General features: G+C 51.0%; 323 protein-coding genes, 5 tRNA genes and 1 pseudogene (1 of these 329 cut by a window edge). 152 read left to right on the forward strand and 177 right to left on the reverse strand.

Annotation, left to right across the window (positions count from 1 at the left end; all coding sequences use genetic code 11):
- The 3 genes from ACEW81_RS06560 to leuS form a co-directional block, all read right to left on the reverse strand.
- A protein-coding gene (locus tag ACEW81_RS06560) for an ankyrin repeat domain-containing protein (protein ID WP_373532170.1) crosses the window boundary here: on the reverse strand, window positions 1–222 show its 5' end (the start). 1,173 nt of this gene lie to the left of the window's left edge; the window shows 222 of its 1,395 coding nt (coding positions 1–222); the start codon lies at window positions 220–222; its stop codon lies off the left edge, out of view.
- Window positions 222–473 carry a hypothetical protein gene (locus ACEW81_RS06565; RefSeq protein WP_373532171.1) on the reverse strand — a complete coding sequence of 84 codons (252 nt, stop codon included), beginning with the start codon at window positions 471–473 and terminating at the stop codon, window positions 222–224. Before ACEW81_RS06565 ends, ACEW81_RS06560 begins: the two co-directional genes overlap by 1 nt.
- Before the next feature lie 99 nt (window positions 474–572).
- On the reverse strand, window positions 573–3,071 hold the full coding sequence (gene leuS, locus ACEW81_RS06570; protein WP_373532172.1) for a leucine--tRNA ligase: 2,499 nt from the start codon (window positions 3,069–3,071) through the stop codon (window positions 573–575).
- A 137-nt stretch (window positions 3,072–3,208) separates the two neighbouring features.
- On the opposite strand from leuS, the gene ACEW81_RS06575 reads away from it, so the two are divergent.
- A complete protein-coding gene (locus tag ACEW81_RS06575; protein WP_373532173.1) occupies window positions 3,209–4,963 on the forward strand; it encodes a tetratricopeptide repeat protein in 1,755 nt (584 codons plus the stop codon).
- A gap of 23 nt (window positions 4,964–4,986) precedes the next feature.
- On the opposite strand, the gene ACEW81_RS06580 is transcribed toward ACEW81_RS06575, so the two are convergent.
- The 4 genes from ACEW81_RS06580 to ACEW81_RS06595 form a co-directional block, all read right to left on the reverse strand.
- The gene (locus ACEW81_RS06580; RefSeq protein WP_373532174.1) at window positions 4,987–5,889 is read right to left on the reverse strand and encodes a prephenate dehydrogenase; all 903 of its coding nucleotides are present in this window, start codon (window positions 5,887–5,889) and stop codon (window positions 4,987–4,989) included.
- Window positions 5,890–5,909: 20 nt separating this feature from the next.
- A complete protein-coding gene (dcd, locus tag ACEW81_RS06585; RefSeq protein ID WP_373532175.1) occupies window positions 5,910–6,548 on the reverse strand; it encodes a dCTP deaminase in 639 nt (212 codons plus the stop codon).
- Between the two features lie 24 nt (window positions 6,549–6,572).
- Entirely contained in the window at window positions 6,573–7,850 is a 1,278-nt protein-coding gene (locus ACEW81_RS06590) for a hypothetical protein (protein WP_373532176.1), read from the reverse strand.
- Between the two features lie 213 nt (window positions 7,851–8,063).
- A complete protein-coding gene (locus ACEW81_RS06595) occupies window positions 8,064–9,413 on the reverse strand; it encodes a bifunctional folylpolyglutamate synthase/dihydrofolate synthase (RefSeq protein WP_373532177.1) in 1,350 nt (449 codons plus the stop codon).
- Window positions 9,414–9,664: 251 nt separating this feature from the next.
- Here ACEW81_RS06595 and ACEW81_RS06600 point away from each other — a divergent pair.
- The 3 genes and pseudogenes from ACEW81_RS06600 to glpX form a co-directional block, all read left to right on the forward strand.
- Window positions 9,665–10,942, forward strand: a pseudogene (locus ACEW81_RS06600) (NupC/NupG family nucleoside CNT transporter); the annotation flags it as partial.
- Between the two features lie 443 nt (window positions 10,943–11,385).
- A complete protein-coding gene (locus ACEW81_RS06605; RefSeq protein ID WP_373532178.1) occupies window positions 11,386–11,775 on the forward strand; it encodes a hypothetical protein in 390 nt (129 codons plus the stop codon).
- A gap of 314 nt (window positions 11,776–12,089) precedes the next feature.
- The gene (gene glpX / locus ACEW81_RS06610; RefSeq protein ID WP_373532491.1) at window positions 12,090–13,055 is read left to right on the forward strand and encodes a class II fructose-bisphosphatase; all 966 of its coding nucleotides are present in this window, start codon (window positions 12,090–12,092) and stop codon (window positions 13,053–13,055) included.
- A gap of 141 nt (window positions 13,056–13,196) precedes the next feature.
- Here the strand turns inward: glpX and mutL are convergent, their stop codons facing one another.
- A complete protein-coding gene (gene mutL / locus ACEW81_RS06615; protein WP_373532179.1) occupies window positions 13,197–15,185 on the reverse strand; it encodes a DNA mismatch repair endonuclease MutL in 1,989 nt (662 codons plus the stop codon).
- A gap of 32 nt (window positions 15,186–15,217) precedes the next feature.
- On the reverse strand, window positions 15,218–16,231 hold the full coding sequence (locus tag ACEW81_RS06620; RefSeq protein ID WP_373532180.1) for a DnaJ C-terminal domain-containing protein: 1,014 nt from the start codon (window positions 16,229–16,231) through the stop codon (window positions 15,218–15,220).
- Between the two features lie 214 nt (window positions 16,232–16,445).
- Between ACEW81_RS06620 and ACEW81_RS06625 the strand changes: the two genes are divergently transcribed.
- Window positions 16,446–17,696: a peptidylprolyl isomerase gene (locus ACEW81_RS06625; protein ID WP_373532181.1), complete on the forward strand. Its 1,251-nt coding sequence runs from the start codon at window positions 16,446–16,448 to the stop codon at window positions 17,694–17,696.
- Between the two features lie 10 nt (window positions 17,697–17,706).
- Here ACEW81_RS06625 and ACEW81_RS06630 read toward each other — a convergent pair whose 3' ends face one another.
- On the reverse strand, window positions 17,707–18,165 hold the full coding sequence (locus ACEW81_RS06630) for a nucleoside deaminase (protein WP_373532182.1): 459 nt from the start codon (window positions 18,163–18,165) through the stop codon (window positions 17,707–17,709).
- A gap of 107 nt (window positions 18,166–18,272) precedes the next feature.
- On the opposite strand from ACEW81_RS06630, the gene ACEW81_RS06635 reads away from it, so the two are divergent.
- A complete protein-coding gene (locus ACEW81_RS06635) occupies window positions 18,273–18,641 on the forward strand; it encodes a hypothetical protein (protein WP_373532183.1) in 369 nt (122 codons plus the stop codon).
- A 27-nt stretch (window positions 18,642–18,668) separates the two neighbouring features.
- Here ACEW81_RS06635 and ACEW81_RS06640 read toward each other — a convergent pair whose 3' ends face one another.
- A complete protein-coding gene (locus ACEW81_RS06640) occupies window positions 18,669–19,175 on the reverse strand; it encodes an HNH endonuclease (protein WP_373532184.1) in 507 nt (168 codons plus the stop codon).
- Window positions 19,176–19,600: 425 nt separating this feature from the next.
- On the opposite strand from ACEW81_RS06640, the gene ACEW81_RS06645 reads away from it, so the two are divergent.
- The 3 genes from ACEW81_RS06645 to ACEW81_RS06655 all read left to right on the forward strand — a co-directional run bounded on the left by ACEW81_RS06645 (window position 19,601) and on the right by ACEW81_RS06655 (window position 21,780).
- Window positions 19,601–20,023 (forward strand): cyclic nucleotide-binding domain-containing protein, encoded by a 423-nt coding sequence (locus ACEW81_RS06645; RefSeq protein ID WP_373532185.1) that lies wholly within the window; start codon window positions 19,601–19,603, stop codon window positions 20,021–20,023.
- Between the two features lie 208 nt (window positions 20,024–20,231).
- Window positions 20,232–20,672, forward strand: a complete 441-nt coding sequence (locus tag ACEW81_RS06650; protein ID WP_373532186.1) for a hypothetical protein — start codon at window positions 20,232–20,234, stop codon at window positions 20,670–20,672.
- Between the two features lie 229 nt (window positions 20,673–20,901).
- Entirely contained in the window at window positions 20,902–21,780 is an 879-nt protein-coding gene (locus ACEW81_RS06655; protein WP_373532187.1) for an SseB family protein, read from the forward strand.
- A gap of 27 nt (window positions 21,781–21,807) precedes the next feature.
- Here ACEW81_RS06655 and dapA read toward each other — a convergent pair whose 3' ends face one another.
- The 3 genes from dapA to ACEW81_RS06670 all read right to left on the reverse strand — a co-directional run bounded on the left by dapA (window position 21,808) and on the right by ACEW81_RS06670 (window position 24,533).
- Window positions 21,808–22,710, reverse strand: a complete 903-nt coding sequence (gene dapA / locus ACEW81_RS06660; protein ID WP_373532188.1) for a 4-hydroxy-tetrahydrodipicolinate synthase — start codon at window positions 22,708–22,710, stop codon at window positions 21,808–21,810.
- Window positions 22,711–22,780: 70 nt separating this feature from the next.
- Entirely contained in the window at window positions 22,781–23,884 is a 1,104-nt protein-coding gene (locus ACEW81_RS06665; protein ID WP_373532189.1) for an aspartate-semialdehyde dehydrogenase, read from the reverse strand.
- Between the two features lie 184 nt (window positions 23,885–24,068).
- The gene (locus tag ACEW81_RS06670; RefSeq protein ID WP_373532190.1) at window positions 24,069–24,533 is read right to left on the reverse strand and encodes a HEAT repeat domain-containing protein; all 465 of its coding nucleotides are present in this window, start codon (window positions 24,531–24,533) and stop codon (window positions 24,069–24,071) included.
- A gap of 544 nt (window positions 24,534–25,077) precedes the next feature.
- Between ACEW81_RS06670 and holA the strand changes: the two genes are divergently transcribed.
- From holA to ACEW81_RS06695, 5 genes are all read left to right on the forward strand, one after another.
- Window positions 25,078–26,043 (forward strand): DNA polymerase III subunit delta, encoded by a 966-nt coding sequence (gene holA, locus ACEW81_RS06675; protein WP_373532191.1) that lies wholly within the window; start codon window positions 25,078–25,080, stop codon window positions 26,041–26,043.
- A gap of 6 nt (window positions 26,044–26,049) precedes the next feature.
- Entirely contained in the window at window positions 26,050–27,135 is a 1,086-nt protein-coding gene (locus tag ACEW81_RS06680) for a hypothetical protein (RefSeq protein WP_373532192.1), read from the forward strand.
- Between the two features lie 236 nt (window positions 27,136–27,371).
- Complete coding sequence (locus ACEW81_RS06685; RefSeq protein ID WP_373532193.1) at window positions 27,372–27,839, forward strand: hypothetical protein; 468 nt, start codon at window positions 27,372–27,374, stop codon at window positions 27,837–27,839.
- 336 nt (window positions 27,840–28,175) lie between these two features.
- On the forward strand, window positions 28,176–28,385 hold the full coding sequence (locus tag ACEW81_RS06690) for a Flp family type IVb pilin (protein WP_373532194.1): 210 nt from the start codon (window positions 28,176–28,178) through the stop codon (window positions 28,383–28,385).
- 338 nt (window positions 28,386–28,723) lie between these two features.
- Window positions 28,724–28,807, forward strand: a tRNA-Leu gene (locus tag ACEW81_RS06695).
- Between the two features lie 148 nt (window positions 28,808–28,955).
- On the opposite strand, the gene ACEW81_RS06700 is transcribed toward ACEW81_RS06695, so the two are convergent.
- From ACEW81_RS06700 to ACEW81_RS06735, 8 genes are all read right to left on the reverse strand, one after another.
- Complete coding sequence (locus tag ACEW81_RS06700) at window positions 28,956–29,927, reverse strand: transketolase family protein (protein WP_373532195.1); 972 nt, start codon at window positions 29,925–29,927, stop codon at window positions 28,956–28,958.
- A 34-nt stretch (window positions 29,928–29,961) separates the two neighbouring features.
- Window positions 29,962–30,900 carry a transketolase gene (locus ACEW81_RS06705; protein ID WP_373532196.1) on the reverse strand — a complete coding sequence of 313 codons (939 nt, stop codon included), beginning with the start codon at window positions 30,898–30,900 and terminating at the stop codon, window positions 29,962–29,964.
- A 33-nt stretch (window positions 30,901–30,933) separates the two neighbouring features.
- On the reverse strand, window positions 30,934–31,677 hold the full coding sequence (locus ACEW81_RS06710; RefSeq protein WP_373532197.1) for a WecB/TagA/CpsF family glycosyltransferase: 744 nt from the start codon (window positions 31,675–31,677) through the stop codon (window positions 30,934–30,936).
- A gap of 134 nt (window positions 31,678–31,811) precedes the next feature.
- Window positions 31,812–33,119, reverse strand: coding sequence for an ATP-dependent protease ATP-binding subunit ClpX (clpX, locus tag ACEW81_RS06715; protein ID WP_373532198.1), 1,308 nt, complete (start codon window positions 33,117–33,119; stop codon window positions 31,812–31,814).
- 86 nt (window positions 33,120–33,205) lie between these two features.
- Window positions 33,206–33,835, reverse strand: a complete 630-nt coding sequence (clpP, locus tag ACEW81_RS06720; protein ID WP_373532199.1) for an ATP-dependent Clp endopeptidase proteolytic subunit ClpP — start codon at window positions 33,833–33,835, stop codon at window positions 33,206–33,208.
- Window positions 33,836–33,940: 105 nt separating this feature from the next.
- Window positions 33,941–35,356 carry a trigger factor gene (gene tig / locus ACEW81_RS06725; protein ID WP_373532200.1) on the reverse strand — a complete coding sequence of 472 codons (1,416 nt, stop codon included), beginning with the start codon at window positions 35,354–35,356 and terminating at the stop codon, window positions 33,941–33,943.
- 165 nt (window positions 35,357–35,521) lie between these two features.
- Window positions 35,522–35,593, reverse strand: a tRNA-Gly gene (locus ACEW81_RS06730).
- A gap of 176 nt (window positions 35,594–35,769) precedes the next feature.
- Window positions 35,770–36,750, reverse strand: coding sequence for a Gfo/Idh/MocA family protein (locus ACEW81_RS06735; RefSeq protein ID WP_373532201.1), 981 nt, complete (start codon window positions 36,748–36,750; stop codon window positions 35,770–35,772).
- Window positions 36,751–36,894: 144 nt separating this feature from the next.
- Between ACEW81_RS06735 and alr the strand changes: the two genes are divergently transcribed.
- From alr to ACEW81_RS06750, 3 genes are read left to right on the forward strand one after another with little or no spacing between them, the layout of a single operon-like run.
- On the forward strand, window positions 36,895–38,076 hold the full coding sequence (gene alr / locus ACEW81_RS06740; RefSeq protein WP_373532202.1) for an alanine racemase: 1,182 nt from the start codon (window positions 36,895–36,897) through the stop codon (window positions 38,074–38,076).
- A gap of 50 nt (window positions 38,077–38,126) precedes the next feature.
- Window positions 38,127–39,053 carry an ABC transporter permease gene (locus ACEW81_RS06745; RefSeq protein ID WP_373532203.1) on the forward strand — a complete coding sequence of 309 codons (927 nt, stop codon included), beginning with the start codon at window positions 38,127–38,129 and terminating at the stop codon, window positions 39,051–39,053.
- A complete protein-coding gene (locus ACEW81_RS06750; protein ID WP_373532204.1) occupies window positions 39,050–39,931 on the forward strand; it encodes an ABC transporter permease in 882 nt (293 codons plus the stop codon). The genes ACEW81_RS06745 and ACEW81_RS06750 overlap by 4 nt, the downstream gene beginning before the upstream one ends.
- A gap of 99 nt (window positions 39,932–40,030) precedes the next feature.
- On the opposite strand, the gene ACEW81_RS06755 is transcribed toward ACEW81_RS06750, so the two are convergent.
- The 3 genes from ACEW81_RS06755 to ACEW81_RS06765 all read right to left on the reverse strand — a co-directional run bounded on the left by ACEW81_RS06755 (window position 40,031) and on the right by ACEW81_RS06765 (window position 41,919).
- Window positions 40,031–40,324 (reverse strand): peptidylprolyl isomerase, encoded by a 294-nt coding sequence (locus ACEW81_RS06755; protein ID WP_373532205.1) that lies wholly within the window; start codon window positions 40,322–40,324, stop codon window positions 40,031–40,033.
- Window positions 40,325–40,449: 125 nt separating this feature from the next.
- Window positions 40,450–41,265, reverse strand: a complete 816-nt coding sequence (locus ACEW81_RS06760) for an alpha/beta hydrolase (protein ID WP_373532206.1) — start codon at window positions 41,263–41,265, stop codon at window positions 40,450–40,452.
- Window positions 41,266–41,397: 132 nt separating this feature from the next.
- Window positions 41,398–41,919, reverse strand: coding sequence for a KdsC family phosphatase (locus ACEW81_RS06765; RefSeq protein WP_373532207.1), 522 nt, complete (start codon window positions 41,917–41,919; stop codon window positions 41,398–41,400).
- Window positions 41,920–42,053: 134 nt separating this feature from the next.
- Here ACEW81_RS06765 and ACEW81_RS06770 point away from each other — a divergent pair, with 134 nt between their 5' ends.
- The 3 genes from ACEW81_RS06770 to ACEW81_RS06780 all read left to right on the forward strand — a co-directional run bounded on the left by ACEW81_RS06770 (window position 42,054) and on the right by ACEW81_RS06780 (window position 46,358).
- A complete protein-coding gene (locus ACEW81_RS06770; RefSeq protein WP_373532208.1) occupies window positions 42,054–43,490 on the forward strand; it encodes a lysophospholipid acyltransferase family protein in 1,437 nt (478 codons plus the stop codon).
- A gap of 130 nt (window positions 43,491–43,620) precedes the next feature.
- Window positions 43,621–44,889: a glucose-1-phosphate adenylyltransferase gene (glgC, locus tag ACEW81_RS06775; RefSeq protein WP_373532209.1), complete on the forward strand. Its 1,269-nt coding sequence runs from the start codon at window positions 43,621–43,623 to the stop codon at window positions 44,887–44,889.
- A gap of 134 nt (window positions 44,890–45,023) precedes the next feature.
- The gene (locus ACEW81_RS06780) at window positions 45,024–46,358 is read left to right on the forward strand and encodes a 2-oxoglutarate and iron-dependent oxygenase domain-containing protein (protein ID WP_373532210.1); all 1,335 of its coding nucleotides are present in this window, start codon (window positions 45,024–45,026) and stop codon (window positions 46,356–46,358) included.
- Between the two features lie 85 nt (window positions 46,359–46,443).
- Here ACEW81_RS06780 and ACEW81_RS06785 read toward each other — a convergent pair whose 3' ends face one another.
- The 4 genes from ACEW81_RS06785 to ACEW81_RS06800 all read right to left on the reverse strand — a co-directional run bounded on the left by ACEW81_RS06785 (window position 46,444) and on the right by ACEW81_RS06800 (window position 50,315).
- Window positions 46,444–47,229: a succinate dehydrogenase/fumarate reductase iron-sulfur subunit gene (locus tag ACEW81_RS06785; RefSeq protein ID WP_373532211.1), complete on the reverse strand. Its 786-nt coding sequence runs from the start codon at window positions 47,227–47,229 to the stop codon at window positions 46,444–46,446.
- Complete coding sequence (locus ACEW81_RS06790; protein ID WP_373532212.1) at window positions 47,229–49,046, reverse strand: fumarate reductase/succinate dehydrogenase flavoprotein subunit; 1,818 nt, start codon at window positions 49,044–49,046, stop codon at window positions 47,229–47,231. Before ACEW81_RS06790 ends, ACEW81_RS06785 begins: the two co-directional genes overlap by 1 nt.
- The gene (locus tag ACEW81_RS06795) at window positions 49,047–49,916 is read right to left on the reverse strand and encodes a succinate dehydrogenase (protein ID WP_373532213.1); all 870 of its coding nucleotides are present in this window, start codon (window positions 49,914–49,916) and stop codon (window positions 49,047–49,049) included.
- Between the two features lie 132 nt (window positions 49,917–50,048).
- The gene (locus ACEW81_RS06800; RefSeq protein ID WP_373532214.1) at window positions 50,049–50,315 is read right to left on the reverse strand and encodes a DUF5069 domain-containing protein; all 267 of its coding nucleotides are present in this window, start codon (window positions 50,313–50,315) and stop codon (window positions 50,049–50,051) included.
- A 174-nt stretch (window positions 50,316–50,489) separates the two neighbouring features.
- Between ACEW81_RS06800 and ACEW81_RS06805 the strand changes: the two genes are divergently transcribed.
- The 3 genes from ACEW81_RS06805 (at window position 50,490) to ACEW81_RS06815 (ending at window position 52,198) form a co-directional block, all read left to right on the forward strand.
- The gene (locus tag ACEW81_RS06805; protein ID WP_373532215.1) at window positions 50,490–51,644 is read left to right on the forward strand and encodes a helicase HerA domain-containing protein; all 1,155 of its coding nucleotides are present in this window, start codon (window positions 50,490–50,492) and stop codon (window positions 51,642–51,644) included.
- Window positions 51,645–51,658: 14 nt separating this feature from the next.
- Window positions 51,659–52,042: an HNH endonuclease gene (locus tag ACEW81_RS06810; RefSeq protein WP_373532216.1), complete on the forward strand. Its 384-nt coding sequence runs from the start codon at window positions 51,659–51,661 to the stop codon at window positions 52,040–52,042.
- Window positions 52,043–52,114: 72 nt separating this feature from the next.
- Window positions 52,115–52,198 (forward strand) — tRNA-Leu (locus ACEW81_RS06815).
- Window positions 52,199–52,447: 249 nt separating this feature from the next.
- Here ACEW81_RS06815 and ACEW81_RS06820 read toward each other — a convergent pair.
- Together ACEW81_RS06820 and ACEW81_RS06825 are read right to left on the reverse strand one after the other, a co-directional pair.
- Window positions 52,448–53,080 (reverse strand): uracil-DNA glycosylase, encoded by a 633-nt coding sequence (locus ACEW81_RS06820; protein WP_373532217.1) that lies wholly within the window; start codon window positions 53,078–53,080, stop codon window positions 52,448–52,450.
- A 76-nt stretch (window positions 53,081–53,156) separates the two neighbouring features.
- Window positions 53,157–53,354: a hypothetical protein gene (locus ACEW81_RS06825; RefSeq protein WP_373532218.1), complete on the reverse strand. Its 198-nt coding sequence runs from the start codon at window positions 53,352–53,354 to the stop codon at window positions 53,157–53,159.
- Window positions 53,355–53,626: 272 nt separating this feature from the next.
- Here ACEW81_RS06825 and ACEW81_RS06830 point away from each other — a divergent pair, with 272 nt between their 5' ends.
- From ACEW81_RS06830 to ACEW81_RS06840, 3 genes are read left to right on the forward strand one after another with little or no spacing between them, the layout of a single operon-like run.
- Complete coding sequence (locus ACEW81_RS06830) at window positions 53,627–55,969, forward strand: HD family phosphohydrolase (protein ID WP_373532219.1); 2,343 nt, start codon at window positions 53,627–53,629, stop codon at window positions 55,967–55,969.
- Between the two features lie 9 nt (window positions 55,970–55,978).
- Window positions 55,979–56,536 carry an rRNA maturation RNase YbeY gene (ybeY, locus tag ACEW81_RS06835; RefSeq protein WP_373532220.1) on the forward strand — a complete coding sequence of 186 codons (558 nt, stop codon included), beginning with the start codon at window positions 55,979–55,981 and terminating at the stop codon, window positions 56,534–56,536.
- A 57-nt stretch (window positions 56,537–56,593) separates the two neighbouring features.
- A complete protein-coding gene (locus ACEW81_RS06840) occupies window positions 56,594–56,992 on the forward strand; it encodes a diacylglycerol kinase (protein WP_373532221.1) in 399 nt (132 codons plus the stop codon).
- Between the two features lie 67 nt (window positions 56,993–57,059).
- Here the strand turns inward: ACEW81_RS06840 and ACEW81_RS06845 are convergent, their stop codons facing one another.
- The 3 genes from ACEW81_RS06845 to ACEW81_RS06855 all read right to left on the reverse strand — a co-directional run bounded on the left by ACEW81_RS06845 (window position 57,060) and on the right by ACEW81_RS06855 (window position 60,198).
- On the reverse strand, window positions 57,060–57,242 hold the full coding sequence (locus tag ACEW81_RS06845) for a hypothetical protein (protein WP_373532222.1): 183 nt from the start codon (window positions 57,240–57,242) through the stop codon (window positions 57,060–57,062).
- Between the two features lie 310 nt (window positions 57,243–57,552).
- The gene (locus ACEW81_RS06850) at window positions 57,553–59,286 is read right to left on the reverse strand and encodes an electron transfer flavoprotein (protein WP_373532223.1); all 1,734 of its coding nucleotides are present in this window, start codon (window positions 59,284–59,286) and stop codon (window positions 57,553–57,555) included.
- Between the two features lie 27 nt (window positions 59,287–59,313).
- Window positions 59,314–60,198 (reverse strand): ferredoxin reductase domain-containing protein, encoded by an 885-nt coding sequence (locus ACEW81_RS06855; protein WP_373532224.1) that lies wholly within the window; start codon window positions 60,196–60,198, stop codon window positions 59,314–59,316.
- 293 nt (window positions 60,199–60,491) lie between these two features.
- On the opposite strand from ACEW81_RS06855, the gene ACEW81_RS06860 reads away from it, so the two are divergent.
- The 15 genes from ACEW81_RS06860 (at window position 60,492) to ACEW81_RS06930 (ending at window position 73,576) form a co-directional block, all read left to right on the forward strand.
- Window positions 60,492–61,634: a hypothetical protein gene (locus ACEW81_RS06860; protein WP_373532225.1), complete on the forward strand. Its 1,143-nt coding sequence runs from the start codon at window positions 60,492–60,494 to the stop codon at window positions 61,632–61,634.
- Window positions 61,635–61,707: 73 nt separating this feature from the next.
- Complete coding sequence (locus ACEW81_RS06865; RefSeq protein ID WP_373532226.1) at window positions 61,708–62,094, forward strand: hypothetical protein; 387 nt, start codon at window positions 61,708–61,710, stop codon at window positions 62,092–62,094.
- 205 nt (window positions 62,095–62,299) lie between these two features.
- On the forward strand, window positions 62,300–62,701 hold the full coding sequence (locus ACEW81_RS06870; protein ID WP_373532227.1) for a hypothetical protein: 402 nt from the start codon (window positions 62,300–62,302) through the stop codon (window positions 62,699–62,701).
- Window positions 62,702–63,008: 307 nt separating this feature from the next.
- Complete coding sequence (locus tag ACEW81_RS06875) at window positions 63,009–63,710, forward strand: flagellar basal body rod C-terminal domain-containing protein (RefSeq protein WP_373532228.1); 702 nt, start codon at window positions 63,009–63,011, stop codon at window positions 63,708–63,710.
- 38 nt (window positions 63,711–63,748) lie between these two features.
- A complete protein-coding gene (locus ACEW81_RS06880; protein ID WP_373532229.1) occupies window positions 63,749–64,453 on the forward strand; it encodes a flagellar hook-basal body protein in 705 nt (234 codons plus the stop codon).
- 20 nt (window positions 64,454–64,473) lie between these two features.
- On the forward strand, window positions 64,474–64,821 hold the full coding sequence (locus ACEW81_RS06885; RefSeq protein ID WP_373532230.1) for a flagellar basal body rod protein FlgB: 348 nt from the start codon (window positions 64,474–64,476) through the stop codon (window positions 64,819–64,821).
- Between the two features lie 66 nt (window positions 64,822–64,887).
- Window positions 64,888–65,412, forward strand: a complete 525-nt coding sequence (locus tag ACEW81_RS06890) for an RDD family protein (protein WP_373532231.1) — start codon at window positions 64,888–64,890, stop codon at window positions 65,410–65,412.
- A 45-nt stretch (window positions 65,413–65,457) separates the two neighbouring features.
- Entirely contained in the window at window positions 65,458–65,904 is a 447-nt protein-coding gene (gene flgC, locus ACEW81_RS06895) for a flagellar basal body rod protein FlgC (RefSeq protein ID WP_373532232.1), read from the forward strand.
- 36 nt (window positions 65,905–65,940) lie between these two features.
- Entirely contained in the window at window positions 65,941–66,612 is a 672-nt protein-coding gene (locus tag ACEW81_RS06900) for a lytic transglycosylase domain-containing protein (RefSeq protein ID WP_373532233.1), read from the forward strand.
- 29 nt (window positions 66,613–66,641) lie between these two features.
- Window positions 66,642–66,962: a flagellar hook-basal body complex protein FliE gene (fliE, locus tag ACEW81_RS06905; RefSeq protein ID WP_373532234.1), complete on the forward strand. Its 321-nt coding sequence runs from the start codon at window positions 66,642–66,644 to the stop codon at window positions 66,960–66,962.
- Between the two features lie 259 nt (window positions 66,963–67,221).
- Window positions 67,222–68,907 (forward strand): flagellar M-ring protein FliF C-terminal domain-containing protein, encoded by a 1,686-nt coding sequence (locus ACEW81_RS06910; protein WP_373532235.1) that lies wholly within the window; start codon window positions 67,222–67,224, stop codon window positions 68,905–68,907.
- 115 nt (window positions 68,908–69,022) lie between these two features.
- Window positions 69,023–69,541 (forward strand): hypothetical protein, encoded by a 519-nt coding sequence (locus ACEW81_RS06915; protein WP_373532236.1) that lies wholly within the window; start codon window positions 69,023–69,025, stop codon window positions 69,539–69,541.
- A gap of 71 nt (window positions 69,542–69,612) precedes the next feature.
- The gene (locus tag ACEW81_RS06920) at window positions 69,613–70,731 is read left to right on the forward strand and encodes a hypothetical protein (RefSeq protein WP_373532237.1); all 1,119 of its coding nucleotides are present in this window, start codon (window positions 69,613–69,615) and stop codon (window positions 70,729–70,731) included.
- Window positions 70,728–71,447 carry a FliH/SctL family protein gene (locus tag ACEW81_RS06925; RefSeq protein ID WP_373532238.1) on the forward strand — a complete coding sequence of 240 codons (720 nt, stop codon included), beginning with the start codon at window positions 70,728–70,730 and terminating at the stop codon, window positions 71,445–71,447. The genes ACEW81_RS06920 and ACEW81_RS06925 overlap by 4 nt, the downstream gene beginning before the upstream one ends.
- Window positions 71,447–73,576, forward strand: a complete 2,130-nt coding sequence (locus ACEW81_RS06930) for a flagellar biosynthesis protein FlhA (protein ID WP_373532239.1) — start codon at window positions 71,447–71,449, stop codon at window positions 73,574–73,576. The genes ACEW81_RS06925 and ACEW81_RS06930 overlap by 1 nt, the downstream gene beginning before the upstream one ends.
- Here the strand turns inward: ACEW81_RS06930 and ACEW81_RS06935 are convergent.
- From ACEW81_RS06935 to ACEW81_RS06950, 4 genes are all read right to left on the reverse strand, one after another.
- Window positions 73,573–74,238 (reverse strand): RibD family protein, encoded by a 666-nt coding sequence (locus tag ACEW81_RS06935; RefSeq protein ID WP_373532240.1) that lies wholly within the window; start codon window positions 74,236–74,238, stop codon window positions 73,573–73,575. The two genes, ACEW81_RS06930 and ACEW81_RS06935, sit on opposite strands and share 4 nt — an antisense overlap.
- 59 nt (window positions 74,239–74,297) lie before the next feature.
- Window positions 74,298–75,029, reverse strand: coding sequence for an FAD-dependent thymidylate synthase (gene thyX, locus ACEW81_RS06940; RefSeq protein ID WP_373532241.1), 732 nt, complete (start codon window positions 75,027–75,029; stop codon window positions 74,298–74,300).
- A 203-nt stretch (window positions 75,030–75,232) separates the two neighbouring features.
- Window positions 75,233–76,000, reverse strand: a complete 768-nt coding sequence (locus ACEW81_RS06945) for a tetratricopeptide repeat protein (protein ID WP_373532242.1) — start codon at window positions 75,998–76,000, stop codon at window positions 75,233–75,235.
- A 96-nt stretch (window positions 76,001–76,096) separates the two neighbouring features.
- The gene (locus ACEW81_RS06950) at window positions 76,097–76,810 is read right to left on the reverse strand and encodes a pyridoxine 5'-phosphate synthase (protein WP_373532243.1); all 714 of its coding nucleotides are present in this window, start codon (window positions 76,808–76,810) and stop codon (window positions 76,097–76,099) included.
- Between the two features lie 308 nt (window positions 76,811–77,118).
- Here ACEW81_RS06950 and ACEW81_RS06955 point away from each other — a divergent pair, with 308 nt between their 5' ends.
- The 3 genes from ACEW81_RS06955 to ACEW81_RS06965 all read left to right on the forward strand — a co-directional run bounded on the left by ACEW81_RS06955 (window position 77,119) and on the right by ACEW81_RS06965 (window position 79,568).
- Window positions 77,119–77,967 (forward strand): M23 family metallopeptidase, encoded by an 849-nt coding sequence (locus ACEW81_RS06955; protein ID WP_373532244.1) that lies wholly within the window; start codon window positions 77,119–77,121, stop codon window positions 77,965–77,967.
- A 107-nt stretch (window positions 77,968–78,074) separates the two neighbouring features.
- Window positions 78,075–78,494: a J domain-containing protein gene (locus tag ACEW81_RS06960; protein WP_373532245.1), complete on the forward strand. Its 420-nt coding sequence runs from the start codon at window positions 78,075–78,077 to the stop codon at window positions 78,492–78,494.
- A gap of 3 nt (window positions 78,495–78,497) precedes the next feature.
- A complete protein-coding gene (locus tag ACEW81_RS06965) occupies window positions 78,498–79,568 on the forward strand; it encodes a glycosyltransferase family 9 protein (RefSeq protein WP_373532246.1) in 1,071 nt (356 codons plus the stop codon).
- 108 nt (window positions 79,569–79,676) lie between these two features.
- On the opposite strand, the gene ACEW81_RS06970 is transcribed toward ACEW81_RS06965, so the two are convergent.
- Both ACEW81_RS06970 and ACEW81_RS06975 read right to left on the reverse strand, forming a co-directional pair.
- Complete coding sequence (locus ACEW81_RS06970; RefSeq protein WP_373532247.1) at window positions 79,677–80,918, reverse strand: type II secretion system F family protein; 1,242 nt, start codon at window positions 80,916–80,918, stop codon at window positions 79,677–79,679.
- Window positions 80,919–80,922: 4 nt separating this feature from the next.
- On the reverse strand, window positions 80,923–82,878 hold the full coding sequence (locus ACEW81_RS06975; RefSeq protein WP_373532248.1) for a GspE/PulE family protein: 1,956 nt from the start codon (window positions 82,876–82,878) through the stop codon (window positions 80,923–80,925).
- A 133-nt stretch (window positions 82,879–83,011) separates the two neighbouring features.
- Between ACEW81_RS06975 and prmC the strand changes: the two genes are divergently transcribed.
- The 3 genes from prmC (at window position 83,012) to ACEW81_RS06990 (ending at window position 88,404) form a co-directional block, all read left to right on the forward strand.
- Complete coding sequence (gene prmC / locus ACEW81_RS06980; RefSeq protein WP_373532249.1) at window positions 83,012–83,890, forward strand: peptide chain release factor N(5)-glutamine methyltransferase; 879 nt, start codon at window positions 83,012–83,014, stop codon at window positions 83,888–83,890.
- A gap of 112 nt (window positions 83,891–84,002) precedes the next feature.
- Window positions 84,003–85,853, forward strand: a complete 1,851-nt coding sequence (dnaK, locus tag ACEW81_RS06985; protein WP_373532250.1) for a molecular chaperone DnaK — start codon at window positions 84,003–84,005, stop codon at window positions 85,851–85,853.
- Between the two features lie 232 nt (window positions 85,854–86,085).
- Window positions 86,086–88,404 (forward strand): ComEC/Rec2 family competence protein, encoded by a 2,319-nt coding sequence (locus tag ACEW81_RS06990; RefSeq protein WP_373532251.1) that lies wholly within the window; start codon window positions 86,086–86,088, stop codon window positions 88,402–88,404.
- Between the two features lie 50 nt (window positions 88,405–88,454).
- On the opposite strand, the gene gpmI is transcribed toward ACEW81_RS06990, so the two are convergent.
- A complete protein-coding gene (gene gpmI / locus ACEW81_RS06995; protein WP_373532252.1) occupies window positions 88,455–90,017 on the reverse strand; it encodes a 2,3-bisphosphoglycerate-independent phosphoglycerate mutase in 1,563 nt (520 codons plus the stop codon).
- Between the two features lie 38 nt (window positions 90,018–90,055).
- On the opposite strand from gpmI, the gene ACEW81_RS07000 reads away from it, so the two are divergent.
- Genes ACEW81_RS07000 through ACEW81_RS07010 form a run of 3 tightly spaced genes read left to right on the forward strand, consistent with a single transcriptional unit; the run spans window position 90,056 to window position 92,406 of the window.
- On the forward strand, window positions 90,056–91,030 hold the full coding sequence (locus ACEW81_RS07000) for a branched-chain amino acid transaminase (RefSeq protein ID WP_373532253.1): 975 nt from the start codon (window positions 90,056–90,058) through the stop codon (window positions 91,028–91,030).
- A gap of 59 nt (window positions 91,031–91,089) precedes the next feature.
- Entirely contained in the window at window positions 91,090–91,872 is a 783-nt protein-coding gene (locus ACEW81_RS07005; protein ID WP_373532254.1) for an MlaE family ABC transporter permease, read from the forward strand.
- Window positions 91,873–91,899: 27 nt separating this feature from the next.
- Entirely contained in the window at window positions 91,900–92,406 is a 507-nt protein-coding gene (locus tag ACEW81_RS07010; protein WP_373532255.1) for a hypothetical protein, read from the forward strand.
- Here the strand turns inward: ACEW81_RS07010 and ACEW81_RS07015 are convergent.
- From ACEW81_RS07015 to ACEW81_RS07055, 9 genes are all read right to left on the reverse strand, one after another.
- Window positions 92,403–93,125, reverse strand: coding sequence for a class I SAM-dependent methyltransferase (locus ACEW81_RS07015; protein WP_373532256.1), 723 nt, complete (start codon window positions 93,123–93,125; stop codon window positions 92,403–92,405). The two genes, ACEW81_RS07010 and ACEW81_RS07015, sit on opposite strands and share 4 nt — an antisense overlap.
- Before the next feature lie 137 nt (window positions 93,126–93,262).
- Window positions 93,263–94,522 carry a beta-ketoacyl-ACP synthase II gene (gene fabF, locus ACEW81_RS07020; RefSeq protein WP_373532257.1) on the reverse strand — a complete coding sequence of 420 codons (1,260 nt, stop codon included), beginning with the start codon at window positions 94,520–94,522 and terminating at the stop codon, window positions 93,263–93,265.
- 84 nt (window positions 94,523–94,606) lie between these two features.
- The gene (locus tag ACEW81_RS07025) at window positions 94,607–94,855 is read right to left on the reverse strand and encodes an acyl carrier protein (RefSeq protein ID WP_373532258.1); all 249 of its coding nucleotides are present in this window, start codon (window positions 94,853–94,855) and stop codon (window positions 94,607–94,609) included.
- A gap of 105 nt (window positions 94,856–94,960) precedes the next feature.
- Window positions 94,961–95,695, reverse strand: coding sequence for a 3-oxoacyl-[acyl-carrier-protein] reductase (fabG, locus tag ACEW81_RS07030; RefSeq protein ID WP_373532259.1), 735 nt, complete (start codon window positions 95,693–95,695; stop codon window positions 94,961–94,963).
- Between the two features lie 41 nt (window positions 95,696–95,736).
- Window positions 95,737–96,687 carry an ACP S-malonyltransferase gene (gene fabD, locus ACEW81_RS07035; protein WP_373532260.1) on the reverse strand — a complete coding sequence of 317 codons (951 nt, stop codon included), beginning with the start codon at window positions 96,685–96,687 and terminating at the stop codon, window positions 95,737–95,739.
- Between the two features lie 19 nt (window positions 96,688–96,706).
- Window positions 96,707–97,855: a beta-ketoacyl-ACP synthase III gene (locus tag ACEW81_RS07040; RefSeq protein ID WP_373532261.1), complete on the reverse strand. Its 1,149-nt coding sequence runs from the start codon at window positions 97,853–97,855 to the stop codon at window positions 96,707–96,709.
- A complete protein-coding gene (gene plsX / locus ACEW81_RS07045) occupies window positions 97,839–98,870 on the reverse strand; it encodes a phosphate acyltransferase PlsX (protein ID WP_373532262.1) in 1,032 nt (343 codons plus the stop codon). Before plsX ends, ACEW81_RS07040 begins: the two co-directional genes overlap by 17 nt.
- Window positions 98,871–98,907: 37 nt before the next feature.
- Window positions 98,908–99,102 (reverse strand): 50S ribosomal protein L32, encoded by a 195-nt coding sequence (rpmF, locus tag ACEW81_RS07050; protein ID WP_373532263.1) that lies wholly within the window; start codon window positions 99,100–99,102, stop codon window positions 98,908–98,910.
- 100 nt (window positions 99,103–99,202) lie between these two features.
- Window positions 99,203–99,658, reverse strand: a complete 456-nt coding sequence (locus ACEW81_RS07055) for a YceD family protein (RefSeq protein ID WP_373532264.1) — start codon at window positions 99,656–99,658, stop codon at window positions 99,203–99,205.
- A gap of 150 nt (window positions 99,659–99,808) precedes the next feature.
- On the opposite strand from ACEW81_RS07055, the gene ACEW81_RS07060 reads away from it, so the two are divergent.
- From ACEW81_RS07060 to ACEW81_RS07075, 4 genes are all read left to right on the forward strand, one after another.
- Window positions 99,809–100,846 (forward strand): alcohol dehydrogenase catalytic domain-containing protein, encoded by a 1,038-nt coding sequence (locus ACEW81_RS07060; RefSeq protein ID WP_373532265.1) that lies wholly within the window; start codon window positions 99,809–99,811, stop codon window positions 100,844–100,846.
- A complete protein-coding gene (locus ACEW81_RS07065) occupies window positions 100,843–101,973 on the forward strand; it encodes a zinc-dependent alcohol dehydrogenase (RefSeq protein WP_373532266.1) in 1,131 nt (376 codons plus the stop codon). The genes ACEW81_RS07060 and ACEW81_RS07065 overlap by 4 nt, the downstream gene beginning before the upstream one ends.
- A 137-nt stretch (window positions 101,974–102,110) precedes the next feature.
- Window positions 102,111–102,296, forward strand: a complete 186-nt coding sequence (locus ACEW81_RS07070; protein WP_373532267.1) for a hypothetical protein — start codon at window positions 102,111–102,113, stop codon at window positions 102,294–102,296.
- 312 nt (window positions 102,297–102,608) lie between these two features.
- Entirely contained in the window at window positions 102,609–102,968 is a 360-nt protein-coding gene (locus ACEW81_RS07075) for a phage holin family protein (RefSeq protein WP_373532268.1), read from the forward strand.
- A gap of 56 nt (window positions 102,969–103,024) precedes the next feature.
- On the opposite strand, the gene ACEW81_RS07080 is transcribed toward ACEW81_RS07075, so the two are convergent.
- A tRNA-Ser gene (locus ACEW81_RS07080) sits at window positions 103,025–103,115 on the reverse strand.
- Window positions 103,116–103,421: 306 nt separating this feature from the next.
- Here ACEW81_RS07080 and ACEW81_RS07085 point away from each other — a divergent pair.
- Window positions 103,422–104,762: an adenylosuccinate synthase gene (locus tag ACEW81_RS07085; RefSeq protein ID WP_373532492.1), complete on the forward strand. Its 1,341-nt coding sequence runs from the start codon at window positions 103,422–103,424 to the stop codon at window positions 104,760–104,762.
- 92 nt (window positions 104,763–104,854) lie between these two features.
- Window positions 104,855–104,929: transfer RNA gene (locus tag ACEW81_RS07090), tRNA-Lys, on the forward strand.
- Between the two features lie 58 nt (window positions 104,930–104,987).
- Here ACEW81_RS07090 and ACEW81_RS07095 read toward each other — a convergent pair.
- Window positions 104,988–105,428: a hypothetical protein gene (locus ACEW81_RS07095; RefSeq protein ID WP_373532269.1), complete on the reverse strand. Its 441-nt coding sequence runs from the start codon at window positions 105,426–105,428 to the stop codon at window positions 104,988–104,990.
- Window positions 105,429–105,553: 125 nt separating this feature from the next.
- On the opposite strand from ACEW81_RS07095, the gene ACEW81_RS07100 reads away from it, so the two are divergent.
- On the forward strand, window positions 105,554–105,958 hold the full coding sequence (locus tag ACEW81_RS07100) for a hypothetical protein (RefSeq protein WP_373532270.1): 405 nt from the start codon (window positions 105,554–105,556) through the stop codon (window positions 105,956–105,958).
- A 12-nt stretch (window positions 105,959–105,970) separates the two neighbouring features.
- Here the strand turns inward: ACEW81_RS07100 and bioB are convergent, their stop codons facing one another.
- Window positions 105,971–106,966, reverse strand: a complete 996-nt coding sequence (gene bioB / locus ACEW81_RS07105; RefSeq protein WP_373532271.1) for a biotin synthase BioB — start codon at window positions 106,964–106,966, stop codon at window positions 105,971–105,973.
- A 117-nt stretch (window positions 106,967–107,083) separates the two neighbouring features.
- Here bioB and ACEW81_RS07110 point away from each other — a divergent pair, with 117 nt between their 5' ends.
- Window positions 107,084–107,635 carry a hypothetical protein gene (locus ACEW81_RS07110; protein WP_373532272.1) on the forward strand — a complete coding sequence of 184 codons (552 nt, stop codon included), beginning with the start codon at window positions 107,084–107,086 and terminating at the stop codon, window positions 107,633–107,635.
- On the opposite strand, the gene ACEW81_RS07115 is transcribed toward ACEW81_RS07110, so the two are convergent.
- The gene (locus ACEW81_RS07115) at window positions 107,632–107,898 is read right to left on the reverse strand and encodes a hypothetical protein (RefSeq protein WP_373532273.1); all 267 of its coding nucleotides are present in this window, start codon (window positions 107,896–107,898) and stop codon (window positions 107,632–107,634) included. The genes ACEW81_RS07110 and ACEW81_RS07115 overlap by 4 nt on opposite strands.
- 182 nt (window positions 107,899–108,080) lie before the next feature.
- Between ACEW81_RS07115 and ACEW81_RS07120 the strand changes: the two genes are divergently transcribed.
- Together ACEW81_RS07120 and pckA are read left to right on the forward strand one after the other, a co-directional pair.
- Window positions 108,081–108,428, forward strand: a complete 348-nt coding sequence (locus ACEW81_RS07120) for a flagellar basal body protein (protein ID WP_373532274.1) — start codon at window positions 108,081–108,083, stop codon at window positions 108,426–108,428.
- A 129-nt stretch (window positions 108,429–108,557) separates the two neighbouring features.
- Entirely contained in the window at window positions 108,558–110,138 is a 1,581-nt protein-coding gene (gene pckA / locus ACEW81_RS07125; RefSeq protein WP_373532275.1) for a phosphoenolpyruvate carboxykinase (ATP), read from the forward strand.
- 37 nt (window positions 110,139–110,175) lie between these two features.
- Here pckA and ACEW81_RS07130 read toward each other — a convergent pair whose 3' ends face one another.
- Window positions 110,176–111,453 (reverse strand): hypothetical protein, encoded by a 1,278-nt coding sequence (locus ACEW81_RS07130; RefSeq protein ID WP_373532276.1) that lies wholly within the window; start codon window positions 111,451–111,453, stop codon window positions 110,176–110,178.
- 307 nt (window positions 111,454–111,760) lie between these two features.
- Between ACEW81_RS07130 and rpsF the strand changes: the two genes are divergently transcribed.
- From rpsF to ACEW81_RS07155, 5 genes are all read left to right on the forward strand, one after another.
- Window positions 111,761–112,198, forward strand: a complete 438-nt coding sequence (rpsF, locus tag ACEW81_RS07135; RefSeq protein ID WP_373532277.1) for a 30S ribosomal protein S6 — start codon at window positions 111,761–111,763, stop codon at window positions 112,196–112,198.
- A gap of 39 nt (window positions 112,199–112,237) precedes the next feature.
- Window positions 112,238–112,744 (forward strand): single-stranded DNA-binding protein, encoded by a 507-nt coding sequence (locus tag ACEW81_RS07140; protein WP_373532278.1) that lies wholly within the window; start codon window positions 112,238–112,240, stop codon window positions 112,742–112,744.
- Window positions 112,745–112,798: 54 nt separating this feature from the next.
- Window positions 112,799–113,023: a 30S ribosomal protein S18 gene (gene rpsR / locus ACEW81_RS07145; RefSeq protein WP_373532279.1), complete on the forward strand. Its 225-nt coding sequence runs from the start codon at window positions 112,799–112,801 to the stop codon at window positions 113,021–113,023.
- Between the two features lie 339 nt (window positions 113,024–113,362).
- Window positions 113,363–113,854: a hypothetical protein gene (locus ACEW81_RS07150; RefSeq protein ID WP_373532280.1), complete on the forward strand. Its 492-nt coding sequence runs from the start codon at window positions 113,363–113,365 to the stop codon at window positions 113,852–113,854.
- A 209-nt stretch (window positions 113,855–114,063) separates the two neighbouring features.
- Window positions 114,064–116,031 carry an Eco57I restriction-modification methylase domain-containing protein gene (locus tag ACEW81_RS07155; protein ID WP_373532281.1) on the forward strand — a complete coding sequence of 656 codons (1,968 nt, stop codon included), beginning with the start codon at window positions 114,064–114,066 and terminating at the stop codon, window positions 116,029–116,031.
- 506 nt (window positions 116,032–116,537) lie between these two features.
- Here the strand turns inward: ACEW81_RS07155 and ACEW81_RS07160 are convergent.
- The 3 genes from ACEW81_RS07160 to ACEW81_RS07170 form a co-directional block, all read right to left on the reverse strand.
- Window positions 116,538–117,263 (reverse strand): class I SAM-dependent methyltransferase, encoded by a 726-nt coding sequence (locus tag ACEW81_RS07160; RefSeq protein ID WP_373532282.1) that lies wholly within the window; start codon window positions 117,261–117,263, stop codon window positions 116,538–116,540.
- 120 nt (window positions 117,264–117,383) lie between these two features.
- On the reverse strand, window positions 117,384–119,009 hold the full coding sequence (locus ACEW81_RS07165) for a hypothetical protein (RefSeq protein WP_373532283.1): 1,626 nt from the start codon (window positions 119,007–119,009) through the stop codon (window positions 117,384–117,386).
- A gap of 142 nt (window positions 119,010–119,151) precedes the next feature.
- Window positions 119,152–119,847, reverse strand: a complete 696-nt coding sequence (locus ACEW81_RS07170; RefSeq protein WP_373532284.1) for a M23 family metallopeptidase — start codon at window positions 119,845–119,847, stop codon at window positions 119,152–119,154.
- A 203-nt stretch (window positions 119,848–120,050) separates the two neighbouring features.
- Here ACEW81_RS07170 and ACEW81_RS07175 point away from each other — a divergent pair, with 203 nt between their 5' ends.
- Together ACEW81_RS07175 and nadE are read left to right on the forward strand one after the other, a co-directional pair.
- Entirely contained in the window at window positions 120,051–120,716 is a 666-nt protein-coding gene (locus ACEW81_RS07175) for a phosphomannose isomerase type II C-terminal cupin domain (RefSeq protein ID WP_373532285.1), read from the forward strand.
- Window positions 120,697–122,688, forward strand: coding sequence for an NAD(+) synthase (gene nadE / locus ACEW81_RS07180; protein WP_373532286.1), 1,992 nt, complete (start codon window positions 120,697–120,699; stop codon window positions 122,686–122,688). Before ACEW81_RS07175 ends, nadE begins: the two co-directional genes overlap by 20 nt.
- Window positions 122,689–122,947: 259 nt before the next feature.
- On the opposite strand, the gene ACEW81_RS07185 is transcribed toward nadE, so the two are convergent.
- Complete coding sequence (locus ACEW81_RS07185; protein ID WP_373532287.1) at window positions 122,948–124,174, reverse strand: trypsin-like peptidase domain-containing protein; 1,227 nt, start codon at window positions 124,172–124,174, stop codon at window positions 122,948–122,950.
- A 285-nt stretch (window positions 124,175–124,459) separates the two neighbouring features.
- Between ACEW81_RS07185 and tilS the strand changes: the two genes are divergently transcribed.
- Genes tilS through ACEW81_RS07200 form a run of 3 tightly spaced genes read left to right on the forward strand, consistent with a single transcriptional unit; the run spans window position 124,460 to window position 127,691 of the window.
- On the forward strand, window positions 124,460–126,004 hold the full coding sequence (gene tilS / locus ACEW81_RS07190) for a tRNA lysidine(34) synthetase TilS (RefSeq protein ID WP_373532288.1): 1,545 nt from the start codon (window positions 124,460–124,462) through the stop codon (window positions 126,002–126,004).
- On the forward strand, window positions 126,001–126,579 hold the full coding sequence (hpt, locus tag ACEW81_RS07195) for a hypoxanthine phosphoribosyltransferase (protein ID WP_373532289.1): 579 nt from the start codon (window positions 126,001–126,003) through the stop codon (window positions 126,577–126,579). Before tilS ends, hpt begins: the two co-directional genes overlap by 4 nt.
- A gap of 5 nt (window positions 126,580–126,584) precedes the next feature.
- Window positions 126,585–127,691, forward strand: coding sequence for a DUF3326 domain-containing protein (locus tag ACEW81_RS07200; RefSeq protein ID WP_373532290.1), 1,107 nt, complete (start codon window positions 126,585–126,587; stop codon window positions 127,689–127,691).
- Window positions 127,692–127,713: 22 nt separating this feature from the next.
- On the opposite strand, the gene ACEW81_RS07205 is transcribed toward ACEW81_RS07200, so the two are convergent.
- Window positions 127,714–129,420 (reverse strand): tetratricopeptide repeat protein, encoded by a 1,707-nt coding sequence (locus ACEW81_RS07205; protein WP_373532291.1) that lies wholly within the window; start codon window positions 129,418–129,420, stop codon window positions 127,714–127,716.
- A gap of 625 nt (window positions 129,421–130,045) precedes the next feature.
- Here ACEW81_RS07205 and ACEW81_RS07210 point away from each other — a divergent pair.
- Window positions 130,046–130,912 (forward strand): alpha/beta hydrolase, encoded by an 867-nt coding sequence (locus tag ACEW81_RS07210; RefSeq protein WP_373532292.1) that lies wholly within the window; start codon window positions 130,046–130,048, stop codon window positions 130,910–130,912.
- Window positions 130,913–130,927: 15 nt separating this feature from the next.
- On the opposite strand, the gene ACEW81_RS07215 is transcribed toward ACEW81_RS07210, so the two are convergent.
- On the reverse strand, window positions 130,928–131,698 hold the full coding sequence (locus tag ACEW81_RS07215; RefSeq protein WP_373532293.1) for an ABC transporter permease: 771 nt from the start codon (window positions 131,696–131,698) through the stop codon (window positions 130,928–130,930).
- On the reverse strand, window positions 131,695–132,726 hold the full coding sequence (locus ACEW81_RS07220; RefSeq protein WP_373532294.1) for an ABC transporter ATP-binding protein: 1,032 nt from the start codon (window positions 132,724–132,726) through the stop codon (window positions 131,695–131,697). The genes ACEW81_RS07215 and ACEW81_RS07220 overlap by 4 nt, the downstream gene beginning before the upstream one ends.
- A 653-nt stretch (window positions 132,727–133,379) precedes the next feature.
- Here ACEW81_RS07220 and ACEW81_RS07225 point away from each other — a divergent pair.
- Complete coding sequence (locus tag ACEW81_RS07225; protein WP_373532295.1) at window positions 133,380–134,744, forward strand: HD domain-containing phosphohydrolase; 1,365 nt, start codon at window positions 133,380–133,382, stop codon at window positions 134,742–134,744.
- On the opposite strand, the gene ACEW81_RS07230 is transcribed toward ACEW81_RS07225, so the two are convergent.
- Together ACEW81_RS07230 and ACEW81_RS07235 are read right to left on the reverse strand one after the other, a co-directional pair.
- A complete protein-coding gene (locus ACEW81_RS07230) occupies window positions 134,666–135,475 on the reverse strand; it encodes a lipoate--protein ligase family protein (protein ID WP_373532296.1) in 810 nt (269 codons plus the stop codon). The genes ACEW81_RS07225 and ACEW81_RS07230 overlap by 79 nt on opposite strands.
- A gap of 63 nt (window positions 135,476–135,538) precedes the next feature.
- Window positions 135,539–135,748 (reverse strand): hypothetical protein, encoded by a 210-nt coding sequence (locus ACEW81_RS07235; protein WP_373532297.1) that lies wholly within the window; start codon window positions 135,746–135,748, stop codon window positions 135,539–135,541.
- A 366-nt stretch (window positions 135,749–136,114) separates the two neighbouring features.
- Between ACEW81_RS07235 and ACEW81_RS07240 the strand changes: the two genes are divergently transcribed.
- Entirely contained in the window at window positions 136,115–136,705 is a 591-nt protein-coding gene (locus ACEW81_RS07240) for a hypothetical protein (protein WP_373532298.1), read from the forward strand.
- 312 nt (window positions 136,706–137,017) lie between these two features.
- Window positions 137,018–139,771, forward strand: a complete 2,754-nt coding sequence (locus ACEW81_RS07245; RefSeq protein ID WP_373532299.1) for a M16 family metallopeptidase — start codon at window positions 137,018–137,020, stop codon at window positions 139,769–139,771.
- A gap of 154 nt (window positions 139,772–139,925) precedes the next feature.
- Here ACEW81_RS07245 and ACEW81_RS07250 read toward each other — a convergent pair whose 3' ends face one another.
- The gene (locus tag ACEW81_RS07250; protein ID WP_373532300.1) at window positions 139,926–140,255 is read right to left on the reverse strand and encodes a hypothetical protein; all 330 of its coding nucleotides are present in this window, start codon (window positions 140,253–140,255) and stop codon (window positions 139,926–139,928) included.
- 296 nt (window positions 140,256–140,551) lie between these two features.
- Here ACEW81_RS07250 and trmFO point away from each other — a divergent pair, with 296 nt between their 5' ends.
- A complete protein-coding gene (gene trmFO / locus ACEW81_RS07255) occupies window positions 140,552–141,940 on the forward strand; it encodes a methylenetetrahydrofolate--tRNA-(uracil(54)-C(5))-methyltransferase (FADH(2)-oxidizing) TrmFO (protein ID WP_373532301.1) in 1,389 nt (462 codons plus the stop codon).
- Window positions 141,941–142,037: 97 nt separating this feature from the next.
- Here trmFO and ACEW81_RS07260 read toward each other — a convergent pair whose 3' ends face one another.
- The 11 genes from ACEW81_RS07260 to ACEW81_RS07310 all read right to left on the reverse strand — a co-directional run bounded on the left by ACEW81_RS07260 (window position 142,038) and on the right by ACEW81_RS07310 (window position 153,164).
- Window positions 142,038–143,624, reverse strand: a complete 1,587-nt coding sequence (locus ACEW81_RS07260; RefSeq protein ID WP_373532302.1) for an NADH-quinone oxidoreductase subunit N — start codon at window positions 143,622–143,624, stop codon at window positions 142,038–142,040.
- Window position 143,625: 1 nt separating this feature from the next.
- A complete protein-coding gene (locus tag ACEW81_RS07265) occupies window positions 143,626–145,248 on the reverse strand; it encodes a complex I subunit 4 family protein (RefSeq protein ID WP_373532303.1) in 1,623 nt (540 codons plus the stop codon).
- A 24-nt stretch (window positions 145,249–145,272) separates the two neighbouring features.
- Window positions 145,273–147,249 (reverse strand): NADH-quinone oxidoreductase subunit L, encoded by a 1,977-nt coding sequence (nuoL, locus tag ACEW81_RS07270; protein WP_373532304.1) that lies wholly within the window; start codon window positions 147,247–147,249, stop codon window positions 145,273–145,275.
- Window positions 147,250–147,267: 18 nt separating this feature from the next.
- Window positions 147,268–147,597, reverse strand: coding sequence for an NADH-quinone oxidoreductase subunit NuoK (nuoK, locus tag ACEW81_RS07275; protein ID WP_373532305.1), 330 nt, complete (start codon window positions 147,595–147,597; stop codon window positions 147,268–147,270).
- Window positions 147,598–147,618: 21 nt separating this feature from the next.
- Window positions 147,619–148,317, reverse strand: coding sequence for an NADH-quinone oxidoreductase subunit J (locus ACEW81_RS07280; RefSeq protein WP_373532306.1), 699 nt, complete (start codon window positions 148,315–148,317; stop codon window positions 147,619–147,621).
- A 137-nt stretch (window positions 148,318–148,454) separates the two neighbouring features.
- Window positions 148,455–148,955 (reverse strand): NuoI/complex I 23 kDa subunit family protein, encoded by a 501-nt coding sequence (locus ACEW81_RS07285; protein WP_373532307.1) that lies wholly within the window; start codon window positions 148,953–148,955, stop codon window positions 148,455–148,457.
- Entirely contained in the window at window positions 148,952–150,256 is a 1,305-nt protein-coding gene (gene nuoH / locus ACEW81_RS07290) for an NADH-quinone oxidoreductase subunit NuoH (protein WP_373532308.1), read from the reverse strand. Before nuoH ends, ACEW81_RS07285 begins: the two co-directional genes overlap by 4 nt.
- Entirely contained in the window at window positions 150,257–151,507 is a 1,251-nt protein-coding gene (locus tag ACEW81_RS07295; protein WP_373532309.1) for an NADH-quinone oxidoreductase subunit D, read from the reverse strand.
- A gap of 14 nt (window positions 151,508–151,521) precedes the next feature.
- A complete protein-coding gene (locus tag ACEW81_RS07300) occupies window positions 151,522–152,088 on the reverse strand; it encodes an NADH-quinone oxidoreductase subunit C (RefSeq protein WP_373532310.1) in 567 nt (188 codons plus the stop codon).
- Entirely contained in the window at window positions 152,045–152,770 is a 726-nt protein-coding gene (locus tag ACEW81_RS07305) for an NADH-quinone oxidoreductase subunit B (RefSeq protein ID WP_373532311.1), read from the reverse strand. The genes ACEW81_RS07300 and ACEW81_RS07305 overlap by 44 nt, the downstream gene beginning before the upstream one ends.
- Window positions 152,771–152,792: 22 nt before the next feature.
- Window positions 152,793–153,164: an NADH-quinone oxidoreductase subunit A gene (locus ACEW81_RS07310; RefSeq protein ID WP_373532312.1), complete on the reverse strand. Its 372-nt coding sequence runs from the start codon at window positions 153,162–153,164 to the stop codon at window positions 152,793–152,795.
- A gap of 209 nt (window positions 153,165–153,373) precedes the next feature.
- Between ACEW81_RS07310 and ACEW81_RS07315 the strand changes: the two genes are divergently transcribed.
- The gene (locus ACEW81_RS07315) at window positions 153,374–155,188 is read left to right on the forward strand and encodes a tetratricopeptide repeat protein (RefSeq protein ID WP_373532313.1); all 1,815 of its coding nucleotides are present in this window, start codon (window positions 153,374–153,376) and stop codon (window positions 155,186–155,188) included.
- A 547-nt stretch (window positions 155,189–155,735) separates the two neighbouring features.
- Here the strand turns inward: ACEW81_RS07315 and ACEW81_RS07320 are convergent.
- The 3 genes from ACEW81_RS07320 to ACEW81_RS07330 form a co-directional block, all read right to left on the reverse strand.
- The gene (locus ACEW81_RS07320) at window positions 155,736–156,908 is read right to left on the reverse strand and encodes an OmpA family protein (protein ID WP_373532314.1); all 1,173 of its coding nucleotides are present in this window, start codon (window positions 156,906–156,908) and stop codon (window positions 155,736–155,738) included.
- A gap of 35 nt (window positions 156,909–156,943) precedes the next feature.
- Window positions 156,944–157,726 (reverse strand): flagellar motor protein, encoded by a 783-nt coding sequence (locus ACEW81_RS07325; protein ID WP_373532315.1) that lies wholly within the window; start codon window positions 157,724–157,726, stop codon window positions 156,944–156,946.
- A gap of 134 nt (window positions 157,727–157,860) precedes the next feature.
- On the reverse strand, window positions 157,861–159,297 hold the full coding sequence (locus ACEW81_RS07330; protein WP_373532316.1) for a DEAD/DEAH box helicase family protein: 1,437 nt from the start codon (window positions 159,295–159,297) through the stop codon (window positions 157,861–157,863).
- Between the two features lie 60 nt (window positions 159,298–159,357).
- On the opposite strand from ACEW81_RS07330, the gene ACEW81_RS07335 reads away from it, so the two are divergent.
- Together ACEW81_RS07335 and ACEW81_RS07340 are read left to right on the forward strand one after the other, a co-directional pair.
- Complete coding sequence (locus ACEW81_RS07335) at window positions 159,358–160,002, forward strand: lysophospholipid acyltransferase family protein (RefSeq protein ID WP_373532317.1); 645 nt, start codon at window positions 159,358–159,360, stop codon at window positions 160,000–160,002.
- Window positions 160,003–160,131: 129 nt separating this feature from the next.
- Entirely contained in the window at window positions 160,132–162,021 is a 1,890-nt protein-coding gene (locus ACEW81_RS07340; RefSeq protein WP_373532318.1) for a hypothetical protein, read from the forward strand.
- 25 nt (window positions 162,022–162,046) lie between these two features.
- On the opposite strand, the gene ACEW81_RS07345 is transcribed toward ACEW81_RS07340, so the two are convergent.
- Complete coding sequence (locus ACEW81_RS07345; RefSeq protein ID WP_373532319.1) at window positions 162,047–162,775, reverse strand: hypothetical protein; 729 nt, start codon at window positions 162,773–162,775, stop codon at window positions 162,047–162,049.
- Between the two features lie 103 nt (window positions 162,776–162,878).
- Between ACEW81_RS07345 and secG the strand changes: the two genes are divergently transcribed.
- Window positions 162,879–163,124, forward strand: a complete 246-nt coding sequence (secG, locus tag ACEW81_RS07350; RefSeq protein ID WP_373532320.1) for a preprotein translocase subunit SecG — start codon at window positions 162,879–162,881, stop codon at window positions 163,122–163,124.
- A 158-nt stretch (window positions 163,125–163,282) separates the two neighbouring features.
- On the opposite strand, the gene ACEW81_RS07355 is transcribed toward secG, so the two are convergent.
- The 6 genes from ACEW81_RS07355 to ACEW81_RS07380 all read right to left on the reverse strand — a co-directional run bounded on the left by ACEW81_RS07355 (window position 163,283) and on the right by ACEW81_RS07380 (window position 172,063).
- Window positions 163,283–163,906: a YceI family protein gene (locus ACEW81_RS07355; RefSeq protein WP_373532321.1), complete on the reverse strand. Its 624-nt coding sequence runs from the start codon at window positions 163,904–163,906 to the stop codon at window positions 163,283–163,285.
- Between the two features lie 34 nt (window positions 163,907–163,940).
- Entirely contained in the window at window positions 163,941–164,768 is an 828-nt protein-coding gene (locus tag ACEW81_RS07360; protein WP_373532322.1) for an HvfC/BufC family peptide modification chaperone, read from the reverse strand.
- Window positions 164,755–165,678, reverse strand: coding sequence for an MbnB/TglH/ChrH family RiPP precursor modification enzyme (locus ACEW81_RS07365; protein ID WP_373532323.1), 924 nt, complete (start codon window positions 165,676–165,678; stop codon window positions 164,755–164,757). Before ACEW81_RS07365 ends, ACEW81_RS07360 begins: the two co-directional genes overlap by 14 nt.
- A gap of 48 nt (window positions 165,679–165,726) precedes the next feature.
- Window positions 165,727–166,134 carry a hypothetical protein gene (locus ACEW81_RS07370; protein ID WP_373532324.1) on the reverse strand — a complete coding sequence of 136 codons (408 nt, stop codon included), beginning with the start codon at window positions 166,132–166,134 and terminating at the stop codon, window positions 165,727–165,729.
- Between the two features lie 158 nt (window positions 166,135–166,292).
- A complete protein-coding gene (gene ileS, locus ACEW81_RS07375; protein WP_373532325.1) occupies window positions 166,293–169,238 on the reverse strand; it encodes an isoleucine--tRNA ligase in 2,946 nt (981 codons plus the stop codon).
- A gap of 284 nt (window positions 169,239–169,522) precedes the next feature.
- On the reverse strand, window positions 169,523–172,063 hold the full coding sequence (locus ACEW81_RS07380; protein ID WP_373532326.1) for a hypothetical protein: 2,541 nt from the start codon (window positions 172,061–172,063) through the stop codon (window positions 169,523–169,525).
- 130 nt (window positions 172,064–172,193) lie between these two features.
- Between ACEW81_RS07380 and ACEW81_RS07385 the strand changes: the two genes are divergently transcribed.
- The 3 genes from ACEW81_RS07385 to ACEW81_RS07395 are packed head-to-tail and all read left to right on the forward strand — an operon-like array spanning window position 172,194 to window position 174,254.
- Window positions 172,194–172,370 carry a hypothetical protein gene (locus ACEW81_RS07385; protein ID WP_373532327.1) on the forward strand — a complete coding sequence of 59 codons (177 nt, stop codon included), beginning with the start codon at window positions 172,194–172,196 and terminating at the stop codon, window positions 172,368–172,370.
- Window positions 172,363–173,538, forward strand: a complete 1,176-nt coding sequence (locus tag ACEW81_RS07390) for a replication-associated recombination protein A (RefSeq protein WP_373532328.1) — start codon at window positions 172,363–172,365, stop codon at window positions 173,536–173,538. Before ACEW81_RS07385 ends, ACEW81_RS07390 begins: the two co-directional genes overlap by 8 nt.
- 56 nt (window positions 173,539–173,594) lie before the next feature.
- Window positions 173,595–174,254 carry a Maf family protein gene (locus tag ACEW81_RS07395; protein WP_373532329.1) on the forward strand — a complete coding sequence of 220 codons (660 nt, stop codon included), beginning with the start codon at window positions 173,595–173,597 and terminating at the stop codon, window positions 174,252–174,254.
- A 32-nt stretch (window positions 174,255–174,286) separates the two neighbouring features.
- Here ACEW81_RS07395 and ACEW81_RS07400 read toward each other — a convergent pair whose 3' ends face one another.
- From ACEW81_RS07400 to tgt, 5 genes are all read right to left on the reverse strand, one after another.
- The gene (locus tag ACEW81_RS07400; protein WP_373532330.1) at window positions 174,287–174,922 is read right to left on the reverse strand and encodes a thermonuclease family protein; all 636 of its coding nucleotides are present in this window, start codon (window positions 174,920–174,922) and stop codon (window positions 174,287–174,289) included.
- 3 nt (window positions 174,923–174,925) lie between these two features.
- Window positions 174,926–175,831: a 3-hydroxybutyryl-CoA dehydrogenase gene (locus ACEW81_RS07405; protein ID WP_373532331.1), complete on the reverse strand. Its 906-nt coding sequence runs from the start codon at window positions 175,829–175,831 to the stop codon at window positions 174,926–174,928.
- Window positions 175,832–175,859: 28 nt separating this feature from the next.
- On the reverse strand, window positions 175,860–177,041 hold the full coding sequence (locus tag ACEW81_RS07410; RefSeq protein ID WP_373532493.1) for a thiolase family protein: 1,182 nt from the start codon (window positions 177,039–177,041) through the stop codon (window positions 175,860–175,862).
- Window positions 177,042–177,199: 158 nt separating this feature from the next.
- Window positions 177,200–177,484: a hypothetical protein gene (locus ACEW81_RS07415; RefSeq protein ID WP_373532332.1), complete on the reverse strand. Its 285-nt coding sequence runs from the start codon at window positions 177,482–177,484 to the stop codon at window positions 177,200–177,202.
- Window positions 177,485–177,523: 39 nt separating this feature from the next.
- Window positions 177,524–178,654 carry a tRNA guanosine(34) transglycosylase Tgt gene (gene tgt / locus ACEW81_RS07420; protein WP_373532333.1) on the reverse strand — a complete coding sequence of 377 codons (1,131 nt, stop codon included), beginning with the start codon at window positions 178,652–178,654 and terminating at the stop codon, window positions 177,524–177,526.
- Between the two features lie 198 nt (window positions 178,655–178,852).
- Between tgt and ACEW81_RS07425 the strand changes: the two genes are divergently transcribed.
- Window positions 178,853–179,062: a hypothetical protein gene (locus ACEW81_RS07425; RefSeq protein WP_373532334.1), complete on the forward strand. Its 210-nt coding sequence runs from the start codon at window positions 178,853–178,855 to the stop codon at window positions 179,060–179,062.
- A gap of 8 nt (window positions 179,063–179,070) precedes the next feature.
- Here ACEW81_RS07425 and pheT read toward each other — a convergent pair whose 3' ends face one another.
- From pheT to ACEW81_RS07440, 3 genes are all read right to left on the reverse strand, one after another.
- Complete coding sequence (gene pheT, locus ACEW81_RS07430) at window positions 179,071–181,536, reverse strand: phenylalanine--tRNA ligase subunit beta (RefSeq protein ID WP_373532335.1); 2,466 nt, start codon at window positions 181,534–181,536, stop codon at window positions 179,071–179,073.
- Window positions 181,537–181,538: 2 nt separating this feature from the next.
- On the reverse strand, window positions 181,539–182,603 hold the full coding sequence (pheS, locus tag ACEW81_RS07435; protein ID WP_373532336.1) for a phenylalanine--tRNA ligase subunit alpha: 1,065 nt from the start codon (window positions 182,601–182,603) through the stop codon (window positions 181,539–181,541).
- A 114-nt stretch (window positions 182,604–182,717) separates the two neighbouring features.
- Window positions 182,718–183,857 (reverse strand): acyl-CoA dehydrogenase family protein, encoded by a 1,140-nt coding sequence (locus ACEW81_RS07440; RefSeq protein ID WP_373532337.1) that lies wholly within the window; start codon window positions 183,855–183,857, stop codon window positions 182,718–182,720.
- 63 nt (window positions 183,858–183,920) lie between these two features.
- Between ACEW81_RS07440 and ACEW81_RS07445 the strand changes: the two genes are divergently transcribed.
- Complete coding sequence (locus tag ACEW81_RS07445; protein WP_373532338.1) at window positions 183,921–184,454, forward strand: hypothetical protein; 534 nt, start codon at window positions 183,921–183,923, stop codon at window positions 184,452–184,454.
- 86 nt (window positions 184,455–184,540) lie between these two features.
- On the opposite strand, the gene ACEW81_RS07450 is transcribed toward ACEW81_RS07445, so the two are convergent.
- Window positions 184,541–186,004, reverse strand: a complete 1,464-nt coding sequence (locus ACEW81_RS07450; RefSeq protein ID WP_373532339.1) for a hypothetical protein — start codon at window positions 186,002–186,004, stop codon at window positions 184,541–184,543.
- Between the two features lie 272 nt (window positions 186,005–186,276).
- Here ACEW81_RS07450 and purD point away from each other — a divergent pair, with 272 nt between their 5' ends.
- A complete protein-coding gene (purD, locus tag ACEW81_RS07455) occupies window positions 186,277–187,563 on the forward strand; it encodes a phosphoribosylamine--glycine ligase (RefSeq protein WP_373532340.1) in 1,287 nt (428 codons plus the stop codon).
- 7 nt (window positions 187,564–187,570) lie between these two features.
- On the opposite strand, the gene ACEW81_RS07460 is transcribed toward purD, so the two are convergent.
- Both ACEW81_RS07460 and pyrF read right to left on the reverse strand, forming a co-directional pair.
- Window positions 187,571–189,385 (reverse strand): N-acetylmuramoyl-L-alanine amidase family protein, encoded by a 1,815-nt coding sequence (locus ACEW81_RS07460; protein WP_373532341.1) that lies wholly within the window; start codon window positions 189,383–189,385, stop codon window positions 187,571–187,573.
- A complete protein-coding gene (gene pyrF, locus ACEW81_RS07465; RefSeq protein ID WP_373532342.1) occupies window positions 189,382–190,155 on the reverse strand; it encodes an orotidine-5'-phosphate decarboxylase in 774 nt (257 codons plus the stop codon). Before pyrF ends, ACEW81_RS07460 begins: the two co-directional genes overlap by 4 nt.
- A gap of 358 nt (window positions 190,156–190,513) precedes the next feature.
- Between pyrF and ACEW81_RS07470 the strand changes: the two genes are divergently transcribed.
- The 3 genes from ACEW81_RS07470 to ACEW81_RS07480 all read left to right on the forward strand — a co-directional run bounded on the left by ACEW81_RS07470 (window position 190,514) and on the right by ACEW81_RS07480 (window position 192,193).
- On the forward strand, window positions 190,514–190,939 hold the full coding sequence (locus ACEW81_RS07470; protein ID WP_373532343.1) for a hypothetical protein: 426 nt from the start codon (window positions 190,514–190,516) through the stop codon (window positions 190,937–190,939).
- A 142-nt stretch (window positions 190,940–191,081) separates the two neighbouring features.
- Window positions 191,082–191,471: a hypothetical protein gene (locus ACEW81_RS07475; RefSeq protein WP_373532344.1), complete on the forward strand. Its 390-nt coding sequence runs from the start codon at window positions 191,082–191,084 to the stop codon at window positions 191,469–191,471.
- Complete coding sequence (locus tag ACEW81_RS07480; RefSeq protein ID WP_373532345.1) at window positions 191,468–192,193, forward strand: hypothetical protein; 726 nt, start codon at window positions 191,468–191,470, stop codon at window positions 192,191–192,193. Before ACEW81_RS07475 ends, ACEW81_RS07480 begins: the two co-directional genes overlap by 4 nt.
- Here ACEW81_RS07480 and ACEW81_RS07485 read toward each other — a convergent pair.
- Together ACEW81_RS07485 and ACEW81_RS07490 are read right to left on the reverse strand one after the other, a co-directional pair.
- Window positions 192,161–192,778 carry an NUDIX domain-containing protein gene (locus tag ACEW81_RS07485; protein ID WP_373532346.1) on the reverse strand — a complete coding sequence of 206 codons (618 nt, stop codon included), beginning with the start codon at window positions 192,776–192,778 and terminating at the stop codon, window positions 192,161–192,163. The genes ACEW81_RS07480 and ACEW81_RS07485 overlap by 33 nt on opposite strands.
- The gene (locus tag ACEW81_RS07490) at window positions 192,765–193,898 is read right to left on the reverse strand and encodes a M20/M25/M40 family metallo-hydrolase (RefSeq protein ID WP_373532347.1); all 1,134 of its coding nucleotides are present in this window, start codon (window positions 193,896–193,898) and stop codon (window positions 192,765–192,767) included. The genes ACEW81_RS07485 and ACEW81_RS07490 overlap by 14 nt, the downstream gene beginning before the upstream one ends.
- A 253-nt stretch (window positions 193,899–194,151) precedes the next feature.
- Here ACEW81_RS07490 and ACEW81_RS07495 point away from each other — a divergent pair, with 253 nt between their 5' ends.
- Window positions 194,152–194,601 (forward strand): hypothetical protein, encoded by a 450-nt coding sequence (locus ACEW81_RS07495; RefSeq protein WP_373532348.1) that lies wholly within the window; start codon window positions 194,152–194,154, stop codon window positions 194,599–194,601.
- A gap of 122 nt (window positions 194,602–194,723) precedes the next feature.
- A complete protein-coding gene (mdh, locus tag ACEW81_RS07500; RefSeq protein WP_373532349.1) occupies window positions 194,724–195,665 on the forward strand; it encodes a malate dehydrogenase in 942 nt (313 codons plus the stop codon).
- A 134-nt stretch (window positions 195,666–195,799) separates the two neighbouring features.
- Here the strand turns inward: mdh and ACEW81_RS07505 are convergent, their stop codons facing one another.
- Window positions 195,800–195,967, reverse strand: a complete 168-nt coding sequence (locus tag ACEW81_RS07505; protein WP_373532350.1) for a hypothetical protein — start codon at window positions 195,965–195,967, stop codon at window positions 195,800–195,802.
- A 258-nt stretch (window positions 195,968–196,225) separates the two neighbouring features.
- A complete protein-coding gene (ilvC, locus tag ACEW81_RS07510; protein ID WP_373532351.1) occupies window positions 196,226–197,212 on the reverse strand; it encodes a ketol-acid reductoisomerase in 987 nt (328 codons plus the stop codon).
- A 107-nt stretch (window positions 197,213–197,319) separates the two neighbouring features.
- Here ilvC and lysS point away from each other — a divergent pair, with 107 nt between their 5' ends.
- Window positions 197,320–198,813 carry a lysine--tRNA ligase gene (gene lysS, locus ACEW81_RS07515; RefSeq protein ID WP_373532494.1) on the forward strand — a complete coding sequence of 498 codons (1,494 nt, stop codon included), beginning with the start codon at window positions 197,320–197,322 and terminating at the stop codon, window positions 198,811–198,813.
- A 58-nt stretch (window positions 198,814–198,871) separates the two neighbouring features.
- On the opposite strand, the gene ACEW81_RS07520 is transcribed toward lysS, so the two are convergent.
- From ACEW81_RS07520 to ACEW81_RS07530, 3 genes are all read right to left on the reverse strand, one after another.
- Window positions 198,872–199,822: a hypothetical protein gene (locus ACEW81_RS07520; protein WP_373532352.1), complete on the reverse strand. Its 951-nt coding sequence runs from the start codon at window positions 199,820–199,822 to the stop codon at window positions 198,872–198,874.
- 379 nt (window positions 199,823–200,201) lie between these two features.
- A complete protein-coding gene (locus ACEW81_RS07525) occupies window positions 200,202–200,516 on the reverse strand; it encodes a hypothetical protein (protein ID WP_373532353.1) in 315 nt (104 codons plus the stop codon).
- Between the two features lie 182 nt (window positions 200,517–200,698).
- Window positions 200,699–203,044: a glycoside hydrolase family 10-like protein gene (locus tag ACEW81_RS07530; protein WP_373532354.1), complete on the reverse strand. Its 2,346-nt coding sequence runs from the start codon at window positions 203,042–203,044 to the stop codon at window positions 200,699–200,701.
- A 243-nt stretch (window positions 203,045–203,287) separates the two neighbouring features.
- On the opposite strand from ACEW81_RS07530, the gene ACEW81_RS07535 reads away from it, so the two are divergent.
- Window positions 203,288–204,082 carry a 7-carboxy-7-deazaguanine synthase QueE gene (locus tag ACEW81_RS07535; protein ID WP_373532355.1) on the forward strand — a complete coding sequence of 265 codons (795 nt, stop codon included), beginning with the start codon at window positions 203,288–203,290 and terminating at the stop codon, window positions 204,080–204,082.
- Between the two features lie 9 nt (window positions 204,083–204,091).
- On the opposite strand, the gene ACEW81_RS07540 is transcribed toward ACEW81_RS07535, so the two are convergent.
- The 6 genes from ACEW81_RS07540 to ACEW81_RS07565 all read right to left on the reverse strand — a co-directional run bounded on the left by ACEW81_RS07540 (window position 204,092) and on the right by ACEW81_RS07565 (window position 212,008).
- Window positions 204,092–205,399, reverse strand: a complete 1,308-nt coding sequence (locus tag ACEW81_RS07540; protein ID WP_373532356.1) for a hypothetical protein — start codon at window positions 205,397–205,399, stop codon at window positions 204,092–204,094.
- 347 nt (window positions 205,400–205,746) lie between these two features.
- Window positions 205,747–206,034: a hypothetical protein gene (locus tag ACEW81_RS07545; RefSeq protein ID WP_373532357.1), complete on the reverse strand. Its 288-nt coding sequence runs from the start codon at window positions 206,032–206,034 to the stop codon at window positions 205,747–205,749.
- Between the two features lie 181 nt (window positions 206,035–206,215).
- Window positions 206,216–207,205: an acetyl-CoA carboxylase carboxyltransferase subunit alpha gene (locus tag ACEW81_RS07550; protein WP_373532358.1), complete on the reverse strand. Its 990-nt coding sequence runs from the start codon at window positions 207,203–207,205 to the stop codon at window positions 206,216–206,218.
- Window positions 207,206–207,218: 13 nt separating this feature from the next.
- Window positions 207,219–208,145 (reverse strand): acetyl-CoA carboxylase, carboxyltransferase subunit beta, encoded by a 927-nt coding sequence (gene accD, locus ACEW81_RS07555; protein WP_373532359.1) that lies wholly within the window; start codon window positions 208,143–208,145, stop codon window positions 207,219–207,221.
- Window positions 208,146–208,359: 214 nt separating this feature from the next.
- Window positions 208,360–210,591, reverse strand: a complete 2,232-nt coding sequence (locus ACEW81_RS07560) for a hypothetical protein (RefSeq protein WP_373532360.1) — start codon at window positions 210,589–210,591, stop codon at window positions 208,360–208,362.
- Window positions 210,592–210,823: 232 nt separating this feature from the next.
- A complete protein-coding gene (locus ACEW81_RS07565) occupies window positions 210,824–212,008 on the reverse strand; it encodes a murein hydrolase activator EnvC family protein (protein WP_373532361.1) in 1,185 nt (394 codons plus the stop codon).
- A 351-nt stretch (window positions 212,009–212,359) separates the two neighbouring features.
- Here ACEW81_RS07565 and ACEW81_RS07570 point away from each other — a divergent pair, with 351 nt between their 5' ends.
- A complete protein-coding gene (locus ACEW81_RS07570) occupies window positions 212,360–212,515 on the forward strand; it encodes a hypothetical protein (RefSeq protein WP_373532362.1) in 156 nt (51 codons plus the stop codon).
- A 168-nt stretch (window positions 212,516–212,683) separates the two neighbouring features.
- Window positions 212,684–213,967 carry a methionine gamma-lyase family protein gene (locus ACEW81_RS07575; RefSeq protein ID WP_373532363.1) on the forward strand — a complete coding sequence of 428 codons (1,284 nt, stop codon included), beginning with the start codon at window positions 212,684–212,686 and terminating at the stop codon, window positions 213,965–213,967.
- Here the strand turns inward: ACEW81_RS07575 and dnaA are convergent.
- On the reverse strand, window positions 213,964–215,361 hold the full coding sequence (gene dnaA, locus ACEW81_RS07580) for a chromosomal replication initiator protein DnaA (RefSeq protein WP_373532364.1): 1,398 nt from the start codon (window positions 215,359–215,361) through the stop codon (window positions 213,964–213,966). The two genes, ACEW81_RS07575 and dnaA, sit on opposite strands and share 4 nt — an antisense overlap.
- A gap of 417 nt (window positions 215,362–215,778) precedes the next feature.
- Between dnaA and rpmH the strand changes: the two genes are divergently transcribed.
- Genes rpmH through ACEW81_RS07600 form a run of 4 tightly spaced genes read left to right on the forward strand, consistent with a single transcriptional unit; the run spans window position 215,779 to window position 217,726 of the window.
- Entirely contained in the window at window positions 215,779–215,913 is a 135-nt protein-coding gene (rpmH, locus tag ACEW81_RS07585) for a 50S ribosomal protein L34 (RefSeq protein WP_303673882.1), read from the forward strand.
- 26 nt (window positions 215,914–215,939) lie between these two features.
- Window positions 215,940–216,335: a ribonuclease P protein component gene (gene rnpA / locus ACEW81_RS07590; protein ID WP_373532365.1), complete on the forward strand. Its 396-nt coding sequence runs from the start codon at window positions 215,940–215,942 to the stop codon at window positions 216,333–216,335.
- A 51-nt stretch (window positions 216,336–216,386) separates the two neighbouring features.
- A complete protein-coding gene (gene yidD / locus ACEW81_RS07595) occupies window positions 216,387–216,650 on the forward strand; it encodes a membrane protein insertion efficiency factor YidD (protein WP_373532366.1) in 264 nt (87 codons plus the stop codon).
- Window positions 216,647–217,726 (forward strand): YidC/Oxa1 family membrane protein insertase, encoded by a 1,080-nt coding sequence (locus ACEW81_RS07600; protein WP_373532367.1) that lies wholly within the window; start codon window positions 216,647–216,649, stop codon window positions 217,724–217,726. Before yidD ends, ACEW81_RS07600 begins: the two co-directional genes overlap by 4 nt.
- A 20-nt stretch (window positions 217,727–217,746) precedes the next feature.
- Here the strand turns inward: ACEW81_RS07600 and rsmB are convergent, their stop codons facing one another.
- The 4 genes from rsmB to def all read right to left on the reverse strand — a co-directional run bounded on the left by rsmB (window position 217,747) and on the right by def (window position 221,588).
- Window positions 217,747–219,075, reverse strand: coding sequence for a 16S rRNA (cytosine(967)-C(5))-methyltransferase RsmB (gene rsmB, locus ACEW81_RS07605; RefSeq protein ID WP_373532368.1), 1,329 nt, complete (start codon window positions 219,073–219,075; stop codon window positions 217,747–217,749).
- On the reverse strand, window positions 219,075–219,791 hold the full coding sequence (locus ACEW81_RS07610; RefSeq protein WP_373532369.1) for a zinc metallopeptidase: 717 nt from the start codon (window positions 219,789–219,791) through the stop codon (window positions 219,075–219,077). The genes rsmB and ACEW81_RS07610 overlap by 1 nt, the downstream gene beginning before the upstream one ends.
- 67 nt (window positions 219,792–219,858) lie before the next feature.
- Window positions 219,859–220,908, reverse strand: a complete 1,050-nt coding sequence (gene fmt, locus ACEW81_RS07615; RefSeq protein WP_373532370.1) for a methionyl-tRNA formyltransferase — start codon at window positions 220,906–220,908, stop codon at window positions 219,859–219,861.
- A 110-nt stretch (window positions 220,909–221,018) separates the two neighbouring features.
- Entirely contained in the window at window positions 221,019–221,588 is a 570-nt protein-coding gene (def, locus tag ACEW81_RS07620) for a peptide deformylase (RefSeq protein ID WP_373532371.1), read from the reverse strand.
- 95 nt (window positions 221,589–221,683) lie between these two features.
- Between def and ACEW81_RS07625 the strand changes: the two genes are divergently transcribed.
- The 7 genes from ACEW81_RS07625 (at window position 221,684) to pyk (ending at window position 228,749) form a co-directional block, all read left to right on the forward strand.
- Window positions 221,684–222,475: a DUF4129 domain-containing protein gene (locus ACEW81_RS07625; RefSeq protein ID WP_373532372.1), complete on the forward strand. Its 792-nt coding sequence runs from the start codon at window positions 221,684–221,686 to the stop codon at window positions 222,473–222,475.
- Window positions 222,468–223,799 carry a DUF4350 domain-containing protein gene (locus tag ACEW81_RS07630; RefSeq protein WP_373532373.1) on the forward strand — a complete coding sequence of 444 codons (1,332 nt, stop codon included), beginning with the start codon at window positions 222,468–222,470 and terminating at the stop codon, window positions 223,797–223,799. Before ACEW81_RS07625 ends, ACEW81_RS07630 begins: the two co-directional genes overlap by 8 nt.
- The gene (locus ACEW81_RS07635; RefSeq protein WP_373532374.1) at window positions 223,768–224,757 is read left to right on the forward strand and encodes an AAA family ATPase; all 990 of its coding nucleotides are present in this window, start codon (window positions 223,768–223,770) and stop codon (window positions 224,755–224,757) included. The genes ACEW81_RS07630 and ACEW81_RS07635 overlap by 32 nt, the downstream gene beginning before the upstream one ends.
- 37 nt (window positions 224,758–224,794) lie before the next feature.
- Complete coding sequence (locus ACEW81_RS07640) at window positions 224,795–225,643, forward strand: dihydroorotate dehydrogenase electron transfer subunit (protein WP_373532375.1); 849 nt, start codon at window positions 224,795–224,797, stop codon at window positions 225,641–225,643.
- A complete protein-coding gene (locus ACEW81_RS07645; RefSeq protein WP_373532376.1) occupies window positions 225,631–226,569 on the forward strand; it encodes a dihydroorotate dehydrogenase in 939 nt (312 codons plus the stop codon). The genes ACEW81_RS07640 and ACEW81_RS07645 overlap by 13 nt, the downstream gene beginning before the upstream one ends.
- A gap of 130 nt (window positions 226,570–226,699) precedes the next feature.
- The gene (locus tag ACEW81_RS07650) at window positions 226,700–227,275 is read left to right on the forward strand and encodes a DUF4352 domain-containing protein (protein WP_373532377.1); all 576 of its coding nucleotides are present in this window, start codon (window positions 226,700–226,702) and stop codon (window positions 227,273–227,275) included.
- A complete protein-coding gene (gene pyk / locus ACEW81_RS07655; RefSeq protein WP_373532378.1) occupies window positions 227,235–228,749 on the forward strand; it encodes a pyruvate kinase in 1,515 nt (504 codons plus the stop codon). Before ACEW81_RS07650 ends, pyk begins: the two co-directional genes overlap by 41 nt.
- A 19-nt stretch (window positions 228,750–228,768) precedes the next feature.
- Here the strand turns inward: pyk and ACEW81_RS07660 are convergent, their stop codons facing one another.
- The 6 genes from ACEW81_RS07660 to ACEW81_RS07685 all read right to left on the reverse strand — a co-directional run bounded on the left by ACEW81_RS07660 (window position 228,769) and on the right by ACEW81_RS07685 (window position 236,332).
- Window positions 228,769–229,182, reverse strand: coding sequence for a DUF4112 domain-containing protein (locus ACEW81_RS07660; protein WP_373532379.1), 414 nt, complete (start codon window positions 229,180–229,182; stop codon window positions 228,769–228,771).
- A 96-nt stretch (window positions 229,183–229,278) separates the two neighbouring features.
- Window positions 229,279–231,072 (reverse strand): GTPase HflX, encoded by a 1,794-nt coding sequence (gene hflX, locus ACEW81_RS07665; protein ID WP_373532380.1) that lies wholly within the window; start codon window positions 231,070–231,072, stop codon window positions 229,279–229,281.
- 154 nt (window positions 231,073–231,226) lie between these two features.
- Window positions 231,227–231,442 (reverse strand): hypothetical protein, encoded by a 216-nt coding sequence (locus tag ACEW81_RS07670; RefSeq protein ID WP_373532381.1) that lies wholly within the window; start codon window positions 231,440–231,442, stop codon window positions 231,227–231,229.
- A gap of 183 nt (window positions 231,443–231,625) precedes the next feature.
- A complete protein-coding gene (locus ACEW81_RS07675) occupies window positions 231,626–232,672 on the reverse strand; it encodes an ABC transporter ATP-binding protein (protein WP_373532382.1) in 1,047 nt (348 codons plus the stop codon).
- Between the two features lie 70 nt (window positions 232,673–232,742).
- The gene (locus tag ACEW81_RS07680; protein WP_373532383.1) at window positions 232,743–236,138 is read right to left on the reverse strand and encodes an AAA family ATPase; all 3,396 of its coding nucleotides are present in this window, start codon (window positions 236,136–236,138) and stop codon (window positions 232,743–232,745) included.
- Window positions 236,135–236,332: a hypothetical protein gene (locus ACEW81_RS07685; RefSeq protein WP_373532384.1), complete on the reverse strand. Its 198-nt coding sequence runs from the start codon at window positions 236,330–236,332 to the stop codon at window positions 236,135–236,137. Before ACEW81_RS07685 ends, ACEW81_RS07680 begins: the two co-directional genes overlap by 4 nt.
- A gap of 290 nt (window positions 236,333–236,622) precedes the next feature.
- On the opposite strand from ACEW81_RS07685, the gene acsA reads away from it, so the two are divergent.
- Window positions 236,623–238,389 carry an acetate--CoA ligase gene (gene acsA, locus ACEW81_RS07690; protein WP_373532385.1) on the forward strand — a complete coding sequence of 589 codons (1,767 nt, stop codon included), beginning with the start codon at window positions 236,623–236,625 and terminating at the stop codon, window positions 238,387–238,389.
- A gap of 14 nt (window positions 238,390–238,403) precedes the next feature.
- On the opposite strand, the gene ACEW81_RS07695 is transcribed toward acsA, so the two are convergent.
- Complete coding sequence (locus ACEW81_RS07695) at window positions 238,404–239,150, reverse strand: RDD family protein (protein ID WP_373532386.1); 747 nt, start codon at window positions 239,148–239,150, stop codon at window positions 238,404–238,406.
- Between the two features lie 98 nt (window positions 239,151–239,248).
- Here ACEW81_RS07695 and ACEW81_RS07700 point away from each other — a divergent pair, with 98 nt between their 5' ends.
- Window positions 239,249–240,214: a stage II sporulation protein M gene (locus tag ACEW81_RS07700; RefSeq protein WP_373532387.1), complete on the forward strand. Its 966-nt coding sequence runs from the start codon at window positions 239,249–239,251 to the stop codon at window positions 240,212–240,214.
- Between the two features lie 15 nt (window positions 240,215–240,229).
- Here ACEW81_RS07700 and ACEW81_RS07705 read toward each other — a convergent pair whose 3' ends face one another.
- From ACEW81_RS07705 to ACEW81_RS07745, 9 genes are all read right to left on the reverse strand, one after another.
- Window positions 240,230–241,357, reverse strand: coding sequence for a mechanosensitive ion channel family protein (locus ACEW81_RS07705; protein WP_373532388.1), 1,128 nt, complete (start codon window positions 241,355–241,357; stop codon window positions 240,230–240,232).
- Between the two features lie 475 nt (window positions 241,358–241,832).
- Window positions 241,833–245,489, reverse strand: a complete 3,657-nt coding sequence (mfd, locus tag ACEW81_RS07710; RefSeq protein WP_373532389.1) for a transcription-repair coupling factor — start codon at window positions 245,487–245,489, stop codon at window positions 241,833–241,835.
- Window positions 245,486–246,040, reverse strand: coding sequence for a DUF192 domain-containing protein (locus ACEW81_RS07715; RefSeq protein WP_373532390.1), 555 nt, complete (start codon window positions 246,038–246,040; stop codon window positions 245,486–245,488). The genes mfd and ACEW81_RS07715 overlap by 4 nt, the downstream gene beginning before the upstream one ends.
- Before the next feature lie 105 nt (window positions 246,041–246,145).
- Window positions 246,146–246,898, reverse strand: a complete 753-nt coding sequence (locus tag ACEW81_RS07720; protein WP_373532391.1) for an oxygen-binding di-iron domain-containing protein — start codon at window positions 246,896–246,898, stop codon at window positions 246,146–246,148.
- Complete coding sequence (locus ACEW81_RS07725) at window positions 246,868–247,956, reverse strand: M20/M25/M40 family metallo-hydrolase (protein WP_373532392.1); 1,089 nt, start codon at window positions 247,954–247,956, stop codon at window positions 246,868–246,870. The genes ACEW81_RS07720 and ACEW81_RS07725 overlap by 31 nt, the downstream gene beginning before the upstream one ends.
- 57 nt (window positions 247,957–248,013) lie before the next feature.
- Window positions 248,014–248,922, reverse strand: coding sequence for a hypothetical protein (locus tag ACEW81_RS07730; protein WP_373532393.1), 909 nt, complete (start codon window positions 248,920–248,922; stop codon window positions 248,014–248,016).
- A gap of 296 nt (window positions 248,923–249,218) precedes the next feature.
- On the reverse strand, window positions 249,219–250,577 hold the full coding sequence (locus ACEW81_RS07735; RefSeq protein WP_373532394.1) for an acetyl ornithine aminotransferase family protein: 1,359 nt from the start codon (window positions 250,575–250,577) through the stop codon (window positions 249,219–249,221).
- A gap of 176 nt (window positions 250,578–250,753) precedes the next feature.
- The gene (locus tag ACEW81_RS07740) at window positions 250,754–251,650 is read right to left on the reverse strand and encodes a GGDEF domain-containing protein (protein WP_373532495.1); all 897 of its coding nucleotides are present in this window, start codon (window positions 251,648–251,650) and stop codon (window positions 250,754–250,756) included.
- A gap of 24 nt (window positions 251,651–251,674) precedes the next feature.
- Window positions 251,675–252,214, reverse strand: coding sequence for a hypothetical protein (locus ACEW81_RS07745; RefSeq protein ID WP_373532395.1), 540 nt, complete (start codon window positions 252,212–252,214; stop codon window positions 251,675–251,677).
- Between ACEW81_RS07745 and pgeF the strand changes: the two genes are divergently transcribed.
- Complete coding sequence (gene pgeF / locus ACEW81_RS07750; protein WP_373532396.1) at window positions 252,213–252,968, forward strand: peptidoglycan editing factor PgeF; 756 nt, start codon at window positions 252,213–252,215, stop codon at window positions 252,966–252,968. The genes ACEW81_RS07745 and pgeF overlap by 2 nt on opposite strands.
- Before the next feature lie 11 nt (window positions 252,969–252,979).
- On the opposite strand, the gene ACEW81_RS07755 is transcribed toward pgeF, so the two are convergent.
- A complete protein-coding gene (locus ACEW81_RS07755; protein WP_373532397.1) occupies window positions 252,980–255,217 on the reverse strand; it encodes a tetratricopeptide repeat protein in 2,238 nt (745 codons plus the stop codon).
- Between the two features lie 259 nt (window positions 255,218–255,476).
- Here ACEW81_RS07755 and ACEW81_RS07760 point away from each other — a divergent pair, with 259 nt between their 5' ends.
- A complete protein-coding gene (locus ACEW81_RS07760; protein WP_373532398.1) occupies window positions 255,477–256,409 on the forward strand; it encodes a hypothetical protein in 933 nt (310 codons plus the stop codon).
- Between the two features lie 16 nt (window positions 256,410–256,425).
- Here ACEW81_RS07760 and ACEW81_RS07765 read toward each other — a convergent pair whose 3' ends face one another.
- Window positions 256,426–257,502: an ABC transporter ATP-binding protein gene (locus tag ACEW81_RS07765; RefSeq protein WP_373532399.1), complete on the reverse strand. Its 1,077-nt coding sequence runs from the start codon at window positions 257,500–257,502 to the stop codon at window positions 256,426–256,428.
- Window positions 257,503–257,615: 113 nt separating this feature from the next.
- Here ACEW81_RS07765 and ACEW81_RS07770 point away from each other — a divergent pair, with 113 nt between their 5' ends.
- Entirely contained in the window at window positions 257,616–258,365 is a 750-nt protein-coding gene (locus ACEW81_RS07770) for a class I SAM-dependent methyltransferase (RefSeq protein ID WP_373532400.1), read from the forward strand.
- Window positions 258,366–258,537: 172 nt separating this feature from the next.
- The gene (locus ACEW81_RS07775) at window positions 258,538–259,332 is read left to right on the forward strand and encodes a hypothetical protein (RefSeq protein WP_373532401.1); all 795 of its coding nucleotides are present in this window, start codon (window positions 258,538–258,540) and stop codon (window positions 259,330–259,332) included.
- On the opposite strand, the gene ACEW81_RS07780 is transcribed toward ACEW81_RS07775, so the two are convergent.
- From ACEW81_RS07780 to ACEW81_RS07825, 10 genes are all read right to left on the reverse strand, one after another.
- Entirely contained in the window at window positions 259,329–260,138 is an 810-nt protein-coding gene (locus ACEW81_RS07780; RefSeq protein ID WP_373532402.1) for a metallophosphoesterase, read from the reverse strand. The two genes, ACEW81_RS07775 and ACEW81_RS07780, sit on opposite strands and share 4 nt — an antisense overlap.
- Window positions 260,139–260,220: 82 nt before the next feature.
- Window positions 260,221–261,210, reverse strand: coding sequence for a type II secretion system F family protein (locus ACEW81_RS07785; RefSeq protein ID WP_373532403.1), 990 nt, complete (start codon window positions 261,208–261,210; stop codon window positions 260,221–260,223).
- A 5-nt stretch (window positions 261,211–261,215) separates the two neighbouring features.
- Window positions 261,216–262,220 carry a type II secretion system F family protein gene (locus tag ACEW81_RS07790; RefSeq protein ID WP_373532404.1) on the reverse strand — a complete coding sequence of 335 codons (1,005 nt, stop codon included), beginning with the start codon at window positions 262,218–262,220 and terminating at the stop codon, window positions 261,216–261,218.
- Between the two features lie 32 nt (window positions 262,221–262,252).
- Window positions 262,253–263,728 (reverse strand): CpaF family protein, encoded by a 1,476-nt coding sequence (locus tag ACEW81_RS07795; RefSeq protein WP_373532405.1) that lies wholly within the window; start codon window positions 263,726–263,728, stop codon window positions 262,253–262,255.
- Window positions 263,729–263,755: 27 nt separating this feature from the next.
- Window positions 263,756–264,979, reverse strand: coding sequence for a CpaE/TadZ family protein (locus ACEW81_RS07800; protein WP_373532406.1), 1,224 nt, complete (start codon window positions 264,977–264,979; stop codon window positions 263,756–263,758).
- A gap of 27 nt (window positions 264,980–265,006) precedes the next feature.
- Window positions 265,007–266,533 (reverse strand): type II and III secretion system protein family protein, encoded by a 1,527-nt coding sequence (locus ACEW81_RS07805; RefSeq protein ID WP_373532407.1) that lies wholly within the window; start codon window positions 266,531–266,533, stop codon window positions 265,007–265,009.
- Between the two features lie 60 nt (window positions 266,534–266,593).
- On the reverse strand, window positions 266,594–267,616 hold the full coding sequence (cpaB, locus tag ACEW81_RS07810; RefSeq protein WP_373532408.1) for a Flp pilus assembly protein CpaB: 1,023 nt from the start codon (window positions 267,614–267,616) through the stop codon (window positions 266,594–266,596).
- 239 nt (window positions 267,617–267,855) lie between these two features.
- On the reverse strand, window positions 267,856–269,187 hold the full coding sequence (gene asnS, locus ACEW81_RS07815) for an asparagine--tRNA ligase (protein WP_373532409.1): 1,332 nt from the start codon (window positions 269,185–269,187) through the stop codon (window positions 267,856–267,858).
- Between the two features lie 167 nt (window positions 269,188–269,354).
- On the reverse strand, window positions 269,355–269,960 hold the full coding sequence (locus ACEW81_RS07820; RefSeq protein WP_373532410.1) for a type II secretion system protein: 606 nt from the start codon (window positions 269,958–269,960) through the stop codon (window positions 269,355–269,357).
- Window positions 269,961–270,316: 356 nt separating this feature from the next.
- Entirely contained in the window at window positions 270,317–271,834 is a 1,518-nt protein-coding gene (locus tag ACEW81_RS07825; protein WP_373532496.1) for an aldehyde dehydrogenase family protein, read from the reverse strand.
- Window positions 271,835–272,021: 187 nt separating this feature from the next.
- On the opposite strand from ACEW81_RS07825, the gene ACEW81_RS07830 reads away from it, so the two are divergent.
- The 5 genes from ACEW81_RS07830 to ubiE all read left to right on the forward strand — a co-directional run bounded on the left by ACEW81_RS07830 (window position 272,022) and on the right by ubiE (window position 276,735).
- Window positions 272,022–272,528, forward strand: coding sequence for a metal-binding protein (locus ACEW81_RS07830; protein WP_373532411.1), 507 nt, complete (start codon window positions 272,022–272,024; stop codon window positions 272,526–272,528).
- Window positions 272,529–272,637: 109 nt separating this feature from the next.
- Entirely contained in the window at window positions 272,638–273,987 is a 1,350-nt protein-coding gene (locus tag ACEW81_RS07835; protein WP_373532412.1) for a dicarboxylate/amino acid:cation symporter, read from the forward strand.
- Window positions 273,988–273,993: 6 nt separating this feature from the next.
- Entirely contained in the window at window positions 273,994–274,776 is a 783-nt protein-coding gene (locus ACEW81_RS07840) for a tetratricopeptide repeat protein (protein WP_373532413.1), read from the forward strand.
- A 26-nt stretch (window positions 274,777–274,802) separates the two neighbouring features.
- The gene (locus ACEW81_RS07845) at window positions 274,803–275,942 is read left to right on the forward strand and encodes a GGDEF domain-containing protein (RefSeq protein ID WP_373532414.1); all 1,140 of its coding nucleotides are present in this window, start codon (window positions 274,803–274,805) and stop codon (window positions 275,940–275,942) included.
- Between the two features lie 55 nt (window positions 275,943–275,997).
- Window positions 275,998–276,735 carry a bifunctional demethylmenaquinone methyltransferase/2-methoxy-6-polyprenyl-1,4-benzoquinol methylase UbiE gene (gene ubiE / locus ACEW81_RS07850; protein WP_373532415.1) on the forward strand — a complete coding sequence of 246 codons (738 nt, stop codon included), beginning with the start codon at window positions 275,998–276,000 and terminating at the stop codon, window positions 276,733–276,735.
- 11 nt (window positions 276,736–276,746) lie between these two features.
- On the opposite strand, the gene ACEW81_RS07855 is transcribed toward ubiE, so the two are convergent.
- The 14 genes from ACEW81_RS07855 to ACEW81_RS07920 form a co-directional block, all read right to left on the reverse strand.
- Window positions 276,747–276,935 (reverse strand): hypothetical protein, encoded by a 189-nt coding sequence (locus tag ACEW81_RS07855; protein WP_373532416.1) that lies wholly within the window; start codon window positions 276,933–276,935, stop codon window positions 276,747–276,749.
- A 154-nt stretch (window positions 276,936–277,089) separates the two neighbouring features.
- Entirely contained in the window at window positions 277,090–277,935 is an 846-nt protein-coding gene (locus ACEW81_RS07860; RefSeq protein ID WP_373532417.1) for a M55 family metallopeptidase, read from the reverse strand.
- Between the two features lie 13 nt (window positions 277,936–277,948).
- Window positions 277,949–278,263: a YtxH domain-containing protein gene (locus ACEW81_RS07865; protein WP_373532418.1), complete on the reverse strand. Its 315-nt coding sequence runs from the start codon at window positions 278,261–278,263 to the stop codon at window positions 277,949–277,951.
- 13 nt (window positions 278,264–278,276) lie between these two features.
- Window positions 278,277–278,633, reverse strand: coding sequence for a hypothetical protein (locus tag ACEW81_RS07870; RefSeq protein ID WP_373532419.1), 357 nt, complete (start codon window positions 278,631–278,633; stop codon window positions 278,277–278,279).
- 26 nt (window positions 278,634–278,659) lie between these two features.
- Window positions 278,660–278,995: a YtxH domain-containing protein gene (locus ACEW81_RS07875; protein ID WP_373532420.1), complete on the reverse strand. Its 336-nt coding sequence runs from the start codon at window positions 278,993–278,995 to the stop codon at window positions 278,660–278,662.
- A 63-nt stretch (window positions 278,996–279,058) separates the two neighbouring features.
- Entirely contained in the window at window positions 279,059–279,358 is a 300-nt protein-coding gene (locus ACEW81_RS07880; protein WP_373532421.1) for a hypothetical protein, read from the reverse strand.
- A complete protein-coding gene (locus ACEW81_RS07885) occupies window positions 279,345–279,767 on the reverse strand; it encodes a hypothetical protein (RefSeq protein ID WP_373532422.1) in 423 nt (140 codons plus the stop codon). Before ACEW81_RS07885 ends, ACEW81_RS07880 begins: the two co-directional genes overlap by 14 nt.
- Before the next feature lie 26 nt (window positions 279,768–279,793).
- Window positions 279,794–282,352 (reverse strand): alpha-mannosidase, encoded by a 2,559-nt coding sequence (locus ACEW81_RS07890; protein WP_373532423.1) that lies wholly within the window; start codon window positions 282,350–282,352, stop codon window positions 279,794–279,796.
- A 92-nt stretch (window positions 282,353–282,444) separates the two neighbouring features.
- The gene (locus ACEW81_RS07895; RefSeq protein WP_373532424.1) at window positions 282,445–283,281 is read right to left on the reverse strand and encodes a flagellar hook-basal body complex protein; all 837 of its coding nucleotides are present in this window, start codon (window positions 283,279–283,281) and stop codon (window positions 282,445–282,447) included.
- A 31-nt stretch (window positions 283,282–283,312) separates the two neighbouring features.
- Entirely contained in the window at window positions 283,313–284,077 is a 765-nt protein-coding gene (gene fliK, locus ACEW81_RS07900) for a flagellar hook-length control protein FliK (RefSeq protein ID WP_373532425.1), read from the reverse strand.
- 97 nt (window positions 284,078–284,174) lie between these two features.
- Window positions 284,175–284,663: a flagellar export protein FliJ gene (locus ACEW81_RS07905; RefSeq protein WP_373532426.1), complete on the reverse strand. Its 489-nt coding sequence runs from the start codon at window positions 284,661–284,663 to the stop codon at window positions 284,175–284,177.
- A 324-nt stretch (window positions 284,664–284,987) separates the two neighbouring features.
- Entirely contained in the window at window positions 284,988–285,206 is a 219-nt protein-coding gene (locus tag ACEW81_RS07910; RefSeq protein ID WP_373532427.1) for a DUF378 domain-containing protein, read from the reverse strand.
- Between the two features lie 184 nt (window positions 285,207–285,390).
- Window positions 285,391–287,316, reverse strand: a complete 1,926-nt coding sequence (gene mnmG, locus ACEW81_RS07915) for a tRNA uridine-5-carboxymethylaminomethyl(34) synthesis enzyme MnmG (RefSeq protein ID WP_373532428.1) — start codon at window positions 287,314–287,316, stop codon at window positions 285,391–285,393.
- An 89-nt stretch (window positions 287,317–287,405) separates the two neighbouring features.
- Window positions 287,406–289,001, reverse strand: a complete 1,596-nt coding sequence (locus ACEW81_RS07920) for a YifB family Mg chelatase-like AAA ATPase (RefSeq protein WP_373532429.1) — start codon at window positions 288,999–289,001, stop codon at window positions 287,406–287,408.
- Between the two features lie 190 nt (window positions 289,002–289,191).
- On the opposite strand from ACEW81_RS07920, the gene sppA reads away from it, so the two are divergent.
- Window positions 289,192–290,247, forward strand: a complete 1,056-nt coding sequence (gene sppA, locus ACEW81_RS07925) for a signal peptide peptidase SppA (protein ID WP_373532430.1) — start codon at window positions 289,192–289,194, stop codon at window positions 290,245–290,247.
- A 4-nt stretch (window positions 290,248–290,251) separates the two neighbouring features.
- Entirely contained in the window at window positions 290,252–290,875 is a 624-nt protein-coding gene (locus tag ACEW81_RS07930; protein WP_373532431.1) for a YIP1 family protein, read from the forward strand.
- A gap of 10 nt (window positions 290,876–290,885) precedes the next feature.
- Here ACEW81_RS07930 and ACEW81_RS07935 read toward each other — a convergent pair whose 3' ends face one another.
- Together ACEW81_RS07935 and ACEW81_RS07940 are read right to left on the reverse strand one after the other, a co-directional pair.
- The gene (locus tag ACEW81_RS07935) at window positions 290,886–291,338 is read right to left on the reverse strand and encodes a helix-turn-helix domain-containing protein (protein WP_373532432.1); all 453 of its coding nucleotides are present in this window, start codon (window positions 291,336–291,338) and stop codon (window positions 290,886–290,888) included.
- 53 nt (window positions 291,339–291,391) lie between these two features.
- Entirely contained in the window at window positions 291,392–294,067 is a 2,676-nt protein-coding gene (locus ACEW81_RS07940) for a hypothetical protein (protein ID WP_373532433.1), read from the reverse strand.
- Between the two features lie 197 nt (window positions 294,068–294,264).
- Between ACEW81_RS07940 and ACEW81_RS07945 the strand changes: the two genes are divergently transcribed.
- A complete protein-coding gene (locus tag ACEW81_RS07945; protein WP_373532434.1) occupies window positions 294,265–295,761 on the forward strand; it encodes a hypothetical protein in 1,497 nt (498 codons plus the stop codon).
- Here ACEW81_RS07945 and aroQ read toward each other — a convergent pair.
- Both aroQ and prfB read right to left on the reverse strand, forming a co-directional pair.
- Window positions 295,754–296,242, reverse strand: coding sequence for a type II 3-dehydroquinate dehydratase (gene aroQ, locus ACEW81_RS07950; protein WP_373532435.1), 489 nt, complete (start codon window positions 296,240–296,242; stop codon window positions 295,754–295,756). The two genes, ACEW81_RS07945 and aroQ, sit on opposite strands and share 8 nt — an antisense overlap.
- A gap of 24 nt (window positions 296,243–296,266) precedes the next feature.
- Window positions 296,267–297,398 (reverse strand): peptide chain release factor 2 gene (prfB, locus tag ACEW81_RS07955; RefSeq protein WP_373532436.1). Its coding sequence is split into 2 segments (ribosomal slippage): window positions 296,267–297,325 and window positions 297,327–297,398, totalling 1,131 coding nucleotides; the frame shifts between segments, so codons are not numbered across the junction.
- Window positions 297,399–297,617: 219 nt separating this feature from the next.
- On the opposite strand from prfB, the gene ACEW81_RS07960 reads away from it, so the two are divergent.
- Complete coding sequence (locus ACEW81_RS07960) at window positions 297,618–297,902, forward strand: hypothetical protein (protein ID WP_373532437.1); 285 nt, start codon at window positions 297,618–297,620, stop codon at window positions 297,900–297,902.
- 7 nt (window positions 297,903–297,909) lie between these two features.
- Here the strand turns inward: ACEW81_RS07960 and ACEW81_RS07965 are convergent, their stop codons facing one another.
- Window positions 297,910–298,905, reverse strand: a complete 996-nt coding sequence (locus tag ACEW81_RS07965) for a helix-turn-helix transcriptional regulator (RefSeq protein ID WP_373532438.1) — start codon at window positions 298,903–298,905, stop codon at window positions 297,910–297,912.
- Complete coding sequence (locus tag ACEW81_RS07970) at window positions 298,892–299,974, reverse strand: helix-turn-helix transcriptional regulator (protein ID WP_373532439.1); 1,083 nt, start codon at window positions 299,972–299,974, stop codon at window positions 298,892–298,894. Before ACEW81_RS07970 ends, ACEW81_RS07965 begins: the two co-directional genes overlap by 14 nt.
- A 198-nt stretch (window positions 299,975–300,172) precedes the next feature.
- On the opposite strand from ACEW81_RS07970, the gene ACEW81_RS07975 reads away from it, so the two are divergent.
- Entirely contained in the window at window positions 300,173–301,036 is an 864-nt protein-coding gene (locus ACEW81_RS07975) for a uridine kinase family protein (protein ID WP_373532440.1), read from the forward strand.
- Between the two features lie 177 nt (window positions 301,037–301,213).
- Complete coding sequence (locus ACEW81_RS07980) at window positions 301,214–302,116, forward strand: hypothetical protein (protein WP_373532441.1); 903 nt, start codon at window positions 301,214–301,216, stop codon at window positions 302,114–302,116.
- On the opposite strand, the gene pth is transcribed toward ACEW81_RS07980, so the two are convergent.
- Entirely contained in the window at window positions 302,117–302,704 is a 588-nt protein-coding gene (gene pth / locus ACEW81_RS07985; RefSeq protein ID WP_373532442.1) for an aminoacyl-tRNA hydrolase, read from the reverse strand. It lies immediately after the preceding gene.
- Window positions 302,705–302,795: 91 nt separating this feature from the next.
- On the opposite strand from pth, the gene ACEW81_RS07990 reads away from it, so the two are divergent.
- The 6 genes from ACEW81_RS07990 (at window position 302,796) to gcvPB (ending at window position 308,693) form a co-directional block, all read left to right on the forward strand.
- On the forward strand, window positions 302,796–303,638 hold the full coding sequence (locus ACEW81_RS07990; RefSeq protein ID WP_373532443.1) for a TlyA family RNA methyltransferase: 843 nt from the start codon (window positions 302,796–302,798) through the stop codon (window positions 303,636–303,638).
- Between the two features lie 81 nt (window positions 303,639–303,719).
- Complete coding sequence (locus ACEW81_RS07995) at window positions 303,720–303,875, forward strand: hypothetical protein (protein ID WP_373532444.1); 156 nt, start codon at window positions 303,720–303,722, stop codon at window positions 303,873–303,875.
- 125 nt (window positions 303,876–304,000) lie between these two features.
- Window positions 304,001–305,179, forward strand: a complete 1,179-nt coding sequence (gene gcvT / locus ACEW81_RS08000; protein ID WP_373532445.1) for a glycine cleavage system aminomethyltransferase GcvT — start codon at window positions 304,001–304,003, stop codon at window positions 305,177–305,179.
- A 23-nt stretch (window positions 305,180–305,202) separates the two neighbouring features.
- Window positions 305,203–305,604: a glycine cleavage system protein GcvH gene (gene gcvH / locus ACEW81_RS08005; protein WP_373532446.1), complete on the forward strand. Its 402-nt coding sequence runs from the start codon at window positions 305,203–305,205 to the stop codon at window positions 305,602–305,604.
- A 192-nt stretch (window positions 305,605–305,796) separates the two neighbouring features.
- On the forward strand, window positions 305,797–307,212 hold the full coding sequence (gene gcvPA / locus ACEW81_RS08010) for an aminomethyl-transferring glycine dehydrogenase subunit GcvPA (protein WP_373532447.1): 1,416 nt from the start codon (window positions 305,797–305,799) through the stop codon (window positions 307,210–307,212).
- On the forward strand, window positions 307,212–308,693 hold the full coding sequence (gcvPB, locus tag ACEW81_RS08015) for an aminomethyl-transferring glycine dehydrogenase subunit GcvPB (protein ID WP_373532448.1): 1,482 nt from the start codon (window positions 307,212–307,214) through the stop codon (window positions 308,691–308,693). The genes gcvPA and gcvPB overlap by 1 nt, the downstream gene beginning before the upstream one ends.
- A gap of 103 nt (window positions 308,694–308,796) precedes the next feature.
- Here gcvPB and bioD read toward each other — a convergent pair whose 3' ends face one another.
- The 3 genes from bioD to ruvC form a co-directional block, all read right to left on the reverse strand.
- A complete protein-coding gene (bioD, locus tag ACEW81_RS08020; RefSeq protein WP_373532449.1) occupies window positions 308,797–309,465 on the reverse strand; it encodes a dethiobiotin synthase in 669 nt (222 codons plus the stop codon).
- A gap of 25 nt (window positions 309,466–309,490) precedes the next feature.
- On the reverse strand, window positions 309,491–310,510 hold the full coding sequence (locus ACEW81_RS08025) for a saccharopine dehydrogenase-like oxidoreductase (protein WP_373532450.1): 1,020 nt from the start codon (window positions 310,508–310,510) through the stop codon (window positions 309,491–309,493).
- Window positions 310,511–310,620: 110 nt separating this feature from the next.
- The gene (gene ruvC / locus ACEW81_RS08030) at window positions 310,621–311,157 is read right to left on the reverse strand and encodes a crossover junction endodeoxyribonuclease RuvC (protein ID WP_373532451.1); all 537 of its coding nucleotides are present in this window, start codon (window positions 311,155–311,157) and stop codon (window positions 310,621–310,623) included.
- Window positions 311,158–311,233: 76 nt separating this feature from the next.
- Here ruvC and lnt point away from each other — a divergent pair, with 76 nt between their 5' ends.
- From lnt to ACEW81_RS08050, 4 genes are all read left to right on the forward strand, one after another.
- A complete protein-coding gene (gene lnt / locus ACEW81_RS08035; RefSeq protein WP_373532452.1) occupies window positions 311,234–312,781 on the forward strand; it encodes an apolipoprotein N-acyltransferase in 1,548 nt (515 codons plus the stop codon).
- Between the two features lie 168 nt (window positions 312,782–312,949).
- Window positions 312,950–314,155: a tetratricopeptide repeat protein gene (locus ACEW81_RS08040; protein WP_373532453.1), complete on the forward strand. Its 1,206-nt coding sequence runs from the start codon at window positions 312,950–312,952 to the stop codon at window positions 314,153–314,155.
- Window positions 314,156–314,576: 421 nt separating this feature from the next.
- The gene (locus ACEW81_RS08045; RefSeq protein ID WP_373532454.1) at window positions 314,577–315,548 is read left to right on the forward strand and encodes a hypothetical protein; all 972 of its coding nucleotides are present in this window, start codon (window positions 314,577–314,579) and stop codon (window positions 315,546–315,548) included.
- 82 nt (window positions 315,549–315,630) lie between these two features.
- The gene (locus ACEW81_RS08050) at window positions 315,631–316,596 is read left to right on the forward strand and encodes a S66 peptidase family protein (RefSeq protein WP_373532455.1); all 966 of its coding nucleotides are present in this window, start codon (window positions 315,631–315,633) and stop codon (window positions 316,594–316,596) included.
- Between the two features lies 1 nt (window position 316,597).
- Here the strand turns inward: ACEW81_RS08050 and ACEW81_RS08055 are convergent, their stop codons facing one another.
- The gene (locus ACEW81_RS08055; RefSeq protein ID WP_373532456.1) at window positions 316,598–318,430 is read right to left on the reverse strand and encodes a YncE family protein; all 1,833 of its coding nucleotides are present in this window, start codon (window positions 318,428–318,430) and stop codon (window positions 316,598–316,600) included.
- Window positions 318,431–318,529: 99 nt separating this feature from the next.
- Window positions 318,530–319,441 carry a diaminopimelate epimerase gene (gene dapF / locus ACEW81_RS08060; protein ID WP_373532457.1) on the reverse strand — a complete coding sequence of 304 codons (912 nt, stop codon included), beginning with the start codon at window positions 319,439–319,441 and terminating at the stop codon, window positions 318,530–318,532.
- A 50-nt stretch (window positions 319,442–319,491) separates the two neighbouring features.
- Here dapF and ACEW81_RS08065 point away from each other — a divergent pair, with 50 nt between their 5' ends.
- From ACEW81_RS08065 to ACEW81_RS08100, 8 genes are all read left to right on the forward strand, one after another.
- Window positions 319,492–321,180 (forward strand): ArnT family glycosyltransferase, encoded by a 1,689-nt coding sequence (locus ACEW81_RS08065; RefSeq protein ID WP_373532458.1) that lies wholly within the window; start codon window positions 319,492–319,494, stop codon window positions 321,178–321,180.
- A gap of 22 nt (window positions 321,181–321,202) precedes the next feature.
- Window positions 321,203–322,249 carry a glycosyltransferase family 2 protein gene (locus ACEW81_RS08070; protein ID WP_373532459.1) on the forward strand — a complete coding sequence of 349 codons (1,047 nt, stop codon included), beginning with the start codon at window positions 321,203–321,205 and terminating at the stop codon, window positions 322,247–322,249.
- On the forward strand, window positions 322,212–323,243 hold the full coding sequence (locus tag ACEW81_RS08075; RefSeq protein WP_373532460.1) for a lysylphosphatidylglycerol synthase transmembrane domain-containing protein: 1,032 nt from the start codon (window positions 322,212–322,214) through the stop codon (window positions 323,241–323,243). The genes ACEW81_RS08070 and ACEW81_RS08075 overlap by 38 nt, the downstream gene beginning before the upstream one ends.
- Before the next feature lie 255 nt (window positions 323,244–323,498).
- On the forward strand, window positions 323,499–325,442 hold the full coding sequence (locus ACEW81_RS08080) for a BamA/OMP85 family outer membrane protein (protein WP_373532461.1): 1,944 nt from the start codon (window positions 323,499–323,501) through the stop codon (window positions 325,440–325,442).
- A gap of 127 nt (window positions 325,443–325,569) precedes the next feature.
- Complete coding sequence (locus ACEW81_RS08085) at window positions 325,570–326,058, forward strand: OmpH/Skp family outer membrane protein (protein WP_373532462.1); 489 nt, start codon at window positions 325,570–325,572, stop codon at window positions 326,056–326,058.
- A gap of 116 nt (window positions 326,059–326,174) precedes the next feature.
- Window positions 326,175–328,790 (forward strand): DNA mismatch repair protein MutS, encoded by a 2,616-nt coding sequence (gene mutS, locus ACEW81_RS08090; protein ID WP_373532463.1) that lies wholly within the window; start codon window positions 326,175–326,177, stop codon window positions 328,788–328,790.
- A 140-nt stretch (window positions 328,791–328,930) separates the two neighbouring features.
- Window positions 328,931–330,280, forward strand: coding sequence for a tRNA uridine-5-carboxymethylaminomethyl(34) synthesis GTPase MnmE (gene mnmE / locus ACEW81_RS08095; RefSeq protein ID WP_373532464.1), 1,350 nt, complete (start codon window positions 328,931–328,933; stop codon window positions 330,278–330,280).
- 12 nt (window positions 330,281–330,292) lie between these two features.
- Window positions 330,293–331,900, forward strand: coding sequence for a glycoside hydrolase family 3 N-terminal domain-containing protein (locus ACEW81_RS08100; RefSeq protein ID WP_373532465.1), 1,608 nt, complete (start codon window positions 330,293–330,295; stop codon window positions 331,898–331,900).
- On the opposite strand, the gene ACEW81_RS08105 is transcribed toward ACEW81_RS08100, so the two are convergent.
- Window positions 331,830–332,975 (reverse strand): glycerate kinase, encoded by a 1,146-nt coding sequence (locus tag ACEW81_RS08105; protein WP_373532466.1) that lies wholly within the window; start codon window positions 332,973–332,975, stop codon window positions 331,830–331,832. The genes ACEW81_RS08100 and ACEW81_RS08105 overlap by 71 nt on opposite strands.
- Before the next feature lie 193 nt (window positions 332,976–333,168).
- Between ACEW81_RS08105 and ACEW81_RS08110 the strand changes: the two genes are divergently transcribed.
- The 9 genes from ACEW81_RS08110 to dtd all read left to right on the forward strand — a co-directional run bounded on the left by ACEW81_RS08110 (window position 333,169) and on the right by dtd (window position 341,854).
- Complete coding sequence (locus tag ACEW81_RS08110) at window positions 333,169–334,902, forward strand: ArnT family glycosyltransferase (RefSeq protein WP_373532467.1); 1,734 nt, start codon at window positions 333,169–333,171, stop codon at window positions 334,900–334,902.
- Between the two features lie 133 nt (window positions 334,903–335,035).
- Window positions 335,036–335,461, forward strand: a complete 426-nt coding sequence (locus ACEW81_RS08115; protein WP_373532468.1) for a prepilin-type N-terminal cleavage/methylation domain-containing protein — start codon at window positions 335,036–335,038, stop codon at window positions 335,459–335,461.
- Window positions 335,462–335,532: 71 nt separating this feature from the next.
- Window positions 335,533–336,672, forward strand: a complete 1,140-nt coding sequence (locus ACEW81_RS08120; RefSeq protein WP_373532469.1) for a sensor histidine kinase — start codon at window positions 335,533–335,535, stop codon at window positions 336,670–336,672.
- Window positions 336,653–337,309 carry a response regulator gene (locus ACEW81_RS08125; RefSeq protein ID WP_373532470.1) on the forward strand — a complete coding sequence of 219 codons (657 nt, stop codon included), beginning with the start codon at window positions 336,653–336,655 and terminating at the stop codon, window positions 337,307–337,309. The genes ACEW81_RS08120 and ACEW81_RS08125 overlap by 20 nt, the downstream gene beginning before the upstream one ends.
- A gap of 123 nt (window positions 337,310–337,432) precedes the next feature.
- Window positions 337,433–338,797: a hypothetical protein gene (locus ACEW81_RS08130; RefSeq protein ID WP_373532471.1), complete on the forward strand. Its 1,365-nt coding sequence runs from the start codon at window positions 337,433–337,435 to the stop codon at window positions 338,795–338,797.
- Between the two features lie 184 nt (window positions 338,798–338,981).
- Window positions 338,982–340,004 carry a type I glyceraldehyde-3-phosphate dehydrogenase gene (gene gap / locus ACEW81_RS08135; RefSeq protein WP_373532472.1) on the forward strand — a complete coding sequence of 341 codons (1,023 nt, stop codon included), beginning with the start codon at window positions 338,982–338,984 and terminating at the stop codon, window positions 340,002–340,004.
- A 118-nt stretch (window positions 340,005–340,122) separates the two neighbouring features.
- Entirely contained in the window at window positions 340,123–340,905 is a 783-nt protein-coding gene (gene tpiA, locus ACEW81_RS08140) for a triose-phosphate isomerase (RefSeq protein WP_373532473.1), read from the forward strand.
- 10 nt (window positions 340,906–340,915) lie between these two features.
- Window positions 340,916–341,398, forward strand: a complete 483-nt coding sequence (dut, locus tag ACEW81_RS08145) for a dUTP diphosphatase (protein ID WP_373532474.1) — start codon at window positions 340,916–340,918, stop codon at window positions 341,396–341,398.
- A 15-nt stretch (window positions 341,399–341,413) separates the two neighbouring features.
- Window positions 341,414–341,854 carry a D-aminoacyl-tRNA deacylase gene (dtd, locus tag ACEW81_RS08150; RefSeq protein WP_373532475.1) on the forward strand — a complete coding sequence of 147 codons (441 nt, stop codon included), beginning with the start codon at window positions 341,414–341,416 and terminating at the stop codon, window positions 341,852–341,854.
- 13 nt (window positions 341,855–341,867) lie between these two features.
- Here dtd and hemC read toward each other — a convergent pair whose 3' ends face one another.
- From hemC to ACEW81_RS08170, 4 genes are all read right to left on the reverse strand, one after another.
- The gene (gene hemC, locus ACEW81_RS08155) at window positions 341,868–342,827 is read right to left on the reverse strand and encodes a hydroxymethylbilane synthase (RefSeq protein ID WP_373532476.1); all 960 of its coding nucleotides are present in this window, start codon (window positions 342,825–342,827) and stop codon (window positions 341,868–341,870) included.
- A gap of 13 nt (window positions 342,828–342,840) precedes the next feature.
- On the reverse strand, window positions 342,841–344,154 hold the full coding sequence (gene hemA, locus ACEW81_RS08160) for a glutamyl-tRNA reductase (RefSeq protein WP_373532477.1): 1,314 nt from the start codon (window positions 344,152–344,154) through the stop codon (window positions 342,841–342,843).
- Between the two features lie 267 nt (window positions 344,155–344,421).
- Window positions 344,422–345,702: a methionine adenosyltransferase gene (gene metK / locus ACEW81_RS08165; RefSeq protein WP_373532478.1), complete on the reverse strand. Its 1,281-nt coding sequence runs from the start codon at window positions 345,700–345,702 to the stop codon at window positions 344,422–344,424.
- A 171-nt stretch (window positions 345,703–345,873) separates the two neighbouring features.
- A complete protein-coding gene (locus tag ACEW81_RS08170) occupies window positions 345,874–346,596 on the reverse strand; it encodes an N-acetylmannosamine-6-phosphate 2-epimerase (protein ID WP_373532479.1) in 723 nt (240 codons plus the stop codon).
- 296 nt (window positions 346,597–346,892) lie between these two features.
- Here ACEW81_RS08170 and ACEW81_RS08175 point away from each other — a divergent pair, with 296 nt between their 5' ends.
- The 3 genes from ACEW81_RS08175 to rpoD all read left to right on the forward strand — a co-directional run bounded on the left by ACEW81_RS08175 (window position 346,893) and on the right by rpoD (window position 351,110).
- On the forward strand, window positions 346,893–347,942 hold the full coding sequence (locus tag ACEW81_RS08175) for a deoxyguanosinetriphosphate triphosphohydrolase (RefSeq protein ID WP_373532480.1): 1,050 nt from the start codon (window positions 346,893–346,895) through the stop codon (window positions 347,940–347,942).
- Window positions 347,939–349,960 (forward strand): DNA primase, encoded by a 2,022-nt coding sequence (dnaG, locus tag ACEW81_RS08180; RefSeq protein ID WP_373532481.1) that lies wholly within the window; start codon window positions 347,939–347,941, stop codon window positions 349,958–349,960. The genes ACEW81_RS08175 and dnaG overlap by 4 nt, the downstream gene beginning before the upstream one ends.
- Before the next feature lie 70 nt (window positions 349,961–350,030).
- Window positions 350,031–351,110 carry an RNA polymerase sigma factor RpoD gene (rpoD, locus tag ACEW81_RS08185; protein ID WP_373532482.1) on the forward strand — a complete coding sequence of 360 codons (1,080 nt, stop codon included), beginning with the start codon at window positions 350,031–350,033 and terminating at the stop codon, window positions 351,108–351,110.
- A 129-nt stretch (window positions 351,111–351,239) separates the two neighbouring features.
- Here the strand turns inward: rpoD and ACEW81_RS08190 are convergent, their stop codons facing one another.
- From ACEW81_RS08190 to ACEW81_RS08200, 3 genes are all read right to left on the reverse strand, one after another.
- Window positions 351,240–352,475 (reverse strand): type II secretion system F family protein, encoded by a 1,236-nt coding sequence (locus ACEW81_RS08190; RefSeq protein ID WP_373532483.1) that lies wholly within the window; start codon window positions 352,473–352,475, stop codon window positions 351,240–351,242.
- 3 nt (window positions 352,476–352,478) lie between these two features.
- Window positions 352,479–354,245, reverse strand: coding sequence for a GspE/PulE family protein (locus ACEW81_RS08195; RefSeq protein ID WP_373532484.1), 1,767 nt, complete (start codon window positions 354,243–354,245; stop codon window positions 352,479–352,481).
- Between the two features lie 94 nt (window positions 354,246–354,339).
- Window positions 354,340–355,656: type II secretion system protein GspD (locus ACEW81_RS08200; RefSeq protein ID WP_373532485.1), on the reverse strand; the 1,317-nt coding region annotated here is incomplete at its 5' end.

Here is a 355,656-nt window from a genome sequence, read left to right on the forward strand (position 1 = left end):
ATGCGCTTTCGCCTGATGCATAAAATCCTGCTCTTGAACATTGTCCAGGGTGGACGCTCTAAAGGCGTCCACATAATCATGACTCAGCATCGGGCGATTTAAAAACACAAGCTCTAAAGCCAAATCTCGTCGATTGATTTTATCGGCCAACACTTGCTTAAACAGATAATCTCGAACAGTTTGTGACACAAAAGGTTGTGCGGAAGGAGATAAACCGGTCATTAAAAATAGTCCTTGGTTATCATGAAACGATTGTTCACTTTTACTTTTAGGGCGGTAGCGCCAACCGGCACCTCAGGCACCAGCTCAGCTTCCAAAGGGTTTGCGGCCTCCAGCTTCAAAATCAAGCAAGCCAAAATGAACGGCAGGCTAAATTTCAGGAGGCAAAAACGGCTGGTTTCGCCTGTTTTGATTTTGGTGAATCGGGATTGTGCTGAGCGCTGAAAGGGAAAGCAGGGCAACTCCGTAAACATGCTTATCATTCTGACTGACACTTTTTCAAGTTACACAGAATGAAAACCATGAAGCGCTTTTTATTGCGGTGTTCTGCTTAAAGCAGGGAAATTACTTACTTATTTCACCACGATGTTTACCAGTTTGTTGGGCACCACAATCACTTTAACAATTTGCTGATCGCCAATTTGCTGAATGACCTTAGGGCGCTCACGGGCCAAATCTTCCAGTTCCTTTTGGGTTAAACCATTGGCCACTGTAAACTTGTCCCGTATTTTGCCATTAATCTGCACCACCACTTCCACCATGTCAGACTGAGTGGCCACCGCATCCCAGGCAGGCCAGCTCTGGGTGTACAAGGCATCGTTACCGCCCGATAATGCCCAAAGTTCCTGAGCCATGTGTGGCGTAATGGGGGCCAGCACTTTCAGCAGGCTGGCGATGGCATGGCTGTAAACAGGCTCTGGTTCATTGCCTGCCTTGTATTTAGCCAGATAATTCACAAATTCACGAATTTTACTAATCACCGTATTAAACTGAAAGTGGGTTTCAATATCGGTGGTAATGCCGCCAATGGTTCGGTTGGTCCACTGAAACAGCTCACGGGTGTCCCCGGTCATATCCTCGTAAGCGGGCAATGGCAAATTAAAATGAATGGCATTCTGATTTTCGGTGACACACCGCCAAACCCGGCACAAGAACTTATAACAGCCTTCTACCGCGGATTCCTTCCAGTCAAAATCCGCTTGGGGAGGAGAATCGCTCAGAATGAAAAACCGGGCGGTATCGGCGCCGAATTCCTGAAAAATGGCATCCGGGTCCACAATGTTCCCCTTGGATTTGCTCATTTTAGAGCCATCCTTCAGCACCATGCCTTGGGTCAGCAGGTTTTTGAACGGCTCGTCCTGCTCGGTCCAGCCGCTGTCGCTCAGGGCCATCATAAAGAACCGGCTGTACATCAAGTGCAAAATGGCATGCTCAATGCCGCCCACATACTGATCCACCGGCATCCACTGATGAATCAACTGCGGCTCAAACGGCTTGGTTTCATTGTGCGGATCGATATAGCGCAGGTAGTACCAGGAGCTGTCCACAAAGGTATCCATGGTATCGGTTTCCCGCTTACCCATTTGGCCGCACTTGGGACAAGGCGCATGCTTAAAGGAGCTGGAAGTGGCCACTGGCGAGACGCCCTTCACCGAAAAATCCACATCCTTAGGCAAGCGCACCGGTAAATCTTCATCCAGCACCGGCACGGTGCCGCATTTTTCGCAATAGATAATAGGAATGGGCGTTCCCCAATATCGTTGCCGAGAAACCAGCCAGTCTCTGAGGCGGTATTGAATTTTTTGCTTGCCAAACTTTTTATCCTGAGCCAGCAAGGTTATTTTTTCCTTGGCCATTTCGCTGTCCAGGCCAGTAAACTCACCCGAGCTCACCAAAACACCGGCATCCGTATAAGCTTCCTGTAAGGGCTGATTGGGATTGGCGGGGTTCTCAATCACCCGCTTCATGGGCAACTGAAACTTTTGGGCAAACTCAAAATCCCGTTCATCGTGGGCCGGAACTGCCATGACCGCACCCGTACCATACTCCATCAAGACATAGTCAGACACCCAAATCGGCACCAGCTCGCCGTTATAGGGGTTAACCGCATTGATCCCCAGCGAAACCCCGGTTTTTTCCTTATCGCTGGCAGTCCGATCCATCTCGCTTTTCAGCTTGGTGGTTTCGGTGTACTGATCCACCGATTCCCGGTAATCCTCGCTCACCAGCAGCTCCACCAAAGGATGCTCGGGTGCCAATACCATGTAGGTGACCCCAAAAATGGTATCCGGGCGGGTGGTAAACACCGGAATGCGAATATCCCGGCCTTCTACCTTAAATTCCACCTCGGCGCCAATGGATTTGTTAATCCAGTTTTTCTGCATCAACAACACCCGCTCCGGCCAGCCCTTCAGGCTATCCAGATTTTTCAGCAGGCGATCGGCGTATTCGGTGGTTTTAAAGAACCACTGGTTCAGCTTTTTCTTGGTCACCAGAGAGTCATCTCGCCAGCAACGCCCGTCAATGACCTGCTCGTTGGCCAATACGGTATGGCACTGCTCGCACCAGTTCACCGGCGCTTCTTTTTTATAAGCCAAGCCCCGTTTGTACAGGTACAGAAACATCCACTGGGTCCACTTGTAGTAGTCTTCCTTGCAGGTGGCCACTTCCCGGTCCCAATCCACGGCCAGGCCCAGCTGCTTGAGCTGCTTGCGCATGTACTCAATGTTGCTCATGGTCCACTCGGCCGGGGGAATGTTATTTTGAATGGCGGCGTTCTCGGCGGGTAAACCAAAGCTGTCCCAGCCCATGGGGTGCAGCACGTTGAAACCATGCATACGCTTAAAGCGGGCGATTACATCGGTGATGGTATAATTGCGAACGTGGCCCATATGCAAACGGCCAGAAGGATAGGGAAACATGGACAGGGCGTAATACTTGGGCTGATGGGTTTCATCGATATCGGTTCTGTAAAGACCGCACTCTTCCCATTGTTTTTGCCATTTGGCCTCAATGGCTTGCGGCTGATAGCTGGCAATCTGTAAAATAGACTTCTCGCTAGATATTTCCATAATCCCATCCGTACTCATTCAATTGTGTTCTATTATAACCAAAGACAGCCCGCCCCGATAGCACCAAGGGGCATCCCTCAGCACCAAGCCCCCAAAGAGGAGTCTCAATGAGGCGGAATCGCAATGAAGGAATCCCAATGAACGGACTTTCCGGCCACCGAGTTCAACGCACGTTTCTCTGCTTATTGGCGTTGGGGTGTTTGCTCTCTCCTCAGGGCGCATGGTCGGCAGAAAACCTGGAAGCCTTAATCACTCAGGGCAACCTGGCCGCTGAACAGCAGAATTTCAGCGCCGCCATTCAGGCTTATGAAAAGGCCATTCAAATCGCCCCGCAGGAGAAAACACTCAAAAACAATTTGGCGGTACTTTACGCCAACCACGCCGTTGGCCTGCAAGACCAAAAAAAGTACGATCAAGCCTTTCAATATCTGGATAAAGCCACCGCTATTGCGGTTCCCGGCTCCGCTTCAGCCAAAAACATTCAGGGGGCCAGAGCCAGCCTTTATTTCTCTCAGGCCATGGATTTGAAAGAAAACAACGCCAACCCCACCCCCGCCGATTACCAGAACATACGAGCCTTACTGAATCAGGCCTTGGCCTTAGGCCCGGATGAACTGGCTTTTAAAAAAGGCCTGGCTGGCACCTATCTGGATGAGGCCTATCAGCTGGCCGTTCAGGAAAAATTCACCGAAGCCGCACCCCTGCTGGAAAAAGCGCTGAGCTATGACCCCAAAAACCCAGCCATCAAGCAATCCCTGGCCAATGTGTATTTGGGGCTGGGGCGAAATGACGCCGCCAACCGAAAAAACTGGATCGACAAGGCACTGGCCATGGATCACTCCCCTAAAATCCAGCAAGTGGCCGACCGCCTATTGGCCATAGACAGCCCCAGCGCTTCGGCTCAGGGCAAAGGCGGGTTCGCCGCTAATCCCAGTGAAGCCAGAGGCAAAGCGCCCAAAGCCATTTCTCGCTTATCGGTGGCCGATATGTTGCGAGACATGGAATCTCAGCTACAAATAACGCCGCCCAAAAACGCCACTTTCGATGACCGATTGGCCACCCTGGAAACCCAGGTTTTGGGGAAACCGGAAGTGGGCGCCATGGCCATTCGCGCCAAAACTGTTTACACCGCCCTGATGGGGGAGAGTGACGGTCTTCAGGATCAATCCAGTATTGATACGCCCCAAGCCCCGGCCATGGATAGTCAAAATAGCTATCTGGATGAAATTTTTAAGGTGACTGACGGCAAAGTGGTGCGTTGGGGCCGATTTCCGCTGCGGGTTTATTTTGAAGAACCCAAGGAAAATCCGCTGTACAAGGCCGAATACAAAGAAGCCGCCCTGAAAGGCTTTGAGGTGTGGAAAGATCACACCGATGGCTACGTTAAATTTCTGGAAATCAAAAATCCGCAAGCCGCCGATGTGGTGGTAAACTGGACGGCGGCTTACGTGGATCGCTTTGCGGACCCGGAAACAGTGTCTTCTGTTTACAAAACCTACACACCGCCCAAACGCAGCCGGTTGTTAACCGTGGTGCAAATGGCCTCTGCCTTTGCCCCCGGCTATTTTTCTCTGGTGCCGCAAGCCGCCGCCGCCGGGTTGCAATATCAGCAGTATAAAAAACTGGCCATTCTGCAAGAGGAATCCAAAATTTATTTGGGCTTAAACCCCACCCAAACCCTGGCCCCAGATGCCGCCAAAATGCTGATTCAAAACATGGCCGCTAAAGAATTCGGCCATGCGCTGGGCCTGAAGGGAAGCAGTCCGCAGCAGGGCGATTTACTGTATCCCGAATTGCGTTCCGATGCGCCCCAAATACCCACCTATCGGGATTTAACCACCTTGCGAGAACTTTATAATCGCACGCCCAATATTATTTTGAACGTGAATTAAAACGCACAATAAACAAAATTCAGCTAAAGCAAAGGCAAGCCAGAACGGTTGGCCTGTAAGCCCAAAAACTGGCCGTGCATTTCATTGGCCCGATCAAACCAGACTTTTAGGCCCTCAGCGTTGCCTTCCCGCAACAGGGGCAATGCCTCATCAATCACCGCTCGCAAGCCCAGCAACGCTGTTTCCAGATGTTCAGCGTTTTGGTATAAAATATCGCCCCACATGGGGTAGGGACTGGCCGCCAAACGCAACTGATCATCCAGCCCCGCCCCATGGTAAGCCATCAGGCGTCCCGGCTCGTTGCGATCCAACAGTTGGGTTAACATCACCGCGTACAATTGCGGCAAATGGCTGACATAGGCCATGTAGCGATCATGCGTTTCAGCGTCAATCAACTTGGGATGAGCCCCCAAGGCCCGCACAAAGGTTTGCAGGTTAGCCAGCAACTGCGGATCGCTTTGCTCATGCGGGCAAAGCAAATAGGACTTTCCGGCAAAGAGTAAGGGGGTGGCATGCGTAATACCCGAAAATTCCTTACCCGCCATGGGATGACCGGCCAAAAACTGGGTGGGCAACAAGGTTTGCCCTAAAGCCCCAATTTTTTGCTTGCAGCTGCCAATATCCGTTACCCAGATATTTCGGCCCTGAATGCAAGGAGCCAACTGCCGCAATACCTCTAAAGCGGGTGTGACATGGCAGGCAATAACAATGAGCTGATTATCCTCAAAGTGTTCCGGCAAGGTGAGAGCGGCCTGATCAATAATGTGATGCCTGAGGGCAAACTGCAGGCTTTCCGACTGTGGATCAATTCCGCAAACCTGCCAATGGGGAAAGCGCTCTTTAGCGGCCATGGCCATAGAGCCGCCAATCAGGCCCAGCCCAATTACGGTTAAGCGTTCAAACGGCAGTGTTGGCATTGTTTCCATGATGGCAGAAACCAGCTCCCTTATCGGTAACTGTGTTGTTTTTGGGCTTCCCGAATGCGGCTGTATTCAGGGTCTTTAAAAAACGCGGAAGACGCGGTGCTGGTTTTGCCACTGTACTTGGTATAACGCTTCTTCCCATAGGGCAAGTTCGTGGTGGTGCTGAGGAAAAAGCAAATTTGAGAAATCCGCACACCCGGATACAAGGGCAAGGGAATATTACTGACATTAGACAGTTCAAAGGTTAAAGCGCCCCGAAAACCGGGATCCACAAAACCCGCCGTGGCGTGAATTTGCAAGCCCAAGCGCCCCCAGGTGCTACGGCCTTCCAGCCGGGCGGCCAAGTCCAGCGGCACTTTTACATATTCCAAAGTAGAGGCCAAGGCGAATTCACCGGGATGCAAAATAAAAGGCTCGGTGGGCTTTACCTTGACATGTTGCATATGCTTTTGCACGTCCCGACTCAGGGCCTCGGGGTCTTTCATCAGGTCCATATGGGTTAAATTGGTGCGGGCCATTACCTGAAAATCGGTACCCAGCCGAAGGTCTACCGAGGTGGGACCAAACTGTTCTTCCGGTTTTAAAAGGGGGGTAATAATAATGCGACGCTCAGGATCTGGATCAACCAGTCGTTCCAGGATTTGCGCTTCATTTAAAATCATGGGAAACCTCGCTCTTCTCGGTTCTTACTGGCCACACACCAAAACCCGGTGGATTTCCGAGGTTTCAATGGACTTACGCAGTAATTGATCCTGATAATTCAGTAATTCCATTACATTTTCAAAGCCTTCGCTGCGGCTCTCGTTTAAAATGGCGTACAACCAAACCGGGCCTCGCTCCATTTTATGCAACCACCCGGCATTCACAATTTCTTTGGGGCTGTGCGGATATTCGGTCAACATGGCCAAAGGCTCATAAATAGAGAAATCGGCCTTTTCCCGGTTTTTGGCCAAATTTTCAGCCACTTCTGCCAGCGGATAAAGCGCAGTGCTACTTAGCAAAATACCCTGACTCAGCCTGTCTTGCAGTTGAATGGCCCGCTGCATATTTTTTTCACTAAAAGCGTATTTTGCGGGAATCATTTTTTCCACCGCCCGAAATACAACGGCCAGGGTGTCTTCGGTCAAAGGCTCCAGCGGGCTACCATTTTCGGGCTTGGAACGCTCACACGCCTCATGCAAAATTACCAGATTTTTGTGGGTGAAGTTTTGATGGTTTAACCCAAAAAACAAGGCGGGTTCAATCACCCGTAAAAAAGCCGCATCCTGAGTCAAAAACGCCTCGGATAAAGCCTGAAAATAATAGGCAGGCCCCAGCAAACGCAAGTTAATGGCATGCTGAATCAGGGCATCCGCGGTCGATTCATCCAAAGCGCCCGCCGCCAGTTTTTTGTGGCCTTTCACCAAATCCAGCTTCAGAGACTCCAGCGACGAAGCGCTCTCCAGCAAAAAGCCGCTATACGCTTTGCTTAAGCTCACCCAGGCCAACGGATTGTTTTTTTGCAAAACAGACAAGGAATCAATCAGCACGTTGGGCAAACCGGGCAAACCCGAAAGCGCGCAACCTTCCGCACGGAGAAACACGGAATGCTCGCCCGCCTGCTTCAGCAAATCCAGCGGCAAAACATCCTTCAAAAACAAATGGGTTTCAGAAACCACCGTTAATTCTTTCAAGCGGCACGCAATCTGGCTAAGGGCGCTTAAACGGGTATACGTGGTTTCAATCAAAGCTTCGCAACCAAGGGCTGACGGTTTGCCACTGCCGGATTCTGAAAAAAGCCCGTTCAACACGCTTTTTTGAGACAAAAACTGGTCTTCCAGCAACCGGGCTTGCTCGGTCAGGCTTTGATGCAACACCGGGGCGCTCTCATGAAGCTGGTTGGCGCACTCGTTCAATAACAACCGAAAACGGGCAATTCGCTCCACCAGTTCAAACACCATAAACTTGAGAAATGTTTTCTGCATCTTGCGTCTCTCTTCCTGCCCGATCGGTTCCGGCGGTTCTTGGCCAAAGGCTTACTTGAGCCGGCCCTGCTGACAAAGGACGTTTTTCGTTTACAAGGATACCCCGCCCCATGCCGCCTTCAATATAAGTAGTATAGGAGGCTGACAGGATTGCAAACAACCGACTACAACAAAATGTTATGTAAAGAATCTAATAGCCCGTGCCACCACCGGTCAAACTTTTTCCAAATTGCCCAGAATCTCCCCGGCGGTATATAACGATCCTGTCACCAGGCAAAGGGGGCGAGCCTCCGTGGCCCATTGATCCCGCAGCTGCATTAACCGCTCGCATCCGGCGGTGGGGGTGAGCGCCTTTTCGATGGGGCAATCGGGGAATAACCTCTGTAGCAAGTCCATCAGCACTTGGGGAGGGTGATACAAATGCTCAGGGCTGGCCTGAGTTACCACCATTCCCAGCGGGGGCGGAAATTGGCGCAGCACATCCAGTAACGCCTCTGGAGGACGGTTATTACGAAGGCTAACCAGCCATAAGGTGGGTTCCTCCGGGAAATAGAGCCGCAAAGTGTCTGCCAAAGTACGAAAACCATCCTCATTGTGGGAGCCATCCAGTACCAAATGCTGCGTGGCAAAGTATTGAAAGCGAACCGGCCAATACACCCGCCGCAACCCTTCTTCCACCGCTGCCTGTGGGATGGCAAAACCTTGTTGGCGCAACTGATGCACACACGCCAGCACAATGGCCAAATTGTCGATTTGATAAGGCCCTAGCAAGGAGAGCCGGTAGGTAGAGCCGCTCTCGGCGTCGGTGACCAACAACCCTTCGGTAGGGTTGGACTGCGGACTGACGCTCAGGCGATCGGGCTGGGCCATAATCACAGGCGCTTCATGCAGCGCCGCTTTTTCAAGAATCACGGCAAGGGCAGTCTCATCCAGGCGCCCGCCCAGTACGACTGGCACCGCGTTTTTAATAATACCGGCCTTTTCTCCGGCAATGGCCGCTAAGGTATGGCCCAGGTGCTGCATATGGTCTTTGCCAATGGTGGTAATCACGCTCAGGTTAGGTTGCCGAACCACATTGGTGGAATCCAGCCGACCGCCCAGCCCGGTTTCAAACACGGTAATATCCACCCGTTTTTGCTTGAAAAAACGGTAGGCCATGACATTCAGAAACTCGAAATAGGTGGGCCAGTCTTCTCTGGGCCAGCCCAGGGTTTCCAAATGGTGCTTCAGGCTTTGTACCTCGTGCTGAAAGTCATCCGGCAAAATGGGATTGCCGTTAATGCCAATGCGCTCCCGAACCTGAATGAGGTGCGGACTGGTGAAGGAACCCACCTTCAGTCCTGCGGCCTTCAGGATAGAGGTGAGCATGGCCGTTACCGAGCCTTTTCCGTTGGTACCGGCAATATGAACCATGGGCAAGCTATCCTGGGGGTTATCCATGGTTTCCAGCAGCTTTTGAACCCGATCCAAACCCAGCTTCATAGCGGATACATCCAGCTGGTTCAAAAAGCCAACGGCTTGCGTCAGGGTTTCAATCTCTGAAACCGGGGTGGTTTGAGGCATGGGGGATCGTCCTGAGCATGATAATGAACACGAAATCAGGTTTATCATACTTAAAGTCACTAGTGTGAATCAAATCCGGCGTGAAGCAAACAGGCCAAACCAAATCTTCCCCAAAACAAAGAAACCCACTGCCGAGTTCGCCTGTTTTTGATATTTTAGGGAGCAGACTTGGCTTTTTATGAACGCAGCAATGCAACAAAATTCATGGCCCGGTTTTTAAATGGATACCGAATAAAAGGAACCCCGCTTTTATGAGCCAATTTACCGGGCTGGTTGGGATTTTCGCCCTGCTTTTGGTGGCCTACCTAATGAGCAACAATCGCAAGGCCATCAATTGGCGACTCATCGTGAGTGGGCTGGCCTTACAGGTTTTGCTGGCCGTGTTTTGCCTCAAGGTCAAAATCGGGCAAACCCTGTTTCATAACATCGGGCAAGGCATTGAAAAACTGCTCAGCTTTTCGGATGCCGGGGCCAGTTTTGTGTTTGGCTTTCTGGTCTCTCAGCCGGACAAGCTGAATCAGTTGTTTGGGCCGGGTGGCAGTTTTATTTTTGCCTTTAAACTGGTGCCCACCATCATTTTTGTGGCCACCCTGGTGAGTATTTGCTACCACCTGGGCGTTATGCAGCGACTGGTGAAGTGGGTGGCCTGGGGCGTCTATAAAATTATGGGGGCCAGCGGCTCTGAAGCGCTTTCTAACGCAGCCAGCATTTTTGTCGGGCAAATTGAAGCCCAGTTGCTGGTAAAACCTTATTTGGCCACCATGACCCGCTCTGAATTATTAGCGGTGATGGCAGGCAGCATGGCCTGTATCGCCGGGGGGGTGATGGCCGTTTATATTCAAATGGGCATTCCCGCTGAATTTTTGTTGACGGCCAGCCTGATGTCGGTTCCCGGCGCGCTGGTGATTGCCAAGCTGGTTTACCCGGAAACCGAGCAGTCCTTGACCCGGGGTCAGGTGGTGCTGGAAATCAAGACCGAAAGCGTGAACCTGATTGACGCAGCCTCCCGTGGTGCTGGGGAAGGGCTTAAAATTGGCCTGAACGTATGCGCCATGCTGATTGGCTTTATCGCCCTGATTAGCCTGGCTGATTTTGTGGTTGGCAAAATTGGGATCACTCTGGCCACTGCTGGACTCAATCTGGATGCCGTTGGACTGAATCTGAATCAACTGTCTCTAAATGGCCTACTGGGCACCGTGTTTTCTCTGGTGGCCATGGCCCTGGGTGTTCCGGTGCAAGACGCTAAATTTGTGGGCGGACTGATGGGTACTAAAATGGTGGTGAACGAGTTTGTGGCTTACGCTTCGCTGGCCCCGGCCATTGCCAATCAAACCCTCAGCCCTAAATCCTTGGCCATTGCCAGTGTGGCCCTATGTGGCTTTGCCAATTTCAGCTCCATTGCCATGCAAATTGGCGGCATTGGGCAAATGGCCCCTTCCCGCAAAAAAGATTTGGCGGAACTGGGCTTTAAAGCATTACTGTGCGGCACCATGGCCTCTTACGTTTCCAGCGCGCTGGCCGGTATTTTAACCGGACTGGACGGGGCTGGCAGCGATACCTGGATTGCCGGAGGCATTATGCTGGCCGCCATCTTACTGATTGTTATCGCCAAACGCCTCCCCGCGGGAGAAGTGGTCATTGCGGCCTCTGCTCAGCCCATATCGGGCAAAGTCAACGGAAAAACGCTGGAAAATATGCTCCCCTCCGGCTTGCCCCTCTACGATAAATCCGGTCAACCCCTTCGGGCCTCGGATCCCCTTTCCGACAAGCTGGCGCAACCCGCCAAGCGATAAATTAACGGAATAAAATTCGATACTCACATATCCTCGGTTTCCAAACCGGGGATATTTTTTGTATTTTCAGAAAAACAGGAAATACAAAAGATATAGCTGTTTTTATTCAAGCATATCCAATAGGCTGGTTTTTCTGACACTTGGCTGACACTTGAACGATACATAGCTTTAATCAGGAGATGATGATGGCAGTTTTATTTCCAACCCCCGTTGGCTACACCCTGAAGGCCAATAAACCCGCTGAGCTTTTGCAAGGTTTTTTAAATATCCAGAACGTGGAAAACTTACGCACCGGCCAACTCAGCAAGGCCAATCTGGATAGCTACAGCCAAAAGCAATTTGTGGCGGCTGATCCCAGTAGTGCTATTGCCAGCTATTTAAGGCAAAACTTTGAGGCCATCGCCAAGCTGGATGGCAATGCCACATCCATTAGTAGCGATGATCTGGTTCAAATTCGTCAGGGAATGCCTACCCCACCCCCGGTTACCAACCCACAGCAAACCATGTTGCAATTTATCCTGCAAATTCTGCAGCTTTTTCTGGGCGGGCTCACTCCCGGCAATCGGTAATTCTCTTTTCTCCTCACCCTCCTAATCTTTTCTCCTCACGCTCCTAACTCCGCTCCTCCCTCTTTAAACACCGGTTGTAATGACCGGTGTTTAAATATTGGTTTTATTTTCAGCTGTTTTATTTTTCAACAGGACAAATGAAGATGGTTTTGCTAGGATGCTGGCCAGTTCATTGGATGAACAAGAGGGGGGATAATATTATGATGTTTGAAGAGACAACGGTATTGGAACGGAGTTTAAGGGTGGAATCTGATTTTGACGCGCCACTGAATGCGGGTAACAGCACGTCTGGCGATTTTTTAGGCTCAGAGCGCATGCTGTCTCGTGAAGTGCTGGGCATTGTAGAGGCCGCCGCATTGGCCGCCGGTCGTTTGATGGGTACCGGTAAACGAGACGCTGCCGATGAGGCTGCCGTCACCGCCATGCGGCACTATTTAAGCGAGGTTCCGGTCAATGGCACCATTGTTATTGGGGAAGGGGAACGGGATGAGGCACCCATGCTTTACATTGGGGAAAAAGTAGGCCGCTGCCTACCCGGCTTGCCCGAAGTGGATATTGCTGTCGATCCGCTGGAAGGCACCAATTTGGTGGCGCACGGCTTGCCCGGCGCAGTGGCCACTTTGGCGCTGGCCCCCAAAGGCGGCTTGTTTCACGCACCGGATACCTATATGGAAAAGCTGGTAGTCGGCCCGGACGCTCGGGGAAAAGTGGATATTACCGCCCCGGTTAAATATAACCTGAGCATTTTGGCCATGAGTTTAAACCGGGAAGTGAAAGATTTAACCATTGTTATTCTGGATCGTCCCCGCCACGAGGAATTAATCCGGGATGTTCGAGAGGCGGGAGCCCGTATTAAACTGATTAGCGACGGGGATTTAATGCCCGCTGTTTCCGCAGCCCTGATTGGTAGCGGCATTCACGCCGTCATGGGGGTGGGAGGCGCGCCCGAGGCCGTGCTGACCGCAGCGGCGGTTAAATGTCTGGGCGGGGAAATTCAAGCCCGGTTGTGCTGGCGAAATGATCATGAAAAAAACCGGGCTGCTAAAATGGGCATCGATTTATCGGAGGAGAAAGTCTATTTCACCGAAGATTTGGCCCCGGCCAACGAGCTGGTGTTTGCCGCCTGCGGCATTACCACCGGCGATACCCTGAAAGGGGTTAATTACTTTGGAAACGGGGCCAGAACCCACAGCCTGATTATGGCCTATCAATCCGGGCTGGTTCGATTTGTGGATACCATTCACCTGAACCGGGAAAAAGGCGGGCGAGTCAAACTGTAGGCCCTGCCTGCTACCCAATCCTTCTACGCAAAAGCACTACCAATGGGGGTGGCGCTTTTGCGTATGCAAATCAGCGCCCCTGTAGCCCCATCAAGCCATAGAAACGGGCGGCTTAACGCACAATCATCTTGCCGCCTCAGGCTAAATGGCGTTCACCGGCAAGCTGGGGCGATGGAAAAAATGATTCAGCTCGCTGGTGGAAATGGTGTGAGCAATGGGGCGGCCATGGGGACAAGTCCAGGGCAACTGGCAAGCCAGCCACCGATCAATCACCTGCTCCATTTCAAAGTGGTTAAGGGCATCTCCAGCCCGAACGGCGCTATGGCAGGCCAGGGTGGCAATTAAATGATCCAGATCCAGTTTCATTTCACCGGTTTCTTCCAACTGGGCCAGCAGGTTTTCAAAGAGGCCACCAGCCTGAAACATCCCGTCCCGGCCAGCGTAAACCAGCGGATAGCCGGTTAATTGAACCGACTGGGCCACTTCATCCGGTAGGGAGTACAAAAAGCCCAAGCGGGCAAACTCAGGCTGATACCGCTGCAATAAATCCCGCTGCACCGGACTGATGGCCAAGGGCAAGGCGGTAACCATCTGTTGAATATCGGGCGCTTCGGCGCTCAGGTTCAGGGTCAGCGATTCAAAAAAGTCTCGCTCGCTGGCAATATGTTGATCCACTACCAGCAAGCCCTGCACGGTTTCCAGCAAAATATAGGTGTTAAATAACTGCCCAATCACCTTGAATTTACCGTTGGCAAAAACAGGCTTTTCAGCGGCAGGAAATTCGGTTTGAGGTGAGTCTGGCTGAAGCGGGGAAGAAGCGCCCGGCTGATAAAAGCCCAAGGCGGCTTGCACCGGCTGAGGATCCCCGGCTGGAACCCGACGATAAGCAGGGGGACTGCCTGAACCTGAACCCAGCGTGGGCTTTATCAAATGATGCTGCGGGCTTACCCGCCATTCCTGCTGGCCCATTGAACCTGCCGGAGGGGCTGACGGGAAGGACATCATTGACGCTGAAGGCTGAGAGAATGAGGCGGTATTGAAGGCCTGATTGGAAAACCCGGCTTCCTCCGGGGTGGAAGGAGGGGCATCCAGTCGAATGCCATGGGCGGCGAGTGAATTTCTGAGGCCGCTGCGGACAAAGCCAAAAATGGTGTTGCCAGAGGCGTAACGCACCTCTCGTTTGGTGGGATGCACGTTCACATCCACGTCTTGGGGAGGCATGGACAAAAAGAAAACGCACACCGGATATTTGCCATGCGGCAACAACGATTCATAGGCGGCTTCAATGGCTTTTTGCAAAATGGCGCAACGCACATAGCGCCCGTTTAAATAGGTGATTAACCAGCGTTTACTGCTTTTCATTACCCCCGGCTCAGATACAAAACCGGCCAGCCGCAAGCCAATATCCGGGTCTTCCGCAGTAACCGGCACCCAGGGGATATTTTCCCGCTTCAGGCCCAGCGCTTCTTCCAGCGTGCGTTTTAACTCATTGGTTCCCGAAGTTTTTAACACCTCTTTGTCATTCAGGGTGAGGGAAAAGCGCACTTCCGGGTGAGACAGGGCCAAATATTGCACCGTCTCTTCAATGTGGCCCAATTCGGTTTGGGCCCGTTTCAAAAATTTAAGGCGGGCAGGGGTGTTATAAAAGAGATCCAGCACCTCCATCACCGTGCCGGGGGCGCATCCTGCCTCGGCCAGAACCGGCTCGCCCGAATCATCCAGGGTAACCCGAGTGCCTACCGGCGCATCCGCCGCGCGGGTGAGGCAAGTTAATTTTGAAATGGAGCCGATGCTGGCCAACGCTTCCCCCCGAAAACCCAGCGTGGCAATGCGATCCAGGTCAGCCTCGTGATGGATTTTACTGGTGGCATGATTGTAAAAGGCCATAGCCGCGTTCTGAGGGGTCATGCCGCCCCCGTTATCAGCCACTCGCATATTCCGCCCCGCATTGGAAGCGGAAATATCAATCCGGGTGGCTCCGGCATCCAGCGCATTTTCCACCAGCTCTTTAATCACCGAAGCCGGACGCTCCACCACCTCACCCGCCGCGATACGGTTGATTAAATAAGGCGGCAAAATACGGATGGTTCGTTCTGTTTGAGTGGCTTTAGCGGGTTGAGGCATATTCATATTAAAAGGGCCAGCGGTTCCGTTTCAGACATTTAATGATGGTGTAAGGCTTTCAGCTCTTGATACAGTGTTTTTTCCCGTTCGGTCAGATGGGCCGGAATAACCGCCTTGGGGCGAACCAACAGATCCCCGCTGGATTTTCCATCCTTGGACGGAAGTCCCTGACCTTTTAAACGCATCATGCGACCGGGCTGGGTGCCCGCTGGCAAAGTCATGCTCAATTCGCCGCCTTGCAAGGTGGGTACTTTAATCTCGCCGCCCAGTACCAAATCGGGAATGGGCACCGGGGCCTCATAAATCAGGGTATCTTCTTCCAGCTTGAATTTGGGGTGCTTTCGATAGCGAACCACCAGCAGCAAATCGCCTCGACTGCGCTGCCCGGCATGACCCTCTCCCGCTAATCGGATTTTAGTGCCCGGTTTTACCCCTTTGGGGATATTCACCGTCAGCCGCTTTCGGGTGGAGGTCACCACTTCCTTGCTCACCCCGCTGGCCACTTCTTCCAAATCCAGATAGAAGTCCTGTTCAATATTCAATTGCTCAGGGGCTTGGTGCTGTCCTCGCCCACCGGCCCGATGCCCACGGCCACCGCCGCCTGAAAACATATCTTCAAACCCGGCTGTTCCACCGCCCGGAAATCCTTGAGCGGAAAAGCCGCCGCCGCTACCACCGGCACCCGCTCCAAACAGGATATCAAAAAAGCTGGAAAAGCCTCCCATATCACCCATATTACCGCTTTGCCAGCCATCAAAGCCGGGCGGGGGATTGAAATTTTGACCTTGCCGCCAATTAGAACCCAGACTATCGTATAGCCTGCGCTTTTCAGGATCTTTTAAAGCCTCGTAGGCCTCGTTAATTTCTTTAAAGCGCTCGTCCACGCCCTGATTGACATCCGGGTGGTGTTCCCGGGCCAACTTGCGGTAGGCGGTGCGTATTTCTTTGTCAGTAGCGCTACGGGATACGCCCAAAACACTGTAATAATCTTTGTATTCAACGCCCATAGGACTGACTTTGACCTCTTTTAAACGGACTGGATTGATTGCCATTATAGATCCCTTGCCCTCTCAGCCCAAGTTTATTAAGGATCTATTAACGATTAAACCCCGAATCGGGAAGCCCGACCGTAGCTTCCGCTTTACATAAGGTTTGTCCTCAAGGCACATTCCCGCTACAATCAAAATGAGACGCTCTCTATTTTTCGAGGCGTCATGAAGGTCTTTCATCAAAGGCTGATCGCAACCAGTTATTGGAGAAAAGGCAATGCAACGAGTATTTTCACGGTCTTCACAATCTTTCGCGCTGATGCTGGCTGTATCCCTGACGCTGAGTGGAAGCGGACTGGCCCATGCCGACTTAATGCGCAAAATGAATCCGCTGAACTGGATGCCCGGAAATGCCGCAGAAAGTCAGCCAGAAGCCAATGCCGATAAAAAAGCCTTGCAACGGGCCAACGAGGCCAACGCCCAAGCCGATCAAGCTTTAAAAGTAGCGCAAGAAGCTTTATTCAAAGCCGAACAGGCTAAAAAACAAGCAGAAGCTTTAAAACTACAAGCGCAAAACGCCAAAAACACCAAGCTTACGGTGAAAGATCCTGAGGAAGACACCAAAGCCCCAAGCCCAGTCAAAAAAGAGGCTCAGGCTTTTTCTCAAAACCAAAATCCTCAAAATGATGAAAAAAAGAGCTGGTACAGCCTCAATCCTTTTAAAAAGAACGAAAAAGCTCTGACCGAACAGCAGGCCAGAGCCAATAAGCCTGCGCAAGCGACCCTTCCAGAAAAAAACACGGAAAAAGCCAGTCGCAATGATGTTCCCGTGGCTCTTTTAGAAAACGACGGCGCAGAAAATATCGCAAAAAATACAAAAGAGCCGTCCAGCGATGCCAGCACACCCTGGAATCCCATGACCTGGTTCTCAAAGCCGGCCAGTGAATCCACCACGGCCAATGCTCCAGCGGAAACAGCGCCTATCCAGCCCCAAAACGCCAATGCCGTTGCAGCAGAAGTAAACCTTAAAACCAAAGCCGCCATTATGGAAACCGAAAAAGGCAGCATTACCTTTGAGCTTTACCCCGATGAAGCGCCCGCCACGGTGGCTAACTTTGCCAAACTGATTGATGAAGGGTTTTACAACCGCTTTAACATGAAGTTCCACCGGGTGGTGCCTGGTTTTGTCATACAAACCGGCGATCCGACCGGCACAGGGGCAGGCGGCTCCAAAGAGCGCATTCCGCTAGAGGCCAAAAACAAACTCTCTCATAACACCAAAGGCATTGTGGCCATGGCCAGAGGGGCAGACCCCAACAGCGCCACCAGCCAGTTTTATATTACGCTAACCCCGCAAACCAGTCTGGATGGCAAATATGCCGTATTTGGCAAAGTCATTGCCGGACTTGACGTGCTGGAAAAAATTGAAAAAGGCGACATGCTATACGGCATTCGACTGATCGATAGGGATAGCGTGGTTCGAGATCCAGCGCCGGAGAAAAAGAATTTTTTTTCCAGCCTGCTTTAAGCCGCCTGCCTTAACCTGAGTTGCGCTTTTTCTGAAAAAAACCTTTGAGCAAAGCGGAACAAGGCGCTTCCAGAATGCCGCCAATGACCGTAGTTTCAGACGTGTGCGGCAGTAAATTCAGCCGGGAGCCGCAAGCACCCATCAGGGGATCATAGGCCCCAAATATCACTTGCCCCACTCTGGCTTGCTGAATGGCAGAAGCACACATGGGACAGGGTTCTAAAGTGACATACAAGGTTGTTTGTTGAAGCCGCCATGCGCCCAACGTAAGGGCGGCTTCCCGTAACACCAGTATTTCCGCATGTCCCACCGGGTCACAATCCAGTTCCCGTCGGTTGTAGCCTTCGGCAATCAGGGTGCCTTGGTGTAACAGCAAAGCACCCACCGGCACATCCACCGGCAAGGCCCGCTGAGCGACTTCTAAAGCGCAATTCATCCAGCGCTCATGACTGGAAAGAGACTCATACATACAGATGATTTTACGCTGATTTGACTGGGCTTGCTTGTAAAATTGATTAAACTGATTATTATCGGACTATTCAGGGTTAATCAGCGAATCAGTGAGGTGTGGACGGAATGCGGACTAATCACGAGCAAAATCGTTTCCAATTTGCGGGTGGACTTCCAAAATCATCACTTTTAAATGGCAAAAAAGCCATGCCTCAAGCAGTGAAAGAGGCCGCTCAACCTCAACAGCCGCTTTATTACGCCGCCATTACTCTGGGACAACCGCAACCCGCCGCCACAAACACAGCGTCAGAAGCGCCCAAGGGGCTGCTGGCAAAACTATGGTACCTGATTAGTGAAGAGAGCAGCCCAGAGCGGCCCATTGGCATCAGCCAGCTGACGGGGACACCACTGAAAACACGCCAGTCCGTTGCCAAGCCTTCTTACTTTCGAAACGGGCAAACCGTTCAGGACTATCGATTCAAGCAGCTCACCTGAAACGCTAAAGCAAGGCGAGTCAGAGAGTTAATCGTACTCGTACAGGTATTTACGCCATTGCTCGTAATCCCGGCGGCTGACGTTGCCGTTTTGTTTGGACAGTTCAAAATGAATAAAATTAAAGGGGCGGCAAGGCTTGCTGGCCAGCACGTATCCGGCTTCCTTCAGGGTGCGACTGCCTTTGCTGACATTGCAACGCAAACAGGCCACCGTCACATTGTCCCAAGTGTCTTTTCCCCCTCGAGAACGAGGGATGACGTGATCAATGGTTAAATCGCTTTTTTTGCCGCAATACTGACAGGTGTAATGATCCCGGTGCATGATATTGCGGCGGGTTAAAGGAATATCCTTATGAGGAATTTTTATATAGTAGAGCAGCCGAATCACCAGAGGCAATGGAATGCCATTGCCCACCATCTTGCCGTTCCGTTCCACGGCCTCTGCCTTGCCTTTCAGCAACAGAATAATGGCCCTTCTCCAGCTACAAATATGAAGTGGCTCGTAGGATGAGTTCAAAAGCAAGACTTTGCTCACTTAATCAATTCCCTCAGCTCTCACTCTTACTATAAATAATCTTAAGCTTCATTAACAGAAATGTCTATATTTTTGAGCTTCAAAAAATAAAGAATAGTTACAACGCTTTACTTTCAAGCCCTTATTTCAATATAAAAACCCTCTAAAATTTAAAAGCAAAAACCTAGCTATCATTAATGCAGGGCTTAACCTAGCTGTCAATTACCCACCTTTCCCTTGTTCTCAACACGCTGAACCCGGTGCTTTGAAAGTAAACAGTCGCCCTGCCCCATCGTTTCTGGAAATCCGTTAAATTCGGGATTTCAAAAAAATTAAAACCCAGCCTTCAGAAATGACCGTATAACACCGACAAGATATTTTAGACGGTTTATTCAGGCTACTTATTTATAATGAATAAGTGACATTAACCCTGAGTGGGGAAAAGCATGATGGATAAAGTCATTCAACATTTTGGCAAAGGAGAAACCATTTTTCCCGAAGGGACCAAAGGGGACCGGATTTATCGCATTATTTCCGGGGAAGTGCTGATTTGTAAAAAAGGGGTGCAGGGCAAAACCATTCCCATTACCAAGCTGGGGGAAGGCGAAATTTTTGGTGAAATGTATTTATTTGACGGCAGTGGAAGCCGATCCGCGTCCGTGGTGGCCGCCTCTGACTTAAAAGTAGAGGTGTATTTTGAGGATGAAATTCAGGCAGAGCTAATAAACGCACCGCCCGAAGTTCAACAAATGCTCACCTCATTCACCAATCGCCTTAAAAATACCACCGGTAATTTCGCCAGCCTGTTTAAAGAAAAAATGATTGTAGAACTGCCCGATGGCACCATGAAAGTGGTAGACGGCCAATAAACCCATTTTTTTGGACCTTAATGCCAAATACGGAGGCCTCTCTCAAGAAGCCTTTTTATCAAAATGGCTTTAAATCAGGCTCAGCCGTTTGCTTTTTGTCAATCACTCCACCGGGTTATGCCGAAGATACCTCCCTAGCGTGATGCTGCGGGTTGAGCTTGATTGATATTATGCAACTCAAGTAACGGATGTGTTGGAGATGAAAACCATGATGACTTCCAAACGATTGCTGAGTACCTTGATGGTGGCTACGTTCTTGTTGACAGGAACATCATTGCTGCCAACCGCAGACGCTAAACACTACCGTAACCATGGCCGGTATAACGACGCTCGCAGGCCCGGCGGCGTGGATTATAAAACCGGCAAAATTATTAAAGGCGGCCTCATTGGCGCGGGCGTAGGCGCTGGTGCCGGACTGCTTCTGGATCGCCCGGTGGGTAGAACCGCCGTAGTAGGAGCAGGCGTAGGCGCAGGCACACAAGCCGTTCGTCATAGCAGCACCTTACGCCGTCACCCCATCGTTAAAACAGGCGCTTACGGTGCCTTGGCCGGAACAGGTGTTTCAGCCGTAACCGGCAAAAAACTTGCCCCCGGCGCCCTGTGGGGCGGTGCTATTGGTACCGGTGTAGGCGCCCTGAATCATTTTTAAATTTAAACCCAGTTTTTAAACCAGTTTTCATGAACCAGTAAGTACTAACTTTCGCAATACACAATAATTACCCCGCAAGTCCTAACTTGTGGGGTTTACTTTTGCTTGGGGAATACTAATGCCATAAACGCTTCAACCCGAACCGTCTATTCTGGTTTTAAAAACAATTAAAGAATCCCGCCGACTCGTCGACAAATCTATCAATGACCTCAGACGTGGACGGCCCTGTATGCTCAATCAGCCGGATTTCTCCTTTCCCCATCAACCTCGTCGATTAGAAAATATCCCCGGATTCCCCACCCCAAACGCCCCCCCGCACCTCCTGGAAGACAGCCGACTGGAAGGGCTGGTTCAACAAATTGAGCATTTGCCCAAAAATGCCTGTTATCCGCTACAAGCCAACTTTTACGGGCAATTAATGAACTGCGATTTACTATTACCCGTACCCCAGGACGCCAACCTGCAAGCGGGGCTTCCCCTACTGGCCCTGGAAAATCATGCGGGTGAAAAGGGAATGCCCTTGTTCACCAACGAACAAAACCTGTGCGTATGGATGAATGAACCCGTGGACTACCTGATTTTACCCTTCACCACCCTATGCGGCTTTGCGCTGGAAGCCAAGCTGGACTATATCATCCTCAATATTTCCGGCCCCTGTGGTTGTGAAATTTCCTTCCACGACTTCAGCTTTATGGCAGAAGGCATGATACCGCCTCCCAGCCCGCAGCAAATTTCCAGAGACACCGACCCCAGACCGGGCGAAATCACCATTGCCAAGCAAACCCCTATGCGGCTGGGGCTTTGTCCTGATTTTCCCAAGCCGTTGTTCAACCGGCTCCAGCTGGTCTTTCGCCATCACGAGTATTTAATTCAGCATGTCTACCTGTTTAACGTCGCTTTCCATCAGGGTCCGCTGCAACCGGCCCTGGGTGTTCGCATGCCTGAGGGACTGGAAGAGGAATGGGAAAACCAATTGTGGCCCAATCTTCAGGCTGTGCTGCACGAAATGCTGGAAAAGCACGACATCGTAAACGTGTTTCTCCTCAATCAGGCTGGCAGTATGGAAAACCATTTAAAAACACTGACCAAACCCGTGTATCAAAGCTAGCCCTCTCCGTAGCCTTTTAAAAGGCGATTATGAGGGCACCAAAGCCTTGTATTCGGCCAGCAATTTTTCAATGCGGGCCATTTCCAGCGCGTCCGGGGGAACCATGGGCGAACGCATCACGGATTCCATCATGCCCAAGCGGGCCAGACAGGTTTTAATGACCGTGGGGTTAGGCAAAAAGAAAATTTCACGGCCCAGATTTAACTGCTTTAAGTGAAGGCCCAGCGCACGATCCCGATCGTTGGCTTTAACCGCCTGAATCATCTCCCGTAGCAGGTTGCCGGTTAAGTGAGCCAGCACGCTAAAGGTGCCATAGGCCCCACAAGCCATCATCGGCACCGTCAAGGTATCATCGCCGCACCAGGTTCGCCAGGTGTCGGCAGGCAACTTCATGGTAATTTCGCTGACCTGATCCATATCCGGGTGACTTTGCTTAACCCCCATAATATTGGGGCATTGCTGGTGCAGGGCAGCCATGGTATCCGGGCTCATTAACACAATGGAACGGCTGGGGATGTTGTAAACCACCACTTCGGTATCCACCGCCTGAGCCACCCGCCGAAAATGGGTGATCATGCCCGCCTGAGAAGGCTTGTTGTAATAAGGAACCACCACCAACAGGGCATCTACCCCAAGCGCCGCCGTTTTACGGGCCTCTTCCACACTTCTGGCCGTATCGTTAGATCCAACACCGGCCACAATCTGGACATTTTTGCCCCGCACCGCGTTTTTAACCACCTTGATCAGCTCAATTTTTTCATCAAACCTCAAGGCGGGGGCTTCTCCGGTAGTGCCGTTCACCAAAATGCCATCGCACCCGTTATCCGCCAGATAAACGGCCAGTTGCTCAGCCTTTTCAAAGTCAATGGATTCATCCCGTTTAAAGGGAGTGACCATGGCGGGAATTAATTCGGCCTTTAAATGGGGCATCGCTCTAACCTTTTTATTTTGACGCTACAGGTGGCTCCATCCGGGACAGAGGCTCACCAAATGGAATAAATCAGGCGTTGATGGGCTGTTTGGGCTTCAACCAGTTGTGCTTCACCAGGACTTCCGCCAGACGAACCGCGTTTAAAGCCGCTCCAATTCTGAGGTTATCGGCCACAATCCACAGGTTCAGCCCATGCTCCGGGTTAGACGTATCCCGACGGATTCGGCCCACATAAACCGGATCTTTACCGGTCACTTCCACCGGGGTAGGAAAGTCCTGAGGCTTACGGGCCACCACCACATCGGGGGTTTGCTCCAGCACAAACATGGCCGCTTCCGGGGATACCGGCTTTTTAAATTCCAGAGTCACCGACTCGCTATGCCCAACCATCACCGGCACCCGAATGGCAGTGCAGGTTATTTTCAAATCGGGCTGATGCAAAATTTTGCGGCTTTCGTGAATGACCTTGGTTTCTTCCTTGGTGTAACCGTCCTCCGGGCCGCCTTCCACAAATTGATCAATTTGGGCAACCAAGTTAAAGGCAATGGGGCGGGCGAATACTTTGAACTCAGCCGGTACGGCCTCACTGCGGGCGCCAACTTCGGGCTCTCCCATCATTTTAAATACGCTGCGGGTGGTATCAATCAACTCATCCATACCTTCTTTACCAGCGCCACTGACCGATTGATAGGTACTGACAATAGCCCGCTCCAGCCCAAAGGCATCGTTTAAAGCTTTAAACACCGGCATTAACTGCGAGGTGGAGCAATTAGGATTGGCGATAATGCCTTGATGATGCTCCAGATCGGCGTCATTAACGCCCGCTACCACCAAAGGCACCCCTTCGGTCATGCGGAAGCAACTGGTATTATCAATGACCACGCAACCCCGTTTCACCGCCTCAGGAACCAACGCTTCACTCACGGAGCCACCAGCGGAAGCCAGCACGATATCCACGCCTTCAAAGGCCTCTGGGGTGGCTTCCTCTACCCGGATTTCCTCGCCCATAAAATTAATGAGAGAGCCTGCCGTTCGTTGACTGGCCAAAGGCTTTAGCTGCTTCACCGGGAATTGGCGCTCTTCCAGAATTTGCATGAGCTGGGTTCCCACCAAGCCGGTGGCTCCCAAAATAGCGACGATATATCCTGATGAGGGTTGCGCCGGGGAAGTCATGGAAATCTCCTGTGTGGTACACACGGTATGTTGAAATAAGACCGCCTCATTATAAACGAAAGCCCAAGGGTTTGGCAGACGTGGACCGGATCAGAGAAGAGCCGCTTCCCAAAAATGGCCCCTTTTAGAAAAAAGGAGCCATTTTGGTTAGAAGATTGTGAGGATCAGAGAGCTGAAAACTGGTTTAACCCGCTACTTTTGCGAATTGAAGCACTTTGCGGCTCATTTCCTGATGATTCGCTTCCAGTTCACGGGTGTCTACCACCGGAACCTGCATGCCTAACTCACTTAAAATAAATTCGGCAATCCAGCGAAACTTGGGGCGGCTGGCGTTGCGGATATAGAATTCTTGCAAGCTGGCCACGGCGGGTTGGCCAATGCGTACCAATACCATGGCGCAGGTAGAACGTACCCGGCTATGGCTGGACTTTAAGCCTTTAATCAAAAAAGGAACGGCAGGCTTGCCAATGCGGGTCAACAGATTTTCCGCTTTATTGGCGGTGGATTTGTCGGCGCCTTCCAGAGACTCGATCAAGAACTCAATAAGTTCTTCAAGAGAGACAGCCTGATTTTCACGGCTGAAGCTAAAATCTTTGTTCCAGATTAGGTGGAACTTGATTGTTTCAAGATTGATAGGTGACGTTGTCATCGGTTCTTAACTCTCCACGTCCATCGCGTTTCGGATTAACAGATTTATAACCGATTTTCAGAGGGGGGGCAATTTCATCGCGGGTCAGTTTACTACCCTTTTAGACGCCAAAAAAATATTTTCTTTACCTGAACGGGGGATAGCCCATCCGTCCAAACTGTGACAAGAACCAGAAAAGTGCCAACCTGTTTTACTTTGCGTCCTTCATCCTGATTTTAAGCATTGTAAAACTGAATGGGTTCTTTACCTCAGCCAGTATAAAAAACTGACAATTCCTTAACGGGATTTTTAGAGCTTCTTTACATGTTCTTTATCTAAAAGCCCGTCCAAATTGCCTATCCATCAAGGGATACCTCAGCCAGAACCCGGCAAACCTTACCCGGTCACCCACCCACGGGCTGTTTTTAAAACCCCTGGAATGACCAAAGAGCCAGAAAATCTATTTGAAAGCCAGTCTCAACAGGGCTAAGATGAGGGAAAGCAAATTAACGGGCTTCAAATTCACTTTTTGGAATCAACTGTATCAAGACGTTTGGACAGTGCTATGACAATTTCTCTTTATTATGGCGATGAGGAATACCTGCTGCGGCAAGAGGTCAATCGCTTGCGAGAAGCAGTGATTAACCCTCAAATGGGTAGTTTAGGGCATAAGCGACTGGAAACGCCTTCCATTGGAGAGGTTTTAGAGGCCATTGGCTCTATTTGCTTTAATATGGGCGGCAAAACGCTGATTGAAATTCAGGACTTCCCTTTTTTAAGCAAAGCGGCCTCCGGGGCGGATGAAAAACAGCTGGCCGAGCTGATGGCCTTGCTGGAAAATCACGATGAACACAAGCATATTCTGTTTGTCAGCACCAAAATTAACCGCAGCATTAAATTTCCCAAGTGGCTAACCGCCCACAAGCAACTGGGGCTGGATTTAAAAGAATGCAAAACGCTGGCCTTTTACCAGGCCGATGAGGCCACCCAACGGGTGATTATGGAGGCCAAGCGGCGAGGCATTCAAATTGAGCCCAAAGCGGCCGCCTTGTTGGTAGAGCATCAGGGGGTGAGCTTGTTGCCACTGATGACTGAGGTGGAAAAGCTTTCCGTGTATGCGGCCAACCGCACCATTACCGCCCAAGACGTGGCCATCCTGTCCAACCATAACGAAAACACCTTTCACATGCTGGCCGATTGGCTGCAAGGCCGCAACCGGGCCGAAGTTTTCCATACCCTGGATGAACTGTTGCTTCGCCAACACCCGGTTCAACTCTTTGGGCTGGCCCAAAGCTGGCTGGGCAATATTTTTCAGCTGCGCTACTGGCAGCAAAAAGGCATTAGCGAGGCCCAAATGGCGGAAATGACCAAAAAACACCCTTTTAAAATCAAGAAAGACTTACAGGAATTTGGCAAGGTTCCCTTTGCCCGCCTGGAAAAACTGCGTGGCCAACTGCTCACGCTGGAGTACCAGTCTAAAACCGGGGAGCTTAACGCCAAAATTGCCCTGGAAATGCTGATGGGAAGTTAAGCATCTATGAGCGCCGCCCCACCCACACCCATGAACACCCACACCCCCTTACCGCTGGCTGAAACCTTTTTTGCCGGGGCCATCCATAGTGGCTCTTTGGCGCATGGGTATGTGCTGAAGGGCAAAAATACAGAGGCCCTTTACAATCTGGCCTTGCAAATCGCCAAAGTGCTGAACTGCACACAGCGCCCCTCCGCCACGCTGGCAGGGGGACAGCAGCCACTTTTAACGGACATGGCCTGCGGACAGTGCAAAGATTGCCGCTGGGTGGCCCAAAATGCTCATCCCGCCGTGCTAACTATTTCCCGCCTGACCTATCAGGTGAACGAAAAAGGCGAATTAATGTCACCCGATGAGCTGGAAAAACAGGGCAAAAAAGCCAGCGCTCCCACCCAAATCAAGACCGATCAGGTGGGACGACTGATTCAGCAACTGGGCATTTCCTCGCAATCCAGCCGGGTGGTTATTTTTACAGATGTAGAAGAGTTGCCAGCCACCATCCCCTCTAACGTGCCCCCACCTTTTGAATGGCAATGCATTGAGGCCAATGAAGCCAAAAGTTTTCATGTACGCCCACTGGATCGCTCCATTTTTAACGCCTTCTCGGTCAACAAGTTTTTAAAAACGCTAGAAGAGCCGCCTCAGCGCACAGTGTTCTTCTTTATTACCGAAACCGAAGAGCAATTGCTGGAAACCATCGTTTCCCGCTGCCAAGTGGTTCCCTGTCTGGCCCAAAACGGAGGAGGCCCAAAAACCCTATGGCCTCAAAGCCATCAGGATTTTCTGGATTCGTTATTTCGCAAAGCCGCTGAAGGCAGTGATGTATACGGCTTTGGACTGGCCTTTGAACGGTTTTTCATTGAAGAGCAAGGTTTAAGCAACGTGCAGGCTTTAAATATTCTGCAATTGGGATTTAGGCAATGGCTAGAGGAACAACCGCTGGATGAACAGCGCTTTGTGACCTATCGCAACCTGCAGCAGGAACTGGATCAGGCCATTCGCAAACTGGAAGCCAAAACCAACGAGAGCCAAACCCTGTTAAACCTCTTTATCAAAATCAGTCAAGCTTTAAGAAGCTTTCAGGCGGCTTAACCTGTAAATCCCCTCTGTGGCGAAAACCGACCGCTTATTTTTAAAAATCATTTACAAAGCTGGCACAAAAAAACAATCAATTACGTTTATGCCAGTGTAAGAGACATCGGCTGGGTTCATTAACAACAACACAAGCAGGCTGGGGACATAGGGACGGGGAACACAACAATACGACAACCGGGATGGGTGACTGAATACATCGAGTGATAGGGAATTAGGAAATAGGAGTGTATGGAATGGAACAACGTCAGCAAAAACCGGCATTAACTTTAAAGTACGCCAAGCGCCGTTTTGATGGTGGTAACGAAGCAGAATTGATTCGGGCCATTGAAGTATCTCAAATGAACAAATTGTACAACCACGCCCAAATGGGTACAGAACCGGCTCACAATACCTTTTCAGCGCCGCTGAACCTAAGCCCCAATCCGGGCGTACAGGCCCAAAAGCCTCAAGTATCCAAACGCACTCGTCAATCCCGGATGGTAGAAGCCGCCATCACAGGCCCTTTGCAACTGTGCATCGGTGTGGTGGGAATGCTCACCGCAACGCTGGCCATCATCACCTTCCGCAGAGCCGATAATCAGCCCATGCTGGATCAAAGCTGGATCGTGTTTCGTGATTGCCGCAAAACCTTGATTAAAGGAATCAAAGATTGCCTGACCACCCCAATTCGAGTGGTGAAGGCCAGCTTGCAGACCGTTTAGTTTTATAACTTTCCTAACACTCCAACAGCCTCAACCGCCCGTCTTAGTGATCTAAGACGGGCGGTTGAACGTTTTGAGCGATGAGATCATTCAAGTTCATTCCATTTTTGCCGACATGTTTTTCAGGTGGGTAAAATCCATCCACCCGCAATCGAAAAATCTAACTAATCAGTTTTATTTAAATTCAAATCAACCAAATCACTCTAAAGGGTGATAAAAACAAAAACCATAAAATATATATTAAAGACATAAACAAGCCCAGCAATTTATCACCATTCAGGCTTGTTGCAAGATTAGTAGTATGGGCAGTCCACAAGAGAATAAGGATGACGGTTAATGTTGAAACAGTATGTAAGCTTTCAGGTCTGGTTAGCCACTCGCAATCACGGAAAATCCAAAGGGCAATCTCTGGCAGAATACGGCTTGGTGTTAGCCCTCATTGCGGTGGTTTGTATTGCGGCACTTGGCACACTGGGCAAACAAATCAGCACCATGCTAACAGGCTTGTCAGCCACCATCGGCGCAGTCAAAACAGGCAGCAGGTAATCATAACGGACGAGGCTGACCCCATTCCAGCCTCGTCCGCTTCTCCCCGTTTTATTCAGTGAAGGCCTAGTAGCTTCATGCAGGATCAAACCAAAAAACACCTTAAAGGACAAAGCCTGCCAGAATATGCCACCATTCTGGCCCTTGTGACGCTCTTTTGTATAACCGCGGTCACCTTTCTTGGCGAAAATATCCAGGATTTTATACTCGACTTTTCAAACCAGGTACAAGGGGTCAGCACTTCCCCACACCGGTAAACGCCCTTGGTCATCCCACTCCCTGTCAATCCGTTTGACAATGAGATACCCTTCTAACTATGATAGTCATCTCCCCAGTGTGTCGGGGTGGCGGAATGGTAGACGCGCACGTTTGAGGGGCGTGTGGAGCAATCTGTAGGGGTTCAAGTCCCCTCCTCGACACCATATCATCATCACAAAACCAGTTTTCTCTTCAATCCAGCAGGGCAACGCCTCACGCCCCTGATGACAAGACTTCATCCATCATAAAAAAACATGAAAAAAGCCCTCTCCAACTGTAGAAGAGGGCTTTTAGACGTTTAAAACAGCGAACTTAGCCTTTCAGCCAGCGCAGGGCTTCGTTGTAAATGGATTCCCAGTCAATGCCGTATTCTTTAAACAAGGCCTCGCCGGTGCCACTTTGGCCAAAGCGGTCCTGAGTGCCCAAACGACGCACGGCAGTCGGCTGATGCGTACTCAGTTCCTCACAAACCACACCCGCCAAGCCACCCAGAATCTGATGACTTTCTACAGTAATGACTTTACCCGTTTTGCGGGCGCTGTTCACCAGGGTTTCAGTATCAAAGGGCTTGATAAAGACGCAATTCAGTACTTCTGCCTGAATGCCATGATCCGCCTGTAACCGCTCAGCGGCCAATAGCGCATGATAAACCGTTTCGCCGGTGGCAACCAAACTGATATCAGTACCTTCTCGCTCCACCCGAATGCGATGGGGCATGGCGGCATCCAGCTGATAAGTAGCCTCATCGTGAATAACCGGGCAATTGGGGCGCACCAAACGCACATAAACCGGCCCATAATACTCTGCGGCCCAGCGAATGACCCGATCGGTTTCCACCGCGTCGGAAGGCACAATAACCGTCATCCCCGGAATCACCCGCATCAGGGCAATGTCCTCGATGGATTGATGGCTGGCCCCGTCCTCACCCAGACTTAAACCGCTGTGGGTGGGGCAAATTTTAACATTCAAGCCCGAGTAACAAACCGTATTACGAATTTGATCCCAACCTTTGCCAGCCGCAAATATAGCAAACGTGCTACAAAAGGGGATTTTGCCAGTCGTGGACAAGCCTGCAGCCGTGTTAATCAGGTCTTGTTCGGAAATGCCCTGATTAAAAAAGCGCTCGGGATACTGATCCGCAAACTTCTGGGTTTGGGTGGAGCAAGCCAAATCGGCGTCAAGCACCACAATATTGGGGTTTTCAGCGCCCAGCGCCACCAGGGTTTCGCCGTATTGGTTTCTAAGGGCTTTTAAAGCCGGTTTTTCAAGATTAATTGTTGTCATTCGCATCCATTCCTTTAAATCTTTAAGGCTCAAACTAGGACAAGGCTTGGTAAGCGGCCACCAGCTCGCCACGAGCCGCTTCGTACTGCTCCTTATTAGGGGCTTTGCCATGCCAACCCGCCTGATTTTCCATAAAGCTAACGCCCTTGCCTTTGATGGTATTGGCAATAATAACGGTGGGGCGATCGGTTTCCACCGCAAAGCGATCCGCTTGAGCCAAGGCATCCTGAATTTGGGCGAAATCATGGCCGTCAATTTCAATGACATTCCAATCAAAAGCGGCAAACTTGGGAGCCATGGCGCCCAATGCCTTCACCTTTTCGGTATCGCCATCAATTTGCAAATGGTTGCGATCCACAATGGCAGTGAGGTTGCTGACTTTGTGATGAGCCGCACTCAGCACGGCTTCCCATACGTTGCCTTCCTGACACTCGCCATCGCCCATTAGCACCATCACCCGGCTGTTGATTTTATCCAGCCGCAAGCCCAGTGCCATGCCCACCCCGCAAGACAGCCCCTGTCCGAGCGAGCCAGTGGAGATGTCGCAGCCCTTAATGTATTTGGAGGCCGGATGCCCTTGCAAGTTGGTGTTGATCTGGCGCAAGGTCTTTTTCTCATCCCATGGAATATAGCCCGCTTCCATCAACGTGGCATAATAAGCCGGAGCGCCGTGTCCCTTGGACATAATAAAACGATCCCGCACTGTCCAGTCGGCGTTGGCCGGGTCCCACACCATATGATGAAACCAGAGCGTCACCAGCAAATCAATGCAAGACAGCGAACTGCCGGGATGCCCCGATTGGGGTTCATAAATCATATCCAAAATCTCAATCCGCAGCTTGGCGGAAAGCTTTTGTAGCTGGGGAATAGTCAAACGGGGCAGACCAGCCGGTAATACTCGGGTCTGGTGGGTGGATACGGTCATGGAATCTTTACTCTCACTTTGGGAAACAGGGTTCAGGGTGGCGCTCATGAATCAGCCCTTCAATTGCGTAAAGCCGGACAATCAGCGGTCAAATCCAGCTAACCATACTTTTACTACAAACATTGGCAAAGTTTTATAGATTCGCTTAATGCGCCACGGTTCGCTACTGATTCGATACAGCCACTCCAGATTCAAACGGCGCATCCAGGCCGGGGCGCGCAAGGTTTTACCGCTCCACACATCCAGGCTGCCACCCACCCCCACCATCACCGCCCCCGGAAATAAAGCCTTGTGGCGATGAATCCAGATTTCCTGACGAGGAACCCCCAGGGCCACCAATACAATTTTGGGTAAAGCATCCGCGCAGGCTTGAACGATTTTAGCTTCCTCCTCATCCGGCTTAAAAAACCCGTGGTGCTGATAAACGATCCGCAAGCCCGGAAAGCGTGTTTGAAGATTTTCAACGGCCAATGCCAAAACACTTTCAGCGGCCCCCACAAGCGCAACGGGCTGATTGGTTTCCGCAGCCCACTTTAATAAAGATTCCGAGAACTCAATACCCGGCAACCGGCTCACAGAATGGCCTTGCTTTCGCAATGCCCATACCAACCCGGCCCCATCGGGCAAAATCACATCGGCGGCCTTTAAAATCTGGCTCAACACAGGGTTTTCATCCCCCTGCATCATCATTTCAGGGTTCAGGGTAACCACCTGCACCGTTTTTTGTCTGGAAAGCGCTTCCTGTACAAAGGTTTCTGCCTGAGTTTTATCTACCAAATGTACGGGATACCCCAGTAACCGGGCTTCCTTCAGTTGAGTTGCCACGCCTAAGCCACCTTTATCAATGCCTTACACCCCCACTATTGTAGGGATTTTTAACCTGCCTGAAAAGAGCCTTAACAAAAAGCGTCTGGCTTGACGGGGGCCAGACGCTTGATGCTTATGGATTACCTGAGTACTCAGGCGATTTCAGTTTTTGGTTTTTTGTCGGGAAGCAATAAAACTTCCGCGCTGTTCTTTTTCTCAACCATCTCAGGGGTTAACTCAAACACTTTGAGGTCATCACGAGAGGGCGCTTCAAACATCACCGGCAACATCAGCTCTTCTACGATACTACGCAGGGCACGAGCGCCAGTTTTACGCTTGATGGCTTCCTTGGCAATCGCTTGCGCAACGCCTTCGGCAAAGATGAGTTCTACGTCATCCATGGCCATCAGCTCTTTATACTGTTTGAACACAGCGTTTTTAGGCTCAATGAGAATGCGAACCAGTGCTTCTTCATCCAGCGGATCCAGAACGGCAGTCACTGGAACCCGACCGATAAACTCGGGAATCATCCCGAACTTAATCAGGTCATCTGGCTGAAGCTGCTTCATCATGCGAGCCGCTTCCAAATCCCGTTCATACTGAGATTTGGGCGAACTGGCCCCGAAACCAACGGACTTGCCGGAGTTAATCCGACCTTCCACGATTTTTTCAAGGCCGATGAAAGCACCACCGCAAACAAACAAAATGTTGGAGGTGTCGATCTGAATGAATTCCTGATGCGGGTGCTTGCGCCCACCTTGCGGAGGAACGTTGGCAACCGTGCCTTCAATCATCTTCAGCAATGCCTGCTGTACGCCTTCCCCGGAAACATCACGGGTGATGCTCGGGTTTTCGGACTTGCGGGCAATTTTATCGATTTCATCAATGTAGACAATGCCACGCTCTGCTTTAGCCGCATCATAATCAGCGGCCTGATACAAGCGCAACAGGATGTTTTCCACATCGTCACCAACGTAACCGGCCTCGGTCAAGGTCGTCGCGTCCGCAACCGCGAACGGAACTTCCAAAAACTTGGCCAAGGTTTGCGCCAACAGCGTTTTACCAGAACCAGTGGGTCCAATCAGCAGAATGTTACTCTTCTGAATTTCAACCAGATCCTTCTTGTCCTCTTTTTCTTTGTTGGACAAGTTGTGGTTCACCCGCTTGTAGTGATTGTAAACAGCTACGGACAAAACCCGCTTGGCATCATCCTGGCCGACAATATGATCGTCCAGAAACCCTTTGATTTCCAGCGGCTTAGGGACCTTTGAGATTTCTGGCAGGCTGGCGGTTTTTTCGCCCTCCTCGGCCTCAAAGAATTCCTCATCCAGAATTTCATTACAGAGATCGACGCATTCATCGCAAATGTAGACTTCAGGCCCGGCAATGAGTTTTTTAACCTGATCCTGACTTTTACCGCAAAATGAGCATTTTAAGCGGCTATCTTCATGCTTGGCCATGTCTAGCCCTCCAGATTGAGTTTGCATGAACCCGCCCCAGACAACGCAAGGGGGCGTCAGTCCACCATTCCATGTTCATTATAATACTATTTGTTGGTATTGGCTTCCTCAGCCTTGGTAATCACCTTGTCCACCATACCGTAAGCCACACCTTCTTCTGCCGACATGATGTAGTCACGGTCTGTATCCCGTTCAATTTTTTTGATGGATTGACCAGTGTTGGAAGCCAGAATTTCATTCAGGTTCTTCTTCATACGGTTGATCTCAGCGGCCTGAATCTCGATATCTGTCGCCTGACCTTGAGCGCCGCCCAAAGGTTGGTGAATCAGGATGCGGGAGTTGGGCAAGGCCATCCGTTTTCCGGGAGTACCGGAAGACAGCAGGAACGCACCCATACTTGCGGCCTGACCCAGGCAAATGGTGGCAACATCAGCCCGAATGTGTTTCATGGTGTCGTAGATAGCAAAACCAGCAGTTACCGAGCCACCTGGACTGTTGATATACAGCATAATGTCTTTTTCAGGGTTCTCGGAATCCAGCAACAGAAGCTGAGCTACGATGAGGTTAGCGACCATATCATCAATGGGCGTTCCCAAGAAAATGATTCGCTCTCTCAGTAACCGGGAGAAAATATCGAAGGAACGTTCCCCACGACTGGATTGCTCGATAACAACGGGCATATAAGCCTGGGGGTCACCGTTCGGTACATACAGCATCTGTGTTGCCTCTTTCACTTCAGCACAAATAGAATATTTTGCTTGTAGATGATTATTATTTTAGACGATCCTGCCACGGGATGGAAGGATCGTCTAATGGTAAGTCTAAACTTCAGCGTCTAAAACGTCAAACTCTTCACCTTCGATGGCCGCAGCCACTTCAGTGCCTTCCGGCGTTTTTTTAGCGGAAGCGTCACTAGCCGCTTTCTGCTGCTCAACCTGCTCTTCAGGCACATAGGTAAACTCGGCCCGCTCCACCAGATAATCCACGATTTTCTGGCTCAAAATCTGATCAGACAGCGCTTGAGCGGCGGCAAAGTTATTACCCAGCTGACGCATCACCTGCTTTTCGTCAATGCCACGCATGGCGGCCATTTGACTAACCATTGCGGAGAACTCGTTTTCGTTAACCTGCATGCCTTCCTGCTTGGCGATGGCCCCAAAAATCAAGCTGGTTTTAATCCGCTTGTTGGCTTCGCCACGCAGATTGTCCCAGGTGCTCTCATGACCTTCGGAATCCAGGAACTTCTCCCAGGATAAGCCCTGGCTTTTCAAACGCTGCTGAACTTCATCCATCAGCAATTTGGCTTCCCGGTTCACCATGCTTTCCGGCACTTCCACGCTGGATTTTTCAAGCAAGTAATCCACCACGGCTTTTTGCTTGCGGAAGGTATTTTCCTGATCTTCACTCTGCTTCAGCAGATTACGAACTTCGTCCTTCATCTGGTCCACGGTTTCAAACGGGCCCACTTTTTTAGCCACATCATCGGTCAAATCCGGCACCACTTTTTTGGAGATGTCGTTAATTTTGACCTTGAACTCGGCAGGCTTACCGGCCAACAAGGCATCATGGTAATTTTCGGGGAAAGTTACGTTAATAGAGAACTCTTCAGCGATTTTGTGACCCACCAACTGGTCGGCAAAGCCTTCAATAAAGTTATTTTCACCCAGGTCAAGGCGGTAATTCTTGGCGGAACCACCTTTGATAGGCTCACCATTCACCGAACCATTGAAATCAATGTTCACAATATCGGTTTTCTCGGAAGGGCGATCCACCACGGATTCCAAAGTGGTTAAACGTTCCACGATGGAAGCCAGTTCTTTTTCTTCAGCATCTTCTGGCAACTTGTACTCGGGAACATCCAGCTTCAGAGTGGTTAAATCCGGCAATTGGGCCTCAGGACGAAGCTCCACAGTCGCTTTAACCGCAATACCTTCGCCCAGGTCAAATTTCAGGTTGTCAATTTGAGGAGGGGCCACGATATCCAGCTGATGCTCACTAATGGCATCGGCAAACAAATGAGGGAACAAACGATCCATGGCTTCTTGCTTAATACGCTCTACGCCTACCGTTTTTTCCACGATAGAACGAGGCGCCTTGCCACGACGGAATCCGGGAATGTTCAGACGCTGTCCGAGACGCTTCCAAGCCTTATTGTATTCCTGGTTGGCCTGCTCGGCAGGGATTTCCAGATTAATTTTCGCCAGATTCTGTTCTTCTTTTAAGACTTCAACTTTCATGCGTCTGCCTAACCCATTCTTTAAAAATACTGTAACTGCGCCGAAATCGCCAGAGAAACCAGTCTCTCAGCGATTCTTGCACCAAATTCCTTGCCGTGGAACGCTCTGATGCGGAGCTTTTCAATTTACCTTGGTATCCAGTTCAAGTTTTCCGGGATAAAAATTAGCGGGAGACGAGATTCGAACTCGCGACATCTTCCTTGGCAAGGAAGCATTCTACCACTGAATTACTCCCGCATTTACCGGAAAACTTGAGGATGAATAGATTCTAGGTAAACCGCTTTGGAATTGCAACAGGGGATTTGATACTTTTTTACATCAAATATTTCGAATACGCAAACCTTGCCTTGAAAACAGCTTGAAATCAAACCGATTCAGCTCCGGAATCCAAAAAATAACAGCGACAGAAAGCCTTAAACGGGAATCATTTCCATCTTGCGCTCAGCCATTTCAAGCACCCGCACCACATGATAGCCATTCATGCCATTGGTTTTAGGGTCATAGCCATGACGCATGCAGTTAATAAACTGCTGGCACTCCAGCTTGAGGGGTTCAATATCCAGATACTCTGGAAATTCCTCAATGGGGCCGCTGACATCGTCCTTGTTGAAAATATGTAACTTATTCTCTCCCAAGGTGTCATCAATCATGGCGCTACGTTCAGTGCCCCGTACCAGCAGTTTCACCTGCTTGATGGGATGCACCCAGCTGATATGGATATGTCCAGCCACATCATTGGGGAAAACCATATCAATGTGCGCGTCATCCACCAGTCCATCTTCCCGGTTCTGGTAGCCAATCACAGATACAATATCCTCAGGCTCCTGATCCATCAGGTAGGACATCATCGACACATCGTGGGGGGCCAAGTCCCAAATCACGCTTTTGTCCGGACGAAATTTATTGGTATTCAGCCGATCGCTGGCAATACTTTTGATTTGCCCCAGATACCCTTCTCGAATCAGCTGGCGCAGGCGGTTGACCGCCGGATGATAAAGCAGCAAATGCCCCACCATCAACACCCGATCCAGCTTGCTGGCCAGTGCGTTTAGCTCCAGGGTTTGCTCAGAGCTGGTGGCCACCGGTTTTTCCACATAAACGTGCTTACCGGCTAGCAAAGCGCTTTTGGCAAGCTCGTAATGGGTAAAGCTGGGGGTGGCAATTACCACACCGTTTACCAAAGGGTCGTTAAACACCTCATCAAAACGATTGGTGGTTTGAATATGGCGATACTGTTTCTGCAATACGCTCAGTGTGTCCGGGTTCAGATCACAAATTTTGTAAAGAAAACCCAAATTGTCGAAATTTCGCACCAAATTTTTGCCCCAGTTACCGCAACCAATCACGGCAATTTTTTCCAGGTGGGTGTTGTCCATATCAAAAGGGGTGGTCATGGGCGTCTTTCGGAAAGTGGATTCTGTAAATTTGGCACCAAGCCTATTTAGTTTACAGCTTAATTGGGATTAGAATAAACCAAAAGCCCTCGGCAAGCTACCGAAGGCAATGCCCCTACACGACCGAAAGCTTGGCCCAGCCCCATGAAATCCCTGAGAAACGTACCCCTTCAACCCCGCCGAGACGCCTGGGTTGAAATTAATTTGGGCGCCATTGAGGAAAACGCAAGGGCCATTAGAAAGCTGGTTCCAGCCCATGTGTCCCTGATGGCCATTGTCAAAGCTGATGCCTATGGTCATGGCTCTGCCATGGTGCTGAACACGCTGGGTGCTTCCGGGGTGAGCATGGCAGGCGTGGCGGCCATTGATGAGGCCCTCCACCTGCGAGAAGCGGGCATCAAAATGCCCATTCTGGTGATTGGGGTGGTGCCGGACTGGGCCGTGCAATACGCCATCGAATCCGATATACAACTCACCATATTCGCTCAGCATCATGTGGAAAGCCTTCGCAAAGCCTACCAACAGGCCTATCAGAAAGAGGGAAAGGCCTTTAAAGTTCACGTTAAAGTGGATACCGGCATGCATCGCATTGGCATTGGCTGGGAAGAGGCCGCAGACTTTATCCGGCAATGCCAACAGCTCCCCTTTATCCAGCTAGAAGGTGTTTTTACCCATTTGGCCGATAGCCACGATAGCGCTTTAAGTCAACCCCAACTGGATCGCTGGCGACAAGTTTGCTCCCAAATCGACCCTTTGCCTCGCTATATTCATATTTCCAACTCCGGGCATGCCTTGTGTCCCCATGCCTGGGATGCGGATTCACCCTCGGCCACGGGCAACAACTTGGCCCGCTTGGGCATTGGCTTTTTTGGGTACGGCAATCATCCCCAGCAAACCAATCTTGTCCTAAAACCGGCCATGAGCCTCAAGGCCCGGATTATGCATATTCAACAAGTGCCGCCCCGTACGGGGATTAGCTACGGCCACAGCTACCACACCCCAGAAACCAGCATAAGCCGCATTGCCACTGTGCCTCTAGGTTACTCCGATGGCGTTCCCCGCATTCTATCGGGACAAATTGAGGGGTTACTGGCTGGAAACCGAGTGCCACAAGTGGGCAAAATCACCATGGATCAAATGATGTTCAACATCACCGATGTGCCAGACGCTCAGGTGGGCGATATCATCACCCTGATTGGTTCTTCTCAGGCTAACCAGACCGAAGACGCCATTTGGCTGGATGACTGGGCCAAAAAAGCAAATACCATAGAGTATGAGCTGATGTGTGCCTTACGGGTTCGGCTGCCCAAAACTTATACCCGTTAAACGGCAGGTTCAGTCACACAACCGGGCCGTTCTCCGCTATGATAAAGGGTATGCCCAGCCTGATTTTAAGACGATTTTTAACCGGCCTGCTGACCCTGTTTGTGGTCATCAGCCTTACCTTTTTGCTGCTGCGGCTCATGCCGGGCGGCCCTTTTGATCAGGACCGCAAGCTCCCCCCAGCCATTCAGGCCAACATTGAGGCCCAATATCACCTGAATGAGCCGCTGTGGAAGCAATATGGCATTTACATCAACGGCATTCTGCACGGCGATTTGGGTCCTTCCTTCAAGTACAAATCCCGCTCGGTCAGCGATATCGTCAGTGAGGCCACCCTGACTTCCGCCAAACTGGGCTTTTTGGCACTGGCCATTGGCGTACTGCTGGGCACCCTTCTGGGCACCGTAGCCGGATTAAGCCGAAACCGCATGGTGGATGGGCTGCTAACCCTCACCGGCGTGGCCAGTATCTCCACGCCGCTGTTTATCTTCGGGGGCTTTTTGGTACTGTTGTTTTCCCTGAATTTAAACTGGTTGCCAGCCGCCACACTGGAAACCCCCAAGCATTACATTTTGCCAGTGCTCACCCTGTCTCTGATGCCCTTTTCCTACGCCTTTCTGCTGGTACGCACCACCGTTCGGGAGGTACGATCCCAGCAGTACGTTCTCATCAAACGCAGTGAAGGACTGTCTGAAGGGGTGATCGCCGTTCGGCATATCCTCAGAAATTCTTTGATTCCGCTGGTTTCCATTTTGGGCCCCATTGCCGCCGCCATTATTACCGGCTCTTTCGCGGTAGAATACATTTTCGCCATCCCCGGCCTGGGCAAGCATTTTGTAACCGCGGTCAGTAACCGGGATTATACGCTGGTGGTGGGCATTACCATTATTTACGGCCTCACCCTCATTGTGTTCAACACCGTAACCGATATTGTGTACGGTTTTTTAGACCCCCGCCTGCGGGAAGAGGCCAAAGGATGAGCGCTGAAGTAATTGCGGTTCGTCCGGGCGCCGCTCCCAAAAAGAAAACCCCGTTTTTCAAAACGCCCAAGCTATTGTGGAGCAGTGCTTTTCTGGCCATCATTTTGTTACTGGCTTTATGGGGCCCCCTACTCGGCCCCGATCCCAACGCCATTTACCCGGATATTCCAACCGCCGCACCCTGGCCTTACGCCGGGCATGTGGCTGGCCACTGGTTTGGCACCGATGATTTGGGTCGGGATTTATTGAGCCGAACCGCCGTGGGGGCCAGAATTTCCTTGCTGATTGGGTTAGCCACAGCGGTTGTGGCCGTGGTGATTGGTACCTTGTACGGTACCATTGCGGCCATGCTGGAAGGCAAAGTCGATACCCTGATGATGCGAATCATTGATATTATTTACTCCTTGCCCTCCCTGATGATTGTGATCCTGTTCAGCGTGTTTCTGGGGCGGGGCATTACCAGTCTGGTTCTGGCCCTGGCCCTGTTTAGCTGGCCGGATACCGCCCGTATCATTCGGGGACAAATTTTAAGCATCAAGCGAGAAGAGTTTGTGGAAGCGTTCCACAGTATTGGGGGCAAAACCCCCATGCTGATTTGGAAGCATTTTATCCCCAATACCATGGGGCTGATTATACTAACCGCCACCATTACCGTGCCACGGGCCATTTTAACGGAGTCCACCCTCAGCTTTATTGGGCTGGGCGTTGAGCCGCCCCTAAGCAGCTGGGGAACGCTGGCCAGTGAAGGCTGGCAACTGGTGCGGGTAGCCCCTCACATGCTGTTTTTTCCGGCCATCCTGATTTTTTCAACCATGATTGCCTTTAACCTGCTGGGCGATGGACTGCGTGAACTGTTCGACCCTAAAAAAGGCCGCTAGGTTGGCAGCGTAGCTTTTTTCTGGCCAACCAGCGCCACACACACAAAAGCTCTGACTGATACGCCAGAGCTTTTGCAGGATTCAATCGCTGAAACCGAACTATTTGGTCTCGGTTACGGTTAAAATATGCCAGCCAAACTGGGTTTGTACCGGCTCGGACAATTCGCCAACCGGCAGTTCAAACGCCACTTTATCGAACTGGGGAACCATACGGCCACGGGTGAAGAATCCCAAATCGCCACCTTGAGCGCCCGAGGGGCATTTGGAAACCGCTTTGGCCACTTCGGCAAAGGTTTTGCCTTCCAAAATTTCTTTACGGCACTGCTCGGCTTCGCCTTGGGTGCCCACTAACAAGTGGCTGGCCCGAACTTCGAGGGTAGAGGTTTCAGTCATGGTTAACTTCCTTTTGCCCGTTTTGGGCTTTCTGACAAACAAATTGAACAGGTTAAACATCAAAGCATTCCTGTCTGGATTTCAAAAAACTATTCCTTACTCTCCCCCTCAAGTCAAGTTTAAACTTAAGGCTGAGACGGCAAACCCATGGCCGAGGCCTTACCGTTCACAAAGGATACCACCTTATCAATCACCGTCTCACGCTCGTTGTCCAGCAACAGCACATGATCCGATTTTTCCAGCCACAGCACTTCATTGTGGGGGCAAGCAAGCCGTTCCATCAAAATTTTAGCCCCGGTGGCGCAAACCACCCGATCGGCGGTGGACTGAATAATCAGGGTAGGACTGTTGACGGTTTCCAGCTCCCCATCCACCAGTTTAATTAACTCCAGCGCACTGCGAACAGAAGGGATGTTGAAGGTTTTAAAAAACGAGGCCTTCAAGGCCAGCGCATGCATTTGCGGGTCGCTAATGGGCAGTCGCCAACGGGGAATTTGGCGAATGATGGTGCTTAAAGAGCGCACATAACGCTCTGGCTGAAGCAGGTAATACCACTCCATGCGTACCTTCAGAAACGGACTGAGTAAAATAAGCCGATGCACAGGGCTGGTGGCCGCATAATCCGCCGCAAGATGCAGGCCCAGCATACAGCCGGTGGAAAACCCGATGACAGAGACTTTTTGATGAGAGGCCAGCAAGGTTTGATAATGCTCCTGAACCTTTTCGTACCACTGTTGCCAGGTAGAAGCGGGCATCCGGTGAGACGGTTGATCATGTCCCGGATAGTTGAACCCGGAAACCGCATAGCCCTGCTTCAGCAAAGCTTCGGCCAAGGGTCGCATTTCATAAACACCGCCCCCCAGCCCGTGCAGAAATAGAAAGGCTTCCTGCGCCCCTTGCTCTGGCTGAAAATAAAAAGGGTCGTTGTTTAACTGGATCATTGCAAACCACTTTCTACTTAGGTTGCTATGGGTGCAGCCTTGGCTCTCTCTGATTGCATTGACCTGACCGGCAATGGGATTCTTACTGACTTTATCGACCCCATGCAGCTTATTCTTTAATTTACGGGTAATTTACTGGGTCAAAAACGAGGCTTCAGCCTCAGCAACCGGGCACTGACTGTCTAGAACCAATTCCAGAATTTCTCGAACGGCCCCATGGCCACCGGGATAGCGAGAGACAAAATGGGCCATCGCCAGAACTTCACGGGCGGCATCGGCAGGACAGGCGGAAAAGCCCACGGCTTCAATACAGGGAATGTCCGGCAAATCATCGCCCACATACAACACCTGTTCCAGCGTTAAATCTAGTTCGGCCACCAGTTTTTGCAAGGCCGGCAGCTTGGTTTTCATTTTCTGAATGAGGTGTTGAATACCCAACTCCTCGGCCCGACGGGTCACCATGACCGACTCACGGGCGGTGATAATCGCAAATTGCAGCCCGTTTTTAATGCCCAACGAAATGCCCAGGCCGTCTTTGACGTTAAAGCTCTTGATTTCGTCTCCGGCTGAGGTGTAGGTAATTTTACCGTCCGTTAACACCCCGTCCACATCCAGAACCACCAAACGAATGGGGCGAGCACGGTCGAAATGCACAAAGGCTGATTCTTGAGCTTGTGGGTTCATCAATAAAAAAGCTTTCAATTTGACTCAACGCTACGCACTATTTCAATTGTATCGGCTTTTATTCCCAAGAACCCTTAATTAACCGGAATTAACCGGAAAAATCAATGTCCCAAGTCTCGTTTACGCCCCGAATTCATCCGGGTGTTCCGCCGACCAAAACTGCGAATAGGATAGCACAAGCCCCCGTCTTTCAAGGGGGCCAGCCTGCGGATGCCAGTAACATTCAGGTTTCTTCTGCCTTTTACAAGGCCAAACCTTGGCCTTGGCTCATTCGCTCGTTTCAGGGAGGGGTACACCATTTCCTATCCAGACCGCTGGGCTTTCAGCTACATATAGCCAAGGCCGATGTTCAACGATTGCAAGCGTTGCAGAAACAAACCGGTGGCCTCATTCTGGCCCCCAATCATGCCAATTTGGCAGACGCCTTTAGCCTACAGGAACTAGGGCGTCAAACCGGAATTTATCCGGCAACCATGGCCGCTTTAGAAGATTTTGACCGTAAAATCGCCAACCTGCCCTACCAACTGGTTTGGCCGGTGGTGAGCCGATTGGGCTACTTTTCGGTGAATCCGGGCAATCAAAGCTTAAAGCAAAGCAACGCCTACGCCCAAGCCCTGTTACAACAAGGGCAAAAACCGCTTTGCATTTTCCCGGAAGGCAGAGTGACCTGGAGCAACCACGCCATTGGCCCATGCCGAAATGGTGCCATGCGGTATGCCCTGCAGTCGGCTCAGGCCAATGACAAGCCCGTTTCAGTGGTGCCCATTGGCATTTACTACCAATATTCGGAAAAAGCCCGGTATCGACTCGAGAAAATGCTGAACCGACAAGAAAAATCGGTGCGAACCGTATTTCCAAAAATGACATTACCGGCCTTACCCAGCAACGGCACTGCTCAAGCACGTATTGAACGCTTGCTGAACGCCGTTTTGAGCCACTGGGAACAACAGGCCCACCTGCCCAAAGCCAGCCCCTCAGCCTCCCCATCAAACAGAATAGAGGCCATTCAACAAGCAGCACTGGGCAAGCTCAATCAAATCTACCACCTCCAACCCCGCCAGCCCAACGATCCCCACCAACAAATTCGCCATCTGTTTCAAGCCATCAACCAACAGCAAGTACAAAAAAAGAAGCCCACCGGCTTCAGCTGGCTCAATCAATTCTCCACAGCGTGGAAACAGTATCGTCAGCACCGGAAGGAAACCCAGGGCCATATTCAAACCCTGCGGGATTTGGAGGTATTGCTGAGCCATCAGCAAACCCTGCCCCTTAAAACAGACCTGACCAGCCAGCTGGAAACCCTGAGCCGACTGAATTGCCTGATTTTGGGCAAAAGACCGGACATTATCAGTATTGTGCGAAACTGTAGCGCTCAGGTAAAAGTGGGAAATCCCATTGTGGTGGACCCCAGCACAGTAAAGCCGGGCCTCCCACTCATTGAACAAGCCAATCAACTCACCCACCAACTGCAGAACGAACTTCAACAAGCCGTTCAGGCGGCCAAGCGGCAAAAAGCCTTGCCCCCACCGGGCCTTGTATAATAAAAAGCAGGTAATAAAACACCCGCAATAACACCAGATACTAAAACAGGGCAATGCATCAAGGGTAGTGCAAGACATCTGCCATTCTGGAAACCCCCATTAAAGTTGAGACGAAGGGCGGAAATTGAAGATGAAGAAGAATGTTTTGGTCATGATTTTGGCCGGTGGCGAGGGCAAGCGTTTATCGCCCCTTACGTTAGAGCGGGCCAAGCCTGCGGTGCCTTTTGGCGGTAAATATCGCATCATCGACTTTGTAATCAACAACTTTATCAACTCCGAGTATTACAAAATCAAAATTTTGACCCAGTTCAAATCAGACTCCCTGAACCAGCACGTGTCCCGCTGCTGGCCCATGCCCCCCTTCCTGAATCAGTTTGTGGATTTGGTACCCGCCCAAATGCGGCTGGGCCAGGAATGGTATAGAGGCACCGCTGATGCCATCTACCAAAACCTGAACCTCATTTATGATGAAATGCCCAGCTTGGTGGCCGTTTTTGGGGGCGATCACATCTACAAAATGGATGTGAGCCAGATGATTGATTACCACAAAATGCAATCGGCGGATTTGAGCATTGCGGCCATTCCAGTGCCGGTGAGTCAAGCCAGCGAGTTTGGCATTATTGAAGTGGACAGCATGTTTCGGGTAACCGGCTGGCAGGAAAAGCCCAAAACCAACGTGAAGGAAATTCCGGGACGCCCCGGCTGGGCACTGGCTTCCATGGGCAACTACATTTTTAACCGGGAAGTGCTGGTTGAAGAACTGCTGCTGGATGCCGCCAACGAACATTCCGCCCATGATTTTGGCAAAAACGTGATTGCGGATATGCGGAAAAAAGGGCGACGCATTTTTGTATACGACTTTGGCACCAACACTGTTCCCGGCCAAAGTGAATTTGAGCAGGGCTACTGGCGGGATGTCGGCACCATTGACGCCTACTGGGAAGCCAACATGGATTTGGTGGATATTTCTCCGGTGTTTAATCTGTACAACCGGGAATGGCCCGTCAAAACATTCTCCTACCAAGCCCCGCCCGCCAAATATGTATTTGACCAGGAAGAACGGCGAGGATTCGCCACCGACTCCATCGTATCCGATGGCTGTATTATCAGCGGGGGCCGTCTGGTGCGTTGTGTGCTCTCTCCCTTTTGCCGGGTGAACAGCTACTCTCTGGTGGAGGAATCCATTTTGATGCACGGGGTTCATGTGGGACGTCACGCTAAAATTCGGCGGGCCATTATTGATAAAGGCGTAGAAATTCCCGCTCATAGCCGCATTGGATACGACCGGGAAGAAGATGAACTGAGAGGATTTTATGTGTCCGAAGGAGGCGTCACCGTGGTGCCAAAAGGAGCCATTATTTCCCCACACCCAGAACCCCTTGAAGTCCGAAGCTTATAATCTTTTCCCTAAGTGACGCCCTGAATAGCGCCCTTGTGCTGTGCTTTTAAAACACCCTTGCGTCCTGCGCTTATTTGCACTATGAAATAGGAAACTATTTCTAGTGTTCAAGTGGGAATCGAGGAAAAAAATTAATGCTTACATACGTGCGCACGCATTTAGGCGCGGCGATGCCCGTTGGGTTTTCATCGCCACGCAAAAAATCAGAACTGACCTTAGAATCAAGCCTTAAAAACAAGCAAACTACACCAGAAAAATCAGCGTCACAAACCCAGCCCGCCGCCACGCAGGAAGTCCAATCCAAAATAACAATCGCCCCGTCCCAAGCCCATCATTTTTCAGGAGCGATGCTAAACACAAAAAAAACAGTTCCCATTCGCTTTCAAGGATGGGGGCAAACAGGGCAGGCACTCCCTGAGGTGAACTTGCAAGATTTTACCAGCGGAAATGCCGCAAAACGGGTGGCCTTTGTACAAAAACTGGGGAACAGCCTGTCCCAATTCGGGTTTGTCTCCATCAGCGGTCACAACGTCTCTCCCACGCTGATCAAAACTTATTATCAAACCCTGCCAAAAGTTTTTGGCTTGCCCATGGACGTTAAAAAGCAATACGTTCGGGCCGATTTAGGTCGTAGCCGAGGCTATTACGAGTTAGGACAGGAAACCAAATCCGCTTACGAGGGTGGTCCCCGCGTGGCTGATAAAAAAGAAAACTGGCACAGTGGCGCGCCCGACACACTCAATGTATTTCCCCAGGAAGGCTCTCGCAGCTTTCCCCGACAAAACGAAAGGCTGTTCAAGCAAATGGAAAACACCAGCCTTCTTTTAGCGGAAGCGGTGGGCGAGTATCTGGACAGCATTGGGCTAAAAGATCAGGGGTATTTAAAATCCACCCTGCTGGATGGCAAACGACCGATTGGCAATCATCTGATGCGTAGCATTCATTATCCTGCCGTGCCTGAGGCGGAACGACAAGGCTATCAAGCGGGACAGCCAGTGATTCGGGCAGGTCAGCATTTTGACATGAACCTGTTTACCCTGCTGCCAGAAGCCACTGAGGCAGGTTTACAAATCATGCCCCGTAAAAACGGGCAGGAAACTGGCAAATGGCTGCCCATTCACAGTCAGGCTGGCACCTTGGTGATGAATGTGGGCGATATGCTTTCTCTCATTAGCGGTGGAGAAATCAACGAGCAAGGGCGCATTGTAAAACAAGGCGTCATTCCCTCCATTCGTCATCAAGTGGTGGGTGATGAGACGACGCTGAGCCGTCCCCGATTGTCCATCCCCTTTTTCACCACACCCCACTACGATAAGCCCTTACGCAACTTAAAAACAGGTCAGGAAATTCCCACCGTGGCATTTTCTTACCGACGACTCAATGGGCATGGCAGCCTGAATAACACCTCTCTTTCTGAGTTCAGAAAGAATGTAACCCCCATGGTACGGCCTTTAACGCTCATTAGGTGAATAACAAAGGCGCAGCACCCTTTCCTAAACACTAAAACGCTCAGACCCATGGCCTGAGCGTTTTAATTTTTTACAGCAATATGACCTAACGAATAAAGCCCAGCTTGCGCAGGAACCACATCATCGGATCGTAATAACGATCCACCACCCGCTCTTTCAGCGGAATAATGGCGTTATCGGTAATTTTAATTTCTTCCGGGCAAACCTCGGTACAGCACTTGGTAATGTTGCACAGGCCCACACCCGCTTTTTCCTTAATGAAAGGAATGCGATCGGCCCGGTCCATGGGGTGCATTTCCAGGCTGGCCAAACGAATCATCCAGCGAGGCCCGTAGAAATGCTCTTTCTGGTTGTGGTTACGCAACACATGGCAAACATCCTGGCACAGAAAGCACTCAATACACTTTCTGAATTCCTGGGGCCGATCCACATCGTTTTGATAATAACGCCAGTCCTTGGAGTTATTATCGGGCGGGGTGAAGGGCTGAATGGTCTTGTTGACCTCGTAATTCCAGGAAACGTCTGTCACCAGATCCCGAATGATCGGAAAGGTTTTCATGGGTTGAACATCGATGGGTTTGCTCAAATCCAGATGATCCAGCCGGGTTTTGCACATCAGGCTGGGTTTTCCATTTACTTCGCCGCTGCAAGAGCCGCATTTTGCCGCTTTACAGTTCCAACGAACCGCCAAATCAGGACTTTGGTAGTTTTGAATATAATGCAAAGCATCCAGCACCACCATGCCAGACTCCACGGGAACCGTGTATTCCTGGGTCTGACCGCCATTAGCGTCTCCCCGGAACACCCTGAAAGTGGCAGTCTTAGTCTGACCGTTGGCGGCAGGCGCCTCATGAGTCGCTGACTGGGCCATTACTTTTTCTCCTCTTCAAAGAGTTTCTTCAGTTCGTCTGGCATGATTGGTTTTGGCTCGGTGCGATACTGCATTTTGCCATCCGCACCCTTATTAACCAGGGCATTCAAATTAGAGAGTTGCTCATCGTACTCAGGGAAGTCCACACGAGTGTGGCCTCCACGGCTTTCCCGACGCTCTAAAGCACATTTGGCAACCGCTTTGGAAACCACAATCATGCTCTTCAAGTCCTGAGCCAGGTGCCAACCGGGGTTAAACTGAATAGAACCTTCCACGGAAACATTAGCGACCCGCTTTTCAATGGCATCCAGCTCGGCAAGCGCCTTGGTCAGGTCTTCTTCCGTTCGCATAATGCCAACCTTGTGTTGCATCACTTCCTGAAGATCCCGGTGTACTTCATAAGGACCCTCGCCCGTACGCTCAAAAGGAGCCATCAAGGCTTCGGCAGCCGCTTTCACTTGCGCTTCATCCGCTTTGGGTGTGCCCTCAACGGACTTGGCAAACTCGATAGCGCCCAGTCCGGCCAAGCGGCCAAACACCACCAAATCAGACAGCGAGTTGCCACCCAACCGGTTGGCCCCATGCAGCCCCGCCGCGCATTCGCCAGCGGCAAACAAGCCGGGAACCGCCGTCATTTGGGATTCCGGGTTTACCTGAATACCGCCCATGGTGTAGTGCATGGTGGGACCCACTTCCATGGGTTGCTTGGTAATGTCCACATCCGCCAACTCTTTGAACTGGTGGTACATGCTGGGCAATTTGCGCTTGATGCGATCAGCGTCCTGATAGCTGATATCCAGGAAGACGCCCCCGTGTGGGCTTCCACGTCCGGCCTGTACTTCATAGTAAATGGCCTTGGACACGTTATCACGAGTGGACAATTCGGGTGGACGACGGGCATCAGTATGCTCGTTGGCCAGGGTTGCTTTAACCCAACGATCACACTCTTCCTCGGTTTCCGCAAAGGTATGCTTGGTCTCGGGGGGCAGATAGTCAAACATAAAGCGCTTACCGTCTTTATTTCGCAGAATACCACCTTCGCCCCGCACCCCTTCGGTTACCAGAATGCCCCGAACCCCGGGCGGCCAAACCATGCCGGTGGGGTGAAACTGAATGAATTCCATATCCAGCAAATCAGCGCCCGCTTCATAAGCCAGCGTCTGGCCATCGCCGGTATACTCCCAGGAGTTGGAGGTCACTTTCCAGGCTTTGCCCGTACCGCCCGTGGCCAAAATCACGGCCTTGGCGTTAAAAGTCACAAAGCGTCCGCTTTCACGCCAGTAGCCAAAGGCGCCATTCACCCGGCCATCGCCATCTTTCAGCAATTGGCTGATGGTGCATTCCATGTAAACGTCAATGCCAGAATGCACACCCTTGTCCTGCAAGGTGCGAATCATTTCCAAACCGGTCCGATCGCCCACGTGCGCCAAGCGCTTGTAGGTATGGCCTCCAAAGGCCCGCTGGCTGATTTTACCGTCTTTGGTACGGTCGAACACAGCGCCCCATTGCTCCAGCTCGTTAATGCGCTCGGGGGCCTGCTTGGCGTGCAGCTCAGCCATCCGCCAGTTGTTCAGGAACTTGCCACCCTTCATGGTGTCTTTAAAGTGGGTTTGCCAGCCATCGGCCGGATCCACGTTGCCCAAAGCGGCAGCGGCGCCACCTTCAGCCATTACAGTATGCGCTTTGCCCAACAGGGATTTACAAACCAGCGCTACCGACAAGCCTTGCGCGGATACTTCGATAGCGGCTCTCAAGCCAGCGCCACCGGCGCCAATTACCAGCACGTCATGCGTGTGGGTTTCGTACGTCACGCTCATTTAGAACATACCTTTCCAAGAAAATTCAAAAATCCGGTCGAAATTGGCCGGAATGATACCACGGGACAGCGCCGTCAGATAAATATCGGCAATAATTACCCAGCCCAGGCTAACCCAGCCAAACAAACCGTGCTTGGCATTCAAAATACTCTGGCGCTGGAAGGCATGGCCACGGGCTTCGCTAACGGGACAAGAGGAGAAGCAATCAATTTTCCCACCCAGAATGTGCCGCCAAGAGTGGCAGCTAAACACATACAGCGACAACAAAATAACATCCAGGGTAATCACCAGGCTACCTACACCCAGCCGCAACCCGGAAAAGCCGGGGCTGAAGAAGGAGCAAACCACATCAATGGTGTGCAAGGTAATAAAGGCCGCCGCTAAATAAAAGAAGTAACGGTGCAGGTTCATCAACACCATGGGCAAAGCGGTTTCGCCCATGTACTTTTTACCGGTGCCCAACAAGGCAATCAGCGGGCTTTTAGGCTTGACATCTACCGCACAAGCCGCTGGAGCGGTGAACAGTGAACGATAATAAACCCGTCGGTAAAAATAGCAGGTGGCCCGAAAACCGGCAGGCACCCACAAAATAAAGAGCGCCGGAGATAAAATCCAGCCCATATTCCCATTTCCCGGTACTTTCTCCAAAAAGGGAATGTGCAGACCGAACATTTCCAGATAGTGTGGTAGATAAGGCGTATAAAGCGGAGAAATGTAATGGGTTCCCGGAAATTCACTGGGATAATTTTGCAGGGCCCGAAAAGTTGCGTAAATAATGAAGACAATGAGGGCAGCGCCAGCCAGAATTGGCTCAACTTGCCAGCCGTCTGTCCGGTCGGTACCCTGATTCCTCGTTGCAGTTGTAGCCACGCTCAAAGTTCCTATAATTGAATAATCAGCTGAGTACGGAAATAGCCGCACGTTAGCAGCCGTTTGTTTTATTTTATGCTAACCCCAAACCGGGTTCTGTGATTTCTCTCAAAGAGGGCGGCTTACCCGCTGCTAGCGGGGCTGTTTGCCGGGCAGGTTGGCGCCAACACGCTCCAGTTCAAACAAAACCTGCTCATCGGTGGTTGCGGACACCGCGATTTTCTGGAAGGTTTCCGCATCCACGCTCAACTCTTTCAACAGCCCACGATCCATAGGGCAGGGGAATTCCAGATCGTACTGTTCAATTTCGCCAGCCGCCTCAAGGCGTGCCTTGTCGATCATACGGGCCAGCCAGCCAATGCCGCCAATTTGCAGATTTCCACTTCTCGGCTCCGCCATGATGGCCTCCTTATATGTAAATTACTTAATACGTGTATCTGTCATTTTTGAATGCGTTGAATTTAAACACAGACAACCTACACCCATAGTACCTGAAATTGAAAAGCCAATCCATTACCGGACTTGTCAAAAAATAATTCCCTAGACCGGACAGTTTCCCCTATAATGAGCCTTATGTTCCGATTTTTGAAAAACCAGATTATCCCCGGACAGAGAGCTTTACAGGTTGCCAAAAACTTCAGCATTCCGCTGGAGGCCTTTGCCACAACTGGCGAGCGGGATGCCATTCTGGCTTCTTCCGGCATGGGTAAGTCTTATTTAACCGGCGTTTTACTGGAAGAAACGCTAGAAAATGGTTGTTTGGTGCTGGTGATTGACCCGGAAGGGGAGCATTTTACGCTAGCAGAGCGCTACCCCATGCTGATTATTGGCGGCGAGCATGGCACCTTACCGCTGGATGAAGAGGGCATTGATCTCTATATAGAAGCCATGCTCCAAAATCGCCTGTCCGCCGTGTTTGATTTGTCGGAATATCTGGATGAAGAACAGCAGCATTTATACGGCCTGATTGTGGATTGCCTGTTTCAGGCTGAGCAAAAATATCGCACCAAAATCCGTCTGGTGGTTGAAGAAGCCCAGATTTACGCCCCCCAACGCATGGCGGGTGGATCCTCTCCAGCCAAACGGGGCAAGAAAAAAACCATGGACCCGGTGCAAGCCTCTCAAAAAATTGCCAAACGAGGACGGAAGCGGGCCATTGATAGCCTGTGGGCCACTCAACGCCCGGCCAGCTTAAGCAAAGATATTTTGAGCCAGTGCAATCGCTTCTGGTTCGGGGGCATTCAGTCCGAACAGGACTACAAAGCCATCAAGCCTTTTTTAAACGAGGCCGGTATCTCCTTTGCGGCCATTAAAGCCTTAAAACCCGGTGAATTCTACTACTACGCCAAAGGCGAAACCCATATTATAAAAGTTCGAAAACGCCACTGCAAACACGCCGGGGCCACCCCGGAGGCGGGACAAACCTTTAGCGCCGTGGCCGATGGGCAAATGGAATCCACCATGAAAGCGCTGGTTCAGGAAATTAACAAGCGCACCGTACAAAAGCGTGAAGAAGATTCTGAGGTCACTCGCCTGAAAGCGGTGATTCGGGACTTAGAGCATGAAAACAAAAAGCTGGCCAAGGATTTGGAAGAAGAACGCATGGCCACGAAGGTGATTGAGCGTTTAGGCTCCACACCGGCCACGACCTCACCCAAACCACTGCGAAAATCCAGACTGGCCGACTTGGAAAAGCCAGAGCCCGAAAAGATTTATCTGGAAAGCTAGCGAAAGAAACAACCATGCCGCTGAGTAATCGGGTCTGTTTTCTGGTGAACCTGCGAGATGGCTTAGGATGCCAGCAGTGTGGCAGGCAACCTTCCGCGCAAGCCAACTATCATCAGGGGTTCGAATACCATCACGTTCTGCCCCGCAGTCAGGGTGGCAGCGATGAACCGGAAAACATTGTGCTGCTTTGTCATGCCTGCCACCAGCACACCCATCAGTCCGGCTTTTCAGCAACCCTGCCAGACCTAACCCCTGTTTTAAACTTTTCTTGCTACCCATGTAAAGCGGTTTTGGATAGCCAAACGGTTGAAATGAACTGCGGCTGGTATCGCTGCCCGGTTTGTCACGCCCAAACGCATTTATTCACCCATTTCCAGGGCTCAGCCCAACAACATTAGCTGCCCGCTGGTTGCTGAAAGCGAGCGCCTCCCGTACAATGTTTCAATCTTCCTTCCTTCGTTATTCATGTCGGGCGAGTGGCGAAATGGTATACGCGCTAGTCTTAGGAACTAGTGGAGCAATCCGTGCAGGTTCAAGTCCTGTCTCGCCCACCAAAAATTTTTCAAAAACAAATTTTTTAAAAAGACGCTGACAATGGCGTCTTTTTTGATGGCGAAGCCCCCTGAATACCTGGCCGCAACTATAAAAAAAAGTTGGGCCGTTACCGACCCAACTGTATCTCACTACTTGTAATCTACTTAAATCATTTGTATTGATTGAACCATTGAAGCCCAACCTTGCCAATAACCAAGCGGGGGTATAGGCACCTCACAAGGCCAAAGCGGAGGTGCTACCCTTTATACCTAAGCGGGGTAAGCCCCCAAGGGGATGCCCAGCTTGTCCATTTCCAGTTTCACCGTTTCCAAATCCGCCAACATCAGGGCCTTAGGGCTGCCGGGCTTGCTCGAAGGATTTCTTAACAAATAAGACGGGTGGAAAATAGGCATGGCCTTGGCCCTATAAGGGGTTTCAAACCATTGGCCCCGAATTTGGGTAATGCCCTGTTTGGTTTTCAAAACATCCTGAACCGCCGTGGCGCCAGCCAACAAAATAATTTTGGGTTGCACGGCCTGAATTTGCGCTTCCAAATAGGGAAAGCAGGCGGCCATTTCCGCAGGCTTGGGCTTGCGGTTTTGGGGTGGGCGACATTTCACCACGTTGCAAATATAAAGATCCCGTTGACGATCCAGGCCCACGGAGGCCAGCATTTGGGTGAGCAGTTGTCCGGCTCTGCCCACAAAGGGAAGACCCGTCTCATCTTCATTTTGTCCCGGCCCTTCTCCCACCAGCATAATGGATGCCTGCGGGTTGCCATCGGAAAAAACCGCCTGAATGCGAGTGGCACTCAGCTCGCACCGGGTACAAACGGAAGCCATGTGGGCCAGCTCGGTTAAGGAAAGCCCCTGAGCAAGTGGATTTAATAAAGTCTGCTGCATAACAATGCCCTGCCAAAGTGGCTATCACAGGGTGAATATTAACACAGAGACAGCAATGACCGTACTAGCGCCTTGGCTACTTTCGGTATAACCGCAAACTAAAGCGGGCTTTGCCAAATTTAGCGGGATCCTGAAGCCGTTTCATCTCTGAAAACGTAGTCGTCTCATCAAACGTAGCCCCCAAAGCCCTTAAAGCGGGAGTCGGTTTGCCTGCCTCGGCTTCTGTAGATTTCAACCTGTTTTTTAGGGTAGGTGTAAACGCGTTTTTGTTCATATGAGACCCCCTCAAGTTTGGCAATTCAAATCAACGTTTCTTGAGCGATACCCGTAAATCAGAAGCTTATTTGCATGTTTATCTGGCATCATAACGGAGGTTTTACAGGAAAAGCCATAAACCCAATATATGATTTTTCTCCACGAATGACACCAGGCGAGCTAAAATGGTGGAACTCCTATGCTAGGCAAATACCCATCCACAACCCAATTCACCCGCAAAAAAGCACTTTGGGTATCTCAAACCCTCTCCCAACCTAGGATGTCTTGATTTTGAAATTATTACAGGAACCCGATGAGCACCATTTGCCAGATTCACCTCAGGCATTGCTGCCCTGGTATTCAAAGCTGCTGAGGCGCATTTTAAGCCGGATATTTTCCGGCACCGGCATTACAGTGGCCATTGGCGTTGGGCTGGTTTTGGCTTTAAGCGTTATTATTGGGGCCGATTATCTGGAACGCTCTCGTAATGTAGACAAGGATGGCATTAGCCAAGCCGACTTTTATGCGGCCAACCGCATGGAGATCATTGATAAGGAAGCCACCCAACGAAAAATTGATCGGGCCAAACAAACCATTCCGCCGGTTTACCAACCCGATGAGCCGCATAATCAGGATATTACCCAAGCCTTAAATAAATTGCTGGATCATCTGGGCAAAATGGTCACCAACCCGGAGCTGTCCAAGGAAGCCAGATACGGGCAATATCAACTGCTCACCGAAGGCAAAACCAACGCCGAAAACATTTACACCCAATACTTTCAAACCTCCATTCCCGAAAACGAGTGGCAAAACATTGCCCAAGCCAGCCGCATTGGCATGGAACGCATTTTAAAAGCAGGCTTTACCGAAGCCGATGAGCACCTGAAGCGCTCGGCCATTATTCAGTACAGCATTCCTGAAATGGGGTTCAAGGCCAAATACCGCACCCTGGTTTATTTTTTGCTGGATGCCTCTCTGGAGCCTAACCTGATTCTGGATGAAATGGCCATGCGCCGCAAACAGGAGGAAATCAGCGCTCAAATCAATCAGCAACCCGAACTTAAAATCTACAGCCGCAAAGAAAAAATTATTGGTAAGGGAGAAAGAGCCAATCCCTTGCAGATGACCGCCTTGCAACGCATGGGCAAACTCTCGGGCGGTAATAACTGGGGCGCTTCGCTGGGCGTTTTTCTGCTGTCCCTGTTGTTTGTATTTACCCTGTGGAGCTATCTGTATAGCTTCAGAAACCGGCAGTTTTTCCAGCCCGCTTATGCGGCCATGATTAGTACCCTGGTTCTCCTGACCACCGTGTTTTTCCATTTACAGGAGGCGGGCGCTTTCGGAAACATTCCCTTGTTCGCCTTTCCGCTGGCCACCGTGGGCCTGACGCTGGCCATTTTCACCTCTCCCTTGCTCAGTGTTTTAACCACCACCCTGTTGGTGTTTTTGCTGGCGCTTACCTTGCGGGCCGATTTTGCCAGCTTGTCGGTACTGCTGTTTGGCAGCTACATGGGCATTTACATTGTGGGCCAACGCACCCAGTACAGAGATCGGGGCAAGCTGATGTATGCCGGTTTCTATGTAGGAGCCACCAATGTCCTGATTTTACTGGCCTTAAGCCTGTTACGGCCCACATATGTAGAAGCCTCCGGCATGCCTGCCGCCTCCGATGTGATTGGCTGGAGCATTTTTAACCTGAAGATGCTGGGGTTCAGTTTTTTCAGCGGCATTACTTCCGGCATTTTAACCATTGGCTGGCTGCCACTGCTGGAAACCATATTCAGGCTGATTACCCCGTATACCCTAATGGAACTGGGCAACCACGATCAGCCTTTGTTAAAACGCATGCAGTTTGAAGCTCCCGGCACGTTTCACCACAGTTTAATGGTGGCCTCCCTGTCGGAAGCAGCGGCAGAGGCCATTGATGCCAATGCCCTGCTCACCCGTGTGGGCTGCCTCTATCATGATATTGGCAAGATGAAACGGCCTCTCTTTTTCATCGAAAATCAGGCTTATTTCGGGGTAGAAAATCCTCACGACAAACTGACCCCCCGCCTGAGCAAAATGGTCATTACCGCCCACCCCCGTGACAGCATTGAGATGGCCAAGCACCACAGGCTGCCCGAAATTCTGATGCGCTTTATGACCGAGCATCATGGCACCCTCACCGCTGGTTATTTCTACAGTAAAGCCTGTCAGGAAGAAGGCGCTGAAAATGTAAATAAATCTCAGTTCCGCTACCCCGGCCCCAAGCCAGCCAGTAAGGAAACCGCCATTGTAATGCTGGCCGATGCCTGCGAATCGGCGGTGCGAGCGCTCAAAAACCCCACCGTGGCGGCCGTGGAAGAACGAATTGATAAAATAATTCAGCAACGCATTGAAGACGGTCAGTTTGACAACTGCCCCATCACTTTTCAGGACATTTACAAAATCAAGCAAACGTTCGTTCGGGTATTGCGAGGCATTCAGCATAACCGCATTGAATACCAACAAAATATGATGCGGGAACTGGGCCGGAAGCTACCCCAACCCGCCACAGCGGAGCAAGCCAGCCTGCAAGATGCCCTGCTAAAAACACAGGAAAGCCCCAAGCCGCCCACCAAAGCCGAATCGCCCAAGGCCGGAGAAAAATAAACACTTCAAATGACTGAACTCTCTTTTAGCCAAAATCACATCACCACCCTCAGCCTGCCCTTCCTGTGTCTGGAAATTTTTGCGGAAGAGCGCATACCAGTGCCTCAGGTCAATGAGCTGTCCCTGTTGCTCAGCAAAGCGTGGCCCTTTTTTTTACAGGTGGCAGAGCAGCATCGTATCTACGACAACCTGACCCTGGATCTGAAAGACAAAGTGCTGGAGGTAGAGCTGACCTGGACCAATAATGCCACCATGCAGACCCTCAATGAACAATATCGCCAAAAAGAAGGCCCCACAGACGTACTGACTTTTACCTTACTGGCAGAAGCCCTGGACCCGGCACTTTGGGTCAGCTTGCCGGTGTTACAACTGGGCAGTATTTTTATTTCGCTGGAATATGCCCAAAACGCGGTTCAGGCAACTCCAGAACTTTCGCTGAACGATTATCTGCTGGAACGGTTTATCCACGGCATGCTCCACCTGCTGGGCATGCACCATGACACCATGGAAAAGTTTGAAAAAGTGGTGGCCATTCAAAATGAAGTGCGAATCCTCACCACCCCCTAGCGTTTAACACGCTATCAGTTTTTCGATTTTAGGCCCTAAGCGTTGTATAGTGTGGCAATGAAGGCACCAACCCCAACCCCGCAACATCCGTTCAAGTCCCGCAGCTTCCTGCACAGTTTGGGCTACGCCATCAATGGACTGGTAGCGGCCTTTAAAACAGAACGAAACTTTCGGGCGCATATGGCCATTATGGTTGCGGTCATGCTGATAGGCGCTTTTTTGCAGGTCAAACCCATCGAATGGGCGCTATTAATTATGTGCATGACCCTGATGGTGGCGGTAGAAACCCTAAACACCGCCCTGGAGTATCTGGTGGATTTGTGGGTGGATGGGGTTTATAACGAAAAAGCCAAGCTGGTAAAAGACATTGCGGCAGGGGCCTGTCTGGTCACCGCCATTGGGGTAGCCATTAGCGGCGGATTGATATTTTGGCCCTATCTTCAGAACCGGTTTTAGGCAAAAAAAGGACCTGCAAAAAAAAGGACCCGAAGGTCCATTTCGCTTTTACTTGGCTACGAGGGGTCTACGCCAAGATATCCAGAGAGTGACGATCTTTAGTTTCGATGGAACGATACTTCTCCGGGTGAACCCACAGATCCAGCAATCTTAAAGACGCCGGGTCAAGATTCGCCCGAAGGGAAGCCCGCTCCCTGGTTTCCGCGATTTGAGGGGTGTTATAAATTTTTTGAAGGGGTGGCATCAACATAATGCTCAACTCGTTTCTGCACAAGGCTAACGGTTTTTCGGATGCTGACCTGCTAGTGTAATTTCTACACTTTGTTCTAGTGTATTATCGACACTATCACCCTCAAGTCAACGAAAACCCTGCGAATCGTTAAGATTTATTAAGCCAAATTTAGCCAAACACATGAGCCAGTCCCTCATTCGAAACTTTTGGGCATTTCCTATTTTTCGCCTCAAAACAATCCGTGCCGCTAAAGCGCATCACCAAACAGGGTGCGGAGATCATCGACCTCCACACCCTGTTTTTTGAGTTTAAAACCGGCTAAAAGCGCTTACAGCCCCATAAAATCAGGGCCAGAGCCTTGCTCTGCAGCACGAACTTTTAAATTCACTTCCGGGCAAATAATTTCACAGGTGCGGCACTGAATGCAGTTTTCCAGCGACATACCGTGCTTGTGTAACCCGGCCACCTCATCCACCCGATGCACTTCCGCCGTGCAATCGGACACGCAAGGCGTGGTTTTGCTTAAACGCTCGTAAGTGGCAATGCATTGAACGCACACGTCGGCGTTAAACTCATCGATGTGTAGATTGCCTTCATGGTACTTGGGGTCGGCATAAAACACAGCGTCGGGCCGGGAAACCATCGTAGCGTCGTCGTATTTGGGCGACACCAGACTGGCTGGTTTGTAATTGGGAATAATATGCTGATAATCGGGCTTGTACTTTAACGCCCCAATTTCGGCGGTGCCTTCAATAAAGCCTTTCAAGCGCAAGGCATCGGTCACGGCCGTTAGCGGGTTATTTTTAAGCCCCACGCTCATCAAGCCCAGGTACGGGCTGGTAGTATCAATGCCTTGCAGCACCTCTGGCAAGTAGTTCCGCAGCAACCGGGGATTCTCCTCCCAGGCATGCCGGAAATAACGGCCTGCTTTCAGTTCCTCGCCCACAAAACCGGCCATCACGTTGCGTTGATAAGGTGATAAGGCTGCTTCCGTAAACGCCCCACCGGATTTCAAAACCTCATGAATCACTTCAGCGGCAATATAGCCAGTTTCCATGGATTTATCCACCCCGGACAGGCAACTGACATCCAGCACCCCCAAGGCATCTCCTAACACCAAAGCCCCGTTCACCTGGAATTTTTTGGGCAGGCTGTAATAACCCCCTTCTGGCAGTAAAGCGGCGCCGTACTTCAGCAATTTACCGCCTTTAATCATGGCCTGAAGCCACGGATGCTTTTTTAAGTCCTGCAATTTCTGCTGCGGGTTCAAGTTGGGATTGGGGGTATCCAGCGACATGATCAATCCAATGGTCAGCTTGTGATCTTTCATGCCATAGATAAAGCCACCCCCAAAGGTGCCATCCACCAGCGGATAGCCCATAGTGTGCCACACCTGACCCTCAAAACTCTGATCCGGGGCCAGTTCCCAAACCTCTTTAACCCCCACCGACCATTTTTGCGGGTTATCCCGCAAATTAAATTTGGCAATCAAATCCCGAGAAACAAAGCCCTTGTCTCCAAAACAAACCACCCGACCGTAAATATTCTCTTCATCCGGGCTGCCTGTAGCCTGTTCCACCACTTGAACGCCCACCACGGTATCCTCTTCATACACCACCGCATGGGCGGCAAAGGCCGGAAAAAAATCACCGTGAATATGCTCCGCGGCACTGACTTTCTCTTCCAGCTTTTCATAAAGCCACTTCACCACATGGCTTAAAGTCAGGATGTAGTAGCCTTCTTTTTTCACCCCATTGGGCATGAAAGGGCAAGGCACCTGCCACACGTTTTGAGCGCCCAGCACCGAAAAATGACTGTGGGTACAAATGCCTTCCAGCGGGAAATCGGATTGCTCCAGATTGGGAAATACTTTTTTCAGCACCCGGGGGTTAGAAACAGCCCCACTGACAATATGAGCGCCAAATTCTTTCCCTTTTTCCAAAACGGCAAAGGTAAAAGCCGTGCCACTTTCCACGGCCAAATCCACCAGTCGGTGGGCCAAAATAAGATTGGAAGGACTGCCTCCAATCAATAAAACATCATATTCAACCCGTTCAGACATAGAAGGCCCCCTCTCATCGGCGTGGCCCTAGTATACCTCAACGTGCCAACGCTTCTCCGCTTTCAATGTATCAAAAAATACATTCCAATCAATGCCCTGACGTTGCGCGATTTCCTGGAAACCCTCCAGAATACCGGCTTCCATGCCCCGCAGGCCACAAATATATAAATAGGTTTCCGGTTGTTTCAGCAACTCAAACAAGGTTTCACCGTGTTCAATCAAGCGATGTTGCACGTACATGCGGTTGCCTTGGGCGTTTTTCTCTTCTCGGCTGAAAGCGGTAATCACCTGACAGCCAGCGTTTTCCTGATACGCTTTCAACTCGGCTTCATACAGGAAATCCTTGCGGGTTTGCGCTCCAAAAAATAACCAGCTCTGGCCGGTTTCATGCTGAAGCTGCTTGTATCGCTTACTCAGGAAGGCCCGGAACGGCGCAATGCCGGTGCCAGTGGCCACCATAATTAAATTGGCATTGGGTTGATCCGGCATGATAAAAGCCTTGCCCACCGGGCCGGTTAATTTAGAGGTATCACCCACTTTTAAATCGCACAGATAGCTGGAGCAAACCCCGTGATATTCCTGGCCGGTGGCCTCATCCACGGTAATGGCCCGCTTTACGCAAACGGTCAGGGTTTTGCCATGCCCATCATCACCCACCCCAGGGGAGGCGATTGAATATAAACGCAGTTTGTGAGGCTTGCCATTGGCATCCTCACCCGGCGGTAAAACGCCAATGCTTTGACCTTCCACATATTTTAAATCGCTGGCGGAAACATCATAAACAATATGGCAAACATCGTTGGGAGAATCCGGGGCGGTCAGCCGGTAATGATCGATGACCCGAGCCTCCAGCGGCGCACCGGGCTTATAAATATTGGATGGAATTTCCTGAGCGGTAGAAGGAATGGTCATACGAACCTCAAGCCTCTTGAATTGACTCTCTTGTGATAACACGCTTCAAACTTGGGAAAAACTGAAAAGCGCCTGCCCATTGGCGGAACTCTATTTAATAAAAAAAGTATGCCCGCAATCCCGCTGAGCGCTTGGGGAGGCAAACAGTGGCATTCATTGCTTAAAAATACTGTAACATAAAATAAAAGACGCCAGCCTACAGCAAAGAGAGGAACTCACAGCGTCTTGCCGCATACAGCCTCTCTGCCATGAAAGCGTTCTCTGAAATGGAAGCGCACTACAATGAAAGCCTTATGAAATTGATAAATGAATACCGGAACCGAATGAATAACCGGCATTTAAAATCCCTTTACCTGCTTTGCCTGGCCGGACTGTTAGTGCCGCTCGTGGGGTGCTTGGGGGAGTCTCAACCCGCCGAAACCATCAATGAACCCCCTTTTATACCGGCCATAGAAGCCCCCGTGGTTTCTGAGGATAAAAATGAAATTCCGGCGCTTTATGTGGGCGCTTACGCCGACCTGATGGATTACGGCGATCAAACCCGCCACAACCCCAAACTGTTAGCGGCAGTGGGCCATGCCATCCGTATCGGCGTTTTAAGGCCCGCCGGGGTCCACGATCAATTCAACCCCAATCTCCCCATCAATTTCACTGAATTTCGGCAATGGGCGACCGATTATCAAGCGGCGGAAAGCGCCTCCAAAATCCAATCCGGCGCTTTAGGCCCGCTGGAAGCCAAAACCGCATCCGCTCAGCCCAATGCCCTACAAGCCATGGCCGCCCCCCCCGATGCACTGAGCAGCCCCATGAATCCCGCCAAACTGATGATTCTTCCAACGGAGCTGCAGTTGGGGACGCATACCCTGGAAAACAACCGGCCTTTAAACCGGGAAGAACTGTGCGCGTTGTATGTTTATTTGGCCCAAAAGCAACCACTGGCCCACGCACTCAGCCTCGATCAGATTGAAAACGCGTCAGTTGACCCAAACATGATGTCCAGCGATGAAGCCCTTTCCATGTTTAGAGATTACACCAGCATCAGCGATTGGGCCAAACCGTATGTGGCCATTGCTTATCAGGATGGAATGCTACAAAAAACCTTTCGACTGAGCGGCACCCAGCTCACCATTGATCAAGGGTTTGACCCATTGGCCCCGGTCAATCGGGAAGCGGCCATTATGTTGCTGAACCAGATGTATGGGCATATCCAAACCCCGGTACCCAAAGCAAGCCCAGCCAAAAGCCTATCGGCAGAAAAGGCGGTATCCTCCGATCCGGGCATGCGGGGGCATTATACGCCCAAAGAGGTCATGGCCCCACCGGAAACGCCTCTTCCCAAGGCCGCTGCGCCCGCCCCTTTAAAGAACCTGAAAACGCTCACGGAGACCGGCCCTAGTGGCAGCAAAAACGTCCGGCAAACTGAGCGGGCGGAGTAACTTGTCACCATGGTTCCCGGCTGATAAGATGACAGGGAAAATCAACGATAACGCTAGGAGTGGACTGTAAGTCATGAGTGAAACCCCTCAACCCGAAAAGCCAACCCCCGTGGCCCAACCCCCCGCCACCGCAACCGCGGAAAAGCCAGCCGCCCCTGTAGAGCCACCCTTTAGCGCCGATGATCTACAAAGCAGCACCGCCCGCTTTACCCACAAAGCCTGGTACCTTTACTATAACAACCGTAAAGATATGAAGTTTATCCGGGAAGCAGAACTGCGAGCCACATTGGAGGCCCGCAGCATCGACGGCGCCGAAGAACTGCAAAAATTATTAATTGAGGCCGGAGCAAGCAGCCTCAGCCGTAGCGATAAACTTTTATCCTTTAGCGGCACCTATGAAATCATACAAACCATCATCCGCCACCCGGAAACCCTGATGGTAGACACCGTTAAAATTTAAAATAACGCTTAGCTTGCAAAAATCCCGGCCCCATCAAGGTCGGGATTTTTTGTGGAGATTTTTGTTAGGAAGATCGATAGAAATCCTTTAAAATAAAACAGACGAGATTTTAAGGCGTGGTTTAATATTCACGAATTTTCATTTCAGTAGCAGTCGTGGTGTCCAGTTAAAACCATACGGATAGAGCGCGTTAGGAGAGAACGTTGTGTTGAGCAGAAATTGTGCCGTGCTTGCGGTAGCACTGGGACTGGCTTTAATGCCGGTTTACGTGGGGGCTACAGCCCTGAATCCTACCAAAGCCAACCCAAGTGGCCCCATGACCCGCAGCGGCAATAAAACCTGGCAAATCATAAGCTTCCCTTTAAGGCTGATGACAGGAGCCGCTGGCCTGGCCTTTGGGGCTATTGGCGGTGGCATGAAAGGCATTGTGCATACCGAAGAGGCCTTTGCCACCCAAACCTTTGGAGAGGCGGATAAAAACCCGTTGATGGTTCCGGTAGGACTGATTGGCACCTTGGCCGCTTTGCCGGTAGGCATTGCCACCGGCGTTCCGGTAGGGGCCGCTGAAGGCAGTGATTTAGGCTTCCGCCTGTGGGACCAGTTTTAAAAGCCGTATCTATTTTATTTAAGAAACAACGTTCTCTCTGATTACTAACCTCATAAAAAGCCCTCTGTTTGTCAGGGGGCTTTTTGCGTTAAATCCAAAACAGTTTAAGAGGCCAGTATTTCAACCACCAGCATGGCCCCATCAATTCACCTACTAGGATTGCTCTCCACCAGATAGGGGATCTTCTCTTTCTTTTCCTCAACTTTTATTTCCGCTTTGCCGAAATGGAGAACAAGCGCCATTGCGATCGGCCCAAAACCGAGCATTATTTCAACAATGCGCCTTGAAACCATAAGGAAAGCGGCCCATGGAACTGCAAGGTTACGTTTACGCCAACGATGGCATGACTATCTCCATCAAGGCCATGCACACCCAAATGTCCATGCTCAACGTGCATACGGACAACATTGCCAGCTATGGCGTTCCGGGATACCAGAAAAAAAGCCCGGTCATCACCTCCTTTGCGGAAATTTTAGGCCCCAATTCGCTCGATGAAGCAACCAGTACCGAAATCGGCAGGCTGCGACGCTCAGGCAACCCCTTAGATATCGCCCTGAACACGCCGGGTTATTTCCAAAAACTCAACGCTTATGGCGGCGTGGACCTAACCCGTGATGGCCGTTTTCACGTTGATAAGGACGGCTACCTGAAAGCGCTGGATGGCAAACGGATTTTATCAGCAGCGGGCTTGCCGGTGCGCTTTCCCATGATCCCGGATGATTTGGAGAAAAAAGTCAAAATCAACCCCAACGGCGAAGTGCAGTTGTATGACACTCGCAACGGAAACCTCATTTCGGTGGCCACCATCGGGGTTGCCAACGAGCAAGGGGCCGCCGCCGGAGAAGTGGATATGAAACAAGGCTACGTGGAAGATTCCAACGTGATGCTGCAAGACGAATACATGGCCATTATGCCCCTGCGGCGCGAATTTGAAGCCAACCGACAAATGTTTATCGTGCAAAACGACAACCTGTCCAGAATGATCCAGGAACTGGGCAGAACTCAGTAATTCCAATTGAATACCAATCCAATTTTAGGGAGTTACCCATGCTTGACGTAATTATGAGACTGGCAGCCAACAACGCTGGCAAACAGTTCCAGTCGCTAGGCGCCATTTCCAACAACATTGCCAACTTTAACACCACTGGCTACAAGGCCCAGCGCTTTGAACAATACCTGACCAGCGATGACCGGATGGAGAACTCCCTGCGGGTAGACGCCAGCAAAGGCTTAGCCATGATCACCAAGCGGGAACTGGATGTTTCCATAGACGGATTTGGCTATATTCCAGTCACCCAGCCGGATGGGGTGGTGGCCTACACCCGAGATGGCAGCTTTGCCCTGAACAGCGAAGGCATCATCGTGACCAACCGGGGCGATATTGTGGCTGATGGCATTAAAGTGCCCATCAATTACGAAAACATCCAGATTCAAAAAGACGGTGAAGTGCGGGTGAAAGTCACCGGCAGCCAAACCTTTCAACCCATCGGGAAAATCACCATGGCCCGGTTCGCAAACCCGGAAACGCTTAAAAGCCTGGGCTACAACAAATTAACCCCCACCCCAGAATCCGGCCAACCCATGGTGGACACAGAAAGCAAAATCAGCCAAGGCACACTGGAGCGCTCCAACGTCAGTATCCACGGACAAATTGACCAGATACTACGCCTGAACGCCTCTCTTATTTCTAACATCAGAATTATCAAATTTGCCGACGATCTGTATCGTCAATCCGTCAACCTGAAGCAGTAAGCAATTAAAGGGGTTTCGCCATGGATTTCGTGGGCAACTCACTGGATTTATCTCTTCATTATTTAACCGCCATTTCCGCCAAACAAAAACTAACCAGCGCCAATATCGCCAACGCTCAAACACCGGGCTACACCGCACGGGAAATGAGTTTTGCCGAAGTGCTGAAAACGGAAAACCCCTTTGAAACCGACTTGTCTCAACGCATGGGCAGCAAGCTGAGTGAAATGAACAACAACAGCGGTTTGCCAGTGGACTTGCAAAAAGAGCTGGTGGAAATGCAGAAGAACCTGTTGTTCTACAGCATGACCACCCGCCGGGCGGCCAGTGTATTCAACTCCCTTAAAAATGCCACCCAGGTAGGCCGCTAAAAAATAGGGTCGATAAAAAAGCAGGCCGGTCAAAAAAGCGAAAAACCAAAGAGGCTGATTTCAAACATGGCGCAACGCACTCAACAGGCTGGCAAACCCTTCCAACCCTTTTTAAAGGTGCTGGATGGCAAAACCACGCAGTTAAAAAACCCGTGGCGCCGATACTTCGCCAAAGGGATCGACAGCCTGATAGTGACCCTGATTTGCGCGCCCCTGTTTTTGATTTTCGAAACTCCATTTTCAGGAATCGGGTTCAACCAACCGGTCAGCGAAGGGGCTTACAACGTGCTGATGGTGCTGCTATTTACCCTGGCCTTGATTGTGTACGACAGCGTTTTACTAGCCACCTGGGGCACCACGCCCGGTAAAAACAGCATGAGCCTCAGGGTATGTAATGCCCAGGGCAGGCCCTTACATTGGGAACAAGCCATCACCCGGTCAATCTGGATAAATGGCCTACTGAGCCTCTGCTCACTGATTCCATTGCTCCCCATCATTTTGATGGTGTACCAGAAACAACGCCTTTGCCGAACCGGCTTTACCAGTTGGGACGCCCCGGAAGAGGTACTGGTCTACCGGGTTTCACCCTGATTTACCACTTTTCAAAGCAAGCATTCAACTTAAGGAATCCATGACATGACATTATCAGGATCGCTGGATATTTCAGTACAGGGCCTAGGTGCCCAATCCGAACGGATGAAGGTGCATGCCAACAACATCGCCAACGTCAACACCCCTTACTATGAACGCAAAATTCCAGTACTGGCCGAAAACTACCAGGTGTCTTTTCAGGATGTGATTGCCAGCATGCGGAAAGGCATTATTACCACCGGTGTTTCTTATGGTCCCGGCGGCACTTTAATGGCAGGCGTGGTGGCCGATAAAACACCCGGCAAGCGTATTTATGAACCCGGTCACCCGGAAGCCGACAAAGATGGTTATGTCACCTTGTCCAACGTCAACCCCATGACCGATATGGCCGATGCCTTCAACACCTCTCGGGTTTTTGAAGCCAACCTGGCCGTCATTGGCGTGGTTAAAAACATGGCAAACAAAGCACTGGAAATTGGCCGGGGTAGCTAAAAGCTAACGGCTTAAGCCAAAAGGAATGAACAAACCATGACAATCTCTGGAATTTCGGGAAGCGGCATGATGGCAGGTGGCGGTATTGAAGCCATTGAAAGCCGCATGCGCCAGATTGAAGGCATGATTAGTGCCGTACGAGGCCCACAACCCGCAGGTTCCCCAAGCGCACCCACCCTCCCCGCGGATCCGCTTTCCGATGCCAAACAACCCCGGCCTTTCCAGTTTTTCCTCAAACAAGCGGCCACCCAACAAAATGGGGCCTTACCCAACCTGAAAGCCACGGCTGGAAACAACCAGAACGCAGAGGCCTTTCAGCCCCTAGTGCAACGTTTGGGCGCTCAGTTTGGGGTAGATACCAAATTGATTAACGCGGTCATTCAGCAAGAATCGGGCTTTAACCCCCATGCGGTTTCTAAAGCCGGGGCAAGCGGCCTAATGCAATTAATGCCCGGTACCGCCAAACAACTGGGCATTAACAACCCTCAAGATCCCGCCCAGAATCTGGAAGGCGGGGTGCGCTATTTAAAAGGGCTGCTCAACCAGTTCAACGGCAATATTCCTCTGGCGCTGGCCGCCTATAACGCGGGACCGGGCGCCGTTGCCAAGCACAAAGGCATTCCCCCTTACAAAGAAACCCAGAATTACGTCCGCAACATTCTATCCATGTATCTGCAAGCCAAGCAGTCGGACAGCCCCACCAGTTAACCTGAATTCCCGATGAACGGAGCATTTTTATGAAAATCGGCCAAATTCCCAGCTTTTCCATGACCCAAGGGGTGAAAAACCCCTTTCAGGCCAGCATGCCCAAACTGCAACTGGATTCAGCGGTTCAAAAACCCAACTTTCAGGATGCCATTGTGAATAGTTTGAACCATGTGAATGAAGCCGCCCAGGTTCCCGATGCCCTGATGCATGACGCCATGACCACCGGCGGGGTGGATGTGCATGATGTGATGGTGGCCAACGCCAAATCGGAACTGCTGATTAGCATTACCACCCAGGTGGCCACCAAAGTGATACAGGCTTACGATAAAATCCTGCAAATTCAGATTTAATAGTCCGAATTTATAAAGCCAAAGTTAATACGGCAATGGGCGCGTTCCGCTTTGGGGTGGCCCACCTCACCACTTTAGGTTGCGAAACCGCAAAAGCGGATTAGGCTTAAAAAATGGAAAGCTCCTCCATTTTCAGGAAGTTCGGGGCTGGAAGATCCACCAGCCAACCGATAAAAGCCACAGCCGTTTCACCGTAAGATAGAAATGGCTGATTGTAACCTTAAGCGGCCCTATTGGATTCAGGAAGCAGAAATAACCCATGCCTCCCCAAATACAAGCCATTATGCAAGATAAAAGAATGCTGGCCATTATTGCCGGCATTTTGGGCTTGATACTCATTGTGGCCGTAGTCTTAATCGTCATAAACAATGCCCCTAAAAATCCGGGGGAAGAAAAATTGGGCGACCCCATAGAGTCCCGTAAACTGGCCTTGGTGACCAGCACCGGCAAAGCCATTGAAATTCAGGCGCTACTGGCCCGAGAAAACATTCGCCTGGAATCCACCGGAGAGGGCGATAAAGTGACTTTGCTGTTTGAAAAAGGCACCACCAAAAACGAACGGGATCGGGCCTTGATCACACTGGTACAATCCGGGCTGATGGATAAGCATGTGGGGTTAGAAGCCTTTGACAAAGGGGATTTAACCGCGTCTCGAGAAGAAAAAAGAATTAAACTCATTCGCTCTCAGCAAGGGGAAATTGCCCGCCTGATTAAAAAAATTGATCCCATTGAGGATGCCTCCGTTAATATCGCCATTCCCGAACAAACCCTGTTTCGCAGCGAAATACAGCCTATGTCGGCCACCGTACAAGTCACCATACCCAGTGGCACCCGACTGAGCAAGCCCAAGATAAAAGCGATCACCAACCTGGTGGTGGGCAGCCTGCAAGGACTGGACTCTTCTCATGTAACCGTTACCGATACCAACGGCAACACCTACAGCAGCGTGCTGGATAATGGAACCGAAATCAACGAAAAAATTGAGGAGCAGGACAGCTACATGCAGCAAAAGGTGGCCACCCAACTGGATCGGTTGGTGGGCACCGGCAACTATGTAGTAACAGTCAGTACCGAAGTACGTCAAGCCGCCAAAGAAACCATGACGCAGGAATTTGATCCCCAAGGGGCAGTGGTTAGCACCAAACAGGCGTTTAACGAAAATTTGAATTCAAATGGAACAGGCCCCGCCGCCGGTGGCCCCACCAGTAGCTTTCTGCCCAACTCACTGCATTCGGCGGTGATTGGCGGTAAAAATAACAAAGATTACAACCGCAACGGGGTGGAAGTGGCCTACAGCAACTCCAAAACCCAGTGGGTTGAAACCAGGCCGGTGGGCATGATTGAAGATATTTCCATTGCGGTGACCATTGATGCCAACCACTTTCCGGGGGGCATGAGTGTGAACGAACTGCAGGTTTTGCTCGCCAAAGCGGCCAGCCCCAAAATGCGACCGGAAAACGTGAGCATTGCCCGCAGCGACATGCAAAAATTTGCACCGGCAAGCGCTTCCGGCTCAGACGGTATGGATGGCGGGGGCAGCGGCACTAGCGGTAACCTGTCCTGGATTTACTGGGCGGGAGGCGCGGTACTGCTTTGTTTGCTGGCCATTGTGTTGCTGAATATGCAAAAAGGCGGTCAAAAAATCCCGGAAGAGGCCATGGTTCATGCCCAGCAGGAACTCCAACAGTTACGAGAATTCGCCAACCAGCAGCAGGCCCAATTACAGGCCACCCAGCAACAAACGCAAATGATTCTGGAAGCCCAGCAAAAACAAATGCAGCAGGCTCAGGCCCTTGAAAACACCGTGCTGGAATCTCAACGGCGCATTGCCACCAGCGGCGGCATCCAGCAAACACTGGAATCGTTCAAAGACGTGGTATCCGAAGAAGATTTGGAAGATGATACGCTGGATTTAGAAATTAAAAGCTGGATTGAATCTTCTTGAATGAAGCCCCAAAACTCCCTTGGTGGCAGTATTTATTCCTGAAATCATAAAACCCTGAAAATCCGGTTCTGATTTTTTATCCATCAACCCCGAGCAGAGTGAAGCGAGCACTGATATGAGTCAACCTTTATTTCATTCCGAGCAATTGGCCACAGAGTGGGCTTCTCGAATCTGTGATCGGTTGGTGGAAATTGGCGTTTCTCAATCTGAAATTGAGGAAACCAGAACCATTATTTTTGCCTTCACTCGCATTGCCGCCAATGAGTTATCCCAAAATCGCAGCATTCAATTGCCTTACACGGATACACCCTTTGTGGTGGACGCCAGCCATGCCCAGCAGATCATCGATTTATTTTTAAGAGGCGTCAACCATTCCTCTAAAAAACTGCGCGATTCCGGCTTGGCATGGGAGGCTCGAAAAGTGATTCTGGAAGCGCTGGCCTGGAAATTGTTTAATCTGGCCAAGCTGCTGGTGGGCTTTATGCACGTTCCCAATCCCGCTTTCCCAGGCAACATGACCAACAGCCCCAAAGAGCTGCAAATGCTCATGAAGCAAAGCGCGGAAACCCTGCTTAAAGAAGAAACCACCGGCACCAAAGGAGCCTCGGTACCACAGCCCTGGAATCGCAATTAGCCTTTAAACACCGGTTGCGTTGTAAACATTGATTTTGGTTCATTCAACAACAGGCACCCAATAAACGGCCCATGAGTAATTTTAACGAAGAAGCCATTTTAGAGCAGGCCAACCAGTTGGTTTACAGCCGTTTGCAAAATTATGGGCTAACCCCGGAAGAGGTGGAAGGGTACGCTCAATTTGTGGCCAGTTTTAACAGTGTGGCTATTTCGGAACTGGCTAAGGAACCCGGCATTCAACTTCAGGAAGACGCCGATCCCATTCCGCTGGATGACGCCACCGCCTCGCAAACCGTTTCTCTGTTTGGAGAAGGCGTACTCTACAGTATATTGCGTTGCCGGGAGCACAATATTGGGAATGAGCTGGCGGAACAATTGACCCAGCAAGTGGCCATGCACATTTATGAGCAAGCCAAGCAAGTGGTGGCCGCCACCCACGGGCAGGAACATACCCCTGAATTTCAATTCAACCACGAGCAACAGGTCGAGTTTATCACCCAAGGGGCCGAAAGCGCCCTGGTTCATTATATTGACGAATACGAAAAAGCATACGGTCCCATTCACCCGGAACCCGAATTGGAACTATCAGCCGCAGAATCTTCTGAAACGCCACAAACAGAATTGATGGGGAATGAGCCTGAGTCGTCAGCAGGCATAACCCCTCCTATGCCTCCTACCGGCGCCCCAAACACCCCCCTGAAAAACCATGAAAAATACGCGGCGGTTTCTTTGATGTTAACCACCTTAACGGCCAGTCAGCGGGCTAAACTGCTCCATAATTTTAACCCGGCAGAAAAAGAGTTAATTGCCTTTTACAGCTATCCCCAACATGTGGAGCAGCATTTAGACATTGATCAGGTGGAAGCGCATTTAAAAAAACTGAAAGCCCTGTTTAACAAAAGAGCCCGAAAGAGTTCTCAGGCCTCCAGCCAACGAATCACCGCGCTGATTGGGCTGATTTCCGCTCAAAAACTGCTATCATGTGTAAAAGAGGAGCGGGCGGTGGTAAAGCGATACCTGATGGCCCACCATCCAGAACTGGCCAGCCAGCTGGAACAGGATTCATCCTTGACGCAAACGGTTCCACCACTATCACCCCGGCTGGCGGAAATTATTTATCATCACCTGGCCAAACGACTGGATCCAGAACGGCAGCAACGCCTTTCGAATGAGGGGAGCCAATCGCGATGATCATCAAGCGACGTTCACACAGCCACACGTTTCCCAGCTCGGGAGAAGACCCCAACACCCTTTCACCCGGTGACGAGGCGATTGAGCCGCCGGTAGAGTGGAATGAAGACACGGTAGAATCCGGCTTGGCCCCTGAGCGCCGAACCGATGACCGGCGCAATGACCGCCGCCGGGGATATCGCCGCATTGAGGACAAGGACTTAATCAGCAAAGCCTATCAGGAAGCCGTGGCCATTAAAGAGCAAGCCGAGGAAGAGGGTTTTCAGGAAGGGCTGGCCAAAGCGGAAGCGGCCATTGATGAATTGCGGGAAAGCATTGCCCAGCTCATGAACGGGCGGGAAGAAGCGTTGTTGTCGGTGGCCAATGACATTGGTTCATTGTCGGTGGAAGTGGCCGCTCGCATTATTAAAACCGAGGTCAGTTGTGATGAAACCCTGGTCATGGGTATCGTCAAGGACACCATCCAGAAACTGGGGCGCAACACCAAAAGCGTGTTGGTCAAAATTAACCCGGAAGATGCCGCCAATGTGCGCCGCTTTTTAAAAGAAGATCCCATTCCCAACCTGAACGCAGAAATGATTATTATGGAAGATACCGGCGTGGATTTGGGCAGTTGTATTGTGGAAACCAACAGCGGATTAATTGACGCCTCCTTTGCCACCCAGCTGGGTATTTTACGGCGGTTGTTCAGCAATACGTCTGAGGGAGGGCGCTAATGGCCCAACCTCAGGGCGGGCAAAGCTTCGTACTGCCATCCGCATCAGAATTAACCATGAGCATCATGATCTGCGCGCTGATCATTGTCATTCTGCTGCCCATGCCCACCTGGCTGCTGGATGTCATCTTGACCATGAACATCTCGCTGGGCGTGATTTTGCTCATGATGTCCCTGTACGTTCAAAAACCGCTGGATATGGCGGCCTTTCCCTCTATTATTCTGGTAGGCACCATGTTCCGGCTGGCCCTCAGTATCGCCGCCACCCGGTCCATTCTATCCAAAGGGGAGGCGGGCGGGATTATTCACGCCTTTGGTGAACTGGTAACCGGCGGTAACCTGATTGTCGGGGCGGTCATCTTTATCATTATCACCCTGGTGCAATTTATGGTTATTACCAAGGGCGCGGAACGGATTGCGGAAGTAGGGGCCAGATTTGCGCTGGACGCCATGCCCGGTAAACAAATGACCATTGACGCCGACTTTAACGCAGGCCTGATTTCCCCGGAAGAGGCCATTAAGAAGCGGGAAGATCTGCAACGGGAATCGGCCCTGTTTGGTTCTATGGACGGGGCCATGAAGTTTGTAAAAGGGGATGCCATCGCCGGTATCATCATTACAGTTATCAACGCCATTGGGGGTTTGGCCATTGGTATGCTGATGAATGGCATGGCCATTGAGGAAGCCTTGCAGCATTACACCATTCTCACCGTAGGGGATGGTTTGGCCGCCCAAGTGCCCGCCCTACTGATGTCGGTTGCTTCCGGTCTGATGATGAGCCGATCCACCGCCAGTGAGAACAGTTTGGCCAAAGATTTATTCGCCCAGGTGCAGGGCAAACCCTACGGCCTTATTTTTTCAGCGGCGTTTTTGTTGCTCATTGGTCTTTCCGGGCTGTTTGGCACCGGCATGCCACTGTGGGCCTTCGGCCCCATTGCTGTAGGATTGGGAGCCATCGCTTTTAGCGTGTTTTTGGCCACCGATGTCCAGCAACAACTGGGCCAGCTGGATCAGGTGAAAGAAAACATGAGTGAGCTGATTAACCCCAACCGCATGTACGAAAAACTGGGCGTCGATCCGCTCAGCCTGCAAGTGGGGAACGATTTGCTGGTGATTGCCGATCCCGATCAGGACGGGCAGTTATTGGGTAAAATCGCGGGACTGCGCTCTCGAATGACCGATGAGCTGGGCTTTATTCTGCCCAACATTCGCATTATGGACAGCATTAACATTGGCCCCAACGAGTATTTAATTTCCATTCGCAACAACCCGGTGGCCTCCGCCAACGTTTACCCCGGACGTTACATGATTCCAGCCAGCCAGTTTCAGCTTCACAACCTCAAGCCGCCCCAAAGCGCCATTGTGGATATGGAACCCACCTTTGGCATTGAGGAAGCCTACTGGCTGCCTCCCCAGGAAATTCCCGAGCAACTGCAAAAAAGCGCAGTGGATGCCACCGATGCCCTGATTGAACATATGAAGGAAGTGGTCATCAAGCACGTGGATGAAGTCATGTCCAAAATGGATGTGCTGAAACTAATGGAGCTGGTGCGCCAGCAGGATCAATCCATTATTCAGGAACTGGTTCCCGCCATTTTAACCCCCAACGATTTACGCAAGATTTTTGTGAACATGGTGCGGGAAAAAGTGTCGATCAAAGACATTATGTTTGTTTTTGAGCGCTTGAGCGATTACGCCCGCTTCAGCAAAGAACCGGATATTCTCTCCGAGCGCCTGCGGGCCGCTTTGGGCCGTCAGATCTGCTTACTGCATTCCGATAAAAATAAAAACCTGTATGCGGTGACACTTTCCAACGAATGGGAAAAAATTCTGGATGACAGCTGCCAGCGGACGGAACTGGGTACCATGTTTTTGCTAAACCCCTTGCAAGTGCAGGAACTAATTGAAATTACCGGTGAGACCCTGCGCCGGGTGCAACAAACCTACGAACGGGTACCCGTCATTCTATGCTCCCCTCGAATCCGCTTGCCCCTGTTCCAGTTGCTGGATCGCCATATCCCCATCATCACGGTCATGTCTTACAGCGAGCTAATTCCAGACATTCAGGTGCAAGCCGTAGGCACCATCGGCACCAGTGACTTTGCCGATAACTACGGTTATTCCGCTTAATCGGCGCTCGTGGGGTAATTCACGTTTAAGTGCAAATAAAGCTCCGCCCCTTGCCATTCGGCAGAGATGACTTCAGTGCGAGGGGCCTCAGCCACCCGAAAGCCTGCCCCCGTCACCAAACCCGGATCGTCCTTACCACCCAATAGCAGGGGGCAAACGGTTAGGTACAACTCGTTAATGGCTTTGGCTTGCAAAAACAAATTCATAATATGGCCGCCCCCCTCTACCATTAAGGTGTTCACCCCTTTGGCTTCCAGCACTTCCAGAATGCGGGGAACCGGGTTGCCCGCCGCACCCGCAGTCAGCCATTCAACATGGGCCGGATAGCGGGCTTGAATTTCCGGGCTGGCCGCCTGGGGCGAAAAAATCAGCACCGGAACCGGGGGATCGCTGTTCACGCTATCCTGAAACAGTTTGGCCTGTGGGGGCAACTGAAAAGATTGAGTGAGCAGGCATTGCAGGGGCGCTACTGGTTGTTGGCTACCCTTTCGCACGTTGGGGTGCTGGCGAAAGGTTTCTCCGCCGCATAAAATGGCATCCGCCTGATTACGCACGGTTAACAAGTGCGCTAAATCAGCAGCAGTCCCCACCCGATCTTTCAGATTGGTGGCGGACCCAATGCGTCCATCCAGTGTAGCGGCAAAGCAGGCGATAATTCTCATGGCAAGGGCATCATAGCAAGTTCAGGGCCGCTTTACCATTGAGCAACTTAAGCGTTGCTCTACCCCAGCAAGGCCTCAAAAGAAACAGGCACCACTTGTTGGGTCAGTTGTTGCAAGGCATCGGCAAACAACCGGATTTCATACTGAGCGCCCTCATGGGTGCGAAGGTGAATAAAGTTCACTAGGGCTTGCAAGGAAACCGTCCAGTAGAATTCGGTGTAAATATTCAAGGGCAAAACGCCACGGGCCTGTTCACGGGCCACGCCATGCTCCAGCATACGGTGGTATAAATCCAGCGATTTTTGACAGTGGTTGTTGTATTCCGCCATCAACTGCCCCTCAGGATCCTTCACCAACTCATCAGTAGAGGCCTGCTTGTTGTTTTCCGACTGCTTGCGGAAACCGTCCGGGGCGTAAAAATGGAATTCGCTGGCATCCACATAGCGCAAACTAATTTCATTCCAGGCGTGATCAACAGTGGCGGAATCGGTATAGGCAATGCCTACAACATGTTTGTACCACTGACGGGCCACAAACTCAGGCACCTTGCAGTGAAACTGAAGCTGCACATGCCGGAAGGGGCTCCAGTGCTTATGTTCTGCCAGGTATTTAATCAGCTTTTTATCGCCTTCCGATAATTCGGTTTTGCGCTTGCCAAAAGAAACCCGCGCGGAGTTGACCACGGTCAAGTCCGTTCCCATGGAGTCAATGAGTTCTACAAAGCCATGATCCAGCACCGAGATATGTTTTTCGGCGATCATCAAGTTCTCTTCTTCCGTCAATGCACTCATGGGCTAAACTCCTTCTTGCGGGGTCAAATCAACAACCCCAAAACGCTCTCGTGGATCGATCATAGCCGCGCTTGACTCCCCTGACAACGCCCTGACAGCAAAGAATAAGAACACCAGCCAGCCCGCCCGCCCAAGGCGCAACCCCTCAGAGACTTTCCAGATTTCAGCCCCAGTTCGCAAAGGTTTACAGGGTAACAACTTGTTTACGGATTCCCGCTGGGATCTCCGCCCATGCCAAAGCCCTGCATCATCTGATTCATCATCATATTGCTCATCACACTGGGATCATAGCCCTCGGAGCCATTCGCCCCGCTCATCCCCGGCATCATCATCAAACTCATAGGGTTCATACCACCCATCATGCCATTCCCTTGCCCGTTATTCTGGCCTTGACCCTGCATCATTTGCATCATCATCCAGTCCTGAGGCGACATCCCCTGCATGCCTTGCCGCATGGCCTCAGCCACACTCTGGCTTGGCTGGGTAGGGGGCAAACCGGGTTCGGCCGCACTATATTCTGTGGGCGTTTGCACTGATTGAAAGCGGGGTGGCAGGTCCAAATCATTGTCTTTGGGCAAGTAATCCAGCCCTTTTTGGGCCAGAGTGGCGGCTTTACCATGGGGGGCCAGGGTTACAATTTCCTCATATAACTGTTTGGCCTTTTGAAAACGGCCCAATTGCGCTTGGGTAATAGCCAAATAATAAGTGTATTGGGCATTTTCAGGCGCTTGTTGATGAAGGGCCTCAAAGATCTTCTCTGATTGCTGGTAATTGCCTTCCCGGTAAGCTTTTACCCCTGCGTAAAAATCCACAGACAAGCCAGCGTTTGAAACCTCGGAAGGATCTAGAGACGAAGCCGACCGTTCCAACGGAACCTGACCCGCCCAACCCAAGCCGGTGCCAAACACAACATATAAGGTAAGCAGCGCCGCTATCAGGAAGGCTTCTGAGCGCCGCAGGCCCACTAACATTAAACAAAAATCATGCTTCATATTCTTCAGTATAAGCATGTGGCCTGAAATTTCAGCCTTCAACTGGAGGAGTTTTAAAAGCAGAGGGAAAAAACTTTAAGCAATGAGTGCCTTCATTTTGCCCACCGCCTGGGCCAACCCGCTAAACACGGCTTCCGAAACAATGCTGTGTCCAATATTCAGTTCCACCAAACCGGGCATGGCCAAAATGGGCTGGACGTTTTCGTAATTCAAGCCATGGCCAGCGTTGACCTCCAGGCCCAATCGCACCGAAGCGGCAGCGGCCTCCATCAGCAAGGCCAGTTTTTCAGCCTGGCGGGGGCTGCCAAAAGCCTCGCAGTAAGCGCCGGTATGGAACTCCACGATCACCGCGCCCGTTTCTTTAGAGGCCTGCACCTGGGCCAAATCGGCATCGATAAACAGACTGACTTTGATACCAGCGGCCTGTAAGCAGGTGGTGGATTCTTGCAGTGCTTTCAGGTTGGCCACCACATCCAGTCCGCCCTCGGTCGTCAGTTCCTGACGACGTTCTGGCACCAGAGTGACCATATAAGGATTTACATCCAGCGCAATGCCGACCATCTCTTCTGTATTGGCCATTTCCAAATTCAGGCGGGTGCCGATCCGTTTTTTTAAGGCTTGTATGTCCGCATCCTTAATGTGCCTGCGGTCCTCGCGCAGGTGAGCGGTGATTCCATCGGCGCCGTTTGCTTCCGCAATCAGGGCGGCGGTTAAGGGATCCGGGGCAAAGCCGCCTCGGGCATTTCGTAATGTAGCCACATGATCGATATTGACACCCAGCAAAGCCATCTGATTTTCACCTTATTATTTAAATGTAAATACAAATAATAACGCCAAGAATATTATTTTTTGCGTATTTTTGACACTATACTCCGAACCGTTGAGGGTAGAGTATCACTTGCTTTCCCTGAAAGATATTTCATTTATGAAAGATAATGATTGTCTTTTTACATTGTCACCCCGGATGATTTTTGTTAGCATCCGTCGCATAGTTTCAGTCGTTATTTTTGTTAGGAAGTTATTTTGCAGCAATCCGGCCAGCCATACGGTCTAACCGAATCTGTCAGCAAGCAGCGTGGTGTCTCAAGAGTTTGAGTATGATGAACGATAACGTGAGCAACCTTAAAATAACCCGAAATTTAGGATTATTGGCCGTCAGCGCCTTAATTTTAACCGGTAGCACCGCTTTGGCCAACATTAGCAAACCCGAGGCCCAAGACGTCCCTACCAGCATTCCGGTGGCTTCAGAAGCCCGTGAAATTTTAGATCGCGCCTCCTTTGTGGCCTTTGAGGCCGCCTCTCAGGTTCAAAAAGCACAGGCCGCCTCTAACCGGGAAGATACCGCCGATAAACTAAAAAGCTACATGGCCGCCCTGAGCTATGTACCCAAAGCCGTGGACCTGCCCAGCGATGACGACGCTCTGGATGAACCATGGCTGGCCTCCAGTTCAGGTTTAAGCGACGGGATGGTTGTGCCTCGCCTGAATGATAAAGCAACGGGGGCTTTAAGCGGCGTACAAATTGACAAGGCCTTACACGGAAAAACATTTTTAAAACTGCTAAAGCCCGTTCACAACGCCCTGATCACCTCGCCTTTTGGCCTGCGGTGGGGCCGCCCGCACCAGGGTATTGATTTGGGCGCACCGGCAGGAACGCCTATTGTTTCCGCAGAGGCTGGAAAAGTAATTTACAGCGGCTGGAAAAGCGGCTACGGCAACTTTGTGGCAGTGGATCACGGTCACGGCTACGAAACCCATTATGCCCACTGCTCGCTGCTGACCGTACGGGTAGGGCAAGTGGTTGGCAAAGGCCAGCAAATTGCCAAAGTGGGCAACACGGGCCACTCTACTGGCCCTCATTTACACTTTGAAGTGGTGGCCAATGGCGTTCATCGTAATCCGGTCACCTTCCTGAATCACACCACGGTGGTGGTGCAAGCCCGGTAATCAATCCTTTTCAATAGTTCTATAAAGCGTTGGCCTTATCGCCAGCGCTTTTTTGGTTCAGAGCCGATCATTACAAGGCGCTGTGGACAGTCGTATAATAGACAAGTATGAAAGACTACTACCACATCCTTCAGGTACACCCTGAAGCCAGCCAGGAAGTGCTAAACGGAGCTTACCGTTCTTTGGTGAAGCAATTCCACCCGGACAAATTTCACACTCACCGCAAAGCAGCCATGAACGATAAAATGCGGGAGATCAACGAAGCCTACCAGGTGCTTAGCAATGCCCAAACCCGCACCGATTACGATCGTCGATACCCCGGCATCGCCGCAAAAGCCAAACAATCGGCCCCCAAAAGCCTGCAAGCTCGCATTAAAAGCGTGTTACTCTGGACCCTGCTTTCATATCTGGCCTTAACCTTCTTTATCAAGCCTCTCATCGGCAGCCCAGTGGCCAAATTGCTGATTTTAGTGGCGCTGGCCTACTTTTTTTTCCGGCTTTACATCAAGCAAAAGAAACGGCCCTGACCCGTGCCTGAATCCTCGCATCCCCAGCACCCGCAAAACATTTTGGTCATACCCCTGCGCTACATCGGGGATACCATCCTTACCGTGCCGCTCATTCGCAACTTGAAGCACCACTTTCCGAACGCCAACATTGATGTACTGTGCAGCCAAACCGCCGCCCCTTTGCTGGAAACCTGCCCCTACATTCGGAAAGTTCTGATTGAGCCAAAAGGCACCCCAGCCCGCTTGCAACAATTGAGGCAGGGAAACTATCAACAGGTTTACAGCCTGCGAAAATCCGTCACCGTGGCCTTAATGTGCAAACTGGCTGGCGTTCCGCAAGTGATTGGCTACGACAAGCAACGATTTCCCTTTGGGTACAAGCGCTGGGGATGGTTTTTAGACACCCAAAGCCACTACCCCGGCCTAAAAACAGACATCCCCCAACCCATCAGCCATTTGGGACTGCTGCAAGCCACTGGCCTTGCGCCGGTGGACAACCACCTGGAGCTTTGGGCCACCCAATCCGATCAAAAAGCCATAGAAGCCCTGCTGAGCCAGCACGGCGTTGACACCACCCAACCCATCGCCGTACTGCATGCGGCCAGTGCTTCCCACGGCAAACAAATAGACTGGGATAAATTTTCAGCCAGCCTCCATCATCTGCATCAGGCCGGGTATCAGTTGTTAAACACTGGAACCAAAGCCGATCAGGCCCTTTACCACCAATTGGCCCAAAGCACCGGGCTTCCCCTGGTTAACTTGGCCGGAAAAACAACCCTGCGAGAAACCGTTGCCCTCTATCAGCGCATCCAGTTATTGCTGACCGTGGATTCCAGTCCCATTCATCTGGGAGCGGCAGCAGGGGTTCCCCATATTGTAGGCGTGTTTGGCCCCACCAACCAAAAGCAATGGGGACCCCATCATGCGGGGATTCAATTCAGGCCGGTTTTTGTAGATTTACCCTGCCGCCCTTGCTACGCCAAAGTTTGCGAGCATAACAACTGCAAAGTGCAGCTGACTGGCGCGCAAATTGCGGAATCAGTTAAAGCATTAAGCCTTCATTCAACATTGCTGGAGCAAGAAAATAGATAGCTCCCTCTAATCATTAGAGACGTACGCTTAACCAATAATCAAGCAGATTCAGCGTGTTAAAAATGCCAGCCTTTTCATTCAAGTTTTTCCAGAGACAGGTGCTTTTGGTTAATTACCCGCCACCATTTTGCTCATATCGAACAGCGGAATATACAGCGCCAAGGCGACCCCTAACAGCAGGCCGCCCAGCACAATAATCATAATGGGTTCAATCATGGTGGTCAGGGTTTCTACCGCCCGATCTACTTCCACGTCCAGATAATCGGCGGATTTGTTCAGCATTTCCTCCATGCGCCCGGTTTCCTCGGCAATGGCAATCATTTTAACCACCATAATGGGAAAAGCGTTGGTTTGCTCCAGTGGGCGGGCCAAAGAGCCGCCCTGTAAAATACTTTCCCTGGCTTTGTCAAAAGCAACCCGCAGCACATAGTTATCCACCGTGGCGGAAGAAGTCACCAGCGCTTCTACCAAAGAAATACCGGCGCCAACCGTACTGCCCAGGGTGCGCACAAAACGACTGACATAAACCTTACGGAACAAATCGCCAATCAGCGGAATGGTGAGCAACCACTGATCGATCAAGGGCTTGCCCTTTCCATTGCGGAAAATATTGAACCAGAAAAAGAAAGTACCACCCGCCAACAGCATAGCCCACCAAAAACTCATGGTGAATTTACTGGTAATCATTAAAACCTGAGTAGGCAAGGGTAGTTGAGAGTTATAGCTGGCAAACATGGTTTCAAACTGAGGCACCACCACCACCATAATAACGGTAATGACGGCGATAATAACCACCACTGTAAAAGCGGGATAAACCATAGCCCCCTGAATGGTGGCTTGCAGTGCCATGGTTTTTTCCATGAGGTTGGCCAGACGTAAGCAAACCGACTCCAGCTCACCGCTGACCTCTCCAGAACGCACCATGTTGATATATAAACTGGGAAACTGTTTGGGATAACGAGCAATTGCCCCACTAAAGGAATCTCCGGCAATGACATCCGCCCGCACTTTTTTCAGAATATCTTTGAGGGCCTTGTTTTCGCTTTGCTGCTCCAGCAAAAACAGCCCTTCAATTAAAGGAATACCAGCGTTCAGCAAGGTAGACAGTTGCTGGGTCATCAGACAAATATCTTTTTGTCCCACCTGGGGCGAGAAAATAGCGCCAATCACAGGCAACTTCTGCAGAATATCTCCCACATCGGCGCTTTGTGTATCTCGCTCAATTTTGGTGGGAATTTGCCCCTGATTCCGCAGAATTTCCTTGGCTTCTCGTAAATTGATAGCTTCCAGCTTGCCATCCACCGTTTTACTGGTAGAAGGATCAATAGCGGAATAAACAAAAACTGTCATCGCTTTACGCTTCCTCCAAATCAAGACCCAGAACACGGGTCACTTCATCCACCGTGGTTAAACCGGCAAAAATTTTCCGCTTTCCATCCATGCCCAAAGTCAACATGCCCGCTTTCACCGCTGCATCCTGAATGACAAAGCTGGAGGCCTTGGCCTCAATCAATTCGCCAATTTCCCGGTTCATATTCATAATTTCGTATAACCCAATCCGACCTTCATACCCGCTATTGCTGCAACGTTCACACCCGGTTCCCTTTTGCAGGATGACCGGCTTTTCCGGGTTAACAATTCCCAAAATCTGAAGCTCTTCCGGGGTGGCCTCGTAAGAGATTTTGCACTTGGAGCAATTTCGGCGCACCAGGCGCTGAGCCAGAATGCCAATCACCGCGGAACTGACCAGATACGAAGGAGCCCCCATTTCCAGCAAACGGGTGATTGTTTTGGCGGTGCTGTTGGTGTGCAAGGTACTAAACACCAGGTGACCGGTTAAGGCAGCGTGAATAGCGGACTCCAGTGTTTCCTCATCCCGGATTTCACCCACCATTACCACATCGGGATCTTGTCGCAAAATGGCCCGTAGGCACAAGGCGAACGTTAAGCCGGACTTGTGTGAAACCTGCGTTTGATTGACCCCGGATAGCGGATATTCCACCGGATCTTCAATGGTGGTAATGTTTCGCTCTGGCGAGTTAATTTCTCGCAAACAGGAGTATAAAGTAGTGGTTTTGCCGGAACCCGTAGGCCCGGTAACCAAAATAATACCGTGGGGAGACTTGATCATTTTGTTAATGCGCTTCACCTCTTCCGGCGGAAGCCCCAGTTTTTCAAGGCCCCCGGTGGTGGCGTTGGGCCGGAGCAAACGAATTACAATTTTTTCGCCAAACTGAACCGCCAGCGAGTTAACCCGCATATCAATGTCCTGACTGCCCACTTTAATTTTCATGCGGCCATCCTGCGGGCGACGGCGCTCGGCGATATCCATGCCGCTGGCAACTTTAATACGGGAAGTCACGGCTCCTGCCATTTTTTTGGGAATGGATTTTACTTCCCGCAAAATGCCATGAATTCGAAACCGCACCAGCAAGCGCTCTTTTTGGGGTTCAATATGCACGTCTGAAGCATCGGATTCTGTGGCCTCAATCAAAATGGAATTAACCAACTGCACCACCGGAGCGTCATCAGCGGCCATTTCCGCCTCTAGCTCAGAAGCCGTTGTTTGGGCAAACATGCCGCTATCCATGGAAAGATCTTCCGCCAAGCGGGCCAGCACTTGATCGGATGAAGTATGAGTGCCGTAAAACTTATCCAGCAGGCCCAGCATCTCTGTATGAGTGGAAACTCTTGGGATGGGGCGGTAGCCGGTCAGCAAAGCGATTTCATCCAGCACATGCAAGTTATCAGGGCGAGCCATGATAACTTCCAGCCGCTTGTGAGCAACATCCACCCGCAACGGCAAAACCATATGGCGCTTGATAAAATCCTTGGGAATTAAAGACATCACATCCGGTTGCAACTGAATGGTGGTGGTATCGATGTATTGTAGACCGTGAAGCTTGGCAAGGGCTTTTCCGAGATGAATTTCATCAATAAAATCCAGCTTAAGAAGTACCACCCCTAAAGGGGCACCGGTAGCCCGGCCTTCTAATAACGCCTGTTCAAGCTGCTGCGGGGTAATATAGCCCTCTTCAATCAGCACATCCCCAATGCGCTTAGGGCCTTTTCTGGCAGGTGGGGCAACAGGTGCTGGCGCTTGAACCGGAGGGGGAGCAGCCGATACGGTGGGCGGTTCAGGCGCTGGGGGTAAACTGACTGGAACCGAAACGGTGGCTGGAGACTCTACCGCTTTCCCATTGCTGGCCACGGCAACAGGCAAGGCTTCCGGCATAGAAAAAGCCTGACTCGGTAGAGTCTGGCCCAACGGCGGATATTGCTTACTGGTGGATCCAAAAGGGGAACTCAATGTGTTGCTCCATTTAGCGCTGTCGTTTTAATACTTTTAAGAACTTTTAGGAAAGCCCTGTTTTGTTTCTCTCGGCATTTCCTTATAATTCTTGAATTCCCAAAATTGTATTTTCGAAAAATCACCCATAAAGATGACGACCCCAACCCACCAGGAACTTTATCGCCACATTCGGGAAAGCTTATTGACCCTGAATGCTTCCCCCGCCCAAGCGGAGGCGGAAGCCCTGTGGATATTGCAAGATCAGCTAGGTATCACCCCCGAAGCTCTTTACCGGGATGGCAGCCAAAGGCTTACCGAATCAGAAACCGCTCAACTGAACGATTTACTGTATCAGCGCACCGTGAAACGCATTCCGTTGCAGTATCTGCTGCATGAGGCCTCCTTTTTTGGGCTCAAGTTTTACGTCAATCCCCATGTATTGATTCCCCGACCCGAAACGGAACTGCTGGTAGAACAAGCCTTACTGTGCCTAAAACCGGGCATGCGTGTACTGGACGTTGGCACCGGCCCCGGCACCATTGCCCTGAGTCTGGCCCATCAATTGAGTAACGCTGTAACCATTACCGCCGTGGATTGTTCGCCAGAAGCGTTACTTGTGGCCAAAATCAATCAAAAAAAGCTGGGAGTGACAGTCCGGCTAATGCCTGCTGGCGATTTATTTGCGCCCATTGGCCATGAATCCTTTGATTTAATTGTCTCCAACCCCCCTTATATAGATCCCCAACTCAAGCCCTCCCTAAGCCCGGAGGTTTTAAACCACGAACCCCACACCGCACTGTTCCCCCCCCATGAAGACGCCTATTATTTTTACCAGCGCCTGGCCGCTGAAGGCAAAAACCACCTGACGTCCCACGGAAAAATCATCATGGAATGCGGGGCGGGCATGAGCCCCAGCATTGGCCAAATTTTAATGATCCATGGTTACAAAAATATTGAAATCATCCGGGATTACGCTGGACTGGATCGGGTGATCATGGCATCGCTCTCAGCTGAAGCGGCTCCAGCATAACCAAAGCGTCTACAAATTCTTAAAAGAATCTAAAGGATGGCCGGATCCACCTGTTTTTCGGATAAATTGTTGGGTAGGAACATATCAGTCAATCCAAGAGGTTATTTTTATTATGGCTAAAGTCGTCGGTATCGATTTAGGGACTACCAACTCCGTAGTTGCCGTTATGGAAGGCGGCAAACCAACTGTCATCGCCAACGCGGAAGGCAACCGCACCACCCCCTCCATTGTGGGTTTTTCCAAAACCGGCGAACGTTTGGTAGGCTTGCTGGCCAAACGTCAGGCCGTTCTGAACCCGGATCGCACCATTGCCTCCAACAAACGGCATGTGGGCACAGATAAAACCTGGGCCATCGATGGCAAAAGCTGGACCCCCCAAGAGCTTTCCGCGCAAATTTTGCGCAAACTGGCCGATGATGCCTCCAAATACCTGGGCGAAAAAGTAACTCAGGCGGTTATTACCGTTCCCGCTTACTTTAACGACAGCCAGCGCCAAGCCACCAAAGACGCCGGTAAAATCGCCGGGCTGGAAGTGCTGCGGATTATCAACGAACCAACCGCTGCCGCTCTGGCCTATGGTCTGGATAAAAAATCCGATGAAAAAATTCTGGTCTTCGACTTGGGTGGCGGTACCTTCGATGTCTCCATCCTGGAAGTGGGCGACGGTGTATTTGAAGTAAAATCCACCAGCGGCGACACCAAACTGGGCGGCGACGATTTTGATGAAACCGTGATGGAATGGATGGTTGAGGAATTCCGCAAGCAGGAAGGCATGGATCTTCGTGGCGACAAACAGGCCATGCAGCGCTTGAAAGAAGCCGCTGAAAAAGCCAAGTGTGAATTGTCCACCCTGATGGAATCGCATGTCAGCTTGCCGTTTATCACCGCCGATGCCAATGGCCCTAAGCACTTGGAACTGACCATTACCCGGGCCAACTTCAACGCCATTACCAAGGACTTGGTAACCCGTTGCCGGGGCCCCGTGGAACAAGCCTTGAGAGACGCCAAACTCAGCCCTTCCGAAATTGATGAAGTGGTTCTGGTGGGTGGTTCTACCCGTATTCCTGCCGTTCAGGAACTGGTAAAATCTCTGACCGGCGGCAAAGAGCCTCACCAGGGCGTGAACCCGGATGAAGTGGTGGCCATCGGCGCCGCAATTCAAGCCGGTGTACTGGCTGGCGAAGTCAAAGACATTGTTCTGCTGGATGTCACCCCCTTGTCTCTGGGTATTGAAACCCTGGGCGGCGTGATGACCAAACTGGTAGAGCGCAATACCACCATCCCGGTACGTCGCAGCGAAACTTTCTCCACCGCTGATGACAACCAGAACAGCGTGGATGTGCATGTGCTGCAAGGCGAGCGCCCCATGGCCCGTGACAACAAATCGCTGGGCAACTTCCGCCTGGAAGGCATTATGCCTGCCCCCCGTGGCGTTCCTAAAATTGAAGTGACCTTTGATATTGACGCCAACGGCATTATGCACGTAACCGCCAAAGATCAGGCCACCGGCAAAGAGCAGAAAATCACCATTACCAATACGTCTAACCTGAAAGAAGACGAAATTGAAAAAATGGTGAAAGAAGCCGAAGCGCACCGAGGCGAAGACGAGAAGGTGAAGCAACAGGTTGAAGCCAAAAACCAGGCCGATAACCTGTGCCACAGCGCCGAAAAAATGCTGAAGGATTTGGGCGATAAATGTCCTGACAACGAAAAAGCCCCCATCCAGAAGCAAATTGACGATCTGCGGGCCGCCATTCAAAGCAACGACACTGATAAAATCAAGCAGTTGCAAGAAGTGCTTCAGCAATCGTTGTACAGCTTGTCCACCAAAGCTTACGAGCAAGCGGGCGATGCAGCGCAAGGCGCGGATAATGCCGCAGGCCCTTCGGCAGGCGGACCGGATGAAGACATCATCGACGCCGAGTTCCGTCCTTCCGATGAGAGCGTAGGCGCCAACAAATAAATGGCATAAAGCGGCCACTCACACCGCTTCATGACTCTAAAAAGACCCACTTCGGTGGGTCTTTTTGATGGGACCTTTTTTGGGGAATATTGGTGCGGGTGCTTTCGGCTTGAGCCGGTTATAATGCCTGAGTTCTAATTAATTTTATTTTTATACCTTCTTATATTTCTTTATTGTTGATCTTGCATTATTTTGGCACCAGCACACAAGTACGGAAACTCATAAAAACACAATGGTACAGACACTAGAGCCACCCTTAAAGCCCGAAATGGGGCTTCAGGAATTAGTAGCCCCCGCAGAAACCGGGCAAAAACCCAAAGCGGGCCAAAATTATCGATCTTCCCGGCCACAGCCGCAAGCCCCCAAAAAATTATTGGCCGCCTATGAGGCTTTTTTAATTCCCGCTTTGGCGCTGTTTTTAATTGGAAACGCCTTGGCGTTGGCCTTGCCCAATTTGGCCTTTGCCCGCTATGAAATTGGCATTCCGCTTTGTCTGGCTTTTTTGGGAATTGTCATTTACAGCATCGGCCAAGCAGGCCAGCGCTGGGCGCTTCAACTGAATTTATGGCTGGTCATCCTGATTGCGGGCAGTCTGCACTTTAACTACCGGCACTTTACCCCCGCCCAGCAGGATATTTCCAACCTGGCACCTTTAGGCCGAGCGGAAGTGATGGGTACTATCCTGTCTCAAACCGCAAAAAACCGGGCAGTGGTTCAGGTATCCCAACTTAACCGTAAAAAAGTCTCCGGACGCATTCAGGCCACACTCCCCTCGGATCGGGGCGAAGGCGAGGCCATTGAGGCAGGCACCCGGGTGCTGATTGATGGTGAACTGGCCTTGCCCTTTCAAAGCAATGTGCCAGGGGCGTTTAATCAAGCCGCTTACCTAAATACGCAACATATCACGGCTATTTTAAAAAAGCCCAGCCGCATGATTGCCTTTGAAACAGAAAACCATCCCCGATTTGTCATTCAGCGCATCACCGATCATCTCAAACAAAAGGTTTCAGACACCTTTACCCACGCTTTGCCCTCCCCACAGGCGGAAATTCTGGGCGGCATCGTGCTGGGAGACAAGGCCATTCCGGTAGACAAGGAAACCAAACAGGCTTTTATCCAAACCGGATTAATTCACCTGCTGGCTGCTTCGGGCATGAACGTGGGCATTATCGCAGGCTCAATCCTATGGTTGCTCTCTGTGCTGAAAGTACCGTATAAAACCCGCATTGGGTTGGCCATGGGGGCAGTGGCCTTCTATAGCCTGCTCACGGGATTGCCACCATCCATTCAGCGGGCCGCCGCCATGCTGGAAATTGCCCTGTTCCTAAAACTCCTGAATCGGGAGTTAAGCCCGGTATTTCTGCTGTGCGTTGCCAGCACCCTGTTGGTGCTCATCAACCCGGAAAGCATGGCCAGCATTGGATTCCAGTTTTCAGTGTTAACCACCTTTGGCCTGCTGACCATGGTGGCCCCCTTGCAAGAGGCCATTGGTTACTACATTACCCGCTGGCTAGCGGGCATTATTCTGGTGCCTACCATTGCCCAGCTGTGGGTTTGGCCGCTGTCGGTTATGTATTTTAACCAGTTTCCCATCCATACCGTGCCCTTAAACATTGTGGCCCTGGTTTTGGTGGCCCCACTCACCCTGATTGGATTTACAGCGGGCGTGATAAGCCTGATGCTCCCCACCGTGGGCGGCGCTTTGGCCTGGATAGCCCTGCCGTTTTTAAATGGCTTACTAGCCGTGGTGCAATGGGGAAACGGCTTCAGCGGCGCTCAATGGACACTGCCTTCCCCCGCCCCTTGGCAAGTGATGGCACTTTACACCGCCCTGTTTGTGCTGGCCATTTTGCTGAACCCGTTAAAACACTGGCCGTTTCGCAAAAAAGCGCTGCTGGCCATCCTGCCCATCTTTCTCATGATGGGTGGCACCTTTGCCCAAACCCAGCAATTTAAAGCCCATACCCAAATGGCACTGATCCCATTGTCGTTTCGGCACGAGGCCATTTTAATCCAGCCCGCCCATAGCAACGCAAGCTTGCTGATTGCGCCCGAAAATCTCAGTTATTTTGAAGCCAGGGCCTTGGGCGATTACTTCCGCCACATTCACCTAAAGCAGGTAGAGGCGCTGGTGCTTTTACCCGAAACGAAACAAAACACCCAGTACGCCAGCAGCCTTAAAACCGCCTTTCAAAAAACAGAAATCGGGTTGTTAATTGCCAGCAATATCCGCCGAGTGCCTCGGGGTATGCAAGCAAAGCAATCTCAAGAATTTCCAGGGCAGGGTGGCAAACTTAGCATTGGCCGCATCGCCTTGCAAGGCACCCTTTCCAGCTTTCCCGCACCCACTTACCAATTCAAGGTACTTGATCACAGTCGTCATTGCCTGTTTTCTATAAACAGTAGCCTGAATGAGCGACAGCAAGCCAAGGGGTGCGGGGTGCAAATGATTAGCCAAAGCAGTGGCATTCGTTTATTAGAGCCTGCCCAACTGCAACCGGAACGTTTTTACCAATTGGCGCAAGAGGGAAACACCCTTAAAATTCGCTAACCGAAAAGCGCCCTACAAACGCTTCAACGCACCCTAAAACTGGATTTCAGCTAGCCTGAAATGGAGCAAGAGGCCGCTGCGGCATTGATTTTAAGCAAAGAAGGCGAGGTCATTTCCGGCGGTTTAGGAATGCCGAACAAACTTAAAATGGTGGGAGACATATCGCTTAAGCTATACTGGCGGCTGCGATCCAGATCTAATTCAGGCCGATTGGATACCAGAATAAACGGCACCAGATTGGTGGTATGCGCGGTGTGAGGGCCGCCGTTTTCATCCACCATCACTTCACAATTGCCGTGATCGGCGGTAATTAGCAACACGCCATCATTTCTTAACGCCGCTTGCACCACATGCTGAATGGCCAAATCAATGGCCTTCACCGCTTCTTCTGCGGCTTGCAGCACGCCGGTATGGCCCACCATATCCGGGTTGGCAAAATTAACCACTAAAAAGTCATACTGGCCGCTGTCCAAAGCATTGCAAACCACTTCAGATACCAGCGCCACGTTCATCTCCGGTTGCAAATCGTAGGTGGCCACCTGGGGAGAAGGCACCATATGGCGCTCTTCGCCGGGATAGGGCTGTTCGAAACCGCCGTTAAAAAAGAAGGTAACATGGGCGTATTTTTCAGTTTCAGCGGTACGAAACTGCGTCAGTCCGTGAGCGCTGAGCACTTGCGCCAATATGTTATCCAGTCTCTGCTTGGGATAAGCCACCGGCAGGTTAAAGGTTTCATCATACAAAGTAAGGCAACCAAAATAGAGATTTTGCAACACTTTTTGACGATCAAAGCCCGTAAAATCAGGTTGCATAAAGGCGCGAGTCAGTTGTCTGGCCCGATCGGGACGGAAGTTGAAAAACAAAATGGCATCGCCATCCTGCATCCCTTCATAAGTAAAATCGCAAACGGCAGGCTCTACAAACTCATCGAAAACATCCTGGCGGTAGCTCCACAGTAGGGAATCCACACTAAAAGGATGCTTGCGACCGTTGCCCAGCACCAGATTCTCATACGTTTTTAAGGTCCGCTCCCAGCGGTTATCGCGATCCATGGCATAGTAACGACCGTGGATGGTGGCAATTTGCGGTAAGTCTAAAACAAGCAGCTTTTCTTCCACAACTTGCAAATATTTTTCGGCACTTTGGGGTGAGACATCCCGGCCATCCAGAAAGGCATGCAACTTTACGTTGCTAACCGACTGCTGTTTGCAAAAGTCCAGCAAGGCCAGCACTTGATTGAGCGAACTATGGACGCCGCCATCGCTCACCAGCCCCATGAGGTGCAAGGTGCCGCCACTGTGCTTCACATGGTTGACCGCCGATAAAAACGTGGGGTTGGTAAAAAAGTCGCCGTCCCGAATGGATTTGTTAATGCGGGTAATTTCCTGATAAACCACCCGACCGGCACCCATATTCAAGTGGCCCACTTCCGAGTTGCCCATTTGCCCTTCCGGCAAGCCCACCGCTTCACCCGAAGCTTCTAAAGCAATGTGGGGATATTTGGCCAGTAACGAGTCATAATAAGACGGCTCAGCCAATTTAATAGCATTACCGGGGACTTCCTCTCGGATGCCCCAGCCGTCAAGAATCAGAAGCGCAACAGTTTTTTTCATATAATACTAGGGTAACACAGACAGGACAGGTAACCAAAGTGACGAACGAACTGAAATCGGAAACCGCGGAGCAGAAAACCGGGTCGACCGCCGTAAAAGTGGAATACGCTTATTTTCAAGGAAAACTGGTGCCTTTTCAAGAGGCCACTCTGGATTTACGCAACCCCGCCTTTTTGTACGGCACCTCTCTGTTTGAAGGCATCCGGGGGTATTGGGTGGCGGACAAACGCCAGCTTTCCGTGTTTCGGATGAAAGAGCATTACGATCGCCTGCTAAACAACAGCAAACTGTTTTACATGACCCCGGATCTCAGCACCGAGCAGCTTTGCCAGTTAACCGTGGAATTGATTGAAAAAAATCAACATGACAGCGATATTTACATTCGCCCCACCTTATACAAAAGCGGGGAAAGCATTACCCCCAGCCTGGAATATACCGCCACGGAATTTTGCCTGTGGACCAAGCCCATGGGTGAGTATCTGGATTTGGAAAAAGGGTTGAGCGTTTGCGTATCCAACTGGCGACGGTTGCCGGATAACAGCATTCCAGCCCGAGCCAAAGCGGGTGGGGCCTACATGAACACCGCACTGGCCGTGACCGATGCCCGCAAAATGGGCTTCGATGACGCTATTTTCCTCACCCAGGAAGGCACGGTATCCGAAGGAAGCGCTATGAACCTGTTCCTGATTCGGAATGGCAAACTGGTTACCCCCAGCAAAACCGAAGATATTCTGGAAGGCATTACCCGAGAAACCATTATGACCCTGGCCAAGCAGGAACTGGGCATTGATACCGAAGAGCGCACCATCGATCGCACCGAGCTTTATCACGCCGATGAGGCTTTCTTTTGTGGCACAGGCGCCCAGGTGGCCGCTATTTGCAAAATTGACAACCGCCCGGTGGGCAATGGCCAACCCGGCCAGCTGACCCGACAGATTCAGGACCTGTATTTTGATGTGGTCAAAAACAAACTGCCGCAATATAGCGATTGGTGTACTGTTGTGCAGTTTTAAAATCCCGTATGATAGCAATGATTAGAGGCAGATAAAACACGACCGATGAAATCACGATCATGAGTTTTACCCAATGGACACCCAAACGATTAACCCACTTTCTGGATGAAGCTGGCTGCTTGTTTATCAACGTGTGGGATAGCTTCGTATTTCTGGCCAAGGGCCGCACCGACTGGCAGAAAACCATTGTGCAAACCGCTTTGGTAGGATTTGACTCGTTGGGCATGAGCGTGTTGATTTGTGTGATTACCGGCTCCGTTTTGGCGCTGCAAACGGCCTCTAAATTTGCGCAAACCGGGACAGATTCTTATGTGGGTGGCTTGGTGGCGCTGGCCATTGTGCGAGAACTGGGGCCTATTTTCACCTGTCTCTCAGTAGGGGCCAGAGCCGGTACCGCCATTGCCGCTGAAATCGCCAACATGAAAGTGACCAACCAGGTGGATGCCTTGCGGGTGATGGGTATCAACCCCATTCGCTACCTGTTTTTGCCCCGAATGCTGGCCTGCATGATCGCTTTGCCCATGTTAACCATCATCGGGGAAGTGACCGCCATTTTGGGTGGTATGTTCGTTGCCGACTGGGTGTCCGGCCTGCATTATCATATGTATCTGGAATCGGTGTGGCTGTTTGTAAAGCCCTATGATATTCGAGTCAGCCTGTTTAAAGCGGTTATTTTCGGCATGATTTTGGCGGCCATTAGCTGTACGGTGGGCCTGAACGCCAAGGGCGGCGCTCGAGAAGTGGGTCTATCCACCACCAAGGCGGTGGTATGGATTGCCGTCACCATTATGATTACCGACTTTTTCCTAACCTGGATCTTTTTTGGAACCAGCTACGACTAAACCAAAACGGGAATCTTTCATCTCACCATGCCATATCCCGATTTAGCCCGTTTAACGGCCCTCAACCCAATTCCCGCCATCACACCCGCCAGCCCAGCAGCAAGCTGGAACACTTCATCACTGGCAATACCCACGCCCAATCCCGGTGCGGCGCTGATTGCGCTGCAAACCGTGGGCATTCAAACCAGCGAAGCTTTTCGACTCCTCACCTGCTTGCAACGGGATCACGATACGTTTTATCACGCTGGCAAACTGCTGAATGGAAAAGCTTATCTGGTGAGCAACAACGATCAGCTATTTTATGGCAAACCGGGTCAAATGAAGGCTATACAGGTCATTCAAGCCTATCGCACCAAATGTATAGGCCAGCAAAAAAGGGTGCTGGATGCGGAAAATGGCTTCACAATCACCATTCAGGCTCAAAACGCTCAGCCTGTCACGGCTCAGGCGCATCAACGCTATTGGCGTCATCTCTCGTTAAAAATCCCGCACTCGCGACAAGCGCATCTCTCTAACCTCAGCATTGAGATTTAAGGCTCAATTGGTCTGGAAGCCCCAAAAACCGTCCACATCAAATTACGCCAATACGCCTCAACATCTTGAAAGCCACTGGTGGTGAGCCATTGAAAATGGGCTTGTAATGGGGCGTAATGATCATACTGCTCGGCATGATCGCTCCACAACTGAATATCGGCTTCGGTGGCCCCATTTTGCCTGGCCCAAATTTCCCACCGGCGCATGTTTTCCAAATGCACCGACTCAGGCACCCCCAGCACTTCATCGGCGCAACGAAACAAACCACCGGGTTTTAACCACTGAAAAATCCGTTCATATAAAACCGGCTTTTCAGCATCCCGCAAGTGATGAAGGGCCATGCTGGAAATGACCAGATCAAAAGATTCAGGCTGAAAGGACACCTCCATAAAGCCGCCCTGCAACAATTGCAACTGCTCCGATTCCGCACCCAGTTTTACGGCGGCCAACTTCAGCATATCCGGGGATAAATCCACCAGCGTTAAGCGGGCATTCGGAAACAAAGCACGAAGCAGCACGGACAAGTTACCGGTACCGCAGCCTAACTCCAAAATACGAAGCGGTTTTTCAACCCCTAAAAAACAATAGCCCAACAAGGCATCCAGCATCTCCCGGTATGGCGGAATCGCTTTTCGAATGCTCTGATCGTAATCCTCGCTAACCCGATCAAAAAAATCACCCACCGAAGCCTCAGGGGTCTGCGAAAAATCTGCGCCCATACACCAACCTCTTCATCGCTCAATGTTTGTTAATACATAGTAGCCTTGCGAAGCCCCATAGAGCAACCCGACCCTAAAACGGCCCGCTAAATAAATAGCGAGCCGTCTTAAAAGTAAAAATCCCTTAAAGTGTGATATTAACCGGGATAGCCTTTAAACAGCAATGAAGCGTTATGTCCGCCAAAGCCAAAGGAATTGGACATGGCCACATCCAGCTTATCCAGTGTGCGAACGTGATTGGGCGTGTAATTCAAATCACACTGCTCATCGGGATTGTCCAGGTTAATGGTAGGAGGCACCATTTTATGCTGAATCGCCATCAACGAAATCACAGCTTCCACCGCCCCGGTAGCGCCCAGCATATGACCGGTCATGCTTTTGGTTGAACTCAGTACCAAATCTTTATGCGCATGCTCGCCAAATACCCGCTTAATGGCCATGGTTTCAGCAATATCACCCAAAGGTGTACTGGTACCGTGAACGTTAATGTAATCCACTTTGTCCGCTTCCAGTCCAGCATCGGCCAAAGCCAGCTGCATGGCCCGAGCAGCGCCATTTCCATCCGCACAAGGGGCCACAATGTCATTGGCATCGGCAGTGCGTCCGTAGCCGATGATTTCACCCAGAATATTGGCCCCACGGGCTTTGGCATGCTCTAATTCTTCCAGCACAACCACGCCCGCGCCTTCGGAAATGACAAAGCCATCCCGATCCTTGTCAAAGGGACGACTTGCCTGTTGAGGCGCATCATACCGCTGTGACAAAGCCCGCATGTTGGTAAAGCCAGCAACAGACAAGGAGGTAATCGGTGCTTCCGCCCCCCCCGCCATAATCACATCGGCCTCGCCGTACTGAATCATGCGGAAACCATCGCCAATGGAGTTGGCTCCCGTAGCACAAGCGGTTACCACAGACTGATTGGGGCCTTTGGCGTTGTATTCAATGGCAATCCAACCACCCGCGATATCGCAGATCATCATTGGCACCAGGAACGGGCTGCACTTGTTAAAGCCCTTTTCCAGCGAGTGTTTCATCTGGATTTCAATGGTGCCAATCCCACCGGCGGCACTACTGACCACAACCCCAAAACGGTTGGGGTCCACAGCACCCTCATACAGCCCAGATTGCTCGTAGGCCATTTTGGCGGCGGCCACAGCAAACTGCGTGTAACGATCCATACGCCGGGATTCTTTTTTGTCCATGTAGTCTTCCGGTACAAAATCAGTGCAGATTCCAGCGATTTTGCAGGTCATTTCTTGCTCGGGGACCAGTGTATTTTCACCAATACCCGATTGACCTTTAACCAGGTTATCCCACATGGTTTCAAGTGTGCTGCCAACGGGCGTTACAACGCCCATTCCAGTGACAACCACACGGCGCTTTCCATAGTTTGCCATGATGTCTTAACAGGACCTTATCATTGATGTGGAGTACAGTCGGTCAAGATTCATCTTGACCCAAGTCGGAAGGGAACGACTGTCTTATTTCTGGCTTTTTTCGATGTAGCTGACAGCGTCTTGAACAGTCTGGATTTTTTCAGCTTCTTCATCAGGAATTTCGGTACCGAATTCCTCTTCAAAAGCCATTACCAATTCAACGGTATCCAAAGAATCAGCACCCAAGTCCTGGCTGAAATTAGCTTCAGGGGTCACTTCAGCCTCATCCACGCTCAGTTGCTCGACGATTACTTTTTTAACCCGTTCAAATACGGTTTGAGTAGCGTTGCCCATTGTCATAATCTCCAATTACAGTTTGATTAACGGATAAAAACCTGAGTTGCCATTGATTGTTGACGATAAATTTTAATTCAAAGGGGACGAGAGCATCCAGAAAATTTAAAAAACGAGTCCACCATCAACATGAAGGACCTGACCCGTAATATAATTCCCCGATGTTATCAAAAAGAGAACGGCCTTGGCAATATCTTCAGGCGCGCCGAGGCGGCCAAGCGGGATATGCTCAATCAATTTCTCCTTAGGGACGCTTTCGGTCATGTCGGTTTCAATGAAACCGGGCGCCACCACATTGGCGGTTACCCCCCGGCTACCGAATTCCTTGGCGATAGATTTGGTAAAACCAATCAGCCCCGCCTTGCTAGCGGCATAATTGGCCTGTCCAGCGTTCCCGTAAACGCCAACCACGCTGGAAATGTTCACAATGGCGCCAGCACGTTGCTTTAACATAATTCGAGAGGCGGCACGGCAAGTATAGAAGGAACCGGCCAAATTGGTATCCAGCACTTTGGCCCAATCATCGTCACTCATACGCATCAGCAAGCCATCTCGGGTAATACCGGCGTTATTAACCAAGGCGTCAATTCGGCCAAACTGCTTGTGGGCCTGCTCAATCAAAGCCTGAGCCTCAGCGGGGTTCGCTGCGTCCGCTTGTACCGCCAACGCCTCTACCCCAAACCCTTTCACCATGGCCTCCACTTCCTGAGCGGCAGCCTGATTGGAAGCGTAACTGAAGGCCACATTAAAGCCCGCTTCAGCCAAAGCCTTTACAATGGCCCGGCCAATGCCTCGAGAGCCTCCGGTCACAATTGCGGTTTTCGCTGATGGGTTACTCATGGTCATCATTTCCTTGATAAAAACTCGACAAAAAAGAAGCCCTAAACGTTGACAGGCGCTGCTTGCAAAGCAACCACCGTCGCATCCAGAGAAGCGACATCCAGCACGTTATACAAGCGGACTTCCGGGAACATCTTTTTAAACATCCCGGTCAACACTTTGCCGGGGCCAAATTCTACCACGGTATCCACACCTTCCTCACGGATCATGCGGGTCATGGTCTGGGTCCAGCAAACCGAATGATCGATTTGCTTACTCAATTTAGCCTGAGCGTCAATGCCTTGTGTGGTTAAAGCCGCGTCTACATTAGTCACTACAGGCATCTGGGCGTTCTGAAAATCAAAATCGCTGAGGTATTCAGTAAACGACTGCGCCGCTGGACTCATCAGCGGGGAATGAAAAGCACCGCCCACCGGCAAAGGAATCACCCGCTTGGCACCAGCGGATTTAAGCAGCTCCGACACTTGTTCTACAGCGGCCACAGCCCCGGAAATCACAATCTGGCTATCCGTATTATAGTTGGCCACGGCAATCACCGCCTGAGAGTCGTGGCGATAAGCGTTGACAATGGCATCCACCTGATCGCCATTCAAGCCCAATACGGCGCTCATGGCACCCTTGGGAGCGGCTTCCATCAATTCAGAACGACGCTTGACCAACTGAGCCGCTGTTTCCAACGAAATAACGTCAGCAGCGTATAACGCCCCGTATTCGCCCAAACTGTGACCTGCCAACAGATGGGGCTTCACATCACAACGGGAACGAAACAGTTCCAGAGCTGCGATTGAGGTCGCCAAAATAGCGGGCTGGGTATACAGGGTGCGGCGAAGCTCCTCTTCAGGGCCTTCAAAGCAAATTTGGCTTAAGTGGGCGGCCACAATGTGATCAAACGTGTCATAAACATGGCGAGCTTCGGGCAAGTCAGCAAGGTCTTTCCCCATGCCGACCGACTGGGAACCTTGCCCCGGAAATACAAACGCGATTTTACTCATCGGTGTCACCTTTTCAAAACTAGACGGCAGCGGCTTCCCGTACCTTCAATTGGTCGTGACATTGCTGCATCTCTGCTTTTAACGCCTGAGGAAGGCGTTGATCCACAGCGGTCCAGCGCATAATGCTGGTGGCCCAGGCAAGACCCGCCCCAAATCCGCACATCACCAGCAATTCACCCGGCTTAACACGCCCACTCAACACCGCCTCGTTCAAGGCAATGGGAATGGAAGCAGCGGAAGTGTTGCCATACTTATCCAGATTCACAATCAAGCGCTCTGCAGGGATATTCAACTTTTCAGACATAGCCTGCATAATGCGAATGTTGGCTTGGTGCAGCACCACGTGATCCACTTGATCAATGCTCAACCCGGCGCGATCCAGCACCTGCTGAATGGACTTGGGCACCACGCCCACCGCAAATTTAAAGACTTCACGGCCATTCATGTAAACGTAATCATTCACCGGGGTTTTGGGTTCAACCAACGGGCAGTTCTCCGCCTGCGTGAACAGGGTCAACTCCATGCCCTTGGCCCCGTCCAAATGGAGATCGCTGGCCAAAATATTGTCGGAAGCGCCTTTTTCGGCCTTTAAAATAGCGGCTCCGGCGCCATCCCCGAACAAAATGCAGGTGTTTCGGTCATGCCAGTTGGTGTATCGAGAATGAATATCAGCCCCAATCACCAAAGCGGTTTTACACATGCCGGTTTTCAGAAACTGTTGGGCAATAATTAAGCCATAAACAAAGCCAGAGCAAGCCAAGGCCATATCAAAGCCAGCGGCGTTTTGAGCGCCAATGGCAGTTTGCACTTGGCAGGCCACCGCAGGATAAATGGTATCGGGCGTGGAGGAAGCCACAATAATCAGCTCAATTTCAGAGCCTTGCATGCCAGCGCTGGCCAATGCCTGAAAAGCCGCTTCTGTCGCCAAATCAGCGACGCTTTCATCCCCGGAAACCACATAACGGGTTTTAATACCGGTTCTGGACTGGATCCACTCATCGGAGGTATCAACCAGAGTGGCGATATCGTCGTTGGTAATGCAGCGATCGGGAACGTGAGCGCCAATTCCGGCCAAACTGATCCCGTAACCAAACAAGTTGTCTGGCTTGGAAAAAGGGGCTTTTACGCTCTGCTCACTCGACTCAGATTCTCTATTGGGCGTGGTCATTGACGTCAATCCCTTCCTGTATCTGCTTGCTGATTTTGCCGAGTACATCCGCCACAATGGCTTCCTTTGCCACTCGAATGGCATTTTTAATGCCTCTGGCGCGGCTTCCGCCATGGCTAATCACACAAATGCCTTTAATACCAAAAAGCAGGGCGCCGCCAAACTCTTCAGGGTCAACCTGTTTGCTGACTTTTCGCAGCGCAGGCTCTGCCAGCAAAGCGCCAGCCTTGGTGCGAAAACTGCCCATTAGCTCAGTTTTCAACACCCCGCCAAACATTTTCATCACGCCTTCAGCGGACTTCAAGGCCACATTGCCTGTAAACCCATCGGTCACCGCAACATCGGCAGAACCATTAAAAAGCTCTTTGCCTTCAATGTTGCCAATAAAGTGAAATCGTTCGTCTTTTTCCAGTAACTGAAATGCGGTATGGGCAAAGGCATTGCCCTTGCTTTGCTCTTCGCCAATGTTCAGCAGTCCCACCCGGGGTTTTTCCACGTTGCACACATTGTGCATGAAAATATTGCCCATAACGGCAAACTGGCTGAGCATTTCTGGCGTGCAATCGGCATTGGCCCCAGCGTCTATCAACAGGCAAGGCGTTGAGGAAGAAGGCAAACGAACACCAATAGCAGGACGATCCACCCCGTCAATTCGGCCTACATAAAGTAAAGCAGACGCCATGGCCGCCCCGGTGCTGCCAGCGGCAACCATGCCCTGGGCCTGACCGTTTTTTACACATTTGGCAGTAACAATAATGGAGGCGTCTTTTTTCTTACGCAGCCCAGTTGCCGGGGATTCACCCATTTCAATCACTTCGGAAGCCGGAACAACCTCAATTGCCAAGCCTTGGGTGTCGTGCTTTTTCAGCTCACGCTCTATTTCATCGGGCTTGCCGACCAATAGAACAGATACCCCATGTGCACGCGCACCCTGTACAGAGCCGTCGACAATTTCATGGGGCGCATGATCACCCCCCATGGCATCAACAGCGATTCGAATGGGGAAAGTTGCCATTAGATTCGTTCTTTAAAAAAGCTAAAACTGAGTCAACCTAGTGTTCGTGGTGAGCGTGAAACTTTTCGCTGAGCACCCGACCATTATAAAAACCGCAGGCCACGCACATGTGGTGAGGCATTTTGACGGCGCTGCAATGAGGGCAGGTGGTACTAGCAGCCAAAGTTGCTTTCCAGTTGGCACGACGGTGCGCTTGATCGGAATGACCTACTCGTTTCTTGGGAACTGGCATGGGGATTCAACCTCTAGTTAATCAGATCTGGCTGAGCAGATCAAAGGACACAAATACGTGATGATGATTTTTACAAAAAAATTGGCGGCTTACAAGGGGATCAGGCAAATCCACATTCGGGACGTTCGCAATAAGGGTGACTGAGCGATTCCAAAGTGAGGAACTGGAAGGCCAGATCTTTTAAATCCAGCTCACCCTCTTCATCCACCACCTCGTAAAAGTCGTCGGATTGCAGCTCTCTTTCTTTATCCTGGCGGGTTAAAGAACTTTCAAACACATAGCGCTCATGCACTTCCAGATTGACAGGGACCTCATAAGGCTCCAAGCAGCGGGCGCATTCCAGCTTCATGACACCATTCACCTGGCCACGAACGGTCAAACCAACCAACTCCGACTGAAAGCGCCAGTGACAGGATACGGGGCCTTCGGTTTTTAAATTTTCAAACTCGTAGTTACCCTCCACACGTGTAATTGGGTTTGTACCCCGCGTGGCCGCCACCACTTTCAGGCGCTCTACCGAGTTTTTAGCGTTGATGGCGTCTTGAGAGTTTTCCATGAATCAAGTCTCCTTACCCTGTCCGGGACTTGGCAATCCGGGTCAGTTTGGTTTTTTATAAAGGATAGCATTTCAAGCGGGAAAGCCTATTTTTTAAGGCCTACCCCATTCCCACCTTTATTGGAAAACCCCAAGCGAAAGAGAAACAGCATGCAAGTCGCCTCCATCCAAAACGATTACCAAATCAACGTGACAGACATGCCAATTCCGGCGTTGCCCCCCAAGGGCGCTTTAATTCGGGTGCTGGGATGCGGATTATGCGGCTCCGACCTGGATAAGCTCGTTCACAAAAAAGCCAGCCCCGGCAGCGTACTGGGACATGAAATTGTGGGCGTGATTGAGGCACTGGATGATGAACACCCCGATGGCTGGCAGTTAGGGTCCCGCCTGGTTAGCGCCCATCATGTCCCCTGCGGGCATTGCCATTACTGCCTGAATGACAGCGAATCCATGTGTCGCCAGTTCAAAGAAACCAATTTTCACCCCGGCGGATTTTCCCAATATTTGGCCCTGAGTGAGCAACACCTGAAAAGTACGGCTTTTAAAATCCCTGATGCCATCAGCAACGAAGAAGCCAGCTGCGTAGAGCCGTTGGCCTGCGTCCTTCGAGGCGTTCGGCGGGGCGGGACCCAGATCAATGGTTCTGTCATGGTGATTGGACTGGGTTTTATCGGCCTCATGGCCGCTCAAATATATCAGAATGACGGGGCGGCGGTGTACGGGGTAGATCTGGATCCGGCCCGGAATCAGTTGGGAATGGCTGAAGGGTTTTTAATGGCGGCCTTCCACCCCGTCGAACAATCAGAACAGCTGCATGACACCTTAAAGCGACATACCCCCACTGGCAAAGTGGACACTGTTTTTTTAAGCGTCGTTAACAATACAACCCTGACCCTGGCCCTGGACTTAGTACGGGACGGCGGAACGATGATTGTATTCACCAGCGGTCCGGCAGGCACTTCCATCGATCCCAGCCGTCTTTATTTTAGAGAAATCAACCTGATTACCACCTACTCCCCGGCGTTGATTGACTTAAAAAACGCCGCCCATATCATTGCTAACCGTAAAATCAATATCACCCCGCTGATTAGCCACCGACTGCCCTTGCAGGATATTCAGCAGGCCGTTCATTTATACCAAAGCGGGCAGGCCATTAAAGTGTTTATCAGCATGGGAGACATCCGATGAACCACCATTCCGTTCCAGATTCCACCAATAACGGGCTGCACCCATCACCCGGCACAGATATGATGAAAGCGGCCCTGTTTTACCAGCCGAATGATGTGCGATATGAAGACACACCCATTCCCATCCTGTCGCCCGGCGAATTGCTGATAAAAGTGGAAAGCGCTTTAACCTGCGGCACCGACGTAAAATGTTACCGCCGGGGGCATCCCCTACTCCTAAAGCACTTTCCCTCCCCCTTTGGGCATGAATTTTCCGGGGTGGTGGTCAAAGTATCTCCTGTGGCAGGGCAAGCGCCCCGGTTTCAGGTGGGGGATCGGGTTGTGGCGGCCAACTCTGCGCCCTGCTATCAGTGCTTTTACTGTGCCAAGGGGCAAACCAACTTGTGCGACCATCTGGATCTGCTCAATGGCGCTTATGCCGAGTATATCAAAATTCCCGCTCAAATCGCCCAATACAATACATACACACTGCCGGAGCATCTTCCGTTTCAAATAGCGGCCTTCAGTGAGCCTTTGGCGGTTTGCCTGCATGGATTGGCTCAATCCAATGTTCAACCCGGCGATCAGGTGGCCGTGATGGGACTGGGACCCATTGGTCAATTGATGGTTCGGGCGGCCAAACTCAAAGGCGCCAGAGTAACCGCTATCGCCCGCACCGTGCACAAACTGGCACTGGCTCAAAGCTTTGGGGGGGCCGATCAAGTCGTCAATCTCAGCGATGTGAACGACAATGAAGCCATTCGGCAGAAGTTTACAGAGGACGGGCGGGGCTTTGACATTGTGATTGAAGCCATTGGCAAGCCCGAAACCTGGGAAAAAGCTGTGGGACTTGTGCGCAAAGGTGGCACCGTCAATTTATTTGGAGGCTGCCCCGGAGGAAGTCAGGTAAGCTTTGACACCCGCCGCCTGCATTACGATGAAATAAAGCTGGTCAGCTCTTTCCACCATACCCCCACCCAGTTTAAAGCGGCGCTGGATTTATTAAGCAAGGGAGACATTGATCCCCGCCCCTTAATTACGGATACGCTGCCCATGGCTCAATTTGAAGCCGCTTTACAACAAGTAGAGGCGGGGCAAGCCATTAAAATCGCCCTGAGCAACGAAAACAACCTTCAGGCCCTATCCTGACTGCTGTTGTCCTGATTTCCAAAAATAAACCAAGCCGCAGAGCGACGGCTTTAGGCCTTTGCGCTGGTAATTTATACCCGAAGCAATTTCAATCAACATTTCGTTTTTATATCATTAAGATAGAACGGAGTGTCTATATGAGTTCGCCAGAATCCACCCAAAACGCCAGCACCCCAAAAAACAACGTATCTTCGCTGGGAGAGCTGGCTACGCTGGATCATTTTTTACGCCTTCAGCAATCTCAGGCGGAGTATTTGGCATGGCTGGAAGCCAATGAACAAACAGCGGGACTGGATGGCTATATGTATCGCCAAATCCGTTAAAGCGCATCGTTCCTTTTTGGCCAGAGGCCTTTCAATGGCTAAACCCCATTCAGAATAAGCGGCACTCCGCAGGGGGCTGGGTATTCAGCGCAATGGCGTCAGGCGATGTAACCGCTTGATGTAACCGAAAGAGGAATTGTGAAACCAAACAACTCCACTGATAATGAAAGACCCCACTCAACTGTGCGATGACCATTGCCTTGAGTTTCAATCGATTATCACCTCGCCGAAAATTGGGTAACACCCACCCTCTATCCCAAGACATTCCATTCAGGTTTCAAAACCAAACCCAACGAAGGAGAGACAGACACAATGCTTTTATCCATACTGCTACACTGGATTTTAACCGCGGCCATTTTAATGCTGGTCAGCGCCATGATGCCGGGCATCCACATTGAGGGATTTACCACCGCACTGGTGGCCGCACTGGTAATGGGATTGGTGAACTTTTTTATCAAGCCCGTGCTCGCTTTACTCACCTTGCCTTTAAACCTGCTAACGCTGGGCTTGTTTTCTTTTATCATCAACGCCCTGATGTTTGCGCTGGTGGCCTGGTTAGTACCGGGCTTTGACGTCAACAACTTCCTAAGCGCCCTGGTTGGCTCCTTGTTACTGGCATTGATGAGCAGCCTTTTGGGCATGTTCACCGGCGATCGCAGTCGCTTGGCTTAAAAACAAGCCCCCATTCATTAAAAAAGCCTTCCATTTTCTGGAAGGCTTTTTTAATTCGGAGAGGGAGGGATTCGAACCCTCGAGACAGGTTTAAGCCCGTCTAACTTCTTAGCAGGAAGCCGCTTTCGACCACTCAGCCACCTCTCCACAAAAATGACATTAAATATCATCAAGGTGAAAATAAGATGATGTTATTATAGCGCAAGCATGGGGATGTCAAGCTCCTGAGCGAGTACCCATCCATGCTTCACCAAGACACGGAAACCGCATTTAAAAACCGCCGCCCCCAATTCGTTCACACCCGCCAAAGCCCCACAAATTGACTCCCCTTCGAGCTTGTCCTATACTGCCTCTGGCTTTCCTGTGGGCTTTTCCATGATCCATCCGCCCATTGTCTGGAAAGTACTTTACCCCGATCGGATGCAATTAAAATCCCAGAGAGGACAAAACTTCATGGCCAATGTGGTGGTAGTAGGCGCTCAGTGGGGCGATGAAGGCAAGGCGAAAATTACAGACCTGCTCGCCGCAGAGGCCGATGTGGTCATCCGTTGCCAAGGGGGTTGTAATGCGGGTCATACCGTTACCCACGGCAGTGAAGTCTTCAAGTTCCATCTGGTTCCATCGGGCATGCTATATGGCGATACCCTTTGCCTGATTGGCAACGGTACGGTTATCAACCCCGAAGTTTTAATGCACGAAATTCAGGAGCTTCGGGAAAAAGGCTTTTCCACCGACAATTTAAAACTCAGCGACCGGGCCCATCTGACATTGCCGTTTCACACCAGCCTGGATCAAGCCCAAGAAAGCGCCATGGCCGATAAAAAAATTGGCACCACCGGCAGGGGAATCGGTCCCACTTACATGGACAAAGTAGGACGGCACGGCCTGCGTGTTGGTGATTTATTCGATCAGGAACTGATTTTGAAAGAGCGCCTCTCTCAAATTGTGGCGCATAAAAACGACTTTATGGAAAAATGCTACCCCGACTTGCCTCGCTTCACGGTGGAAGCGCTGCTGAGCTGGTGTCAGGAGTACCGGGACAAGCTGGCGCCTTTTGTAACGGATACCGTGGCCGTAGCGCATGCCGCACTGGCTGAAGGCAAAAATATTTTATTTGAGGGCGCCCAAGGCACCTTGCTGGATGTTGATTATGGGACCTATCCCTTTGTTACCAGCTCAAACGCCACGGCAGGCGGGGCTTGTACCGGCTCTGGAATCGGCCCCACCCGAATTGATCGGGTGATTGGGGTGATGAAGGCCTACACCACCCGTGTGGGCGAAGGCCCTTTTCCCACTGAGCTAAAAGATGCCACTGGCAAGCACTTGGGAGACATTGGACAAGAGTTTGGCACCACTACCGGCAGGGCCAGACGGTGCGGCTGGTTTGACGCCGTTATCGCCAAATACAGCGCTCAGGTCAACGGGCTGGACGGCTTGGCGATTACCAAGCTGGATGTTTTTGACGGCATGTCGGAACTCAAAATTGGGGTTGCCTACAAAAACAGGCTAACCGGCGAGCAGTTTAATCACTTTCCTTCACAGTTGGACGCCCTGAAGAATGCCGAGCCTGTTTATGAAAGCTGGCCGGGATGGCAGGGTTCGGTCAAGGATATCCGCCGCTTTGAAGATTTGCCGGTAGAAGCGCGGCAATATCTGGAGCGCATTGCCGAATTAACAGGCTGCCCGGTTTCCATCGTAAGCGTTGGGCCAGAACGCAATCAGACCATTTTATTGGAGAACCCGATTACGGCCAGCAAGCGGATCCTGCAGGCCCCTCAAAAAATGAATGCTTAATCTTTTCTTGACGCTGGCGGTTGAACCCATACAATACTGAAGGTATCGCAATTCAAGCGATTCATTCTTAATCCCCCTTCATCCACCAGCCTGCGAGTTTAGCTCAGCGGTAGAGCACTCCCCTTTTAAGGGATAGGTCCTGGGTTCGAATCCCAGAACTCGCACCAAAAGAGGACACTACGGTGTCCTCTTTTTAATTTGAATCACCCACTTCTTTTTATGGGCTTATGGGAGCTCTATCACCTTTGCCAACGATTGGCGCTGCTCGTCCAAAATACTTAAAGCCTCCTCAATGTCTGCACTACAAATAGAGGTCATCCAGGTTTGATCATTTAAAGGTTTACGCAGCTCGGTTTGCATTGCATCCAAAACCTGAAAGTGAATCAAAATAGACCTCTCTAGCGCTCCCTCAGGCAAAGTGTTCAAAAAATCAGGATCCCCATAAGCAATTTTTCTAAACAGGCTGTTCAACTGCTTCTGACTTGGAATGGCATCCGTGCGGTAAATTGCCTCCAACTGTTTAGTCATGGCCTGTAATTTGACATCCGAACTGAATAAAGCGAACTCCTCCAGAAGAGACATTTGCAGAAGGAAACGCTGCTGAGCCAGTCGAAAATCGGAAAGCGCCTTTCGGCTGACGGCAATAGGGCTTCCATGAAGCGTCAACAATTCTGTGAAGCGTCAACAATTCTGTGGATTCCTGAAAAGTAACTTTGAAAGAAGGCTGAAGTTTACACGCGACGTTGCTAAGGGTGGTCAAATTAGCCCAAGCAGGATGCGGCCTTTTTAAAATGGATCTTGGCTCACGGGCAGCCACACTCGCTAACATATTTAAAGCCTCTGGTTCCACCCCGCTGTGGGTAGAATGCGACGAACGGGCATCAAACCGGTCTTCATCCAACCCATCAGGTGACACACGCGTCATCAGGGCCTCTGAATTGAGTGTTGGGGAATTTGACGGCCTCAACGATCTCAATGGGACGGAGGTTATGGGTAAGCGGAATGGAAAGGGGGCGTCAGTCTGCATGATCATTCTTTTCTCAAGCGTCAGGAACAATGTAAAAGAGAATACTGGAAAAACAAGTCTTAATCATGAAAACACAACCAATGAAACCTTTTCAAAAGCATCTCAATTCACAAAAAACAACTCAGGAAAAAACCTGAGTGCATCAAAGAAAGCACCCAATTATCACTGACAAACGAAACGCTTAATTTAACAGAACTTGTGGCTTCAGTCCCAGCTTTTCCAGCAGTTCCTGATCCCGGTTCATGCCGGGGTTATTGGTGGTCAGTAGCTTTTCGCCGGTAAAAATGGAATTGGCCCCGGCCATAAAACACCATGCCTGCGTTTCATCATTCATGCTCAAGCGACCGGCGGATAAACGCACCTTGGCCTCTGGCAGAAAAATACGAACCGTGGCAATGGTTCGCACCAAATCAAACGAATCCACCGGGGCCTGATTGGCCAGCGGGGTTCCTTCCACTGGTACCAGGCAGTTGATGGGCACCGATTCCGGGGTGTGATCCAGCTCGCAAAGGGTTTTTATAAAATCCAGCCGATGCTCCAGCGTTTCTCCCATTCCCAAAATGCCGCCGCAGCAAACATCAATGCCAGCGTTGGCCACATTTTTCAGGGTATCAAAACGATCCTGAATGGTGCGGGTGGAAATAATCTCGGGGTAAAACTCAGGTGAACTATCAATATTGTGGTTGTAGGCTTTTAAACCGGCTTCTTTTAAAGCCTTGGCCTGATCGGCGTTAATCATGCCCAAGGTCACGCAGGCTTCCATGCCCTCGCCCACTACGGTTTTCACCATCTCTACCACATGGTTAAAAGCCTGTTGATGCGGGGGGGTGCGCCAAGCGGCTCCCATACAAAAGCGGGTGGAGCCATTGGCCTTGGCATCCAGAGCCTGTTGGCGAATTTCTTCTAAAGAAGGCAGTTCCCAGGTTTCAATACCCGTATTGTAACGGGCGCTTTGCGGACAATAAGCGCAATCTTCCGAGCAATTTCCCGATTTGATGTTGGCCAGCGTGCAAAGCTGTACTTCGTTTCTGGGGTGAAACCGGCGTTGAAGCTCCTGAGCCTGAAAAACCAAATCCAGAAAAGGCTGGTGATAGACTTCCCGAATTTGAGTTAATAAACTGGATTGCTCAGCGCTGTTTTCCATCACGCTGTTCTGGATTACGGTTTCAGTCGGCATGGCCTCACCCTTTTCTAGTGCTTCGCATGAGCTAGTGTCATGCGGGTCAATTATATGCTTGGCAGTGAACAAAGCAATCCACATAACCGCTTCTCATAATAGAATGAAGATAGGCCAATGCCAAAGCATGTAAAAACAGATAAGGAAACCATGAATCGCCGTTGGTACGATCAGGAAGCTTCTTGCCCCAAACTCCTGAAACAGATTCAGGGCATGCCTCAACCTGAAATTCGGGAATTTTGCGGCAGAGTGCTGATTAACTTCGCCGAAAAAGTGCGCAAGGAAATCAATGAGCGGGACAAAAGAAATCAGGAAGTAAATTCCATTGGGCATGAGGCCATTCAGGTCCTTTATCGCTACGGCGAGGCCAAAGGGCGCTGGTACGACCAGGAACCGGTTTTGCACAAAGCCGTAGGGGCTTTGTATACGCTCAATCTGGAAGGGTTAGGCATTATGGGCTTTAAACTGGGCGACACCTTTGGCTTGCTCCAGATTTACGCCACCGTTTGCAACCAACTGGAACAACCCGCCGATATGCGGGAAATGGCCAGAATTGCCACCACAGCGCTAAAAGCAGGCACCAAAGAGGCCGAGGAAATTCTGGTCAATCTGGTGGGACAGGACTTATACAACTCCTTGGGGCATACCCTGCACCACAAAGATCTTTAAACAGCGGCGGTGGGCAGGTAAAGCACAATGTCTTCCCAGTAGGCAGTGAGCATCACGGTGCCTTTTAAATCAGCGGCCCGACTTTCCAAAGTGGTCAGCAACTCAAATTCCTGCTCGGGCAACAGTCCGTTTTCACCGTATAAAAACAGCATCATCTCGGCAGAGGCCAATTCCGACTGCGGGCCTTTGGTAATGCCCACCGTTTCGGACAATGCCCGAAAACGGCTTTCATATTCATCCCACCGTGGATCTTCAATATTCATGGGCCAAGGCTCCCCGCTTGTTGAGTATACCCTTCACTTTACCCGCTCCTGTGTTCTGGTTCAAGCGGAACCAACCCCCGCAAGAGACACAATAAGAAATATCACAAATCAAGGGTTTTTCCGTTTGAAACCCGGCATTTTAGCGCATAAGCCCATTAGGGAAGCCAGCCGGAGGGCAGCATTTGTCAGCCATCAGCGGAAGTTCTGCAAATAATTACGCCAACACCCTAAGCGGATTACAGGATGCCAGTTTACGGGTAAAAGCCGTGACCCATAATTTAGCCAACGCCACCACAGATGGCTTTAGCCCGGATCGGGTCGACTCTCAGGCGGAGAAAACCGGCGGGGTTCGGGGACAAGTGGCCCCATCCAGCTCGCCCCGGCGGGAAGAGAAAACAGGGTTTTCTGAAACCGACACGGCCACAGAATCCACCCACCTGACACTGGCCCGCCGAGCCTTTAGCGCCAACTTGAAAGCCAGCCAGGCCCAACGACAAGCGGATCAGGCTATCATTGATACGGTTGGTTAATTAACAATTGAGAAAACACAAACATAGTCGGCATCCAGTAAAATCATTCCATGGGATTTAGGGTTGGCTTCCTTTTTTGTGTAAGGTAAGATTCGTCTCTCATTATTGTTTGCCCGAAGGAGACCTTACATGATCGATTATGTTGGCTACACAGGCATCAGCACCACTGGCGCCCAATCCTATCAGCTGGCAGTAAGCGAACTGGTAGAACAGGCGCTTGCCAACCATGAAGGGATTCTTTCGGAAACAGGGGCCTTATCCGTCCACACCGGCAAATACAACGGCAGAGCCGCCAACGATCGCTTTATTGTAGACACCCCCGATATTCACGAAGACATTGACTGGGGAAAAGTGAACGTGGCCACGTCTCCAGCCGTGTTTGAAACCGTATTCAACAAAGTAAAAACCTATCTGGCCACTAAAAATTTGTATATTTTTGATGGCTTTGCCGGAGCGGATCCCAAATACGCCCTAAAGGTGCGCTTTATCAACGAACTAGCCTCTCATAATTTGTTTGTTCATCAAATGTTTGTACGTCCCTCAGAAAGCCAGCTTCAGGCCTTTCAACCTGAATTTACGGTCATTTGCGTACCTCACTTGCAGTTAAACCCGGCAGAGGACGGCACGAACTCCGAAGCGGTCATTCTGGTCAACTTTGAACAGAAAATGGTAATTATCGCCGGTACTTGCTATGCGGGCGAAATGAAAAAATCCATTTTCAGCGTGATGAACTACCTGATGCCAGAACGCAACGTTTTCCCCATGCATTGCTCGGTCAATGTGGGCACCGATGGAAAATCGGCGATATTCTTCGGGCTGTCTGGCACCGGCAAAACCACGTTATCGGCTGATCCTGAACGAACGCTGATTGGTGATGACGAGCATGGCTGGTCCCAGCAAGGGCTGTTTAACTTTGAAGGGGGTTGTTATGCCAAAGCCATCCGGCTTTCCCAAAAAAATGAGCCAGAAATCTGGGATGCAATTAAGTTTGGGGCTTTGGCTGAAAACATTGTGATTCACGATGAAAGCCGACAGTTTGATTATGACGATGCCCGCCACACCGAAAACAGCCGGGTAGCCTACCCCATTCACTATATTCACAATGCGGATCCCAAGGGAATCACCGGCCACCCCAGCACCATTATATTACTTACCGCTGATGCGTTTGGGGTGCTGCCCGCCGTTTCCAAGCTGAGCGAAGCCCAGGCCCAGTATCACTTTATTAGCGGCTACACCAGTAAAATTGCCGGAACCGAACAAGGCATTACAGAGCCAACCGCTGTATTTTCCGCCTGTTTCGGGGCGCCCTTTATGCCCCGGCCCGCAGCGGTTTACGCCAAAATGCTGACCGATCGCATTCGCCAGCATCAAGTGAACGTTTACCTGATTAATACCGGATGGCAAGGCGGCCCCTACGGGGTCGGCAACCGGGTCAGCATCCCTCACACCCGTGCCATGGTCACTGCCGCCCTCAATGGCACCCTGGAACAACAGGCATTTGAAGTCCACCCCATTTTCAATGTGCTGGTTCCTCAAGCGTGTCCGGGTGTTCCCGCTGAAATTTTAAACCCCAAAGGGCAGTGGGCCGATAAAGCCGCTTACGATCTAAAAGCCGAAAAACTGGCCCATATGTTTGTGGAAAACTTTAAGCGCTTTCATCACGTGGATCACCTGATGGAGGCTGGTCCCAGAATACCGGCAGCCATTTAACCGCATTGTATTTAAGCCAGTGCCGAACCCACTTCACTTAGTAGGGGCTATATCCGCTTAGCCCGGTGGCGGGTTGTTCATAGAGTTTAAGCAAGGTATTGATATCACGCTGAGAAGGCTGGTAATTCTCTGGAAAACCAGAGGGCGGCGCACCGTCTCTGGCCATGCGGGCAGAACGCCACGCCCACTGACTGGGAAAATCATTCACTTCTTGCCGCAGCATAGGGAACATTATATCGTTGGGATTTTCACTATGCCCCCAAATCCCGAAGGCATGCCCCAGCTGATGGCTAAGAACACGCAACTGATAGGGTTCCGGCTCCTGTTGAACTGGAAACATACTAATCAGGATAACAGTGCGAATACTATGCTGGTCATCCACCTGAACCACGGGTCGTGTCATCAGCCCCGTGGTATTTTGCGCCCAGGTGGGCTTGTCCCAGGCTACTACCACATCCGCAGCGGCCGAATGCTCCACGGATAACAAGGAAAAAGAACGCTGCCAAGCTTGCAGCGCTTGCGCAACCAGCCCTACTTCAGCGGGATTTCCCTTTACAAAAACTTTAATAGGCAGCTTTTCCCAACGCACGGCGGTGCCATTGGGTTCCTGATGAACCGACTGGCTATAATCCCCGGCCATAAGCGGCGGTTCCTGCCGCAGGGCAATAGGCGTACTACTGGCAGAGGCATCCAGCTGCACCACATCTATTTTATGGGCTGCTCTGGGGACCGCTCTGGACGTCTGGCGGGTGGTGGCCACCACCGTGTCCCCTCCGGGGGTGGATTTGGTCAAGCGAATTTGCCTGGCCACCAAAGGCATGGCGTAAGAGAGCTTCTTCACCCGCACGGAAACCGGATAATGCTCGAACGCATGACCGAACACCTGAACTTCCAGCCGCCTCAAACGCTCCGACAAAGAAGCGCTGGCGTACGTTCTTTGAAACAGCTTTTCTTCCAGATATTCAATCAAGGGTTGCTGCTCCGTCAAAGCCTTTTGAACGCTCTTTTCATGCATTTCATGCTCAATAAGGGCCATACGGCTTGCCAACGGTCCTCTTTGTCCCCCGCCAAACAAGGTACGCTCAATACGGGCAATCCGCTGAGCAATAGAATCACTCATGTAAGTATGCCCGTAAAGCTGGCTCTCGATTTCGGGGATTTTACGATACGCAGTGGTGTTGCTCACCGAGCCAAAAACGGTTTGGGCTTGAGCCTGGGGCGCAACAGGCAACCCGGCCAGGGCCGCAAGAAGCAGCAATCCCAAAACCAGAAGCGGCACCGGGAAAAACAGGCTGCGATAGAAACCAATGGACATAACGAGGAATAGCTTTCTGACTTTATTGGCTGGCTTTACTGGCCACAGAGCAGCCAATGAGCAATAACGGCGCTCACAGGGTTCCATGTATCATTGTACGCCATCCCTCCTGCCGGAGGCGATGCCTAAAATAAGGATACAAATTGTTGGTTACATGAGGGCGCAAATCGCTCAATTGTTACCTTGCATTTTACGTTCACTATTCAAATTTGATTTCCCTTGTGTTAACTTGTAGGCCATTATGTATTCTCCCGCATTACTTTTCTTCCAGCGGAGATGTATCAGACCCGGAGGTTTTTTCTTACCAATGAACACTTATGAAGCGTTCGTCATTCTCAAGCCTATCCTTGACGTTGACAACTCCGACAACGTTTTGAAAGTTATTGAAGACGCCGTTGAGAACCTGAACGGTAAAGTCGTCAAAAAAGACAAGCTGGGCCGCAAGCGGTTGGCTTATGAAATCAATAAATTCAAAGATGGTTTCATCACCACCTACCTGTTTAAGCTAGAGCCTTCATCCGTACTTTCTTTGAAACGTACTTGCCAGCTCAATGAAGACATTCTTCGTTTAACCCTGGTGAACCGCAGCAACATTGATATTACCGATGCCAGCGTATATGGCCGTGAGCGTCCTCAAGATCGGGATCGCCCTGATCATCGTGGTGGCGGCGATCGGGATCGCGGTGGTGATCGCGGAGAACAGCGCGAATTCCGTCGTCCCATGGCTCCCCGCTCTGCGGACTAGGTTATTGATCGTATCAAGCAGGTAAAAGGACGTCTTACTGTGAGTTTTGCCAAAGCGACCTTATCAGGAATATTAACCAGTGAGCCCGAAAAACGGTTCACCCCTAATAATCACGCGGTTACCAGTTTCAACATTTCTGTTGAAAACCCGGCTATCGGCACCAAAGCTGTCGCCAGTGAACCGTTTCTGGTAAAGGTCACCTGCTGGCGCAATCTTGCGGAAGCGGTCACCGTTTTACAAAAAGGTGACTCTATTTTGGTAGATGGCAAGCTGATTATGAACAGCTTCCAGACACCGGAAGGCGTTCAGAAAAAACTGTTTGAACTGGAAGCCAATAGCATCGACAGGCTGCCTGGAAAACCGGAACCCATTGTGGCTACGGCAAGTGAAGGGCAGGGTTCTGGTGGTTATGAGGCATCCAGCCGAAACACCCAACCTGCTTACAATGGCGGGCAACCGGCTCCGCAAACATCGGTTGCCGGTGCTTCCAGTAGCGGGCACTTCAGCTCTGAAGATCTCTTGACGGAAGATGATATTCCGTTTTAAGTTAGCTACCATTCATTTGCACCCACACGAAGTAAGGAAGGATAAAAGCATTCCATGAAGCCAGATCCCCGGAAGAAGAAAGTTTGTAACTTTTGTGCGGACAAAGTCCTCTTGATTGACTTTAAAGACGCTCAAAAACTGAGACGCTACCTGACCGACCGTGGAAAGATCCTGCCTCGCCGGATTACCGGAACCTGCGCTTACCACCAACGCAACTTGGCCAGCGCCATTAAATTATCCCGTCAGGTCGCTTTGATTCCTTACATCATGGAAGGCTAACTCAAAGCCTGGTACGTTTTTAAAATAACCCAAGTGCTAAGCAAACCTGCCACGCTTGGGTTATTTTGTGTCCGCTCAACATTCAACTTAGTCTATTTTATGTTTATTCTAAAAATTGATTTTTAAAAAAATGACGCTTGTCAGTAATCTCAAATACCACATCACCTCAAAGCAAAGTATTGCGCTAAAATAACGCCTCTTCAATTTCACCAGAAAAAGTATTGACCGAATTAAAAATTAATGATTGACTTGATATATCAGACGATATATTTTCTCTTCTTAAAAGAATCTCATTTTTTGCGCAATCACTGTTAAACCAACGTTAGATAGGGACTCATCATGCCAATTACATTCGATACGCTCGAAGAATTAAAAGCGTTCTATCGGGCGTTCAGCCTGGACGAAGTCGTCACCCCCCGCAGGCAGTCAGGCCTTGACGTAGCTGCTGAACCCGAGCAAGCCGAACCTAAAAAACGCGGCAGAAAACCCGGAAGCACCCTGAGCAAAGCCGCTGTGGTTAAATTGCCATTAAAGCGTGGCCCCAAACCCAAGCCAGCCAGCGCCAAAAAAGCAGTCGAGTCCAAACCCAAGAGAGATAAAAGCAATACCCTCACCGCTAAAATCCAGAATGCGATCCGTGGATTTATTAGCGCCGATAACTCTTTTACAGCAAACGATATTTACGCCATTCTGGCCAAAAAAGATAACACCATTAACAAGCAATCCGTGATTACTTCGGTGCTGAAGCAAATGAACAGTACCTTCAGTGAGATTACAGTCACTGAAAGACCGGGCAATGGACCCAGACCGGTCAAACTATACAACGCGTAAGCCACTCACTCGTTTTTCAATAACCCGCAAAAAGCCGATTCTCAGCAGTCGGCTTTTTTGTGACGCGGCACCTCACAAGCCATTGACGCACATGAGGATCCTTCCGCTACAATAAAAGAAAGCACAGAGTAGGCTATTAATCCGGTTGCTAGGAATCATCTAAAAAAACACGGTTAAATTCCAATCCAATGGCTTGATGAGGGGGTACTTTGGAAATCCGGCCAACCTTGGAAATCGATGCCCTTCAGGGTTTTTCGATCCCCTCAAACGGAGAGACTGACGCGGCTTCACGAGCCTATGAACAGAGCTTGCCGGAGGCCTTTCGCTCCCAAAAGGGGCAATTTTACACCCCTCAAACGCTGTGCGATTTTATGCTGGCTTTGGCCAGTCAAAGTCGCAGTATTCAGCGAATACTGGAACCCGCTTGTGGCAGCGGTAACTTTTTGAGACGCGCCTTGACACAGGCTTCTCAGCAAGGCCATTTGGGGCTTGAGCTGGTAGGGGTCGAACAAAACCCTGATGCCCTGCAATTCGCCCAGGATTTATCTGAGTCTACAGTAGCCTCGGTTTCGTTATTGGCAGACAATTTTTTAACGCTACAGCCCAAAACAATGCCGCCTTTTGAGCTCATTATCGGCAATCCCCCCTACGTTCGGCAGGAATTATTTGGCCAATCTAGCGATGAGGACAAATTAAACCTTATAAAAAATTACGCTTTATTATTTGCGGATTACGTTAACCAATACCCTGAACAACATAAACTTTTTTCGCAAAAAGCCGATCTGTACCAATGGTTTTTTCTGCAAGCACACCCCATGCTAAGCGCAGATGGCATTCTGGCCTATGTTGTTAGCAATAGCTGGTTGAATTCCGTATTTGGACACTATTTAAGGCAGTTTATCTCTCATCATTTCCATTGGCTTTATATGGTGGAATCCGCCTGTGAGCGATGGTTTGAAGATGCGGCCATTAATCCGGTAATTGTTATATTACAGAAGAAAAAAAGCGCACAGGAACCAGCACCTTCGCCTTGTTCACTGGTACGCCTCCATCAACCCTTATCCAGCTGGCTTCCCGAGGCCACAGCGCCAAACTACTGGCAGCAATTAAGCCTGAAAATCCAACAATTACCGCAAGACCCTACTGTGTCCTTACAAACATTCAGCCCCTCCCAATGGGCTGAACTGGACAAAACAGGCCACTGGAACCTGGCTTTCAGAGCGCCCCAAGCGCTGCTTGAGGTGGCCAGCCAACCCCAGCTTTGGAAAGCTTTAAACCAGCTGGGCCACGTTCGCTACCCATTAAAAACGGGCATTAACGCCTTTTTTTACTTGAGCAAAGCTCAGGCCAAAACGCGAGGCATTGAACCTGAGTTTCTGGCGCCCGTAATTCGCTCGGTGAAAAAAATGAAGACCCTCAAGGTCACGGCCAATGAGCAGTGTGACTTTCTCTTTTGTTGCCCCTTGAGCAAAACCGAGTTAAAGGCCCGTGGAAAAACGGGCGCGCTGCGCTATATTGAATGGGGGGAGGGTCAATCTTCTCCACCCCGACAGAAGCGCCTGACAACCACGCCATGGCCACAGATTCCATCCGTCAGGAATAACCACCCGTGGTATTCTCTTCAGGCCTTAGCGACCCCACATCTACTGTGCAACCGCTTTATCGATCAGCGCTTCTTTTTCGCCCTGTGTCAGGATGAGTTCATGGAGGATCAAATCTTTTACGGACTGACCCTGCACCACCCACAGCAGCACCCGCCGGACTTGATCGCCGCCTTGCTCAACAGCACTTTGGGGTGTGCCCTGCTGGAATTTAAGGGCCGGGCCAGTCTGGGAGAAGGCGTATTGCAGTTTGCCCGCTGCGATATGGCAGACTTCCCCATCCTCGACCCCGATTTATACACCCCCACAGAGCAAAAATCTATCCGGGACGCCTTTCAACTTTTAGCGGAAAGCCCTTTACAAGCCTGGTCCCAATGTCACGATCATCCCTACCGGATCGCTCTGGATAGGGCCGTGTTAACCCCCTTGCACCCGCAGTTGAACCTGAGCAAAAGCATTGAGGAATTCCGCACGGAATTGGCCCTCTCTATTCTCAACCGGGTGCAGGAGCGCAAAGAAATGGCGCAATCCGTACGGAACAAAGCAAAAAAAAAGGCAGCGAACGCTGCCTGTTGATTGGAGAGAGAAGAGAGAAGAGAAACACGACCACCAAGGTCGCGATTAGAGAGAGCCTAAAAAAAACTTTTATAATCCTTGCCTGCCTATAAACGGCACGGTGCATCCAGCCCGTCATAAAATTTCACACCCACCTATGTGCTTATAACGCTGATATATCAGAACCCATCACCCCATTCAGCGTTACAAAACGACCTGAATGGTCACGTCAATAAGCTTGCTTTATGGCGAAGCCGTCCGTAAACCGAAACATCCCGAATCCCAAAAACGGTACTTACATTACAGCCATTAAATGGAGCAATGACAACCGGTTAACACTCATCCCAACATCGAAAACAAACCCTATCAGGAATGCAGGTACACTCCACCTGCAGCGATGGTTTCATTCACCACCCTGCTTGTATAAATATAAAAACAGTCAAACGAATAAAGGTGCTAGAGTTCCTTCATTTATGAAGCGCTCTTCACAAAAAGGCTTTTCCAATACCCCGTAATGCACCCAAAAATCAGGAGGCCAAAGTCAGCTTTTCATCCCACTTGGGGCGAACCTGGGTCATATAAACCGTCCAGGGGAATGGAGAAAGCCGGGTTTTAATTTTGACGTAATGGGTTAAATGATTCATCAAATCAAAAGCAGGGGGCATGCCAACCGGCAACTGAATGCCCAGCTCCTGAACCGCCTGAGCAAAGCCACCCAAACGGGAAGCCAGTTTCCACAATACAGGACGATGCAGCGAGAAAAACAGATTGGCCTCGGTCACACGGGTCAGCTCAGAAATGGCCCGTTCCCAATCCTGCTGAGGCAGGGCCATAAAGTTATGGGCAATGGTCAAATCAAACTGATTGGTGTCATAGGGCAAGGCTTCCAGAGAGGCCTCTATAAATTTGAAGCGGCAGCAAATTTCCGCTTTGGCTTTTTCCACCACCGAGGCATCGGGGTCCACCAAATGAATTTCGGCAGCGGGCAACAGCAGGGCAATATGCTGGGATAAATCCATTTGACGACAGCCGCCCACAATCAAAATTTTCTTGGGCTCTTGGTAAACATCATCAAAACAAAGGTCCAGGGTGTTGAACAAGCTGTTATTCAGCCAGGTGGCCCAGCGGGACTTAGCGGCTGGGGCAGGCTTATCGTCACAAGGCTCATCACAGGTCTGGTCGCAAGGCTTTCCACACGAGCCCAGAGAAACACCGGGCATCAGGGCGGTATGATCGTGGGAGTCGCAGTTCATAAAAATGAATCCATTTCCGCCAGCCAACCAGCCAGCTTGAAACTTAAAAAAGCAGTGTAACGTTCCTTATTAAAACGAAAAGCAGAAATCTTGGCAAACGCAGCCAGAATCGCTACAGCGCTAAAGGGTGGGTTTCACTTGCCAAATGCGGATTCTGCCCGGCACATCTTCGTAAACCATTTTAAGGCCTTTGGCCTGATTGGTTTGAGCCGGGGAAATTTTAGCGGCCCCTTCCTCTACCAAAAAGTTATACTGCCCCAGCTCACTTTGCAATTGCTGCTCACTGGCAGCATCCGGTTTTTGGCTTTGACCACCGCCGGTTAAGCGGTTTAAAGCACCGGGACGGGGTGTGGCAACCTTATCACCCGGATCGGTATGTACTTGCAACCAGTCCATGGCCCGCCGATGAGCGCTGGTGGATTGGGCGGTTTCCAGGCGGGTCACAGGCTCTTTGGCCGTACTCATATACATAATTTTAGGGGTATGCCGCTTGAACGGATGGTTCCCCCCGGAGCGAAACAGGCTGAGATGACTGGTGATGGTGGCCAGTAAAATCCAGGCAGTGAGTACTGGCACCGCTAACTTGGTGAGCAATGGCATATCCAGCCGCTGAAACCACTGCCCCATCCTCAGCAGACCAAAGTACAAATAAAACAGCAGCAGCGGTAATACGGGCGCCAGGGTCATTTCCGCACTTGGCACCAGAGCCAATGCGGTAATCACATACGTGCAAAGGTACAACGTGCCAACGCCGGTGTACTGGTACAGGCCATAGATAGCGCCCACAATGGCCACACCGGCAATCACCCAGCGAACCCATGGCTTTTGCTCCACTTCAATCCGGGAAGGGCCACTGGCTCTGGGGGTGCGAGCCAAACGATCCACCGAGGCCAGATTCAAATCCCCCAAAGCGTGATCGGTAACATTCACAATAATGCGATCCGCATACGTTTCAACGGTGCGAAAAAAGCCTTGCCGGGTCATGCTTTGCAGGATACTGGCGGAAGGGCCAAAATAAGGCTGCGGGCTACGGGCCACGTAAAACAAATCTCGCCCGATAAAGGGACTGAGGCAAAGCATAATCATGGAGAGCACCAAGCCGCCTCGTTTAAGCCCAAAGCGCTTAACCGTTACAAAGAAAAAAGCAATAAGCAGCATGTAACCCACCTGCCAGCTTAAAATACTAAGCCCAATGCAAATGCCACACAAAATCACTTCACCCCGAGACAGCTCTCCGCCCATCACGGATTCCTTGCTCAAGCTGATATCCACCGCAATGAGGCTGGCCAGAGAGAGGGTCATGTAAACCATTTGGGGGCTAATGGACCACGCCATGCCCAAAGTGGGAGGAGCCACCACATACAGGGCGGTAATAATAAACGTATAGGGCTTGGGAATTTGCCGACGCACGAAAAAATACACCAGCCCGGTAGAAATAAACGATAAAATCAGGTTCAGGGTTTGAAACCCCTCAATAAGCCGGGGCAACTCGGTGGTGTGCTTGAGTTTAATAACCAGTGCCATTAACAGAGGGTAAACGGGGGGCAGGTTAAAGCGGGAAAAGGCATCTAAAATACGGCCTTCCGAGAATAATTTAGCCATGGCCACGGTTTGAATGGCTTCCGGGCCCATTTCAACCGGAGGCATTAGCCCTTTAAACAGCACAAAGCCCACAAAAAAGCAGAGCGCCACAAACAGCAGCTCAAACCAGCTTTCCTCGTGATACGATCTTCCCGAACCAGCCATCTCTAAAACTCTATCCGTTATCCCATTAACTGAAGCATGGCCGCTTACTATAGAAACTGCCAAAACCAAGCCGATCATAACAGAAATGAGCCATTCGGTGTATTGGATTCCCGCAGCTCAGCTTTCAACCCCTTAAAAAGCGCTAGAACTTCACCGTTCGTACATCATTACCAGATACCAGCTCTACCACCTGACTGCCATAAGCCCGGTTGGCATACCGCTTACGGTTCACCTGATTGGCAGTTGAGGATTGCACCCCCACGCCTGAGGCATTAACCAACGCATCGGATTGAGCCAGCGGGTGTACCGGAACGTTGGACTTGGCCTGCGCCATCCGGTGCGATTGATTGGGCTGTAAATAGGCCAGATAAGTGACCGGATTCACATACTGTCCGTTGTGATGGACCTCAAAATGCAAATGTGGCCCGGTAGAGCGACCTGTGGACCCCACTTTTGAGATCACCTGACCGGCATGAACCATTTCCCCCGCTTTTACCACCAGTTGAGCGTTATGCCCGTATAACGTAAACAAGGCATTTCCGTGGTTTAAAACCACCACGTTGCCGTACCCCCCGTAGCTTCCGCTAAACATCACCAAACCAGCCTGAGGGGCATAAACAGGGGTTCCAGAGGCCGCCGCCAAATCAATGCCCCCATGAAAACGCTGGGAGCCGGTAATGGGATCAACCCGCCACCCAAAGGGAGAGGTCATTTGCCCGCTGACCGGGGCAAAGCCGTAATCAGCCGCCAAAGACAGACTGGAGCAAAAGGCAAGCACCATTAAGCTCACCCATAAACAGGCCCGCAAGCTGTTTTTAACCAGTAAATGTAAATGCAAAATACAGACTCCAATCGCTGGGAAAAAGACCCTTCTCCTTTGGTTATACCCGTAAACTGCGGCTACCAAATCCTTTACTTAATGGGCATTGCCAAACCACACATTCAATGGAGGCGGTTCACTTTCAAAAGTCTCTCCACAAGCCGGGGGTCTGGGTTATAATCAGCACAACTTTTACAGCCCACAACCAAGAACCTGTTTTTATGAACCCGCATCACCCCCCCGCCGCTTCTCAAGCTGAAACCCTCTACAGTTCCCAAACCTTTCAGGTTGGCTTGCTAAGCCTGAAAGCAGGAGAACGCAGAGATCACTACCCTCACCTTTCTATTACTCAGGCTATTACTCAAGCCCAACTTTTTGTGATTGAGGGGTCGCTTTCTTTAGAAAAGACCACCGTCACCCAAGGCCAGCGCATTACGGCCAATGCCGATCAAACGCTGTGCCTGAGCAACGAATCGTCTCAGCCTGTTTTATTGCTGGAAAACCTGTGGGGATCAAATTTCAACCCCATGCCACTGGCAGAAGTAACCGAAACACGTCCATGGGGCAGTTTTACGGTATTAAAAGACCTGCCCCACTACAAGCTCAAGCAACTGGCAGTTAACCCCGGCAGCCGACTCAGCTTGCAACGTCACCAAAAGCGAGAAGAGCACTGGCTGGTGACAGCAGGCTACCCGGAAGTAACGCTGGATGATCAGGTCATCAAGCTTTCACCGGGGGAGTACATTCATATTCCTCGCCATAGCTGGCACCGTATTAGCAACCCGGCGGAAAATAACGCCGTGGTTGAAATTATCGAACTGCAGCTGGGAGACTACTTTGGGGAAGATGACATTGAAAGACAGCAGGATGACTACGGACGCAGCTAGCCTGCCCCCCCAGTGGAAAAAAGGTCTGGGGCAAGGCAATCTGGCGCTGGCTCAAATCAATGTAACCCCCGGTAATCTGGCGGGCAACGCCGCAAAAATTATGCGGGCATTGCGAGCCGCTGAGCAACAGGCCGTGGATGTGGTCATCTTTCCAGAGCTGGCCTTGATGGGCTATCCGCCCAGAGATGTGATTGTGCGTTACCCCTTTTTGGTAGCGGAAAATTTGAAATGGTTAACCCACATTGCGGCCAAAACCAACCAAACCTGGGCTATGATTGGCTTTGTAGAACCACGATACCCCCAGGCCCCTGAAAAAAGAACGGGCAAAGGGGCCTTTAACGCAGTGGCCGTTCTGGGGGAAGGTAAAATTCAGGCCATTATTCGCAAAAGCTTGTTACCGGGCGACAACGAGTTTGAGGATTACCGCCAGTTTGAGGCATCCTCGCTCAGCGGGGCCAGTGGTGCCGAATGGCTGACCCATTGCGAGCCGAACCCGCCCGCTTTCAATAACAACGGGCTTATCCAAATTCACGGACGGAGCTATGGGGTTTCCATTTGCGAGGATTTGTGGAACGACGGCGATTTTTTTGACAACCCGCTATATGCCCGAAACCCCATAGCTGAGCTGGCCGCCCAGCAGCCGGATGTGCTGATCAATATTTCCGCCTCGCCCACCCGCTCCCACAAAGAGCCAATACGACATAGCCTGTGCGCTTATGTAGCCCAGAAGTACCAAACCCCACTGGTTTACGTCAATCAGGTGGGCAGCGTGGATGAAGTTTCCTTTGACGGGGCCAGCAGAGCCTATAACGCACAGGGAAACCTGTTTGCCAGAGCCAAAGCCTTTGAAGAGCAACTGCTGATCATCAACCCCCTGCATTCCCAAGGCACGATTGAACCTTTGCCGGTAGGGCAGGAAAAGGAACAGGCGCTAACCACCACGCCCCAATCATTCAACGCCTATGATACCAGCGATTTAGGGCGCACCTATCAAACCCTCCTGCAAGGCATTCGGGATTATTTTGAGAAAACTGGCTTTCAAAAAGCGGTGCTGGGCCTCTCCGGCGGGCTGGACTCTTCGGTGGTGGTGGTTTTGCTGGCCGATGCGCTAGGGCCGAACAACGTGCTGGCCGTCAGCATGCCTTCTGGCATTACCCCTGCGGAAAACAAGAGCGACGCCCAGACCATTGCCGACCAATTGGGCATTGCGCTGGTGGAAATACCCATTGCGGCTATTACGGAGGCCTTTGGGCAGGGGCTGGCACAGGTTCGAGCCACGCTGGAAAGCCAGTGGGGGCCAACCGATCCACGCTCCAACGCGCTGGATAACGTTCAGGCCATTTCCAGAGCCACTATTTTGCGGCAATTGGGCAACGAATTTCGGGCTTTGCCCATTGCTACCTCCGATAAATCCGAGTTTTATTTAGGGTACGCAACCATTAACGGCGATATGTCGGGGGCGCTGGCTCCCATTGGCGATTTGCCAAAAACCAAAGTGCGGGCGCTGGCCCATTGGCTCAACGAAAACCGGCCCGCTCATGTCAAAACCCCTCGCCATGATGTGCTACCGGATTGGGTCATTCGCAAGCCTTCCGGGGCCGACCTGAAACAAGATCCCATCACCGGCAAGCTGGTAACGGCAGAAGATGAATTAATGCCCTATGAGTTCGCCGATGAGATCATTTGGCGCATAGAAGCCCGCCACCAAAGTTACCAGGACATGCTGAACGAAGACTTCCAGTACGAACAAACCCACCCGCTTGATGCCGCCACCAAACAGGAATGGCTGCGCAAATTTTTTGATCGCATGCCCAAAGCGGTTTTCAAGTGGTTTGTAGCCCCACCCATTTTAATGGTGGAAGGCAACGGCTCCATTGCCAAAAGCGATTACCATCACCCCATTGTGGCCAACCGCATCCAGTGGCAAGGCCACACCGAAGCCGAAATTGAAGCTATTTTGAATCTTCAGTAAGCGTTAAGCGTTCCGCAATCTGGGCTTTACATCTCTTCAAACGCTAGCATCAAAACCCGATTCATTGCTTTTATGTCCCTGAAAGCGGCTTGATGACGCCTTAGCGCATTCTGCCAACTTCAAACCTATAAACTTCTACCTACCTTTTATTCTACTCAGACAAGTTATAACCGTCGTGGCCCACGCTTCGACGGTTTTTTTTGACGAAAACGGCTCGCCGCTAGAAGTGGCGAGCCGCTCAAAATGAGGTTCAAACAAGCTAGAACGGAGCAGGCTTTAAAGGCTGCACACGGGGACGAATGGGAATGACCCCTTCATCGCTAGCCGGAAGCTGCTCACTGAGAACCGCCACCGGAATTAAATGGCCATTCCGCAAAATGTCCAGATTAATTTTGGCGTTAACCGGCTTCTGGCGAATGCTTTCCTGCACCACATCGGCCTTAATGGCCAGCTTGCCATCAATTTTCTGAATCACATCGCCCTGCATCAGCCCTGCCTTGTAAGCCGGAGAGTTCTGCATAACCTGAGCGATCACCACCCCCTGCGTAGCGGGAGGAAGCCCCACATGCTTGGCCAGCTCAGGGTTCAGGTCCACCATGGAAATGCCCACCCAGGGGCGCACAATCTGCTTACCGGCAATCAGGGTATCGGCAATGGTTTTTACGGTATCCACCGGAATGGCAAAGCCAATGTTTTGACCCCGACCGGAAATGGCGGTATTAATGCCAATCACTTCCCCTTTTAAATTGACCAAAGGGCCGCCGGAGTTGCCCGGATTGATGGCCGCATCGGTTTGAATAAAGGACAAATTAGAATTTAAATCCGGGATACGGCGAGACAAGGCGCTGATGATCCCCAGCGTCACGGTGTGATCAAAGCCCAGCGGGCTGCCTACCGCGATGACCCATTCACCGGGCCGCAGCTTTTCACTGTTGCCCAAGGTCACCGGGGTCAGGTTGGGGGCTTCAATCTTCAAAACTGCCACATCGGACAAAGCATCCCGGCCCACCAGCTGAGCGGGAAATTGGCGGCCGTCATTCAGGGTTACGGTTACTTTATCGGCCGTGGAAACCACGTGGTTGTTGGTCAGAATGTAGCCGTCCTTGCTCAAAATCATGCCCGAACCGTTGCCGGTAACCGTTTGCAACTGCCCCCCGCCCCCAAACGGAGAAAACGAACCGCCGCCGGACTCAAAACCGAAAAAGCGGCGCAACAAATCATCACTAAAGGGCAGGCCAGATAAATTGGGCGAGGCAGCACGGGTGGTCTTTTCCACATCAATGTTCACCACCGAAGGGGCCACAATTTCAGCCACATCCGCAATCAGGGCGGGAGAAAAAGTCTGCGGCATGATGCTTAACGAACGGGCCATGGCCGGTTGCAAGGCGGTTGAAGCCAGCGCCCCGCTAAAAGCAAGGGTTAGCATCAACCCAAAAGACACCACTTGACGAAAACGGGACAGGGATCGAATTTTCACAGAAAACATACTCAAAAACACCTCCACAAACAGATGATTACAGCGGGGGTAGGCTTATGCACCTCATCTTGCCAGCCCGTTCCCAATCCATCAGCCCCCTGAACGGTATGATTCGCTTGAGAAAAGGCTGGATTTGAAGTAAAGTTTAACATATTGGGCTAGTCTGAAAAACAAGCGCCAACAAGGCAAACAGACCCCCATAGTCGTTTTATTCGCCGTTTCAATTCGTAGAAATGGGCGTGGCCTATATCACGGTGCCTCTTTTGTCTGTTTACAGGTCTAAATCAGCCGCTTATGAGTTTAATTCTGGATTCCGTAATTGATAACCTGAAGGCGGAAGGGCTTTTAAGAAGCACTCCCCGCACCCATCTTCTGTTAGGCTATTCCGGTGGCGCGGATTCCACAGTGTTGCTGTTTTTACTGGCCAAAATCAGAGAGCAATTACCGCTGGATGTAACCGCCGTTTACTTTAACCACGGCTGGCGGGGCACTCCCCCTGAAGAGCTCCCGCTGGTGCATGCCAATTGCCTGAAATGCGAAATACCGCTGGTGATTGTGCAGGCCGATAAAACCTTGCCCAAAACCGAAAGCGCTGCTAGACAAGCCCGCTATCAACAACTGACCCGGCTGGCCAAAGATATTCATGCTGACGCCATTTTAACCGCCCACCATGCCGATGACCAGATTGAAACCCTGTTGTTTCGCATTATGCGAGGCACTGGCATTGATGGACTGTCTGGCATTCAAAAGCGGCTGGATTTAGGGGCGGAAACCGGCATTAACATTCCCGTTTTACGGCCTTTACTGGATACAGCCCGTAAAAACATTCTGGAATACGCCCATGAGCAACAGCTCAATTACTTTAACGATCCCACCAATCTGGAAAACCGGTTGCAGCGCAATAAAATTCGCAACGAAATTCTGCCGTTCCTGTCTCAAGCGTTTCCTCAGGTTAAAAACTCCCTGTTTCGCCTGAGTTTGGTTGCCGAAGGGGATTTGCAAATTATTGAAGACAGCGTTCAAAGCATTTGGCAGGATGTTTACGGCAAGGATGAGTCTGGGCCTTATTTATCGGCCATTCGCTTTAACCAGTTGGGCTTGCCTTACCAGCGCCGATTGCTGAAACGGTTTTTAGCCGAGCAAAATTTGCATGTGGATTTTGAAAGAATTGAAGACATCCTGAGCTTCATTCGTGGAGAAGGCCGTAAAAATCTGGATTCCTCCCTGAAATCGCTGGGAAATACGGTGGGAGGTCGCAGCCGGTTTATCGCCCTGTACAAAAACAGGCTTCGCTTAATTGATGACCCGGAACGCGAGGCGAACAAAGCTTCAGCCACAGTGCCTATTCCCGGTCACGTGCAAGTGGCCGAACTGGACAGCACCTTTTACGCCCAACCGTGGCAAGAGCCTGAAAAGGTGAGAATTTCCCCCATTCGCTCCACCGATAGCCAACAAGTGTTTGTAAACTTGTCCAGCTTTATGGATAAACCGCTGGAGCTACGCACCCGCCGCCCCGGTGACCGCTTTCAACCCATGGGTATGGAAGCGCCGCTGAAGCTGAAAAAATTTCTGATTAACCGGGGAGTGCCTCGCTTTGATCGCAACAGCCTAAAAGTGCTGGCCCTGGACAATGAAGTACTGTGGGTACCGGGACTGGGCATTAGCCAAAAGCTGAAAATCAAGGATAGAGACACCCCAACCCATCTTTTAAAACTAAAACCCGGATTACACCCCCCCGAAGAGTGGCGGGTTATTGAAGAAGCGCCGGATCGGGAAGAATTACCGCCAGAAACTTCTTTTTTCACGGAAGAACTAGCCACAGGAGCCGATAACGAATGAGTCACGCCCCCTCGTCCGCCGTTTACAAGCCAGAGCAACTGGACGTTCACTTCAGCGAAAGCCAAATCCAGCAACGTATTGAGGAAATGGCCGCTCAAATTAACCAAACCTACGCCGGTTGCGAAAAGTTAATTATTGTAGCGGTGTTGAAGGGCTCCTTTATGTTTGTGGCCGATCTGATCCGCCACATCAAGGCTCCCTGCCAAATTGAATTTGTGCGTTTGGCCAGCTACGGCAACGGGCAAGTCTCTTCCGGCAGCGTAAAGCCTGTGGATCTCTCCCTACCCTCTCTCTCCGGCGAAGATGTGCTGATTGTGGAAGACATTATTGATACCGGCCTGACCCTGCACTTTTTTATGGATTACGTTAAATCGCTCCACCACACCAAGTCCTTAAGGCTGGCCGTGTTGCTGGATAAAAAAGAAGCTCGCCAGAACGAAGTTCAGGTAGATTTTTCCGGGTTCACCGTGGGCAACCAGTTTTTAGTGGGCTACGGGCTGGATTTTGCCGGTTATTACCGCAATTTGCCCTACATTGGGGTGGTTCGAGACGCCGCTCAACTGACTGAAGGCTAAATACAATGCACCCGGTTCTCCAAAAGCCCTTTGTGGTGGGCATGATTGTGCCAACCGGAGTAGGCGCTTCCATTGGCGGCTTTGCCGGGGATGCCACCCCTTTTCTCAACCTGCTGGCCAGCGTTAGCGATGTGTTAATTACCCATCCCAACGTGGCCAACGCCGCCGTGTTTCAAAAGCTACCGGCCAATGCCCTGTATGTGGAGGGTTACGGGCTGGATCAGTTTGTGCGAGGCCAATGGGCCTTGCGTCCCGCTCAGCGCCAGCGGCTGGGGGTGGTCATGGATGCGGGCATGTCGGATGAAATGCGGATTTTGCACATCAACACCATCAACGCCGTTAAAAGTGTGTATGGGGTGGATATTGTGGGCTATACCTACACCCATGAGCCGATCCAAACCGGCTGCCAGATGACGGAGTCCGGCTGCTCGTCCGGTTTTCTGAAAAACCCGGCCACCCTTCTGGAAGCTTGCCAGCGACTTCAAACACAAGGCGCTACCGCCATTGCCCTGTGCATGCTGCTTCCCGAGCTGGCGGAAGATGAGGAATCGCTGGAATCGGCCTACCGCACCGGCGGGGGGGTGGACCCCATTGGCGGTATTGAAGGCATTCTTTCCCATCTGGTGGTGTCCGAATTGGGCATTCCTTGCGCCAATGCCCCGGTTTTTGAGTGGGAAAAGGCCAAGCCGGTGCTGGATGAAATACTGGATCCTCGTACAGCGGCAGAATTTATTGCCCCCACCTTTTTGCCCTGTGTGCTTACCGGGCTAGCCCAAGCACCCAACATGCGGCCCATTGCCCAAGCCAGCGAAAAAGATCTCACCATTGCCGATCTCTCAGCGCTGGTGGTGCCTGCCAATGCCTTGGGCGGACAACCCGTGTTGGCCGCCTTGCAATATGGCATTCCTGTGCTGGCGGTAGAAGCCAATCAAACCGTGTTATCGGTGGACAACAGCCACTTTAAAGCCTTGCCCGCAAAGCGTCAGGGGTTAATTCGCCGGGTTCACTCCTACGAGGAAGCGGCTGGCCTGCTACAAGCCATGCGACTGGGCTTAACCCTGGATAAAAATCCGGTGCCCCATCTGTCAGGACAGCCTGCTATCGCCTTATAAACACGGCATCACGTCCCTCCATTCAGGCCTGAAACAAGTGTTCCAGTCGATCCTGAATTTCGGTGTCGGCCAGTTCTCGGTTGTCTGCGTTCAAAGTCAGTGCCTGGGTGTAGCCTTTGGCGGCCTCTGCGGTCTGTCCCAGCGCTTCCCGCACACGGGCCACATTGAAGCAGGCCAGCGTGTAATCGGGCTTTTGCTGGTAGGCCTTTTCAAACATTTGCAAGGCCATATCAAGCTGACACTTCTCATCCAGATAAATGACACCCAGATTGTTGTAGGCAATGGGGTTTTCCGGTTTCAAAGCCAACGCCCGGTTGTAAGCGGCAATGGCCTCATCGTTCTTATCCATTTGCCATAACAAATAGCCCAAATAATTGTGGCATTCGGCGTTATTGGGTTCTACCCCCAAAATATACTGGTAGGTTTTAATGGCCGCTTCAAAATTGCCTTGCTCGGTGTACACATCGCCCAGCATGCTCAAGCAATCTAAATCCCCCGGATCCAGTTGTGCGGCATACTGAAACACCCCGGCGGCGGCATCCAAATCGTGCTTGACCTGGTAATAAATGGTGCCCAGCGTTTGAGCCACGGTAGCGGTCCAAACCGGATCTTTGCCCAGTTTAATGGCGATTTGATACTCCTGAATGGCCCCGTCATAGTCATTCAGCTTGAATAACACATACGCCATATTGCTATGAATAAAGGCGTTTTTGGGGTGCTGATTCAGAAGTTCTTTATAGTAGTACAGGGCGCGCATGTACTCGGCCCCATCGCTATAAACCTGAGCCAGGGTATATAAGGTGTCAAAATCGGCGGCATCGGCTTCTACGGCTTTTTCCAAACTACGCACCGCGTTGGCGGAATCTTTACACTCATGATAAGCGTGGCCCAACTTTTTGTGCAGCACCGCATTGTCGGGATCCAGCTCCTGAGCCCGTGTATAGCAATACAGCGCCCCGTCCAGATTGTCTCGCTCTGCGTGCAAATCGCCCAGTAGGTGATGAAAAATAGGCTCTTGCGGCATTTGAACCGCTGCCCACCGATACAAACCAGAAACCACAGCACTCAAGCCCACGGCTTTCAACATTCGAGCGGTTCCCAGCAGGCTAAAAATTTTAAAATCGGCCAAAAACGCTTCCCGCATCAGAGTAAATGCGTTGTGATCGCCGGGCAGTTGACAGCAGCCAATCAAAAAGTGTCTTAAGCCCTCACCCGTCAAGCCAAGCCGCCACAGCCGGGGCATTTCGTAGCCATACCGGGCTTGTTTCAACAAAGTGGCACCCAGCGCCATTTTGGCCTTGGCAGAACTTTGACCTTTTGCCGCTTTGGCAATGGCCTGCCTAAAGTGATGACTGGCCTCTTCCAAACGACCAGACCGGCGCAGGAAGTAGCCTTTGAACAAGTGAGCCTCGCTAAAGTCGGGATTCAATGTCAGCCCGGTATCACAGTACTCCATGGCCAGCTCCAGAGAAATCGCCCCGCGATCCCACAAGGCCGAAGCCAGCTTGATGTGCGCTTCTGGCAGGCCAGGGTTCATATCCAGCGCCTGACGGTAGTTGGTAATCGCCAAATCTAAATCCCGTTTCACGGTGCGAGTGAGATAATCGTTATAATGCCGGTTGCCCACCGTCAGGAAATGCTCGGCGGAAACTTGCCGGGTAGCGCTCAACTCTGGTAAACGAGCTAAAGAAAACGACTGCCACTTAGATTCGGGGTGCGATTGACTCATAACTCACTCTGCGCCTTCTGGTTACGAACGGAACAACTGACCCATCCTTTATATAGAGATGGAACTGTAAAATCCCGGCCTGGGGCTTCATAAAAACCCCCTGCGGAAAAAGGGGAGGGCAAAATCCATTCACCCAATGCTCTGTCCATAGAGCTTCCGTATAATGGCTTTCGGCAACAAGTTACAAAACTTTACTGTTTTTTGACAGATTTTTTGAAAATTCAAAAGTTTTAATGACAAAGCAATCACTAAGCAGATATAATCCACCTTTGCTGGCCAAAACCTGATGACAGGAAGGCAAAGCAAAAGTTTTCTCAGGTTCAAGCTACATTGAACAGGATGCTTACTTTTTCGCTTTAAACAACGCTTTAAACAAAATGGGTTAGCTGGGGGACATAGGGGAGGGAATATTACGATGCTTGCCGTTTCATCGAGAACACAATTCGGGCTGCCGCCATCGGCTTTGCCAATCACAAAACAATCCAGATCAACCACTGGGCCGTGCGCTTCTAGCCCCCGGTTTCAGGGCAGGCTACTGGGCTGGGAGGCTGAGGCCGCAAACAACCCACAGAAACATCAACCATCAGGCTGGGGGGCCTTCATTTGTAACCGAATACAAGGGGTTATGACAGGCTTATTGGGGCTGGTACCCCAGCAAACCCTGCAAACTCTGGAATCCAGAAACCTGTTTGCCGGACATTATATGCCAGACCTGAAAACCTCGGTGGCGGAAGCAAAAAAAGCCCATCCAGAAATGCAGGCCATGCTGGATACCGTGGAAGAAGTCCAGATTCCCAACCTGGAAAATCCGCTGGCCCAAAGTTACGGCTGGTACATTCCAGCCAAAGACCATAAGCCCACCGTATTACACGCCATGGGCAACAAATCTTCGCTCACCAGTATGTTGCGCTATCAACCCCTCACCGATGAGGGCTTTGGCTTTATGGCCTATGAATATCCCGGCTATGGCCGCACACTGGGCAAGCCAAGCGAGGAGCGCCTTTATCAATCGGCGGTAGCGGCCAGCCAGTTTTTAAGCCAACAAAAGGGCATTCCACTGGAAAATCAGATTTTTCACGGCGTTTCTCTGGGCGGAGCCGTCACCACCGAGTTGGCCAGCCGCAACGGTGGAGGTAAGGCGGTCATTCTGGAATCCACCATGACCAGCTTCCCGGATGTGGCCAAAGTCAAGGTGGAAAGCTACGCCCCTGCCTGGCTGATGCCTTTGCACAAAATTACGTTTAGCCAAATGACCTCTTTGGATAAAATGCCTGCCATCAAAGCGCCCTTGCTGGTATTACATGGCGCCAAAGACAGCATGATGCCCAAACAGTTTGCCGAAAAACTGCTGGAAAACGCCCGAACCCCGAATCATCAGAAAAAACTGGTCATTTTTAAAAGTCAGGGCCACAATATTGATACCGGCTACTCCGTCCCGGTGATTCGTCAGTTTTTGCGGGAGCTTTCTTCAGCGCCTAAAGCAGAGCCTTGAGCCTTATTCAAAAGCCTATTCCGAGAGCGTCTCTTTGAACAGCCAGGTAGCGCCCACAAAACTGATTATGGCAAAGGCCCACATAATCAGCAGGTAGCGGGATTCAATGTGATTGTGCAGCAAAATATCGCGTCCGCCCTCAAAGGCGGCCGTAGTGGGCAACCAGTTAATGATGGGTCGCAACCAGTCCGGCAACGCGGTAATGGGAAAAAACAGGCCCCCTAAATACAACAGGGGCGTAATAAAAATGGTCTGAGACTGGGCAATATGATCGGGCTTGGGAAACGAGGTACCCACCACGCTACCCATGCAAGTAAAGAAAATACAGCCCGGAAAAACCAGTAAAAAATACAGCGGCAACGCTTGCCACTGAATGGTTACCGGCGAAAACAGGAGCAAAATCAGCCCCACAATGGCCCCTTTAATCAGCGCCACCAGAAACCCACCCAAAATTTCACCCATAATAATGTCGGTGGTATAAATGGGCTTAATGCGGTATTCGTCCAGCATTTTCTGGTGCCAGCGATCCATCCAGAGTCCCCATGCCCCGGTGCGATAGGCTTCCAGCAGAATGGTCATGGTGATCAGGCCCGGGGTGAGGAACGCCATGTAAGACACCCCGTTCACATCGGAGATGTAGCCCTTTAACCCCAGCCCAAAAGCCAGAAAAAAAGTAAAGGGAATGGCCATGGTGTTAATCGATTCGTTCAGCCAGCCTTGGGCTTCCTGCTGCAATACCTTTTTGGCAATGGGCAATACCCCCCGCCGAAAATAAACCAGTTTCATTCGGGTTGCTCCTTCCACTGGCCAGAACCCGCTTTAAAGGTGGCCATGGATTGGCCCGCCACGGTCAGATACACCGTTTCCAAATCGGCCTGAGCCAAGCCCAATGATTTTAAATCCTGAGGAACAATCTGGGCCATCAGGGCGTTCAAATCCTCCCGGCGGCCCAAGCGGAAACGCAAGGCGTTGCGATCCAGAAGGGTGACCTCCGAAATCCAGGGGGCCAGCTTTTGTTGGTACAAGTCAGCCAATGGCTCATTGAGAAACAGCTCATACACATCGGGCGGAGAAATTCTGGATTTCAGCGCCTGAGGGGTGCCCACCATGACCACTTCTCCGTAGTTTAAAATCATAATCTGATCGCTGAGGCGATCCGCTTCTTCCATATAATGGGTGGTCAAAATAACGGTGGTTTCCTGCTTCAATCCCTGAATGGTTTCCCAGATTTCCAAACGGGCCGCCGGGTCCAGCCCTGTGGAAGGTTCATCCAGAAACAACAGTTTGGGCCGATGAATGAGGGCCCGAATCAAGGCCACCCGCCGCTGCATTCCCCCCGAAAAATGATCCAGATAATCGTGCCTGCGCTCGTAAAGGCCCACTTGCTCTAGTAGTTCTTGCAAGCGCTTTTCATACACCGGTTTTTCCAACCCGTGTAACTGGGCATGCAGCACCAGGTTTTGCCAAACGCTCAGGTAACGATCAAAATGATTATCCTGAGCCACAATGCCAATCAGCTGGCGAATCCGGGTATCCTGACGGCCAAGCTCAAAGCCTTCTATGTGGGCCATCCCGGAGGTGGGACGCATAATGGTGGTTAACAGGCGAAGCAGCGTGGTTTTTCCGGCCCCATTGGGCCCCAGAATGGCGAACACTTTTTCCCGCTCCACATCGAAACTCACGCCCTTTAAGGCTTCCACCCCGCCGCCTTTTCCCTTAAAGCGCTTGGAAAGCCCTTGCACCCGAATGGCCTGATTCAAGGTTTCACCATCAGGAAGCGGGGCCAAAACGTTTGTTTCAAAGGGATTCAACACAGCTTTACTCTTTTTCTTATCGTGAGTTTCTAGCGTAGCGATTCCCGCCTACGCTGGCAAGCCCTATTCCATTTCAAACCATCCATACCAGAGCGCAACCCACCAAACATTAAGCGCGCTTAACAATTTAAAACGTTTGATATATCAATATCAGACAAAAAAATTTAAAAACAAAATAAAAGAGGCCCGCACAAGATATCCACTGTAAACGTTTATGCTAGTAAGCCAAGGTACAGCGCATCACATCCAGTTTTTAAGTTGGGATAGCACCGGGGTTTGCACAACAAAAGCATCTAAAAAATCCACACCCAATCGTATTGACAGATTTGAGGGAAAAGAACAATTAGACCATCGCTGAGGTTAAGACTTGAGCGGCAATCCTTTGGTGTGAGTCAGCTCAGCGCCGATTCAACCGATTCATTTTTTTGCTTGAGGGGTTAAATCAATCATGCCTGGCCAATTTGGCCGGGCTTTTTTTTGAAGCGCTTTGCATAAACCCACCCTAAAATTGGAAAACCGGTAAAATGTTGTAACCAACCTGTGAACTTTTTCTAAAGAGTTGGCCTGCCATGCCGATACCTTAGACAGGCAGCAAAACCACCATCCCTTATGGTTAGGCCCAAGCGTATCAAATCACCAGGAGCGTGAATCCGTTGGAACATTCCAAAGCCCCCAACACCCCACTTTCTTCCAGCGACCATGCTGGTCGGGACCCCATTGAAGCGATTTATGCCCTCAATATCGGGGATTTTGTGGCTGAAAGCTTTATTTCTGATGAACTGCTCAGTAAAATCACCGACCGTCTGGGAGACAACCCCGGCAAACTGAAAGCCCAGCTGGAAGAGCTGATACATATTTATTCCATTGATAAAACACTGGGCGTTCTGGGGCTTGAGGCCCAATCCGGCTTTCTAATTTATGATTCCATTGCCTCAACGCTGGCCCAGATGTTTCAGGTTAGCGCCTGTCACCTGTTTCAAACCGCCACCAAAGATACCGGCGAACAGTCTCTCAATCTCACCGGCACCTCTTTGGCGCTTGATAAAAAACAGCGCTGGGAAATCATCATTCCCGCCAAAAGCGATAACCTGCTGAGTGATTTGCAACAAGGCTATGAAACCCGCATTTTCCCCGATTTATCCAAAATTCCCAACTGGAAACCCAACGAAAAACTGGCCCAAACCCAAACCCAAACCCAAAGCCTCATGGCCACCCCGTTGCGAGAAGGCGGGAAATCCATGGGCTTGCTAATTTTTGAAACCGATCAGCCCAGCGTTTTTTCAGATGAAATGGCCGATCTGGCAGACATTGCCGCCAAGGTATTTGTAACCGGCATGCGCCTGCAACAATTAGTGGCGGAAGCGCAAGAGCGCATTGGCCAACCCGATCATGCCCTGAGCAAACTGTTGAACATGCGCGCTCAAATTACCGAAAGCATTGCCGATTTAGGCATTCATCAACAGGAATTTGTAGAAGCTTTATCCAAAGCGGTAGACGCCCGCCAGAACTTTACCAAAGGGCATTCCAAAAAAGTAGGGGAACTGGCCAAAGCCATTGCGGAAGCATTGGAGCTGAACGAAAAAACAGTGGATTTGACCTATCTGGCAGGGCTGCTCGGCTCTGTGGGTAAAGTGCATATTCCCCAGGAAATTATTCGTAAAAAAGAAAGCCTTAGCCCAGCGGACTGGGATCACCTGCGGGATCACCCCAACGTGGGGGTCAGCTTGCTGGTTAAAATCAATTTCCTGTCCGAGGTCATTCCCTTTTTACACTCTCAGAACGAGCGTTGGGATGGCTCGGGCGGCCCGGAAAAACTCAAAGGCCGCAGTATTCCCTTGGGGAGCCGAATACTGGCGGTGGCAAACGCCTATTACGCCATGACCCAGGAGCGGCCTTACCGGGGCGAGGCACTCAGCCCAAAAGCGGCCTTAAAAACACTTCAAACCGAGGCTGGCACCAAATGGGACCCCTTGGTGGTGGAAGCGCTTTGCAAAATTTCGGTTGAGGACTGCTCATAACGGGCCTGTAATTCAGCCCAGTTGGGAACCAAAGCCTGAGCCTCCTCCAAGGAAAGCGCTGTTGCCGAGCTTTGGAAATGCTCGGTTGCCGCTTGGCACAGTGCTTTAAACAGCGCGGCTTCATCAATGAGATACCCCTTTAAAAAGGCTGCCCCATGCTGAAGCAGGCCACCTGCTCGACGGAGCTGGGCGCTGCCCGCTATTTTTTGGCCATCCATTGCCACCAAATCCGAGGGGGTATGGGTTTCAAAGCAAACCGGAGAGCGTAAATAATCCCGAGAGCCAACAGCATCGGCAAACCGAACCGGCATCTCCAACCGGGTCAAGGCTCGCTGGGTCAGCCCGGCGTAAAGCGCATAAGCCTCTTTCAAAGGCAGCCGAAGGCTTTCCGGGGCATTGGTAATAAAGGCGTACGAAATGTCATGACCGTGTAAAATGGCCCGCCCCCCGGTAGGACGCCTGACCACCGCATGAACCGGCTCGTTTTGCCCGTAAAACTTCAGCAGGAAATCAATGTCTCTAACTTTTTGATGAACACCCAACGACAAAGTGGGGGCTTGCCACTGATAAGTGCGCACTATCAAAACCGGGCTGGCTTGCGCCCGGACCCACTCTAACAAGCCCTCATCCAGAGCCATGTTATCAATCCCGCTTAAGGGACCGGATTGAAGCGCCAAAATTTGCACAAACACATTCCAGTGCTGATAGTAATGCTGGTATTTTAGCAGCAAGCTTGCACCCCACCTAGCGGGGATTCACTCACCTATTTGCGCTTACCCGTTTTCAAAAATGGATTATTTAAGAGAAGCAATGGCCTTCAAGTGACCTTCATTCAGAGCGGTTTCAAGTCTTTCTACCTGGAGGGCGCTGGCCTTGCGGCAAACAATCTCAAAGGCGTTCTGGGGGGAGTCTCCCCACTTTAAAACCCATCCTTCTTCTGAAATTTCAGCCAAATGGGCGATATTTTTCTGAAGCTCCCAAAGCTTGACTTCGGTTTCGGTCATGGAATCAACCTTCCGTTACTACTATCCAGAGGTTTCACCGATTGATGTTCTTCAGTTTAGCCGATAGCCTGCTAAAACGCCCTCCTTTAAATAGTGAATGTTACATTGATTTACAATCTATAGACATCCAGGATTCATGCCAGGTTTTAAAAGACGGCATTTTAATGTATAAAAATCTTTCAACTTTGATATAACTATTCAAGGTTTTTGCTAGAATGGGTGGAAAGTTTTTCATGCAACCGGATAGGTTAAAGTAATGAGCATTTTCACCACAATCCACACAGGCCAGACACCCGACCAGCACTGTCATCACAACCATCGCCAATGGGTTAGAGTTGAGCATATTGAGCAAGAGGGGAACATTGTATGGTAACCACCACGTCAGAACTTCGAGAACCCACACTGCCCAGCGCGCAGGCAATCAATAGCAGCCAGCGACTGGTTGCGTTTTTAGAAAAAGCCAATCTACACAAAAAAGATTTTGCCGAAATGATCGGCGTGACCTTATCTTACGTTTATAGCCTCATTGATGAGAACATCGCCTTCTCCACCCGCACCACCACCCTGGAACGAGTAGCAGTGGTGATGGAAACCGAGCCGGAAACTTACCCGGAGTACAAACGGCCCGAAGAACCCCGATTGATTGATGCGGGCATTGAATTCCTGAAATCGGTGCAAAGAGAACAGGGCCTGAGCAACGTGCAGTTCCTCAAGCGTTTTCCTCGCAGCCAACGGCTGGAAATTGTGGACATGTGGCGGGGCGCCTTGCCCATGCCGCTGGATTGGGCCAAACTTCACGCCATTGCCAATGTACTGGAACTGGGCAAGGAAGATATCTATCCCTACTGGCAAGCCCGCTTGCAACAGCATTTAACCACAGGCGGCATTGACGCCATGTCTAACATCGGCCTGTTAAACGCCATGTTTCAAGGCATCAAAGCCTATTTGCGGGTATAGCCTCAGTCCAAATTCATTTTAAACATCACAATCAGACCCCGGATTCAAAGCGATCCGGGGTTTCTGATTTTAAAAACTTTTAAACACCCTTTACTGAAAGCCTAGCGGGGGATTTCCGGCTCAACGCACCCCGGTATGGACTCGCCCAAAAGCGGGATAAGTATTATAATCGCACCCAAGAGAGGTTTTGCTTCCCGAGGTTTTATCTCCCAAAGTGGAGCATTTTGTTGTTTTATGCGTCGGATTAATCCGAACCATCCCTACTAAAATCCAATTCATTAGCACCCGATTGCAGAAAGGTTTCTTTTTCGTATGCCAACTAACCTGCCCCCCATGCACCCTGTTCAGCCTCGCAACTTTTTCCGCTTTCCCTTAAAAGGGTTGTTTGGCGCACTGTTGATTGTGAACCAAGCCTTTTTTCTGTCGCCTTTTTCTCTGGCCCAAAGCGTCAGCTCTGCCGTGGAGGAGTACAAACTTCCCACCGGCCAAACCCTTTATATTAAAGAAGATCATAGCCAGCCCATTGTGACCATTGATACCTGGGTAAAAACCGGCTCGGTGAATGAAAATAAAAAAATTAATGGTGTATCGCACTTTCTGGAGCATTTGTTGTTTAAAGGCACCGACCAGTATAAGCCGGGGGTGATTGATCGCATGCTGGAAGCCCGTGGCTCCAGATTTAATGCCGCCACCAGCGATGATTTCACCCACTATTACATCACCATGGCCACCCCTTATTTTGAGGAAACCCTGAAACTACATGCCAACATGATGCTGAATGCGGCCATTCCCAACAGTGAGCTGCCTCAGGAACGCAAAGTGGTACAGGAAGAAATAAACCGGGCCAACGACAACCCGGATCGTCAGCTGTATGTAGAGCTGGCCAAACTAATGTACGGCCAGCATGGCTACAGCTACGATACCTTGGGTCCCAAGGAAAATATCGCCAATATCCCCAGAAAAAGTATTTTGGAGTACTACCACTACTGGTATCAGCCCCAAAACTTTAACACCATTATTGTGGGAGATGTAGACCCTGAAAAGGCAAAGCAGCTGGTCACACAGGCGTTTCCAAAGCCGCCTTTTCAATCCCCCAAGGGCTATAAAGCCCCCAGTGTGGAACTGGTAACCCCGCCCGAGGCCCCCCAAACCAAGGTGATAGAAAACCCCAGCATTTCTCAGGCCTATTTTGCGCTGGGCTTTTTAGGGCCAGCCCAGCAAAAGCCGGAAGATGTTTACGCTCTAGATATTGCCATGCTGGCATTGGGTTCTGGCAAAAGCTCCCGACTGTATCAAGCCTTACGGGAAGTCAAGCCACTGGCCACCAGTGTTTCCTCAGGAAATTACACCCAAAAATACTCCGGCCTGATTGTGATTAACGCTGAATCCAAGCCAGAAAACCGAGAAGCCGTTAAACAGGAAATTCTCAGCCAGCTGCGAACCCTGAAAGAAAAAGGCATCACCCCCGAAGAGCTATTAAAGGCCAAAACCCAGTACATCAAGGACTTTGTGTTTGAAAATGAAAGCACCAACGGCACCGCCTCCAGCATTGGCTATAACGTAACCATTGGTAGCCTGCAAAACTATCTGGATCACGTGAGCAATGTGGAAAAAGTGACGCTAGAGAAAGTGGAAACGGCCCTGAACCAGTACCTCAACTTTGATCAGGCCGTTCTGGTAGAACTACTGCCCAGCAGCTTAAAAGCCAACCTGAAAACAGAGGACGAAACCAACCTGGCGCTTTTAAAAGCAGCGGACCAAAAACCCGCAACGGTTTCCCAAACGCCCAAAAGCACTACGGAAGCGCCAGTGGCGGTTGAAAAAATAACACTGGCCAACGGCATGGTCCTGCTTTCCAAGCCCCGCAAAGATTCCGCCACCGTGGCCTTAAAACTGTTTGTTAAAGGCGGGCAGGGCGTAGAAACCATTCCCGGCACCGCCACTTTGGTCAGTACCCTCATGATGCAGGGAACCCAATCACGCACCGCGGAAGCCCTGAGCCAGGAACTGGAAAGCAAGGGCATGAACCTGAGCGTTTCTACCGATGAGGATTTTATTGAAATTACCGGAACAGCCATTCAGGAAGATTTGGGTGAACTGTTTGCCATTGTAAAAGACGTTTTGAACAACCCGGATTTTGCGCCTGATGAAATTGCCAAAAAGAAGGAGCAAATTCGGCAATCCATTGCGGCCAGCCGAGATAACCCTTCTTCTTTAGCCTTCGAAAACCTGTCCATGGCCCTGTACCCGAACCATCCCTATGGCAATACCGGCAAGCGCATTGAGGCCAATCTGGATCAAATTACCCGGCAGGATTTGCTGGATTATTACCACCTGTACTTCTCGCCTCAAAATATGGTGGTTTCCGCCGTGGGCAATTTTGATTCCCAAACCCTGCAAAACTACCTCAATTCCCTGTATCCAGCTTGCTCAAACTGCGAGCGCAGCGTGATCAGTACCCCTGCGGTTCCGGCGCTGACGCAAAGTAAAACGGTTAGTGAGCAAAAACCTCAGCTATCCGCCACCTGGATTGCCCAGGGCTGGCTAGTGCCACCCATTCGGGATGAAAAAGATTATGTGGCCTTAAAAGTGTTGAACTCTCTGTTGGGAACCGGCATGAGTTCCCGGCTGTTTGTGGATTTACGGGAAAAACAAGGCTTGGCCTACGTGGTAGGCACCATGTACCCCACCCGTGAAGAGCAAAGCCGCTTTGTGGCTTATATCGGCACAGACCCCGGCAATACCAGCAAAGTGCAAAACGGGTTTTCCCAGGAAATCAAACGGTTGCAAAAGGAGCCTGTTACGTCCACAGAGCTTTCGGAAGCCAAAAGCAAACTGATTGGCAGCTTTGCCCTGGCCCATGACAGCAACGTGAATCAGGCTTACTACCTAGGCCTGTATGAAATCATTGGCGCAGGCTATCAATTTGATGATCAATACACAAAACTAATTGAAAAAATAACGCCCGCAGACATTCAACAGGTCGCTCAAACCTATTTCTCAGGCCCCAGCGTAACATCGCTTGTTCAACCCGATAAGGACTCAGCGCCCCAAAAAGGAAAATAAGCGATCAATATATCCCACACATAACACTCTCTAAAGCCTGCCCCAATTCTCCTGCCCAATAAACCAGATTAACTCTGGATTGCGGTTATGACAGACTGATTGATTCGCCAACCGGCCAATCAGTCAGTTTGTTTTTGCCCGCTAAAGCAGTTTATTAGCCGAAGGTCTTAAAGGTTGATTCAATGTTTTTGCTAATTACTTTACGCACGGCTTCAATCTCGGTTTGTACCGCTTCCCGTTGGGTATCCACCCGACGAAGCTGAAGTTCCAGAGATTTATCAATCGACTGAATTGCGGCCACACGAGCCTGTAACAGTTGTGCCTCCGCTGATTCCGGCTCCAGATTTGAACTAATGGTAAACAAAGCGCCAGTAACGTTGGCCAATTGCATTCTAGCCTGGTTAATAAATTGGCCGTTCAGCTCCAAATCGCTTTTTCGAGCGGTTAGCGCCATATATCTTGCTTGACTTGCTGCGAAACCCATAGGTGCTCTCTCCTCCTGTTCATAGCAGAATTAATTCCTGCCTCAGGCAATCCTTTGCTAAACTGTTAATAAATGCGACCCGTTCTCTCGTCTTCTACGTTCTATCCACTGGGAATTTACTATTGAAATAAAAACATTTGAATCGGATTGATTGCCTCAAGACATTCAAAAAGCAATCAAACCGCTTAAAATAGAACCTTTTGCCCTCAAAAAAACATAAAAAGAATATCTTAAAGTAATAAGCCTCACGTCATTAAACTTTATAATCGCAGACACTCACATCGAAGGAAGACCCCGTGCTTGAAACAAAAAAAATCCATATTATTGGCGCAGGCCTGGCAGGCTGTGAAGCAGCCCTTCAACTGGCAAAACGGGGCTTTCAGGTTCTGCTGTATGACATGAAACCTGAAAAAACCTCAGCCGCCCACCACAGTAAATCGCTGGCCGAAATTGTGTGTAGCAACAGCTTTGGTTCATTAATTACGGAAGAAAGCGCATCCGCAAGCGGGTTACTGAAAGCCGAAATGGCCATTCTGGATTGCGAACTCCTAAAAGTAGCCCAACGGGTTTCTGTGCCTGCGGGCAAAGCGCTGGCCGTGGATCGCCAAGCATTTACCCAACAAGTTACGGAACAAATACAGGCCAACCCCCACATTACATTCATCTGTGAAAACGTGGCAGACATTCCCGAAGACGATTGGGTACTGATTGCCACAGGCCCCATGACCTCACCAGAGTTAACCGAATCCATCGCCCGCATTCTGAAACGGGAACAACTGTATTTTTTTGATGCCGCTGCCCCCATCATCAGCAAAGACTCCATTGATTTTGATATCGCTTTTTACCAGGACCGCTACGATGCGGGCGCGGAAGGCAAAACCGAGCAGAGCGGAAGCTACATCAATTGCCCCTTGGACAAAGAAGCCTATGAGGCGCTGGTCGACATTCTGATACACGGAGAAAAAACCGAGCTGAAGTCATTTGAAAAAGAATCTGCCAATTTTTTTGAAAGCTGTATGCCAGTGGAAATCATGGCTTCCAGAGGGGTGCAGACCTTGCGCTACGGCCCCATGAAACCCGTTGGACTGACTGACCCCAAAACCGGACGATGGCCTTATGCCGTGGTGCAGCTACGGCAGGATAACGCTGAAGGCACCCTTTATAACATGGTGGGCTTTCAAACCAACCTGAAGTGGAATGTGCAGAAACAGATGATTCAGCTGATTCCCGGCCTGCAGGAAGCCAATGTGGTTCGCTATGGGGTGATGCACCGAAACACCTATATCCACAGCCCCGAGGTTTTACAACCCACCTTACAACTTAAAGAACATCCCCAAATCCTGCTGGCCGGACAATTAACAGGAACCGAAGGCTACACCGAATCCATCGCCACAGGCATGATGGCAGCCTTCAATATCGCCAGACTGTACCAGAATGCCCCAGCCATCGTCCCCCCTCATGAAACGATGCTGGGTGCCTTATTGCGCTACATCACACGCCCGGAGGCCATTCACCAGAATTTTCAGCCCATCAACAGCAACTGGGGCATTCTCCCCGAATTACCCGAGGGCAGCTTCAAGCGGAAAGACAAAAAAGCCAGAAACAAACTGTACGTGGAACGTAGCCTGAGTCAGCTAAAAGCGTGGATGCCCAGTTTGGAATTGTCGCCTATAAACGTTTCATAGGCTTTTGGCCTTACCCATCAATCACCCCCACAAAAAAAAGAAGCCTTAATCAAAGGCTTCTTTTTTTAAAGTGACGCAATCCGTGCTCGCCGATGTCCTAATGCTGCGATAGGGTCAGGACTCGAACGGGTTTCTTTTCAGCGTGCATTTTTTTGCTTTGAACCACCCCATGGATGGCCAGGTTTGAAAAGGCCATCATCGGCTCGGCAAAAACGCCCAAGGCCACAGTGGCCATCAAGCAGAACATCAAAGCAAAGGAAACCAGGCTTACGGCCCGCTTGTCCGTCCCGTGAGCCGGTAAGGCATCCACGGCATCCGAAGGCTCGGCAATCACCATTAAACGAATGACGTTCAGGTAGTAATACAATGAAATGGTACTGGTTAACAACGCGGTCACCACCAGCCACAAATACTGATTACCAGCATTGCTGACCGCCTGAAACAGGAAAAACTTTCCAAAAAAGCCGGAAGTAATTGGAATGCCTGCCAAGGACAATAGCATAACGCTCAGTACAAAGGTCATCCAGGGGCGCTTACGAATCAATCCGGCATAAGCGGCGATATCAGAGCGGCCCGTTTCATTTTCAAAATGAGTGACCACCGCAAAAGCGCCCAAATTCATAAACAGATAAGTGATCAAGTAATATAGCAGGCTGCTTAGCCCTTCCTGAGTCATGACCACCAACCCTAATAGCATGTAGCCCACATGCGCTACCGTACTGTAAGCCAGTAGGCGCTTGATGTTGTGCTGGGCCAAAGCCACCACGTTTCCAATCACCATAGAGACAATGGAAAGCACGGCCATTAAGCCCGCCCAGTGGGGAAGTTGCGTAAAAACAGTAGAAAACAGACGAATGGCAAAGGCAAAGGCCGCAATTTTGGAAACCACCGACAAAAAGGCAACCACAGGGGTGGGTGAACCTTCATAAACATCCGGTGCCCACATATGGAACGGCGCGGCCGATAGCTTGAAGCAAATGCCACCCACAATCATAACCGTCATAATAGCCAAAACAATGGAGTGAACCTGGCCCATTACTATCGGCAGCTGGTTGCCAATAGCCACCAGATCCAGACTGCCAGTCAGGCCATACAGAATGGAGAATCCAAACAACACGATGGCCGTTGACATGCCGCCGTATAAAAGATACTTCAGACCGGCTTCTGTGCTTAAAACATTGCCCCGTAAATAAGCCACCAACACATAAGAGGAAATACTGAGTGTTTCCAGAGAAACAAAAACCATAATCAGGTCTTTGGCGCCACTCAACATCATGCCACCCAGCAAGGCGCTAAGCAGAAGCACATAAAATTCTCCCGGCACCTCGGCTTTTTTATCAATGTAGGCACGGGTAAACATCAACACCAGCAAGGTGCCAATCACCAACAAGGTGCGCACCACCAGGCTTAACAAATCGGCGGAAAATAAGCCGTTAAACACATCCAGGCTAAAGTAGCGGGGGTCGTTAACGTAATCAATGCTCCAGTGGAAGCACAGCATCACCAAAGTCATCACCAAACCCAGTAAAGAATAACCCCAGAGTTCCTGACGATCTTTGAGGGTGGTGCTAACAGTTAAGCGGTAAACACCCACCAGAATAAAGAAAACCAAAATCATTTCAGGAGCGATTAAGGGCAGGTTCATATCCAGCATAAACTGAACTAATTGATCATAAACGGGCATTTTACTGCTTGGCTCCTGTACTGTGAGTGGACAACAGGGATTTTAGGGTGGGCTTTTGAAGCGCCACATTTTGGGCGTTCAAATCCGCGTAATGTTTATCAGCAATGGCGGTCACATCCGGCTCGAACTCACTGGTAATCAAGCTTGGATAAAGTCCAAAGGCCATTACCAGAAGCGTTAAAGTTAAAAGTACGAAAACTTCACTGCTGGTGGCGTCAGGCAACGAGGTCCAGCGCGCCTGAATAGGGCCAAAGAAGACTCGCTTCAGCATCCACAGCAGATAAGCCGCCCCAATCACCACACCCAAACCGGCGATAAAGGTTAACCCCTGAATAGACAACTCGATTTGAGAGCCAAAGAAAGGGATGGTTTGAAATGCCTTGGAAACGAACGCGCCATAAAACACCAGCGTCTCACTGGCAAAGCTAACCAACAAGGGAAGCCCCAGGCTGGCCATGGACATAAAGAGGAAGAAGTAGAAAATAACAGGGGTCTGGGTACCAAATCCGCCGTAGTCGGCAATGGCCCGAGTGTGCGTACGGTTGTACAAGGTGCCTACACACATAAACAAGGCCGCGCTTACCAAACCGTGAGCGAACATCACGAATACGGCACCGTTAAATCCAATGGCATTCAGTGCAGCCAGCCCCAACAGCACAAAGCCCATATGGCTCACACTACTGTAGGCGATTAACTTTTTCAAATCAGTTTGTACCAAAGCAACACCGGCCGTGTACACAATGTTAATGACGGCCAGCACCGCAATATAAGGGGCCAACACACGGGCGGCATCCGGCAGGAATTCAAAACCGAACCTCAGCATGCCGTAAGCACCCATTTTTAATAGAATACCGGCCAGCATCATACTAATAGGCGTAGGGGCCTCAACGTGAGCGTCTGGCAACCAGGTATGCACCGGAACCACCGGCAACTTCACCGCAAAAGTGGTGAACAGGGCGATAAAAATCAAAACCTGAGCAGTGAGAGGCAGGTTTTGCCCAATGGCATTTTGAATGCTCTGGAATTGAAACAACGTCGTCATATCCGCACCCGGTAAAGAGCGAGCGTGTAAGTAGAGGGCCAAAGTACCGGCCACCAAAAACACAGATCCAAACAAGGTGTACAGTACAAACTTAACCGATGCATAATCTCTTCTAGGCCCACCCCAGATAGCGATTAGCAGGTACATAGGAATCAGCTCCAATTCCCAGAACAAAAAGAACAGGAACATATCTCGGGCCAGAAAAACGCCCAACACCGCGGTGGTAAGCACAAACAGCATGGAGTAATACAGCTTTAAACGCTTATGAATGGAAGTGAAACTGGCAATTGCGGACATCAGCAACAAAAAAGTGGTCAGATAAACCAGCGTCATGGTCAAACCATCGGTCCCCAGAGAATAGGTAATCCCCAAGCTAGGAATCCAGGGAATGACTTCTGCAACGGGGTTTACCAGGCCCATCCAAGCCAACGAGGAGTAAACAAACAGAAGGGCTGCGCCTCCAATTCCCAAAATATGGATATTCCGACCATCTTTTCCTTCAGGGGCCAACAAAATAGGCAGAATTAGCAACACCGGCAGGAAAATCAGAATTGAAAGATAGTGTTCTGTTATAAAATTCACGACCATTAGCTCCTTTAAAGCGCTCTACATCAACCAGTAGAACAACAACAGGGATAAACTCACCACCGAAAAGAACATGATGGCGATGTAAGTTTGAACTTTACCAGACTGCAACTGACGCAACGCGTAGCCAGCCCCCATGACACTACGACCGGTTCCATTCACCAGCGCATCAATGCCACCTTTGTCAAAACCGGCAGATCCACGGGCAAAGGCCAGGTAAATACGATCGACGAAGCACTGATACATTTCATCGAAGTACCACTTGTTGGAAAACAAACTGAAGGCAGCTGAGGTGAAAGGCGCTTTCTTAATGGCCTCGGGAATGGCAGGGGCCACCACATAGAAAAGAACGGCTAAACCCGCGCCAATCAAACCAATCACCAAAGACATCAAACCCACCTCGGAGAAAGCGGCACCCAAGAAGGTATGGGCATGGGCTTCTGCGTGATGCGCACCATAACGAATATAGGAACCGAAAGCAGGCAGCCAGTTTACATCTTGCAGGCCAGCCATCGCCACACCAATCAGGGCAGAAGGAACAGCCAGCACGGCCAAAGGCCATTTCATAGCGGTGTCTTCGTGATGGACATGCGCCTCGCCTCTGTACTTACCCCAGAACGTGAGGAAATAAGTGCGAAACATGTAGAACGAGGTTAAACCAGCCGTAATGGCCAGGTTCCAGTAAATGGCAGGAGAATAAGCCTTGGCGCCCAGCAGGATTTCATCTTTAGACCAAAAACCACTGGTCCAGAACAAACCGGAAATGGCCAGAGTACCCACTAAATAAGCAATGTGCGTAATGGGTAGCTTTTTGGCCAAACCGCCCATTTTACGCATGTCCTGCTCATCTTCGCAGGCGTGAATGACGCTACCGGAACACAGGAATAGCATGGCTTTGAAGAAGGCATGGGTAAACAGGTGGAATAGGCCTGCCGTAAAAGCGCCAACACCCATACCGGCAATCATGAAACCCAGCTGAGACATGGTTGAGTAAGCCAGTGCTTTTTTAATATCGTACTGGGTCAACGCAATGGTAGCGGCAACCACGGCAGACATGGTGCCAATAATGGTCACAAACAACATGGCCGTTTCAGAGGCCTGGAACACCGGGTAAGCACGACCCACCAGATAGACACCGGCCGCAACCATGGTCGCCGCGTGAATCAAGGCGCTAATGGGGGTAGGCCCTTCCATGGCGTCTGGTAACCAGGTATGCAAAGGCAACTGGGCGCTTTTGGCCATAGGCCCCATAAACAACAGAAGGGCAATAATGGTAAATACCGTAGACCCAGCGGCCATTTCAATCTGTGGAACAATGGCAGGCAGTGCGCTGAACGATAAAAAGGCGGCTTCAGGATGACCCAGCACATAAGTATTCCAAAGCGGGAAGCTAAAGAATAGTAAGCCTAAAATACCGAACAGGAACCCAAAGTCACCGACCCGGTTCATCAAAAACGCTTTCATACAAGCAGCCGCAGCGGAAGGCTTGTGGAACCAGAAACCAATCAACAAGTAACTGCTAACGCCTACCAGTTCCCAAAAAATATAAATCTGGAACAAATTGGTACTAAGCACCAGGCCCAACATGGAAAAGTTGAACAAGGCCAGGTACCCGAAAAACTTGGCGTACCCTTTGTCATGGCTCATATAACCGTGGGTATAGCATTGAATCAGGATACTGATAAAGGTGACCACAAAAAGCATCATCACCGACATGGAATCTACCAGATACCCCAGAGACAACTTGAAATCGCCTGTTTGCAGCCAAAGCAGGTTATGCTCCAGCGCTTTCACAGCGTCAGCAGGCTGCTGAAACAACCACTGCACAGCACCCAGGGTATGCAACAACCCCAAAAGAGTGCCAAAAATAGTTAGGCCCGAGCAGATTTCTTTTTTGCTATTGGGTGCAAAAGTTCGAATTACAACAATGAGCAGAAAAGCGATTAGGGGATAGAGGGGAACCGCCCAGATATTCTCGATGTTTGTAAACCAGTCCATGTCGTCAGCTCCAAGCTCTTACCATTTCAACAGGTTAAAATCTTCCATATCCGCAGTGGCGCGGGCCCGGTAAAGGGCAATAACAATCGCAAGGCCCACACTGGCTTCCGCCGCGGAAACCGTTAATACAAAAATAGCGAAAACCTGACCAAGTAGAACTTCGCCAGTTTGCGAATAATTGTTAAAGGCCACCAGATTGATGTTTACCGCGCTCAGCATCAACTCCACCGACATCAGCACCCGAACCACGTTACGACCGGTCAACACGCCGGCCAGTCCAATGGTAAACAAAAGGGTGGCCACAATGATGTAATGGGTCAATCCGATATGAGTTATAAAATCAGGCATTGCTTCAATACACTCCAGAACTTACGGTTGGGGAGAGCCGGTTTTATCGGCTCCGTGGCCAGAGGCTACTTCTTTTAGCGTTGCTACACGCTCAGCTTGCTCAAACTCGCGCTTCACTCTTAAGGCTTCAATGGCGGATTCCGGCGGGGCGCTGCTGGTATCCAACGGCAAACGCACTTCACCCAATAACGCATCATCCGATTCATAAAAACGCTTTTTGGCAATCACAATCGCCCCGATCATGGCGGCTAAAAGCAAGATGGAAGCCAACTCGAAGGGCAGTGCGTACTTATTGAACAGCAACTCTCCCAGCATGGCGGTGCTGCCTTCTGCTGCAAAACGGGCCTGTAAAGCGGGGTTGGGGCCAGCCGACTGCGTTCCTGAAGCCACAAAAGAGGCCCGCAGCAGCAAGGCGAAAACATAGGCAATCACGATGCCATAGGCCACTTTACCTGCCTGACTGGCTTTTTTAGCCTGCATAGGCCGATCGCCGGTAAACATAATGGCAAACAGCATAATAATAGTGAGGCCCACCGCATAAATGATGATTTGGGCAATGGCCAAAAAGTCAGCGTTATTGAGCAGATAAAAACCGGCAATCGACATGAACACGGCAATCAGGCACAAGGCGGCGTAAATATTGCTGCGATTCAGGATGGCTCCCAAGGCAGCCACAATTGAGACGACGGCAAATATCCAGAATATTGCGCTATCTAGCATCTGTAATTACTTCCTTCTACCCTTGCCCTGCCTTCCGACGGGCTGCTGATTCTAGCACTAACTAAAGTTGGTGGCTTTAAAGGCGGCTTACCTTGTCTATCTTAAGGGAAAAAACGCCGCAGGTAAAAACCTTCAGTTTATTTCACCAAGGGATCCAGGCCTCTTATCAATCGCCATTCATCAGAGTCCTCGCCCGACAGCGTCAGGTCTTTCTTATCCAGCACCAACGCTTCTCGAGAATAATCGGCCAACTCAAAATCGGGCAACATTTTAATGCAATCCACCGGACAAACCTCGGTGCAATTGCCGCAAAAAATACAACGGCCCATATCAATAGTAAACATATCAATGATGGGCTTTTTATTCACGTCGCGATGCATTTCAATCTGAATCAGGTCATTACAAGGGCAAACCCGCGCACAGGCTTGGCAGCCCACGCAAAGATCCGTGCCATCCGACTTGGTTAACAGACAAAGCCGCCCGTGAAACCGGGTACTGAGATCGGGCATTACTTCCGGGTATTCCAGCGTAACGGGAGGGCGGAAATAATGACTAAAAACAGTGGCCATCCCTTGTCCGATGGCTTTCAAGCCATCAACCACCCGGTTTTGTTGAACATCGTTATGTTTAGCGCTCATCGGCGGGCTAACCTCGCTTCCAGTTTTTCACTCAGCAGTCGGCTCATCAACAAAAAGAAGAGCCAGAAGATAAAGACAGCAGCCACCACCCAGCCCAACCAAGGCGCCAGAGTCTGGGTATTCAACAGCGGCAAGCTTTGCAGAGCAGGCTTTCCACCCGGCAACATTATATATTTTTCAATGGCAATGGCAAAAATGTTAACCAAAGACAAAGGAATCAGGAATTTCCAGCTAAAGCCCATCAACTGATCCGGCTTAAGGCGAGGTAAGGTGCCCCGAATCCACATGGCCAGAAAAATAAAGGCATAGGTTTTGATCATAAACCAGAACAACATTTCAACCTGCAAACCCAGTTGGGCCAAACCGGTGATATTCGCAACGCCTTGCCCGGTTATCAACTCCATTAAAAAGAAACCGGTAGGGCTGTGATAACCACCCAGGAAAAAAGCGGTGGTAAAGGCACTCATCGCAAACAAAGAGGCATACTCCGCCAAGAAAAACAAGGCGAACTTCATACCGGAATATTCGGTGTTGTAGCCACTCACCAGTTCGCTTTCGGCTTCTGGTAAGTCGAACGGAATCCGGTTCACTTCCGCCAAAGCGGAAATAAAGAAAATAGCCAAAGTGAGCGGGGTGAGCAAAAAGCCGTACCAGTTCCAGAAAGGACCTTGCTGGGCCTGAACGATTTGACTGATATTCATGGAGCCTGTAAACAGAACCACCGCCAAAACGGCCATCACCAAAGGGATTTCATAGCTAATGGCCTGAGCCGCGCTACGCATCCCCCCCAGCAATGAGTATTTATTGTTAGAGGCCCATCCTGCCAGCACCACGCCCACCATTGAAATGGAAGAGATGGCGAATACAAACAAGGCACCTGCGGGCAGCGCAACCGCCAGCAACTGATCGGTAAAAGGAATCAGCCCAAAAAATACGAAAGCGGGCAAAAAGAAAATGGCTGGGGCCATGGTAAACAAAAACTTGTCTTGCCCGGTGACCATAATATCTTCTTTGAACAACAGCTTCAGAGCATCCGCAAACGTTTGCAGCGTACCCCAGGGGCCAACCCGGTTGGGGCCTTTGCGCTGCGTCATCCAGGCCAATACTTTCCGTTCCATCAAAACCAAAAAAGTAACGGAAGTAATGGCAGCGGTCGCAATCAGGGTAAAGATGACCACGGCCCATAAAATTAGCAGCACGGCGCCAAAATCGGCCCAGTTAATGGACAGGCCCAACAAATTACTGACATAGTTCAGAAGTTGGGGCAACCAGGCTGGATAGTCGGTAGGAGTCTGGAACATTTAGCGATCAACCTCCGGCAAAATTACATCCAGGCTACCAAAGATAGCCATCAAATCAGGATACAGGTTACCAATCATCAATTCAGGCAACGCGGACAAGTTGGAAAAAGAGGCGCCTCGCCATTTCATACGATAAGCCTTGGGCGTACCGTCACTAATTACATAGCAGCCCAGCATGCCCCGAGGAGACTCGCACGCGCTGAAGGCCTCACCCGCTGTGGGTTTGTATGTCATCAGGTTGATTTTTTGTCCCTGAATCTGCCAGTCAAAATCCATATCTGGAATGGCCTTGGGATCTTCGCCTTTTTCTTTAGCGGCTTTGCGAGCGGCCTCAATTTCAGCCTGTTTGTCGAGAATATTCTGGGTATCTCCACCCGGAATTTTATCCAGACACTGCTCTACAATGCGGCAAGATTCGCGCATTTCAGCCATTCTGACCAAATAACGATCGTACACGTCGGCATGCTTGCCCACCGGAACATCAAACTCTACTTCATCGTAGCAGGCATAGGAATTGGTTTTCCGCATGTCTTGAGGCACACCGGTTGCCCGCAAGCTAGGCCCGGTTACACCGTATTTCAGGCAAGTTTCAAAATCCATTCTGCCAATACCCACCGTGCGATCCAGAATGATGGGGTTTTGGGTCACGATGGACTCATACTCATCTATGATGGAGGGCATTTTACGCACAAAATCACGACACTGGGCAATCCAGCCCGGTGGTAAATCGGCGTTTACACCGCCAAAACGATAGTAATTGTACATCATGCGAGCGCCCGTCAAATCTTCAAACAGCTTGAAGACCTCCTCCCGCTCCCGGAAGGCGTAAAACAAGGGACTGGTAGCGCCCAAATCCAGCAAAAATGTGCCAAACCACAGTAAATGCGATGTAATGCGGTTCAATTCCATCGTGATCATGCGGATATAATGGACCCGCTTGGGTACTTTTAGGTTGGCGATTTTTTCAATGGCCGTCACAAACACAAAGTGATCGAAAAAGGAGGAAAGGTATTCCACCCGATCCAGCGTGGGCTGGTATTGAAAATAAGAGCGAGATTCGGCCATTTTTTCTTTACTGCGATGCAAGTAGCCGATAACCGGCTCCATGTCTTTCACCACTTCACCGTTCAAAGTGGTGATTAAGCGCAATACACCGTGGGTACTAGGGTGCTGAGGGCCAATGTTAATGACCAGGTCTTCTGTATTCAGACCCTTTTCGGTATGCACTCCTGGAATTTCTGAAATCGTCATAATGTCAGTCGTCCTTACCGTTCATTCCAGACCAGGCGAGGGTCGTCTACTTTATAATCCTTGCGAAGGGGATGCCCCAGCCAATCGTTGGGCATGAGAATACGAGTGAGGTTGGTATGTCCGTCATACTGAATGCCCAACAAGTCATAAGACTCACGCTCATGCCAATCGGCAGCGTGCCAAATGGGCATTAAGCTGGGAGAATGCTCATTTTCGGCGGTGACTTTGAGGGCCAGCGTCTTGGCGGTTTTGGTGGAATACAGATGATAAACCGACTCCAATCGATCTTTCCAATCCACACCAGCACAAGACAAGAGCATATCAAACTGACCTTGATCTCGAATCATTTCAGCTGCCCGAAGCAAATCGGCACAAGCCACATCAATCATTTCGGCCCCGCAAGCATCATTGCCCAAGTGCTTTACCGGGATTTTAGATTTCTCGAGGAGCTGACCCATTTCACCCGCAGGAATAGGCGCGGGCTCAGCCTCTGCCGGAGCGGCAGGCTTGGGGGACGTTGAAGCCTCAGCAGGTGCGCTAGCTACCGGCTTTTTGCTGTTCTCTTTCTGCTCTTCGCTCATGGCGGTACTTCACATTTCCTCTGACTAACGGTATTTTGCCTTCCGATTGCAGCTCATCCATAGGATACGCGTATTTTTGAACACCCCACTTCACGTTGGGCTGCCCGGACTTCGGCAACAAGACTTCACCCGGCCCGATTTCGACCCGGGGCACATGCTCGGCGGCACGTTTTTTACGATCCACAATGGACTCGGTGCGAATTTGCTTTTGCAACTGAATGAGGGCATCCAGCAAGGCTTCTGGACGTGGCGGGCATCCCGGCACGTACACGTTCACCGGAATCAATCGATCCACGCCTCGAACCACGGAATAAGAATCATTCTCATACATACCGCCGGTCACGGTGCAAGCACCCATGGCAATCACGTACTTGGGCTCTGGCATTTGCTCATACAAACGAACCAGAGCGGGCGCCATTTTATGGGTAATGGTGCCTGCGGTAATAATCAAATCCGACTGACGAGGGGTGGCCCGAAACACTTCAGAGCCAAACCGGGAGATATCGTGATTGGAAGCGCCCACGGTCATCATCTCAATACCACAACAAGAGGTGGCAAAGGTCATGGGCCAAACCGAGTTGGAACGCGCCCAGTTGTAAACGGTGTCGATAGTGGTGACCAGAATGCCAGAACTTTCCAGCATATCCTGAATGCCACTTACTACGGTTTCTGTCAATGTCATAGTAGATTGACCTCCATCCTTCTTACTGCCACCTGAGTGCGTCACGCTTCCAAGCGTAGACGAGGCCCAGCATCAGGATTCCGATAAAAATAAACATTTCAATAATGGGGAACAAGCCCAGAGACTGCACCAGTCGATCAAAAGCCACCGCCCAGGGAAACAGAAAGACAGTTTCAATATCAAACAGGATGAAAAGCAGGGCGTACATGTAGAATTTAACATCAAACTGGATGTGGGAATCGCCAAAAGGAGCCATACCAGATTCGTAAGTGGTGTCCTTCAAGCGGGTGGGGTATTTAACCTGTACAATTTGTGAAATGCCCATCATTAAAAAAGGCGTAATGGCCGCCAACAAGAGGAGCAGGAGCAACATGGAATATCCGGTTAAATGCATAGCCTTGTCTCGTTTGTCTTCTCTAATGGTACATTCAATACTTGGCTGTTGGGCAAAGCGCTCAGATGAGAGGGTTATGGGGCTTGGCTCAGACAATGACTGATAAGAAATTTGGCCCGATCGGCTGATTTACCATCCAGAAACCAGTATCATTTAAAAATAAACTGTGGAACAAGTCAAAGTTTAATGACCGAATCTGGAACATACTGATGATACCATCATTTTTCGCCAACAGGCTAAGCACTATTCCTTTTTTAGTTAGCGCCCCAGCCTTCAGCCTTCTGTTGTGCGGCTGGCTAAACTGGGCCATAATCGCCCCCGTTTACAGCGACCCGGTATTGGACAAAGCCGCCCAGCTGCTTCAGAATGGGCGTGCGGATTCCGCCATGGCCGTTTATCAGGCCTATCTCAAAACACACCCTCGTGACTTGGATGCGGAACTGGCCTTGGCCAATATCGCCATTCGCCGCTTTGAGTACGACAAAGCCAAACGCATTTTAGAAAATACGCTGGCCCAACACCCCAACTCCGCGGAAACAGCAGCCACACTGGGTCGCTTGTTCCAGCTGTGGCAAAATTCTCCCACCGGCAAAGTGGCCGACAATAGCCGAGATTATCAGGCACTGGCCGACGAGCATTTCAGGCAGGCGTTGACTCTGGATAAAAACAATCCGTTGGTGCTGACTTACGCCGCCGATTGGAATCTTCAGAAAAACGACCTGATTACCGCAGAACAATATCTACAAACCGCTTTGCGAGAAAATCCCTCATTTATTCCGGCCTTTCAGGGCCTCACCCGCTTTTATATTAAGGTTAAAGATCTCAGGCGGGCCAAAGACACCATTTTTCATGCCACAGAACTGGCCCCGCTGGATTCGGCCAATTACTTTCTTACCGCCCAATTACTGGGCATCGCCAATCAACCGGTGGAAGCCGTAAAATACGGCCTGAAGTCCGAACAACTGGATTATGGACGCCTGCCCGAGCGGGATTATTTTTTGGCTACCCAGTTTGAGAAACTGGGCGAAACCCGGAACGCCATTCAATACTATGAATCGTTAACCGTTTACACCCCACGGGAACCCCAGGTTTGGCTGAAGCTGGGCGAGTTGTATGAGGCTGCCAATCAACCCACCCAAAGCCTTCACGCTTTTCAGAAAGCGCTGGCCCTAAAGCCGGATGTGTTAAACGACTTGTATGCCAGCGCCCGCCAGAATACCCGGCTGGAAAAAATTGAGCTGGCCTTGCAGCAATGGCGGCGACTGCTCACCATTCAGCCCGACCACCCGGAAACCGTGGATGAAGGCCTAAGCGCAATCAGTGGCCTGCATTACCTCCATCATTTTTATCATCCCGAGTTGATGAGTAAAGAAGCGGGCGAGGATTTACAGCGGGTTGAAGCGGCGTTGCGCCAGAATCCGGGCGATCTGAAACGCCAGCTGGACCGGCTTAAAATTCAGATTGCCCAGCAGGAAGAACTCAGCGAAACCGTTCGTGGGAGCTTAAGTCGGTTGTCTGCTGGTAATGATGACGCCATTGCCGGAGAAGCGGCCTTTATACTAGGAGACTTTGCCAAAACCGCTGAACGGCTGGAACCAGTGGACGGCTTATCGGAAAGCGAGTATGCCCAATTGGCCGACCGGCTTTTGCTGGTTCAGGAGTTGCAGTTTTCCAAAGTGTTTTACCAACGGGCCTACCAGCTCAAAGCCGATGCGGACTATCAGGCGGGCATCAAGCGCATTCAGTCCAAGCAAGCCCTGGCCACTCAAAAGGCCAATGAAGGCAATATGGCCTTTAACGAGAAGGACTATCAAAGCGCCGTTTTAAAATATCTGGAGGCGGCCCGCATTTATCAGCAGTGGGATAACGTGTACCTGCGGCTAGGCGATACCTATGAAAAACTGAAAAAATGGCCGGAAGCAAAAAACGCTTACCAAAAGGCCATTAGCCTCAGTCCGGGCCTTATGAACTCTCAGGGATTTGCCAAAAACTACAACCGCCTTCAGAAAAAAGCAAAAAACTAATCAGATTCACCCCAATCGTTTGCTATTCGCTCGTGTAAATTGTTTTTTACTCAGCGCTTTGTAAATTGTTTTTTTACTAAACAATCAGACAATTCAAGACGCCCGCCTGTTTTTATTTCTATAGAGCAAGGAACACGTTGAAGTAAAAGCGCAAATAACTACTCACACCTAAAAGAAAGGTAGGTCATTCGATCATTTTGCGTGAAATGAGTGACTTGTTTCGGCAGCGCACCAGCTGACACGAGGCCCATCCCAACCAGCGGAGGTCTTATTCGTTTATTTTGAGAAGTCACTGACAGGAGGCAGCACAGACGCTTACAATCAGTCACTTTACAAACCCCAATGCAAAGGAGAGGCGACTCTTTAATAAAATCAGGAACACACAAGATTGGAAACACTGGAGGATTGAGAGTAGCGAATTGAAGTGGATTTGATTTAAATATCTGAAAAGCCTCTGGATCTGCTGTTTTGCGACCAGGGGCTTTTCCCGTTTTTTGAGAGAGCAGACATGCATTAGGCGCACATTAAAAGCGCATTCAACGGGTTTTTAAGTGTGCTTTTTAGCGGGAAGAGACTCCTCCTGAACAGGCAATGACAAATCTTTGGGCATGACCGCTCTGGTTTTGGGAATCAACACTTTTTCAGTGCCGTCCTTTTCCTTAATAATCACCTTCACCGGCCCATCGGCGGGTTGATCGGGCCGTTTTTCCGGTAACACGGGCAATACGGTTCTGGGCTGATCCGGCCCGTCTGAAACGCTTTTAACAATGGATTGCTCCATCAAAAATTGCACTCGGGGGTTTAAAACCGCGCTCATTTTTTCGTTGTAGACAATAATATCCACCCTACGGTTTCTGGCCCGACCTTCCGCGGTTGCGTTATTGGAAATGGGCTGAGTATCGCCATAACCCACCGCCACCAACGCGGCGGGATTTAACTGATGGCGCCCCGCAAAGAAGCGCACCACGCTACTGGAACGGGCGCAAGAAAGCTCCCAGTTTGAAGGAAATTGCCCGGTGGCAATGGGCTGATTATCAGAGTGGCCTTCCACGTGAATGCGGCGGTTATCAAATTTTTTCAGGCGGGCGGCCACTTTGTCTAAAAACTTGTAGGCATAAGGCTGTAAGGTGGATTCTCCTGCTCCAAATAGCAACCGGCTATCAAAACTGATGCGAATCCCACGCTCCTGCACCGAAACTTCCACTTGCCGCACCGGAACATCACCCGCTTCGGCACCACCGCCAGAACCGGCTTGTTGAGCCGCCCCTGCCCCTTTGCCTTGTCCTGCCTCAGCGTTGGGGCCATCCTTGCTTCCACCCCCACCCACCGCCAGGCTTTTAATTTCATGGTTTGCGCTTTTTAAATCACTGGTCAAATCATCCACCAGCTTCTGGGTGGATTTCACCTCACCCGGCTGGTAGGTCATGCTATCAAAGCGACCAATCACTCCCGGTCCCGCCCCTTTTTCCTGGCTCAGCGGATCAGGATTTCGGCTAGGAGCGCTTTTGCCCTGCAGGACGCTATTAATGCCATTCATAATGCTTTTTTCTTCAAAGCCTTCCCGAATGGCCGTACTCACATCTTTTAACTTGGCGGCATCCGTTTGGGCCATCGCGTATAAAGCGGTAAACGTGGCGAACAGCAAGGTCATAAAGTCAGCGTAGGAAACCAGCCACCGCTCCAGGTTCTCATGCTCAGGATGTTTATGCTTTCTGGCCATGCCGAATTAAAACCTGTCCTTTTCAGCCTGCGGGCCTATGCTTCAGGGCCGGGGTCCTTTTTATGGCCCCCATCGTGTCCGTGCATAAACACTTTCAGTTTCTCGGAAATAAAACTGGGGCTTTCTCCGGCCTGAATGGAAAGAATCCCCTCCAGCATCATGGCTCGGGTCATAATGGTTTGACGGCGGTTGCCTTTGAGCTTTCCGCCCAATGGAATAAACAGCAGGTTGGCTCCGGCCACCCCGTACACGGTCGCTACGAAGGCAACGGCAATACCACCGCCCAGTTTGCTGGGATCGTTTAAATTCTGCATAACGTGAATAAGGCCCAATACCGCCCCGATAATACCAACCGTCGGCGCATAAGCCCCGCAACCTTCCCATACTTTAGAGGCATGGGTCACCGATTCCTCATAATGGCTCAGCTCGGTTTCCAGCAATTCCCGCAACAGTTGGGGATCGGTGCCATCGGTCATTAGCTCCAAGCCTTTTTTCAAAAAAGGATCTTCAATGGAGCCAATTTCAGCCTGCAAGGCCAAAATGCCTTCTTTTCGGGCTTTTAAAGCCATATTCACAATCAGCTCAGAAACTTCACCCGGCTTTTCTTTCACGCCCATAAAAATAATGGGCAAATCCTTCACGGCGTTCACCAAATCCACTTGGGGCGATTGCAATAGAATGGCCCCTAACATGCCCCCAAACACAATAATAAAGGCAGTGGGCTGTACAATGGCGGAAAGGGGCAAACCTTCCAGTACGGCCCCGCCAAATACGGCTGCCATCCCCAGGGCCAGTCCAATGATTGAAGTAATATCCATCAGTCGCTTAGACCACCACTCACTTCCTTGTACTACTCCTCCATTATAAAGTTCTAGTTTGTATATAAACAAAATAGAACTGGAAATCTCCTGCACCCAGAGGAGCGTGCGTTATTTTTCAACCGCTTTAAACCCTAAAAAATCCAGTGCTTTATCAGTTTACGGAAAACCGGCTCACTGGCCACGGCCTTGCCCTGATTGGCCTGACAGCGATCGCAAACCCTACAGGGTGGCAGTTCAATCACACTAGCCCCCTGGTAATAAGCGGCCAAACTTTGCAACCGACAATTTTCGGATAAAGCCCAATGCCGGTAATGCTTTAGGGCATGGCTTTTACTTTGTACTTCCGCCTCATCCAAAGCCCGACTGTATCGCAGTCGTTTCAAGCTGGCCTGGTAATCTTCCTTGGTGTGAAAAATCAGGCCTTTCATTACATGCTGCTGGCCATAAGCGGCCTGCATGGACTGCGTTTGACGAAATACCTGCATAAACACGTCTTCAACACTGGCTGGCGGTGTCCAGAAAACCAGCCGGGGATTCGATTCGGGGGACGGAGACCAATACCGGGTATCGGATCCGGCGTTGACCACAATGGCATTTAAGCGGGTATTGGCCATTTCCAGAATCTGGGCCTGCTCTTTAGGCGTTTTTTTAAAGTGGGTAATCCACACAGAATCAAAGCCGTAATCCAGCAGCGAGGCACCCAATTTTTCGGCCTGAGCCGGATAGGCCGTTTGAATCAGGGTGGCCCCTGCTCCATCCAGTTTACCCAGCTTCCCCTTACCGGGGCTGCCCGACAGTTTATCGGTGAGCGCCATAAATTTCTGATGCTCGGTCAACAACCGCAGCACTTGCAGTTCCACACCCTCCACCAAAGGCGGGCATTGAATGGACTGATAACTGGGCAGTTCCAAACGTTCACTCAACTCTCGAAAGCGAGCGGGGGGTAGGGGGGGAATCAGCAAGGCCATAGGCGGCAATTGACGCAGTTGCAACAGCCCTTCTTCATAAAAACGCCGGTAATGGGCATGTCCCGGCGTAGAGGGCAGCAAGCGATCCGCCTCCTCCACCACCATAAAATTAATGGGGGTATGCACCAACACTTCCAGAAAGGTTAGGCTCACAAAGCGATCCGGGGTAATGTAAAGCAGCTTGACCCGGTTATGGTTAATTTCTTTTTGTACAGAGCGCTCTTCATGCGGCATTTGGGTACCATCCAGAAACGCCACATCGGGGAAACGAAACCCGGCGGATTTAAAGTATTCCAGATTTCGGCGAATTTGACGGCCACTTGGACATACTGCCACCACCATGCCATTTCCCATCATGCCTGCCAATGCGTAGAGAGAAACCACCGGATGGCCCAGCGGAAAGCTGGCAATCAAATGCTGGCGGTTAGAGACAGCCTCTAAAAATCGCCGTTGGTAAGTATCCGGGGGGGTGGCATAGCGGAAAAAATTGGACATGGTAACACTATCATACCGTTTGCCAGCCTTAAAAAAAGCCCCTTTGTCCGTGTTATCATCCTTTTCAGCGATTTTATACAGAATAGACGCTTTTTTGAACTTCATTTTTTATTTTTCTCTAATTTTCAATTTGTTTCTTTGTCAAATTTGACGCCGGGAGCCAACATGTTTAACCCCAAGTGGAATTACAGCCAAATTTCGGACAGCCAGCTAACCTGGCCGCATATGTTCTACCAGTGGCTTTGCATCCGTACCATGGAAGCCTATTTTTTATGCAAGTACAAACTGCGGATTAAAGGACGGGAAAATAAGCCCAAAGGCTTCCACAGCTATGTAGTGGCTTGTAACCATATCTCTTTACTGGACCCTTCGCTGGTATCACTGGCGCTAGATTACCAGCCCATTGCCTATTTGGCCAAGATAGAACTGTACGAGCGCTTTTGGCTTCGACTGTACAACTGGGGCATGTCTTCCATTGCCGTTAACCGGGACAAAATGGAGTTATCCAGCTTTAAATCGGCCTTAAAAGTATTAAAAACCGGAAAATGGGCCTTGGGCATTTTTCCAGAAGGCACTCGCTCTAAAACCGAAGAAGTGGGGCAAGCCAAACGTGGGGTGGCCTATTTTTCGTGCAGCGCCAAAGTGCCTGTGCTGCCTTTGGGTTTGGCCCAGGTGGAGCGCAACGGAAAAATACATCTTGAAGTGCGGATAGGAAAGATGATTCCATGCGATGGCGACATGGACAGCATGACCCACAAGATTGAGGAAGCCATTCACACCCTGGTGGAACAGGCCAAAAACGAGCCTTGATTAAGACCCGATTGAGAATGGCCGATAAAAACCTTGGATTGCTAACAACATTCCCACTTGAGTGGTTTTTATAGCTCAGAATCTCACATTCAAATTGGACGCTTAACCTCCAGGAGTCGGGCAAACCGTATGAGTATTCAGGGCAGACCCCCAGCCTATCCATACCCACCCATGCCCATGCAAGGCACAGGCCTAGCCTATGGACAGCCTGCGTTCAGGCTCAACCAGTCGCTTCCACCATTGGGAGCGGCAACACCGCAACCGGCTTTGGTCTACCCTCAGCCGCTCCTGTTTAATACCCTGCCCGTCCCTTACCCCCAAGCGATTCAAGCCCCCCAGCCTTTGCAAACAGAAGGCATTCAGTTTGATTTATTCAGACAACAACAGTGTAAACCCGCCTTGGTGGAAACCCAGCAGGACAGACTGAACGCCTTAACCCTCCACCCGCAACAGTACCAAAGCCTGAAGGCAGCCAACGTGCCTGAGGGACCTGTGCAAGCCATCAAAATGGCCAGTCAAATCATGCGGGCTTTAGATCCGGGTACGCAACGACAGTTCCAAACCCTGCTGAACAAAGGGGTGATTACTCAGGGAAAATCGGATGACGGCCACTCCGGCCTGTATCATTTGTATGGCATTCTCACCACCCCTCGGGCGGCGGGATTTAACAACCGAACCATTTTGAAAGAAACTGTGCAGGTTTTAAGCCAGCCTTACAGCATTTCGCAGCGTTTTGCCCCGGTTGGCCCGCAAGAGGCCAAAAAACTGATGGCCGTTCGCAGCAATCCCGGCCTGAGCGGCAGACAGGTGCCGCCTCCCATCCAGCCCCTGAGTTTTGAAGACTTAAACGTGGACAATAGCGCCACCTGCGTGGCCTCCAGCGTCATGTACTATATGGCGGATAAAGAACCCGCCGGATTTGCTCGCCACATTAACGAATTAACCAGCCCCATGAACGCTTTTTTTGAGAAAGCGAAATTTACGGAAATTTCCCCGGATAACCCGGCCCAAGCACTGCAAATTTTGCAAGAACACCAAATTCCCTATTATGTTTCCGGCCCCGGTGAAGTCACCGTGAAGGTTGAAAATCCACCCGCTGGGGTGGTAAGGGCAACGGCCAGCCAAAACCTGCCTGCCAACGGGCCGTTTCGCAATGCCATTGGGGCCGCCTATCAATCGGCCATTACCTATCTGGTTACCCACTCCTATGATCCGGCCAGCGATTTGCGAGATGCTGACGTGCCCGGTGAAACCAGCAAAGGACTCACTGAGGCAGAAAAAACCCTGATGGAAGCCATTATTAAGGACAATGGCGGGGTGCAATCGGTCACTTATCAGGCCGTTAACAACAAAGCCAACCCTGCCCCCGGCGAAGAGAACAACTCCTACCTTTTTGGGTACAACCGCCCCTTTGAACAAACCACTCAGGACATTTTAGAAGCCTTACGCATGAACGAGCCTGTAATTATTGGCACCACAGACACCGATGACACCGGGGCCATTGTGGCCGGACACGAAATTACCATTACCGGGGCCTATACCGATCCGCAAGACAACCAGCTCAAGTTTGTGGTGGCCGACAGTGACGATAACATTGCGGCCCCCGTGGTAAAAAGCGCCAGAGACTTAATACCCACCATTCACCATGCGGGTTTGCCGGTCAATCTGGCCCGCCGAATCAACCAGCAAATTCAAGCCAACGCAGGCTACCTGATCCCCGATCAACAGGATCAAGTCAATTTCAAGCTACTGGCCCGTGAAGCCAGCCCCATGCCCATGGACCCCGAGCAGGCCCAGCCCGCTGGCGTCAGCCCTTACAGTGCGACGTTGCCGGGTTTAACAGGGCCAGCGCCAGCGGCAAGCAATTTTGCCCCTTACGCCCCCCCCAACGCCCAAGCGTTTTTGCCCACTCCAATTTACGGGCTGACCATGCCCCCAGTGCCTGCAACCGCAACCGCCAATCCATTCCGGGAAATTCGGATGAATCAGCCGCTTCCCACGGCAATGCCAGCGGCCTGATTAAGGCGTGATTCCGGCTGGCTAATTAGCGTCCGCCGCCAATACCCTGCTGCAAGCCCCGGTTAATGAAGGGATTGCGATCAACATCCCGATCCCGGTTAATGGTGCCGTTATCCAGCAAATCTTTCTTCTCTTTATCGCCTTGGGAGTAGATATTGCCCATGGTGGTTAACTGGTTAAACACTTGCGGCGAAACACCGGGCATGGCTGGCATTACAGAAGGACCACTGCCGCCCATCACTTGCGCCATCATGGGCAAAGCGTTTTCATCGGTTCGCCGACCGGTGGAATCCACCAAATCAATGGGCCTCAGGTCTTCCTCAGAAGTCCCGGACACCGCATCCACATACACCAACTGCCCTTCCAGATTCGGGTCCTTAGGCACATCCATTCTCAGTTCCAGCACACCGTTTTCAGGCACAGTGCCGCTCAGTTCCTGCGCGTCATCGCCTACCCGTAAAACCACATCGTTGGGCAATATTTTGCCTTGACCCTGGGCGGAAATAAACAATTTAACCAAACTGCCCGGCTGCGCCTTCACGATAAAGCGAGCCTCCTGCCCCAAAGTAAGGCGATTGGGCAAATACACATCATTTTTTCTCAATAAAAGGTTGTTCAAGCGACTTTGGTACTTTTCCGCATAGGCAGAGCCGGTGACCCCAGCCGTCCCTCCCAAACCAATGCCCGTTAATAGCACAGCGAGCAATGATGTCAAAACCAGATTTCGGTTGAAAACGAGCGTGATGAAAGGCATGGGGATCTTCCTCTTTGTATTGATATTGTACAGAAAGCCTTCACGCGGGCCAAGGGTTATGATTAAATAAGGTCACTCTGATGCAAGCAAGGACACTTTGGCCATGGACAGTTTAATCCCTTTTATCCGTCTTTTTCTACAAATTATGCAAATCCTGTCTGCGGTGCTGCTCATTGTATTGGTTATGATCCACTCTCCCAAAGGCGATGGCATTGGCGGCATGGGCGGAACCTCCCAAATTTTTTCCAGCCAGAAAGGCGCTGAAGCGGCCTTGAATAAAATAACCGCTTACACCGCAGGCGCTTTCTATGTGTTTTCCTTTGTACTGGGCCATTATTTCGGATTCTAAGTTTGTATCTATCGGGGGAGCGTCTGATCGCTTGGCGGCAAGGGCTGTTTTTTAGCAGTTATGGCCTTGAGATTGCCTTTAACGATTAAAACGGACTGAATGCAATGGTTAATTGCCATTCAGCCCGCTTTAAGTTGTGGTTTTATTGAATGGATGGGTTAAATCGCTTTACCGGTCATATCCACGGTTACAAAAACCGTGTCCGCCAGTTTTACAAAAAGCGCTTCCGGGCGTTTAATGTTGTGCTGGGCCAAGGTTACCGGAAATTTCCCACGCACCCGAATGTGATCCGGCTGCTTGTTGGCTCCTGGGGCGTAATCCACGGTTAAGGGAATGGTTTTACGAACCGTAACGCCATGAACCGTAAAATCACCAGTGGCATCCAGCTTAACGGTTTGGGCCTTGGACAGGTCCGGCTTTTTCAGTAACTTAACGCTTTTGGTAACAAAGGTAGCCTTGGGAAACTGGCTGGTTTCCAAAAAGTTATCCCGCATATGCTCGTTGCGAAGGGGAATGCCGGTATCTATACTGGCCAGATCCACCGTAAAGTTAATGTTAAAAGGGTGTTTGGTGTCAAATTGAAAGCTGTCATCCAGCTTAATATCGCCCTTAACGGCATGGGTATCGCCATTAATCACCTCCACCGGGGCATCCGACTTAAAAGAAACCAGATCCTTGCTGGTGCCTTCCACCTTAAAGGTTAAAGGCTTGGCAAAGGCGGAAGGTACGCCAACCGCAAGCAACAGGGCAAATAGCGTTAGCGCCAAAGAACGGGAAAACATAGAAAAAACTCCTTTTAACAATCAATCCATTATTTTATTCAACCGAAACTGAACCCAGCAGCATTCCCTTTTGAAGGCAGTTTTGAAATAAGGCCAAGGCCTGCTCCGCAATTACCGCTGCAGGAATATCCGCCAGCATAGGCAATTCCAGCTTTAAAGCCAGCAACGCCTGATGGTAAGAGCCCGCCTCGCTCAATCGCATCAGGGAGGCCGTGATTTCATTCAGGCAAAAAAACCGAACCTCCAATGTTTCCGGGTCTCGATAAATCAGTATCTCCACCGGATCCCGTGGCGCCGAGGCCAACGGCGCTGTGCTGCGCTTGGCCTGAAGCTGATCGAGCAAAATCGGAATGTTGTAATGAAACCCCTGCAAGCGTTTCACCGGGTTCCAAACTGGACAAAATGAGCCTAACTGCGTCAAACCCGGAACTTCGGGCTTTAAACCTGACGACAAGGCAACATCGGGCAAATTGAGTACTTCCATTTCCAGCCATTCGTACAAGGCCAAATCCGCCAAAAATGGATAATGCTCCATCAAGTCGGCTTGCGTTGCCAAATAGTCATGAAAGTTACTGATAGCCCCCATCAACTTATAAGAGCGGTTGGGGCAGTGGCGTCGATAATCATCCACCAGCGTATGCCATGCCTGTAAATCCTGACCGTGCTGGCTTAACAAGGCATAGGTAAACGGGTAGATATTTTGTAGGGTATCCCGCACCGTGTTAAACATTAATTCTTGATAGAGCGCCAATTTAGAAGCATCTTGCTGGCCCAGCAAGGCCCAGCGGCTGGCATCACGGGTGGGCTGATGCGGCAAGAGCAAAGCCTGACTCAAGCCGGTTTGCCACTCAAGAAGCGACATTAAGCACGTCCTGAGCGAAAGCCTGACGGCCTTTGGAAGCCATTTCAGGCTGAGCGGTTTCTTTCCAGATTTGCCGAATCATTTGCAGCTCGGGCTTTAAATCGGCAAAAGCAGGCAAATAAGTATCCCGCTCCAGCATAACCCCGCAGGGGTTGCATCGATTCAGCACCCAGCGCAGCAGCACCCAAACCGGTTCAATCACCGCAGCGCCATGGGTATCCACCAAACCTTCCGGGAACTGATGATGCCCGGCCACATGAATTTGCACCACCCGATGCAGGGGAAGCGCATCCAGAAAGGCCACCGGATCAAAGGCATGATTGACGCTATTGACATAAACATTGTTCACATCCAGCAACAAGCCACAATCGGCCTGCTCTAAAATAGCGGCAATAAAGGCCGCATCCGGCATTTCATCAAAAGGCGTATTTACATACTGGGAAATATTTTCAATCAGCACGGGCCGCTGCATGCGGTCTTGCAAGCGCTTGAGGCGAGAGGCCACATGCTGAACTGTTTCCGGGGTGCGGGGCAACGGCATTAAATCGTTGAAATAATTCCCGTCCAAACTGCTAAAGCACAGGTGATCGCTAAACCAGGCCGGATGAGTCCAGCCAAACAAATCCGACAACTCAGCCAAATAGGCCTCGCTAATGGGGTCCAGACTGCCCAAGGAGAGGCTGACCCCATGACTGATTAATGGATAGCTGGCCTTGGCTCGCTGCAAGAGACGCAAGGCTTTTCCCCCTCGGCCCATGTAGTTTTCGGGGGTGAATTCCAACCAGTCGATTAAGTCGGTGGCGGCCAAAGTATCCTCCAGAAGAGGTCGACGCAAGCCCAAGCCAACGCCCAGCACAGGGCAGCCCTGAAAACCAGTGGCTGCTTGATGCGAGTGCGTGGCTAAAGCCATTCGGTCAACCTCTTCCAGATTCAACTTGAACAATAAGCGGTTAACCGGTTATTTATCGGCACCACAAGCGCCAGCAGCGCATTTATGGTCAGCGTCCTTGGCATCATGCTTGTGTTCTTTGTCAGCCGCACCATGATGCTCAGCGTCTTTGGCGTCATGTTTGTGGTCTTTGTCAGCGGCGCAATGATGCTCAGCATCTTTGGCGTCGTGTTTGTGGTCTTTATCAGCGGCGCAATGATGATGGGCGTCTTTGGCGTCGTGCTTGTGCTCGTCTTTTTTAGCGCCACAATCATGAGCTGCTTTTTCAGCGCCGCACTTGTGCTCTGCTTCAGCAATCAAAGTACCATTGCTGGTCACTTCGCTCATCTGAAACAGACTACCTGCTTGAGCCGCATTCATGGTAGCAGCCACGCCAAGGGTCAATGCCACGGCGGGCATAATTTGCTTGTAATTCATTGATTCTCCTTTATTCCAAAAACAGACTGATTAGGGGATCTCATTCCAACTCGTAAAAAATGGAATCTCTTCCATCATACACAGGGACGGCATCCCAGCACAATGTTCCTCGGGGAGGATGTTTTTGAAACAAATGGATGGGAAAAATTAATGAACGACTATTGAACCGCCTGATAGCAGCGTTCACAAATCTCCGGGTGACCCGGCATTTTGCCAACCGCCTGATCGGACTTCCAGCAACGGATGCATTTGGCATACTCAGCGGGCATGGCATACACATGCGCCCCATTTCCTGATGCCTGAGTATGCCACTGGCTGGCACTGGTGTCCGGCGGCGCATCCGCCAGACTCACGGCGGAAACATTGAACAGCACCTCTCGCTCACTGGCGGATAAAGAGGCCAATAAGGTGCCAACCGCAGTATCTGTAGGCTGAATGACCACCTGTGCTTCCAGCGATTTACCAATATGCCCTTCAGAGCGAGGCACTTCCAACGCCTGATTGACCGCTTCCTTCACCGCCAGCAACACTTCAAATGTTTGGGTTAACTCCGGCTGAAGGAACTGGGCGTTGATTTGAGGCCACGGCAACAAGGTTGCGCTCACCGGAATCTGACCATCCACGATGGTTTTCTGGTTTTCGGGCAAGCTGAGCCAGATGTCTTCCGCCAGGTGCGGGGTCACCGGCACCAATACCGGCAAAATGGTTTGCAGCATTTCGTAAAGCACGGTTTGTACCGCCCGCCGACGGGGCGCGTTGGCCGCATCGCAGTACAAAATGTCTTTGGTCACGTCAAAGTACAGGGCAGAGAGATCTGCCATGCACAGATACTGAATTTCGTGACAATAGCGGTTGAATTCCCATTTTTCAAAGGCATCCGTAATGTTGCCTAAAATATGGTGCAAGCGATGCAGGCTATAGCGATCCAGCAGGGACAACGACGCATAGGGAATGGCATCTTTGGCCGGATCAAAATCGGACAGATTGCCCAGTATAAAGCGCACCGTGTTTCGCACTTTTTTATACACTTCCGCCATTTGGTGCAAGGTGTTTTTACCAATTCGCACGTCATTGGTGTAATCCACGCTGGCCACCCACAGGCGAAGCACATCCGCCCCGTATTCCCGAATCACCGAGTTGGGATCCACCACGTTGCCCAGCGATTTGCTCATTTTACGCCCGGATTCATCCAGCACAAAACCGTGGGTTAACACGCTTTTATAAGGCGCCTGATTATACAGCATGACACTGGTTAACAACGACGACTGGAACCAGCCCCGGTGCTGATCGGAGCCTTCCAGATACAGTTCCACCGGCAACGCTCCCAGTTCATCCTTGCGAGCGTCCACCACCGCGGTATGGGTAATCCCGCTGTCAAACCAGACATCCATAATGTCCATTTCCTTAACCAGAGTTCGCTGGCCAACCCCATAACGGGCTTTCAAGTCCGCAGGCAACCCGGCCAGTAATTCTTCGGCCGATTGCTCCCACCAGATATCTGAACTATGAACCTTGAACAGGCCGTAGAGATGCTCAATGATTTCTGGGGTAATCAGCACATCCCGGTTGTCTTCATAATAAAAAATGGGAATAGGCACGCCCCACACCCGCTGACGACTCAGGCACCAATCGCCTCGGCCTTCCACCATGTTAAAAATACGGTTGCGCCCCCGCTCCGGGAGCCATTGCACCGTATCCACGGCTTTTAGGGAATCTGGCCGGAATTTTTCAATATCAATAAACCACTGATCGGTGGCCCGGTAAATCACGGGCTTGTGGCACCGCCAGCAATGGGGATAGCTGTGGGTGAACTTGCTGTCGTGCAACAAGGCGTTCTTGGCCCTTAAAATATCCAGCACCATGGGATTGCCCAAATGATAAGGCACCCCCAACAGCTCGGGCACCAAGGCTTCTTCGGTAAACTTGCCGCTATTGTCGATGGGAGACAGAATGGGCAGAGGATTATCCTTGAACTGCTCCCGGTTATATTGTTGCACCACCAGATAATCTTCCATCCCATGGCCGGGGGCGGTATGCACAATGCCCGTTCCCGCTTCCAGGGTGACATGATCGCCCATCAGCACCGGGCTATCCCGATCGATGAAAGGATGACTGGTAATCAGCCCTTCCAATTCACTGCCTTCAAATTCGGCAATGGCCTCAAAATCATCGGTAGAGCCAAGCAGGTCATACTCCACCCATTCTTCAGGGGTCATCATCACTTTGGCAAAGGCGGGCAGCAATTTTTCGGCCACCAGCAATTTGCCCCACCGGCTTTTCACCAGATGATAAGCGAACTCGGGATTGACCGCCAAAGCCAGGTTAGCAGGCAAAGTCCAGGGGGTAGTGGTCCAGATCACCAGCGAGGCATCGGCCAGCATGGTTTTAAAGGAATCTTCCAACCCGTTTTTTTCCAGATTTTTTACCGGAAATTTCACATAAATACTGTGACTGGTATGATCTCCGTATTCCACTTCGGCATCCGCCAAGGCAGTTTCACAGGTAGGGCACCAGTAAACTGGCTTTAAGCCCTTGTAAACAAACCCTTTTTCGTAAATAGCGCCAAACACCTTAATTTGAGTGGCCTCAAACTCAGCGTCAATGGTGATATAAGGCTTTTCCCAATGGCCCCAAACCCCCAGCCGCTTAAAGTTGGTTTCCTGCCCCTTGAGGTTGGCCAGCGCAAATTCCCGGCAACGTTTGCGCAATTCCACTTCAGAAATGGCATGCCGACCGCCTTTAATGTTTTTGACCACCGCATTTTCAATGGGCAAGCCATGGCCGTCATATCCCGGCACATAGGGGGTATAAAACCCTTGCTGAGACTTGTAGCGGGTCACAACATCCTTCAGAATTTTGTTAAGCGCCGTGCCAATATGAATTTTGTCGGAACTGAGGTAAGGAGGCCCATCGTGCAGGACAAACTTATGCGCCTTATCACGGGTAGCGCATAGGGTTTCATAAACTTTGGCCGTTTCCCAGTGGGTTTCAATTTCCACTTCACGAGTGGCGGCCCCGGCTTTCATTTTGAAAGCGGTCTGGGGCAAGTTCAAAGTTTCTTTGTAGTTGATGGACTGGGATTCCTGTACGGACGGTTCCTGCATCCTGCGAACCTTTCTGTTACGAACGAGCTGTTATGAACAAGGGGCGTATCACCAAGAGAACCCGGATCCATTCGACCAAGCCAGCCCGGTAAAAACGGGTTGGCTTTTCCACAAACGGATGGCACGGGCCAAGCGTCAAGCCTGAACCTCAGATTTTAACATAGTCCAGCCCCAGACTGACGGCGCCAAGCTCCTCGCCCCCATGGTGAATGCCTCTCACTGTTCAGAAAACGCCGTCCTCCAAACCCGGATTCAAAAAATGAACGCCCCCGTAAAAGGCTACTCTACAAGCGAGAGATTGCGGTCAACGCCGGGTCCAGCAAACGCTTTCCCACATTTTCAAATGTAATATTTAAAATCACCGACTGATCCACCGGAATGACTTTTTGCACAATGCCCAAGCCATAACTGGGGTGCTGCACCTTGTCACCGGCCTTAAACGTTTGAGAGCCTTCCCCACTGGGGGGTTCCGGCGGCTTTTGTACCACCGACAAGCTTTCTTCCTGCCAACCGGCCCCATTGTCCAAACCAGCGGCTTGCGCCAATGGCTGGGGGGATGGCGGATAAATGGAATCCAGCGCTTCCCGCATGCCAGCATCCACCTTTTCGGAAGCGGCTGCCGTTTCAGGGCCAGCAGGCTGTGGGGGTGGCGCTTCATGAACAACTGGGAGTGATGACTCTTGAGGGGCTGTCGCCTCAGAGGGTTCAACCGGCACCGCTTGATGCTCGGCCAGCTTTTTGGCAAGCAATGGCGCGTCAAAATCAAGGGTTGGGGAAGTGACAGACGGTTCCACCGCCTCAAATTGCTTCAGACTGTTTGAAACGGGCGTTGCCAAAACGCCTGTTTCCCGAGGGGAAGGTACCAGCGGCATAGCATCCACTGGCAACTGATCCACTTTTTGATCCAGATTGACATCAAAATCAAATTCATCCTTCTCAAACTCTTCCGGCACCGGAAAAGAAGGCAAGGCAGCAGTGGAAGCAGCAGAAGGCAGAGCAGGCGGGGCTTCAGGCTGCGCTAACACAGGCTCCGGTAAGGCTTCATTTTCAACGCTCAGGGGCGGGAAATTGGAATGGTCGCCCATTGCATCCGGGATGGCCCCTTCATCCGCGTCCGGGTAATCCAGTGGATCAGGTTTAGGAGGGGGCGATGACTCGGCGGTGTTTAATAAGTCACTTAATTGCTCGGCGGTTAAAAAAGAGGGGGCCGTCTCCATACCCGGAGCCGATAAATCTACCACCGGGGTGGTAAACGACAAGGCCGAGGTCATTTCAAAGGTAAAATCCTCGTCCGTCCCTTCATTCACCGGCGCAGAAGCATCGTTCAGCTCGGCTTCCACCATTGGCAGGGGGGGAGAGTCCTGGCCCCAGGGTGGCAAAGTGTTTAAATCCGAAGGAGAGAAACTGGTTTCAGGCTCACCCTGTAAAAACACAGGGAATGGTTGTGGCAAGGCATCAAACTGTGCAAGTTGAGGCTCGGGAAAAATTCCCGGTGCGGCTTCATATTCTTCCTCAGCGTCAACCGGGGGCTCAAGGGGAGGCTCAAGGGGCGACTCAACAACGGAAGGCTCCACAGGAAGCTCAACGGAACGCTCAACAGGGGATTCAACAAGCACGTGAGCCACCGGGGAGGGTAAAGCACTAGGCGGTGGGGCGGGAGCAGGCTGAACCGGCGCCATTGGCTCATGCGCTATGGGAATCCATTCGGTTTGAGGCGCCAGTTCCGGCGTACCGAAAGCAACGGGTAGGCCCACGGTCAAATCACCTTGCAAAGTACTGATTTGGCCCGTGGTGACCGATACCGTGTTGTTGGCCAAATTCCGAATAGCGTCGCCAACGTAGGGAGACGCTAGGGCCAGCATCCGCAGTTCGAGCGCATCGGCCCTTTTAACGTAGTCTCCAAAGTCGGGCAGTTCATTTTCCGGGTAAATTAAAACCGGCGTCAGGCCCAATTCCGGCCTGGAAAAAACCTGTTCCATCACTTCCTGATACACAAAGCGCTTCCAGGGCGCTTGCAAAGCCGATAAATCAATCACAGACACCGGATGTTTGGCCATTTTTTTCAAATCCAGCACCTGCTCAGGGGCCTCTGCAAATACCTTGTTGCGAATGACATGGGCGCAATTTTGCAAAATTAAATTCTTGAGCAGAGACTCGGTAATCATGCCGCTGACCAGCAAAGGGCTAAAGCCACTAAAAGCGCCGCTTTCTGGCCAATGGGAAGCCACTGTTTCGGTGACTGGCTTGCGAACACCTGCGGGGAACAGCCCCCCAAAGGTTTCCAAAAACCGCTTGGCGCTTACCTCTTGCAAGCCCAAGCGAACCGTATCCCCTGCCGTATAACAGGCCACATCTCCCACCGATTCAAAAATCCCGATGGGGTCCAGCACCAGAATTTTCTGATACGGCTTCACCGCATCCATTAAGGTGAGCAATACCTGATACTTGGATAAAAAATCATCCCCGGTCACCAGCGTTAAAGCGCCCAACCGCAAGTAATCGGCCTGAAAAGTCCCTAAATCCAGCGGATGCTCTGGCACGGGCAACAGCTGCACCATCTCATCCACCATTTGACGGGGGGTTAAAGGGGTAATATGAATGGGCTCCAAAGACGGAGAGCCTCGCAACAGGGCGATTTGAACGATTTGCCCTTCTTGAAGGCCTCCCACGCCATGGGGTAGGGCGCGCAATTCCTGCACCTGACCGTACACAGGCGCTGCCCCCTCAAACCGGAGCAGCTGTCCGGGCAACAGGGTCAGACCCGGTGCCAAGCGGGCCTCTAACTCTCCCTGAGTTAATTTATAAGGAAAAATCTGAATGGACAAAACTGCCCTGGCCCTCTTCCATACCGATGAAATGGTTCCTGTCATCAACGGTGAACAGGCACTATTTCTTATTCTATGTTTCTTATTTTACCTGTCTTTCGCTTAAAATGAAGCCATTAGGAAAGCGGCCATGAAAAAAACAGCCTCCGCATCGGGCGCCATGCCAAGTAATAACCTGTTTAACCTGCTTGCCGAACAGAACCGGCAGACCCCTTTGCCTGAAATGATGCGCCCCAAAACTCTTGATGACTATCTGGGGCAAGAAGAAATTTTGGGCGCTGGCACCCCTTGTAAGAAATTTGATTGAAACCCGCCAACTGATTTCGCTGGTGTTTTGGGGCTTACCGGGAGTGGGTAAAACCACGCTGGCCCGTATTATCGCCACTGGTTCGGGGGCCAATTTCATTGAACTTAGCGCGGTCAACTCCGGCATTAAGGAACTGCGGGAAGCGATCACTCAGGCTGAGGAATCGCTGAAGCTGAGCGGAGAAAAGACAGTGGTGTTTATCGATGAAATTCACCGCTACAGCAAAACCCAGCAGGACGCCATTTTACCCTTTGTGGAAAACGGCACCATTATTTTAATGGGGGCCACCACCGAAAACCCCGCCTTTCAGGTCATCCCGGCCCTGCTATCCAGAGTGCTGATTGTGCGCCTGAAAGAATTGGGCCGAGAGCATATGAAAACCCTGATTAAACGCGGGGTGGTGTTTTTGGGGAAAACCCGCCAAAAACTGACCATTTCTCTGGAGGCCATGGGCTTTATTGCCGATTATGCCAACGGAGACGGGCGCAGCGCTTTAAACCTTCTGGAAACCGCCTTCAAATGCGCCCCGCTGGTTGAAAACGAGCAAGGCGAAGAACTGCGGCTGATTGAAATGACCTTGCTGGAGCAATTGGCACAGCAAAACCGGCTGAACTACGACCGGCAAGGGGATGAGCATTACGATCACGCCTCCGCCTATCAAAAAAGCATGCGGGGTGGCGATGCGGACGCCGCCATTTACTGGCTGGCCAAAATGATTGCGGGCGGTGAAGATCCCCGTTTTATCGCCCGCCGGTTAATGATTACCGCCAGCGAAGATGTGGGGCTGGCCGACCCCAAAGCGTTTCAACTTGCGGTGGCCGCCGCCCAATCGGTGGAAAGGCTGGGCTTGCCGGAAGGTCGCATCCCCCTGGCCATGGCCACCATTTATACGGCCAACGCCCCCAAAAGCAACGCGGCCATTTCGGCCATTGACGCCGCCATGGCCGATATCACCCGAAACGGCCATAACTATTCGGTGCCCCCGCACTTGCGAGATGCCCACTACGCCGGGGCCAAAGCCTATGGCCACGGCATTGGCTATGTTTATACCCACGATCACCCCGAAACCACCCAGCATTTTTTGCCTACCGAATTGCTGGAAAAACGCTACGTAGACCATCAACCCGGCCAAACGGTGGGCAAGGCCCGCCCCCCGGAAGCTCAATGACGCTGAATAACACCCCCCTCAAGTATCCCTCCCCCGTATCGCCAAAGGATTTTGCAATGATTGAAATGGAACCCGTAACCACCCAACAGCAGCCGCTGCGCCTGAGTCATCCGGTCATTCTGGCTTCAGGATCACCTCGTCGCAAAGAGTTACTGGGTTCACTGGGGCTGGATTTTCAGATTGTGGTTCCCAATGTCGATGAAGAAGGGTTTGATTTGGGCCATTTGCCCCCTGCGGACGTGGTGAAATTTTTGGCCCGCACCAAGGCCCAGGAAGTGTATAAGCACCATCATCAGGCCTATGTGATTGGCTCGGATACGCTGGTAGTGATTAACCACGAAATTTTTGGCAAGCCCAAAACCAAAGAAGACGCTTTCCGCATGCTGAAAGCCCTGCAAGGCAACGCCCACCAGGTTTATACCGGCATCGCCATTTTCAGCCCGGATGCCCTGCCCAACGTTCCCCCCATCGCTTGCGAGGCCCTTTGCACCACCGTGCATATGCGGGCCTTGAGTGATGCCGAAATTCACACCTATATCGCCACCGGCGAGCCCATGGACAAAGCCGGGGCCTATGCCATTCAGGGCTATGGCAGCACCTTGATTGAACGGATTGACGGGTGTTATTTCAACGTGGTGGGCATGTCATTGTACCTGCTAGATCGCCTGTTTGCGCAATTGGGGCAGGCCTTATTGCAAAATGCCCCTGCCCAATAATCCTTCAACCATCCAACAGAAATTCAGATCCGCTAAAAATCCGTCGCCCAAAGCCCCTGCTGTTTGCTGCGGGCTTGTTGTTCTGCAGCTTTAAATTCAGGCTCGTACCGCCGGTTTTTCCCCAGAAACAACACCGTGGCATAGCCTTTTGCCAACAGTTGGGCGTTCAACGATTGCGGAGCGGTGGACTCGGCGAACACATAGGCCAAGGTGCGCTGGTACTTGTCCAAGCGGCGTTGATCCCACTCCAGATACACCGTTTTCCCTTGAGCCGCCTCCGTCAGCCATTGGCTGGCCTCTTTGGCGAATGGTTCATCCGTAGGGTGTTGACTGCCGTAAGTGGGATTTTTTCGGGAATAGCGCATTTCAGGAGAATCTATACCCAAAAGCCGCACCTGCTCCTGCGGTTTTTGAATGCGACCATCCTGATTCAAGTCGCACCCCAAGGTGTCGCCATCAAATACGGTTAACACCTTGCAAGACGTTCGCCCTGTTTCCATCAAGATTGTTTTTTGCGAGATTGCTTTTTGGCCCGTTTCTGCGCCAACATCCTGAATTGCCCCGGATCTCGGGCTAGCCAACCAGCCACGCCAAAGCCACGCCAAGCCCAAAATAATTAAAATCAGGCCAACGGCTTTTTCGTTGAATTTCAAACCCAGTCGCTTCATGGCTTAACGATAGCTAAAAAAGCCACGTCCGCTTTTACGACCCAGATAACCGGCATCCACATATTGCTTCAGCAAAGGGCAAGGCCGAAAGCGGGGGTCCTGAAACCCATCGTGCAACACGTTCATAATGGCCAAGCAGGTATCCAGCCCAATGAAATCGGCCAGGGTCAACGGCCCCATGGGATGATTCATGCCCAGTTTCATCACCGTATCAATGTCTTCCGCGGAACCAATGCCCTCGTACACCGTAAAAATGGCCTCGTTAATCAGTGGCATCAGCACCCGGTTGGAAATAAACCCCGGAAAATCTCGGCTGACCACGCTGGTTTTATCCAGTCGAGCACTCAAATCGGCAATCAGGGCATAGGTGGCGTCGCTGGTTTGAGCGCCTCGGATAATCTCCACCAGCTTCATCAGGGGGACCGGATTCATAAAATGCATGCCAATCACCTGGGCCGGGCGCTGCGTGGCCGAGGCCAGCCGGGTGATGGAAATGCTGGACGTATTGCTGGCCAAAATGGCGGCAGGCCTCAGCAGCGCATCCAGATTCTGAAACACGTCCTTTTTAATCGCCTCATTTTCCACAATGGCTTCCACCACCAAGTCGGCGTCTTTCAGGGCTTCCAGGGTGCGTTCAAAGCGAATACGGCTCAGCACCTCCGTTTTTTGGACCGGAGTCAACAGGTCTTTACTGACAAACTTCTCCAGACTTTTCTCAATGCCAGCCGCCGCCTTTTCCAGGGCCTGATCGTTCACATCTTGCACAATCACCTGTAAGCCGCCTTTGTGGGCCATCACCTGAGCAATGCCATGGCCCATCTGCCCGGAGCCAATCACCCCCACAATTTGAATTGCAGCGGATTGGCCCTGACTGTCCGGGTGTTGAGCAATGTCGCACTGATTTGCCATTTCAAAAGGTCCCCTCTATAGCCGCAGCCTACAACAATTCAATAATCATGGCCGTGGCCTCGCCGCCGCCAATGCACAAGGAAGCCATGCCCCGCTTCTTGCCCGCATCTTTCAGGGCATGAATGAGGGTAACCAGCAAACGAGCACCACTGGCCCCAATAGGATGCCCCAAAGCCACCGCACCACCACGCACATTCAGTTTTTCAGCCGGAATGTTCAAGGATTGCTGGGCCACCATGGCCACAGCGGCAAACGCCTCGTTCACTTCAAACAAATCAATATCATCCACCGATAAGCCCGCTTTTTGCAGCGCTTTTTGCATGGCTCCCACCGGCGCGGTGGTAAACCAGACGGGTTCTTGACTGTGGGTGGCCGATGCCACAATTTTAGCCACCGGCTTCAACTGATGCTTTTCAACCGCCTCGGCAGAGGCCAGCAGTAAAACAGCGGCGCCATCGTTAATGGTGGACGCATTGCCAGCGGTGATGGACCCAGCTTTATCGAAGGCTGGGCGCAGGCCAGCCAGTTTTTCAGGATCCCCTTTGAAAGGCTCCTCATCCCGCGCCACCCACTTGGGTTCCCCTTTGCGCTGGGGAATGCTTACTGGCTCAATTTCAGGCTGGAACACGCCGCTTTCAATGGCCTTTTGGGCTTTTAAATAGCTTTGCTTGGCAAAGTCATCCTGGGCTTCACGGGTAAGCTTGTATTCGGTGACGCACTGCTCAGCGCAGTTGCCCATGTGCAAATCGTTGTAAGGGTCCCATAAGCCATCGTGAATCATGCCGTCAATTAGCGACTGATTGCCCATTTTCACGCCATTTCGCAGGCCTTTCAGGTAATGCGGGGCATTGGACATGGATTCCATTCCTCCGGCAATCACCACATCCTGATCCCCGGCCTTGATGCCGGAAGCAGCCAGCATGACCGCCTTCATCCCGGAACCGCACACTTTGTTAATGGTTAACGCCCCGGTAGAATCGGGAATTCCTGCTTTGAGCATGGCTTGGCGGGCAGGGGCTTGGCCAATGGCCGCAGGCAACACGCAGCCCAAAATAATTTCATCCACCGCTTCCGGGCTAATGCCACTGCGCTTAAGCACCCCTTGAATGGCGACACTCCCTAGTTCTGGAGCAGATACGCCGGACAGTTCACCTAAAAAGCTGCCAATGGGTGTTCTGGCCCCTTGCACGATAAAAACTTCGTTCACAATTTCCCCATTTCTCTCATTCGTTTACTCAAAACTGGTTTACTTTGACTATGTTTTAAAATTGCATTTCAAGGCTATATTTTAAGGTTGTATCTCAAAAAAAGATGGGATGAAATACAGGCAGGCCCGCCAACTTGGCCCCATGCTCTGCCAGCGCACCGTTAAAGCTTGCGGCCTTCCGCAGGTGGTAAGGGATCGAAATTGGGGCAGGCAAAGGCATAAGCGGTCATTTCCACATGGTGAAACTGACAAAGCCCTTTTCCCGCTTCCGCCTCTTCCTGAAAGTGAAGGCAGTGCACACAACGATTGCGACGGCGATCATATTTGCCCTGGCGCTCCATGGAACGGCGATCCTGTTCTTTGCGTCGCTCCCCCTCAATGGGTGGCAGTTCGCAAAATGGAGCCGATGGATAGATGGTGGGTTCTGGCTTGTCCTGTTCCCGCATGAATTGGTTCAGTCCGCTTCTTGAAATACGTTCATTATATCAACTGGCAGAAGCCGTGCTTGGCTTTTGCCCCATCAAGGCCAGCCGTTCCTGATAAAAGTCCTCGAATGTCCCCGCTATAATTTGCCTGCGAGCCTCTTGGGCCAAGGATACCAGCGAATAAATATTATGGATGCTCAGCAAAGTGGCCGCAGTGGTTTCCCCCATGCGGTAAATATGCTTTAAATAGGCCCGACTGTGATTTTGGCAGGTATAGCAGGCGCAATCTTCGACCAGGGGGGCAAAGTCTTCTTTAAACTCGGCGTTACGAATAATTTTTTTACCGTAGGGCGTAAAAAACGAGCCGTGACGGGCCACTCGGGTCGGCATCACGCAATCAAACATATCAATGCCGTGGCGTATGCCCTCTAGCAGGTCCTCCGGGGTTCCCACCCCCATGAGATAACGGGGCTTATTGGCTGGCATCCGAGGCGCGGTAAAGGAAACCACCTGATTCATCTGCATTTTGGTTTCTCCCACGCTGACCCCGCCAATGGCAAAGCCCACTGCGTCAAACTGGGAAACGAAATCCACGCTTTGAATCCGTAAATCCTCGTAAACCGAACCCTGCACAATGGGGAACAAGGCTTGATCGGGTCGGGAATGATGCTCAAAACAGGTTTCCAGCCAGCGATTGGTCATTTCCAGCGATTTTTTGGCGTAATCGTAGTTGGCCGCTCCCGGTGGGCATTCATCAAAGGCCATAATAATATCGGCCCCCAACGCGTTTTGAATGCGCATGGATTCCTTGGGGCCCATAAAATGCTTTTTACCATCTACCAAATCTTTAAAGAAAACGCCTTCCGGGGTAATATCCCGGTGCTTGGCCAGACTGAACACCTGAAATCCACCGGAATCAGTGAGAATGGGCTTATGCCAGTTCATCCACTGATGCAACCCGCCTGCTTTTTCCACCAGCTCGTGACCGGGCCGTAGGTACAAGTGATACGAGTTGGACAGCACGATTTCCGCGCCCGTATCCGCCACCTGCGGCCAGGTGAGGGTTCGCACCGCGGAATGTGTCCCTACCGGCATAAAAACCGGGGTGTGAACATCGCCGTGGGGGGTTTTTAAAAGGCCAGCCCGTGCGTTGTTTTGAGTGGCCTGCAGTTGATAAGAAAAAGCGGTCATTACACTAGATTAGCAAAAACACGACAAAAGCTTGAGAGTCTCCGGGCAGAGGATTGAAAAATCAAGCTCAATCAATTTAATATAAAAACAACTAATTTACATCACCTTACAAACTATCGCCAAGAAGCCCCTCAAATCCGTTAGTGCATTTACAAGGGAATCATAAAAAACGCAAATACCGTGGAGTAGAGATCATTGATGGAACATTCTTCAGAAAAAACGAATCTTCCCTGCGATAAGCGCTACCGAAGCAGCCACTATTTTTTGCAGGATCAACTCCGCTGCTCTGAAGCGGCTGCCGATTTTCGAAGCGTCAAAGAGCTAATTACCAGTGCGGCCAGCTTTAACCTGAAACAGGCATTCCAGTTTCAAGCCATACCCATTCAGTCCAAACAAACCGATTTTTAACGGACTACTTAACGAAAATGAACCGGCAGCTGTTTGGCCAGGGTGTCTTTCAGCTGATTCAGCCGCTGATCAATATCCGCATCCGTCATGGTGGCTTCGCTGGACTGAAAGGTGAGCCGATAAGCCAAACTGCGCTTATCCGCGCCCAACTGTTCCGAGCGGTACTCGTCAAACAGTTCCACCTGACGCAGCAAAGGTTCCTGAACGGCGTTTAAAACCGCCAGCACTTCGTTATTTTTAAGCGTGTTGGGCGCCAGAAACGCCATATCCCGTTTCATGGCCGGGAAATGGGATATTTCAACCGCCTGAGTTACTTGGCGAATTTGCTTAAGCGCCTTATAAATAGTTTCCACATTCAACTCAAATACATACACCGGGTGCCTGAACTTCATGGTTTTCCGCACTTCCGGGTGCAGTTCGCCAATCCAGCCAATTTCCTTAGGCTTCTCCCCCAGAAAAACGCTGGCGGACTTACCCGGGTGCAAGTGACGCACGTCTGTAACGGGCGCAAAACTCAACTGCTTGTCCAAATTCAAGTGGCCAAACAGGTTTTCCAAAATGCCTTTCAGCAAATAGAAATCAGCGGGCTCTTTGCGGTGCCATTCGCCCACAGCGGCAGAACCCGTTATCAGCCCACCCAGACACAAGCGCTCGGCCACGCCCGAATTTTTTAAGTTGGCCTTGCCCAGCTTGAAATAAGTGCGTCCCAGTTCATAAATCCAAACATCCTCGTTACCCTGAGCCTGATTGAACTTGGCCACCTCCAGAATATTGGGCAGCAAGGACTGCCGCATCAGGGTGTGATCGGAGGAATGGGAATTGAGAACGGAAACCAGTTGATCGGGGTTCACCCCAAAGCCGGTTTTATCCAGCAAGGTTTGCCCAATTAAAGAGGTGGTCATCACTTCCTGCAGACCCTGCCCTCGCAGCGCTTCCGCAAGGGATTTTACCATGCGAGCCCGCAGGGAAGGCATGCTGGTGCCGGTTTTTTGCGGCAAGGTATAAGGCACTTTGTCGTATCCGTAAATGCGGATCACTTCCTCAATCACGTCAATCTCACGGCTCACGTCTTCCTGACGGAAAGACGGCACGGAAACCAAAACGCCTTCTTGTCCTTCAGACTCCCGTACGCCGAAGCCCAGTTTTTGAAGAATGGTGTGAATAGCCGCTGTCGGAATGGACAGGCCCAATATGTTTTCAAGGCGCTGATAGTGCAAGGTGATGCTCTGTTCAACCTGCTCTGGCAGGGGGGATTCTACCAAAGCGGTGAATTCAGCGCCCGCATGCTGTTGCAGCAGGGCCACTGCTCGCAGCATCGCTTTGCGGCAATTTTCAATGTCCACACCCCGCTCAAACCGGGCAGATGCCTCTGAGCGAAGCCCCACCGATTTGGCGCTTTTGCGAATGGCAGCCGGTTCAAACCAGGCCGCTTCCAGAAACAGGCTGTTGGACTGGTCATCCATTTCGGTGCTAGCCCCACCCATCAAGCCCGCCATGGCCACCGGCTGATCGTTCATGGCAATCACCACAGAGTCGGGTGTAAGCACCCGCTCCACGTCATCCAGCGTGGTCAGCTTTTCAGCATCTTGGGCGTAGCGTACATCCACCCGGCCCTTGGGGGTCAGCTTGGCCTGATCGAAAGCGTGCAGCGGCTGGCCCATTTCCAGCATGACGTAGTTGGTAATATCTACCACATTGCTGATAGAGCGCACACCGGCCGCCAGCAAGCGACGGCTCATCCAGTCGGGAGCCGCACCCACCTTGACTTGGCTTAACGTAGCGCCCGCATAATAGCGGCACACCTTAAAATCGCTCAACTGAATTAAAATTTCCGACTGCCCACCGGGTTTGGACTCCGTCCAGACTGGCAAGGTCAGAGTGCGATCAAACAAGGCGGCCACTTCACGGGCCACGCCAATCATGGACATTTGATCGCCCCGGTTGGCGGTGGGCGCAATTTCCAGCACCACATCGCCCTGAAGATTCAACACCGTTTTTAAATCCTGCCCCAGTTGCGCCTCGCTGGCCAAACCATCCAGGGGCCAAATGCCATCTTCCCGCTTTTCATACAGGGTTTCCAGCCCCAGTTCATCCAGAGAACAAACCATGCCTGCTGATTCCACGCCACGAATTTTAGCCCGACCCAGCTGAAACAGACTGTTATCCTTACGGCTGATGACCGAGGCCCCTTCCTGGGCAAAGGCAATCAAAATGCCTTCCCGCACATTGGGCGCGCCGCAAACCACCTGGGTTTGTGTGGCTCCCAAACTCACAGTAACCAGTCTCAATTTATCCGCGTTGGGATGCGGGGCAAGCGACAGCACCTTGCCAACCACCACCCCGTTAAACTTGGGGCCAATGTATTCAATGCCTTCCACTTCCAGACCCGAATTGGTCAGGGAACTGGCGATTTCTTGCGGGGTTAGCCCGGTGATATCCACATAATCGTTTAACCATTCCAGAGAAACACGCATGATTAAAGCCCTTTAAACTGGTTGAGAAACCGCAGGTCGTTGTTGAAAAACAGGCGGATATCATTAATGGAATACTTCAGCATGGCCAGCCGCTCAATGCCCATCCCGAAGGCGAAACCGTTGTATTTTTCAGGATCGATATTGACGTTTCGCAGCACGTTGGGGTCCACCATACCGGCGCCCAAAACTTCCAGCCAGCCCGTACGGCTGCACACATGACATCCCTTGCCTTCACAGAAAATACATTGCACATCCACCTCGGCGCTAGGCTCAGTGAAGGGGAAAAAGCTGGTACGAAACCGGGTAGGGCGCTCTCCGCCAAAAAACTGACGGGTAAACTCGTGTAAAATGCCTTTCAGGTCTGAAAAACGCACGTTGTCATCCACCAGTAAGCCTTCCAACTGGTGAAACAAAACGAACTTCCGGCTGTTCACCTCTTCATTACGGTAAACCCGGCCTGGTGAAACCACCCGGATGGGCAGCGGATGATTTTCCATATATCGAATTTGGGCGTTGGAGGTTTGAGAACGCAGCAGCACGTTGCTGGCCACATCCGTATAGTAAGTGTCCTGCATGTCTCTGGCCGGGTGGTGTTCGGGGAAGTTTAACGCATCAAAGTTGTAAAAATCGGTTTCCACTTCCGGGCAAAAATCATCATCAATGGTCTCAAAGCCCATTCCGGCAAAAATGGCGCAAATGTCCTCAATGGTACGGGTAATGGGGTGCTGCCCCCCTGCCGGACGGTAGGTTCCGGGCATGGTGACATCAATGGTTTCCGCCTTCAGCTTTTCGGCAATTTCCGCCTGAACATAACCCTCCAGCTTGACTTCCAGTTCCTGAGCCAAAGCTTCCTGAATTTCATTGGCCAAAGCCCCTACCAAAGGGCGCTCTTCAGGGGTTACATCTTTCAAGCCTCGCATCATGCCGGTAATCCGACCCTTACGACCCAAATATTCAATACGAACCGCTTCCAGGGACTCTTTGCTGCCTGCCGCTCGCAAAGCGGCTTGCGCTTCTTGTCGAACGGCTTCCAGTTCCTGCCTGAGATTGCTTTGTGTGGTTTCCACGGAATTAAATCCTTTATTTCTAAATCTGGCGTATTTCTAAATGCTTAGCGTTTCTCAATTCTAAATATTGTCTCAAGCCTGATGCCTCAGGAAGGCCCCGTAACCGAATTGAAACTAGCTGAGCAAATGCTTGGCGATAATGGTGCGTTGAATTTCGCTGGTGCCTTCAAACAGCGACATCACCCGAGCGTCTCTAAAGTAACGCTCCACCGGGAAATCCTTGGTGTAGCCATAGCCACCGAAAATCTGAACCGCTTCACTGGCGCACTGGTTACACATTTCTGAAGCATACAACTTGGCCATGGAAGCCTCCAAAGCGAAGTCCTTGCCAGCCTCCTTCAGACGAGCCGCATTGTACACCAGATTTCGGGCTGCTTCAATCTTCAGCGCCATGTCTGCCAGCTTGAACTGAATGGCCTGAAAGTTGGCAATGGGCCTGTTAAACTGCTGTCGCTCCTTGGCGTACTGAATAGACGCTTCCAAACAGGCTTCCGCCAGCCCCAGGGAAATGGCCCCAATGCTAATCCGGCCAATGTTCAGGCTTTTCATAAACAGCTTAAAGCCTTGGCCTTCCTCAGAAAGGCGCTGACTGGCTGAAATGCGGCAATTGTCAAAGTGCAGCTCTCCCCAATCACCACCCAGCAAGCCCATTTTTTCATCCCCTTTGGCAATGGTCATACCGGGGGTGTCTCGCTCAATTATAAAGGCGGAAAGCCCTTTGGGGCCGGGCGTTTTGTCATCGGTTCGGGCGGTGGCAATAAACACATGACCAATCAGGGCATTGGTAATAAACAGCTTGGAACCGTTCAAAACGTAATCCTGACCGTCTTTAACCGCCGTGGTCAACCCGGCGCCAGCATCGCTGCCCGCATTGGGTTCGGTGAGGGCAAAAGCCCCAATTTTTTGCCCGCTGACCAAATCTGGTAAATAATGCTGCTTTTGCTCAGCCGTTCCATAATACTGAATGGGCAACCCCGCCAGGGACACATGCACCGATAACGAGGTAGCTAGCGCCGCGGACACCTTGGCGATTTCTTCCAGCACCAAAAAATAAGACAGACTATCCACAGCGGCCCCGCCATACGCCTCTGCAAAAGGCAAGCTGGTTAAGCCGGTTTCAGCCATTTTGGCCCATAAATCTTTCAAAATACCCAAATCGCCGGTTTCCAGCTGTTTCACGACTGGCTTGAGTTCCCGCGCTACAAAATCGCGGGCCAAATCCCGGATACTGGTTTGCTCGTCAGTAAAAAACATGGCGATTCCACTTTCCCAATGATTGGCTGGTAAAACAAACGACTTCTCTATGATAATGGAAAGATGAATGAAACAGGCAACCCGGCAAAATCTCTTCGTGAAAGTCGCATTATTGCCATTTCCGGCAAGCAGTACAGCGGCAAAGATGTTTTGGCCGATCTGATTTTGGCCCGCTTACCGGCATTTCGTAAAACGCCACTGGCTTTGGCCATTAAAATGGAATACGCCAACCAGCACCACTTAACCCTGGAAGCGCTGGAAGCCAACAAAGCCCAGCACCGACCGGGCCTGATTGCCCTTGGCAACCAACGACGGGCCACAGACCCCGATTACTGGCTAAAACAGGTGCTGACCCAACCCGGAAACCTTTTAATTTCAGATATGCGCCTGAAGCGCGAGTATGATTTATTGAAGCAAAAGGGTGCCTTTTTAATCCGGCTGGAAGCCGACCGGGCCATTCGAGCCACCCGAGGCCATATTGTCAGTGAAAACGATCCCACTGAAAATGAATTGGACACGGTAACGGACTGGGATTTAATCCTCCTCAACAATCAATCGGTCCAAGCCCTCAAAAATAAACTGGATTCATTGTTTTAGCCAGCAACTCTTCCTGACCTTTCCATTAAAAAACCCGGCCAAATCAATAGCCGGGTTTTTCGTTGGTGGCTTACTTCAAATTGAAATCAGACACCCAAAAACTTTCTAATCCCTTGGAAACCAGACTGCAGATAACCTCCAAAAAGACCGGATTGAGGTAATTCCAAGGCGGCCTCTAAAATAGATGAGGCTTGCACGTCAGCCTGTTGTACCGGTGCAGGCTGAATCTCGGAGGATAATACCCGCTCCACGACTGGGGGCTGAGGGGCCTGTTTCTTGGGGGTAAGGCCACTCAAAATGCCTGGTTTTTTTGCGGGCACAGTCGCTTCAGCAACCATATTCGCCTGATTCAAACCGGCCTGAAGGAAATCCTGCATCGACTGGCCTTTTGCATGGGTCAACTCTTTTTTGAAGACCTGACGCCCTGCATCCTGACGAATAATTCGGAGTTTACCATTATGCCGCAGCTTCACCAGAACGCCAGCGTCTTTCAGCTCAGTCAAAAGGGGTTGATTGGCGGCAAAGAACTCAGAGGCTTCATCAAATTTTTTCATGCCTTTCAAATCAATCTTCCGGTTAAGCCCAAAGCGTTTTTTGGTCATCAAGCCCGTGCTGATATGCTCGTTTTTGTGGGCCGCTTTGTTGGCAAACGCCAAACCGTCCTCAAAAAATTGTTCAAAATTAGAGGATTTATTGGGGTCAACCACATAAGACCGTTTTTGAGCGTCCGTTATTTTAAGCTGACCGGTTCCCTTTACTTTAAAGGCGGCATTTTCAATCTGCTGCAAGCTATTAAAGGCAGCCTGATGGTCAGCAAATAATTTATTGACCTTCTCATATTTCTCAAAACCATCTTTGGCTACCACGTTTTGCAGCCGATTATTTTTCAAGGCCAATCTTGGGCTAACATGGGGCAGGGGTTGAGAAAGCAATTGAGCATATTGAACCCCATCGTTCACAAATTCCTGATAATTTTGCTTGCTTCTTTTATTGAGCTTGAGTGAACTGATTGATTTACCTTCGGCTGTAGCCTGTTTAATTCTAAATTGACCATTTTTCAGCACTTTGGCATTAAGGCCCTGATTGGCCAATGCGCCCAGAACAGGCTCATTTTGCTCAGAAATGACAGCCCTCAAGACATCATTGTAACGGTCGCAAGTTTTTTGAGTAACCCGATTCCCGGATTTTAAAATAAATTGAGGGCTCAGGTGCGGACTGCGCACTTCAGCACTCAACAGGTCACCAAATGCGTGTCCTATCTGAGCAGCGTCTTCTGCGTAGGTTTCAATCTTTTCCCGACCTCTGGAAAAAGTGGCCTTAATGCTGGGGTGTTTTTGCCCCTCTACCGGATCACTGGTTACCCGAATCTGTTCTTTTTTCCCAAACTTGGGAACCACCACATCAAATTGGGCTTTTGCATCTTGAAGTATAGGCTCTTCAGACATTTTGCCAAAAGCAGCCTTGATTTTTTGTAAGTTTTCAGGATTGGCCCGCTTAATTGTTTTTAGGCTATATCGGCTCAATCGTTGTGCAATAGGGGTGATGGACATAGGGATATGCTCCTTGCCTTGATAGTGATCGCTGCATTTAATTCAAATTAAAAGCCAACTGCTTAAAATTTAGCGTTCGTTAAAATAAAAGATTGCTGTTGTCATTACTAAAACGCCTCCAGTCAGTTATTGCTAGAATACTAATATTTTTTTTTAAACCATACCGCTAATTATTCTATTTTTTGAGGAAGATTCCCGCTTATCTATTAACAGACCACCGCTTTATGGGTATGATGAGCCGGTTGTTTCTCAAGATATTGACGGGTGTCCCCATGAAAATACTTCTCATCGGCAACGGCGGTCGTGAACACGCCCTGGCCTGGTCGCTGTCCCAAAGCAGACACCAGCCACAACTTTACTTTGCCCAGGGCAACCCCGGCATGCAGGCACTGGGACAAAGGCTGGACATTGAAATGAGCGACCTGAACGGCCTGCTGCTTTTTGCCGAACGAGAGCAGATTGATTTAACCATTGTGGGGCCAGAATTACCGCTTTCACTGGGGATTGTGGATCGCTTTCGGGAAAAGGGGCTGAAAATTTTTGGCCCCGATCAAGCGGGAGCCCAAATGGAATCCAGCAAAGTGTTCGCCAAAGATTTAATGGCCGAGGCCAACATTCCGACCGCAGGCTATCGTTTTTGCACCACCCAAGCCATGGCCCTGCAAAGTCTGGATGAATTTCAGGCCCCCTATGTGATTAAAGAAGATGGTTTGGCTGCCGGAAAAGGGGTCACCATCGCCCAAAACCGGCACGGAGCAGAGCTGGCCATTCAGGCGGCCTTTCAAAAAGAAATGCCGGTGGTGATTGAAGAGTTTATGCAAGGCCAGGAACTTTCCATTTTGGCTTTTTGCGATGGAAAAACCGTGCTGCCCTGCATTGCCGCCCAGGATTACAAAAAAGCAGGCGAAGGAAACACTGGCCCCAACACGGGCGGCATGGGCGCTTACGCCCCCGTCCCTCTGGCCTCTCAAGCGCTGATTGACCGGGTTCAGCAAGACGTTTTAAAACCCACCCTACAGGCCTTACAAGCCAAGGGCATTAATTACAGAGGCATTCTTTATGCCGGATTAATGATTTCCCCCGCAGGAGAGCCTAAAGTAGTAGAATTCAACGCCCGCTTTGGCGACCCGGAAACCCAAGTGGTTTTACCCTTGTTAAATGAAGATTTGGTGGATTTAATACTAGCCACCGTAGAGGGCAAGCTGGACCAATACGCCGCCACCGGCCTGCAATTTAAGCCCAACCAGTGCGCCATTACCGTTGTGCTAACCGCAGCCGGCTATCCAGGGCCTTATGAAAGCGGCAAGCCCATTTCGATCCCCGCCCATGTATCCAACGATGTGCATATTTTCCACGCCGGAACCCGGGTGCTGCCCGATCAAAGCCAAGTCACCGCCGGTGGACGGGTGCTAAACATTACCGCATTGGGCCAAACGCTGGAAGAAGCACGAGCCAAAGCATATGAAATCGCCGATCAAATTCACTTTGAAGGCAAGTATTACCGACGAGATATTGCCGCCGAACCGGCCAAAGCGCTCATGGCCGAAGAGGCTGTCTGAGCCATTTTCAAGCTTGCAGACAAAACTGGCGTAAAGCGCTGGCTAGCCTTTGGGCGGCCTGCTTTTGGAACTCAGGCTGAATCAAGCGTTCAAACTCATCGGGGTTGGTAAAAAAGCCCACCTCCACCAGAACGGCCAAGGCTTGATGAATGCGGGTCATATACAAACTGTCGTAAAACAACCCGTAACTGGGCACGGGTTGATATCCGGCCAATGGCTCGGTTAAACCGTTCAACAATTGCTCCGCCAATGGCTTGGAAAAAGCGTGATAGTAAAAACAGCAAGCCCCTTTCGCCTGTAGCGGATCTCGGCCATCGGGCAAGGCGTTATGGTGCAAACTCAGCACCACATGGGGTTGCGTTGCAATGACTTTATCCCCACGGGCAGGTAAGGATACTGTTTCATCGCTGTTTCGAGTCAAAGAAACCTGAAAGCCTTCTTGCAGCAAAGCATCTCTCAACAATCGGCTCACCGTAAGGTTCAAGTTTTTTTCCGGCAAGCCATTCAACCCGGTAGAACCCCATTCCGTACCGCCATGGCCGGGATCAATCAGAACCTTCACCTCAGCAATCTGCCTAGGCAATGTTCTGAGCGTGAACTGCCATTCTCCATCCTGCCAGGCATACTCATAACCGGCCAAAGGCTGGCGCAAATCAATCCACAACTCCAGCACTTGCTCCGCCACCTGCCGCCAATGAATTTGACGAACCACCGCATCATCCGGCGGATAGTGAATAAAATCGCACTGTCCACAAACGCCGTACAACCGCACTTGCAAACGATCCATTCGCTCTGAGGGAATGCTGTCCACCTGAACCGGACAGGCGTTGGCCGGGTGCGAATGAAAGATCAGCCTGATTTGGGAATCGGTGGCCGTTAACGACCGGGTTTTGATAGAAGCCAGCGAAACAGGCGTGTGAGCCGCCCCCGTGGGCAACCAGGCCAGTGCTTCCAGCGGCACGTAAAACACCTCATCCCGGCTTAGTCGGGTTCTAGCCCAGCCCTGATCCAGCCCGTCCACCCAAAGCAGGGTATCCAAGCGTTGGGGAGAGAGACGAGACCCATTGGGTGGGGTGGTACGGGTGACCATTCGATCCTGACGCACCACCGCCGGTTTCGACTGCCTAAGCAAGGTCAGGCGTCCCGGTGTGCTTTTTTGAACAGACGGTTGCCCCTCCGATTTCAAATGCAGCAAAATGCTGGCATTTTCAGGCCACGGCGCTGGGGGCAGGGATTGTTTCAACAGTTCCGCCACCGAAATTTGAGTCTGATAATAGCCTTGAACCGGAATACGCTGACTGACCCAATGCTTTTCCGCAAATATCACGTCCCGAGTATCCAGATACGGTTGGCCCGAAAGCAGCGGCGGCACCGTCACAGGCGTTTCCATCCAGCCGGGAATGGTAAAGCTCACCTGCGCACCCTCGCTGGCCGCACAAGCCACCATCAAGGTATCCTCCGCAGTCAGCCAAACATCCTGCTGGGGAAGTATGGTTTCCTCATGAAATTTTAAGGGCCGTTGGGGCAAAACCGCCAAGGGCGGAACACCCCGCAAGGCAAACAATGCTTGAGCCAAAGGCGGGGTGGATTCATTCAAACGAACTTCCAGCCGCATTGGATTCATTCCGGTATGAATAGGCACCTTCCAGGCGAAAAAACCATGTTTGGAAACGGGAACCGGCGTTTGATTAATCCATAACCGGGCGCCAGAAGGGGCATGGCGGATGCCGCCCATGAGAAAGGTACTGTCCTCATAAATGAGATGCTCCGGGTGCGGGTAAACCACTTCTATCCGGGCATCCTGACCGGGAAGGGTTTTCACGTCAGCGCCTCACGCATCTCATCCAGAATACGCTGGGTGGCGCTGGCCGGATCGGTGGCCCCGGTAATGGGCCGACCCATCACCAGATAATCAGCGCCATTTTTTAAGGCTTGGGCAGGGGTAATTACACGGGCCTGATCATCTGTATCACTTCCCAATGGGCGTATTCCGGGGGTCACCAGTAAAAAATCCGGCCCACAGGCTTCCCGAATGACAGCAGCCTCTTCAGCGGAACAAACCACCCCATCCAGCCCCGCCTTTTTGGCCTGCAAAGCAAGGTGCAGAACGTACTCACTGACAGACACCCCGCTCACAAACAAAAATTCCGCCAGCGCCTGACTCGACAAACTGGTCAGCAGGGTGACCCCAATTAATTTGGCCAGTGGCTGCCCCCCTTGTTCGGCTGCTTTTTGGGCGGAAGCAACTGCCGCCTGCATCATCTCCGGACCGCCCTGCGTATGCACATTCAAAAAATTCACGCCCTGACTGGCCAAAGAGGCCACCGAACCGGACACGGTGTTGGGAATATCGTGCAGCTTCAAATCCACAAACACCGTTTTACCCAGTTGCTGCAACTGGCGCACCACGGCCATGCCTTCTGCGTAAAACAACTGCATGCCCACTTTGTAACTCACCCCCAGCGGTGCCAACTGCTCCGCCAATGCCAAAGCGCTGGCCGCATCGGGATAATCGAGAGCCACAAACAAACGCTCCTCAATAGAAAGCGCTGAACCCGCACGAGTGATCGCTGAACTGGATACGCTAGACATGCCGCAAAACCCTCCGACGTTTTTCCTAAACTAAATGGCCTTTAAATATTCGTTGTTAAACCGTTTGCCTCCAACCGGGGGCGGGTCGGTGAACCCCGCAAGAAACGCAAAGGCCAACTGTGTTTTTATCAATACTGTTTTTATCAATCAGGCTTTTATCATTTTACCGCTTTGAGACCATGATGAGTATGCGAAAAGCCCGCACCCGGAATTCATCAGTGCTGGACAGCGAAATGCCCCACTTGGCGGCCCAGCCGCAAGGAGGCATAAACGTTCAGGGCCACTAACACCAGACTGCCTGATTCAGGTTTAATCTACACACAACCGCCCCAGCTTCCCAATTTCAGGACTGTACCGCATGCCAACCATTTCATCTCCATTTCAAGTGATTAAAGCCAGCATAAACCCTATCAGGACTGCTGCGCCAACTGGCCAAGCCTCCCTTGCCGCCATAAAACCAAAACCACTGGATTGCGACACCCTGCAACTCCGGTTTGGCAATCCCCCCGCTTCGGAAAAAAAGGGCATTCAAAAACTGTGGAATACCACCTGGACCCACCTGAAAGCCGGAGGCAAAGGGGCCTTTAGCGGGTTTTTCAATGCCCAGCATAAAAAATGGGATGCCGCTTATGTCATTGGCGGATTTTTGGCCACCTTGCCATTTGCCGCGGCCATTCCCGGATCGCATCTGATTTTACTGCCGCTACTGTACTTGGGTAGCCGAACGATTAATGGCGTTTACCGGGGTTTAAAAGGTTTAATTAAGCCTTCATGGATTGAATAAACCAAGCTTTTATTACAGCCAGCGTATACTCTATCAAACACTGGGGCAGCCTCCACTGACAACAAATCAGAACCACAGGGTTTTAATGGTTGAAGCATAGTGCTAAACCTGAGCTTCACCACTCATCAACCGGAGTCTAAACATGTCTGTTGTGCGTTCCATTCAGCCTCAACCCTCTAAAAGCCAGCCCGCCTTGGCCCCCCAAAGGAGCAGGCAGGTACCTCAGCAGGCTGAAATCCAGACCGATTCCGTACGGTTTGGCACCCCAACCACGGTGGAGCCCAAACCGCCCAACCGCTTTAAAATCGCCTTCCAAACAGCATTTAAAGCACGCTCCCTGATGCATGACGCCTTATGGGGCGTTGTGCTTAGCTTGCTGACCGCTATTATTCCCCCTCACGCCCATGCTTTATTGATGTTTCCAGCCAGTTTTGCGGTGGGCATTACCTTGCGAGGCGTTTCCGCCCTGATGAATCCACAAAAAGCCCTCAAAGAACTTCAAGAGGCGTCCAAGCAAGGGCTTTCCAAATGACGTTGCCCATTTCACCCAGTGCTGCCCCCTGCCTGACCAGCCCGGCCAAAAGAAGCGCTCAGCAAGCCCCCCCAAAGCTCAGCAAGCCTTCCCTTCACTTTGGGGACCCCACCCCGGTGAAAACGGCTCAAAGCACAAAAGCCCCTGCTTCTCAGCCAGCCCAGCCTCCTGCGGAACCCGGCGTTTTCAGCAAAATCCGCTGGACTGGCGCATGGAATGCCTTAAAAACCGATTTAACCACCCCCCGATGGTGGCTTCAACATGCCGCCATTGCCGGTGCCATAACACTAGCCACCTGTTGGCTGCCCGGTTCACAATTAGTCACCATACCGCTATGGTTTGGGGTAGAAGCTGCGCTATCCGCTTACAAAGGCCATAAGCACTATAAAGATTACCAAACCACAACCCAAGCGCCTCAACCAGCCGAAAACGAGAAAAAAGACACCTCCTGGACAGCCCAACAAAAGCGAAGCGGTGCCTGGAACGGATTAAAGCAAGGTGTTAAAGAGGGCATTACCAAAAACTTTAAAACCAAACTGCTAGTCAGCGGAGCGGTTTGTCTGGCCACTTGCTGGCTACCCGGCTCTCAACTGATTTTAATTCCAGCCATGTTTAGCACCTTTGCCGCCTGGGATGGCATTCAGAGGGCGTTTCAGGGTTACGACAATCCGGGGGCCTTTTCCCCGGCGTTAAAGCAAGCCGGGAAAACAGAGGCAAAGTAGCGCAACCGTTTTAGCGTCTACAATTTCCCGATCTCGAATTTTACGCATGGCCACTTCCGGGGTTAGCATTATCACGTCCAGCCACTCCTGATCGCTGGGCTGATGGGCCTTGTGTCCGTTGTGTAAGCCCGTGGCCTTATACAACCAAAGCTTTTCATCGCAAAAACCGGGGGCGGTATACACATAGGTCAGCTCTTCCCAGTGCCGGGCCTCGTACCCGGTTTCTTCCCACAGTTCCCGCCGAATGGCCTCGCCCGGGTCCTCAGGAACCCCATCGGTCCAGTCCAGCTTGCCTGCAGGCAATTCCAACAAGGTACGTCGCAACGGATAACGCCACTGCTCCACAAACACAATGTGTCCATCATCCAGAATGGGGCAAACCACAACCCCGCCGGGATGCTCCACCACTTCTCGCTCCACAGTGGCCCCGCTGGGATGCAAGGCCTGATCCACCCTGAGCTTGGCCACTCGCCCGGTGTGAATCACTTGGGAGCTCAGCGTTTTCTCCTCAAAATGAGAACCGGATGGCGGGGTTAAATGGCCTACCTGAGGGGCTTCAGGCTGAGAAGGATCAAAAAGGCTCATGGGCAAAGGTTTCCAAAATATTCATTAAAAATTGACAACAAAGCACCATTTCACTGAGGCGAACCCGCTCTTTTAAAGAATGCGGCTCCATGTAACCGGCGCTCAAAACCACACCGGGCAAGCCTCGTTTAACAAAAATATTGTTGTCGCTGCCGCCATTGGTGCGGATAAACTGAGGCTCCAGACCCGTTTTAAGGGCCGCGCTCACCACATGCTGTACCCCCGCATGGGTTTCATCCACCCGGTAGGCATCAAACCGGGTTTGATAGTGAAATTTATAACCCGTACCCGGCAAAGTGGCGGTCACATCGGCCAATACCTTTTCAATGTGAGCCAGTTCCCGCTCCAGGGTCAGGGGGTCATGCCCTCTCAGTTCGCCTTTAATGACGGTTAAATCCGGCACTATATTGGTGGCCTTGCCCCCGGTTAAAAAGCCGATATTGCTGGTGGTATTTTCATCAATACGCCCCAACCGCAATTGGGAAATAACCCGAGAGGCAAATACAATGGCGTTTACACCTTGCTCTGGCATAATGCCCGCATGAACGCTTTTGCCCCTGCACTCAATTGTAAATTCGATATAAGCAGGGGCCTGATTAATAATAACCCCCTGCTTGCCAGTATGATCCAGCGTAATGGCAAAATCCGCCTTCAGGCTTTCCGCCGATAGCTCTTTAGCCCCTGCCAGAAACACTTCCTCGCGGGTGGTAAAAATAAGGCGCAGTTGGGGCATGGGCAATTGATGATCTATTGCGAAAAAAACCGCCTCTAAAATAGGGGCCAAACCCGCTTTGTCATCCGCTCCCAATACGGTGGTGTTGTCAGAGGTGATCATCCGATCGCCATCCAGTTCCTCGATAATGGGCTGAATTTGATGACAAGGCGGCACCACATCCATATGCCCTGAAAACACCAGAATTTGCGAATGGGAGCAGCCCTGAGCCGGGATATCCACAATGAGATTTCCGCCCGCATCCGTATGATGCGCCAACCCTTTTGAGGCCACCCGATCGATTAAATAGTCTCGCAAGGCGTCTTCTTCACCGCTGGGGCTGTCAATACGCACCATGTCCAAAAAAGTCTGGAGCAGTTGCTCTGTGTCTATTTGCAATGTATTCATGGGGGCATATTAACAGAAACACCAGACCTTGTCTCAGGCGGCTTTCTGGAGAGATAGTACCTTGCGCTGGCCCCCATCAAAGCGTCCCAAAAATCCGAACAGAAAAACGTTTTTAACTGGTTTTTCGCAATTAATAAAGTCCCTTTTCAGGCAATTTTCCAGCATTACAGTCTATGTTACTTTCGGACAGTGAGGCCCTAACACGGCAATGCTTACCAACAGTTCGCCATCAACGAAAGAGGGGAGGGGTTTAATGCCCAGTATTGAAATTATGAATTACAAAGTCTCCACAGCCATTCAACGCTTTAGCTCTGGCACCCAGTTTGAACGGGTTTTGGACTTAGAAAGCGAGCGTTTTTACCATGGCCTGTACTACCGCATTACCTTGGCATTTCATACCAATTTTTCAGGAAACTGGAGCAGCCCAGTGGTCGGCTATCTCAGTGAAACGGCCACTTTCACCCCCCGCATTGTGGGCTGGCTTGATTTAAATGAATTTAACTTTTATTACGAGATGCTTCGCAGCGAAAAGCCGGTTTTCCTCAATTACACCCTGCAAAGCGGCACCAGTGGCTACCTGAGTAAAATTGGCTTAAGCACTTTAAAAGAACCACTGGGAGAAGGCCCCACGGATACCTCCGAAGCCCTTTCCATTGTGCGGCCAGACTTACAGGGAGAATTGCTCCCTATAAGCAATCGATAAAGCGCAAAACCCGCAGCGCAAACTGCCTTTAAACCGCAAAGCCGGTTGCTTTGTGCATCCACCGGAGACTGTGTTAGCATAACCACATCGAGGCTTTCATATTTTCTGTAAGGAGACACTCCATGCTTCATAAAATCTCCGTAATCGGGGCGGGTAATGTGGGCGCCACTTTGGTGCAGCGTCTGGCCGAAGCTGAACTGGCCAAACATGTGGCAGTGGTTGATATTCTGGAAGGCATTCCCCAGGGCAAAGCGCTGGACATTCTGGAATCTGCCCCCGTGTACGGGTATGATACCCGTGTGGTGGGAAGCAACACCTATGATGTCATCGCGGATTCTGACATTGTGGTAGTTACAGCCGGTATTGCCCGTAAACCGGGTATGAGCCGTGATGATTTATTGGCCACCAACGCCAAAATTGTGACCGATGTTTGCAACAACATTAAACAGTTTGCCCCCAATTCACTGGTGATTATTGTTTCCAACCCGCTAGATGCCATGTGCCATGTGGCGCTAAAAGCCTGCGGATTCCCCTCCAACCGGGTGTTTGGCATGGCTGGCGTTCTGGATTCCGCCCGTTACAAATCCTTTATTGCCGAAGCGCTGGATGTGTCCGTGGAAGATATTCAAGGCTTCGTATTAGGCGGACACGGGGATACCATGGTGCCTTTGCCCCGCTACACCACCATTGCCGGTATTCCATTATCCGATTTTCTGGATCAGGCCAGCATCGATAAAATTGTGGACCGAGCCCGCAACGGCGGCGCTGAAATTGTGGGCTACCTGAAAACAGGTTCCGCCTTTTACGCCCCCAGTGCCTCGGTACTGGAAATGATTGAGTCTATCGCCAAAGACAAAAAGAAAATTCTGCCTTGCGCGGTTTACCTGACCGGCCAATATGGGATTAAAGACCTGTATGTCGGCGTTCCGGTGAAGTTGGGCAAAAACGGCATTGAACAAGTGGTGGAACTCAAGCTGAGCGAAGCTGAAATTCAGGAACTTCGCAAATCAGCGGATTCCGTACAAGAACTGGTTCATTCTTTAAAAACACTGGTTCCCGCTTAAGCACCCGCTAAAACTCATGAAAAACAAGCCCCGTTGCCAATTTGGCCGGGGCTTGTTTTATAGGAAACGCTTAATCCATTGATAGAAGAAAGGTCATTTTTAAAAAAAGTGACCCGCTCCGCTTTTTGCCAACATTAACCGCTAATGTTGGCTTTGGGTTCCAATTTTTCACGCAGGGTATTGACCAGCGCATTAATGGTTTCCAGGTTACGATAGCCTACACCCGGATTTTCTGGACGAATACTCAGCTTTTCCAGGCGATCTAGAATTTGTAGAACTTCATCGTTATCAGCCCGTTTCATCGAGTTGGTTTTCCTTTCGAGGATCGCTAGATAGCTCATAAGACAATGACTCCTGGGTATTATTCCCTAACTCACATCATTTAAAACAGTCACCTGAACCAAGTTGTTCACTCTCTCTTTAAGACCCGCCGATCCAAAAAGTTGCGGTTCCTCTCACAATGTAGCTTTACATTTGAAAACTACCTTCTCATCATAACCGAGAAAACCCCGCTTGTGGGGACCATTTTTAGGGCCTCGTTGCAAGTAAACCTCGCCGCCCTAAAAAGTGAGCCGTTGCCTTAAATCCCGATGGGTTTGTTCAATCAAATGCTGTTCATCCCGCGAAACCGCTTGGCGAATATGAGGCTTTCCATGGGCGAATTCCTGCCGCATGGCCTCGCTAAACTTCCCGCTGATAATCTCATCCAGCACTTGGCGCATGGTTTCCCGTACATGGCCGTCAATCACCCGCTCCCCCTGAGAAATATCCCCATACAGGGCGGTGGAGCTAATGCCGTTTCTCATGCCAGTAATGCCTTGCTCGTGTAACAAATCGGCAATCAGCTTCACTTCATACAAGCATTCAAAGTAAGCCACTTCCGCAGAAAACCCGCGCTCTACCAAGGTATCGAAGGCGGCTTTAATTAATGATGTCAGGCCGCCACACAACACCGCCTGCTCCGAAAACAAATCACAAATGGCCTCTTCCGCAAAAGTGGTTGGCATTACCCCCACCCGACCGCAGCCAATGGCCTTGGCGTAGGCCAGCGCAATGGTTTCGGCATGGCCGGTGGCGTTTTGATGAACCGCATATAACCCCGGCACACCACTGCCTGCCAGATATTTATTGCGCACCCCCCGCCCTTGGGCCTTGGGAGCCACCATTAATACGTCCAAATCGGGTTTAGGAAGTACCCAGCCCTCATGAATGACCAAACCATGCACAAAGCCAATGGCTTGCCCCGCTCTAAGCTGAGGCGCCAGCGATTTTTTATAGACATCCGCCATCACCTCATCAGGCATGGCCAGCATAATCAAGTCAGCCCAGGCCAGAGCTTCGGCAAAGGGCAGCACCTCAAAGCCATCGGCCAAGGCATCCTCCCGTTTCCGGCTTTCCGGGCGAACGCCAATGCGAACCGCTACGCCAGAATCCCGGAGATTGAGGGCGTGTGGCTTTCCCTGATTGCCATAACCAATCACCACCACCTTTCTACTCAGAATGGGCTGTAAATCTATATCACTATCTCGTAAAATCGGTTTTGGCATTACGGGCTCCACCACTGACAAACCATTTCGGTTTATTATATAGTCTCCAGAAACTGTTGAAAGAGATCATCGCCATGAGCAAACCGCCTGCCAACTCCCCCGATAAAATGGAACCCGTAGTCCATACCAGTGAACATGCTGCCCAAATCCGTCAGGGACGTATTGACAAGCTGGACGCATGGCGCAAGCTCGGCCAAAATCCCTTTCCCTACCATTTTGAAAAAACCAGCGACAACGCCACCTTGCAGCAAAAATACGCCGCCCTGGAAAACGGGGTAGAAACCGAAGACGTGGTTTCGGTGGCTGGCCGGGTGATGGCATCGCGTAACAGCGGCCTGTTTATTGATTTGCAGGACCCCAGCGAAAAAATTCAGGTGTTTTGCCACAAAGAAAACTTATCGCCAGAGATGATGGAAGCTCTGAAGCTGGTGGATGTGGGCGATATTATCGGGGCCACCGGCACCATTCGGCGCACCCCACGGGGCGAGTTAAGCGTTAAAACCAGACAGCTCCAGATTTTAGGCAAATCCATTTTGCCTTTGCCGGAAAAGTATCATGGCTTAACCGATGTAGAAACCCGGTACCGTCAACGCTATCTGGACCTGATTATGAATCAGGACAGCCGGGAAACGCTGGTTAAACGAAGCCGCATTGTCTCTGAAATTCGCAAACTGCTACTGGATAAAGACTTTTTGGAAGTAGAAACCCCCATGTTGCAAACCCTGGCCGGGGGCGCCGCCGCAAGGCCGTTTGTAACCCATCACAATACCCTTGAAATTGACATGTACATGCGGATTGCCCCGGAGTTGTTCCTGAAACGGCTGATTGTAGGCGGCATTTCTGAAAAAGTATTTGAGTTGAACCGAAACTTCCGCAACGAGGGGATTTCCCCCAAGCACAACCCGGAATTTACCATGATGGAGCTGTATCAGGCTTACGCCGATTACAACGACATGATGGATTTAACCGAGGAAATTGTAACCACCGTGGCGCAAAAGGTATTGGGCACCACCAAAATTGACTTTCAGGGTACCGAAATTAATTTGGCGGGTCCCTGGCCTCGTAAATCCATGATTGATTGCGTGAAAGAGGAAACCGGCATTGATTTTGGCCAAATTCAAACCGATGAAGAAGCACGGGAAGCCGCCAAGACACTGGGCGTTTTTGTAGAAGCCTACGACACCTGGGGCTATGCGCTGGAGAAAGTATTTGAAGATAAAGTGGAATATAAGCTGATTCAGCCCATCCACATTACCGATTATCCCCGTGAAATATCGCCATTGGCCAAGGAACACCGGGATAACCCCAGACTGGTAGAGCGTTTTGAAACCCGCGTTTACGGCTGGGAAATCGCCAACGCCTTTTCAGAACTCAGCGACCCGCTGGATCAGCGCCAACGCTTTGAAAGCCAGATGTCTCAACGAGATTCCGGCAATGATGAGGCGCACCAGATGGATGAGGACTACATCACCGCATTAGAGTACGGGATGCCCCCTTGCGGCGGATTGGGCATTGGCATCGATCGCCTCATTATGATCCTGACCAACTCGCCCAACATCCGGGATGTCATTGCCTTTCCAACCCTGAAGCCCAAACACTAAAGCAGTGTATGGGCTTGGGTTCAAACGCAAGGCAATCGGCAACGTCCATCAGCTTTCTTTATTTCTGTTGCTTAACCCGGCTGCTCATTCGTAAATCGTACAGGGAATCCTGCATTTCTTTTTGCGGAGCCGCCAAAGAAGCACGGTACTTGCTACGTATGCCCATGGCTGCCTTATGAAGCGCTTTTTGCTCGGGCTTTAAGCTATCCATATATTCCTTTTTGGCGGCTTTCCACTCCGCCTGGGGAACGCCTTTGGCCTTTAGCAAATGCCATTTTTTCTGGGCCGCCTCTTGTTGAGGGGTGAGAGATTTTACAAATTTGTTCCACGCTGCGCCATATTTTTTTCTTTCAGCGGTTTGCGATTGCGTTAAACCGTTAGAAAAAGCCTGATTCAGCGATTTTTCAGGACTCTGAATACCGGCCTCAGGCTTCTTAGCTGCGGGTTTCTTCGTTTCAGGTTTCTTGGCTACTGGTTTCTTAACCTCAGACTCCTTGGCTTTCGTCTTAGGCTTATTTGCAGAAGCAGAGGTAGAGGTAGGTTTGGCAGCAGACTTAGACTGAGCCGGTTTGCTGAAAGCGTTCAGCACTTGCTGAAACAATTGCTTCCAATAGCCCACGTCAAAGGCAGCGCCATTACCCGAGGTGGAAGTAACGGTGGTACTCAGGGCATTGCCCCCTAGCCACGGCTCGGAAGTACTCCGTGTAACTGGTCCCACATGAGCCGGAATAACCTCTAGGGAATTCACGGAATTTGTTACAGCGTTAGATAAAGATCCAAATGATACCGGAGCCGTTGTTAACAGGGTATCGCCACCACCTGAGGAAGAAAAGGTGGTGGTGTTCAGTGATACTCCGGGAGAATTGGCCACCACGTTCTGGAGCCACGGCTCCACGTCGGTGAGAGGAGCATTTTTGGTAGATCCCTTAGTCCCACCTGAAGCATTGGCGGTTTTGGGTAATGGTCCAAATGAAACCGGGGTCGGAAACAGACCGAGAGAAGTTGCCATAATGGCTCTCCAATCATAAAGCTTAAATATTTATATATAACTACAGCCTATTGGATACTATAAATATATAAAAAATAGACACCCCATAAAATTGCCATAAGCTTTAAAAATCATTAAAAAAATTTACAAAAAAAGCGCAGCCCACTGATTAGAGCCATCATTCCCTTTTATGAAGAAAAAAAAGCCTGTGCAAGTCGAAACATGCATAGGCACAAAGGATAGAGAGTTAGAGTTTGAGTTATTCTATGATCGCTGACTCGAAAATGTCATGCGAAAACAGCCATGCTTGAAGAAAATTTTACAATCATAGCAATCAAATACGGCTCAGCCGTATTTGCCAATGGAAAAAACCGCTTTAAAAAACTGACAAGCAGTGATATTAAGCGGATTCGGCCAATAAAACCTTGAGCATGTTATCAGCAACCAGACTTTTCAAAAAATCAGGACTGTTTTTCAGCAGCTCAACGGTTTGAGCCGTTTCCGGGTCTTGATCATACCAACGGTTTCGCTTGGCTTTAATATCAGTGCCCAACAAAACACTTCGTAGTTGGGGCGTATCCCATTGCTCCATTAAAAAACGCTGTGCTTGTCGAAATACATGAATGCGCATGGCCCCCGGCGCCAAATATAGCAACTTCAGCGCAAACGCTAACCTTGGGTAAGGATCATACCATCGACAAGGTTGGTAACTCACAATCTCTCTATCCTTTGAACCTGTGCTTGGCATTGGTAAACAAACCAATACCTAATGTATATGTGTATTATAAGGGACGATGCCCCATTTGCATAGCATTGCACCACTTAAAAGCCAGCAGGGCCAGAAAGCTTGTGACTTTCCGGCCCTTCAATATTGCGATTAAAAACCTGGCGATGTTTTTAACGACGATTCCACCAATGCCGTTTTTTGGGTCTGGCCGGAGGTGTTTCAATCAATGGTTTCTTCACCACAGGATTAGGAGCAACCGCGGGCCGAGGCATCTGCACCGTTTTCAGCGCATCCAGGGTGGGGGCAGATATATGAGCGGTATCAAATAACACATAGCCACTGGCCCCTGCCCGCTTGGCGGCGTCAATCTGGCTGAGTATATGTCCCGGCTCATTGTCGTTAAACGGGCCGAAAATACCGGAATAAACAGGCACCTTGCCACGAGTGACGTTCACCATATTCCGGGTATCGCGATCGACCACCTTAATGGCGCTGGTCAAGGTCATAGGCGCATAAAAATCCACCCAGCCGTTCAAACCCCAAGCGGCCCAATCCTGATGCTTCAGCGCCAAAGCACTTTCAGCATCTGGAAACACAGCGGCAGAAATCTGAACGCCCGGTTTTTTCTGGCGGAGTGTTTGAGTGGCTTTTTGCACGAAGTTATTGATTTGAGAAACCTTGTAACCGTTCCATGCTTTCCATAAGCTCTCAAACTCGGGGTTTTTAGGATCAATGTCTACCGGATCAATCCCGTACTGGCCTTTAAACGCTTTACGGGAAATATCGGTGTAGCCCCAGGTGGTTTTTCGGTAGCTGAATCGATCGGAGGGAAAGCTGGCCGGATAACGAATATAATCCAGCTGAAACCCGTCCACATCGTAGCGGGTCACGATTTCACTGGCCAACTTTAGCAAAAACGTCTGCACTTCGGGGTTAGCCGGATCCAGAAAATAACCGCCCAACTCCAATGAGGAGGGCACCGGCTTATCGGGAGCCTTTAAAGGAATGGGAATGGCTTCAATCACTGGCTTGCCACCCGTGGGCGGCCCTTGCTGAAGGTTAGGCGATTTGTACACATTGGTAATGGCAGTTGCCAGCGGCGCAATCCCCCCCTGTGGCACACTAACCGGTACCAACGCGGAGTATTGAACATTGGCCCACTCTGGATACTTGGTAAACAGTGGCCCCGGAGATAGATAAGCCTTGGTTCCACCGTAAAAGGTCTGGAACCAGACATGGACTTTCATGTTCCGCTGGTGGGCTTGCTCTACCCAGGTTTGCAGCAAGTCAACGCCCTGAAATTTAGGGTTTTGGCGGGGAAGCCCGTATTCCTGATAGGTATTGGAAGGGAAAATGGTGTAGCCATGGAAAAAAGTTTCCAGAAATATGGAGTTGAGCCCGGCGGCCTTTAGCCTATCCAGGGTTTGACCCACCGCAACCGGGGTCTTTTCAACCGGACGATGCCACGCCCCACGAACCGCGGTTGCCGGAAAGGCGTTGTAGTTGGCCCAAATGCGACGATGAGTACTCTCCAGCGCCTCGCCAATGGTTTGAGCCGCCAAATCAGGTTTTCCCTCTTGATACAGCCGAACCGCCAACTCTTTTTTGTCCCGAATGGCCTGACACGCAGCATCACTGTATCCAGTGGTGCTCCATGCCTGATCCGCGCAAGGGCTTTGAACCCACTGCTGATCAAACTGGTAGACGTAAGTATTAAAATCCGTGTAAGAGGTAATGGTATCCCCTTCCGGGCTGATTTCCATGCGGGCTCCAATGGGCGCGTTGGCAATCAGCCAGCTTCGCCCCTTACCATGCCCGCTCAATACAAAGCCATCCGCCGGAATGCTGGAATCGGAGCCTTCCTGAGTGGTCACAATGCCGTTCTGCACCGTGACTTCAAAGCCAAACTCGTTGGTGCCGGTATTGGGCTGGGAGTAGCCGGAATTATACATAATCAGCTGGTTGGAAGCCCGAAACCCGGGAAATCCAGACCCCATGGGGTTATTGAGAGGCGATGGGTTAATCACATCCAGCTTGCTTTGCTGGTGATGGAACCAGGCCTTCTGCACCTCAAGGGTATCCCCTGGCTTTATCCGCTTCAGCCATTCCCGCTGTTGCCCGGTGGCCGAAAGCACCACACCTGCTTCAGGAATACTGGCATTTCCGCAATCCAGAGTAGGGTCTTTCTGACACTCCCAAACGCTGGTCACCCGAACCACTTCATAAATTTTGGCACCTTTTGCACTGGTAGCGGCAGGCTTTGCAACCACTTCCACCCCATAGCCATTGGTTTTGGTGGACGGGCCAAAAACCGCGTCATATAAAACCAGCGCTTCCGCACCACGGGCAGCGTTTCGGGCCGTAATTTCATGAGATTGTCCGTCCGGCCCAGTCACTTTTAAAGCCAGCTGAGCAAAGCCGTTGGCCAGTAGCATCAGGCCCACAATGCCCACAGAAGTAAATCCAGGTCCCCAAATATTTTTCCAGCGCTGCACCACGTACTCCTTACAAGCCAACTGTCTTTCCTTGCTTTGACTATACCAGAGTGACGCATATCAAAGCGACTTGTTTCCGTGATTGAGCCACATTTTCAAGGCCAAACACCAAATTAAACCAAGAGAATGGCATGCCCAAACATTCAGCGGTTTTATCAGTATAAATTCTCATGAATTCCAATGTGTTTTAAAATTGAAACGGTCCCAGAATCAGAAAGACCGTATTACAATAACCACCAATGCTGCCGCAAAAAAGTTGACCCTATGATGCTTCCATTGCTCCATACCTCCGAAAACTCAGCCTCGCTGGCCACAAAAACAGCCCCCCTTCAGGAAATTTTCTCGTCCGTTCAGGGCGAAGGCATTTATGTGGGCAAGCGGCAAATTTTTGTAAGGTTTGCCCACTGCCACCTGAAATGCGCTTACTGCGACACTCCTATGACCTCACCCAGTGGGCAATGCCATGTAGAACTGCCCCCCGGTAGCGGCCAAATTCATTATTACCCCAATCCCATGCAACCCGAAACTCTGGTAGAACTCATTCAAGAGTTATTGCCCACCGCCCGTCACCACAGTGTCAGCTTTACCGGGGGCGAACCCCTGCTCTATCACCAGTTTTTAAGCACGGTGTTTCCTCTTATTCAGAGTCAAAGCAAAACCTATCTGGAAACCAGCGGTACGCAGGCCTCCTTTCTGGAAAGCGTCCTGCCCTGGACCGATATTATTGCCATGGATATCAAACTGCCCTCAGCCACCGGTGAGGCCCCCCAGTTTGAGAACCACGCCGCCTTTTATAAACTGGCCCACAGCCACCCCCCCACCGAATGTTTTATCAAGCTGGTTTTCAATGAAAACACCACCATCCAGGAGCTGGCAGCGGTTGAAGAGATTGTCTTCGATCGCAAAACACCCATTATTTTGCAACCGGAAACCAGCTTGAAGGACCGCAAAGTTTACCTCAACCCGGCCAAACTGTTTGAGGTGGAAAATTATCTGGCAGCCCGCTTTGAAGATGTGCGGGTGATTCCGCAAACCCATAAAATGCTGAACGTTTTATAACGCCTGTATTTAAGCGCTAAAGGCCAGCGGCTTGCGAGGGCGAAAGTGCTGATTGGCTTGCCCACCAAACTGACTGGAACCGGCCCCCGAACCAGAGCCAGTCCCTGCTCCAGCACCCAGAAATGGGTTGGCGTTTCCAGAACCTTGCTCTTGCGGGCCTGATTGCATTTGAAAGGGCATGTAAGAATTTTTGCCTTTGCGAGACATGGCATCGGCCACAGCCGCACCCATTTCAAAGCCCGAGGAATTACCCGATCCGCCGCCAAAGGCACTGGCCGCCTGCCCCTGAACCCACGGAGAACCGGCAATTCTGCCATTCATCACCTGATCCATTCTGGGGGCAAACACAGAAGCGTAGCTTTCCGACTGCTTGCTGGCGTTCATTAATCCCACCACATTGGCCTGAAAGGCTTCGCTGGTTTTAACCCCCAATCCAGCCTGAGTGGCCGCCAGTTGCTGAGATTCAAGCGCCCCCCTACCTAATTTGAAATCGTTGCCGGTGGTATTTTCCGCCGCTTGTAACTGATAAAGTCGCTCCAGCTCAGGGGTTAAGCGATCCAGATCAAGGCTTTGATTCTGCAAAGCCAGTAATGCCTGCTTTTCCAGATTTTCCAAATTAAAAATGCCAGCGGTTCGGGGCGGATTGATGGCAGAACCCGGTAAATTTCCGGCGGGATTGGACAAATTATTATTACTCGGCCGAACAGTACCTTGAGGCGAAGGCACCGGCATCCCTGTATCTATCGATAAATCAGTGAGTTTAAAGGTAGCGCCCGTGGTAATCACAGCGCTGTTCAGCCCACCAAAAGTATCGGCGGTGAAATCTACCCAAGGTGTAGCCCCTAGCGAGCTGGGACTCCGTGTAACGGTATCAATGCCGCCCATTCCATCGGTGGTCACCTTCAACTCCAAGCCAATAGAAGAAAGACGAAACTCTGGCTGAGTCAACAAATCAGCCAGCCTCAGCTCGCTGGTGGCCATTAGCTTTTCCAGGTCTTTATAAATATTGGGCGCTGTGGGCGCAGAAACTCTTTTCATGCCACCCAGAACGGTGGGGTCAAAACCCAGATTATTGCGGTTAATGCCCGCCGCACTGACCGAGCGATTAGAAATGGCGCTATACCCATTGCGGGTAAAGTAGGATTCCGCTTCCAAACTGCTTAAATCACGGGGAACATTAACCCCGTAAACCGGAACAAAATTGTTAGCGCCTGTTTTACCGGCGCTGCCAGCGTTCAACGTGCCGCTGTTGGCCCGAACCTGCGGGCCTCCCGGATACAGGGGATATAAAATTAAAGATGGAATCGTGCCGCTCATCGCCATTTCGTTCCGTTGGTTCCTGATATACAGTACCCTCGGCAAACGAGACTCAAACTTCAGTGACCGATATCCAAAGCACCTCACAACTTTACATTTTTTGATAATCCAACGTCTCTATTGACGCCCTCAAGGCAAAGACCAGACCCCGCAAAGGCAGTCTGGTCTTTATGTATGCCAAAATTCAGCGCAAGCGAAAGCGAGCTATATGAATAACCATAACCCGGTATTTACATCGTTTTTGCGAAAGAAACCCGACAGAAAAAGAAACCTGACAGGAGGATTAGAACCGGAACAAAACGCTCACTAAACCCTGTATACAAGCCTACTGAATTTAAAACAGTATTTTATTGAATGGACGAACCTAATGCCTGTGGGTTTACAGAAATAAAGATATAGCGCTTTTCCAGCAAGGCTTCATCATCCATTTGTTTCACAATGGCATCAATAAAATCCGGGTTTTTAACCAGCGTTTCATGACGGACGTCTTCTCGTAAAATGTCACGGGCGGCCTGGTATTTTTTAGCGGTCACAAAGGATTCAAACCCTTGCAGAAAACGTCGGCTAATGCCTTCGTAATCCGGCATGCTCAACACATCAAAATGCGTATTCATGGTGTCATAAACGGTGGACATACAGTAGCAACTTCCTCATCATCTCCTGTGCGGTAGGTCACCGTCAGGATCGTTTTACACGGTTCATTCTGTTGCTTATATGAAAGAAGTCAAACCAAACTGGTGCTAGTAGATGAAACCAAAACCGGCAAACCGTAACAAAACTTAACCAAAAAAATCAGCCGCACCATCAACCCAAAAATCAGGACGATAAAGCGGGCGACTTGGCCTCTTGAAAAGCGCCAATTTTACGGAAGCGATCATAGCGATCGTTCAGCAATTTTTCCGAATCAAAACCCTTTAATTCGGCAATGGCGCCTTCCACCGTTTCCAGAATGCGTTGCGTCATCAAGGCAGGATCGTAGTGCGCTCCGCCCTCTGGCTCCTGAATAATGCCGTCTACGATGTCAAAGGCCAACAAGTCTTGTGCGGTAATTTTCAGGGCTTCAGCGGCCTTGGAGGCGTATTCGGCGCTGCGCCACAAAATAGAAGCGCAACCTTCCGGAGAAATAACCGTGTACAGGGCATGCTCCAGCATATAAATACGATTGGCCACCCCAATGCCCAAGGCGCCACCCGAGGCACCCTCGCCGCTGACCACGGAAATAATGGGCACTCGCAAACGGGCCATTTCACGAATATTGTAGGCAATAGCCTGACCAATGCCGTGCTGTTCACCGGCGATACCCGGATAAGCACCGGGGGTATCCACAATGGTGAGTACCGGCATTTTAAATTTTTCGGCATGGGCAAACAAGCGCAATGCCTTTCGGTAGCCTTCCGGGTTGGCCATCCCAAAGTTGTGGGTCAGGTTTTCTTTCATGCCCCGGCCTTTTTGAGTACCCACCACCATAACCGGCCCTGAGGAAAGCTCAATAATACCGCCAATAATAGCCCGGTCATCGGTACCCGCCCGATCGCCCCGCATTTCAATCCACACATTGGGCGAAAGGCCCTTGATGGTTTCCAGCAAGTTAGAGCGCTGTGGATGACGTGCGATTTGAAGCTTTTGGGAAGGGGTCAGCTTTTGGTACAACTTGCTTTTTACATCTTCCGCCTGAGCGCGAAGCTTGCTAATTTCATCGGAGAAATCGATTTGGTTGTCCTGACTTAAGCGCATCAGTTCCTCAATCTTTTCTTCCATCGCCATGATGGGCTTTTCAAATTCCAGGGGGAGAATCTTATCCGTCATTGTTTTTCGTTCCTTATGACAACGCCCCAACCGCCGAGCCTGAAAAATCCGGTTTAACAGGCGCTAAACCGGAAGACTGACGATGCAGTCGAATCAAACTGGCTAACATGGCGCCTAACTCCAAACGAGGCAAGACCATATCCACTTGACCGTAGTTCAGCAAGTAGTTGGCCGTCTGAAAATCGGCGGGCAGTTTTTGACGAATGGTTTGCTCAATAACCCGACGACCGGCAAAGCCCACTCGGGCGCCTTCCTCAGCGATAATAATATCGCCCAGCGTACCAAAACTGGCAGTGACGCCACCAAAGGTAGGTTCCGTCAAAACGGAAACGTACAACAAGCCCGCTTCATGCAACCGGGCCAGAGCCGCGCCGGTTTTCACCATTTGCATCAGGGAAAAAGTCCCTTCCTGCATACGAGCGCCGCCGGATGAGGAAAAAATAACCACCGGCAAGCGATCTGCCAAGGCCCGTTCAATGAGCCGGGTAATTTTTTCACCCACCACACTGCCCATACTGCCGCCCAGGTATTTAAAATCCATCACCGCCAAAGCCACTGGCTCCCCGGCAATTAAGCCTAACCCGGTGACCACGGCGTCATTCAGCCCTGTTTTTTGATGAGCCTCTTGCTGGCGTTTCAGGTAGGGTTCCGTGTCGGTAAAATTAAGCGGATCAGAGGGGCTTAAATCCGCGTCCAGCTCTAAAAACTCATCGCACAACTGCTGAATGCGGGTGTGTGCGCCAATGCGAAAATGATAGCCACACTGGGGGCAAACCTGCGCGTTTTTTTGAATCGCCTTGGTGGGCAAATTTTCCTGACAGTTAAAACACTGCGTCCAGAGACTGCAGATTTCTTCATCCGTCAATCGGGTATTCATGGCGGCCACATCCAGCCGGGTGGACTTATCTCGCTTGGAGGCAAACCAATCTCTGAGAGACATACACGCTTTTCCTGCAAATTTTTAACGGATGGTTCCGTACTCAACCGGGAAGGGCCATGGAGAAGCGCCCTTCAGGGAGTAACATCAATAAACCTGAGTCTAACATAATTCCGGCAGGCTTCCAAAGGGTTAACTTTCTACCTTTAGAACCGAAAGAACGGACAACCTCTGCGGTGCAGAAACAGTACCAGCAGCATCTAAGGAACCATGCCTCCTAAAACGTGGCGGTGGATGCCTGTTGGTTGAAGTTGGCAGGCTGCATAATCCGCATTTTGTCAAAGTTGACAACGGAGTTGTTAGCCCCTGGAAAGTAGTTAAAACCAAAGTAAGAACGTCGATTGATAAAATCGTAACCAATGGTGGCCTTCACATCGGTGGGACCCACCATCATGTAAAACGAATTTCCAACCGCCAGCGCATTGCGGGCGTTATCCCGGTTCAAGCTAAAGCTGCCATTGTTTCCCACGCTTAAAAACTTGTTAACCCGCACCAGGTTATTGACCGAGAGGTTTTGCGCCCCGCCATAGTAGCTATCAAAAACAAAGGGCGATTTGCCGAGCGTATGACTGACCGTATAACCCAAATGGGTTTGCAATCGACTGCCCAGCAAGTTCAGGTGCAAGGTAGGGCCAATCCGCCCCAATCCCACAAAATCAGCGGACGAATAGGCGGAAGTAATCAGTTGGGCCCGTAAGCCCATAGAGGCATATTTGCCCATGCTGAGCAAAGGCGCCGTATTTTGGAGCTGCAACTGTACCTGGGCCCGTCCCAGCATTTGCGGGGATTGATCTTTACCAGCCTCTACAAAGTAGTTTTCCCGAAAGTTGGGGAAAAAATTGTCTCGGGCATAACCAATGCTTTCAAAAGAACTGAGCTGAAACTTTTTAAAATCTTTCAACACCCGGTAATCCGTGACTTGGGCAATGTAGTTGGGACGTTCCATTTGCCCCAACAGGCCGTTTACATACCCGTCATTATAAGAGGCCATGACATGAGTGTTATCGGTAATTCGGCGATCTGCAAATAAAACGGGTGAACCCACCCGGCTGTTAAAGCCCAGGTCCACGCTGGTGTCAGCATCTCGATAATGGAGCAAGCCACCCAGACCAAAGCCATTGTCAATTTGTTTACCCGTTCTGCCGTTAGCAGACCAGAAACCCGGAGAACCATAACTGACAAAAGGCGAAACCCTTACAGAACCCCGCCCCACATGGAAATCCCAGCCCGGACCGGCATAAGCACCGCCATAGGCCTGGTAAGCGCCCACATCGGGCCCCAGGTACTGAATGTTTTTATTGGGGTTGTCATAGGAAAAATCGGTGTTGGGAAAGGTAAACAACTTATATTTGCCCGCATACAGGCTAGGGCGCTTTAAAGTAATGTCGTCATACCCATCCTCGTGACGAACCACCTCAATCTCTTTGGCCTTAATATTAAAGCGAGAGACTTTATCAGGCGCTTCTTCAAAACTTTCCTTGCCCCGCTTCAGTTTTTCCAAATCCTCAAATGTTTTTTGCTGATCGTAAGTCAGCGTGTTGAGCCGCATGGCCCGATCCTGATAGGCTTTTTTAGAGTACTCACGCCGCAATTTCGCTTGCTGAGAGCCTTTACCCGTGTTTTGACCCAAACTCTTTAAGCCGCCCTGGGCTGCCAGCTGCTGGTACACAATACCGCTAATAATAAAGCGGCCGTTTTCCATAATAATTTCGTTGTTGTTTACCAAGGCTTCCTGAGCTTTGACCCGAACCGCGGAAATGGTAGTAACCGGATCCGTAATTAAGGCGGACTTACGGGTTAAATCAATTTTGGCGTACTTGCCTTCGGTACGCTGACCGTTTTTGACAATCACCACATTGCCTTCCGCAATGGCCAGGTCCTGATTCTGATCATAAATCAGCTTATCGGTAAATAATTCCGAGTTTTGCTCGGAAATAATCATGTGTACCGAGCCGGTTGCGATATAAACATCCAAATCTTTGTCATAATTGAGGTTGTTGCTGTTAATATCCACCATTACCGCACGGGCCTTTACCGGCTCTTTGCCGGAGGGGCTATTATCAGCGGCCTGGGTATCCAGTTCCGGTTCCAGCATGGCGGGCAGGGGTTCAGTCTCAACAGCAGTACTGCCAGATGTTGTTGTCTTGGTGGGTTCTTGCGGCAACTGTGCCTTGGAAGGTAGCTCCAGCGGCATGGCCAGCTCTTTTTTCTGATCAGCCTCTTTAGCAGTCTCTTTGACTGGCTGAAACCTGGAAACCATGTTCATCATCAACATGCTGGCCGCCGGATCATTGACGATTTGAGCCTGAGCAAGGCCCGTACCGGCCACAGACAGCAACACAGCGCAACTCAAGCTAAACTGAACAGACTTGGCAAGCCCTGCCACAGACATTCTGGCGTCCCAATCCAGAAAAGGGTTGGCAAAATGTTCGTCGACCGGCTGATTCATCTGTAAAGTTCCTTCTGTGGATAAAGCCAGGAGTGCTGGGTGAAATGAGTAAGCTGTAGCGTATATAGCATGCTGATAAGACTGATGTGTGAGCACCTTAGAAGTCCTGAAGGATAAAATGTTCTCACAACGTACAAACGCTTTTAATATTTTCTTAACATGTGCCCAAGTATTCTACCAGAATTTGAACACCAATTGGATAAAGTCCATCCATTCTCGCAAATTGCCTAATTTACAAATACCCCATGGGGTTGACAGGCGCCCCGTTTACCCGAACCTCAAAGTGAAGGTGCGGTCCAGTAGAGTATCCGGTGGAGCCTTCCGCCCCAATGGTCTGGCCCTTGGAAACATTTTGCCCCACCGAAACCGAAATTTGGGAGAGGTGACCATATAAGGTCACCAGGTTTCTGCCCCCACGGTTTCCGTGGTTCACCATAATGGCCTTGCCGTAACCACCTTTCCAGCCCGCGAAAATCACTTCCCCCCCGTCTGCAGCGTGAACCGCGCCACGGTTGGGGCCTGCGATATCCAAGCCGGTATGGGTAATGGTTCTACGGTGAATGGGGTGAAACCGGGAACCAAAGCCGGAAGATACCCGCCCCTGAATGGGCCACATAAAGCTGCCGGTGCTGTTTTTAACCACCGTAAAGGATTTTTTCTTCGAACTCATTAGCGCCCGAATTTGAGCGGTGGTGTTCTGGGATTCGGCCAGCAGTTCGGATTCTGCCCGCTGATAAAAAGCGGCGTCATTGCGATAACGGTCTCTGAGGCTGCGATCAATTTCGATGGAGCGCTGAATTTCCACATTTTTAACGCGAATGGTGGCAATGGCCTGACCAATCACCGTTTTCTGGCGGGCAAAGTCGGCCTTCAGGTCGTTCAGCTCCTTAATTTTGGAGCGAAAATCTTCCAGCAGCTTCTTGTCCTGAGCCATAATCTTTTTCTTGTAGTACATGCGGTCCAGCAAAGTAGAGAGATCTTTGGCCTCCAGCATCATCTGAATCATGCTCAAGCGCTCTCCCATATAGAGATTTCGCAAGCGCAAACCGGCATTCTGCCCAAGCCGCATGGCCTCACCCAAAGTGGCATCCAGCCTGTTATCCAGAAATACGAGTTTATCCCGGGTTTGATCCAGCCGTTGCCTCTGAAACTCCAGCGAACGGCGCTCCCGCTCTAACTTTCGCTGATTGGCGGCCACATTTTGGTTCATGGCTTGAGCGGCCCGCATTTTTTCCAGCTTTTTTCGTCGCATTAAAGCGGCTTTAGACTGTAAAGAGCTGGTTTTCCCTTGCAGTTCCTGAATGCGCTGCTTATTGTCCGCAAAGCCGGGGTTCAAGAAAGTGCCGAACACCATTAACCCCAATAAAGCGGTGCAAACAAAAGATTTAAAGCCGTTACAGCGTGTCAAAAGTGCCATAATCGCTATCAGAACAAGAAAATATAACTGGTCACCAGCATGGAAATGACCATTAATAAAGCAATCCAGCGGGCGCTTTTCTGAAAAAAGTCGTTCATATTACCTCAAACCAAATGGGAATCTGAATCCTGCGGACAAATCAGGGTGGATATAAAAAATACCCTTTCAACTGCCATTACCATTATATATGATAGGCAGTAGGCACTTGTCACCAACCACTGATCAATCACAGTTGCTCGTTTATTACAAAATGTTAAACCATTTGGACGGGATTGGCCAATTTCCTAAAGGTTTCCCTTAACGCGCCGATAGCCTCGAGTATAGAAACGCTACGGTGGAGGCAACAATCTGATGGTACCTCAAAATCGTAAACCGGTTAAAAACACTGCGTTTTCAGTGCATTTTGTGATTAAAGGCGCAGAAAAACGGCGTTCGCTGGCTTATGCCAAGGCAAAAGTTTTACAAAACGAATTGGGTGTGACCCCTCACCTGGTCAGCGTGAAATAACCGCTGGTTACCCTCACACTTTGCGTTGAATCGACTTAAAAGCCAACCTGCTTCCTTCTAGCCGGTTGGCTTTTTGAATGGTTTTATTTCAGATACTTCCTCAAATGCAGCATAAAAAATTAAGATCAATCAATTTGCGACCCAATTTTCTGTTATGGTAACAGCACTATGAGCATCATCCCCCCTCCCTCCCATTCTCGGCTAATGGCCGTGGAAGCCCAATTGCAAAACACCATTTGGCCCCAACAGGAAGCCGTTTACTACCAAACCTTTGAACGGGTGCTAAACGGTTTTGTGAAATACAAGGTGGGCGAAGAGCATTTCCTCTCTGTAACCGGCTATGGACACGATGACTTGGGCCGGGATGTGACTGACGCTGTTTTTGCCCATGCCCTTCAAGCGGAAGCGGCTCTGGTGAGGGTCCAAATGGTATCCGGCACCCATGCGCTGGCCGTGGGGCTAAACGGTTGCTTACAGCCGGGGGATACCATGCTTTCTATCACCGGCCGCCCCTACGATACGCTGGAAGAAGTGATTGGCTTACGGGGCCATAGCCGCCAATCGCTGGCCGCCAAAAATATCGGTTACGATGAAATTTCCATATTCAATGCGCCCGCTGATGCCGAAACCGCCGTGGGCTATTCCGTACGAACCGCTTTTACGGAAGCAGAAGCCCAAAAAATCCGGCAAGCCAAGCTGGTGTTCATTCAACGCTCCAGAGGCTACAGCCTGAGGCCCTCTTTAACCATTCCTCAGCTGAAAAGCTTGATTGAGGCCATTAAAGCCATTCATCCCCACGCTATTGTGATGGTGGACAATTGCTACGGCGAATTCACGCAGGCTGAAGAACCCACTGCGGTGGGTGCGGACCTGATTGCGGGTTCTCTAATTAAGAATCCGGGCGGGGGCATTGTGCCCGCAGGTGGTTATGTAGCCGGACGCGCCGATTTGGTGGCTGCTTGCGCCGATTATTTAACCTGCCCCGGCGTGGGTGCGGAAGGCGGATACACCTTTAACCTCACCCGGCTGCTGTTGCAAGGGCTTTATCTGGCCCCCGGCATTGTGAAAGAAGCCCTCAAAGGCATGACCCTGGCCGCAAAGCTTTTTGAAGAAGCCGGTTACGATACCGCCCCCCACTGGCAGGATAGCCGCAGCGATATTATCCAGATCTTAACCCTGAGAGATCCCGATAAACTGGTTCAATTCTGTCAGGTGCTGCAAAGCCTCAGCCCCATTAACAGCCACGTTACCCCCATTCCAGCCAATCCCCCCGGATACGCCGATGAAGTGGTCATGGCAGGTGGCACTTTTATTGATGGCTCCACCCTGGAGCTTTCAGCCGATGGGCCTTTGCGCTCTCCTTACGCCGTTTACTTGCAAGGCGGGCTTACCTACGCCCATACCCGGCTGGCTGTTCAGAAAATTCTGGAGCGCTTGGGCAACTGCGGTTAGCGGGGCTTGATTCGGCCCCGAATTTCCTCAATCTGCTGCTTCAGCACCGGATGACTTTCCAGCTCATCCTTGATTTTTTCGTAGGCGTACATAATGGTGGTGTGCTTACGCCCGCCAATCAACTCCCCAATTTTAGGAAAGCTGGACTCAGTCATTTCCCGAATGACATAAATGGCCACCTGTCTGGCATGAGACAAATCCTTGGCTCGGGAAGGGCTTTTTAAATCCACCGAGCGCATGTGATAATACCCCGCCACGGTTTCCAGAATGTCTTCCAGTGAAACACGCCGGTTATCCACCGGGGTGCCCAATACAGTTTGGGCTACCACCAAATCGATGGCGGTACGGGTCAGCATGCCGTAAGCGGCCACTTTGTTCAGCGCCCCTTCCAGTTCCCGGATATTGTTGGGGTGGCTTTCCCCAATAAAATTGAGTACATCCATACCCACCTGAAAATTCTCACGCTCCGCCTTTTTTTGCAAAATGGCGACCCGTGTTTCCAGGTCAGGTACTTGTACATCGGCAATCAAGCCCCACTCAAAGCGGCTTCGCAAGCGGTCTTCCAGGCGAGACAGGTTCTTGGGCGAACGGTCGCTGGACAAAATGACCTGCTTGCCCGATTCGTGCAAGGCGTTAAAGGTATGAAACACCTCTTCCTGGGTGCGGGTTTTGCCTTCCAGAAACTGCACATCGTCAATAATCAAAATATCATTACGACGGTAACGATCCTGAAAGCCCTTCATGTCCTTTTGACCCAGGGCGTTAATCATGTCGTTGGTAAATTGTTCCGCCGTCACATAACGCACTTTTAAATCGGTGTGGTGCTGCAAGGCAAAATGGCCAATAGCCTGCATTAAGTGTGTTTTGCCCAAACCCACCCCGCCGTATATAAAGAAGGGGTTGTAACTTTGGGCGGGGGTTTCGGCCACAGCCAAGGCCGCCGCATGACAGAACCGGTTATGCTGGCCCACCACAAACGATTCGAAGGTATAACGAGGGTTCAGGTTACTGCGGGTGGTACGAGGGGTCCAGGGGCGATTGGGCAATTCCTTGGCGTTCAGAACCTCCTCGGTAGCCGTCTCTTCATCCTCTTTAGGCTCAATCACTACCACAGCCACTTCCATGGCGTGGCCCACCGCCTCGCTAAAGGCCGCCTTTAACTCATCCCGGTAGCGTTTTAAAATTAACTCCCGGTTGAACTCGCTTTCCGCCTTAAGTGTAACCGCTTTATCGGTTACTTTTTCAATCTCTAGCGGACTAATCCAGGTTTCAAAGCTGGGTTGGCTCATGCGGCCCTTTAAATCGGCTTGCACTTTCTGCCAAAGCAAAGCCGAATCCTGGCTGGTTTGTGATGACTGTTCACTGGAACCGGAGGTCAGAACTGATGTCGTCATAAACGCGTAACCCTAACCCTTCCTTCGATATAAAACTTGTAAAAGTTCAGGCCCACAGGGCTTTAATACAAACACACACCTATGAAACACAGGCCAAGAAAGCAATTTAACGAGGCCGTCAAACGAATCACCTCGACTCTCTGGCGAAGTGGTCTATGTTCAAGAATTTCAGTCTAGCATAATTCAAATGGCGCTTTGAGGAGCGTATCAAAGCTTTTACATAAAGATTTTTTGCGGTATTATTTCGCAACGTTCACCCTGTAAAAACGCTGGTCCTCCCGCTCTTTTCATCGTGAATCTGGTATTTCGCACGGATCAGCACCGCTTGGGCCTTGCTGACTAAACCGTGCAATCCGTGATTTTTCATGGATAATATTGCTCACTCAACATTCAAGCGCTCTAAAAAGGAGATCTCCCATGAAACGTACTTTGGAAGGGACTAAACGCAAAAGACTTCGTGTCAGCGGCTTCCGTGCCCGTATGGCCACCCCCGGTGGTCAAAAAACCCTGAACCGCCGTCGGGCCAAAGGGCGTCATAAAATCGCCATCTAGTTTAAAGCTGAGCGAACCACGCGCCCGTGTTACCCAAGCCTAACCGCTTGAAAGCCAAAGGTGAATTCAAACGCACCTTGGCTGGCCGTAGATTGTGTGGCAATCAATTTTTTGTGCTTTACGGCCTTGCGGCTTTACCGGTCGCAGGGTCTTTTGCCGCAAATCAGCCCGAAAAACGGGTAAAGCGACCCACCCGTGTGGGCTTTATTGTCAGCAAAAAAATTCACAAACGGGCTACCAAACGCAATCACATCCGGCGACGCTTGCGTGAACTGGTTCGGGCTCACTTTCAACAAACTGAAACAACCACCGTGGAAGGATACAGGGCACTGGTGTTTATTGCCCGCCCAGAAGCCCTAGGCGCCGGGTTTCAGGATTTAAAGCACAAAATGGAACGCTGTCTGCAAAGTATACGTCCCTAACCAAAAGTATTTTGATAGCGGACTTATATCATCAATCAACATAGAAATACGATGCCGAAATCGCTTGTTCTTGGTTTAATAAAGGGCTACAGGATGACCGCCGGACTTAGGCGATGGTTTTTGCCTCCGGTGTGCCGATTCCACCCCACTTGCTCCCTTTACGCTTATGAGGCCGTTGAGATTTACGGGGCAGGTAAAGGTTTATGGATGGGGCTAAAGCGATTGTTAAAGTGCCATCCCTTACATCCCGGCGGCGTGGATCCGGTTCCCGTCCCCTCACCACCAAACTCAGTTAACCAGGAGATTTCCCTGTGAACATTATTAACCAGGCCATGTTGTATCTGTTAAACGCCATTCATGACTTTGTGGGCAACTACGGTCTGGCTATCGTGCTTTTAACCGTGGCCATCCGGCTTATCTTGTGGCCTTTGAACTCGGCCCAAACCCGCTCCATGCGTAAAATGCAGGAATTGCAGCCCAAGCTGAAAGCCCTGCAGGAAAAATACAAAGGCGAGCCTCAAAAAATGCAGGAAGCCATGATGAAGTTCTACAGCGAGAACTCCTTCAACCCCTTGGCTGGCTGCTTGCCCATGCTGGTTCAACTGCCCATTTTTATTGGTCTGTACGGAGCGCTTAGCAGCCCCCATTTTTTAGCGGAAACCGTGCATGAAAAGTTTTTGTTTCTAGACAACCTGTCTCACACCCTGCAAAGTCATGCCGGTCAATCGCTGGATAACACCTTTAACGTGGAAAAAGATGACGCCTTTTCCGCCGATAAAACAGTCATTTTAAACATGACCAGTGGCAAAACTCAGGAGCAGGAAGTCACCAACCAGCAAAAGCTGATTACCACGTCCCCTAAGCCAATTTTGCCCGGATCGCCGGTGACCATGGTGCTGGATTTCAAACACCTGGGCCTGAGCGATGATTATAAAAATCTGGTCAAATCCGCGGAAGTGCTGGTGGTTAACGAAAAAAGCCGCGAGCTGGAGCGGGTTCACTTCAACAACGTAAACGGCGCACTCACCCAGGAAGTTCCTACCTTGCCGGGAAAAACCCAGATGAACTGGGATGTTTTGGCCTTAATTATCATTTACGCCTTGTTAACGCTGGCTTACCAACAGTTAATGACCGCCAAACAACCCAAGGCCGCTAAAGATGACGCAGCGGGACAAGCCATGCAGTCTCCTGCCATGAAGTTTATGCCGCTGATGTTTGTGGTGGTGATGTTCTTTATCCCCATCCCGGCTGGCGCTTTAATTTATCTGGTGGTGACCACGGCCTTAATGTTGATTCAAACCTTGTGGGTCAACTATAGCGAAGACAAAAAATCTGAAAACAAAGAGAAGCCTTCCAGTCAGGTGGTCGACATCAAGGCGGATCGGGTTTAGTTCAGAAAAAAATAAAACAGCTACAGTTTTTTAATCAAGCGGGCGGCATAAAAACCGTCCGCTTTGGTTTGAATCAAGCGCTGCTCATCATTTTCCAGCGTAGCTTCCAGGGTTTCCGCCAAAAAGCTTTGGATTAACTGTAAATTCTCTTCCGGCAAAATACTGCAAGTACTGTACACCAGCACCCCACCGGGCTTTAGCAGAGCAAACCCACGGCGCAGCAAGGCCCGTTGCAATTTGTTTAAAGCCCCTAAATCCAGCTTTTTGGCTTGGGGCAGCATTTCCGGGTGACGCCGCAAAGTACCCGAGCCACTGCAAGGGGCATCGACCAACACCTTATCAAAGCGCAAGTCGCTGGCGGCTTCAAACGTCAGCCCATCGCACTGCTGAACTTTAACGCAAGCAACGCCCAACCGCTGAATATTCTCTTCCAGCAGGCGCAAACGCTCTGGTTTTGGCTCAATGGCCAGAATATGCCCGGCGTTCCCCATTAAGGCCGCCAAATGGGTGGTTTTAGAACCCGGCGCGGCGCAGAGATCCAGAATCAGCTCCTCCGCCTGCGGGTTTAAAAAACGGGAAACCCACATAGAGGCCGCATCTTGCACATAAAACAAACCCGCCTCGTAACCCGGCAAATGACGGGGTGAGCCGGAAAACTCGGGCAACAAAAGCCCTTCGGGCAGATCCGGTAAAGCTTCAAAAACAATTTGTTGCTCTGATAACAGTTGCTGATACGCCTCCACCGAGGTTTTCAGGCAATTCACCCGAATACTCAGCGCTGCGGGAGACTGTCCCGCTTCCGCCATGGCCAGCAAATCCGGCAAGGGGTAATGTTTCAACAACCGTTCTGTCCACAACACGGGCCAGCCAAATTTACCCAGCAAATAACCCGACACATCGGATTCCACAGCGGGAATGGCGAAACCGTCGCCCTCCAACCGGCGCTGCGCTTCTCGCAACACCGCATTGAGGAATTTAATGGTTTTAGGCGAGTTTTTTTGAACCTTGGCCAATTCCACCGAACTGTTAATGGCCGCATAAGCAGGCACCTGGCTCAGCCCTTCCAGTTGAAAAAAGCCCAGCCGCAACAAACAACGGATCTGAGGCGTTAAATTTTTCAAAGGGCGCCCGGTCAAGCTTTTAATCCATTCGTCATACACCAGCCAGCGGCGTAAGGTACCCATTACCAAAGCCCGACAAAACCCGCGATCCTGCTCGGATAAATCGGGGTGCTTGCTTAGCACAGCCTGTAACAGGCTATCGGCTTTTACCTTTTCGGGTCCAGCTTTTTCAAACCGAAATAAAACATCCAGTGCCAGTTTCCGGGGCACGTCCTTTAATTTAGCCACTAATCATCCCGTCTAGCGCCCATTAGGCGAAAAACCCAGTACATTAATTCCATTAAGGCATACATGGCGGTGGCCACATAGGTAAACGCGGCGGCGTTCAATACTTTTTTAGCGCCTATCATTTCATCGGCATTCAGGTAGTAATTGGTTTGCAGCACCTTTAAAGCCCGACCGCTGGCATCCAGCTCTACCGGCAAGGTTACAAAGTGAAAAGCCACGGCCATGCCGTACAAAGCCACCCCGGCCAAGGCCACATAAAAACCCATTCCGCCCGATTGGGGGCCAAACCCCAGAAAAACAGCGACCATGAGTAAAATTGGCCCCATCTGGCTACCCAAATTAGCCAAAGGCACCAGGCTAGAGCGCACCACTACCGGGTAAAACCCTTTGTCATGCTGAATGGCGTGTCCGCATTCGTGAGCGGCCACAGCCACACTGGCTACAGAAGTCCCTCGAAACACATCGGTGGACAAGCGCACTACTTTTTGAGACGGATCATAATGATCGCTCAGAAATCCGTCCACCATTTCTACCGGCACATTACGGAGGCCATGCTCATCCAGAATCTTTCTGGCCACGGCCTCTCCGCTCACCCCACGGGAGGTGCGGACTTCACTGAATTTGGCCACCGTTTTTTTTACCCACATTTGCGGGATGAAAACAAGAGCCATGCCCACCAGCATGATGACTAAATATAGGGGATCTTGAAAAAACATATCCGTTACCTCGTTTCAGCGACTGGCATCCGCCTATTTAGATGAGCTGCGGGTCAAAATGTTCCACTCAAGCGGGCAAAGGGGCCGATTGATGGGGGCTAAAACACCCCAACTGGCGGGTACCGTTGACGGCCTTGAAATATCCCAAGGCCCAGTCTCTGGCAGGCATTTCTTTTTTGCCCGCTGGCTGAAGGCTCAGGATTTCTAGCGTTCCTTGCCCTGTTTGAACCAGCAAACCTGTTTCTATAATAGCCAAAATTTGGCCGGGTTGGCCGGTGTTAATCATTTCTTCAGATTGATCAGAAGATTGATCAGGGGAATGATCAGCAGCGGGCGGTTGATAGGTTCGTACCTTCAGCAACTTCACCCGCTCGCCTTCCAAAAAGGTAGCGGCACCGGGGGCCGGATTAAACGCCCGAATTTTCAACTGCAACTGATCCGCAGAGGCCTGCCAGTCCAGAATGGCGTCTTCTTTCTGGCACTTGGGGGCATGCGTGGCCAACTCATGGGCTTGCACTTCGGGTTGCACAGAGCCATTGACCATCCCCACCAGGGTATCCACTAGCAAAGGGCCCGCCGATTCCGACAAACGCTCGGTGAGCTGACCCATGGTTTCTTCCGGGCCAATGGTTAAGGTGTGCTTGAGCAACATGGGGCCAGTATCCACCCCCAATTCGGTGAGCATGGTGGTAATGCCGGTTTGGGACTTGCCTTGCAAAATGGCCTGCTGAATGGGATTTGCCCCTCGAAACTCGGGCAAAAGCGAAGCATGGGCATTTACCGTAGCCATTTTTGGGATATCCAGCACTTCCTGGGTTAAAATTTGTCCAAACGCCACGGTCACTAAAAAATCGGGAGCCAGCGACTTTAAGTGCGCTTTCAACGGCTCGTCTTTTTTAATGGATACAGTTTGAAACACGGGCAAGCCAAGTGTATCGGCCAGCGTTTTAATGGGTGGCGGGGTCAGCTTTTGGCCCCGACCCGCAGGACGATCCGGCTGGGTGATGACCGCCGCAATTTCAATGCGATCATCCGCCACCAACGCTTTTAAAGCAGGAATGGAAAAAGCCGGGGTGCCGAGAAATACAATTTTAATGGGTGCGGAATGGCTGCTCATAAGGGTTCACCTGTGTGACGGGGTTGGGCGCTGGTGGATGATAACTTGCTGTCATCATAGCAACAACATGACTACCGCCCAAGCGTTGAGGCATGCCCCTGACCGTTTGGCTACATTTTAACGCCAGCCAAAGCATGATCCAGGTCAGGCTCCAGCAACATTTTTTCAGGCTCAATGGGTGGGAGGTGATGCTCTGACAGTAACTGATCGGTGGTAAAGCGATCCACCACGTGATCCACGAACAAAACCCCGTTCAAATGATCCAGCTCGTGCTGAATGGCCCGACACAGCAAGGTGCCGGTCTGCACGGTCATGGTCTGGGTTTTGCCCTTCATATCCATGTAACGAACTGTAATGGAGTCATAACGTTTCACATCGGTATAAACGCCCGGAAAGCTCAAGCAACCTTCCCGGCTAATAATGGCGCCTTCCCGTTTAATAATGACCGGGTTGATAAAGGTCATTTGCGGCAAGGGATTCTCATCGGTGGAGCAATCCAGCACAAAAATACGCTTGAGTTCCCCAACTTGAGGGGCAGCCAGTCCACAACCGTTGTACGCGTACATGGTGTCAAACATATCGGCCACCAGCTTCTGGATTTTGGCGGATACCTTGGCCACCTTCTCGGCTTCCTGACGCAAAACGGGTTCGCCGTAATTAATGACTTTCAAAACGGCCATAGACTTGGGGAATCTCCTTCGGCATGTTGTAAGATCAAAGGGAGGTTTTACTACATAGTCATTATAAGCCCAAGCCTGGAATTTTCGAACCCCCCATGACCATTGGCGCCCTAAATCACCCAACAATCCAAACAGCGGCAGGTGCCAGCACCGCCAGCCCAACCGCGCCATTAACATTACCGGGCTTTAGCGGAGAACCAGTTAATATTCACCCCGCTTTAGAAGAAGTGCGTCGCCTGCCGGAATTTCAGCCCCCATCCCCCTCCCCCGTGGATGAGTGGCTGAAACAGCCCTGGATTCAAAAACTGTTTAAAGAGGCGGGGCAAGCACTGGAGCAAATGCTTAAAGGCATTGGCGATATTTTTGGCCGTATTCGACCTGAAGGCATACCCCACTTACCGCAAAATATCCGGGATATTTTCAGTGGCTTTATCGGTTTTTTGCTGGTTTTAGCCGGACTTTACGCTTGTTATCTTTTAATCACGCTGGTTTTACGCTGGCAAAACCAAAAGGGCAAACCGCCTTTAGAAAAACCCCGTTTTTTTGAGCAAACCTTGCTCATCAACTCCACATCTCACTATCAGCAAGCCCAGCAAGCGGCGGATAAAGGGAACTACAAAGACGGTATTCAAGCGCTTTACCTGGCCACACTATGCCTGCTGGATGAAACCCAGTTGATGCCTTATGAATTAACCCGCACCAATCGGGAGTATCAACGCGGCTTAGCCGAGCAATCCCGACTGGACCTAAAGCAGGCATTTGTCAACCTGGCAAGAGTGTTTGAAGGCATTCGCTACGGCAATCAAACCGCCGATCTGGCTCAATTTCAAGCCAGCCATCAGCACTATCAGTATTTTCAGGAAAAATTAGCGGTGCCTTATGCCTAAGCCGTTTTCAATGGGTGTCATTCAAAAAAAAGCGCTGCTTTTACCACTGTTTCTGCTGGGTTTGGCCGCTTTAACCACCCTCACCACCTTTTTAGCGCAGGATCAGAAACCTCAAACAGAGGCATTGGCACAGAATTCCATTTATAACAATGGTCCCTCTGGCTACAAAGCCTGGTTTTTAACCGCCCAAAAAGTGGGCTTACCCATTCAAGCCTGGGAAAACAGCTTTGAGGAGCTGGATACTTTACCCGTCCCAAGCACCATGCTGATTGTAAAACCCTTTACCGTATCAGGCCCCAATATTGTGTTTGGAAAAAACGAGGCCAGCCAGCTGATGGCTTGGGTGGCCAAGGGCAATACTCTGGTTTTGCTGGATGACTTTAAGCGGTTTGGGTCCAACGCCATGGTTCGGCAATTGCAATTTAAAACGCAGCAAACCATTACCCCGCAGTCCATCAAAACGCCTCAAAACCCGAAAGCCTTTCCCCCAAAAGCCTTGACCCTTTCCAGAATGGATAAGCCCCTTCAAACTTACATTCAAGCCCCCATTCTCAGCCAAAGCCATATTTCCCTGCAATCCATGGCCCCCAGCCCGATGGCGGCGGAAGCCATTTTGACCGACCGGGCCGGGAATCCGCACTTGACCAGTATCGCGTACCGCAGTGGCAGGCTAATTTTGGGAACCACCACCGACCTGGCCGAAAACCAGTACTTAAACCAGCCCCGCAACGACAATTACCAGTTTTTAACCAACCTGTTAAAGCGGGAAAACAAACCCGTGTATGTGAATGAATTTGTACATGGCTATGTGGCCAATAGCGACCTGTTCGGTTACTTCCAGAAAAAAACACCGCTGGGCGACATTTTTGCCCAGTTAATCCTGTTTTTCTGCCTACTGCTCTGGATCAGCTTCGTGCGCTGGACTCCCAAGCCACAAGAACAGGCGGAACCTTCTGAAACCCTTAATTGGGGCGGACAAACCGCCTATATTCAATCGCTGGCGGGCTTGTATCTAAAAAGCAAAGCCCCCCTGCTGGCGTTAGAGCCTCAGTTAAAACAACTGGAAACCACCTTGCGCCAGCGCCATCGATTAGGACTAGAAGAAGACGCCCACCTTCAGGATTTGCTCACCACCCTTTTTGCCGATTATAGTAGTATAGAAGACTGTCCAACCCGATTGCTGGAAGCCTTGAAGCTGGCCAGACAGGTTGTACAGGAAAAAACACCCCTGCTCCCGCAAGATTTACTCAAAATCTCGCAACAATTAACCCGAATTGAGGAAAGGCTGCGCCATGGAAACCGAACATTCTCCAACCAGCGGTGAAACAGCGGCCACTCAAATATCGAGAATTGCCAAAACCCTGAAAAGCCAGTTGGAAACCGTCATTTTTGGTCAGGGGGAAGCCATTGATCTGCTTTTGGTGGGTCTGTTGTCCGAAGGGCACATTCTGCTGGAAGGCTTGCCCGGTACCGCCAAAACCACACTGGTTAAAACACTGGCCCGACTGCTCAGTCTGGATTTCAACCGCATCCAACTTACCCCGGATATGCTGCCCGCTGAAATCACGGGAACCAGTATTTATGACCTGAACACCCGTAGCTTTTCCTTTAAGCAAGGGCCTATTTTTACGGATTTACTGCTAGCGGATGAAATTAACCGCACCCCGCCCAAAACCCAGTCTGCCTTGCTGGAGGCCATGGAAGAACAACAAGTGACCACGGACGGGCAACGCAACCCACTTTCGCCCTTGTTTACCGTAATTGCCACTTTGAATCCGGTGGAGTTTGAAGGCACGTTTCCACTACCTGAAGCCCAGCTAGACCGTTTTATGATGAAAATCAATATCGGCTATCCCGCCGCCGGAGCGGAAAAGCAGATGCTGAGCGAATTTGCCAGCCACGCCGGAAACCGCTACCTGTATCAGAAAGCCCTCACCCCGGTGGCCAGCAGAGAGGACATTTTGCACTGCCGCAAGCTGCTGGGCCAAATTATGGTAGAAGACAGCCTGCTGGACTATATTCTGCAAATCATTCAGGACACCCGCCAAAATCCCAATATAGAGCTGGGCTGTAGCCCCCGATCAGCCTTGTCGCTGTTGGCGGCAAGCCGAGCCCACGCCGCCATTGAAGGGCAAAGCTTTGTGACCCCGGATAACGTGAAAGCGGTGACCGGCGCCGTGATTCGACACCGCCTCATCCTCACGCCTGAAGCGGAGCTGGATGAACTGACCCCCGATCACATGGTGCAGCAAACCTTAAACAAAATTCCGGTTCCTCGTTAAGCCCACCCTCATTTTTAAAAAACAGGTCCTCCTTTATATGTCTCTCGCTCACACCCCCATTCAGGATATGCGCTGTCAGGTTATCTTTAACCGGGAATGCGGCAATGGGCTGAAGGTACTACGGTTACAGACTTTGGATACCCCATTCGCCTGCCTGCCGGGTCAGTTTGTAATGCTGGACTTGCCGCAAAGCAAGTTTTACTTCCGGCGTCCGTTCAGCGTGATTGACACCCCAACCCCTGACACCCTGGACATTTATTACAAGCGGGTAGGCACCGGAACCAGCCTGATGTGGGACTTTCAGCCGGGAAATACCCTGAAGTGCCTTGGGCCTTTGGGAAACGGTTTTAGTACGCCCCGTCAACCTGAATCGGCCTTGTATATTGGCGGCGGCATCGGGATTGCGCCGCCTTACCTGATGGCAAAACGCCAATCCCATGCAGGCCATTGCTTTTACGGGGTTCGCAGCGCCGGGGAAGTGGGGTTAAGCGATGAACTCAACATCCTGTTTGGGGAAAATTTGAATATCGCTACCGATGACGGCTCACACGGATTTCATGGAAATGTTTGCCAATTGCTCGAACAACGCAAACCTATGATTTTAAGCGCCCAAGAAGCTTACGTTTGCGGCCCCACCCGCATGATGGAAGCAGTGGCCGAGTTGCTAAAAGCCATCAACCCCGCCCTTCGCATTGAAGTATCTCTGGAAGAGCGGATGCCCTGCGGCACGGGTGCTTGTACGGGCTGTGTCACCCCCCGCACCGATCGCTACCTGCCTTCTAAGGTTTGTATAGAAGGGCCGGTATTTGAAGCGGGCCTGATTCGCTGGCAAGGCGATTTACTGCCGCTCAGCGCATTTTGCGAGGACAGCCCATGCCCGCTATAGCAAACCCTTTGGCGCTTTCTGTGGCGGGGTTGAACTTTGCCAATCCACTCCTGAATGCCTCCGGCGCTTTCAACGCCGCTTTTTTCAACCAGTTGTACCCGCTTAAAGAGAATATGGGCGGCATTGTTACCAAAACCGTCACCCAAAACCCGCAAGCCGGGAACCCCCAACCCCGCACCGTAGAATTGGCAGGCATTGGCATGCTAAACAGCATTGGCCTGCAAAACCCCGGCTTGGCCTACACCCTGGCCCAGGAAATTCCAGACTTGAAGGCCACCGGCCTACCGGTTATCCTCAGCATTTCGGCTCATAGCAGCCTGGAATTTGCCCAAATGACCGAATTGGCGCTGAATCATCCCAATGGAAAGCTGATTGAGGCCATTGAGTTGAATTTATCCTGCCCCAACGTGGCCAAAGGGGGCATTCACTTTGGCAGCGCCAACGATTCGGTGAAAGAAGCCTTGCTGGCGGTTACTTCCATTTGCGCAAAGCCGGTATTTGCCAAACTCACACCCAATGTCAGCGACATTGTGAGCATTGGCGGGGCGGCCATTGAGGGTGGGGCGGCAGGCTTAACCGCCATTAACACCGTATTGGGTGTGGCCATTGATATCCGGCGTAAAAAACCCATCATGCCCAGAGTTTCAGCGGGTTATAGCGGTCCCGGTATTAAGCCCATCGCCCTGCACGCCATTTGGCAGTTGCATAAACACTTCCCCCAAACACCCATTATTGGGGTGGGTGGCATTAGCAGCGCTGAGGATGTTCTGGAATTTATAATGGCAGGGGCTTCGCTGGTGCAGGTTGGCACCCTCTGTTTTCGCCACCCCATGATATTTCAGGAAATAACCGAGACGTTAAGCCGTTTTTGCGCCGATGAACAGGTTGCCACGATCTCGGCGTTGACCGGGTGCGCCCACGGTTAACGCTTTATTGCTAAAATGGGCTAAAATGGAACATCGAAGCGGATGGTATAGGATACACGCGCGCCAGCGACTTTATCAATGAGTTGGCTGTTCCCTGATTTGTCAGTTTAAAGAGAGTCAAAGGAAACGCATGCAAAATTCTAACGTGTTCAAATCCCTGTTTGTTTTGAGTTGTTTTGGCTTTCTAGCGTTTAATAGCTTTATTTTTACTGGCTGCGCCAATCAAAATAAAGCGTCTCAGGAAGAGACCAAGGAAGACGTGGTATCCCTGCAGGTCATGCAACTGGATCAATGGTCTAAACTGGATGACAAAATTCCCGATGGGCAATATCTGGTGGCCAAAGTACAGGTCAAAAACCTGAGCAATAAAACCCTGGTGATGCCTCCGGCTGACTTTGCCCTTCAAAACATCACCGATGATGAAAAGGATCGTTACTCTCAGCCCGTTGAGCGCTATATGACCCTTCCCTTCGCCAATACCTATGGCACCCTGCTACGAGATAAACTGATAGACACCACCGACATTAACCTGTACCCTCGCATGGAACTGGAACGATATTTCATATTTATGGTACCCTCGAATGCGAAGGCAGAAGGGTACCAGCTTACCTATGTACCCGAAGCAGTCTCCGCACCGTTAGTCGTCACCGGGATCACCACCATTCATGACCATCGCAACACAAATGACCTCCTCCCAACCGAATAACCATGCGCCTCAGCATGAAGATATTAACCTGTTAAACCGCACCAAAATTGTAGCCACTCTGGGTCCTGCCACAGACAGCCCGGAGCGGGTAAAGCAGCTGGCTCAGGCTGGCGTCAGTGTTTTTCGCCTGAATATGTCTCATGGCAACGCCAATGAGCAAGCGCCCCGTGTGCAAATGATTCGGGACGTGGCCGCTGAACTCAATCGGCCTTTGGCCATTTTGGCCGACTTACAAGGCCCCAAGCTGCGTACCGGCTACCTGAAAGATAACCAGCCCATTCCACTGGCCGATTATTCGATTGTGGAATTCACCTCTCGCACCCGCGAAAGCTCGCCCGGCATTGTGGCCACCAAATATGGCGAACTGATTGCCGTACTGGAGCCAGGGGCTTTGATTTTGCTGGATGACGGTAAAATCCGCCTTGAAGTGCTGGAAAAAGTGACCCCAGAAACGCTGAAGTGCCAGGTGGTACAAGGCGGTATTCTGGAAGCCCGCAAAGGCATTAACATTCCCGGCACCACCCTGCCCATTCCTTCCTTAACCGAAAAAGACAAGGAAGATGTGGCCGCCGCCGTGGCCGCCAAAGTGGATTATATCGCCCTGTCCTTTGTGCAACGCGCGCAAGACATTGTGGAATTAAGAGAATATGTAAAATCGCTGGGCTATGTTTGCCCGCCAGTGGTGGCCAAAATTGAAAAGCCACAGGCCCTGAAGGATATTGATAATATTATTCAGGAAACCGATGCCCTGATGGTGGCTCGAGGCGATTTGGGCGTTGAGCTTCGCCCGGAAGAAGTGCCAGTGGCCCAGAAAATGCTGGTGGCTAAAGCCAATTTAGCCGCAAAACCGGTCATTATCGCCACCCAAATGCTGGAATCCATGATCCATTCCGTTCAGCCCAGCCGTTCCGATGTCAGCGACATCGCCAACGCGGTGTTTGACGGGGCGGACGCGCTGATGCTGTCGGGAGAAACCTCCGTTGGTTCTCACCCGGTGGAAACCGTGGCCATGATGGGCCGCATTATTAGCCAGGCCGAAAAAAGCATCTTCTCCAACACGCTGGATCGCCAGCCTGAAGAAAGCAAAATTGTTTCACCCAACTTCTATCACGCCATTGCCCAAACGGCGACCTACGCCTCTCGCAAGGCCAATGTAAAAGCGCTGGTGGTATTTTCCAGCTCTGGCAGTATGGCCCAGCGTATTTCCAAGCTAAAGCCCAGCCGTCCTATCATTGCCTTAACCCCAAAATTTGAAGTGGCCAATCGCATGTGCTTACTATGGGGCGTCATTCCCGTGGTCATTCCGCCTTCGGATCAAACCGATGTGATGCTTGAAAATGGCGAAAAGGCTATTTTTGACAAGCACTTGCTGGAAAAAGGCGAGAGCGTGGTTTTTTGCGCCGGTAACACCCAAATGAAGGGCGCTACCAACATGCTAAAAATCTACCATCTCGGCGAAGCTTCTCACCCATAAATAAAAAAAGAAGCTGTGATTAAATGGCAGGTTCTGCGGTGACATCAATGGTCGGCTGACCACTGGCATCGTAACGAAGGCCTATGCCGTGTTTTTGATAAGCCTCTTCCAGCAACTTCAGGTTCATCTGGTTGGACTTCCAGAACATGTCGGCCACATCGCCCACCACCGGAAGCAGACCCACCAGAAGATCCAGCAGGATATTAACGCCCATGCGCACCATCACCGCCTTGGGTAAGCGTAATTCATAAGCCACCCAAAGGGCATAGGTTGCTAATAGAGCCGCCACGGTATCCCCACCAATGGGTAAAAGCCCCAGTAACGGATCTAGCCCCACTTTTTTGCGGATAACGGGAATGGTGAAGGCAGAATCCAGCAAGTTGGCGATTTTACGCACTCGCTCAATAGACGGGTGGGCTGGTCTCACAGGCATTTCCCTTTCAGTCAGGCTATTTTCAGTTAAACCTGTTATATCGGCACTTCATTTTTACCAGAGCTTCATTCGCCAAAACCACCGAAGTGAAATCGTTTACCAATCGGCGCTTACTTCTTCCGAGGTCTGATTAACCTCAGACGATCGCTGGTTTAAAAAGTGCCGTGCGGCGGTTAGCAAATCAGGAACCCCCTGCCCCGTTTTGGCGGAAATGGGAAACACCGGCGTTTCGGCAGCCGATTGCAACAAGGCCAGTTCCTCATCATTCAGATCCAATTGATCCGTTTTGTTGCACAATGTCCAAATGGTGGGCGGCTCCAAGTCCAGTTCCTCCCACAGGGTATTTAACACTTCTCGTACCGATTCCATCTGCCCCAGCCGTTCAGGATGGCTCACATCCCACACATGCCACAACAGGTCAGCGGAAGCCGCTTCTTCCAGCGTGGCCCGAAACGCTTTAATTAAAAACGTGGGCAACTTGCGGATAAACCCAACAGTATCGGACAACAACACATCCTGCCCGGTTTCATAGCCATTGTCGCCTTCAGGAGCCAGATACAACTTGCGAATGGTAGGATCAAGCGTAGCAAACAGGCGATCTTCTACCAGCACATCCGCTTGGGTTAAGCGGCGCATCAGGGTTGATTTTCCGGCGTTGGTATAGCCAATTAAAGCGATCAGGGGTGTTTGAGACTGCTTACGAGACTGTCGCTGAAACTGGCGATGGCGCACCACTTGCATGGCCTCTTTTTCCAGCTGGGTGACCCGTTCTCTTAAAATCCGGCGATCGGTTTCCAGTCGGGTTTCTCCCGGCCCCCGAGTGGCGATGCCTCCCTTGGCACCCACAGCGGTTTGCTGGCTAAAAGTTCGGCCTCGCCCTTTGAGACGGGGCATTTCGTACTGCAACTGGGCCAATTCCACCTGAATTTTACCTTCTCGGGATTGAGCCCGTTGGGCAAAAATATCCAGAATCAGCTCGGTGCGATCAATGACCTTGACCCGCAAAATGCGTTCTAAATTTCGTTGTTGAGCAGGGCTTAGCTCATCATCGGCAATCACCAAATCAATGCGTAACTGTTGAATCAGAAACGCAAACTCATCCGCCTTGCCCGAACCAATATAAGTGCCGGGATCGGGATTTCGCCGGGTTTGAGAAACCCGCTCCACCACAATGGCCCCGGCAGACTTTGCCAATTGTCCCAACTCATCCAGGGTATCCTCTAACTCCCGCTCGGCCTTGGCTCCGCCGGTGTGAAGGCCCATCAACAAGGCCCGTTCTCCCGTTTTGGCCACCGCTTGGTGAGAAACATCAAATACCGGCTCCGTCCACTCCACCCAGGTTTCCAGCAGCTCTTCGGAAGCCTTGCGAGCCGTCATCAATTCCCCAATGTGACAAGAGCGTTTGGCTGGCCCATTTTCAACAGGCTCCAATGTGGGATGCAACAGGTAAAACCCGTCGCAAAACTGGGGATGCTCCCCAAATTGCTGGCTAAAGCCCCCATTATGCTTGGGGGAAATACCGGCCATCAGGATACCCACCGCCGGCAAGTGAAACTGCAAAACAGTCACCTGCTCTCCCAAGGTGGGTACCTTCCAGCCCAAGTGGGTGTGCAAACAATATCGCTTGGCCAACCCCTCGGTTAGGCTGGGTAAAGCAATGGGGAACTGATCCAGCTCCTCCACGTTGCCCACCACCACCAGTTCCACCCGACCCTGAAAATCCAGAAAAACGGTCAGTTCCCGCTTAGCCAGCAGACTCAGCTCGCACAACTCTTCCGCCAGTTCGTAAGAGAGCAAATGCCCTCCCTTGACCCGACGCTGGTAAAGCTTTTCCAGCCGATGAGACAGGCTTTTCTTGATTCCATCTATATTGCCGAGTAAACCGGGCATGCAGGGCCAGCCTTTCTTTCGATATATGCCTATTGTAGCCCACTTTCAGGCAGATCCAAGGCCAATTTAAGAAGATTGGCACGCCAAAAGGGAACCGCTGTGGGTTCCCTTCCGGTGATTCAGACTTTTAGGCCAACCAGTATTACGCCTAAAACTAATGCCAGCTTTCCGCTTTTCTGGGCTGTCGCATCAGCTTGCCTCGATTGTTGGTTTTCTGGCTCAGTTTGTTCAAAGCCTGATGGGCTTCTTCCAGAAACAGGATGCCATCGCCCTGTTGGCCCTCAAAATCCAGCACTTCGTCCACAAAAACCGGATCATCATCGGTACCGAAGCTAAAAATCTCGCCCCATTTTCCATTACGCGATTTCAAGACACAAACTCCTTATCAATCAATTGGGAAGCTCGCTGGTAACACCGGCGCATTAAAGCTATCGGCTGAGCCGCCGGAAACTTGAGCTTAATTCACAGAAGTTTTGCGTTGTTTTTACAGAAATTCAAATTCAAGCGCTCTCATCAAGAACGACAGGCAACCCAACTGTGTTTTTATAACGCCCTAAGCGGGTGAGGTGGGTAGATTATTAATTTCCGGCACCAAGTGGCAGTAGGCCGTGTGACCCGGCAAATACTCAATCCCCTCAGGGACTTCCTGCCTGCATTTTTCAATCACATAAGGGCAACGGGTATGAAAACGGCACCCACTGGGTGGATTGGAAGGACTGGGCAAATCGCCTTGCAACAATACCCGCTGGCTCAAATCAACCGTTGGATCGGGGATGGGAATGGAAGAAAGCAACGCCTTGGTATAAGGATGCAACGGTGTTTTGTATAAAGAGGCCGCTGGGGCCACTTCCACAATTTTACCAAGATACATAACCGCCACCCGGTCACTGATGTACTCCACCACGCTGAGGTTATGGGCAATAAACATGTAAGTGAGATTGAATTCTTTTTTCAAATCATCCATCAGGTTCAAAATTTGGGCCTGAATAGAGACATCCAGAGCGCTGACCGGCTCATCCGCCACAATAAAGCGAGGGTTTAAGGCAATGGCCCGGGCAATGCCTACCCGCTGGCGTTGTCCACCGGAAAATTCATGGGGGTAACGCCGAACGGCATCCCGAGGCAAACCCACCATATCCAGCAATTCAGCGACCCGCTGTGTTAAAGCGGCGCCCCGATGCAGGTTATGCACCTTGAGAGGCTCTGCCACCGTATCTCCAATGGTCATGCGAGGATCCAGACTGGAATACGGATTTTGAAATACAATTTGCATATCCCGGCGCAAGGGGCGCAGTTGGCTGTTGTTCAAGGTCGTCAAATCAACGTCATCCAGAAAAACATGGCCACTGGTGGGCCGAAGCAATTGAAGAATGCTGCGTCCCAAGGTGGATTTGCCGCAACCCGATTCTCCCACCACCCCCAACGTTTCACCGGCGTAAATGTTGAGATCAATATCGGTAACCGCCTGTACTTCCCCCACCTTGCGGTTAAAAAACCCCTTGTGAATGGGGAAGTGTTTGCGCACCTTTTCCAGCCGAATTAAGGGCTTGGCATTCCCGGTTGGGGTGTGGTTCTCTTCTTGGGTTTGATTAGCGCTCATTGCACTATTCTAACCGATTTCCAGCAGAAGGCTGAGGGTTCATCCACAAAAAACAGGAAAGCGCCCTTTTTCAAGCAAAAGCCAACGTTTTGGCCAGCGTTTTAGAACCATGTTCAGCAGGCTGCTCTTTGCCGATGCTCAAGGTGGGCAAAGGGGCTGTTTTCAGTTGGAAATCCGGCTGCTTAGGGTCATAGTCCACGGTAATCACCGCATTTTCATCTTCATCCAAGGCCCCAAAAGCGATTTCACTCATCACCTGATCATAAACCAGACTCTCAAACTTGGAGCGCACCTCTCTGGCTCCCCCCGCCAACGGGGCATCCTCATCTTGATGTTGACTGCCGCTGGCCAATGCGATCAAACGCTGCCGAGCGCTGTCGGACAAGACAATTCGCAAGTTTTGATCTTTCAGAACCGGCTTCTCATTCATTTCCGCCAGCTGAATATCCAGAATTTGAGAGATATTTTGGCGGCTTAAGGGGCTGAAGGGAATCACATAATCAATACGCCCCAAATGCTCGGGCCTAAAGCCGGTTTGCCCCGTCTTGGGATTTGCGGTTAGCAGTTGCCGAACCGCTTTGTCCAGCTGACTGGTGGCCAGGGCGGCATCTTGCCCCGTTTGGCCTTGACGGTATTTGAGGATGGTTTGCGTTAATTCCTGATGATTGAGGTTACTGGTCAAGGCAATCACCGCATTGCGGAAACTAATGGGCTGCCCCTGATTGTTCCGCAATTCACCCTCTTCCAGAATTTGCAATAAAATGTTGAAAATATCAGGGTGGGCCTTTTCAATTTCATCAAACACCACCACCGATTTGGGATTTTTTTGCACCAAATCCACCAAACCACCATTGTCATAGCCTATATATCCGGGCGGTGCGCCCGTCAACAGGCTCACGGCGTGTTTTTCCTGATAATCAGACATATCCAGCCGAATGATATTACCGTGCATAAATTCTTTGGCAATGACCTTGGTGGCCTCAGTTTTTCCCACCCCGGTCGGTCCGGGTAACAACATACTGACGATAGGCCGGTTTTTGCCCTCGCCGGTTTTATGATGAATGGCGATTTTTTTAAGCGCCTGTTCAATGGCAGCCAACGCTTCTGGCTGGCCCACAATATGGCGACTCAAGACGGCCTTAGCGTTTCGAAGTTTGGCCATTTCCTCGCGGGTCAACATCTCTACTTTTTCACCCGTCAAAATGGCCATCGCCTCACGAAGATGTTCATCCTGAACCACCACAGGCAATGCCGCTTCCGTAGAGGCCGCTTCTCGCTGCTTTGAACGACGCTCAATTTCCAGACGCAACTGTTCCGCTTCCTGTCGGGTTTGCTCTAACTGTAGGGCAAAGCGGCCTTTCAGCGCCTTTTTTTCCGACAGCGTTTGCAACCAAAGCTCCTTGCGTTGTAATTGATCTTGCAGCGCCCCCAACTCAAAAGAATTTCCTTTTGAAATGGAAGCCGACAAACTCAAGACATCCAGGGCGTGATGAAGGGCATTTTCGGGCCACTTGGCATTCGCATAACGCATGGTTTTCTTTAAAATATCCGGCGGAATTTCTACCCCATTTCGCTTTTCCACCCGACTGGCTTGTCGCCCCAATATCACCAACGTTTCATCGGCAGAAAACTTTGGCATTGGAATGATATGAAACCGGTCTTCTACCGTCTGGTCGGAATCCAGCAAGGTTTTTCGCAAATCAGCGGGGGTCACGGCCCCAATCAACGTTAAATTTTTTCGTTCCAGCAACCCCGAAGCTTTTAGCCGATCCAGCCAACTCAACTCCCCATCTGATTTCAGCATTAAATGGGCGTCATCCATAAACACAATCACCGGGTGGGGATGGTGATTCAAGTACTGATTCAACTCCGAAAACATGGATTTGGCGTTTCGATCAAAATCGCCCCGGTAGGTGTTTTCCGCCTGCAAATTGGCCAGGTTTAACTGCACCATTTGTGCGTTACGCAACGCTTTGGGTACATCGTTATTGGCAATACGCTGGGCCAGCCCCAACGCCGAAAAAGTTTTGCCCTCGCCCGCAGGGCCTTTCAGCAACATATGGGTTCTACGGCCGCCGCTATCGATAATGGCCAGCAAACGATCCGTAAAATCCCGGCGCATCAAAACCTCGGGCAATTCGCCACTCAACCCTTTCTTCACCAGATTTTGGCCATGTTTCAACACCGAAGGGCAGGCCTTTTCAAACTGATCCAGCATCAAAGCTTTCTGATTATTGGCCTCTTCTAAAAGTGTCTCTAAAACACGCTTCACTTCTTCAATGGATTGACCTTCACCATCCACCGGTTCCGAGGCTCGTAAAAATGCCATAAAAGAATCAGGCGAATAATCGGAACGCCCAGGCTCATCCAGAAACCGGGACAGGAGCCGCTTACTTTCCTCTGAAGCCAGCCTTAAACGTTGATTGGACTGCGGGTTCCACAAGCCTTGCAGCTTGCGCTGGGCATTCTCAAGTACCTTAACCGCCTGACTCCGCTCCAGCTTTACCGGCAGAGATTCTGGAATGAATGGCTCAAAAGAAAGCGGGCTTTTTTGAGCGTTTCCCCCGTTTTTTTTATGATTGGCCATTCTGAGCGCAGCGTCTATGCCCTTGGACATGGCCTGAGGCAAGGGCGCAAATTCAATCTCGCCGCCCGGACGATAATGAGGAGGCGTAAACCATTTACCAAGGGTGGGTGATTGTTCCTGAACCCGAGCAACCATGCCTGATTCCATACTGCTGCTGTCGCTGATTTCCTCGGGCGCCAATGCATCAAAACCAACCGGGGAAAGCGAAGAGGCCGGTGATGAAGCATTAAAAGCGCTAAAAAAAGTAGCCAGCGGCGATAATGCATCCGGTTTTTGAGCTTCTTGCTCCCGAATTTCCTGAATCAGAATCTCCGGCAAATCAGCCTCACCGTGAACCTTAGACAGGGCTGCTAAAAGCGCCTTTCGAAAATCGGCCTGAAGCTTGGGCGTTGGCTGGCCAGCCGCCACCGAATGGCTGGGGAATTGAGACTTAAAATTGTGGATGGCGGGCTCAAAATCAGTCATCCACTCTTGAGGGGTATACGGCTCCCCGGCAACCAGCCCCCGAATCAGGGACATCACCAACCGGCGATCTTCCAATTGGGCAGGGTTGCGCTTGGCAGCGCTGCGGGGAGGAGAGCGCCGAATGGTTTCCACCACCTGAGTTAAAAAGAAAGGGGAATCCAGTTGCGCATAGCCTTCCTGGCTCGCCCGCTCCAGACTGGCTTCTAATAAATTCGCCAGAAGCGGAGATTGCCGGGAGACAGCGGTAATCACCTGCTCATCCGTGGTGACGGAAGAGAGTTCTACACTATCGGCCAACGGCTTGGGGGGCGGAAAGGCATTGTTTCGATTTTCCGCTCGCTTGGCTTTACCCGCAAACAGCGGGGCAGAACTGGATAAAGGCAAGCGAGTGGGTTGAGGGCGCTGAATGTTCATGCAGGCATCCCGTCTATCCAAATCCGCATTTGCCCTGCGGCCATCACAAAGCCCAGCGCTGTGAATGGTGCAAATTTTTCAAAAAATCGCTGAGCAACCGATCGCTTGTTATGCTGGGCCAAATTATTGACAAATTGTTTCAAACTTTCAATCCACCCCAAAAGATTTGCAGCGCGTAATTTTAAAAACAACAAGCCCATCGCCCCCCAAAATCAGGAACACAATGGCACCCGGGAAACAGCAATGAACAATGGTAAACAGGCTGACTTGACCAATGAAACCAAATTCAATAGTCTGAAAAGCAGGCGTAGAAATCAAGCCTTTTGATAAAAAGACTCAACAAACCTCGTAAAATTCTCTAAAATAAAGGAAAGACACAGAGGGGCTTATCCGTTCGAACTCTATTTTGAGATTTGAGCGGATCTTTGGTTAACCAACCGGCGTTCATTGTCGCCATTCAAAAAGAAGAGAGGGGTCAGGCTTTATGCCAGCATCGGACGATCATTCATTCCACTATCCGGTCATTCATAAAGACAAAGGGGCGCAATCCCCCAATATGCAGGATTATGACCAGCTCTACCAATCATTCCAATGGGACGACTGGGCCAAATCAAACCTGAACTTGCCCCGTAAAAACGGCGTTAACAAAGCCACTGTTTGCATTGACGGGCATGCCCCTGAGGTCATGCTTCGCAAGGCTTTAATCTGGCAAGCCACCCACGGCCAGCAAGAAACCTATACGTTTGAAGATTTAAAACGTCAAACCAATCGCTTTGCCAATGTATTAACCAGCCTGGGCATTCAAAAAGGCGATCGGGTGTTTGTTTATCTGGAACGCATCCCCGAAATTTTCATCACCCTGTTTGGCGCCTTGAAAACCGGGGCGGTGGTGGGTCCCCTATTTTCGGCATTCGGCCCGGAAGCCATCAAGGATCGTCTGGAAGACAGTGGGGCGGTGATGGTGATTACCAGCCCCAATTTAAAAGAGCGACTAGACAGCGTTTTGCCCGATCTCCCGGCCATTCGGCAGGTCATTCTGGTGGATCGAAATCAGGATTATGGCCACCCGCTCAAAAGCCACGAACTTCGCTACGAAACGCTGATGAGCGAGGCCTCTGACCAATTTGAAGTACCGTATACCGACCCCGATGACTACTCTATTATCCACTACACCTCGGGAACCACCGGTAAACCCAAGGGGGCCGTGCATCGACATGCGGCGGTGATCGCCCATGCGGCCACCACCCAATACATTCTGGATTTAAAGCCCGAACAGGATTTGTACTGGTGTACCGCCGATCCGGGCTGGGTAACCGGTACCTCTTACGGCATGTTTGGCCCGTGGGCTTTGGGTGCCAGCATGCTGGTGTACGAAGGGCCTTTCAAGGCCGAAGACTGGTACCAACTGATTCAGGAGCATAAAGTAAGCGTGTGGTACACCGCCCCCACCGCCATTCGCATGCTCATGAAAGCAGGCGAGGAAGTGGCCAGCCAATATGATTTTTCATCACTGCGCCACTTGTGCAGCGTGGGCGAACCGCTGAATCCGGAAGCCGTGGTGTGGGGTCAGAAAGTGCTGGGGCATGTGTTTCATGATACCTGGTGGCAAACCGAAACCGGGGCCATGCACATTTGTAACTACCCGTGCATGGCGGTCAAACCGGGCTCTATGGGCAAGCCCTTTCCGGGGGTGACCGCAGGCATTCTGGATGACGAGTTCCAACTCCTGCCAGCTGGACAGGAAGGACATTTGGCCATTCGTCCGCAAGCCCCCTCCCTGTTTCAGACTTACTGGAACAAAGAGGAGATGTATCATTCCAAGTTTAAAAACAACTGGTACATCACCGGTGACAGGGCCAAAATGGATGAAGAAGGCTACTACTGGTTTATTGGCAGGTCCGATGATGTCATCAACACCGCCGGACATCTGGTAGGACCCTTTGAGGTGGAAAGCGCCCTAATTGAACACCCCGCTGTGGCGGAGGCGGGTGTTATCGGTAAGCCAGACGCCGAGCGACTGGAAATTGTAAAGGCGTTTATTTCCTTAAAACAAGGTTTTGAGCCTTCTTTGCACCTTGAACAAGAAATCAAGAACTTTGTGCGAACCCGGCTTGCTGCCCATGCCTACCCCCGAGAAATTGAGTTCCTGAGTGGCTTGCCCAAAACCCGCAGCGGAAAAATTATGCGCCGCCTGCTGAAAGCCAGAGAACTGGGCTTGCCAGAAGGCGATACCTCCACGCTGGAGGAGTAAGCCTTTCGCCTTCGTTAAGCCAAACTTTGGTTCAGCCCCTGCTGATACTCAACCAAAACCGCGTCCAAATCGGCTTCGCTGGTGATTGGATGATGCAATTTTTCGCTGAAATATTGAGCCAACTGGTCGACCAATTGAGCCCGAGCGGGTTTTAACAGTGTATCCCGGCGAGCCTGATAGGCTTTTAGCAGTTCCGCCTCCTCGGCAGTTAAGCGAAACCCGGCAATTGAAGAAAACTCTGACGATTGAGGAGAAGGCTCACCCATGGCCACGGGGTAAGCGGGCTTAAGAATTTTAGCGTCATTAATCACAATGGTGCCGCCCACCAAATCGCCAAATCGCTTTTCACCGGGATGAAACATCATGCACAGCAGGCCAATGCCGAATACGTAAACATCCAGCAGGCGTAATAAGTTACGACCCAGCGATTCCCAAAAGCCAAGGGCCTGTCCGTTGTTGCGAACCACCCGAATGGAAAACAGCAATTTTCCAACCGTGCGGCCATTCCACAACCATTCCTGAAACAAATGGTACCCAAAGAAAACCACAAAAACCCCCAAAGGAGTTCCGGTTTTGGAAATTTGCTGATTACCCGCCACATAGGCCCATAGGGCAAACAAGCCAATCACCAAGCCCGTTAATACGCCCATTAAGGCAGCGTCTGCCAAAAAGGCGCATACGCGCGGGGCAATGCCTGCCAAAGCCACTTTAATATGAATATTTTCGGCAGTTTCAATGGTATGAATTGAACGGATTTCCAAATAAACCTCCCGACCACGAGACAACTTGCCCGCAACGCCGCTATAATTATGGTAGGGAAACAAGGTGGGAAAGGCAACCCGCCAGGCACAGGAGTTTGATGTCACACAAGCGGTGGTTAAGAGATCAAGAGCCTCGATGGCAGAGGCTGGAGTTGCTGCTGGAAAAATCCAGACACGCCACCTCGTTTTTAGCGCCGCAAGACATTCGAGAGCTAGGGCAGTTGTACCGGGGTGTCATCAATGACTTGTCTCGTGCCCAAAGCCAGCCGGAAGCCCAGCATCTGGAGCCTTATCTGAATAATCTGGTGCAACGCTGCCATGGCCGGGTTTACGAACGCCCACCGGCCAGCTGGAGAGAAATTTCCCGGTTTTTTTTACAAGATTTTCCCCGCTGTTTTCGCAAAAACTCGGCATTGATTGGACTGGCTTTTTTTCTGTTTATCGCCGGAGCCGCCATTGCCATGCTAACCGTGTATTACAACCCAAAAACCGAAGCTTTTTTTCTGCCGCCAGCTGTCATTGAGCAACTGGATCAAGGCGTATTGTGGACGGATACCATGCAGGCCAACCCGTCTGAATCCAGCTTTTTAATGACCAATAATATTCGGGTTGCCTTTAACGCCTTTGCCTTTGGAGTCCTTTTTGGAGTAGGCACATTGTTACTGTTATTCCATAATGGCTTATTCGCTTTTGGCGGGCCTTTACAGGTCTGTTTTCAGCACGGAACCGGCTGGAAATTAATTAACTTTATGATGGCCCATGGGGTGATAGAGCTAACCACCATTTTTATCGCCGGTGGGGCAGGCATGATGATTGGGTTTGCCCTGCTGTTTCCCGGCGAATTACCACGCTGGCAAGCCGTACGAGAAAAATCAAGGGAAGCCATTGTTTTAATTGCCGGATGCGTGCCACTTTTGGTAATTGCGGGCATTATTGAAGGCATGGTATCTCTTAATCAGGCTGTGCCCACCACTGCAAGGCTGGCGGTTAGCGTGGCTTCAGCCCTTTGGCTCATTGCCTATCTGGGCTTTTGCGGAAGAACCCCGCAATCTACCGCCCGCTGAACCAGACCAATCGTTCTAATTTTGGCTGGAAGCGAATGCGGAGACTTTCTGGGGGTCTTCTTCCGATTGAAAATAAACCGTGCGGGTGGGGTAGGCAAAACTGACCGATTCCGCTTCCAGACGCTCCACCAAAGCCAGGTTGATTATTTGCTGGCAATCCATATAATCGTTGTACTCGGGACTTAACACGTAATAAACCACTTCAAAATCGTAAGAAGAATCTCCGAATTTATAAAAATGAGCGCGATCAAAGCGGCAGTTATCCAGCCCCAGAATAATATCTTTCACAATTTCAGGAATGCGCCGCAGTTGACTGGCAGACGTTTGATACAGCACCCCAAAGCCAAATACAATCCGGCGTTCTTTCATGCGCTTAAAGTTTTGAATCCGTGAGCTCAGCAAATCCTGATTGGGGAAAATCAGCTCTTCCCCTCCCAAGCTACGCACCCGTGTGGTTTTCAGGCCAATTTTTTCAATGGTGCCCATGGAGGTACCGGTCACGATAAAATCGCCCACGATAAACGGTTTGTCAAAGGCGATGGTTAGGGCGCCCAACAAGTCTCCCAGAGTGCTTTGAACCGCCAAGGCAACCGCCACACCACCAATCCCCAAACCGGCGATTAGCGCGGTGATATTGACGCCTAAATTATCCAGCGCCGCCAATAAAATAAGGGACCAAAGCAAAAATAAAATTACAAATTTAACCGGGGTGGCAACCGTGGAAAATTGCTGGCGGTCCCGTAAATCTTTTTTAATGGATATTATCTGACCTAGCTTGTATTCCACTCCTTTTTTCACCCAAAAGGCCAATTGCAAGAAAAAGGCCAGAGAGGGCAAAGCATCTACAAAATGCGCTTGTTTGGCCGGTAATTCCACAAATTGAAAACCCGAATACACACACAGGGCCAGCAAAAACCAATTGCCGGTAGAGCCAATAATCACGCCCAAAAAACGGGTAATGCCCCAGTTTTCATCCGAAACAGGGCCATAAGCCCGGTTGAGTTGACGGCTTAAAAAAGAGCGTGTGAAGCGTAGAATCTGATAAGCGACCGTAGCCACGACCAAGCCAGTCAGCCAGGCACTCAGCAGATTTCCTGCGACCTGGGTTGCTAAAACCGTGTTAACCGTTTCCAATAAAGCCATAAGGTTGCCCCTAAAAAACAAGTGAAGAACAAAGCCTGAGCTTCTATGATGCTACATGGTGACTTCAAAGAAACAATCATGTTCCCAAAAATGAGCCGACGCATTTGGAGAGGCGGCTTGTTCCACGTCTCCAAAAAGAATAGACCTTAGCTGTGTTTTGCTCGCATTTTGGCCGCCTGCTCAGCGGTTATTTTTCCGTTGCGGAGCATTCTGTCTAATAATATCTCACGCTTTTTTTCAATCAGTTTCTTCTGATTTCCCTGAATGGCTGTCCCGTGTTTCGCCAAAATTGAATTCACTGCCGAATTGGCCGATTTAATTCCATTTGCAGACATAATGTCACCCCGTGATTTCAGTTAAGTACCATCCCCTACATGCAATAAACCGCCCAATCTCCAATTGATGCCATGGGCGACTCAAAGAAATAAGCTTAACGGGGCTGTTGAGACAGAGGAAAATAAATGATTGGGCTGAATTAACCCGCTTTGGCTGTGTCGTTCACAATTTTTAGCAGGTGGGAGAGCAGTTCCATCAGGAAGTCCACCTGATCGTCGCCCGTCATGCCCAGTAGTTTTACGATCAATACCGGCAGGCTGCCCTGCCTGGAAGTCACCCCCGGCACCCAGCGGGCCTTGCGACCAATGGCCACCGGCAATTGCTTTTGCAAGAACAACCATTCCTGCAAGGTGTAGGGAACCGTAATGCGTAACGATTCATCATCGGCCCGCACCATGGGGATTTTAAGCGCAGTGGCCATAATCCGCAGGCGCACCAGATTCATGAGCATTTGAGTTTGCTTGGGAATATCGCCAAAGCGATCCTTCCACTCGGCCTGAATGATTTCAATGGCCAATTCGCTGTCCACACTGGCCAACCGCTTGTATTCCATCAGCTTCACATCGCGATCGCCCACCCATTTGTCGGGAATCAGGGCGGTTACGTTGATATCGATAATAGCCGGTTCCTTCTCCTCGGCCACTTCGCCAGTTTGCAGCTCGTGGATGGATTCTTCCAGCATCTGGCAGTATAAATCGAAGCCCACCGCCACCATATGCCCGTGTTGCTCGGAACCCAGCACGTTGCCCACGCCCCGAATTTCCAAATCCCGCAAGGCAATTTGGTAGCCGCTACCCAGCGAGGTGAACTCTCGAATGGCCCTTAGCCGATCTCGGGCGTCTTCGGTTAAGTTGCGCTCCGGGTCGTAATAGCAGTATGCGTAAGCCTGCACATTGCTTCGGCCCACCCGGCCCCGGATTTGATACAACTGGGCCAGCCCCAGCCGGTCGGATCGGTCCAGAATAATGGTGTTGGCACTGGGAATATCCAGACCACTTTCAATAATGGTGGTACACACCAGTACATCGTACTGATGCTGGGCGAAATCCAGCATTACATTTTCCAAATCCCGCTCGGGCATTTGCCCGTGACCCACCACAAAGCGCACTTCCGGTACCAGCGATTGCAATTCATCCAGCTTGGCGTAAATGGTCTGCACCCGGTTGTGCATAAAATACACCTGCCCGCCCCGGTCCACTTCCTGCAAAATGGCCATGCGAATTTGAGCCGGGTTATAAGGCCCTACAAAGGTTTTAATGGGCGCCCGGTTAATGGGCGCGGTGTTGATTACCGACATTTCCCGAATGCCGGAAAGGGCCATGTACAAGGTTCGGGGAATGGGCGTGGCGGAAAGCGTGAGTACATCCACCTCGGTTTTCAGCTGCTTCATTTTCTCTTTATGGGCCACCCCAAAGCGCTGTTCTTCATCCACCACAACCAGGCCCAGATTTTTGAACTTAATATCCTTCTGCAATAGGCGGTGGGTGCCTATCACCACATCGCATTCCCCAATGCCAAGGCGAGCGATCACTTCCTTCTGCTCCTGAACCGAACGGAACCGGCTGAGTAGCCCCACTCGCATAGGATAGGCAGAGAGCCTTTCCACCAGCGTGTTAAAGTGCTGCTGGGCCAAAATGGTGGTTGGCACCAAAACAGCCGCCTGTTTACCCGATAAAATACACTTGAAGATGGCCCGAATGGCCACTTCTGTTTTACCAAAGCCTACATCGCCGCAAATCAGGCGGTCCATGGGCTTATCGGACTCCATATCCTGCTTGGTGTCCTGAATGGCCTGCCACTGATCCGGGGTTTCCGTGTAGGGAAACGCCTCTTCCATCTCCACCTGCCAGGGCGTATCTGGCTCGAACTGATGCCCACGGGCCTTGGCCCGAGCCGCATACAGGGCCATCAAGTCCTTGGCGATAACCTGAATGGATTTTTTAACCTTGGACTTAACCTTGCTCCACTCAATCCCGCCCATTTTGCTGAGCTTGGGCGGTTTCTCACCAGCGCCCCGGTAGCGGGACAACATGTTTAACTGGTCAATGGGCACATGCAGCTTGTCGCTGGCGGCGTACTGAATGCTCAGGTACTCCCGCTTCTCGCCGTCTATGTTGATGCTGGTCATCTCCACAAACTGACCAATCCCGTGCTTGGCGTGCACCACAAAGTCGCCCATCCGCAAATCGTGGATGGAGCTAATGACATCAATGTCTTCTCGCTTGGTGCGCTTGGTTTTGGCGGCCATAACCCGCTTCAGGCGACGGCCATAAAGCTCGGTATCCGTAAAGTGGGCAATTTTTTCGTTGGGGAGATAAAACCCTTCCTGCGGGCCTATTTTGGAAATAATGACATCCCGGCTTTCAGTGAGAAGGGTGGTGGGATCAATGCCCTCATCCGTCCAGTACTCAGCGGGAACATCCCACTCCTTGCAGGCATCCAGAACACGCTGCGGGTGATCGGTGGTAATAAAAATCTGGTACTGCTGGCGGCGCAACAACAAAAAATTCTCGCAGGCTTTGGGCATATCCGCCTTGTATTGATCCGCCCCGGTGGCATCCAGAGAACGCCAGTCCGTCTCGGCGCTTTGGGGCACTTGCCCGTCCGCATCAATGGGCAAGGTATCCAAAAATAACCGGCCTGCGGCACGTTCTTTTAACTGACCCAACGCCTCCCCATCCGATAAATGGTATTGAAAGCCCAGATCCAGCAAACGCCCTTTTTCAACACCCTCTTTGGCCTGGGTATTCAGCCGATCCGACAGCCCGCCCAAATTGTTTTCCAGCAGGTTCCAGTCATCCATCACCACAATGGCGGTTTCAGGCAGGTAATCGATTACCGTTTTATAATCCTGATGCAACAAGGGCGCGTAATAATCAATGCCATCCGGCAAAAACGACTGCTCCAGCCCTTGGATCTGGTTTTCCAGGGTCATTTCCAAACCTTCCAGCTCCACGCTGGACAAGTGCTTTTTCTGCACACCAAGCCGCTGATGCAACAGCTCTGGCAAGCGCTTTCGATTTTCGGCATTCAGCACCAAGCCCGAGCGGGGGGTGGCAATCACCTCATGCACCCGCTCAATGGAGCGCTGATTGTCCACATCAATCACCCGAATGTTCTCAATGGTGTCCCCGAAAAACTCGATGCGCACCGGCTCGCCATTCACCGGATACAAGTCAAAAATGTCGCCCCGGCTGCTAAATTCTCCCGGATCCATAATCAGGCTGCTGCGCACATAGCCCAAGGCCAAACATTGTTCCACCACCGCTTCTGGCGAAATAACCTGCCCCTGATGCAACTTAATGGCATAAGCATCAAGCTCCTCAATGGACAAGTGTTTCAGCAGCAAATTTTTGGCGGAAACCAGCAATACAAACGGTTCATTTTGCTTGAGCCGGTTCAGGATGCGATATTGGCTTTTTAAAGCCTGCACTGGAAAAACCGATAAATCGTAGGGCGAAAAATCTTCCGCCGGGTAGCGCTCCACTTTTTCAGTTAAAAACTGGTTCAACTCAAACTCGTACTTGACGGCGGTTTGCGGATCGGGGCAAACCACAATTAAGGGCTGATTCAAGCGCTCAAACGTGGCCGCAATGGTTAAGGCCTTGATGGAGGGGTTGGACAAATTCTCCAGATGCGCTTCTGGGGAGCCCGCTGAGCGATGGTGCAAGCGGGCCTCAAAGCCCCGCACAAACTGATGGAACCAGTCGGTTTCCAAAAAACGCTCTAGCAAAAAACGGGGGGCGGTAACATGGGCCTGCGAATGCTTGGCCAATGGTTGATTGGAAGGAGTCATAAGCCTCTGTTTTTCTGGGTAGGGGGGGGCTTCAACGGGGTGTGGGCGGTCAATTGTATGAGGGAACCCGCTTTAATCTGGTCCTTCAGGGCAGTGCCTCCCGGCAGTTCAATCACCATATCCACGGGTAAACCCGATGGGTAAACCGGACACGGTTCCTGATGGCAAGGTTGAGCCTGATGGGCGATATTTACAATTTTACCGGACTTCACAAACAGCATATCCAGCGGGATTCGGGTATTTTTCATCCAAAAAGCCACCGGGCGGGTTTCCGCAAAGCGAAATAACATGCCGCTATTTTGGGGCAAAACCGTGCGGTACATCAAGCCCAATTCGGTTTGCTTAGGCGTAGACGCCACTTCCAGCAGGTATGTTTTAGGCCCAATTCGCAGTTCTGTAGTGGGTAAACCGGCTTGGGGCTTCTCCTCAGGCACAGGCTCCGCCTGAGAAAGCAGGGCAACCGCAACAACACTCAATAACCCCAGAAAAGCAAGCAGCCTGAGCGGAGGGTACTGAAAACGCTGATTTGAAATGCGGGAAAAAACAGGCATAAAAAACACCAATTGCGGTTCAGAGTCATCTTTCATTGTACGCCAAGGCAGACTTGAAGGGGACAATCAGAGATAAAAAAACCGAATCCAATAGCGCAATGGAGATTAAAACATCCGCCCCAAGCGGTCATTAGCTTCCAGCAATGAAGCCAAAAAGCGCTGCGATTGCTCCCGGTTCAAAGCGGAGCCGTGCATGCTGGCCAGAATCTCAATATCCAAGGCGCAAATTTTTTGAACACCAGCGGCCAAATGCGGCCCCCAAGGCATAAAGGTCATCGCCTCTTGCAGGGCCAAAGCGGCTTGCTCTGGCGCTGCCGGATCAAATACCGGCTGAAACCCTTTTTGAGTGGCCAAATCAGACCCAAACAAAATGCGTTTTTCAGTCAGATAAAAAAGGCAAGCGTCCCAGTTGTGGGGGAAGTGAGGCGTTTCCAGCAATCTTAATTGGTCCACACCAAGCTGAACCGTCTCTTGATCTTTGAGCACTCGAGGGGATCTTTGTGCAAAATCCTGGAGAGAAGAAGCACAGATTTTTCCGACCAAAGCCTCAGCCGCTGGCGCCATTTTCAACCACTGATTTAATGCCCCACACTCATCCGCCTCATAGTGCGAAAAAGCCAAATAGCGTAAGGTGGAAGGGTCCATGATGTCACGGACCGCAGCCCATAAGGCATCAAATGTTTGCTGATGTCCCAAGTGAATTAAAGTAGGGCATTCATCCACAATTAAAAAATGATTAAAAGCGATAAAACCATCGGGTTCACCCAGGCAAATTCGATAGACATTTTCAGCAAGCAAATCGGTTTGAACCTGAAGTAGAACGCTCATCATGCCACCAGACGTTCTACCAGCTGGCAAACCTTTTCCAGCTCCTCGCAGTAAATAAACTCACCCAAACTGTGCGAGTAATGGAAGCCCATGCCCAATACCACGGTAGGCAAGCCACTGTGGTTCAAGATATGAGCATCGGAACCAATGTTCATGGGTGCCAACTGAGGCTTCAAATTCAGGGCTTCACTTTCCAGCATGGCCCTTTGAATGACTTTATCGTCGGGCGATACATAAAAATGGTCGTAGCGGCGCACGTGCTGCAACTCAACGGCTCCACCCGCAAAACGCTCCTGCACGCCCATACAGAATGCCTGATAGGTTTGCAACAACCCTGCCAGCTTGCTTTCATCGTGGCTACGCATTTCTCCCCGAATACTCAAGGAAGGAGCCACGATATTCATGGCATTGCCCCCCTGAATGACCCCTATATTACAGGTTAAGTCCGGGGCCAGCCTGCCGTTGGGCAACTGAGCGCACAAGGCCGCTCCCATTTGAATGGCGCTAACCCCCGCCTCCGGGGCAATCCCGGCATGAGAAGCCTTGCCCACACATTCAATCTGGATGTTCTCCTGAGAGGGGCCAGCGTTGAAAATCAGGCCCACTCGGCCTTCCCCGTCCAGTACATAGCAATATTCCGCCTGAACCTGACCCATGTCAAAGCCTTTGGCCCCGGTTAAGCCCACTTCCTCGCCTGTAGAAAAAAACAGTTCGAGCGGATGGTTATTTTTAAACCCTTGTTGAGCCAGCTTTTCCACCACCTCCAGAGCCACAGCGATACCCGATTTGTCATCGGCTCCCAAAATGGTGCGGCCTTCAGAGCGAATAATGGGTCGCCCGGATCGGGTATCCAGCACCGGCCAAATACCCTCGCAAGGCGGCACGCTGTCCATATGGGCAGACAGCATAATGGTCTCTTTATCCGCATTCCCCGGAACCCGCGCAAATAAGTTACCAACCGCATCCACGGTTAAATCCGTCAGGCCCAATGAGCGCAGCGCGGTTTCAATGGTGTCCCGCATGGCCTCTTCTCGCCCAGAGGGGTTATCAATTGGCACAATTGCCTGAAATCGCTCCACAACGCCCATAATTGGCCACCTTTCTGATTGAAGTGACCTCATTTTACCCCAGTTGCCCTCAAAAGCCTAAGGCTGGGCAAAGGCGGGATGCACCGGCTCTTTGCAAAGACCATACCAAAGCTGATCAGGATTTTTTTGTTCAAACCAGGTTTTTAAATCAGAAACACCCGCGCTTTTGTGGCTAAAGTTATCAATGTGATAAATACGGCCCTTCAGATTCACCGCCAAAGTCACATGGCCCTTGTCTTTCCCCACCAAGTCAAACAAAAACGCCTGCGAACCGGGTTGGGCCAATGCTTTTTCAATGGCCTCCGTGCCTTGCACAGCATGTATCTGATCTCGAATTTTAAAACTATCCAGCAATTTTTTGCCACCCTTCGCCAATAAGGCTTCGTAATCCAAGGCGTTCGCCGCCTCCAGCTCTGGAGAGTGCAAAAACATTAGATTGAAGTCATCATGGAAGCGAACCAATGCCTCTGGAATTTTTCGACAGTGGACCGGCGCGCCGTTGGCTAGTTTTTGGCTGTGCGTAAATGAAATATTGGCGCAACTGTGACCATTGTTTTTGCCGTTGGCCGCTAAAAACTTTTCCAAGCCCTCTGCCGTTGTTTTCCAGGTTTTGGCGCTTATTAAGCCTTCAGCCCCCACCAGCGAATCGTAGAGTTTGAGTAACTGATTTTTAGAAAGCCCCGCCTTCTGTACCTCTTGGCCTGAAAAGTTAAATCGTAAATCCGGGGAAGTAATCCGCCGATTGAGTGATTCGATACGGGCCATGATTTGCGCCTGACTTTCTTTGGCCAAGGGGTGCAGAGCTTTAAAGCCCTCTTTTTTGCCCCGTATCCACAAAACAGCGTACTTCAGCAGGTGATAGGGATAAATGATAACGCCCACTGCTTTACGCAGCCAGCCTGAGCCTTTTTCGCCAAAAGCAGCCCGGTTTACGGTGGCCCAAAAACTTTTCTGGGATTCTCCCAATTTGAAATGGCCCCCAAAAGTCGTAAAATCGGCGGCATTTTCCCTGAAAAAAGACGACACCCTACCGCTTTGGTCAGCAGCTGGCAACCGCCTGATGAGTGGCGTGGCGGGTAAGCTCAATAAGTTGGAAACCATTGGGCGAGCGAGCATTGTTGATAAACCCGTGAATTTGGCTGTGCTTTATTAAACCCAAGCCAGCCAACTTGATGCCTTGAAAAAATTCCAAACGCAAACACAAGCCTTGAGCAGCTTCTGTCTCGCAAGGCACGCCACAAGGGAATGCGCCCTAAGTAAACTCAGTGCAACTGCTGCAACACGGTTTCTAAAATCCGAACGGCACTGTCGGTTTGCTCCTCACAAATCACCAAGGGGGGGCTAAAACGAATGGAATTTTCTCCACAGCCCAAAATCAACAGGCCGTGATAAAAGCAGTCGTCCACAATCCGGTTTCGCAAGTCGGGGGCCTTCTTTTTGCTGACCTTGGATTCTACAATCTCAATGCCCAGCATCAGCCCTTCGCCCCGCACCTCGCCAATCACATCATAACGATCGGCCAGCGCTTGCAAACGGGCCTTCAGGTAAGGGCCTTGCACCCGCACATTGTCCAACAAGCCGTTTTCCACCAGCTCAAAGGTTTTCAGGGCAGCGGCACAACTCACCGGATTGCCTCCAAAGGTGGTGGCATGGCTACCCGGCTCCCAGTTCATCACATCCGATCGGGCCACACAAGCCCCCAAGGGCATACCGGAGGCCAGCCCCTTGGCGCTGGTGAGAATATCCGGCTCAAACCCCGGATACAGTTGAGAAGCCCACAGGTGGCCGGTGCGTCCCATGCCCGCCTGTACCTCATCGGCAATGATTAAAATGCCATGCTTGCGGGCCAGCGCTTGCAAACCCAGTATAAAAGAAGGCGGCGGGGTCACATAGCCCCCTTCTCCCTGAATGGGCTCTACAATAAAAGCGGCTATTTCATCCGGTGGGGTTAACAGCTTGAAAATATAATCTTCAATGTAATTCAGGCAGGCTTCGGCGCAGGCTTCCGGCGTTTCGCTTTTAAAAATATCCCGGTAAAAGTAAGGGTAATGGGCATGAAACACCCCCGGTACCAAAGGCATAAAGTGCTTGCGCTGCACCGATTTGCTGGCGCTAACCGACATAGAACCAAACGTACGGCCATGAAAGCTACGGTAAAAAGAAATATACCCTTTACGCCCGGTGTGATAACGGGCCAATTTCAAGGCCGCCTCATTGGCTTCTGTGCCGGAATTACCGAAAAAAACCTTTTTATCCGGGGTACCGGGTGTGGTGGTGGCTAATTTTTCAGCCAATTCAGCCATTACGGTGTAATAAAAATCGGTGCCCGACATGTGCAAAAATTGCGCTGATTGTTCCTGAATGGTTTGCACCACCGCCGGGTGAGAATGCCCGGTGGAGCAAACCGCAATGCCTGCGCAATAATCCAGAAATAAATTATCATCCATATCCACCACCATGGCCCCATAGCCACGCTTAATGGACAAAGGATAGCCTCGGGTATAGGAGGGCGACAGGTAGTGACTGTCTTTTTCAATCAAGGCCTTCGTTTTTGGGCCCGGTAATTCTGTCTGGATGTGAGGCTGAATGGCACCTTCCCACAGTGAAGCATGATTACGCATATTTTCCCTCTCCACGGTTCCAACCGTTTTATAAAAACCCGTGCTGGATAGTCACGAACCAATTAAATGAGACGACCCCCTTGGCCCTTCACACTTCTATCATACCCCGAGCCGGTTCAGCTTTACACCCCAAACAAAAATAAAGGGCCGAACCACAACAAGCACTATCATCCCGCTCAAACCGGCTTTAACGAACCCGGATTCTCACCGGGTGCCAACTGCAATTGCTGAAGTGCCTGACTCAATAAATCCTCGTAATGGCGACATCCGCTATATTCGGCAATCCCGATACGAACCCGCAACTTTTGCATGGAACCTTCCGCATTGAGAAATGAAAGATCCGAAAAACGCTCAAGCAGTCGTCTTCCCAAAGCCGTGGCCCCCCGTTTGCCAGTTTGAGGCAGCACAATGGCGTACTTGTCCATAAAATATTCACCCACCCAGTCCAACCCACGGGCGGAATCCTTCAACAAAGCGCCCACTTGAGCCATCAAGGCCGCTTCAGCAGTTTCAGAGTTGGTGTTTTGGCAACCCTCCAGCTCCACTATTAATAAACTCAACGCCCCATCGGAGGCGTTGGCCGATAGCGCCTCCGTCATTTGTTTCAGCTGCTTGAGCAAGTGCGGGGTGGTTAACAGTCCGGAGCGGGGAGAAATAACCCCCATCTCAATTAAAATCTGATCTTTTTGAGCGGAAATTTGCTCCAGCCGACATTCCTGCAAGGTGCTAATAACTCTGGACACCAGGTAAGCCTCTGGCACGGGCTTCACCATAAAATCTCGGGCCCCGGCATCGTGACAGGCCAGAAAGACGGCTTCATCAAATTCATCGCTCAAAACTAAACGCTTGACCCCTTGCGGTATCAATTCCATCAAAGCCAACAACGAGCGAACTTCGCCTTCCGGGTCCACAATCACCAAGGCAGGCGGCGTTGGCGGAAACGCCCGCAGCGCCTCTACCAAAGACAGGCAAACAATCTCGTCAAACCCCCTCAACACAATGGTTTGCTTCAGCGCCTCAGCCCGAGCGGGGGAGGCCGTAATAATATAAATCGCGTCTGGTGCCTGCTTCATCCGTCCCACGCTCGCTTTCTTTCTCTAAATCATAATCATAAACCAGCCCTGCTGCACTGCCTTCACGGGAATTTCCACGCCGGGTTCGGTTACCACTTCCATGGGCGTTTGCTCACACAGGTTAAAAGTTGCGTTTACATTGTATTCACCGGGGGTCCACTGGGCGGTATTCACAAACCGGTAACGCTTTAAATTGGCCCGCAAGGTAACACGCTGACCGCTTTCCAGCCACTGTACTTTCATGGGCTCGTGAAAAATTTTACTGTTGTCCTGAATAATCAAAGGCTGTAAGGCCAGCTTTCCTTGCCCCGGACGAGAGATGGACACCTGCATCTGGCTCAGAATATCTTTGGCCAAACAGAGCTTGGTTTTTTCGTTGGCGGTAAACGTAAGCTTTACCACCAAGCCTTCTCGGCTTGAGTAAATTTGCTTGGTGGGTTCAATTTCCAGCCGCAGCAGTTGCGGTTCTCCCGCTTGCCCGATACTCACCATCAGGCTCAGGGAAGCCAGTATAATGAAAGACAGTGACCCTATACGCCTTACAAGGATTCTGGAAGCCATCATGCCCAAAACCGCCTCGCCTGTTTTTACCGAACCTTTTGTATTGTATCAATCCACGCAACTCAGCGCCTACGCCGAACGGGTGATCCACGGATTTACCGGAAAACCCATCTCATTAGGCGGAGCGGCCTACCCAGCGGAAGCCGCTAAAACCAACCGGGCAGAAGTCTGCCAGACGGTGGGCCTATCCCCCAGTCGCCTGACCCTGCCCCGCCAAACCCACACCGACCAGCACCGCCTGAACGATGCCCCCTGCGAACGGGAAACGGATGCCATTATTTTAACGGAAACCGGAGTGGCGGCCATGGTACAGGTCGCCGATTGTGTGCCCATTATTTTGTATGAGCCACAACGCCATGTGGGGGCGGTCATTCATGCGGGCTGGCGAGGCACCGCACAGTCTATCAGCGCCAAAGTGGCCCAAACCCTGATTCAACAGCATCAGGCCCGCCCCGATCGCATCATCGCAATCATTGGCCCCTCCATAGGCGGCTGCTGTTACGAGGTTTCCACAGAAGTGGCGGATGCCGTGGGGGAAACCATTCCTCACGCCAGCTTGGCAGAATACCAAGAGACGCAAAGCAGTGGCAAGCCTCGGGTTGATTTAAAGCAGGTGAACCGGCTACAGCTAGCCGCCTTAGGCATTACCCAGATTGAACTGCTGGCGGCCTGCACCTTTTGCGATAACCACCTGCTGTGGTCCCACCGCAAAGGCGAAGCAGGACGGCAGGTGGCTTTTCTCGAACTAAAGCCCTAACCGGCCTTATTTTATAAAACAGGCTCAATCCGTTGGGGGGCCTGCTTTAAAGGATCAGCCGGTTTGGCAGGCACCCCTGTTTTGCTGGGGGCCGCCGGGTTAGCCTGTACCGGCATCGCCGTGACCGGTTTGCCCGCATTAGCGCCCAGGGCTTGTTTTAAAATATCAATACGGCCCAAGGCTTCCCGACTGTAACGGGCTTGCGGGGCTTGAATGTAGGATTGATAGGTATCCAGCGCTTCCTGATATTTCCGCTGCTTTTCCAGCGTAATGGCCAAACCGTATTGAGAATCGCTATTGGCCGCATCCAGAGCCAGCGCCTTTTTATAAGCGTCCGCAGACTCATTGAGCTGTCCCAGTTCATTATAAACAATACCCAGGTTATAATGCGCAGCAGGGAGCTTATCGCTAAGGGTTAAGGCTTGTAAGTAGCTGCTTTTGGCCTGTTCAAACTGGCCCAGCTTTTGCCACTGAGCGCCCATCGCCAAGTGTAGCTCAGGATCTTTAGGGTCCAGCGCCAACAGTTTTTGATACACCGCAATGGCCTCGGCGGGCTTGCCCTGCTGCTCGTAAGCCGATGCCAGGGTAAACAACACTTCCTCATTGGCGGGATTCTGCCTGGCCAAGCCTTCCAGGGTGGCGATATTGGGATCGGTGGGTGTTGGGCCACCCGGGGTTAAGGCCCCGGCTTGGCTGGGCGGCTGCTTGGCCATGGCCAACTTGGTACGGTACAGCTTGGCGGTCACGTTGGTAGGATCTTTTTCCAGCACCTTGCCATAGGCATTATAGGCTTGCTCAGGCTGCTCCATGGCAAAAAAGGTATTGGCCAAACCCAGGTCGGGATAATAATTTTTGGCGTTCGCATACAAGCGGGCATCCCCGTAACGAGCGGCGGCAGTGTTAAAATCTTTGGCTTTGTAGGCCGTATCGCCCAAGCTGGTTAGGGCCACGGCCAAATCATTTCCCAAACTGGCTCGATCTACCAGAAACTGCTGCTGCAATTGAGGTTCGGCGTAATACACCTGCTTATAAAAATCCACCGCTTGCTCGTAACGCCCTGCCTTATGGTAGGCAATGGCCAAGTTGGATTTCAACTGTAAGTCCTTTTGCGCAGGGGGTTCCGGCAATAGGGCCTCATACATCTCAATGGCCCTGGGTACATCGCCCAGCATCTGGGTGGAAAAAGCCATGTCTTTCTGGATGGAAAACCGCTGCTGAGGATCGGTAATCGCTTGTAACAGAACCCCCAGCTCATTGAGGGCGGGCGCGTAATTTCCACTGTCCAGATAGGTGGTGGCCAAGGCTTGACGCACCCCTTGATCTTGAGGGTGAGCTTTCAAATAAGCCTGATAATTCTCCACCGCAGGGGCCCACTGCTTTTGAACCCGGTGCAAATCGGCAATCCGCAACAGCAAATCATCTTTTTGGGGGTTCAGGGCATAGGCTTTGCGGTAATTCTGAATGGCCAAATCCGCCTGACCCAAAGCCGCATGAGCCCGACCCATTTCCTCCCCGATGTCCGATTTACTGCCCTCTTTGGCGTAAGCCACTTTTAATTCTTCCAAGGCCTGCTCCGGGGCGTTGGCGCCGGTTAAAGCACGGGCCAAATCCAGATGTTCTTCAAACTGATTAGGAAAGCGCTGCTTCAACAAGTCATACTCTTTGACCGAAGCGGCTTCCTGACCAGTTACCAAATACAATTTGGCCAAATGACGGCGGGCCTCGTAATGATCGGGGTATTTGCCCAAGAATTGCTGATAATGCAGAATGGCGGGCGGGTATTTTTTTTGCTGAATTTCGGTGCGAGCCAGGTTCAGCAAGGCAAACTGATAGCGGGGATTGTTTTGCAGGCCCAGCTCATAGGCTTCTTGCGCCTTGCCATACTCACCCAGTTGCTCATAAATACTGCCCAAACTGTAAAGAATCATGCCATCTTGCGGATTTAAATTTAAAGCCTGCTGATAGTAGCTAATGGCTTCATTGGGCTTGCCCTGCTGGTTTAACAAAGAGGCCAGCTTCACATAGTTCAGATAATCCTGAGAATCCAGCGCAATGGCCTTGCGCAAAGCTTGCTCGGCCTGATCGGGGTTGCCACGCAATTCGGCTTGCTGAGCTTGCAAGTAGTAATCTCGAGATTGTGGCGAAATGGCCCACCCACTGGCCTGCAAAAGGGAAGCACTCACCCCCAGCGCCAAAGTGAAAGCCAGCGGGGTTTTATAAACAGACAACCAGTTATAGGGCTTCATCATGGCGCTCTTACCTCTTTCCAATGTTACGGTTCGATTTTTGGGGGTTTGCCCATTATAGCAAAGCCCTGGGCTTGGGGCTGAATACAAGAGACTCAGCCCAAACCGTCCTGTTCCGTTCCACTCGACACTTAAAAATACCCAATGCCAAACGCCAAAGCGCAAGCCCAAACATCAAACAATGTAACAAAAAGCTCAAGCCTACCGCCCCAATGCCGATAGCCTCCTTACCAACGACATACACTCAGCGGGAAGGAACGTGATGCGGATTGAGGGAATGGAGGCCGCCTTTGGCCCCAATATCGCCGTGCAGGAAATTCAGTGGTTCACCCAGCCCACCCAGAGAGAGCTGGATAATGCCGGTCAAACCCTGGCCCAGTTTCTGGCGGCCAGAGCCCGTAAAAATGAAACAATCCTAGCCTCAAGCAGCCGTTACAACGGGAACCCGGCCCTGACGCTGGACTTAAGATCGCTGGTCAAGTTGCTCAGAGTCAGCTCTCAAAAGTTGCGAATTTTACGAATGTTGCGGCGGGGCAACTGGTTGGAATTACTGCGCTTAATGCCAAAAGAATTACTGGTAAACGCGCTTCGGCTTTTTAACAAAGAAAAGCTGGTTCGGCTGCTTATGAACCTGCCCAAGCCCATGCTGATTAAACTGTTGCTGAAAATTTTCAAACTGGAGGAACTCATCCAGAAAATGCCCACCGTGGAATTAATGCGCATTCTAAAAAGCAAGCGGCTGAACAACCGGGAACTCTCCAAGGGCATTTTAACCATGGATCCCCGGTTCATTCTGCAACTGTTGCAAAAGCTGTACGGCAATCACGATTACTCCCACTTAAAGCCCTATGATTTAATGCGGATTTTTATGCACACCCCTAAAGAACGACTGATAGAAGCCTTTAAAACCCTGCCCTTCAAAGCCCTGCAACCGTTGGTTACCGGATTTGTCAAAAAGGATCCCGCCCTGCTTTTAAGTATGAGCGATGGCTTCATATTCAAGCTGTTAGATAAATGCCCCAAACCCACCATTATTGAAAGCTGCAGGGTGTTGCCCGAAGCAATACTGATTAAACTGCTAGCCCAGCTGCCTGACCATTTCCTGATGCTGGCCGCCGCCCAAATCGATGATAAAACCTTTGAAGATTACCTGATTGCAAGGCAAGGAGATTTAATCCGCAGCATGGCCGCCTAAGCGTAAGCAAAAGGCCCTAAACGATGCGCGCCTCAGTAGCCCCATCAAAAAGCAGTGCTTTGGCGATATCAATTTTAACCTTCAGGGGTTGCCCTTCCTGAACCGGCAAATCAGAAGCCCAACGGGCCACCAGCGTATGCCCGCTGAGTGAGAAATGAACCATTTGCTCACTCCCCAGCATTTCCACCCGATCAGGGATTACCTCATAAACAGGCCCCCACTCTGGACTGCTTTCTGGCACCACATGCTCGGGTCGCAGGCCCATCACCGCAGCCTGGCCACTCATTCCGGCAATACGGTCAACCAGCGCTTCAGGCACTGGCAATACCGTTGTATCTCCCAACCGAAGGCCCTCTGCATCCAGAACGCCGGTTAAAAAATTCATTTGCCCCACAAAACCCGCCACAAACATATTGGCAGGCTGATGATACACATTGAGCGGAGTATCCACCTGCTGAATTTTGCCCTTGTTTAAAATCACAATGCGATGGCCCATGGTCATGGCTTCCACCTGATCGTGGGTGACATAAATGGTGGTGGCGTTCAGCCGCTTGTGCAAGGCCGCAATTTCAGTCCGCATTTGAACGCGCAGCTTGGCGTCCAGATTGGACAGTGGCTCATCCATTAAAAATACTTTGGGGTTTCGCACAATGGCCCGGCCCAAGGCCACCCGCTGACGCTGCCCCCCGGACAACTGCTTGGGCTTGCGTTGCAATAAATGCTCCAAATCCAGAATGCGGGCCGCTTCTTTCACTTTTTCATCAATTTCGGCCTTGGGCGTTTTTCGCATTTTCAAGCCAAAGGCCATGTTTTCATAAACGCTCATGTGCGGATAAAGCGCATAGTTCTGAAAGACCATGGCGATATCGCGATCTTTGGGGGCCACGTCGTTGACCACCCGATCTTCAATCTGGATGGTGCCGCCGGTAATGCTTTCCAGCCCTGCAATCATGCGCAAAATGGTAGATTTTCCGCACCCGCTAGGGCCAACCATCACCACAAACTCCTGATCCCGAACGGTCAAGGACACATCCTGAATTACGAGCGTCTTATCGTAGGACTTGGCTACGTTTTGTAAAACCACTTCTGCCATAGAAATTATTATGCGGCTATCTTAAGATTGTGACAATCAGTTTTAACAGACAGGCGCTTTTAGCCCCCTGATTTATCCAATCTTTTGCTTTCAGCCCCAAAGGACTTTGCCCCATGTACCATCAAATCGCACACCTTTACGACTGGCCCGGTGCTTTGGCCTTTGCCAGCAAAATCAACGAAAAAGACCTCACCCTACTCACTCAGGCTGGACTGCAAAAAGGGGCCAGAGTTTTAGATCTGGCCTGCGGCACCGGCACCTTGAGCATTACACTGGCCCAAGCGGGCTATCAGGTTCTGGGCATTGATTTGTCTGCCGCCATGCTGAAACAAGCCAAACAAAAAGCAGCCGCACACCAACCAGCCCTCAATATTGAATGGCAGGAAGGCGATATGCGCTATTTTTTGCTAAATGAGCCAGTAGATGCGGTGCTTTGCCATTACGACAGCCTGAATCATCTCTCCAACGAAACCGAGTTGCGAGGCACCTTTTTGCAGGTGGCGGAAGCCTTGAAGCCCGGCGGCCTGTTTGTGTTTGACCTGAACACCCTGGAGAATTACCAGACCTTTTGGAACGGCAAAGACACCTATGAAGGCCCCAATTACCGCCTGAAAACCACGTCCAGCTTTAACCCGGACAGCGGCAAGGCGGACGTGCTGTTTGCGGTGGATGAGTATAACGACCACGGCGAACTGTTCCACCACGAGGAAACCGTGTATGAGCAATATTTCAACGAACGGGCCGTGGAAAAATACCTGATGAGTGCCGATTTTTACGATATTCAGCATGAGGCATTTAACCCGGTGGAGGATTTGCCCGCCGATTTTCCATTAAAAACATTCTGGACCTGTAAGCGCCGTTAGCCCTTGGATGACATATTTTGCAAGACGCCATTCCTAAATGACTTCCACCCAAACTGCGATTTGAAATAGCACAAAAATCCCATCACACGGTTTACTTACATAGAAAAACAAGCAGGCCACGCTTCTTGGCAAACCCGCTGCTTGTGTCCAACGATGTGAGGATTTTATTGATATGAGTAGTGTAGCGCCCCTGTCTACCGGTGGAACACCCACCCCCTTCCTGCGCCGTTCAAGTTCTTCTCCCAATTTGGGTGCTACCGGCTCAACGCCACTTAGTGCGCCAGACAAACCCGATCTCGTTTCTATCGGCACCGAGACCACTCCAGCCGCAAAGCCCGCCCAAACCGCAACCACAACCGCCAAGCCCTTTTATCAGCCCCTCATCGATTTTTTCCAGAACCTGGGGCAGAAAATCATGGATCTGTTCACCCCCACCTCTCAAGCAGCCATTGAAAAAGCCCTGATTCAATCCAAAATTAAATTGGGAACCTGCTCAACACGCATTGACAAAGCCAAACAAGATTTGAAAATGGCAGGGCTGAGCGATGTGCAAAAATCCGTATTAAACCAAGAGATTCAAAAGGCCGGGAAAAAACTGGAAAAATGCGTCGCTCAAGTCAATAAACTGCACACTAAACTGGACAAACGGACAGGCCCCCTCACTCAAGCCGCACCACCCAAGGCAGCGGCTGAGGTTAAAAGCAATGTGGCCACCGCTACCCAACAACAGGCGGAAACGGTGTTAGAGGAAGCAAGTAATCTGGCGAATGAGCAAAGTGGCGCTAAAACAGTTCAAGAAGCGGCTCAAAGCATTTTAGAAGGCACTGATGAAGATTTGGCCCAACAATTTGAAAAATTGACCAGTCAGGCCAAAGCTTCTCTTCCTGAACTGATTGATACCCTAAAAGCCTCTTGTCCTGAATTGGTTGAGACCGTGACAGATCTGCTTAAAAAAATGGCTCGTTAAATTGAGGCATTGCTTAGCGTTAATACCGCTACTTCTGGATGGGTATTAAAGCGAAATCGGGGAAACCCGATTTTTCGCTTTTTCAGGTAAAACGCCGCGGAACCCACCCCACTAGTTACATGAAGCTGGCAACCATTTTTTTCAAACAGGCCATAGCGATACTTCATACGAAAAATTTGGCGATAAATGGGTCCCAAAAAGGGAATATACACATGTCCGGCGTGGGTATGGCCCGCCAACACCAAATCCACCTGTCCATGACCAGCAAGGGCCAAGGGATCAAACAACAGCGGGTTATGCGCCATCACAATGGTCACTTCCCGTTCGGTGGGAATACCCGACAACATTTTGGAAAGATCTGGCTCCCCGTACCAAAGATCATCCAGCCCCGCTATCCACAGCCGTTCGTTCTTTTGCTCCAAACAATAACGCTCGTTTTTCAGCAGTTGAAACCCGGCCTGAGGGAGCATTTCCGAAATCAAAGCCCCCCAGCAACTGTCGTTATAATCATGATTTCCCAAAATGGCGAGCTTGGCCGCTTTGGCCTGTAAGCCGCTTAAAAACGATTGGGCCATGGCAATATAATGCGGCCCATAGTGAACCACATCACCGGTTAACAAAATAAGGTCGGCTTGCTGGGCATTCACGGTTTCGGTGACCCGAGCATAAAAAGCGGGATCGGTATGCTCATAAAAGTGCAAATCCGAAATCTGGGTGATTTTTAAACCATGAAAGGCGGCAGGCAAACGCCGGAGCGTAATGGTTCGCTCCGTGACATTCAATTCGTTGTGGGTGAGTAAAGGCATGGTTTTTATTGTAACAGCAAGACAACCAGAGGTTCACCCTCTCCATGCCACACACCCGACCCACGCTCCATCCAAGAACTATTTATTTGGCGGGATAAAACTGAATAATGGCATTAATTACCACCGGCCCCATCAGGATAATAAACAGGGGCGGAAAAATGAAAAGCACCAACGGAAAGGTCATTTTAATGCTGGCTTTGCTGGCCAGCTCCTCGGCCCGCTGGCGGCGCTTGGTGCGTAAATCATCGGCATAAATACGAAGGGTGGTGGCCACACTGGTACCCATTTTATCGGCCTGAACAATCATGGCGCACAGCGATCTCATTTCATCCACCCCGGAACGAAGCCCCATGCTCTGAAAGGCTTCAATGCGAGAAATACCAGCGTTCAATTCTTTATTCAGGCGCTTAAACTCATAAGACACTTCCGGTGACATTTTTTCAGTTTCTTCCGCCACCCGTTGAATGGTGGAATCGAGCCCCAAACCCGCTTCCACGCAAACCACCATCAAATCAAGCGTATCCGGCAATTTAAAACGAATCTCCGCTTTTCGCTTTGCGGCGTTGCTGCGTAGCATAAACTGAGGAATCAGACTGCCAAACATAAAGCCGCCCAAAAACCCGGAAAGCAGCCACAGAAAACTACCACTGCCAAACACCAGTCCAGCCACCGCACCGATACATCCTACCGCAATTCCCACCGAAGCCCGATGGGTCATAAACCGAAATATCTGCTCTTCACTGTCATTTAAACCCGCCTCGGTCAGCAGGGATTTAACCTGTTTTACATATTTCTTGTTCTGTCCGTAAAGGCTTTTGGAAACCGGTTCAGCCATTTTGCCCAGTATGTCTTTCAAATCATCGAACGGGCCTGCTTTAACTTGCAAGCCAAGTTCAAAAGAACCATCTTCCTTTAATTGAGCGAGCCGATCTTTAACCGGATTCACCTCATAATTCAGCATGGAAATAATGACCGCCAGAATGCCAAAAATGGATAAAACCACAACCAGCCCACCGCCAATTAACAACAGGAAGTGGGTGGTATCGACAACTTGCAAGGTGGGTTCCGCCATGGCCTTTACACCCGAATATCTACAATTTTCTTCATAATAAAAAAGCCGATTACCTGAAGAATAAAGGCGGCAATCAAGGCGAAGTGGCCCAAATCGGTTTCATATAAGGGCGCTACATATCCGTAAAAAAATAGGGACAAAACCACCAGTAAAAAAGCGGGGGCGCCTCCCAAAACGTACCCGGTTAAACGGGATTGTCCGGTTAAGGCGGCAATCTGTCCCTTTAACTTAAATCGTTCTCGAATGGTGTAACCCAGATTTTCAAGCACTTCAGCCAAATTACCGCCCGCTTCTCTCTGAATTGAAACGGCAGTGGCAAACATACGCACATCCGGCAAGGTATCCAGCTTGGCCACCAGACGAACCAAAGATTCCCGCACTGGAATTCCCAGATTGATATCCTTCACCATCGACGCAAATTCCGTGGCAATGGGGGCGGGCATTTCGGTGGAAACAACGGTCAAAGCGGATTGAAAGGAATGCCCGGCCCGAAGCGCGCTGGTAATCATGCCCAATGCGTCCGGGAATTGGGTGATAAATTTTTTATATCGTTGCCCCCGCTTGAATAAAACCTGCAGATAAGCGCCAGCAAACCAAACAGGGCCTGCCAAAGCCAAGGCGAAAAAACCACTGGCCAAGCCCAAAATAATCAAAACCGTAGCAGGCAACAGCATATTGCCCACAAAATATTGATCGGCAGGGGTGGCCATACCCGCTTGTTGCAGTCGGATTTTTAGTTTCAAAAAAAACTCAATCCGCTCCAATTTCTGGCCCAGCCGATCATTCTGGTATTCAGCATCTTTAAACAACAAAGCAAACTTGCGGGAGGTCTCAGTCGCCGCTTCAGACAGCTCATCATGAGAGCGATCTTTGATTGACATCAGGCGCTTTTGAATCAAAGTGGGTTCCGGGTTGTTGTAGCGCTGAAACAAGAAAACCGCAGCCCCAAAGCCAGCCGCCATTAACAGGAGGCCCAGTAAAATCAGCAGCAGGAGCAACGTGGTATCCATGGACAATTACAGTCTCTTGATTCAGCGTGTGGTTAAGTGGATGGCGGCGGAGCCTCGTCTTTATTAAAAATATCGGTGGGCAAATCAATGCCCTTGGCCTTACAGATATCCGCAAATCGAGGGCGCACCCCAGTGGCCACATGTCGGCCAATCACCTTAAAATTTTCATCCAATCCATACTGCTCAAACTTAAAAATTTCCTGCATGGTCACCACATCCCCTTCCATGCCGGTAATTTCGGCAATAGAAGTCGTTTTACGCTGACCATCCATCAGACGGCTAACCTGTACAATCAGGTGAACCGCAGAGGCCACCTGTTGACGGATGGTTTTTTCCGGCAGGGGGTTGGTATTCATCATGCACATGGTAACAATCCGGGAAATGGCATCTCGGGGAGTGTTGGCGTGTAGCGTGGTTAATGAGCCATCATGGCCGGTATTCATGGCTTGCAGCATTTCCAGGGTTTCAGGGCCACGGCACTCGCCCACCACAATCCGATCAGGGCGCATCCGCAAGGAGTTAATCATGAGTTGCCTAGCCGTAATTTGCCCTTCTCCCTCAATGTTGGGCGGGCGGGTTTCCAAACGCACCACATGTTCTTGCTTCAGTTGTAATTCCGCGGAATCCTCAATGGTCACAATGCGCTCATCGGGCGCAATTAAGGCCGAAAGCGAATTCAACATGGTGGTTTTACCCGAACCCGTGCCACCAGAAATAATGATATTGAGGTGGCATTTAACAGCCGCTTCCAGCGTTCTGGCCATGGCCGGGGTCATGGAACCCCAACCCAATAATTTTTCCAGGGTGCCAGCGTCCGCCTTGAATTTTCGAATAGAGATCGAAGGGCCATCCAGGGCCAGCGGCGGAATGATGGCGTTAAACCGGGAGCCATCCTTCAAACGCGCATCCACCATGGGCGTTTTTTCGTCCACCCGGCGGCCCACGGCAGAAACAATCCGCTCAATAATATGCATCACATGCGCGTTATCTTTAAACGTAACCGTGGTTTTGTGCAACTTGCCCAACCGCTCGATATAAACATTTTTAGGCCCATTGACCATGATTTCTGAAATCGTGGGATCCCTGAGCAAAGGCTCCAAAGGCCCCAGTCCCACCACTTCTTCCACCAGTTCCTGAATCAGGACGCTCCGCTCAGAAGTGCCCATGGGTACTTTTTCAGCAATCAGAATTTTTTCCAGAAACTGAAAAGCGGCCAGCGACACTTCCTCTTTACCCAGTGGCACCGTACTGCTAATGTTCAGATTTTCCACCAACATATTGTGAACCCGGCTTTTCACCTCATCAAATTTTTCCCCTTTTTTGGGTTGATGGGTATGGTTTTCTGGTGCCACCGAAGCCGAGAGAGAACCACCAGCCACCCCTTGGCCGGAAGGCGTGGGAGAGATTCCGTTTTTTTCTGAGGCGGCATTCGCAGTCAGCGGATCCAGCCCAAAGGAAGACCCACCCTGAGGTATTCCCGGCTTTTTTAAGCGATCCCTTAAGGACATAGCGACTCACAATCCTTTTTCAAGCAACTACCGTTTTCCGAATAATCCACCCAGAATACTCTTAGGCTCTGTCAAAGCGGGCAAAGCACTCAACGCAGAATGAGCAGAAGGTAGAACCCCACTCAGTTTATGCGCCAGCTCCAGAAAGTTTTTTTCCAGCGCTTTGCTATTTTCAACCTGTGAAATGGGAACGCCCCGATTAATGGCGTTCATGACCACCGAATAATGGTTGGGTATTTTCCAGAAAACAGGATGCTCCAGGGTTTCTTCCACATCCTCAATGGTAATTTCCTCACCGGGCATAAAGCGATTGATGATCAGTTTAATTTTTTGCGGATCGTATCCCAAACGCTCAAACAGGTTTAAAAGCCGCTGACTGCTACGGATACTGGGTAAATTCACCATGGAAACCAACAGAATATGATCGGCAAAATCCAGCGCCGAAAGCGTTTTTGGATCGAATGAAGTGGTGGTGTCAATCACCACATACTCAAAGGTAGCCCGTAAAACGGTCAGCACCGCGTTAATCTGATCGGCGGTGACATCCTCGGCATCTTCCACATGTAACGGATCGGCCAGCACATAAAGGCTGCCTCGAGGGGTCTGGTATTGGGCAAGCGATGCTTCCAGATAAGCGGCATCCACCCGACCGATATTGCGGGCAATATCCACGATGGTTTGCTTGGGTTCCACATCCAAAAAGGTTGTGATATCACCCAGTTGAAGGTTCAAATCTACCAAGGCCACTGGCTTTCCAATGGTTTCAGAAATGGCCAAAGCCAGATTAACGGCGATGGTTGTTTTGCCAAGTCCGCCTTTATTGCTGAATACGGTTACAATGCGCCCAGTCCGATCCCCGGCATCCGCGCTGGAACCCAAAGCCAACTTGTGTTTTTCCAGCAAGCCCTGAACCTGCAACGCATCAAACGGACGCTGCATAAAATCCCGAACCCCGGACTCCATGCAAGCCTTCACCATCTCCAGGCTCATATCTCGCCCAGAGGCAACAATCATCACCTCTTTAAAGTAAGAGGAAATCCGTTTGGCGGTATCCAGACTTTTTGCGGCATCTGTCCGCAAATCCATAAACACCATTTTGGGGCGATTCTGCCGGATCAACTCGTAGCCGTAAACCAGGCTATCGGTTTCAGCCAGAATTTCCACACCCGCCATGCTCAGCAAAGCGTTTTGCAGCAACGCCCTTACGGCGGGATCTTCATCTATAATGACAACGGTTAGCTTGTTTACCATCACTGAACGCTCTGTCCAATCATTAATTTATTGCGCCGCACCCAACACTTTTCCGTAATCGGCGGCCTTCACAATGTGGGGGGTAATCACCACCACCAGCTCCCGATCGTTTTTGCTCATGTTGGCATTTTTAAACATATTGCCCAAAATGGGTACATTCCCGATAAAAGGCACTTTGTTAAACGTATTTTGCTCCTCACGGGTCAAAATGCCTGAAATCATCAGCGTTTCTCCATCCATCAGCTCCACAGTGGTATCCGTAGAGCGTTTCAAAATGCCGCAAACCTGACTACCCGCAGCACCTGCCACACAACTGGAAGAATCCAGATTGCTGACCTCAGGCGCCACTTTCAGCTCTATACGGCCCGATTTAATGGCAATCCAGGGCGTAAAATTCAATTTCACCCCAAATTCTTTATACTGAATAATGGGGCTGCCATTTTGATCCACCGAGCCTACAAACGGAAACTCTCCACCGGCCAAAAAGCTGGCGGTACGCCCATGGGTGCAAACCAGGGTAGGGTTCGCCAATGTATTCACCTTGCCCGAGGTTTCCAATAAATCCCACATCACGCTCACATTCCGCAGCGGATTGAAAGAGCCGGTCAGCCCTCCAGTGTTGGAACCAGCCTGATTGACCCGAACAGGCCCAAAGGCGTTCGGGAGAAGGCCACTGGTGGCCCGTTGAATCCCATTCAAAAAAGCATTGTCCAGCGGATTGGCCAAGCGTACAATGCTTAAATCCCGAGTGGCCGATTGAACCTGATAGGCGCTTTTTAACTGACGACCCACGCTGCGGTTGGCCTCCGCAATGCGAACTTCCAGCACCACTTGAGGAACCGGCGTGTCGGTTAAATCAATAAATTTATCGTCTCGATATCCGTAAGCGGACACGGTTTTTCGAATTTCATCCAGCACCACGGAACTGGAAACCTGCCCGGACAAAATAAAGGAATCATCCGTCACCCGAGCCTGAATTTTTTCATTAGGGGCCAGCGCATTCACCGTATCCAGCAACTCACTGGAATCGTTTTGAACATAAAGATCAAAAATACCTTCCTGCCCGTTCTCATCCCATACAATCAAGCTGGTCACCCCTCGCAGCTTGCCGTTAATCATAATTTGATCCGGGGAAAGCGGAATCACATCGGCCACGGTTGGCTCGGCAATGGAAAGCCGCATAATGGGCTGAGCGAACTTGACGATTTGAGAACGTCCACGGGTGACATGAATGCTGGTGACACTACCCTGCAAGGCTTTGGTTTTTGAGGCGTTACCAGAGGAGCCAGAAAAAGCATCGCTTTCATCCAGCTGCTGCAACACAAACGCCGGTTTTTCCGGCTTGGCCATTAACGCTGGGGCCACCACCGGCTTCAACGATTCTTCAGGAAACTTCACTCTGGGCTTTAAGGCCATAGGTTCCGCAGATTTGCGCTCATCACTGGCAAAACTAAATCCACCGTGACCCACCGGCACCATGACTGGAAAAACCTGGGCCATGACAGCGACAGCCAGAGCCAGCGTGATCAGCCTTTTTTCAGTTCTTCCGTTCATCAGGTCGTCCTTATCATTCTTAATTTGCTTCAAGCTGAATGTGCTTAAAGCAGAGCCATTTTATGGTTGAAAATCAATGGTTTCAGAACCGGTTCCCCGGTAAACCTGCATGGTAAATTTAGGGCCACTAGGGTTCACCGCCGATGGCTGGGGTAAATCACTATCCCCCCCCGAGTAATTCACGTTATGAAAACCCGACTCACGGGCGGCGGGCTTGGGACTGGCGGGCAGCGCCTTTTTAGTGGCGGCGGGCTGCAAACCAGTCATTAAGGCGGTTAAATCCGCACCGGCCAAGTCCTGTTTTTGATGATCCGAAAAATTTCTTAAGGTGAGATGAAAGCCGCCCAACTGGCCAGCCAGCGTCAATAATTCCGCTTGCCGGGGGCTTACAATTAACGTAACCGCCAAATTACCGCCACCCGCGTTTGTCTTCTCAGCCTCCCGCAACCCGGCCTGATTGGAGGCAGAACCACCGCCGCCACCCATCGACACAACCGGTATGTTCTGCAACAGGGTACGGGTAATCGAAGTGTCTTCCTGATTGACCGTGGTCAACACATCCACATGGGCACCGGGAGCCAAAGCGCCACTAAGCCCACCAATGCTATCCACCCGAATGGTAATGGCCCGCTTGCCGGGCTCTACACTAAACAATCCACCTGTATCGATCAGTCTGGTGTTATCCAGTGCTTCCCCACTCATCACCGGAGATTTCACCACTTTACCCACTGCCTGTGAAATACGATCTAATGTACCGGGGGTTGGGCGATCGTTGACGTCCACCAAAGTAATCATATCCTTGGTAATGGGCTGGCCCGGATTCAAATCCGTCAACGCCTGAACCACTTTATAACTTCTGGGAACCTGACTCAATTGCTCCTGCAATTTAAGATACTTTTCCTGCTCGGCCTTGGCGGCTTCTACCTTTTCTTCCGCCTCTTTCTGCACCTGCTCGGCGTTAGAAGACACCGCCTGTATGACCATAAAGCCCGCAAAAATAGCGGCAGCGCCAAAAATAACCGCCACGACCAAAGCAATGGCAAACTGCACAAATATTTTTTTAGGCTTGCGGGATGCGGTCATCAGGCTTCATTCTTTCTTGCCAGATTGATTCGGTTCAAAATAATGACCTTTGAACAGGCATAATACTGGCAAAGTTTAAGACTTCCTCTTCTCCAGCATACCGCTGACCCTCATCCGGCTGATCCTCTATCCGAATGAATTCCGGAATGTTCAATAAATCCGTCTCAAAAAAAGAGGCACCGGAATGGCGCCTCTTTTTTAAATGAATGGACTGTGAAGGTCCAAGCCAAGCGCAACCGCTAAGGGCTCAACCGATCCATCAGGCGAGGGAAAGGAATGGTTTCCCGAACGTGATGCAAGCCGCAAAGCCAAGACACGGTTCGCTCAATGCCCAGCCCAAACCCGGCGTGGGGAAAGCTGCCGTATCTGCGAACATCCAGATACCAGCTAAAAGCTTCTAGTGGCAGGCCATGTTCCTGAATTTTAGCCACCAGCACCTCCAGATCATCTTCCCGCTGTCCGCCGCCAATCACTTCGCCGTACCCTTCCGGGGCAATCATGTCCACGTTTAAGGCGTATTTGGGGTTGGCCGGATCCGGCTTCATGTAAAAGGCCTTAATTTCGGTGGGATAGTGGTGGATAAAGACCGGCTTATCAAACTGGCTGGAAATAATGGTTTCCTCATCGCCCCCAAAATCCTCGCCCCAAGGGAAGTTTTTATGCTCCTCTTCCGGCCCATGCTCACGAATCAGCGCAATGGCCTCATCATAAGTAATACGGGGGAAGGGCTTCTGAATGGCCTCCAGCTTGCTGACATCCCGCTCCAGTATTTCCAGTTCGGCACGACGGTTTTTCAGCACATGAGCCACAATGTAGCAAACAAAGTCCTCGGCCAAATCCATGTCTTCGTACAGGTCCATAAAAGCAACCTCGGGCTCCACCATCCAGAATTCAGTCAGGTGGCGGCGAGTTTTGGATTTTTCCGCCCGAAAGGTGGGGCCAAAGCAGTAGGCCTTGCCAAAAGCGGCGGCGGCGGCCTCCATGTACAACTGTCCGCTTTGGGTCAGGTACGCTTTTTCTTCAAAGTAATCGGTTTCAAACAGGTTGCTGGTGCCTTCGCACGCGTTGGGCGTAAAAATGGGGGCATCTACCAGCGTAAAGCCATTTTGATCAAAATAATTCCGCACCGCCCGAATAATTTCGGCCCGAATGCGAATAATGGCGTTTTGGCGGGAAGAGCGCAGCCATAAATGGCGATGATCCATTAAAAAGGCAACCCCATGCTCCTTGGGGCTAATGGGGTATTCCACCGAATCGCCCAGCACTTGAAAGTCGCTCACCCCCAACTCAAAGCCCAGCTTGGAGCGAGTGTCTTCTTTCACCACCCCGGTCACCTGAATGGAGGATTCCTGGCTGACTTTATCGGCGGCCTCAAAAATTTCCGGGGAAACATCCCCCTTAAACACCACGCATTGCATGGTGCCGGTACCATCGCGCAGCTGCAAAAAGTGCAGCTTGCCACTGGAGCGCTTGTTATAAAGCCAGCCCTGCAAGGTGACCGTTTCTCCGGCATGCGCGCCAATGTTTTCAATATAAATTCGCTTCAAAGGCGATGGGGTTTCCACGGTCATAAATAAACGCTCCTGACTCAACCTTGATGATGGCCCCTATCTTAGTCCGAGCCGGTGATCAACACAACCCGAAAGGCCCTTGCCAAAATCCCCTTCAGCCAGTGGGCCAAAGGGGATTTGTTTTTTATTCTTCAATACTGACTAATCGAATTGCGTTGTAAAAAAATTTACCAGCTGAACCAGGGTGGATCAAGATCTGGATTGGCTACAATCGTTGTATTTGCGTAGGTGGTTCCTGGCGCAATCGTTCCAACTGTAGTGATGCGTCCATTGTAATAGAGGTGAAATTGGACAGATTTACCTGGTCCATTTGTGGTGCCGGAATAAACCCCGTCAGGATCAACCAAAAACATAATGGCGTTGGTGGTATTGGTTCCCGCAAAGGGAAAAACGCTTGGTTGTATTATTGCGCCATTATGCAATTTTAAGCAGGTATGGCCCAGGTTGTCACAAGGGCCCGCTCCTCCAGTTTGAAAAGAATCAACAGTAGTGCTGGTGTCAGTGCTCACATAATTCAGGTATTGCCACAGATCAGTCATTACAGTGCTACTGCTTACCTGTCCACTGAGCTGATGCTGTTGAAATGCCGCTGAAACCGTCCCCACGGCTTCTTTGACGATGGCATTGTTTCGGCCATCTTGCTGAGCTGAAAGCACTTTGGGAATGGTAAACGTGGCGATTTCGCCGAGAATAAGCAAAGAAATGAGCAGCTCAGCGAGGGTGAAGCCTTTAGGCTGGTTATAAGATTGATTTTTTTTGGGTAGGTACTGCATCCTGCTTTGCCCATTGCTATAAATATATTCAATCCATATCGTCCAAGCTCATTAAAACTTGAGATCTGTCCTGGAACCTGCCCGGTAAGTTTATTACAAAATAGTGGTCGTCTGGCTGAACTGAAGCAGCGTGTACAACCGCTTTTCCCTTTGGGCCAGAACGAGTGTTTTAAACAAAATCTTTAAGCTCCTTCGGTGAAAACTGCCCTTGGATAAAGCAGTCTACTTGAATTAAGCCATATTGAAACCGGCAAAAAACGGGCGAGCTGGTCGGGCGAGCGGTGAAAGTGAAGGACGGCAACCCAGCCTCGTGGTGGACGAAGCCGGGTTGCCGGTTGATTTGCGTTTAGGTGAAGCTAGCTCAAATCGTCGATTTGCGCCCGTTGCAGCTTGTCGCTGTAATCCACATACAGGCTTTTCCATTCCGAAAACACATCCAGCGCCGTGGTGCCAGCATCTCGGTGGCCGTTGCCCGTATCCTTGGTGCCGCCAAACGGCAAGTGAACTTCAGCACCAATGGTGGGCGCGTTCACATAGCACAACCCGGAATCCAGATCCCGCAGGGCCGTAAATGCCTGATTGACGTTTTTAGTGTAAATAGCGGTAGACAAGCCGAATTGAATGCCATTGGCCACCTGAATGGCCTCTTCAAAACTGCCCACCGGAATCAAAGCCGTCACCGGCCCGAAGATCTCTTCCTGAGCAATGCGCATGGTGGATTTCACGTTATCAAACAAGGTAGGCTGTACAAACCAGCCCGCCCCGGCCTGAGTGTCCCGAGCACCGCCCGCAATCAAATCAGCGCCTTCGCCTTTGCCAATTTCAATGTACTCCAGAATCTTCTTCATGGCGGATTCATTAATAACCGGGCCCACCTTCACATCGCTGTTCAAACCGTAGCCCAGCTTCAGTTCGCCAATGCGATTTTTCAGCTTGTCCCGCACCTGGGCGTGAACGCTTTTGTGAACAATCACCCGGCTGGCGGCGGTGCAACGTTGCCCGGAAGTCCCGAAGGCCCCCCACAATACGCCATCTACCGCCAAATCCAGATTGGCGTCATCCATAATGACAATGGCGTTTTTACCGCCCATTTCCAGCGAAACCCTCTTAAAAGAAGGGGCGCAAGCCTCATTCACCCGGCGGCCAATATCGGTAGAGCCGGTGAAAGAAATTAGAGACACATCAGGATGGGCCATGAGCGGTTCGCCCACTTCCCGACCCGAGCCATAAACCACATTCACCACCCCTTTAGGCAGTCCCGCTTCTTCTAAAATCTCAACCAGACGATGAGACAAAAGCGGGGTATCACTGGCCGGTTTCAACACGCAGGTATTGCCACAAATCAGGGCAGGCATTAATTTCCAGCTGGGAATGGCCATGGGAAAATTCCAGGGAGTAATCAAGCCCACCACGCCCAATGGCGCCCGAACCGACATAGCGAACTTGTTTTGCAATTCAGATGGAACGGTTTGCCCAAACATGCGACGACCTTCACCAGCGGCATAGAAAGTCATGTCAATGACTTCCTGTACATCGCCACGGGCTTCGGCCAGCACTTTGCCCATCTCACGGGTCATTTCCCGAGAGAGTTGCTCTTTGCGCTCAATCAAAATCTGTCCGGCTTTAAACAAAATTTCGCCCCGCTTGGGTGCCGGATATAACCGCCAGTTTTCATACGCCTTTTTGGCAGCGGCCACGGCGGCATTCACATCTTCCGGTCCTGAAGCGGGAAAGACACCCACCACATCAGACGGTTCCGCCGGGTTTAAACTTTCAAACGTTTTGCCCGATTTGGCGGGAACCCACTGTCCCCCGATATAGTTCAAAAATTTGGATTGCCCACTGAAAGAACCCGGTTTAATCTCAAAATTCATTTGGGGATTGGCTTGTGTAGTGGCCATAACGTTCCCTCCTCCTCCTCAACAACTGAAGGCTATTATACTACGCCCACGGGGGTTAAAACATGGGCAAGGGCTTCATCATTTCTGAGCTGGAGTTACCGGCATGTTTAAATCGCTCATCCCCCGCCTATTCAGGAGCATCCTGTGTTAAAGTCGGTAAATGGCAAGCGGAAAAACGCATGACTGGATGACATTGGCCTTACTGCCTTCGGTTTGGCTACTCTGCCGTTGGCAATTCAATTTGCCAATGGAGGAAAGCATTTTGATTATTGCGGGGACTTTTATCGGCGGTTTTTTTCTCAGCCCGGATCTGGACATTCGCAGCCGCCCCTTTTACCGCTGGGGCTTCTTGCGGTTTATCTGGTGGCCTTATCAATGGGCCATCCGGCATCGCTCCAGTTTGTCTCATGGCATTTTCTGGGCCTCCTGGCTACGCTTGCTTTATTTAACGGGCGTTTTAACATTACTCTACTGCTTAGGCTCCCTGTGGCTTCAGCAACGGGGATGGCTGCCGCCTACGCATCCTTTACAAGAGGCCAGAGAATTTCTGCATGCGCATTTGCACGAATTGCTTTGGCTGGGCATTGGCTTGTGGATTGGGGCCTTGATTCATATCCTGCTGGATTGGCTCTCATCAGCCTTTCACTCCAAAAAACGACGACGGTGAAACACGCAGGCTTGTTACAAACCCCTTTATTTTCAGTCAAGCCGTGCTTTCTGCAGAAACTATGGCATATAATAAAGGATAACTTTTTATAAAGTGGAAGGACCCCTGAATGAGAGCTAAAGCCTTCTGGTTGATTCTAGTGGCGCTGGGACTGGGCACAAAAAGACACTGGCATATTCTGGTGGCCATCCTGCTGGGTGTGTTGCTGGGCATTTCCTTCCCTTACCCCAACATGTTGAACCAGCCAGACAAGTATTATCTGATTCACCAGTTTTTTGACGTGGTAGGCCAGCTCTTCATTCGACTCATTACCATGATTGTGGTGCCTTTGGTGGTTAGCTCACTGATTGTAGGGGTTTCATCCCTGGGCGATTCCCGGCAATTGGGCCGGATGGGGGGTAAAGTTCTGTTTTACTTCCTGCTGTTAATGAGCATTAGCGCTTTATTGGGAGCCGGACTGGCCTTGTGGTTCAACCCCGGCGCGCAATTGCAGCAAAACTTTCTGGCCAATGCGGATACCGCCAGTATCATTCGGGAACTGCAACAGGTACCCAATCAGGATTTACAGGCCATGTTCTTTAATATGATCCCCAGAAATCCCATTGAATCGCTGGCCAAGGCCGACCTGGTGCCTGTTATTTTTTTTACCCTGCTGTTTGGCGCTGCGGTGGCCAGCATTGGGGAAGCCGGTAAGCCCATTATCAACTTTTTTGAATCCCTGTTTACCGCCACCATGAAGCTGACAGACTGGGTGATGGTACTGGCCGTTCCGGGGGTGTTCTCTCTGGCCTTTATTACGGTTGCCAAATCGGGCTTGGGCGTGTTTGGGCAGTTGTGGATTTATGCCGTGGTCATTCTGCTGGGCCTTTTAATTCAGCTGTTTGTGATCTTCCCCCTGATGCTCAAGTTTCTGGCCCGCATTAACTTTATGAACGTTTACCGGGCCATTTCCGAAGCCATTATGGTGGCCTTTGGCACCGCCAGCAGCTCGGCCACCCTGCCCATTACCATTGCCTGCATGGAACGACGGGCAGGCGTATCCAACCGCATCGCCAGCTTTGTGCTACCCACCGGGGCCACCATTAACAAAACCGCCACCACCATGTTTGAGGTCATTGCGGTTATCTTCCTGATGCAGGCCTACCATATTCCCATTACGCCCGATAAAGTGGGCATCATCGTACTGTTTTCCATCATCGCCTCTATCGGGGCGGCAGGCGTTCCCAGCGCCGGACTGATTACCATTGCCATTGTACTCAACAGCATTGGGCATTACGAAATGGATTATCTGGCAGGCGGTATCGCCATGCTGTGGTCGATTGATCGGGTGCTGGATATGTGCCGCACCGTGGTCAATGTGGTGAGCAGCTGCACGGTGGCCACGTTGGTTGCCTCCAGCGAAGGCGAGCTGAACCGGGATATTCTCAATAATCACGATGCCTGGACGGAGGTAGTCTAAACGCTCATGTTTTCATGTCACACCACCCGCAACGGCTATTTGAAAGGCTATTTACTGTGTAGCCTGCTATGGCTAACCACATTCAGTACTGGCTTTGCGGAAGACACCATCGGCCCTTCCCCTCAAAGTCAGGAAGTATCCGTTAGCGGGCAAGGTGCTTCTGGCTTACCGGACGGGGCGGTAGAGTACAACAAGGGCGTGGAACTGTTCCAAATCGCCCAAATTCAAAACGAAAAGGGCAATAGCAGCGGACAAAAAAAACTGCTAAAAGAAGCCATCCATCAATTTGAAGCGGCGCTTAAAATCAACCCCAAGCTGGTAGAAGCCCAAAGCAATATCGGCTTTGCTTACCTCACCTTGCGCGATTACCGCCAGTCCATTCGGGCCTTTGAAAAAGCGCTGGGCATCAACCCCAACCACTTAAACACCTTAAACGGCCTTTCCACCGCTTATGCTTTCGATAAAAAAACGGATCAGGCCATTGAAACCTTTAATAAACTCACCCGACTGGATCCGGGCAACAGCCAGTACTTTTTTAACAAAGGCAGCGTGCTGCAAAAAGCGGGACGTCTGCAAGAGGCCGAGCAAACTTACCTGCAAGCCTTAAAAATCAAGCCCAACGATCAACGGGTGTTGTTTAACCTGGGTACCCTATACGAAAATCAGGGTAAACTGGAGCAGGCCAAACCCTACTATGAAAAAGCCAAAGGCGTGGAAATTGGTAATTCTATTGGATTAGAAGCCATTCGACGCTTGGAAAACATTAATGCGGCCCTTAAACAACCTTAATCCACAGCCGCAAGGAGGCTGTCACTGTGTTTCATAATCACTTAAAACAAGGATTCCGGCTCAGTCGTACCATTGGATTGGCTTTACTGGGCTACGAGCTAATTTTGCTGGCCTCCGTCAAACTATCCACCACAGTGGCCCCCAACGATATCCCCTGGCTGTCGGCCAGATTGTTGAGCATGGCCGTGATCACCGGGTTATTCCTGATTCTGAATGAAGTTAGCTTGAGAGCGTTTAAGCGGCACCCTCGACTGGATGAAATCACCCTGGAAAAGCTAAGCCTGCTGCTGCCACTGGGCGGCGGGGTGTTGATTGCTTTGAGCTATCTGGCCTCTGGGCAACTGGGTATTCTATTGCTGGGCGGCGTAATTAGCCTGCAATCCCAGTTGTTTGGGCACAATGGCATTGCCCGAACCTTCATGCTTCTGTTTGGGTTGCTTTATCTGATTACCTTACCCCTGGGATACCCCCTCATTTTGGGATTCAAGCCAGATGCTCTGACTATGATTCCCACCAATATTAAACTGTTTATGATGCTATTGCCGTTAATGGCCACTATCAGTCACTTTGGAAACATTATAGCCTCCACCCAACGGAATACCTCCAGTCGGGTTTCCCGCTTGCAATCTTTGGCGGCCACCGATGGTTTGACGGGCCTAATCAACCGGCGACAATTCAACCAGCAACTGGATGCTGAAATCGCACGGGCCAAACGCTACCGAAAACCGCTTTCACTGGCCTTGTTTGACATTGACGACTTTAAAAAAATCAACGACTTTTACGGACACACCACCGGCGATCGCATTTTAAAGGAACTGGGCGCCCTGATTACCCAAAATGTGCGGGAATCCGATGTGGCAGCCCGCTACGGGGGCGAGGAATTCGCGCTGATATTGCCAGAAACCGGCCAGATTGACGCCTATGAGTTACTGGAGCGTTTGCGAGCCATGATTGAACGCACGGTTTACTGCTTGCCCGATAACCCCATTACCGCCACCATTAGCGTGGGCGTGGCCCAACTGGACTTAGACGAGGCCAAGGGCTATGAAATTATTGAAAAGGCGGACACCAACCTGTATGCCGCCAAACGGCAAGGCAAAAACCAGGTGGTTTATGGCACCCTGACTCCACCCAAAGTGAATTACCCGCCCTTTGGCCCTGAGTAGTATTGCTAGCCAACCTGTCGTCAACCAATCGCCTTCGTGGCACAATAGAAGCACTATGAGCAAAGCATCCCTTTCTAACGTATTACCGGACCCCCAACAGGCGGAGACCGGCAAAGCCCATCAGGTTCAGCAAATGTTTGATCGAATCGCTGGCAGTTACGATCGGTTGAACAATCTGATTTCCATGGGCTTTCATAAACAATGGAAACGGCTTGCCTGCGACAAGCTCAACCTGAAAGCGGGCCAGAAAGCGCTGGATGTGTGCACCGGCACTGGCGATTTGCTGACTTACCTGCTGCCGGTGGTGGGTGAACAAGGTCAGGTTTGTGGTCTGGATTTTTCCGAGAATATGCTCTCCTTTGCCCGCAAGCGGTATGAAAACACGCCCAATGTCTCACTCACTCAGGGAGACGCCCTGAGCTTGCCCTACCCGGATAACACTTTTGACGGGGCCATTATCAGCTTTGGACTACGGAACGTGACCGATATTCCGCTGGCGCTGCGCGAAATGCACCGGGTCATCAAACCCGGCGGCTGGATGGTCAATCTGGACACCGCCCCCAAGCCCCTGCTGCCCGGAATGCAATTTTATTTCGCAAACATTATGCCCTTAATTGGCGGGGCTTTGGCCAAAGACAATCAGGCCTATCAGTATCTATCCAGTTCCACCCAACACTTTTTAACCCCCAACGAACTGCGATTGGCCTTTGAGGAGGCAGGATGCCTGAACGTCAGCTCTGAAACCCTGATGCTAGGCTCCGTTTCGCTTCAGGCCGGGCAAAAACCAGCCTGAAGCCTAATAAACTAAGCCAAAAACCCCTGTTCAGTACGGGCTGTTTTGTTTTGATCGCTGGCCTGCTGGGCCAACTGAACTTTTTGAGCGTAAAGCCGCTCTCGTTCGCGTTTTTCAGCGGAAGTTTCCCGGCTATTTTCCTGGCCTTTGGCATACGAAATCATTTGTGCCGCTATGAGCGGGTTAATGGGCGTTGACATGGTTTTAATACCTTACAATTCAGGCTGTTGCTTATGGATCAGAATGCGTGCAAACAACAAATAGGGCTCTCAGTTGTATAAAAACGTTACAAGGTAACGAATTGCTACAAGCACAGTAAAGACATTAGTATCTTTACAGAAATTTACAAAAACCCTATTCCAAATACTGGGTGTAAGCCAAGATGCTGTAGCAGGATTGCAACATCTGGTAAACCGTTTGGAAGTCGTCTGTCTTGAACAGCAAGGTGGTTCCATCCAATCGGGTTACACCGGGAATGGTATTGGCGGCATCGGCGGCCAAGGGGTTGATGAACGTTATTTTTAGCTCGTAAGGCCCCGGCAAACTCAGCAAATTTTGCTTCCAGCTGGCCCGATTTTCCAGCACTTGCCGGGTTTTAGCGGTATACGCCTCTAAAACCGTTTCCAGCGGATGGCACTGTGCGGCGGTATACGTCAGTCCCACTTTGGTTTCAACCGCTTCTAACGCAGGAATCAGGCTGCGAATTTCTGAAAGATAAGCCCGATCGCCGCTGGTTAAAATGAGGGGAACCCCATGGATCACACTGGCATACAGGGCGTTAATCCCGCCCTCGCCATAAGAAACCCCGTTGATGGACACATCAAACAGCTTGGAGTGAAAGGTGTGGCAAAGCACCCCTTGATGCGTTCCGGCCTTGGCGTGATAGCCTACATAAATAGCGGCATCAAAGGTGTTGTCTAGCCCGGCGGACATGGCGCAGCGCTTGGGCTTTCCGGTCAGCAAGGATACTCTGGGGTCCACCTGATCCAGCATCAGGTTGGTCATGGTGTAATGCGAATCATTCACTAGAATATGAGACACCCCATGATCCAGCGCCGCCTCAACCACAGCGGCCACTTCCATTTCAAGCTGGCTCACCGCCCAGTCGTAGGCCGCCCGATCGGGCTGGGCGGCGCAGTGGTGGGTAGAAACCACACCACAAGCGCCTTCCAAATCCGCAGAAATATACAGTCGAGTCAAGTAGAACTCCTGATTAACTAGGGGTGGATTCCGTGGTTTTTTTCACGGCATCCGTAAGGCGACTCACCGTTTTACGGCCTGTCTCTTCCAGTTCGGAGGAGATTTCGCCTACTTTATCCCGGAAGGCGGCGGCTTTTTCTTTCAGCACGTCCGATTTTTCACGCAGCACATCAGCCGATTCCCGGTAACGATTATCCAGCTCTTCTTTAATCAATTCACGGGTTTCAGAACCACTGCGAGGGGCTAGCAACATACCGATGGCAGCGCCTACAGCACCACCAACCACAGCGCCTAATACAAATTTTCCAAGTGAGGACGAGGTCGTCATAATAATATTCTCCCTATCGTTTGCGACTAAATGATTTTACGACACCACGCCACAGAGACTGGGCGCTGTATCGAATCTCCCGGCCAACAGTTCTCAGGGCGGGACCGGTTGCCGCAACACTGTTTTCAACAGATTTTACACCATTCAAGGTACGGGCGCTCAGCGCTTCCACATGCTCAGCGGTCAGCCGAACATCTTTCAACGCCGGAGCCAGCTCATAGCGGGCCAGCGTTAAAAATTCCACCAAGCCATGTAGTAACATGGCCAGTTTATAAAGCACCATACTCAGCAAAACTCCGGCTGGAATCAGTACTATCCAGCTAACCCGAAGCAAATGCTCCATTTCCGTTTGAGCGGCATTGAATTCCATATAGGCCATGCTCCCCTAGCAATCGGTTAGTTAAAATCGTACCCGGAAGCCAATTCTTCAGCTTTTTTGGCCTTGGCCATACGGTCAGCGTCACGGTCTTTCTTGACCTTGCCGACCTGACTTTCAATACTGTACCTGGTTTTATCAATAAATTCACGGGTGCGGGCATTGGGATTGTGCAGTTCATCGTTCATACGCCCCGGCAAGCCACGCACATAAGCGTTGGCATCCGCTCGCAATTCATCGCCCGATTTCGGGGCAAACAAAATGCCCGCCAAACCGCCGCCTACCATACCCAGCGCCATACCGGCCAGAAACAGTAAAATGCCGTCGCTATCACTTTTATAAGATTCTTGAGACACTGTTCCTACCTCTTCGTTCAATAACAACGAGTAATTCAAGTCTACGCCAGCGAACCTTGAGCGTCAAGAACGGGCCGCCCCGGCCAAACGCATGGCCTTGCCCACCCACCGAATCCAATTCAGCTTTTTGCGAAAGCGGGGACTAACCGGCAAACGGTTCCAGGCCCCATCGGCGCTGGACAGTTGTCGGCGTAAAATTCTCAACTGCCGGGTTAAATTGCGACATTGCGCCAGCCATTGTGGCCGCTTATCGTTCAGTAGCGAATCCCAGTAAACCAGTCGCATAAACACAAAACCCAGCAACAGCAACAGGGTGAACTCAGCCAGTAAAACCAGTACGGAACCTACTCTATAAATTTCCATTGGGCGCTTCCTGCTTCACTTCAGGCTGATTAATGGGCTGAACCACCGGTTTCATTTTTGGCAAACTGGGCGGCAGCTCAATGTCGGCATGCTTTAAATACTGATGCTCCTGCGTCATGAGCTCATTGGTGCATTCCTTGTACTCATTCATCAGCCAAAGCCGCCGGGGTAATGAAAAAGGCTTATGCACCCAGCTTTTTTGATTCAGAACCGCAACTTCTTTTCGGAACGGATCACAGTAGAGGGTCATGGCATTTTCTGGGGGGGGCTGAAAAGTTTGCACCTGCTGCACCGGATCGTTTTCCGGAGGGATTTTTTTGGCAAACCACTTGGCCTGAACCGGCAAAACAGCGCTGGCCAACAGGATACTCAGGGCGGAAAACAGGACCGCAATACGCTTAAGTGTCATAGATTCACCTCGTTAATGCTCCTATTTTACACCGCAAACAAAATGGTTTTAACATCACGGGCTTCCACCCGAACCGATCCCCCCATTAATTCCCGCTGAGGTTCCTCCAAAAAATTGACCTCCATGATACTTCGATACTCAAAACCAGCGCTCAGGGTCGTGCTCACGCTTTGATGGGAGGGGTTTACAAGCCGAACCACCAGCCCTTGCCGGGGCAACCAGTAACAGGTGGCGATCACCAGTTGATCATTATCCACCGTCAGCAAACTCGCAGCGTTGTAGGTCGTTTTTTCAGAGGCAGCGCCCGTTTCTGCCCACACGTTGCCGTAGAATCGGCTGGAGGCCTCAAATAAAGCGCTCACGTCGCTCACTGCTGGAAGCCAGGCATACCGGCACTGAAAAGTCCGATTCAGGCATTGGCCTTCCGGGGTTTCAAACGGCGGCCCTGCCTGTGCCCCACGCACACCGGTATCCGCACTGGACAAGGCCCCAAAAGCCCGCAGCAAGGTAATGCCAATGGTATTTTGATACACCTCGTATTCGCACAAGCCTTCGGTTAGCCAGCCCTGCCCGTTAGTCGCAAAAAACCGCTGCACCGGGCCGGTGTTGGTTTTCAGCTCCTTCATTTTTTCAACCGGTACAAAATCCCGTTCCCGGTAATTGGGATCGTAATGCCGTTCAATCACCCCCAAATGGGTTTCCGCCATCACCGACTGAACGGGCTGGCCTGTGTTAAACACCGCTTGTAATTTATGCTGAGGGCTGTTGTTGGTGAAGGTGGTTTCAAATTCAAGCCGCTCGCTGTCGGCATCCAGCCGAATATGAGTGATCAAATCCAATCCGCTGGCTTTAAAACAATGGCGCAACGCCAATGTACCCACCAGCGGACCCGCCTGCACCACGCTGCTGCCTGCATAAACCGCTGTTTCAATGTTATCCCCAACTACAGGGCCGCTGTTGTAAGAATCCCCCACATCCGGCTGATCCTGAAATTGCAGCAAATTTTCAAACCGAAAACCGGTGACCCGGTGGTAAACGGAAAGCAAACCATCGGCGCTCACCGCCACGGTGAGTTTGCCATTTTCAAGACTGGTGTCGGTGACTTGAACCGACTGTCCTTTAAACCCGCCTAACCCTGCATTGCGATCCAGAACCGCTACCCCCAAAGAAGGTACCGAATCCACCCAAATCCAGCCTTGACGGCGCGTTTTAGTGAGGTGAGACAACGGAATGCGTTGGGAATCGTGCAGGTACTCATCCTGCAAAACGGAGGTTTCGGTGTATTGTTGCGCTAAAAACGAAGGCTCCTCAGCGCTCAACACATCTTCTACCGCCGCCACCACACCGGAATAGGCACGATAACCGGTATTCAACACCAACCACTGATTATGCCCGGCCAAAACTTGCCGAAACAACTGCACGGTGCGATGCAGCAACCCTGCTCCCAATTGCGCCACCTGATCAAAGCGTACTTCGTTCTCCCGATGCACCGCATCCACGCTGCATCCGCAAATACTATCGTGAGGATGATTCAAAATCAGCGTTTCCCAGGCCAATGCCAAGGCATGCTGCGGATATTGAACGGGCGGCTGGGGTAATAAAATTTGAGCCATGGCCAGCAATGGCTCCAACTTACCGCTCAGCAAGTGTTCCAGCTTTCGGTTCGCCTGCTTGAGATACATGCGGGCAGAATACACCCCCGGCAGCAAAAAACTACCGGATGAATCCACCAATTCCCCCTCAACCGTTTCCCAATCTGGGTTGGCTCGCAGATTCGCCAGATACTGATCGGGGGTAGTTTCCTGAAGGTGGGGGTAAATCGCTTTCAGGGCCTGATGGGCCGGTTCCGGCAACGCCCCCAGGTGATCGCCCCCTATAGGCATCAATACGGATTCGCCTTGTGTTTGAGCCTTGGACAGTTTTTGAACCAAGCCCTTTAAAGCTTCCACCTGCTGGGTTTGGGTGGCCGTCCAGTCCTGAAGCATCATTTGAAAATACCCGTCCGTCAGGTGCAAGGTTTTTACCGAATGGCCCGCTGGACTTTGCCACCGAAACAAACTTTGGGTGGGGTGAATGCCCCGCCACACCACGGCGGAATCAATGCCACAGTGCTTCAGCAAGGTTGGCATATCGGCGGAATGCCCAAAGGTATCGGGCAAATAACCGGTAAACTGATCACAACCCCAAGCCCGTGACTCTCGAATGCCTCTCACCAGATTCCGAATCAGACTTTCCCCGCCCACCAAAAACTCATCGGGCATTACATACCAAGGGCCAATGCTGATTTGACCGCCCAGTACATAGGCTTGCAGCCTCTCCCGATTTTGAGGGCGAAGCGCCAGATAATCGTCCAGCACCACGGTTTGCCCATCCAGCATAAAGCAGGACAAAACCCCACGGTCCAGCAAATCCAGAATGTCATCCACCACCTCGGCCAAACGCAGCTGATAAGCCCGAAACGGCAGATACCATTCCCGATCCCAATGCGTATGGTAATACACCGCAAGAGGCACCGGCCGATCGTCGCTGATGCCCATACTGCCCGTCCCCGCTTCCGACACCGTTTCCTGTTCAGCCCGGCTCATCAATCTGCTCCCATTCCCATTTTGATACCAATCAACCCGAAAGCGGGCCCGCTATCAGTCTAGCAGGCCCGCCTAAAATTGGGATGAACAATTTACTGAATCAGCCGCAGCGCTTCTTCCAGTAATGTTTTGTTGGTACTGATTAACTTGGAGGTGACATCCAACTGTAATTTGGCTTGAGCCAGGTAATTGGCGTTGGTTCTAAAATCGGTGTTGGAAGATTCCAGAACACCGGAGCGCACCTCGCCAGACCCCTCCACCGGCTCTCCTGAAAGCTTGGTGGGTTCAAACATCTGGTCTTCCGGCATGCCCATTAAACCGGGGCTGATAAAATTAACCAGCGCAACTTTATACAAGGGCGTGGTCACTTTTCCTTGATCGGCCACCCCCACCACGGTGCCATCCGACTTTACCTTGTACTCGTCATATTTACCCAAAAACTTGCCGTTGCTAGGGTCCATCCACAAGTTAATTTCAGTGGTAGGAATATGCCCCGGCCCGCCTGCGCTATGGTTGGGGTTATTGGCTGCCGGGGAAGCGTTTGAATCACCGGTGTTAACCATTTGCCCGTCTTCACCCAGCAAGTAGCCCTGCACGCTATAGCCTTGCGGATTCACCAAACTGCCTTCCGCGTTAAAATCAAAGTCGCCAACACGGGTATACAGTAGCTTGCCATCGGGCTTGCGCACTACAAAGTAGCCTTTGCCCTCAACCATTAAACTGTTGGGGCCACGTCCCGGCATGGATTTACCCTGATATTCATTGCGAGGCAATTCGAACAACTGAACCCCATTTACAAAATCGCCAAAGTTGGATTTTTTCTCTCGAAAACCCGGTGTATACATGTTGGTCATGTTGGAAGCCAAAGAATCAAACCAGCCTAAGGCGGCTTTTTGGGTATTCAGTGCGGTTATAAATGGATCAATCATAGGCTGAACTCCTCAGTTCATCGGTGTGTTATCAGCGCTCATTTTTTTCGGAACTGGAATCCTGATCGGACTGCTGACGATGCTGACCGGGGTTTTGATACTTATATTCCAGCGAACCAACCGGCAGTTGCCGAGCGGCCATGCGATTTCTCAGCTCATCCAGCTCCTGCTGAATGACAAAAGCGGCTGCTTTATCGGCAGAAACATATTCGGCAGAAACCTGGCCGTTCCGAATTTTAAGCACCAACGCGGAATTGGCGTCTAAATCCACCCGAATCGGGCGGCCTGTTTTATAGCCCTTTTCAATCAGCTCGGCCAGCTTGGGCGAAATATCAAAGCCCTTGTAGCTCATTTCTCCATCGGCCGCTTTGGGGAAAACGGTATTGAAGGGCACGTTGCCCACCAAAATTGGCAAAGCCGGAATCACTTCCTGCTTCAGGTATTGAATATCCAGTAAGGACAAGTCCTCTCGGGATAAATACATATCATCATCAATGTAAGAACTGGAGGACTCTTCCTCCGGCTCAGATACTTTGGTTTCCACGGGCAAAGAGACTACTTTTTTGGATTCAGAAACACCAGATCGACGCCCTGCCTTGCCTTCAGAGGTCTCTTCCTGCGCATTCAACCGTGCTTGATCCACGTTGCCTTTGGCCGTGGCCGAAATGGAGCCTAACAGGTCCAGAAAAGACATGTCCAATTCATCCAACGCCGAATCAAAAGAAGACGGGGCCGTATTTCGTCGTAATTTTTCAACGGGAGAACTAAATTGAAACGGGGAATCTTCGATTTTCATTCACTTCGATTCCTTCTGTTTAGAAACTAAAATGGGTTCTTAAATCTTTCAGTGGCAGTCCGGCCACCCGGTTCAGCTTCTGGTTTTAAGGTTTGCCTTAACTTTCCGAAGCTTCTTCCAGCAATAAAGCCTCCAATGCCTCATCTTCGGCTTTTTCAAACTGGGCTCTAAAATATCGTTGACCGGCCACTTCATCCAGCCGCTTCATTTCCAGTTTCTTTTCTTCTTCCAGCCATTCCTCACGGGCTTTTTCCTTGTGCTTAATCAGTGCTTCCAAGTCGGCTTGAGCCTTAATTAATAATTGTCGTTCATAACTGAGCGCCGCTTTGGCCTGCTCCAGACTAACCTGTAATAGCTCTAACTGACCGTTCAGGTGGTGAAGAAAACTGTCGTGCGCCGCCATTAAAGTGTGTGGCGAAGCGAGCATGTTTTTTTGGATATCCCGAATTTCCGTTTTCTTTTCCTCAATGGCCATTTCAGCTTCCCGAACCCGCTTTTGGGCTTCAATCACCCGCTGCTCCTGCTCTTTTTTCCTGCGTTCCCGCAGTTCAAACACTTTTTGCAGCCGGTAGATAAATCGGGCCATATTGAGATGGCTTCCAAGGTCAATGTAAACGGAGCAAACCCCAACAGCTTAAAGATTCAATAACTGAATCCAGAATCAAAATCCGAAAGCTGTTATTGGGATTCTATTGGAGTCTCGACAAAAAGCAACCCGGCTTTAATACACTAGCCCCAGTTCCATCAGGCAGAGGAGAGCATTGCCATTCTTTTCTCACCCAAGCCAAGGCTGGGCTTCACTGTAAAGTTTCCTTTACCACCCACCACATCACATCCTTATCCTCACTGGCCCTAAGTCCTGAAAGCCTTCGCAGTTGAACACGAAGGCTTTCAGTAAAGCGGGTAAAAATTAACCGTAGCTTCTGGGCAACGGCTTCCAGTAAGCAACCGCCTGATAAATGGCAGATAGACCCACCAACAGGTAAATAATCGTACCGAAGGTATTAACATCTCCAAAGGTGGTTCCCGAAACGGCTGCCACCAAGTCAAAGCGGGCCAGACCCACCAGCAACCAGTTCAAACCACCGATAATCAGCAATACTTCAGTAATGGTGTTAAATGCTCTCATGCGAAATTTCCCCCTGTATTTTGGCTTATATCCCATAAACCCTATACCCAGTGCTGCTCATTTAATTTAAACCGTTTCAGAAGGCGTATCAATCCACCGTTTGTCTACAAGCCCATTACCCATATTAACGACAGGTCAATAAAACCCGGAAAAAAGGTCACGTTCAAAAGGGATACAGCAACGCTTAAGCAGATACTTCCCGAGTCGCTTCACGTTCAGCTTCAACCAGTGCCTGAGCTTGTTTTTGACGGCTCATTAAAATTTGCAAAACCGAAATATCCGCTGGGGTGAGCCCCGGAATACGAGACGCTTGGCCCAAATCTCCCGGCTTCATGCGGGCCAGCTTTTCTTTGGCTTCATTAGAGAGCTGTTTGATGCTCTGATAATCCATATCCAAAGGCAGTTTTACCTTGTGCGCTTCCGATAAATGCTGAATATTACGGGTCTGGCGATCCAGATAGCCTTCATATTTAATTTCGGTTTCCACAAATTCAAGCACATCGTTGGCCACACGGGCGCAACCCGGCTCAATCTGTTTCAAAATCTCATAAGTAACCGGCGGACGGCGTAGCAGTTGAAACAGGGTGGTTTTCTCTTTAATCGACTCGCCACAAGCGGTTTCCAGCACTCGGTTGATGCCTTCCACCGGATCCAGCTTGATGGTTTTCAAACGTTCCTGCTCAATCACAATGGCTTCATTTTTTTTCTGAAACACTTCCCAGCGCTGGGCATCCACCAAGCCAATTTCACGCCCAATGGGGGTTAAGCGCTGATCGGCGTTGTCTTGTCTCAGCAGCAACCGGTATTCACTCCGGGAGGTCAGCATGCGGTAAGGCTCATTGATTTCCTTGGTCACCAGATCATCAACCAAAGTGCCGATATAAGAAGATTCTCGGGTAAAAATAACCGGGTCCTGCCCCGCACAGTAACGAACGGCGTTAATCCCAGCCACCAAGCCTTGAGCGGCAGCCTCTTCATAACCGCTGGTGCCATTAATTTGCCCTGCCAAAAACAGGCCGGGAGAAACCTTGGTCATTAAGGACGGCAACAGTTGATAGGCCGGGAAATAATCATATTCCACCGCGCAGGCGGGACGCAAAATCTCCGCATTCTCCAGTCCGGGCAAGGTTCGCACCATCTCGGTCTGAATTTCATACGGCAAACAGGTAGAAAAGCCTTGCAGATACATTTCGTAAGTATCTCGGCCTTCTGGTTCAATAAACAGGTGATGACTGTCCTTATCCCGGAAACGCTGAACCTTGTCCTCAATGGAAGGGCAATAACGAGGACCGGCACCCTGCAACAAGCCAGAATACATGGGCGAGCGATGCAAATTCTCATCAATCAGCGCATGGGTGCGTTCGTTGGTACGGGTTAAATAGCAGGGCATTTGCTCTCTCACCGGTCGATTGGGCAGAAAAGAGAAAAATTTCAGCTCCGTATCGCCCGGATGCACTTCCAGCCCGGAAAAATCAATAGTGCGCCCGTCCAAACGGGGTGGGGTCCCTGTTTTGAGCCGACCAGTTTTTAAACCCAAATCAGCCAGACAACCCGTAATGCCATAAGAGCCAGACTCACCGGGACGACCGCCGCCCATGCTCTTTTCACCCACCCAAAGCTTTCCATTCAGGAAAGTACCGGTGGTAATAACCAGCGCTTTGGCCTGATACACAATGCCCAGATTGTCTTCAACCGCATGAAAGCTATTATCATCAGGATTGACGTGCAGTTTGATGATCATGGTTTGCCGCATCTTCAGATTCGGCTCTGATTCCACCAATTTGCGAGCGAAAGCACGATACTCCGCCTTGTCGGATTGAGCCCGCAAGGCCCGAACCGCCGGTCCTTTACTGGCATTGAGCGTTTTGAGTTGCAGATAGGTGGCATCCGCGCAAATGCCCATCACACCGCCCAAGGCGTCAATTTCTTTAACCAGCTGGCTTTTGGCAGGCCCGCCAATGGCTGGATTGCAGCTCATTTGCCCGATGGTATCAAGGTTCATGGTCATTAACAGGGTTTTACAACCCAAACGGGCAGCGGACATGGCGGCTTCAACACCAGCGTGTCCGGCTCCGATTACAATAACGTCTGCTTTTTCAATAATGCTCATAATGTCGTATTGTAGGTTAAAAAACCTGTCCGGCCAATCTTATCGTTCACATCCTGTTAAAAAGTCAAAACATGTCAACAATTGCCTACCTATCCGGCCATACTTTGCGCCCCTTTTTGCAAGCGATACAGCTTATCAATGGAGCGATACTGCAAGGCTTCCGCAATATGCGCCGCCTGGACCCCTTCGGAATGCCCTAAATCCGCGATGGTTCGGGCCATTCTGAGAATGCGATCAAAGGTGCGGGCGCTAAGGTGCATTTTTTGAATAGCCTTCTGCATCAGCCCTTGACCGGCGGCATCCAGCAAGCAAAATTGCTTGATCTGCTGGGGGTTCATCTCCGCGTTGGCGTGAATACCCAAACCCTCAAAGCGTTTCGCTTGAAGCGCTCGAGCAGCCATCACCCGCTGTCGCACTTCAGCAGACGTACTGCCCTCCACCGGCCCCGACTGCTGATTCAGCAACTCGTTTTCATTTAATCTGGGCACCTCCAGATGAATATCAATGCGATCCAGCAAGGGGCCTGACAGTTTTTGCAGGTAGCGAGCCACCTGAACATCGCTGCAAGTGCATTGCTTGGCGCTATCACCAGCATAACCGCAGGGGCAAGGGTTTAACGCCGCTAACAGCATAAACTTGGCGGGAAAGGTAATATTTTGCTGCGCCCGGCTAATGGTAATCACCCCATCTTCCAGTGGTTGGCGCATCACTTCCAGCACATTGCGGGGAAACTCCACGAATTCATCCAGAAAAAGCACCCCACGATGGGCCAGCGTAATTTCTCCGGGCCGGGGGTGGGTTCCGCCCCCCGTTAAACCAGCCTTGGATGCCGAATGATGAGGCGATCGAAAAGGGCGCTGTCGAATCAGGCTTTGCTGCACCGAACCCCGCTCCTGACCCAGTAACCCCGCCACACTATAAATTCGACTGACCTCTAGCACTTCATCGAATGACAAAGGCGGCAAAATGCCTGAAAACGCCTTGGCCAGCATGGACTTTCCACTGCCCGGTGGTCCCAGCATCAGCATGTTATGTCCACCGGCAGCGGCAATTTCCAAAGCCCGCTTTGCCACAGCCTGACCTTTTACATGGCTGAAATCCACACTGCTCACTTGCGGCTCGGTAGCCGCCTCTAGCAAGGCTGCCCGGTCCACGGGCTTTAAAAAACTGGGGGGATGCAAAAACAAAACCGGCAACTCGTTCAGGTGTTTCAAGCCATAAATATCCAGCCCTTCCACCAAAGAGGCTTCCAGCACGTTTTCTTCCGGCACGATAAGCGCGGTATAGCCTTCCTGTTTGGCCATGAGGGCCATGGATAAAACGCCGTTCACCCGCCTTAAAGACCCCTCCAGCGACACCTCCCCGATGAAACAGGCTTTTTCCAGAAAAGGCGTGGGGGTTAAAAATTCTGAAGCCAGTAAAATGCCGACGCACAAGGGTAAATCAAAGCCAGTGCCCTCTTTCCGTAAAGCGGCGGGGGCCAGATTAATCACAACTTTTTTTAGCGGAAAGGCAAAACCACTATTTTTAATGGCCGCCTTAATTCGTTCTTTCGATTCATTCACCCCGGTATCCGGCAAACCCACAATGGTCAACCCCGGCAGTCCCGAACTAAGATCCACTTCTACCACCACCGAATGCGCTTCCAGCCCATTCAGGGACCCTGTGTACACGGTTGAAATCATACGCGGTCAATCTCCGTACTTCGTTTTTGCTGACCCTCATTGTGCAAAAAGCCAGAACCAAGCCAAACCGGCAAATCCTCGGTTTCTTAAAAAGCAGGACTCACAACCCTTCACAAAGCCCAAATAAGTTACAATTAAAAAAGGTTCAAAATTGCGTATTTTTCGCGTTTTTCGGAGAGAGGCCAGACCATTGAACACCCAGTTCACTTCACGCAAAGTTGCTTTAGGCTTATTGGTATTTTCCCTGTTAGCCCTGTTAATTGGCACCTTTAACGCCACTCGACTGAGTCAGGAAGCCACCAAAACCCAAAAATCGGAAGGGGGTGCCAATGTTTCCGCACTACTCACCCAAAAAGCCCATTTGGCCTTGCTCGATCTGAGTGGCCCTATCACCATGGACGCTGGCAACGACAACGGCCTGTTCCAGAGCGAGTCCAATGCCGTTACTGTTCGCAAAGCGCTGGATAAAGCCGCCAAAAACGACAGCATTAAAGGCGTGTTGCTCAGAATTAACTCGCCCGGTGGCACCGTTGGCATGAGCCAGGAATTAAACGAAGCGGTCAAACGGGTCAGCAAGAAAAAACCGGTGGTGGTCAGCATGGGCGATTTGGCCGCCAGTGGCGGGTATTACACCGCTTGCGCCGCTGATTTAATTGTAACCAATCCCGGCACCTTAACCGCCTCTATCGGGGTTATCATCAGCACGGTTGAATTTAGCGAACTGATGAACAACAAGCTGGGCATCCACGCCGTGACCGTTAAAAGCGGCAAATTCAAAGATCTGCTCTCGCCTTACCGGAAACCTCGCCCGGAAGAAGTGGCCCTGATTCAAACCATTATTGACGACAGCTATCAGGATTTTCTCAACACCGTCATCTCGGGACGCACCCGCTTTATCACCGACACTGCGGAAAAAACAGCGCTGATTGCCAAAATCAAAGCGGTGGCCGATGGGCGAGTGGTTACCGGGCGGCAAGCTTTATCCGCCGGACTGGCCGATAAAGTGGGAGATCAGGATCTGGCCCATACCGAGCTGGATCGACTGGCCAAAGAGCGTTTCCATTTAAAAGGCAAGGATCGACTGCCCCTGGAAGCGGACAGCGGCACCTTCAGCATGCTGGAGTTTTTGGGCCTCAAATCAGAAAGCCTGCTGAATCCAACGGCCAAAGATCCCGCCGCTTTGGCCGCTAAAATGCTGCCCTTCAGCATGCGGTACGCCAATCAGCCCTTGTGGATTCTGGAGTAGACTCATGAGCGAACCCATCACAACCCAGCATTCCCCGGCTGAAAAGCTAAATTTTCTGGACACCCTGTACGACACCTTGTTTCATCCCATCGCCACCTTTCGGGCCTTGGATGAAGCGGCACCCGTCCAGCCTCAACCGCTCTTTTATGCCCTAACGGCAGTCATTGCAATCTCCGCGCTGGCCCCGGTCATTCAGATGGCCAACGTGGGCGGAGATACTGGTGGATTGGCGCTGGGTATTCCACTAAGCAGTATAGCGGGCGTAGCCATTTGGGCCTTTATGGGCCTGACCACGGGCTTATTGGCCTATGCCTTTACCGGACAGGCAAAAATAAGAACATTTTTAACCCTTTCCGGCTTGGCTACGTTGCCCTGGCTATTAATGGGGCCTGTTAGCGTCCTGAAGTTCGGCTTAGGACCCATTGGAGCCGTCATCGCCATTTTAGGCGCATTGCTTGTATGGCTCTGGAGCGTACTGTTGTTTGGGCTGGCTTTAATGGTGACCTATCGCATGACCGTAGAGCGCGCCATGATTGTATTGGCCACGCCATTTATCACCCTGCTTATTTTATTAGGCTGGATTCTGGGCTTTTTTGGCAACGTTCGCCAACTGGTGTTCCACCTGTAGCCGGTAAGCGCTAATCGTCCGTCATTCGAAACAGGCAGCGGGTGCAATTGGCTTTCACCACAATCAATGGCTTGTCATTCAAATCCCGGCGCTCAAATAGCCGGGCCGCCAATGGGGCGCCGCAGCTTGGGCATAAATGCGGTCCATCAGGCTCTTCCAGAATGGCGGCTCGCAATTCAATCCCTTTTCGCTGCAACAGTGGCACTTCGGCATCGTTGAATTCAGGCGGTGTTTCTACCTCCTGAATCTGGGAAGGACGCACATGCAGCACTCGGGCGATTCGTTGCCGAATGGCGGGCGATAAGAAGGATTCAATACCCGCCTCAATGTCTTCAATCATGCTTAAAGGCACTTGGGCCTTAACGGCCAACAAGCCGGGCGTCAGGTAACGTTTTTCCCTAAGGAAACGAACTCTTTCGGCCAGCGTAGCAGGCAAGGGGGCAGGGGGAAAGCCACGAGACATAGAAAACACCTTCACATCAAGTGTGCAATGACATCATAAAAAAATAGAATGCCCTATCCCAACTCGGTGTGCAAGGTAATTTTATCCTGATAGGTAGAAACAATGGCATGCCAAGTACCTACCTGAGTGACAAACATGCCCTGAGCCGCCGCTTGGACTTCGGCCACAGCGGTAAAGGTATTTTGATACGCCAGCGGGTTGCTTTCAAAAATTTTCAAAACCGAAATCTGGGGTTGCTCCAGGCCCACTTGTCCCATCAGGGCAAAAACGCCATCACTGTTTACCACCAGTAAGCGCCGATCGGGAGCCAGCGAACAAATGCTTAGCACTTGCAAACCATTCAGGGATAACTCATCGGCGGCGGGGTTCACCCCATCCGGTTCCGTCAATGGCGGTGATGCCGCCTCCGGCTCATTTTGCCATTGCCCCTCCAGAGACTCTGGCGGCGTAAGGGAAAATGACTCAAGCATTGGCTCAGCAGGGAGCGTTGTCTCAAACAGTGGCTCCAACTGCGGCGTAAAAGAAGACTCCACCGATTGAACCGCTATTTCTTCCACTGGCTGCAAGGGAAGCGCTGGTAGAACCGGGGGCAATGACATTTGGGCAAACGGAGAAACCGGCTCAAGCCCCTCCAACAAACTATCGGCTGAAGCGTCTTCAAAAAATAATTCAGGCTCCGCCTCCCCAAAGGAAGGAAACGCTGGAGGGACAGGCTCCAAAATCGGGAGCGACAGCTCGGCGTCCTGCCTTGCAAGGTCGGGAACCTCTAGAATCTCTGATGCCAGCCAATCATGCTCACTCAGCCCGTTCTCACTTGCATCAAAGGCCAAAGGGGTGGATGGTGGAGGGGATGAAACCGAGGCCACTTCAGAAAAACCGAGATCATCAGTCTCTAAATGCACCAACGGAGCAGGTTCCAGAGCAGGCGGCCACGCTTCAACCGGTGGAAGCAGCGATAATTCAGGGGCGAGCAAGGGGCTATTACTGTCTTCCGAGGCTGGAATCAATTCTCCAAACTCGTTCAGTGTAAACGCCGTGGCGTAAAAATCCTGATCGCTCAACAATTGGGGCATGATCGTAGAGGCTTGCCCATCCGGCTGAACATTGTCCACAGGGAGTGCCTGAGGTGTAAATGCAAGAGGCTCAAAAGCGTCCGATGGCATCAACCCTTCAAAAGCGGATTCGGCTTCATCAGGCCCTTCATCGGCTGCCGTAAAACTGGGAGGCGCAAAATTTGTAAACGCTTCTTCCGGCAAAATCGGTAAAAAAGCGCTTTCCTCTGGCTCAAATGATTGAGACAAAAAGCCTTCATCATCATCCGGGGAGGATAAAGTGGTCATATCCAGAGAGAAAGAGGTTTCATCAAACGCAATGATTGGCTCTGCAATCGGATCAACCTGCTGCAATTCAACCGGAACAAATGGGGTTTCTGGTAATTCCAGACTTTCAGTTTCCAGGTTTTCAAAGGCGGGCCAAGCCAGTTCTGGAGTATTGGAGGCCTCTTCAACAGGCGAGGTTGGTTCAACCCGGTAGTCCATGGAAAAATCAAACGGATCATCTGCTGGCAAGGGTGCCTTAATCGGCTCAGGCAAAGCAAACTGAGCCTCTTCAGGATAAAACGAAGTAATATCACTGACACTGGATGAATCACTCTGGATGCTGGGCCCCAAATCCATGGGGGGAAGCTCAAAGCCGCCTTCAGGTATAAATGGATAGTCCGCAGCAGGTTCATATTGAACCGGACTAATGGCGGTATCTTCCTGCCAGTTTAAAGGGGCGCTCATGGTATCGGGGAATAAAAACTGAGCGGCTTCCTCAAAGGCCTGTTGACCTTCCAGCAGTCCAGCCTGTTCGGTATGGAAGGGATCTTCTGGATAAATAGTATGATGTAACGTGTCCAGCATGCCAGCCGAGGTTAGAGGGACTTGCTGACCCGGCAACGTCTCACCGGAGGCCAGATTTTGCCAAAGCGCTTCCGGTGAGACGGAAATGGCCTCGTTTTGCAAACTGGACAGAGAATCCTCCCAAGGCATTAAATCGCCCGTGGCATGCCCTGCAGCGTGCCCCAAAGGCTCTACGGCCTGCTCCTGGTATGAAACAGGAAAAGAGGACAGGGAAGGGGACTCATCAAACCCAACCATCCAATCAGCGGAAGGCGCTGAGTCATTATTTTGCAATTCGGACTCCAACGCATTGGTAGGGGTGAAGTCCACCGGTATTTCCTGAAAAAAGTCAGGATTATACTCCGAACCGTGCAATGCAGCGGAACTCTCCACGGGAGACTGCGGGACATAATTTTCAAAAGTTTCACCCAAATACGCAGGATTTTCGGGTGGGGCGAACTGCGCTGAGAAATCCGGCGCTGCCGCTGATGCTGAAGGCGTGTCATCCCAAGCCAAGCTGGAGGACTCGTTCAAAGCAGCCCCGCTTTCCGGTGAGAATGGTTGAAAATCGGGGGGAGCGGGCATGGACTCTTCTTGCCACTGGGTTTGCGCCGGTTGTGGATAAGATGTTAGATTCGGGGGCGGAGCAGGCACCACATAGCTGGGAGCAGAAGGCGGTTCCGGGATATTTCCCAACCCAAAATCAATAGGGGCCGCCGATGGATTTAATGCGGGGGCAAACACGCTAAAACTGCTTGAAACCGGAGAAGCGGCTTCAAAAACAGGACTAGCAGTCTTTTTCCCTTGATCCTGTGATTTTTCGGGTTTATTTTTTTTGAAAAACATAAGCGCGCTCTAAATCCTTTGGAGAGGACCAAACGCCCTCTAACTCCATTTCATTATAATACGGGCCGCCACTTTTCATTCAGAAGTCGGTCATTTAGGGTTAAGGAATACCCTGTTTGCCGTAAAATAGGCAAAACATAACCCGTTTCCCGATATCACAATGGCTCCTTAAAAGCTGGAAGGGCTTCCAACTGTTTATGATAAACGCATCGCCTTCGGCCACTCCCAACGCTGAAAACCAAACCGCCAAACCGCTGGATTTTTCCTACCTGCCAGAGCAACCCCTGTACGGAGGGGGAGAGACGGACACTGCGGCCATTGGCTGGCAACTGGCCCCGGAACCATTTTCCATCAGCCAAAAGCAGTGGAACGATTTACAACAGCTAGGGCCTTTGCTGTTGCGGTTTATCAAGGCCATTGATGTTTTATACAAGCAGAGCCAAAATCCCAATTTACCCGTACCCGGCTGGGTGGCCGAATTATACGATCAGGGAAAGCCGGACAGCCTGTTGCAGTTTTCGGCCATGAAGCGGCAAAAAAGCCACTTGCCTTTGGTATTGCGCCCTGACTTACTGTTGCGGGAAAACGACTGGACCCTGTGCGAAATAGACGCCGTTCCCGGCGGACTTGGTTTTACCTCCGCTTTAAACCGGTTTTACCGCAGCAATGGATTTTCGGTGATTGAAGCCCCTGAAGGCTTGCCGGGTGCTTTTTTGGCCATGTTAAAAGCGTTTGCTCCGGAAAAAGAGAATCCCACCATCGCCATTGTCATGTCCGATGAAGCCGCTGATTACCGGGCCGAAATGGCCTGGCTGGTAGAAACCATTCGACAGGGAACGGACCTGGCGCCAGCCTATGACAACCTGTTTTTAGTTCACCCCAAAGACCTGGAGCTGGTGCGTGATCAACTGGTCTTTAAACCCACCAACGCTGGGGAAGGACACTCGAAAGCCGGTGCAGAAAAGAGACTCGAAGAAAAATCGATTGATGTCATTTACCGCTTTTTCGAGCTGTTTGACCTACCCAACATTCCCAAAATTGAATTGATTCAATACGCCGTTAAAAAAGGCTTGGTAAAATGCACCCCCCCCTTCAAACCCCATGTGGAAGAAAAGTTATCGCTAGCCCTGCTGCACCACCCCGTGCTGGCGGAATTTTGGGAAAAAGAGCTGGGCAAAACCGACTTTGAGCAACTCAAGCAATGGGTGCCTCAAGGCTGGATTGTAGACCCCGCACCCTTACCGCCCCAAGCGGTCATTGCCAATTTATTACCCGGCGGCAAGCCCGTGCAAAGCTTCCAGCAATTAAAAACCTTGTCTCAAAAAGAGCGGGAACTGGTGCTGAAACCGTCCGGCTTTTCCCCACTGGGCTGGGGCAGTCGAGGGGTAACCATTGGGCACGATCATGCCACCGACAGCTGGAGCGAGCGGCTGGATCAAGCCATGGCCAGCTTTCCTGAAACCCCCTACATTCTGCAAAAATTTGAAGCGGCTGCCGTGCTGCCCGCCCAACGCCTGAACCCTCAAACGGGCGACATTCAAACCTTCAAGGCCAGAACCCGGCTATGCCCCTACTATTTTGTGCAAGGCGATCAGATAACGCTGGCGGGGGTTTTGGCCACCGTTTGCCCTTCGGATAAAAAACTGATCCACGGCATGAAAGACGCCGTCCTGGCCCCTTGCCAAGTTAAATAAAGCGTTGCAGCTCAATGCGGCTTGCTTCACCCATTAATTGCGCCAGCGCCAAGCGGTAACCATCGGCACCCAGCCCACAAATGACGCCGCTCACCACCGCGCTGAGATAAGAATGGTGTCGAAAGTCTTCTCGCTTGTAAATATTGGATAAATGCACCTCAATCACCGGAGACTTGTAAGCGGCCACCGCGTCTCGCAAAGCCACGCTGGTATGCCCGTAGCCACCGGGGTTAATAATCATCCCGCAGGTCCCGTTGCGGGCCGCCTGCACCCCATCGATCAATGCACCCTCATGATTCGATTGAAAGCATTCCAGCGTAAAGCCGTTTTTCTCAGCCAAGTCGGCCAATTCCCGGTTAATATCCGCCAAGGTTCTGGAACCGTAAAGATGCGGTTCCCGCTCGCCCAGTAAATTGAGGTTGGGGCCATTGATGACTACAATTGTTTTTGTTGTTTCCGCCACAATCAGGGTTCCTTCCATTGGCTTTAAATATTGGGCTTAAGACTATCCTGTAGGCTCCGCCAGCAATTGGGTTTGCCTCAGGCGCAACAGGGCTTCAATAAACCGTGTTAAATCCCCGTTCATCACCCCCTCTACATCAGAGGTTTCCACATTGGTGCGGTGATCCTTGACCATACTGTAGGGATGAAACACATAGGAACGAATCTGGCTGCCAAAGTTCACATCCATCACTTCGCCACGGCTGGCGGCCAGCTTGGCCTCATGCTCGGCGATTTTTCGAGCCAATAACTTGGAGCGCAGCATATCCATGGCAATTTCCCGGTTTTGTAGTTGGCTGCGTTCCTGTTGGCTGCGAACCACAATGCCGCTAGGCTTGTGGACAATGCGCACGGCGGTTTCCACTTTGTTCACGTTCTGCCCGCCAGCCCCACCGCTTCGGCTGGTGTCAAATTCAATGTCTTCAGGACGAATTTCAACATCCGCCGCCGTCACCCCAGTCACTACCGGGCTGACTTCCAGCGAGGCAAAACTGGTTTGGCGCTTGCCAGAAGCATTAAACGGCGATATTCGAACTAACCGGTGAACGCCTCGCTCGGCTTTGGCGTAACCGTAAGCGTATTTACCGCTTAAGCGAATCGAAACACTCTTGATGCCAGCCTCTTCGCCTTCGCTCACGTCCAGAACATCTCGCTTAAAGCCCTGTTGCTCCGCCCAGCGAAGGTACATACGCATCAGCATTTGAGCCCAGTCCTGAGCATCCGTACCACCCGCCCCAGCCGAAATGGAGATAATCACATCACAATGATCGTATTCATCGCTCAACAGGCTTTGCAGCTCCCAGGCGCTTAATGCCCCTTCCAGCCGAGTCAGCTCAGCGTCCAGCTCGGCCAATACCGAGGTATCGCCTTCATCCTGAGCCATTTCCAACAAAACCTGCTGATCGCTAAAGGTGGTTTCCCACAGGGCAATCCGCTCTAAGCTGTCTTTTAAATCGTTTAATGCCTGCATGCATTGCTGGGCTGAATCAGCGTCATCCCAAAAACCGGGCACAGTGCTTTTATGCTCTAAATTGGCGATTTGCTCTCTGATAACGGGTGTGTCAAAGAAACCCCCTTGCCGCTTGCAAACGAGGGGCAAGTGATTCCAGGCGGCGTTTAATATCTGAAAAATCCACGACGAATCCTTTTGGTTGGGCGGTCACTCTATTGTACTGAACCGGGCAGTGGCATCACAAGTCGCAAGGGCAATTTGTCTAAACATCCAAAAACACTCCCAATATAGGCAAAAATACGCCAGATACGGGACGTGTTTGACAAGCCAAACAAGTAGAATATGCTTCAAGTAGAGCATGAATTGAGCGACAGCAGCACCAGCCAGGAGGACCCCCTAAGCCATGAGCCAACCCCCTTTGCCTTTTCGTTTAGGTGCTCCCGTATCGGGTAATCCCTTTTCCAGAGCCGTCAAGGCCACGCTGCCATCCCTTGCCGCAACACCAGTTACCACCAGCGCCGGAGCTACCACCAAACGAAGCAACCCCTTTTTAAGCGCCATGAATACCGAAAGCCAGGAATTCAAGGAAAATTATGGGGTCAACAAACCCCTTAAAGATGCCATGTTTCTGGGCTACCGCGATGAAAAGCCGGTCTTTGGGGGGGGCAGACTGTTTATTCTCTATTAAATACACTTTATAAATGGCCCACCGCAGGCGAGGGGTTTTCATCCCAGGATTCGGTCATGGCTGTCAATAAACTTTGAACATGATGCTTCATATTGTCCCGCAAGGATTCCGGGGATAGCACCTGACAAGAAGTACCGTATTTCAGTAAGCGCAGCATCAAACCTGATGTTTCCGTCACTCTGGCTTTGACATGAATTTCCTGCTCGGCCCGATAAACCACGGTTTCATCCGGGTAAAAGCGGTAACTTTTGGCCAAGCGGCCATACAATGCAAACACCACACTCATTTGTGTTGGAGGACGACGGTTTTTAGAGGGCAATTGCCGAACCGAGCCCACCCTTTCGAGGTCCAGCACCCGTTGCTCCTGAGTGCTTCGATCCAGACCCAGCAATAAAAGTCGACGTCCTCGCTCTATCAGCTCATACGGCTCAATGAGCAACTCCATTTCACCGCACTCAGGGTCCAGATACTGCAACTGCAAGGCAAACGCATCCTGACAATATTGCTGGAATTCATTAAAGCGCTCTCGCCACAAGCTTATGTCCCGGTAAGGTGTGGCTGGAATGAGTGCGGTATCTTCATCCAGCTCCAGAAAACCTGGTGTACCCAACGACCAGGCCAACCCTTCCATAAAGCGGCGATAATCCTGATACAAGGCTTCATCGGGGTGCTTGGCCAAAAGATGCATTAATTTACGAGCAACGGAAATCTCCTGAGGCTCCAGATGCAACAGAAAAGGGTTTCGAAAAAGCTCATAGCAGTAATCGTTCCGGTTGGTCGATCTTGGAATGCGACAACCCGCCTCTCGCAAGGTATTAATGTACTTGGTCAAGGTTTCCGAGTTATAACCCCGGCCAATCATTGGATTATCATAAAGATGCCGGTTAAGCTCCACCAGATTGAGGCTACGGTAACGAACCAGCATTAAAAGAATAAACAGCACCCGGTAGGCCGAAATATTGATATTTTGAAAAACTTCTTGGGGTACACTAGCGGCCGCCATGATCCTCACCTTCTTTTGCCTCATAAAAATCAAGCATGCCACGCAACGTGGTCAATAGGTCTTCTTTAAAAAACGCGGGAGCCATCACCACAAACGGCAACCCCAAAGACAGCAAGGTTTGTTTTAAGTAGAAAAAATCCCGAACCAGCAGGCGCACTTCGTAATAAGGACGAGAGCCATCCACCCACAATCGGCTCTCCTGATAGACTCCCTGATTCGGGTCCAGGCAAAAACCCTGAAATGCCTGCGGAGAGCTGACCATCACTTTCAAAGACACTTCTGTTTTCTTGTGTTGACGAGCCACCAATTCAGCTCGCAACGGATCATTACTCAGCGGGGCCAGCCCTAACATGCGATCCACCCGCAAACTGCTGGGGTCGGGATACTCAGGACGCTCCCCTCGGACATAAACCACCCCTTGCCGGTAAAACAAACTTTCCGGTAAAAACTGGAAAACCTCTTCGCCCTTTAGCGGAGAAACATAGGTGACCTCCAGAAGACTTTCCTCCAGCATGGCCCGCTCCAGCTGCTCAATCCGCTGGCGGCATTCCTGAGAATCCAGACTGCGGCTTTGCACAAAAAGCCGCTCCACCAGCTCGGGAAACCCATTTAAAGACCCCTGAGACACCAGTTTTCTCAACAGGCTGTCCAGGGCCAGCATTTCCGGGTGGGCAAAATGGCGCTGAGCGATAATTTTAGCCTGAGCCAGAGTTTCCAACTGGGCTTCATCCATGGTCAGGTTAAAGGGATGGCTGAGCATTTCGTACGCAAAGCCATTACGGGGACTGGGCCGTCGAATCACGCAGCCTAAGGCCTTCAGGGTGTTGATATAAAGCCATACTGAATCTGACGAGACAGCTTTGCCAATGCTGGGGTCATTGATAAATTTCTGATTTAAGGCCTCCACCGTCAACGGCGCGTCAATCAACCACTGCAATAACTTGAAAATGCGATAGGCCGTTCCATTAAAGGAACGACGAGAAGCGGTCAGACTGGCCGCCTCTGAATCTGCACCCATTTCAGCCAGCAACACCACTATTTGATCCGTATCTACCGATTTTGAACTCACCACAGGGTTCTCATTGATCAACAATTTATCGCTTTTATTTTGCTCAGCAAAGGCTGACATGACATGTATAGTGACTGAGCCGCCCATTTCTGTAAACCGATAAATCTTCGGTTTTCCAAATCTCACCACTGAAAATCATTGTTTCTATTTACCGCAGTCCGCTAGAATAATGGAACTTGCCCCAAAGCAGATGTCTGTATGAACCAAAGCCCTGAGCATAAAGCGTATCCGAACGCCTCTCCGCCCAAAAGCCGACTGGAGCAGGTGGCAATGGCGCGTATTCTGGACATCTTTGAGGAAGACAGCCAGAAAGAAACCGCCGTGGTTCAATCCGTATCCCTTTTCTTCTGGGACAACCTGAGCCAGTGGGCTGGGCAAATCACTTCACACGCCAAGCCATTTACCGTTGCTTTAAGCGGGCCTTCCGGTTCTGGAAAGTCTTTTATACGGGAAACCCTGGTGGGCCAGCTGGCCAAAATCTCGGCGGTATCCTCTTTTACTCAGGACAACTACTATCGGGACTTTGAGGCCGACTTTCCCCACCTGCCGCTGGCCCTTTTTTATGACCAAATTGACTTTGATGATCCCGATCATATCCGCTTCAGGCATTTGGGTCGAGACTTGCAACGGTTTCAGGCCCTGCCCATGGGGAGCGGTATCCAAATTCCTCAATTGCGCTTTGGTACGCCCAGCCAAAAGCCTGCCATTATAGAAGAGGCCTTGCATCTGCCGGTTACACCGTTTATGGTAACCGAAGGCATCCACGCCTTTTATGAGCCGGCCATTTTACCGCTTTACGATTTTAAAATTTATGTGGACATTGATGAGAAAACCCGCAGGCAACGCTGGCTAGCCCGCAACCTCCAGGAAAACCGGGGGGTGACCGATAATATGTGGAACACCACCGTCCACTGCCTGGAGCGCCACATTTTACCCACTCGTGCCGTAGCCGATCTGGTGATTAACAACAACGCACCGGCTTCTCAGGTCACCCACTTCATCAACCGTTTTGTCTCTGCCATTGGCGGGCTTTTAAAAGTGAACCATCAGCATATCGCCTAACCATAAGCCGATTTATGACCAGCCATGCACCCAATTCCAGCATTACAATTCTTTACAATCTATCAACAGAATAGGTTCATGACCTTTTAGTGAGAGCAGCCCTTTTATAGCATTACCACTCTACTCTTTAAAAATTAGAGTGTGGGCTGAAGGCAGGTTACGGGAGAGCACCCCTCTTTGAACACCCAGCAGAGCTTGTATTGGCCTCAGCCATCCCCCTATTATCGCAGCATGTACCCCATGCCGCTAAATCCTGCTGTGCCTCACCACGCCCATCAGCCCCCTTTCGCTCATCAGGCTGGCCACGTGGCCTCTGCCACTGCCCGAGCTATTCAGCCAGTTGCGTTATTAACCCCGCCTCAGCCGCAAACCGCCCCACCGCCAAAAGAAAAAGACGTTTTACGGGACACACCCCTGCGCTATTGGGGTTACTTGAATGAATTTGGCGAATCCTTTAAAGACATTCTAAAATCTCAGCCTGCGGCCGCACCCTACGCCAATGGCATTGTTAAGCACTCTTATTCGGCGGTTGGAGGCTATGTACTGGTTGACGCCTTTAGCAAGGGGCTTCAAGGGGTTAAGCAGGCCCAAAAAGCAGGGCAAAATAAAAAAACACAAACCTTTAACGGGGCCACCGCCAGTTTAGATGCCGCCCTGTTTCAGTACGCCGCCAGTTATTCCCTGCCCGCCTTTGTGGTGGCCGTTACCCGAGACGCCTTAAAACTGGCCTGGAATCGAGTTTTAGACAAAACAGACAAAATAAAAGACATTTTGAAACACGAAATTCAGCACGAAATTGAGGCCAAAGGCTGGTACCGTTTTGATCAAAGAGCGCTGGGACGGGTTAAAAAATTGATTGATGACCACGTCCTGCAAAAAATAAAACCGGCCAAAGCACTGCAAAAAAAAATTAGCGTTCAGGCAGAAAAACGGATTGCCCTTGGCCTGCCACTGCTAGGCAGCTTGGCGGTCATTCCCTTTGTGGTGCATCCCATTGATGCCGGGGTGAATTGGGTGATGGAGCACACCTATCGCCCACTGGTTAAAAAAGCGCGAGCGGCCTTACTGATGAATGGCTAGCTAGGAGAGTTGAAGGCCGTTATAACGGGTCATGGCCTCTTCCACGCCATCATTCATCCAACATTCCACGGCATCCAAGGCGGCATCAATAATTTTAGGCAAATCTTTTTGCTCATCCGGGCCAAATTTGGACAGCACAAAATCCGGCATGGCCATCGGCGCCGGGGGAGAGCCGATCCCAATCCGCAGTCGGGCAAAATTTTGATTGCCGCCCAATTGCTGAATAATCGAGCGCACCCCTTTTTGGCCCGCATCACTGCCGGAAGGGCGCACCCGGATTTTACCAAAGGGCAAAGCCGCCTCATCGTAGATGACCAGCAGCTGATCCGGCCCTAAATCGTAGTAATTCAAAAGCTTAATCACCGATTCCCCAGACAGGTTCATATAGGTTAAGGGCTGGGCTAAAATCAGCTGTTTACCCGCATGTCGCCCGGTTCCCACGATGGCCTTGAACTTGCTGTCATGCTTCCCCGCTATCCCTGCCCTACGGCTTAAAGTCTCTAGCGCCATAAAGCCAATATTATGCCGGGTGGCCTCATACTGTTTACCTGGGTTACCAAGACCCACGATTAAAAATTTATCAGCCATAGCGCTGTTCGCTTTACTTTCTTGCTCAGGGAATCTCTTGTAGTATAGGGGGGCCTGCGGGCAATATTCAATTTAGGATATCCCAAAAACCATGGCCGCCCAAAAAGAAAGACTGGACAAATTAGTGGTGGATCGGGGCTTGTGTAGCAGCCGAGCCCAGGCCCAGGCTTTAATTATGGACGGCAAAGTGCGCGTAAAAGGGGAAGCGGTTAAAAAACCGGGAACCCTTATTTCGATTGAGGAAGCGGACATTACGGTCAGCGACATTCAGCCCTATGTCAGCCGAGGGGGCCTGAAGCTGGCCAAAGCGCTACCCCGTTTTAATATTCAGGCCCAACACAGGGTTTGTATTGACGTGGGGGCTTCTACCGGCGGATTTACGGATTGCCTGTTGCAGCATGGCGCAAGCGCCGTGATGGCGGTGGATGTGGGCTACGGGCAACTGGACTGGAAATTACGCAGCGATCAGCGGGTACAGGTTTTAGAAAAAACCAATATTCGGGAACTACAACCCGCTCAGCTCAATGCCATACCCTCACTGGGGGTGGTGGATACCTCGTTTATCTCCCTAAAAAAAGTGCTTCCGCCCCTGTCTGTTTTGCTGACCCCGGATGCCGAAATGGTGGCCCTGCTCAAACCCCAGTTTGAACATAAGGATTATCTGCATGATCCCGGCTTTAAAGGGGTGGTTAAAGGCCAGGAGAATCATCAACGAATCTTGAGTGGCGTTTTGGATGACTTAAAAAGCCTGATGCCCTCATGGGCGCTCTCAGACCTTGACTTTTCGCCCATTACCGGGCCCAAGGGTAATATTGAATTTCTGCTATACTATACCAGAGGAACCTACAGTAAAGCGCATGCGCCAATCATGGATAATCCAACCTTGATTGCGGCAGTTATTACAAAAAGTTACGATGCGCTCCCACTGAAATAGCCCAAAGCGCCTTTTTTCTAAAGTTCTGGCCAAAAGCGCCGAAGAGAATTTATAGCAGATAACGATGGAGTGTTAGACTCAATGCGGCCAAATCAGCATCCGTATCGCCATACACCTCATAACCAGCCTAAAGTGATCGCGATATCAGCCACTCGCTCTAATATTCTGCCCACCCTGGCCTGGCAACTGGGCCTGGCTGGTTTACTGTACAGCCTGTTGATTGGACTGGTTCAGTAAAGGAACTGGCAAGTGACATTATCGACGCCCTGCTGCTGAATAAATACCTTTCAGAATGCGCAAGCACCACCCGGTATTTATTTTTCAAATTGACAAGCGGGAAGTCCTGTTGAAAAATCTTCATTATGATGACTCAACCTTCCCCGGAGCCAAACGCTTCCGAATTTGAAAAAACGACCCGGCAAACCCCTTTGTACTCTAATCATGTGGCCCGTGGGGCTAAAATGGTTGACTTTGCAGGGTGGCAAATGCCCTTGCAATACAGCAAGGTGATGGAAGAGCATCACGCCGTTCGCCAAAGCGCAGGACTGTTTGATATCTCACACATGGCGCTGGCCATTGTCTCTTGCGGCGATGTGGAAACCAGCAGGGCCTTTCTGGATCGGCTGGTGCCTCAAAACCTGAACAAGCTGTTTCCGGGCAAAGCCGTTTATACCCAATTTCTGAATGAGCAGGGCGGCATTCTGGACGATATTATTGTCTACCTGCTGCCAGAAGTCTCCAGCCTGAACGGCTTTCAGGAATTTATGGTCATTTGCAACGCGGGCAACGCCCAAAAAGATGTGGACTGGATGCGTGAGCAAGTCAAAACGCTGCGTTATCCGGGCATTCAAATTAACGATCTGTACGCACAGCACAGCCTGTTTGCATTGCAAGGCCCCTTGTTTGCCGATGTTCTTGCCCGTACCGGCTTTGACACCGATCACCTGCCCAAGCGCTTCCACTTGACCCCAGCGCAAATTCAGGAAGCGCCGATACTGCTTTCCAGAACCGGGTACACCGGCGAGGATGGGGTAGAAATTATCGTTCCCAATGAAAAAGCCGATTACTTATGGAATTTGCTGCTGGATTTGGGAAAACCCATTGGCTTGCAACCCATCGGGCTGGGCGCACGGGATACCTTAAGGCTGGAAGCGGCCTATCCGCTTCACGGTCACGATATCAGCGAAAGCACCACCCCGCTGGAAGCTGGACTGGGCTGGTCCGTCAAGCTGGACAAGCTCGGAGACTTTATTGGCAAAGAGGCCCTGATTCACCAGATGGAACAGGGGCTAGACAAAGCATTTTATTGTTTTACTATCAACAAACGCACCATTGCCCGCCAACACGATGTCATCTTTAAAGAAGGTGTTCCCATTGGCGAGGTAACCAGCGGCTCTATTTCCCCCTTGTTCAATGTACCCATTGGCATGGGTTACATCAATGCCAACACCATTGTTGGCCCCGGCGACACCATTCAAGTCCGGGTGCGTGGCAACGATGTGGACGCCGAAATTGTTGAAAGACCTTTTTATCAGAAGTAAATCGCTTTTAGGAGAAACACCCCATGGCCACCGAATACATCATGCCAGACGACATTTTGCTGGCAGAAACCCATGAATACGTTCGCACCATGGATGATGACCGGGTGCGGGTAGGCATTACCGAATACGCCGCCGCGCAACTGGGCGATATCGTATTTGTAGAACTGCCTGAAATTGGCCAGACCTTTGACCCCAATGAATCGTTTGGCTCCATTGAGTCCGTCAAGGCCCAATCGGATTTATACTTGCCTGTGGGCGGAGAAATTATCGCCATCAATAGCCAACTGAGCGAAGAGCCGCAAATGGTGAACGATGACCCTTACAACGGTGGCTGGATGCTGGAAATCATGCTTTCAAATCCAGAAGATTTGAAAAAACTGATGGATGCCAAAACCTACCTGAAGTTCATTGAAGAAACCAATTAGGCGCAGCGTTTAAACCTCTCCTCAGTCATGCGGTAGACTTGGCGTTGTTGGCACGTCCATACTATAATGGATACAAAAGCAAGAGGGGCTCATCAAACAGACACATTCGTGTCAGTGGATGCATCTTGCTGGTGTGTTTCAATGGTAAAGCAATGGCCCAAAAGCGACTTCATTTAGAAGAAAGGCAAAGCCATGTACAACTTTCTTCCCCATACCGAGGCGGAACGGCAGTTAATGCTGGAAAAAATTGGGGTGCATCGTATTGAGGATCTGTTTAGCGACATTCCGGGCCAGCTGCGGGAAAACATTCATTACACCACACTGCCCCAACAGGGTTTAACCGAAATCGAGCTTCAGCAGGAACTGGCTGAACTGGCCCGCCTGAATCCAGGGGCTTCCATGGCCTGCTTTTTGGGAGGCGGGGCCTATAACCGATTCATCCCCATGGCGGTGAACACCATTGCCAGCCGATCCGAATTTTACACGGCCTACACCCCCTATCAGCCAGAAATTGCCCAAGGCACCCTGCAAGTAACCTACGAGTTCCAAACCATGATTTGCGAGCTGACCGGGATGGACGTGGCCAACGCTTCCGTATATGACGGGGCTTCCGCCGTGACAGAAGCAGCTTTTATGGCCATGCGGGCCACCCGACGGACTCGCATTCTGATTGCCAACTCCGTTCACCCCGATTACCGACAGGTTTTAAAAACCTATGCCGAAGGGCTGGGCGATGTTACTTTGGTGACGTTTGATCCCATGAAACCGGGCGAACTGCTGAATAGCACTCACCCAGAAGCGTCTAAAACCGCCTGTGTGATTATTCAAGTGCCCAACTATTTTGGCGGGCTGGAAGAAACCGAAACCATCCGCCAGTTCTGCGAGGCCAGTGGGGCCTTTTTCATTGTTTCCGCCGAACCCGTCTCTATGGGGCTTCTCAAGCCTCCCGGCCAGTACGGGGCCGATATTGTAACCGGGGATATTCAACCCCTGGGCAACCATTTATCCTTTGGTGGGCCTTATGGCGGGTATATCGCCACCAAAAACAGGCATGTCCGCCAGTTGCCGGGTCGTTTGGTGGGCAAAACCGTGGATAAAAACGGCAAGCAGTGCTACACGCTAACCCTGCAAACCCGTGAGCAACATATTCGTCGGGAAAAAGCCACCAGCAATATCTGCACCAATCAAGCCCTGAATGTGCTGAAGGCCACCGTGTACATGGCGCTGGTAGGCCCCAATGGGCTAAAGCATCTGGCCAACCTGTCGGTGCAGCGCACCCATGCCTTGGCCAGCCGACTGAAAAAACTGCCCGGTGTCAGCTTATACGTTTCCGGTCAGCCGTTTTTGTTTGAAGTGGCCTTGCGTTTCCCCATTCCGGTCAAACCTTTGCTGGCCAGTCTGGAGCAGCAAGGCATACTGGGCGGCATTGAACTGGAGCGCTTCTACCCGGACGCTAAAAACTGCCTGCTGATTACTTGCACCGAAATGACCTCGCCCGCTGAGATAGAGCGCTATATTCAGTGCGTGGAGGCCCACTTTAAGCAGATGGAGCCTCTAGGCCCCGGTAAACCCAAGGATTATCTGGAACAAATGGAGGCCACTTGCTAATGACCACCCAGGTTTTGGAACCTTCCATTTTTGAAATGTCTCGCCCCGGTGCCCAAGGGCTGGTAATGCCTGCGGTTGGGGTTGAGGAAAAGCCGCTAGAATCCCTGATTCCACCGGGCTTATTACGCACAGAACCGCCTCGCCTGCCAGAAATGTCTCAAATGGACGCGGTTCGGCATTTTTTAAGGCTGTCCCAGCTCAATCACTGCATTGACAAGGAATTTTACCCGTTGGGTTCCTGCACCATGAAGTACAACCCCAAAGTTTGCGATTACTACGGCATGCTGGACGGGCTGACCCGCCTGCACCCCATGACCCCGGATCATCTCAGTCAGGGGGCGCTGCAAACCATCTACACCCTTCAGCAGTATCTGGCCGATATTACCGGCTTCCATGCGGTCAGTTTGCAACAAGCGGCGGGGGCGCAAGGGGAATTGGTGGGCATTATGATGATCAAGGCCCACTTTCAGCATATAGGTGACACCCAGCGCACCGAAGTGATTGTACCGGACTCGGCCCACGGCACTAACCCGGCCTCGGCGGCCATGTGCGGTTACAAAATTGTGGAAATCAAATCCACGGCGGGTGGACTGGTTGATCTGGAGCGCTTGAAAACGGCCCTCTCCCATAAAACGGCTGCGGTCATGCTCACCAATCCCAGTACGGTGGGGCTTTTTGAACGAGATATTCTGGAAATCACCCAACTGGTGCATGAGGCGGGTGCTTTTATGTATTACGACGGTGCCAACCTGAACGCGGTAATGGGGCAGGCCAAACCCGCGGATATGGGCTTTGATGTGATGCACATCAACACCCACAAAACCTTTGCCACCCCTCACGGCGGCGGTGGTCCGGGCTGTGGTCCTGTGGCAGTGACCGAAACGCTGGCTCCTTATCTGCCAGCGCCATTTGCCGATTTTGACGGACAGAAATACTATTTAAGCAACGATCGCCCCCTGACGGTGGGCAAGGTAAAGGCGTTTTACGGCAACTTTGAAATGATAGCCCGTGCTTTGACCTATATTAAAGCCTATGGTGCGGATGGACTGGCTCAAGTTAGCAAAGACGCCGTACTCAACGCCAACTATCTTAAAGCCTGCTTGAAAGATGACTATCAACTGGCCTTTGATCAAGTGTGCAAGCACGAGTTCATTTTGACCAATGCCAAACAAAAAGGCTACGACAGCCATTTAAACACCATGGCCATTGTAAAGCGCCTGATGGATTACGGATATCACCCGCCTACCGTGTACTTTCCGCTCATTGTGCCGGAAGCCATGATGTTTGAGCCGACTGAAACGGAATCCAAAACCACGCTGGATCAATTTGTGGTGGCCATGAAGGCCATCGCCGAAGAGTGCCGCACCAACCCGGAACTGGTGTTAAACGCACCCTACACCACCCCGGTGAGCAAGGTGGATGAAGTAGGCGCAGCCCGCAACCCGGATTTAAACTACTTCGCCTCAAAAGGTTCAGAGTAAACACGTTTTACAGCAATGAATAGAATAACAGGGCTGCTTCTCTGTGAAGTCAGCTCTGTTATTGATTAATAAATTATTCCCTTTTAGCGCTTTTAAACCCGGTTTAAATCAGGTTTAAAGCGGCAAAGGCTGAGCGAACGCTTTCGGCATTAAAACTGCCCGCTTGTTGAGGCAAAACCGGAAGCAAGCCCAGCAGGGGAACCGGCAAAAAGTTTTCCAGCGTTTCGGCCAGCGATGGAACCGAAGGATCCGGGTCATCCGGCTTCCAGCCTGAAATGACCACCCCTTTTACTTCCAGCCGCTGCCGTAACAGGGTTTCCACCGTTAGTAAAGTATGGTTAATGGTTCCCAAATTAGGCCGAGCCACCACCACCACCGGCAATTGCAGCATTCGGGCCAAATCCAGCATTTCAAAGCGATTGGCAATAGGCACCCGAATCCCTCCAGCCCCTTCCACCAGAACCGTTTTGTGCTGGGCTTGCAGCGCCTTAAAATCCTGCAGGATTTTTCGAGGCTGGATGGTGCGCTCTGGATCGGCGGCATAGGGAGCTACTGGCAGTGGGAAGCAGTAAGAGCAGAAGGTTTCCACCGAGTCTCCCACCCATTGCTTCACCTGCTCAGGATCTTCCGGGTGCGCCGGATCGGGACAGCCGGTTTGAATGGGCTTAAACACACAGAACGGCTCGTCTCTGCTTTTAAGCAGGGCGGCAAGGCCCGCAGTCAACACGGTTTTGCCAACGCCTGTATCGGTTCCGGTTATAAAAAGAGACATCAGCCCGCCTTCGGAACAGTTTGGCTTAAACGCTTAGGGCAACTTCTTTTTCCAGAGGGCGATCAGCCACAGGGTGAACCCGGCTGGCAAAGCGGGGCATAATATCAGCGGAGGTCATTAAGCCAAAGAAGCCTCTCTGGTGCATTTCCACAGCCCGCAACATAAAGCCCAGCGCTGGCCCGCAAACGTTATCCACCATGGTGGCCTCATCGCTCACCACAAACTGATGGCTACCCACCGCACCGGTCATGGTGCGACCGGTGACCGTAACCGTGGTGCTAACTGGCTTTTTGGCGTTACGAGTATCCACAAGGCCACCCACCCGGACCCGATCACGAGAACAGACCCCAGCCAACTCCAGAATCACATCATCGGCGTGTTCCATGTCCACCAGCTTCAATAAGCCGTTCCGCACGCTCAGCTCTTCAGAAATTTCTTCATCGCTCATGCAGGCCACCCGCTTGGCATCAAAGCCTTCCAGGTGAATAAAATCTTCACGCACCGTGGCTTTGTAGGCTTCCCAGTTGGCAATGCCTACGCCAAAGTGAATGTTTACATCCAGCACTTCCACAAAGGAATGGGCGGCAACGGCGGCCACAGTGGTAAGGAAGCCCGGCGTAGCGCCCGCCCCAGTGATATACAGAATCCCTTGCTGGCGTAAGTCATCATGCAGTTCAAACAAGCGCTCAACGGCTTCGGTGCGCTTCAGGGCGTCTACAAAAACGCCTCTGAACCCGGTCTCATCGGCAATGCGCTTTACGGTTTCGGCAAAAAACTCAACCGGCAAATTGGGCAATGCCATAAACACAGCGTCAATCTCGGTTCCATGGGCTTTCAACAAGCTAATCATGGAATCACTATCAGCCTGTAGCGGATGGCTCAACTCATAAGCGTCCGTTAGGCCCAATCCATTGGCATTAAAGGCATAACCCTGGCTATCGGCCACGGCCACCAGTTTGAAATCGGGACGTTGAGGAATTAAGCGGGCCATTCCTTTGCCCAAACCGCCAAAACCAAATACCGCAACACGAACTGCCTGTTCCATACCTAAAAATCCTCATCTCATTGCTGATGGCATATTCATCACTCTAGCCAAAAGATCGCCGAGATACAAGCACACCAACGCTGTATGCTACGATGAAACACCCCTTGGTTTTAACCCTGCCCCGCCGACTCCTGAAGCAACTGCAAACGCCCCACATGGTTAAAATGACAGACCGCCAAGGCCAAACCGTCGGCAGCGTCATCGGGGGTTGGTTTTTTGGGCAGATTCAGCAAGCCCACCAATGCCTCCTGCACCTCCGATTTTTCGGATTTGCCATAGCCCGTAATGGCCTGTTTCACCTGCATGGGGGTATATTCGTAAACCGGCAGGTCAAAGCGATAGGCCAGCATCAGCAACACCCCTCTGGCCTGAGCCACCGGAATAATGGTGGTGTTGTTGCGAAAATAAAAAAGGCGCTCGATAGAAACCACATCCGGGCGCAACTGTTCCATAATCTGGGTCATATCATCATGGATTTCTTGCAGGCGGGCCCCAACCGTTTTATCCTTGCTGGTGGCGATAATACCCCACTGCGAGGCCCCAAATTCCTGACCCGCCCAGCCGGTGGCCGTATTTTGATCCCGCACGGTTTCCAGCAGCCCAAAGCCCACTCTGCCCAAACCCGGATCAATGCCTAAAATTTTCATACTGGCATTATAGCAAGTCCAATCAAACCTGTTTCAGGGCCATCAACGCCCACCCCGCAAGGAGACGATACCACGCATGGGCCAAGCCATCCCCTCTCTTTTCAAGCATTACGGGTCATTCCAATCGGTATGGGTGATGGCCCTTTTGGGGTGCTTGCTGGGTCTAAGCGCCCCTGGTTACCCTTTTTGGTGGACAGCCTGGGTGGCCTTCATTCCGGCCCTATTCTGGGCTTACCAGTACCCGGATTCTGACTTTAAAAAAAAGTGGCTGGGCGGATTTTTGTTTGGATTTTGCTTTCAAGCGCTTTATTGTTTGTGGTTTTTTGACCTGCACCCCTTAACATGGCTTGGCTTTGACGAACTCAGCAGCCGATTGGTAACGCTGGCAGGCTGGCTTTTAATTGGCATTGAGGGAGGCTTGCTGACCAGCGTGTTTTTCGCCGTTTATCAGCCAAAAACACCTAGGCTGGTTCGCATTTTTGGGCTGCCTATCCTGTGGATTAGCCTGTTTCTTCTGCTGAACCTTACCCCGATGGCCTTGCCCTGGGGCATGCTGGAATTTACCCAGGCCCCCATCAGTTCCATGCGCTGGTTGGCCGGAGCCACCGGAACCGGATTGGCCATTACCGGACTGCTGGTGCTGCATAACGTGCTTTGGGCAGAAGGTCTGTTGTGGCTGAAAGCCCGAAATAGAATGGCTAAAGAAGCCTCTAAAAGTTGGCTTTTGCTGATGTCAATTGGCAGCTTATTGTTTCCGGCCTTGCTGGGCGGATTAAACCTGTGGCCAAAAGAGCCTCATCAAACAGCAGACAGCCACTACCCGTTGCCCATTGCCATTGTGCAGGCCAACTTGCCAATAGAGGTGATTCGATCCGGTAGGCTCAGCCAGCGGGACATTGAGCCTGCCTATCTCGCACCCATCCGAAAAGGCCAATTCCCGGCGGGAACACTGGTGCTTTTCCCGGAAGAAGGGGTGGTGCCGGGCTTGGTATCGATCCATCAACCCACCAGCAATGGGTTTTTCAACACATTAATGCGGCTGGCCCAACAAAAAAACATTTATATCGCCGTGGGAGTCAGCACGCTTGGGGAACAGAATGCCTTGTATAACAGCATTGCCCTGATTTCATCGACACCCCACCCCGCAGTGACATTTTATAACAAGCGACGACTGGTACCATTTGGCGAATATACCCCCTATGAGCTAGGTTCTCGACTAACCAGCCTTTTAAATGCCTTTCAGGTGGACTATTCAGCGCCCTATTCGGCAGGATTATCCGATGCGCCGCTATTAGCAGGCAGCCATTCTCTGGGTGGGCTGCTTTGCTTTGAGCTGATAGACCCCTTGTATGCCCAACGTTATCGACAAAAAAAAGTGAGCCTGCTCATTAACCTGAGCAATCTGGGCTGGTTTCATCAAAATTCGCTGATTGAAAATCAATTCCTGGCCATTGGGCAAATTCGGGCGGCAGAAAGTGGTATTCCCCTTGCCATTGCCAGTAATACCGGAATTTCCGCCATTTTGTCCGCATCCGGGGAGGTTTTAGAGCGAACGCAACCCCAAACCCAACCTCCAAACCCGCCACAGAGACAACCCTCTCAACTTATTTTTCATCAAAAATAGAAGTTAGATCCCCCATATAATGCTTTCTGTCTCCTTAAAAACACCCAAATTTAATAAAGTAAGATTATACTAAGTAGATAACTGCGAAACGGTAGTGGGCCGTTTACACTGGTTCGTCAAAAAATGGATCGACATCGCTCGATACAACCGGAGCAATCTGCGTTCGCCATGACATCATCAAACCTTAAACTGGTAGCCATTGGGCTTTATAAGCCCAGCGTATCAGGGCTTATTTTGCATTGCGAAGAACTTTACGTGTATGGCGTGCTGAGCCAACTGGCCCGCTTTACCGAAATCCAATACAAGGACTTTGCAACCTTAACCGACAAAATTGAACCCAACTGGATGAACCCGGAAACCATCGACGCCCTAATCCACCCCCCATCCGAGTTGAGCCAGATTTGCCAATCCACCCGAACCCAATTTATATTTACAGGCGCGTTATTGCAATCGGAAACCATCAAAAGCGAAGTCCAAATTCGTTTTCAGCTTTATGAGGCTAACACCAACCAGTTCTTGATTAATCAAACCACCACATTGTCTCTGGATACTGAAACGCTGGGCGATGGCGGTGATCCCCAAATCCCGGTGAGCGAATTAAATCGAGCCATCAACCAAACGGTGGGCCTGTTTATTCAAGCCATCTACCCCCAAAAGGGCAACGCTGAAAACTATCTTCCCGAAACGCTAGCGCCTTTCAGTGAGTCTCTATCGGCCATGAAGCTGGTATTAAAAGCCCATAGAAGCCAGGATTTTGCCGAAAAAATAGCCTTGTATGAAAGCGCTATTCGGGAAGACCCCAAGATGGAAACCAATTATCACCACCTGGCTCGTATCTTTAAAAATGAATACGAACTGGAAAAAAGCGTGGTGTTTTACCGCGAAGCGTTGAAAATTTCACAGGCATGTTCTCGCAACAAGGCCATTTACGCCACTGAAGCGGGTATTTGCTGCGCCTTGCTGAACCGCAACGATTTGGCGCTGCAATGGTGGGAGCGGGCCCTACAGTACGATGCGACCTACTTAAACCCTTACTTTAATATTGCCAATACATTAGAAGATCAGGAAGACTACGCCGGGGCAGAGCGCTACTTTATGCAAGCGCAAACCTTGGCCCCCGGTGATTTTAGAACCTTTTTAAACCTGGCGCGCATTTACTCCAAAATGGGGGTATGGGACAAAGCCCTGAGCCAGTACCAATACCAACTGGCCGCCGAAGAAGGAGATCCTTGGTGCCATAGCGATTTGGCCACTTGTTATCTCAATCTGGGTGATTTATCCAACGCCAAGCGGCATTTGGAAAAAACCGTAGCGCTGGACCCCAACGGTGAAGCGGGCGAATACGCCCAACTCATCCTGAGTGGCCTTGGCTAACCGGGCGGATTGCACACACCCGATTGGCCTGCTTGCTAGCCCCCTCAGCCTCCGTGGGATTCTCATCAAACCCAAAGCCTTTGCCTGCATGAACCCAGCGCTTCCTTGAGCGTGGCAGGGTGGTTGCTTGCATGGGTTTTCCCTTTCCTGAATAATGATTCGGGCTAAAGTAGTGTCCAGAAATCATGTCCTCAAGCGGTTTCGGAATGCCCGCAGGCTGCATCGGTTCCAAAAACCGGTTCATCTGTTTTTACCCACACAACCGTTACCTCATTGTACTTTGCTGACACTTTACCGTTTAAAGACCACTAAGTGTTAAGTTTTTTTACAACCCAAATCAGACGAATCAGCACAAATGGGTGTTGAGGTGTTTTAAAAAGTCAAGATTTACACAAGTTCCACCAATCAGGAGATTCTTTCCATGAGCTATCTGCCCCCCAACCCATACGCGCCAATGCCCCAGGCATTCCCACCCCAAGCGGGCCCGGCTTTTCCCCCAGCCATGGCCAACCCCATGGGCGCACCGGGTGGCATGATGCCCGGCGGTATGGATCCGATGGCCGCCTTACAGGGCATGGGTGGATTTCCCGGCGCTGCCGCAGTTGGGGCCGGCATGGGACAGGATTCCTTTGGCCCTCAACCCGGTATTCCCGGTGGCCCAGGTGGGATGCAAGCCCCCCCTGCTCAAGCTCAGCAACCGGGTGTTTTCCAGCATCAGTCTGGCGGCTTTGCCGATAAAAACACCACCTTATCCAACGGTAGTTTCTGGACCAGCTGGAAGGGCCTTTCAACCATTGGCGTAGGCGCGATAGGCACAGCTTACGCAATATGGGCGCTTTTAAAAGGAAGCTTAACCCCCTGGAAAGCCCCAGCCGCTCAAAAAGCATTTTCTGAATTAGGCACCGACATTCAAGCCAAAGTAAAAGAATTACCAGACAATGCCAAAAACGCCCTGGAAAACTTGAAGAGCAAGATTACCAAAGCGAACGCAGACGCTGAATATAAAACCTTTGAAGAAACTTTCAAGTTTGTGGATGAGGATTTGACCGAATTAGCATCCGACAAGCTGACCAAAGTCAAAGACCTCAAAACTGCATATACCGAACATGGGGAAACCATCAAAAAAGGCGTGTCTGAAGGTAAGAAAGTAGCCGACATTGACGGCAAAGAGGCTACAAAAAAGATTGAAGCCGCCGAAGCAGCATTCGCCAAAGAAGCCGACTTCGTCAAAGCCCCCCCTGCTGCAAACACACCAGCCGCAACCCAAGCAGAGGGTAACGCTGCAAACACACCAGCCGCAACCCAAGCAGAGGGCAACGCTGCAAACACAGGAACCAAAGATGGCTGGTTTCGTTCAGGCTTGAACTGGGCAACTCGTAAAAATAAAAGTTAATTCTCCGCCGCTAAATCATTGGCGCAAATAAGCTACAATAAGGCTGGATCGTGTGATTCGGCCTTATTGTTTTAGGGAGTTTATGATGCAGCCAGTTCAACCCAAGGCCCTGCAACCGGGGGACACCATTGCCATTATTTCGCCCGCCGGGGCCACCCCTTGCCCCCCTACAAACCAGCCCGATGCTTTTGCCCAAGGGGCGGCCTTGCTGGAAGCAGCGGGCTTTGTGGTGAAACTAATGCCCCACGCCAAAAACAAACACCTGTATTTGGCAGGCACCGATGCCGAACGGCTGGCCGATTTGCATGCCGCCTTTGAAGACCCCACCGTGCAAGGCATTTTGTGCGCCCGAGGCGGCTACGGCTGCATGCGCTTGCTGGACTCTCTGGATTTTGAAAAGATTGGCCAAAACCCCAAGGTACTGATTGGGTTTAGCGACATTACCAGCCTGTTATTGTCCATTTACGAGCGCACCGGACTGGTGGGCTTTTATGGCCCCATGCTCACCTCCAATCTGGCGCATGGAGAACCCTATAGTCAGGCCGAACTATTTCGGCTGGTGCAGGGTCAGGCTCCCATCCCGTTTAATATCCCTAACCGAGATGCTTATCATTGCTTTCAACCCGGCATTGCCGAAGGCAGGTTAACCGGGGGCAATCTCTCTCTGCTAGCAGCTTTGTGCGGCACGCCGTTCCAGCCCAAAACCGCTGGCCATATATTGTTTATTGAAGACTGGCACGAAAAGTACTACACCCTGGATCGCCAGTTTCAGCAGTTAAAAATGGCGGGGCTTTTTGATCAGATTCAAGGCTTGTTGCTGGCTGATTTTTCTGAAATTGAAACCGAGCCAGAACAGGAGCTACCGGCGTTTTTAAACGCACTGACCTCGTTTTTAAAGGTACCCGTGGGTTTTGGCTTTTCGGTAGGCCACGGCGAACAAACCGCAACCCTTCCCATTGGATGCCAAGCCCGCTTTGATGCCACTCAAGGCATACTCACGCTTCTGGAATCACCCGTTTCCTTTCCAAAAGAGCTCCTAAGCGTTTGAATTAAAGCGAGGCAGGCTCTGGCAAATCAGCGGCGGCAGGGTCTACCTCCTGCTGATTCAAACGCGCACCCGGCTTCACGGGTAAAGGCAAAGCGCCGCCTGCTTCCGACGCACCTTCTATAGGCATACCCAGTGGCATGGCAAGCGGCTTGCCGTCTGGCCCCCGGGGTGCCGATTTTTTCTCGCCTTCCGTGCCACGGCCCAGTTTTAAAATGCTGAACTTTCGGATCAATCGCCCCGAGGAGGAGGCTCCTCCCACAAAATGATCCGGGGATAGCGCAGCATCCTTGGCTGTTGAGGTCGGCTGAACGGCTGGTAGCTCGTTATCGGCACCCGATGAACGGGTGAGCTGGATGACCGGCTCCGGGACAGTGACATCCGGGGTCATGGCAATCATGCCTGCCCGAAATTTAACCGGCACCGTTTGTTCCACTTGCCCTAAAGCCAGGTTAAAAATAATAAAATCGGTAGAACCCGCCGTAGCGACATAAGCACGCTGCTCAGAAGGCACAGCCACCACGCTGGAAGGGAAACTTTCACCCACTAGTGGAATAAAAGGTTTTGTAGTACGGCTTCCCAGATTAATCACATCGAAACGGGCATCTCCAGCGGAAAGAACAAACAACTGATTATCATAAACAATCATATCCACTGGCTTTTGGCCCACAGGCAAGGTTTTCAAAACAGTCCCTTGCAAGTCCATCACCGAAACCTGAGCGTTGCTGCGGCTGGCCACCCAAATTTCCAGCGCCCCGTCAGAATTTTTCAGCGCTTTAATGGCTGAAATATCAGGCAAGGCCGGAATGGTTTTCTCAACCGTGCGGGTGATCAAATTGACCAGATACAGTTTGGACTGCCCCGAATCGGCCACCAACAGAATGGACTCACCGGGAATCATGGCCATAGCCCCGCCATTTCCCGGCAAAGCAATATTGGCCCCACTTTGCAGCGTTTTAACATCAACCACGGACAAGAGCGGAGAATATCGGTTGCTGACAACCACCTCTTCGCGATCCGGCACATACAACACCGAATCTGGCCGCTCACCCACCGGCACACGGGTTTTTACCAAATTAGACCCCGTATCCACCACCACCAGCTCATTGGTGGAAAGGCACGGAATAAACAACAAGCTTCCGTCTGGCGAAAGCTTCATTCCGGCAGGCACACTACCCAAGGGGACTTCGCCAGTCACCTTGCCGGTCAGCGGTTCAATGGCAAGCACCTTCTGGTCATTGAGGTCAAAAACGTAGGTCAGCCGGTTGGTTACCGTCAATTGGGCAGCCTGCCCGCCCTGTTTGGCCAAAGTGACCGAGGGAGGCACGATTAAAGGATTTTTAGCGGGTACATAAGAAGGGTTATAAGGCAAAGCGCCTAAAATAATTTTTAACTCCACCGGAATAAACAAGTTGTTGGGCATCACAAAATCCTGCGGCAATAAGCCTTCCCGCAGTTGCATGGGATATTCCGCCATTTTAGGAAAGGTAAGCCGCCCGGAAGAAGTTAAAATCAGCTTCATCAGAAAAAAATTGTTATCAAACTGAATGATTTCGGGATACGGCACATTTTGCGGCATAGTGGCAATCACCCGCTGAGAGTCGGGGTCCAGATCAGGATCCTGAGGAATGACCGGTACATAGGATTCCCCATTGCTGAACAACACCAGCCCATCAAAGCGAACCTTAACCTGAGTATCCTTCTGGCGCAGGTAATTCAAAATACCAGGGGGCAGTTCTGTGGCCCAGGCCAACGACCCGCCTGAAACGGCAAAACCCAAGGCACAACTGGTGGCCATTACCACACGATGCCAAAAAGAAAGTCTCTGTCCGATCATAATCACTCTTCGCTTTATTCTCGTTAAATTTAATGACGGCAAAAGGGAAAAAAGTTTTCCAACTGCGGCCCCAAACCTGAAAAAAGTTCAAAACGTCTTTCAGGCCGGAACTTTAGGCAATAACTCAACCGGAAGTTCAATTTCGCCCTTGAACGCATAAGTAGCCGGGCCGCTCATCAACACGGAAGACCGAGGATTTCCATCCCATTCAATCCGCAAAGCACCACCGGGCAGGGCCACTTGAACATCCTGATCGGCTTTACCCAACATAATAGCGCCCACCGCCGTGGCGCAGGCACCTGTTCCGCAGGCCAGTGTAAACCCGCAACCTCGCTCCCAAACCGTTACTTTCAAATGATTGCGGCTCAAGGTTTCAATAAATTCCACATTGGTTTTGGCAGGAAAAGCGGCATGTTTTTCCAAAGCAGGGCCATAAACAGCAGGATCCAGCTTTTGGGGCAACTCATCCTGAAAAACCAGACAATGCGGGTTGCCCATACTCACCGGAGTAACAGGGACCGATTGCCCTAACACGTCTAAAGCCAATCGCTGCACCGGAAACTGAGCGCCGGGTGCCACAAAAGGAATTTGCGCAGGCTCCAGAACAGGAGGCCCCATATCCACAGTAACGCTACGATCGACGTTGATTTTAGGGCTAATTGGTCCTGCCAGTGTTTCCACGGTAAAGGCATCCCGGTTAATCAGGCCCAAATCACGAACAAACAAGGCAAAACAGCGAATGCCGTTGCCACACATCTCAGCCCAGGTGCCATCGCTGTTCAGGTACACAAAGCGAACATCAAAGCGGGTAGGGTCTGAAGGCGGAACCGGCAAAATCAAACCATCCGCACCCACCCCGAAATGCCGATCACATAAAAAAGCGGCTAATTTCTCCAGGGTTTCTTTTTGGCGGTCGGGGTGCAAATCCAAACCCGCCACATCGGGGCCGGATAACATCACAAAATCGTTGCCCAGCCCATGCATTTTGGTAAATGGAATTTTTACGCTCATTTGAGGAGAACCCATGGCTCAATAAAAGTCTGTTATACAATACTAGCACCATGACCACTTCCGTTAAAGCAACCCAACCCCAACCAACGCCCCAAAAGCGCCAATCCATCCTTCTGGATAGCTTGTTGCTGATTGCGGTGTGTTTTATTTTGTTTTTTTTAAAGCTGGGCAGTTATCCGCTGTTTGATCTGGATGAACCTCGTTATGCGGAAGCCGCACGAGAAATGCTGGAAAGCGGCAACTGGGTCACCCCCTATTTCAACTATGAAGTTCGCTTTGAAAAACCCGTGCTGTTCTACTGGTTGATTGCCTTGGCCTATAAGTGGTTCGGCTTGTCGGAGTTCTCGGCCCGGTTTTTCAGCGCGGTGGGCGCCAGCGCCATTGTAGGTATGGTTTATGCCTTTGGCGGCCATTTTATTTCCCGGCAATACGGCCTTTACAGCGCGCTTATATTGGCCACCAGCATTCTTTTTATTGGCATCGCCCGCATGTCCATTACCGATATGACGCTGGCCTGTTTTATGACCGGCACCACACTTTGCCTGTTTTTAGCGGCCCATAAAAATTTAAAATGGTGGCTGGCAGCAGGGGCCGTTGCGGGCTTGGGTATTTTAACCAAAGGCCCGGTGGCTTTAATTTTACCCGGCGCTATTTTTACGCTTTACACACTGGTAACCGCACAATTCAAACGCTGCCTGCTAAACCGCTGGTTGCCTTTGGCCCTGTTGATTGCCCTACTGATTGCCGGGCCTTGGTATGTGGCTATTTACCTGGAAAACGGCCCTATTTTTATCGAATCACAATTCATGAACAACGTCACCCGCTTCTCCGATGTGGTTTCAGGACACCAACAACCGCCCTATTTTTATCCCTTGGTGCTCATCGTGGGCTTTTTGCCCTGGACGCTTTATTTGCCCGCCGCCATCGCTCAGCTTTGGCACGATTTCAGAACCAATCACCGCCCATGGATTGCCCACTCCCATTTCCCCTACCTCATTTCGCTTTATAGCGCTTTGTGGATAGCTTTTATTTTTATTTTTTTCAGTCTAGGCAGTACCAAGCTATTAACTTATATTTTGCCGCTTTTTCCAGCGCTGGCCTTATTAACGGCCACCGCATGGCATCGGTTTATTTCAGAGGACAAGGGGTCCACCCTGAAGGCATCGGGCTGGTTCCGCATTCCGAGTTTGATTTTGCCGATTGGCATTTTGGTGGGCGGCACGGTTTTTATAACCAACATGGATAAGCTACTCCCCCGTGAAGCCGCAGGCATTGAAGCCAACAGCTACAACCTGATGGCGGTGGCCGTTTTAATGCTGGGTGCCTTGTGTACCACTTGGCTGATTCACCAAAAACGGGCTGAACAGGCCCTAAAAGCACAAGCGCTTACCATGATGGTACTGGTTGCGGTGGCCATGCAAGGCATTGTGCCAAACGTCAGCAAAGCGGCCCAAAGTGTTATGATGGGATTTCTGAAAAAGACCAATGGGCAACCCCTAATGCTCTACGAAATTCAGCGGACCAGCCTCACTTTTTATGGCCAGCGTAGAGTTCCCCGCTATGTTGAAGAGCAACAAACCGCTATACTGGCCGAATTAGACAAAAGTCCCCAAACTTTCGTCATCACTAAAAACCAGCATGTGGACAACTTCCGCCCCCTGATTCCCCGGACTTACCAGTTGAACATTGTTGAAAAAGACGCTGTTTATAGTTTACTTTCAGTACGCAAAAAGCCTTGAGCCCAGCACAGGATACCGCATCATGAACGCACGCCAACCTTCCGCCAGCCTTTATAGTAGCCAAACACCCTATCCGGTTGATGTTTCATTCATCATCCCGGTGTACAACGAAGTGGAAAACGTAGACGCCCTGATTCGGGAAGTGGCACAGACTGGCTACAAGCTCAACCGCTCCTTTGAAATGGTGCTGGTTGATGATGGCTCCAAAGATGGCACCGTAGAAGCCTTGCGCCATCTGTCCGATGAGTTTCCGCAACTGCGTGTGGTTTGCCTTAAACGAAATTTTGGTCAGACCGCAGCCACCTCGGCTGGCTTTCGCTACGCTCAGGGTAAATATTTTGTGACCCTGGATGGGGATTTGCAGAATGACCCGGCCCAGGTGCCCGAAATTGTGGACATGCTGGAAAACGAAGGCCTGGATATTGTTTGTGGATGGCGTAAGCACCGGCAAGACAAAGCCCTGACCCGCAAACTGCCTTCTATGATTGCCAACCGCATTATTGGGGCTTCTACGGGCGTGAAAATTCACGACTACGGCTGCTCCCTGAAGGTTTACCGGGCGGAAGTGGCCAAAGAAGTACCGCTTTACGGGGAAATGCACCGCTTTATCCCCGCATTGGCCAGTATTGATGGCGCCATTATTAAGGAAGTACCGGTCAACCACCGCCCCAGAGTGGCTGGCACCAGCAAATACGGCCTATCCAGAACCTTTAAAGTGATACTGGACTTATTGACGGTACTGTTTTTAAAGCGCTTCTTAACCCGCCCACTACATATGTTTGGCCGGGCAGGATTTGCCTTCTTTTTTGCAGGGGCTTTAATTTTAAGCTATCTGGTGGTGGATAAACTACTACTGGGTCACGATATTGGCGATCGCCCCCTGCTATTGCTTGGCGTACTGATGTTTATCACCGGCATTCAGCTGATTAGTACAGGGATGGTGGCTGAAATTCAGGCTCGTACTTATTTTGAATCTCAGGATAAACCCATTTATAAAGTCCGTGAAGTCATTCAGCGTGAAGTCGCACAGCATGAGCCTACCCACCTTGGCCAACCAGCCATCCGCTGATCAAAAGCGGGCATTCTCCCCAAAACTGATTTTAAAAATCCTGATTAGCGTGGTACTGCTGGGCTTTTTGCTGCAATACACCGGCCTTGAAAAAACCCTGGCTCAGTTATCCAAGGCCAACCTTTGGTATATCCCGGTGGGGATAGTAGTTTACCTGATTGGGCAGTTCATCAGCGCTTACCGGTGGAAATTCCTGAGCGCGGCGCTGGATTTTAAGCTGGCCCTGCGGGAATTTTACGACTACTACCTGATTGGCATGTTTTTCAACCTGTTTTTACCGGGGGCCATTGGTGGCGATATGCTGCGCATGTTTTATTTGGCCAAAAGCGCCAATCGGCGAAAGCGGGAAGCCCTACTCACCTTGCTGGCCGAGCGTGGGGTGGGACTGGTGGCGCTTTTGCTCCTTACCAGCGTGGTTTGCCTCACCCCGGTGATGACCTCGGTCAATTTAACCATACCCATTCAACTGCCACTGCTGAACACCCTTTATTTTGATTTACGAGTGCTGCTGTTTGGCCTGTCTGGTATTTTACTGGCTGGCTATTTGGCGCTTTGGGCCTTGCCTTTGGACAAACTGTTCACTCAATTTCCCAAATTAGCGCTGTTGGGTCAGGCCAAAGTGTATTGGGCCAATGTGGGGTTATTGCTCAAATCCGTTTCCATTTCCATTTTTGTACACCTGATGATGATTCTCATGCACTTGCTGATTGCCCATGCCCTGCATGTTTCGGTGGATCCTGCCTACATGGCGGTTACTTATGGGGTTGTTTCCCTGGCAAGTGTTTTGCCCATTGCCTTTAACGGCTTTGGAGTAAGGGAAGGAACCTACCTGCTGCTGCTAACCAAGGCTGGGCTGGCCCCAGACACCGCTTTGGCCTTTGCCTTTTACTGGGTGATTATTTCCACCTGCACCTCGCTGATTGGTGGCCTGGTGCTGCTCAAAGGGCATTATAAAACCCCAACCTCACAAGAAAAAGCAGACCTGCTGGACTAAAACTCATTAAAGCGCATTGGATTAAAACGCACCGAGCCGATCAACTTATTTTTATCAGCGCTTTTTATAAACTCAACCATGGCATCCTTGCAGGATGAAATGATTTCAATACGCGCCACTTTTGTTAAGATAATCTTTACCTAATGGCTCTGAATATGGGACAATCCTAGTAATCAGAAAGGAATATCCTGTTCGTTTTTGTCCAACTTTTAGAGAACCCACCGCATTTCAACCCAGAATGATGAGGTTTACGCTTTGAAAAGCCGACTGTTTCCCGTTTCCCGGCCGCCTTTCCTGATTACACTATTGGCATTGTCCATCAGTGTTTCCACTGCCGTAAGCCAAGCCTGGGCGCAAGATGCGCTGGCTCCCGCCGATGATGTGACCTCCACAGAAGAGACATCCCCCACCCCTTTAAGCGAGTTCGCCCCCGATCAAGTCCGTGCGGCTCGCAACCAAAGATATGATCAAGGCCTGACCATCAACAAAATCAACATTGAAGGCAACAAGCTGGTTCAGACCGACCGTATCAAAGACTCCATGCTTATCCGGCCCGGTAGCCTCTACAGTAAAACCACCCTGAAAGACGATTTACGTCGCATTTACGACCTGGGCTACTTTACCGAAAAAATTAAAGCGGTCCCCGTATCCACCAGCGAAGGCATTGTGTTGCGTATTGTGGTGCAGGAAAATGCCCCGGTCACCGGTGTTCACATTGATGGCAACACCATTATTGAAGATACCGAACTACAAAGCATTTTTGCCAGCCAGACCGGCATGCCCCAAAACATTGGCCAGCTGAACGAAAGCATTGAGAAAGTTGAAAAACTGTACTCAGACAAAGGCTATGTGCTGGCTCGGGTTTCCAACATTGAGGATGATCCCGACGGGGTCATCAACCTGAAAATTAACGAAGGGGTGATTGATAAAGTTCAGTTTGTGGGCAACCGCAAAACCAAGGATTTTGTCATCAAGCGCCTCATGACCTCCAAGGTGGGAGATGTCTACAACGAGAAAGCTTTGGCCGATGACTTAAAGCGCATTTTCGGAACTCAGGCGTTTTCCGATGTCCGTCGTGTCATTACGGCCTCACCGGATAACCCGGATAAATACAACCTGACCGTGGAAGTGGATGAAAAACGAACCGGCTCCATTTCGGTGGGCGGCGGTGTGGATACCAACACCGGCCTATTTGGCTCAGTGGGCTATACCGATCCCAACTTTTTAGGCCGTGGGCAAAACGTGAACTCGGTCTTTGCGGTGGGTAGCGGTATTATTGGCCGTGATCGCAGTACTCAAGCCAGTGCCAGAACCTATCAATTTGATGTAGGCTGGAGCGATCCCAGCTTTATGAACACGCCAAACTCACTAAGCGCTAACCTTTACGGGCGTGATTATTCCAGCTTTAACGTACCCTTGGGTATTGAGCGCCGAATTGGCTCAGAATTAGCCTGGGGCGCACCATTGATGAACTACAAAAACACCTCGGTGGGCCTAAGCCTGCGAGGCGAAAATGTCAGCATTCGGGATTTTGCCAGTAACGCGGATTTAACCGAATTTGGTATTTCATCAGCAGATCGTAAAGAGCAGCTGAAAGGCGGTACCTTCGTTTCCTTATCGCCAACCATCGCCTTTGATACCCGAAACAACCGCTTCAACCCTACTCAAGGCTGGCTCAACACCTTCTCTTTAACCGGTGCTTACGGGTTAAGCAACAACTCCTACGGCTTGGCCAGCGCCAACCTGCGTAAATACATTAAAATCCGGGAAGGCATTACCCTGGCTTTAAACGCTCAGGGTGGAAACTCCTTGCTGGGCGATATTCCCGAATTCAATATGTTCCGTATGGGCGGCGCTTACTCGGTGCGGGGCTTCCAGGAAGGCGGCTTGGGTATTGGCAATGGCTACCTGCTTAGCACAGCCGAACTGCGAGCCAAAGTGCCCATGTTTGGCAAGTTAAAGAACGTACCAGTCCTCAACACCCTGAGCCTGGCCTCCTTTGTGGATGCGGGCAGCGTGTTGGGACAATCCAACTTTAACAGCGTCTTCAACCGCTCCGGCAACGGCATGTCTACCGGTTTGGGCATTCGGGTCAATATGCCAGGGGTTGGCCCCATTCGGATTGACTACGCCATTCCCATCTCCGGCGGCGGTAAATACAACCGGGCCTGGAACTTTGGGGTTGGCGAGAAATTCTAGTCTCTCAGGCAACCCTGAAAAATCAGATGGGAACAACACTGTGCCTTTGGCATCTTGTTCAATATCGCGATTTCTGAAATAATCGAAAGAATTGCAAGTACGTTTGTCCTAAGGAGTCCCCTATCTCATGAAGCGTATCCTCACCATTGTACTGTCTGTACTGGTATTGGGACTGGGTGGCCTGCGGGCAGCTCAAGCCGCTGATACTATTGGCACCATTGATTACGAAAAACTGGTTCGTTCCTACAACAAAGCCCAAATGTTCAACGATGACATGAAGGCAAAGGAAGCGGATCTGGAAAAAATGCAAGCCGAGTTCGTTAAACAAATTCGGGAAGCCAAAACAAAGCAGCCCAACAACCCGGTTGCCGTGGATCAGCTGCAAAAAAGCCTGGAAGACAAACTGGCCGCCAAAGTGAACGAGTACCGTGACACTCAGGCCAGTAAAGCCAAAAGTCTGGAAGACGCTATGACCAATACCATTCAGGATGTGGCTCGTGGCAAAAACCTGTCTGTTATTATCGCCAAGCAATCCGTGTTTGTGGGCGGCACCGACATTACCAATGATGTGCTGTCTCGCTTGAATGCCGCCGGTACAACGCCTGCCGCCAAGTAAATCATTTCATTAAATCCTTAAAAAGTCGGGCTTTCGGGTCCGGCTTTTTAGTGGATAGGGGTTTACAGACTTTAACCTCCCCGGATTTTAGGGTGGAATCTTGCTAAAATCAGGAAATGAGAGAGTCCAATACTGCCGAAACAACTCTAAAGCCACTGCCCCCAAAGCAAGGCAACTACAATACCCTGCATTCCATGTCCGCCGATCCGGCAGGGGCCACCCCCATGGTCAGTCAATTTTTGGCGGTAAAAGCCCAATATCCGGGCATTATTTTGTTTTACCGCATGGGCGATTTTTACGAAACCTTTTTTGAGGACGCCCTAATCACAGCCCGAGTGCTGGAAATCACCCTCACCGGCAGAGACGCCGGACAAGCGGGGCGTATTCCCATGGCGGGCATTCCGGTTAAGGCGGCGGAAACCTACTTAACCAAGCTGCTGGCCCAAAATTTAAAAGTGGCCGTTTGCGAGCAAATGGAAGACCCCAGTCAGGCCAAAGGGCTGGTAAAGCGCCAAGTGGTGCGGGTGCTTTCCAGCGGCACCATCACCGAACCCTCTTTGTTACGGCCCGAGGAAAACAACTTTTTGGCGGCTTTGCACATTCAATCGCCCCAACAGTGCGGTTTTGCCTATTGCGACATCACCACCGGAGAGTTTCGGGTAACGGAGCTGACTTTTTTAGAATTGCTATCAGAACTGGATCGCATTCGGCCCGTAGAAATTCTGGTGAAGGGCCGCAAGCGCAGGGCCGCCTCTATTCACGAGCTGGATGAATTTTTAGCGGATGTTCCCCCTGAAATTACCGCTAATTATAAGTGCACCCCCTTGCCGGAAGGCGCGTTTCAGGTATCAGACACCCGACAAGTGCTGTTAAACTTGTTCAAAGTGGCCTCTCTGGATGGATTTGGGCTGGAAGCGTTGCCCCTGGCCCTGCAAGCGGCAGGCACCATTGGCTATTACATCAGCCGGAATTTTCTGGACAACCTGCCGGTATTTAACGGCATTCGCAGCTACGCCCTGCAACAAACCGTAACCATGAACACCACCGCCCGACGCAACTTAGAGTTGCTGGCCACCGTTAAAAACGGGCAACACGAAGGCAGTTTGCTATGGGTGCTGAACCGAACCTGCACCAGCATGGGAACCCGCCTGTTGCGGCAATGGATTAGCCAACCCTTGACTCATCTTCCTGAAATCCTGTCCCGGCTGGACGGGGTGGAAGAGTTGGTAAATCACCCCGGTATCCGTGAATCGGTGCGGCATTTACTGCCCGATATTTATGACATTGAGCGCCTCAGCACCAAAGTGGCCAACCTGAACGCCCAGCCCCGGGATTTAATTGCCCTCAAGCAATCCATTGCCCGTTTGCCGGATTTATCCAACTTGCTCAAACCGCTGGAAACCTTTTACTTAAGCCGCATGCAGGCGTTTCCACCCGAATTGTTCAAGATGATGGCCCTGATTGATCAGGCCATTGATGATTCTCCGGCTTTAAGCCTGAAAGAAGGCGGCATTATCAAAACGGGGTTCCACGCCGAACTGGATCAAATGCGGGATTTGGTGCGGAATCACGAAAGCTGGCTTGCCCAATATGAGGCAGAGCAAAAAGAGCTTACCGGCATTAAAACCCTGAAAGTCTCTTTTAACAGTGCGTTTGGCTACTTTATTGAAGTAACCCGAGCCAATGCCAGTGCGGTGCCTGCCGATTACCACCGCAAGCAAACCCTGACCAACGCCGAGCGTTACACCACGGATATCCTGAAAAACCACGAGGGACAGGTATTAGACGCCCAGAGCCGACAGTATGAACTGGAATACAACCTGTTTATCGAGTTACGGCAAAAACTGCTGGCATTTGCCAACATTGTGGCCGATTGCGCCCAGCGGGTTTCGGTGCTGGATGTGCTGCAATCGCTGGCCACGGTGGCCGTTGAACAAAGTTATGTGCGCCCGCAAGTGGATGAATCCTACGAAATTAACTTGCAACAAAGCCGCCATCCGGTGGTGGAAAAAATGTTACCCTTGGGGCGGTTTGTGCCCAACAGCGTTACCCTGTCCGCCAACCCGGATGAGCATCAAATCCCGCAAATGATGATTATCACAGGTCCCAACATGGCCGGAAAATCGACTTACATGCGACAAGTGGCCCTGATTGTGCTGATGGCCCAAATGGGTTCTTTTGTTCCGGCCACTTATGCCCGCATTGGCTTGGTGGATGGCATTTATACCCGTGTCGGGGCAGTAGATGACCTCTCCAGCGGGCAATCCACTTTTATGGTGGAAATGAACGAAACCGCCCAGATTTTACATGGCGCCACCCGCCGGGGGCTGGTATTGCTGGATGAAGTGGGTCGTGGCACCAGCACTTACGATGGTGTTTCCATTGCGTGGGCCGTTTCGGAATATATGGCCACCAAAATGGGTTGCCGCACCCTGTTTGCCACCCATTACCACGAGTTAAACACCCTGGAGCAGACCCATTCCAACATTGCCAATTACCGGGTTTGTGTCACTGAGGCAGATGGGGACATTGAGTTTCTTCATACCGTAGAGCCTGGTGCCGCCCAGAAGAGCTACGGCATTCAAGTGGCTAAAATGGCTGGCATTCCGGGAGAAATCATTCATAAGGCAGAATCACTGCTGAGCCAGATGCAGAAAAAAGAACTGGCCATGGTTAATACCAGACAGATACGGGAAATCGAGGTGGAAACCCCACAGCTCAGCTTGTTTTAGGAACTGCGGTTTGCCGAAAATATCGCAATTAAGCTACACTGAGAGTATAAGAGGATGAGGCGCACTGGTTTTCAGCGTGGAACGCCCCCAGTTTTAAACATCCGATTGAAGCCGTTGAGTCAACGCAGAAAGTGACCCCCATGATCAGCACCGACAGCACTATCGCAGCCATCGCCACCGCCCGTGGGCAGGGCAGTGTGGCTGTCATCCGCATCAGCGGAAAAGACGCCTGGAGCATCGCTTACGAACTGTTTTCCCGCAAGAACATTCAATTCCAGCATGGCCGGTTTTATCACGGCTGGATTAGCGATCATGGCGATATTATTGATGAAGTGCTGTTACTGGCTTTTAAAGACCCCAACAGCTACACCGGCGAAGATGTGATTGAAATTCATTGCCACGGCGGCGATGTGATTTGCCATAAAATTCTGGGCCTTTGCGTTAAAAATGGCGCCCGCATCGCCATGCCCGGAGAGTTCACCATGCGGGCTTATCTCAACGGCAAAATGGATTTAACCCAGGCCGAATCGGTGATGGATTTGATTTCTTCACGCAGTGAACGGTTGATTGCACAGGCATCCGGCAACTTGAAAAACCGATCGCTGGGCAAGTATATCGATGACATGAGCCACGGCTTGCTGGACTTACAGGCTCAGATTGTAGCCAGTATTGATTTCCCCGAAGAAGTGGATGAGCCGGATCGCCAAATTTTGGCCAATAAACTGGATGAGTGTCTGGAAGGCATTTCGCGGCTAAAAGAAAGCGCCCAACGGAACCGCATGGTGCGAGAAGGCTTAAAAGTGGCCTTGCTGGGCATGCCCAACTCTGGAAAATCCTCGTTGTTTAACGCCTTACTGGCCAGCGATCGCTCCATTGTGACCGATCAGGCCGGAACCACCCGAGATGTGGTGACTGAGGTGCTGGACATTGATGGAATCGCCATCACCCTGATTGACACGGCAGGCATTCGGGAAACCCACCACAGTATTGAAATGATGGGCATTGAGCGCAGTTGGAAAGCCGCCACCGAAGCCCAGATTGTGATTTATCTGATTGATTGCTCGGTAGGCGTGTTGCGCTACGATATGCAGATTTTAAGCAAGCTGGAAGCCAGCAATACCATTGTGGTAGGCAATAAAAAAGATTTACTGCGGGCAGGCCAAAAAACGTTCCCCAACTGGATTTACCTTTCGGTGAAAAGCCGAGAGGGCATGGATGAAATTTATGCCGCCCTGCAAGAAAAAATCCGCTCTTTCTCGCATGAGGAAACCGGCTTGACCATTTCGCTCAACCAGCGCCAAATTCAGTGCTGCATACAAGTGGAAGAGTGCCTGAATCAAGCCAGACAGGCCATCCACTCCACCTTGCCGCTGGATGTGGTTACGCTTCCTATGACCGAGGCCCTGCGAAAGCTGGATGAATTGATGGGGCGAGACACCACCGAAGAGGTGTTAACCAGCGTATTCCAGCAGTTTTGCGTGGGAAAGTAGGCAGGCACACCCATGCAACACCCTTACCAAACCCTGACGCTGAGTGAAAAAGTAGCCCAATTGTTTATGCTGGGTTACGAAGGCTTATCTCCCAACCCCATCACCCACCGCTTTTTAGAGCGAGGCTTGGGGGGGCTGATTTTTTTTCGGGATAACTTTGACACCCTGCCCCAGCAAACCCCGCTAGCGGTGGCCCAGTTAATGGCGGACTTCACCGCTCGCATCCCCGCTCACCTGCCTGCCCCACTACTGGGCATTGATCAGGAAGGCGGACAAGTGGAACGGCTGCCTCATACCCTGTTTCCCACCGCATTAACCCCCCGAGCGGTGGCACTGGCAAACCAGCCAGACGATCTGGCTGAAACCATGTACCGGCAACTGGCTCAAAATCTGCTTTCGGTGGGGCTGAATCTGGATTTTTTCCCCACGCTGGATGTTAATTTTCAGCCCAATAACCCCATTATCGGGGTGCGTAGCTTTGGAGACGATGCCCAAACCGTTTGGCGTTTTTCAAAAATAGCCCTACAAGCCTTTCAACAAGCGGGACTCATTGCGGTGGGCAAGCACTTTCCGGGCCACGGCAATGGAACGGTGGACTCTCACCTCGATTTACCCACCCTGCACTTCACTGCTGAAGAATTATGGCCATTTCAACAGGCCGTTGAGGCTGGCCTGCCGGTCATGCTGGTGGCCCACGGCTATTACCCGGCCTTGCAAACCACGGCGGAAGAGCAAAAACTGCCCGCCTCCGCCTCCCCAGCCATTCTTCAGGGATTGCTGCGCCAGCAGTGTGGATTTCAGGGGGTTATTATTACAGATGACATGTGCATGGGCGCCATTACCAAGCATCGTAGTCCCGTAGAAGCCGCTTTGGCCTCCCTGAAAGCAGGGGTGGATATTTTGCTTTACAAGCAAAGCACCGAAGCGGAATGGGATGTGTACGAAGCGGTCATTCATGCGTTTGAAAGCGGCCAACTGCCCATGAGTCAACTGGAGGAATCACTCCAGCGAATTGCCGCTTTAAAGTCACGCTACCTCAAGCCTTTTTCGGCACAGACCATTACCTTGACCTCCCAACAATGCGCTCAACAAGCAGCCCTAACCGCTGAACGGGGCATCACCGAGCTGGCAGGAAAAGCCGACTTACTGCCCCTAGCGCCTCAGGCACCCTGCTTGCTGATTCATCCGGAGCGAGACAGCATGGGCAATTACGCCTTTGATGCGCCCACCTCCCCCGCTTTAAACCTGCTGTTTGAACAGGCGGGCTTCAGTATGCTGCAAAGCCTGAGCTATCCGCCCAAGCAGGCGTTTTCAGCTGCTGCCATTTCGGAAAAAATAGGCGTTGCGCCTGAAGTGATTGTGTTTGTGAGCTTTAACCCGCTAATTTACACCAGCCAGGCAGACTTATACGAAGTCCTGAGGCGGCAATACCCAACCACGCCCATCATTCTGGCGTCCGCTGGCACGGCTTACGATCGGCAAAGTCTGTCTGAACCCGATTTGCACCTTAGCCTGTGCAGCTATCGCCCGGCCACCATGCAGGCCCTGGCTACGCTAATGGCAACAGGGTTTTCAGCAGAGGCCCAAGTTGCCGCAAGCCAGCCTGTAAGGCAAGCTTAGGATTACTCATAGAAGCACGGGCAGAGCGGGCAGCTTCCGCCAGCGGAAACACATGCACCGGCGGCTGAAAACCCAGCCCCGCTTCCACTTGACCGCAGACCACCACCACCGGCTTTTGGCCTGCCCAGCTTAGCAAATTTCCCACCGCCTTGCCGCTTAAAGACGTCTGATCAAAGCGCCCTTCCCCGGTTAAAATCAAATCGGCCAAGGCCATTTTTTGAGGCAGGCCCAAAGCATCCGCCAACCACGCACTGCCTCCAATAATGCCCGAGCGGGGCAAGTGACGCAGCCCATACGCCAAACCGCCCGCCGCACCGGCTCCGGGCAGCGTGGTTAAATCAGCCCCGCAAGCGGCGGCCATTAAGCGGCTGACCTGTTGCAAGCCAAGCGCCAACTGTTCACACTGCTGGGCATCTGCGCCTTTTTGAGGGGCAAACACAGCGGCCGCTCCCTGCGAACCCAGCAAGGGATTGATCACATCGGTGGCAATCACCCAGCGTCCTGTATAAAACGGCTGTTCAGGAAAAATCACCCGCTGAATTTCCAGTAAATTCTGGCCCGCAATGGGATCTTGTAGCGTTTGGCCCAAGGCGTTTTCAAAGCGCACCCCCAGGGCTTGCAAGGCCCCTAGCCCGCCATCGGTAGAGGCACTACCGCCCACCGTGATAATCACTTCTTCCGGCTGATAGGTTTGCAAGGCGTGTTGAATCAATTCCCCCACCCCGTAAGAGGTAGCCGCCATGGGCGACAGACGACCCGCCAGCAACTTCAAGCCGTGCGCCTGAGCGGACTCGATGACCACCGCTTTTTGATGGGGCACCCATAAATAGTCAGCGCTCACCCGCACCCCGGCCACCGGGCCAGTTACAGTGGCAGTAATTCGCTCAGCGGCAGGCCATACCGATTGCAGCACCGACAAGGTGTCATCGCCCCCATCGGCAATGGGGCAATGCAGAATCGTCACCGTGTCCCCCAACTGGTCTCTCAAAAAGTCCGCCATTACGGTGGCCACTTCCAAGGCCGATAATGAACCTTTAAAGCAGGCCGGGGCAACCAGAATGGTGGGTTTAAACATCTCGACTTTCTTTCCTCACAAAGCACCTGCAACGTCCACTTATTCGCCATTATGCCATACGTTACCCCCAGCGAACCGAGGCTGAACCCTTAAAAATTGCTAAAATAAAAGAAGCAAACCTATCAAAAAAGTGCGTTCCCCTCCAATACAGTCCCAAAGCGCTGGAACCCAAAGAGCTGGAAAGTAATGTGATTTGAAATTATCTCCCGCAACAATAACCCTTTGGGGCTGGATAATGCTGCTGGCCGGTTTTGCCGGCCTGGCCTGCTATGTCATGAAACCGGAGGTGGCTGGCTTTTTATACGATGACGGCATGTACCTGATGGCCGCCAAAGCGCTGGCGGCAGGGGAAGGGTATCGACTTTCCGGGGTAGTGGGCGCGCCTTTATTTTATAAATATCCACCCCTTTATCCACTGATATTGGCGCTGGGCTGGCTTTTCAATCCACATTTTCCACAAAATATGGTGTGGTTCAAGTGCCTCAATATTCTGTTTTCCACGCTCACACTAGGGCTTTGGGGCTATTATTTTCAAAAAATCCGGCGGTTTTCCACTGGGATAAGCTTGCTACTGGTGGCCATTGTGGCCACCAACTGGCGCTTTTTGGAAGTCAGTACCGAATTGATGTCTGAGCCGCTTTGGATGCTGCTGACCGTGATCACGCTGATTTTATGCCATCGATTCCACGCAAAAAACCAGCCCCTCAGCCTTTTTCAAACCGGAATACTCATTGGGCTAAGCGTGGCGGCTTTTTACACCCGCACCATGGCCCTGCCCCTAATGGCGGGGGTTGGCCTTTGGCTTTGGATAAACCGACAACGCAAGCAGGCCCTGTTTTACGCAGTAGGCAGCTTCACGCTCAGCTTGCCATGGCTACAGTGGTCCGGCGCTCGAAAAGACACCACCTACGGGGTAGGGGACTTTCTGGTGCGCAGTTTTCAAGAAACCTACTTTCAATCCTTCCGCATGGATTTAAACCACGAATATACGCTGATAGAACTGCTCAGCAAGGGTGCCAGCGAACTATTGGGCAACCTGTCCGTTCAGTTTTTCCCCTTGCTGGAACGTTTTTTTCTCAGTAAACCCACCCTGTTTTCAGAAAGCATTATTTTGGCATTAAGCATGCTACTCACACTGGGACTAGGCCACTACGCTTACCAGCAGTTGCAAAAAAGGCAATACTCACCCGAAGGGCTTTATGTGGCCTTTTACCTGGTCATCCTGCCCTTCTGGAGCTTCCACAGCGTTTATCCCCGCTTTATCATGCCGCTAATGCCTTTGCTAATAAGCTTTTTAGTATCCATGGCGCCAGACAGCCCCCGCTTTAAAACAGCAGTTGCTTTTGCCTTGCCCACGCTGCTGGTAGGCATGCTAGGGCTTAACGCTCTACATTTAGCCCCTTACTTGCAGAAAGCCACCCCCAACGAACTCACGGTTCAACCTCAACTCAACTTGTGGGCAGAATATCAACAGGCATTCCAGTTTATTAAAACCCATACCCCCGCCCACAGCCGAATTTATATTAAAAATATGGATGAAAATTATTTTTACGCCTTACACACCCATCGCCCTGTTTTTGATTTTTTTATTTTCCTGCCTCAAAAGCGCTTACTAAAGGCCTGCCCAAACCCCAATCGCATTTGTCTAGAGCAACTACAACAGCAAAACACGCAGGCCACAGGCCAGGTTTTAAATTATCAGGGCGCCCACTATATTGTGGACAGCCCTGTTCGGGTGCTTAAAAACCAATATAACAACTGGTTCCCGGTACCCAGTACCAAGCAATTAAACCCCTTGTTTTCAAGCCCAGCCCCAAAACGTCTGGAACGGGTCTTTCAAACCCAGGCCGGATTGATTTCCATCTATCAATACGTCCCTGCCCCAAATTTTTCCCAACCCCTCCTTTTACATGAAAAAGATCAGTAATTTTACTGATAAAGTATTCCGCCCAAAGTTCGACAATATAATTACAAGATATAATAAAAAATAAACAACTGTTTATTCAAAGCAGGAATCAATCGCTACCCGACCTCAATGAGTGGCGAAGAAGGAGAACCCTATGAAAACCCAAAAAGGCTTTACCTTGATTGAATTGGCGGTTGTAATCGCCATTATCGCAATTTTGGCCGCTGTAGCACTACCCCGCTTTGGTGATACCACAGCTCAAGCGGAAGCCTCGCTGATTAAAGACTTAAAAGCCCAGCTAGCCAGCGCTGGCGCTATTTACACCGCAGAAAAAGCCTCCACCCCAAATGGTTTTACAGATTATGTAGACCCTTTAAAAACAGCCAATAGGGCCACAGGGAAAACCATTGCCATCGGCAGCTTTGGTAGAGGAGGTTGTACTGTTGCGGCAGCCACCATTACTTGCCCTACAACAGCTTTTACCAAATGGAGCGGCGTTAGTTACACCTTTACCGATGGCGTTGTGACCGTAAGGGCAAACCCTGCCAACGGCAATAAACTGCCCGCCTTTAACAACTAATTTACAGATTACAACGGGGAAGGCTAACTGTGTTTGGCCTTCCCCCGTTTTTTAATGTAAACGAGCTAAACTTGTCTTTACGCCCTGTCATTTTAGCCCCATTGCTGGTAATGGTGCTTTTAACCTTTCTGATTGGTGGTACCGCTTACCAGCAAACCTTGCGCTGGAAAAATGAAGTGGTTCGGGTATCCGACAATGTGAGCCAAGTGGTCATTCTCAGTAACATTCGCTGGGGCTTGAAAAAAGTACAGCAAGAACTGGCAGAAAACCCGGAACAGGCCCAAGCCGACTGGAATGAAATTTATCGACAAACCCGGTTAATAGCGGCCATTCAAAATAAAAAGAGCGACGAGCAAGGGAAACAAGCCCTTTCGCCGCTGTTACAAAGCATTTTAAACAACAAACAACCCAACTTGCTGCTGGTAAAAGGGTTGAGCCAAAGCGATTTCTTTTCCTTCAGCCTGGACGAGCTGAATGACCTTAGCAACCTGCAAAATCAGGCCCAACATGTTACTCAGTGGGTCACCATCAGCATGATTGTGCTGGGCTTGGTACTAACGGGCATTACCGCTTACGATCTGGATCGGCTCATTCAACAACTGGCCCGCTCTCGGGATTTAAATATTCAGTTGCAAGAAGAAGAAAGACGACGCATCGCCCAAGACTTGCACGATGGCGTGGTGCAGGAACTGATTGATTTGAAGCGCAACTACGCCCCCCAAAAAATAGAGGCGGTCATCGATAATTTGCGACGGGTTTGCCACAACCTGAAACCCCAGGTGCTGGAAGACTTGGGACTGGTGGCCTCGCTGGAATTTCTGGCCGATGATTTGCGGCAGTTCGGCATTGAGAAGGTTTCTCTCAATGCCGATTTAGTGGGCCTTTCCAGCCTACCCAAGCCTTATGAATTGCCGCTTTTTAGAGTGCTGCAGGAGCTTTGCTCCAATATCAAGCATCACGCCCAAGCCAGTCAGGTCAACATCACCATCGCCTACACCCCAGAAGAAAGCCCCATGCTCAGCGCCTCTATTTATGACAACGGCAAAGGTTTTGACCCGCTGAAGGCTTATCCCAAAAGCATGGGTTTAACCGGGGTCAAAGAGCGGATTCAACAGATAGAAGGCCGCCTTCACATTGAGAGTAAGCCGGGACAAGGCAGTCGCTTTCACTTCACCATTCCTGTGAGGCCCCATGACCTCCCCAAAAGCTGACCCGCAACCAAGGCCCATTACAGTCATCCTGGTGGATGACCACAGCGTGGTGCGCCAAGGCACCCGTGAAATGCTGAACCGCAGCCCTGATTTCTCAGTGCTGGGAGAAGCCTCCTCGGGGGAAGCGTTAATGGGGTTGCTAAAACTCAGGCAGCCAGACTTGCTGCTGCTGGACATCAATCTGCCCCATCAAAACGGCCTGCAATTACTGGAAACGATCAAACCCGCCTTCCCGGGCCTGAAAATTGTTTTATTTTCAGCCCACATTGATTTGCAGTACATTCGAAAAGCCCAAATCCTGAAGGTGGAAGGGTTTTTGAGTAAAACCATTGATGAACGCTGCCTACAAAACAGCCTGAAACAAGCATTCGCCGGGATAGACCTACCCGTGTTATCAGCGGATATCGCTGAACGATTAAAAACCGCCAACCATCACAAGCAAGAAAACCCATTTACGGCCCGAGAACAGGAAATTCTGTCTCAACTGGCCCAAGGACTTAGCAATCAGGCCATTGCCAAAAATCTTTGCCTTTCGGTTAAAACCGTGGATACCCATGTTGCCAACCTGATGAAAAAAACCGGCCTTAACAAACGTACCCAACTGCTGGCCCACGCCTTTGAGCAAGGGCTGGTGTAAGCCTACCGGGTGCAGGGCTGAAAAGCTTGTGCTTACGATCCTTTCAATGGATGGGATTAATCGCATGGCCTATTCCGTAATCGCGCAACAATCAGTTACAATGAAGGGGTAGGAAACTGTAAAGTGGTGGACGTGGCCCCTCGATATCAATTTTTATGCGGATTGCTGATTCTGGCCGGACTTAGCTTTGTGATGGAAAACCCAGCGCAAAGTACCGAGCTGGATGGCTTTGCCATTAACACCCAGGATAAATCGGTTACTGTAACCCTGTTTACCGACCAACGGGCCAGCTACACCACCGAGCATCAAGGCAAGCAGTTTACCATCGTTTTGCCCGACACCCAGCTTTCTCAGGATCAAATTACCAACGGCTTGCCCGTGGTGATTGACAACAAAAACCGCTTTATTGGGCGGGCGGTTCCCAGCGACGATGGCAAAGTCAAAATCATCCTGCCAAACCTCCCCGCCAGTGACTACCATATTTCCATTCAGCAAAAACGACCCGGCGCAGCAGCGGTTAAAACCGCTCCCCCTGCTGAAAAACTAAAACCACGTCCAGCGGTGCAGGCTCAACCGGAAAGCCAGTTTGAACAAGTGGCGGCCAATTTCCCCAAGCCCGCCCCTAAAAAAGACATTTCCGTTAAAACCAGCCGCCTGAAGTTAAGCCCGGCACCCACCCGAAACCGGCAAGCCGGGGAATGGAATCCGTATGTTTACCGCCCCAGCGACTTCCAGAAAACAGCCCGCTTAAAACCGTCTGTTAAAGCCGCAAGCCAGAAACGCTTGCCCAACGATGAGCCGGTGAACACCATTTCGGTGGCAGATTCTCTGCGCCTACCGGCGGAAAAACAAACCAGCCTGAATGAGACGGGTCCCACACAGACCGATCCGCTCTGGTACCTGCATGCCTTGCCCACCAATAGCGCAACGCCCACAGATACCTTGCAAGGTCCGGCAGTCAGTGGCTTGCCGCTGGCCGTTACTGCTCCTGCTCAACCCAGTCCACCAGCCCCTAGCGAAATTAAGGAGCTGACCTCTGAAATTCGGGAAGGTTTTCAAGCCCTGCCACAATGGCTGATTATTACCGTGGCCGTTTTTCTGGGGGGCATGGGCCTATTCTGCCTCATTGGCGGACTAGTGTTGCTCAAAGTCCTGCTCAGTCAATCCCAATCCTCTTTGGGAAAAGACGCCAACACCAACGGCATGCCCTACCTCACTGGCATGGTGCCATTGTACGCCCCTCCCGAACCTGTGGTAAGCGCGACCCCGGCCCCCTCCAAAAAACAAGCTGCCACCAGCAGCCGCCCCAGCTACGGGCAGGCGTCATTGCGGTTTGAGGACAAAGTGTCCGTTCAGGCGCTAGACTACCTGAAAGGCAGCTCGCCCAGTGTGTCGCAGGCCATCTACAATACCAGTCTGGTTAAATTTCCGGCCAGCCGGAAACAGCGCAGTCTGGGTGTAACCCGGCAAAAAGCGGGTCAGCTTTAACTTTCGACCTTAAAGCGTCTTAAAGTCGCTTAGGGCAATCATCCGTGCCACAGAGTGCCATGTGTTTGAGCGCCCATGCTTGGCCTGAGGGTCGTATATTTGTTATTTTGCTTATGCTATATTGATTTGGAAAATGCTTTTGGCAATATTCAGCCGTATCAGCGTTATGAGAAGGAAAATGCTTATGGTAAGCAAAGTCGCCATCAATGGCTTCGGTCGTATCGGTCGTTTGACCTTACGGGCCGCTCTGGAAAGTTCCCGTGTGGATTTAAACGTGGTCGCTATCAACGATTTGACGACCCCCAAACAACTGGCCCACCTGTTTAAATATGATTCCACCATGGGCATTTACAAAGGCGAAGTGGACTTCACTGACAATTCGCTGACTATCGATGGTCGCACCATCCGCATTTATGCCGAAAAAGATCCGTCCAACCTGCCCTGGAAAGAACTGGGCGTGGACGTGGTGATTGAATGCACCGGATTCTTTACCGATGGCGAAAAGGCCAAAAAACACATTGAAGCAGGCGCTAAAAAAGTCATCATCAGCGCACCTGCCAAAAATGAAGACATTACCGTGGCCATTGGCATTAACGCCCATGAATACGATCCTGCCAAACACCACATTATTTCCAACGCCAGCTGCACCACCAACTGCTTAGCCCCCATTGGCAAAGTGCTGCACGAAAACTTTGGGGTGGTATCTGGCATTATGACCACCATCCACAGCTACACCGGCGATCAGCGTTTGCTGGATGCCCCTCACGAAGACTTGCGTCGCGCTCGTTCCGCAGCGGTGAGCATGATCCCCACCTCCACTGGCGCCGCCAAAGCCATTGGTTCGGTTTTGCCCGCCCTGAAAGGCAAGCTGAACGGCTATGCAGTTCGGGTCCCAACCCCGGATGTCAGCTTGACCGACTTGACCGTAATCACCGAAAAACCGGTCACCGTGGAAGCGATCAACGCGGCTTTCAAAAAAGCTGCCGAGAACGAACTGAAAGACGTGCTGCAATTCGCGGACGCACCGCTGGTCAGTACCGATTACATCGGCAACCCAAGCAGTTGTGTGTTTGATTCTGAATTCACCCAAGTAGTTGGTACCAACATGGCCAAAGTAATTGGCTGGTACGACAACGAATGGGGTTACAGCAACCGTTTGGCCGAATTGACTCAGATGGTCGCCGAGCGAGTGCCGGTCACCGCTTAAGCGTCAACCATTGCAAGAGGGGAGCGTTCATCAGCTCCCCTCACGCTATTTAATAGAAATTATACAAAGGGAAACCAGCAGCCTGTTGGGCCCGAAAGAATTACAGGAGAGAGAGACCATGGCTAACGCGCGTCGTCCCGTCATTGCCGGGAACTGGAAAATGTTTAAAACCACCCACGAAGCCACCACTTTTGTGGAAAGCTTGTGGCAAAAAGTGCAGTCGCTCAATAGCGCTGAGTTGCCCGACATTGTCATTTGCCCTCCCTTTACCGCTCTGGCCAGCGTACAAACCTGCATTGCCAAGCTAGGCGCCCCGTTTCTGGTGGCCGCTCAAACCATGGAAAGCCGGGACAATGGGGCCTATACCGGTGAAATCTCTCCGTTAATGCTGGCTGATTTGGGCATTCAATGGGTGGTTTTAGGCCATAGCGAGCGCCGTCAATATTTTAACGAAACCGATGAAACCGTAGCCCAAAAAACCGTAGCCGCCCTCAAACATGGCATCACCCCCATTGTTTGCGTGGGTGAGCAGCTGATGGAGCGTGAAAACGGTTTGACGGATGCCGTGATTGAACAACAGGTACGGGCCGTTTTAACCCAAATTAGCGCTGCCGATTTACCCAGCATTGTGATTGCATACGAACCCGTGTGGGCCATTGGCACCGGCAAAGTTTGCGAAGCCCCTGAAGCCAACCGGGTTTGCGCCTTAATTCGTCATTTTGTAAGCGAGTACGGCGATGCCAAGCAAACCCGTGTACTTTACGGCGGCAGCGTAAAAGCCGACAACACCCAAGCCCTGATGGGTCAATCCGACATTGATGGCGGACTGGTCGGCGGGGCCAGCCTGGAAGCTGAAAGCTTTGTGGGCATTATCAAGCAGGCTTGCCTGGTGAAGGCGTAAGGGAATCAACATGCAAACACAGCAAGCAACGCAAACGATTCAGGTTTCCATTCACCGCTTGGCCCATGCCCCTAAGCACTTGCCAGCTTATGCCACTTCCGGTTCTGCCGGGATGGATGTGCAGGCCGCTATTGGGGTTCCGGTCACTCTACAACCTCTGGAGCGGGCTTTAATCCCCACCGGATTGGTGATGATGCTGCCGGAAGGCTACGAATGTCAGGTCAGAGCCAGAAGCGGTCTGGCCATTAAGCATGGCATTTGTCTGGCCAATGGCGTTGGCACCATCGACAGCGATTACCGGCACGAAGTAAAAGTGGCGCTCATCAATTTGTCTCAGGAAACATTCACCATTCAGCCCGGCGATCGGGTGGCACAACTGGTGGTGGCTCCCGTTACCCAGGTACAGTGGGAAGAAGCCGATGATGTGATTATGGTGGACGGCCGCCAAGGGGGCTTTGGCTCCACTGGCATTGCCGCCCCCGAGCTCGGCTAGGCTCCGCTTTTTTCCATGAAGTGCGTCATTCAGCGTGTTTCCCAGGCCAGCGTAATGGTCGATCAAACCACGGTCGGTCAGATTGGCCCCGGCTTAATGGTGCTGTTTGGCGTGGAAAAAAATGATGAGGAAACCCAACTGGATTATCATGTGGGCAAACTGCTGCGCTTGCGCATTTTTCCCGATGAAAACGGCAAGATGAACCGCTCGGTGCAGGATATTGCGGGGCAAATTCTGGTGGTTTCCCAATTTACCCTGGCTGCCGATTGCCGTAAAGGAAACCGCCCCGGCTTTGACAACGCCAAAGCGCCCTTGGAGGCCGAACGCCTGTATCACCTTTTGGTAGAAAAGCTCCGCCAAACATCGGGACTGAAAATAGAAACCGGCGTATTTGGGGCCGATATGAAAGTCTCACTGGTGAATGACGGCCCGGTGACGCTGATTCTGGAAAATTAAACGCCCAACTCAATTAAGGATGAGTCAATCCGGGTTGAGTGCCCTGACGAATACCATCCAGAATGGCTTTGCCCCCTTGAGCCAATAAACTTTCCGCCAGCGTTTCCCCGGCCTGCAAAGATTCACCGGTTTGAAACGTGGTGTAGGCGTAGATGGCTTGCGCCCCATCCAGAGATAAAACCACGCCTTTCATCTCATAACCAGTTTCCGTAGGCCGACAATAAGCGCCCAGAGGCAATTGGCAGCCACCTGATAACGTAGACAACACCGAGCGCTCAGCCAAGCGAACCACTTCTACCGATGGCACCTGCAAAGGCTCTAACAAACGATGAGACGTTTCATCACCGCTGCGAAACTCAATGGCCAAAATACCTTGGGCAACGGCAGGAATGCTCTCCTGCCAAGCGTCAAACGTTTGAGTAATTCGCGCGTGCCAGCCCAGTCGCTTTACACCGGCAGCGGCCAGCACAATGGCCTGATAGGGACCTTCTTCCAGCTTGCGATAACGGGTTTGCAAGTTCCCCCGAATCACTTCATAGCGCAAATCAGCCCGCAGCCTTCTTAACTGGGCCTCTCGCCGCAAAGAAGAGGTGCCAATGATCGCACCGGCCGGTAAGTCCATAAACCCAATGGAGTCTTTGCTAATTAGCACATCCCGGGCATCTTCCCGCTGGCCAAAAGAAACCAGCGATAAGCCATCCGGCAAATCACCCGGCATATCCTTCATGCTGTGAACCGCTAAATCGATGCGGTTTTCCAGCAGGGCCACTTCCAGCTCCTTCACAAACAGGCCCTTGTCCCCGGCCTTGGAAAGTGCCGTATCCAGAATCAAATCGCCCTGGGTCTTGAAAGTCTGGATTTCAATCTGGCATTTAGGCCACTGCTTGCGCAGGGCATCAGCCACCAGATGCGTTTGGGCCAACGCCAAGGGGCTTTCCCGGCTACCTAAGCGGAGTATCTTGTCGGACACCATCTCAAAAAAACCTCTAGGCGGACACGCTGCTATCCATTAAATGGGGTTTCACCACCGGACAAGCCGTGGAAGCGGACTCCGCCGTAATATCAATATCAAATAAGTGATTCAGCACGGAAGCCTGCTGATAAATATCGGCCAAATTGCGAGAACTTTTGAGCCGCACCGTGGGATCGTGCAAAATTTTCTGAATGAGGTTTTTAGAAACCACATCAATCAGCTCATACTGTTTGCCCAAGGCCGAATTGGCTGCCAGCTCCGCCTGACGAATGCTTTCCACCTTTTCCCGCAGCCGGGTTAAAGTGGGTACCACCGAAAGGGACATACGCCATTGCTGAAAGGTCATACATTCTTCTTCCAGCATGGATTGAGCCTGCTGCTTGATCTGGCGCTGAGCATCCCCGGAAAAACCGTTCACCCCGGCCAAGTCATCGGTATTAAACAATTGCACGTTGGGCAATTCCGCCACCCGAGGATCTACATTGCGAGGCACCGCAATATCCACCACCAGTTTCAGATCTCGACCCTCAAAATCCGCTTTGCCCAAAACCACATGCGGGGCGCCAGTGGCCACAAACAGTACCTCAGCGTGATTGAGCACGGTATCCAACTGATCCCAGGTATGGCCCTGATACCCGTAGCGGGCGCACAACTCATCCAGTCTGGCCTGACTTCGGTTTACAACAACCACATTGGCCTGTTGCTCCGGGGTCATCCCTTGTTTGAACAGGGACATCATAATTTCAGCCATCTTGCCGCCGCCAATCAAGGCGATGCGACGGTTCATCAAGTTGGCATCGTGCTGTCTTGCAAAGTGAAAGGCCGCCAAGGAAACGCTGACATCCTTATCCGAAAGCCCCGTTTCGGTGCGAACCCGCTTACCCACGGTAAGGGCGGACTTAAACAGCTTATCCAGCAACACGCCCGCGGTTTTTTCCCGCTGAGCCAAAGCCAGTGTTTCTTTAACCTGACCTAAAATCTGGCCTTCCCCGATAATGAGACTATCCAACCCGGAAGCCACCCGAAACAAGTGGGCCACGGCATCTTCGTGCAACAAATTAAAGGTGTACTGCCGATAGGGGGTAATATCCAGCCCCTTAAACAAGGTGTAGAACTGCTTGATGGACTGAAGCCCTATTTCCGTATCGCTGACGGCGGCATAAATTTCAGTGCGGTTACAGGTGGTAAGAATGGCGCATTCTTCAATACCAGCGCAGGCTTGCAACACATTTAAGGCCGAATGCACTTCTCCTTCGAGCAAAGCGAACTTTTCTCGAACCTCAATCGGGGCTGTCCGGTGTCTTACACCGCTAACCAGAATGTGCATCACGTCTTCTTAAACACCTCTATGTGGCAAATATGTGGTATCAGTTGACTGTCGGGACGAAAGAAACGGTTGAAAGCAGATAGGCAAACGACGGTACCACTTAAAATATTACAACACTAATAGACTGGTACCCTTGTATTGTATCGCTCTCTGCAGAACAAAGTATATGAGTAAAATTAAAAACACTCAATTGTTCCGAAAGGTTCAATTGAGTGCTTTTAAAAACATATAAATCGACTGTCTTGAAGCGCCGGTTGTAATGAACGTTTAAACCGCTGCCACTACTGGCGCTTCAGCCTTTTTTCCAACAGTGGCTTCCCGCAAGGCGCCCACTTTATCCAAACGCTCCCAGGGTAAATCCAAATCGGGACGACCCAGATGCCCGTAAGCGGCCACATTGTGGTAAAAACGGCCATTGTGCTTGGCTGGCAAGCCTTGCAAGTCAAAGTTCTGGATAATGGCAGCCGGGCGCAGATCGAAATGCTTCTCCACCAGCTCAGCCAGCTCGCTATCGCTCAACGTGCCAGTTCCCCAAGTGTTTACGTTAATGGACATGGGGCGAGCCACGCCAATGGCGTAACCGATCTGAATTTCGCACTTATCAGCCAAGCCAGCGGCCACAATGTTTTTAGCCACATGACGAGCGGCGTACGCTGCGGAGCGGTCCACTTTTGTGGGATCTTTACCGGAAAAAGCGCCGCCGCCGTGACGGGCATAGCCACCGTAGGTATCTACAATGATTTTACGACCGGTTAAGCCCGCATCACCTTGCGGTCCACCAATCACAAAGCGACCGCTTGGATTGATGAAGTACTTGGTATCCGCATCCGGTTTCACCGAGAAGTTTTTAAACACTTCATCGATTACATATTTTTTAAGATCCACATCAATGCGATGCTGAATCTTCTCATTGTCTGTTTCAGCGTCAATCACCGGGTCGTGCTGGGTGCTGATCACCACCGTATCAATGCGATGCGGCAGATCGTTCACATATTCCACTGTCACCTGAGATTTCCCGTCGGGACGCAGGTAAGGCAACGTGCCGTTTTTGCGAACCTCGGTTAACTGGCGGGCCAAGGCATGGGCCACCTGAATAGGCAAAGGCATCAGTTCCTTGGTTTCGTTGCAGGCAAAGCCAAACATAATGCCTTGATCGCCCGCGCCAATCTGATTGATTTCATCATCAGAGAGCTTCCCACGGACTTCTTTGGCCTGATCCACGCCACCGGCGATATCAACAGACTGCTCATCAATGCTCAGCAAGACGGCGCAAGTGCGGCCATCAAACCCACCGGAAGATTCGCCCACATAACCAATATCCTGAACCGTTTTGCGAACCACGGATGTAATGTCCACATAACAATTGGCGGTAATTTCACCGCTAACCAGCACCAGGCCGGTGGTTACAGAGGTTTCGGCAGCGACACGCGCCTTGGGGTCCTGGGTCAAGAAAGCGTCCAGAATGGAATCGGAGATCTGGTCGCAAATCTTGTCGGGATGCCCTTCGGTTACGGACTCCGAAGTAAACAGATAGCGGGAAGTGGACATGCCTGCGTAACTCCTTGATTAACCGGGGCCAGTGATACGAATCCGGGCCTCGGCAATTTGTCTTTCAATAGTTTGGAAACACCTAGCCTAGCTTTTTAAGCATTGTCTATTGGGCTTTATTGTAGGCCACGCAAAAAGCGGATGCAAATCCAGATTTTTGGCAGCGCTTGCTTAATCCACCACAGCGGCCACAGGGGCTGAAATAGCACTGACAAAACGGCGGGTAATTTCGTGAGGACGGGTGACTGCTGAGCCAATGACCACCGAAAACGCTTTCAACGCAAAAGCACGGGCCACATCCATCGGCTCCCAAAGCCGACCTTCCATCACTACAGGCGTTTTGAGATGCTGGGTTAAGCACGCCAACAACTCAAAATCAGGCCCCTGTTTTTGCCGATGAAGCGTTTCGGTGGTGTAGCCGGACAAGGTGGTGCTAATCAGGTCAAACCCCAGCTTTTCCGCATGAAGTCCCTCTTCCAGCGTGGCAATATCAGCCATGAGCAATAAATGGGGATACGCTTTGCGGGCTTTATCCACGATTTCCGCCAGCGTTTCCTCACTGGGGCGAGGCCGCAGGGTGGCATCCAAGGCGACAATGTCGCAACATTGAGCAATTTCGGCGATATCAGAAAAAGCAGGGGTGATATAAACCAGCTCATGGGCGTTTTCCGGAATTTTTTCAGGCTTGGTAATGCCCATAACCGGAATTTTCGAATGCTTGGCTTTAAAAAACTCCATATTACGAGCCTGCGCCATACGCACCCCGCAGGCGCCACCCGCCAAAGCGGATTCCGCCATGGCGCAAAGCATTTCGGGGCTATCCAAAGGCTCCCCTTGAGAGGCCTGAACCGATACCACCAGACCGCCCCGGAGTTTTTCTAAAATCACACTCATCGCCAGCCTCCATCCCAACAACACAATCATTAGACATACCCGCTTGATTTTAACACCCGAGCGCCATTCGCTACAAAACCCGGCAGCGGATCATAACGCTTCACAACACTGGATGAAACCCGCTGGGTGTGGTAATCTATTGCCATCAATGGCTTTAAAAGCAATCTCACTTGTTGGGTCAATCGTTTCAAGCCTCTAGCGCACGGGATTGGCAGGAGAAAGCGAGTCTTCAGGTACAGGGATAGTCTCAATCATGATCATTGATTGATATGGACGGCAAATTGGCAGGAGCAGGCATGACATTTGGCGTCATGGACATCAGGCAATCCACGGAAGCGATGGAAGATCAGTGGCTGAATTCGCTTGCCGCTCGCAGCGCGCAATCTGCCGGACGAGTCAAGCCAGAAACCCATTGCCACATTCGCACCGCCTTCCAGCGGGATCGCGATCGCATTTTGCATTCTAAAGCCTTTCGACGCCTGAAGCATAAAACCCAGATGTTTATTGCACCCACCGGCGATCATTACCGAACCCGGCTCACCCACACCCTGGAAGTCTCTCAGGTATCCCGCACCATTGCCAGGGCCTTGCGATTAAACGAAGACCTGACCGAAAGCATTGCCTTGGCCCATGATTTGGGGCATCCACCCTTTGGGCACACCGGCGAATATATCCTGAATGAATTGTCGCCCTTTGGCTATCACCATCAACAGCAAGGGCTGCGTGTGGTGACCGTGCTGGAAAACCTGAACCTAACCCGTGAAGTGCTGGATGGCATGGAAGGTTTAACCGAAGAAAAGCCTCAATTTTTAACACTGGAAGCCCAGATTGTGGATATCGCCGACCGCATGACCTACCTGCATCACGATGTAGAGGACGCTCGCCGGGCCGGGATTATGCGGGATGAGGACTTACCCCAAAATGTGCTGGGCATCTTGGGCCAAACCCGCCAGGAGCGACTGGATCGCATGGTCATGGATTTGGTGCGAACCAGTTTGACTACGATGGAAAGCGACCAGCCTCTGATCGCCCTTTCTCCCCCCATTTGGGACGCCATGATGACTTTGCGCCAGTGGATGTTTGACCATATTTATCTGGCCCCGCAGCGAATGGAGCAGACCGATAACGTGCGCCGTATGCTGTCGGCCCTGTACAAGTTTTATTTCAAGCACCCGGAAGCGCTTAGCGAAAATTTACCGCAAGACGACCCGCTGGAGCGGCGGGTTTTGGACTATATTTCTGGCATGACGGACCGCTTTGCCATTGAAGCGTATCAAAATTTCCTGCTGCCTCAGGCTTACCGGGCTTTTAGCGTCAACATGTTTTCCGGGGAGCTGTCCCCGTGAGTCGTCTTACCTTTGCTGAAGCTGCCGAGCGGGTAAAAAGCGGTCTGGATATCATTGATGTAATCCAGCGGCACGTTATCCTGAAAAAAACGGGCCGTAGTTACGCGGGCAAATGCCCGTTCCACAATGACAAAAGCCCCTCCATGAACGTCAGTCGGGAAAAGGGCATTTTTAAATGCTTCTCCTGCGGGGTGGGGGGCGATTCGCTGACCTTCCTGATGAAGATTGAGAACAAAACCTTTGGTGAAATCATTCGGGATTTAGCCCAAGAGCAAAGCATTGACATTCAATATGAAGGCCAGCAAGCGGAAGTTGCTCAAACCCAGAGAGATGCTCGCCAAAAAATTGTGGATTTAAACGAAGCAGCCAGCCAATGGTTTGGCCAACAGCTCCAAGCGCCGGCCGCTCAGCCGGTTTTGCAGTATCTAGCCGGGCGCTATACCAACCCCGATGATTGCCAGCAGGCCATTTCGGCCTTTCAATTGGGTTACGCCCCGCCCGGCTGGGAAAATCTGACCCCTCATCTCAAAAGCAAGTTTGATTTCGCGCAAGCCAATCCCGATTTATTAAATACCGCAGGCCTTTCCAACACCCGAGATCACGGCCAAGGGCAATATGACCGCTTTCGTCATCGACTGATCATTCCCATTCTGGATGACAAGGGGCAGGTAGTGGCCTTTGGCGGTCGGGCGCTATCCGAAGAAGACAAGCCCAAGTATTTGAATTCGCCGGAAACGGTGCTGTATAAAAAAAGCAATATTCTGTACGGCTTTCATCAGGCCAAGGACAGTATTCGCCAAAGCCGTTCCGCCATTTTGATGGAAGGCTATTTTGATGTGATTACCGCCCACCTGAACGGGATTACCGAGGCGGTAGGCTCCTGCGGCACGGCCATGACCGATAGCCACTTGAAGCTATTAAGCCGCTTCGGGGCCGAAACCGTGTTTCTGGCCTTTGATTCGGATGAAGCGGGACTCAAGGCGGCTTTAAGCGCCATTCACTTAATAGAACCCTATATGAGCAGTACCGAGCTGCAAGTAAAAGTGCTGATTGTACCCAATGGCAAGGACCCCGATGATTTTATCCGCCAACAGGGCGGCGAGGCGTTCAGAACCCTGATTCAAAATGCCACGCACTATATGGCCTTCAAGTTTGATATGGCCATTCGGGATCTGGATTTTCATCAGGCCGAAGGGAGAATTCAGGCGGCCAATCGCTTAACGCCCCTGCTGGCGTCCATTGCAAGGCCAGCCACCCGCTCAGAGTATCTGAAACTGTATGCCGAAAAAATCGGGCTGGCGGAAGAAGCTTTAACGCTAGAAGTAAAGCGGTATGAGCAAGCTCGAAACCCCCATTACGGCAAAATCGCCGGAAACTTTCAAAAACAGGATCGAAAAAAAGCAATTTCAAAAGGGGGTTGGACTTCATTCAAAAGAAGCGAAACCATCGTAACCGAAAACGTTTCTGATCTTCACTCGCAGCTTACCTCCCGCCAGGTGAGCGTGGAAAAAAACCTGCTGAAGCTTGCCCTGTACTCAACTGAAAGTTTTGCCACCATGATGAGTTTATTCTATGCTCAGGCACCTTTTGCTTTTGATGATCCCATTCATCAGGAAATTCTAATGGGTCTGCAAAACGCTGGCATAGCGCAGAGCGAAGCAAAGATTGATCCATCGGATAATGGCTTCCCGGGAACTTTGATTGAAAAAATGAATCACTTATACTTGGACCAACCAGACGTTTTACACACATTTGCCGAGCTGGCCCTAATGGCTGAGTCTTTCGGTGAATCTTTCGACTTGGGTGAAATCAAGGGTTCAGTTTTAACAGAGAAAATCACGAATCTGGCAAAAGAACAGCTCACTCTGCTTGCCAATTGTCAACGACTCAGGCAGCTTCAAGCCCTGAAAGCGGACGCATCCCGCAATGACGGCAATCAGGTGGAGTTAACTTACCAGTTTCAGGATAGGTTAATCACCAACACCGGCCCGCCCCGGACCCAGAACAGTTCCGGCTAATTGCCCTGGTGTTTGTCAAAACCGGTTTTATAAAACGTAATATCAACGCAATAAGGGATGGATACCAACCATGACCAAACGCAGATCCTCAAAAAAGAGCGAAGACTCCTTGTTGGCCATGATCAACAAGACCGAGCGAGGGCGCGACGAACGCAGCGGTGTTGATGAAATTCTCTCCGTGGATGATGGCTCGTCCGACCAGATTGGCTCTTTGTTTAGCGATTCCAGCAGTGGCAGCGGCGCAGTGGCTTTGCTTTCCAGCGGCGACGACGAGCAGGAAGAAGTTACCTACAACGTAGAAACCCGTGGCCTGACCCTGGATGATCCAGTACGGATGTACCTGCGGGAAATTGGCCGTATTCCGTTGTTAACCGGCGATGAAGAAATTGAACTGGCCCGACAAATCGTGGCTGGCGGAGAATCCGGCGCCCGTGCCAAGCAAAAACTGGTGCAAGCCAACTTGCGTTTGGTAGTCAGTATCGCTAAAAAATATGTAGGCCGGGGCATGTTGTTCCTGGACTTAATTCAGGAAGGCAACCTGGGCTTGATTCGGGCCGCTGAAAAATTCGATCACGAGCGTGGTTATAAATTCTCTACCTATGCCACCTGGTGGATTCGTCAGGCCATTACCCGTGCCATTGCCGATCAGGCCCGCACCATTCGTATTCCGGTTCACATGGTGGAAACCATCAACAAACTGAAAAAAATCACCCGTAAACTGGCTCAGGAACTCAGTCGTAAGCCCACCGAAGAAGAACTGGCAACGGCCATGCTGATTACGGTTCCCAAGCTGCGGGATATCATCAAGGTGGCCCAGGAGCCTTTGTCTCTGGAAACCCCCATTGGGAAAGAAGAAGACTCCCGCCTGGGTGATTTCATTGAAGATCGGGAAGCCAAAGCCCCCGCCACCACCGTGGCTCATGAACTATTGCGGGAAGACCTGACTGAAGTTCTCAGCAGCCTTTCTCCCCGTGAGCGTGATGTGCTTCGCCTACGCTTTGGACTGGATGACGGTAGACAGCGTACTTTGGAAGAAGTGGGCCAGTTGTTTGGTGTTACCCGTGAGCGGATTCGTCAGATTGAGGCCAAGGCGCTTCGCAAACTGCGCCACCCCAACCGCAGCCGCCGTTTGAAAGAGTATATTGAATAAACACCACCCTAAATTAGACTCATTCTTATTTAGGAATCGTTCTAAAACAAGAATAGTTCTAAGATAAGTTTGATGCTTGTTTAACGTTCAGTTTAAAAAAGCCTCCCTTTTTTCGGGAGGCTTTTTTTATTAGCCCAAATGGTCGTAAATACTAAACAACGGCAGATAAATGGACAAGGCCACAAAGCCTACTACAGCACCAATTACCAGCAACATAATCGGCTCCATCAAGGTGGTTAAAATCCCCACTCGGTGACTCACCTCCTCTTCTAGATAATCGTAAGAGGCTTCCAGCATTTTTTCCAGATCCCCGGACTCTTCCCCGGTGGAGATCATCAGCATAACAATATCCGGCACGTAGCCCGTATTGGCCAGAGAAATAGCCAAACGCTGACCCGTCTGGATTTGCACGTTTACCTGCTTAAAGGCGGCCTTGATTTGGGTGTGGGTCAAGGTTTCCGTAGAAAGAGACAAGGCATCTGTAATGGGCAATCCGGCCCCAAAGGCGATAAACAGGGTAGAAACAAAGTGGGAGCTTTGAATATGCTTAATTAAATCTCCCAGCACCGGTAATTTAATATAAATTTGGTCTGTAATGGTTTTTCCGGTGGGACTGCTTAAAAACTTATAAGCCCCAAACAAAACGCCACCCAGCAGCGGAAAAGTAACAAACCAGTAGCTGCGTAAAGCAAAGCTGATGCCCATCATCACCTGGGTGATAAACGGCAATGGTACGTTCATTTGCTTGTAAATATCAGAAAAAGTAGGCAGTACCAGCAGAAACATAATTAACAGAACCAGCGACAAAATCACCACCACAATAATGGGATAGATAGAGGCCGAAATGATCTTCATCTTCAGCGCCTCGGCCTTCATCAGCATGTCGGTCAGACGGCTCATGGTCTGATCCAGTTCCCCGCTGCGTTCCCCGGCTTTTGTGACGTTGACATACACATCGTCAAATACTTTTTTATGCTTGCCCAAAGCCTGACTAAGTGAATAACCCGCTAAAATATCCTGTCGAATGCGGGCCACAATTTTTCGAAACCGAGGGTTGGAGGCATAATTTTCGTAATACATTAAGGCCTCAGTAACCGGGATACCAGCCCGAATCATCATGCCCATATTTCGGGTAAAGGCAATTTTATCTTTGGAGCTAATGCCCATAAAACCCTGAATCAGCTCCACCAGAAAATTATTTTTCTTCCCACCCTTGGTATCGCTGGAAATAACCGCAATTTTGGTGGGTATCAAATTCTGCTCTCGCAGCAGTTCCCGAGCCTCTTTTTCGGTGGCCGCGGAAATGACGCCATTGGCGCGTGTACGGTCACTGATTTTCATTGCCTCATACTGGAAAGAAGCCATACGCTACTGCCCTCCCAGATTCACACCCAGCACCCGGATGACCTCTTCTACAGTAGTAACGCCGTTCAAAACCTTGGCACGACCGTTCATACCCAAACTCTTCATACCGGCTGCCACAGCGGCATCCTCAATTTCCAAATCCGAATGGCTATCGTTAATTAACTGGCGAATTTCACGATCTACAATCAAAATTTCATAAACCCCGCTTCGTCCCGCATAGCCAGAATTCATGCACAGTTCGCACCCTTTGCCCTTGTACAACATCAATGTCTCCACACGTTTGGCTTCTTCCGCAGAGGGAAATAAAAGCGCTTTCTCCGCGCTACTGGCCTCATAAGCGGTTTTGCAATAAGGACATATATTTCGGACCAGCCGCTGAGCCAAAACACCCACCAAGGCGGACCCGATCAAATTAGAAGCGGCCCCCATCTCGATCATTCGGGTAATGGTGGCAGCGGTCGTATTACTGTGAATGGTACTAAAAACAAGGTGGCCGGTTAAAGCCGCGTGAACCGCCGCCTCCAGGGTTTCATAGTCCCGAATTTCACCCACCATAATCACATCGGGATCCTGACGTAGCAAGGCCCGCATACTGCTGGCAAACGTGTAATCCGCCTTAGGATTTACCTGAGACTGGTTCAACCCTTCAATTTGTAATTCCACCGGATCTTCCACGGTGCAGATATTACGAATATCATCGTTAATGCGCTGCAATACCGTATACAACGTGGTGGTTTTACCAGAACCGGTAGGGCCACAAACCAGAATGATGCCATAAGGAGACTTGTACAAGTACTCCAGCTTGCGGATGTCTTCCTCATCAAAACCCAGCGCCTTAAAATCACTAATATTTTTAGAGGGCCGCAAAATCCGGATTACAATTTTTTCCCGGTTATCGCTTACAGGTAAAGTATTAACCCGCAAGTTATATTCGGAACCCTTGTACTTAATGGTAATCCGACCATCCTGAGGACGACGATGCTCAGCAATATCCATACGGGCCATAACCTTAATGCGGGTTACAAAACTGGCTTCCATATTTTGCGGCACATCTAAAATGGTTCGCAAAATACCATCCACCCGAAAGCGCACCAAATACTTTTTAGGCCGGGGTTCAATATGAATATCACTGGCGTTCCGCTCAATGCCTTCTTCAATAATAGAGTTCACCAGCTTGATTAATGGGTTACTGGCATCGGTTAGCTCAGCGTCTCGCTGCTGCTTGATGGTGTCCAGTTCTTTGTTCTGTTCCCGAAGCTGGCCCGAAAAACTGGAAATTTCTTCTTTTAAAGAAGAGGTGGAAGATTCCGCCATATTTTTATTGCAGAATTCCAGAAATTCAATACTGGTAGTAACAGCAACCAGTGGACGCATGCCGGTAATAAAGGTAATCTCGTCAATAATTTCACGGTTGCCCGGATTAACCATGGCCACCACCAAACGCCCTCGTTCCTTGGCGATAGGCACCACCTGCTTGTCTCGAATAAACTCATCGGGGAGCAAGCTCATTAATTCTGGATTCAGGGGCATTTTTACAATATTGGCGTACTTCAATCCGTACTGAACAGCCAAGGCCTGCCCCAATTGTTCGGTGGTTATTTTTCCAGCCTTGACCAAAACCAGGCCAATAAATTGGCCCGACTGCTTGGCTTCCGTGAGGGCATGGGATAAATCCTGCTCGTTAATCAGCCCCGATTCTTGCAGAATTTCTCCAATACGCCGACGCGCCGGACGACTTGCCGCCGCCGCCGGAGGAACCGTATCTGTCAAATTTTTCTCTTCAAGGCTCATTAATTATAGATACCAATAGGCCAGTCACCAGTATAATTTCGGTCAAACATCAGCCGAACTGAAACATTGATTCCTAATTTTTCAAAATCTCATCCATTAATTCTAAAAGCTGGGGTTTTTGAGATGGCTTTTGATAGACTCTACTTTCTTTTTGAACAGGCTTTGCCATCGATTTATCCCCTTTCAGCGTGTCCACACTGGGGGAAGAAATGGCTGGTATGGCCAGCATAATTTGCGGGGTTTTCAAAGCGTCTTTGGCCGGTAACCCTTGGTTAGAAGATTGTTCTAAGTGAACAGAGGGCCCCTCTTTGATATGACTTTTCATGGGCATCAAAGGCCCATCAACGGGTGTGCTATTACCCGACTGCGGCCCAATAAACCTGGGCAGGGAAACCGGCTGCAAACCACCCTGTCCCTGATTCAGGTTTCGATTTTTACCGGTTGCCGAATCCTGAAAATAACTCACCGCATTTTCTTTTAAAATGTGAGGGGTTACCATCAGCACCAGCTCGGTTTTATCCTTGTTATTGGTGTTGGTGGAACGAAACATGGCGCTGACAATGGGCAACTTGGACAAGCCCGGTATTCTGCTAATATCCGTTTGGGCCGTTTCTCGTAATAACCCGCCAATCACCAGTGTTTCCCCGTCCATGACCCGAACCCCGGAAAGGTTCATGCTACGGGTGGCCAGCAATACCGTAGAGGCAACCGTTCCATTCCCGTCATTGGCAGTCACCGTTCGCACCGGCTGAGTTACATTGGGCTGCAAATTCAGCACCACCGAACCATCATTGAAAATTTGAGGCGTTAGCTCCAGCGTGACACCCGCATCCTGCGTGGTAATGCTGGTCGTAATGGTTTGTACCGCATTAACGATGGTATTGGACTGACTAATGGTCGGTACCTGATCGGTAATACTGATACTGGCCGAGGTATTATCCATGGTCACAATGGTGGGGTTGGCCAGAATTTTACCCCTCAGATTCTGGTTTTGAAAACTGAGTGAAGCGCCACTGGTAAAAGTCTCTGGACGAGGCAATTGAAACTTGGGCTTGGCGAATGGGTTGGCCAAATCCAGCACATTCAGGCTGGTTCCGCCAGCAAATGTTTGTAAGCGCCCAATACGACCAAAATTAAAATTACCCCAGTCAGGTATCAGTGTTTTTAAAGTGGAATCCTGAATTTCCACCAGAGAGACCTCAATGGCCACTTGCGGACGCCGAACATCCACCTGCTCAATCACAGAGTCAATCAAAGCCAATTGTTCTTCGGTGGCCAAAACCGTTAGCGTTGCCGAGACAGGTTCAGCAATAAAGGTGACCCCACCAATACTAAAAGTCGCTAAGCCACCACCAGCACCACCGGCCATTCCGCCACCAGCGCCGCCAGC

The organism is Vampirovibrio sp. (genome assembly GCF_041737375.1).
Taxonomy (GTDB): Bacteria; Cyanobacteriota; Vampirovibrionia; order Vampirovibrionales; family Vampirovibrionaceae; genus Vampirovibrio.

Coding starts and splice junctions, on each gene's coding strand:
- ACEW81_RS07520 (WP_373532352.1), bottom strand. CDS start 199,822: ATGGCAACTTCTCTCGGTCTGTTTCCGACCCCGGTTTCATTTGGACCA.
- ACEW81_RS07800 (WP_373532406.1), bottom strand. CDS start 264,979: ATGGTAAACAAGCTAACCGTTGTCATTATAGATGAAGATCCCGCCGTA.
- pgeF (WP_373532396.1), top strand. CDS start 252,213: ATGCCCAAAACCGCCTCGCCTGTTTTTACCGAACCTTTTGTATTGTAT.
- ACEW81_RS08175 (WP_373532480.1), top strand. CDS start 346,893: ATGACATTTGGCGTCATGGACATCAGGCAATCCACGGAAGCGATGGAA.
- lnt (WP_373532452.1), top strand. CDS start 311,234: ATGGGCCAAGCCATCCCCTCTCTTTTCAAGCATTACGGGTCATTCCAA.
- ACEW81_RS07945 (WP_373532434.1), top strand. CDS start 294,265: ATGATAAACGCATCGCCTTCGGCCACTCCCAACGCTGAAAACCAAACC.
- ACEW81_RS07355 (WP_373532321.1), bottom strand. CDS start 163,906: ATGTTTTCCCGTTCTTTGGCGCTAACGCTATTTGCCCTGTTGCTTGCG.
- ACEW81_RS06960 (WP_373532245.1), top strand. CDS start 78,075: ATGAAAGACTACTACCACATCCTTCAGGTACACCCTGAAGCCAGCCAG.
- ACEW81_RS08025 (WP_373532450.1), bottom strand. CDS start 310,510: ATGGAACAGGCAGTTCGTGTTGCGGTATTTGGTTTTGGCGGTTTGGGC.
- ACEW81_RS07065 (WP_373532266.1), top strand. CDS start 100,843: ATGAACCACCATTCCGTTCCAGATTCCACCAATAACGGGCTGCACCCA.
- ACEW81_RS06875 (WP_373532228.1), top strand. CDS start 63,009: ATGGAACTGCAAGGTTACGTTTACGCCAACGATGGCATGACTATCTCC.
- ACEW81_RS07705 (WP_373532388.1), bottom strand. CDS start 241,357: ATGGCTTTATTGGAAACGGTTAACACGGTTTTAGCAACCCAGGTCGCA.
- ACEW81_RS07205 (WP_373532291.1), bottom strand. CDS start 129,420: ATGAGTCAATCGCACCCCGAATCTAAGTGGCAGTCGTTTTCTTTAGCT.
- ACEW81_RS06580 (WP_373532174.1), bottom strand. CDS start 5,889: ATGGAAACAATGCCAACACTGCCGTTTGAACGCTTAACCGTAATTGGG.
- ACEW81_RS06630 (WP_373532182.1), bottom strand. CDS start 18,165: ATGTATGAGTCTCTTTCCAGTCATGAGCGCTGGATGAATTGCGCTTTA.
- ACEW81_RS07805 (WP_373532407.1), bottom strand. CDS start 266,533: ATGAACGGAAGAACTGAAAAAAGGCTGATCACGCTGGCTCTGGCTGTC.
- ACEW81_RS07075 (WP_373532268.1), top strand. CDS start 102,609: ATGCTTTTATCCATACTGCTACACTGGATTTTAACCGCGGCCATTTTA.
- holA (WP_373532191.1), top strand. CDS start 25,078: ATGACAATTTCTCTTTATTATGGCGATGAGGAATACCTGCTGCGGCAA.
- ACEW81_RS07295 (WP_373532309.1), bottom strand. CDS start 151,507: ATGACGATTTCAGAAATTCCAGGAGTGCATACCGAAAAGGGTCTGAAT.
- pyrF (WP_373532342.1), bottom strand. CDS start 190,155: ATGTCTAGCGTATCCAGTTCAGCGATCACTCGTGCGGGTTCAGCGCTT.
- mutS (WP_373532463.1), top strand. CDS start 326,175: ATGAGAGAGTCCAATACTGCCGAAACAACTCTAAAGCCACTGCCCCCA.
- ACEW81_RS06625 (WP_373532181.1), top strand. CDS start 16,446: ATGCAACGAGTATTTTCACGGTCTTCACAATCTTTCGCGCTGATGCTG.
- ACEW81_RS06945 (WP_373532242.1), bottom strand. CDS start 76,000: ATGTTAGTGGGCCTGCGGCGCTCAGAAGCCTTCCTGATAGCGGCGCTG.
- ACEW81_RS07110 (WP_373532272.1), top strand. CDS start 107,084: ATGCCAAAGCATGTAAAAACAGATAAGGAAACCATGAATCGCCGTTGG.
- ACEW81_RS07550 (WP_373532358.1), bottom strand. CDS start 207,205: ATGACGGATAAGATTCTCCCCCTGGAATTTGAAAAGCCCATCATGGCG.
- ACEW81_RS07310 (WP_373532312.1), bottom strand. CDS start 153,164: ATGCATTTAACCGGATATTCCATGTTGCTCCTGCTCCTCTTGTTGGCG.
- pckA (WP_373532275.1), top strand. CDS start 108,558: ATGATCGATTATGTTGGCTACACAGGCATCAGCACCACTGGCGCCCAA.
- ACEW81_RS07405 (WP_373532331.1), bottom strand. CDS start 175,831: ATGGCAAATCAGTGCGACATTGCTCAACACCCGGACAGTCAGGGCCAA.
- ACEW81_RS07770 (WP_373532400.1), top strand. CDS start 257,616: ATGTACCATCAAATCGCACACCTTTACGACTGGCCCGGTGCTTTGGCC.
- accD (WP_373532359.1), bottom strand. CDS start 208,145: ATGTCTCTCAGAGATTGGTTTGCCTCCAAGCGAGATAAGTCCACCCGG.
- ACEW81_RS06700 (WP_373532195.1), bottom strand. CDS start 29,927: ATGACAACAATTAATCTTGAAAAACCGGCTTTAAAAGCCCTTAGAAAC.
- ACEW81_RS08125 (WP_373532470.1), top strand. CDS start 336,653: ATGACCTCCCCAAAAGCTGACCCGCAACCAAGGCCCATTACAGTCATC.
- ACEW81_RS07790 (WP_373532404.1), bottom strand. CDS start 262,220: ATGGATACCACGTTGCTCCTGCTGCTGATTTTACTGGGCCTCCTGTTA.
- tig (WP_373532200.1), bottom strand. CDS start 35,356: ATGAAAGTTGAAGTCTTAAAAGAAGAACAGAATCTGGCGAAAATTAAT.
- glgC (WP_373532209.1), top strand. CDS start 43,621: ATGAAGAAGAATGTTTTGGTCATGATTTTGGCCGGTGGCGAGGGCAAG.
- ACEW81_RS07680 (WP_373532383.1), bottom strand. CDS start 236,138: ATGAACATTCAGCGCCCTCAACCCACTCGCTTGCCTTTATCCAGTTCT.
- tpiA (WP_373532473.1), top strand. CDS start 340,123: ATGGCTAACGCGCGTCGTCCCGTCATTGCCGGGAACTGGAAAATGTTT.
- ACEW81_RS07425 (WP_373532334.1), top strand. CDS start 178,853: ATGGAACATTCTTCAGAAAAAACGAATCTTCCCTGCGATAAGCGCTAC.
- ACEW81_RS07440 (WP_373532337.1), bottom strand. CDS start 183,857: ATGTTTTTTACTGACGAGCAAACCAGTATCCGGGATTTGGCCCGCGAT.
- ACEW81_RS07865 (WP_373532418.1), bottom strand. CDS start 278,263: ATGACGACCTCGTCCTCACTTGGAAAATTTGTATTAGGCGCTGTGGTT.
- ACEW81_RS07025 (WP_373532258.1), bottom strand. CDS start 94,855: ATGGGCAACGCTACTCAAACCGTATTTGAACGGGTTAAAAAAGTAATC.
- ACEW81_RS07055 (WP_373532264.1), bottom strand. CDS start 99,658: ATGGAAAACTCTCAAGACGCCATCAACGCTAAAAACTCGGTAGAGCGC.
- ACEW81_RS07965 (WP_373532438.1), bottom strand. CDS start 298,905: ATGGCGGCCGCTAGTGTACCCCAAGAAGTTTTTCAAAATATCAATATT.
- ACEW81_RS07470 (WP_373532343.1), top strand. CDS start 190,514: ATGCCAACCATTTCATCTCCATTTCAAGTGATTAAAGCCAGCATAAAC.
- ACEW81_RS06650 (WP_373532186.1), top strand. CDS start 20,232: ATGATGACTTCCAAACGATTGCTGAGTACCTTGATGGTGGCTACGTTC.
- lysS (WP_373532494.1), top strand. CDS start 197,320: ATGGAACCCGTAGTCCATACCAGTGAACATGCTGCCCAAATCCGTCAG.
- ACEW81_RS07785 (WP_373532403.1), bottom strand. CDS start 261,210: ATGGCGGAACCCACCTTGCAAGTTGTCGATACCACCCACTTCCTGTTG.
- ACEW81_RS06810 (WP_373532216.1), top strand. CDS start 51,659: ATGCCGCTGAGTAATCGGGTCTGTTTTCTGGTGAACCTGCGAGATGGC.
- ACEW81_RS07365 (WP_373532323.1), bottom strand. CDS start 165,678: ATGGCTTTAGCCACGCACTCGCATCAAGCAGCCACTGGTTTTCAGGGC.
- ACEW81_RS08075 (WP_373532460.1), top strand. CDS start 322,212: ATGAGCCTACCCACCTTGGCCAACCAGCCATCCGCTGATCAAAAGCGG.
- ACEW81_RS06845 (WP_373532222.1), bottom strand. CDS start 57,242: ATGTTGATGCCACCCCTTCAAAAAATTTATAACACCCCTCAAATCGCG.
- ACEW81_RS07185 (WP_373532287.1), bottom strand. CDS start 124,174: ATGTTTTCTGTGAAAATTCGATCCCTGTCCCGTTTTCGTCAAGTGGTG.
- clpP (WP_373532199.1), bottom strand. CDS start 33,835: ATGCTGTATGTACCGAACGGTGACCCCCAGGCTTATATGCCCGTTGTT.
- ACEW81_RS07305 (WP_373532311.1), bottom strand. CDS start 152,770: ATGACATTGACAGAAACCGTAGTAAGTGGCATTCAGGATATGCTGGAA.
- ACEW81_RS06900 (WP_373532233.1), top strand. CDS start 65,941: ATGACAATCTCTGGAATTTCGGGAAGCGGCATGATGGCAGGTGGCGGT.
- dapF (WP_373532457.1), bottom strand. CDS start 319,441: ATGAGCGTAAAAATTCCATTTACCAAAATGCATGGGCTGGGCAACGAT.
- ACEW81_RS06655 (WP_373532187.1), top strand. CDS start 20,902: ATGCTCAATCAGCCGGATTTCTCCTTTCCCCATCAACCTCGTCGATTA.
- hflX (WP_373532380.1), bottom strand. CDS start 231,072: ATGCCCGGTTTACTCGGCAATATAGATGGAATCAAGAAAAGCCTGTCT.
- ACEW81_RS07825 (WP_373532496.1), bottom strand. CDS start 271,834: ATGAATTTTGAGATTAAACCGGGTTCTTTCAGTGGGCAATCCAAATTT.
- rpsR (WP_373532279.1), top strand. CDS start 112,799: ATGAAGCCAGATCCCCGGAAGAAGAAAGTTTGTAACTTTTGTGCGGAC.
- ACEW81_RS07485 (WP_373532346.1), bottom strand. CDS start 192,778: ATGAGCCTTTTTGATCCTTCTCAGCCTGAAGCCCCTCAGGTAGGCCAT.
- ACEW81_RS07285 (WP_373532307.1), bottom strand. CDS start 148,955: ATGAGCGCTAAACATAACGATGTTCAACAAAACCGGGTGGTTGATGGC.
- ACEW81_RS06750 (WP_373532204.1), top strand. CDS start 39,050: ATGAGCGCTGAAGTAATTGCGGTTCGTCCGGGCGCCGCTCCCAAAAAG.
- ACEW81_RS06935 (WP_373532240.1), bottom strand. CDS start 74,238: ATGAGAATTATCGCCTGCTTTGCCGCTACACTGGATGGACGCATTGGG.
- ACEW81_RS07165 (WP_373532283.1), bottom strand. CDS start 119,009: ATGGCTGGTTCGGGAAGATCGTATCACGAGGAAAGCTGGTTTGAGCTG.
- ACEW81_RS06770 (WP_373532208.1), top strand. CDS start 42,054: ATGTCCCAAGTCTCGTTTACGCCCCGAATTCATCCGGGTGTTCCGCCG.
- gcvT (WP_373532445.1), top strand. CDS start 304,001: ATGATGACTCAACCTTCCCCGGAGCCAAACGCTTCCGAATTTGAAAAA.
- ACEW81_RS07840 (WP_373532413.1), top strand. CDS start 273,994: ATGTTTTCATGTCACACCACCCGCAACGGCTATTTGAAAGGCTATTTA.
- ACEW81_RS07450 (WP_373532339.1), bottom strand. CDS start 186,004: ATGTCCATCACCCCTATTGCACAACGATTGAGCCGATATAGCCTAAAA.
- ACEW81_RS06760 (WP_373532206.1), bottom strand. CDS start 41,265: ATGATCCAGTTAAACAACGACCCTTTTTATTTTCAGCCAGAGCAAGGG.
- gpmI (WP_373532252.1), bottom strand. CDS start 90,017: ATGAAAAAAACTGTTGCGCTTCTGATTCTTGACGGCTGGGGCATCCGA.
- ACEW81_RS06685 (WP_373532193.1), top strand. CDS start 27,372: ATGGAACAACGTCAGCAAAAACCGGCATTAACTTTAAAGTACGCCAAG.
- secG (WP_373532320.1), top strand. CDS start 162,879: ATGGACAGTTTAATCCCTTTTATCCGTCTTTTTCTACAAATTATGCAA.
- bioD (WP_373532449.1), bottom strand. CDS start 309,465: ATGTCTCTTTTTATAACCGGAACCGATACAGGCGTTGGCAAAACCGTG.
- def (WP_373532371.1), bottom strand. CDS start 221,588: ATGGCCGTTTTGAAAGTCATTAATTACGGCGAACCCGTTTTGCGTCAG.
- mdh (WP_373532349.1), top strand. CDS start 194,724: ATGCTTCATAAAATCTCCGTAATCGGGGCGGGTAATGTGGGCGCCACT.
- ACEW81_RS07415 (WP_373532332.1), bottom strand. CDS start 177,484: ATGCGGGAACAGGACAAGCCAGAACCCACCATCTATCCATCGGCTCCA.
- ACEW81_RS06575 (WP_373532173.1), top strand. CDS start 3,209: ATGAACGGACTTTCCGGCCACCGAGTTCAACGCACGTTTCTCTGCTTA.
- ACEW81_RS08105 (WP_373532466.1), bottom strand. CDS start 332,975: ATGTTTAAACCCACCATTCTGGTTGCCCCGGCCTGCTTTAAAGGTTCA.
- ACEW81_RS07830 (WP_373532411.1), top strand. CDS start 272,022: ATGGCAAGCGGAAAAACGCATGACTGGATGACATTGGCCTTACTGCCT.
- ACEW81_RS08085 (WP_373532462.1), top strand. CDS start 325,570: ATGAAGCGTATCCTCACCATTGTACTGTCTGTACTGGTATTGGGACTG.
- ACEW81_RS07545 (WP_373532357.1), bottom strand. CDS start 206,034: ATGTCCACCGTTTATGACACCATGAATACGCATTTTGATGTGTTGAGC.
- flgC (WP_373532232.1), top strand. CDS start 65,458: ATGACATTATCAGGATCGCTGGATATTTCAGTACAGGGCCTAGGTGCC.
- ACEW81_RS07700 (WP_373532387.1), top strand. CDS start 239,249: ATGTCACACAAGCGGTGGTTAAGAGATCAAGAGCCTCGATGGCAGAGG.
- ACEW81_RS06705 (WP_373532196.1), bottom strand. CDS start 30,900: ATGAGCGCCACCCTGAACCCTGTTTCCCAAAGTGAGAGTAAAGATTCC.
- gap (WP_373532472.1), top strand. CDS start 338,982: ATGGTAAGCAAAGTCGCCATCAATGGCTTCGGTCGTATCGGTCGTTTG.
- ACEW81_RS07345 (WP_373532319.1), bottom strand. CDS start 162,775: ATGCCTTTCATCACGCTCGTTTTCAACCGAAATCTGGTTTTGACATCA.
- ACEW81_RS07115 (WP_373532273.1), bottom strand. CDS start 107,898: ATGAATATTGAAGATCCACGGTGGGATGAATATGAAAGCCGTTTTCGG.
- ACEW81_RS07780 (WP_373532402.1), bottom strand. CDS start 260,138: ATGCCTTTACTCACCCACAACGAATTGAATGTCACGGAGCGAACCATT.
- ACEW81_RS06645 (WP_373532185.1), top strand. CDS start 19,601: ATGATGGATAAAGTCATTCAACATTTTGGCAAAGGAGAAACCATTTTT.
- ACEW81_RS06755 (WP_373532205.1), bottom strand. CDS start 40,324: ATGACTGAAACCTCTACCCTCGAAGTTCGGGCCAGCCACTTGTTAGTG.
- nadE (WP_373532286.1), top strand. CDS start 120,697: ATGACTACGGACGCAGCTAGCCTGCCCCCCCAGTGGAAAAAAGGTCTG.
- ACEW81_RS07130 (WP_373532276.1), bottom strand. CDS start 111,453: ATGTCCATTGGTTTCTATCGCAGCCTGTTTTTCCCGGTGCCGCTTCTG.
- ACEW81_RS06735 (WP_373532201.1), bottom strand. CDS start 36,750: ATGACCACCCCTTTTGATATGGACAACACCCACCTGGAAAAAATTGCC.
- ACEW81_RS07320 (WP_373532314.1), bottom strand. CDS start 156,908: ATGGCCAGAAAGCATAAACATCCTGAGCATGAGAACCTGGAGCGGTGG.
- ACEW81_RS07975 (WP_373532440.1), top strand. CDS start 300,173: ATGAACCAAAGCCCTGAGCATAAAGCGTATCCGAACGCCTCTCCGCCC.
- ACEW81_RS07070 (WP_373532267.1), top strand. CDS start 102,111: ATGAGTTCGCCAGAATCCACCCAAAACGCCAGCACCCCAAAAAACAAC.
- alr (WP_373532202.1), top strand. CDS start 36,895: ATGAAATCCCTGAGAAACGTACCCCTTCAACCCCGCCGAGACGCCTGG.
- ACEW81_RS08170 (WP_373532479.1), bottom strand. CDS start 346,596: ATGAGTGTGATTTTAGAAAAACTCCGGGGCGGTCTGGTGGTATCGGTT.
- mfd (WP_373532389.1), bottom strand. CDS start 245,489: ATGACTCCTTCCAATCAACCATTGGCCAAGCATTCGCAGGCCCATGTT.
- ACEW81_RS07385 (WP_373532327.1), top strand. CDS start 172,194: ATGAAAAAAACAGCCTCCGCATCGGGCGCCATGCCAAGTAATAACCTG.
- rpmH (WP_303673882.1), top strand. CDS start 215,779: ATGAAACGTACTTTGGAAGGGACTAAACGCAAAAGACTTCGTGTCAGC.
- tilS (WP_373532288.1), top strand. CDS start 124,460: ATGAGTTTAATTCTGGATTCCGTAATTGATAACCTGAAGGCGGAAGGG.
- ACEW81_RS07645 (WP_373532376.1), top strand. CDS start 225,631: ATGCCCGCTATAGCAAACCCTTTGGCGCTTTCTGTGGCGGGGTTGAAC.
- gcvPB (WP_373532448.1), top strand. CDS start 307,212: ATGACCACCCAGGTTTTGGAACCTTCCATTTTTGAAATGTCTCGCCCC.
- ACEW81_RS08190 (WP_373532483.1), bottom strand. CDS start 352,475: ATGGCTTCTTTCCAGTATGAGGCAATGAAAATCAGTGACCGTACACGC.
- ACEW81_RS06990 (WP_373532251.1), top strand. CDS start 86,086: ATGGTACAGACACTAGAGCCACCCTTAAAGCCCGAAATGGGGCTTCAG.
- mutL (WP_373532179.1), bottom strand. CDS start 15,185: ATGAATATGCCTCAACCCGCTAAAGCCACTCAAACAGAACGAACCATC.
- ACEW81_RS06820 (WP_373532217.1), bottom strand. CDS start 53,080: ATGCAGCAGACTTTATTAAATCCACTTGCTCAGGGGCTTTCCTTAACC.
- ACEW81_RS07005 (WP_373532254.1), top strand. CDS start 91,090: ATGAGTTTTACCCAATGGACACCCAAACGATTAACCCACTTTCTGGAT.
- ACEW81_RS07735 (WP_373532394.1), bottom strand. CDS start 250,577: ATGCGTAATCATGCTTCACTGTGGGAAGGTGCCATTCAGCCTCACATC.
- pyk (WP_373532378.1), top strand. CDS start 227,235: ATGACCATCGCAACACAAATGACCTCCTCCCAACCGAATAACCATGCG.
- ACEW81_RS07490 (WP_373532347.1), bottom strand. CDS start 193,898: ATGAATACATTGCAAATAGACACAGAGCAACTGCTCCAGACTTTTTTG.
- ACEW81_RS06595 (WP_373532177.1), bottom strand. CDS start 9,413: ATGCCTCAAACCACCCCGGTTTCAGAGATTGAAACCCTGACGCAAGCC.
- ACEW81_RS07240 (WP_373532298.1), top strand. CDS start 136,115: ATGGTAACCACCACGTCAGAACTTCGAGAACCCACACTGCCCAGCGCG.
- hpt (WP_373532289.1), top strand. CDS start 126,001: ATGAGTCACGCCCCCTCGTCCGCCGTTTACAAGCCAGAGCAACTGGAC.
- ACEW81_RS07200 (WP_373532290.1), top strand. CDS start 126,585: ATGCACCCGGTTCTCCAAAAGCCCTTTGTGGTGGGCATGATTGTGCCA.
- ACEW81_RS07910 (WP_373532427.1), bottom strand. CDS start 285,206: ATGAGAGCATTTAACACCATTACTGAAGTATTGCTGATTATCGGTGGT.
- aroQ (WP_373532435.1), bottom strand. CDS start 296,242: ATGGAAGGAACCCTGATTGTGGCGGAAACAACAAAAACAATTGTAGTC.
- mnmG (WP_373532428.1), bottom strand. CDS start 287,316: ATGAGCATTATTGAAAAAGCAGACGTTATTGTAATCGGAGCCGGACAC.
- ACEW81_RS08050 (WP_373532455.1), top strand. CDS start 315,631: ATGATGCAGCCAGTTCAACCCAAGGCCCTGCAACCGGGGGACACCATT.
- ACEW81_RS07715 (WP_373532390.1), bottom strand. CDS start 246,040: ATGCCTGTTTTTTCCCGCATTTCAAATCAGCGTTTTCAGTACCCTCCG.
- ACEW81_RS08055 (WP_373532456.1), bottom strand. CDS start 318,430: ATGATCGGACAGAGACTTTCTTTTTGGCATCGTGTGGTAATGGCCACC.
- gcvPA (WP_373532447.1), top strand. CDS start 305,797: ATGTACAACTTTCTTCCCCATACCGAGGCGGAACGGCAGTTAATGCTG.
- ACEW81_RS07325 (WP_373532315.1), bottom strand. CDS start 157,726: ATGGATATTACTTCAATCATTGGACTGGCCCTGGGGATGGCAGCCGTA.
- ACEW81_RS07895 (WP_373532424.1), bottom strand. CDS start 283,281: ATGATTGATCCATTTATAACCGCACTGAATACCCAAAAAGCCGCCTTA.
- ACEW81_RS06865 (WP_373532226.1), top strand. CDS start 61,708: ATGAGTGAAACCCCTCAACCCGAAAAGCCAACCCCCGTGGCCCAACCC.
- ACEW81_RS06780 (WP_373532210.1), top strand. CDS start 45,024: ATGCTTACATACGTGCGCACGCATTTAGGCGCGGCGATGCCCGTTGGG.
- ACEW81_RS08100 (WP_373532465.1), top strand. CDS start 330,293: ATGCAACACCCTTACCAAACCCTGACGCTGAGTGAAAAAGTAGCCCAA.
- ybeY (WP_373532220.1), top strand. CDS start 55,979: ATGACTGAACTCTCTTTTAGCCAAAATCACATCACCACCCTCAGCCTG.
- ACEW81_RS06950 (WP_373532243.1), bottom strand. CDS start 76,810: ATGGCTTTGCTGGGTGTCAATATCGATCATGTGGCTACATTACGAAAT.
- ACEW81_RS07330 (WP_373532316.1), bottom strand. CDS start 159,297: ATGAAGTTCAAAAAAGCGTCTATTCTGTATAAAATCGCTGAAAAGGAT.
- ACEW81_RS06620 (WP_373532180.1), bottom strand. CDS start 16,231: ATGGCAATCAATCCAGTCCGTTTAAAAGAGGTCAAAGTCAGTCCTATG.
- ACEW81_RS07835 (WP_373532412.1), top strand. CDS start 272,638: ATGAGAGCTAAAGCCTTCTGGTTGATTCTAGTGGCGCTGGGACTGGGC.
- acsA (WP_373532385.1), top strand. CDS start 236,623: ATGCCAGCATCGGACGATCATTCATTCCACTATCCGGTCATTCATAAA.
- ACEW81_RS07400 (WP_373532330.1), bottom strand. CDS start 174,922: ATGAAGCGACTGGGTTTGAAATTCAACGAAAAAGCCGTTGGCCTGATT.
- ACEW81_RS07150 (WP_373532280.1), top strand. CDS start 113,363: ATGCCAATTACATTCGATACGCTCGAAGAATTAAAAGCGTTCTATCGG.
- ACEW81_RS07940 (WP_373532433.1), bottom strand. CDS start 294,067: ATGTTTTTCAAAAAAAATAAACCCGAAAAATCACAGGATCAAGGGAAA.
- ACEW81_RS06885 (WP_373532230.1), top strand. CDS start 64,474: ATGGATTTCGTGGGCAACTCACTGGATTTATCTCTTCATTATTTAACC.
- ACEW81_RS07235 (WP_373532297.1), bottom strand. CDS start 135,748: ATGACCGAAACCGAAGTCAAGCTTTGGGAGCTTCAGAAAAATATCGCC.
- ACEW81_RS07885 (WP_373532422.1), bottom strand. CDS start 279,767: ATGACACTTAAGCGTATTGCGGTCCTGTTTTCCGCCCTGAGTATCCTG.
- yidD (WP_373532366.1), top strand. CDS start 216,387: ATGCCGAAATCGCTTGTTCTTGGTTTAATAAAGGGCTACAGGATGACC.
- fliE (WP_373532234.1), top strand. CDS start 66,642: ATGAAAATCGGCCAAATTCCCAGCTTTTCCATGACCCAAGGGGTGAAA.
- dapA (WP_373532188.1), bottom strand. CDS start 22,710: ATGCCCCATTTAAAGGCCGAATTAATTCCCGCCATGGTCACTCCCTTT.
- ACEW81_RS07260 (WP_373532302.1), bottom strand. CDS start 143,624: ATGCCCGTTTATGATCAATTAGTTCAGTTTATGCTGGATATGAACCTG.
- ACEW81_RS07505 (WP_373532350.1), bottom strand. CDS start 195,967: ATGAAACGGGCTGATAACGATGAAGTTCTACAAATTCTAGATCGCCTG.
- ACEW81_RS06850 (WP_373532223.1), bottom strand. CDS start 59,286: ATGTCTGAACGGGTTGAATATGATGTTTTATTGATTGGAGGCAGTCCT.
- ACEW81_RS07160 (WP_373532282.1), bottom strand. CDS start 117,263: ATGAACTGCGACTCCCACGATCATACCGCCCTGATGCCCGGTGTTTCT.
- ACEW81_RS07675 (WP_373532382.1), bottom strand. CDS start 232,672: ATGAGCGCTAATCAAACCCAAGAAGAGAACCACACCCCAACCGGGAAT.
- fabG (WP_373532259.1), bottom strand. CDS start 95,695: ATGAGTAACCCATCAGCGAAAACCGCAATTGTGACCGGAGGCTCTCGA.
- ACEW81_RS06840 (WP_373532221.1), top strand. CDS start 56,594: ATGAAGGCACCAACCCCAACCCCGCAACATCCGTTCAAGTCCCGCAGC.
- bioB (WP_373532271.1), bottom strand. CDS start 106,966: ATGCCGACTGAAACCGTAATCCAGAACAGCGTGATGGAAAACAGCGCT.
- ACEW81_RS06565 (WP_373532171.1), bottom strand. CDS start 473: ATGTTTACGGAGTTGCCCTGCTTTCCCTTTCAGCGCTCAGCACAATCC.
- ACEW81_RS07340 (WP_373532318.1), top strand. CDS start 160,132: ATGAGTATTCAGGGCAGACCCCCAGCCTATCCATACCCACCCATGCCC.
- ACEW81_RS07870 (WP_373532419.1), bottom strand. CDS start 278,633: ATGGAATTCAATGCCGCTCAAACGGAAATGGAGCATTTGCTTCGGGTT.
- ACEW81_RS06785 (WP_373532211.1), bottom strand. CDS start 47,229: ATGGCCCAGTCAGCGACTCATGAGGCGCCTGCCGCCAACGGTCAGACT.
- ACEW81_RS07280 (WP_373532306.1), bottom strand. CDS start 148,317: ATGCTAGATAGCGCAATATTCTGGATATTTGCCGTCGTCTCAATTGTG.
- ACEW81_RS06590 (WP_373532176.1), bottom strand. CDS start 7,850: ATGCAGAAAACATTTCTCAAGTTTATGGTGTTTGAACTGGTGGAGCGA.
- ACEW81_RS07920 (WP_373532429.1), bottom strand. CDS start 289,001: ATGATTTCAACCGTGTACACAGGGTCCCTGAATGGGCTGGAAGCGCAT.
- ACEW81_RS07245 (WP_373532299.1), top strand. CDS start 137,018: ATGCCAACTAACCTGCCCCCCATGCACCCTGTTCAGCCTCGCAACTTT.
- asnS (WP_373532409.1), bottom strand. CDS start 269,187: ATGACCGTGGAAACCCCATCGCCTTTGAAGCGAATTTATATTGAAAAC.
- ACEW81_RS08040 (WP_373532453.1), top strand. CDS start 312,950: ATGACATCATCAAACCTTAAACTGGTAGCCATTGGGCTTTATAAGCCC.
- ACEW81_RS07565 (WP_373532361.1), bottom strand. CDS start 212,008: ATGGCACTTTTGACACGCTGTAACGGCTTTAAATCTTTTGTTTGCACC.
- ACEW81_RS06825 (WP_373532218.1), bottom strand. CDS start 53,354: ATGAACAAAAACGCGTTTACACCTACCCTAAAAAACAGGTTGAAATCT.
- plsX (WP_373532262.1), bottom strand. CDS start 98,870: ATGGCAACTTTCCCCATTCGAATCGCTGTTGATGCCATGGGGGGTGAT.
- ACEW81_RS06970 (WP_373532247.1), bottom strand. CDS start 80,918: ATGACAGTTTTTGTTTATTCCGCTATTGATCCTTCTACCAGTAAAACG.
- rpsF (WP_373532277.1), top strand. CDS start 111,761: ATGAACACTTATGAAGCGTTCGTCATTCTCAAGCCTATCCTTGACGTT.
- ubiE (WP_373532415.1), top strand. CDS start 275,998: ATGAGCAAAGCATCCCTTTCTAACGTATTACCGGACCCCCAACAGGCG.
- fliK (WP_373532425.1), bottom strand. CDS start 284,077: ATGAAAATCGAAGATTCCCCGTTTCAATTTAGTTCTCCCGTTGAAAAA.
- dut (WP_373532474.1), top strand. CDS start 340,916: ATGCAAACACAGCAAGCAACGCAAACGATTCAGGTTTCCATTCACCGC.
- ACEW81_RS06635 (WP_373532183.1), top strand. CDS start 18,273: ATGCGGACTAATCACGAGCAAAATCGTTTCCAATTTGCGGGTGGACTT.
- ACEW81_RS06670 (WP_373532190.1), bottom strand. CDS start 24,533: ATGACAACGTCACCTATCAATCTTGAAACAATCAAGTTCCACCTAATC.
- ACEW81_RS06915 (WP_373532236.1), top strand. CDS start 69,023: ATGAGTCAACCTTTATTTCATTCCGAGCAATTGGCCACAGAGTGGGCT.
- ACEW81_RS07890 (WP_373532423.1), bottom strand. CDS start 282,352: ATGAGCCGGGCTGAACAGGAAACGGTGTCGGAAGCGGGGACGGGCAGT.
- ACEW81_RS07930 (WP_373532431.1), top strand. CDS start 290,252: ATGAGCGAACCCATCACAACCCAGCATTCCCCGGCTGAAAAGCTAAAT.
- ACEW81_RS07575 (WP_373532363.1), top strand. CDS start 212,684: ATGAGCATCATCCCCCCTCCCTCCCATTCTCGGCTAATGGCCGTGGAA.
- ACEW81_RS07300 (WP_373532310.1), bottom strand. CDS start 152,088: ATGAGCGAAGAGCAGAAAGAGAACAGCAAAAAGCCGGTAGCTAGCGCA.
- ACEW81_RS07215 (WP_373532293.1), bottom strand. CDS start 131,698: ATGAAACTGGTTTATTTTCGGCGGGGGGTATTGCCCATTGCCAAAAAG.
- rpmF (WP_373532263.1), bottom strand. CDS start 99,102: ATGCCAGTTCCCAAGAAACGAGTAGGTCATTCCGATCAAGCGCACCGT.
- mnmE (WP_373532464.1), top strand. CDS start 328,931: ATGATCAGCACCGACAGCACTATCGCAGCCATCGCCACCGCCCGTGGG.
- ACEW81_RS07060 (WP_373532265.1), top strand. CDS start 99,809: ATGCAAGTCGCCTCCATCCAAAACGATTACCAAATCAACGTGACAGAC.
- ACEW81_RS08045 (WP_373532454.1), top strand. CDS start 314,577: ATGAGCTATCTGCCCCCCAACCCATACGCGCCAATGCCCCAGGCATTC.
- ACEW81_RS08070 (WP_373532459.1), top strand. CDS start 321,203: ATGAACGCACGCCAACCTTCCGCCAGCCTTTATAGTAGCCAAACACCC.
- ACEW81_RS06745 (WP_373532203.1), top strand. CDS start 38,127: ATGCCCAGCCTGATTTTAAGACGATTTTTAACCGGCCTGCTGACCCTG.
- ACEW81_RS07755 (WP_373532397.1), bottom strand. CDS start 255,217: ATGATGAAGCCCTATAACTGGTTGTCTGTTTATAAAACCCCGCTGGCT.
- ACEW81_RS07630 (WP_373532373.1), top strand. CDS start 222,468: ATGCCTAAGCCGTTTTCAATGGGTGTCATTCAAAAAAAAGCGCTGCTT.
- ACEW81_RS06605 (WP_373532178.1), top strand. CDS start 11,386: ATGATGATGGCAGTTTTATTTCCAACCCCCGTTGGCTACACCCTGAAG.
- gcvH (WP_373532446.1), top strand. CDS start 305,203: ATGGCCACCGAATACATCATGCCAGACGACATTTTGCTGGCAGAAACC.
- ACEW81_RS07820 (WP_373532410.1), bottom strand. CDS start 269,960: ATGCAGTACCTACCCAAAAAAAATCAATCTTATAACCAGCCTAAAGGC.
- pth (WP_373532442.1), bottom strand. CDS start 302,704: ATGGCTGATAAATTTTTAATCGTGGGTCTTGGTAACCCAGGTAAACAG.
- ACEW81_RS07315 (WP_373532313.1), top strand. CDS start 153,374: ATGATACCATCATTTTTCGCCAACAGGCTAAGCACTATTCCTTTTTTA.
- hemA (WP_373532477.1), bottom strand. CDS start 344,154: ATGCACATTCTGGTTAGCGGTGTAAGACACCGGACAGCCCCGATTGAG.
- cpaB (WP_373532408.1), bottom strand. CDS start 267,616: ATGACCGCATCCCGCAAGCCTAAAAAAATATTTGTGCAGTTTGCCATT.
- ACEW81_RS06910 (WP_373532235.1), top strand. CDS start 67,222: ATGCCTCCCCAAATACAAGCCATTATGCAAGATAAAAGAATGCTGGCC.
- purD (WP_373532340.1), top strand. CDS start 186,277: ATGAAAATACTTCTCATCGGCAACGGCGGTCGTGAACACGCCCTGGCC.
- ACEW81_RS07740 (WP_373532495.1), bottom strand. CDS start 251,650: ATGAAGCAGGCACCAGACGCGATTTATATTATTACGGCCTCCCCCGCT.
- ACEW81_RS06855 (WP_373532224.1), bottom strand. CDS start 60,198: ATGACCATTCCTTCTACCGCTCAGGAAATTCCATCCAATATTTATAAG.
- ACEW81_RS07360 (WP_373532322.1), bottom strand. CDS start 164,768: ATGTCGCTTCTTGAGTGGCAAACCGGCTTGAGTCAGGCTTTGCTCTTG.
- ACEW81_RS07395 (WP_373532329.1), top strand. CDS start 173,595: ATGATTGAAATGGAACCCGTAACCACCCAACAGCAGCCGCTGCGCCTG.
- ACEW81_RS07725 (WP_373532392.1), bottom strand. CDS start 247,956: ATGGGCGTTGTGGAGCGATTTCAGGCAATTGTGCCAATTGATAACCCC.
- dtd (WP_373532475.1), top strand. CDS start 341,414: ATGAAGTGCGTCATTCAGCGTGTTTCCCAGGCCAGCGTAATGGTCGAT.
- ACEW81_RS06805 (WP_373532215.1), top strand. CDS start 50,490: ATGTTCCGATTTTTGAAAAACCAGATTATCCCCGGACAGAGAGCTTTA.
- ACEW81_RS06920 (WP_373532237.1), top strand. CDS start 69,613: ATGAGTAATTTTAACGAAGAAGCCATTTTAGAGCAGGCCAACCAGTTG.
- ACEW81_RS07445 (WP_373532338.1), top strand. CDS start 183,921: ATGAATGAAACAGGCAACCCGGCAAAATCTCTTCGTGAAAGTCGCATT.
- thyX (WP_373532241.1), bottom strand. CDS start 75,029: ATGAGTGCATTGACGGAAGAAGAGAACTTGATGATCGCCGAAAAACAT.
- fmt (WP_373532370.1), bottom strand. CDS start 220,908: ATGAGCAGCCATTCCGCACCCATTAAAATTGTATTTCTCGGCACCCCG.
- ACEW81_RS08065 (WP_373532458.1), top strand. CDS start 319,492: ATGACCACTTCCGTTAAAGCAACCCAACCCCAACCAACGCCCCAAAAG.
- ACEW81_RS06790 (WP_373532212.1), bottom strand. CDS start 49,046: ATGAGCGTGACGTACGAAACCCACACGCATGACGTGCTGGTAATTGGC.
- ACEW81_RS07250 (WP_373532300.1), bottom strand. CDS start 140,255: ATGGGTTTCGCAGCAAGTCAAGCAAGATATATGGCGCTAACCGCTCGA.
- ACEW81_RS06880 (WP_373532229.1), top strand. CDS start 63,749: ATGCTTGACGTAATTATGAGACTGGCAGCCAACAACGCTGGCAAACAG.
- ACEW81_RS07855 (WP_373532416.1), bottom strand. CDS start 276,935: ATGTCAACGCCCATTAACCCGCTCATAGCGGCACAAATGATTTCGTAT.
- ACEW81_RS07760 (WP_373532398.1), top strand. CDS start 255,477: ATGCGGATTGAGGGAATGGAGGCCGCCTTTGGCCCCAATATCGCCGTG.
- dcd (WP_373532175.1), bottom strand. CDS start 6,548: ATGATTTTAAATGAAGCGCAAATCCTGGAACGACTGGTTGATCCAGAT.
- ACEW81_RS07015 (WP_373532256.1), bottom strand. CDS start 93,125: ATGGGCGCAGATTTTTCGCAGACCCCTGAGGCTTCGGTGGGTGATTTT.
- ACEW81_RS07210 (WP_373532292.1), top strand. CDS start 130,046: ATGACAGGCTTATTGGGGCTGGTACCCCAGCAAACCCTGCAAACTCTG.
- ileS (WP_373532325.1), bottom strand. CDS start 169,238: ATGCAGGAACCGTCCGTACAGGAATCCCAGTCCATCAACTACAAAGAA.
- metK (WP_373532478.1), bottom strand. CDS start 345,702: ATGTCCACTTCCCGCTATCTGTTTACTTCGGAGTCCGTAACCGAAGGG.
- ACEW81_RS07010 (WP_373532255.1), top strand. CDS start 91,900: ATGCCATATCCCGATTTAGCCCGTTTAACGGCCCTCAACCCAATTCCC.
- ACEW81_RS06800 (WP_373532214.1), bottom strand. CDS start 50,315: ATGGCGGAGCCGAGAAGTGGAAATCTGCAAATTGGCGGCATTGGCTGG.
- fabD (WP_373532260.1), bottom strand. CDS start 96,687: ATGAGTAAAATCGCGTTTGTATTTCCGGGGCAAGGTTCCCAGTCGGTC.
- ACEW81_RS07570 (WP_373532362.1), top strand. CDS start 212,360: ATGGTACCTCAAAATCGTAAACCGGTTAAAAACACTGCGTTTTCAGTG.
- ACEW81_RS07765 (WP_373532399.1), bottom strand. CDS start 257,502: ATGGCAGAAGTGGTTTTACAAAACGTAGCCAAGTCCTACGATAAGACG.
- ACEW81_RS07640 (WP_373532375.1), top strand. CDS start 224,795: ATGTCTCTCGCTCACACCCCCATTCAGGATATGCGCTGTCAGGTTATC.
- glpX (WP_373532491.1), top strand. CDS start 12,090: ATGCTGTCTCGTGAAGTGCTGGGCATTGTAGAGGCCGCCGCATTGGCC.
- ACEW81_RS07995 (WP_373532444.1), top strand. CDS start 303,720: ATGCGGCCAAATCAGCATCCGTATCGCCATACACCTCATAACCAGCCT.
- ACEW81_RS07085 (WP_373532492.1), top strand. CDS start 103,422: ATGGCCAATGTGGTGGTAGTAGGCGCTCAGTGGGGCGATGAAGGCAAG.
- ACEW81_RS07775 (WP_373532401.1), top strand. CDS start 258,538: ATGAGTAGTGTAGCGCCCCTGTCTACCGGTGGAACACCCACCCCCTTC.
- ACEW81_RS07560 (WP_373532360.1), bottom strand. CDS start 210,591: ATGAATCAGCCGGTCGACGAACATTTTGCCAACCCTTTTCTGGATTGG.
- nuoL (WP_373532304.1), bottom strand. CDS start 147,249: ATGGACTGGTTTACAAACATCGAGAATATCTGGGCGGTTCCCCTCTAT.
- leuS (WP_373532172.1), bottom strand. CDS start 3,071: ATGGAAATATCTAGCGAGAAGTCTATTTTACAGATTGCCAGCTATCAG.
- ACEW81_RS07660 (WP_373532379.1), bottom strand. CDS start 229,182: ATGCCTGTGAGACCAGCCCACCCGTCTATTGAGCGAGTGCGTAAAATC.
- ACEW81_RS07745 (WP_373532395.1), bottom strand. CDS start 252,214: ATGATGGCTTCCAGAATCCTTGTAAGGCGTATAGGGTCACTGTCTTTC.
- ACEW81_RS07370 (WP_373532324.1), bottom strand. CDS start 166,134: ATGAATTACAAGCAAATTATGCCCGCCGTGGCATTGACCCTTGGCGTG.
- ACEW81_RS07905 (WP_373532426.1), bottom strand. CDS start 284,663: ATGGCCCGATTTATCTACCGGCTGCAAAAAGTGTTTGAACTGCGGGAA.
- dnaK (WP_373532250.1), top strand. CDS start 84,003: ATGGCTAAAGTCGTCGGTATCGATTTAGGGACTACCAACTCCGTAGTT.
- ACEW81_RS07475 (WP_373532344.1), top strand. CDS start 191,082: ATGTCTGTTGTGCGTTCCATTCAGCCTCAACCCTCTAAAAGCCAGCCC.
- ACEW81_RS07795 (WP_373532405.1), bottom strand. CDS start 263,728: ATGTCCTTAAGGGATCGCTTAAAAAAGCCGGGAATACCTCAGGGTGGG.
- nuoH (WP_373532308.1), bottom strand. CDS start 150,256: ATGTTCCAGACTCCTACCGACTATCCAGCCTGGTTGCCCCAACTTCTG.
- ACEW81_RS07175 (WP_373532285.1), top strand. CDS start 120,051: ATGAACCCGCATCACCCCCCCGCCGCTTCTCAAGCTGAAACCCTCTAC.
- ACEW81_RS06955 (WP_373532244.1), top strand. CDS start 77,119: ATGATGAACGATAACGTGAGCAACCTTAAAATAACCCGAAATTTAGGA.
- ACEW81_RS07610 (WP_373532369.1), bottom strand. CDS start 219,791: ATGTTTTTTCAAGATCCCCTATATTTAGTCATCATGCTGGTGGGCATG.
- ACEW81_RS07100 (WP_373532270.1), top strand. CDS start 105,554: ATGGATCTTGGCTCACGGGCAGCCACACTCGCTAACATATTTAAAGCC.
- ruvC (WP_373532451.1), bottom strand. CDS start 311,157: ATGAAAATTTTAGGCATTGATCCGGGTTTGGGCAGAGTGGGCTTTGGG.
- ACEW81_RS08115 (WP_373532468.1), top strand. CDS start 335,036: ATGAAAACCCAAAAAGGCTTTACCTTGATTGAATTGGCGGTTGTAATC.
- ACEW81_RS07535 (WP_373532355.1), top strand. CDS start 203,288: ATGATGCTTCCATTGCTCCATACCTCCGAAAACTCAGCCTCGCTGGCC.
- ACEW81_RS07335 (WP_373532317.1), top strand. CDS start 159,358: ATGTTTAACCCCAAGTGGAATTACAGCCAAATTTCGGACAGCCAGCTA.
- ACEW81_RS06680 (WP_373532192.1), top strand. CDS start 26,050: ATGAGCGCCGCCCCACCCACACCCATGAACACCCACACCCCCTTACCG.
- clpX (WP_373532198.1), bottom strand. CDS start 33,119: ATGGCCAAGCATGAAGATAGCCGCTTAAAATGCTCATTTTGCGGTAAA.
- ACEW81_RS07495 (WP_373532348.1), top strand. CDS start 194,152: ATGCCCAGTATTGAAATTATGAATTACAAAGTCTCCACAGCCATTCAA.
- ACEW81_RS07935 (WP_373532432.1), bottom strand. CDS start 291,338: ATGTCTCGTGGCTTTCCCCCTGCCCCCTTGCCTGCTACGCTGGCCGAA.
- ACEW81_RS06665 (WP_373532189.1), bottom strand. CDS start 23,884: ATGACTTCCCCGGCGCAACCCTCATCAGGATATATCGTCGCTATTTTG.
- ACEW81_RS06890 (WP_373532231.1), top strand. CDS start 64,888: ATGGCGCAACGCACTCAACAGGCTGGCAAACCCTTCCAACCCTTTTTA.
- pheT (WP_373532335.1), bottom strand. CDS start 181,536: ATGCGTGTTTCTCTGGAATGGTTAAACGATTATGTGGATATCACCGGG.
- ilvC (WP_373532351.1), bottom strand. CDS start 197,212: ATGCCAAAACCGATTTTACGAGATAGTGATATAGATTTACAGCCCATT.
- hemC (WP_373532476.1), bottom strand. CDS start 342,827: ATGGTGTCCGACAAGATACTCCGCTTAGGTAGCCGGGAAAGCCCCTTG.
- ACEW81_RS06690 (WP_373532194.1), top strand. CDS start 28,176: ATGTTGAAACAGTATGTAAGCTTTCAGGTCTGGTTAGCCACTCGCAAT.
- tgt (WP_373532333.1), bottom strand. CDS start 178,654: ATGACCGCTTTTTCTTATCAACTGCAGGCCACTCAAAACAACGCACGG.
- fabF (WP_373532257.1), bottom strand. CDS start 94,522: ATGGCAAACTATGGAAAGCGCCGTGTGGTTGTCACTGGAATGGGCGTT.
- prmC (WP_373532249.1), top strand. CDS start 83,012: ATGACGACCCCAACCCACCAGGAACTTTATCGCCACATTCGGGAAAGC.
- ACEW81_RS07960 (WP_373532437.1), top strand. CDS start 297,618: ATGAGCCAACCCCCTTTGCCTTTTCGTTTAGGTGCTCCCGTATCGGGT.
- ACEW81_RS07480 (WP_373532345.1), top strand. CDS start 191,468: ATGACGTTGCCCATTTCACCCAGTGCTGCCCCCTGCCTGACCAGCCCG.
- dnaA (WP_373532364.1), bottom strand. CDS start 215,361: ATGACGACATCAGTTCTGACCTCCGGTTCCAGTGAACAGTCATCACAA.
- ACEW81_RS07040 (WP_373532261.1), bottom strand. CDS start 97,855: ATGACCACGCCCAATAGAGAATCTGAGTCGAGTGAGCAGAGCGTAAAA.
- ACEW81_RS07540 (WP_373532356.1), bottom strand. CDS start 205,399: ATGAGCGGCACGATTCCATCTTTAATTTTATATCCCCTGTATCCGGGA.
- ACEW81_RS06930 (WP_373532239.1), top strand. CDS start 71,447: ATGGCCCAACCTCAGGGCGGGCAAAGCTTCGTACTGCCATCCGCATCA.
- ACEW81_RS06925 (WP_373532238.1), top strand. CDS start 70,728: ATGATCATCAAGCGACGTTCACACAGCCACACGTTTCCCAGCTCGGGA.
- ACEW81_RS06860 (WP_373532225.1), top strand. CDS start 60,492: ATGAAATTGATAAATGAATACCGGAACCGAATGAATAACCGGCATTTA.
- ACEW81_RS07635 (WP_373532374.1), top strand. CDS start 223,768: ATGGAAACCGAACATTCTCCAACCAGCGGTGAAACAGCGGCCACTCAA.
- ACEW81_RS07880 (WP_373532421.1), bottom strand. CDS start 279,358: ATGGAAATTTATAGAGTAGGTTCCGTACTGGTTTTACTGGCTGAGTTC.
- ACEW81_RS07990 (WP_373532443.1), top strand. CDS start 302,796: ATGGCCGCCCAAAAAGAAAGACTGGACAAATTAGTGGTGGATCGGGGC.
- rpoD (WP_373532482.1), top strand. CDS start 350,031: ATGACCAAACGCAGATCCTCAAAAAAGAGCGAAGACTCCTTGTTGGCC.
- ACEW81_RS07625 (WP_373532372.1), top strand. CDS start 221,684: ATGACCATTGGCGCCCTAAATCACCCAACAATCCAAACAGCGGCAGGT.
- nuoK (WP_373532305.1), bottom strand. CDS start 147,597: ATGCCTGATTTTATAACTCATATCGGATTGACCCATTACATCATTGTG.
- ACEW81_RS07650 (WP_373532377.1), top strand. CDS start 226,700: ATGCAAAATTCTAACGTGTTCAAATCCCTGTTTGTTTTGAGTTGTTTT.